General features: G+C 52.2%; 334 protein-coding genes, 1 tRNA gene and 10 pseudogenes (2 of these 345 cut by a window edge). 174 read left to right on the forward strand and 171 right to left on the reverse strand.

The features are described 5' to 3' along the window. On the reverse strand, nucleotides 1–991 hold the 5' portion of the coding sequence (locus tag DQM29_RS00245) for a uracil-xanthine permease family protein (protein ID WP_111738766.1). 416 nt of this gene lie to the left of the window's left edge; only the first 991 of its 1,407 coding nucleotides appear in the window; the start codon lies at nucleotides 989–991; its stop codon lies off the left edge, out of view. A gap of 185 nt (nucleotides 992–1,176) precedes the next feature. Between DQM29_RS00245 and DQM29_RS00250 the strand changes: the two genes are divergently transcribed. Then, nucleotides 1,177–2,517 carry a Fic family protein gene (locus tag DQM29_RS00250; protein WP_170126461.1) on the forward strand — a complete coding sequence of 447 codons (1,341 nt, stop codon included), beginning with the start codon at nucleotides 1,177–1,179 and terminating at the stop codon, nucleotides 2,515–2,517. A 42-nt stretch (nucleotides 2,518–2,559) separates the two neighbouring features. Further along, entirely contained in the window at nucleotides 2,560–3,354 is a 795-nt protein-coding gene (locus tag DQM29_RS00255) for an aspartate dehydrogenase (RefSeq protein WP_111738768.1), read from the forward strand. Between the two features lie 4 nt (nucleotides 3,355–3,358). Here the strand turns inward: DQM29_RS00255 and recG are convergent, their stop codons facing one another. The 5 genes from recG to gmk are packed head-to-tail and all read right to left on the reverse strand — an operon-like array spanning nucleotide 3,359 to nucleotide 9,240. Continuing rightward, nucleotides 3,359–5,440, reverse strand: a complete 2,082-nt coding sequence (gene recG / locus DQM29_RS00260; protein WP_111738769.1) for an ATP-dependent DNA helicase RecG — start codon at nucleotides 5,438–5,440, stop codon at nucleotides 3,359–3,361. 3 nt (nucleotides 5,441–5,443) lie between these two features. Further along, complete coding sequence (trmH, locus tag DQM29_RS00265; RefSeq protein ID WP_111738770.1) at nucleotides 5,444–6,151, reverse strand: tRNA (guanosine(18)-2'-O)-methyltransferase TrmH; 708 nt, start codon at nucleotides 6,149–6,151, stop codon at nucleotides 5,444–5,446. 5 nt (nucleotides 6,152–6,156) lie between these two features. Continuing rightward, the gene (gene spoT / locus DQM29_RS00270) at nucleotides 6,157–8,268 is read right to left on the reverse strand and encodes a bifunctional GTP diphosphokinase/guanosine-3',5'-bis pyrophosphate 3'-pyrophosphohydrolase (RefSeq protein WP_111738771.1); all 2,112 of its coding nucleotides are present in this window, start codon (nucleotides 8,266–8,268) and stop codon (nucleotides 6,157–6,159) included. A gap of 18 nt (nucleotides 8,269–8,286) precedes the next feature. Beyond that, complete coding sequence (gene rpoZ, locus DQM29_RS00275) at nucleotides 8,287–8,562, reverse strand: DNA-directed RNA polymerase subunit omega (protein WP_027273747.1); 276 nt, start codon at nucleotides 8,560–8,562, stop codon at nucleotides 8,287–8,289. Between the two features lie 54 nt (nucleotides 8,563–8,616). Continuing rightward, nucleotides 8,617–9,240, reverse strand: coding sequence for a guanylate kinase (gene gmk / locus DQM29_RS00280; protein ID WP_111738772.1), 624 nt, complete (start codon nucleotides 9,238–9,240; stop codon nucleotides 8,617–8,619). A gap of 360 nt (nucleotides 9,241–9,600) precedes the next feature. On the opposite strand from gmk, the gene ligB reads away from it, so the two are divergent. Then, nucleotides 9,601–11,304: an NAD-dependent DNA ligase LigB gene (ligB, locus tag DQM29_RS00285; RefSeq protein WP_232054938.1), complete on the forward strand. Its 1,704-nt coding sequence runs from the start codon at nucleotides 9,601–9,603 to the stop codon at nucleotides 11,302–11,304. 13 nt (nucleotides 11,305–11,317) lie between these two features. Here ligB and DQM29_RS00290 read toward each other — a convergent pair whose 3' ends face one another. Continuing rightward, a complete protein-coding gene (locus DQM29_RS00290; protein WP_197708839.1) occupies nucleotides 11,318–11,812 on the reverse strand; it encodes a GNAT family N-acetyltransferase in 495 nt (164 codons plus the stop codon). 211 nt (nucleotides 11,813–12,023) lie between these two features. Beyond that, nucleotides 12,024–15,146 carry a multidrug efflux RND transporter permease AcrD gene (gene acrD / locus DQM29_RS00295; protein ID WP_111738775.1) on the reverse strand — a complete coding sequence of 1,041 codons (3,123 nt, stop codon included), beginning with the start codon at nucleotides 15,144–15,146 and terminating at the stop codon, nucleotides 12,024–12,026. Between the two features lie 413 nt (nucleotides 15,147–15,559). Here acrD and DQM29_RS00300 point away from each other — a divergent pair, with 413 nt between their 5' ends. Continuing rightward, the gene (locus DQM29_RS00300; protein WP_145960316.1) at nucleotides 15,560–16,651 is read left to right on the forward strand and encodes a GGDEF domain-containing protein; all 1,092 of its coding nucleotides are present in this window, start codon (nucleotides 15,560–15,562) and stop codon (nucleotides 16,649–16,651) included. A gap of 8 nt (nucleotides 16,652–16,659) precedes the next feature. On the opposite strand, the gene mltB is transcribed toward DQM29_RS00300, so the two are convergent. The 5 genes from mltB to DQM29_RS00320 form a co-directional block, all read right to left on the reverse strand. Further along, complete coding sequence (gene mltB, locus DQM29_RS00305) at nucleotides 16,660–17,757, reverse strand: lytic murein transglycosylase B (protein ID WP_111738777.1); 1,098 nt, start codon at nucleotides 17,755–17,757, stop codon at nucleotides 16,660–16,662. 153 nt (nucleotides 17,758–17,910) lie between these two features. Further along, entirely contained in the window at nucleotides 17,911–18,774 is an 864-nt protein-coding gene (locus DQM29_RS00310; RefSeq protein WP_332102931.1) for an amidohydrolase, read from the reverse strand. After that, on the reverse strand, nucleotides 18,755–19,183 hold the full coding sequence (locus tag DQM29_RS18595) for a zinc-binding metallopeptidase family protein (RefSeq protein ID WP_332102932.1): 429 nt from the start codon (nucleotides 19,181–19,183) through the stop codon (nucleotides 18,755–18,757). The genes DQM29_RS00310 and DQM29_RS18595 overlap by 20 nt, the downstream gene beginning before the upstream one ends. Nucleotides 19,184–19,294: 111 nt before the next feature. After that, on the reverse strand, nucleotides 19,295–19,969 hold the full coding sequence (locus DQM29_RS00315; protein WP_170126462.1) for a glutathione S-transferase family protein: 675 nt from the start codon (nucleotides 19,967–19,969) through the stop codon (nucleotides 19,295–19,297). 86 nt (nucleotides 19,970–20,055) lie between these two features. Continuing rightward, nucleotides 20,056–20,826, reverse strand: a complete 771-nt coding sequence (locus DQM29_RS00320; protein ID WP_111738779.1) for an IclR family transcriptional regulator — start codon at nucleotides 20,824–20,826, stop codon at nucleotides 20,056–20,058. Nucleotides 20,827–21,188: 362 nt separating this feature from the next. Here DQM29_RS00320 and DQM29_RS00325 point away from each other — a divergent pair, with 362 nt between their 5' ends. The 6 genes from DQM29_RS00325 to DQM29_RS00350 all read left to right on the forward strand — a co-directional run bounded on the left by DQM29_RS00325 (nucleotide 21,189) and on the right by DQM29_RS00350 (nucleotide 27,577). After that, nucleotides 21,189–22,211, forward strand: a complete 1,023-nt coding sequence (locus tag DQM29_RS00325; RefSeq protein WP_111738780.1) for a 2-dehydro-3-deoxygalactonokinase — start codon at nucleotides 21,189–21,191, stop codon at nucleotides 22,209–22,211. 13 nt (nucleotides 22,212–22,224) lie between these two features. Next, the gene (locus DQM29_RS00330; protein WP_111738781.1) at nucleotides 22,225–22,848 is read left to right on the forward strand and encodes a 2-dehydro-3-deoxy-6-phosphogalactonate aldolase; all 624 of its coding nucleotides are present in this window, start codon (nucleotides 22,225–22,227) and stop codon (nucleotides 22,846–22,848) included. 53 nt (nucleotides 22,849–22,901) lie between these two features. Further along, nucleotides 22,902–24,338 carry an N-acyl-D-amino-acid deacylase family protein gene (locus DQM29_RS00335; protein WP_111738782.1) on the forward strand — a complete coding sequence of 479 codons (1,437 nt, stop codon included), beginning with the start codon at nucleotides 22,902–22,904 and terminating at the stop codon, nucleotides 24,336–24,338. A 33-nt stretch (nucleotides 24,339–24,371) separates the two neighbouring features. Next, nucleotides 24,372–24,764, forward strand: coding sequence for a RidA family protein (locus DQM29_RS00340; protein WP_111738783.1), 393 nt, complete (start codon nucleotides 24,372–24,374; stop codon nucleotides 24,762–24,764). A 34-nt stretch (nucleotides 24,765–24,798) separates the two neighbouring features. Further along, entirely contained in the window at nucleotides 24,799–26,241 is a 1,443-nt protein-coding gene (locus tag DQM29_RS00345; RefSeq protein WP_111738784.1) for a sodium:solute symporter family protein, read from the forward strand. Between the two features lie 82 nt (nucleotides 26,242–26,323). After that, nucleotides 26,324–27,577, forward strand: a complete 1,254-nt coding sequence (locus DQM29_RS00350; protein WP_111738785.1) for an amino acid deaminase — start codon at nucleotides 26,324–26,326, stop codon at nucleotides 27,575–27,577. A gap of 467 nt (nucleotides 27,578–28,044) precedes the next feature. Here the strand turns inward: DQM29_RS00350 and DQM29_RS00355 are convergent, their stop codons facing one another. Then, a complete protein-coding gene (locus DQM29_RS00355) occupies nucleotides 28,045–30,567 on the reverse strand; it encodes an autotransporter domain-containing protein (RefSeq protein WP_111738786.1) in 2,523 nt (840 codons plus the stop codon). Nucleotides 30,568–31,034: 467 nt separating this feature from the next. Further along, a complete protein-coding gene (locus DQM29_RS00360; RefSeq protein ID WP_111738787.1) occupies nucleotides 31,035–31,469 on the reverse strand; it encodes a winged helix-turn-helix domain-containing protein in 435 nt (144 codons plus the stop codon). Nucleotides 31,470–32,049: 580 nt separating this feature from the next. Here DQM29_RS00360 and DQM29_RS18345 point away from each other — a divergent pair. Next, nucleotides 32,050–32,877 (forward strand): annotated as a pseudogene (locus DQM29_RS18345) (RNA-guided endonuclease InsQ/TnpB family protein); the annotation flags it as partial. Nucleotides 32,878–33,039: 162 nt separating this feature from the next. On the opposite strand, the gene DQM29_RS18060 reads toward DQM29_RS18345, so the two are convergent. Continuing rightward, a complete protein-coding gene (locus DQM29_RS18060) occupies nucleotides 33,040–33,504 on the reverse strand; it encodes a hypothetical protein (RefSeq protein WP_145960318.1) in 465 nt (154 codons plus the stop codon). After that, nucleotides 33,501–34,283, reverse strand: a complete 783-nt coding sequence (locus DQM29_RS00375; RefSeq protein ID WP_145960319.1) for a winged helix-turn-helix domain-containing protein — start codon at nucleotides 34,281–34,283, stop codon at nucleotides 33,501–33,503. The genes DQM29_RS18060 and DQM29_RS00375 overlap by 4 nt, the downstream gene beginning before the upstream one ends. A 235-nt stretch (nucleotides 34,284–34,518) precedes the next feature. On the opposite strand from DQM29_RS00375, the gene DQM29_RS00380 reads away from it, so the two are divergent. From DQM29_RS00380 to msrQ, 3 genes and pseudogenes are all read left to right on the forward strand, one after another. After that, nucleotides 34,519–35,199, forward strand: coding sequence for a TIGR02117 family protein (locus DQM29_RS00380; protein ID WP_111741947.1), 681 nt, complete (start codon nucleotides 34,519–34,521; stop codon nucleotides 35,197–35,199). Nucleotides 35,200–35,268: 69 nt separating this feature from the next. Next, nucleotides 35,269–36,272: pseudogene (msrP, locus tag DQM29_RS00385) on the forward strand (protein-methionine-sulfoxide reductase catalytic subunit MsrP). Between the two features lie 2 nt (nucleotides 36,273–36,274). After that, entirely contained in the window at nucleotides 36,275–36,889 is a 615-nt protein-coding gene (gene msrQ, locus DQM29_RS00390; protein ID WP_111738790.1) for a protein-methionine-sulfoxide reductase heme-binding subunit MsrQ, read from the forward strand. Between the two features lie 53 nt (nucleotides 36,890–36,942). Here msrQ and metC read toward each other — a convergent pair whose 3' ends face one another. Beyond that, on the reverse strand, nucleotides 36,943–38,124 hold the full coding sequence (gene metC, locus DQM29_RS00395; protein ID WP_111738791.1) for a cystathionine beta-lyase: 1,182 nt from the start codon (nucleotides 38,122–38,124) through the stop codon (nucleotides 36,943–36,945). Nucleotides 38,125–38,175: 51 nt separating this feature from the next. Continuing rightward, complete coding sequence (locus DQM29_RS00400; protein ID WP_111738792.1) at nucleotides 38,176–39,462, reverse strand: amino acid permease; 1,287 nt, start codon at nucleotides 39,460–39,462, stop codon at nucleotides 38,176–38,178. Nucleotides 39,463–39,965: 503 nt separating this feature from the next. On the opposite strand from DQM29_RS00400, the gene DQM29_RS00410 reads away from it, so the two are divergent. Next, a complete protein-coding gene (locus DQM29_RS00410; RefSeq protein WP_111741948.1) occupies nucleotides 39,966–40,958 on the forward strand; it encodes a LysR family transcriptional regulator in 993 nt (330 codons plus the stop codon). Between the two features lie 18 nt (nucleotides 40,959–40,976). Here DQM29_RS00410 and DQM29_RS00415 read toward each other — a convergent pair whose 3' ends face one another. After that, a complete protein-coding gene (locus tag DQM29_RS00415) occupies nucleotides 40,977–41,468 on the reverse strand; it encodes a methylated-DNA--[protein]-cysteine S-methyltransferase (protein WP_111738794.1) in 492 nt (163 codons plus the stop codon). Between the two features lie 119 nt (nucleotides 41,469–41,587). Continuing rightward, nucleotides 41,588–42,268 carry a hypothetical protein gene (locus DQM29_RS18065; RefSeq protein ID WP_145960320.1) on the reverse strand — a complete coding sequence of 227 codons (681 nt, stop codon included), beginning with the start codon at nucleotides 42,266–42,268 and terminating at the stop codon, nucleotides 41,588–41,590. A gap of 314 nt (nucleotides 42,269–42,582) precedes the next feature. Between DQM29_RS18065 and DQM29_RS00425 the strand changes: the two genes are divergently transcribed. Next, on the forward strand, nucleotides 42,583–42,894 hold the full coding sequence (locus DQM29_RS00425) for a SymE family type I addiction module toxin (RefSeq protein ID WP_111738796.1): 312 nt from the start codon (nucleotides 42,583–42,585) through the stop codon (nucleotides 42,892–42,894). A 79-nt stretch (nucleotides 42,895–42,973) separates the two neighbouring features. On the opposite strand, the gene DQM29_RS00430 is transcribed toward DQM29_RS00425, so the two are convergent. Then, nucleotides 42,974–43,837 carry a YicC/YloC family endoribonuclease gene (locus DQM29_RS00430; protein WP_111738797.1) on the reverse strand — a complete coding sequence of 288 codons (864 nt, stop codon included), beginning with the start codon at nucleotides 43,835–43,837 and terminating at the stop codon, nucleotides 42,974–42,976. Nucleotides 43,838–44,054: 217 nt separating this feature from the next. On the opposite strand from DQM29_RS00430, the gene rph reads away from it, so the two are divergent. Both rph and pyrE read left to right on the forward strand, forming a co-directional pair. Next, complete coding sequence (gene rph, locus DQM29_RS00435) at nucleotides 44,055–44,774, forward strand: ribonuclease PH (protein WP_111738798.1); 720 nt, start codon at nucleotides 44,055–44,057, stop codon at nucleotides 44,772–44,774. A 378-nt stretch (nucleotides 44,775–45,152) separates the two neighbouring features. Beyond that, the gene (gene pyrE, locus DQM29_RS00440) at nucleotides 45,153–45,794 is read left to right on the forward strand and encodes an orotate phosphoribosyltransferase (RefSeq protein WP_111738799.1); all 642 of its coding nucleotides are present in this window, start codon (nucleotides 45,153–45,155) and stop codon (nucleotides 45,792–45,794) included. A gap of 84 nt (nucleotides 45,795–45,878) precedes the next feature. Here pyrE and DQM29_RS00445 read toward each other — a convergent pair whose 3' ends face one another. The 4 genes from DQM29_RS00445 to DQM29_RS00460 all read right to left on the reverse strand — a co-directional run bounded on the left by DQM29_RS00445 (nucleotide 45,879) and on the right by DQM29_RS00460 (nucleotide 49,877). Continuing rightward, nucleotides 45,879–46,082, reverse strand: a complete 204-nt coding sequence (locus DQM29_RS00445; protein ID WP_415270853.1) for a hypothetical protein — start codon at nucleotides 46,080–46,082, stop codon at nucleotides 45,879–45,881. A gap of 195 nt (nucleotides 46,083–46,277) precedes the next feature. After that, nucleotides 46,278–47,288, reverse strand: a complete 1,011-nt coding sequence (gene glpX / locus DQM29_RS00450) for a class II fructose-bisphosphatase (protein ID WP_111738801.1) — start codon at nucleotides 47,286–47,288, stop codon at nucleotides 46,278–46,280. Between the two features lie 186 nt (nucleotides 47,289–47,474). Next, nucleotides 47,475–48,983 (reverse strand): glycerol kinase GlpK, encoded by a 1,509-nt coding sequence (gene glpK / locus DQM29_RS00455; RefSeq protein ID WP_111738802.1) that lies wholly within the window; start codon nucleotides 48,981–48,983, stop codon nucleotides 47,475–47,477. A gap of 81 nt (nucleotides 48,984–49,064) precedes the next feature. After that, nucleotides 49,065–49,877: an MIP/aquaporin family protein gene (locus DQM29_RS00460; protein ID WP_111738803.1), complete on the reverse strand. Its 813-nt coding sequence runs from the start codon at nucleotides 49,875–49,877 to the stop codon at nucleotides 49,065–49,067. A gap of 638 nt (nucleotides 49,878–50,515) precedes the next feature. Between DQM29_RS00460 and zapB the strand changes: the two genes are divergently transcribed. Beyond that, nucleotides 50,516–50,758 (forward strand): cell division protein ZapB, encoded by a 243-nt coding sequence (zapB, locus tag DQM29_RS00470; RefSeq protein ID WP_111738805.1) that lies wholly within the window; start codon nucleotides 50,516–50,518, stop codon nucleotides 50,756–50,758. Between the two features lie 94 nt (nucleotides 50,759–50,852). Here the strand turns inward: zapB and rraA are convergent, their stop codons facing one another. The 7 genes from rraA to priA all read right to left on the reverse strand — a co-directional run bounded on the left by rraA (nucleotide 50,853) and on the right by priA (nucleotide 58,975). Next, on the reverse strand, nucleotides 50,853–51,338 hold the full coding sequence (rraA, locus tag DQM29_RS00475) for a ribonuclease E activity regulator RraA (protein WP_111738806.1): 486 nt from the start codon (nucleotides 51,336–51,338) through the stop codon (nucleotides 50,853–50,855). Nucleotides 51,339–51,462: 124 nt separating this feature from the next. Then, nucleotides 51,463–52,380: a 1,4-dihydroxy-2-naphthoate polyprenyltransferase gene (locus DQM29_RS00480; RefSeq protein ID WP_111738807.1), complete on the reverse strand. Its 918-nt coding sequence runs from the start codon at nucleotides 52,378–52,380 to the stop codon at nucleotides 51,463–51,465. Between the two features lie 270 nt (nucleotides 52,381–52,650). Beyond that, on the reverse strand, nucleotides 52,651–53,982 hold the full coding sequence (hslU, locus tag DQM29_RS00485; RefSeq protein WP_111738808.1) for an HslU--HslV peptidase ATPase subunit: 1,332 nt from the start codon (nucleotides 53,980–53,982) through the stop codon (nucleotides 52,651–52,653). An 11-nt stretch (nucleotides 53,983–53,993) separates the two neighbouring features. After that, nucleotides 53,994–54,524, reverse strand: a complete 531-nt coding sequence (hslV, locus tag DQM29_RS00490; RefSeq protein WP_111738809.1) for an ATP-dependent protease subunit HslV — start codon at nucleotides 54,522–54,524, stop codon at nucleotides 53,994–53,996. Nucleotides 54,525–54,720: 196 nt separating this feature from the next. Next, entirely contained in the window at nucleotides 54,721–55,500 is a 780-nt protein-coding gene (locus DQM29_RS00495) for an SPOR domain-containing protein (RefSeq protein ID WP_111738810.1), read from the reverse strand. Between the two features lie 127 nt (nucleotides 55,501–55,627). Further along, nucleotides 55,628–56,644, reverse strand: a complete 1,017-nt coding sequence (gene cytR, locus DQM29_RS00500) for a DNA-binding transcriptional regulator CytR (RefSeq protein ID WP_332102933.1) — start codon at nucleotides 56,642–56,644, stop codon at nucleotides 55,628–55,630. Nucleotides 56,645–56,779: 135 nt separating this feature from the next. After that, a complete protein-coding gene (priA, locus tag DQM29_RS00505) occupies nucleotides 56,780–58,975 on the reverse strand; it encodes a primosomal protein N' (protein WP_111738811.1) in 2,196 nt (731 codons plus the stop codon). A gap of 241 nt (nucleotides 58,976–59,216) precedes the next feature. Between priA and rpmE the strand changes: the two genes are divergently transcribed. Further along, nucleotides 59,217–59,429, forward strand: a complete 213-nt coding sequence (gene rpmE, locus DQM29_RS00510) for a 50S ribosomal protein L31 (protein WP_111738812.1) — start codon at nucleotides 59,217–59,219, stop codon at nucleotides 59,427–59,429. Nucleotides 59,430–59,611: 182 nt separating this feature from the next. Here the strand turns inward: rpmE and metJ are convergent, their stop codons facing one another. Then, complete coding sequence (metJ, locus tag DQM29_RS00515) at nucleotides 59,612–59,929, reverse strand: met regulon transcriptional regulator MetJ (protein ID WP_111738813.1); 318 nt, start codon at nucleotides 59,927–59,929, stop codon at nucleotides 59,612–59,614. A gap of 229 nt (nucleotides 59,930–60,158) precedes the next feature. Between metJ and metB the strand changes: the two genes are divergently transcribed. From metB to DQM29_RS00535, 4 genes are all read left to right on the forward strand, one after another. Next, nucleotides 60,159–61,307, forward strand: a complete 1,149-nt coding sequence (gene metB / locus DQM29_RS00520; RefSeq protein WP_111738814.1) for a cystathionine gamma-synthase — start codon at nucleotides 60,159–60,161, stop codon at nucleotides 61,305–61,307. Between the two features lie 16 nt (nucleotides 61,308–61,323). Next, on the forward strand, nucleotides 61,324–63,759 hold the full coding sequence (locus DQM29_RS00525) for a bifunctional aspartate kinase/homoserine dehydrogenase II (protein WP_111738815.1): 2,436 nt from the start codon (nucleotides 61,324–61,326) through the stop codon (nucleotides 63,757–63,759). A gap of 381 nt (nucleotides 63,760–64,140) precedes the next feature. Further along, nucleotides 64,141–65,028, forward strand: a complete 888-nt coding sequence (metF, locus tag DQM29_RS00530) for a methylenetetrahydrofolate reductase (RefSeq protein WP_111738816.1) — start codon at nucleotides 64,141–64,143, stop codon at nucleotides 65,026–65,028. Nucleotides 65,029–65,182: 154 nt separating this feature from the next. Beyond that, nucleotides 65,183–66,028, forward strand: coding sequence for a DUF1444 family protein (locus DQM29_RS00535; RefSeq protein ID WP_111738817.1), 846 nt, complete (start codon nucleotides 65,183–65,185; stop codon nucleotides 66,026–66,028). A 72-nt stretch (nucleotides 66,029–66,100) separates the two neighbouring features. Here DQM29_RS00535 and DQM29_RS00540 read toward each other — a convergent pair whose 3' ends face one another. Further along, on the reverse strand, nucleotides 66,101–66,583 hold the full coding sequence (locus tag DQM29_RS00540; protein ID WP_111738818.1) for a metal-dependent hydrolase: 483 nt from the start codon (nucleotides 66,581–66,583) through the stop codon (nucleotides 66,101–66,103). A 96-nt stretch (nucleotides 66,584–66,679) separates the two neighbouring features. On the opposite strand from DQM29_RS00540, the gene DQM29_RS00545 reads away from it, so the two are divergent. Further along, nucleotides 66,680–67,717, forward strand: coding sequence for a ParB N-terminal domain-containing protein (locus DQM29_RS00545; protein ID WP_111738819.1), 1,038 nt, complete (start codon nucleotides 66,680–66,682; stop codon nucleotides 67,715–67,717). 42 nt (nucleotides 67,718–67,759) lie between these two features. Here the strand turns inward: DQM29_RS00545 and ppc are convergent, their stop codons facing one another. Then, nucleotides 67,760–70,396, reverse strand: a complete 2,637-nt coding sequence (gene ppc / locus DQM29_RS00550) for a phosphoenolpyruvate carboxylase (protein WP_111738820.1) — start codon at nucleotides 70,394–70,396, stop codon at nucleotides 67,760–67,762. A 267-nt stretch (nucleotides 70,397–70,663) separates the two neighbouring features. Beyond that, nucleotides 70,664–71,794, reverse strand: coding sequence for an acetylornithine deacetylase (argE, locus tag DQM29_RS00555; RefSeq protein WP_232054939.1), 1,131 nt, complete (start codon nucleotides 71,792–71,794; stop codon nucleotides 70,664–70,666). Nucleotides 71,795–71,993: 199 nt separating this feature from the next. On the opposite strand from argE, the gene argC reads away from it, so the two are divergent. The 3 genes from argC to argH all read left to right on the forward strand — a co-directional run bounded on the left by argC (nucleotide 71,994) and on the right by argH (nucleotide 75,325). Further along, nucleotides 71,994–72,998, forward strand: coding sequence for an N-acetyl-gamma-glutamyl-phosphate reductase (gene argC, locus DQM29_RS00560; protein WP_111738822.1), 1,005 nt, complete (start codon nucleotides 71,994–71,996; stop codon nucleotides 72,996–72,998). A 10-nt stretch (nucleotides 72,999–73,008) separates the two neighbouring features. After that, entirely contained in the window at nucleotides 73,009–73,782 is a 774-nt protein-coding gene (gene argB, locus DQM29_RS00565; protein ID WP_111738823.1) for an acetylglutamate kinase, read from the forward strand. Between the two features lie 166 nt (nucleotides 73,783–73,948). Continuing rightward, entirely contained in the window at nucleotides 73,949–75,325 is a 1,377-nt protein-coding gene (argH, locus tag DQM29_RS00570; protein ID WP_111738824.1) for an argininosuccinate lyase, read from the forward strand. A gap of 107 nt (nucleotides 75,326–75,432) precedes the next feature. Here the strand turns inward: argH and DQM29_RS00575 are convergent, their stop codons facing one another. Then, nucleotides 75,433–75,675: a hypothetical protein gene (locus DQM29_RS00575; protein WP_111738825.1), complete on the reverse strand. Its 243-nt coding sequence runs from the start codon at nucleotides 75,673–75,675 to the stop codon at nucleotides 75,433–75,435. A gap of 818 nt (nucleotides 75,676–76,493) precedes the next feature. Between DQM29_RS00575 and DQM29_RS00585 the strand changes: the two genes are divergently transcribed. The 5 genes from DQM29_RS00585 to DQM29_RS00605 all read left to right on the forward strand — a co-directional run bounded on the left by DQM29_RS00585 (nucleotide 76,494) and on the right by DQM29_RS00605 (nucleotide 81,759). Continuing rightward, nucleotides 76,494–79,178 (forward strand): autotransporter outer membrane beta-barrel domain-containing protein, encoded by a 2,685-nt coding sequence (locus DQM29_RS00585; RefSeq protein WP_111738827.1) that lies wholly within the window; start codon nucleotides 76,494–76,496, stop codon nucleotides 79,176–79,178. Between the two features lie 146 nt (nucleotides 79,179–79,324). Continuing rightward, complete coding sequence (locus DQM29_RS00590; protein WP_170126463.1) at nucleotides 79,325–79,684, forward strand: copper-binding protein; 360 nt, start codon at nucleotides 79,325–79,327, stop codon at nucleotides 79,682–79,684. A gap of 73 nt (nucleotides 79,685–79,757) precedes the next feature. Then, entirely contained in the window at nucleotides 79,758–80,186 is a 429-nt protein-coding gene (locus DQM29_RS00595) for a TOBE domain-containing protein (RefSeq protein WP_111738829.1), read from the forward strand. Between the two features lie 211 nt (nucleotides 80,187–80,397). Beyond that, a complete protein-coding gene (locus tag DQM29_RS00600; protein ID WP_111738830.1) occupies nucleotides 80,398–81,231 on the forward strand; it encodes an MBL fold metallo-hydrolase in 834 nt (277 codons plus the stop codon). Nucleotides 81,232–81,267: 36 nt separating this feature from the next. Then, the gene (locus DQM29_RS00605; protein WP_111741950.1) at nucleotides 81,268–81,759 is read left to right on the forward strand and encodes a GNAT family N-acetyltransferase; all 492 of its coding nucleotides are present in this window, start codon (nucleotides 81,268–81,270) and stop codon (nucleotides 81,757–81,759) included. A gap of 5 nt (nucleotides 81,760–81,764) precedes the next feature. On the opposite strand, the gene DQM29_RS00610 is transcribed toward DQM29_RS00605, so the two are convergent. Next, entirely contained in the window at nucleotides 81,765–82,106 is a 342-nt protein-coding gene (locus tag DQM29_RS00610) for a GlpM family protein (RefSeq protein WP_111738831.1), read from the reverse strand. Between the two features lie 117 nt (nucleotides 82,107–82,223). On the opposite strand from DQM29_RS00610, the gene DQM29_RS18525 reads away from it, so the two are divergent. Beyond that, complete coding sequence (locus DQM29_RS18525) at nucleotides 82,224–82,355, forward strand: hypothetical protein (RefSeq protein WP_269472275.1); 132 nt, start codon at nucleotides 82,224–82,226, stop codon at nucleotides 82,353–82,355. Nucleotides 82,356–82,427: 72 nt separating this feature from the next. Here the strand turns inward: DQM29_RS18525 and DQM29_RS00615 are convergent, their stop codons facing one another. Further along, nucleotides 82,428–83,735, reverse strand: coding sequence for a WD40 repeat domain-containing protein (locus DQM29_RS00615; RefSeq protein WP_197708840.1), 1,308 nt, complete (start codon nucleotides 83,733–83,735; stop codon nucleotides 82,428–82,430). 46 nt (nucleotides 83,736–83,781) lie between these two features. Then, entirely contained in the window at nucleotides 83,782–84,030 is a 249-nt protein-coding gene (locus tag DQM29_RS00620; protein WP_111738833.1) for a DUF2766 family protein, read from the reverse strand. A 736-nt stretch (nucleotides 84,031–84,766) separates the two neighbouring features. Between DQM29_RS00620 and dcuB the strand changes: the two genes are divergently transcribed. The 5 genes from dcuB (at nucleotide 84,767) to DQM29_RS00645 (ending at nucleotide 92,159) form a co-directional block, all read left to right on the forward strand. After that, nucleotides 84,767–86,107 carry an anaerobic C4-dicarboxylate transporter DcuB gene (gene dcuB, locus DQM29_RS00625; protein ID WP_111738834.1) on the forward strand — a complete coding sequence of 447 codons (1,341 nt, stop codon included), beginning with the start codon at nucleotides 84,767–84,769 and terminating at the stop codon, nucleotides 86,105–86,107. Nucleotides 86,108–86,396: 289 nt separating this feature from the next. Beyond that, entirely contained in the window at nucleotides 86,397–88,016 is a 1,620-nt protein-coding gene (locus DQM29_RS00630) for a fumarate hydratase (protein ID WP_111738835.1), read from the forward strand. A gap of 303 nt (nucleotides 88,017–88,319) precedes the next feature. After that, complete coding sequence (locus DQM29_RS00635; RefSeq protein ID WP_111738836.1) at nucleotides 88,320–89,030, forward strand: gluconate 2-dehydrogenase subunit 3 family protein; 711 nt, start codon at nucleotides 88,320–88,322, stop codon at nucleotides 89,028–89,030. Nucleotides 89,031–89,035: 5 nt separating this feature from the next. Further along, on the forward strand, nucleotides 89,036–90,811 hold the full coding sequence (locus DQM29_RS00640; RefSeq protein ID WP_111738837.1) for a GMC family oxidoreductase: 1,776 nt from the start codon (nucleotides 89,036–89,038) through the stop codon (nucleotides 90,809–90,811). A 13-nt stretch (nucleotides 90,812–90,824) separates the two neighbouring features. Further along, nucleotides 90,825–92,159 (forward strand): c-type cytochrome, encoded by a 1,335-nt coding sequence (locus DQM29_RS00645; RefSeq protein WP_111738838.1) that lies wholly within the window; start codon nucleotides 90,825–90,827, stop codon nucleotides 92,157–92,159. Between the two features lie 76 nt (nucleotides 92,160–92,235). On the opposite strand, the gene slmA is transcribed toward DQM29_RS00645, so the two are convergent. The 3 genes from slmA to coaBC form a co-directional block, all read right to left on the reverse strand. Continuing rightward, on the reverse strand, nucleotides 92,236–92,829 hold the full coding sequence (gene slmA / locus DQM29_RS00650) for a nucleoid occlusion factor SlmA (protein WP_111738839.1): 594 nt from the start codon (nucleotides 92,827–92,829) through the stop codon (nucleotides 92,236–92,238). 93 nt (nucleotides 92,830–92,922) lie between these two features. Next, nucleotides 92,923–93,381, reverse strand: a complete 459-nt coding sequence (gene dut / locus DQM29_RS00655; protein WP_111738840.1) for a dUTP diphosphatase — start codon at nucleotides 93,379–93,381, stop codon at nucleotides 92,923–92,925. Then, the gene (gene coaBC / locus DQM29_RS00660; protein ID WP_111738841.1) at nucleotides 93,365–94,573 is read right to left on the reverse strand and encodes a bifunctional phosphopantothenoylcysteine decarboxylase/phosphopantothenate--cysteine ligase CoaBC; all 1,209 of its coding nucleotides are present in this window, start codon (nucleotides 94,571–94,573) and stop codon (nucleotides 93,365–93,367) included. The genes dut and coaBC overlap by 17 nt, the downstream gene beginning before the upstream one ends. A 377-nt stretch (nucleotides 94,574–94,950) precedes the next feature. Here coaBC and radC point away from each other — a divergent pair, with 377 nt between their 5' ends. The 4 genes from radC to mutM all read left to right on the forward strand — a co-directional run bounded on the left by radC (nucleotide 94,951) and on the right by mutM (nucleotide 97,285). After that, nucleotides 94,951–95,634 (forward strand): RadC family protein, encoded by a 684-nt coding sequence (gene radC, locus DQM29_RS00670; RefSeq protein WP_111738843.1) that lies wholly within the window; start codon nucleotides 94,951–94,953, stop codon nucleotides 95,632–95,634. 236 nt (nucleotides 95,635–95,870) lie between these two features. Next, on the forward strand, nucleotides 95,871–96,107 hold the full coding sequence (rpmB, locus tag DQM29_RS00675) for a 50S ribosomal protein L28 (protein ID WP_111738844.1): 237 nt from the start codon (nucleotides 95,871–95,873) through the stop codon (nucleotides 96,105–96,107). A gap of 11 nt (nucleotides 96,108–96,118) precedes the next feature. Beyond that, nucleotides 96,119–96,286 (forward strand): 50S ribosomal protein L33, encoded by a 168-nt coding sequence (gene rpmG / locus DQM29_RS00680; RefSeq protein WP_111738845.1) that lies wholly within the window; start codon nucleotides 96,119–96,121, stop codon nucleotides 96,284–96,286. Between the two features lie 189 nt (nucleotides 96,287–96,475). Next, the gene (gene mutM, locus DQM29_RS00685; protein ID WP_111738846.1) at nucleotides 96,476–97,285 is read left to right on the forward strand and encodes a bifunctional DNA-formamidopyrimidine glycosylase/DNA-(apurinic or apyrimidinic site) lyase; all 810 of its coding nucleotides are present in this window, start codon (nucleotides 96,476–96,478) and stop codon (nucleotides 97,283–97,285) included. 5 nt (nucleotides 97,286–97,290) lie between these two features. On the opposite strand, the gene coaD is transcribed toward mutM, so the two are convergent. The 8 genes from coaD to gpmM form a co-directional block, all read right to left on the reverse strand. Continuing rightward, on the reverse strand, nucleotides 97,291–97,788 hold the full coding sequence (coaD, locus tag DQM29_RS00690; RefSeq protein WP_111738847.1) for a pantetheine-phosphate adenylyltransferase: 498 nt from the start codon (nucleotides 97,786–97,788) through the stop codon (nucleotides 97,291–97,293). A 117-nt stretch (nucleotides 97,789–97,905) separates the two neighbouring features. Further along, complete coding sequence (gene waaA / locus DQM29_RS00695; protein WP_111738848.1) at nucleotides 97,906–99,183, reverse strand: lipid IV(A) 3-deoxy-D-manno-octulosonic acid transferase; 1,278 nt, start codon at nucleotides 99,181–99,183, stop codon at nucleotides 97,906–97,908. Nucleotides 99,184–99,326: 143 nt separating this feature from the next. Then, nucleotides 99,327–100,307: a lipopolysaccharide heptosyltransferase RfaC gene (gene rfaC, locus DQM29_RS00700; RefSeq protein WP_111738849.1), complete on the reverse strand. Its 981-nt coding sequence runs from the start codon at nucleotides 100,305–100,307 to the stop codon at nucleotides 99,327–99,329. Further along, a complete protein-coding gene (gene rfaF, locus DQM29_RS00705) occupies nucleotides 100,308–101,357 on the reverse strand; it encodes an ADP-heptose--LPS heptosyltransferase RfaF (RefSeq protein WP_111738850.1) in 1,050 nt (349 codons plus the stop codon). 112 nt (nucleotides 101,358–101,469) lie between these two features. Then, the gene (rfaD, locus tag DQM29_RS00710) at nucleotides 101,470–102,405 is read right to left on the reverse strand and encodes an ADP-glyceromanno-heptose 6-epimerase (protein ID WP_111738851.1); all 936 of its coding nucleotides are present in this window, start codon (nucleotides 102,403–102,405) and stop codon (nucleotides 101,470–101,472) included. 201 nt (nucleotides 102,406–102,606) lie between these two features. Then, on the reverse strand, nucleotides 102,607–103,587 hold the full coding sequence (locus DQM29_RS00715; RefSeq protein WP_111738852.1) for a divergent polysaccharide deacetylase family protein: 981 nt from the start codon (nucleotides 103,585–103,587) through the stop codon (nucleotides 102,607–102,609). A 2-nt stretch (nucleotides 103,588–103,589) separates the two neighbouring features. Beyond that, nucleotides 103,590–104,921: a murein hydrolase activator EnvC gene (gene envC, locus DQM29_RS00720; protein ID WP_111738853.1), complete on the reverse strand. Its 1,332-nt coding sequence runs from the start codon at nucleotides 104,919–104,921 to the stop codon at nucleotides 103,590–103,592. A 9-nt stretch (nucleotides 104,922–104,930) separates the two neighbouring features. Next, complete coding sequence (gene gpmM, locus DQM29_RS00725; RefSeq protein WP_111738854.1) at nucleotides 104,931–106,475, reverse strand: 2,3-bisphosphoglycerate-independent phosphoglycerate mutase; 1,545 nt, start codon at nucleotides 106,473–106,475, stop codon at nucleotides 104,931–104,933. Nucleotides 106,476–106,791: 316 nt separating this feature from the next. Here gpmM and DQM29_RS00730 point away from each other — a divergent pair, with 316 nt between their 5' ends. The 4 genes from DQM29_RS00730 to cysE all read left to right on the forward strand — a co-directional run bounded on the left by DQM29_RS00730 (nucleotide 106,792) and on the right by cysE (nucleotide 109,688). After that, a complete protein-coding gene (locus DQM29_RS00730) occupies nucleotides 106,792–107,223 on the forward strand; it encodes a rhodanese-like domain-containing protein (RefSeq protein WP_111738855.1) in 432 nt (143 codons plus the stop codon). A gap of 83 nt (nucleotides 107,224–107,306) precedes the next feature. Further along, nucleotides 107,307–107,774: a protein-export chaperone SecB gene (secB, locus tag DQM29_RS00735; RefSeq protein ID WP_111738856.1), complete on the forward strand. Its 468-nt coding sequence runs from the start codon at nucleotides 107,307–107,309 to the stop codon at nucleotides 107,772–107,774. 16 nt (nucleotides 107,775–107,790) lie between these two features. Beyond that, on the forward strand, nucleotides 107,791–108,789 hold the full coding sequence (gene gpsA / locus DQM29_RS00740) for an NAD(P)H-dependent glycerol-3-phosphate dehydrogenase (protein ID WP_111741951.1): 999 nt from the start codon (nucleotides 107,791–107,793) through the stop codon (nucleotides 108,787–108,789). Between the two features lie 80 nt (nucleotides 108,790–108,869). Next, a complete protein-coding gene (gene cysE / locus DQM29_RS00745; RefSeq protein ID WP_111738857.1) occupies nucleotides 108,870–109,688 on the forward strand; it encodes a serine O-acetyltransferase in 819 nt (272 codons plus the stop codon). A gap of 78 nt (nucleotides 109,689–109,766) precedes the next feature. Here cysE and trmL read toward each other — a convergent pair whose 3' ends face one another. From trmL to cpxR, 3 genes are all read right to left on the reverse strand, one after another. Then, complete coding sequence (gene trmL, locus DQM29_RS00750) at nucleotides 109,767–110,240, reverse strand: tRNA (uridine(34)/cytosine(34)/5-carboxymethylaminomethyluridine(34)-2'-O)-methyltransferase TrmL (RefSeq protein WP_111738858.1); 474 nt, start codon at nucleotides 110,238–110,240, stop codon at nucleotides 109,767–109,769. A gap of 64 nt (nucleotides 110,241–110,304) precedes the next feature. Further along, nucleotides 110,305–111,684: an envelope stress sensor histidine kinase CpxA gene (gene cpxA / locus DQM29_RS00755; protein ID WP_111738859.1), complete on the reverse strand. Its 1,380-nt coding sequence runs from the start codon at nucleotides 111,682–111,684 to the stop codon at nucleotides 110,305–110,307. After that, a complete protein-coding gene (gene cpxR / locus DQM29_RS00760) occupies nucleotides 111,681–112,379 on the reverse strand; it encodes an envelope stress response regulator transcription factor CpxR (RefSeq protein ID WP_111738860.1) in 699 nt (232 codons plus the stop codon). The genes cpxA and cpxR overlap by 4 nt, the downstream gene beginning before the upstream one ends. A 146-nt stretch (nucleotides 112,380–112,525) precedes the next feature. Here cpxR and cpxP point away from each other — a divergent pair, with 146 nt between their 5' ends. The 3 genes from cpxP to pfkA all read left to right on the forward strand — a co-directional run bounded on the left by cpxP (nucleotide 112,526) and on the right by pfkA (nucleotide 115,388). After that, the gene (gene cpxP, locus DQM29_RS00765; protein ID WP_111738861.1) at nucleotides 112,526–113,050 is read left to right on the forward strand and encodes a cell-envelope stress modulator CpxP; all 525 of its coding nucleotides are present in this window, start codon (nucleotides 112,526–112,528) and stop codon (nucleotides 113,048–113,050) included. Nucleotides 113,051–113,215: 165 nt separating this feature from the next. Then, nucleotides 113,216–114,112, forward strand: coding sequence for a CDF family cation-efflux transporter FieF (fieF, locus tag DQM29_RS00770; RefSeq protein ID WP_111738862.1), 897 nt, complete (start codon nucleotides 113,216–113,218; stop codon nucleotides 114,110–114,112). Between the two features lie 313 nt (nucleotides 114,113–114,425). Further along, nucleotides 114,426–115,388: a 6-phosphofructokinase gene (pfkA, locus tag DQM29_RS00775; protein WP_111741952.1), complete on the forward strand. Its 963-nt coding sequence runs from the start codon at nucleotides 114,426–114,428 to the stop codon at nucleotides 115,386–115,388. 81 nt (nucleotides 115,389–115,469) lie between these two features. Here pfkA and tpiA read toward each other — a convergent pair whose 3' ends face one another. The 3 genes from tpiA to fpr form a co-directional block, all read right to left on the reverse strand. Beyond that, nucleotides 115,470–116,240, reverse strand: a complete 771-nt coding sequence (gene tpiA / locus DQM29_RS00780; protein ID WP_111738863.1) for a triose-phosphate isomerase — start codon at nucleotides 116,238–116,240, stop codon at nucleotides 115,470–115,472. Between the two features lie 159 nt (nucleotides 116,241–116,399). Beyond that, complete coding sequence (locus DQM29_RS00785) at nucleotides 116,400–117,050, reverse strand: DUF1454 family protein (RefSeq protein ID WP_111738864.1); 651 nt, start codon at nucleotides 117,048–117,050, stop codon at nucleotides 116,400–116,402. A 68-nt stretch (nucleotides 117,051–117,118) separates the two neighbouring features. Next, nucleotides 117,119–117,865: a ferredoxin--NADP(+) reductase gene (gene fpr, locus DQM29_RS00790; RefSeq protein WP_111738865.1), complete on the reverse strand. Its 747-nt coding sequence runs from the start codon at nucleotides 117,863–117,865 to the stop codon at nucleotides 117,119–117,121. 186 nt (nucleotides 117,866–118,051) lie between these two features. Between fpr and DQM29_RS00795 the strand changes: the two genes are divergently transcribed. Next, nucleotides 118,052–118,128, forward strand: a tRNA-Pro gene (locus DQM29_RS00795). A gap of 54 nt (nucleotides 118,129–118,182) precedes the next feature. Here the strand turns inward: DQM29_RS00795 and bcsG are convergent. Further along, nucleotides 118,183–119,835, reverse strand: a complete 1,653-nt coding sequence (gene bcsG / locus DQM29_RS00800; RefSeq protein WP_111741953.1) for a cellulose biosynthesis protein BcsG — start codon at nucleotides 119,833–119,835, stop codon at nucleotides 118,183–118,185. A 401-nt stretch (nucleotides 119,836–120,236) separates the two neighbouring features. Here bcsG and bcsR point away from each other — a divergent pair, with 401 nt between their 5' ends. The 9 genes and pseudogenes from bcsR (at nucleotide 120,237) to DQM29_RS00845 (ending at nucleotide 136,393) form a co-directional block, all read left to right on the forward strand. Next, nucleotides 120,237–120,461, forward strand: a complete 225-nt coding sequence (bcsR, locus tag DQM29_RS00805) for a BcsR/BcsP family cellulose biosynthesis protein (RefSeq protein ID WP_111738866.1) — start codon at nucleotides 120,237–120,239, stop codon at nucleotides 120,459–120,461. Next, on the forward strand, nucleotides 120,458–121,198 hold the full coding sequence (bcsQ, locus tag DQM29_RS00810; protein WP_111738867.1) for a cellulose biosynthesis protein BcsQ: 741 nt from the start codon (nucleotides 120,458–120,460) through the stop codon (nucleotides 121,196–121,198). Before bcsR ends, bcsQ begins: the two co-directional genes overlap by 4 nt. Before the next feature lie 2 nt (nucleotides 121,199–121,200). Then, nucleotides 121,201–123,822 carry a UDP-forming cellulose synthase catalytic subunit gene (bcsA, locus tag DQM29_RS00815; RefSeq protein WP_111738868.1) on the forward strand — a complete coding sequence of 874 codons (2,622 nt, stop codon included), beginning with the start codon at nucleotides 121,201–121,203 and terminating at the stop codon, nucleotides 123,820–123,822. After that, the gene (bcsB, locus tag DQM29_RS00820; protein WP_111738869.1) at nucleotides 123,819–126,155 is read left to right on the forward strand and encodes a cellulose biosynthesis cyclic di-GMP-binding regulatory protein BcsB; all 2,337 of its coding nucleotides are present in this window, start codon (nucleotides 123,819–123,821) and stop codon (nucleotides 126,153–126,155) included. Before bcsA ends, bcsB begins: the two co-directional genes overlap by 4 nt. Nucleotides 126,156–126,158: 3 nt before the next feature. After that, the gene (bcsZ, locus tag DQM29_RS00825; RefSeq protein WP_232054841.1) at nucleotides 126,159–127,268 is read left to right on the forward strand and encodes a cellulose synthase complex periplasmic endoglucanase BcsZ; all 1,110 of its coding nucleotides are present in this window, start codon (nucleotides 126,159–126,161) and stop codon (nucleotides 127,266–127,268) included. A gap of 113 nt (nucleotides 127,269–127,381) precedes the next feature. Continuing rightward, nucleotides 127,382–130,794: pseudogene (gene bcsC, locus DQM29_RS00830) on the forward strand (cellulose synthase complex outer membrane protein BcsC). Nucleotides 130,795–130,968: 174 nt separating this feature from the next. Continuing rightward, nucleotides 130,969–132,981, forward strand: a complete 2,013-nt coding sequence (locus tag DQM29_RS00835) for an EAL domain-containing protein (RefSeq protein WP_111738871.1) — start codon at nucleotides 130,969–130,971, stop codon at nucleotides 132,979–132,981. A 209-nt stretch (nucleotides 132,982–133,190) separates the two neighbouring features. Next, a complete protein-coding gene (locus DQM29_RS00840; RefSeq protein WP_111738872.1) occupies nucleotides 133,191–134,468 on the forward strand; it encodes a dicarboxylate/amino acid:cation symporter in 1,278 nt (425 codons plus the stop codon). A 488-nt stretch (nucleotides 134,469–134,956) separates the two neighbouring features. Then, on the forward strand, nucleotides 134,957–136,393 hold the full coding sequence (locus DQM29_RS00845) for a M16 family metallopeptidase (RefSeq protein WP_111738873.1): 1,437 nt from the start codon (nucleotides 134,957–134,959) through the stop codon (nucleotides 136,391–136,393). Between the two features lie 129 nt (nucleotides 136,394–136,522). On the opposite strand, the gene kdgK is transcribed toward DQM29_RS00845, so the two are convergent. Both kdgK and yhjD read right to left on the reverse strand, forming a co-directional pair. Beyond that, nucleotides 136,523–137,455 (reverse strand): 2-dehydro-3-deoxygluconokinase, encoded by a 933-nt coding sequence (gene kdgK, locus DQM29_RS00850; RefSeq protein ID WP_111738874.1) that lies wholly within the window; start codon nucleotides 137,453–137,455, stop codon nucleotides 136,523–136,525. Between the two features lie 123 nt (nucleotides 137,456–137,578). Beyond that, on the reverse strand, nucleotides 137,579–138,484 hold the full coding sequence (gene yhjD / locus DQM29_RS00855) for an inner membrane protein YhjD (protein WP_232054842.1): 906 nt from the start codon (nucleotides 138,482–138,484) through the stop codon (nucleotides 137,579–137,581). A gap of 173 nt (nucleotides 138,485–138,657) precedes the next feature. Here yhjD and DQM29_RS00860 point away from each other — a divergent pair, with 173 nt between their 5' ends. Next, nucleotides 138,658–139,449 carry a cysteine peptidase family C39 domain-containing protein gene (locus DQM29_RS00860; protein ID WP_111738876.1) on the forward strand — a complete coding sequence of 264 codons (792 nt, stop codon included), beginning with the start codon at nucleotides 138,658–138,660 and terminating at the stop codon, nucleotides 139,447–139,449. A gap of 54 nt (nucleotides 139,450–139,503) precedes the next feature. Here DQM29_RS00860 and gorA read toward each other — a convergent pair whose 3' ends face one another. Then, nucleotides 139,504–140,856 (reverse strand): glutathione-disulfide reductase, encoded by a 1,353-nt coding sequence (gene gorA, locus DQM29_RS00865; RefSeq protein WP_111738877.1) that lies wholly within the window; start codon nucleotides 140,854–140,856, stop codon nucleotides 139,504–139,506. A gap of 133 nt (nucleotides 140,857–140,989) precedes the next feature. After that, nucleotides 140,990–141,832 (reverse strand): 23S rRNA (adenine(2030)-N(6))-methyltransferase RlmJ, encoded by an 843-nt coding sequence (locus tag DQM29_RS00870; protein ID WP_111738878.1) that lies wholly within the window; start codon nucleotides 141,830–141,832, stop codon nucleotides 140,990–140,992. A gap of 201 nt (nucleotides 141,833–142,033) precedes the next feature. Between DQM29_RS00870 and DQM29_RS00875 the strand changes: the two genes are divergently transcribed. Beyond that, nucleotides 142,034–142,372, forward strand: a complete 339-nt coding sequence (locus tag DQM29_RS00875; protein WP_111738879.1) for a hypothetical protein — start codon at nucleotides 142,034–142,036, stop codon at nucleotides 142,370–142,372. Here the strand turns inward: DQM29_RS00875 and DQM29_RS00880 are convergent. Next, nucleotides 142,369–142,518, reverse strand: a pseudogene (locus DQM29_RS00880) (LysR family transcriptional regulator); the annotation flags it as partial. The gene DQM29_RS00875 and the pseudogene DQM29_RS00880 sit on opposite strands and share 4 nt — an antisense overlap. 168 nt (nucleotides 142,519–142,686) lie before the next feature. Between DQM29_RS00880 and prlC the strand changes: the two are divergent. Continuing rightward, nucleotides 142,687–144,728: pseudogene (gene prlC / locus DQM29_RS00885) on the forward strand (oligopeptidase A). 2 nt (nucleotides 144,729–144,730) lie between these two features. Next, on the forward strand, nucleotides 144,731–145,477 hold the full coding sequence (gene rsmJ, locus DQM29_RS00890; protein ID WP_111738880.1) for a 16S rRNA (guanine(1516)-N(2))-methyltransferase RsmJ: 747 nt from the start codon (nucleotides 144,731–144,733) through the stop codon (nucleotides 145,475–145,477). Nucleotides 145,478–145,483: 6 nt separating this feature from the next. Here rsmJ and DQM29_RS00895 read toward each other — a convergent pair whose 3' ends face one another. The 4 genes and pseudogenes from DQM29_RS00895 to pitA form a co-directional block, all read right to left on the reverse strand. Then, complete coding sequence (locus DQM29_RS00895) at nucleotides 145,484–146,053, reverse strand: hypothetical protein (protein ID WP_111738881.1); 570 nt, start codon at nucleotides 146,051–146,053, stop codon at nucleotides 145,484–145,486. Nucleotides 146,054–146,124: 71 nt separating this feature from the next. After that, nucleotides 146,125–147,467, reverse strand: a pseudogene (gene gdhA / locus DQM29_RS00900) (NADP-specific glutamate dehydrogenase). Between the two features lie 494 nt (nucleotides 147,468–147,961). Then, nucleotides 147,962–148,396 carry a universal stress protein UspA gene (uspA, locus tag DQM29_RS00905; RefSeq protein WP_111738882.1) on the reverse strand — a complete coding sequence of 145 codons (435 nt, stop codon included), beginning with the start codon at nucleotides 148,394–148,396 and terminating at the stop codon, nucleotides 147,962–147,964. Between the two features lie 259 nt (nucleotides 148,397–148,655). Beyond that, nucleotides 148,656–150,146 carry an inorganic phosphate transporter PitA gene (gene pitA / locus DQM29_RS00910; RefSeq protein WP_111738883.1) on the reverse strand — a complete coding sequence of 497 codons (1,491 nt, stop codon included), beginning with the start codon at nucleotides 150,144–150,146 and terminating at the stop codon, nucleotides 148,656–148,658. Between the two features lie 273 nt (nucleotides 150,147–150,419). On the opposite strand from pitA, the gene DQM29_RS00915 reads away from it, so the two are divergent. Next, nucleotides 150,420–151,622 (forward strand): BaiN/RdsA family NAD(P)/FAD-dependent oxidoreductase, encoded by a 1,203-nt coding sequence (locus tag DQM29_RS00915; protein WP_111738884.1) that lies wholly within the window; start codon nucleotides 150,420–150,422, stop codon nucleotides 151,620–151,622. 31 nt (nucleotides 151,623–151,653) lie between these two features. Here the strand turns inward: DQM29_RS00915 and DQM29_RS00920 are convergent, their stop codons facing one another. Then, entirely contained in the window at nucleotides 151,654–151,920 is a 267-nt protein-coding gene (locus DQM29_RS00920; protein WP_111738885.1) for a DksA/TraR family C4-type zinc finger protein, read from the reverse strand. A 434-nt stretch (nucleotides 151,921–152,354) separates the two neighbouring features. On the opposite strand from DQM29_RS00920, the gene DQM29_RS00925 reads away from it, so the two are divergent. The 11 genes from DQM29_RS00925 (at nucleotide 152,355) to hemB (ending at nucleotide 163,534) form a co-directional block, all read left to right on the forward strand. Beyond that, the gene (locus DQM29_RS00925; RefSeq protein ID WP_111738886.1) at nucleotides 152,355–154,100 is read left to right on the forward strand and encodes a sensor histidine kinase; all 1,746 of its coding nucleotides are present in this window, start codon (nucleotides 152,355–152,357) and stop codon (nucleotides 154,098–154,100) included. Nucleotides 154,101–154,208: 108 nt separating this feature from the next. Further along, nucleotides 154,209–154,742, forward strand: a complete 534-nt coding sequence (locus tag DQM29_RS00930) for a DedA family protein (RefSeq protein WP_111738887.1) — start codon at nucleotides 154,209–154,211, stop codon at nucleotides 154,740–154,742. 117 nt (nucleotides 154,743–154,859) lie between these two features. Then, nucleotides 154,860–156,368, forward strand: a complete 1,509-nt coding sequence (gene rmuC / locus DQM29_RS00935; protein WP_232054843.1) for a DNA recombination protein RmuC — start codon at nucleotides 154,860–154,862, stop codon at nucleotides 156,366–156,368. 99 nt (nucleotides 156,369–156,467) lie between these two features. Beyond that, on the forward strand, nucleotides 156,468–157,223 hold the full coding sequence (gene ubiE / locus DQM29_RS00940) for a bifunctional demethylmenaquinone methyltransferase/2-methoxy-6-polyprenyl-1,4-benzoquinol methylase UbiE (protein WP_111738888.1): 756 nt from the start codon (nucleotides 156,468–156,470) through the stop codon (nucleotides 157,221–157,223). Nucleotides 157,224–157,607: 384 nt separating this feature from the next. After that, on the forward strand, nucleotides 157,608–158,216 hold the full coding sequence (gene ubiJ, locus DQM29_RS00950; RefSeq protein ID WP_111738890.1) for a ubiquinone biosynthesis protein UbiJ: 609 nt from the start codon (nucleotides 157,608–157,610) through the stop codon (nucleotides 158,214–158,216). Beyond that, nucleotides 158,213–159,844 carry a ubiquinone biosynthesis regulatory protein kinase UbiB gene (gene ubiB / locus DQM29_RS00955; protein ID WP_111738891.1) on the forward strand — a complete coding sequence of 544 codons (1,632 nt, stop codon included), beginning with the start codon at nucleotides 158,213–158,215 and terminating at the stop codon, nucleotides 159,842–159,844. The genes ubiJ and ubiB overlap by 4 nt, the downstream gene beginning before the upstream one ends. 89 nt (nucleotides 159,845–159,933) lie before the next feature. Further along, on the forward strand, nucleotides 159,934–160,203 hold the full coding sequence (gene tatA, locus DQM29_RS00960; protein WP_111738892.1) for a Sec-independent protein translocase subunit TatA: 270 nt from the start codon (nucleotides 159,934–159,936) through the stop codon (nucleotides 160,201–160,203). A 3-nt stretch (nucleotides 160,204–160,206) separates the two neighbouring features. After that, nucleotides 160,207–160,770 carry a Sec-independent protein translocase protein TatB gene (gene tatB, locus DQM29_RS00965; protein WP_111738893.1) on the forward strand — a complete coding sequence of 188 codons (564 nt, stop codon included), beginning with the start codon at nucleotides 160,207–160,209 and terminating at the stop codon, nucleotides 160,768–160,770. Between the two features lie 3 nt (nucleotides 160,771–160,773). Further along, on the forward strand, nucleotides 160,774–161,571 hold the full coding sequence (gene tatC / locus DQM29_RS00970) for a Sec-independent protein translocase subunit TatC (protein ID WP_111738894.1): 798 nt from the start codon (nucleotides 160,774–160,776) through the stop codon (nucleotides 161,569–161,571). 75 nt (nucleotides 161,572–161,646) lie between these two features. Then, the gene (gene tatD, locus DQM29_RS00975) at nucleotides 161,647–162,438 is read left to right on the forward strand and encodes a 3'-5' ssDNA/RNA exonuclease TatD (RefSeq protein WP_111738895.1); all 792 of its coding nucleotides are present in this window, start codon (nucleotides 161,647–161,649) and stop codon (nucleotides 162,436–162,438) included. Between the two features lie 73 nt (nucleotides 162,439–162,511). Beyond that, entirely contained in the window at nucleotides 162,512–163,534 is a 1,023-nt protein-coding gene (gene hemB / locus DQM29_RS00980) for a porphobilinogen synthase (protein WP_111738896.1), read from the forward strand. A 62-nt stretch (nucleotides 163,535–163,596) separates the two neighbouring features. On the opposite strand, the gene rfaH is transcribed toward hemB, so the two are convergent. Further along, entirely contained in the window at nucleotides 163,597–164,088 is a 492-nt protein-coding gene (rfaH, locus tag DQM29_RS00985) for a transcription/translation regulatory transformer protein RfaH (protein WP_111738897.1), read from the reverse strand. Nucleotides 164,089–164,457: 369 nt separating this feature from the next. Between rfaH and pepE the strand changes: the two genes are divergently transcribed. The 4 genes from pepE (at nucleotide 164,458) to DQM29_RS01005 (ending at nucleotide 168,447) form a co-directional block, all read left to right on the forward strand. Then, a complete protein-coding gene (pepE, locus tag DQM29_RS00990; protein ID WP_111738898.1) occupies nucleotides 164,458–165,183 on the forward strand; it encodes a dipeptidase PepE in 726 nt (241 codons plus the stop codon). 128 nt (nucleotides 165,184–165,311) lie between these two features. Then, a complete protein-coding gene (gene ubiD / locus DQM29_RS00995) occupies nucleotides 165,312–166,799 on the forward strand; it encodes a 4-hydroxy-3-polyprenylbenzoate decarboxylase (RefSeq protein WP_111738899.1) in 1,488 nt (495 codons plus the stop codon). A gap of 64 nt (nucleotides 166,800–166,863) precedes the next feature. Beyond that, complete coding sequence (gene fre, locus DQM29_RS01000) at nucleotides 166,864–167,565, forward strand: NAD(P)H-flavin reductase (protein ID WP_111738900.1); 702 nt, start codon at nucleotides 166,864–166,866, stop codon at nucleotides 167,563–167,565. Nucleotides 167,566–167,664: 99 nt separating this feature from the next. Then, on the forward strand, nucleotides 167,665–168,447 hold the full coding sequence (locus DQM29_RS01005) for a tyrosine-protein phosphatase (protein WP_111738901.1): 783 nt from the start codon (nucleotides 167,665–167,667) through the stop codon (nucleotides 168,445–168,447). 47 nt (nucleotides 168,448–168,494) lie between these two features. On the opposite strand, the gene asd is transcribed toward DQM29_RS01005, so the two are convergent. Together asd and rhtB are read right to left on the reverse strand one after the other, a co-directional pair. Then, nucleotides 168,495–169,598, reverse strand: a complete 1,104-nt coding sequence (gene asd, locus DQM29_RS01010; RefSeq protein ID WP_111738902.1) for an aspartate-semialdehyde dehydrogenase — start codon at nucleotides 169,596–169,598, stop codon at nucleotides 168,495–168,497. A gap of 204 nt (nucleotides 169,599–169,802) precedes the next feature. Next, the gene (rhtB, locus tag DQM29_RS01015) at nucleotides 169,803–170,429 is read right to left on the reverse strand and encodes a homoserine/homoserine lactone efflux protein (protein WP_111738903.1); all 627 of its coding nucleotides are present in this window, start codon (nucleotides 170,427–170,429) and stop codon (nucleotides 169,803–169,805) included. A gap of 213 nt (nucleotides 170,430–170,642) precedes the next feature. Here rhtB and pldB point away from each other — a divergent pair, with 213 nt between their 5' ends. Both pldB and yigL read left to right on the forward strand, forming a co-directional pair. Then, complete coding sequence (gene pldB / locus DQM29_RS01020; protein WP_111738904.1) at nucleotides 170,643–171,644, forward strand: lysophospholipase L2; 1,002 nt, start codon at nucleotides 170,643–170,645, stop codon at nucleotides 171,642–171,644. Nucleotides 171,645–171,697: 53 nt separating this feature from the next. After that, nucleotides 171,698–172,495, forward strand: a complete 798-nt coding sequence (gene yigL / locus DQM29_RS01025) for a sugar/pyridoxal phosphate phosphatase YigL (protein ID WP_111738905.1) — start codon at nucleotides 171,698–171,700, stop codon at nucleotides 172,493–172,495. A gap of 65 nt (nucleotides 172,496–172,560) precedes the next feature. Here yigL and glpQ read toward each other — a convergent pair whose 3' ends face one another. Both glpQ and glpT read right to left on the reverse strand, forming a co-directional pair. Further along, the gene (gene glpQ / locus DQM29_RS01030) at nucleotides 172,561–173,649 is read right to left on the reverse strand and encodes a glycerophosphodiester phosphodiesterase (RefSeq protein ID WP_111738906.1); all 1,089 of its coding nucleotides are present in this window, start codon (nucleotides 173,647–173,649) and stop codon (nucleotides 172,561–172,563) included. Between the two features lie 255 nt (nucleotides 173,650–173,904). Beyond that, complete coding sequence (gene glpT, locus DQM29_RS01035; protein WP_111738907.1) at nucleotides 173,905–175,263, reverse strand: glycerol-3-phosphate transporter; 1,359 nt, start codon at nucleotides 175,261–175,263, stop codon at nucleotides 173,905–173,907. 379 nt (nucleotides 175,264–175,642) lie between these two features. Between glpT and glpA the strand changes: the two genes are divergently transcribed. The 3 genes from glpA to glpC are packed head-to-tail and all read left to right on the forward strand — an operon-like array spanning nucleotide 175,643 to nucleotide 179,734. Then, entirely contained in the window at nucleotides 175,643–177,283 is a 1,641-nt protein-coding gene (gene glpA / locus DQM29_RS01040; RefSeq protein WP_111738908.1) for an anaerobic glycerol-3-phosphate dehydrogenase subunit A, read from the forward strand. Next, nucleotides 177,273–178,535: a glycerol-3-phosphate dehydrogenase subunit GlpB gene (gene glpB, locus DQM29_RS01045; RefSeq protein ID WP_111738909.1), complete on the forward strand. Its 1,263-nt coding sequence runs from the start codon at nucleotides 177,273–177,275 to the stop codon at nucleotides 178,533–178,535. Before glpA ends, glpB begins: the two co-directional genes overlap by 11 nt. Beyond that, complete coding sequence (glpC, locus tag DQM29_RS01050; RefSeq protein WP_111738910.1) at nucleotides 178,532–179,734, forward strand: anaerobic glycerol-3-phosphate dehydrogenase subunit GlpC; 1,203 nt, start codon at nucleotides 178,532–178,534, stop codon at nucleotides 179,732–179,734. Before glpB ends, glpC begins: the two co-directional genes overlap by 4 nt. Before the next feature lie 154 nt (nucleotides 179,735–179,888). On the opposite strand, the gene DQM29_RS01055 is transcribed toward glpC, so the two are convergent. The 3 genes from DQM29_RS01055 to DQM29_RS01065 all read right to left on the reverse strand — a co-directional run bounded on the left by DQM29_RS01055 (nucleotide 179,889) and on the right by DQM29_RS01065 (nucleotide 182,357). Then, complete coding sequence (locus tag DQM29_RS01055) at nucleotides 179,889–180,461, reverse strand: DcrB-related protein (RefSeq protein WP_170126464.1); 573 nt, start codon at nucleotides 180,459–180,461, stop codon at nucleotides 179,889–179,891. Nucleotides 180,462–180,604: 143 nt separating this feature from the next. Then, the gene (locus DQM29_RS01060) at nucleotides 180,605–181,276 is read right to left on the reverse strand and encodes a 7-cyano-7-deazaguanine/7-aminomethyl-7-deazaguanine transporter (RefSeq protein ID WP_111738912.1); all 672 of its coding nucleotides are present in this window, start codon (nucleotides 181,274–181,276) and stop codon (nucleotides 180,605–180,607) included. Between the two features lie 184 nt (nucleotides 181,277–181,460). Further along, nucleotides 181,461–182,357: a pirin family protein gene (locus tag DQM29_RS01065; RefSeq protein ID WP_111738913.1), complete on the reverse strand. Its 897-nt coding sequence runs from the start codon at nucleotides 182,355–182,357 to the stop codon at nucleotides 181,461–181,463. Nucleotides 182,358–182,479: 122 nt separating this feature from the next. Here DQM29_RS01065 and tusA point away from each other — a divergent pair, with 122 nt between their 5' ends. Beyond that, on the forward strand, nucleotides 182,480–182,728 hold the full coding sequence (gene tusA, locus DQM29_RS01070) for a sulfurtransferase TusA (protein ID WP_111738914.1): 249 nt from the start codon (nucleotides 182,480–182,482) through the stop codon (nucleotides 182,726–182,728). A gap of 14 nt (nucleotides 182,729–182,742) precedes the next feature. On the opposite strand, the gene DQM29_RS01075 is transcribed toward tusA, so the two are convergent. After that, nucleotides 182,743–183,369 carry a lysoplasmalogenase gene (locus tag DQM29_RS01075; RefSeq protein WP_111738915.1) on the reverse strand — a complete coding sequence of 209 codons (627 nt, stop codon included), beginning with the start codon at nucleotides 183,367–183,369 and terminating at the stop codon, nucleotides 182,743–182,745. Between the two features lie 162 nt (nucleotides 183,370–183,531). On the opposite strand from DQM29_RS01075, the gene DQM29_RS01080 reads away from it, so the two are divergent. Next, nucleotides 183,532–183,852, forward strand: coding sequence for a DUF1820 family protein (locus DQM29_RS01080; RefSeq protein WP_111738916.1), 321 nt, complete (start codon nucleotides 183,532–183,534; stop codon nucleotides 183,850–183,852). A gap of 16 nt (nucleotides 183,853–183,868) precedes the next feature. On the opposite strand, the gene DQM29_RS01085 is transcribed toward DQM29_RS01080, so the two are convergent. Beyond that, a complete protein-coding gene (locus DQM29_RS01085; protein ID WP_111741955.1) occupies nucleotides 183,869–184,150 on the reverse strand; it encodes a DUF1145 family protein in 282 nt (93 codons plus the stop codon). A gap of 16 nt (nucleotides 184,151–184,166) precedes the next feature. Beyond that, nucleotides 184,167–184,775: a 16S rRNA (guanine(966)-N(2))-methyltransferase gene (gene rsmD / locus DQM29_RS01090; protein ID WP_111738917.1), complete on the reverse strand. Its 609-nt coding sequence runs from the start codon at nucleotides 184,773–184,775 to the stop codon at nucleotides 184,167–184,169. A 245-nt stretch (nucleotides 184,776–185,020) separates the two neighbouring features. Between rsmD and ftsY the strand changes: the two genes are divergently transcribed. The 7 genes from ftsY to DQM29_RS01125 all read left to right on the forward strand — a co-directional run bounded on the left by ftsY (nucleotide 185,021) and on the right by DQM29_RS01125 (nucleotide 191,618). Continuing rightward, nucleotides 185,021–186,529 carry a signal recognition particle-docking protein FtsY gene (ftsY, locus tag DQM29_RS01095; protein ID WP_111738918.1) on the forward strand — a complete coding sequence of 503 codons (1,509 nt, stop codon included), beginning with the start codon at nucleotides 185,021–185,023 and terminating at the stop codon, nucleotides 186,527–186,529. Nucleotides 186,530–186,535: 6 nt separating this feature from the next. Further along, on the forward strand, nucleotides 186,536–187,201 hold the full coding sequence (gene ftsE / locus DQM29_RS01100; RefSeq protein WP_111738919.1) for a cell division ATP-binding protein FtsE: 666 nt from the start codon (nucleotides 186,536–186,538) through the stop codon (nucleotides 187,199–187,201). Then, entirely contained in the window at nucleotides 187,194–188,174 is a 981-nt protein-coding gene (gene ftsX, locus DQM29_RS01105) for a permease-like cell division protein FtsX (protein WP_111738920.1), read from the forward strand. The genes ftsE and ftsX overlap by 8 nt, the downstream gene beginning before the upstream one ends. Before the next feature lie 261 nt (nucleotides 188,175–188,435). Next, a complete protein-coding gene (gene rpoH / locus DQM29_RS01110; protein WP_111738921.1) occupies nucleotides 188,436–189,293 on the forward strand; it encodes an RNA polymerase sigma factor RpoH in 858 nt (285 codons plus the stop codon). 163 nt (nucleotides 189,294–189,456) lie between these two features. Continuing rightward, nucleotides 189,457–189,780 carry a thiosulfate sulfurtransferase GlpE gene (gene glpE / locus DQM29_RS01115; protein WP_111738922.1) on the forward strand — a complete coding sequence of 108 codons (324 nt, stop codon included), beginning with the start codon at nucleotides 189,457–189,459 and terminating at the stop codon, nucleotides 189,778–189,780. Between the two features lie 128 nt (nucleotides 189,781–189,908). Beyond that, nucleotides 189,909–190,748, forward strand: a complete 840-nt coding sequence (glpG, locus tag DQM29_RS01120; protein ID WP_111738923.1) for a rhomboid family intramembrane serine protease GlpG — start codon at nucleotides 189,909–189,911, stop codon at nucleotides 190,746–190,748. A 108-nt stretch (nucleotides 190,749–190,856) separates the two neighbouring features. After that, nucleotides 190,857–191,618, forward strand: a complete 762-nt coding sequence (locus DQM29_RS01125; protein WP_111738924.1) for a DeoR/GlpR family transcriptional regulator — start codon at nucleotides 190,857–190,859, stop codon at nucleotides 191,616–191,618. Nucleotides 191,619–191,691: 73 nt separating this feature from the next. On the opposite strand, the gene DQM29_RS01130 is transcribed toward DQM29_RS01125, so the two are convergent. Continuing rightward, a complete protein-coding gene (locus tag DQM29_RS01130; protein WP_111738925.1) occupies nucleotides 191,692–192,594 on the reverse strand; it encodes a LysR family transcriptional regulator in 903 nt (300 codons plus the stop codon). 123 nt (nucleotides 192,595–192,717) lie between these two features. Between DQM29_RS01130 and DQM29_RS01135 the strand changes: the two genes are divergently transcribed. The 3 genes and pseudogenes from DQM29_RS01135 to glpD all read left to right on the forward strand — a co-directional run bounded on the left by DQM29_RS01135 (nucleotide 192,718) and on the right by glpD (nucleotide 195,511). After that, nucleotides 192,718–193,458, forward strand: coding sequence for an SDR family NAD(P)-dependent oxidoreductase (locus DQM29_RS01135; RefSeq protein ID WP_111738926.1), 741 nt, complete (start codon nucleotides 192,718–192,720; stop codon nucleotides 193,456–193,458). Nucleotides 193,459–193,471: 13 nt separating this feature from the next. Then, nucleotides 193,472–193,681 carry a tautomerase family protein gene (locus tag DQM29_RS01140; protein ID WP_111738927.1) on the forward strand — a complete coding sequence of 70 codons (210 nt, stop codon included), beginning with the start codon at nucleotides 193,472–193,474 and terminating at the stop codon, nucleotides 193,679–193,681. 325 nt (nucleotides 193,682–194,006) lie between these two features. Then, nucleotides 194,007–195,511 (forward strand): annotated as a pseudogene (gene glpD, locus DQM29_RS01145) (glycerol-3-phosphate dehydrogenase). Nucleotides 195,512–195,550: 39 nt separating this feature from the next. Here the strand turns inward: glpD and DQM29_RS01150 are convergent. The 3 genes from DQM29_RS01150 to gntX form a co-directional block, all read right to left on the reverse strand. Further along, a complete protein-coding gene (locus DQM29_RS01150) occupies nucleotides 195,551–196,000 on the reverse strand; it encodes a hypothetical protein (RefSeq protein ID WP_111738928.1) in 450 nt (149 codons plus the stop codon). 112 nt (nucleotides 196,001–196,112) lie between these two features. Further along, nucleotides 196,113–196,691 (reverse strand): Fe-S biogenesis protein NfuA, encoded by a 579-nt coding sequence (nfuA, locus tag DQM29_RS01155; protein ID WP_111738929.1) that lies wholly within the window; start codon nucleotides 196,689–196,691, stop codon nucleotides 196,113–196,115. Nucleotides 196,692–196,734: 43 nt separating this feature from the next. Then, nucleotides 196,735–197,433 carry a DNA utilization protein GntX gene (gene gntX / locus DQM29_RS01160; RefSeq protein ID WP_111738930.1) on the reverse strand — a complete coding sequence of 233 codons (699 nt, stop codon included), beginning with the start codon at nucleotides 197,431–197,433 and terminating at the stop codon, nucleotides 196,735–196,737. A 57-nt stretch (nucleotides 197,434–197,490) separates the two neighbouring features. Between gntX and bioH the strand changes: the two genes are divergently transcribed. Further along, the gene (bioH, locus tag DQM29_RS01165) at nucleotides 197,491–198,288 is read left to right on the forward strand and encodes a pimeloyl-ACP methyl ester esterase BioH (protein ID WP_111738931.1); all 798 of its coding nucleotides are present in this window, start codon (nucleotides 197,491–197,493) and stop codon (nucleotides 198,286–198,288) included. A gap of 42 nt (nucleotides 198,289–198,330) precedes the next feature. Here bioH and DQM29_RS01170 read toward each other — a convergent pair whose 3' ends face one another. The 5 genes from DQM29_RS01170 to DQM29_RS01190 form a co-directional block, all read right to left on the reverse strand. Next, on the reverse strand, nucleotides 198,331–200,631 hold the full coding sequence (locus DQM29_RS01170) for a hypothetical protein (protein ID WP_111738932.1): 2,301 nt from the start codon (nucleotides 200,629–200,631) through the stop codon (nucleotides 198,331–198,333). 146 nt (nucleotides 200,632–200,777) lie between these two features. Further along, nucleotides 200,778–201,026, reverse strand: a complete 249-nt coding sequence (locus tag DQM29_RS01175) for a FeoC-like transcriptional regulator (RefSeq protein ID WP_111738933.1) — start codon at nucleotides 201,024–201,026, stop codon at nucleotides 200,778–200,780. Then, complete coding sequence (feoB, locus tag DQM29_RS01180; RefSeq protein ID WP_111738934.1) at nucleotides 201,026–203,341, reverse strand: Fe(2+) transporter permease subunit FeoB; 2,316 nt, start codon at nucleotides 203,339–203,341, stop codon at nucleotides 201,026–201,028. Before feoB ends, DQM29_RS01175 begins: the two co-directional genes overlap by 1 nt. A 64-nt stretch (nucleotides 203,342–203,405) precedes the next feature. Then, nucleotides 203,406–203,633, reverse strand: a complete 228-nt coding sequence (gene feoA, locus DQM29_RS01185; protein WP_111738935.1) for a ferrous iron transporter A — start codon at nucleotides 203,631–203,633, stop codon at nucleotides 203,406–203,408. Between the two features lie 601 nt (nucleotides 203,634–204,234). Further along, nucleotides 204,235–206,559: a Tex family protein gene (locus tag DQM29_RS01190; RefSeq protein ID WP_111738936.1), complete on the reverse strand. Its 2,325-nt coding sequence runs from the start codon at nucleotides 206,557–206,559 to the stop codon at nucleotides 204,235–204,237. Between the two features lie 308 nt (nucleotides 206,560–206,867). On the opposite strand from DQM29_RS01190, the gene greB reads away from it, so the two are divergent. From greB to envZ, 3 genes are all read left to right on the forward strand, one after another. Beyond that, nucleotides 206,868–207,383 (forward strand): transcription elongation factor GreB, encoded by a 516-nt coding sequence (greB, locus tag DQM29_RS01195; RefSeq protein ID WP_111738937.1) that lies wholly within the window; start codon nucleotides 206,868–206,870, stop codon nucleotides 207,381–207,383. A gap of 112 nt (nucleotides 207,384–207,495) precedes the next feature. Further along, nucleotides 207,496–208,215, forward strand: a complete 720-nt coding sequence (gene ompR, locus DQM29_RS01200; RefSeq protein WP_111738938.1) for an osmolarity response regulator transcription factor OmpR — start codon at nucleotides 207,496–207,498, stop codon at nucleotides 208,213–208,215. Continuing rightward, nucleotides 208,212–209,543, forward strand: coding sequence for a two-component system sensor histidine kinase EnvZ (envZ, locus tag DQM29_RS01205; RefSeq protein ID WP_111738939.1), 1,332 nt, complete (start codon nucleotides 208,212–208,214; stop codon nucleotides 209,541–209,543). Before ompR ends, envZ begins: the two co-directional genes overlap by 4 nt. Nucleotides 209,544–209,633: 90 nt before the next feature. Here the strand turns inward: envZ and pckA are convergent, their stop codons facing one another. The 4 genes from pckA to DQM29_RS01225 all read right to left on the reverse strand — a co-directional run bounded on the left by pckA (nucleotide 209,634) and on the right by DQM29_RS01225 (nucleotide 215,125). Next, entirely contained in the window at nucleotides 209,634–211,259 is a 1,626-nt protein-coding gene (gene pckA, locus DQM29_RS01210; RefSeq protein WP_111738940.1) for a phosphoenolpyruvate carboxykinase (ATP), read from the reverse strand. 258 nt (nucleotides 211,260–211,517) lie between these two features. After that, nucleotides 211,518–212,402 carry an Hsp33 family molecular chaperone HslO gene (hslO, locus tag DQM29_RS01215; RefSeq protein ID WP_111738941.1) on the reverse strand — a complete coding sequence of 295 codons (885 nt, stop codon included), beginning with the start codon at nucleotides 212,400–212,402 and terminating at the stop codon, nucleotides 211,518–211,520. Between the two features lie 25 nt (nucleotides 212,403–212,427). After that, nucleotides 212,428–212,838: a ribosome-associated heat shock protein Hsp15 gene (gene hslR / locus DQM29_RS01220; RefSeq protein WP_111738942.1), complete on the reverse strand. Its 411-nt coding sequence runs from the start codon at nucleotides 212,836–212,838 to the stop codon at nucleotides 212,428–212,430. A gap of 115 nt (nucleotides 212,839–212,953) precedes the next feature. After that, entirely contained in the window at nucleotides 212,954–215,125 is a 2,172-nt protein-coding gene (locus tag DQM29_RS01225; protein ID WP_111738943.1) for an IgaA/UmoB family intracellular growth attenuator, read from the reverse strand. A gap of 321 nt (nucleotides 215,126–215,446) precedes the next feature. Between DQM29_RS01225 and nudE the strand changes: the two genes are divergently transcribed. Further along, a complete protein-coding gene (nudE, locus tag DQM29_RS01230) occupies nucleotides 215,447–216,010 on the forward strand; it encodes an ADP compounds hydrolase NudE (protein WP_111741956.1) in 564 nt (187 codons plus the stop codon). Between the two features lie 59 nt (nucleotides 216,011–216,069). Here nudE and DQM29_RS01235 read toward each other — a convergent pair whose 3' ends face one another. The 8 genes from DQM29_RS01235 to DQM29_RS01270 all read right to left on the reverse strand — a co-directional run bounded on the left by DQM29_RS01235 (nucleotide 216,070) and on the right by DQM29_RS01270 (nucleotide 225,004). After that, on the reverse strand, nucleotides 216,070–216,852 hold the full coding sequence (locus tag DQM29_RS01235; protein WP_111738944.1) for an SDR family oxidoreductase: 783 nt from the start codon (nucleotides 216,850–216,852) through the stop codon (nucleotides 216,070–216,072). Nucleotides 216,853–216,927: 75 nt separating this feature from the next. After that, entirely contained in the window at nucleotides 216,928–217,725 is a 798-nt protein-coding gene (locus DQM29_RS01240) for an SDR family oxidoreductase (RefSeq protein WP_111738945.1), read from the reverse strand. 40 nt (nucleotides 217,726–217,765) lie between these two features. Then, a complete protein-coding gene (locus DQM29_RS01245; protein WP_111738946.1) occupies nucleotides 217,766–218,827 on the reverse strand; it encodes an ABC transporter permease in 1,062 nt (353 codons plus the stop codon). Between the two features lie 17 nt (nucleotides 218,828–218,844). Next, entirely contained in the window at nucleotides 218,845–220,389 is a 1,545-nt protein-coding gene (locus tag DQM29_RS01250) for a sugar ABC transporter ATP-binding protein (protein WP_111741957.1), read from the reverse strand. Then, entirely contained in the window at nucleotides 220,389–221,012 is a 624-nt protein-coding gene (locus DQM29_RS01255) for a DUF2291 family protein (protein WP_111738947.1), read from the reverse strand. The genes DQM29_RS01250 and DQM29_RS01255 overlap by 1 nt, the downstream gene beginning before the upstream one ends. 43 nt (nucleotides 221,013–221,055) lie before the next feature. Then, nucleotides 221,056–221,991, reverse strand: a complete 936-nt coding sequence (locus DQM29_RS01260) for a D-ribose ABC transporter substrate-binding protein (RefSeq protein ID WP_111738948.1) — start codon at nucleotides 221,989–221,991, stop codon at nucleotides 221,056–221,058. 261 nt (nucleotides 221,992–222,252) lie between these two features. Beyond that, on the reverse strand, nucleotides 222,253–223,758 hold the full coding sequence (locus DQM29_RS01265; RefSeq protein WP_111738949.1) for an FGGY family carbohydrate kinase: 1,506 nt from the start codon (nucleotides 223,756–223,758) through the stop codon (nucleotides 222,253–222,255). 295 nt (nucleotides 223,759–224,053) lie between these two features. Then, nucleotides 224,054–225,004 carry a sugar-binding transcriptional regulator gene (locus DQM29_RS01270; RefSeq protein ID WP_111738950.1) on the reverse strand — a complete coding sequence of 317 codons (951 nt, stop codon included), beginning with the start codon at nucleotides 225,002–225,004 and terminating at the stop codon, nucleotides 224,054–224,056. Between the two features lie 354 nt (nucleotides 225,005–225,358). On the opposite strand from DQM29_RS01270, the gene DQM29_RS01275 reads away from it, so the two are divergent. Both DQM29_RS01275 and DQM29_RS01280 read left to right on the forward strand, forming a co-directional pair. After that, a complete protein-coding gene (locus tag DQM29_RS01275) occupies nucleotides 225,359–226,189 on the forward strand; it encodes a transketolase (protein WP_111738951.1) in 831 nt (276 codons plus the stop codon). Then, a complete protein-coding gene (locus DQM29_RS01280; protein WP_111738952.1) occupies nucleotides 226,182–227,123 on the forward strand; it encodes a transketolase family protein in 942 nt (313 codons plus the stop codon). The genes DQM29_RS01275 and DQM29_RS01280 overlap by 8 nt, the downstream gene beginning before the upstream one ends. 106 nt (nucleotides 227,124–227,229) lie before the next feature. Here the strand turns inward: DQM29_RS01280 and DQM29_RS01285 are convergent, their stop codons facing one another. Next, on the reverse strand, nucleotides 227,230–227,778 hold the full coding sequence (locus DQM29_RS01285; protein ID WP_232054844.1) for an HAD-IA family hydrolase: 549 nt from the start codon (nucleotides 227,776–227,778) through the stop codon (nucleotides 227,230–227,232). Between the two features lie 271 nt (nucleotides 227,779–228,049). After that, nucleotides 228,050–230,665, reverse strand: a complete 2,616-nt coding sequence (gene mrcA / locus DQM29_RS01290) for a peptidoglycan glycosyltransferase/peptidoglycan DD-transpeptidase MrcA (protein WP_111738954.1) — start codon at nucleotides 230,663–230,665, stop codon at nucleotides 228,050–228,052. A gap of 307 nt (nucleotides 230,666–230,972) precedes the next feature. On the opposite strand from mrcA, the gene DQM29_RS01295 reads away from it, so the two are divergent. The 12 genes from DQM29_RS01295 to trpS all read left to right on the forward strand — a co-directional run bounded on the left by DQM29_RS01295 (nucleotide 230,973) and on the right by trpS (nucleotide 240,945). Beyond that, nucleotides 230,973–231,848 carry a type IV pilus biogenesis protein PilM gene (locus DQM29_RS01295; RefSeq protein ID WP_111738955.1) on the forward strand — a complete coding sequence of 292 codons (876 nt, stop codon included), beginning with the start codon at nucleotides 230,973–230,975 and terminating at the stop codon, nucleotides 231,846–231,848. After that, nucleotides 231,845–232,390, forward strand: a complete 546-nt coding sequence (locus tag DQM29_RS01300) for a PilN domain-containing protein (RefSeq protein WP_111738956.1) — start codon at nucleotides 231,845–231,847, stop codon at nucleotides 232,388–232,390. The genes DQM29_RS01295 and DQM29_RS01300 overlap by 4 nt, the downstream gene beginning before the upstream one ends. Continuing rightward, nucleotides 232,390–232,944: a hypothetical protein gene (locus tag DQM29_RS01305; protein WP_111738957.1), complete on the forward strand. Its 555-nt coding sequence runs from the start codon at nucleotides 232,390–232,392 to the stop codon at nucleotides 232,942–232,944. Before DQM29_RS01300 ends, DQM29_RS01305 begins: the two co-directional genes overlap by 1 nt. Continuing rightward, nucleotides 232,941–233,312, forward strand: a complete 372-nt coding sequence (locus tag DQM29_RS01310; protein WP_111738958.1) for a hypothetical protein — start codon at nucleotides 232,941–232,943, stop codon at nucleotides 233,310–233,312. The genes DQM29_RS01305 and DQM29_RS01310 overlap by 4 nt, the downstream gene beginning before the upstream one ends. Before the next feature lie 3 nt (nucleotides 233,313–233,315). Beyond that, a complete protein-coding gene (pilQ, locus tag DQM29_RS01315) occupies nucleotides 233,316–234,626 on the forward strand; it encodes a type IV pilus secretin PilQ (protein WP_232054845.1) in 1,311 nt (436 codons plus the stop codon). A 298-nt stretch (nucleotides 234,627–234,924) separates the two neighbouring features. Beyond that, a complete protein-coding gene (aroK, locus tag DQM29_RS01320; RefSeq protein ID WP_111738960.1) occupies nucleotides 234,925–235,443 on the forward strand; it encodes a shikimate kinase AroK in 519 nt (172 codons plus the stop codon). A gap of 55 nt (nucleotides 235,444–235,498) precedes the next feature. Further along, entirely contained in the window at nucleotides 235,499–236,590 is a 1,092-nt protein-coding gene (aroB, locus tag DQM29_RS01325; protein ID WP_111738961.1) for a 3-dehydroquinate synthase, read from the forward strand. A gap of 70 nt (nucleotides 236,591–236,660) precedes the next feature. Further along, nucleotides 236,661–237,647 (forward strand): SPOR domain-containing protein, encoded by a 987-nt coding sequence (locus DQM29_RS01330; RefSeq protein ID WP_111738962.1) that lies wholly within the window; start codon nucleotides 236,661–236,663, stop codon nucleotides 237,645–237,647. A gap of 77 nt (nucleotides 237,648–237,724) precedes the next feature. Next, nucleotides 237,725–238,537 (forward strand): adenine-specific DNA-methyltransferase, encoded by an 813-nt coding sequence (gene dam / locus DQM29_RS01335; RefSeq protein WP_111738963.1) that lies wholly within the window; start codon nucleotides 237,725–237,727, stop codon nucleotides 238,535–238,537. 30 nt (nucleotides 238,538–238,567) lie between these two features. Further along, nucleotides 238,568–239,242, forward strand: coding sequence for a ribulose-phosphate 3-epimerase (gene rpe / locus DQM29_RS01340; RefSeq protein ID WP_111738964.1), 675 nt, complete (start codon nucleotides 238,568–238,570; stop codon nucleotides 239,240–239,242). Next, on the forward strand, nucleotides 239,239–239,931 hold the full coding sequence (locus DQM29_RS01345) for a phosphoglycolate phosphatase (RefSeq protein ID WP_111738965.1): 693 nt from the start codon (nucleotides 239,239–239,241) through the stop codon (nucleotides 239,929–239,931). Before rpe ends, DQM29_RS01345 begins: the two co-directional genes overlap by 4 nt. A 9-nt stretch (nucleotides 239,932–239,940) precedes the next feature. Continuing rightward, a complete protein-coding gene (trpS, locus tag DQM29_RS01350) occupies nucleotides 239,941–240,945 on the forward strand; it encodes a tryptophan--tRNA ligase (RefSeq protein ID WP_111738966.1) in 1,005 nt (334 codons plus the stop codon). A 77-nt stretch (nucleotides 240,946–241,022) separates the two neighbouring features. Here the strand turns inward: trpS and DQM29_RS01355 are convergent, their stop codons facing one another. Then, nucleotides 241,023–241,631 (reverse strand): fused DSP-PTPase phosphatase/NAD kinase-like protein, encoded by a 609-nt coding sequence (locus tag DQM29_RS01355; protein WP_111738967.1) that lies wholly within the window; start codon nucleotides 241,629–241,631, stop codon nucleotides 241,023–241,025. Between the two features lie 146 nt (nucleotides 241,632–241,777). Between DQM29_RS01355 and codB the strand changes: the two genes are divergently transcribed. Together codB and codA are read left to right on the forward strand one after the other, a co-directional pair. Beyond that, nucleotides 241,778–243,028, forward strand: a complete 1,251-nt coding sequence (gene codB, locus DQM29_RS01360) for a cytosine permease (RefSeq protein ID WP_111738968.1) — start codon at nucleotides 241,778–241,780, stop codon at nucleotides 243,026–243,028. Beyond that, nucleotides 243,018–243,863: pseudogene (codA, locus tag DQM29_RS01365) on the forward strand (cytosine deaminase); the annotation flags it as partial. The gene codB and the pseudogene codA, both read left to right, overlap by 11 nt. 154 nt (nucleotides 243,864–244,017) lie before the next feature. On the opposite strand, the gene DQM29_RS18140 reads toward codA, so the two are convergent. The 42 genes and pseudogenes from DQM29_RS18140 to DQM29_RS01565 form a co-directional block, all read right to left on the reverse strand. Beyond that, on the reverse strand, nucleotides 244,018–244,182 hold the full coding sequence (locus tag DQM29_RS18140; RefSeq protein WP_170126465.1) for a hypothetical protein: 165 nt from the start codon (nucleotides 244,180–244,182) through the stop codon (nucleotides 244,018–244,020). 12 nt (nucleotides 244,183–244,194) lie between these two features. Further along, nucleotides 244,195–245,040, reverse strand: a complete 846-nt coding sequence (locus DQM29_RS01370; RefSeq protein WP_111738969.1) for a glycine-rich domain-containing protein — start codon at nucleotides 245,038–245,040, stop codon at nucleotides 244,195–244,197. A 3-nt stretch (nucleotides 245,041–245,043) separates the two neighbouring features. Then, nucleotides 245,044–245,628 (reverse strand): YmfQ family protein, encoded by a 585-nt coding sequence (locus tag DQM29_RS01375; RefSeq protein WP_111738970.1) that lies wholly within the window; start codon nucleotides 245,626–245,628, stop codon nucleotides 245,044–245,046. Next, the gene (locus DQM29_RS01380; protein WP_111738971.1) at nucleotides 245,619–246,683 is read right to left on the reverse strand and encodes a baseplate J/gp47 family protein; all 1,065 of its coding nucleotides are present in this window, start codon (nucleotides 246,681–246,683) and stop codon (nucleotides 245,619–245,621) included. Before DQM29_RS01380 ends, DQM29_RS01375 begins: the two co-directional genes overlap by 10 nt. After that, nucleotides 246,684–247,106, reverse strand: a complete 423-nt coding sequence (locus DQM29_RS01385; RefSeq protein WP_111738972.1) for a phage GP46 family protein — start codon at nucleotides 247,104–247,106, stop codon at nucleotides 246,684–246,686. After that, nucleotides 247,103–247,651: a phage baseplate assembly protein V gene (locus tag DQM29_RS01390; RefSeq protein ID WP_111738973.1), complete on the reverse strand. Its 549-nt coding sequence runs from the start codon at nucleotides 247,649–247,651 to the stop codon at nucleotides 247,103–247,105. The genes DQM29_RS01385 and DQM29_RS01390 overlap by 4 nt, the downstream gene beginning before the upstream one ends. After that, complete coding sequence (locus DQM29_RS01395) at nucleotides 247,651–248,721, reverse strand: phage baseplate assembly protein (RefSeq protein ID WP_111738974.1); 1,071 nt, start codon at nucleotides 248,719–248,721, stop codon at nucleotides 247,651–247,653. The genes DQM29_RS01390 and DQM29_RS01395 overlap by 1 nt, the downstream gene beginning before the upstream one ends. Beyond that, nucleotides 248,711–250,048: a DNA circularization protein gene (locus tag DQM29_RS01400; RefSeq protein ID WP_111738975.1), complete on the reverse strand. Its 1,338-nt coding sequence runs from the start codon at nucleotides 250,046–250,048 to the stop codon at nucleotides 248,711–248,713. The genes DQM29_RS01395 and DQM29_RS01400 overlap by 11 nt, the downstream gene beginning before the upstream one ends. After that, nucleotides 250,048–250,479 (reverse strand): hypothetical protein, encoded by a 432-nt coding sequence (locus DQM29_RS01405; RefSeq protein ID WP_111738976.1) that lies wholly within the window; start codon nucleotides 250,477–250,479, stop codon nucleotides 250,048–250,050. The genes DQM29_RS01400 and DQM29_RS01405 overlap by 1 nt, the downstream gene beginning before the upstream one ends. Before the next feature lie 68 nt (nucleotides 250,480–250,547). Further along, nucleotides 250,548–251,831 (reverse strand): hypothetical protein, encoded by a 1,284-nt coding sequence (locus DQM29_RS01410; protein ID WP_111738977.1) that lies wholly within the window; start codon nucleotides 251,829–251,831, stop codon nucleotides 250,548–250,550. Then, nucleotides 251,831–251,956, reverse strand: coding sequence for a hypothetical protein (locus DQM29_RS18530; protein ID WP_269472276.1), 126 nt, complete (start codon nucleotides 251,954–251,956; stop codon nucleotides 251,831–251,833). Before DQM29_RS18530 ends, DQM29_RS01410 begins: the two co-directional genes overlap by 1 nt. A gap of 1 nt (nucleotide 251,957) precedes the next feature. Then, nucleotides 251,958–252,299 (reverse strand): phage tail assembly protein, encoded by a 342-nt coding sequence (locus DQM29_RS01415; RefSeq protein ID WP_111738978.1) that lies wholly within the window; start codon nucleotides 252,297–252,299, stop codon nucleotides 251,958–251,960. Beyond that, on the reverse strand, nucleotides 252,296–252,658 hold the full coding sequence (locus DQM29_RS01420) for a phage tail tube protein (RefSeq protein WP_111738979.1): 363 nt from the start codon (nucleotides 252,656–252,658) through the stop codon (nucleotides 252,296–252,298). Before DQM29_RS01420 ends, DQM29_RS01415 begins: the two co-directional genes overlap by 4 nt. Before the next feature lie 10 nt (nucleotides 252,659–252,668). Next, nucleotides 252,669–254,135: a phage tail sheath subtilisin-like domain-containing protein gene (locus DQM29_RS01425; protein ID WP_111738980.1), complete on the reverse strand. Its 1,467-nt coding sequence runs from the start codon at nucleotides 254,133–254,135 to the stop codon at nucleotides 252,669–252,671. Then, nucleotides 254,132–254,329 (reverse strand): DUF2635 domain-containing protein, encoded by a 198-nt coding sequence (locus DQM29_RS01430; RefSeq protein WP_111738981.1) that lies wholly within the window; start codon nucleotides 254,327–254,329, stop codon nucleotides 254,132–254,134. The genes DQM29_RS01425 and DQM29_RS01430 overlap by 4 nt, the downstream gene beginning before the upstream one ends. Then, nucleotides 254,326–254,877, reverse strand: coding sequence for a DUF1834 family protein (locus DQM29_RS01435; RefSeq protein WP_036024507.1), 552 nt, complete (start codon nucleotides 254,875–254,877; stop codon nucleotides 254,326–254,328). Before DQM29_RS01435 ends, DQM29_RS01430 begins: the two co-directional genes overlap by 4 nt. Beyond that, nucleotides 254,877–255,320 (reverse strand): gp436 family protein, encoded by a 444-nt coding sequence (locus DQM29_RS01440; protein WP_111738982.1) that lies wholly within the window; start codon nucleotides 255,318–255,320, stop codon nucleotides 254,877–254,879. The genes DQM29_RS01435 and DQM29_RS01440 overlap by 1 nt, the downstream gene beginning before the upstream one ends. Further along, nucleotides 255,320–255,874 carry an HI1506-related protein gene (locus DQM29_RS01445; protein WP_111738983.1) on the reverse strand — a complete coding sequence of 185 codons (555 nt, stop codon included), beginning with the start codon at nucleotides 255,872–255,874 and terminating at the stop codon, nucleotides 255,320–255,322. The genes DQM29_RS01440 and DQM29_RS01445 overlap by 1 nt, the downstream gene beginning before the upstream one ends. 70 nt (nucleotides 255,875–255,944) lie before the next feature. Next, complete coding sequence (locus tag DQM29_RS01450) at nucleotides 255,945–256,826, reverse strand: Mu-like prophage major head subunit gpT family protein (protein ID WP_111738984.1); 882 nt, start codon at nucleotides 256,824–256,826, stop codon at nucleotides 255,945–255,947. A gap of 7 nt (nucleotides 256,827–256,833) precedes the next feature. Then, nucleotides 256,834–258,078, reverse strand: a complete 1,245-nt coding sequence (locus DQM29_RS01455; RefSeq protein WP_036038242.1) for a phage protease — start codon at nucleotides 258,076–258,078, stop codon at nucleotides 256,834–256,836. A gap of 168 nt (nucleotides 258,079–258,246) precedes the next feature. Further along, nucleotides 258,247–258,714, reverse strand: coding sequence for a phage virion morphogenesis protein (locus DQM29_RS01460; protein ID WP_111738985.1), 468 nt, complete (start codon nucleotides 258,712–258,714; stop codon nucleotides 258,247–258,249). Nucleotides 258,715–258,849: 135 nt separating this feature from the next. Then, entirely contained in the window at nucleotides 258,850–260,175 is a 1,326-nt protein-coding gene (locus tag DQM29_RS01465) for a phage minor head protein (RefSeq protein WP_111738986.1), read from the reverse strand. Then, on the reverse strand, nucleotides 260,142–261,743 hold the full coding sequence (locus tag DQM29_RS01470; RefSeq protein ID WP_111738987.1) for a DUF935 domain-containing protein: 1,602 nt from the start codon (nucleotides 261,741–261,743) through the stop codon (nucleotides 260,142–260,144). The genes DQM29_RS01465 and DQM29_RS01470 overlap by 34 nt, the downstream gene beginning before the upstream one ends. Then, the gene (locus tag DQM29_RS01475; RefSeq protein WP_170126466.1) at nucleotides 261,743–263,341 is read right to left on the reverse strand and encodes a terminase large subunit domain-containing protein; all 1,599 of its coding nucleotides are present in this window, start codon (nucleotides 263,339–263,341) and stop codon (nucleotides 261,743–261,745) included. Before DQM29_RS01475 ends, DQM29_RS01470 begins: the two co-directional genes overlap by 1 nt. Next, a complete protein-coding gene (locus DQM29_RS01480; protein ID WP_036024494.1) occupies nucleotides 263,341–263,913 on the reverse strand; it encodes a DUF3486 family protein in 573 nt (190 codons plus the stop codon). The genes DQM29_RS01475 and DQM29_RS01480 overlap by 1 nt, the downstream gene beginning before the upstream one ends. Next, nucleotides 263,906–264,202, reverse strand: coding sequence for a VpaChn25_0724 family phage protein (locus DQM29_RS01485; protein WP_027275825.1), 297 nt, complete (start codon nucleotides 264,200–264,202; stop codon nucleotides 263,906–263,908). Before DQM29_RS01485 ends, DQM29_RS01480 begins: the two co-directional genes overlap by 8 nt. Then, nucleotides 264,202–264,504: a DUF2730 family protein gene (locus DQM29_RS01490; protein ID WP_027275826.1), complete on the reverse strand. Its 303-nt coding sequence runs from the start codon at nucleotides 264,502–264,504 to the stop codon at nucleotides 264,202–264,204. The genes DQM29_RS01485 and DQM29_RS01490 overlap by 1 nt, the downstream gene beginning before the upstream one ends. Next, nucleotides 264,497–264,718, reverse strand: coding sequence for a TraR/DksA C4-type zinc finger protein (locus DQM29_RS18655; RefSeq protein ID WP_027275827.1), 222 nt, complete (start codon nucleotides 264,716–264,718; stop codon nucleotides 264,497–264,499). Before DQM29_RS18655 ends, DQM29_RS01490 begins: the two co-directional genes overlap by 8 nt. Beyond that, complete coding sequence (locus tag DQM29_RS18070) at nucleotides 264,715–265,317, reverse strand: hypothetical protein (RefSeq protein WP_145960322.1); 603 nt, start codon at nucleotides 265,315–265,317, stop codon at nucleotides 264,715–264,717. Before DQM29_RS18070 ends, DQM29_RS18655 begins: the two co-directional genes overlap by 4 nt. Further along, the gene (locus DQM29_RS01510) at nucleotides 265,310–265,543 is read right to left on the reverse strand and encodes a hypothetical protein (RefSeq protein WP_111738990.1); all 234 of its coding nucleotides are present in this window, start codon (nucleotides 265,541–265,543) and stop codon (nucleotides 265,310–265,312) included. The genes DQM29_RS18070 and DQM29_RS01510 overlap by 8 nt, the downstream gene beginning before the upstream one ends. After that, nucleotides 265,528–265,803, reverse strand: coding sequence for a hypothetical protein (locus tag DQM29_RS01515; RefSeq protein WP_071783420.1), 276 nt, complete (start codon nucleotides 265,801–265,803; stop codon nucleotides 265,528–265,530). The genes DQM29_RS01510 and DQM29_RS01515 overlap by 16 nt, the downstream gene beginning before the upstream one ends. Then, entirely contained in the window at nucleotides 265,788–266,300 is a 513-nt protein-coding gene (locus DQM29_RS01520) for a glycoside hydrolase family 108 protein (RefSeq protein ID WP_111738991.1), read from the reverse strand. Before DQM29_RS01520 ends, DQM29_RS01515 begins: the two co-directional genes overlap by 16 nt. A 155-nt stretch (nucleotides 266,301–266,455) precedes the next feature. Then, complete coding sequence (locus tag DQM29_RS01525) at nucleotides 266,456–266,878, reverse strand: Mor transcription activator family protein (RefSeq protein WP_111738992.1); 423 nt, start codon at nucleotides 266,876–266,878, stop codon at nucleotides 266,456–266,458. Further along, nucleotides 266,871–267,407 (reverse strand): hypothetical protein, encoded by a 537-nt coding sequence (locus tag DQM29_RS01530; RefSeq protein WP_027275832.1) that lies wholly within the window; start codon nucleotides 267,405–267,407, stop codon nucleotides 266,871–266,873. Before DQM29_RS01530 ends, DQM29_RS01525 begins: the two co-directional genes overlap by 8 nt. After that, nucleotides 267,404–268,168 (reverse strand): gp16 family protein, encoded by a 765-nt coding sequence (locus DQM29_RS01535; protein ID WP_111738993.1) that lies wholly within the window; start codon nucleotides 268,166–268,168, stop codon nucleotides 267,404–267,406. Before DQM29_RS01535 ends, DQM29_RS01530 begins: the two co-directional genes overlap by 4 nt. 84 nt (nucleotides 268,169–268,252) lie before the next feature. Beyond that, on the reverse strand, nucleotides 268,253–268,594 hold the full coding sequence (locus tag DQM29_RS01540) for a hypothetical protein (RefSeq protein ID WP_145960323.1): 342 nt from the start codon (nucleotides 268,592–268,594) through the stop codon (nucleotides 268,253–268,255). A 6-nt stretch (nucleotides 268,595–268,600) separates the two neighbouring features. Beyond that, nucleotides 268,601–268,726: pseudogene (locus tag DQM29_RS18660) on the reverse strand (hypothetical protein); the annotation flags it as partial. Beyond that, on the reverse strand, nucleotides 268,723–269,184 hold the full coding sequence (locus DQM29_RS01545) for a hypothetical protein (protein ID WP_111738995.1): 462 nt from the start codon (nucleotides 269,182–269,184) through the stop codon (nucleotides 268,723–268,725). The gene DQM29_RS01545 and the pseudogene DQM29_RS18660, both read right to left, overlap by 4 nt. Before the next feature lie 363 nt (nucleotides 269,185–269,547). After that, nucleotides 269,548–269,754 carry a hypothetical protein gene (locus tag DQM29_RS01550; RefSeq protein WP_145960324.1) on the reverse strand — a complete coding sequence of 69 codons (207 nt, stop codon included), beginning with the start codon at nucleotides 269,752–269,754 and terminating at the stop codon, nucleotides 269,548–269,550. 2 nt (nucleotides 269,755–269,756) lie between these two features. Further along, the gene (locus DQM29_RS01555) at nucleotides 269,757–270,695 is read right to left on the reverse strand and encodes an AAA family ATPase (protein ID WP_111738997.1); all 939 of its coding nucleotides are present in this window, start codon (nucleotides 270,693–270,695) and stop codon (nucleotides 269,757–269,759) included. Nucleotides 270,696–270,709: 14 nt separating this feature from the next. Further along, on the reverse strand, nucleotides 270,710–272,785 hold the full coding sequence (locus tag DQM29_RS01560; protein WP_111741959.1) for a Mu transposase C-terminal domain-containing protein: 2,076 nt from the start codon (nucleotides 272,783–272,785) through the stop codon (nucleotides 270,710–270,712). A gap of 2 nt (nucleotides 272,786–272,787) precedes the next feature. Next, nucleotides 272,788–273,036, reverse strand: a complete 249-nt coding sequence (locus DQM29_RS01565; RefSeq protein WP_036024555.1) for a helix-turn-helix domain-containing protein — start codon at nucleotides 273,034–273,036, stop codon at nucleotides 272,788–272,790. Between the two features lie 163 nt (nucleotides 273,037–273,199). Here DQM29_RS01565 and DQM29_RS18075 point away from each other — a divergent pair, with 163 nt between their 5' ends. The 3 genes and pseudogenes from DQM29_RS18075 to DQM29_RS01580 all read left to right on the forward strand — a co-directional run bounded on the left by DQM29_RS18075 (nucleotide 273,200) and on the right by DQM29_RS01580 (nucleotide 275,240). Then, nucleotides 273,200–273,769: a hypothetical protein gene (locus DQM29_RS18075; protein WP_071783422.1), complete on the forward strand. Its 570-nt coding sequence runs from the start codon at nucleotides 273,200–273,202 to the stop codon at nucleotides 273,767–273,769. A 280-nt stretch (nucleotides 273,770–274,049) separates the two neighbouring features. Next, nucleotides 274,050–274,517, forward strand: a pseudogene (locus tag DQM29_RS01575) (amidohydrolase family protein); the annotation flags it as partial. Nucleotides 274,518–274,667: 150 nt separating this feature from the next. After that, nucleotides 274,668–275,240, forward strand: coding sequence for a peptidylprolyl isomerase (locus DQM29_RS01580; RefSeq protein WP_111738998.1), 573 nt, complete (start codon nucleotides 274,668–274,670; stop codon nucleotides 275,238–275,240). A 67-nt stretch (nucleotides 275,241–275,307) separates the two neighbouring features. Here DQM29_RS01580 and DQM29_RS01585 read toward each other — a convergent pair whose 3' ends face one another. Next, nucleotides 275,308–278,127, reverse strand: a complete 2,820-nt coding sequence (locus DQM29_RS01585; protein WP_111738999.1) for an FAD-binding and (Fe-S)-binding domain-containing protein — start codon at nucleotides 278,125–278,127, stop codon at nucleotides 275,308–275,310. Between the two features lie 423 nt (nucleotides 278,128–278,550). On the opposite strand from DQM29_RS01585, the gene DQM29_RS01590 reads away from it, so the two are divergent. Further along, on the forward strand, nucleotides 278,551–280,065 hold the full coding sequence (locus tag DQM29_RS01590; RefSeq protein ID WP_111741960.1) for a helicase HerA-like C-terminal domain-containing protein: 1,515 nt from the start codon (nucleotides 278,551–278,553) through the stop codon (nucleotides 280,063–280,065). A gap of 73 nt (nucleotides 280,066–280,138) precedes the next feature. On the opposite strand, the gene DQM29_RS01595 is transcribed toward DQM29_RS01590, so the two are convergent. From DQM29_RS01595 to manD, 5 genes are all read right to left on the reverse strand, one after another. Further along, nucleotides 280,139–280,828: a GntR family transcriptional regulator gene (locus DQM29_RS01595; protein WP_111739000.1), complete on the reverse strand. Its 690-nt coding sequence runs from the start codon at nucleotides 280,826–280,828 to the stop codon at nucleotides 280,139–280,141. A 445-nt stretch (nucleotides 280,829–281,273) separates the two neighbouring features. Beyond that, nucleotides 281,274–282,755 (reverse strand): mannitol dehydrogenase family protein, encoded by a 1,482-nt coding sequence (locus tag DQM29_RS01600; RefSeq protein WP_111739001.1) that lies wholly within the window; start codon nucleotides 282,753–282,755, stop codon nucleotides 281,274–281,276. A gap of 20 nt (nucleotides 282,756–282,775) precedes the next feature. Further along, entirely contained in the window at nucleotides 282,776–284,164 is a 1,389-nt protein-coding gene (locus tag DQM29_RS01605; protein ID WP_111739002.1) for an MFS transporter, read from the reverse strand. A gap of 145 nt (nucleotides 284,165–284,309) precedes the next feature. Further along, nucleotides 284,310–285,323: a Zn-dependent oxidoreductase gene (locus DQM29_RS01610; protein ID WP_111739003.1), complete on the reverse strand. Its 1,014-nt coding sequence runs from the start codon at nucleotides 285,321–285,323 to the stop codon at nucleotides 284,310–284,312. Between the two features lie 17 nt (nucleotides 285,324–285,340). Continuing rightward, complete coding sequence (manD, locus tag DQM29_RS01615; RefSeq protein ID WP_111739004.1) at nucleotides 285,341–286,555, reverse strand: D-mannonate dehydratase ManD; 1,215 nt, start codon at nucleotides 286,553–286,555, stop codon at nucleotides 285,341–285,343. Nucleotides 286,556–286,920: 365 nt separating this feature from the next. Here manD and DQM29_RS01620 point away from each other — a divergent pair, with 365 nt between their 5' ends. The 3 genes from DQM29_RS01620 to DQM29_RS01630 are packed head-to-tail and all read left to right on the forward strand — an operon-like array spanning nucleotide 286,921 to nucleotide 290,173. Beyond that, nucleotides 286,921–288,198, forward strand: a complete 1,278-nt coding sequence (locus DQM29_RS01620; RefSeq protein WP_111739005.1) for a nucleoside permease — start codon at nucleotides 286,921–286,923, stop codon at nucleotides 288,196–288,198. Further along, nucleotides 288,195–289,199, forward strand: a complete 1,005-nt coding sequence (locus DQM29_RS01625) for an ADP-ribosylglycohydrolase family protein (RefSeq protein ID WP_111739006.1) — start codon at nucleotides 288,195–288,197, stop codon at nucleotides 289,197–289,199. The genes DQM29_RS01620 and DQM29_RS01625 overlap by 4 nt, the downstream gene beginning before the upstream one ends. Continuing rightward, complete coding sequence (locus DQM29_RS01630) at nucleotides 289,196–290,173, forward strand: PfkB family carbohydrate kinase (protein WP_111739007.1); 978 nt, start codon at nucleotides 289,196–289,198, stop codon at nucleotides 290,171–290,173. The genes DQM29_RS01625 and DQM29_RS01630 overlap by 4 nt, the downstream gene beginning before the upstream one ends. On the opposite strand, the gene DQM29_RS01635 is transcribed toward DQM29_RS01630, so the two are convergent. Then, nucleotides 290,147–290,893: a GntR family transcriptional regulator gene (locus DQM29_RS01635; protein WP_111739008.1), complete on the reverse strand. Its 747-nt coding sequence runs from the start codon at nucleotides 290,891–290,893 to the stop codon at nucleotides 290,147–290,149. The two genes, DQM29_RS01630 and DQM29_RS01635, sit on opposite strands and share 27 nt — an antisense overlap. A 270-nt stretch (nucleotides 290,894–291,163) precedes the next feature. Between DQM29_RS01635 and argD the strand changes: the two genes are divergently transcribed. Then, nucleotides 291,164–292,390: a bifunctional acetylornithine/succinyldiaminopimelate transaminase gene (argD, locus tag DQM29_RS01640; RefSeq protein WP_111739009.1), complete on the forward strand. Its 1,227-nt coding sequence runs from the start codon at nucleotides 291,164–291,166 to the stop codon at nucleotides 292,388–292,390. A 62-nt stretch (nucleotides 292,391–292,452) separates the two neighbouring features. On the opposite strand, the gene crp is transcribed toward argD, so the two are convergent. The 4 genes from crp to DQM29_RS01660 form a co-directional block, all read right to left on the reverse strand. Beyond that, complete coding sequence (gene crp, locus DQM29_RS01645; RefSeq protein ID WP_111739010.1) at nucleotides 292,453–293,085, reverse strand: cAMP-activated global transcriptional regulator CRP; 633 nt, start codon at nucleotides 293,083–293,085, stop codon at nucleotides 292,453–292,455. A 255-nt stretch (nucleotides 293,086–293,340) separates the two neighbouring features. Continuing rightward, nucleotides 293,341–294,210: a phosphoribulokinase gene (locus tag DQM29_RS01650; protein WP_111739011.1), complete on the reverse strand. Its 870-nt coding sequence runs from the start codon at nucleotides 294,208–294,210 to the stop codon at nucleotides 293,341–293,343. A 62-nt stretch (nucleotides 294,211–294,272) separates the two neighbouring features. After that, complete coding sequence (locus tag DQM29_RS01655; RefSeq protein WP_111739012.1) at nucleotides 294,273–294,521, reverse strand: YheU family protein; 249 nt, start codon at nucleotides 294,519–294,521, stop codon at nucleotides 294,273–294,275. Then, entirely contained in the window at nucleotides 294,518–295,501 is a 984-nt protein-coding gene (locus DQM29_RS01660) for a hydrolase (RefSeq protein ID WP_111739013.1), read from the reverse strand. Before DQM29_RS01660 ends, DQM29_RS01655 begins: the two co-directional genes overlap by 4 nt. Before the next feature lie 100 nt (nucleotides 295,502–295,601). Between DQM29_RS01660 and DQM29_RS01665 the strand changes: the two genes are divergently transcribed. Continuing rightward, on the forward strand, nucleotides 295,602–296,204 hold the full coding sequence (locus DQM29_RS01665; RefSeq protein ID WP_111739014.1) for a LysE family translocator: 603 nt from the start codon (nucleotides 295,602–295,604) through the stop codon (nucleotides 296,202–296,204). A 64-nt stretch (nucleotides 296,205–296,268) separates the two neighbouring features. Here the strand turns inward: DQM29_RS01665 and DQM29_RS01670 are convergent, their stop codons facing one another. Next, entirely contained in the window at nucleotides 296,269–298,194 is a 1,926-nt protein-coding gene (locus DQM29_RS01670; protein WP_111739015.1) for an ABC transporter ATP-binding protein, read from the reverse strand. Nucleotides 298,195–298,304: 110 nt separating this feature from the next. Between DQM29_RS01670 and DQM29_RS18080 the strand changes: the two genes are divergently transcribed. The 4 genes from DQM29_RS18080 to slyD all read left to right on the forward strand — a co-directional run bounded on the left by DQM29_RS18080 (nucleotide 298,305) and on the right by slyD (nucleotide 301,706). Next, nucleotides 298,305–298,502, forward strand: coding sequence for a hypothetical protein (locus DQM29_RS18080; RefSeq protein WP_145960325.1), 198 nt, complete (start codon nucleotides 298,305–298,307; stop codon nucleotides 298,500–298,502). 20 nt (nucleotides 298,503–298,522) lie between these two features. Continuing rightward, the gene (gene kefG / locus DQM29_RS01675) at nucleotides 298,523–299,083 is read left to right on the forward strand and encodes a glutathione-regulated potassium-efflux system ancillary protein KefG (protein WP_111739016.1); all 561 of its coding nucleotides are present in this window, start codon (nucleotides 298,523–298,525) and stop codon (nucleotides 299,081–299,083) included. Then, a complete protein-coding gene (kefB, locus tag DQM29_RS01680) occupies nucleotides 299,084–300,922 on the forward strand; it encodes a glutathione-regulated potassium-efflux system protein KefB (protein ID WP_111739017.1) in 1,839 nt (612 codons plus the stop codon). Between the two features lie 160 nt (nucleotides 300,923–301,082). Continuing rightward, nucleotides 301,083–301,706, forward strand: coding sequence for a peptidylprolyl isomerase (slyD, locus tag DQM29_RS01685; RefSeq protein WP_111739018.1), 624 nt, complete (start codon nucleotides 301,083–301,085; stop codon nucleotides 301,704–301,706). Nucleotides 301,707–301,781: 75 nt separating this feature from the next. Here the strand turns inward: slyD and DQM29_RS01690 are convergent, their stop codons facing one another. Beyond that, nucleotides 301,782–302,006 carry a SlyX family protein gene (locus DQM29_RS01690; RefSeq protein WP_111739019.1) on the reverse strand — a complete coding sequence of 75 codons (225 nt, stop codon included), beginning with the start codon at nucleotides 302,004–302,006 and terminating at the stop codon, nucleotides 301,782–301,784. Between the two features lie 158 nt (nucleotides 302,007–302,164). Here DQM29_RS01690 and DQM29_RS01695 point away from each other — a divergent pair, with 158 nt between their 5' ends. From DQM29_RS01695 to DQM29_RS01890, 40 genes are all read left to right on the forward strand, one after another. Beyond that, entirely contained in the window at nucleotides 302,165–303,187 is a 1,023-nt protein-coding gene (locus tag DQM29_RS01695; protein ID WP_170126468.1) for an FKBP-type peptidyl-prolyl cis-trans isomerase, read from the forward strand. 218 nt (nucleotides 303,188–303,405) lie between these two features. Then, on the forward strand, nucleotides 303,406–304,185 hold the full coding sequence (fkpA, locus tag DQM29_RS01700) for an FKBP-type peptidyl-prolyl cis-trans isomerase (protein ID WP_111739021.1): 780 nt from the start codon (nucleotides 303,406–303,408) through the stop codon (nucleotides 304,183–304,185). A 209-nt stretch (nucleotides 304,186–304,394) separates the two neighbouring features. Continuing rightward, nucleotides 304,395–305,108, forward strand: a complete 714-nt coding sequence (locus DQM29_RS01705) for a helix-turn-helix transcriptional regulator (RefSeq protein WP_111739022.1) — start codon at nucleotides 304,395–304,397, stop codon at nucleotides 305,106–305,108. 2 nt (nucleotides 305,109–305,110) lie between these two features. Further along, the gene (gene tusD / locus DQM29_RS01710; RefSeq protein ID WP_111739023.1) at nucleotides 305,111–305,497 is read left to right on the forward strand and encodes a sulfurtransferase complex subunit TusD; all 387 of its coding nucleotides are present in this window, start codon (nucleotides 305,111–305,113) and stop codon (nucleotides 305,495–305,497) included. Nucleotides 305,498–305,506: 9 nt separating this feature from the next. After that, nucleotides 305,507–305,866, forward strand: coding sequence for a sulfurtransferase complex subunit TusC (gene tusC, locus DQM29_RS01715; protein WP_111739024.1), 360 nt, complete (start codon nucleotides 305,507–305,509; stop codon nucleotides 305,864–305,866). Between the two features lie 9 nt (nucleotides 305,867–305,875). Continuing rightward, a complete protein-coding gene (gene tusB, locus DQM29_RS01720; RefSeq protein WP_111739025.1) occupies nucleotides 305,876–306,163 on the forward strand; it encodes a sulfurtransferase complex subunit TusB in 288 nt (95 codons plus the stop codon). 165 nt (nucleotides 306,164–306,328) lie between these two features. Further along, on the forward strand, nucleotides 306,329–306,703 hold the full coding sequence (rpsL, locus tag DQM29_RS01725) for a 30S ribosomal protein S12 (protein ID WP_027273470.1): 375 nt from the start codon (nucleotides 306,329–306,331) through the stop codon (nucleotides 306,701–306,703). 96 nt (nucleotides 306,704–306,799) lie between these two features. Then, the gene (gene rpsG / locus DQM29_RS01730; protein ID WP_027273469.1) at nucleotides 306,800–307,270 is read left to right on the forward strand and encodes a 30S ribosomal protein S7; all 471 of its coding nucleotides are present in this window, start codon (nucleotides 306,800–306,802) and stop codon (nucleotides 307,268–307,270) included. Between the two features lie 93 nt (nucleotides 307,271–307,363). After that, complete coding sequence (fusA, locus tag DQM29_RS01735; protein WP_111739026.1) at nucleotides 307,364–309,472, forward strand: elongation factor G; 2,109 nt, start codon at nucleotides 307,364–307,366, stop codon at nucleotides 309,470–309,472. Between the two features lie 67 nt (nucleotides 309,473–309,539). Beyond that, a complete protein-coding gene (tuf, locus tag DQM29_RS01740) occupies nucleotides 309,540–310,724 on the forward strand; it encodes an elongation factor Tu (RefSeq protein WP_111739027.1) in 1,185 nt (394 codons plus the stop codon). Nucleotides 310,725–311,048: 324 nt separating this feature from the next. Next, entirely contained in the window at nucleotides 311,049–311,360 is a 312-nt protein-coding gene (gene rpsJ / locus DQM29_RS01745; protein WP_001181005.1) for a 30S ribosomal protein S10, read from the forward strand. A 32-nt stretch (nucleotides 311,361–311,392) separates the two neighbouring features. After that, a complete protein-coding gene (rplC, locus tag DQM29_RS01750; RefSeq protein ID WP_111739028.1) occupies nucleotides 311,393–312,022 on the forward strand; it encodes a 50S ribosomal protein L3 in 630 nt (209 codons plus the stop codon). Nucleotides 312,023–312,038: 16 nt separating this feature from the next. After that, nucleotides 312,039–312,644 (forward strand): 50S ribosomal protein L4, encoded by a 606-nt coding sequence (gene rplD / locus DQM29_RS01755; protein WP_111739029.1) that lies wholly within the window; start codon nucleotides 312,039–312,041, stop codon nucleotides 312,642–312,644. Beyond that, entirely contained in the window at nucleotides 312,641–312,943 is a 303-nt protein-coding gene (gene rplW / locus DQM29_RS01760) for a 50S ribosomal protein L23 (protein ID WP_027275660.1), read from the forward strand. Before rplD ends, rplW begins: the two co-directional genes overlap by 4 nt. Before the next feature lie 18 nt (nucleotides 312,944–312,961). Beyond that, a complete protein-coding gene (rplB, locus tag DQM29_RS01765) occupies nucleotides 312,962–313,786 on the forward strand; it encodes a 50S ribosomal protein L2 (protein WP_111739030.1) in 825 nt (274 codons plus the stop codon). A 14-nt stretch (nucleotides 313,787–313,800) separates the two neighbouring features. After that, nucleotides 313,801–314,079, forward strand: coding sequence for a 30S ribosomal protein S19 (gene rpsS, locus DQM29_RS01770; RefSeq protein WP_111739031.1), 279 nt, complete (start codon nucleotides 313,801–313,803; stop codon nucleotides 314,077–314,079). 13 nt (nucleotides 314,080–314,092) lie between these two features. Further along, nucleotides 314,093–314,425 (forward strand): 50S ribosomal protein L22, encoded by a 333-nt coding sequence (rplV, locus tag DQM29_RS01775; protein WP_027275663.1) that lies wholly within the window; start codon nucleotides 314,093–314,095, stop codon nucleotides 314,423–314,425. A 17-nt stretch (nucleotides 314,426–314,442) separates the two neighbouring features. Then, on the forward strand, nucleotides 314,443–315,144 hold the full coding sequence (gene rpsC / locus DQM29_RS01780; protein WP_111739032.1) for a 30S ribosomal protein S3: 702 nt from the start codon (nucleotides 314,443–314,445) through the stop codon (nucleotides 315,142–315,144). Between the two features lie 12 nt (nucleotides 315,145–315,156). Continuing rightward, the gene (gene rplP, locus DQM29_RS01785; RefSeq protein ID WP_111739033.1) at nucleotides 315,157–315,567 is read left to right on the forward strand and encodes a 50S ribosomal protein L16; all 411 of its coding nucleotides are present in this window, start codon (nucleotides 315,157–315,159) and stop codon (nucleotides 315,565–315,567) included. Then, nucleotides 315,567–315,758 carry a 50S ribosomal protein L29 gene (rpmC, locus tag DQM29_RS01790; RefSeq protein ID WP_047779697.1) on the forward strand — a complete coding sequence of 64 codons (192 nt, stop codon included), beginning with the start codon at nucleotides 315,567–315,569 and terminating at the stop codon, nucleotides 315,756–315,758. Before rplP ends, rpmC begins: the two co-directional genes overlap by 1 nt. After that, the gene (rpsQ, locus tag DQM29_RS01795; RefSeq protein ID WP_027275667.1) at nucleotides 315,758–316,012 is read left to right on the forward strand and encodes a 30S ribosomal protein S17; all 255 of its coding nucleotides are present in this window, start codon (nucleotides 315,758–315,760) and stop codon (nucleotides 316,010–316,012) included. The genes rpmC and rpsQ overlap by 1 nt, the downstream gene beginning before the upstream one ends. Before the next feature lie 162 nt (nucleotides 316,013–316,174). Then, a complete protein-coding gene (gene rplN / locus DQM29_RS01800; protein WP_027275668.1) occupies nucleotides 316,175–316,546 on the forward strand; it encodes a 50S ribosomal protein L14 in 372 nt (123 codons plus the stop codon). A gap of 10 nt (nucleotides 316,547–316,556) precedes the next feature. Next, a complete protein-coding gene (gene rplX / locus DQM29_RS01805; RefSeq protein ID WP_027275669.1) occupies nucleotides 316,557–316,871 on the forward strand; it encodes a 50S ribosomal protein L24 in 315 nt (104 codons plus the stop codon). 15 nt (nucleotides 316,872–316,886) lie between these two features. After that, a complete protein-coding gene (gene rplE / locus DQM29_RS01810) occupies nucleotides 316,887–317,426 on the forward strand; it encodes a 50S ribosomal protein L5 (protein WP_111739034.1) in 540 nt (179 codons plus the stop codon). 14 nt (nucleotides 317,427–317,440) lie between these two features. Beyond that, nucleotides 317,441–317,746 (forward strand): 30S ribosomal protein S14, encoded by a 306-nt coding sequence (gene rpsN / locus DQM29_RS01815; protein ID WP_111739035.1) that lies wholly within the window; start codon nucleotides 317,441–317,443, stop codon nucleotides 317,744–317,746. A gap of 31 nt (nucleotides 317,747–317,777) precedes the next feature. After that, the gene (gene rpsH, locus DQM29_RS01820; protein ID WP_111739036.1) at nucleotides 317,778–318,170 is read left to right on the forward strand and encodes a 30S ribosomal protein S8; all 393 of its coding nucleotides are present in this window, start codon (nucleotides 317,778–317,780) and stop codon (nucleotides 318,168–318,170) included. A gap of 13 nt (nucleotides 318,171–318,183) precedes the next feature. Beyond that, nucleotides 318,184–318,717 (forward strand): 50S ribosomal protein L6, encoded by a 534-nt coding sequence (rplF, locus tag DQM29_RS01825; RefSeq protein WP_111739037.1) that lies wholly within the window; start codon nucleotides 318,184–318,186, stop codon nucleotides 318,715–318,717. A 9-nt stretch (nucleotides 318,718–318,726) separates the two neighbouring features. Then, nucleotides 318,727–319,080: a 50S ribosomal protein L18 gene (rplR, locus tag DQM29_RS01830; RefSeq protein WP_111739038.1), complete on the forward strand. Its 354-nt coding sequence runs from the start codon at nucleotides 318,727–318,729 to the stop codon at nucleotides 319,078–319,080. A gap of 14 nt (nucleotides 319,081–319,094) precedes the next feature. Continuing rightward, nucleotides 319,095–319,595: a 30S ribosomal protein S5 gene (rpsE, locus tag DQM29_RS01835; RefSeq protein WP_111739039.1), complete on the forward strand. Its 501-nt coding sequence runs from the start codon at nucleotides 319,095–319,097 to the stop codon at nucleotides 319,593–319,595. A gap of 6 nt (nucleotides 319,596–319,601) precedes the next feature. Next, nucleotides 319,602–319,781 (forward strand): 50S ribosomal protein L30, encoded by a 180-nt coding sequence (gene rpmD, locus DQM29_RS01840; protein ID WP_111739040.1) that lies wholly within the window; start codon nucleotides 319,602–319,604, stop codon nucleotides 319,779–319,781. 3 nt (nucleotides 319,782–319,784) lie between these two features. Next, the gene (rplO, locus tag DQM29_RS01845) at nucleotides 319,785–320,219 is read left to right on the forward strand and encodes a 50S ribosomal protein L15 (protein ID WP_111739041.1); all 435 of its coding nucleotides are present in this window, start codon (nucleotides 319,785–319,787) and stop codon (nucleotides 320,217–320,219) included. Between the two features lie 7 nt (nucleotides 320,220–320,226). Continuing rightward, entirely contained in the window at nucleotides 320,227–321,555 is a 1,329-nt protein-coding gene (gene secY, locus DQM29_RS01850; protein ID WP_111739042.1) for a preprotein translocase subunit SecY, read from the forward strand. Between the two features lie 34 nt (nucleotides 321,556–321,589). Then, nucleotides 321,590–321,703 carry a 50S ribosomal protein L36 gene (rpmJ, locus tag DQM29_RS01855; protein ID WP_111739043.1) on the forward strand — a complete coding sequence of 38 codons (114 nt, stop codon included), beginning with the start codon at nucleotides 321,590–321,592 and terminating at the stop codon, nucleotides 321,701–321,703. Between the two features lie 153 nt (nucleotides 321,704–321,856). Then, complete coding sequence (rpsM, locus tag DQM29_RS01860; protein WP_111739044.1) at nucleotides 321,857–322,213, forward strand: 30S ribosomal protein S13; 357 nt, start codon at nucleotides 321,857–321,859, stop codon at nucleotides 322,211–322,213. Nucleotides 322,214–322,229: 16 nt separating this feature from the next. Continuing rightward, on the forward strand, nucleotides 322,230–322,619 hold the full coding sequence (gene rpsK / locus DQM29_RS01865; protein ID WP_027275681.1) for a 30S ribosomal protein S11: 390 nt from the start codon (nucleotides 322,230–322,232) through the stop codon (nucleotides 322,617–322,619). A 32-nt stretch (nucleotides 322,620–322,651) separates the two neighbouring features. After that, nucleotides 322,652–323,272, forward strand: coding sequence for a 30S ribosomal protein S4 (rpsD, locus tag DQM29_RS01870; protein ID WP_111739045.1), 621 nt, complete (start codon nucleotides 322,652–322,654; stop codon nucleotides 323,270–323,272). Between the two features lie 25 nt (nucleotides 323,273–323,297). Beyond that, complete coding sequence (locus DQM29_RS01875) at nucleotides 323,298–324,287, forward strand: DNA-directed RNA polymerase subunit alpha (protein WP_027275683.1); 990 nt, start codon at nucleotides 323,298–323,300, stop codon at nucleotides 324,285–324,287. A gap of 40 nt (nucleotides 324,288–324,327) precedes the next feature. Further along, nucleotides 324,328–324,717: a 50S ribosomal protein L17 gene (rplQ, locus tag DQM29_RS01880; RefSeq protein ID WP_027275684.1), complete on the forward strand. Its 390-nt coding sequence runs from the start codon at nucleotides 324,328–324,330 to the stop codon at nucleotides 324,715–324,717. Between the two features lie 190 nt (nucleotides 324,718–324,907). Next, nucleotides 324,908–325,351, forward strand: a complete 444-nt coding sequence (zntR, locus tag DQM29_RS01885) for a Zn(2+)-responsive transcriptional regulator (protein ID WP_111739046.1) — start codon at nucleotides 324,908–324,910, stop codon at nucleotides 325,349–325,351. 68 nt (nucleotides 325,352–325,419) lie between these two features. Continuing rightward, on the forward strand, nucleotides 325,420–325,629 hold the full coding sequence (locus tag DQM29_RS01890) for an alternative ribosome-rescue factor A (RefSeq protein WP_111739047.1): 210 nt from the start codon (nucleotides 325,420–325,422) through the stop codon (nucleotides 325,627–325,629). A gap of 26 nt (nucleotides 325,630–325,655) precedes the next feature. Here DQM29_RS01890 and DQM29_RS01895 read toward each other — a convergent pair whose 3' ends face one another. The 12 genes from DQM29_RS01895 to def all read right to left on the reverse strand — a co-directional run bounded on the left by DQM29_RS01895 (nucleotide 325,656) and on the right by def (nucleotide 339,937). Then, nucleotides 325,656–326,807, reverse strand: a complete 1,152-nt coding sequence (locus DQM29_RS01895; RefSeq protein WP_111739048.1) for a CdaR family transcriptional regulator — start codon at nucleotides 326,805–326,807, stop codon at nucleotides 325,656–325,658. A gap of 70 nt (nucleotides 326,808–326,877) precedes the next feature. Further along, on the reverse strand, nucleotides 326,878–328,038 hold the full coding sequence (locus DQM29_RS01900) for a glycerate kinase (RefSeq protein ID WP_111739049.1): 1,161 nt from the start codon (nucleotides 328,036–328,038) through the stop codon (nucleotides 326,878–326,880). Between the two features lie 59 nt (nucleotides 328,039–328,097). Further along, complete coding sequence (locus DQM29_RS01905) at nucleotides 328,098–329,282, reverse strand: thiolase family protein (protein ID WP_111739050.1); 1,185 nt, start codon at nucleotides 329,280–329,282, stop codon at nucleotides 328,098–328,100. 10 nt (nucleotides 329,283–329,292) lie between these two features. Continuing rightward, complete coding sequence (fabG, locus tag DQM29_RS01910) at nucleotides 329,293–330,030, reverse strand: 3-oxoacyl-ACP reductase FabG (protein ID WP_111739051.1); 738 nt, start codon at nucleotides 330,028–330,030, stop codon at nucleotides 329,293–329,295. Between the two features lie 29 nt (nucleotides 330,031–330,059). After that, nucleotides 330,060–331,646 (reverse strand): acyl CoA:acetate/3-ketoacid CoA transferase, encoded by a 1,587-nt coding sequence (locus DQM29_RS01915; RefSeq protein ID WP_111739052.1) that lies wholly within the window; start codon nucleotides 331,644–331,646, stop codon nucleotides 330,060–330,062. A gap of 16 nt (nucleotides 331,647–331,662) precedes the next feature. Continuing rightward, a complete protein-coding gene (locus DQM29_RS01920) occupies nucleotides 331,663–333,033 on the reverse strand; it encodes an MFS transporter (protein WP_197708841.1) in 1,371 nt (456 codons plus the stop codon). A gap of 176 nt (nucleotides 333,034–333,209) precedes the next feature. Then, nucleotides 333,210–334,751 (reverse strand): class I adenylate-forming enzyme family protein, encoded by a 1,542-nt coding sequence (locus DQM29_RS01925; RefSeq protein ID WP_111739053.1) that lies wholly within the window; start codon nucleotides 334,749–334,751, stop codon nucleotides 333,210–333,212. Nucleotides 334,752–335,104: 353 nt separating this feature from the next. After that, entirely contained in the window at nucleotides 335,105–335,518 is a 414-nt protein-coding gene (gene mscL / locus DQM29_RS01930) for a large-conductance mechanosensitive channel protein MscL (RefSeq protein ID WP_111739054.1), read from the reverse strand. A gap of 119 nt (nucleotides 335,519–335,637) precedes the next feature. Beyond that, nucleotides 335,638–337,014, reverse strand: a complete 1,377-nt coding sequence (gene trkA, locus DQM29_RS01935; RefSeq protein ID WP_111739055.1) for a Trk system potassium transporter TrkA — start codon at nucleotides 337,012–337,014, stop codon at nucleotides 335,638–335,640. Nucleotides 337,015–337,058: 44 nt separating this feature from the next. Then, nucleotides 337,059–338,351 (reverse strand): 16S rRNA (cytosine(967)-C(5))-methyltransferase RsmB, encoded by a 1,293-nt coding sequence (rsmB, locus tag DQM29_RS01940; RefSeq protein WP_111739056.1) that lies wholly within the window; start codon nucleotides 338,349–338,351, stop codon nucleotides 337,059–337,061. Nucleotides 338,352–338,436: 85 nt separating this feature from the next. Beyond that, nucleotides 338,437–339,384, reverse strand: coding sequence for a methionyl-tRNA formyltransferase (fmt, locus tag DQM29_RS01945; RefSeq protein ID WP_111739057.1), 948 nt, complete (start codon nucleotides 339,382–339,384; stop codon nucleotides 338,437–338,439). A 37-nt stretch (nucleotides 339,385–339,421) separates the two neighbouring features. Then, nucleotides 339,422–339,937 (reverse strand): peptide deformylase, encoded by a 516-nt coding sequence (gene def / locus DQM29_RS01950; protein WP_111739058.1) that lies wholly within the window; start codon nucleotides 339,935–339,937, stop codon nucleotides 339,422–339,424. 268 nt (nucleotides 339,938–340,205) lie between these two features. On the opposite strand from def, the gene dprA reads away from it, so the two are divergent. The 3 genes from dprA to tsaC form a co-directional block, all read left to right on the forward strand. Then, nucleotides 340,206–341,291, forward strand: coding sequence for a DNA-processing protein DprA (dprA, locus tag DQM29_RS01955; RefSeq protein ID WP_111739059.1), 1,086 nt, complete (start codon nucleotides 340,206–340,208; stop codon nucleotides 341,289–341,291). Between the two features lie 98 nt (nucleotides 341,292–341,389). After that, the gene (locus tag DQM29_RS01960) at nucleotides 341,390–341,938 is read left to right on the forward strand and encodes a DNA topoisomerase family protein (protein ID WP_111739060.1); all 549 of its coding nucleotides are present in this window, start codon (nucleotides 341,390–341,392) and stop codon (nucleotides 341,936–341,938) included. Continuing rightward, on the forward strand, nucleotides 341,931–342,329 hold the 5' portion of the coding sequence (gene tsaC / locus DQM29_RS01965) for an L-threonylcarbamoyladenylate synthase type 1 TsaC (RefSeq protein ID WP_111739061.1). The gene runs 159 nt beyond the window's last position; 399 of the gene's 558 nt are visible here — the first part of the coding sequence; the start codon lies at nucleotides 341,931–341,933; its stop codon lies beyond the right edge, outside the window. The genes DQM29_RS01960 and tsaC overlap by 8 nt, the downstream gene beginning before the upstream one ends.

Below are 342,329 nucleotides of genomic sequence, written 5' to 3' on the forward strand. Positions count from 1 at the left end.
CCGCAGACAGCATGGAGTTCAGCCCGTTAGCCAGCACGCCGCCCTTCAGGCGCTTCATGTACACTGGGCCCGTTACCGGCTGCTCAGAGACATCAGAGGTTGCCGTAATGTCGCCGATGGTTTCCAGAGAGGTGATCATAAAGACCAGCATCAGCGGGATCAGCAGCGTCCAGTCTATGCCGAGGCCGTAGTAAAGCGGCGTTGGCACCATGATAAGCTCGTTATCCACTTTAGCCGTTTCCGGCAGCATTCCCATCGCCCAGGCCAGCAGGTAGCCAATTACCATCGCGATAACCAGCGAAGAGACGCGCAGATACGGGTTGCTCTGGCGGTTGAGCAGAATAATAGTTGCCAAGACAACCCCGGCCAGCAGCAGGTTGCTGGGGGAACCGAAGGTATTGTTGGTTTCAGACATGGCGCCATAGCCGCCGCCGATGGAGATCAGGCCAACCTGAATCAGCGACAGGCCGATGATCATCACCACAATCCCGGAAACCAGCGGCGTAATAATACGCTGTGCCAGATGCAGGATACGGGAAAGGAAGATCTCCGTGCAGGAGGCCAGCATCAGCGTACCAAACAGCGTCGCCATCATGGTTGGTACGTCTGCTCCGCCGTTCTTTAGCGCCGTACCGCCCATGATAAGCGGTGCGACGAAGTTAAAGCTGGTGCCCTGAATAGACAGCAGACCAGAGCCAACCGGGCCCCAGGTGCGAATTTGCAGTATCGAAGCAAGCCCAGATGCAAACAGCGACATGCTGATAATGTGCTGAGTGTCCTGCGCCGGTAGACCCAGCGCCTGACAGATGAGCATCGCGGGCGTAATCACGGCGACGAACATGGCCAGCAGGTGCTGTAGCGCGGCAAACAGCGTTTGCGCCAGCGGCGGCCGGTCTTCAAGGTGGTAGATGAGTTCACTGCGCGACGGCTTGACTTTAGGCTCTGCGCGGGCAACGGTGTTGGAATCCGGGGTAAGATCGGCGCTGCTCATAAGGGGAAAGAAAACCTCTGAAGTTACAAAGAGCGCATTTTAATCGAATTTAAATTTATAGCAACCGATTGCGTATTCGTTTGCCAGTTTTTTGTCGTATCAAAAAATAGTCATACCTGTACCCAGGTTGATATTGCACTGGGATTGTTTCATTATATCTCAATAATTGGCATTTTTGAGATATGATGATGAAGATAAAGTTACCTCCGGTCTATGATCTATCGATTCTTGCTGAGTCAATGAGCGATGTATCATCGTCTTTTCATCGTCCCGTTGATGATAAAGGACGCTATCTTCACTGGGATGATTTTCGCCGCTATGTGCCAAAAGACGTGGATCCTCACGTTGCTTGGGTATGGACAAAAATGGCCAGAGAAGCTTTGCAAAACGGCCTACCGTTTCATTCTATAAAGAGTGAGCTGGCTTCCATCGCAGTAACGACATTTGTACAGCAAAGCTGCTCTATTGTTGATCGTTTGACGTCTCAAGCGGCGCTAGACGAGTTGGCTGGGGGGGAGAGTGCATCTCTCTATTTGTTTAATGGGCTTATGGAAGAGGAATCCATTTCCTCTAGCCAGTTAGAAGGTGCCGCCACAACAACATCGGTCGCAAAAGAGATGCTCCAAACGGCCAGAAAACCGCGGGATGAAGGCGAGCGTATGATCCTCGGCAACTACCGTATGATGTCGGCGGTATGGGAACACCGGGATGAGTTATTGACCCCCGATTTGATTCGCCAGTTTCACCGCATTGGCGTTGAGGGGATTGACGATGAAAAATATTTTCCCGGTATGTTTAGAGAAAATAATAACGTCTCTGTCGTCGATCCGTTTGGTGAGGTAATTCATCAGCCGCCAAGTTTTGACGTACTGCCTCAAAAAATAGAGGAACTTTGTCAATGGGCAAACGTTCGCCACGAGGAGGACGCATCGCTTAACTATTTGCATCCACTGGTTAAAGCTGGCGTTCTTCATTTCTTGATCGGGTATTACCACCCTTTCAATGATGGCAACGGTCGAACGGCAAGAGCGGTATTTTATTGGTATATGCTGAAATGTGGTTATGCAGCTTTTCGCTATATATCCATCAGTCGTTTATTGAAAAAATCGCCAACGGCCTATGCTAAAGCCTATCTTTTTACTGAAACAGACGGATTCGATTTAACTTACTTTGTTAGCTATCAGTGTGAAATCGTTTCAAGAGCCGTGAAAGACTTTCATGCACATATCGTTGATTCGGTATACCAGCAAAGGACGCTGTTTGAGACGATGTGGAATAGCGGCTTGATGAAAAAGCTCAATCAGCGGCAGCAAATATTGGCGACAATAGCAATAAGAAATCAGGGGAAAGTCTTCTCGGTAAAAGAGGTGATGGAAAATCTGTCTGTCTCGAATAATACTGCGCGTTCCGATCTTCGGCATTTAGCCGCACTAGGTTTGGTTAGGCCTTTAGTTGAAGGGAAAGAAACTTTTTATCAGTCACCCAAAACAATGAAAGACGTAAAAAAGCTCATTGAGCGTCATTAAGCGTAGAGAACCCGCAGCTTGATAAGATAGTCGGAGTAAAAAATGAAAAAAATAATGCTCATTGGTTTTGGCGGCATGGCGCATGAGGTGATGGCCCGTTTGCCGCAGGGGGTGTCCATTGGCTGGATTGTCGCCCGGGAAGGCCACCACGCGGCGATTGCCGACATAAACGGCGGTGCCGTAAAGGCGCTTTTACATCCTTCTGAGTGCAGTGAACGCCCGGATTTGGTGCTGGAGTGCGCCAGCCAGCAGGCGGTGAGGGAATATGCAGAAACCGTTCTGAACCGGGGCTGGGATCTGGCAATCGCTTCCACTGGTGCGCTGGCGGATGCGCAGCTGCTTGAAACGCTGCGCAGCGCTGCTCGCGCCCATCGCGCAACCTTAACGATTTTATCCGGCGCGGTAGCGGGCATGGACGGGCTGGCGGCGGCGCGGGAAGGTGGGCTAGAAAGCGTTACCTACGTGTCCAATAAGAGCCCCGCCAGCTGGTGCGGAAGTCCGGCAGAAAAGATGGTCGATTTAGACAATGTCACTGAAGCAACAGTGTTTTTTGAAGGCTCGGCGCGCGAGGCTGCGAGGACGTTTCCTGCCAATGCGAATGTGGCCGCGACGATTGCTTTAATGGGGATTGGCATGGACAACACTCGAGTGCAGCTGCGGGTCGATCCCCATACTACGCGCAATACTCACCGCATTCAGGCCGTAGGAGCGTTTGGTGAGTTTCATATTGAGCTTAACGGCAATACGCTTGCTAGCAATCCGAAGACGTCCATGCTGGCAGCGCTTAGCGCGGTAGAAGCCTGTCGCAGGCTGGTGGACGACGGACTTTCGGCATAATGTATTAAGCGTGGGTGTACTTTATGCTTTCCGGCAGCCAGCGCTCGATAAGGGCGCGAGCGCTGTCAGGATAGTTTTGATGGATGTGGCGGGCGATGCGCTGAACTTCAGGGATCATGGACTGATCGCGCAGCAGGTCGGCAACCTTAAACTCGGTAATACCGGTTTGGCGTGTACCCAGCAGCTCACCGGGGCCGCGAATTTCCAGATCCTTTTGAGCAATAACAAAGCCGTCGTTGCTGTCGCGCAGCACCTGTAGGCGCTTTTGCGCCGTTTTGCTCAGGGGCGTTTTGTACAGCAGCACGCAGTGTGAAGCCACCGCGCCGCGCCCTACGCGACCGCGAAGCTGGTGGAGCTGTGCCAGTCCAAGTCGCTCAGGGTTTTCAATAATCATCAGGCTGGCGTTCGGCACGTCTACGCCCACTTCAATAACAGTCGTCGCGACCAGCAGTTGAAGGTCACCCTGCTTAAACGCCTGCATGACCGCCTGCTTTTCCTGCGCTTTCATGCGCCCGTGCACCAAACCGATGTTTAAGTCCGGCAGCGCGATCTTGAGCTCTTCTGTAGTTGCCTCTGCGGCCTGAGCTTCCAGTACATCAGACTCTTCGATCAGCGTACAAACCCAGTAGGCCTGACGCCCTTCCTGCCGACAGGCGCCCTGTACTCGAGCTATAACGTCGGCGCGACGCGAGTCGGGAATGGCGACGGTGGTAACCGGTGTGCGCCCCGGAGGAAGCTCATCGATAACGGAAGTGTCCATATCCGCGTAGGCGGTCATTGCCAGCGTGCGGGGAATGGGAGTTGCGGTCATGACCAACTGATGGGGGTGAAAGCCCTGTTCTTCACCCTTTTCCCACAGCGCCAGCCGCTGGTGGACACCGAAGCGGTGCTGTTCGTCGATAATTACCAGCGCCAGTGATGCGAACTTCACCTGTTCCTGAAAGATAGCGTGGGTGCCAATGACCATCGCTACGTCGCCTGAAGCGACAGCAGCCATTTGCTCTTGGCGAGCTTTGCCCTTCTGCTTACCGGCCAGCCAGCCGACTTGAATACCCAGCGGTTCTAGCCACTGCCGGAAGTTGTTGGCGTGCTGCTCTGCCAGAAGCTCGGTTGGCGCCATAAGGGCGACCTGCCTGCCGTTTTCAATCGCCGTTAGGGCTGCCATCGCTGCAACCAGCGTTTTTCCTGAACCGACGTCCCCCTGCACCAGTCGCATCATGGGCATCGGCTTTTCAAGATCCTGTTCGATTTCAGCCACAACTCTAGCCTGTGCCCCTGTTGGGCTAAAGGGCAGGGAAGAAAGCAGGCGGCTTTTTAACGCACCATTCCCTATCAAAGGCTGGGCGCGGTAGCGCTGAGCTCCCGCTCGAGCGGACAGCATGCTGAGATTGTGCGCCAGCAGCTCTTCCATAATCAGCCGCTGCTGCGCCGGGTGTTTACCCTCTTCCAGCGTGGCGAGCTGAATGTCCGGCGGCGGGCGGTGGAGCGTTTTCAGCGCCTGCGGCAGGCTGATAAGATTGCCCAAAAGCCCTGTAGGCAGCAGCTCAACGACGGCGCAGGTGTCCAGCAGTTTAAGAGCCTGATCGGTCAGCTTGCGCAGCGTTGCCTGACGGACGCCTTCAGTGGTGGAATACACCGGCGTCAGGTTTTCTTCCAGAGCGGTAGTATCGTGTTCCCCTTGAATGCGGTATTCCGGATGAAGGATCTCCGCGCCGTGCGCTCCCCGCTTTACTTCGCCGTAGGCCTTTACTCGTCGACCTGCCGACAGGCCGTTTTTCATGGCGGCGTTAAAGTTGAAAAATCGCATAGTCAGTACGCCAGTACCGTCAGTAATCTGGCAGGTCATCATGCGGCGGCGACCAAAAACGATATCGCTGCGAACGACTTCGCCTTCAACGGTCGCGTGGATGCCCGGCAGCAGCTCGCCAATAGGATAAAGGCGGGTGCGGTCTTCATAGCGTAGGGGGAGGTGAAACAGCAGATCCTGAACGGTGTGCAGGCCGATTTTAGCCAGCTTGGCGGACTGGCTAGCGCCAACCCCGGAGAGGGCACTGAGCGGAACGGCGTCCAGCAGGCGGCCCTTCATCACCTAGCCCTTTCTGCTCTTGGGCTTAAGCGCCTGCATAGCGGCCCACCAGGCGTCGTCAGCGACGATTTCGCCGTTTTCATCGATGTGTGGCCGAGGCAGACCTTTACGCTTGGCAACGTTGGCCAGCACCGGATAGCCGCCCTCAAACAGAAAGCGCCGCTGTTCTTCGGCACTCAAGGTGCTGCCTTCCCGCTGATACATGCCGGCGTTTTGCCGCTGGCGCTGAGCTTCATACAGAATAAGTGCTGAAGCGACCGAGACGTTGAGAGACTGCACCATACCGATCATCGGAATTATGATGTCCCGATCTGCCAGCGCCAGCGCTTCTTTAGTGATGCCGCTTTTTTCCTGACCCAGCAGGATACAGGTTGGGCGGGTATAGTCGATATCGCGAAAGTCGACAGCGCTGTCAGACAGGTTCGTCGCCAAGATCTGCATTCCCTGCTGCTTGAGATGGCTGACCGCATTTTGGATATCAGGGTGAGTCTTGACCTTTACCCAACTGTTGCTGCCCGCTGCGCTGGCAACCTGCGTGCGCATGCGCTCATGAGGCCAAACGGCGTGCACTTCATGAACGCCTACGGCGTCAGCAGTGCGGATAATGGCTGACACGTTGTGGGGCTTGTGAACCTGCTCAAGGCAGACCGTAAGGTCGGTCTGCCGAGTGGTCAGCATGTGGCGGATCCGCGCATAGCGTTCAGGAGACATAGCGCCTAGTTTCTGTTACGGGTGACTTTAATGACGTCCGGCATGATGCGAATTTTGCGCATAATATTTGCCAGATGCACGCGGTTGTAGGTGGTCAGCCGAATGTAGGCGATATAGACACGGCCGTCTTTCTCTTCAGTGTTCAGGCTTTGAATGTTGGACTTGGCCGAGTTGATTTCTGCCGTCAGGTTAGCCAGCACGCCCTGGTGGTTAAACATTTCCACTTTGATTTCGGCGATAAATTCCTGATCGGTATCTTCCGCCCACTCAACGGCCATGAACTTTTCTGGCTCTTTTTGGTAGCCGCGAATATTTCGGCAGGATTCGTGGTGAATTACCAGCCCTTTACCCGGACTAACGTGGGCAATGATTGGGTCTCCGGGGATAGGGCGACAGCACTTGGCAAAGGTCAAAAGCACGCCGTCGGCACCGCGGATTGCCAGCTTGCGACCGCTCACTGAAGGTTCTTCATCCGGAGCACTTTCGTCGTTAAGCAGGTTTTTGGCAATCATGATACTCATGACGTTGCCCAGCCCTATCTCTGCCAGCAGGTCGTCGAGCGATGCCAACTTCAGACGCTTGAGTTCGCGATTGAGATTTTTTGCGTCAATATCCGTGACTTTACGACCCTGCCCCAGCGCGTGGTTCAGCAGCCTGCGCCCTAAGCCGACGGCATCGTCACGCTTAAGGTTTTTCAGCATCTGGCGGATCTTTGTCCGCGCTTTGGAGGTGACAACAAAGTTAAGCCAGGCTGCGTTAGGCCGTGCGCCCGGTGCGGTGATGATTTCTACCGTCTGCCCGTTGTGCAGCTCTTGAGACAGCGGATACGGCTGCCTGTCGACGCGAGCGCCAACGCAGGCGTGACCGATATCAGTGTGGACGGCGTAGGCGAAGTCTACTGGCGTTGAGCCTGCTTGGAGCTCTACGATGCGCCCTTTGGGTGTAAAGACGTAAATTTCGTCCGGCAGCAGCTCGGACTTCACGCTTTCGATAAATTCAAACGAGCTGCCTGCGCTTTGCTGGAGCTCTAGCAGGCTCTGCATCCAGCGCTGGGCACGGATCTGCGCTGCGGTGCCTGATTCACCGGCCTGTTTGTAGGCCCAGTGAGCGGCAACGCCCATTTCGGCCATCTGATCCATATCTTCGGTACGGATCTGTACTTCGACCGGAACGCCGTGAGGGCCAATTAGCGAGGTGTGCAGCGACTGATAGCCGTTAGCCTTGGGAATTGCAATATAGTCTTTCACTCGCCCTGGACGAGGCTTATACAGGCTGTGAGCCTGACCCAGCACGCGATAGCAGGTATCTACGTCGCTGACGATAATGCGAAAGGCGTAGATATCCATAATGGAGTGAAAGCGCTGCTCTTTCAGGTGCATCTTGCGATAGATGGAATAAAGATGCTTTTCCCGACCGTTGACGCGGCAGGGGATTCCCGCTTCTTTGATGCGCCCATCGATTTCAGACAGGATGCGCTGGATCATCTCTTTACGGTTGCCGCGCGCCGCTTTAACCACTTCTTTGATGACGCGGTAGCGGTTGGGATAGAGCGCTTCAAAACCGAGCTCTTCCAGCTCGATTTTTAAATGATGAATGCCAAGGCGGTGCGCTAGAGGGCTATAGATTTCCAGCGTCTCACGGGCGATGCGGCGGCGCTTGTCGGGGCGTAAAGACCCCAGAGTGCGCATATTGTGGGTGCGGTCGGCAAGCTTGATGAGAATGACGCGGATATCTTGCACCATCGCCATGATCATCTTGCGGAAGTTTTCCGCCTGCGCCTCTTTCTTGTCGCGAAACTTCAGCTTGTCCAGCTTCGAGACACCTTCCACCAGTTCCGCCACGCTTTTACCAAACAGGCGTTCAATATCCTGATAGGTGGTGGGCGTATCTTCGATGACGTCGTGAAGCAGCGCGGCGATAAGCGTTTCATAGTCCAGCCGCATGCCCGCCAAAATGCAGGCGACGGCAACCGGGTGGGTAATGTAAGGCTCACCGCTGGAGCGCGTTTGCCCTTCGTGGGCATCGCGCGCAACGCAGAATGCCTGTTTCAGGCACTCAATCTGTTCTTCCGGCAGGTACTGTTTTGCCAGTGTGTTAAGGCTTTCAAACAGATACAAGGGCAATCCCGCCAGTAATTAACGACGACCTTCAGCAATCGCGGCGACGGCTTGCATTTCAGCGGCATCCTGCTCTTGCTGTTCTTGGCGGGCCTGAGAATCCAGGATTTGGCTGTTGATCAGGCCTTCTTCGATCTCGCGCAGGGCGATAACGGTGTACTTGTCGTTTTCTTCCGGCACTAAGGGATCTTTACCCTGGGTTTGAATTTGACGAGCGCGGCGAGCGGCGACCAGAACGAGGTCGAAGCGGTTGCCAATTTTTTCTACAGCGTCTTGAACGGTTACGCGTGCCATAAATGTGTCACTCCACAGATGAAAAACGGACTGGGCATCATACTGAAACCGGGCTCAGTCTGCCAATAATTTACTAATTAACGCTTCATTTCGCAGTTTTTGGCGATCTAAACGCAGTCGTTCGCTGCGAACGATAGCTTTGAGATCGTAAAGTGCGAGATCGAAATCGTCGTTGATGAGCAGATAGTCATACTCATCGTAATGGGACATTTCCCTTACTGCCTTGTCCATGCGGCCAGCGATCACTTCATCGCTGTCCTGACCGCGCCCCTGCAGGCGTCGAACCAGCTCGTCCTTAGACGGTGGAAGAATAAACACGCTGCGGCTTTGCGGCATTTTTTCCCGAACCTGCCGGGCTCCCTGCCAGTCAATGTCTAAGAAGACGTCGATACCCTGCGAGAGCACGCGCTCAATCTTGGCTTTTGACGTGCCGTAATAGTTGCCGAACACTTCGGCATATTCCAAAAAGGCATCTTCTGCGATCAGCCGCTTAAATTCGTCAACGCCAACATAATAGTAGTGTTCACCTTCTACTTCTCCCGGCCGCTTTTCACGGGTAGTGTGAGAAATAGAAACCTGCATATCGTACGTTGGCTGAGTTTTTAACAGAGCCTGAATCAGGCTCGACTTCCCTGCACCGCTGGGCGCGGAAATAATATAAAGCGTACCTTTCACCATCATAGTGCTCGTTTACTGCCGTCGTTTGGGCTGAACTATACTATTTAGCCCTAGCGAACGCGTATTGGCGGCTTGGGACATGCTAAATAGAGAGAGATAGATTTCCTTATTTAGTATACACCGACGCCACTAGGCGTAAAACCTTGTCACACCATAACCTTCCCATTTTTATTTTGCGGCGGTGAAAAGTTTTTATTTCGAACCACTTCACAAAATAAGTCGTCGTTGCGTGAAACGTCGTTTTTCTTTCCGGGATATCTTCCTCTATTGCCTTTTCTCACTGGCTTGTTGGTCACTGCCGGGCTGAAATAGCGCCAGTGAATCAGAGAGGTATGCAGAGGAGCATGCACTGTGGTGTGGATGATTAAGCTGGCGTTAGCTTGGCTATTGGTTTCTGTATGCAGCGATGTGAGCTTTGCAAAGGGGCGATTCGATTGCCCGTCGTGGAGCGCTGAGAGGGCAAAAACAGAGTTGAACCTGCTGACCCGCGCGTTGAACGATTGGGACGACGCCTACCGCCTGCGCGGCGAGTCTCAGGTTGAAGATGAGATTTACGATGGGTTGGCAGCGCAGCAGGCGCTTTGGCGAGGCTGTTTTCCCTCTATTGCTATCAACGAGAGTGTGGCTGATTTGGCGGCAGAGCCTCCCTATTCGGTTGTTCATCCGGCCGCTCATACCGGGTTGGTAAAACTGGCAGACGAAAGCGCCGTGCAGGCATGGATGTCTTTGCGTCAGGGGCTTTGGGTTCAGCCGAAGGTGGACGGCGTGGCGGTGACGTTGGTTTATCAAAACGGAAGGCTGGTTTCCGCCATAAGCCGCGGTAGCGGTGAGCGCGGTGAAAACTGGACGACGAGAGCACAGGCGCTGCCCGGTATTCCTCAACGCCTTAATACAGATTTACCTCAGGTTATTGTACAGGGTGAACTGTTTTGGCGGCTGGATGAACACGTTCAGCAGCGCGACGGCGGGCAGAACGCCAGAGCCAAGGTTGCTGGCGCGATGATGAGCAAAGCGCTTTCTCCACAGTCGGTGGAGCGTGTTGCCTTTTGGGCGTGGGAATGGCCCGACGGGCCAGAAACGATGAGTGAAAGGCTTTCAGGGCTGAAGGAGATGGGCTTTTCCTTTGGCATCACGCAGACGCATGAGGTTGCTTCACTGAATGACGTTACTCGCTGGCGAGGGCTATGGTTTGAACAGCCGATGCCCTTTGCCAGTGACGGTGTAGTAATTAGGCAAGGGAGACGACCTCCGGGTGAAAACTGGTCTGCTCGACCCCCTATTTGGGCCGCGGCGTGGAAGTACCCGCCACCGCAGCAGACAGCAGAAGTCACATCGGTGGCTTTTAGCGTGGGGCGAACCGGGCGCATTTCTGCCGTAGCCCACTTGCGGCCAGTGACGCTAGGGGATAAACGCGTAAGGCGAGTGTCGCTCGGTGGGCTGTCCCGCTGGCGTAAGCTTGACGTTAGACCGGGCGACACGGTGGCGCTGACTCTGGCCGGGCAGGGGATCCCTCGCATTAGCCGGGTGGTATGGCGAGTTGCCGAGCGAGAGGCGATAGTGGTACCCGATGAGTCCCACTATCATGCGCTCAGCTGCTGGCGTCCCGATGAAGAGGGCTGCTTGACCCAGTATCTTTCCCGTTTGGTTTGGCTGAGCGGGAAAGAGGGGCTGAACTTAAGCGGCTTAAGCGAAAAAACTTGGCGTAGCTTGATTGAGGGTGGGCAGGTGCCAAATTTGGCATCTTGGCTGGCTCTATCACGTGAAAGTATTGCTGGTCTGCGCGGATACGGGCCGCGCAGCGCTGAAAAACTGTATGGACAGATTAAAGCAGCAAAAGGGCGTGATGCGGCGCAGTGGTTACGAGGTTTGGGTATGACCTTCGTCCCCATTTCCCACATTCGCCAAGCCGGTTGGGAAAGGCTGGCGGCTAGGGACGAGAAGGCCTGGCGTCGGGACGCCGGGCTTAGCGAGAGCGGGGCGCGCAGAGCTCTCGCGTTTACTCAGCACCCTGAGCTTCATGCCGCTGTTGAACGGCTGAAGGCCGAAGGCGTTCAGGGGTTTTGATAGCCTCTGTGTACTACCGATGCATGTAGCATGCACCCTCGCCGTAGGCCTTCAGCTTTTCTCGCAGCTGGGGCGTTTCGCCAACGGGGACATAGCCTTGATTTTGCCAGTAGTTTTTAGCACTCGCTAAAGATACTAGGCTGGTGTGGTTAAGCCCCTGCTGGGTAGCGCTTTGGCGAGCGGTACTAAACAGCGCTCTGCCAACGCCGAGGCGCTGTGCGTCAGGTGATATTGCGCAGTCGTGAACAAACCAGCTGTCTGCGGATTCGGGCAGTGCGCTGAGGGTACCGTCCAGCGCAGGAGGAAATTCACGCGGCCAAGGATAAGAAATCAGATAGCCAAGCAGTGTATCGCTGTTCGCCGCAACCCAGCAGCTGTCGGCTGACAGAGACAGGCGATTTTCGAAAAAGGCGGCACTCTCTAAAATATCGGAAGGATAAACGGCAGCCTGTATGTGCAGAACGTTTTCTATATCGTTCTCGCCCATTGGGCGGATGTGGTACAGCACGGGAAAAAACCTTTTAAATTAACGGATCAAGTGCAACGCTTTTTGGCAGTATACCTGAAGTTGAACGCAGAGGCTAAAGCGGAAGGGAGAAACGGCCTAGCGGCAGGCTGTGCGCTGCTAGGCTTTATGCCCTGACCACGTTTACAGTGGAGTCAGGCCGTTGTTCGTTGTCGGAAGCTGCGCAGGCAGGCACTGATAGCGCCTGCCTAGCCTATTGCGCTGCCTTAACGAGTGGCTTACTTGGAAAGCGCTTGCGAACTAATACAAAGAACAGCGGAACAAAGAAAATTGCCAAGAAGGTGGCGGTAAGCATGCCGCCCAAAACGCCGGTGCCGACAGCGTGCTGGCTGCCGGAGCCCGCGCCGTTGCTGATGGCCATTGGCAGAACGCCGAAGATAAACGCCATTGACGTCATCAGGATCGGGCGAAGGCGATAGCGGCAGGCCTCTAGTGTGGCCGTCATCAGGTCTTTTCCTGCCCGATTGAGGTCGTTGGCGAATTCGACAATCAGAATGGCGTTCTTCGCCGACAGGCCGATAACCGTCAAAATGCCGACTTGGAAGTAAACGTCGTTTTCCAAACCTCGCAGCCACGTTGCCGCAACAGCACCCAAGATGCCGAGAGGAACCACCAGCATAACCGAGAACGGAATAGACCAGCTCTCATACAGCGCCGCAAGGCAAAGGAACACCACTAGCAGAGAGACCGCGTACAGCATTGGAGCCTGTGAACCGGAGAGCCGCTCCTGATAGGACATGGCCGTCCAGTCTAACCCAATGCCGTCCGGCAGATCGGCCACCAGCTTTTCCATGGTGTCCATTGCGGTTCCGTTACTGATGCCGGGGGACGCTTCGCCAAGAATTTCTACTGAGGAGTTGCCGTTGTAGCGCTCTAGCCGAGGAGAGCCAAATACCCATCGGGTTGAGGCGAACTCGGAAAACGGCACCATGTCTCCGCTGGTGTTGTTAACGTACCAGCGGTTAATGTCCTGCGGCTGCATGCGGTAGGGAGCTGCGCTCTGGACATAGACCTTTTTGACACGCCCGCGGTCAAGGAAGTCGTTGACATAGGTAGATCCCCAGGCTGTTTTGAGCGTGCTGTTAATATCGTCGATTCTTACACTCAGCGCCTGTGCCTTGCGCTGATCAACATCCACCTGAAGCTCAGGGCTGTCGTCTAGCCCGTTGTGCCGCACGCGCGTTAAACCAGGCTCTTTAGCTGCGGCATCTAGCAGCGTATCGCGAGCCTGCATGAGCGTTTCATGCCCGAGCCCAGCGAAGTCCTGAAGCGCAAGGCTGAAGCCTGATGAGCTGCCCAAGCCGGATATTGATGGTGGGCTGCTGGCAAACACGCGAGCTTCCGAGATTCTGCTGAAGGTTCGGGTGGCGCGTTCAATAATAGAGAACGAGCTGTCTTCCGTTGCGGTGCGCTCTTTCCAGTCTTTGAGGCGAACAAACAGCCGGGCAACGTTCTGGCCGTTTCCTCCGGGGCCTGAGCCCACAATGGCGAAGGCTGAAAGCACGTTTTTCTTCTCGTCTTCCAGCAGGTATTTTTCTACTTTTTCCACCACTTTCAGTGTCTGTTGCTGGGTGGAACCCACCGGAAGCTGGACTTGAACCATAAAGACGCCGCGGTCTTCAAGGGGAAGAAACGAAGTCGGCAGCTTCATGAACAGCCACCCCAGCCCGCCGATGATGAGTACATAAACCAGAATAGAGCGCCCGCCGTGGTGAATAACGTCAGCAACGCCTCGCTCATAGCCGTGGGCGCTTCTGTCAAAGGTGCGGTTAAACCAGCCAAAGAAGCCTCGGCGAGTGTGAATCTGGCCGCTGGGGATTGGCTTAAGCATGGTGGCACACAGTGCCGGGGTTAGGATCAGGGCAACCAGAACCGAGAGCACCATGGCGGAGACAATGGTAATTGAGAACTGGCGATAGATAGCGCCGGTAGTTCCGCCTAAAAAGGCCATGGGAACAAATACGGCGGACAGCACCATCGCGATGCCCACTAGTGCGCCTTGGATTTGCCCCATCGACTTACGGGTCGCCTCCCTAGGCGATAGCCCTTCGATAGCCATGACGCGCTCTACGTTTTCTACCACCACGATGGCGTCGTCTACCAGCAGGCCTATGGCCAGCACCATAGCAAACATGGTGAGTGTGTTGACGCTAAAGCCGAAGAGGTACAGCACTGAGAACGTGCCCAGCAGCACGACGGGAACGGCGATGGTCGGGATCAGCGTAGCGCGGAAGTTCTGCAGGAACAGGTACATCACTAAGAAGACCAGCAGTATGGCTTCAAATAGCGTTTTCACTACGTCCTTGATAGAGGCTTCAACGAACGGAGTTGTTTCATAAGCATATTCTGCTTTCAGACCGTGAGGGAAATAGTGTGACAGCTCGGCAATTTTGTCTTTTACCAGACGGTCAGTGGCCAGTTCGTTTGCACCGGACGCCAGTTTAATACTCATGCCGGAGGCGGGCATACCGTTATAGCGGCTGAGATAGTCATACTTTTCGGCACCCAGCTCAACGGTTGCAACATCGCCTAGGGTGACCAGTGAACCGTCCTGATTGACTCGCAGAGTAATGGCGCGAAACTGCTCCGGCGTTTGCAGCTGAGCCTGTGCGTTCATGGTGGCGTTAAGCGTTTGCCCTTCAACTGACGGCGTGCCGCCGACCTGACCTACGGCAATTTGCTTGTTTTGCGAGGATATCGCGTCAATAACGTTTTGGGTCGTGAGTTTGTAGTTGTTTAGCCGATTAGGATCAAGCCAGATGCGCATAGCGTACTGGGAGCCGAAGGCGTCCACGCTGCCGACTCCGTTGATACGACTGATGGGATCCTGCAGGTTACTGGCGACATAGTCAGAGATGTCCTGACGCGTCATGCTGTGGTCTGTAGAGACGAAGGCCACTGTCATCAGCGAGCTGTCACCGGACTTTGAAACCGTCACGCCCTGTTGCTGTACGTCCTGCGGCAGCTTTCGGGTGGCGCTTTGCAGCTTGTTTTGCACCTGCTGCATGGCTTCGTTGGGGTCGGTTCCGGCGGTAAAGGTTAAGGTTATCGATGCGCTGCCGGTGTTGCTGCTCTGGGACGACATGTACATCAGATTGTCCAGACCGGTCATGCTCTGTTCGATAATTTGGGTAACGGTATTTTCCAGCGTTTGGGCTGAAGCACCCGGATAGCTGGCGGATATTCTCACTGTCGGCGGTGCAAGGTTGGGGTACTGTTCTACTGGCAGCGAGTTAAGAGCCAGCAGCCCGGAAAGGCTGAGAATAATGGCGATTACCCAGGCAAAGATGGGGCGGTCAGTAAAAAAATTAGCCATGGATACAGCCTTTCATCAGGTAGCGCCTTTTTATCGAATGATTTCTTATCGTTAATATATGCGAAGTCGCCCGTCATTTTACTCTGCATAGCGCAAAAAAAGGTGGAGAAATAGTGGAGATACTGTAAAGAAGTGTGGAGTGAGCGAGATGTGTGGGGGATCGACTCTCTTTAGCAACACTTTTGCGCTATGTATCTTATTGGCACGGCAATCATTCCACCTAAATTGCCTTTTTTCAGTGAACTGTGGGTTTATGGATTATTATTAGGCAGAGCCTGTAAACAATATCGATTCGGTATCTGACGTCAGAATGCAATGAATTGGCAGGGCTGTACAGGGAGGTGAAAGCACAGGATGCGGGTTATTTAGCGTCAGCGTTGGCGATTTCTACTCATCTGGTGATAGCGGCATTCATGAAAAAGTATATTTCTGTTCTTTATACCCGGCTGATTAAGCGCGCTATTGTTCACTCTGTGTCGCTAGACCGCATTGAAGATGAGCGGAAGGTAAAGCATGTGGTTTATACCAACATCTTTACTGCCATCGGCGCTTTCGCGTTTGTTCCGGTTCATTTGTATATCGCACAGAGTACGCTAGCGGCGCTGTGTAACGCCGTCTGCGGCTTTCTTGGCATTGTGATTCTGTTAGATTTATGGGCCAGAGGGCGATTAAAGCAGAGCGTGTGGTTTACCGTTATTCTGTCTTCGCTGCTGGTGATTATCGTTTTTTGGGCGCTACAGGGAGAGTACCAAATTAGCGCCTATCTGGTGATCCCCGCCGGGTTTGCTTTTCTTCTACTCGGCGGTAGGCAGGGTATTGCCTACAGCCTCTGCTATTTCTTTGTCATTCTGATCCTCATTCTATCGCATATAGATACATGGCCAGCGTTTAATCAGAACAGCGCCGCCCTGCTTAACCTGTTGGGCGCTATTGTCCTGTCTCTGTTTTGGGGGCATATCGGAGAGTATATTCGCGGCGGCAGCTTTCAGGAGCTGGAGGTCATTGCCGACAGTGATACGCTGACGTCGGCCATTAATCGACGCTCCTTTTTTGCCCATCTGCACGAGTTAAAAAGGCGCGCTGAGGCAGAGGGGATCACTTTTGCCATGATGGTTATCGATATTGACTACTTCAAGTCCGTCAATGACGGCTTTGGTCACGATAGCGGCGATCGGGTGCTGGTTGAAATGGTCAAGCTGATGAAGAGCACAGTGAGAAGTAGCGACATTGTTGGGCGCATTGGGGGCGAGGAGTTTGCCCTGCTGCTGCCCAATCTGACCAAGATAGAGGCCGTTAGCAAGGCCGGCCGCCTGTGTAAGCGTGTTCAGCGGCACGTGTTTACCAGTGTGGATGGCAGCAAGATCCCGCTGACGATAAGTATAGGCGTCACTGTGGTGACGCCTGATAGGGATATATCCGTCGAGGATATTTACCGCTCGGCTGACAGGCAGCTGTATCAGGCGAAAAAGAGCGGCAGAAACCGTATTTCTATTGACGCCCGATAGCGGCGTGGCTACTTCATCCTGCGGCTGACAGAAACCTCTTGCCCCAGCTGCCACACGGCCATTGCGTAGTGGGTGCTGTGGTTATACCGAGTAATAGCGTAAAAGTTAGGCAGCCCGTACCAGTACTGAAAGCTTTTTCCCATATCCAGACGCAGCAGGCTAACTTCTTTATGGCCGTCCAGTGAGCCGGTTGGCTTTAGACCCGCAGAGGAGAGAGCCGACACGGAGTAGCGCGTGCTAAAGCCGTGCTTAAGCATGGGGGCTTCTCCCTGAGCCACAACGGCGACGCGCTCGCCTGACTTCCAGCCGTGCGCTTTGAAATAGTTGGCAACGCTGCCGATGGCGTCAACCGGATCCCACAGGTTAACGTGTCCGTCGCCGTTAAAGTCGATGGCATAGTCTTTAAAGGACGATGGCATAAACTGACCGTAGCCCATGGCGCCAGCGTAAGAACCCTGCAGCGAGAGCGGATCTTTACCCTCGGCGCGCGCCATCATCAGGAAAATTTCCAGCTCTTTGGTGAAATAGGCGGCACGGCGCGGATAGTTAAAAGAGAGCGTTGCCAGCGCGTCGATAATGCGCGTTTTCCCCATCACCCTTCCCCAGCGGGTTTCTACGCCAATGATACCGACGATAATTTCTGGCGGTACGCCGTACTGCTGTTCCGCTCGCTTAAGCGCTGACTCATACTGATTCCAGAACTCAACGCCTTTTTGCACGTTATCGGCAGTGATGAACTTGTTCCGATAGCGGATCCAGGAGCCGTTTGGTACCGGCATGCTTGGTGCCTGTGTTGTGGTGGTTTTTGGCGCGGGAGCCTGTTTTTCCATCAGGTTAAGGACATAGTCCAGACGTTTGGTCTGCGCCAGCACGTCCTGAAGCTGCTGTCGATCGAAACCGTGTGTTTTCACCATATTGTCAACAAAGCGTTCGGCGTGTGGATTGCCGGAAAAGTCGCCGGACAGGGGGTGAATGTTGTGCTCGGGATCCAGCTTGAATCCGCCAGAGTTAGTGTTTTCCAGCTCTTTCTTGGCGCTGAGGTCAGAAGTGCTGCTACAGGCAGTGAGTAAAAGAAATAATGGCAGAAAGAGGTGTAGATAACGCATGTTAAGTCCGTTGGCAGCTGAATAATAAAAAAACAGCCGCTATGGTAAGACATTATGCTGAAGGCTTAAACCGGAATCTTTATTTAGCGTCTTGCGCAGTGCCCTGTCCTGTAGAGCTTTAGAGCGGCGCACGGGTACGCCGCTCTGAGTCGGTTAGGCAATATCAAGAATCGTTTGGACACCTTCGGTAAACAGCGTAAGCCCCGTTGCCAGCGAGGTTTCGTCGATATCAAAGCGGGCGTGGTGGTGCCCGGCGGTTTGTGAGGCGCCGACGATAAAGAAAACGGCTTTGCCGCCGTGCTCCTGCACGCGACGAACCATTAGGGAGACATCTTCACTTCCACCCAAGGAGGCGCTGATGCTCGTTAGTTCTGGATGGCGATTGACGACTTTTTGCATAATCGCAACCATTTCCGCATCGTTGGTAAAATCTAGTGCTTCGCCGGTTTTCTCTATTCTGCTGGCTAGCTGGTGGATCTGTGCCGCACCCAGAGCGCAGCGCTCAACATAGTCCACCAGATAGTGGGTAATGTCAGCCGTTTGTCCTCGCACCTCGACTTCCATTTTCGCCGTAGCCGGGATCACATTGCGCCCCTCGCCGGCATGCAGTGTGCCGACGTTAATGCGAGACATTCCGCCGCTGTGGCGCGGTGCAGCCATAATTTGCCCTGCGGCAAGGCAGGCACCCAAGAGAGCGTTGTGACCCTTTTCCGGATCGGCGCCCGCGTGTGCCGGAAGGCCTTCAAAATAGAGATCGAGCTTGGTCGTACAGAGGAAGTCTTGCGGATCCAGAGCGACTTCGCCTTTTTTCAGGTTACAGCCGAGGTGCATACCGAACAGGTAGTCAACGTCATCAAGTACGCCGCTGTCGCTAATGGGGCGAGCGCCGCGGACTCCTTCTTCCGCAGGCTGAAAAATCAGTTTGAACTTGCCCCGTAGCGCAGCGCGGTTTTGGCACAGCCATGCGGCAACGCCGAGTCCGATGGCGCTATGCCCATCATGGCCGCAGGCGTGCATTAGGCCAGAGCACTGGGAGGCGAAAGCCTTCTGCGCTAGGGCGGTGTTCTCGGTCGTTAGATTCTTGTACCGCAACGCAGTCGATGTCGAAGCGAAAGCCGAACGTGGGGCCGGGAATGCCGGTATCCAGTTCTGCCATGCAGCCGGTTAGCCCGTCCATTTCATCCAGCTGTGCTGGGGAGACGCCTTTTGCCTTGGCGGCCTCAATAGCTTTTGCCACCAGCTGCTCGTCGCGGCCAAGAATGCTCTCTCGGCGCATAATCAGCGGGCCGGGTTTAACGGCAAGGCCCATCTCTCTCAGCGTTTGTATTATCGTTGCCGTGGTGACGAACTCTGTCCAGCCTATTTCAGGATACTGGTGCAGCTGTCTGCGCCATGCGACGAGTCTGTCGGGATTGATTGGCGTCATGGTGGCTCCTTCTTTACTTCCCGCGTTCAGCGGGAGGCGGGGATAAATATGTATGGGTGACTTATCCATAACCTAGCGGTTATTTTAGGCAACGGCTAGGGCAATTTTCTTCTACGCGCCTCGCGCTTCATTTTTCATTCGCTCTGCTGCTTCGGCTTCCTGTTTGCGCACCTGAAGGAAGGCAGGCCTGCTTTGACAACGCTTGATATATTCTTCGTGTGGCGATGAGAGCGCAATGCTTAATCCTTTGGCCCAAGAAAGAACGTGGCTGATAAAAATGTCTGCCAGTGTAAAGGCTTGTCCAACGGGCGTTAGCGTTTCCGGCAGTGCTCGGAGTGCGTGCTCAAATTCTGCGCGGGCAACGGGAACAATGGCGGGGACGCGGAGCGCTTCGGGCAATAGCATCGTATGCTTTAACATTGTCCACAGCGGCTGTTCAAGGTCAGTGATGGCATAGGACAGCCACATATCCGTTTCCGCCCTCGCCTTTTTCTCCGTTGGATACAGCCAGTCGCCGCCGTAGTTTTCAGCCAGATACTTGCATATAGCGACGGATTCAAACAGTTGAACGCTGTTATCGATCAGGGCAGGGACTTTGACCAGAGGATGCGGGCAGTCGCCGTTTTCCGTAAGGCGACTTTTGCTTTTAACGTCGATAAATCGGACATCGTAGTCAAGCCCGAGCTCTTGTGCGGTCCACAGCGCTCGGGTTGAACGGCTGTAGGGGTAGGCATAAATAAGGATGCTGTTTTCCAAGGACGAGTTTTCCAAGGACGAGTTTTCCAAGGGCGTGTTCTCCAAGGCTGGGACTGTATTCCTACTGTGTGCCCAACGGATGAAAAAGTCTACACGCCTCTTTGGATAAAGGTGGCCTAGCCGGGAATGTGCCCCAGACGGCGAGAGATCAGCGAACAGACCTGTTCCAGCTCGTCGTTAACCTCGTCAATTTTTCGCAGCATGCGGTGACTTGGTCCCGCTACGCTGATAGCGCCGATGGCGCTACCGGTATAGTTGAACACCGGGCGGGCGACGCAGGTCAGCCCTTCTTCGTTCTCTTCGTTGTCCAGCGAGTAGCCCTTAAGGCGAATGTCGGCCAGCGTTTCATACAGCGCCACTCTGTCAACGATGGTGCGCTCGGTGAAGCGGGTTAACGGCTCGTTGAGCACGCGATCGATCTCTTCCTGTGGTTGAAAGGCGAGCAGTGCCTTGCCGATACCGGTGCAGAAAGCGGGCAGGCGAGCGCCCAGCTTGGCGTTGGTCTGAATGGAGAGCGTTCCTTCGCTTTTATAGAGATAGACGACGAAGCCGGCGTTATAAACGCCCAGAAAGCAGGTCTCCGACGTTTTGCTGGAGAGCTTTTTCAAATAGGGGATGGCAACCTCAACCAGGTTAACGTTCATTAACCCTTTCATGCCCAGTTCAAGGCTTTTCAGATCGAGAATATAGCGTTCGGTGATGGCGTCTAGCGTGACGTACTGACGCTCTTTAAGGGTTTCCAGTATGCGAAAGGCGGTAGTTTTAGGAATGTCAGTCTGCTTGACCAGCTCCGCCAGAGAGATCCCGTCAGAGTGGTTACTGATTTCCTCTAAAATGGTTAACACCTTATCGATGTTAGAGGAATTCATACTTTCGTTTTTCGACATTGCCGTTTCCCCGAATTAATCACTTTCCCATTGCATCTACAATATTGTACCTACAATTTTTTCGCTGGCAAAACGCGCGGTTACGCAGCGTGAGCGTGTAAGCCTTTTTATTCTATCACCGATATTTTCTGACGCTAAACGGCCTTTGCTGCCGGATTTTTACTCACTCTGCCGTTAAGGCGTCGTACTTGTGTTGTGATGCGCCTCACGATTCTATCAAAAATGGAACGACATTCCAATGAATTCGATCTAGCCTATAAAAACGGAATGACATTCCATTTTATGGGTTTCTGAGTTTAGACTTTAGGCTGTGTCCCGCCACCGCGGACAGTGGCGGGACACAGCCTCATTAAGGAAACAGCATGCTTATTGTAACCATTGACTCCGGCACGACGAATACGAGAGTCAGAGTGTGGAAAAACGGCGAGGTGATTGCCTGTGCGAACGAATCCGTTGGCGTAAGGGATACGGCTAAAACGGGCAGCAGCGACACGCTGGTGAAGGGGATTCGAAAGACGCTGGATAGCGCTTTGGCCGCCGTTGACGAGCAGGACAAACGAGCACTTACGCTGGTTGCATCGGGAATGATTACCTCTGACGTCGGGCTTTGTCAGCTGCCCCACCTGAAGGCGCCCGTTTCTCTCGACACGTTGGCGAAAGGCACCGTGGCGCGCGTGATTCCAGAAATCAGTCCAGAGCCTATTTGGTTTATTCCCGGTGTTAAAAACGCCGTTGATAGCGTCAGTTTGGAAAACTGCGACGCCATGGACGTGATGCGCGGGGAAGAGGTTGAAACCTTCGGCCTGCTGGCCTCTCAGAGCGTTCGTGGCCCTGCGCTGTTAGTTCTGCCCGGTTCTCACTCCAAGTTTGTGCGTATTGATGAGCAGCAGCGCATTGTCGGCTGCGCCACCACCATGGCCGGTGAGCTGCTGGACGTTCTGAGCCATCAGACGATTCTGGCCGGTTCTTTAGGCCATCAGTTTGCCGATGAGATTGACGAAGAATACCTGCTGAAAGGGGCTGATGCCTGTCGGAACGTCGGTATAGCGCGCAGCTGCTTTTCCGTTCGCATTCTCGATCTCTTTACCTCTGCGTCAGTGAACCAGCGCGCCAATTTCCTACTGGGAGCGGTGCTTTATTCCGACCTGCTGGCGATGAAAAACAGTCAGGCTTTGGCGCTGACGCCGTCAACTACCGTGGTTATTAGCGGCAAGGCGATCGTGAAAGAGGCGCTAGCGCGGCTTATTGCCCGCGATGCGTTCTTTCTCGGTGAGCCTGTTTTGATTAACGAAGATCCGCTCCGGCCTCTGTCAGGGCTAGGGGCGATTTCGGTGATGGACGTCATCGCCAATATCGACACCGCCGCCGCGTCGGCGCAGCGCTAAGGAGACAACAGAAATGAGCAAGACAGTAAAAATGCCGCTGGTCGCCATCCTGAGGGGCATTACCCCTAGCGAGGTGGAAGCCCATATTTCTCAACTGATTGAGGCCGGGTTTGACGCTATTGAAATCCCGCTGAACTCGCCGGACTGGGAAACCAGCATTGGACTGGCGGTTGAACGCTTTGGTGCGAAGGCGGTGATTGGCGCGGGTACGGTACTTAATGTTGCGAAGGTCGACAGGCTGGCTGAGCTGGGCTGCCAGCTGATTGTGACCCCTAATACCAATCCGGACGTCATCCGTCGGGCGGTGGATTACGGCATGGTGGTGCTGCCCGGATGCGCGACGGCAACCGAGGCGTTTAACGCCATCGATGCGGGGGCAGAGAGCATCAAGCTGTTCCCGTCCAGCGCCTTTGGCCCGGCTTACATTAGTGCTCTGAAGTCAGTGCTGCCGAAACACGTGAAGGTCTTCGCCGTTGGCGGCGTGACTCCAGACACCCTGTCGGACTATTTAGACGCGGGCTGTGCTGGAGCGGGACTCGGTGGCGATCTTTATAAAGCAGGACAAACGCCAGAAAAAACCAGAGAGAAGGCAGATGCGTTTATCAACGCCTATCGGCAGGCCGTTGCGCGGAACTAAGGCACCTATTTTTAGGCTACTTGTTAGCCGACTTGTACTTATGAGGAACAGCTATGCAGTATGACTATCTGTTTAAAAATGCGACCGTTATCGACGGCTCCGGCGGTGCGGGATACGTTGCTGACGTGGCGGTCAAAGGAGATCGCATCGTTCGTATTGCCCCTTCCATCAGCGATGGGGCAGATGCGGTTATCGACTGTACCGGCCTGGTGCTGTCGCCCGGCTTTATCGACGTGCATACCCACGACGATCTGATCGTGGTTAAGTACCCTGACTATGTAGAAAAAACCTCTCAGGGCGTGACCAGTCTCATCGTCGGCAACTGCGGTATCAGTGCGGCCTGTGCGGTGATGAAGGACGAAGTGCCGGATCCTATCAACCTGCTGGGCGAGCTTGACGAGTTTAGCTACCCGGACGTGGCTAGCTATCGGGAAAAGATTGCGGAAGTTATGCCATCGGTGAACGTCGGCACGCTGATTGGCCACACGACGTTGCGCAATAACTGTGTGGAAACGCTGCTTGAGCCAGCCAATGAGGCTAACGTTGCCGAGATGCGTAAAACCCTGAAGCTGGCGCTGGAACAGGGGGCGCTCGGCCTGAGTACCGGTCTTTCTTACGGTAACGCCATCAACTCATCCACGGAAGAGATCTGCGCGCTGTCCGAACTGCTGGCTGAGTTCGGCGGCCTTTATACCACCCATATGCGTACCGAGTACGACGGCATTATTGACGCCATGCACGAGGCGTTCGCCATTGGTCGCCATGCCAAAGTGCCGGTGCAAATTTCTCACCACAAGTGTGCGGGCGCTAAAAACTGGGGTCGTACGGTAGAAACCCTAGCGTTGATTGAGAAGTATCAAAAGATGCAGGAGATCAACTGCGATTGCTACCCGTACCGCGCTGGGTCGTCCAACCTCGATGTCAGTCAGGTCACTGAGGATTACGACATTCTGATCACCTGGTCGACGCCGCACCCGGAAATGGCCGGTAAAACCCTGCAAGAGATAGGTCAGGCATGGGGCGTGGACGTTCACGCCGCGGCGGCGAAGCTGCTGCCCGCCGGAGCCATCTATTTCCAGATGCATGAAGACGACGTCAGGCGAGTGCTTAAGCACCCAAGCTCGATGATCGGCTCTGACGGCCTGCCCTGCGATCCGAACCCGCACCCAAGACTCTGGGGCACCTTCCCGCGCGTGCTTGGCTATTACAGCCGCGACGAGAAGCTGTTCCCACTGGCTACTGCTGTTTACAAGATGACCGGTATGTCAGCCGCGCGCTTCTCTCTTAAAGAGCGGGGGCTGATTAAAGAGAACTACTTTGCCGACATCGTGATCTTCGATGCAGAGCGCGTCAACGAGGCGGGCACTTTCCAAAATCCGAAACAGAAGGCCGAAGGCATTGAGTATGTCTTCGTCAACGGAACCTTAACCTATCGCGATAAGCAGATGACGGGCCATCGCGCTGGCAGGTTTTTAACCAAGAATTCTTAATCAAAGATAACGATGTAAAAAACGGAGAACAACATGATTAAAAGATACGGCGTAGAGGGCGGCAAGGGTACAGGCGGACAGGCTCTTCCCTTCGCCAAAGCAGTGGCTGCTGACGGCTGGCTGTACGTTTCCGGCCAAACGCCAATGGTTGACGGCGAAATCATCGACGGCGGCATCGTCGCTCAGTCAACTCAGGCGATTCAGAACTGCCTAGACATTATGACTGAGGCGGGATTTGGCAAAGAGGACATTGTCCACATGAAAGTGTTTTTAAGCGATGCCCGCTATTTCCAGTCGTTTAACAAAGTGTTTAAGAGCTTCTTTTCTGAACATCCACCGGCCAGAGTCTGCTGTGTGGCGGATCTGGTGGTTGACTGCATGGTGGAAGTAGATCTCACCTGCTTTAACGCCAAGTTTAAGAGTTAATGTCAGATAACCATCTGATAAAAAAGGATACGTTATGGAACATAATAATTTCCTGGTGTGGTTTTTCCTCTACGCAGGCTGCATGATGCTGGTGGGATGGTATGTGACACGCCACCAGAAAACCGGCGAAGACTTTATTCTGGGCGGTCGTAAGCTGCCAATGCTGCTGACGCTGGGTTCAACGGTCGGTACGATGGTTGGCACTGGCTCTAGTATCGGTGCGGTTAGCTTTGGCTATGCCAACGGCTGGGCGGGCATGCTGTACGGCATCGGCGGCGCAACGGGCATTTTGTTGACCGCGTGGCTGTTCGGCCCCGTCAGAAACATGCGCTTCATGACCATGAGCGAAGAGATTTGCTATTACACCGGCGGCAGCAAGATCGTCAAAAACCTGGTGGCGTTGCTGATTTTCCTGGCCTCTATCGGCTGGCTGGGCGCGCACATTCTGGGTGGTGGTCTGTATCTGGCCTGGGCGGCGGATATTGATATTAACGTGGCTAAGATTATCGTTGCCGTTGGCTTTATTTTCTACGTCGGTATCGGCGGCTATAAGGCGGTATCGTGGATCGATACGCTACAGTCTATCGTGTTATTCCTCGGCTTTATCGTACTGGCGGTGATGTCAGTCAGCTACGTCGGCGGCTGGGACACAGTGGTAGCCAACACCGATCCGAAGGCCTTTACGCTGTTTGGTGTGGGTAAACTCGGTGTAATGCCTGCTATTTCGCTGTCGATTGTTATCGGCATCGGCGTGTTGGCGACGCCCTCCTACCGCCAGCGTATTTACTCTGCGGCGTCTACTAAGGCGATTCGTCAGTCATTCGTGATTACTGGCCTGCTGTACATGGGCTTTTCCTTCCTGCCGGCGATTATCGGTATGGCGACTCACGTGATGAACCCGAACCTTGAGAACCCGAGCTTTGCCTTCCTGTATGCGACCAACTCTCTGCCTTACGTGCTGGCGATGGTTGTACTGATTGCAGGGATGTCCGCTAACATGTCGTCAGGCAGTTCTGATGCTATTGCCGGGGTGTCTATCATTCTGCGCGACATCTACACCATGATCACCGGCAAGATGCCGCCGCCGGAAAAGGCTATCGGTCTGTCTCGCCTCTTCTTGCTGTGCGTTATCGCTCTGGCGCTGGTGTTTGCTCTGACGTCTAACGACATCATCGGCTATATCACCAAGATGATTTCGATGATTATGTCCGGTATGTGTGTGACTGTTTTGCTGGGTAAGTTCTGGCACCGCTTCAACTGGCAGGGCTGCATCGCGGCGCTGTTGGGCGGCAGCATGACTTCACTGTCTGTTATTCTGACGCCTGCCTGGTCGGCTGCGCTGGGTAACCCGGTTGTGCCTGCTCTGGCGGTAAGTCTGGTGGCTGCGGTAGTGGTTACACTGGTTACACCGAAGAATAAGCTGAGCCGTGAAGAAGTACTGAAGATGATCACTGACGAGCGTGAGAATACTAAATAAGGCGGCGGAACGTATTTCGTCTTAATGCCGAGGGGGTTAAACCCCTCGGCGTGCGCGTTTAAGGAACAGAGAGGAAAACAGAATGAAAGCGGCCAATACACTGCCCGTTAATGCAGAGCACAAGGCAGCGGCGCTGCCGGCAACGCCTGAAAAGATTAACGTCATTGATGAAGACGTCTGCCTGCCCGTCGCGATCGTTAAGGCAAAGGCGCTGGACAACAACATTCGCTGGATGCAGCGCTATGCCGCCAGCAGCGGCGTTTCTCTGGCACCTCACGGTAAAACCACCATGACGCCGGCGATTTTTCGCCGTCAGGTTGAAGCGGGCGCGTGGGGGATCGGCGTCGGCACGGCCTTTCAGGCCAAGGTGGCGATAGAAGCGGGTGTGCCGAACATCATTATGGCTAACCAGCTGGTGGGTAAGGCCAATATCCGGCTGGTCTCCCAATTAATGAAGCACTCAGCGGTGCCGATTTACTGCTGTGTGGATAGCGAGACCAACGCTCGCCAGCTGTCGGACTACTTCGCCTCTCAGGGGCAGAAGATGCGAGTGCTGCTGGAGCTGGGTGTGTCCGGCGGCCGCTGCGGCTGTCGTACTGAAGAAGAGGCCTACGCGCTGGCGGCGCTAATTCGCCAACTGCCGGGCCTGACGCTGTCCGGCATAGAGTTCTATGAAGGGGTTATTCACAGCGACGACGAGCAGGCCGATCTAGCAACTATCGACGCTTTCCTGAAGCGGGTACTGACCGTGACCCAGCGACTGGCTGCCGACGGCGCGTTTGCTGACGTCAACGAAGCGCTGCTGACCGGTGCGGGCTCGGTGTGGTACGACGTGGTGTGTCGGCAGTTAAAACAGGCCGAGCTGCCAACCGGTTTTCGCTATGTGATCCGCCCCGGCTGCTACATCACCCACGATCGCGGCGTGTACCAGCAGGCGCAGGACGCGCTGAGGGCTCGGGATCCGCTGTCCTGCGATTTAGGGGGCGATCTGGCTTCCGCTCTGGAGCTGGTGGCCTGCGTTCAGTCACTACCGGAGCCTGGGCTGGCGATTTTAGGCTTTGGCAAGCGCGATGTGGCCTTTGATACCGGCCTGCCGCAGCCGATTGCCCTTTATCGCGACGGTAAGAAACTGCCGTTTGAGGCGGATTCTGCCCATACGGAAAACCTGATGGACCAGCACGCCATGCTGCGCTACGGCAAAGGCCTGACGCTCAAGGTTGGCGATCTGTTGGTGTTCGGCACCTCCCACCCGTGCATTACCTTCGACAAGTGGAAAACCATTTATCTGGTGGATGAGGACTATAGCGTGCTGGAGTCTATGGAGACGGCGTTTTAGTTCAGCATTCTAGTTGGGGATGGCGCATCGGCTGGTGCGCCATAAATAGGTTCTGTTCGCAACGTGTTAAAGTTCAGTTCATTCATTTTTAAGAAGCATAGGAAAGTAGGTGGCGTGCGCTCTGCATAAATAGATCGCATTTCCCAATATTGTTAAAACTTAGCAAAATTGTCAGTGGTATTTTAGCTGCGGAGTGTGCCGCATTAGCCAGTGGGGAAATAGCAGCTTTAGGTTACTCGATGAAGCAAGAACCTGATGGGGGGCAGATTTCGGGCTGAACACAGTAGCAATCCTTGCCCTAGAGGTTGAGTTGGATATTAAATTCAGCAGCGGCTAGCAATAACTGCGACTGTGGCGATTAATGTTAAAGCCTTAGCGATTTTCATACAATTCACTGGATTAGATAAATTCAACCTTTTGATATCCTCCTCATCATTTAGGGAGAGGAGGATGTCTACAATTACAAACTAAAATCGGTAAGAGTAACTAATACCAACCTGAGCGGCATCTCCCCGATAGTCTGTTTGTTGCCAGCCTAACTGCACTCTAAATACCGAACTATTTGTAGGGGTTACGTTTATACCGACATAGCTATATGGCCGTATTGCATTCATTTTCCCCTTCGAATAAGTATAGGCACCTATATAATCAATTTTTCCACTAAAGGCATCTTGCTGACTGGCTAGCTTGATATTTGTTCCTAAGCCACCATCCAAACTCAGACTATTATTTAAGACATATTTTACATCCATTCCTAATTGCAAGTCTGTTTGCCTATTTCCCATTCTGCCATAAGTCGCAGGAAACTCTGCCTGAGTTCTTTCTGTATAACCGTCACGAGTAATGTATGTGTGTACTATCGATGCTACTGGGCCAGTTTGTAAGCGTTCACCGAGATTCATTGTATAGCCCGTTGATAATCGAGCTTGATAGCCTTTTATTTTTGAATCACCTTTACCCGCTTCTGTGTTAGCCAGCTTATCTCGAGTAATTTGAATATTTTGACTTAAAAAAGCACCTGATAATTCTACATGCAATCCGCTTTCATCCTTGTTGGGTTGATAACGCACATATGCACTTACTCCCGGTTTCACATTACCGCGAGTGTCATAGTTATCCATCAACATAGTATGATTGGTAAAATTAATGGCTCCACCCATTATCCAACTTTCCTCAGGAAACCTGAGTGCGCCAAAAATACCTGTCGCGACACGATGGTTACTGTGCACACTATCAAGCTGACTGAATATTCCAACGCAGCGATCTTCGCTTCCCAATTGGCAACGACTATCATTTAGGGTGGTTAAAGCACTTTGATACAAACCTAATACCTTAAATCCTCTGTTTGCAGTATCACCCATTGCCTCATTACTATTATCTCTATCAACGATGATAACTTCTGGTGGCAATACTGGACCTGTTGGGTCTGTTGGGTCTGTTGGGTCTGTTGGGTCTGTTGGGTCTGTTGGGTCTGTTGGGTCTGTCGGTATTTTCAACTTCCAAATAACAGAATGGGTGTGCTCATCGTCAGTAAGTGAATATCCAGTAATTATATGGCCGTCAGCAGAAATACTTGAGGCTCTCGAGTACCCGGTATTATCCGCCCTCAGAGTCCCTAAATCGATCATTTTGCTATCACCTTCTATATGCAGGAAGGCATGATCCTGAATATATGTACCAATAGGGGGAATGTCACTATCAGAGTACCCCACCACTACGCGACCATCGGCAGAGACCGCTTTAGCATAAGAGACTCCGGAATTATTCGACCTCAGGGTCCCAAGGTCGGTCATCTTGCTGTCACCCTCGTTATACCGGAAGGCATGAGTAAAACCAGTGTCAGTCATAGCAGTCCCCACTACTACGCGACTGTCGGCTGCGATCATAGCAATACTCGAGTTACCGGTATTATTCGCCTTCAGGGTCCCAAGGTCGGTCATCTTGCTGTCACCCTCATTATGCCAGAAGGCATGAGTAAACCCAGCGTCATTAATAGAAGTCCCCACCACTACGCGACCATCGGCAGAGACTGCTTGAGCAGAAGAAGAGCCGGTATTATCCGCCTTCAGGCTCCCAAGGTCGGTCATCTTACTGTCACCCTCGTTATACCGGAAGGCATGAGTATCACCAGTGTCAGTCAAAGCAGCCCCCACCACTACGCGACCATCGGCAGAGACTGCTTGAGCAGAAGAGGAGCCGGTATTATTCGCCTTCAGGGTCCCAAGGTCGGTCATCTTGCTGTCACCCTCGTTATGCCGGAAGGCATGAGTAAAACCAGAGTCAGTCGAAGCAGCCCCCACCACTACGCGACCATCGGCAGAGACTGCTTGAGCAGAAGAGGAGCCGGTATTATCCGCCTTCAGGGTCCCAAGGTCGGTCATCTTGCTGTCACCCTCGTTATGCCGGAAGGCATGAGTATCACCAGTGTCAGTCGTAGCAGTCCCCACCACCACGCGACCATCGGCAGAGACCGCTTTAGCAGAAGAGGAGCCTGTATTATCCGCCTTCAGGGTCCCAAGGTCAGTCATCTTGCTGTCACCCTCGTTATACCGGAAGGCATGAGTATTACTACTAGAATAAGTAGAAAAACCTATCACCACGCGACCGTCAGCGGAGACATGATAGTTAGTAATGCCATTGGGATAATAAGATTCTCCTGCATTATTCTCCTCTAGAGTCCCAAGGTCGTTAATTTCAACTTCGTAAACGTTATTACCAAGATTGATAGTTCCCGTACTGTTATAGGGATTTATTACTCCATAGAGGTTTCCTGACCCATCGTCCATGTTAGCAATGATTCTGTCATCGTCGTTAACTGTAATATTTGAGCCGTATTGACTACCAATATCAGCGGCCTGTGTAGGCTGCAATAAAATAGCTGAGCTAAGGCTAAGAAAGCTAATCGCCAATAAATGACGTTGCGGTGAATGTTTTTTAAATTTAGAGAGATAAGAAAAATTAAACTCCCTATTGTGTAAGTTAATATCCATAATATTCCTTTTTTATGTGATTAAAAAAAATTCTATCTCTTTGTTTATGATGTTATTAACGAAAGTATTTAGAGTTAAATAAATATCCACTAACTATGTTGGCATTAATTTTCAATAAGTTAGAAATATATGTCGCATCATATCCTTCATCAAATAATTTTCTTATCTGTAAAATAACACTCCTTTCATTTCCCTGGTAAATATAATTAACTTGAAACGTTTTTTTACAGAAGGCGCAATAATAACGCTGATAACCAGAACGAGCATATCCATATTTTCGTACTTGAATGTTACTATTGCAATAGCAGCAGATTGGATTTATTTTTCTACTCATTTTCATCTTATTAACAACCATTTTTTCAATGTTCATATAATTAACAATCAATGTCTTTAAAATAAAAATTACATTTTATAGTAAATGTTAAAGACGTATTTATAGATGTATAAAATCTCTTAAATGGCTAGAACTACTGTAACTGAACGTTATCCTTGAAAATATTCTTTTCATAGTACAACCTTGTTACATAGATATTACTTATAATGTATCCCTTGTTTTCTACATGTTTAATGAAATCAGATGGAAGATTAATAGAATTTAACTTTTGCTGTAACAATTTCATTACTTGCCATAATCGTGAATTAGAAGATCTTAAATTATATTTATCCCAAACATTAATCATAATGCTTTTATTAGATACAATAGACTCGTTAGCATTTTCTATTAAAAAAACCAATAGACGCATCATTGTTTTACGTAAAACTGTAAATTTGTTGCCATCATTATTTGAAATAATACAATTAATAATGTCTATCTGAATTCCATTGTTATCTAAAAGTGAGTTTTTGAATCGGACATAATATCCAAATACGTTATCAACAACTAATTTATTGACATTATTCATTTTTATCTCATGACTTCTTACTTTTATTCCATGTTATTCCATGGTGATTAAGGTAAAAATAGATAATATTTATTGTCGTATAGTACAGACATGATATTAACGATTTCAAAAAAAAATAAAATAAACATAAAAAACCTTTAAAATATAAAAAACAAAATAAAAAACTATTAAAAATACTAAAAGTAGTAAAAAAGAAAATTTACATATAAAAATGTAAAGATAAAGAAACATAATACAAGCAGCCTTCAAAAAATAACAATAAAAACAAAAAACCATAAAATTAAAATAAAAAGAATAATATTCTAAATTTTTTGTTTTAATCATGTGTGCAATAAAAAATGAAAATAGCATAAAAAGTTGCAAGAACAATAAATCAAGGAGTGCCTGTGAATAAAGTGAAATAGCCTTATTAATATAAATAAAGAATTTTATTGTTTTTAATCATGATGATATAAAAAATTTTTTATATCATAAAAAAATTAATCATCGCTAAAGGGCATAAATTAACAACCATAAATAGAAGTCTTTTCTCACAAAGAAAAAACAGAAATTTGATTAACAAATTGATTTAAATAAAGTTCTACAGAAGGCAGCCATTAATCTCGATGTGGCTTTTTCTAACTTTCCAATCCGAAGCTGAAAGCATGTTTTCCTGCATGTAAAAACAAACATGAAAAGCAATCCAGCTATCATTGTGTGAAGTGAAAGTGTTTGATATTGCAATCAAGATCGCAAAACTCTCACCAATGGAAGCACGCATTCATCGTGAGACTAACTGTAAAGTAGAAAGTATCACCATCACCTTCATCCGTTCAGCTACGGGAAAATACTACACATTAATAAGTTGTGATGATGGCATGAAAGCTTCAGATAAACTTTCACTGATAGCCGAAGTGCTCGGTCTGGATATAGCGCTATGCCATCAAGTCTAATGGCAACAAGGTTGCTAACCCTCATTGCTTCATCAAAGCCAGTCGTAACGTTCGACGCAAACAAAACTCGCTGTTCCGTAAGAAAAAAGGCAGAGGAAACCACCGAAAAGCTCGTATACAAATTACTAGCGTACATGAACGGGTTGCCAGTGCCTTGCTGATTTCCAGCATAATCTCTCTCTCACACAGTTGTTGACGAAAACCAAGTGATAATTGTCGAGACTCTGAAAGTTGCAGAAAAAGGCGATCAATGGTTTGCTAGTTCGAAAAACTGTCATTGTTGCGATCACAAAATGTCAGAAATGCCGCTATATAAGCGTATTTGGCAGTGACCATAGTATGGAGTTGAGTATGATCGCGATATTAGCGCGGCAATCAACATCAACCACAAGAAAATTCTGGAATTATGTGCGGCGGGATTAGTCGCGCAATTTTCCCATGAATGCCAGCGTAAATTCGTACATAGACGATTGTAGCCTGAGAAACGGAAATGCTCACCGTTTACGGCGGGGTGTCATAAAGATTTTTTACAGCTATAGTTTTTATTTATTAAAAATATATCTATTATGAACATCAATGTATCTAAAAATTATAGTTAATTTAAAATAACATTTACATTAAATCGTATATTATATTTATCATTGTTTATTGCATATAAATATAGGCAAGTCATCTTGTGAGAATATTAATCCATTATCACCTTCTTTAAATATACTAATTTGGAAACCTCTATCTTCATATATGTAAAAATCAGGAAGAATAGGATCTAATAACTTAGCGTCAGATTCTGTTAGCTTAGTTGATTTAGATAACATTAAAAATTCATTGCTGTTATTATAGTAAGTAAAAGGTGGATTCTGTGTAATTCGAATATTGTTAACATTGGGTTCAGTATATTGACCTACTGAACTAACCACACCATCCCCTCCATTAAATGTATATTTAAATAGAACATGATAAGTTGCATCACCCTTATGAATATAGGCTTTACTCCAACAAGTGAAATGGTTTAGTTGATAGCTATAGAAATAATTAGCTATCATAGGAATTATTGAAATGATAAATAATGATATCCAAATAAAGATTTTAATATAGTGTTTCACTTCGTTGACTCAATGTATATATGAACTATACAAGATGTAGTATTAATTATACTTCCATCACATATCTGAATAAAAACTCTACTTTTCTCATTGTTAGCGGAAATGTATACCGCTTGACCGTCAGTGCAATTTATATTTTTCCCCTTAACAAAATCTATATACTCATCATTTAGCTTAAGTATTCCAGAATTTTTTGAGAAAATTTTACATTGATTAATTACGCCTATTTCTTTATATTCATAAAAGTAATTACTATAATTTAATCTATTTATGTAAAACATGTAGGAAAAATAGATAAAAATAAAAGATAAAACCAATACAATTATATTTTTTATTTTAAAAGACGATGGAATAGAAAATAAATTATCATTTATGTTATTATTTTCTTTTTCTTCTAATATATCGGTTGAAATTTTATTATCAGACTCATCATTATCTTCTAACTGTGTTACTTTTCCAGAAAAACATACACCTTCTTTTGGGATTGTTTGTATTATGTCTCTTTCAACTCCAGTCGTTTTTAATGCTTTTCTTAATAAAGAGATATTTTGATACAGAGTATTAGCTGTTATATATTGGCCCCGATTTCCCCAAACTACTTTAAAGAATTCCTTTTGAGTAACTACTACCCCTTGTCTTTGCAATAATAGTAGTAAGCAACGATTAGTGGACGTATTTAAAACAACTTCAATACCTTGATTTCCCATAGGTTCTAAACGCCCCCCCTGAGGGGAATAGTAAACAGAATCTTCTATGATAAATTTATTTTTTAAATTCAATATATTGAGACCATGTGTTAGTTAAAGCATATCTATTAATAATAGGTTGAAGTGTAGCAGATATACAGAATTGTGAACTAATATCGAACGGTTTAAACCTGATTTTGCCCTGTCGTTACGATAGAAACAAAAACACCAAGCTTATAATTATTTTTTGTTATTATTTTTCTTGAAAATTATAGAATAGCGGCCTTCACTGTTATCGACATTTCGGTTAAGGAATCCCGCCATGTTTATAAAAGGACTTATCTTCAGCCTGATTTTACTTATCACCGGCTGTTCATCCCAACCCCGCGTCGTGCTGCCGGAAGGCGACACAGCAACATCCGTTCATAAGCAAATCTATGTAACAAGCCACGGCTGGCATACAGGCATTGTCGTTCCCGCTCGAGAGATGAATGAAGCCCTACCGGCACTGACCGAGCGCTTTAAAGGCGTGATGTGGTATGAGATTGGCTGGGGAGACAAGGGATTTTATCAGGCTCAGGAAGTGACCTCCGGCCTGACGATGCAGGCGATGTTTTGGTCCTCCGGCGCGGTGATGCACGTGGTCTCTATTCCGATGTCCGTTGAGCGATACTTTCCCAATAGTGAACTGATTGCCGTTAACTTGACCGACGTACAGTTAAACAGCCTGCTGGCCTTTATCGCCCAAAGCTTTGAACGGGATGAAGAACAGCGTGTGATCGTGCTGAAAAAAGGGATTTATGGTAACAGCCAGTTCTACGGTGCCAAGGGGCGTTATTCCATTCTCAACACCTGCAATAAGTGGACGGCGAAGGGGCTAAAGAGCGCGGGAATGGACATTAACCCGACCTTTAAGCTTACGGCGAGCAGCGTGATGGACTTCCTGCAGGCTGAACAGAGTCAGCATGTACCTTCAGACGAGGCGTTGACCTGTTTTCCTGCCCGTTAAAAACGACAGTGCCATTTTGCAGCTATCCTAATAGAGGAATGCCGTAAGGGCCGTTAAGAGGATGCCGAAATGAAAAGAACACCGCCGCCAAAAGAGGCTGACGTAACGCCTGAGTCAGTTTTTTTCATGCCGCGCCGTCGGCTGTTGAAGCTGTTGACCATGACGGCGCCGGTTTTGGCGCTTTCTCCGTTAGCCAGAGCGAATGCCCTGTCGTGGTTTAAAGACGACGCGGTGCCAGAGGCACCACCTCGTCGGCCTCTTGATTTCACCAAACCTGAGCAGTGGCAGAACAGCCTTTCACTAACGCCGGAAGACAAGGTGACGGGCTACAACAATTTCTATGAGTTCGGGCTGGATAAGGCCGACCCGGCAGCGAATGCCGGAACGCTGAAAACCGACCCGTGGAAAGTGACTATCAGCGGAGAGGTGGCGAAGCCTTTTACCCTCGACCTTGACGATATCTATCGCGCGTTCCCGCTGGAAGAGCGCGTTTATCGGATGCGCTGTGTTGAAGCGTGGTCGATGGTGATCCCCTGGGTGGGTTTTCCGCTGCATAAGCTGCTCGAGCGGGCACAGCCTACCAGTGAAGCTAAATATGTGGCTTTTGAGACGCTCTACGATCCTGAGCATATGCCGGGGCAGAAAAACTCGTTTGTCGGCGGTGGACTGGCCTATCCCTACGTTGAAGGGCTGCGGCTGGACGAGGCGATGCACCCGCTAACGCTGCTGGCTGTTGGCGTATACGGTAAGGCGCTACCGCCGCAAAACGGGCGCCGATTCGCCTTGTGGTACCGTGGAAGTACGGCTTTAAGGGCATCAAGTCGATTGTTGGCATCAAGTTGACCAAAGAGCGCCCGCCGTCAACCTGGAACCTGGCGGCACCGGATGAATACGGCTTTTACGCTAACGTAAACCCTCAGGTTGACCATCCGCGCTGGTCGCAGGCGTCGGAGAGGGTTATCGGCGCAGGCGGCCTACTGAACGTGCAGCGGCAGCCTACGCTGATGTTTAACGGCTATGCCGAGCAGGTTGCCTCGCTTTATCGAGGGCTGGATCTTCGGGAGAATTTCTAAACGTGAGGCTAACGGTAAAGCGTGTTACTTGGTTAAAGGCGCTGCTTCATCTGGCTGCTTTTTTGCCGTTTGTCTGGCTTGTTGTGGCGGTAAATAGCGGGTGGCTCAGCGCCGATCCGGCGAAAGATATTCAACACTTTACCGGCAGAATGGCGCTGAAGCTTTTGCTGGCGACGCTGGCGATCTCCCCCTTGGCGACGTTAACCAAAGAGCCGCTGCTGGTGCGCACCCGCCGCCTTTTAGGACTGTGGTGCTTTGCCTGGGCGGTGCTTCACCTGTCGAGCTACCTGCTGCTTGAGCTGGGGGTGAATAATCTGTCGCTGTTCTGGGGGGAACTGATTAAGCGCCCCTACATGCTGCTCGGTTCAGCCGGCTTGACGATCCTGTCTCTTTTGGCGGTAACGTCGACTCGGTTTGCGCAAAACCGGTTAGGAAAGCGCTGGCAGACGTTGCACAACTTTGTCTATCTGGCTCTGATTCTTGGGGTTATTCATTACATTTGGTCAGTCAAAATTCTCTCCCCTCAGCCGATTATCTATGGGTTGTGCGGCGTCGTGCTACTGCTTTTGCGGTATAAGAAGTTTCGTCGGTGGGGTGAAGCGCTAGTGAATCGGTAGGCTCGACATTTCATAAGACTGCACCCGACTCGGTAGAGCCGGGTGTCTGCTGTTTAAGAGCGTGATTTTAACCGCTCAAATCCTTCTGCCAAATCGGCTTTCAGTTCGTCCATGTCTTCCAGTCCGATCTGCAATCGCAGGGTGCGACCGCCCGGCTGCCAGCTAGTCGCTGTGCGGTATTCGGTACAGTTAAATGGAATGATCAGGCTTTCAAAGCCGCCCCATGAATAGCCCATGGCGAAGATAGACATATTGTCCAGCATGTGGTCGACGCCCGCCTTGGTGTACTCCGGCTTTAGCACGATGGAGAAAAGGCCGGAAGATCCGGTAAAGTCGCGCTTCCACAGGTCGTGGCCGGGGCAGTCAGGCATCGCCGGGTGCAGAACCTTTAGCACCTCTGGGCGGGATTTCAGCCAGTGGGCCATTTCCAGTCCGCGCTTTTCGGCCTCTTTCAGCCGAAGATGCATGGTGCGAAGGCCGCGTAGGGCAAGGAAGCAGTCTTCCGCGCCGGGCAGCATCGCCATTAAGTCGTAGGTTTCCCGAAGCTTTGGCCACCACTGCTCGTTGGCTGACACCACGCCCATCAGCAGGTCCGAGTGACCACCAAGATATTTGGTGCCCGCCTCAACGGACAGGTCACAGCCGTGTTCGTGGGCGCGAAAGAAGATTGGCGTAGCCCAAGTGTTGTCGATAATGGTGGCGATACCGTGTTTTCTCGCCAGCGCAGCCATGGTGGGCACATCCTGAACTTCAAAGGTCTGTGAACCCGGCGATTCGAGGAACAGCGTAGTGGTGTTCGGGCGAAACAGTTTCTCTACCTCTGCTCCCATTAACGGATCGTAGTAGGTGGTTTCTATGCCCATTTTTTCCAGCATACCGGCGCAGAACAGCCGCGTTGGCTTGTAGACGCTGTCGGGCATAAGCAGGTGATCCCCAGCTTTCAGCGTGGTAAACAGCGCTAATGCCAGCGCGCCAAGGCCAGAAGGCGAGAGCACTGTTCCCGCTGCACCGGCAATATCGCTCCAGGCGTTTTCCAGACTGGCGATAGTCGGCGTGCCTACCGTACCGTAGTTAAACTCGGCGCGATTGTTTTCAATATCGCTAACGGTAGCGAAAATTACCGTAGATCCCCGATAGACCGGGACGTTAACGAAGCCTGCCTGTTTTGCCGGATCCCTACCGATTTGTGTCAGTCGAGTACTAACGTTAAAGCGTGATGCGGAATTTTTACTCATTTCTTACCTCATAAACTGCGTTGGCCGGGCGTAACGCACGGCCGTTGACGATTATTCAAAAGCTTTCAGGAACGGTGACAGACACAGCAAAATGCCGAAGAACGTGATGAACCAGATGCTGGGGCCTTTAAGCTTATGGAGCGCCTTGACCTTATAAACCAGATAACAGGGAATAAGGCAGGGAACCAGGCCAAACAGCGGGCTGCCGAGCTGCATAAAGAACAGGATGGAGAAGCGAGTGGAGATCCACAGCCACAGGGCAAGAATGACACCAACAGTAATAGCGATGTGCAGCACCTTTTGATTAATTTTTTCCTGTGGAATAAAACGGCTAATAATGTTTATTACCAGACCTTTGATGGACTCCTGAAAGCCGAGGTAGATGCCCAGAAACGCAGTCAGAATGGCGAAGATGTTCAGCAGTGCGCTCATTACCTTCACGATCGATCCGGGGATAACCTGAGCGGCAATGGCTAGTGCCGATATGTTTTGCTCAAACGCTGAGACTGCCTGTTCGTGACTGATGGCGAAAGTGAATGAAAATGCGAAAAACAGCACCGCGATAGCCAAGACAATATAGGCCACGCGGTTAGCGCGAATGGCGCGGTAGGTAGCAATACGCTTGTCTGACTCTATTTTACGGTAGGCGATATTCATCGGGCTAAGGATCTGTACAAACAGAATGGAGAACAGCGTAAACGGCAGCGTCAGAAAGACGTCTCTGAGAAACGGCAATATGGGTGGAAATGCGGTGATGTTGTCGAAATTCCAGTAGGGCACCATGACAAGGCCGAGGATAACAATAATGCCGAACTTCACGCACACCATCGGTCCGGAAACCTTAAACAGCAGCCTTTCTCCCCGCGAAGCGATGCAGACCAGCACGGTTAGAATCACCAGACCGTACCAGATCGAGTCCGACAGCAGGCCTTCTGTCAGGCCAAAGGTTTGTATATAGGAGGCGCTGTCGAACGTAACCGCCAGCGAATAAGAAAACATGCCGTGAAGCAGCATTAAAAAATAGGCAATGCCGAGGCCTATTCCCCAGTTCTTACCTAAATACTGAGTAATGACGTTGGCATAATCTTCACAGTTTTCAGTTTCTGATAGCGTTTTAAGATAGAGGGTTTGCAGAAGATAAATAGCAGGATAGGAAATTAAGATGGCGGCGATAAATACCCAAATGCCCTTGATACCAATCTGAACTGGCATAAATACGATACCGGAACCAATCGCCATGCCGATGCACAGAACTACCCAGCCGACGTCATACTTGGTAAAAGGAACGGATTTATACAGCGCGTTGAGCTCTTTCTCGTTCTCTAATATTTGGGTCATTGTGAATGTCCTATTAAAAAATTTATAAAAATAATTATTAGGCAGAAAGCGTGGCGCCTGCGCGATCGCCCGTGAATAAAAGGAGCATGCTTGTGGGAGGTATAGTAGGAGGCAGCCAGTAAATAAAAAAGGGGACAACGATGCTAATAAATGAAAATACTTTTGCGTTATACGCAAAAGTTGACGTCAGTCCGATTTTCCACTTAACGAAAGTATTTTGATAAAATAAAACGGTAGAGTCATAGCTGATGTGCTTTTTTGAATAAAGATATTTCACTTAATATAATGTTATTAAATGATAATTTTCTATTTTTATTCTCTGATTTTTAAATCCGCTCTCTTTATAGAATGATTCTGATACAGTGTAAGCGTGTCAGTTTTTATAGAAAAAGAAGCCTGAGAGAAAAGCTACATTATTGCAAATAATGCCAGTGTCTTATGGCGGCTGACGTTTCTTTGAGGCTGGGCTTTGGAGCAATCAGCGGTGGATATAAATAAGAATGATGATTCTAAACAAGAGCGTTTCGGCGTTAAAAATGAAAATCGATAACTACTCCATTTTTCGACATTTGGAGATTTTTATTAAGGTTATTGAATGCAATAGTTTTTCCGCCGCTGCGCAAAAGCTTAATCTTACACCGTCTTCCGTAAGCCGCAGTATTTCCCAGCTAGAAGAGCAGCTTGGCGTTGTTTTGTTAAAAAGAACCACGCGCACCTTTGTTCTCACTGAGCCTGGTCAATATCTCCTGTCCAGAGCGCAGCACCTGCTGGAGGAACTGGATGAGTCGCTGGTTAACACCGCCAGTTTCCACCGTCATCCGCAGGGGCAGCTGCGTATCACCTGCTCTATTGCTTTTGGCGTGTGTCACCTGATGCGGCTTTATGGCGACTATCGGAAGATGAATCCTGACGTGAGCCTGTTTGTCGATCTGAACGATCAAAATGTGAATTTAAACGAAGAGAATTTTGATATCGCACTGCGCATCACAGCCAATCCTCCAACAAATTTCGCCCTGCGCAAAATATGCAATATTAACTGGGTTTATTGCGCGAGCCGGGACTATCTTGAGCGCCGCGGTGTGCCAAAGACGCTAGAGGAGTTAGAGGAACACGACTGTCTGATTAACCCCAACGTGTGCGATAACTGGGTTTATCAGGATAGTGAGGGGCGCTCCAGACCGCTACAGGGCAACAGCGTAATTGAAGTTAACAGTACGCTTGGCCTGCAGCACGCGGCGCTGCAGCATCAGGGGATTGTCAGCCTGCCGACTTACATGCTGGGTGACCATATCACTAACGGCAGGCTGGTTCCGGTACTAACGGAATACAATATTAAAGAACACGAATACAGCCTGTTCGCTCTTTACCATCCTGGGCACTATCAGGATCCTAAAATCAGGAGTTTTATTGACTTCCTCGTGGAAAATATCACCGATCGGCCAGTGTGGGATGAATGGCTGATGAGCAGTCGTGCTGAAAATTCGGAGGAGGTATAGACAGGTGTAGTGGAGCGATTAGAACAGCTCTCCCTGCCCTTGACGATAATCTCCCCGTTCCAGATCCAACAGCCGCTGCTTTAGCGTTAACCCACCGCCAAAGAATCCTGTCAGCTTGCCGTCCTGACTCAATACTCGATGGCAGGGAATAATTAGCGGAATGGGGTTGTTTCTGCACGCCATGCCCACGGCTCTGGCACCGCCGGGGCAGCCCATTGCTTTTGCCACCTCGCCGTAGCTCATCACTTCACCGTAAGGGATATCGCACAGCATCTGCCACGCCTGCTGCATAAACGCAGTCCCCTGTGCGTCAATCGGTACGCTGAAGGCGCGGATTTCTTTATTTAGATAGGCGACAACTTCATCCCTTGTTTGCTGCATTAGCGCGTCGGGGTGCGAATCGCTAACAAAGTCGTCGGGGATATAGTCCGGAAAGTGCAGCCGGATAATTGCCCCATCGCTGGACTCGACGGCCATTGGGCCGTACGGGGTGTCAAACTGGTACTTCATGCAAAGCCACTGTTAGGATTGAGGTGTATGTACACATAGTGTGTTTTCTTAAGTGTACTATCGGAAAGAGGAGAGTAAAAATTGGATATTCAGTAGATATTAAATCAAGAACAAAACGCTCAAGGATTATTATCTATCCGTTTTCTCAAGGTGATGAAATCCATCTTTGCCTCTTCGATTGATAACTCGGGATTCACTCTTCGATACTCGCGAATGAAGGCTATTTGATCGTTGTCAAAGACGGCCTGTGAAAGAACTTTTGTTGTCACTTTAGGCTCTGGAAGCTGCAGATAAATAACACTGGGTTTCCACGCCCCCCAATCTAGCCCACGTTTAAAATCACCCCATTTATTCGCGTCCTGATGGCATTGAAATCCAAAAATAGGGGCGACTGAAAGAAATCGGCACGTTGAGCACTTTCGTGGAACGGTCACCTTCGATTGAATAAACGTATTTTCGTAAATAACCGGGTCGCTTGGCCCATCAATGCTGCAAGGCCCATGGTCTAGGTGTAGATAACCACCTACGATTTCCATATGACGAGTACATTCACCTTCGAGCAGTTTGGAGCAATTTGCACATTTTGCAGGGACTGCCCCGCGCAGACCCATATGATTAAATGGAGCAGGGGGATTAATCGACCCATTGATATCACATGCGGGGAAGTATTTTTTGTACATTTTTGATATTGAATCGATTAAGAAAATGACGTTTTTTGGTGTATTTAATGATACTGAAAATAGCGGATGAATTATAGTTTGGGGGAAAGGCGGTTTGAGTGGGGTAGATATAATCATCATCTTCTTCTATTTCTGCGAGACTCCTCCAAATAAATCCTCTTGTCGCCTACCGTCGATCGCAGTATCTTTTCCACGCGCCTGCAAAATCAGGCGTCGGGATTGACCTCCTGCAAACTTCATCGGCGGCATATGACGCGTCTGCGTCTTTTTTTGTGTCGTTGGTCTGGCTACATCTCAATGGTGGGCTGGGTGAGGGCACCGTAAGGTGCGCCGGTATCCGATGAGGCCGGTAAGGTCAACTTTGCTCAGTCCACCACCCATGAGATTGACCTCTCTGGTGATGGTTACATTAATTACTCATCGGAGGTTGCCTTATGGCTACGATCCCTGCCCAAACACACCCATTATCTACAAAAGCTGTTAAAACCCAGCGTCGCTATACCGTCGGATATCTGCCCAGCCAGGGCAATACGGAAACGCCTTCCCTGCACCTGAGTGGGAAATGGCTTAGAGATATCGGATTTAATATTGGCACTGGCGTTACCGTGAAAATCGCCGGGGACTGCATTGTGCTTATTCCTGATAACGATGAAGTGCACGAGTTGAGAAAGCAGCTTCAACAGGTAAAGACGGCGTTTAGGGGACTAAATGAAGGGCTCGTTAGAACGCTAAGTGACGGGGCGTAAACTGACTGTTAGATGCTTATCGTGCCGATAGCACTATAAATGCATCGGCACGTTTTCTCATTGAACTCTATCCAAAGCGTTACTCGATGTTCTGGATCTGCTCCCTCATCTGCTCAATCAACACCTTCAGCTCAATCGCCGACGCGGTGATATCCGCATTGATAGACTTAGACGCCAGCGTGTTGGACTCGCGGTTGAACTCCTGCATCATAAAGTCCAGACGGCGGCCGACGGCCTCTTTCTTTTTCAGAATAGAGTAGGTTTCTTTGACGTGGGCTTCTAGGCGGTCGAGCTCTTCGGCGACGTCGACGCGCTGGGCGAGCATAATCAGCTCCTGTTCAAGGCGGTTGCTGTCCAGCTGAACGGCGGCGTCTTCTAGCTTGCTCATCAGGCGTTCGCGCTGCCAAACCAGCACTTCAGGCATGCGCTCGCGCACTTTGCCCACTTCGACCATCACGCCTTCAAGGCGCTGTTCGATAAGCGACTTCAGCGCGCTGCCTTCCCGCTCGCGGCTGTCAATAAAGTCAGTCAGGGCAGTTTCCAGTGATTCCATCAGTTCGGTACCGATAGCGTCCAGATCCTGACTTTTTGCCGACATTACTCCCGGCCAACGCAGAATATCGACGGGATTGATTTCCCCTTCGTCGCTTTGCATTTTTACCCAGTTGGCAGCCTGCACTAGCTGCTGAGCGAGCTCTTTGTTCAGCATCAGCTCGGTTTGATAGGCAGGATCGAGGTCGAAGCGCAGGTTGCATTCGATTTTGCCGCGGGTCAGACGCGCTCTCAGGCGCTCGCGGATCATCGGCTCTAGGCTGCGGAACTGCTCCGGCAGGCGGATATAGGTTTCCAGATAGCGCTGGTTAACGGAGCGAAGCTCCCAGGAGGCGGAGCCCCATTCACCCTTGGTTTCATGGCGGGCGTAGGCGGTCATACTGCGGATCATAGTCGAGTACCCGTTTGAGAAAATAAGCGCGAGTATAACACCATATTACGCCGGACGTTGTGATTTGCCGCGCGAGCTTTGCCTATTCACCGTAGGCATCTGGACTGAAAATCAGTATAATGCGCGGTCAATATATCAGCGTTCGCCACTCGCCCTTGCTAAAGGTGCCCGTAAACGGTCGTTGACCCCGTCTGACATAACCTCCGGAGAGAATTTCATGCGTCCAGAAGGCCGAAGTGCACAGCAGGTGCGCCCAATAACCCTGACTCGTCACTATACGAAGCATGCGGAAGGTTCCGTGCTGGTGGAGTTTGGCGACACTAAAGTGCTGTGTACAGCGACTGTGGAAGAGGGCGTGCCGCGCTTTCTGAAAGGCCAAGGACAGGGATGGGTGACAGCGGAGTACGGCATGCTGCCGCGCTCAACCCACACCCGCAATGCGCGTGAAGCGGCCAAGGGGAAGCAGGGTGGTCGGACACTGGAAATCCAGCGCCTTATTGCTCGTTCTCTGCGTGCAGCGATTGATTTAAAGATGCTGGGCGAATACACCGTGACGCTGGACTGCGACGTTCTTCAGGCTGACGGCGGCACGCGTACTGCTTCTATTACCGGCGCCTGCGTTGCGCTGGCGGACGCCCTCAACGCCATGGTGGCCAATAAGCGCCTGGCGAAAAACCCAATGAAAGGGCTGGTAGCTGCGGTATCTGTAGGTATCGTCAACGGTGAAGCGGTGTGCGATCTGGAGTACGTTGAGGATTCAGCGGCAGAAACCGACATGAACGTGGTAATGACCGAAGACGGCCGCATGATTGAAGTGCAGGGCACAGCAGAAGGTGAGCCTTTCAGCCACGAAGAGCTGTTGACCCTGCTAGGGCTTGCCCGAGGCGGCATAGAGACCATTATGGCGGCGCAGAAGGCGGCGCTTGAACGACCGTAGTTTTTGAAAAAGGCGACTTATAGTCGCCTTAGTTTTATGACAAATGCTTTGAATCTAACTGACTGATGGAGTTAAACGGCGGGAGAGGCCTCCGTTGGGGTCGATTTGGCGTAAGCCAACGACAAACCGGCAAAGCCGGTTTGAACAGCGCTTGCGCTGGCCCTTTAGGGTGAAGCCCGAAGGGCTTCATAACTGCCCGTAGGAGGGCTAGGCCCGCCGCACGCCCAGAGCCAATACAAGCGCCCTCCCGACTGAGCACGATGGTCATATAGGCACGCTGTAATTTCGGTCGGAATACCCACAGAAGCCGATTTAATTGGTTTGTCATCAATCTTCCGATTAAGGCAGAGTTAAGTTAAGCGTGAGGAATCATCAAATATGAAACACTATCAGCGCCAGTTTATTGAGTTTGCGCTAAACAAGCAGGTTTTAAGATTCGGCGAGTTTCACCTGAAGTCTGGGCGGGTTAGCCCGTACTTTTTTAACGCCGGGCTGTTTAATACTGGTCGCGATTTGGCGCTGCTTGGCCGCTTTTACGCTTCGGCACTGGTGGACTCTGGCATTGAGTTCGATGTGCTATTTGGGCCAGCCTATAAGGGCATTCCCATTGCGACGACGACGGCAGTAGCCCTGTCTGAACATCACGACATCGATATTCCCTACTGCTTTAACCGCAAAGAGGCGAAAGATCACGGAGAGGGTGGCAGCCTAGTAGGTAGCCCGCTGGTTGGCCGTGTGATGCTGGTGGATGATGTGATCACCGCGGGTACCGCCATTCGTGAATCGATGACGACTATTCGCGCACAGGGTGCCTCTTTGAGCGGCGTATTGATCTGTCTGGATCGTCAGGAGCGCGGTACCGGTGAGCTGTCGGCGATTCAGGAAGTGCAGCGCGACTATCAGTGCAGCGTGATTACGATAATTACGCTAGACGATTTGGTTGAGTATCTGGAAGAAAAACCGGAAATGGCACAGGAACTGGCGGCAATTAATGCCTATCGTGAGCAGTACGGCGTTTAGTTCTCACTTGACGAGGTTGTATTAAACTAGCCGATGCGTGATGCATCGGCCAGAGATATGCAATTCTTACAGGTAGTCACGTTATTAATGTTCCGTTCTACTGACTTTTGCCTGCTCGGCCTGCTCTAAATAGCGCGCATAGCGTTTTTGGAACCATGCTTTTTGTACTTCATTCATGTTACCAATGACGGCGTGAACGTTGACTGGCCTCCCTTGTGTATACATTTGAGCCAAGCTGCGCGCCAGAAAATCAAAATTTTCTACTGAATGTAGGTTCTGTTCCGCCATAAGCATATCCCCCTTGTCAGTTCATGATGTATGAAGGTCATATGCTTTTCTAACTTCAGTATTCTCCTAATTACGTCTAATTTTTGAACAATATGTGCCCATTTTGGGATTATTGCTTACCGTTACTGGTAACTATTGTGAAAAAAATGCCCTCGTCAAAACGAGGGCATTTTTCTGAGTTTTATCTGGATGCTGTTACAGCAAAATATCGCACAATGCTGGATCTTTGCGATCGAGATAGTGAATAGACTGAATGCGGCGAATAGTGCGGGATTTACCGCGTACCAGCAGCGTTTCAGTCGTTGCCATATTGCCCGTGCGCTGAATGCCGTTGAGCAGGTCGCCTTTGGTAATGCCCGTAGCAGAGAAGATGATGTTGTCGTTGCGAGCCATGTCGCCCAGCTTTAGCACTTCACCGGGGTTAAGCCCCATTTTTTGGCAGCGCGCTAGCTCCTCTTCTCCAATGCGCCGATTCTCTTCCGTATCGCCCTTGACCTGATGGCGAGCCAGCAGCCGAGCCTGCATATCGCCGTCCAGCGCGCGGATCACGGCGGCGGAGATTACCCCTTCAGGCGCGCCGCCGATGCCGTACATGACGTCTACTTCACTGTCAGGCATACAGGTCAGGATAGAGGCCGCTACGTCGCCGTCCGGAATGGCAAAGACGCGTACGCCCAGCTGCTGCATTTCGGCGATGATCGCATCGTGGCGCGGTTTGGCCAGCGTGATAACCGTAAGCTTGTCTAACGGCTTGTTGAGCTGAGCGGCAATGCGCTTGAGGTTCTCCGACAGCGGCAGGTTCAGATCGGCGGCGCCTTTTGCTCCCGGGCCGACGACCAGCTTTTCCATATACATGTCCGGTGCGTGCAAGAATGCACCTTTTTCGGCAACGGCCAGTACTGCTAGCGCATTGGCCTGTCCCATGGCCGTCATGCGAGTACCCTCAATGGGATCTACGGCGATATCTACCGCGCTGCCCTGGCCGGTTCCTACTTTTTCACCGATATAGAGCATGGGCGCTTCGTCGATTTCGCCCTCGCCAATGACGATCTCTCCGTCAATATTGACTTGGTTTAGCACGATGCGCATGGCTTCAACGGCGGCGCCGTCGGCTTTGTTTTTATCACCGCGCCCTAAATAGCGATAGCCGGCCAAAGCGGCGGCTTCCGTTACCCGGGAAAACTCAATTGCCAGTTCACGTTTCATGTTAGGGATCCGTTGCGTTTTGATTTTACTAGGAGAGAGATGTGAGGCCGATTTTACCACAGACCTAGAGGGATATTCGTGAATTCTCCATAGTCGGCGAGAGAATTTTCCATAAAAAATGGGCCCGTTTGCGGGCCCAAAAACAGAATGGGTAGTTTCTCTTTCTATACTGTTACTTTTATACCGTTATTCGTGCTCTTCCCAATCGCGGGCGCGGGCGACGGCTTTCTGCCAGCCTCTGTAACGCACGTTGCGTTCGGTGGTTTCGATACCGGGCTTGAAGGCACGCTCGACTTCGGCTTTGCTTTTCACTTCGTCTAAATCGCTCCAGAAGCCGACGGCCAGGCCTGCAAGGTAAGCAGCCCCCAGAGCGGTGACTTCGCGTACGGCAGGGCGTTCAACGGTCGTACCGAGAATGTCTGACTGGAACTGCATCAGGAAGTTGTTGGATACCGCACCGCCGTCAACACGTAGAGCCTGAAGGCGAGCACCGGAGTCAGCCTGCATGGCGTCCAGCACGTCGCGGGTTTGGTAGGCGATGGATTCCAACGTAGCGCGGATGATGTGGTTAGAGTTCACGCCGCGAGTCAGGCCGAGAATTGCGCCGCGGGCATACGGATCCCAGTACGGTGCGCCCAGGCCGGTAAAGGCCGGAACGACATAAACGCCGTTGCTGTCTTTGACCTTGGTGGCGAAGTATTCAGAGTCCATTGCATCGCTAAACAGCTTGAGCTCGTCGCGCAGCCACTGAATGGATGCGCCGCCGATGAACACTGCGCCTTCCAGTGCGTAGTTCACTTCACCGCGCGGGCCGCAGGCGATGGTGGTCAGCAGGCCGTGATCGGACTTCACGACGTCCTTACCGGTGTTCATTAGCAGGAAGCAGCCAGTGCCGTAGGTGTTTTTAGCCATGCCCGGCTGAACGCACAGGTGGCCGAACAGCGCGGCCTGCTGGTCACCTGCCATGCCTGCAATAGGAATACGCGTGCCACCTTTGCCGCCAATGTTGGTTTTGCCGTAAATCTCAGAGGATGGACGAACGTCTGGCAGCATGGCGCGCGGGATGTCCAACGCTTCCAGCATTTTGTCGTCCCAGTCCAGCGTTTTGATGTTGAACAGCATGGTGCGGGAGGCGTTAGTGTAGTCGGTGACGTGCGAACGGCCCTGTGTCATATTCCACACCAGCCAAGTGTCTACGGTACCGAACAGCAGTTCGCCGCGCTTGGCGCGATCGCGAGCGCCTTCAACGTGGTCTAGGATCCACTTCACTTTAGTGCCGGAGAAGTAGGGGTCAACGACCAGACCGGTGTTTTCACGGATGTAGTCTGTTAAGCCGTCTTTTTTCAGCTGCTCACAAATGCTAGCGGTGCGGCGGCACTGCCAAACGATGGCGTTATAAACCGGTTTGCCGGTTTCTTTGTCCCAAACGATGGTGGTTTCGCGCTGGTTGGTGATACCGATAGCGGCCACTTGGTCGGAACTGATGCCGGTTTGTGCCAGCACTTCAACCAAAACGGAGCTTTGCGTCGCCCAAATTTCCATCGGATCGTGTTCTACCCAGCCTGGATGGGGGTAATGCTGAGTGAATTCTCTCTGAGATACGCCGATGATGTTGGCATCATGATCTAAAATGACGGCCCGCGAGCTGGTAGTGCCCTGGTCGAGTGCGACAATGTATTTTTGTTCAGTCGTCATCTGGAATACTCCGTTTATTGACGTGGTGGGAAAGCGTTTACAAGTTGGCCGGAGTAGCTCCGGCCGAACGAAAAGAGTTTCTTATTCATCAATCTTGCAGGCGTCGCACGGCAGGTTGCGGCCGATAAATACGCGATAACCCATGGCGCCAGCACAGGCACCGAGGATTGGTCCGACGATAGGAACGATGAAGTAGGGGATATCTCGACCTCCGGTAAAGGCGATATTGCCCCAGCCAGCGATGTAGGCAAACATTTTTGGCCCAAAGTCACGGGCAGGATTCATGGCAAAGCCGGTTAGCGGCCCCATTGAGGCACCAATAACCGCGACCAGAATACCGATAAGAAGCGGAGCCAGTGAGCCCTTCGGCACGCCGTTGCCGTCATCCGTCAGCGCCAGAATTAGGCACATCAGCACGGCGGTAATGACAAACTCAACGCCAAAGGCCTGAAAGACGTTAATGGCAGGGTTAGGGTAGGTGGAGAAGGTGCCCGCCAGCGACAGACTGTCCATACTGCCTCTAACGATATTTTGCGCCTGCTCGACTTCGTGGAACAGGCTGAAATAGAGGGCGTAAACCAGCGCCGCGCCGCAGAAGGCTCCGGCTATTTGGGCGATGATATAGGGAATAACTTTTTTCTTATCGAAGCAGGCAAACAGCCACAGCGCGATGGTAACCGCAGGGTTTAGATGTGCGCCGGAAACGCCGGCAGTGAGGTAAACGCCAAGAGCGACAGCGAGACCCCAAATAATACTGATTTCCCATTGACCAAAGCTAGCTCCGGCGACTTTCAGAGCGGCCACGCAGCCAATACCAAAAAATAGAAAAAGACCCGTTCCAAGAAACTCAGCGATACACTGCCCTTTTAGCGTTGGGCCTGTGGTTTGACTCATATGCATTACTCCGTGTTGGGAGAGAGTAGATAAGAAGTAAATGTTAGTCGCCTGTTATTACCATATTATAAATTAATAGAGGCGGTTGATTAATGTTATCGTTATCGCTCTATAACGAAAAATAACGAAAGTTTAATTTTGTGTATTCGGTCAAATAATTGATCCTTTTTGTTCGCAAAACGATAGCTAACGCCCAATTTATGAATGTAAAAGAATATAGATGAGGATTGTTTTCCTTGCTCGGCGGTACGCATTATTTTTATCAGGCTAAATTTTCTGAACATTCGCGCTTTATGGGGGTCTACGGCTAGACAGCGTACGGTCAGGTTAATACAATCGACTTTGTGAACCACTAACGGAAATACTCGTCATACTTCAAGTTGCGAGTGTGTTGGCTGCAAATACTCGACCCATCCATGGGTCTCGCCCTTACGGGCCGTCGCAAGCGGCGTTCAAATCTGTTCCTGACAGATTTGTCGTTCACCCCAGCTACATAGTTATCTATGCTCTTGGGGTTCCCTTGCTTGCCGCCTTCTCGCAACTCGAATTATTTAGAGTATTAGCGAGCTCTTACCGCTAGCGGCCGTGATGATTTTCGATTTTCCGCTTTGCGGGTATGTCTATATGAGGACGAAATAATGTCATTTGAAGTGTTTGAAAAACTTGAAGCCAAAGTTCAGCAGGCGATTGATACCATTACTCTGCTGCAGATGGAAATTGAAGATCTGAAAGAGAAGAACAACGCTTTGGTTCGCGACCTTGAGTCGTCCGCAGGTGGCCGCGAAGCGCTGATTAACGAAAACGCGCAGCTCAAGCAAGAACAGCAGGCATGGCAGGATCGTCTGCGTCTTCTGCTGGGCAAAATGGACGAAGTTAACTAACGGGCGTTTTTCTTCGTTATTGACTGACTCAGTGCGTTAAATGAAAACGCCGCGTTCTATGACGCGGCGTTTTGCTGTTTTTCTGACGCGGTTTTTACTCGATGTCCAACGGCTCTTCGGAAAGAATAATACCGGTGTTATCTGCGTACAGGTGGTCGCCAGAGAAAAAGGTGACGCTGCCGAAGTTAACGCCAATATCGCTTTCACCAATGCCCTGAGCGTCTGCGCCGACGGGAATAGAGGCCAGCGCCTGAATGCCGATGTCCAGCTCTTCAAGCTCATCAACCTGACGCACTGCGCCGTAAACTACCAGGCCTTCCCACTCGTTTTGCACTGCCAGGCGAGCGACTTCAGCGTCAATAAGCGCCCTGCGTACAGAACCGCCGCCGTCAATCAGCAGAATTCGGCCTTGGCCGTTTTCTTCCAGCAGCTCGTAAATCAATCCGTTGTCTTCAAAGCATTTGACGGTGGTGATTTTACCGCCGAAAGAGGGACGCCCGCCGAAGTTGGAAAACAGCGGCTCTACAACGTTGACTTCTTCGGGGTATATGTCACACAGCTCGGAAGTATCATATTTCATAAATATCGTCGCCTGTTGTGTTGGTATCGTTGGTTTACCGTCGTAGCTGCCAGTATAGCCCGAACGTCAAGAGGATGGCAAAGCCATCCTCTTGTTGGGAAAAGAATGAGAGCCTGAGGTTTGCCTAGCTAAGAACAACGCCAATAGCAAAGAGAATGTTGGTCAGCAGCGCGCCTTTTACCATTTGTTCAAGCATGGGGCGCATAGCGACTGCCGTTTGCTCATGGAGCACATAGACCGCGTGGCGGTACAGCAGCGGAACGGCCAGAATAAACAGCCATCCGCTCCAGCTGCGAAGATCGAACAGCGCAAACAGCACCAGGCAAAGCAGCGCCCCAGCCAACAGCAGGAAGTGATAGCGGCGAGCCCAAATGGGGCCTAAGCGCACTGCCAGCGTATTTTTGCCGTTCATGCGGTCGTTATCGATGTCCCGCAGGTTATTGATGTTGAGTACCGCCACCGCCAGCAGGCCGCAGGCCGTAGCGGGCAGCAGAACGATGCTGTCAAAGGTGCCGGCCTGTAGGTAGTAGGTACCGGCTACGCTGAGCCAGCCGAAGAAAATCAGGACGGAAATGTCGCCAAGCCCCATATAGCCGTAGGGTTTACGCCCGACGGTATAGGTGATGGAGGCGACAATAGCCAGAAGCCCTAATGCTAGAAATCCGATAATATCCTCTGGCTTTCTACAGGCCATGGCAATAAGGGCCACGCCGGAAAGCACCGTCAGGGCAATAACTATCGCCAGCGCCCGCTTCATCTGGGGGAGGGTAATCAGGCCTTTTTGCATACCGCGATTGGGGCCGATGCGCGCTTCGGTATCGCTACCTTTTACCGCGTCGCCGTAGTCATTCGCCAGATTGGAGAGAATTTGCAGCAGTGCTGCCGTCAAGAGCGCCATGACTGCGATGCCCAGGCTGAAGTGGTTCATCCAGGCAGCCAGTGCAGATCCCGTGACGATAGAGGCCAGCGCAAGGGGTAGCGTACGAGGGCGCAGGCTCTCAATCCAGGCGGTAACTTGACTTGTTGAGTGAGTTTGGCTCATGGCTTCAATTCAAATATAAACTTCAGTACGTATCTGTACGTAATAAACGACTAACCGTCAATTATACGCGCATTATAGGAAAATTAACGAGAGCTTGCTTTGATTCCGTGGCATATGTGCTAACTTTGTGCCAAATAGTCGAGTCGGAAAAGAGCGAAAGCGCGCAGTTTTTTAGAAAGTATACCGGATATCGAACCGGAAAAGCGGATAAGTTTACGGGAAGCCGAGGCTTCCCGTAAATACTGCTGATAGGTTAGGACGTGAGCGGGATTACAGAATAAAGCGGCTCAGATCTTCATCATCGACCAGTTCATCCAAATGATCGCGAACGTACTGGGCGTCAATGGTTATCACTGCACCACCATTTTCGCTGGCGTCATAGGAAATATCTTCCATCAGGCGTTCCAACACAGTATGCAGGCGGCGGGCGCCGATGTTTTCCGTTCTTTCATTCACCTGCCATGCGGCTTCAGCAATGCGGCGAATGCCGTCAGGCTGGAAGTTTACTGCAACTCCTTCCGTCGCCATCAGTGCCTTGTACTGTTCAGTCAAAGATGCGCTAGGCTCTGTCAGAATGCGCTCAAAGTCTTCCGTCGTCAGCGCCTGTAGCTCAACGCGGATCGGCAGTCGACCCTGTAGCTCAGGGATCAGATCTGATGGGCTAGCTGTCTGGAACGCGCCGGAGGCGATAAACAGAATGTGATCGGTTTTCACCATGCCGTGCTTGGTCGATACGGTGCAGCCTTCTACCAGCGGCAGCAGGTCGCGCTGAACGCCTTCGCGAGAAACGTCAGGGCCAGAAACTTCCCCGCGCTTACAGATCTTATCGATTTCGTCGATAAACACGATGCCGTGCTGCTCAACGGCGTCGATCGCCTGCTGCTTCAGCTCTTCAGGATTAACCAGCTTGCCGGCCTCTTCTTCGATAAGCGCTTTGAAAGCGTCCTTAATCTTCATCTTGCGCGGTTTCTGCTTCTGACCGCCAAGATTTTGGAACATGGATTGAAGCTGATTGGTCATTTCTTCCATGCCCGGAGGCGCCATAATTTCAACGCCCATTGGCACGGCCGTCAGTTCGATCTCGATTTCTTTGTCATCCAGCTGGCCTTCGCGCAGCTTTTTGCGAAACGCCTGACGAGCCGCTGAACTTTCCTGATTGCCTTCTGCCTGACCCCAGTTGTCGCGGGCAGGTGGGATCAGCACGTCCAGAATGCGGTCTTCCGCCAGCTCTTCGGCGCGGTAGCGCATTTTTTCCACCGACTGCTGGCGAACCATTTTGACGGCGGCATCGGCAAGATCGCGGATGATGGAGTCAACTTCTTTGCCCACATAGCCCACTTCGGTGAACTTGGTCGCTTCAACCTTAATAAAAGGCGCATTGGCAAGCTTGGCCAAGCGGCGGGCGATTTCGGTTTTACCGACGCCGGTTGGTCCGATCATCAGGATGTTTTTGGGCGTGACTTCGTGGCGCAGCTCGTCGTTAAGCTGCATACGGCGCCAGCGGTTGCGTAGCGCAATGGCCACGGCGCGCTTGGCTTTGCCTTGGCCGATAATGTAACCGTCGAGTTCGCTAACTATTTCGCGAGGAGTCATTTCAGACATGGTGGCGATCCTTATTCTTTTGACTTAAGTTCTTCGATCGTTTGGAAACGGTTGGTATAGATACAGATGTCACCGGCGATAGACAGAGATTTTTCGACGATGTCACGGGCGCTCATATCGGTATTTTCCAGCAGGGCTCTGGCAGCGGACTGGGCGTAAGGCCCCCCTGAGCCGATAGCGATCAGGTCGTTTTCTGGCTGAACGACGTCGCCATTGCCGGTAATGATCAGCGATGCGGTTTCATCGGCAACTGCCAGAAGCGCTTCAAGGCGGCGCAGCATGCGGTCAGTTCGCCAGTCTTTAGCAAGTTCCACTGCCGCTTTGGTCAGGTGCCCCTGATGCATTTCCAGCTTGCGCTCAAAGCGCTCAAACAGCGTAAAGGCGTCCGCAGTGCCGCCAGCAAAGCCTGCAATGACCCGCTCGTTGTACAGGCGACGGACTTTACGGGCGTTACCTTTCATTACGGTGTTGCCCAGCGTAACTTGACCATCACCACCTATTACCACATGGCCATTACGGCGGACGCTTACAATCGTTGTCACGTGTTTATCCTCGCTAGCAGATAGGAAAAGGGGCCTGCCTTTATTAGGTCAGGGGGATTGGATATGTAGATGGGGAAGCCAGAACGCTATTTCAACCCTGAGGGGGGGACAATCTTTTTCAAATACGAGGGCGATGTGTGGCCGCTTGAGTGAGTTTTTACACTGAAGCGGCCAATAGCTGTATGAAATTAAACGATTAGTTTCCGGCAGCGACAGGCATGCAGCTGCTCATGCCGGCGTTTTTCAGCCGTTGTAAAGTTTTGTCTGCGCTGTCGCGATTGGCGTATGGGCCCATCACCACCCTATTCCAGCCGCCGCCGGTGCTAATACGGCTTTCAAAGCCCGAAAATGCCAGCTTCACTTTGACTGACTCTGCCTGCTCTGTAGTGCGGAAAGAGCCGCACTGGATTGTCCAGCGCTGGTTTTTTGCCTGAGCGGTATTTTGCACAGTGGGCGGCGGAGGCGTTGTCGGCTTTGAGGCATTGTTATTGGTCGCAGCCGTGTTGAGCGCCGGTTTACTGCCGCCGTCTCTTGAGGTGGCAGGGTTACTGCCTGTGGCTGTTCCCGCCTGTGTGGCAGGAGGCTTTTGCATATCTGACTGAATCTGCTCCAGCGCTCTTCGCTGTTCGGTGGTTAGCTGTGGCTGCTGAGAGAGAGGAGGCTGTGTGGCGCCGGAGTTTGGTGAGTTAGTCACCTGACGGTTTTCCAGCTCTTTAATATAAGTCCAGCGATCGGTTGGTTTTGGCGGTAAACCGTTCCCCTGAGCGGTAGCTGGCCCAGACGTTTCAGGCGGTGGATCGGATTTATTTTGGGTAATGTAATAAAGGCCACCGGCAAAGACGGCTAGAACGGCGACGGCAAGCACCACCATCAGTTTGGATGCTGCTCCCGATGCGCTTTTTTTCTTTTTGTTTTTACTGCTTTTTTTGCCCCGCGCTCCTGAACGGCTGCGGCTGACATAATCTCGTTGTGCCACTGTGACTCTTGTCTGTTGTCGAAAATAAAGAAAATGATGTCTTATAGTACGTAATATGCAAGACCTTGGCTAGATTGTGTTTAGTTACCTAATGTTATCATTCGAGGTGGAATGGGGCTTTTATACCCTACAGTGGTGCCGTACTGTCGCGAACGATAAGCTCGCTGTCTAACAGAATAGACCCTCTTTTTTCCGGATTCCCTTCCAACAGTTCCAGCAGCATCTGCACGGCCTGCTTACCGATTTGATAGCGCGGCTGGGCAACGGTGGTGAGAGGCGGATCGGCGTATTTTGCCATCGAGATGTCGTCAAAGCCGATCACGGAGAGATCCTGCGGAACTTTTAATCCCTGCTGTTTTGCCTGATGAATGGCGCCGATGGCAACAATGTCGCTGTGGCAAAAGATAGCGCTGGGAGGCTGAGGCAGTGCCATCAGTTGCGACAGTGCGCTGGCGCCGCTTTCGAACGTCAGAGGGCCTTCCAAAATGTAGCTTTTTTCTATCGCAATGCCGCCGCGCTGGAGCGCCTGAATATACCCTTGTTGCCGGTAGTGGCTCAAATGGAGCTGGCTCGGGCCACAGATGCAGGCTATGCGACAGTGGCCTAGATGCTGTAGATAGAGCACCGCGTTAAATGCGGCGGTCAGGTTGTCGATATGAATCGTCGGTAGTTTGAGCTCGGGAAGGTATTCATTCGCCATGACCATCGGCGGGCACAGCGCGCGCTCTTCGGCGCTCAGGCCAAACGGAAAGCGGGCTCCGAGCAGAACGGCGCCGTCTACTTGCCGCATAATGGGAGATAGAGTCTCCCAATCGACGGACTGCTGGCGATTATCCAGAAAAAGCACGGTATAGCCAAATATCTCTGCCGTTTCCTGAATTCCCTGCATGACGTCGGTGGAGAACGGATCGGTGATGTCCTGTGCCATCACCAGCAGGATCCGGCTTCCCTTCTGGCGGGCAATTTTATTCTGAGAGACCGGGATATAGCCCGTTTGGGCAATAGCCTGTTCCACCCTATCGCGGGTTTGTGCCGACACTTTGTCCGGCATCATCAGCGTTCTGGAAACCGTTGCGGCGGAGACGCCAGCCTGAACCGCTACGTCTCTCATGGTGACGTTTGGCGGTATTTTTACCTGTTCCAAGATAGGGGACTCCCAGAGAAATTTAGCATCGTCGCTTTTCCTACTGTATAGACCGTCGGTAGTTTTAAGCGATTTCTGGGCTGAATAGTATGCGGTTGCTAAGTTTTTTAGAGCAGCCTCGCAATAATATTCGAATTAGCTCTCTATGGGGTCGACATCCAGCGTCCACTTGACTTTGGGAGCCTGTGGCATGGTGGAAATATACTGCCGCAGCCCGTAGAGGATCTGCTGTAGACGCTGGCGGGAAGGATGCTGTAACAGCAGCTGCCAGCGAAAGCGCCCGCTTCGCTTCGCGGCCAGCGCGGGTACCGGTCCCAGCACCCATAGAGCACCGTCTTCCGTCTGTGTGGCAGCAAGGTGCTCGCGCAGCTGCTGTAGAAACTGGCTGGCTTGACGATTGTCGTGATCGTCAGCGCGAAACATAGCGTGGTAGGTAAATGGCGGTAAAAAAACGGTTTTCCTTTCTGCAATCGCCTGCCGGGCAAAAGCGTCGTAGCCCTGATGGAGCAGAGTTTGCAGCAGCGGATGGTCAGGATGATGGGTTTGCAGCAGCACTTCTCCCCGCTTGCCCGCGCGACCTGCTCGGCCAGAAACCTGAGTATAAAGCTGAGCAAAGCGCTCTGCGGCGCGAAAGTCAGCGCAAAACAGCGCACCGTCAACGTCGATAAGCCCGACCATTGTTACATCGGGAAAGTGGTGGCCTTTAGCCAGCATTTGGGTGCCGATCAGAATGCGAGCGCCTCCCTGATGGATATCTGACAGGTGCTGCTCTAATGCCCCTTTTCTGCTGGTAGTGTCGCGGTCGACGCGGGTAATGGGAATGTCGGGGAACAGCCGGACAAGCTCGCTGTCGAGCTGTTCTGTGCCAACGCCGACGGGCACCAGATGGGTTGAGCCACACTGCGGACACTGGTAGGGCACCGGGCGCTGGCTGTCGCAGTGGTGGCAGCGAAGCTGGCGCTGATGCTGGTGCAGAGTGTAATACTGCTCGCAGCGCGGGCATTCCGCGATCCAGCCGCATTCATGGCAGAGCAGCGCAGGGGCATAGCCTCGACGGTTGAGAAACAGCATGACCTGATTATTGGCGTTAAGATGCTCACGCATGCGGGCAAGCAGCGGTGCCGAAAGGCCTGCGGTCAGGGTTTGTCCTTTCAGGTCAATCAGCGCCTGTGCCGCCGGGCGAGCGTGCCCGGCACGCATGGTTAACCGCAGGTGACGGTACTTGCCCGTTTGGGCGTTGTACAGGCTTTCCACGGCGGGCGTGGCAGAGCCTAAAACGATGGGAATATGTTCCTGTCGAGCGTGTAAAACGGCTAAATCGCGCGCATGGTAGCGCCAGCCTTCCTGCTGTTTGTAGGAGCTGTCGTGCTCTTCATCGATAATAATAATGCCGAGGCGTTCAAACGGCGTGAACAGCGCCGAGCGCGTACCGATGACGATGGCGGTTTCCCCTCGCCGAGCGCGCAGCCAAACGGCCAGCCGCTCGCTGTCGTTAAGGCCGGAATGGACGACGTCAATTGGGGCATTAAAGCGCTCGCGAAAGCGTGCGATGGTTTGGGGTGTGAGGCCGATTTCCGGAACCAGCACCAGCGCCTGCCGCCCCTGTGCCAGCACGTTTTCCAGCACGCTGAGATAGACTTCCGTCTTTCCCGATCCGGTAATACCTTCCAGCAGCCAAACGCCAAACTCGCTGTCGCTGCCGCGAATGGCGCCCACGGCGGTTGCCTGTTCCGTATTGAGCTTGAGACGCTCCTCGTCGTTTGCGTGCGTTTCCTTCCAGAGGCTTGGTGTCGGCGCTGTTGCCTGAAGTTCAGCCAGGCCTTTTTCTTTTAACGCTTTCAGGGCGGCTTCGTTAAGATCCTGTTCTGCAATCTGGTGGCGATACACCGGGTGTTTACGCAGTGCCGCCAGCGCCTGTTGCTGCTTAGGGGCGCGCTTTAGAATAGCGAGATCGACCTCTTCACCTTCAGGCGTTGCTCGCCACTGCCAGATCGGGGGCTCTTCCGCTGGTTTTCCCTGACGAAGCAGCACTGGAAGCGCGTGGAATAGCACTTCACCTAGAGGAAACTGATAGTAAGAGGCTGCCCAGTGCAGCGTTTTCCACAGGCTGGGCGTAAAGAGGGATTCTTGATCAATAAGGTGGTGAACGGTTTTTAGCTGTGACAGCGGGTAATCACTGTTCGCTGAGGAAGCGACGATGATACCAATGGCTTTTCTCGGGCCGAAGGGGGCGCTTACCCGCGCGCCGACGACGGCCTTTTCCCCTTCGGGCAGCAGGTAGTCGAATGAGCGATCCAGCGGTACGGGGAAAACAACCTTAACAACGCGCATGCCGAAGCAGTTCCTAATCAGCGAAATAACGAAATAACGTCACCAAATTGTGAAGCAGTACAGCATAACATAAGCCCGGGCAACTGCCGAATAGCTCGCCGCTTGCGTGGTTCATTTCTACTCTGTATAATCTGCCGCCTTTGGTTCTTTATAGAGCCAAACCACTCAACCCATTTTTTATCTCGTATGGTGTGCGGCAAATTGGTGTCCGTATAGCGATACGACTTTAGAGAGGTTCATCATGAAACAAGGTATTCATCCAGATTATAAAGAGATCACGGCAACCTGTTCTTGCGGTAACGTTATCAAGATTAACTCTACCGTTGGCCGCGATCTGAACCTGGACGTGTGTGGCGAATGCCATCCGTTCTACACCGGCAAGCAGCGTGACGTTGCGACCGGCGGCCGTGTTGACCTGTTCAACAAGCGCTTCAACATGGTTAAAGGCAAGTAATCTTTTACTTGTGCACGGTTATGTGCAGGAAAAAGGCGCCATCAAGGCGCCTTTTTTGTGTCTGTAATTTTTTATCTTCTGCGGCGTTATACCTATCACGCCGCATTTACCACAAAGGGCAACCCGCCTATTCGATTAGGTAGCCCGCGCGCCGTGAGGCGGTGAAAGCGCTTTGCGTACGCCTAGTATTCCCACGTATCGGGATCGACGCCTTTTTCCCTCATCTGCACCTTCGCCGTTTCAGGAATTTCATCGCTGCGCTCTTTGCGAAGGTCGTTATCGTCGGGTAGTGGCTGGCCGGTAAACGCGTGCAGGAACGCTTCACAGAGCAGCTCGCTGTTGGTGGCATGCCGCAGATTGTTGATCTGGCGGCGAGTTCGTTCATCGGTCAGGATTTTCAAGACTTTTAGCGGAATGGATACCGTAATCTTTTTAACCTGTTCGCTTTTTTTACCATGTTCAGCATAGGGGCTGACATATTCGCCGTTCCACTCAGCCATGGGGCACCTTAATGATTGACCGTCTGATAGTTTGAAGTGAGTTCACAGTAAACGCACTTTACCAAGTTAACGTCTATACCATGACAATTTTAACGGATAATTTGATTCTCCTCAATCTACACGGCAAGAAGTTTAGACGTCCAGAAGTATTGACGGCTATTGTTTTCGAGATTATCTTATCAGCTCTTATTGATAATTTATTGATTCCTTTCTTTAGGGGGTAGTTTCGGTGACGCGCAAACAGGCAACCATAGCGGTTCGCGGTGGGCTTAACTCAGATGAGCAGTACGGCTGTGTTGTTCCCCCCATCCATCTTTCCAGCACCTATAACTTTATCGATTTTAATCAGCCTCGCGCTCACGACTATTCTCGTCGCGGCAATCCAACCAGAGACGTTGCTCAGGGAGCGCTGGCTGAGCTGGAAGGAGGATGTCGCGCGGTGCTGACAAGCAGCGGCATGTCGGCTATTCACCTTATTTGCACGACCCTACTTAAGCCGGGAGATCTGCTTGTTGCCCCTCATGACTGCTACGGCGGCAGCTATCGGCTATTCGACAGCCAAACGCGTCGCGGCGCCTATCGAGTGCTGTTCGTCGATCAGGGGGATGAGGCTGCGCTGGCGCAGGCACTGGCGCAAAAGCCGAAGCTGGTGCTGGTGGAAACGCCCAGCAATCCACTGCTGCGAGTGGTCGATATTGCAAAAATCTGTCAGGCCGCTCATCAGGCTGGCGCGCTGGTTGCCGTGGACAATACGTTCCTCAGCCCGGTTTTACAGCAGCCGCTGGCGCTGGGTGCTGACATCGTGCTGCACTCCTGTACCAAATACCTTAACGGTCATTCCGACGTAGTGGCGGGTGTAGCGATTGTGAAAGACGACGCTCTGGGCGAGGAGCTGGCCTGGTGGGCGAACAACATTGGCGTGACGGCAGCGGCGTTTGACAGCTATCTGCTGCTGCGCGGACTGCGCACGCTGTCTCCGCGCATGAAAATACAGCAGCAAAACGCGCTGGATGTGGTGGCCTATCTGCAAACCCAAGCTCGGGTAAAAACGCTCTATCACCCTTCGCTGCCGAGCAATGCGGGGCACGACATCGCCAGTCGTCAGCAGTCTGGCTTTGGTGCGATGCTGAGTTTTGAATTTGACGGTGACGAAGCGGCAATGCGGCGCTTTATCGGGGCGCTGAAGCTGTTTACACTAGCCGAGTCGCTGGGTGGCGTTGAGAGCCTGATTTCCCATGCGGCGACGATGACGCATGCGGGCATGTCGGCAGAGGCAAGGGCAGCGGCGGGGATCTCTGACAGACTGCTGCGCATTTCAGTAGGTATTGAAGACGGCGACGACCTGATTGCCGATTTGGAACAGGCGTTTCGCGCCTAAGTCAAAGGGGTTAGTAATGAGTATTTCGGGAACCGCTGGCCTTCCGGCCAACCGACAGCTGCACAAGTTTGGCGGCAGCAGCCTGGCAGACTGTAAGTGTTACCAGCGCGTTGCAGGCATTATGGCGGAATACAGTCGAGAAGGGGACATGATGGTCGTGTCTGCGGCGGGGAGCACCACTAATCAGCTGATCAAGTGGCTACAGCTGAGCCAGAGCGACAAAATTTCAGCCCATCAGGTGCAGCAGGAGCTTCGGCGCTACCAGAGCGGCCTGATAGGCGGGCTACTGCCAGAAGCTGACGCCGCAGAGTTGACCTCCAAACTTATTGCCGATCTCGAACGGCTGGCGGCACTGCTTGACGGCACGATGTCTGATGCAACCTATGCTGAGGTTGTCGGGCATGGTGAAGTCTGGTCAGCACGCCTGATGTCAGCCGTATTGAACCAAAAAGGTCTGGCTTCGGCCTGGCTTGACGCCCGAGACTTCCTGCGCGCAGAGCGATCCGCCCAGCCTCAGGTTGATGAAGGCCGCTCTTACCCGCTTCTACAGCAGCTTTTGGCACAGCACCCCGGCAAGCGGTTGGTGGCGACCGGATTTATTTCCCGCAACGAAGCTGGAGAAACGGTTCTGCTTGGGCGCAACGGCAGTGACTACTCGGCAACCCAAATTGGCGCGCTGGCCGGTGTGGATAAAGTGACTATCTGGAGCGACGTGGCGGGGGTATACAGTGCCGATCCCCGTAAAGTGAAAGACGCCTGCCTGCTTCCTTTACTGCGGCTGGACGAAGCCAGCGAACTGGCTCGCCTTGCTGCTCCGGTGCTGCACGCCCGCACGCTGCAGCCGGTTTCCGGTAGCGATATCGACCTTCAGCTGCGCTGTAGCTATCAGCCGGAGCAGGGCTCAACCCGCATTGAGCGCGTGCTGGCCTCAGGCACTGGCGCAAAGATTGTCACCAGTCATGACGATGTTTGCCTAATTGAATTACAGGTAGAGCCACAGCACGACTTTGTTCAAATCCACAAAGAAGTAGAACGCATTCTTAACCGCGTTCAGGTTAAGCCGCTGGCGACAGGGGTGCACGCTGACCGTAACTTGCTACAGCTGTGCTACACCTCTGAAGTGGTCAACAGCGTACTGAGCATTCTGGGCGACGCTAGACTACCGGGGCGCCTTCAACTGCGTGAAGGGCTGTCACTGGTGGCGCTGGTCGGTGCCGGCGTGTGTAAGAACCCGCTGCACAGCCACCGTTTTTACCAGCAGCTCAAAGATCAGCCGGTAGAATTTATTTGGCACGCTGAAGATGACATCAGCCTAGTGGCGGTACTTCGGGTTGGGCCGACTGAACACCTGATTCAGGGATTGCACGCTAGCCTGTTTCGCGCCGAGAAGTGCGTAGGGCTGGTACTGTTTGGCAAAGGCAATATCGGCTCTCGCTGGCTTGAGCTATTCGCTCGCGAGCAGAAAAACCTTTCCGACCGCACTGGATTTGAGTTTTTATTGGCGGGTGTCGTAGACAGCAGCCGCTGTGTGCTTGACTATCAGGGGTTGGATGCCAGCCGCGTTCTGGCCTTTTTTAACGACGAAGCCCAGTCGCTGGATGAAGCCACTCTGATTAGCTGGATGCGCGATCACCCGTTTGACGATCTGGTGGTGCTGGATATCACTGCCAGCCAAGAGTTGGCAGACCGCTACCTTGATTTCGCCAGCTTCGGTTTTCATGTGGTTAGCGCTAATAAACTGGCTGGGGCGTCGTCAGGCAATGACTACCGCCAAATCCGCGACGCTTTTGAGAAAACCGGCCGTCACTGGCTGTATAACGCTACTGTTGGCGCGGGTCTGCCGATAAACTATACCGTTCGCGATCTTCGCGACAGCGGCGACACTATCCTGTCTTTAAGCGGCATTTTTTCCGGTACGCTTTCCTGGCTGTTTTTGCAGTTTGACGGCACTATTCCGTTTTCTGAACTGGTGGAACAGGCGTGGCAGCAGGGGCTGACAGAGCCTGACCCTCGCGTTGACCTGTCAGGGCAGGACGTGATGCGTAAGCTGGTGATCCTAGCGCGTGAAGCAGGATATGACATTGAACCCGATCAGGTACGCGTAGAGTCTTTGGTGGCAGAAGACGCCCAGCAGGGCTCCGTTGACCACTTCTTCGAGCAGGCGGAAACGCTAAACGCACAGATGCTGGAACGTCTGGAGGCTGCCCGTGAGATGGGGCTGGTGTTACGCTACGTGGCTCGCTATGAAGCCAACGGCAAGGCGCGAGTTGGTGTGGAAGCTGTGAGAGAAGGAAGCCCACTGGCCTCGCTACTGCCCTGTGACAACCTGTTTGCTATTGAGAGCCGCTGGTATCGCGACAACCCGCTGATTATTCGCGGACCGGGTGCCGGGCGTGACGTAACGGCAGGCGCCATTCAGTCCGATCTTAACCGACTGGCGAAGCTACTGTAATTTCGATTGAGTAACCAATAAAGCGCTCGACGTTGCCAAAACGTCGGGCGTTTTTTATTTATTCCAGTGAATCGCGATTTTAGTGTTGACAGCTTCGGCAACTTCGGTCATCTTATTTAGATGTTTAGACGTCTAAACGTTCAGAAGTATATACCCTAAATAATTCGAGTTACATGAAGGCGGCAAGAGAGAGACAAATTCGTCGGGAACGAATTTACTCCGCCGAAGGCGGACCTCCGGTGAGAGGCAGGAGCCTCTCATCAATCCCTAGGAGCGTACATAAGTACGTGACTGGGGTGAACGAGCGCAGCCAACGCGCAGGCAGCTCGAAGTATGACGGGTATAACTACAGCAAACACGACAAAAACAGGGTGAACGGATATGAGCTTTTTTCATGCTAATCAGCGGGAAGCGTTAAATCAAAGTCTGGCAGAAGTGAACGGCCAGATTAACGTCTCTTTTGAGTTTTTTCCGCCGAGCACGCCGGAAATGGAGCAGACGCTGTGGCAGTCTATCGATCGTCTGAAGACGCTGAAGCCAAAGTTCGTCTCAGTAACCTACGGCGCTAACTCCGGCGAGCGTGACCGCACCCACGGCATTATCAAAGGTATTAAAGATAAAACCGGGCTGGACGCCGCACCGCATTTGACCTGTATCGACGCCTCCCGCGAGCAGCTGCTGGATATTGCTAAAGACTACTGGAACAGCGGCATTCGCCACATCGTTGCGCTGCGCGGCGATCTTCCTCAGGGCGGCGGTAAGCCGGACATGTACGCCGCCGATCTGGTTGAGCTGCTTAGAGGCGTTGGCGATTTCGATATTTCTGTCGCCGCGTATCCGGAAGTGCATCCTGAGGCGAAAAGCGCTCAGGCAGATTTGATTAACCTCAAGCGTAAAGTGGACGCCGGAGCCAACCGGGCGATTACACAGTTCTTTTTTGACGTGGAAAGCTACCTGCGTTTTCGCGATCGCTGCGTAGCAACCGGTATTGACGTTGAAATCGTGCCGGGCATTCTGCCAGTATCTAATTTTAAGCAGCTTCAGCGCTTCGCCACCATGACGAACGTGCGCGTGCCGCAGTGGATGAGTCAAATGTTTGCAGGGCTGGACGATGATTTGGAAACACGCAAGCTGGTGGGCGCGTCCATCGCTATGGACATGGTAAAAATTCTCTGCCGCGAAGGCGTGAAGGACTTCCACTTCTATACCCTGAATCGGGCCGAGCTGAGCTATGCGATTTGCCATACGCTGGGGGTAAGACCGGCTTAGGACATTTTTTTATTATTTCACGAGAAACTATTTTGCTATATTTACGCGGCGCTTTCCCTAAATGGAAGCGCCGCGCGCTTTTGAGAAAAACGTAGTCAACAAGAGCCGAGGCGTCTAACGGTAAGCATCTCCCCCAAAGAAAGGAATCAGGCAAATGATAAAGTGGCTAGGTGGTCTGTTTGGTAAAAAATCAGCGATGTCCTATGCGGATTTCACTGATTATTTCGTTCGCGCGCTGCGCGAGGCTCAGCCGGAGCTGGAGGTTACGGCAGTTGCAGAAGGCGAAATCCGTATTGAAAACGATCGGACGTATTTTGTTATGCATCTTGATAACGCATTTGCCCACTACAATACGCATCCTAAGACCCTTGAGGGAGTCGCTGAGATGTTTGTGAAATCTGCCGTTCAGGCGCTGGAGCCTGAAAGCTCAGAGCTACAGGCCGATTCGTACATTATTCCCGTTATAAAAGATAAAGGCTGGTTGGATGACGTTCGCCAGCAGCTAAGCCAGCTTGAGCCGGATCCTGTCGCACTGGAAGAGTCATTAGACTACGCCTATGAGGTCTACAACGACGAGCTGTTGGTAGTTTACGCAGAAGACCGCAATGAGAGTATGCGCTACTTAATGCGCAGCGAAATCGAGGCCCGGGGGCTTTCCTTTGATGAGCTGAGAGCGTTGGCGATAAATAACCTACAGCAGGTCGTGCAGGAAATCGGCGTTCAGCATACTGAGAAGTTCTCCATTGTTTCGGCAGGGGCAACCTACGAAGCCAGCGTGCTGCTGATGGACGAGCTGTGGGATGATGAGCGCTTTGCTCCTGGTGAAGGCGATCTGCTGGTGGCGATCCCCAATCGCAGCACGCTGATGTTTACGCGCAACGAGTCTGAGAAGGTTGAAGCCATGCGCCTGATGGCGGAAGTGGTGTATAAGAGCGGTGAATATTCTCTGACCGACCGACTGTTTGTCCGCCGCGACGGCAAGTTTATACCCTTCGACTAAAACGCAGGCAGGCGCCGCCGTGATTATTCCCGGCGGCGCTTTCTTTTAGGCGACGGAAAAAGCGGCCGCGCGCTACCGCCATCGCCAGACCGCTGCGCTCACCAGAATCACCTCCAGCGCAAACGACCAGTTTAAAATAAAGTTTAGCCACCATGGATGGTACATGGCCTCAATATGAAAGAGAGAATATGGCTGGTCGACAAAAGGCATCAGCCACCAAATGTTACCAACAACGCTGTCTAATAGCAGGTGGACAGCACCGTTAAGGCAAAACACTACCGCCAATAGCGCTGTTGACTTCCTTGATGCCAAACTCAGCCAGACTAAGGCTAGCGTCAGTAGACCAAACCACAGGATAGGGAAATGAGTCACATAGGTATGGTGCTGATGGAGACGATGGTCGATCAGATAGAAATAGAACAGATCGAAATCCGGCGCGATTGCACCCAGCATGCACGCGACTAGAATGCGCTTTGCTTGGGGCTCGGAGGCGTTGAATGCTTTTATCAGCGCAGTGCCGATGAGGTAACCGGTGGGAAGATGAGCAATAAACATAGTATCCTTACCGTATTGTTTTATCGTTTCTTGATTCACTTTAACTGGGGTGAGTGAAGTTCAGGTGAACAGCGAACGTAAACAGCGAGGTCTAAGATGGTGCACGGCTGGTGGCAGGACATTCAGGATCCAGCCCAGCGATGGCAGGGATTGGAGCTGACGGTAGGTGCAGGCGGAAACGGTCAGCGAACGCTGGAAATGGTGAGTGGTCACCGAGGCCGCATGTCGCTATGGATGGGCGGTGAGCCGCTGCTTTGGGCTACTGTGTTGGAAGACCATTCCGGCGTTTGGCTGATCGTTAATCAAGAGCATCCAGGGCAGTTTGAGCTGCTGCCTCATGTGACTTCCGCTGACGTTGAGGCGGCCAAGCGCGCTGGGGCGGGTGGCAGGCTTGCCTGGTGGAGCCGCTATTTTGCCCAGCGTTTAGCGTCTTCGACATCCCCAATGCTGCCAGCGCGGTGCTGGCGGCTGCTTCCTATGCTCTATCGTCCTCCTTCTGCACCTTGTAAATTGGGTCAGATTCAGTCAGTCGAGCACTGGTGTTTTCATTCTCCTTCGCTTTCCTCTCCGCCCGGCTTTAGCTGGACGCTTTACGGTGAAGACTTTCCCGACTTGCTCAATCGGGAACGAGTAAGCCTGATAGACTGGTGGTGGAACGGTTATCTGCTGCGAGGCCGCTATGCCGTTAATCCTGACGACAGTCGTCTTAAGTGGTGGCGCAAAAAGTGCCGCGAAGGCAGCCTGCCGCCGGTGCTGGTGTGGTATATCACCGGGCTGGCGTCATACGTTATTCTGGACGGCCACTGCCGTCTACAGGCCGCGATTGAAGAGGGCATACCCCCTGATTTTCTGGTGCTCACCGAACTGGTGGAAAAGAACGTCTCTCCCGATCCTGAGCGGCGGGATCGCATCGTTAAGTCCATTGAACAGCGGCTGAGAGATAAGCCAGACACTAACATCGTCAATATTAATCAGGTGCTGATAGGCCAGTATAACGACCGCTACAGCTATGAGACGACCCATAGCCGCGCTATTTTGGGCAGCGGTGACGAGTGGGAGCGCGAGGTGCGGGGATATTTACAGCGACACGGGCTGGATGACTTTGTTAAGCAGGTTATCAATCGAATCGAGTAGGCCGCTCCCCGGAGCGGCCTTTCAATATGATACAGCGTTACGCTAGCCGGTATTGCGCATCCCTGCCGCGATACCAGCGATAGTGACCATCAGCGCCTGTTCGACGCGCGGATCCGGCGTCTCCTGCTGGCGGGAGCGCTGCAGCAGTTCAACCTGCAGCACGTTCAGCGGATCGGTGTAGATATTGCGCAGTGAAATAGATTCGGCGATCCACGGCAGCTTTTCCAGCAGCGTCTGGTCGTGAGAAAGAGTGAGCGCCACTTTGATGTCTTCTTCCAACTGGGCTCGTAGCCGCTGCCCCAGATGCCATAGGTTCTTATCCACCAGCCTCAGGTCGTAGTATTCTGCCAGCCACAGGTCGGCTTTGGCGTAGACCATTTCCAGCATGTTGATGCGGGTGTTGAAGAACGGCCAGTCGCGGCACATGGCCTCCAGCTCCTGCTGCCTGCCGTTTTCAATGGCGTGACGCAGCGCGGCGCCCGCACCCAGCCAGGCGGGGAGCATTAGGCGGTTTTGTGTCCAGGCGAAAATCCAGGGGATGGCGCGCAGGCTTTCAACGCCGCCTTTGGGATTACGCTTGGCCGGGCGGGAGCCAAGAGGAAGCTTGCTGAGCTCCTGTTCCGGCGTGGCCGAGCGGAAGTAAGGAACGAAGTCCGGCTCTTCGCGCACAATACGGCGGTACTCATTGCAGGAGTAAGCTGACAGTTCATCCATGATCGTGCGCCACTCTGGCTTTGGATCTGGCGGTGGCAGCAGGTTGGCTTCCAGAATGGCGCTGGCGTAGTTGGTCAGGCTAGCGACGGTGACTTCCGGTAGGCCAAACTTAAAGCGGATCATCTCCCCCTGTTCGGTAACGCGCAGGCCGCCTTTTAGCGAACCCGGCGGCTGGGACAGCAGCGCGTCGTGAGCCGGCGCGCCGCCGCGGCCAATAGTGCCGCCTCGTCCGTGGAACAGCGTGAGCTCAACGTTGAACGACTCACAGGTCTTAATCAGCGCTTCCTGAGCGTAATACTGCGCCCAAGAGGCGGCCAGTACCCCGGCATCTTTGGAGGAGTCTGAATAGCCAATCATGATCATTTGCCTGCCGCCGATGAAACTGCGGTACCAGTCGATATTCAGCAACTGAGTCATGACGTCGTTAGCGTTGTTCAGGTCTTCTAGCGTTTCAAACAGCGGGCAGACCGGCAGAGCGAAGTCGCATCCTGCTTCTTTTAGCAGCAGGTGCACCGCCAGCACGTCTGACGGCGTGCGCGCCATAGAGATCACATAGGCGGCGATAGAGCCTTTAGGGGCGTTGGCGATAACGCGACAGGTGTCGAGAATTTCCTGAGTTTCCGCGCTAGGCTGCCAGTCGCGGGGCAGCAGCGGTCGGCGAGACTGAAGCTCTCTAACTAAAAACGCCTGCTTCTCCTGCTCTGACCAACTGTCGTAGTCGCCGATCTCCAGATACTTGGTCAGCTCGGCAAGGGCATCGCTGTGGCGGGTGCTTTCCTGACGGATGTCGATACGCACCAGCGGCAGGCCGAAGCAGCCAATGCGGCGTAGAGTGTCCAGCAGCTGGCCGTTAGCGATAATGCTCATGCCGCAGGCTTTTAGAGACTGATAGCAGGCATACAGCGGCTCCCAAAGCTGCTCGTTGTGAACCAGCAGGTCATCTGGGCGAGTTGCACGCTCGCCGTTAACGCAGGCAGTCAGGTAAGCGTGGGTTGACGTTAGCTGGGCGCGAAGCTTCTTCATCAGCTCTCGATACGGCTCTTGTACTTCGTCACCGCCTGCCATGGTGCGCAGCTCTGGCGTACAGTCGGTCATCGACAGTTCAGAGACCAGTACCTGTACGTCTTTCAGGAACAGTTCGGCGGCCTTCCAGCGGCCGTACAGCATAACGTGCTCGGTAATTTTCGCCGTGACGTTAGGGTTACCGTCGCGATCGCCGCCCATCCAGGAGGTAAAGCGCACCGGTACCGCTTCTACCGACAGATGTTGGTCAAAGGCATCGACCAGTTGGTCGTTAAAGGCGCGCATAAAGGCGGGAACGCCTTCCCACAGGCTATTTTCCACCACGGCAAAGCCCCATTTGGCTTCGTCGATTGGCGTTGGCCTGATTTTGCGAATTTCGTCGGTATGCCACGACTGTGCCACCAGTTGACGCAGGCGGCGCATAATTTTGTCGCGCTCGTAGTCCGCCAGATCGTTGTGATCCAGCTGGCTCAGGCAGTTGTTGACCTCAACCAGCTTGTGGATCATGGTGCGACGGGCGATTTCCGTCGGGTGAGCGGTGAGTACCAGCTCGATAGACAGCTGCTCGATGGCCTTTTTGATGCCGGCATCGTCGATGCGCTGTTCCCTCAGGCGGCGAAACAGCGTAGCAAACGCTTCTGGGTTATTTGCGGCTTCACCGTGGGAAGAAATCGTATGGTACTGCTCTGCGGTGTTGGCAAAGTTAAGGAACTGGTTGAATGCCTTGGCAACGGGTAAAAGCTGTTCATTAGACAGGTTTTGCAGCGTTGACAGTAAAGCCTGGCGGTTGGCCTCGTTGCCCGCTCTGGATGATTTCGACAGTTTACGGATGCTTTCTACCCGATCGAGGATATCCTCTCCCAGCGCGTCTTTTATCGTATCGCCAAGTAGAGTGCCGAGCATGCTGACGTTGCTTCGCATTGCGGAATATTGTTCGTTCATCTGTCTCCTGCCCGGTTATGGTGTTGAGATTTATTGGTGACGTCGAGCTGTTGTACTGCTTCGTTCGAGGCGTGTTGCTTGCCGCGCTATGCGGCCTATTCTGACCGCTAAAGTTAGAGTTGTATCACACAAAAGGCGTATTTCCACCCCTTAGTTGAATCCTTTAAGCATTTCTTATCTGTGCGGTGGGTTAACAAAAAAATCTACTGACCAAGGCGGGATGGAAAAAAGGGTCTACTCGCCTGAAAGGCGAGTAGAGGGTGACAGTTAGGCTGCGCGGCAGAAGTGGTGAATCAGCTGGGTTAACAGGGCGCGCGTGGGCTGAATAAAGGATGTCGCGAGATATTCATCCGGCTGGTGCGCCTGTTCAATGGAGCCCGGGCCAAGCACCAGCGTAGGACACATCTGCTGAAGGAAAGGGGCTTCCGTACAGTAGCTGACGGTTTCAGCGCGATCGCCCACCAGCTTTTCTACTACGCCTATCAGCGGTGAGTGCACTGGGCACTCATAGCCGGGGATGGCGGCGTGCAGCGGCGCGATGCTGACGCGCCCCGGCCATCTCTGGCTAACGGGTGCCAGAGTTTGCTGAACGAGCTCCTCAATGGACTCTAGCGTCATGCCGGGCAGCGGGCGCACGTCAAAGTGCAGCTCGCAGCAGGCACAAATGCGGTTTGGCGCGTCGCCGCCGTGAACGTGACCAAAGTTCATGGTGGGATAAGAAACGGCGAAGGACGGGCTGTGGTAGTTCTCTTTTAGCCGATCGCGAAGCTGCATAAGCCTGCCGATGGCGTCGTGCATGATTTCAATGGCGTTAACGCCGCGCTCTGGATCGCTAGAGTGGCCGGACTGCCCAGTGATGCGCACGGCGTCCGCCATGTGGCCTTTATGGGCGCGTACGGGTTTGAGAGAGGTAGGCTCGCCGATGATTGCGCACTCAGGGCGAATGGCTGAGGTGGCTGAAAAGTAGCGGGCTCCGGCCATTGAAGTTTCTTCATCGGCTGTAGCCAACACATACAGCGGATGAGTCAGCTTGCTAAGGTCAATATCCCTCAGCGCGTCGAGAATAAAGGCGAAGAAGCCTTTCATATCCGCAGTGCCCAGACCGTAGAGTTTGTTGTCGAACTCGGTCAGCGTAAAAGGATCTCGGCTCCAGCGCCCGTCGTCAAACGGCACCGTGTCGGTGTGCCCGGTTAGCAGTAGTCCACCAGAGCCCTCACCGATAGAGGCCAGCAGGTTGTACTTGTTGCGCGTTTCGGGCACGGGCTGTACGTCAACCCGAAAGCCCAGTGAAGCAAACCAGTCGGCTAACAGATTGATGAGTTTCTCGTTGCTTTGGTCGAGCGCCGCGTCGGTAGCGCTGATGCTGGGCGTTGCGATCAGCTGGCGATAGATTTCCATAAATGAAGGGAGCTGGTTATTCACTGTTGGCCGCCTTTGGAGATGTTATTTAAATATAAATTCATTTTAATTGCATAAAAATACAATAAACTGTTGTTTAAGAGAACAGAATTTCGTACCTTAAGCGTCATTGGGTTCACATTACAGGATGCGCGTCGCGATTGCCAAAGGGTTCGAATGCGCAAATGGGGCAATTTCTATGCTTAAAGCCATGATTGTTGGAGCAAGTGGATACACCGGCGCGGAGCTGGCTGGCTATTTACGGCGCCATCCGAACGTCCAGTTAGAAAGCCTTTGGGTATCAGCCCAGAGCGCTGATGCGGGGAAAAAGATTTCTGACCTGCACGCTCAGCTTAAGGGGCAGGTCGACTTACCACTCAACCCGCTGGTTAACGTTGCCGAGGCGGTACAGGGTATTGATGTTGTCTTTTTAGCGACGGCTCACGAAGTCAGTCACGATCTGGCGCCGCAGTTTCTGGCTGCGGGCTGTACGGTGTTTGATCTGTCAGGGGCGTTTAGGGTGAATCAGCCCGAGTTCTATACTCAATATTACGGCTTTACCCATCAGCACAGTGAACTGCTGGCAGAGGCGGTTTACGGCCTGGCTGAGTGGCAGGCGGAGAGCATCAAACAGGCTCGGCTGGTTGCAGTGGCGGGCTGTTATCCAACAGCGTCTCAGCTGGCGCTTAAGCCGCTGGTGGAAGCAGGATTATTGGATGAAGGGCAGTGGCCGGTCATTAACGCTGTTAGCGGTGTCAGCGGTGCCGGGCGTAAGGCCAGCATGACGACCAGCTTCTGTGAAGTGACGCTGCAGCCCTACGGTGTGTTTACCCATCGCCATCAGCCGGAAATTGCGTCACACCTGGGTATTCCGGTGATTTTCACCCCCCATTTGGGCAATTTCCCTCGGGGCATTCTGGCGACCATCACCTGCCGCCTTAAGCCGGGCATCAGTGAAGCGGCGGTCAGAGAGGCGTTTTCTCAGGCCTATTGCGATAAGCCGCTGGTACGGATCTATGAGAAAGGCCTTCCGGCATTAAAATCGGTTATTTATCAGCCGTTCTGTGATATCGGCCTAGCGGTAGAGGGTCAGCATCTGATTGTGGTGGCAGCGGAAGACAACTTGTTAAAGGGCGCGGCGGCTCAGGCTGTACAGTGCATGAATTTGCGTTTTGGCTTTGATGAAACACAGTCCTTACTGTAGGGAGAAGGCGATGAATCCGTTAATTATCAAACTCGGCGGCGCTCTGTTGGACAGCGATGAGGCGATGGCTCGACTATTTTGCGCGCTGGCAGCCTACCGGCAAGAGCATCAGCGCGAGCTGGTGATTGTGCACGGCGGCGGCTGTGTGGTGGACGAACTGATGAAAAAGCTGGCGCTGCCTGTGGTGCGTCGCAACGGGCTCAGGGTGACGCCTGCCGATCAGATTGGCACTATTACTGGCGCGCTAGCCGGTACGGCGAACAAAACCCTACAGGCCGCTGCCAGAAAGCACGGCATTGAAGCCGTTGGTCTGTGTCTTGCAGATGGCAATATGGTGGAAGTGCGCAGGCTGTCTGACGATCTTGGTCACGTAGGCGAAGCGGCCGCCGGTAGTAAAGCGTTAATCCAAACTCTGCTGGCAGGGGGCTTTTTGCCGATTGTCAGCTCTATCGGTATTACCCCTGAGGGGGAGCTGATGAATGTCAACGCCGATCAGGCGGCGACAGCGCTGGCTGCAACGCTAGGGGCTGATTTAGTACTGCTTTCTGACGTCAGCGGTATTCTGGACGGCAAAGGCCAACGGATCCCAGAAATGACGGCGGCAAAGGCTGAACAGCTGATTGAGCAGGGCATTATTACTGATGGAATGGTGGTGAAAGTCAATGCGGCGCTGGACGCTGCTCGGGCGCTTGGTCGGCCGGTAGACATCGCCAGCTGGCGTCACGCGGAGCAGCTGCCCGAGCTGTTTAACGGTGTGCCAGTGGGAACCCGAATTCTGGCGTAAACGGTACCGCCTTGAATCAGTTAAAGAAGAAGTGAGAAAGCGATTAACGTTTTCTCGTGAAGACGTTATGCTTTAGGCGAATAAACATCGGCATAGCGGCCGGAAAAAATCAACAGAAGCCCGGGGCGATAGTGACTATCGCCCCGGTTTTTAGGAGTAGAAAGCGATGGCATTGTGGGGCGGCAGATTTAGTCAGGCGGCGGACGACCGCTTTAAGCAGTTCAATGATTCTCTACCTTTTGACTACCGTTTGGCTGAACAGGACATTATTGGCTCAGTCGCGTGGTCCAAGGCGCTGGTGACGGTGAACGTGCTTAGCGCACAGGAACAGGCAGCACTTGAGGCTGCGCTTAATGAACTTCTAGCGGAAGTGCGCAGCGCACCAGAAGCGATTTTGAGCAGCGATGCGGAAGATATTCACAGCTGGGTTGAGCAGAAGCTGATTGGCCAAGTCGGCGATCTGGGCAAGAAGCTGCACACCGGACGCAGCCGCAATGACCAAGTCGCCACTGACCTGAAGCTCTGGTGTAAAGGCGAAGTGGAAGTGCTTCTGGCGGCAGTGAGAGAGCTGCAGCAGGCTCTGGTGCTAACCGCTGAGCAAAATCAAGACGCAGTTATGCCCGGCTATACCCATCTTCAACGGGCTCAGCCAGTGACGTTTGCTCACTGGAGCCTAGCCTACGTAGAGATGCTGGCGCGCGACGAAAGCCGCCTTCAGGACGCTTTCAACCGTATGAACACTAGCCCGCTGGGCGCAGGCGCTTTAGCGGGAACCGCCTATCCTATCGATCGCGACCAGTTAGCTGGCTGGCTGGGCTTTAGCGCAGCGACCCGAAATAGCCTGGACAGCGTGTCCGATCGCGACCACGTGTTGGAGCTGCTGTCTATTGCTTCTATCAGCATGATCCACCTGTCGCGTTTTGCAGAAGACATGATTTTCTTCAACAGCGGCGAATCCGGCTTTATTGAGCTGTCTGATCGCGTGACTTCCGGCTCTTCCCTGATGCCGCAGAAGAAAAACCCGGATGCCCTAGAGCTGATCCGCGGCAAGTGTGGCCGCGTACAGGGCGCTTTGACCGGCATAATGATGACTCTGAAAGGCTTACCGCTGGCCTACAACAAGGACATGCAGGAAGACAAAGAAGGCATTTTCGACGCGCTGGACACTTGGCTAGACTGCCTGCACATGGCTGCGCTGGTGCTGGACGGCATTCAGGTGCGCCGTCCGCGCTGTCAGGAAGCCGCTCAGCAGGGCTATGCTAACGCCACCGAGCTGGCCGACTATCTGGTAGCCAAAGGCATCCCGTTCCGCGAGGCGCACCATATTGTCGGTGCAGCGGTGCTTGGTGCCATTCAACAAGGCAAAGCGCTTGAGGCGCTATCCCTTGAAACCCTTAAAGCGTTTAGTCCGGTGATTGAAGAGGACGTTTACCCGGCTCTGTCGCTCGCATCCTGCCTTGAAAAGCGCTGTGCCAAGGGTGGCGTCGCGCCGTCGCAAGTGGCGTTTGCTATTGCCGATGCGAAAGGGCGCTTGGGGATGTAGCACGCGCTCAGCGTTTAGCGCAGTTGGGCGGTGGGGGGAGAAGCCCACCGCCTTTTTTATTTGCAGAGCGCGTTGAGTTTGTTCAGCCCTTTATCTTTGAGTAAGGGCTACTGCTTTTTATTGCACAGGATGAGCTGACCGGGCGAAAGCTCCGGCGCAACGCCGTCTTTTAACACCGCCCAATTGAAGTAGTTGGGCTCTTTCTCCATATTTTTCAAGCGTTGGCCGTGATACTGCGCTTGGAGTCGTTGGTAGATTTTTCTGTAGACGTCATCAACGATGCCCTCTTTTTCCTGTTTAAAAAAATCTGCATCAATAAGCGGGCGAGGTATCGACTGTTCGACAGTCACAATAGTGCGATCGCCGTCTTTTCTTTCTGAGCGAATCCGATAGGTAATGTTTTTATACAGATGTTGGCTGAGGTCGTAGTACTCACTGTTGGGAGATAGAGGGTTGTTTTCCAGTGGGTAAGCTTATCAAGACCTATTTCGCACCTTGCCGATACGCTAGGTGATAGCCTTTTGGGGTTACGATCGTTTATGTAGGCCATCACTTTCTCTCCCGCGCTTTGTTCACAGCCTGAAAGAGAAACTCCGGTAAAAAAAATAAAGAGAGTGAGTCTTTTTCTCATCATGACGTTTTTATTGAAACCCTGTCGGTAGCCTTCTTGAAGGTCAAGGCAATACTATAAAATAACGCTATGCTGTTTTTATAGACTTTTTTAGCCAATGCCGGGTTTACCAACGTGTTCTATTTTAAAAATTAAGCATTTATTTTTGTAATATGAAATAGGCGTTACTATTAGCTTGTTATTTTAAGACACCGTTTTGTAATAAATAAAAATACGATATCACTATCATTTATATGAAAAATAATTAAGAAAGGTTTCCACCATTGATTTAATGGGTAACTCATTCAGAAAAATCTCAATATAGTAACTAATATTTATTATACCTATGAGTTATTTTATCTATTTTGGCACTTTAATTCTTTATAAATTAATGCATTACATTCTTTCTGCTAAATTAGTTTTATAACGGCATTGAATATCGATTAACAACGCATTACGATCGAAACGACTTAAAATTTCCTAATGCCGATCTTAAACTCTAATTAAGGTCAGAATGGGCATATTGTTCTTTTGCTACAGGAATGTAGGAGTTTTCTCATGGAAAAAAAACAGCGGAGCCTTTCTAAACTGGCACTTGTCGTTTCTTTATCAATTGGCGCTGGGGCGTACTCCAGCACTGCGGCAGCTGATATCTGTACAGACTCAGTCGATTCAAACGGTAAGAAACATTTAAGCTGTACTTCAACAATTTATTACTACAACCCAGGCGATCACGCGGGCATGCAGCTGTCTGAATATGACAGCGTGACCGTTGTAACGACGACTGGCGCTTCTACTTCCCCCCTGCAAGGCTGGGCAGTATACGGCAATAGCAGCACTTATAACTTCAAAGAGTTGAACCTCGAAACGGTTGGTTCAAAATCTGATGGCATTGTGACGAAAAACGGCGCCAGTAATATTACTATCGACAAGCTGAAGATCAGAACGACGGGCTCTTCCGCTGACGGTATTAACGTTGGGAAAGAGAGCAACGGCACGATCGTGACGGTTGGCGATAATGCCGATATCGACACTAAGGGCATGGGGGTTCGGGCGAACTCTTCGGCTAACGGTGCGGGTGAAAACCTGATTGTTATTGGTAAAAGTGCATTTATTACTTCACGTGAAAACGGAAGTAACACAGAGTTCGGTTCTTATGAGTTTGGTACTGGCTATGCTGTTTATGCGGGTAACACTAACTCTGCGGCAACCGGCGAGGCCAGAGTCGTTCTTGGCGACAATAGCACCATTACTTCTTTAGGGAATAATGCACACGCTGTTTATGCCAACAAGGGTGGCGTGATTGAGCTAGGCTCAACAACCATCACAGCAACGGGCACCGGTTCACACGGTATCTATGCCGAAGCTGGCAGCAAGAAAGTGGCTGGCGTAACGGCGACAGTGGGGAGTAAAGTTTACCTCGCAGGCGACACAGCGATTACTATTGATAGAAACGGCACTAAGTTTGCTATTTACGCCAAGGGTGTTGATTCGCTAGTCTCTTCTTCTGATCGCCTATCTGGTTCAGATACTTCAGGTATCTTCACCATTGATGGCAATCTTAAGGCGGACAATAAGGGTACCGTCGATCTGCGGATGACTGACGGTAGTAGCTTCACTGGGATGGCGACGTCAAACCAGTATGACAGCAGCGGCGTTGCTAATACTACAACTGACGGCATTATCAATCTGTCTATTTCTGGCGCCAACAGCGTCTGGAACATGACAGAGAACTCTGTCGTGTCGGACTTAACGCTGACTGGCGCAACGCTGAAATACGTCGAGCCTGCGGATTTAACTGACCCAACCGCGTTTGTGCCTAAGAACCTTATCGTTGCGGGTAACTATGCCTCTAATAACGGCGTGCTGGTGCTTAACACCGTACTGGAAGACGATACGTCCGCGACAGATAAACTGATTGTAAAAGGCGATACCTCTGGCCATACCGACGTGAAAATCGTCAATATTGGCGGTAACGGTGCGCTGACGACCCAGGGTATTGAAATTGTTCAGGTTGAAGGTAACTCTGTCGGTACGTTCGGCAATAGCCAGCGTATCGTTGCGGGCGCGTTTGACTACTTCGTACGTTCAGGTAGCACTATCACCGGCGCCGATGCGAATAACTGGTATCTGATTTCTGACTATAGCCCGACCGATCCAGGTCCTGACCCCGATCCAGACCCAGATCCGGATCCAGAACCAGGGCCTGATCCAGACCCAGATCCAGGGCCAGACCCCGATCCGGATCCGGAAATCGTGAAGCCGGTGAACCCTGTGTATCGTCCGGAAGCCGGCAGCTATTTAGCGAACCTGGCCGCGTCGAATACGATGTTTATTACCCGGCTGCACGACCGTCTGGGTGAAACTCAGTACACTGATGCCTTAACCGGTGAAAAACGCGTTACCAGCATGTGGATGCGTCATGTGGGCGGCCAGAACCGTTTCTCTGACGGTAGCCGCCAGTTGAGAACGACGTCTAACCGCTATGTGATGCAGCTTGGTGGCGATCTTGCCCAGTGGAGCACTGACGGTTTGGATCGCTGGCATGTGGGTTTGATGGCGGGCTACGCCAACAACCATAACCACACCAAGTCGAAAGTGACGGGTTATACCTCTAAAGGCAGCGTAGACGGCTACAGCGTTGGCCTTTACGGCACGTGGTACGCTAATCGCGAAGATAAAACCGGTACCTATATTGATACCTGGCTGATGTACAGCTGGTTTGACAACGAAGTCAAAGGGCAGCAGTTGGCAAACGAGTCGTATAAGTCACGCGGTGCAACGGCGTCTATCGAAGGCGGCTACAGCTTTAAGCTGGGCGCCAGCGAGCGCGCTACCTACTGGATCCAGCCGAAGGCTCAGGTTATCTGGATGGGCGTTGATGCTAAGAACCACACCGAAAACGGCGGCACTCGCGTAACGAGCGAAACCAACGACAACGTGATGACTCGCCTAGGCGTTCGCGGCTATGCAAACGGCCACAGCGAGCTGGACGACGGTAAAAACCGCGAGTTCGAGCCTTTCGTTGAACTGAACTGGATCCACAATACCGAGAACTACACGGTGAAAATGAACCAGTACAAGAGCAGCCAGAGCGGAGCCAGAAACCTTGGCGAAGTCAAAATGGGTGTGGAAGGCAAGCTGAATAATAATCTGACGAGCTGGGTCAACGTCGGCTATCAGTTTGGCGATCATGCCTACAATGATACTCAGGCGATGGTGGGTGTTAAATATAGCTTCTAAGCTATCATTCGGATATTAATGAAAAGCGTCTGCCATTCGGTGGGCGCTTTTTTTTATTTACCCCACTTTTATCAAATAATTCTCATTACTATCTGTGTATGATGTCAAATCACTGTGCTTTATTTATCGACATCGGGGCGTTAACTATGAAAAAGTCGTTGACCGTTTTATCCGCACTTTTGGCCTTTACGCTGACCGCGGCGGGGCAGGCCAGCGCACACGAAGGGCACGCTGCCCACAGTGGCAGCATGAACAGTAGTGCACAATCGTCTGAACAGGAGCGCCATTACACTAAGGGTGTTGTCAAACAGGTGGATGCCTCCAGAGGGCTGATTATCATTCATCACCCACCGATCGAGAGCCTGGACTGGGAGGAAATGACCATGCCGTTTCCTATCGTTAATAAAGGCATGCTTCAGGGCATTAAGGTAGACGATAAGGTAGAGCTGGAACTTATTATGCCAAACGACGTAGCGACGATAGATAAAATCACTGTTGTGAACTGAGTCTAGAGTGATAGCCTTCCTTATATGATAGAGTCACTCAGCGAGATTTATCATTTAAGTAGGGAGTCACCCAATGAAAGTTTCTGCAAGAAATCAGCTAGCGGGCACGGTTTCATCAATTATTGAAGGTGCGGTCAACGATGAAGTCGTTTTGGCCCTCGATAATGGCGAAAACCTGGTGACGGTAGTCACTAAGAGCAGCGCTAAGACGCTGGGCATCAGCGTTGGCAAAAAGGCGATTGCAATTATCAAAGCCCCTTGGGTTGTGCTGGCTAATCCTGACTGTGGGCTGAACTTCTCCGCACGCAATCAGTTTGCCGGCCGCATCGTGGCGCTGGTTACGGGAGCCGTTAACTCTACGGTGACGGTAAAAACGGATAAAGGCCTATACCTGACAGCCGTGATTACTAACGACAGCGTTGATGAAATGCCTCTTAAAGAGGGCGACAGCGTGCTGGCGCTGGTGAAGGCTTCCAGCGTTATTCTGGCGACCGAAAAGTAACGTTACATATCGACAGCGGTTCAGCGATAGGCTGACCGCTGTATTTCCCGCTTTTCTTCACTTTCTCAGCCTGTTATTTTCTACAACACGTTTATTTTCAGAAAGCGCACACTGTTTCGCTGCCGGCAGGTATCTCGTGCTCCTATTGAATATTCTTCAATAGTGAGTAAACACCGCGCTGGTTTTTTTACCTCTAGGGAGAGGAGATACCATGAAACTCACCGTTTTACTCGACAATAATACCCTTATTGACCGCTACCTGTTGGGTGAGCCGGGAGTGTGTTACCACATTGAGGTCGATGGTCGACGGGTTCTGCTGGATACTGGCTATTCAGACGTGTTTATTAGTAATGCGCAAACGATGGGGGTTTCCCTTCGAGATATTGACGCGATTGTGCTTTCCCATGGGCATAACGACCATACCTGGGGGCTTGGGCATCTGATACAGTATTTCGATCGCAGCGATCGTTCAACAGAACGGCGCATTCAGCTTATTGCTCACCCAGACGCGTTTGTCCCCAAGTACCACGGTGACAAAGTGATAGGCGCTAATTTTCCTGCGGACTGCTATGAGAATTACCTCGATAAAGTGGTGACTAAAGACCCCTATCGACTGACGGAAAACCTGCTCTTTCTAGGGGAGATCCCCCGCGGTAACGATTTTGAAGCGCAGAGGCCAGTCGGCCAGATAAAAGACGAAAGTGGAAGCCTGGTGGGCGATCGGGTTCTCGACGACAGTGCGCTGGTGTATACCGGCGACAAGGGCATTGTCGTAATTACCGGCTGCTCTCATGCGGGTATATGTAATATTGTGGACTACGCTATCTCGGTAACAGGAGACAGCCGCGTGCAGGCGGTTATCGGTGGTTTTCATTTACAGAAAGCGGCGCAGCCGCTAATGGCGCGCACGGTTGAAGGCTTAAGGCGACACGCGCCAGAAACCCTTTATCCGTGCCACTGCACTGACCTGAATGCTAAGGTTGCTTTGGCAGGCGCTATGAACGTTAAGGAAGTGGGCGTCGGCAGCGTGCTGAATTTTGATTAAAGCATACAAGAATAAAAAGGAGCTTGGAGAGTGACGGTGGAAAACGTAACGATAAGAACAGCTCGGGCAGAGGACGCAGAGCGGTGCTACAGCATCGAAATCAGCGCCTATGAAGGAGACGAAGCCGCGACGCGAGAAAAAATCGCCAAGAGGATCGCGGTCTATCCCGAAGGGTTTATCGTGCTGGAGTCTTCCGAAGGGGTATTGGGATTTATTAACAGCGGCTGTGCTTATGACGTTGTGATGTCTGATGAAGAGTTTAAAGAGCTGGTGGGGCACGATCCTCAGGCTCCCAACGTGGTGATTATGTCGGTAGTGGTTCACCCTGACTTTCAGGGAAAAGGGTACTCATCCCGCCTAATGGCGGCGTTTATTGAGCGCATGAAGAAGATGAGCAAAACCCATATTCACCTGATGTGTAAAGAGCGCCACGTTGAGCTGTATAAAAGATTTGGTTTTTGCTACGTGAAGCCGTCGAGCTCAGATCACGGAGGCATGTCGTGGCATGAAATGGTGATGACACTCTAGGAGCGCTAGTGGCCGTGAAACTGTCCCCATAGGGCGACTAAAATCCAGGCGGCTATTCCCCAGGCTATGCAGGCCATCAGCAGAGAAGGCAGCAGCCGAAAGTGACCGACTAATACGTACAGCGTCACTAGGTAGGTCAGCATAGGAATAGTGGCAAAGCCGCTGAACAGAATGGTTTCGCGCAGCTCGTTAACCGGTCGGCTTGAGCCAACGCTGTAGTGAGCGATAAGCGCAAAGGTTGGAAACAGCGGAGCCAGGCCGGCGATGTAGTAATACTTTGACTTCGACAGCAGCGAAATCAAAATAACGACCCCAGCGCCGATAAGGGATTTGAGAAACAGAGCCATTGGATGTGTTGTTTTCAGAATCGCGGTAAGGATAGGATATACTATAGGCTGGCATAGGCCATTATCTCAACGAGAAATATGCCTATCCGTTTGTTAAGTAACAGGGAGACGCGCCACGTGAGCGATGACATTTTTGATTTTGATATTGATGCGGAATTAGAAGAAGCGGAAAAGAAAGTGGCTCAAAAGGCCAGTGAGAGCCCGGAGCAGGTCTTTGATGAAGGCGATTGCGAAGGCTGCAAAATTTAACGCGATCTAAAAAAATGAAATCGATGCGGGGGGAGTAGAGCCATCTTTACTTCCCCCGCACTGTTTTAGGCTTTACCACGCCAGCGGAGCGTCTTCCCCTTTCCAGAACAGCCAGCGGCGATGCTCGTAGTGGTTTCCGTTACCGATTTGATAGGGCTGTTGCTGACCAGCATCCAGCTCGATGATAGAGATAAACCCTGCGCAGGTTGAAACAAACAGCGTTTTCCCGTCTGCGGAGATGTCTATTGCTTCTACCGTTGAGCCGATAAAGTGCTGCCACAGGCTTTGACCATCGGCGGTAACGGCGCGAACGTAGCCGTAGGCGTCGCCGAGAATAAATTCATCCCCTCGAGATACTCCCGCATAGACACGAGCACCCGGCTCAATGATGGTTAGGCCGTCAATATCCTCGTAATAGTCAGAGTCGATGCCGGGCAGCTTTTCTATCGGCATGGAGATGGTCGCGCCGTTGTAAAAGTGGCAAGCGTTCATGGCCAGATAGCGCCCGTCGGCGCTGAAGAGCGCATAGTGTGGATACTCACCGTGAGGGCCAACCTGTGCGATACATTCAAGCGCATCGTTAAAGACGAGATGTGGTCCATCTTGAACGCCGATAGCGATAAGCTTGCCGTCCGGTGAGATGGCGCCGTGCTCCATCGAGAGCCCAATAGTTAAGCCTTCCTCGGCGAAGTCTTCGTCTAGGACAAGCTGTTCCAGATGTTCTCGAGTAGGGAATAGTCGCCGAGTGCCGTTTTGGCTTAACACAAAGATACCGTTGCTGGAGACCAGCAGAACTCGCTTTCCGTCAGGGAAGGGGATAAGCTGCGTTGGTTTAGGTGGGTTGGCGAGCGGTAGTACGGCAATTCCTTCAGGAATATCTTCAATCCCTTGCGGCCAAGGGAATGAAGCAACCTGCGGCCCCTGCCAGCCGTCAGTGACGGTAATACCCTGAAGGTTGGCAAAGGCATAAAAGCGCCGCTGTGGGCAGAGGCCAAAAAATTCAATGTCCGCCAGTTCGGTTACGGTATCGCCCTGAATGTGCAGTACGCGGCCCGGCGCGTAAATCGCTCCTAGGCGGGCCAAGAGGCTGCCGTCAGGCAGGGCGCACAGCATTGGGATATTCTGCCCGTTATCATTTAAAAGCGAGTGGAGCATTTCGTAGGAAATCGGCCACTGCGCTTTGATATCTTGGCGAACGCTACCCTGATTTGCACTACGCAGCGCATCAAGCAGCGCTGGAAGGGCGTCGTCAAGCTGTGGCGCTTCTGGCTGCTCTCCTACACTATCCCAGCCTTCTCGTGACCCTCTATCGACATAGTCATTAATTTTTTGCGCAAACTCAATGGCCAGAGTTTGCCACTGCTGCTGTTTGTCGGTCATCTTCATGCTCCTTGAAGGATACTGCGTCCAGATTGACGCCGATTAGCTAGTGGGTTGATTTTTGTTCAGAAAATTTCAGTTCAATAAGCGCGATGGCTTTTTGGACTGCGCGTACCGTAACGGGATCGGCTGACAGGCTGTCGGCAAAGCTGATGCTTTTTAACTGTGATGACATCTTATCGCGCACTTCTACAGGAGCGATGACGTCAATCACATCGAGAATTTGTTTGATGACTAACTGGCAGGCAACAATGTCTGAAACCAGCTCTTGGTCTTCGGAAAGGGGCTTGGTCATGGGAATCTCCATTGAATGAGCGTTTCTCTATATTACCTGCCGGAACAGTAAAAAATAAGAGTCATTCTCCTCTGGTAACCTTCACTGCGAGTGCTGCTGAGGGCGCGACGAAGATAGGCGTAGGGAGAAATATTTTCAGAAAAGCATAAGATAAAACGATGGTAAGCCTTTTTGCGCGACAAAATGGAGAGTGATTTTTTTCTGTTAAAGGGTGGGAGGGCTGTGATAATGCCATTTTTTGCATTTGGCTTATTTCCTATTTTTTTCCTTAATAATAGTGACTGCCGTCTCTTTTTTATGTCTGTATTATCTTATCTAATCATTCAGATTTGAATTTCTCACCATGATTGTTATTTATTGGTTAATAAAGTAGCCATATTGTCTTGTGTTGCTCTTTATGGGTTCACACGCTATTAACTTTTTAAAATAGAATAAAATGTTGCACATAAATAAAATAAGATAATGATTTATATGGAAAAAATACACCCATAACTATTAATGATTAAAAATTTTAACTGCATCAAAAAATAAGGATGATAAAGCCTATATAGTCAAAATAGCTTAAGAGGTTATGAAATCATTTTTATTAATACTTCGTGAGCCGATAAAAAGTGAAGCAGTCATTTTACTCGTGGGCAATATGATGGGGGGCGCCAATATATAAAAGCTAAACGGCAGCGTTAGTCTATTTTTTGTTTTTTTACTTTTTGAAGTTCATGGTTTTTCGGGGGTATGCATGGAATTTACTATACAGCTTATAGTTATATTGATCTGCTTGTTCTACGGGGCAAAGAAAGGCGGTATCGCGCTTGGTCTTTTGGGCGGTATTGGTCTGGTTATTCTGGTGTTTGTTTTTCACCTTCAGCCGGGTAAGCCACCAGTTGACGTTATGCTGGTTATTATTGCCGTTGTGGCCGCGTCGGCGACGCTACAGGCTTCGGGCGGTTTGGATGTTATGTTGCAGATCGCTGAAAAACTTCTGCGTCGAAATCCGAAGTATGTCTCTATCGTAGCGCCGTTTGTAACCTGTACGCTGACTATCCTTTGCGGTACTGGTCACGTGGTATATACGATCCTGCCAATTATTTATGACGTTGCTATCAAGAACAATATTCGCCCTGAGCGCCCAATGGCCGCGAGCTCTATCGGTGCACAGATGGGTATCATTGCCAGCCCTGTTTCTGTTGCGGTGGTGTCTCTGGTAGCAATGCTGGGTAACTTTACCTTTAACGGTAAGCACCTAGAGTTTCTTGACCTGCTGTCGATTACCATTCCGTCTACGCTGATTGGTATTCTGGCTATCGGTATTTTCAGCTGGTTCCGCGGTAAAGATCTGGATAAGGACGAAGACTTTCAGAAGTTCATCTCTACGCCGGAAAACCGCGAATATGTTTACGGCGATACCGCTACACTGCTAGACAAAAAACTGCCTACCCGTAACTGGGTTGCCATGTGGCTCTTCCTCGGGGCTATTGCTGTCGTGGCTGTTCTAGGCGCTTTTTCTGAACTGCGCCCTGCTTTTGGCGGCAAGCCTCTGTCGATGGTATTGGTTATCCAGATGTTCATGCTGTTGGCTGGTGCGCTGATTATTATCATTACTAAGACAAACCCCGCTTCAATTTCTAAAAACGAGGTGTTCCGCTCCGGTATGATCGCCATCGTGGCGGTGTACGGTATTGCGTGGATGGCAGAAACCATGTTCGGCGCGCACATGTCTGAAATCAAAAGCGTGCTGGGTGAAACGGTTAAAGAATATCCGTGGGCTTATGCAATCGTACTGCTGCTGGTGTCGAAGTTTGTAAACTCTCAGGCGGCAGCGCTGGCGGCGATTGTTCCAGTTGCGCTGGCTATCGGTGTCGATCCTGCCTACATCGTAGCTTCGGCTCCTGCCTGTTATGGCTATTACATTCTGCCGACCTATCCGAGCGATCTGGCTGCTATTCAGTTTGACCGTTCCGGCACTACACATATCGGCCGCTTCGTGATCAACCACAGCTTCATTTTACCTGGGCTGATTGGTGTTGGCGTATCCTGCGTGTTTGGCTGGATATTCGCTGGTCTGTACGGTTTCCTGTAACAGTGTGATGCGTACTGTCCCTATGGGGCAGTACGCTCTTTCGATATAGTGTTTTGAACGCGAAGTGAAACGTCTAACGCGTTTTTTTAGTTCATTAAATTCATAATGAAATTAAATAAATGTTAGTAAAGTTAATGAGTTATAGGATTATTGGCATTACTGGCTAAATCTGTTCGTCGGCTCTTGTCTAAAGTATCCCCTTACTTTATGGTGTCCGGGATACTTGGGTACCTGCCGCAGAAAAACGCACGTATTCTCTTTTCAAATAACAAATAAAAGGCTGGAAGCAATGTCAAACGTTGAATTTAAATACCAGGCGCCTTTTCCACTGGGAGAGGACAAAACGGAATACTATCTGCTGACAAAAGATCACGTTTCCGTTAGCGAATTCGAAGGGCATGAAATCCTGAAGGTAGCACCGGAAGCGCTGACGCTGGTTGCTCAGCATGCGATCCACGATGCTTCATTCCTGCTTCGCCCAGCTCATCAGGCGCAGGTTGCGCAGATACTGGCCGATCCTGAAGCCAGCGAAAATGACAAATATGTGGCGCTGACGTTCCTGCGTAACGCCGAAATCGCGGCCAAGGGCATTCTGCCGTTCTGTCAGGATACCGGCACTGCCATCATTATGGGCAAGAAGGGCCAGAACGTCTGGACTAACTGCGATGATGAGGAAGCACTCTCTCACGGTGTATTCAATACCTTCGTTAACGACAACCTGCGCTATTCTCAAAACGCGCCGTTGAACATGTATGACGAAATTAACACCTGTAATAACCTGCCTGCGCAAATCGATCTCTACAGCACTGAAGGCTCAGAATACAAGTTCCTGTGTATCATCAAGGGCGGTGGTTCCGCCAACAAAACTATGTTGTATCAGGAAACGAAAGCGCTGCTGACGCCAGAAAAGCTGGAAAAGTACCTGATTGAGAAAATGAAGAGCCTCGGTACGGCGGCCTGCCCTCCTTACCACATTGCTTTTGTTATCGGCGGCACATCGGCTGAAACCAACCTGAAAGTGGTCAAAATGGCTTCCGCCAAGTACTACGACGAACTGCCGACCACGGGCAATGAAGGCGGTCGCGCTTTCCGTGATATTGAGATGGAAGAGAAACTGCTTAAGGCGGCACACGGACTGGGTATCGGCGCACAGTTTGGCGGTAAGTACTTTGCGCACGATATCCGCGTGATCAGACTGCCTCGCCACGGCGCATCCTGCCCGATCGGCATGGGCGTTTCCTGCTCTGCTGACCGCAATATCAAGGCGAAAATCAACAAAGAAGGCATCTGGATTGAGAAGCTGGAAGACAATCCGAGCAAATACATTCCGGAAGAGTATCGCAACGCGGGTGAAGGTGAAGCGGTACATATCAATCTTAACCGCCCAATGAAGGAAGTGCTCGCTGACCTGTCGAAGTATCCAGTCTCTACGCGCGTGTCTTTAACCGGCACCATTATTGTTGCTCGCGATATTGCCCACGCTCGCCTACAGGCGATGTTGGACAAAGGTGAAGAGCTGCCGCAGTACGTGAAAGATCACCCGATTTACTATGCAGGGCCTGCCAAAAAGCCAGAAGGATACGCCTCAGGTTCACTGGGCCCAACAACGGCGGGTCGTATGGACTCCTATGTGGACGCCTTCCAGTCCCACGGCGCGAGCCTGATTATGCTGTCGAAAGGTAACCGCAGCCAGCAGGTCACCGACGCCTGTAAAAAACACGGAGGGTTCTATCTGGGCAGCATTGGTGGGCCAGCGGCGGTACTGGCGCAAAACAGCATCAAGAAGCTTGAATGCGTTGCCTATCCAGAGCTGGATATGGAAGCTATTTGGAGAATTGAAGTAGAAAACTTCCCGGCCTTTATTCTGGTTGACGATAAGGGTAACGACTTCTTCCAGAAGTTTAAATAATCTCTGAACGCGTTTGTTTCCAAGGCCTTAAAGGAAAGCTCCTTTGAGGCCTTTTTTAATGCTATGAAATTCATAGATAAAACTAGCCATCTTGCCGAATTTTATCCTCGCTATCGTATTTTCTTCCCCATGTTTAAGCGTTCTCCTTAAAAAAATAACCTACAATTAATAGGGGTATGCGTTGTTTTTTAGCACGATATGTCCCTTTATTTTGTAAATTAATAGTTACTATTTATGGGTAGTTTTGTTAGGTTTTTTTCGGAAGTTAAGCATAGAAAAAACAAAAAAATAGCGAGGAAGCCCATGTCAGAGAGCAAGCACTCCAATGCCAGGCGTGATTTTTTGCGCAAGGGGCTTGGAATTATCCCAGTTGTTGCCGTTGCTAGCGGCGGTTTGGTGAGCAATATCGCTCAGGCCGAACCTTCTTCACAGAATAAATATACGCCTACGTTTTTTACCGAAGCCGAATGGGCATTTGTCACGGCGGCGTGCGACCTGCTTATCCCTGAAGATCAGTTTGGCGCGGGAGCCATCACGGCCTGCGTGCCTGAGTTTATTGATAAGCAGATGGATACTCCCTATGCGCGCGGTGAATTGTGGTACATGAAAGGGCCATTCCACCCTGAATCAGCGCCGGAGTTTGGCTATCAGCTTAAGCTGGTTCCCAGAGACATTTACCGCTTGGGCATTGCTGGCTGCAATAAATGGTGCCAGCAGCAGCATGAAAAAGTATTTGCCGAGCTGGATAAAGAGACCCAAACCGCTGTTCTCAAACAGCTTGAGGGAGGAAAAATTGAACTGGGTGACGTTCCGGCAAAAACATTTTTCTCATTTCTACTAGCAAATACTAAAGAGGGATACTTTGCCGATCCGCAGTACGGCGGCAACCGCCACCTGGTGGGATGGAAAATGATTGGTTTCCCCGGTGCCCGAGCCGACTTTATGGACTGGGTAGAGCATTCGGATCGGCCATATCCACTGGGGCCGGTTTCCATTTCCGGTGAGCGGGGGTAATCAACATGGCAATTAAAAAAGAGCCCGTAGACGTTGTGCTGGTTGGCTTTGGCTGGACTGGCGCGATTATGGGGCAAGAGTTGACCGAAGCAGGCCTGCACGTGCTGGCGCTGGAGCGCGGTCCGATGCAGGACACCGCGACTGAGGGAAAATACCCTAATGTCGCTGACGAACTGGCCTTTTCGGTGCGCGGCAAGCTGTTTCAGGATCTGTCCAAAGAGACGGTTACAATTCGCCATAGCGTTAGTGAACAGGCGGTACCTTATCGCCAGCATGGTTCATTTCTGATGGGTAACGGCGTTGGCGGTGCGGGGCTACACTGGAACGGCCTTCACTGGCGGGCGTTCCCGGAGGAGTTAAAAATCCGCAGCCACTATGAGGAGCGTTACGGAAAAAGCTTTATTCCTGACGGTATGACCATTCAGGACTTTGGCGTAACCTATGAAGAGCTGGAGCCCTATTTTACCCAGTTCGAAGATGTCTGCGGCGTATCGGGCCAGGCGGGCAATATCAAGGGGCAGAAGCTGGATGCAGGGAACCGGTTTGAAGCTCCGCGCAGTAAAGAGTACCCTCTTCCCGCGCTGAAGGACGTTCACAGCGCGACGCTGTTTGCTAAAGCGGCGACAGAATTGGGCTACAAGCCATTCCCGATCCCAGCCTCTAATGCTTCAGGCCCCTATACTAACCCTTACGGCGTGCGCCTTGGCCCCTGTAACTTCTGCGGCTTTTGTGAGCACTATGCTTGCTATCTCTACTCTAAAGCCTCGCCACAAACGACCATTCTTCCTGTCCTGCTAAGAAAGCCAAATTTTGAATTGAGGACGCAGTCTCAGGTGATCCGTGTCAATTTGGACTCCGACGGTAAAAAGGCTACTGGTGTAACTTACATAGACCCTCAGGGCAGAGAAGTTGAGCAGCCGGCCAGCATCGTTATTATGAGCGCTTTCCAGATGCATAACGTTCGCCTGCTGCTGCTCTCCAAAATTGGTAAACCCTATAACCCAGTGACCAATGAAGGGGTTGTCGGACGTAACTACGCCTACCAAATGCTGACCTCCGTCAGCGTCATGATGCCTAAAGGTACGACGCTTAATCCGTTTATCGGTACCGGTGCCGGTGGGCAGGCGATAGATGATTTCAACGCCGATAACTTCGACCACGGTCCGCTCGGTTTTATTGGCGGCGCAAATATCAACCACCACCGCTCCGGCGGGCGTCCGATAAAGCAGGCGACCGTACCGGCAGGGACTCCTTCATGGGGAAGCGCGTGGAAAGGCGCCGTGCAGGATAGCTATCAGCGGGCAATGAGCATTAGCTCTTCCGGTTCAGTGATGTCCTATCGCGATAGTTATCTGGATCTTGATCCTAACTATACGGACAGCAACGGTCAGCCTTTGCTGAGGATGACGTTTAACTGGCACGACAACGAGATCAAGATGTCGCAGTTTACGACCAACAAGGCCGGTGAAATTGCGAAGGCCATGAACCCTGAGTCGTATAAGGTCAACACGAAGAAGTTTGGCGCTAACTATGATACGCGTCCCTACCAGACGACACACAACACCGGCGGCGCCATTATGGGCAGCGATCCGAGCACCAGCGTAGTTAACCGCTATTTGCAGTGTTGGGATGTGCCAAACGTGTTTGTTATGGGTGCCTGCGTGTTTCCGCAGAACTTTGGCTATAACCCAACTGGTTTGGTGGGTGCGCTGACGTACTGGTCGGCTAAGGCGATTCGTGAACAGTATCTGAAAAACCCCGGCCCGTTGGTTCAGGCGTAAGGAGGAGACCATAATGAACAGACTTCTTATTTCTGCCGGACTGGCGATAGGGCTAAGTGCGCCGCTCTTTGCGGCTGAGTCCGTTAACTATAAGGACGAGACGCTGATTAAGCAGGGCGAATATCTGGCTCGTGCTGGGGACTGTGTCGCCTGTCACACGGCGAGCGGCGGTAAACCCTTCGCCGGTGGCTTGCCGATGGAATCGCCGGTCGGCACCATTTTTTCCACCAACATCACACCGGATAAACAAACCGGTATCGGTGAATACAGCTTTGAAGACTTTGATAACGCGGTACGTCACGGTATAGGCAAAGACCACACGCTTTACCCTGCGATGCCGTTTCCTTCCTATGCGCGGGTTTCTGACTCTGATATGCATGCGCTGTACGCCTACTTTATGAATGGAGTGGAGCCAGTCAGTCAGGCAAATAAGCCGACAGACATTGCCTGGCCGATGTCTATGCGCTGGCCGCTGACGGTTTGGCGCTGGATGTTTGCACCTGAGGTGAAGGCATTTGTGCCTGAAACTGGGCAGGATCCTGTTGTTGCTCGCGGTGCCTATCTCGTTGAGGGATTGGGGCACTGCGGTGCATGCCATAGCCCGCGTGGAATCGGTATGCAGGAGAAAGCGCTGACCTCAGCAGACGGTGAGCTTTATTTGTCCGGCGGTGATGCTATGGAAGGCTGGGTAGCGAAGAACCTGCGAGGAGATGTGCGCGACGGTTTGGGAGGCTGGACTGAGGAACAGCTGGTGCAGTTCTTGAGCACTGGGCGCACCGAGCATACGGCCGTGTTCGGCTCTATGAGCGACGTGGTGACGCAGAGTATGCAGTATATGACGCAGGAGGATCTGACGGCGATAGCGCGCTATCTCAAGTCGCTGCCTCCGGCTTCCGCGGAGCAGACGCCGTTCAAGTATGATGATACGGCCTTTAAAGCGCTTTTTAACGGCGACGACAGCGCTATCGGCGCCAGCGTCTACGTCGACAGCTGTGCCGCATGTCACCGTACTGATGGTAAAGGTTATGCGGAAGTCTTCCCTGCGCTGGCGGGTAACTCTGCCCTAGCAACGAAAGACGCCACATCTCTGATTCATATCGTTCTGAAAGGCGGGACCCTGCCGTCTACCTTCAAGGCACCAACGTCTTACACAATGCCGGGATTCGATACCCGACTGACGGATAAGCAGGTGGCTGACGTGGTGAACTTTATCCGCAACAGCTGGGGTAATCAGGCTGCTCCAGTGACGGAGAGTGACGTAGCCAGCGTGCGTAAAGACGTGAAGGCTGCGGCGTATGGCTCGGCTCCCGCGCCGGAAGCGGTAGGTAGTTCTGAAGTGGCTAAATAACGGGCTTTTCTAGACGTGAAAAACGACGAAGGGCGGTGTAAAAACCGCCCTTCGATTTTGTTTGAGCTTGCTCTGGCTATTGAAGCTGTAGTGCCAGCATGGGCCAGCGTACATCGAACTCTTCTGTCGGGCGATAGCGAAATTCTGATCGCACAAAGCGGGACATCATCCCTTCACAAAAGGCTAAAAGCTGGCTGGCAATCAGGCTTTCGTCATAGGCAAAAGAGATGCCTTCTCGAAGCTTTCTTTCCCGCAGTACTTGACGGATTTGTGTTTCTATCCGCTCAAACAGCTGATTGATTCTTCCCTGTAGCCTGTCCTGCTCAAACATCAGGGCGTGCCCCGTCATGATCCGCGTCAGACCAGGATTTTTTTCTGCGAAGCCCAGAATGAGGATCATAATTAGCCGGATGCGGTTGAGCGTATCTTTTTCGTCCTGCAGGATCAGGTTGATACGGCTATTGAGGCTATCCTCAATAAACTCAATCAGGCTGTCGAACATTCTCATTTTACTGGGGAAGTGGCGATAAAGCGCCGCTTCAGACACGCCAACGTTGGCCGCCAGTTTGGCGGTCGTGATGCGCTGGCTGCCGTCGCTCGACTCCAGCATTTGAGCCAGAGCTTGCAGAATGTCTTCTTTACGATTTTTCTTTGTAACTTTTTCTACCATGTCCAGTGACGTCCAAATAAGGGCGGGATACAGCCCACGCCCAGACGGCCAGCGTGGCTGGCCTAACAACCGTTATTTATTATGGTGAAAACGCTACTGGCGACCGGAGTGTCCGAAACCGCCTTCGCCGCGCTCACTGCTTTCAAACTCTTCTACGATGTTGAATTCAGCCTGGACGACGGGAACAAAAACCATTTGTGAAATACGTTCGCCGGGCTCAATGACGAAAGGCGTTTGACCGCGGTTCCATACCGACACCATAAGCTGCCCCTGATAGTCAGAGTCAATCAGTCCAACCAGATTTCCCAGCACAACGCCGTGCTTGTGCCCGAGACCGGAACGAGGAAGGATGACTGCGGCAAGAGACGGATCGGCGATGTGAATGGCCAGCCCGGTGGGCAGCAGCGTGGTTTCTCCTGGATTTAGCGTGACCGCTTCATCCAGACAGGCGCGAAGATCCAGCCCGGCAGATCCTGGTGTTGCGTAAGCGGGTAGTGGAAACGTAGTCCCAATGCGGGCATCGAGAATTTTTATATCAATTTTTTTCTTCATAGCGTTTGACGATTTCGTCCATCAGTTTTTGACCAAGCAGAGACTTATCGCTTAAGGGTAAGCGGGTCTCGCCGTTTGACCAGTACAGATGCAGAGCATTACTGTCGCTGTTAAATCCTTGTCCCGGCCGCGATACATCGTTTGCACAAATGAGGTCAAGGTTTTTGCGAACCAGCTTGGAGCGCGCATATTCTTCCACATTCTGCGTTTCAGCGGCAAACCCTACAACGAAGGGGCGCCCACTCGCCATGGCGGCGACTTCGGCCACGATATCGGGATTTTTTATCATTTTCAGGGTGAGTTCGTCGCCCTGTTTTTTGATTTTCTCATCTGCAATCTGCTGCGCACGATAGTCGGCAACGGCGGCGCAGGCAATAAAAATATTTTCACCGGCAGCGCGAGACATTACCGCATCCCGCATTTCCAGCGCGCTGGTAACGTTAACTACGGTTACATTGGGAGGCGGCGCAAGCTCAACCGGGCCGCTTATCAGCGTGACGTGAGCTCCGCGAGCGGCGGCAGCGCGAGCAATGGCATAGCCCATTTTCCCTGAGCTGTGGTTAGTGATAAATCGTACGGGATCCAGCGCTTCTCGCGTTGGGCCAGCGGTAAGCAAAATGCTCAGATGAGCTAAATCAGCGGATTTTGAAAGCAGCGCTTCGCAGCGAGCGATGAGATCTAATGGGTCAGGCATTCTTCCCGGCCCGATGTCCCCACAGGCCTGAGCTCCACTGTCCGGCTCTAAAATATGTACACCACGGGCAGACAGAGTTTTTAGGTTGGCCTGAGTGGCTACAGCACGATACATCTGCTGATTCATTGCTGGAGCGACAGCAATAGGTGCGGCGCTGGCAAGACAAAGAGTCGTCACCAGATCGTTAGCCATTCCCGCTGCCAGGCGAGCCAATAGATCTGCCGTTGCCGGTGCCAGCAGTATCAGATCGGCCCATTTACCAAGTTCAATATGGCCCATGGCGGCTTCGGCGGCGGGATCTAACAGATCGTCGGCAACAGGGTGGCCGGAAACGGCCTGAAGCGTCAGTGGCGTAATAAAGGCCTTGGCGGCCTCTGTCATCACCACTCGGACGTCAGCTCCTCTGTCGCGAAGGCGCCTGACAATTTCCGGGCTCTTATAGGCGGCGATACCGCCGCTAATGCCCAAGACAATCTTTTTACCGTTTAACGCTGCCATAGTTGCTGCCTTATCTGTTTTAGATCTGTTTTAGGAGAACGGCCACTGAAAGTGGGAAGCATGCTGTGGAGTTTATCATAAGCCTGAAGAGGACAAAGAGAGCAAGCGCTTCCTGCGTATTCCTGTTGTGAAAAACAGATCTCAATTTACTGATTATATATACAGTAAAATTAATATACCAGAACAAGCTAGGGTCGCTGAGCTTTATTTTTGCCATTGGAGAAATAGAAGAGATATTGTGGAATACCTTTCGCAAAAGGTATGTAACGCTTAAGTATATAAGGTTTTTTATTTCGGCAGATCTTCCTAAGCTCTTTTTATCATGAGGTTTTTCTTCTCTCAGGCTTTTAATGTATTTGCCAGAGAGGTGAAAAAGAATGAAAGAAAAAGATCTATCGATGTGGGAAGGCGGCTGTGCCCCTAGGGAAAAGCTGCTGGCGTACGGTGCTAGCGCGCTTTCTGACAAAGAGCTGCTGGCGATTTTTTTAAAAACCGGCAGGCCGGGTCTACACGTGCTGGAATTTGCTACGCAAATATTGAAAGAGTTTGGTTCGCTTCACGGACTGATGTCGGCGGACTATAGCCGCTTTTGTCAGGTGCCCGGGTTGGGGCTGGCACGATTTTCACAGCTGCAGGCGACAGTAGAGCTTTCCCGCCGCTTTCTTGGCCACCAGATAAAGGCAATGTGTCCGATAAGTAATCCAACACTGACCTTTGACTATTTGAAGAATCTGCTGTCGCATCGTGAACGGGAAGTGTTTGTGGTAATTTTTTTGGATAATCAGAATCAGGTGCTTTACCATAAAGAAATGTTTAGCGGTACGTTAAACAGCGTTGAAGTGCATCCCAGAGAAATTGTCCGCGAGGCGTTGAAATCCAACGCGGCGGCAGTCATTCTCGCGCACAATCACCCGTCCGGCAGGGCCGAACCCAGTCAGGCCGATCGGCTTGTTACGCAGCGGATACAGGATGCCTGTTCTATTGTTGACGTCCGGGTGCTTGACCACGTCGTGGTAGGGAAGGGTGAGTATGTATCTTTTGCTGAACGGGCTTGGATTTAGCGCTTTTTTACGATCCTTGAGGATCTTTTCCCTTCAGCACTTGAGCCGTACCCGCTAAGGGCGTATACTACGCCACCTTTGAGAATTATGGATGTGGTATGCGAGCCTATCTCAGCGGGTTCTGACCGAAAACGTCTCGCCTCAGCAGAGCACGCTGAGATTGGCTCTAAAGCCTGACGAGGCCGCCAACATCCTAAAGAAGCTCGAGCTGATATTGATTTTTGGAGAATTTTGACATGTCACGAGTCTGCCAAGTTACCGGCAAGCGCCCTGTTAGCGGAAACAATCGCTCTCACGCGATGAACGCCACTAAGCGTCGCTTCCTGCCTAACCTGCACTCTCACCGTTTTTGGGTTGAGAGCGAAAAGCGTTTTGTAACCTTACGTGTATCTGCTAAAGGTATGCGTGTTATTGATAAGAAGGGTATTGATTCGGTGTTAGCCGATCTCCGTGCCCGCGGTGAGAAGTATTAAGGAACTGAACCATGGCTAAAGGTATTCGCGAGAAGATCAAGCTGGTTTCTTCAGCTGGTACAGGTCACTACTATACCACCACGAAGAACAAGCGCACTAAGCCGGAAAAACTGGAACTGAAAAAGTACGATCCAGTTGTCCGTCAGCACGTTGTTTATAAAGAAGCCAAAATTAAGTAAGCTTCGTTCTATACAGCGTAGTGTTAAAAAACCCGGCCTGTCCGGGTTTTTTTGTGCCTCGGATTCAGCATATGGCTATAGGTTTGAGATGAGGCAATAAAGAAAAGTGCAAAACAGGCGTTGAACAAACGCTTTTGTTAACATATTGTTTACGCCGCCATCGCCATTTAACGTCAAGGAGACCCGCCGATGCCTGAATTACCGGAGATAGAAACTAGCCGCCGCGGCATTGAGCCCCATATGGTGGGCTACCAGATCGCCCGCGTGATTGTGCGGCAGCCAAAGCTTCGCTGGCCGGTATCCGAACAGATTAATGCATTAAAGAACAGCCCGGTGCTGAGCATCGGCCGCAGGGCAAAATACCTGCTGATTGAGCTCGATAGCGGCTGGATCATCGGTCACCTCGGTATGTCGGGCAGTGTGCGAGTGCTGCCAGAGTTTATCGAACCGGGAAAACACGACCACGTAGACTTTGTGCTTTCTAATGGAAAAGTGCTGCGCTATACAGACCCAAGGCGGTTTGGATCCTGGTTGTGGACTGACGATTTAGCCGACAGCGGTGTGCTGATGCATCTTGGCCCAGAGCCATTGGGCGATGAGTTTAGCGGTGAATATCTGTTTAAAAAGTCTCGCGGTAAAAAGACAAAGATAAAGCCCTGGCTGATGGATAACCGGCTAGTGGTCGGCGTAGGCAATATCTACGCCAGTGAATCGCTGTTTGAGTCGAGGATTTTACCCACCCGCCCGGCGGGATCGCTGACCAAGCGGGAAGCCGATCTGTTGGTCGCTGAAATAAAGCGCGTTCTTGCTCGATCCATTGAACAGGGGGGAACAACGCTAAAAGATTTTCTTCAGGCTGACGGCAAGCCCGGCTACTTTGCACAAGAGCTTCAGGTTTACGGCCGAGTGGGAGAACCCTGCCGAGTGTGCGGGACGCTGATCGAAAGCGAAAAGCTTGGGCAGCGCTCTACGTTCTTCTGTCGGCGCTGCCAGAAGTAGTTGCATTAGCTTAGTTTCTTCATCAGCGCTTCGGAGACGGCCTGCGGCAGGAAAGAGGTAATATCTCCCCCGTGGCGGGCCACTTCTTTGACGAGCGAAGAAGAGACAAAAGACCACTTCTCTGAAGGCATAAGAAAGATGCTTTCCAAATCGGCCATCAGGTGCCGGTTCATGCTGGCCAGCTGAAGCTCATATTCAAAGTCGGAAATGGCTCTTAGCCCTCGGATTAGAACGTTTGCCCCCTGCTTTTGGGCAAAATGCGCCATCAGTTCGTTAAAGCCGACGACTTCAATGCGGGGCAGGTGGGCCGTTGCCGCTTTTGCCAGCTCAACGCGCTCCTCCAGCGTAAAAAGCGGGTTTTTACTCGGGCTGCGCGCAATAGCAATAACCAGATGGTCAAACATGCGGACACTGCGGGTAATGATGTCCAAATGCCCGTTAGTCATGGGATCGAAGGTTCCCGGATAGATAGCTTTCGTGTATTCAGCGTGTTGAGACGTCATAGCTTCTCCTCAAGCGGCACAGCTATGTGCCTCTTGGTATAGGGGATTTACGTTGAGTATATCTCGCGCTCTTTCCTTCGGACAGTCTGCATCCTGTTTTTACATCGGCTTGAGCTGTTAGTGGATCCGCGTCGGCAGATAGGGCTCCAGCAGTGCCAACAGCTTTTCCAGAGCTCCCTGGTTTTGCATTAGCACGTTGGCTGCATTCTGCCCGTAGCTTCGCCGACAGGCTTCATCGTTCAAAAGGCGCTCTGCGGCCTCCACCAGCTCTTCGGCATTGGAAACAACAATAAGCCCTTCAGCCAGCTGAAGCTTGCTGCAAATGTCTTTAAAGTTAAAGGTATGAGGCCCGACGATCACCGGAAGCCCGTGTGCAGCCGGCTCCAGAGGATTGTGACCGCCTCGTTCTACCAGACTGCCGCCAACAAACGCAAAGTCAGCTACGCCGTATAGGAGCATCAGCTCACCCATTGTATCGCCGATGATGACCTGATCCTGTTCGCTAGGTACCACACCGCTGCTGCGGGTAACAAACTTTAATCCGGCTGACGCAGTGAGCTGCTCAGCGACAGAGAAACGCTCTGGGTGGCGAGGAACCAGAATTAACAGCAGATCGGGAAAACGTTCAAGCAGCGCGCGATGGGCATTAAGAATAATCTGCTCTTCCCCGTCGTGTGTACTGGTCGCGATCCAGACAGGACGATGAGGTGCCCACTGTCGGCGCAGGCTGAGCGCACGCGAAGAGAGCTCTGGTGTGACGGAGATATCAAACTTCAGGCTGCCGGTAATGGCGAGCTGTGAACGCTTAAGGCCGAGCTGAATAAAGCGCTCGCCGTCTTCCTGATTCTGCGCGGCGATCAGCGTGATCTTATGCATCATATCGCGCACGGTTTTACCCAGCTTGAGGTATCCGTTCGCCGAACGGGCAGAGAGCCGAGCGTTAGCGATAACTAGTGGCACTTGACGACGGTGGAGCTGGTGGATCAGGTTAGGCCACAGTTCGGTTTCCATCACGATCACAAGCTTGGGCCGCACCTGATTTAAAAAACGGTTGACGGAACCCGGTAGATCGTAGGGAAGATAAACGTGATGAACGTCGTCACCAAACGCGGACAGGACACGTTCAGAGCCGGTTGGGGTCATGGTGGTGACGGTGATCGGCAGTGTGGGATAGCGGTAGCGCAGTGCGCGAACCAGAGGGATCGCGGTCAGCGTTTCTCCAACGGAAACGGAGTGCAGCATGATGCCGTCCGGCTGGACTTTACCGCGACAAAATCCGTATCTTTCCGCCCAGCGCTTTCTGTACTGCGGCGCTTTACGCCCGCGCAGAAACAGACGTAGCCAAATAAAAGGCTGTAGAAGATAGAGCAGGAATGAGTAAATCAGCCTCAGCATATCGTGTCCACACGCGGCGGCGTAATGGCCGCCCGATCGTCAAAACAGGTTTCACCCCTTAAAAATATCGGGGGAGTTATTCGCGACAGGGATAATACCATACCTAGGTCACACTTTTTATTATTCCGGTGGTTTAGCTGCGGCTATCCGGCTTGATCGCACTGGAGCATCTGTAGCAGGCGATTTTTTACCGCATTGGCGCTCAGGGCATTAAGGTCATTACCGGGAGCGAGCATTTCGCTCTGGTTACTGCCGTAGCCGCCGATAAGCCCGGGGTCTGTTGGGCCGTACAGCGTCAGGTTTGGCCTTCCCAGTGCCGCCGTTAGGTGGCTGAGGCCAGTATCCACCGAGACGACTGCTTTGGCACCAGTGAGCACGTGCGCCACGTCTTCTAGCGTCAGCTTTGGCAGCACTTCGACGTGCTCACTGCCTTCGGCTAGCCGCAGAGCTCTTTCATGCTCGTGAGGTGAGCCCCAAGGCAGCTTAATCTTCAGGCCGGAATCTGCCATGCTGTTGATAAGCTCACGCCAGTGCTGCTCGGGCCAGTGCTTGTCGTCACGAGTTGTTGCGTGCAGAAAAACCAGATAGCGGTTGGCATCCTCAGGCGGCGCGCTTAGAAAGCGCTCGGCGATGGCAAAATCGCCCTCTTTTCCATCAAGGGAGTAGCCTAAGCTTAGGGCGAACAGCTGGCGAGTGCGCTCTACGGCATGCTGGTTTTTAGCAATGTAGTGCTTTACGTCAAAAAAGAAGCTGGCGAGAGGTTCTCGGGCGCTGCGGCGGTCTTGCCCGTGCTTAACGCCTCTGGCTTTGCGAGTCACCAGTAGTGCGCTTTTTATCAGCCCCTGAGCGTCGATAACCGCGTCATACTGCTGCTCTCTGAGTTGTGCGATAAACGACTGCCTTTCTTTACGCGTCTCGGAGTGAAACCAGGACTTGCGCCAGCGACGGATAGCTACCGGGAGCACACTGTCAACTGCGCTGTGCCAGGTAGGGATTTGGGCAAATCCCTCTTCGACAACCCAGTCAAAGCGAATGCCGGGAATAGCCCGCTGGGCATCAGTCAGCGCTGGGAGAGTGTGCAGGACGTCTCCCATTGAGGACGTTTTGACAACAAGCACTCGCATTTATTTGACTTCTCCCTTACTCAGCAACGCGGTCAGCTCTTCAAGCACCCGCTGAGGCTGAATGTCTATCAGGCTTTGGTGATATCCCTGATCGGCATCGCCTTTTCGTACTTTGTGATAGCCGCTTATCAGCCGAATAACGCGGGCGGAATGAGACAGCGGAGGGGTAAAGTCGGGGCTGCTGGGGCCGTAGAGAGCAACCAGTGGCCTGTTCAGCGCAGCGGCGACGTGCATTAACCCCGAATCATTGGTCACGATGGCGCAGCATCCTGCAATTAGCGTAACGGCCTGCTCTAGCTGAGTTTCTCCAGCAAGATTATGGCAGTGTTCACGCTGAGTATCTGTCAGCGCCAGGCGAATTTCCTCACCGGCCTCTCGGTCTTTGGCTGAACCGAAAAGAACAATTTGATAGCCCATCTCAATCAGGCTGCTAGCCAGCGTAGCATAGTGGTAGTGAGGCCATCGCTTGGCTGGGCCAAACTCGGCGCCGGGGCAAAACCCGATAGTTTGCCGGTCAGTGTGCAGGTGAAACGCTTCCTGTGCCTGTTGTGCTTCGCCGGGCTCAACGCGCAGCTGTGGCCACAGAATCGGCTGAGGGAGATCTTCTGCCCGGCGAATGCGCTGACTGTCATAGGCGAGCGCGACGTAGCGCTGCACCATCAGCGGAAAGGCTGCTTTGTCTAGCGTTCGTACATCGTTGAGCAGGCCGTAACGCATCTCGCCGCGCCAGCCGGTGCGACAAGGTATTTTGGCAAAAAAGGGGACTAGCGCTGACTTGAGCGAGTTAGGCAAGACGATGGCCTGTTGGTAGCCGCTGTCGCGCAGCCGTTTGCCCAGCTGGTAGCGTTCACCAATCGCTAATGCTCCGTGCCCGAGCGGCATGGGGATTGCCTGACTGACTTCCGGCATGCGAGTCAGCAGAGGGCGGCACCAGGCGGGAGCCATTACGTCGATATCAATCTCGGGATTTTCCGCCTTCAGCGTTCGGTAAAGGCTTTGAGACATCATCATGTCTCCTACCCAAGAAGGGCCAATAATCAGCGTTTTCATGCGTTTTCCCACAGATCCGGAAAGGCTCAAAGGCCTTGGTGGCGTTAAAGCAAAAGCCCGAAAAAGAGGCATTTCGGGCTATTGCGTCTGGCCTGTTTTGTGCCGGTTGCGCTTAGGCGTTGTCTTTGTTTAGCCACGCCATATATTCAGCGACGCCTTCGGCAACGGTTTTGAACGGCAGGTCGTAGCCAGTGGCTTTTAGTTTGGTTAAGTCCGCCTGAGTATAGGACTGGTAGCGCCCTTTCAAGTGCTCAGGGAAGGGGATGTATTCGACCTGGCCTTTCTTATGATAGGCCAGAACGGCGTCAGCTACTGCCTGGAAGGATTCAGCGCGGCCGGTTCCACAGTTAAAGATGCCCGATGCGCCGTTTTTCCAGAACCACAGGTTCATTTGCGCGACGTCGCCGACATAGATAAAGTCGCGGCGGAAGCCTTCGCTGCCTGCGAACAGCTTGGGATTTTCTCCCTTACCGATCTGGTTGTTCAGGTGGAAGGCCACGCTTGCCATGCTGCCCTTGTGGTTCTCTCTTGGGCCATACACGTTAAAGTAGCGGAAGCCACAAACCTGAGATTCTGCGTGCGGCAGGATCTGGCGGACGTACTGGTCGAATAGAAACTTGGAGTAACCGTAGACGTTAAGCGGCTGTTCGAACTGCCGGTCTTCAATAAAGTTGTCGCTGCGACCGCCGTAAGTGGCAGCAGAAGAGGCGTACAGGAAAGGGATCTGGCGATCCAGACAGTAGTGAAGCAGGTCTTTGGAGTACTGATAGTTATTGTCCATCATGTACTTACCGTCCCACTCGGTGGTGGCGGAGCAGGCACCCTCGTGGAAAATGGCGTCAATGTCACCCATATCGTCATCGGCGATGATATGGCCAAGAAACTCTTCTTTGTCCATGTAGTCAGCGATATCCAGATCCACCAGATTAGCGAACTTGGTGCCGTCTTTCAGGTTATCTACCACCAAAATATCCTGATAGCCGGTCTGGTTTAATGCCTTGATAATGTTGCTGCCGATAAATCCGGCACCGCCCGTTACGATAATCATTGTTCCACCGTCCGTCCCCGAAGGGTTCGTTGTCTAATGCCGCTGGGTGATGGGCATTGTCAGGTATTGCAGAAAACGCTGTATCTCTTGAACGCTTTCCGCGCGATTTGTCTGTTTGGAAATGTAAAGCGCCGAGGAAATCCCCTTCGTTACTGAGGGGTAAATAGTAACTTAGCCGTCAGCTTTGTTCAATTCAGCGAGTCAGCGTGCACGCTGGCTGCCCACGGACTGGCTTGATTCGGTTGGCTGCGCACTATGAGCGAAAGCGCTCTGGCAGTAGCCAATATAGGCATCTAGCGAGAGCGCTGCAGGCGAGTCACCGAGAGCGGCTCTTACCGTTTTATAGGCCATTGGCGCCAGTCCGTGCTGAGTGCTCAGCGCCGTGGAGCAGCGCTGAATGCCGTTTAATTGAAACAGCGGTTTCTGTGCCGTATCGGGTTCAACGTGCGTTTTAGCAGACGGCAGCAGGGCACTGACGGAAACCAGCTTCACGTTAGCGGGAAGCTGTGGCAGCATTTGCTGCAGTACGCGGACAGTCGACGGGTGAGGATGGCCAATAGCTATGGCGGAACCATTTTTCTGCGCCATTTTCACTGCCAGCAAAAATTGCCTGCGCACTGCGGCTTCGCTCTGGTCGTCGTCGAGAAATACCTTTCTTTTAACCACCTGAACCGAAGTGCCTTCTGCAGCCAGCGTCGCTTTACTGCTGCCGATCGTCATGCTATCGAGAAAGTAGAGTTGGTAGTGGCTAAGCGTTTTCATCACTCGACGCATGGCGTCAAGGTCAGAGGTCATGGCGCTGCCCATGTGGTTATTCATGCCCTTGGCGTGAGGAACGTTGTGAATAGCCTGCGCGATAATCCTACGGATTTCTTCTATCTCCATAGTTGGGCGCAGAGTATCCCTCTCCAGAGGCTGCTTACTGATGGGAGCCATTGGCATATGGATCAGAATTTCGTTTCCGTGCTGATAGGCCTTTTGCGCCATTTCCCGCGACAGGGGGGCATTGGGCAGAATAGCGACGGAAATGGCTGGGGATAGCTTTAACACCTGCTCTTCATTGCTTTTTCGATAGCCGAAATCGTCGATAACTATCGCTAGTCTCGCCGGTGCGGCAAGAGCGTTTAGACAAGAAAACAGCAAAGCGCTGAGCAGCAGAGGGCGGGTAAGACGTTTAAACATGGTTATTTTCCCAGCCAGGGGCGCGGATCGACGGCTTTACCCTGTCGACGAATTTCAAAGTAGAGTGAAGGTTGCCCCTGACCGCCGCTGGTACCAACCAGAGCGACGGGCTGCCCGGCTTTCACCTGACTACCGACGCTGACCAGAGCGCTTTGGTTATAGCCGTATAGGCTCATGTCGCTTTTACCGTGTTCGACCACCACAACCAGACCGTAGCCCTGTAGCCAGTCAGCTAGAAGAACCCTGCCGTCGGCAATGGCGCGAACTTCACTACCTTCCGGCGCGTTGATAACGATACCTTTCCAGCGTAGTTCTCCCTGCAAGGTTTCGCCAAAGCTGTGGCTTACGCGACCGTTAACCGGCCACAGCGCTTGGCCTGCCGGCCTGCCGAGCCCACCGGTACGCGCCATAAGGGAGCGCTCTTCTTCTGTAGGCTTATACGTGGAACCTGATTTTTGCGCCTGCTGCTGTTTAGCACGCAGTTTTTCTGCTTCCCGCTGTTCGCGTTCGGCACGGGCTTTGGCCTCACGCTCAGCTTTAGCAATTTGATCGCGCAGGCGGGTTTCATTTTTTTTCAGTTCAGCGAGCTTTTGCTGATCGGCCTGAATGGAAGCGTCGAGAGCGCTGAGGGTCTTTTTGCGCTCCTGTCGGGCGCTTTCCAGCTTTTCCTGCTGGCTTTTCTGTTCACCTAGCAGGTTTTTTTGTTCGGTTTGTTTCAACTGAAGCCGACTTTTTTCCTGAGCCAGATCGGTTTGCGTCTCTTTCAGCTGATTGATGGTTTTCTGACGTGATTCGTTAAGATAGCCGTAATAGGCCAGAATGCGTTCGCTGCGCTGGCTCTCTTCACTTTCGAGAACGAGCTCAAGCTCTGAGCTTTTTCCCAAGCGAAAGGCGGCATCAAGCTGTTTAGCGAGGCGGTCTTGCTGTTCGTTTTGCTGCTTTTGCAGCCGTTTGATATTGGCGTTCAGGGTACCGATGTCACCAGTCAGCGTTTTTAATGCTCCCTGTGTTTTACGCAGACCCAGACTAGACTGCGCGATGGTTTTTTCCTGCTCTTGTAGCTGAGCCTGAAGGCCTTCTCGCTGCTTCTGCTGGGCTTTAACGTTCTTCTCTTTTTCTGCGATATCTTGCAGAACGCTGTCTAGCTGCTGTTTATTGTCTTCGGCGTGAAGCGACGGGGAGAAGAGCAGTGCGCCTGCATAAATCACGCTGGCGCACAGGAGTGATAAGCCGTATCGGTTGGCCGATGTATGCAGGGCAGATAACGTTCTTGCTGGCTGCACAATCGACCTCCTGACGGTAGATAAATAGTAGGTGAAAATCGTTCCCTTCATGGAAAGGAATTATTTCACGATGAACAGAGGCTTGCCAGTCATCTCTTTTGGAATTTCCATCCCCATTAGGCTAAGCATGGTGGGGGCCAAATCAGAGAGCTTGCCGCCGCTGACCGCTTCAGCATGCTTGCCGACATAGATTAGCGGAACCGGCAGGCTGGTATGGGCGGTGTGCGCCTGACCGGTTTGCGGGTCGCGCATCTGCTCTGCGTTGCCGTGGTCAGCGGTCACCAGCAGTTGACCGTCAACACGCTTCACTGCGTCAACAACTTGACCGATGCAGTTGTCCAGCGTTTCGATAGCCTTAACCGCTGCGTCATAAACGCCGGTATGACCAACCATGTCACCGTTAGGATAGTTACAGATGATGGCGTCATACTTACCGCTTTCAATCGCAGCGACCAGTTTCTCTGTCAGCTCGGCAGAGCTCATTTCTGGCTGGAGGTCGTAGGTGGCGACTTTCGGTGAATTAACCAGAATGCGGTCTTCACCGGTAAACGGCTGCTCTACACCACCATTATAGAAGAAAGTCACATGGGCGTACTTTTCAGTTTCTGAAATGCGCAGCTGCGTTTTGTCATGCTTCATCAGCCACTCGCCAAAGGTGTTGTTCAGCGATTCTGGCGGGTAGGCACAGTGGGCTTTGATGTCCGCGGCGTATTCAGTCAGCATTACGAAGTCGCCGAAGTGAATGACGCGGTTGCGCTTAAAGCCGTCGAATTCCGGATTAATGAACGTGCGGGTAATTTGGCGGGCGCGGTCGGCGCGGAAGTTCATAAAAATCATCACGTCGCCGTCCTGCATAGCGGCTGACGGCTCACCGGCTTTTTGTATCACCGTTGGTTTAACAAACTCGTCGTTTTCATCGCGGGCATAGGCTGACTGCAGTGCAGATACTGCATCGTCAGATGTGAATTCGCCCTTGGCGTCGACCATTAGGTCATAGGCTAACTGAACGCGATCCCAGCGGTTGTCGCGATCCATGGCGTAGTAGCGACCGATGACAGAGGCAATGCGCCCGTTGCCCAGTTCAGCAAATTTTTCAGTGAATCGTTTCAGTGTTGATTCCGCACTACGGGGTGGGGTGTCGCGACCGTCCAGAAACGCATGGAGGTAAACGGCTTTTGCGCCGCGTTGGGCTGCCAGTTCAACCATGGCTAGGATGTGGTCTTCGTGGCTGTGAACGCCGCCAGGGGACATCAGACCCATAATGTGAAGTGCTTTACCGGCAGTGACGGCTTTGTCCACCGCAGAGGTGAGGACGGCATTGGTAAAAAAGTCACCGTCTTTAATTTCTTTGTCCAGACGGGTCAGGTCCTGATAAACGATGCGACCGGCGCCTAGGTTAACGTGACCCACTTCGGAGTTGCCCATCTGCCCGTCAGGCAGGCCGACGTCGAGGCCGGAGGCTGCGATAAGCGAATGGGGATAGTTTTGCCATAGGGCGTCCATCACAGGCCTTTTCGCGTTGACTATAGCGTTGTCCTGCTTCTCTTCCCGATAGCCGTAGCCGTCAAGGATGACGAGAACCAGCGGTTTTTTTGTGCTCGACATGCAAGTAACCTCGTAATAAGTGATAAAACGTGAACTTTCCCGTTTTATACCATATTGGGAAATCGGTGGTAACGATAACTGTTATAGACAGTCTGCCAATTTTACTCCATCGGAAGGAGATTCAGCGTAAAAATCGCAGACGGGAGGCTTTTTTTGCACTTTTTCAGTACGTGTGGCCAACAACTCTTGATAGAATTTCTAGAGATATGCCGTATTTTCTACACTACGATAGGGGATTTGGGCTGTATTTGACGTTCGGCGCAGGTATACTCCATAACCTTAGAGATTAATCCCAAACAGCGAGTCGTTATTCTCCATGGAACAAGTTATGCAATTTGTCAGTAGCCACCCCGTTCTGAGCTTCGGATGGCTTGGTCTACTGATTGCCGTTATTTACACCACGTTCAAAGGCGCTACGTCAAAAGTCAAAGACATCGGAAACACCGAGCTGACTCGCCTAATCAATAGTGAAGAAGCGGTGGTTGTAGACACCCGCACTATCGATGATTTCCGTAAAGGCCACATCGTTGGTGCCATCAACCTAACGCCAACTGATATCAAAAACGGGACGCTGGCCGTGTTGGACAAGCATAAAGAGCGCCCGGTTGTCGTTCTGTGCGCTAACGGCACAGCTTCCAAGGCACCGGCGGAAGCGCTGGTCAAAGAAGGCTTCTCTCAGGTTTATACGCTCAAAAACGGCCTGTCCGGATGGACGGGTGAAAACCTGCCTCTGGTTCGGGGCAAATAGCGCGTTGACACATTTCGTCAGCCGTTTTGGCGTGGCTCGCAAAGCGGCGCAGTAAAGGACATCTAACTTAAAGGTAATTTCTTATGTCAGAACAAAGCAATCCAGATATGAGCTTCCAGATTCAGCGTATTTATACCAAGGATATCTCCTTCGAAGCGCCCGGCGCGCCGCTGATTTTCCAAAAAGAGTGGGAGCCAGAGGTCAAACTGGATCTGGATACGGCGTCTAGCCAACTGGCAGAAGACGTTTATGAAGTCGTACTGCGCGTGACGGTAACGGCGATGCTGGGAGAAGAAACGGCATTTTTATGTGAAGTGCAGCAGGCGGGCATTTTCAACGTGACCGGCCTTGACGGCTCCCAAATGGCGCACTGCGTAGGCGCATACTGCCCGAACATTCTTTTCCCTTATGCGCGTGAGTGCATCACTAGCCTTGTTTCTCGCGGCACCTTCCCGCAGCTGAATCTGGCTCCGGTCAACTTTGATGCGCTGTTCATGAACTACCTGCAACAGCAGGCGGAATCAGAACAGTCTGAATCTCAGGAAGCCTAATGTGAACAGTGTCGATATGTCGGTTATCGGTGCCGGATCCTACGGCACTGCGCTGGCCATTACGCTAGCGCGAAATGGCCACTCAGTAGTCCTGTGGGGGCACGATCCCAGCCATATCGAACTGCTGCAAAAAGAGCGAAAGAATCAGGCTTTTCTACCGGATGTCCCATTTCCGGACAGTCTGCAGCTGGAGAGCGATCTCCAGCGCGCAATTGGTGCCAGCCGCGATATTCTCGTGGTGGTGCCGAGCCACGTTTTTGGTGACGTGCTGCGTCAGATTAAGCCGTTTCTCCGACCCGATGCCCGTATCGTATGGGCAACAAAAGGGCTGGAAGCAGAAACCGGTCGCCTGCTGCAGGATGTTGCCCGCGAGGCGTTAGGTAACGACATCCCTTTAGCGGTGATTTCTGGACCTACGTTTGCCAAAGAGCTGGCTGCCGGACTGCCAACAGCGATCACCGTTTCCTCACCCGATCCTCATTTTATTGAAGACCTGCAAAAGCTGCTGCACTGCGGGAAGAGCTTTCGTGCATATGGTAACCCTGACTTTATTGGCGTTCAGCTTGGCGGAGCCGTCAAGAACGTGATTGCGATTGGGGCAGGAATGTCAGACGGCATTGGCTTTGGTGCCAATGCGCGTACGGCGCTGATCACTCGGGGTCTAGCGGAAATGAGTCGCCTCGGGGCGGCGCTGGGGGCAGAGCCTGCGACCTTTATGGGGATGGCTGGGCTAGGCGATCTGGTGCTGACCTGTACCGACAATCAGTCTCGCAACCGTCGATTTGGCATGATGCTGGGAGCCGGTAAGTCGGTGTCTGAAGCACAGGCTCAGATTGGCCAAGTGGTTGAGGGATACCGAAACACAAAAGAAGTGTGGATGCTGGCTCAGCGCTACGGCGTTGAAATGCCCATTACCGAGCAGATCTATCAGGTTCTTTACGCGGGTAAAGACGCCCGCGAAGCGGCACTTTCTCTACTCGGCAGAACGAGCCGGGATGAACAAATAGCGCTCTAGATCGCGCGTTGATTTGAGCCGTTTATCTCTTTTACTTATCTTCATCTGTTGTTTGCAGAGGTGTTGTCAGGAGCTGAAAGATGTCATCAGAGTCAATGCAGGTTTGGCGAGAAATTAAGCTGGAAGCGCGTAAACTGGTCGAGTGTGAGCCTATCCTCGCCAGCTTCTTTCATTCGACGCTGCTTAACCACGAGTATCTGGGTAACGCCCTTAGCTATATTCTTGCTAACAAGCTGGCCAGCGCGACGATGCCAGCCATCTCTGTTAGAGAAATCATTGAAGATGCCATCAGGTCAGACGACAATATTGCAGAGTGCGCGGCGCGCGACATTCTGGCTGTGCGGCAGCGAGATCCTGCCGTTGACAAATATTCAACGCCTTTGCTTTATCTAAAAGGCTTCCACGCGCTACAGGCCTATCGCGTTGGGCACTGGCTGTGGAATCAGAACCGTAAAGCACTGGCAATCTACTTGCAAAATCAGGTGTCTGTGGTATTCGGCGTTGATATTCACCCTGCGGCTCGTATTGGTCACGGCATCATGCTTGACCATGCCACCGGTATTGTTATTGGTGAAACGGCCGTTGTTGAAAACGACGTTTCTATCCTCCAGTCAGTCACGCTGGGGGGAACCGGTAAAGAGGGTGGCGATCGCCATCCGAAGATCCGAGAAGGGGTGATGATTGGCGCAGGTGCAAAAATTTTAGGCAATATCGAAGTTGGGCACGGCGCAAAGATTGGCGCAGGCTCGGTCGTTTTGCAGCCCGTCCCCCCATGTACGACGGTAGCTGGCGTACCGGCAAAAATTGTCGGGCGCTCTGGCTGCGACAAGCCATCGATGGAAATGGACCAAAATTTTAACGGTGAGAAAAGCGAGTTAGATCTTACTGTTGATGACTAAATCGCGAATTTGCATCCGCTAATTTCTTTCCGATCGGGCCGGTTTTTACCGGCCTGAATTATTTTTAATGATTCTTTACTACTCTCTCAGCAGGGCGCCCTGATAGTCCAGCTGGCGCCAGGCTTCATACACGACAACCGATACCGCATTTGACAGATTCATGCTGCGGCTGTCTCCCTGCATGGGAATACGTATCTTCTGTTCTTTAGGCAGCGCATCCAGAATTGCTGCGGGTAGACCCCGGGTTTCCGGTCCAAACAGCAGATAGTCACCTGGGTGATAGGCGACAGCGCTGTGAGCCGGTGTGCCCTTTGTCGTTAGGGCAAACAGGCGCTCGGGTTGTTCACTCTCAATAAACGCCTGATAGTTTTTGTAGCGTCTGACAGCGGTGAATTCGTGATAGTCGAGCCCTGCGCGGCGCAGACGCTTATCGTCCCAGGTAAAGCCTAAAGGCTCTATCAGGTGAAGCTTAAAACCAGTGTTTGCGCATAGGCGGATGATGTTGCCCGTATTCGGTGGAATTTCGGGCTCATATAAGACGATGTTTAACATATGCCTCCAGATCAGAGAGAGGCGCAGAATAGCAGAAAATGATTGTGAGCTGAATGACGGAACGTCAGCGCACGTAAACCGGCAGCCAGATCGTCAGGCGCAGCCCGCCGAGTGGGCTTTTATCTGCTTTGGCCCATCCGCCGTGCTGGCTAATCGCTGACTCCACAATAGCAAGCCCTAGGCCAGAGCCGCCGGAGTTGCGGTCGCGAGCTTCGTCAGTGCGGTAGAAGGGACGGAATATTTGCTCTCGGTCTTCTTCTGCAACGCCGGGGCCGTCATCATCAACGTGGATTTCGATGCCCTTGTCGTCACAGTGGAACGTCACAACGATGTGGTCATGGCAGTAGCGGAACGCGTTTCTGATAACGTTTTCCAGCGCACTGTCGAGAGCCGCGCGATTGCCAAAGATGGGCCAAGGACCAGGAGGCGAGGCTATTTCCAGCTTTTTCCCCGTGTGCTCGGCCTCAAAGGTGGCATTGTCTAGCACGTCAGCCCAAAGGTCATTGGCCAGCATGCGCTCTCGGGATATCTCGCTCTTGTACTGGTTGCGAGACAGGGCGAGCAGGTGGTTAATCATGTGATCTAGCCGCTGCGCTTCAGTTTCTATTCTGAGTAGCTCTTTTGATTCGCCGTGGCGACGCCGCATAAGTGCGGTAGCCAACTGTAGGCGTGTGAGCGGCGTGCGTAATTCGTGAGAAATATCGGATATCAGCCTCTGCTGAGCTTTTACCATACGGTCGAGGCCTGTCACCATTTGGTTAAAGCTAGCGCCTGCGGCGCGAAATTCCAGGGGGCCAAATTCAAGCTCGGGCGACTCCTTCAGGTTTCCTCGGGCAACTTCGTCGGCTGCGCGCTTTAGCTTGCGTGCTGGTTTGGCAAGGCTCCAGGCCAGCCAGAGCAGAAGAGGAATACTGATAACCATAGTGACCGCCAGCAGAAGCAGAGGGCGGTCAAACAGCAGGTTGATAAAGTCTGACTGAGCGCTGTTGGCAGGGCGAACCAGATACAGCTGATAGTGCTCCTCCCTATCGCGTACCGAAAAAGGGCCGACCATTTCCATCAGGCCGTACTTTTTCTTCATGGGGTAGTCGGAGTTATCGGCTTGGCCGATAAAGTTGCGCACCATCTGCATTTCATTGCGCTTTAAAACACCAACGATGCGGCCTTCGCTGGTAACCAGCAGCATTCGCTGGCCGGGAGGAGACCATTTTTCAATGGACTGCAACAGCCTGCGCCACCACATTAAATCGCTGTTTGGCGTACTGGCTAACTCTGCTTCTACATGCTGTTCTAGCATGGTTCCCTGACGGCGCTCGCTATCGAGAACTGGCGCCAGCTGACGCGAGTCAAGCTTAGGCACCATCAGAACGACCATCATCACCAGAGTTAGCGTTAGCCAGAAAATAGCGAAAATGCGGGTTGTCAGGCTGTTGAAGGTTATCATGTTGCGGTGACCATCAGATATCCACGGCCACGTAGGGTTTTAAACCAGGGAAGCCCGTCGTGGCGATTGGGAAGCTTACGACGAAGGTTGGAGATGTGCATATCAATAGCGCGATCGAACGGCGTCAGTCGCTTGCCCAGCACTTCCTGACTCAGATATTCACGAGAAACCACCTGACCGAGGCGCTGAGCCAGCAGGTAGAGCAGCGTAAATTCTGTCCCGGTCAGCTCGAGAGTATGTCCATCAAAGCTGGCTTCTTGGCGGCCAGGGTTCAGGCGTAGCCGATCGACCTGTAGCGTATTGCTGGCGGTTTCGGGTTCTTGTTGCTGTTCAGTCCAGTTAGAACGGCGCAGAATCGCGCGAATGCGAGCGATAAGCTCGCGGTCGTTAAAGGGCTTAGGCAGATAGTCATCGGCACCCAGTTCTAACCCCAGCACGCGATCGAGTTCGCTTCCGCGCGCTGTCAGCATAATGACCGGCGTTTGATAATTTTGGCGCAGCTCTTTTAGTGTGTCGATACCGTTTTTCTTCGGCATCATAATGTCCAGCAATAAAAGGTCGATAGAGTTGTCCAGCATGCTGATTGCCTGTTCGCCGTCATAGGCAACAACAACTTCGAATCCTTCCAGTTCGAGCAGTTCTTCTAATAATGAAGTGATTTCACGATCGTCATCAACAAGCAATATTTTACTCATAGCGTTTCCTCCGAAAGCAAAATTACTTGAATAAGTGGCGTTATTCCATGACTTTACACACATTTACAAGCACTGACGCTAGTTTTCATCCACACAAGTAAACTCTCTTACATCGGTTCGAGACGATGATGTTTGTGGAGACGATGATGCATAAAGTGAACCTGCTAATTATGGCATCAATGCTGGCATTAAGTACATCCAGCGCGTTAGCCGCAGAGACAAAAAGTGTAGAACCTGCCGATGGTTCGCAGCAATTCACTAGAGCGGCTTCGATAAGCGGAAGTGATGTACTGAAAGATCGCATGATGCAGCAGCGTGGAATGTTTGAAGGGCTGGAACTTTCAGCCAAGCAGCGCCAGCAAATGCGCGATCTGATACGGCAAAACTATCATGACGCGATGCCAAAGATGTATCTGGATAACGTTGAAGCGATGCATTCGCTGATTATCTCAGACAGCTTTGACGAGGCAGCGGCCTTTAAACAGGCTGAATTGATTGCACAGGCTCAGGCCGAAAGGCAAGTTGCCTTAGCGAAAGTCGGTCACCAGTTTTATAGTCTGCTGACGCCGGAACAGAAGGATGTGTTTAATCAGAGACACGCCGAGAAAGTTGCCAGGCTGCAGCAGAAGTTAGACGAAATGCGGAAGTATGAAGATCCCCAACCCCAGTAGTGTATGTAGTCGTGTATGTAGTCGTATGTAGTTCCTATGATGTATGTTTTTCCTTGCCTTAGACACCATCCATGTCTTCCCCACCTTGTGTGGGGTTTTTTTTGTCTGCAAAATACGATGTGGCTTATACTAACGCATTGATCAAGTGTTGATGAGGGAAGCAGCGTGAGCGATCGGTATGGGCACTGGGTGAAAACGGCGGCGACCTGCGCTGCGGCGACGGCGTCAGTGCTGTTGCTTATAAAAATAGTAGCCTGGTGGATAAGCGGCTCCGTTAGCCTGTTGGCTGGGCTGGTTGATTCACTGGTCGACATTGCTGCCTCTTTGACTAACCTGTTTGTTGTGCGCTATGCCTTACAGCCTGCCGATGAAGATCATACTTTCGGCCACGGCAAGGCGGAGTCTTTGGCCGCTTTGGCGCAGAGTATGTTTATCAGCGGCTCTGCCATTTTCCTCTTTCTGACTGGATTTCAACATCTTCTCAATCCACAGCCGATTAAGGCAGCGGGAGTCGGCATAGCTGTTACGGTGGTTTCGCTGATTTGTACGTCGTGTTTAGTTCTGTTTCAACGCTGGGTGGTGCAGAAAACGCGCAGTCAGGCAATCAGTGCCGATATGCTGCACTACAAGTCAGATATTTTTATGAACGCGGCGATCTTGGTTGCACTGGGCTTGAGCGCCTATGGTTTCTTAATGGCCGACGCTCTCTTTGCGCTGGCGATAGGTGGCTATATTTTATACAGTGCGCTACGTATGGCCTATGACGCGGTGCAAACCCTGCTTGACCGCGCGCTGCCGGACGGTGAACGCGAAGAGATCATGAGCATTGTTCTCTCCTGGCCGGGGATCCTCGGGGCACACGATCTGAGAACGAGGCAGTCTGGACCAACGCGCTTTATCCAGCTGCACGTTGAAATGGAGGATGACCTCCCGCTTCTTGAAGCGCACCAGATTGCAGATCGGGTTGAGCAGGACCTGCTGCGGCGTTTTCCGAACTCAGAGGTTATCATTCACCAGGATCCCCATTCTGTTGTGCCTGTTGATGTGATGAAGAAGCCCTGAGGCGTAGCTTCTACCCCATGATTAAAAACTATTTTTGCGTAGCGAAAAAATAGTCATTTTATTGCTGTAAATTGTGACGCTTTTTGGCTTAAACTGAATCAATTCAGCCTATTTGGTTTGCTATACTGAAATATCGGCGCGCACTGAACCGGTTGACGTAAAAATTGACACACCGCAGCAGAAGCGGGTTACCCTACAAATCCCGCTGACTTACTGCGACTGTAAAGCCAGGTCTGCCAGCTTTATCGCAACGTCTGACAAGGCCTGCCATAAACGATATCTCAAAAATAACATCCTTATTTCAGAGGTGGTCATGATCAAAAGAATTGGCGTTTTAACAAGCGGGGGCGATGCTCCGGGGATGAATGCGGCTATTCGCGGCGTAGTTCGTGCGGCACTGTCGCAGGGGCTGGAAGTTTTTGGTATCTACGATGGCTACCAGGGGCTGTGTGAGGATCGCATGGAGCAGCTCGATCGCTATAGCGTTTCTGACGTGATCAACCGTGGAGGTACGTTCTTAGGCTCCGTTCGCTACCCTGAATTCAAAGATCCGGCTGTGCGCGAAAAGGGCGTTAATAACCTAAAGAAAAGGAATATTGACGCGCTGGTGGTTATTGGCGGTGACGGCTCCTATATGGGCGCCAAGCTGTTAACCGAGAGCGGCATTGCCTGTATTGGCCTGCCGGGAACGATCGATAACGACGTTGCCGGTACTGACTACACCATCGGATTTTTTACCGCGCTGCAAACCGTTGTGGAAGCCATTGACCGCCTGCGCGATACTTCATCGTCTCACCAGCGGATCTCTATTGTTGAGGTAATGGGGCGACACTGCGGCGACCTGACGATGGCAGCGGCGATTGCCGGCGGCTGTGAATTTATCGTGCTGCCTGAAATTGAGTTTAAGCCAGACGATCTGGTGGAAGAGATTATGGCGGGCATCAGTAAAGGCAAGAAGCACGCAATTGTGGCGATTACTGAACACGTTTGCGATATTGCCGAGCTGGCGAGATACATTCAGGAAAAAACCCACCGCGATACGCGCGCAACCGTTTTAGGTCACATCCAACGCGGTGGCTCACCGGTGGCTTATGACCGAATTTTGGCATCCCGTATGGGAGCCTATGCCATCGATCTGCTGCTGCAGGGGTACGGCGGGCGCTGCGTCGGTATTCAGAATGAGAAGATGGTGCACCACGACATTATTGACGCTATCGAGAACATGAAGCGTCCGTTTAAGAGCGACTGGCTGAAGACTGCGAAAGAGCTGTACTAATATCCAGGCTGTTATTCATCAATAATGCATAAATAAAAACGCCCGGTGCGATAAACACCGGGCGTTTTTCAATATACTCTTTTACTTCGCTTTTTTAGCTTCAGCAGCGGCTTTCACGATAACTGCGAACGCGTCAGCTTTCAGTGAAGCTCCGCCAACCAGCGCGCCGTCGATGTCTGGCTGTGAGAACAGCTCAGCGGCATTGGCTGCGTTCACTGAACCGCCGTATTGAATGATGATCCCAGCGGCGACCTGTGCATCGTGTTTTGCAATGTGATCGCGAATGAACTTGTGTACAGCCTGCGCCTGTGCGGGAGTTGCTGACTTGCCTGTGCCGATTGCCCAAACAGGCTCATAGGCGATAACGGTATTTTCCATCGCTTTGACGCCCAGCGTTTTTAATACGGCGTCGATCTGCCTAGCGCATACCGCTTCTGTTTGGCCTGCTTCATTTTCTGCTTCGGTTTCACCGATGCACAGCACAGGAACAAGTCCGGCTTCTTTAACAATGGCGAACTTCTCAGCAATACGCTCGTCGCTTTCTTTGTGGTAGGTGCGGCGTTCGGAGTGGCCGATGATGATGTATTTGGCACCAACGTCTTTCAGCATGTTGGCCGACGTTTCTCCGGTAAACGCGCCGGATAGGTTAACGTCAACGTTTTGTGCACCCAGCATAATGCGGCCGCCAGCCAGCTCGTGCTTGGCCAGATCCAGATAGATAAACGGTGGTGCAATCGCGACGTCGCAGCCGTCAACGCTGCTGAGCTCGTGACGAAGGCCTGCTATCAGCTCGTTGACCATGTGTCTGCTGCCGTTGAGCTTCCAGTTTCCCATAACTAGTGGATGACGCATATTTTTTCTCCAATCGTGTTCTATGGTGATAGCGTTGAATGCCGCGGCGTTATTAAACGCAGATCGCGACAGAGATGGCTTGGTTCATAGTATAGAGTGACCAAGTCAAGAAGGCTTGGCTTTTTGTTCCACTCTGTGAGCCATTTAGACTTTATTGCGCTATTTGTCAGATAGCGACAGCTTAATCGGTTCAAGTGCGAATGTTATACCCTTTTCGCCGCTGTCCGCTACGACAAAACGGAGTGTCCCCTCTGTTTGCTGATAAAACGGTTCGCCTTTGCCTTTTTTCAGCAGTTCAAGCGCCTTTTTGCGGCAGGCCTGCGGAGTTTGTGTGGGTTCAAAGATAAGAATGAAGGCGGCCATGTAGCTGGTCATTAGTTCGGCGGCGGCTTTCTCTCTTTTGGCTGCGCTTTCTGCCGTTTCCGGCACTGAAATGGGCATGGCTGAAGGAAGATAAGTAAGCTGTAGGCTCTTTATCCTACGCTGGCTTTTTTCCAATGCGGCAGAAGTATAAAGCGTTTCATTAATGCGGCCAGCAGCGCGCAGCAGCGGAGATTTCTCTTCCCGAGGCATGATTATTTTATACTCTTCTAACGCCATCTGAGGGTTATCGGCGTTGAATTTTTCGCGAAACTGCTGGATCGTCAGGTTAAAGGCGGGGGCGTCTTCTCGTAGATAGGGAGCCATAGACTGCTCTGACTGTCCAATGCGCAGGGCGGCTGCCGGTTCTTCTGCAGCTAGGGATAACGATGCTGTACTGAACGAGATGGCTAAAAGAAAAAACCGTAACGCTGCCGTTTTCTTCAACATGTGATTTTCCTGATGATTGACTACAGCGTCGCGCACTATCGCGACGCTTTGCTAAATAGAGAATCTGTTTACCAATACTGCTCACTGGTAATGTGGCCCGGCTTGCGGCGCAGGTGCTTTGACATGGCTCTTTGCTGTTTGAGCAGCTGTTGCGTGTCTTTGGTCATTTCGGGGTTGCCGCACAGCATGACGTGGCTGCTGTCAGGGCTGATTTTCAGGCCAACGCTGTTTTCAAGTTCACCGCTTTCAATCAGCGCAGGGATCCGACCGCGCAGCGACCCTTCAGCCGATTCACGGCTGACGACTGTTTGGAGGCGAAGCTTTCCGCCATAGCGCTTTTCCAGCTCCTGCATTTGGGGCAGATAGCTGAGGTCGCGCTGATAGCGAACTGCGTGCACGAGCACAATGTTGTTAAAGCGATCGAGATCTTCGCCCAGTTGCAGAATAGAAAGAAAAGGGCCAAGCGCAGTACCGGTGGACAGCATCCAAAGCGTATCGGCAGAAGGCACTTCTTCCAGCACGAAAAATCCTGCGGCCTCTGCTGTGATTAGCACATTGTCGCCTTCTTTAAGGGCGTGAAGCTTAGGGCTTAGCTTGCCTTCAGGAACCGTGACCAGATAGAACTCTAGGTCGGGACTGGTGGGTGAGTTAACGTAGGAATAAGCGCGCTGCACGCGCTCGCCGCCGACGTCTAGCGCCAGCTTGGCAAACTGCCCGGCGGTAAACGCATGTACGGGGGCGTTAATTTTCAGACTGAATAAACTGTCCGTCCAGTTGTTGACGTTGACGACTTTGCCGGTAACCCAATCCGCCATGAATATCTCCTCACGGTGCAGCTGCCTCAATCGATTGAAGGCGTAACGATACAATACGTTTAGAATACCACTTATTTTCTCCGAGCTTGAGCGATTTCAGCCGCCAGCCCTTGAGCAAACAGACAATTTCATGCCGACAGGGCATTGACGAGCAATAAAAGCAGCAGTAACATTCGGCCAACTTGACGGCGAGTAGCGCAGCCTGGTAGCGCAACACGTTCGGGACGTGTGGGTCGGAGGTTCAAATCCTCTCTCGCCGACCAAATAAAGAATCCCCGGTGTACTTCTGTACTCCGGGGATTTCGCTTTTTAAGCCGCTACTGTGGGTAAGGGATCCAGTTAGCGCCATTGAGGCGAATGTAGTATTTATCCTGATATTTCATAACCACAGTATTGGACGTTTCCGAGACTGAGGGCGTTTGGGGCAGGTCCTTCGTCAGGCTCTGCCAGTCAATCTGCTCTGCCTCGAACAGCTTACCGTCAAGAGTGCGGTTAACCAGTTCTGAAACAGCCAGATAGCTGCTTGGTTGTGAAACGTGAAGCGGCTGACCGGCAGAGGGCGCCTTTTCCCCGATCAGGCGAATGCCCATGGGAACGTGGGTAATACTCGGACTGGGGATATCGCGAAGGCCGGACACCTGCATTTTGTCGCCAACCAGCGCCGCTCCGTGTTCAGGGACAATAACCACCATAATTTTTCTGCCAGACTTATCCAGCTCGTCAAGAAACGCGTCGAGGTCGTCAAACAGATCCTGTAGCTTTTGTTTGTACTCGACGGGCTTGTTTGTTGTGGTGCTGCGGTTACCGTCGTGAAGCTCAATGGTGTTATAGAACGTGGCTGTTCTCGGCGAGCTGTCTTTCTGGCGAGCCTCAAGCCACGCGCTTAGCATACCGAGATCGCTGTAGACAGGCTCTCCGTCAAAGGCAACCAGCTCTGGCTTTACGTTTCCTGGCGGAAGCGGCTGTGCCTGTATGCCGGCATACTCTCTAAGCTCTTGCAGGTAGTTGCCGAACTTGCCTGAGTGATCCATGACGAGATCGTTTTTAAAGCCAAGCGCTTCGAGATTATTAAACAGGTAGCATTGTCTTTCCGCTGAGCTATACAGCGCTGAGTGAGTGGGTTGGCCGCAGCTGGCTCTAGCCAGGCGAATGGCTGCCGGGCCGCTATAAGACGTTGCTGAATTGAAGTCGTCGAAAACGAGGTTCATCTTCTTCCAGAGAGGATGATCTGCCAGGCCAGAGGCCTGCATGTCTGACCATGAGAGTGAACAGATATTGATAATCAGCAGGTCGAAAGGAACGGCGTCAGCGGGCAGGGCGGTTGGAAAGGCTGTGGATAGGCCTTTCTGCTGCTGAACGAAAGCGTCGTAGTAAGCTGACAGATTCTGCTCTGTCGGCGGGCCGGACATGTCTAACCCGTTTGAGCTTTGAGCTGTACCAGAGGCCGCGCCATTCGTCGGGGTTGAAGTTTGTGTTGTTGAGGCGGTTGGTAACAAAGAAACGGCTGGGCCGTCCAGCGTGATAACGTTTAGCCAGACCAGAGCGGCGACGATAAACGGCGTAAAGCGCAGCCACTGAGAGGCAAACAGATAGCCAACCCACAGCGCGAAGGCCGCGCCAATCCAGCTCCAGTTGATAAAGCGCTGTAGGAATTCCAGCATGTAGCTCAGGCTCATATCCGTTGCCTGACTGCGCAGAGTCACAATGCTATCCAGACCGGGAAGCCAGGTATCGTGATAAAACAGCCCTAGGCCGACGGGAATGGCGACTACATTACGCAGCGTTCTGAGCCACCCGGTCGGAAGTGGGAATAGCACGGCTGCGGCAAAAACCAGATTTGCGAGCGGATGAAAATTGAGATACCCACCCCAGAGGAGAGCAAATTTGACCAGAAAATAGTAGTTCCACCCGCGAAGCCCTTGCCAGTTTTTCCATACTCCACCTTCGGCAGGTGCAGGTACAGGGGACATATTTTCACTTTTCATCATATTTATTTCAGTTATCCACAATAATCATTTTTATTTTGGTCAATAACATCATGTATTAAAGCATAGCTTGATTATTATTGTTGATGGAGCTATCTCGCTAAATAATGTTAAATTGCGACGAGAGTATTAAATAATTCCCTCGCACATTTTTTTGTATATGTTTTAAATCGAGATTCCGTTTTTTGTTCGTTGGATCTCTGATAATATGCTAGCACAATCTGGCAGTTAGAAAATGTTATTTCTTTTTGACCTTCCTGAGTTCCTTATTGCCAATAAAAGGCGAAAATCTATTTGGCTTAGGGGGTTACGTTTTACCTGTTAAGAGCAAAATTCTTGTTATCGTCTACACTACATAAAGTGGCTTAACCGATTGAGTTGTAAACATGAGCGACGAAATTACGGACACTGGCAAAGGCCAACAGGGATGGAGTTTTACACGAGGAGCGTTAACTTCTGGCGGCGACAGCGGCGATATTGCTGCTGTGGTTGAGGCCTATCATCTTTCTTCTGTTGACTACCGAGACTTCTCCAGCGCCAGCGCACGGGCGTCTGCGCTATCGCATTGGCCTTTGTTGGCTGAATTGAATAACAAAAAGGCCGCGATATGACAAAATTTGTCGCCGTTGACGGTATTCGCGGAGGATGTGGGGCAACGTCTGTATGCGCTTCCCTAGCCTGGGCTCTCGCTCAGCGCGGGCAGAAAGTATTAGCGCTGGATTTTAGTGTCTCCAATTTGTTGCGGCTCTATTTTAATCATTCATGGAATGATAGTGAGGGATGGGTTTTAGGCTTTATTCAATCAGGGCAAATAGCGCCAATAAGCTACACATCAAAAATAGACTATTTACCTTTCGGATTATTAAATGAAGAGCAGCGTTTGGTTTTAGAAAAGAGACTAAATGTTCAAAATAATGAGTCAGATAATAATAAAAAAAATGCGCTTTCTTTATTTAAAAATCTGAACCATGACTGGGTGCTTATAGACACCTCCTCCACTCTTTTGTCATTGAAAGCGTTAGCTTATTCACTGGCGGATTTTTCTATTTCTTTACTCAATCCCGATCCGGCCTGTGCGACATTGATAAAACAAAATGCGTCACAAAGCGGTCGCTATTTTCTGATAAATCGGTTTTCTCCCACATTTTCTCTTCAACAGGACGTTTATCGCCTTTGGCGCAGTGATTTGGATAACCTGATCCCCGTGGTGCTTCATGCCGACGAAGCGATGTCAGAGTCGCTGGCGGTAAAAAAAACTCTGGGTGAGTATCTGCCGGGCAGTATGGTCGCGCATGACGTTGACACGCTAAGCGAGTGGTGTCTGTCGTTGGATCGCGGGGTTCGCTAGACATGCGTCCGCTAAAAACTACTCTCGGCGCTGTTATTCCTACGGCTCCTCTGAAGGCCGCTGCCGAACGGTATGATGCCTATCGCCGTTCGGGAAGCTGGCCGCTGACTGCTCTGCTGTACTGCGCCGGCTATGTGTTGATGTGGTGCATTTTTTGCTTTGAGTCACCAGCCTGGCAGCGGGTTAGTCAGCGAAGTGCAGCGCTGTTTCCTCAGGTCTCTTCCGATCGGCCGCGCGCAGCGGATGTCGTTCGCTATGCGGTTCAGAGCGCCTGGCTTATCGCTGTTCGGCAGCAGGCGTCGCCCTCTTTTCTGTTGCTGCGCCGCTGTGGCAACTATTTACGCCTGCAGTACCTTCACCATCACGGCCAGATAACTCAGTGGCTTCACCACTTGCCGGAATTAGCCCGAAGAAGAAAGTGGGAGTCCCGCTCGGAAGAGCAGCTGGAGTCGCTGCACCCTACCTTGCGCAAGTGCGTGTTTATCTTTTTCAGCCTGCTGGCCGCCGTGCTGGCTATTATCTGTATTTCCCAGCCGTTCGATCTGTTTGCGCAGTTTATTTTCGTCCTGCTGCTGTGGGGGATTGCGATGGTGATGCGGCGCATTCCCGGCCGTTTTGCCTCCCTGATGCTGATCGTCCTGTCTTTGACAGTGTCCTCTCGCTATATCTGGTGGCGCTATACGTCAACCCTCAATTGGGACGACCCCTTTAGCCTAGTTTGCGGTCTGCTTTTGCTGATGGCGGAGACCTATGCCTGGGTTGTGCTGGTGCTGGGCTTTTTCCAAACCATTTGGCCGCTTCACCGTAAGCCTGTACCGCTGCCGCAGGATCTTGAACAGTGGCCGAGTGTGGACATCATGGTGCCTACTTACAACGAAGGCCTGAACGTGGTGAAGCCCACGATTTACGCCGCGTTAGGTATCGATTGGCCAGAGGATCGGCGGACTATCTACATTCTTGATGACGGTAATCGACCCGAGTTCCGAGCCTTTGCCGAAGAGGTCGGCGTTGAGTACATTGCACGTCCGACTCACGAACACGCCAAGGCGGGCAATATTAACCACGCTCTGAAACAGGCCAAGGGTGAGTTTGTCGCCATTTTTGACTGTGACCACGTGCCCACTCGCTCTTTCCTACAGCTCACGATGGGCTGGTTTTTTAAAGACAAAAAGCTGGCGATGCTGCAAACGCCGCACCACTTTTTCTCTCCCGATCCCTTCGAGCGTAACCTTGGTTCTTTTCGGCACACGCCTAACGAAGGCTCACTGTTTTACGGTCTGGTACAGGACGGTAATGACATGTGGGACGCGACCTTTTTCTGCGGCTCCTGCGCCATCATCAAGCGCACTGCGCTAGATGAGGTTGGCGGCATTGCGGTAGAAACCGTAACTGAAGATGCGCACACCTCTTTACGCCTGCACCGCGCAGGCCACACTTCGGCCTATATTCGCATTCCGCTGGCGGCAGGTTTGGCGACGGAAACCCTGTCTGCGCATATCAGCCAGCGCATTCGCTGGGCGCGAGGCATGGTGCAGATCTTCCGGCTGGATAACCCGCTGCTCGGTAAGGGGCTCAAGCTTAGCCAGCGGCTTTGCTACGTTAACGCTATGCTGCACTTTCTGTCGGGGATCCCTCGTCTTATCTTCCTGACCGCGCCGTTGGCCTTTTTGTTCTTCCATGCCTACATCATTTTCGCCCCGGCGTTGGCGATAGCTCTGTATGTGCTGCCGCATATGATCCACGCCAGCTTGACCAACTCACGACTGCAGGGGAAATTCCGCCATTCGTTCTGGAGTGAAATCTATGAAACAGTGCTGGCATGGTATATCGCTCGGCCAACAACAGTAGCCCTGTTTAACCCCCACAAGGGCAAATTTAACGTCACGGCTAAAGGGGGCCTGGTAGAGAACAGTTACGTCGACTGGGTCATCTCTCGCCCCTATTTTATTCTGGTTGTTCTGAATATCGCTGGTCTGGTTGCCGCCGCCTGGCGGATCCACAGCGGTGCTGAAAACGAAATTCCTACCGTGTTGGTTAGCGCCGCGTGGGTAACCTATAACCTGATTGTTTTAGGAGGGGCGGTGGCGGTTTCTGTTGAAACCAAGCAGGTTCGCCACTCTCACCGTATTGAAATCTCCATGCCTGCTGCCATTGCTCGAGAAGACGGGCGGCTGTTCCCCTGTACGCTGCGAGACTATTCCGATGCGGGCGTAGGGCTTGAAATGCTACAGCCCGATTTGGTCAAGAAAGGGGAAAGGCTGGTGCTGATACTCAAACGTGGTACACAGGAATTCGCTTTTCCCTGTGAAGTGATGAGGGCGTTCAACAACACGGTTGGGATCCAGCTTCATCTGGAGACCACCCAGCAGCATATTGATTTTATGCAGTGCACCTTTGCCCGAGCGGACACATGGGCTCTATGGCAAAACAGCGTACCCGAAGATAAACCGATGAGCAGTATGCGTGACGTGTTGATGCTCGGTCTTCGCGGCTATCAAAAAATGCTCGAATATTCACCACCTTTCCTATACTCAATTTTGGGACGGATGGCGACGGTTATCGTTTGGTTAACGTCGTTTTTGCCCCAGCGTGTTAGGCAGCCAAAAGAAGCGGCACCAATATGAAAATAGAAAAATTAACAGTAAAACGCAGTAGCCTGAAAGGACGCCAGCTATTGGGCATGGCGATGCTAAGTTTGGCAGGTGCGGTTTATGCCGCGCCGACCGATATGCCGACTACGCCTGTTGCACAGTCAGAAGAGGCAGTGGTTGCCCCTGAAGCAGTCGCTGGCGTAACAAACGATCGGTCTCAGGCCCCGGTTCGTAATGATACGCTGTCGTTTAAAACGCTGGCGCCAGAAGGTAGCATGGTGCTTAGAGGGATCCAAAATACATCGCAGATGACCTTTACGGTGCGCAGTGATGAAGTGGTTTCTCAGGCGGTGCTCAATCTGGACTATACGGTTTCTCCCGCGCTGCTGCCTTTGGTGTCTCATATCAAGATCTATCTTAACGACGAGCTGATGGGCATCGTGCCTGTTAATCAGGAGTCTCCCGGAAAGCGCGGGACGATGACACTGCCGCTTAATGCGCAATTTATCAGCGACTTTAACCGGCTTCGCCTAGAGCTGGTGGGGCACTATAAAGACGTCTGTGAAGATCCAACCCACAGCAGTATCTGGATTGATATCAGTAAAGGCAGCTCGGTTGCCCTGACTTACCAAAAGCTGGCGGTGAATAACGATCTGTCCCGCTTTCCTGAACCGTTTTATGACAGCCGCGATTTCCGCCCGCTGACGCTGCCGATTGTGTTTGGCGCTGAGCCGGATATCGAGCAGCAGCAGGCTGCGGCGATCCTGACTTCGTGGTTTGGCACTCGGGCACAGTGGCGCGGTCAGAATTTCCCCGTGCTGTTTAACCAACTGCCGGAAAGCAACGCGGTTGTTTTTGCTACCAACGATCGCCGTCCTGACTTTCTGAAAGACTACCCCGCTGTTTCCGCACCGACGGTAGAAATGATCTCTCATCCGGACAATCCTTACGTCAAGCTGCTGCTGGTTTTAGGGCGTGACGATAAGGATTTGCTGCTTGCGGCACAGGGCATCGCGCAGGGGGAACCGCTGTTTCGCGGCCAGAGCGTGACCATTGACGACGTTAAACAGCTGGCGCCACGTAAGCCTTACGATGCGCCAAACTGGGTGAATACCGATCGCCCTGTCAGATTAGGGGAGCTGACCTCATACGCAGAGCAGCTCAGCGTCTCCGGCGGGCGTTTGTCACCGATCGACTTAGATATGCGGCTGCCGCCTGACCTGTTTTTATTGCGCAGTCAGGGCGTTACGCTGGATCTGAAATACCGCTATACGCCACCCGCGTTCGTTGATGATTCGCGCCTGAACGTCAGTCTGAACGGCCGTTTTTTACAGGCATTTCCTCTGAAGCCTTATGAAGATAAAAGCCTACAGGTGATGCACATTCCGGTTATTCAAGGGCTGCTGAACACGGGAGAAGAGGTGTTTATTCCCGCTTTCCAGCTGGGAGGCAACAACCGCCTGCGCTTTGATTTTGACTTCGTTTCCAACATAGGTGCCAGCACGGTAGACGTTTGCCGCACCATGACACCGGTAAAACACGAAGCCACCATTGACGATAACTCAACCGTCGACTTCTCAGGCTATCGTCACTATTTGGCTATGCCCGAGCTGAAGGCGTTTTCCCAGTCTGGTTTTCCCTTTAGTCGGATGGCGGATCTATCCGATACGCTGATCGTGATGCCCGAGAAGCCCAGTGCGTCCCAGCTCACCCTGCTGTACAACGTATTAGGACAGATGGGCTCGGAAATTGGCTACCCTGCGCTGGGGATGACCATGACCAATAGCCCAGATGCTAAACAGTATGCAGACAAAGACGTACTGCTGATTGGCGCGCTGCCGAAGTCCATCGAGCCGGAGAAGAGTGCTGAAATTCTTATCGATCGGGTAAAAAGCCAGCTGAATCGCCCAGAAAGAAATCGGCTGGATATTCGTGCCGACGATATCAATAAAAAGCCCACAGAGCCTACACCTCAGGCCAGTGCATCGGTAAGTTCGGAAGGCGCCATTGGCGCAGTGACCGGATTCCAGTCCCCCTATAACGAACAGCGCAGCGTTGTAGCTCTGATGGCCAGCGGTGAAAGCGGCTATCAGCTGCTGGACGACGCGTGGCGAGACAGCGGCAAGCGGGCGGCCATGGTGGGATCGCTGGCGATTGTACGCGACTCTGGGGTTAACAGTCTGCGGGTTGGCGATACCTACTATGTCGGGTATTTGCCGTGGTGGGACAAGCTTTGGTATCGGCTGTCCAACCATCCGATCCTGATGGCGGTTGGCGCGGCGCTGAGCGTGATATTGATAGCCATCATGCTGTGGCGCGGTCTGCGCATTATCAGCCGCCGTCGTCTGTCTGGCAGTGAAAAATAGCCTATGAAACGGGTTATGGTACTGCTGTGCTGTCTTATGTTTACCGGCCAGGTTTTGGCTGACGAGTGCGGCTGGCCGCAATGGCAGAGCTTTAAGCGCGACTACGTCAGCCGAGACGGGCGGGTCATTGACCCTGCCGACAGCAAAAACGTAACGACGTCGGAAGGGCAGAGCTATGCCATGTTTTTCGCGCTGGTTGCCAACGATCGCGATGCCTTCGGTAAGCTGTTTTCCTGGACAGAAAATAATCTGGCTAAAGGCGATCTGGCTGCTTATCTTCCCAGCTGGCTGTGGGGCAAGCGCGAGGACGGCAAGTGGGGCGTTCTGGACAGCAATTCGGCTTCCGATGCGGATTTGTGGATTGCCTACTCGCTGCTTGAAGCAGGTCGGCTATGGCATTCTCGCGTCTATCAAGTAGCCGGCGCGCGGATGCTTAAACGTATAGTAAAAGATGAAGTGGTGAACGTGCCCGGGCTTGGGAAAATGCTTATGCCCGGTCGGGTCGGTTTTATTGAGGCGGATAAGAGTTGGCGGCTGAATCCAAGCTATCTGCCGCCGCAGCTGTTAGCGCGTTTAGGGCGAGATAGCCGAGAGATGGCTGAGATTGAAGCCTCAACGCAAAAGATGCTGTTAGAGGCTGCACCAGCGGGCGCGGCGGCTGACTGGATTTTGTGGGAGAAGGATAAAGGCTGGCGCAGCGATGAGAAAACCGGTGCCAAGGGCGATTATGACGCAATTCGTGTCTACCTCTGGCTGGGGGCACTAGCGGATGACGTGCCCCATAAGGCGGAGCTGATTTCTCACTACCAGACAGTGGCTCGACTCACTCAGGAAGGCGGTCTTCCTCCAGAAACGATAGATACCCAAACGGGAAAAGGTAGCGGCACAGGGCCCATTGGTTTTTCCGCGGCGCTACTGCCCTTTTTAGCAGGTACGCCCGCACAGTCGGTGCAGCGCGAAAGGGTATTAGCCAATCTGCCGGGGAAAGATGCCTACTATAACAGCGTGTTGACACTGTTTGGGCTGGGATGGGATCAGCAGCGCTACCGCTTTACTTCACAGGGAGAGTTGCAGACGTCTTGGGAGAAAGGCTCATGCGAATCCATCAACTGACAATGGCTAATATTATGGTGTGCCGCTATTCTTCTTTGCCGCTTTCTGGGGCATTTTTACATCGACTTTCACTGCCTTTAGCTCTGCTTCCGTTCGCGCTTTCTCCGCTTGCCATGGCGGACACAGTCTCTCCCGAGGCCTGGTTACAGGAACAGATCCGTCTGGGTGAAACGACACACCGAGATGACTTGGTCAAAGAGTCCCTTTATCGACTGGAAAAAATCAGCCCAAATAGCCCTGAAACGCTGTCGGCCCAAATTCATTACGCACTGCGTCAAGGGGATGTGGTAAAGGCGACTCAGCTTTTGGATGCATTGGAAAAGCGCGCCCCCAAAAGTGATGTCTACTTAATGGCAAAGCTGGAAGTGGCGCTTGCCCAGCCAGAGGGGAAAAATCGTCTCCAGCAGGCACGCCTCCTCGTCGCCGGTGGGCAGCTTAGTGAAGCGAAAGCTGCATTTGATGAGCTGTTTGCGGGAAAAATGCCGACGCTCGATCTGGCTATAGAGTACTGGACGATGGTTAGCCGTATACCGGGAGAGCAGGATCGTGCCTTGGGCCAGCTTGAGGCGCTCCAGAAGCGCTATCCCTCATCAAGTTCTTTGGGGATATCTGTGGCGAATACGCTGTTTGCAGAGGGTAAGTCTCAGCAGGCTTATCAGGTGCTCGAAAGTGTGGCTCGCCACCCAAGCGGGGTGAGCCTCGCTGCTGAGCTATGGTATAGCAAAATTAAAGACGCGCAGGCCAGTGAACAAAGCATCGCTCAGCTACAGCGTTTTATCTCTGTGTTTGATGGGCAGTCGGAGGCGGCTGAAGCAAGAGCAGAACTGCTGCGTCAGCAGGCGTTAATGAGCGACCCTGCCTACCGGGCCAGAGTTCGAGGCTTGGAAATGATAGAAAAGGGTGAAGGGCAGCGCTCTATTGCCTCTCTTCAACAGGCGCTCACCGCGTCGCCCAACGATCCTGAGTTGCTGATTGCTTTGGGGCAGGCCTATTCCCGCAGCGACAATCGCCAGCGGGCGCTGGCAGAGTTTAACAAGGCAAAAGAGAACGATAAGAGCGGTGAATATGCGGGCAAGCTAAATAGCCTGATTCAAACGAACCGCTACTGGCTGCTTATTGACAGTGCAGAGAAAGCGCTGAAAAACGGTCAGCCTGAGCGTGCTGAATCCCTTTATCGTCAGGCAGAAACCGTTGATCCGACAGACGCGCAAAGCCTGATAGGTCGTGGTGACGTAGCGCTGGCGCGCAACGATACGTCAGCGGCTGAGGCTTTCTATCAGCGCGCCCTGCGGCGAGATCCCAGCAGCGGTAGCGCTGTCCGCTCTTTGGTGGCTTTATATGAAAAACAGTCGCCGGAAAAGGCTATCGCCTATCTGCAAAGCCTGCCTGCATCAGTGAAAAAAGCCATGAGCGGTAGCCTGAACTCGCTGACGGCAGAAAGTCTGAAACAGCAGGCCGAAGCGCTGGCGGCGAAGGGCAATCTGCAACAGGCAGAAGAAAAGTATCTTCAGGCGCAGAAGCTGACGCCGGACGATCCATGGCTAGTGTATCGGCTCGCCAACGTTATGCAGGAGCGCCAAAGAGGGCGCGAAGCCGATCTCGCGTTTAGCCGAGCGAAGGAGGCGCATCCGCAAAGCGCAGACTGGACCTACGCCTACGCCCTTTATCTGTCGGGCAGCGGGCGGGATGATTTGGCAACAGAGCAGATTCAGCGGCTGCCGACCCGGCAGTGGGATGACAGCGTGCGCGAGCTTTCTGAACGGCTAAAAGCACAGCAAATTATCGCCGAGGCGGAACAGATCCGCACCCAGCAGGGTGAGGACGCAGCGGTAGCCTTTCTTCAGCGCCAGCCTGAAAGCACCCGTATCAACCTGACGCTGGCCGAGTGGGCTATGGCGCAAAATGACGCTGCGCGAGCGCAGGAACAGTATCGCTATATTCTGGCGCGAGAGCCAAACAATAGGGACGCGCAGTTAGGCAATATTGAAGCCGAGATTGCTGGTGGCCAGCTTGAGGACGCTAAAACCGCGCTGAACGCTTTGCCGTTTAGCGCAGAGGAAAATGACCTTGGCACTGCCCGCCGTCTGGCTAACGCCTGGGCTTTGGTAGGGGAACCTGAGAAATCAGAAAGCCTATTTGCTCAAATGATGACTTCAGCAAGGCAGGCTACGGCTCGACCAGATATGGACCGCGCCCGCTTTCTGCGAGACGCGGCGAGCTCAGCCGGGGCGAACGGGGATCCCAAAGCGGCGTTAGAATCTTATAAATACGCCATGGCCTCCTACGGCATCATCCCGTCGGCTGACGTGGATGATGAAGATTTCACCTACGCTATGCGGCGAGACGATGCGGACGACTGGCTTAAGCGGGGCATCAAGTCTGATGCGGAATCTATGTATAAGCAGCAGTCCACGACAGTCACTCTCGATCATGACTACTGGGGTTCCAGTGGTACCAAAGGTATCTCTGACCTTAAAGCGCAGACCACTATGCTGCACGTTGCTTTCCCTCTTGGGCGGGGCAGCGGATTTTTGCGCACCGATGCGGTCATGATGGACGCGGGAAGTTTCAAGACGGGAAGCAACGGTAAATATAAAGAGAAATTCGGCACTTGCCGCGAAGTGGGATGCAGTAAGGACAAAAGCCAAAAGGCCACCGGAGCCAGCGTAGCGGCGGGCTGGCAGGACGACCGCTGGCAGGTAGATCTCGGCACTACGCCAATGGGGTTTGAAGTCGTGGACTGGGTCGGCGGCGTAAGCTACAGCAGCGCCTGGCGAGATCTGGGCTGGACCATGACCGCCTCTCGTCGACCCATATCCAGCTCTTTGCTGTCGTTTGGTGGTGCTGTCGATCCCTATACTGGAACAACCTGGGGCGGTGTGCGTAAAAACGGCGTTCAGCTTGATTTGAGCTATGATCAGGGCGGACCGAGCGGCCTGTGGGGGAACGTTGGCTTTCACCAGATTACCGGTAAAAACGTCGCGGATAATGAAAGAGCTCAGGCAATGGCGGGCTACTACTATAAGCTGATTAATGAAACCCATCGTCAGGTGCGCGTTGGCGTCAATACCATGTGGTGGCACTATCAGAAGGATCTGAGTGAATATACCCTAGGGCAGGGGGCTACTATAGTCCGCAGCAGTATATGTCGTTTTCTCTCCCGGTTCTCTATCGTGAGAGAACGGATAACTGGTCTTGGGAACTCGGCGGCTCGGTATCGATTTCACACTCTAAAACGGACGGCGGCCTGCGCTACCCGCTGCAGGGGCTGATACCAGACAGCCTTCCGGACAAACGCGCCCCTGAGAGCGGCAGCAGCGGCTCAGGTACGGGCTACACGGTGCGTGCTCTAATTGAGCGTAGGCTTACGTCTCATTGGCATATCGGCGCTGGCATCGATATTCAGCAGGCGAAAGACTATACTCCAAGCCACGGGCTGGTATTTTTACGCTACTATGTTGAACCTTGGTCTGGCGATATGGATTTACCGCCCCAGCCGCTTACGCCATATGCTGACTTTAAGTAGCCAGCAAGAGGTGTGGGTGAGCAGCTGTCTGCTGATGTTTATTACGGTAGAGACTCAATGTAATACTTTTCAGCTCGACTGCCGCGGCAGAACGATCGGCGACGGCCTCCCATTTTCGCGATAACTCTGCGAAAATGGCGACGTGCGGCAAAACTTATATCCGGAGATGACGCTTTGCTAGTCAAACGCTCATTGACAATCAAACAGATGTCACTGGTAACGCTGGTTGCCGTGGTGACCATTTGCCTTTTCATTGCGGTGCAAATGTTTGATTTTATCCAGCAGCGCCGCGGCGATTCTCTGACTCAGTTGAACAACATTGGGCGGGCGATTTCTCATCCGGTTGAGCGCGCACTGTGGAATCGCCGCCTGAAGGATACTCAGCAGATCCTTGATGCGCTGGTGGAACGAGGGGCATTGGGCCGGGCTACTGTATTGATGAATACAGAACTGGTTTCTGTTCACAGTGAGAAAGTGAGTCAGGAAGAAGTGCCGGTGCCGTTTGCACTGCTGCTCTCTTTGCCTATTTCTACACAAATCCCTCTTTATTCCCCTGAGCATAACGCTATTGACCCGATGCCTATTGGCTATCTGATCCTAGATGGAGACTCTTACAGTCTGTACCAGACGACCCTCAAGAGATTCGCCACCGTGCTTGTCACCTATTTGCTGCTGGCGCTAATGCTCTCCATTGCCATCAGCTGGTGTCTGAATCGACTGCTGGTATATCCACTGCGCTCGATTGCCAACGACCTGAAGGCCATGTCAGAAGACGGCATTCAGTACCATCAGCTTACGCTCCCTCTTAGCCATCAGGACGATGAGCTGGGCATGCTAATCCGCAACTATAACCGCAATCAGGAAGCGCTGGCCCAGGCATACAGACAGTTAAGTCACCTCAGTACGCGGGATCCCGTGACGGATTTGCCAAACTACGCGCTGTTTCAGGAGCTGTTAAAGCAGCAGATAGCCAGTAGCCAGCATGATAAAACGCCGTTTAGCCTACTGTTCGTCAGTCTGGATTCGCTAAAGGACGTCTTTCAGGCCTGGGGGCAGGAGGCGGGCAACCATCACCTGTTTGAAGTAACACGGCGGATTCAGTCGTTACTGAGTCCGCACGCAGTGCTGGCTCGGCTGCACGGTGAAGAGCTGGTGATTATGAGCCTGCTGTCGCAGACGCCTTTGCAGGCGATGCAGTTCGCCAAAAGGCTGGTGGATACGATAAGTGAGCCGATTGAGGCTAACGATCTGTCCCTTTCTCCTATTCTGAGCATCGGCATCGCACAGTATCCCAGTGACGGTGAAGACGTCGATAGTCTGATAGGCAACGCTCAGGCAGCGGTGCTGCTGGCGCAGCGCAGAGGGAAAAATCAAATCCTGTTCTTTGAGTCGGATATGACCAATGACATCCAGCAGCGTATGCAGCTGGAGAGTGAAATTGTCAAAGGAATACAGGAGAATCAGTTCCAACTCTATTTACAGCCTCAAATCGATATTGCCACAGGGCTTCCCGCTGGCGCTGAGGCGCTGATCCGCTGGCACTATGCGCCGGATAAGGTTCGCTATCCGATCGAATTCATCCCTCAGGCGGAAGAAAGCGGCCTGATTTTGCCGTTAGGGGAGTGGATTCTGGAAGAAGCCTGCCGCATTCTGTCTGAATGGAAAGCGGCCAACGTGCCCATGACGCTGTCGGTAAATCTGTCGGCTATGCAGCTACAGCATGAAGGATTGATTGAACAGCTTTCCTCCCTGATTTCCTGCTATGATTTTGAGCCCAAGCGCTTAGTGCTTGAGCTAACGGAAACAGGCTTTATCTACGATATTGAGGCAGTTCTGCCAACGTTAAAACATATTCGTGAGCTGGGGATCTCCATTGCGCTAGACGATTTTGGCAGCGGATACAGTAACCTTAACTATTTGCAACGCCTCCCCGTTGACGTGCTGAAAATAGATAAAAGCTTCATTGATGGATTACCGTATCACGATGCCTTAGTGAAGATTGTCTACTCTATTGCACAAACTCTTCGCCTGAAGCTGGTTGCCGAAGGCGTCGAAAGCCGGGCGCAGGCTGACTGGCTGCTGGCAAACGACATCCGCTACGCGCAGGGCTATCTGTTCTCTCGAGCCATTCCTTACCAGAGTTTTAAAGATACCTATCTGTCGGCATTCTTTGACGCCGATAGGTGACAAGTGCCTTTCTATCATTGGTTTTTTGTTCTGCCTGAATGAGTTAGTTTTGGGCTTTGAGTACGTAAAAACCATCTCCATGATGCGATCCAGTTCATAATTCTTCATTTTTACTGTTGTCTTGCCGAGATTTTAATATTCAATGTGTTAAATAGATGTTATTTTTCCGCGCCTAGACCGTGTTGCCAAATAATAATTAAGGAAACATCATGAAAATATCCATTTTCAAATCGCTCTATATTCAGGTGTTGATTGCAATAACGGTTGGTGTACTGTTGGGGCATTTCTATCCTGAGATTGGGGCGTCGATGAAGCCGTTAGGGGATGGCTTTATCAAACTGATTAAAATGATCATCGCACCGATCATCTTCTGTACCGTCGTTACCGGTATTGCAGGAATGGAGAGCATGAAGGCCGTTGGTCGCACCGGCGGTATCGCGCTGCTCTATTTCGAACTGGTGAGCACGTTGGCACTGATTATTGGTCTGATTGTGGTTAACGTTATCAAGCCTGGCGCCGGTATGAACGTTGACGCTTCTCAGCTGGATGCCAGTGCTGTTGCTGCCTATGCTGATGCGGCTAAATCACAAGGGCTCGTTCCTTTCATTCTGGACATTATTCCGGGTAGCGCTGTAGGGGCGTTCGCCAGCGGCAATATCCTTCAGGTGTTGCTGTTTGCTGTACTGTTCGGCTTTGCCTTACACCGTCTGGGAGAAAAGGGTCAGCTGGTCTTTAACGTTATTGACAGCTTCTCTCGCGTGATTTTCGGCATTATCAACATGATTATGCGTCTGGCTCCTCTTGGTGCCTTTGGCGCCATGGCCTTTACTATCGGTAAATACGGTGTGGGATCTCTGGTCCAACTGGGGCAGCTCATTCTGTGCTTCTACCTGACTTGCGTTATCTTCGTTGTGTTTGTGATCGGGGCGATTGCCAAGGGCTTCGGCTTTAACATCTTCAAGTTTATCCGCTACATCAAAGAAGAGCTGCTGATCGTACTGGGTACTTCCTCGTCAGAATCCGTTCTGCCGAGAATGTTGGAAAAAATGGAACGTCTGGGCTGTCAAAAATCGGTAGTAGGCTTGGTTATACCAACTGGATATTCCTTTAACCTTGACGGTACGTCTATTTACCTGACAATGGCGGCGGTCTTTATCGCTCAGGCCACCAACACTGAGATGAGCGTACTGAACCAGATTACTCTGTTGGTAGTACTGCTGCTTTCTTCAAAAGGTGCTGCAGGCGTAACGGGAAGCGGCTTTATCGTTCTGGCTGCAACCATCTCTGCCGTTGGTCATCTGCCGCTGGCCGGTTTGGCGCTGATTTTGGGTATTGACCGCTTCATGTCTGAAGCTCGTGCGTTGACTAACCTGATTGGTAACGGCGTGGCTACCGTTGTTGTCGCCAAGTGGTGTCGTCAGATTGATAATGACAAGCTTAACCAAGAACTTAATAATCAGGGTGCGGCAAAAGAACAAGCTGCATAATCCCTGCTAAACGGTTTAGTTCATAGGAAAACCGCTCGCCTCGGCGAGCGGTTTTTTGTTTGCTTCGGATGGATGAAAGAGCGGTATCCGCGGTGAAAAACAAAGGAATACAGCAAACGTTTTTCTTAAAAAGTCGGCGTGAAGCAACGGCTACTTTATGGGCATATGTTTGGAGTTCTGGCGGTAACACGAGAATAAGATGCGATAACAGCGCCTCTGTAGTAGTATAAATACCTGCTTAGATGGTTTCCCTCGGTTTCTGGTCGCGTATTGTCCCATTATTCCCTTATGGCTTGTCGCAGTTCCGATTCTCTGCATAATGTTACTATTTGCAGGTTAGCCATCAGTTTTATTGTCAAAATCGCGGTAGCATTGAACGACATCTCGACGGTCTGCTTCTAATAAATTATTACAACAGGGATGCCATCATCAGCTGATATGCCACTATAAAAGGCACGCTGATATAAGCAGTAAATGAGGTTTCTAATATGCACAGTCAGTATTTATTTTCTGCGCTCGGCGGGCTGATGTTCCTGGCAGTGGGGGCCAGCGTTCAGGCAGAGCCGCTGCGAGCCGATCCGGCCTGGCAGGTAGGAAAGCTGGATAACGGGTTTAAGTGGCAAATACTCGCCACTCCTCATCGCCCTACCGATAGCGTAGAGGTTAGGCTGGAGATTAACACCGGCTCTTTGCAGGAAAGCATTCCCCAGGTTGGCTTTTCCTACCTTTTACCTCGCTTGGCGACTGCCGGCACAACACACTTTCCTCATGAGAACCTTGTCGCGCTGCTGCCTCAAATTACAGCGACCGGAGGCACTAAGACGCTGGTTGAGGTCTCCTATGACTATACGCGCTATAACCTGAGCTTTCCGACAAACCGCCCTGAGCTGCTGAAAGAGGCGTTTAGCTGGCTGTCCGATGCGGTAAACCGGCCCGAAGCAACCAGCGAGCAGCTCCAGTCCGTTCGCGCAGACTGGCTGTCGCCGAATATTGCTCTGCCTCAGGGAATGAGTGAGCCCTGGTGGCGGTATCGTATTAAAAACTCTTCTATGGTAGATCACGATCCAGGGCAGACCGTTACGGAAGGCGCAACGGTAGAGCAACTGGCTGAGTTTTATGACAAGTGGTATACCCCAGACGCAATGACTCTGTACGTTGTTGGCAATGTCGATCGTCGTCTGCTGGTTGAACAAATCAACAAGGCCTTTGGTGATTTACAGGGAAAAAGAGAGAGCCCTGCGACGATAGCTGCGCTAAGTGCGCTGCCGCCAAATCCCGTTAATTTTTTATCTTCGACGGTAGACAAAGATCGACTGACGCTGGTGTGGGATGAACCTTGGCACCCCGTAGTTGCCACTGAATCGCTGAATCGCCAGTGGTTAAACGAAGCGGCGCAAGAGCTGGTTTCTCTTCGACTGAGTCAAAAGCTGGTCAAGAGTGGGCTAAAGGGCGTTTCTCTGGGCTTTGACTGCCAGATTATGTATCAGCGCAATGTGTGCAAGATAGCCATTGACGCACCTTTGGCAGGCCTGCGGCCAAGCCTGAAGTACGTTGGGGGTGAAATTGCTAAGCTGAGCAACGAGGGCGTGACCGAAGCGGAATATAATGCGCTGCTGGCGGAGAAAAAAGAGCGCCTCGCTCAGGTGATGGCGACCTACGCAAAGACCGATACTGCAGCCATTATGGAACAGCGACTGCTGGTAGAAAAAAGCGGCTCTATCGGCGTCTCTCCTGAACTCTTTATGCAGCTCAGGCAGGCATTTTTAGACAACTTAACGCTACAGGCGGTGAATGCCCATATTCACCAGCGGCTGACAATAAAACCGACCCTTGTGCTGCGCCAGCCAACCGGAGAGGCGGAAGAGAACGTTAAGGAACTCTCAGAAATGCTTGAGGGCATTGTTGAGCCAGCGATTAAGAGCTAGCCTATCCCGATCTTTTCTGCCCCATCTTTTTGAAGACGCGGGAAGAGAACGAGGCAACGAGAGGTAAAGAAAAAGCGGCTTCAGAAATGAAGCCGCTTTTTTATGTTTAATCATCAGGAAAGCGGGTGACTATTTTGGCATCGCTTCCTGAGGAATAATGGCGCCACGGTACTGAATGACGGTGCTGGCAGTTAAATGGCCGCGCTCCGCTGCTTTTGTCGCTGAGCCTCCCAGCAGCCGAACGGACAGGTAGCCTGCGCTGAAGGAATCGCCCGCGGCAGTCGTGTCCACGACGCTTTCCTTAGGCAGCTTCACGGCGGGCACTTCTTCAATGCTGCCGTCTTCAAGTGAAACAAGGCAGGCGTCAGAGCCGCGTTTTATCACAATTTCACTCACGCCCAGCGCGCGGGTACGGCTGATGACGTCCTGATAGGGTACCTGCCCCCAGAGAAGGTCTTCATCATCTAGCGTCAGGAAGGCAATATCGGTTTGAGACAGCACGTCCTGATAGGCGCTTTGAGCCTCTTCCCGGCTTTTCCACAGGCGTGGACGATAGTTGTTGTCAAAGATGACTTTGCCACCGTTTTTACGGCATTCGGCTAAAAGAGCTACCAGCTTCTGGCGGCTTTGCGCATCGAGAATGGCAATACTGATGCCGCTTAAATAAAGATAGTCGAACTGGGAAAGCTGCTGGCACAGGCTGTCGGCCTCTGCGGATAAGAGCCAGTAGCGAGCCGCGGCTTCGTTGCGCCAGTAGTAGAAGGTTCTCTCGCCGGACGGGTCGGTCTCAATATAGTAAAGCCCCGGTAGTTTATCGGCCATGCGCTGGATAAGATCGGTATGGACGTTCTCTTTTTTCCAGCTGGAAAGCATCTGGTTGCTGAACGTGTCGACGCCAAGGGCAGTGACGTAGTGCACCGAGAGGGCATCTGCGGGAACCTGGCGGGCGATATAGACTGAGGTATTGAGCGTGTCTCCGCCGAATCCGCGGCTGACGTCCTGCCCTTTTTCAGAGAGTTCTATCATGCATTCGCCGATAACGGCGATTCGTTTTGTCGTCATGGTGATACTTCCAGTTTAGCAATGGCGTAGGCTGGGAGTAGTTTTATGACTTCGGCAGAGTTAGTCAAGAAAAATAAAACGGCGTTTCAAAAATAAAAAGTATTCAGTGGAACCCAAGTGGATTTAGGGTTCTTTACGCTGATTTTCCCTTGCCGTCGCAATCCAGGCTGCACAAAACAGCGTCAGCCTCGCGAAGAAGTAGAAGAAGGCCATCAGGCCAATAATCGAGCCAAAGGCCGCACCGGAAGGTGACTTGGCAAGCTGAGGAAGGGTCATGGTCATAATGAATTTGATAACTTCAAAACCCACAGCAGCAAGCAGAGTGCCCTTTAGCAGCGCTTTAGTGTTTGGGCGAGGCTTGGGGAGGATCCAGAAAATCCACAGAAACATAAAGTAGTTAGCCATAATAGAAATGGCCAGAGCAATGGACGTCAGAGCCGGACGCAGCCAGGTTACGGCATCAAGGCCAAGCGCGCTAACGATGCTCTGCTGTGCCGAGCCCGCCACTGAAGTGAGACCGATGGTGACAAGCAGCGCGACAAGTAGCCCAATCAGGGAAGCAAAGTCTTTCAGATAGCGAAAGTGAATTTTTTCTTTTTCAGCCGGATTGCGTTCCCATACGTCTCGAACCTGAGCGCGGATGGCCTCACGCAGGTTGCCCATCCAGCTCACGCCAGAGTAAAGCGCAATCAGCAAGCCGGTTAACCCAACGGTGGTGCGCTGGCGAATAGCCGTATTGACGGTGTTTTCCAGCGTGGCGGCAAGGTTGGGGTCGGTCACGCCGGTCACAATTTTATTAATAAGGTTAGAGAGGAGTTCTGGATTCGAGGCCAGAATAAAACCCGCCGCAGCAAAGGACACCATTAGAATCGGGATCAGCGACAGAAAAGAGAAATAGGTGATTGCAGCGCCGAACTGGCTGCCCAAGCGATCGTTAAAGCGGTCAACGGCCCGCAAAAGGTGCGCGACAGTGGGGATAGCCTTGAACCTTTCCATTACGGAGACTGCCGTTTTAACTGTTTTCTTCATCGATTGAACGCTTTTGTTTTTGCCGCTTTTGGCTGATGCAATGATAGTCATACTATTGACGATATTAGCAAAGTTTGCACATAACGACAAAAAGCGTGTCGTTACGAAGGGTTACGAAAGCATACTTATCGACTATGATAGAAAAAAACGTCAAGGTTCACGGATGAATACTCATGTTTATTAATCCCAATTTTTATCTGGCGCTGCCTTTGGCTGCGGCACTGTTCTTTGCCGGGCGAGCGCTGGGATCTGCAAGTGTGGCTATTAGCTTGCGTCGTACGGCTGGCGCTGTATTTTTTCTGTTGGCACTGGTAAGCCTATCTATTCCTCTAACCTATCTGGCTGGTTCTCTTGGCGAGAACCCTGCGTACGCTAATTTTCGTGCTCTACCTTATGCAGAGCTGACCGTTTGTTTAGCTGCGCCCTTTGTGGGCAGGCTATCCTTGCTGCTGCCGCTAAATCGTGGAATAGCGCTGCTGTTTTGCCTTGTGATTACCTTAGGCTACGTTAGCCTGCCGTTTATTAAACCGATTGTTCGACCGGCGGGAGAAATTGTCGAACAGTGGCGTGATGGTATAGCCATTCAGAGTACGTCTGCAACCTGCGGGCCGGCCTCAATGGCGACGCTGATGCACCGTTTGGGCGTGTCGGCGACGCAGTCAGAGATTGCCCGTCAGTCCTATAATTCTGGTTCAGGAACGGAAAACTGGTATCTGGCTCGCTACGCGAAGAGTCAGGGATTTAGCTATCGGTTTTTGAACGAGCCGGATCTTGAAAACGTTCCCGTTCCGTCGATTATCGGCGTCAGGCTGGGGCGAGTCGGGCACTTCATTACACTGCTGTCGAAAGAGGGAGCAACCTATACCGTGGGCGACTCTCTGGATGGTGTTCATCAGCTGACTGAGGCGGAGTTTAAACAGCGTTATCGCTTTGCGGGATTTGTGCTGCAAATTGGGCGAGAATAGAGGGGAAAGATTAACGCCGGCGGCTTTACCGCCGACGTTAGAGAGCGTACGCCATTAGCGCATAGTGACGAACTCTTCTGCCGCCGTCGGGTGGATGGCGACTGTGTTGTCAAAGTCTTTCTTGGTGGCGCCCATTTTGACTGCAACCGCAAAGCCCTGCAGGATTTCATCCATACCAAAGCCGATGCCGTGAATACCGACGATTTTCTCTTCGGCACCCGCACAAACCAGCTTCATGCGGCACGGCTGGCGGTGAGAAGTGACGGCAGTGTACATCGCGGTAAAGGATGACTTGTACGTCTTCACCTGGTCGTCGCCGTACTGTTTACGCGCTTCTTCTTCTGTCAGGCCGATAGTGCCGATAGGTGGGTGACTGAAAACCACGGTAGGGATATTGCTGTAGTCCAGATGCTCATCCGGCTTGTTGTTAAACAGGCGCTCTGATAGGCGGCGCCCTGCGGCGACGGCCACAGGCGTTAGCTCAACGGCGCCTGTGTTGTCGCCCACGGCGTAAACGCCGGCAACGTTGGTGTTCTGGAACTTATCGACGGGAATATAGCCCCGTTCGTTGACTTCAACGCCCGCCGCTGACAGGTTGATGCTGTCGGTTGCCGGAACGCGCCCGATGGCCCAAATCAGGCAGTCGGTGTGGTGTTCTTCGCCGTTCTCAAGCTTAAGAGTCAGGCTGCCGTCTGCATTTTTGACCACCTCTTGCGGGATGGCGTGAGTATGCAGCTGAGGGCCTTCTGCCGCCATTACTTCTAGCAGCGTATCAACGATCATCGGATCAAAGGTTCTCAGCGGCGCGTGCTTGCGCACAAACAGGTGTGTATCTGCACCCAGCCCGTTCAGCACGCCGGCGATTTCCACGGCGATATAGCCAGCGCCTACGACAGCAACGCGCTTGGGCATAGCGTCCAGCGCGAAGAAGCCGTCAGACGTAATGCCGTACTCAGCGCCGGGTACGTTTGGAATAGACGGACGGCCGCCAGTGGCGATAAGAATATGGTCGGCGGTGATGGTCTCACCGTTGACTTCAACAGTATGGGCATCGACAAAGCGCGCGAATCCCTGAATAACGTCAACATGGTTGTTGCCAAGCACGCGATCGTAAGACTGGTGAATACGGTCAATATAGGCGCTGCGGCTTTTGATCAACGTCTGCCAGTCGAAGCGGTTGACGGTGGTGTCAAAGCCGTAGTCTGGCCCGTACAGATGAATAGCTTCGGCGATTTGCGCAGCGTGCCACATGACCTTTTTCGGCACACAGCCTACGTTAACGCAGGTGCCGCCCAGGTATTTGGCTTCAATCAGCGCGCACTTTTTGCCGTAAGAGGCTGCACGGTTAATAGAGGCGATACCGCCGCTGCCGCCGCCGATGGCGAGATAGTCATAGTGTTTAGTCATAGTGTTGCCTGCTTCTCTACGCTTAAAGAATAATCAAAGGGTCTCATAACCTACCGGAGAATAAAAGCGCTTCGGTAGGAGAATAAAAACGGAGCGTTAGCATCCGGCTCCAGCGTCAATCAGTTTGGATGACTTACTCCGGAGCGATCCAGTTAATTGACGTATGCCCGATGCCTTCCGGCACCAGCACACGATGTAGCCAAGGCAGGGCAACGGACATCTGCTGTTCCAGTTTCCACGGCGGGTTGATGACAATCATGCCCGACGCCGTCATGCCCCGGCGGTCGCTGTCCGGCTGAACGGCCAGCTCTATTTGCAGTATGTTGCGAATGCCGGTGTCTTTCAGCGCCTGTATCATTCTTTTGACCTGCTGGCGCAGCACCACCGGATACCACAGGGCGTAAACGCCAGTGGCGAAGCGCTTATAGCCTTCCTGAATACCGTCGACCACCGCCTGATAGTCAGTTTTCATCTCATAGGGCGGGTCGATAAGAATAAAGCCGCGACGAGAAGTTGGCGGAAGCTGAGACTTCAACTGCTGGTAGCCGTTGCCGCGTACTGCTGTTGCCCGCGGATCTTTGGCAAACTCTTGGCGCAGAAGAGGAAAGTCAGTGGGATGAAGCTCTGTCAGGTGCAGTTTGTCCTGTTCGCGCAGCAGGTGGCGAGCAATCAGTGGAGAGCCCGGATAGTATTTCAGGTTGCCGCCTTTATTATAGGCGCTGACCGCAGACAGGTAGGGTTCAAGCTCGGCAGGAACGTCATCGCGCTGCCAGACCCGAGCGATACCCGCTAAAAACTCACCGGTTTTTTCTGCATGCTCGCTACCCAAATAGTAGCGCCCCGCGCCGGAGTGAGTATCAAGATAAAGAAAGGGTTTTTCTTTTTCTTTAAGGGACTCAATGATAAGGCTTTGGACGGTGTGCTTCACGACGTCGGCATGGTTACCTGCGTGAAAACTGTGGCGATAGCTGAGCATGACGTTTTAGGCTTTCCTGTTTTTTGAATTTCTATTTAGATCAGCTTGTTATTTTGACTCCAAGCCGCTGTCTCTGCGCCTATTGTAGCCGTCCGCATGTCATTAACCTACTTAATTTGGCTGGCTCGGCGTTTTTTACTGGGGCAGCCGGCGTCGTTGAGTAAAATAGCTCAGTGAACCGAAAACGACGGAAGGGTTAACGTGACAAAGACATATAGTATCTTAGGCCAGTTTTATGAATTACCCGATGTCGCCTATTTTTACGATAGCCTGTCGCTATTAGACCTCAGCAAAGAGATTAGTGACGAGGTATTGCATCTGGATGAGGATTTACTGCAAGTCTCATTTTCCGATGCAGACGAAACCACAATTGACGTCGGTTGGTACCCTTCGTTTGACGAAGCGGGGGCGTTTGTCGTTATAGTGATAAAAAACCGCGACTGGGATTCGCCGCTGTTTAAGGCAAGTGCCGGGTGGGATAAGGCGGATTTAAACAGCAAGATTGAACAGGCGTTGGATGTCGCGCAGCCTGGAAACTAATCCCCGTCCTTCACCTTCAACAAATGCGCCAAAAAGCGCTGGAGCGCATCCGACGGCAGGTCGTTTTTCCGCCAGAATACGCCGACGCTCCCTCTCTGCTCAATGCGCGACAGGGGGAGGATAGCCAGCTGTTCCTGACTTGCGTAGAGCGTAATGGCCTGTTTTCGGGTGACGAACATTTTCAGGCGCTGTGATAGCGCGATTTTACCGCTCTTAAAATATCACCGATTTCAGCTATCGCTGTCGCTCCCCGTTGATTTCTACCATAATGAGCCCCATGTTATTTCCATCTGCATAATTCAAGGATCGCCGCTATGACTAATCCGCTGTTAACCTCTTGGGCGCTGCCCCCGTTTTCCTCTATTCGTCCTGAAGACATCGTTCCTGCGGTGAATGCTGCACTGGACGACTGCCGAGCGGCGGTTGAGCGCGTTGTTGCGCAGCCGGGCCGTTTACCTGGGAAAACCTGTGTCAGCCGCTAGCGGAAGTGGACGATCGCCTTGGAAAAATTTGGTCGCCGGTAGGTCACTTGAATTCAGTGAAAAACAGCCCGGAGCTTCGCGAAGCCTACGAGCAGTGCCTGCCGATGCTGGCAGAGTACGGCACTTGGGTTGGGCAGCACAAAGGGCTGTACGACGCCTATCGCAACCTTAAGCAGGGCGCGGCGTTCTCCTCTTTAAGCAAGGCGCAGAAAAAGGCGGTGGATAACGCTCTGCGAGACTTCGAGCTGTCCGGTATCGGCCTCGAGCCGGAAAAGCAAAAGCGCTACGGTGAAATCGTTTCTCGTCTGTCTGAACTTGGTTCTACCTACAGCAACAACGTGCTGGATGCGACCATGGGCTGGAGCAAGCTCATCACGTCAGCGGACGATCTGACCGGCCTGCCCGAAAGCGCGCTGGACGCCGCCAAAGAGCGGGCGGCGGCAAAGGAGCAGGAAGGCTGGCTGCTGACGCTGGATATGCCAAGCTATCTGCCGGTGATGACCTACGCCGACAACCGCGAACTGCGCTATGAAATGTATCTGGCGTTTACCACCCGCGCTTCCGATCAGGGCCCGAACGCTGGCAAGTGGGACAACGGTGAAATCATGGCTGAAACTATGGCTCTGCGCCATGAATTGGCTCAACTGCTTGGCTTTAACACTTATGCCGATAAGTCGCTGGCGACCAAAATGGCGGAGAACCCGCAGCAGGTGCTCGACTTTTTAAACGATTTGGCCAAGCGCGCCCGCCCTCAGGGTGAGCGCGAGCTGGCAGAGCTGCGCGCCTTTGCCAACGAGCACTATGGCAAGACAGAGCTGGAGCCGTGGGACGTCAGCTACTACAGCGAAAAGCAAAAGCAGCACCTGTATTCCATCAGCGACGAGCAGCTCCGCCCCTATTTTCCTGAACAGCGCGTGGTGGAAGGGCTGTTTGAAGTTGTCCGGCGCGTGTTTGGGATTACTGCCAAAGAGCGCACCGGCGTTGACGTTTGGCATCCGGAAGTGCGCTTTTTCGATCTGTTTGACGCGAAGGGCGAGCTGAAAGGCAGCTTCTATTTGGATCTGTACGCCCGTGAGCACAAGCGGGGTGGCGCGTGGATGGACGACTGCATTGGCAGCCTGCGCTATGCCGACGGCCATTTGCAAAAGCCTGTTGCCTACCTGACCTGTAACTTTAACCGCCCGGTTGGTGACAAGCCTGCTCTGTTCACCCACGATGAAGTCACTACTTTGTTCCACGAGTTTGGCCACGGCATCCACCATATGCTGACCCGTATTGATACTGCTGGCGTGTCTGGCATTAACGGTGTGCCTTGGGACGCGGTCGAACTTCCCAGCCAGTTTATGGAAAACTGGTGCTGGCAGCCGGAGGCACTGGCCTTTATCTCCGGTCACTATCAGACCGGTGAGCCGCTGCCACAGGCAATGCTGGACAAAATGCTGGCAGCGAAAAACTACCAGGCCGCGCTGTTTATTCTGCGCCAGCTGGAGTTTGGCCTGTTTGATTTCCGCCTGCACGCCGAGTATCAGCCTGAGAGCGGTGCGAAAATCATGGAAACGCTGTCCGAGGTGAAAAAGCAGGTCGCGGTGATGCCATCTCCTGCGTGGGGGCGCTTCCCGTACGCCTTTAGCCACATCTTTGCCGGAGGCTACGCAGCGGGCTACTACAGCTACCTGTGGGCGGAAGTACTGTCGGCTGACGCCTTCTCGCGCTTTGAAGAAGAAGGCATTTTTAACACGGAAACCGGCAATTCTTTCCTAGACAATATTCTGTCTCAGGGCGGTTCCGATGAGCCGATGATGCTGTTTAAAAACTTCCGCGGTCGTGCGCCAGAGTTGGACGCCATGCTGCGCCACTACGGTATTAAAGGGTAATCGTGCCGATTTTTCTCAGTCACGAAGCAGGCGCCGATCCCGGCGCCTTGTCTCTTTTAGCGCAGCGCTGGGGGCTAGTGAGCGATGAAGCCGCGCCGCTGGCGCTGGTGTTGACGTCGGATCGACTTGAACTGCGCAAGCGCGATGAGCCTAAACTGGGTGCCGTATATGTTGATTTCGTCACTGGAACGATGGCTCATCGTCGGCGATTTGGTGGCGGGCGCGGTGAAGCGGTAGCAAAGGCGGTTGGTATTAAAGGCGACTATCTTCCCGACGTGGTCGACGCGACGGCGGGGTTAGGGCGCGATGCGTTTGTGCTGGCCGCCGTTGGCTGTCGGGTGCGGATGCTGGAACGCCATCCTGTGGTTGCCGCCCTTTTGGATGATGGCCTCAGGCGCGCCTATGCCGATGAAGAGATAGGTCCCTGGCTGCAAGAGCGGTTAACGCTGCTGCATGCTTCAAGCTTAACCGGCCTTGATAGCATTTATCCGGCGCCGGATGTGGTGTATCTCGACCCCATGTTTCCTCACCGCCAAAAAAGCGCGCTGGTTAAAAAAGAGATGCGGGTATTTCAGTCGCTGGTCGGGGAAGATGCCGACGCAGATGGTCTGCTGGAGCCCGCCTGTCGGCTGGCTAAGCGTAGAGTGGTAGTAAAGCGGCCTGACTATGCCCCGCCTCTGGCGGACAAAGCGCCTTCTGTGTCAATCAAGACCAAAAGCCATCGATTCGATCTTTACGTGACTCTGTAAAAGCGGCTATTCGTCGTTGCTGCTTTGATTAGGATCGATTTCTATCAGTGCGTCCATATCTTCCCAATACATAAAGGCTCCGCCGTTAAAGTAGTGGGGATAGCTGTCGACGATCAGTTGGCGGTGTTCTTCACTTTGCCATTCCAGAGGAAGAGTGACGTCAATATCAGGGTTGCGCTGCTTTAGGTCGTTAAGACGCGCCTGTAGCTCTTCGTGAACTTTCTGTTTAACCAGCGACTGCTCTCTGGCTATTTCATCTTCAAAGGAGGGATAGGAGTCAAAAGGCCTTGCGGAACATAGCGCAACTGATTCTTCAGACGTCAGGTCGGGGTACTTTTCTCTTAGGCGCTGTAGGCGTTCGGGGGGCACTTCGGCTGGAGTAATTTCGAGACGCCCGGCGTGTAAATACGGCTGTAGTATACTCATCAGCTTTTCAGGAACGGCGCCAGGTGGGCGGGAAAAGGCCAGAGTAATGAGTTCATTAAAACTCAGGTCTTCAATATTTTCTTCTTGTTTCTGTAAATCGCGACCGTTATCTACGACCAGTCGAAGGTGGTTCTTCCTGAACTCTTTCATTGCATATTCCTGCTAAATATTAGGAGCCGCGTTAGTCGCAGCCCCTAGTTTTCTACTATTTTTCTACTCTATCACAGAACGCCTTGACCCAGCATCGCGTCGGCAACTTTGACGAAGCCTGCAATGTTTGCGCCGCTGACGTAGTCTGTCTGTGCACTTTCGCCGCCGTAGTTAACACAGGCCTGATGGATATCGAGCATGATGTGCTGCAGACGCTGATCGACCTCTTCCGCTCTCCAACTGATGCGACCCGCGTTTTGTGACATTTCCAGCCCAGAAGTGGCAACGCCACCTGCGTTCGCCGCCTTGCCCGGTGCAAACAGCACGTTGGCTGCCATCAGCGCTTCGGTCGCGTCGATGGTGGTCGGCATGTTGGCGCCTTCGGCAACCGCCTGTACACCGTTTTGAATCAGAAGCTTGGCGTCCGCCAGTTCCAGTTCGTTTTGTGTGGCGCACGGCAGAGCGACGTCAACCGGCACTGACCACGGGCGCTGGCCTTCTAGATACGTCAGACCACGCTCGCTGGCGTAGTCCTTGATGCGACCATAGCGGCTATTTTTGATATCCATCAGGTGCGCCAGCTTGTCGGTGGTAAAGCCCTCTTCGTCAACGATAGAGCCGCCGGAGTCGGAAGCGGTGATGACTTTGGCACCCAGTTCCATCGCTTTCTCAATGGTGTACTGCGACACGTTGCCGGAGCCAGAAACGGAAACGCGCTTGCCTGCAAGCCCTGAGCCGTGACGCTTAAGCATTGCTTCGGTGAAGTAAACCAGACCGTAGCCGGTTGCTTCCGGACGAATCAGGCTGCCGCCAAAAGAGAGTCCCTTACCGGTAAAGACACAGCCAGTGTTGTTAGACAGCTTTTTCATCATGCCGGCCATGTAGCCGACTTCGCGGCCGCCAACGCCGATATCGCCCGCAGGGACGTCGGTATCTGGCCCCAGATGGCGGTAGAGTTCGGTCATCAGCGCCTGACAGAAGCGCATGATTTCACCGTTGCTTTTACCTTTAGGATCGAAGTCAGAGCCGCCTTTGCCGCCGCCCATAGGCAGCGTAGTCAGCGCATTTTTAAAGGTCTGTTCAAATCCCAAGAATTTCAGGATAGAGAGGTTAACGGAGGGGTGAAAGCGCATGCCGCCTTTGAATGGCCCGATAGCGGAGCTGAACTGGACGCGCCATGCGCGGTTAACCTGAACGATACCTTTGTCATCAAGCCATGAAACGCGAAACTGAATAGCGCGCTCCGGCTCAACCAGACGCTCTAGCAGACCCTGCTCGGTATAGCGTGGGTTTTGCTGCAAGAAGGGCAGAGTGACGTAAACACTTCGCGCACCGCCTGTAAAAACTCAGGCTGATTGGCGTCGCGTTTTTGGAGCATGAGGAGAAAATCGTCCACAGTTTTGTATTGACTCATTGGTATCATTCCTGTCTTTGTTTTTTTATTTCATCCACGAAAAAGCGCTATTCAGGAGGGTGAATATTAGCGGACTTCATGAGAATGTGATGTATGTGCGTTTTTGACTATAGCATTAACCAACGGTGATATAGCAAGGGTTTTTTGACGGGATTTTTTTATTATTTAAAACGGTAAGGCAAATTATTAGAAGCAATTATCTGAATGTTTTAGAGATTAAATAAACTGATTTCCTTATTTTTCAATGGATTTAACATTTTGATTTTTATGAACAATATTTTCATTAAGGAGATTTTTCTTTTATTGCTACAGAAGTATCGGGCATTCATGAACGGAATATGCAGTATATCTCTCTATTATTTTGGAGGCTTAATTTATATAAAATCGATAGGGTGGGTGAGAACATTAATACACAGCCAGAGAGAATATATCATTTTCAGACATAAAAAACGCCCGCATCGGCGGGCGCTATATTACTCAATATCAACTACGGATTATTCTTCTTCATCTCTTAAAGGAACGATCAGCATATCGATATGGACAGTGTTGATAAGCTGACGAGCGGAAGACATCAGTTTGCTCCAGAAGTCCTGATGATGGCCGCACAGCACCAGATCGATGTCGTATTTCTTAATCGCATCAACCAGTACTTGGCCTAAATCACCGCTGCCGCTCAGGGTTTCAGCGATAGGATAGCCCGCGTTTTGTGCCAGCTCTGTCAGCGCATCGTGGGTCTCTTCAGAGACGCGTTTTTGCATGTCGCCCATGTTAACGTCAATCAGCCCAGTGTACAGATCGGAGTAATTGACATCCACGTGGATCAGAGAAACCTTCGCATCGTAAGGCCGAGCCATTGATACCGCTTTCTCTACCAGAACGCTGCTTTCCGGGGAGAGGTCAACTGCAATCAGAATGTGTTTATATGCCATAAGAGAACTCCTTCTGTAGGATCCGCTAACTTCTTTAAATAAATAATAGCACCAGTGCGCCCGATGAAAGTGGTAGGTCGATCACAGCCTACGTGAACAATCACGGTATTGCACAATCTCATCGTCGCTTTGAATATAAAGTAACGTGCTTTTGTTGGCTACCACTGTGTGGCTGATTGTTTAATTATTGTGACATTCCACGATTCAAACGCAAAAGAAAGGCCCGCCTAAGCGAGCCTTTCACTAGAAGAATCATTGATTAAATAATCTGTAGAGCAATCCAGTAAAGCCCGGAAGATAGGCCAACGGCGACCGGCAAGGTCAGTACCCAGGCCATAAAGATGCTTTTCACGGTTTTGCTTTGAACGCCGCCGCCGTCAACCAGCATGGTTCCGGCCACAGCTGAGGAAAGTACCTGTGTGGTGGATACTGGCATACCGGTATAGCTGGCAACGCCGATAGACACCGCTGCCGTTACCTGAGCCGAGACGCCCTGAGCGTAAGTCATTCCCTTCTTGCCAATTTTTTCACCGATAGTGACGGCGACGCGGCGCCAGCCCACCATGGTACCCAGTGCGAGCGCCAGAGCAACGGAAACGATAATCCAGATAGGCGCGTACTCTACGGTGATCAGCAGGTCTGTGCGCAGGTCTTTAATGTAGGCTTTATCCTGTGACGTGGTTTCCGGCAGCTTGGTGACTTTTGCTGCGGTATCGGCAACGCACAGCAACAGACGACGCAGCTGGCCGCGCTGTTCAGCAGGAAGCTGGTCGTAGCCCGTGATGCCTTCAATCATGCTCTTAGAGTGGCCGATGGCTACCAGAGAGCGGCTGCTGTCACAGTGATATTCTGTGGTCGAAGGGATTGCGGGCAGAGCGGCAGTATTCGTTTCTCCGACGATGTGTGGAATAGCATCGCGGTGCGTTTCATAGTACTGCTCTAAGTGGGTCAGCGCATCGCGCGTGCGGGCAATGTCATAGCCGCTGGCGCTCATGTCGACCACGAAGCCAGCCGGAGCTACGCCGATAAGCACCAGCATCAACAGACCAATACCTTTCTGACCGTCGTTCGCACCGTGGGAAAAGCTGACGCCGATAGCGGACAGGATCAGCATGATTCGGGTCCAGAACGGAGGCTTACGCTTGCCGTCCTTCTTTTCGCGCTGAGCAGGCGTCAGGTGAATGCGCTGACGCTTTTTGTTTCCGCTCCAGAAGCGACGAAGAACAAAGATCATCGCCCCAGCAATAATCAGGCCGACCAGCGGAGATAGGATCAGTGACGCGAAAATCTGCAGCATTTTAGGAATGTTCAGCGCGTCAACGATAGAGGTATTGGTCACAATCGCGTTGGTGATGCCAATGCCGATAATAGAACCGATCAGCGTGTGGGAACTGGAAGCCGGAATGCCGAAATACCAAGTGCCTAGGTTCCAGACGATGGCCGCGAGCAGAATAGAAAACATCATGGCTAGGCCATGTGTCGAATTTATGTTGAGCAAAAGGTCTGTTGGCAGAAGGTGGACAATCGCATAAGCAACGCTTAGTCCTCCCAACAGCACGCCAAGAAAGTTGAACACACCGGCCATTACGACAGCGAGCTGTTCACGCATAGCGCGGGTATAAATAACGGTCGCTACCGCGTTAGCTGTATCGTGAAAGCCGTTAATGGCTTCATAGAACAAAACGAACAGCAGCGCGAGACCCAGCATAAGGGCAGTGTGGAATTCTAGACCTGCAAATATGTTTAGCATAAACCTAACTGTCTGTAGTGGGAGGACGGGCGCATTATCAGCAGAATTGCGTTGGTGGAAAAGGGAAAATTCACTTTTTTTTCTCTTTTGCTAGCGGATTTACAGGCTTTTACAAAGGTAACGTATTGTTATCTTTACCAATAGTGAGAAACAAAAAGTGCATCTCTTCTGCAACGAAACTGTTTCTTGGCTGGTGCCCGCTGCGGCGGATCGCTACAATTCCGCCAAAGATCCGTCGTGTTGGCGTACGGATGAACAAAATGGAGTATCAGGGTGGCAGAGCGAGTAGATGCAGTAGTTATCGGTGCGGGAGCGGCGGGGCTTTTTTGTGCCGCTCAGGCGGGGCAGGCCGGAGTGAAGGTGGTGCTCGTTGATAACGGCAAAAAGCCTGGCCGCAAGATCCTGATGTCTGGCGGTGGTCGGTGCAATTTCACCAATATGTATGCTGACCATACAGCCTATCTGTCAAACAATCCGCACTTCTGTAAGTCTGCGCTGGCGCGTTATACCCAGTGGGACTTTCTTGATTTGGTAAACCGATATGGCATTGCCTGGCACGAAAAGTCGCTGGGGCAGCTGTTCTGTGACGAATCGGCGCAGGATATTGTCGATATGCTGCTTAGCGAATGCGAAAAGGGCAGCGTTGACTTTCGCCTGCGCAGCGAAATTCTGTCGGTGTCAAAAAGCGAGCGCGGCTTTTTGGTGCAAATGGCGAACGGCGAGATAGAAGCCGACTCTGTTGTTGTCGCAACAGGCGGACTGTCGATGCCGGGGCTGGGGGCATCGCCTTTTGGCTACCGTTTGGCTGAGTCGTTTGGCATCCCAGTGCTGCCAACAAGAGCCGGTCTGGTTCCCTTTACGCTGCACAAGCCGCTGCTGACTCAGCTTGAGACGCTGGCGGGCGTTTCTGTTCCAGTTGTTGTAACGGTGCCGGATGGAACCAGTTTCAAAGAAAGCCTGCTGTTTACTCATCGCGGCCTGTCTGGCCCGGCTATTTTGCAGGTCTCTAGCTACTGGCAGGGAGGTGAGACCGTGTCGATTAACCTGCTGCCAGACCTCGATGTCGATGACTTCTTCCAGCGTTCGCGAGAAGAGCACCCGAATCAGAGTGTGAAAAATACTTTAGCCCGCTGCCTGCCAAAGCGGCTGGTAGAGTGCCTACAGGCGCTGGATATTGTTCCAGACGTCGCACTTAACCAGCTTTCTGCCGTTCGTCGACAGGCGCTTGTCGAAACCCTGACGGACTGGCGCATCCAGCCCAACGGTACTGAAGGTTATCGTACGGCGGAGGTCACGCTGGGTGGTGTAGATACTGACGCGCTGTCGTCCAAGACGATGGAGGCTACGAAGGTGCCTGGACTTTACTTTATTGGTGAAGTGGTGGACGTTACCGGCTGGCTTGGAGGATACAACTTCCAGTGGGCATGGAGCTCTGCATGGGCCTGCGCGCAGTCGCTGGCTCAGAAATCCGGTTAAGGTAACCGTATTTAAATAAAGAAAGAGTCGTCTATCTTAGCTGGCTGTCTTTACTGCCCCGACGGTTGTAGCCAGCGATGTGCTGATGCTTTTTGTCCAGCTTCTGCTGGCAAGTGATGCAGTACTGTACGCCGGGAAGCGCAACTCGGCGTGCCTGAGGGATCTCTTCCCCGCATTCCAGACAGTAGTGGGCGCTTTCCCCATCGTGGAGCTGTGCACGTGCTTTCGCGACAGCGTCGGAAATCGTACTGTCGATTTGATCCTGTACGGCGCCGTCGGCGACCCATCCGCTTGCCATTAGTTTTCCTCCGTATAGGCTTCGTAATGTGAGAAAAAGCTATCTTCTCTTCTTCTACTACTATGGCGTCATTTTATGACCGTGCAAGACATGTGGTTAATTCACACACTTTTTGTTTTTTATCCATATGATATTTAATGGAAAATAAAAATAATCGCGCTTTCTTCATTTTTGTGTAAAAAAGAGCTTTACAGGTGATATTGATAATGATTATTATTTCCATGTTTTCAAGGGGCGGTCAACATGTCCACCTCGGGAAAGCACGACATTGCTCACATTGCTTCCAGTGTTTATTTTAGCCAGCCTACGTGCTGGCTTTTTTTTATCCAGAGGGACCCGTCAGGTTTTGGCTGCTCTATGTCGGTATTTGCCGAGGTGCAACAGGTTAATGTTACAATGGCGCGGTTGCACTTTTGGCTCAGAGACGACCCCCTATGGATATCAGTCAGACCGATCTTATTCTTTCTTTGCTACAGCAGATGTGTGTGTATCTGGTCATTGCCTACCTGCTGAGCAAAACGCCGCTGTTTATTCCTCTGATGCAGGTCACCATCCGGCTGCCCCACAAGCTGCTCTGTTATTTTACCTTTTCCATGTTTTGCATCATGGGCACCTACTTTGGCCTACAGATTGACGACTCTATTGCTAATACGCGGGCGATGGGGGCAGTGCTCGGAGGCGTGCTTGGCGGGCCTTCCGTTGGCTTTTTTGTTGGCTTGACGGGCGGGTTGCACCGCTACTCTATGGGGGGAATGACAGCGACAGCCTGTATGCTGTCTACTATTGTTGAAGGTCTGGTTGGCGGCCTGCTGCATCGCTATCTGGTTCGCCATAACCGCATGGATCTTCTGTTTCAGCCTCTAACCGTTGCTGCGATTACGCTGTTTGCCGAAGGGCTACAGATGCTGATTATTTTGCTAGTAGCGAGGCCGTTTTCGCAGGCGGTACATCTGGTAAACGACATTGCGCTGCCGATGATGATTACTAATACCGTTGGCGCAGCGATGTTTATGCGCATTCTTCTCGACCGACGGGCGATTTTTGAAAAGTACACTACCGCCTTCTCCGCTAAGGCACTGCAAATAGCCGCTCGATCGGAAGGGGTTCTGCGAGCCGGATTCGATCAGAAAAACAGTATGCGGGTTGCCCAAATCCTCTATGAAGAGCTGGGCGTCGGGGCGGTGGCTATTACCGATCGGGAAAAGCTGCTGGCCTTTATCGGCATTGGTGCAGACCACCACCTGCCGGGCACACCGATTACCTCTCACCATACTCACAAGGCGATAGAGAACAATCAGGTTGTTTATGCTGACGGCAATGAAGTGCCTTACGCTTGTTCAATCAATTCGGGCTGTAAGCTGGGCTCTACGCTAGTGATTCCGCTGCGTGGTGCAGAAAAAACCGTGATTGGCACCATTAAGCTTTATGAACCCAAGAGTAAGCTGTTTTCCTCAATTAACCGCACGCTAGGTGAGGGCATTGCCCACCTGCTGTCGGCACAGATCCTGACCGGTACGCTGGATCACCAAAAACAACTGCTCTCACAGTCAGAAATCAAGCTGCTGCACGCGCAGGTTAACCCTCACTTTTTGTTTAACGCGCTTAACACCTTGTCGGCGGTTATTCGCAAAGACCCAGACCGGGCGCGTGGCCTGGTGCTTTCGCTATCCACCTTTTTCCGTAAAAACCTTAAGCGCAGCAACGATGAGGTTAGCCTGAGCGACGAGATGGAGCATATCAACGCCTATCTGGAGATAGAGAAGGCGCGTTTTGCCGATCGCCTAACTGTGGATATCGATATTTCCCCTGCCCTCGGGCCGCTGCTGTTACCGGCGTTTTCTCTTCAGCCAATTGTTGAGAATGCGATTAAGCACGGTACATCGCAAATGCTGAGCGAAGGGCATATCTGTATCAGAGGCTACGGCGACAGCTCGCAGATGCGCCCGGCGCTGGTGTTGGTGGTTGAAGACAACGCAGGCCTGTACCAGCCAAGGCCAAACGGTGACGGGCTGGGCATGAATCTAGTCGATCGGCGCATTAAAGCACGATACGGCTATGAGTACGGCATTACTGTTGAGAGTGAGCCAGACCGCTTTACGCGAGTGGTTATTCGACTGCCGGCGCTAGGGCGCGATGATGTCATAGACGACCTAATGTCTGAGCGGGTAGAGGCACAGTAGTGAAAAAAAATCACCTATGGGAACCTTACGTATAAAAGCGAAAAGAGGGTTGATTTTTTCAGCGCCTATGCGGCTAAATGGGCGCTCTATTTAGCCGGAGCTTTTTGCGTGACGCTTGACCACGTTATCCAGATGACCATGAACTTTGTGCGCGACCACCAGGCTTGGGGGCCGCCAATTGTTTTTTTCTTGGCGTTTGGAGAGTCGATTGCGTTTCTGTCGCTGCTTATTCCTGCGACAGTTATTCTGCTGGGTGTTGGCGCGATTATTGGGGAAAGCGGCATCGGATTTTGGTCTATGTGGCTCGGCGCCTGCGCTGGGGCATTTTTTGGTGACTGGGTGTCCTACTGGCTCGGCTGGCGCTATAAAGAGCGCGTTGCTCACGTTTGGCCACTGTCGCGCAATCCTAATCTGTTAGTTCGAGGTCAGCATTTTTTTGAGCGCTGGGGCGCGCCCGGCGTTTTCATTGGCCGTTTTTTCGGCCCGCTGAGAGCCACGGTGCCTTTAGCCGCGGGCGTGTGCAATATGCCGCTTCGCTCTTTTCAGGTTGTGAATCTACTGTCTGCGATGCTGTGGGGATTCGTCATGCTGGCGCCTGGCGCGTTTGGACTTCAGTGGGCGCTGCATTATCTGCGTTTTTAACGCCGCGTTGCTGCATATTTTGCGGGAAACCTTCCAGTTACAATTAAATCATTCTGGACATTCATACAGTATTTCCTTACTTTTACCAGCTAGACGAAATAGGCAACCGGAGGCTTGGTGGAAAACAGCTTAACGATCGCGATCGGCGCAGCGCTGGCGGGGTTTGTCGCTGCATTGCTGATATCGATGCTGGTGAATCAACGTTCGCGCCTGCGGCTAGAAAATCAGCTTGAGCTGCAGGCGGCTCAGCTTGAGCAAAGCCTGAGTGAAAGGGCTGAACTCCGAGCCGAAAAAGAGTTAATGCAGAAAGTGCAGCAGGAGCAGCAGATAGAGCTTCGCAACGTGCACGCCCATTTGGCTGCCGCTCAGGAAAAGGCTCAACAGCAGGCGCTGTGGCATGAAGAGTGTGAGCGTCTGAATCAGGAGCTTCGAGGGCTGCAAAGCGTTAACAGCGTGCTGGAGGCGGAACTGAGGGAAATGTCGACCCGCCTTGAGGAAACGAGATTTGCCGCTGAAGAAAAGCAGCGACTGTTGATTAACAGCGAACAGCGCCTAACGGTACAGTTTGAAAACCTGGCTAATCGCATATTTGAGCAGAGCGGGCGCAAAGTTGATGAACAAAACCGACAAAGTCTGGATCGGCTTTTACTGCCGCTGAGCGAACAGCTGGAAGGCTTTCGCCGTCAGGTGCAGGAAAACTACGGTCAGGAATCCCGAGAGCGCCACACGCTTACCCATGAAATTCGCCATCTGCAACAGCTTAACGCTCAAATGGCGCAGGAAGCCCTTAACCTGACCAAAGCCCTGAAGGGGGATAACAAAACCCAAGGTAACTGGGGGGAGGTAGTGCTTGCCCGAGTGCTGGAGGCTTCAGGTCTCCGGGAGGGTTATGAATATCAGACTCAGGTCAGCCTGCAAAATGAAGGGGGCAACCGCCAACAGCCAGACGTTATCGTCAGGCTGCCGCAGAATAAAGACGTGATTATCGATGCGAAGATGTCGCTGGTCAGCTATGAGCGCTACTTCAATAGTGACGACGATCAGGAACGCATGCAGGCACTGCATGAACACATTGCATCGATTCGTTCCCACATTCGACTGCTTAGCCGGAAAGACTATCATCAGCTGCCCGGGCTTCGCTCTCTGGATTATGTGCTAATGTTTATTCCCGTTGAGCCCGCTTTCCTGTTGGCTATCGACAGACAGCCCGAATTGATTAGTGAAGCGCTGCAAAATAACATTATGCTGGTAAGCCCAACAACACTGCTGGTGGCCTTAAGGACCATTGGCAACCTTTGGCGCTATGAGCACCAAAGCCAGAATGCGCAGCAGATTGCCGAACGAGCGGCTAAGCTGTATGACAAAGTCCGGCTGTTTGTTGACGATATGGCAGCGCTGGGTGGAAGCTTGGAAAAGGCGCAGAGCAGCTATCGGCAGGCGACAAATCGACTGTCTGAGGGACGGGGCAACGTTCTGGGGCAGGTAGAAAGCTTTCGATCTCTAGGCGTGGAGGTTAAGCGGCCAATAAGCGCAGAGCGACTTAAATCCCCTTCTGAGGATGAGTTACCGGATATATCGGATAGCCAGAATGCACTGGAAGATTCTTCCAATATTGAGCGGATTTAACAAAAAAGAGTTATTGGTGGGTATGTTTCAGAGTGTTTCTGGTAGACTAAATCGATTCACGGAAATTTATAGCATTTATTAAACCTTCAGGCGTTAAAAATGATGAACGATCCGCAGGAAACCACGCACTTCGGCTTCCAAACCGTAAATAAAGACGACAAGGCCAGTATGGTGGCTAACGTCTTTCACTCCGTCGCTTCCAAGTACGATCTGATGAACGATTTGATGTCATTTGGCATCCATCGCGTTTGGAAACGTTTTACCATCGACTGTAGCGCTGTACGTGAAGGTCAGAAAGTGCTCGATCTGGCGGGCGGTACTGGCGATCTGACGGCAAAATTTTCCCGCATGGTCGGTGAAAAAGGCAGCGTTGTTCTGGCGGACATCAACGACTCTATGCTGAAGATGGGGCGTGAAAAGCTGCGCAACATGGGCATTGTGGGTAACGTGAATTACGTTCAGGCTAACGCGGAAGCGCTGCCGTTCCCTGATGACTATTTTGACTGTATCACTATCTCTTTTGGCCTGCGTAATGTGACCGAGAAAGACAAGGCGCTGCGTTCAATGTTCCGCGTGCTGAAGCCGGGCGGGCGTTTGCTAGTGCTGGAGTTTTCCAAGCCTAACGCCAAAGTGCTCAATTCGGCCTATGATGCCTATTCGTTCCATATTTTGCCGAAAATTGGCGAGTGGATAACTCGCGACGCAGACAGCTATCGCTATCTGGCTGAGTCTATCCGTATGCACCCCGATCAGGAAACCCTGAAGGGCATGATGCTGGAAGCTGGATTCGACAGCGTGGACTACTTTAATCTGACGGGCGGCATAGTTGCGCTGCATCGCGGCTACAAGTATTAATACTGCTGCCTGATTGATAAGCACCGAAACGCTACGCGGCGTCCTGTTTTATACGGAGTCGCATAGCGTTCATTAACGGTTTTAGTATTAACAAGCTGGCTGTCTTTTTGTTTGTTTCATTATTGTTAAGTTTTTTTATGCTGTAGCATAATGTGACTGTACAGAATAACTCGTTAATAAAAATGATGTTTTTCTCTTTTTCCACGCCGTACATTTTCTGTATGAAAGTAACGCCCGCTGTACTCCTACACCATTCATGATTACTATGGCTCAATGAAATTGATATTTCAGACAGCGCCTTTTGTCTTGATCTCTTGCCCTTTAATGGCGGAGGTATAGACGGACATGGCGAGGTTTGAACGGTTTTTCTGACAAGGGATCGCTATGCTGCTTGTTCCTCTGGTTTCCGGCCTGATAGAAACGTCGTTAAACAGCCTGCTTTTTCGCGATCGCAGCATGCTGCCTGCAAGCCACCGACTGGCGGGAAAAACGCTTACGCTCAGCCTGCAAGAGCTCTCTACGTCCCTAACGCTGGTGTTTAGCGTGAACCATATCGATGTTGTGAGTCAGTGGCAGCAGCCTGCCGACTGTACTTTGACAACGAGCCTAACAACGCTCTTCTCCCTGCGCGACCGTCAGCGGCTGTCTGCGCTAATGCGCAATGGTGAAGTCAGTGTTGATGGCGACATTCAGGTTGTTCAGCAGTTTGTCACGCTTATTGATTTAACCGAGTGGGACGTAGCCGAATGGCTGTCGCCCTATATCGGCGATGTTGCTGCGGAAACGCTGAGTCAGAGCGTTCAGGGCAGCGTTAAAAACATAAGCCGCTGGGCCTCTCGCCAGCAGAGCTATTTAGCCCAGTCAGTGACTGAGGAGTGGCGATTGGCGCCGGGTCGCCTTGAGGTTTTACATTTTAGCGACTGTGTGGAAACCCTAAGCAAGGATCTGGACGCGCTGGCGCAGCGTATCGAGCTGCTGGAGCGTACTCGATGACCCCTTCTGAGCTACTGCGGCTGTACGCTATTGTTCGAGTGTTTTTAACCTACGGGCTGGATGAACTGATCCCCAAAATGCGCCTTACCTGGCCTCTTCGCATGGGATGCCGTTGCCTGTTCTGGCTGCGTAATCAGCATCAGGAAAAGCCTCTGGGGGAACGACTTCGCCTAGCGCTGCAACAGCTAGGTCCGGTATGGATCAAGTTCGGGCAGATGCTTTCTACACGTCGAGATTTGTTTCCCCCTGCGATCGCCGATCAGTTGGCCTTACTACAGGATCAGGTGTCCTCATTTGACGGCAATCTTGCGCGCCGCCAGATTGAAGAGGCCATGGGTGGCCCGCTGGAGCGCTGGTTTGACGGTTTTGACGTAACGCCGCTGGCATCGGCTTCTATTGCACAAGTGCATACCGCAACGCTGAAAAGCAACGGTCAAGAAGTGGTGTTGAAGGTTATTCGCCCAGACATCAAACCCGTCATTGAGGCAGATATTCGCCTGATGTACCGCCTTGCCGGATGGGTACCAAAGCTGATGCCTGACGGACGCCGTCTGCGTCCAAGAGAAGTGGTGCGTGAGTATGAAAAAACGCTACTGGATGAGTTAAACCTGCTGAGAGAAGCGGCCAACGCTATCCAACTGCGGCGTAACTTTGACGGCAGCCCAATGCTTTACGTGCCGGAGATTTACAGCGACCTTTGCCATGAAAACGTGCTGGTGATGGAGCGGATCTACGGTATTCCCGTCTCTGACATTGACGCTCTGGTAGCAAACGGAACGGATATGAAGGTGCTGGCGGAGCGAGGTGTGCAGGTCTTTTTCACCCAAGTTTTCCGCGATAGCTTTTTCCATGCCGATATGCACCCGGGCAATATTTTTGTCAGTCGGGAAAAGCCGGATGACCCTCAATATATCGGCATTGACTGCGGCATCGTTGGCTCTTTGAGCAAAGCGGACAAGCGCTATTTGGCGGAAAACTTTATCGCCTTTTTCAATCGAGACTACCGTAAAGTGGCCGAACTGCACGTGGATTCTGGCTGGGTTCCTCCGGATACCAATGTCGAAGAGTTTGAGTTTGCTATTCGCACGGTGTGTGAACCTATTTTTGAGAAGCCGCTTTCCGAAATTTCCTTTGGTCATGTTCTATTGAACCTGTTTAACACCGCGCGGCGTTTCAACATGGAGGTTCAGCCTCAGCTAGTACTGCTGCAAAAAACGCTGCTGTATATTGAAGGGCTCGGACGCCAGCTCTATCCACAGCTGGATTTGTGGACCACGGCAAAGCCATTTTTAGAGTCGTGGATGCGGGATCAGGTTGGCATTCCCGGCGTGCTGCGCACGCTGAAAGAAAAAGCGCCGTACTGGGTAGAAAAACTGCCGGAACTGCCTGAACTGTTTTACGACAGTTTGCGGCAGCACAAAGAATTACGAAACAGTATTGATACACTCAGTGCTCGGCTGAATGAACGTGAAGCTAAGCGTTGTCGCTCTTACTATCTGTTTGGCGTAGGCGCTACGCTGCTGGTGAGTGCGACCATGCTGTTCATCAATCAGGTTCCGCTCTGGCCACTCTGCCTTGCGGGCGCGGGTTTGGCGGCTTGGCTGATAGGCTGGATAAAAGCTGCCTGAGAAAATTTATTGCTATAGTTTAGGGGAACTGCCGTATATAATTGGCGGCGAGCGTAACCTTAACCCACGATTTATAGAGGCATATTACAATGGGTGGAATTAGTATTTGGCAACTGCTTATTATTGTTGCAATTGTCGTGCTGCTGTTCGGAACGAAGAAACTGCGCACACTAGGATCGGATCTTGGCGCATCGGTGAAAGGCTTTAAGAAAGCCATGAGTGAAGACGAGCCTGCGGCGAACAAAGAAGAAGCTCAGAAAGAAAAAGACGCTGATTTTGTCGTTAAGTCTATTGAAGAGCAGCAGGCAAACGCGACTAAAACCGAAGAACAAAAGAGCCAGAATAAAGAGCAGGTGTAATCCGTGTTCGATATAGGTTTTGGTGAAATTGTACTGGTGCTGATCATTGGTTTGATCGTGCTCGGCCCAGAGCGGCTTCCTGTTGCGGTGAAAACAGTAGCTGGCTGGATCCGAGCCATGCGCTCGCTGGCATCATCGGTACAAAATGAACTGACTCAGGAACTGAAGCTGCAAGAGCTGAAAGAAAGCCTGAAAAAAGCGGAACAGGCTGGTCTACAAAATCTCTCTCCAGAGCTGAAAGCGTCGATGGAAGAGCTGAAAGAGATGGCCAGTGGCATGAAGCGTACGGTACAAAGCGATCTCAATAAGGCCGCCGAGTCGCTCAATGAAACACCTGCTTCTGGTGCTAGCGCGACCTCTTCTGCATCCAGCGATGAGGAGCCGCCGCGCGTCGTTAGCGATCCTGCATTGAATCGTCAAAGCGTTCCTCCGGTGGACTCGATGGCGAAGCCGCAGACTGAGGCAGTCGAAGACGTTCCACCCAGTACGGGCGTCGAGCCTAAGCCTGAAGACGCCGTGCCGGAAACAGTATCCCCGTCCTTAAGTAAAACCGATGGCGAAAAATAACCCATGGCCGTAGAAGATACCCAACCGCTGATCAGCCATTTGATCGAACTGCGTAGCCGACTGCTGCGCGCGATGGTCTGTATTATTGTCGTGTTTTTGGCGCTGGTTTATTTTTCCAACGATATCTACCATATGGTTTCTGCGCCGTTGATGAGCCAGCTGCCGGAAAAGGCCAGTATGATCGCGACAGACGTAGCCTCGCCGTTTTTAACGCCGATTAAGTTAACGCTGATTGTCTCGGTTTTCATTTCTGCGCCCTACATTTTGTACCAGATTTGGTCGTTTATCGCCCCTGCGCTGTATAAGCATGAACGCCGTTTGATGATGCCGTTGCTGTTTTCCAGCACGGCGCTGTTTTACCTCGGCATGGCGTTTGCCTACTTTGTTGTTTTCCCTCTAGCCTTTGGCTTCTTTGTGAAGACGGCGCCGGAAGGCATTTTGATATCGACCGATATCAATAACTATCTGAACTTCGTCATGGCGCTGTTCTTTGCCTTTGGTGTGTCGTTTGAAGTGCCGGTTGCCATCATCCTGCTGTGCTGGAGCGGCGTCACGACGCCTGACGATCTGAAGAAAAAGCGTCCCTATATTATTGTTGGTGCTTTCGTTGTTGGCATGATCCTCACGCCGCCGGACGTCTTTTCTCAGACGCTGTTGGCGATACCCATGTGCATTCTGTTTGAGATCGGCCTGTTCTTTTCCCGTTTCTACGTAGGTAAAGGCCGTAAAAGAAACGCTGAAGGCGACGAACAGGATGATGAGGCTGACACCGATGGCGAAGATGAAAAGCCTTCTGCCTGACGTTTTGCCGTGACAGACCTTTTTTGACCAGGCCGCCTTTTTGGCGGCTTGTGTTTTTTTACTGGAGCTAAAAACGTGTTTGATATTGGCGTTAATCTGACAAACCGACAGTTTGCTGCCGATAGGCCTGACGTAGTTGAGCGGGCTAAGCTGGCGGGCGTAAAGGGGATGCTCATCACCGGTACGTCTCTAAAAGAGAGCCGGGCAGCGCAGGAGCTGGCGAGTCGTTATCCCGGCTACTGCTGGAGCACGGCAGGGGTACATCCTCACGATGCCTCGAGCTGGTCAAACTCAGGGGAGGAGCAGATTTATCGTATCCTTGCTGAAAAAGAATCGGTTGCCGTTGGCGAATGTGGTTTGGACTTTAATCGTAACTTTTCAACCCCCGAACAGCAGGAAAACGCCTTTTCTGCCCAGCTAGCAATGGCAGCAGAGCTGGATATGCCGCTGTTTCTGCACTGTAGGGATGCCTACCCGCGCTTTATGTCGCTCCTTAAGCCGTGGCTGTCAAAAGTACCCGCGGCAGTGGTGCACTGCTTTACAGATAACAGACAGGCGTTGGACGACTATCTTTCTCAGGGGCTATACATCGGTATCACCGGGTGGGTATGCGACGAGCGGCGCGGCCTTGAGCTGCGTGAGTTGGTGCCTCTAATCCCTGCTGACAGGCTGCTGCTGGAAACCGATGCTCCCTATTTACTGCCGCGAGATCTGTCTCCGAAGCCTTCATCAAGGCGTAACGAACCGGCCTATTTGCCGCATATCCTGCATCAGGTCGCCGCACTGCGCGGGGACGACCCGATAGAGCTGGGAGAAACCGTTTACCAAAACGCGCTGCGTCTGCTGGGTATTCGTCAGGGCGATTGAGGCGTATGATGAGAGATATCACGACGATAGACTCTTCTCTCATCATCGACAAAACAGAATAAGGAGAACATGTGTGAGCTACGTTATTCCCGGGGCCTTCCCCCATCGCCGTCTGCGCCGCCTGCGCGCTCATGACTTCAGCCGTCGCCTTGTGTGTGAAAATCAGCTGACGGTTAATGACTTAATCTATCCGGTATTCATTATGGAAGGGGAGAATCGCCGTCAGGACGTGCCTTCTATGCCGGGCGTAAGTCGAATGACGGTTGATATTCTGGTCAAAGAAGCCGAAGAGCTGGCTAAGCTTGGCGTACCGGTGATCTCGCTGTTCCCTGTGATTGAACCGAGCCTGAAAACGCTGTACGCAGAAGAGGCATACAACTCCCAGGGGCTGGTACCGAGAGCCGTCAGAGCGCTAAAAGAAGCTGTGCCTGAACTGGGCGTTTTGACCGATGTCGCTCTTGACCCTTACACCGTCCACGGTCAGGACGGCATTATCGATGAGAGCGGTTACGTGATTAACGACGTGACAAAAGAGATTCTGGTGCGTCAGGCGCTGTGCCACGCCAGTGCCGGTGCTGATATTGTTGCTCCCAGCGACATGATGGACGGTCGTATTGGCGCCGTGCGCCAGCAGCTTGAAGAACAGAGCCTCATTAATACTCAGATCATGGCCTATTCTGCTAAGTATGCTTCCTGCTACTACGGGCCGTTCCGCGACGCCGTCGGATCTAGTGGAAATCTGAAGGGGGGTAACAAGAAAACCTATCAGATGGATCCGGGTAATGGTAATGAGGCGCTACAGGAAGTGGCTCAGGATTTACAGGAAGGCGCGGATATGGTGATGGTAAAACCGGGGATGCCCTATCTGGACGTTATTCGTCAGGTTAAAGACACTTTTGCCGTACCGACGTTTGCCTATCAGGTTTCCGGTGAGTACGCGATGCACATGGCTGCCTTTCAGAACGGTTGGCTTCAGGAGCAGCCTGCGGTGCTAGAGTCACTGCTGTGCTTTAAGCGCGCGGGAGCTGACGGCGTGTTGACCTATTTTGCTAAACGCGTTGCCCAGTGGCTGCACGATGAGGCTTCTCGTCGCTAGTGAGGGTTGGGGAGCGGCGAGACCGTTGCTCCCCCGCATTCAAAGAGGCGCTAGATAAGAAATTAATCTCGTTTTTCAAACTGTGCGTTATCTATTCGGTGTTCCACCTGCTGATTAATCAGATTTAGCAGCAAAATAGAGCGCGTTTCACCGTCTGGTTCAGCATAGATTGCCTCCAGCCCTTCGAAGATCCCTTCAGTAATAAATACTTTATCTCCACTTTTAGGCACTGACGGCGCGATGATCTGCGGCTGGGGCTGCATCATCATGCTTTTAATTAGGCTAAACGGCACTGTCACCGGGTAGCGGCCAAAGCGGATAAAGTGGCTGACACCGCGGGTTGAGCTAATGGTGGTGGTGTGGATCCTTTCGGGATTCAGCTCAATAAACAGATAGTTGGGGAACAGCGGTTCGCTCACGACTGTTTTTTTCCCCCGAACAATTTTCTCTATCTGATACATGGGGCTAAAGCAGGGAACATCCTGACGTTCGAGATGCTCTCGGGCTCGGGTCAGCTGCCCGCGTTTACAGTAAAGTAGATACCATGATTCCATACACACGCTCGTCATACTTCAAGTTGCTGAACCCGCCTTAAGCATAACAAAAGCACGAATGAATAAATATAAGGTGGTATGCGTTGGTCGATTAATTAGACGATTAGGATTATTCTGGTAGGGAGAATCCAAGCAGCATGCTTTCCTGCGGCGCTGCCTACGGCAACGGCTCAACAGTCAATGATTCTGACTGGCGATATTTTAGCCATTGGAATGGGCATAAACGGTAGACGATCACAGTAAATATGTGTGTGCTCCGTATAATTTCGCAGTGAAAATAGGGCCTGCGCCGGCTGTTTTTCCGCTGTGTAGGCGGTTAGCTGCGCGCTTGGGTCTGAACGTTAAACAAACTAAACAGAGGTAGACTTTATGGAACTCATATTGTTGAGTAATGGCAAAACGTCCGGCGATGCAGAGCTTTTAGGCTATGCGAAACAGCAAATTATGGCCGTTATTGAACGCCAAAAAGTGGCGAAAGCAATATTGATTCCTTATGCCCTGATTCGTAGTGATTATGACGATCGTGCGCGTGACCTGGAAAAAAGCCTCGGCATTTCCGTCACCAGCATTCACCACTTTGATAAGCCAGCGGAAGCCATTGAACAGGCTGAGTGTATTATCATCAGCGGTGGCAATACCTGGATGTTGAATCAGATGATGCATGAGAAAGGGCTGATTGTGCCTATTCAGCGCGCGGTGCGCGAGCGCAACATTCCCTATATCGGCTGGAGCGCTGGCTGTAACGTCGCTTGCCCGTCCATCAGAACCACTAACGACATGCCGGTTCGCAGCAGCGTTGTGCTGCCGTCACTGGGGCTGTTCCCCGTTCAGATCAACCCACACTACATCGACGCTCACCTAAGCGGCCACATGGGTGAAACCCGCGATGAGCGCATTGCCGAATTCTGTGCTGTGAACCAGTCAGAATCGGTTGTGGCAATTCGTGAAGGCAGCCTGCTGCAGATTTCCGGTAACGATCTGACCTACTTCAGCGCCAAAGGGCAGGGATTCAAGATTTTCCGCCACGGCCAAGAAACAACAGAACATATGGACACTAAAGCGTTGAGTAAACTGGTGCCGTTTACCTGCTGTTAATTATTGGTAATTAGAAGTAAAGTAAGGGAAACCTTCTATACTCATCATGTTTCAGGCGGTGGAGTTTCTACCGCCTGAACTGTCTGGAGTAAAGCACCCTACAATTAGCCAGCGGTAAAAGAGAGCGAATGAAATATCGAGACCTCCGCGAGTTCCTGGCGCTGCTTGAGCAGCGGGGAGAGCTTAAGCGCATTAAACAGCCGATTGACCCCTATCTGGAAATGACCGAAATTGCCGATCGCACGCTGCGGGCAGAAGGCCCGGCGCTGTTGTTCGAGAATCCGAAAGGCTACGACATTCCAGTGCTGTGCAATCTGTTCGGTACGCCCGGCCGAGTTGCGCTAGGCATGGGACAAGAGGACGTTAGCGCGCTGCGCGAAGTGGGAAAACTGCTGGCGTTTTTGAAAGAGCCTGAGCCACCCAAAGGCTTTCGCGACTTGATGGACAAGCTGCCGCAGTTTAAGCAGGTGTTGAATATGCCAACACGGCAGCTGGCTTCTGCGCCCTGCCAAGAGCAGATTTGGCAGGGAGAAGACGTTGACCTGTCCAAACTGCCGGTTATGCACTGCTGGCCAGAAGACGTTGCACCGCTGATTTCGTGGGGGCTCACAGTAACAAAAGGGCCTCATAAAGCACGCCAGAACCTAGGCATTTACCGCCAGCAGGTATTGGGAAAGAATAAAATTATTATGCGCTGGCTGTCCCACCGGGGCGGCGCGCTGGACTATCAGGAGTGGTGCCAGCAAAATCCGGGAACGCGTTTCCCGGTGGCGGTAGCCCTTGGCGCTGACCCTGCGACACTGCTAGCGGCCGTGACTCCCGTGCCGGATACGCTGTCTGAATATGCCTTCGCCGGGTTGTTGCGCGGCTATAAGACTGACGTTGTCAAATGCGTCTCTTGCGATTTGGAAGTGCCTGCCAGCGCGGAAATCGTGCTGGAGGGCTATATTGAGCCGGGAGAAACCGCTCCCGAAGGCCCCTATGGTGACCATACCGGTTACTATAACGAAGTCGACAGCTTCCCAGTTTTCACGGTGACTCACATTACCCGCCGAGCCGATGCCATCTATCACTCTACCTATACCGGCCGCCCGCCGGATGAACCGGCCGTGATGGGGCTGGCGCTGAATGAAGTTTTTGTGCCTATCTTGCGCAAGCAGTTTCCGGAAATTGTCGATTTCTATTTGCCGCCAGAGGGCTGCTCTTATCGAATGGCGGTAGTGACCATGAAGAAACAGTACGCCGGTCACGCCAAGCGCGTGATGATGGGCGTCTGGTCTTTTCTTCGGCAGTTTATGTACACCAAGTTCGTTATTGTTTGCGATGATGACATTAACGCTCGCGATTGGAAAGACGTTATCTGGGCGATAACCACTCGGATGGATCCGGCGCGCGACACGGTGCTGATGGAAAATACGCCGATCGACTATCTCGACTTTGCTTCTCCAGTTTCTGGCCTTGGCTCGAAAATGGGGCTGGATGCCACAAACAAGTGGCCGGGAGAAACGCAAAGAGAGTGGGGGCGTCCGATAGTTAAAGATCCTGAAGTGTGTGCCCGCATTGATGCGCTTTGGGACGAGCTGGCCATATTTGAATCGGGGAAAACTCCCCGCTAGTATGGGACACGTATCGCTTAACGGCATTTTTGATTTTTTAATGACCCCGTTTTAGAGGGAAGACATGGCAACGTTGAACTGCAAAATCGCCTCTGTGGAATCCATTACCGATACGGTATTTCGCGTGAAGCTCACGCCGGAAGCGCCGGTCTCTTTTCAGGCAGGTCAGTACCTGCTAGTGGTTATGGACGAGCGAGATCGCCGACCGTTTTCTATGGCGTCGACACCCATGGAGAGTGAATCGATAGAACTGCACATCGGTGCATCTGAGTTCAATCTGTACGCGATGGCCGTTATGGATCGACTACTGACGGAAAAGAGCATCGGTGTAGACATTCCTCACGGTGAAGCCTGGCTGCGTGAGGACTCAGAGCGACCAATGCTGCTGATCGCAGGCGGTACTGGATTTTCCTACGTTAACTCCATCCTGATGACCGCGCTGGAACGCCAGCCAGAGAGAAAAATTTCTCTCTACTGGGGCGGCCGTGAAGCCGAGCATCTTTATGATATGGGGCGTCTGGAAGCGCTGACAGTTCAGTATCCTAATTTGAACGTGGTCGCGGTTGTTGAACAGCCGGGCGAAGAGTGGCGAGGCCGTACTGGAACCGTTCTGGCTGCAGTATTAGCCGACTTTGGTTCTCTGTCAGACCACGATATCTACATTGCCGGTCGCTTTGAAATGGTCAAGATAGCCCGCGACCGTTTCTGCCTTGAGCGCGGCGCTGATGAGAAACGCATGTTCGGTGACGCTTTCTCATTTATCTGATACCTGTTTTATCTGCAACTACCCGCGGGGCGCTATAGCCTCGGCGGGTTCGCCATTTCACAGCACGCCTGAGCGCTTTAACGAGAGGGAACTATCGCCATGACGGATTTACTGCATTCATCACTTCTACCGCTGCAGGGAGGGATTAATTTCCGCGATCAGGGCGGTAACGTGGGCATTGACGGCCGCAGGGTTAAACCTGGAAAGCTGCTGCGTGCCGGCGCGCTTGACCGACTGACAGAGAAAGACTGCGGCTACCTTAGCCAAATCCCGTTAACCCATATTATTGATTACCGGGATGCCGATGAAGTGGCGCTGCGGCCAGACGTGATCTGGCAGGGTGTGAACTACGATAACGTTCCCGCCAATCCGCTGACGGACGACGTTAACGCAAACTTTTCCAAGCTCACAGACGAAGGGCTGGCGTCATTTGACGCGGCTGACTTTATGAATCGCCTGTATAACCAGTTGCCGTTTGATAACCGAGCGTACCGCCATCTGGTTCAGGTGATGCAGCAGCCGGGAGATGGCGCACTGGTGCAGCACTGTGCGGTGGGGAAAGACCGCACCGGAATCGGCTCTGCGCTGGTGCTGCTGACGCTGGGTGCATCAAAAGAAACCGTCATTGAAGACTACATGCTGACGGAAACGACTCTTGAACCTTTCCGTCAGGAAATGATGGGGCATTTGGCTAAGCAGCTGACTCAGCAGCACGGTATCGACAGCCTGCACTACGTGATGTCAGCCAAAGAAGCGTTTATTGGCACAGCGCTAAAGGCCATTGAGCAGCGCTATGGCAGCACCGACAGCTGGTTGGAGCAGGAGTTTGGCTTAACGCTGAGCGTAAGAGGGATGATTCAGGACAAGTATCTGGAGTCCTAATTCATTAGGCCGCTTCCTCATGAGCGAGGAAGCGGTAATCGACAAGATTACAGTAGAATGCGCAGCATGCGGCGCAGAGGTTCAGCAGCACCCCACAGCAGCTGATCGCCAACGGTGAAGGCTGACAGATACTCAGGACCCATGTTCAGCTTGCGCAGACGACCAACCGGGGTTGTCAGCGTGCCGGTCACGGCAGCCGGTGTCAGTTCACGCATGGTCAATTCGCGGTCGTTTGGTACCACTTTTACCCACTCATTGTGCGATGCCAGCAGGCTTTCGATCTCGGCCAGAGGCACGTCTTTTCTGAGCTTTAATGTAAACGCCTGACTGTGGCAGCGCAGCGCACCGATGCGAACGCACAGGCCGTCAACCGGAATAGTGCTGGCGGTATTCAGGATCTTGTTGGTTTCTGCTTGACCTTTCCACTCTTCGCGGCTTTGACCGTTCTCCAACTGCTTGTCAATCCAAGGGATTAGACCGCCCGCCAGAGGAACGCCAAAGTTGTCGACCGGAAGCGTACCGCTGCGAGTCAGCTCAGTGACGCGGCGTTCGATATCCAGAATAGCGGAAGCGGGATCTTGCAGCTCTTTTGCAGCAACGGCGTGCAGCATACCCATTTGCGTCAGCAGTTCGCGCATGTGGCGAGCGCCGCCGCCGGAGGCTGCCTGATAGGTGGCGACAGATGCCCACTCAACCAGATTATTGGCGAACAGGCCACCCAGTGCCATCAGCATCAGGCTGACGGTACAGTTGCCGCCTACGAAGGTTTTTACGCCCTGATTGAGTCCCTGATCGATAACGTGCTGGTTGACGGGATCGAGAATAATGATCGCATCGTCTTTCATGCGCAGGGTTGACGCGGCGTCAATCCAGTAGCCGTTCCAGCCGGTAGCGCGCAGCTTTGGATAAATATCGCTGGTGTAGTCGCCGCCCTGACAGGTGACGATGATATCCAGCGCGCGCAGCGCGTCGATGTCGTTTGCATCTTGCAGCACTCCGCCCTGTCCGGTAAAGGAAGGCGCAGCCTGACCCGTTTGAGAAGTAGAGAAAAAGACGGGGCGAATAGCGTCAAAATCGCGTTCTTCAATCATTCGTTGCATCAGAACGGAGCCAACCATGCCGCGCCAGCCGACAAAACCGACGTTTTTCATATTCAGTATCCTAACCTTGCGGTAATCAATGAGCGGGGTGGGGGCGGCCTGTTGCCGCACTGCCCTTATATTTTTGCTGAGTTATTCTGCACAGACCTATTCACATTACAAAATGTATCCGGCGGTGCAAGTAAATTTATTCGATATGAATAAAATATTTAGCAATAAAACTTATAATCCGGCGCGTCTTAAGGGGAGCTAGCCTCAATGGCTGGCCTTACGTGCCATCAACAGCAGCCCTCCGATGAGGATAAACAGTGAACCAAACAGACGATTGAGAAGCTTCATTTGGTGCGGCTGGCGGATCCATTTGGCAACCCGACTGGCCAGCAGCGCGTAGCCGACCATAACGACGATATCTACCGCAATGCTGGTCACACCGAGGATCAGATACTGAGCCGTCTGGGGCTGATTGGGAATAATGAACTGAGGAAACAGCGCCGCCAGAAACACAATGCTTTTGGGGTTCGTCAGGTTTACCAAGATGGCACGCTTAAAGCGGCCGCTTTTTGGCAGCGATTGAGACACCGCATTAAGATCCATCGCCCCCGCCGCCCGCCACTGCTGGATACCGAGCCAAATCAAATAGCCGGCTCCGAGCCACTTCAGGACGATAAACGCCATCTCTGACTGTGACAGCAGCGTGCCCAGCCCCACGCCCACCAGCGCAATATGGGCAGCAAGGCCAACCTGTAGACCCGCAATCGCCGGAAGGGTGCCGCGAAAGCCATAGGTGATACCGGTGCTCATAGTGTTAATAGCGCCGGAACCGGGGGACAGGCTAAGAACGATCGTTGTGACTAAGTAGGTTAGCCACCACTCGAGAGTCATAGTTAAGGTTCTACATCGAGAAAGGATAACGAATATTTATCACGCTTTTGCCGGCGGTTGCCAGTGGTGAACAGAAATTTTTACACACTGTTTTAAGCAGATGACAGGGAAAAAGAGGTATCATATTTTCATTATGACCCCCTGTTTGTTGCATTCACGCTCGACTGTTTTTCTTTGTTTCTGAAAAGAAGACAGGCCAATGAGGCGACGCTTATGACGGAAGACTATCTTTCTTTAGAACTGAAACTGCTCCATAGGGAAAAGCGCTTTGCCGCATTTTCTGCCGGGCCTCTGTCAGATTTTTGGCAGCAGCGGCAGGAAGCGGGCTTTATGGGCGTCGCCGGCGTTGAGATTACCTATGTGCGGTTTACCTCTTCAGAACACAGCCGCGCCATTGTGATAGCTCCGGGCAGAACAGAGGGCTACATCAAATACCAGGAGCTGGCCTACGATCTCTTTCAGTGCGGCTACGACGTTTGGATTATTGACCATCGCGGGCAGGGCTTTTCCGGTCGCCTGCTGGAGGACGGCCAGCGCGGGCACGTGGAAGAGTTTAACGACTACGTTGCAGACTTTGAAACCTTCTGGCAAACCGCCTTCACTCCGGCTCGCTATGCGAGCACGTTTCTTTTAGCCCACTCAATGGGGGGCGCTATTTCGGCGCTGTTTTTGGCACGTCATCCCGATTCGTTTTCCGCAGCGGCTCTTTGTTCGCCGATGTTGGGTATTCGCCTGCCAATGCCAAAGTGGCTGGCCAAAAATATCACCGACCTGACGGAGCGCTGGCCAAGCGTCAGGGAAAGCTATGCTGTTGGAACCGGGCGATGGATACCGTTGCCCTATGCGGTCAACATTTTGACCCACAGCAAGGTGCGCTATCGGCTTTATTCCCGCTACTTTTCAGATTATCCAGAACTGCGCGTTGGCGGGCCGACCTATCGCTGGGTTAAAGAGTCGATTGCCGCTGGGGAGCAGGCCATTGAGTTAGCACCGCAGATAGCGACACCGCTTATGCTGCTACAGGCTGGGGAAGAGCGCATTGTTGACAATCAGGCGCAAAATGCTTTCTGTGAGGCTATGGCACAGGCGGGGCACCCTTGTGAAAGCGGCGGGCCGATCGTGATTGAAGGTGCCTTCCACGAAATTCTTTTTGAGCGAGACGGTTTAAGGACGAAGGCGTTGCTGGATATTTTGCGCTTTTTCGCGCAGTATTGAGTCTGAATGTTCGATTACGTTGAATTCTTTTTTCGTTAAGGATTGATAAAAATATGTTTCCTATCGTTGCATCCGATCTGGACGGTACGCTGTTGCAGAACGACCACACGCTTTCCCCCTACGCGAAGGACACGCTGCGTCTGATTGCTCAAAGCGGTATCCATTTTGTATTTGCAACTGGTCGTCACCACGTTGACGTTGGTCAGATCCGCGATGGCCTAGGCATTGACTCCTATATGATCACCTCCAACGGCGCTCGCGTGCATAATCCGCAGGGCGATTTGATCCTGAGTCATAACCTTGACCCGAACATCGCCTATGAGCTTTACCACATTGTGGCGGATAACCCCTATATCGAAACTCACGTTTATCGCAACGATGACTGGCTAACTAACCGCGACAGTGAAGACTTAAAGAACTTTCATCAGGAATCAGATTTCAGCTACCAGCTGTTTGAGCCGGATACGATGGCGACAGACGGCATCTGTAAGGTGTTTTTCACCAGCTTTGAACACGATCGTCTGCTCAAGCTGGAAGAGACCATCAATCAGATTTATGGCGATCGCGTTCACGCCACGTTTTCTTTGGACTACTGTCTGGAAGTGATGGGGGCAAACGTCTCTAAAGGCCGTGCGCTGCAGGAAGTGTCTGGGCTAATGGGTTACGGCCTGAAAGACTGCATTACTTTCGGCGACGGTATGAACGACGCGGAAATGCTGTCAATGGCCGGTAAGGGCTGCATTATGCAAAACGGTTCACCCCGGCTGAAGAACACTCTGCCACAGCTGGAAGTGATCGGCAGCAACGTCGATGATGCCGTGATGCACTATTTGAGAAGAATGTACCTGTAGTGGGTAGATTAGGTAGTAAAAACGGGCGCCTTGGGCGCCCGCTCTGTTTATAACGTCGTTACACACTATTTATGCTGCTTCTGCTTTTCCAAAAACTTCACTGCCATATCGGGGAAGTCAGAGAACAGCCCGTCAACGTTCGCCTGATTGTACATGATGTCCAGAAGCTGGTTCATGTCGGTGGCGTAGGGTGGTAGGGCATCAGCGCGCAGGGTGTAGGGATGTACCACCATTCCGGCCTTGTGGGCTTCCTGCATCATGGGGGAAAGCACTGCTTTTCCCGGTTTGGAGGCCTTCACGTCAAGCAGCATTGGGTACTGAGGGCCAATGCCGTCGGCATACTTGGCGATTTCGCTCATGGCACCGGGCTTAAACATCCAGTCGTAGCTGTAGTTCACCAGCTTACCCTGTGCATCGGGCTCGAAGGTCTCTTCCCAGTCGGTATAGGCAATAAGCTGAACCAGCTTCAGATCCATGCCCGCTTTGGGCATCAGTTCGGTCTTGATGCGTTTAAGTTCGTTGAAGTCAAAGCACTGAAGGTAAACGTTGTCGCTTTTCTTGGTGTAGCCGTATTTTTTCAGCACTTCCAGCGTTTTGGCAGTGATGTCCTTGCCTTCGCTGCGGTGGAACCAAGGGGCTTTGATTTCCGGATAGATACCAATATTTTTACCGGTAGAGTGGTTCAGACCCTGCACAAATTCGATTTCGTCTTCAAACGTGTGGATGCGAAAATCGGATTTACCCATTGGGAAGCGGCCGGGGTAGCTCTGAACTCTCTTGCCGTCTTTAATATCGAAACCTTCAGTGAACTTCAGCGACTTAATTTCGTCAAGAGTAAAGTCGATTGCGTAGTAGCGGCCGTCTTTACGCGCTCTGTCAGGGAACCTGTCGGCTACATCGGTTACGCGATCAAGGTAGTGATCGTGCAGGACAATCAGGCGATCGTCTTTGGTCATAACCAAATCCTGTTCCAGAAAGTCTGCACCCTGCTGATAGGCCATCGCCTTTGAGGCTAGCGTGTGCTCAGGCAGGTAGCCGCTGGCACCACGATGGGCGATAACAATTTTGTCTGCCTTTTGTGCTGCCTGAACGGCTGGAAGCAGCGCCATTCCTAGCACCATGCCTGCTAAAAGCGTTTTAAAACCTGTTCTCATCCTTTTCTCTCCTACTGTTGTTGTAAAAGCGCGATCGCCGCCGTAAGGCTGAAAAGCGCGCAGCAAACGGGTTAAGCCTTGTGGCTTAGCTGTTTTTGTTACATGACTGATGGAAATAGTATTTGCGCTAGGTGACGTCCGTGTGACGCTGGCAAATAGGGTTTGAACTGCGTTTTTATTGCTGTGTGACGTGATGGTTTGCGCTGCGGCCTGATAAACAGGCGCGCAGCGCGACGTTATTTCAACGTGTACGGATTAGTTACCGGCCTGCTTGGCCAGCATTTCCGCTTTGTGCTTGTTTTCGCTCAGCATGGTCATGATGAGCAGAATAACAGCCAGCACACAGCCGCCGATCATCACCATAAAGCCGCCGTCCCAACCGAAGAAGTCAACGGTGTAGCCGACGATAGCGCTTGCTGCGACGGAGCCGCCCAGGTAGCCGAACAGACCGGTGAAGCCTGCGGCAGTACCCGCCGCTTTCTTCGGAGCCAGCTCCAGAGCGTGCAGACCGATAAGCATAACAGGGCCGTAGATCAGGAAGCCGATGACGGTCATACACAGCATATCGATGCCAGGGTTACCCTCTGGGTTCAGCCAGTAAACGACAGTGGCGATAGTTACCAGCACCATAAAGAAGACGCCGGTTGCGCCGCGGTTGCCCTTGAACACTTTGTCTGACATCCAGCCGCACAGCAGAGTACCGGGGATACCTGCGTACTCATAGAAGAAGTAGGCCCAGGATGACTTATCCAGTGCAAAGTGCTTCACTTCTTTCAGGTAGGTTGGTGACCAGTCCAGAATGCCGTAGCGCAGCAGGTAAACGAACACGTTAGCAATGGCGATGTACCACAGCAGTTTGTTCGGGAATACGTACTTCATGAAGATTTCTTTCGCGCTCAGTTCTTCTTCATCTTTTTCCGTATAGTCAGGCGGATAGTCGTTTTTGTACTCTTCAATTGACGGCAGCCCGCATGACTGCGGCGTATCGCGCATCAGGGCAAAAGCGATCAGAGCAACGATGATGGCGCAGAGAGCCGGCATGTAGAAAGCGGCTTTCCAGTCGTTAAACCACGCCATACCCAACAGGAACAGCAGAGGAGGAATACCGCCGCCGACGTTGTGGGCGCAGTTCCAGACGGAGACGATACTTCCGCGCTCTTTCTGTGACCACCAGTGAACCATGGTGCGACCGCACGGCGGCCAGCCCATACCCTGGAACCATCCACAGATGAACAGCAGCACAAACATGATCATGATGCTGGAGGTTGCCCATGGCATAAAGCCCATCAACAGCATGACGACAGAGGCGAGGATCAGACCCGCAGGCAGGAACACGCGAGGGTTAGAGCGGTCGGATACGGAACCCATAATGAACTTGGAGAAACCGTAAGCGATAGAAATACCGGAAAGGGCAAAGCCCAAATCGCCGCGGCTAAAGCCCTGCTCTACCAGATAAGGCATGGCCAGAGCAAAGTTTTTGCGAACCAGATAGTAAGCGGCGTAGCCGAAGAAGATCCCCATGAAAATCTGCCACCGAAGGCGGCGATAAGTCGGATCGATCTTATCCTGCGGTAGACGCGCGATGTGCTGCGCGGGTTTAAAAATACTTAGCATAGTGCCTCCACTGGCAGTCATTTATCTCTGTATTTTCGTATGAGTGTAATAATTAGCGTGATCATCGATCGGATGCTCACAGTATTTTCATTATCGCTCAGTGCGTTGTTATCCATTATCTCGCTACTGGCATTTTTTAGCGGTGAATTACCGTCATTTCTTCACTTTTGCCGAGCGAAATGTATCATCTTTTTAACTTAAAGTGTGGAATGTTAATGCAAGTGTTGTGATTCTTATCACACTAATGTTCTTTTCTGAGCGAATTGAATCTAATTTTGCTCGAATTTGTTCCTTATCAAACAAAATTGGCGCAGGATATGTTTAAATAAAACCATAGACGTATTCCAGACGTTGAGAACGACAGCGGGAGCAATTGATAATGAGCGTTTTTCCTTCAATCGAGACGGATGTCATCATCATTGGCGGCGGCGCCACCGGCGCTGGCGTAGCGCGAGACTGTGCTCGTCGCGGGCTGCGCACCGTTCTGTTGGAACGACACGATATTGCTACTGGCGCAACGGGGCGTAACCACGGCCTGCTGCACAGCGGCGCTCGCTATGCCGTCACGGATGCCGAATCGGCTCGTGAGTGTATAGAAGAAAACAAAATTCTCAAGCGCATTGCGCGTCACTGTGTAGAGCAAACCGACGGCCTGTTCCTGACGCTGCCGGAAGACGACATAGCGTTTCAATCTACCTTTATTGACGCCTGCCGTGCCGCAGGTATTGACGCTCAGGCAATGGATCCTCAAGAGGCGCTTCGCTTCGAGCCGTCCGCTAACCCTGACATGCTCGGCGCCGTCAGAGTGCCAGACGGCACCGTTGACCCGTTTCGCCTGACAGCCGCAAACGTGCTGGACGCTCGCGAGCACGGTGGGCAAGTGTTCACTTACCATGAAGTTATCGGCCTGATCCAAGAAGGCGCCCGCGTAGTTGGCGTTAAGGCTTATGACCACTATCGCAAAGAGATGCGCGAAATACGCGCTGCTATTGTGGTTAACGCAGGAGGTATCTGGGGTCAGCACATTGCTGAATATGCAGAGCTTCGCGTGCGCATGTTCCCCGCCAAAGGGGCGCTGCTGATCATGGGGCACCGTATCAACAACCGCGTGATTAACCGCTGCCGCAAGCCTGCTGATGCAGACATTCTGGTACCGGGTGACACTATTTCCCTGATTGGCACCACCTCGACCCGCATCCCGTATGACGACATTGACAACATGATCGTAACGCCGGAAGAGGTGGATGTGCTTATTCGTGAGGGCAGTCGTTTAGCGCCGAAGTTAGCACACACTCGCATTCTTCGCGCCTACGCGGGTGTTCGTCCGCTGGTGGCTAGCGATGACGATCCGTCAGGCCGCAACGTCAGCCGGGGAATCGTGCTGCTGGATCACGCGGTGCGCGATGGGCTGGAAGGCTTTATCACCATTACAGGCGGCAAGCTGATGACCTATCGCCTGATGGCCGAGTGGGCAACGGATAAAGTGTGCGAAAAGCTTGGTCATAAAGGTGAGTGTACAACGGCTCAAGAGGCTCTGCCCGGCTCTCGCCAGTCAGCGGAAGAGACGCTGGGGAAAGTCATTTCTCTGCCTTCGACGATTCGAGGCTCAGCGGTTTACCGCCACGGCGATCGCGCGACCGAACTGGTGAGCGACGATCGTCTGGACAACAGCCTGGTGTGTGAGTGCGAAGCGGTCACCGCCGGTGAAGTGCGCTACGCCGTTGCATCACTGAATGTGAATAATCTTATCGACCTGCGCCGCCGCACTCGCGTCGGCATGGGCACCTGCCAGGGGGAGCTGTGCGCCTGCCGCGCAGCCGGGCTACTCAACCGGTTTAAAGTAGCGACGCCCCAACAGTCGCTCACTCAGCTTTCGACTTTCCTGAATGAACGCTGGAAGGGCGTTCGCCCAATCGCGTGGGGAGACGCGCTGCGGGAAAGTGAATTCACCAGCTGGGTTTATCAGGGGCTGTGTGGTCTGGATCCCTCATCCAGCGTGGAGAAGAGTAATGAAATTTGATGTAGCCATTATTGGCGGCGGCCTGGCAGGCCTTTCCTGCGGTATTCGACTTGCTCAAGAGGGCAAACGCTGCGCGATTATCAGCGCCGGTCAGAGCGCGCTGCACTTTTCGTCCGGCTCGCTGGACTTCCTCAGCTATCGCGCTGACGGCTCAGTGATTGAACGCCCGCTGGACGCGCTGGCGGAGCTTGGTCAGGAACACCCCTACTCAAAGTTGGGCAAAGAAGCCGTTCTTCGTATGGCAAAGCAGGCGGAAGGTTTACTGGCGGAGTGCGGGCTGCAGTTCTACGGTTCGATTGACCAAAACCATCGACGGGTAACGCCGTTAGGAACGCTGAGAGCAACCTGGCTCAGCCCCAATGAAGTGCCCGTTGCCCCAGTGAGCGGGCATTTACCGTGGCAGCGCGTTGCCGTGATTGGTATTGAAGGTTTTCTGGACTTCCAGCCGCAGCTGGCAGCCGCATCGCTGGAAGAACGCGGTATTGAGACCGTTACCGACTATCTGCACCTTCCCGCGCTCGATCGCTTAAGGAAAAACCCCAGCGAGTTTCGCGCTTCCAATATTTCACGAGTGTTAGATCTGCCGGAAAACCTTGAACTACTGGCACAGGAAGTGACGCGTCTGGCTGAGAATGTTGACGCTGTGCTTCTTCCTGCCTGCATCGGGTTGGAAGATACTCACGCGATTGAGACACTTCGCCAGCGAGCCGGCAAGCCGGTGATGTTAGTACCCACTTTACCCCCGTCACTACTGGGGATCCGCCTACATCAGGCACTTCGCCGACGCTTTCAGCAGCTTGGCGGCCAGTTTATGCCCGGTGATTCGGTACTGAAGGCTGAGCTGAAAAACCAGCGCGTAACGCGCATCTATACCCGCAACCATACCGATATCCCTATCGTTGCTGAGCACGTTGTGCTGGCGAGTGGTAGCTTCTTTAGCAACGGACTGATTGCAGAATTTGAGCGCGTTTATGAGCCCGTCTTTGGGCTGGACATTCTCGACGTGCCTCACCGCCCACAGTGGACACACAAGGATATGTTCGAACCTCAGCCTTACCTGCGCTTTGGCGTGAAGGCGGATGAGAAGCTGCACGGTACCGTTTGCGGGCAACCGCTAAGCAATCTGTACGTCATCGGCGCTGTGCTGGGAGGATACGATCCGCTACAGCAGGGGTGTGGTGCAGGCGTCTCTCTGGTAACAGCACAGTATGCCGCAGAGCAGATCCTTTCTGAGGTGGAGGTGGCGCAATGAGCCTGACGACTGACAACAGCTTTGAAAACTGTATCAAGTGCACCGTTTGCACAACGTACTGCCCCGTTGCGAAAGTGAATCCTAACTATCCGGGGCCAAAGCAGGCCGGGCCGGACGGTGAGCGCCTGCGGCTGAAAGATCCGTCTTTATACGATGAGGCGCTGAAGTACTGCACCAACTGTAAGCGTTGTGAAGTAGCCTGCCCTTCCGATGTGAAAATCGGCGATATCATCCAGCGCGCGCGCATTGACTATGCGCCGACCAAATTTAAGCTGCGGGACGCAGTTCTGAGCCATACGGATCTGATGGGAACCCTGTCCACGCCGTTTGCACCGCTGGTGAATGCCACCGTGGGTCTGAAGCCGGTAAAGGGCATTCTGGACAGCGTGCTGAAAATAGACCATCGCCGCGATTTGCCAAAATACTCTTTCGGCACCTTCCGTCAGTGGTTCCGCAAGCAGGCGGCGAAACAGCAGGCGTTTGCCGATCAGGTCGCGTTTTTCCACGGCTGCTTTGTTAACTATAACCATCCGCAGCTGGGGAAAGATCTGGTGCGGGTGCTTAACGCCATGGGAATGGGCGTTCAACTGCTGAAAAAAGAGAAGTGCTGCGGCGTCCCTCTTATTGCTAACGGCTTTATCGATCGTGCGAAGAAGCAGGCCGGTGTGAACGCGGAGTCGCTGGTTGATGCGGTGATCGGTAAGGGGATCCCCGTTGTTGCAACCTCTTCAACCTGTACATTCACGCTACGCGATGAGTATCCACACCTGCTGGGTGTTGATACCACGTCGGTGCGCGACCAGATTGAACTGGCGACGCGCTTTATTTACCGCCTGCTGTCTGAAGGGCGGGAGCTAAAGCTCAAGCATACGCCGATGAAGATCGCCTATCACACGCCTTGCCATATGGAAAAAATGGGCTGGACGGCCTATACCCTCGCGCTGTTGGAGCGGATCCCCGGCGTTGAGCTTATAGTACTGGACTCTCAGTGCTGCGGCATTGCCGGTACCTACGGTTTCAAGAAAGAAAACTACGAAACCTCTCAGGGCATTGGGGCTTCGCTGTTCCGACAAATTGAAGAAAGCGGTGTGGATTTTGTGGTCAGCGACTGCGAAACCTGTAAATGGCAAATTGAAATGTCGACCACTAAACGCTGTGAACATCCGATCACGCTGCTAGCGCAAGCGCTGGCAGACTGAAAGAGTAAACGATTATGGGAAGACCCGAGAGGGTGTTTTCCGGTCAACGTTAACTCTGACGAATGACCGGTTTCTGGCAGGAGAGTGTATTTTCTGTTTCAGGCGACCTTATAGGTCGCCCGTTTTTTTTCTACGGTACTTGTACTTTGCGGTTTTATGGCTGAATTTTCAGTGAGGTGATAAACGCCTCAACCGCTTTTTCCGCATCGGCCTGCTGTTCAGCAGGATAGGTAAGCTGGATAGTCAGTAACTGCTCACCCACTTGACCAAGCAGCGTAGACGAGTAATTTTTATTGCCGTCGATGCGCACCAGCGTATCAAGGCGCTGTAGAGTTTGCCCGCTGACTTCAATAGGCGCCTTTTTCAGCAGCGTTAATTCGCTATCGCGCATTTTCTGCTGTGCTTCCATACGGGTTATCAGGTTATCCAGCGAGTCGGCAGGCATCGAGCTGCTGATAACAATCAGCATCTTTTGCGCGGCGTTGTCGGCAAAAATCGCCATATTCGTAGTTTGAGAAGGGCTTTTGCCGCTTTGATCCTGTAGGCCGTCAGGAACAGTAAAGCTGACCTTTCCACCTAAAACCTGAGTTTGGCCACCGGAAGCGCCGGGCTGTGCAGCAGAAGAACCGTTTTCAGCAGGTGCTGTTGGTGTGTCCTTATTACCGTCACAGGCGGTGAGGCTTACAGCAAACAGACACAGACCCATAGTTTTGATTAACTTCTGCATGGCACTTCCTTTATCTCTCATATAGTTATCGGGGCATATTTATCAGAGCTCTGGCAGCAGCATTATTTTTCACTGCCGCCACGCCCGCGTAAAGTATAAAAATATCACCAAGATCCGGTGTGCGCCAAAATTATCTCGATTATTTAGGCCGCATCGTGTGAAAGCTTGGGCGATGACTGGATGTGTACCAGCCGCTTTAACAGCACGTTCAGCAGAATACCGTACATCGGCAGGAAGAACAGTGCACAGATAAGCAGCTTGAACACGTAGTCGACCAGCGCGATCTCAACCCAGTTTTCCGCCATGAATGCGTTGCTGCTCTTGTAGAAGGCAATAGAGAAGAACGCAATGGTGTCGCTGAGGTTACCAAAAACAGCTGAAACGCTGGGAGCTACCCACCAGGCTTTTAGCTGGCGCAGTCGGTTGAAAACGTAAATATCGAGAATTTGCCCTAGCACGTAAGCCATAAAGCTGGCGATAGCGATACGGGCGACCACCAGATTGATCTGGTGTATGGCCTGATATCCCTGCCATGAGCCCTCGTAAAACCAGGTGGACAGCAGGTAAGAGATAAGCAGTGCAGGCATCATGACGACCAGAATAATGCGCCGAGCCAGCGGTGCACCAAACACCCGAACGGTGAGGTCTGTCGTCAAGAAGATAAACGGAAAGGTAAACGCGCCCCAGGTGGTATGGAAGCCAAAAATGGTGATAGGCAGCTGAACCAGATAGTTGCTGGAGGCAATAATCAGAATATGGAAGAACGAAAGCCATAGCAGCGCTTTAAGCCGCTGTTGTGCGGAAAACTCAAACATGTTGTGACCTTTTTAGTTAAACGGCTTGCGCCTGCTGGGGTGAGGGAACCCAGCGCTGTATAAAATCAGTATTGTATAAAATATGTTCGCCGACGAATCGAGCGCCGCAGATGATACCGCGTTATTCGACGAATGCAATCGGAGATTGCAGCGATGCGTGGCTAAACGCGGCGTTTGGCGCTTTTTACGGCATTTTCGGCGCAGGCGTTGGCGACTGTTCTGATCCCGGCACGCTGCCGAAACGGGCGTCCGCCGCGTTCCACTCTTCAACCGCCTGACGCAGCTCTTCTTTAGTTCTCCCGACGAAGTTCCACCACATAAGCACCTCTTCGCCCAGCGGTTCACCGCCAAGCAGCAGGATGCGGCTGTTTTCTTTCAGCGTGAGCGGTAGTTCAGCATTGCCAGAAGAGAGATAGGCCAGTTCGTTTTGGCTGAAGGCCTCTTGCCCAATCAAGGCTTCACCTTCTAAAACGAACAGGCCGTACTCAAAGTCTTGTTGAAGAGGCACTGTGAGCTGCGCCTGATGGTGATTGGCGATGTCTACGCCGACCAGCTCCGAGAAGCTTAGCGTTGGTGCGCGATAGCCAGAAAAGTCCCCTGTCAGCAGCGTGAAGCTAACGCCATCGCGGCTCCATTTTGGCAGGTTAGGGTAGTGGTCGAAACGCGGCGGCATGTCTTTGACGGCAGCAGGTAAGGCTATCCACAGCTGGACGGCGTGCAGTGTTAGCGATCCCGGTACGGCGTTTTCCGAGTGGGATATTCCGCGCCCGGCTGTCATCAGATTAACCTGTCCGGGGCGGATCACCTGCTCATAGCCCAGGCTGTCGCGGTGCAGAATTTCTCCTTCTAGCATCCAGGTAAATGTTTGCAGCCCCGTGTGGGGGTGGGGAGCAACGTGCATACTTTGCGCATCGCTTTGGAAAACGGCAGGTCCTGCGTGGTCGAGGAAGCACCAGGCACCGATAAGGCGACGCTCTTTAACAGGCAGCCCGCGGGCAACGGGGATGCCGCCGACGTCTTTTGTTCTGGAGACGATGCGCTGAAGAGCGGGCTGTTGGGGCGGTGTTGATGAGTTCGACATGGCTTTCTCCTATTCCTTTCGCGTACGTCTAGTGTATTCGTTTGGCTTGCGCTCATTGTGCATCGTATTAAACTAGGCAAATCGGTTTTTAGACAGCTTTTTAAGACAGCAGCAGGTTTCCTATGACAGACGCGTTTGCCAATCCCGACCGTACCCTTGATGCGTTAGGGTTACGCTGCCCAGAACCCGTTATGATGGTGCGCAAAACAGTGCGCCACATGGCAAGCGGGCAGACGCTGCTTATCGTAGCTGATGACCCGGCGACTGTCCGCGATATCCCCGGTTTTTGCCGCTTTATGGACCACGAACTGTTGGCCGCGGAAACTGAAGATACGCCTTACCGCTACCTGATCCGCAAGGGCGATGCCTGATTTCTGGCACCCGTCTAGATATGCAGTGACCTGACGATCGTAAAGTGGCCTAAAAAATAGCACACCGCGATCGCCGCACTGGCGGCTTTGAACGGCAGGTAGTATTTATCCGTCAGCCACAAGATGGCTGACATCAACAGCAAAACGCTGCCAATAAGCTGGCTGAAGGCCATGTCGTTAGGTGCAGCCAGGTAGCTGCTTGTCGTTATTCCTACCATCAATAGCGTGACTGCCAAATAGGCAGCGGCTGGCCAACGCATATCTGCCAGTCGGTTCCACAGCAGCGCCATGATAGTTAGCCCAACAGCAAGTAAAATCACAACCGGCGGCCAGTAGAAGCTGAGAGCCAGCGATGACGCAAAGCACAGCGTATAGGCCAGATGGGAAACAATTAGCGCACCGACAGCGTACAGCACGCGCTCTTGGGAAACCGCCTGAACGATGTCCGCTGCCAGACTGGCCAGCAATCCAATGGGAATAAGGTAGCTGACGCCGGTGAGTTCGGGAGATTGCCAGGCCCACAGCAGCATAAGAAGCATCGTGACGGGTTTAAACGCCCAGCGCTGCCAGCGAGGGCCGCGATAGGCCGCATCAACGTAGATCCAACCGGAAAATATGACGGCTAAAAGAGGCCAGCTCATAGGTTTATCCTTCAGGCTTTCAAGCGGTTCGATAACTTAAGTGTAGGAATAACCCGTTAGTTAAACAATGAATAATGCCGTTTCCGCTAGTGAAGTCGCATTCTTTCTGCGGTTATGTTAATTTTTTGGCGAGTTCGATATTCAGTGAGATAAAGCAACGAGATGAGTCAAGAAAAGCCGCTGTACCGCATTCAGTTTATGAACAACGGTAAAAACTATCAGCTATACGTGCGCGAACTGACGCAGAGTTCGCTGTTTGGCTTTGTTGAAATCGGCGATTTTGTTTTTGACAGCGGCAGCTCGCTGCTGGTTGATCCCAGCGAAGAGCGGCTAAAAACGGAATTCTCTGGCGTTACGCGCAGCTTTATTCCTATGCATTCTGTTATCCGCATTGATGCAGTTGCTGAACAGGGCAGCGCGCGAATTTCTGAACTGGGCGATAACGTCACGCCCTTTCCCTATTTTCCCGGTAGAAAGGGCTAGCGGTATCGCCTAACTGTTACTGACCGCTTGGCGGCTTTTGCTGAAATTTGCTCTGCCATGCCAGCAGTTCAAAAACGCCAAACAGCAGGATCCTGACGGCCTGGGCGTTGCCCATTTTCTCTCCATCCTTCGGCAGCGTAGATTTAAGCAGCGCCAGCTGTAGCCCGTGCATAAACAGCGTAAATCCGGTCGCGACGTACAGAAAGTACTTTAGCGGGCTGGGAAAGGGGCTAAACAGATTGAGCAGCAAAAAGCCCCAGACGACAACCATCATCAAACGCCCTATGTTAATCACCAGCTGTTTCATATTCACGTCATTCCTGTTCTGTGTGTTGTGGCGCTGATAGCGGCTGGCGCTGGTAGAGCCGATAGGCAACCTGACCAGCGACTTTTTCCCGATGAAGCTGCCAGGTTGGCGGTACGGCTACCGCTGCGCTTTCTGACTCGGTTTCGACATAAATCCACGCCTCTTCTGCGAGCCAGCCACGCTGCTCTAGTAGGGAGACGGTTTCCGCCAGCAGCCCTTGACGAAAGGGCGGATCGAGAAACACCACGTCAAAGGGTGACGGGCTTCCTTTAAGCCAGCTTAGAGTGTCAGTATGGACTACCTGACCGCCGCGGGCATTTAGCAGCGCCAAATTTTTTTGCAGCCCCTGTGCAACAGAGCGCTCGGCTTCCAGCATGACGACCTGCTCGGCATAGCGAGAAAGGGCTTCAAATCCGAGGGAGCCGCTGCCTGCAAAGCAGTCCAGACAGCGTGCCTCCTGAAGGACTGGCGCTAACCAGTTAAACAGCGTTTCTTTTACCCGATCGGTCGTTGGCCTTAGGCCTGGGCTGTCCGGCACGGGCAGCTTTCTGCCTCGCCACTGCCCGGCGATAATGCGGATTTGACCAGCCTTACTGGGGGAACTCTTTTTACTCATAGGGCGGCTATTGACCAGAAAAACGATTAAGGGTTTATGGCGCTATTATAGCGAGAGCCGGTAGATTTAAAAATGCGTCAGGCACGGCCCGCGTAAATGCGTTTTCTTACGCGCGCTTTTTCGTTGCTGAATGGCATGATTTTGATGGGTCAGATGTTAATATAAAGCCGTTTATCGCGCCGGAGAGTGTTAGACTTGGGCAAAGACGTGAACGTAATGGCGAGTGTGGAGGTTGTGGTTACAGCATGGCGAAAGACAAAAAGCGCGGTTTCTTTTCCTGGTTAGGGCTTAACCGTCAGAGTGAAGACACTGAAAAAAATGAAGAGGCGTTGCCTGAACAGGAAGAAGGCGCTGCCGCAGGGAGCGATGTCGCTGAGCATCCGGTAACTGAAACCCCCGCCGACACAGCGGTCATCGCTGATACCGCAGGCGAACGCTTGCCGGACATCGAGGCTGATAGCGCGCTTGAGGATGAAAAAACCGAGGCAGACGAGACTGCTGAACTCGACGTTCTGGAACCGGCAGAAAGGGATACCGATCGACTCGAAGACGCTGCGCTGTCTGCTGACGTCGCACGCGTTGAGCAAGAAGAGGTTGAAGAACAGCTTCAGAACGCACCTTTTGACGAACGCGAGCTCGACGAGGCCGAAGAAGAAGCCATTGAGGATATCGCTCAGGAAGAGTCCGTTGAGGATGCTCCTTCTGAGTGGGAGCAGGACGAGCCTTTTGACGAAGGCGAGCTTGACGACGCTGAAGAAGAGGCCATTGAGGACATTGAGCAGGAAGAGGCCGTAGAGACGCCGCTTTCCATGCAGGAGCAGGAAAGGCCAACTAAAGAAGGCTTCTTTGCCCGCCTTAAGCGAAGCCTGCTGAAAACCAAGCAGAATCTAGGCTCCGGCTTTATGGGGCTGTTTCGCGGCAAGCGCATTGACGATGAGCTGTTTGAAGAGCTGGAAGAGCAACTGCTTATCGCTGACGTGGGCGTTAACACGACCAGTAAAATTATTGCCTCGCTGACTGAACACGCCAGCCGCCGCGATCTGAAAGACGCGGAAGCGCTGTACGAGCGGCTGAAGGACGAAATGTCCGAGATCCTCAAGGCGGTCGATAAGCCGCTGGACGTCAGCGGCCACAAGCCGTTTGTGATCCTGATGGTGGGCGTTAACGGCGTGGGCAAAACCACCACTATCGGCAAGCTGGCGCGCCAGTTTCAGGCACAGGGCAAGTCAGTCATGCTGGCTGCGGGTGACACCTTTCGCGCCGCAGCGGTTGAGCAGCTTCAGGTGTGGGGGCAGCGCAATAACATTCCGGTTATTGCTCAGCATACCGGTGCCGATTCTGCATCAGTGATTTTCGATGCGATCGAAGCGGCTAAGGCGCGCAACGTTGACGTGCTGATCGCCGATACGGCAGGGCGCCTGCAGAATAAGTCCCACCTGATGGAAGAGCTGAAAAAGATTGTGCGGGTGATGAAGAAGCTGGATGAAGAGGCGCCTCACGAAATTATGCTGACCATTGACGCCAGTACCGGCCAAAACGCCATTAGCCAGACTAAACTGTTTAGTGAGGCAGTAGGGCTCACGGGGATCACGCTGACTAAGCTGGACGGTACGGCAAAGGGCGGGGTTATTTTCTCTGTTGCCGATCAGTTTGGCATCCCTATTCGCTACATTGGCGTTGGTGAAGGCATTGATGACTTACGGCCTTTCCAGGCCAACGACTTTATTGAAGCGCTTTTTGCCCGAGAGGACTAAGCAACAATGATTCGTTTTGAGCAGGTCAGTAAGGCCTATTTAGGAGGGCAGCAGGCGCTACAGAGCGTTAGCTTTCATCTCCGGCAGGCCGAAATGGCGTTTTTAACCGGCCATTCCGGCGCGGGTAAGAGTACGCTTTTAAAGCTGATTTGCGGCATTGAGCGGCCAAGCGCGGGGCATATCTGGTTTTCCGGGCATGACGTGAGCCGCCTGAAGCCAGCAGAGGTGCCCTTTCTGCGCCGCCAAATTGGCATGGTCTTTCAGGATCATAACCTACTGGCGGACAGAACGGTTTATGACAACGTGGCTCTGCCGCTGATTATCTGCGGCGCGTCTCCTGAAGAAATTCGCCGTCGCGCGTCAGCGGCGCTGGATAAGGTCGGTCTGTTGGACAAGGCAAAGTGCCTCCCCGTTCAGCTTTCCGGTGGCGAACAGCAGCGGGTCGGCATCGCCCGCGCGGTGGTGAACAAGCCCGCGGTACTGCTGGCAGATGAGCCTACCGGCAATTTGGACGACGAGCTTTCGGTCGGGATCCTGAAACTGTTTGAAGAGTTTAACCGCGTTGGCGTAACGGTACTGATGGCGACTCACGATCGGGGGCTTATCGCCAGCCGTTCCTATAGGGTTTTGACCCTTTCCCACGGAAGAATGGGAGGAAGCAGCGATGCGTAGTCGTAAGCCTCAGGTGAAAAAGAGCGCGCCGCCGAAGCCAAAAGCAGCGAAGCGCGAAAGCGGTGGCTGGCGCGAACAGTGGCGCTATGCCTGGCGCAATACGACCATCGACATGCTGCGACAGCCTATTGCGACGCTGATGACGGTTGCGGTGATTGCGATTTCGCTGACGCTGCCAAGCCTCGGTTATCTGGTGTGGAAAAACGTTGGTACGGCGGCGGCAAAGTGGTATCCCACGCCGCAGGTGACTGTCTATCTGGAAAAGAGCGTAGCCGATGATGCGGCCAGCGCTTTAGCCGAGCAGATTAAAGGGATGGAAAGCGTTAAAAGCGTCGACTATATGTCTCGCGACAGCGCGCTAAAAGAGTTTCGCGAGTGGTCGGGATTCGGCTCTGCGTTGGACATGCTGAGGGAAAACCCGCTGCCTGCGCTTATCGTTGTGACGCCGAAGTCTGATTTTCTGAATACCACATCGCTAACGACGCTGCGCGACGCAGTTGGCAAGCTGCCCGGCGTCAGTGAAGTCAAAACCGACGACAGCTGGTTCTCTCGCCTGTCTGCGCTGACGCGGCTGGTAGGGTCGATTTCAGGAACAATCGCGGTACTGATGGTGGTAGCGGTGTTCCTCGTTATCGGCAACAGCGTGCGGCTTAACATTTTTAGCCGGCGGGATACGATAAGCGTGATGAAGCTTATCGGCGCGACGGACGGATTTATTCTGCGGCCGTTTTTGAACGGCGGCATGCTGCTGGGGCTGTTTGGTGCGGTGCTGTCTTTAATTATGTCGCAGGCGCTGGTGTGGATGCTGAGCTCATCGGTGACTCAGGCGGCCAGTGTGTTCGGCGCGCTGTTCTCCATTGACGGCCTAAGCTGGGATGAAAGCCTGCTTCTGCTGCTGGTATCCGCCATGATTGGCTGGGGTGCGGCATGGCTTGCAACGGTCAGGCATTTACGTCAGTTTACACCAGGATGAGTTATCCTCTGGTATAATGCCTCATCGATGTGCATGTCGTGCCCTGCGGCTTGAAATAAACCCGCATATCTGCTGTTATAGCAACAGGATCTCAAGATCCCGTTTCACTCAATTTGCCTGAACTTTTGAATGAAACTCGGGTCTAATTATCGAATCATGCAGCGCCGTTCAAGGCCGCTGCTGGCGACGGAAAGGCGGTACCGTCGCGGCGTGTGTAAGTCCGCCAGCGTATGTAATGACGTTTTATTTAAGAGGGTTTGAATGACTAAAGAAATGCAAACTTTGGCCCTGGTTCCACAAGGTAGTCTAGAGGCCTATATTCGGGCTGCTGGCAGCTACCCGATGCTGACAGCAGATGAGGAACGCGAGCTGGCTGAACGGCTGCATTATCACGGCGATTTGGCGGCAGCGAAGAAGCTTATCCTGTCCCATCTGCGCTTTGTTGTTCACGTCGCTCGCAACTACTCAGGCTATGGCCTGCCTCAGGCAGACCTTATCCAAGAGGGCAACATCGGTCTGATGAAAGCGGTGCGCCGCTTTAATCCAGAAGTGGGTGTACGTCTGGTTTCCTTTGCTGTGCACTGGATCAAGGCCGAAATCCACGAGTATGTCCTACGCAACTGGCGCATTGTTAAGATTGCGACTACCAAGGCACAGCGTAAGCTGTTCTTTAACCTGCGTAAGTCCAAGCAGCGCCTGGGCTGGTTTAATCAGGAAGAGGTTGAACTAGTCGCAAAAGAGCTGGGGGTTTCAAGCAAGGACGTGCTTGAGATGGAGTCCCGCATGGCCGCTCAGGACATGGCTTTTGACGCCTCGCCGGATGACGACAGCGAAAGCAGCGTCGTTGCCCCTGCAATGTATCTAGAAGATAAGTCATCTGACTTTGCTGAAAGCATTGAAGATGAAAACTGGGACAGCGATGCCGCCGACAAGCTGACACAGGCTCTAAACGGTCTAGACGAGCGCAGCCAGCACATTATTCGCGCGCGCTGGCTGAACAGCGATGAGTCCAAAGCTACGCTGCAAGAGCTGGCCGATCGCTACGGCGTTTCTGCCGAGCGTGTGCGTCAGCTGGAGAAAAACGCGATGAAGAAACTGCGCGTGGCGATTGAAGCGTAAAGCCTGTTGATAGCTCGAAAAAAAGCGTTGCCTAGCGACGCTTTTTTTATACCTCTTTTCTGACAAAAGCTAACAGGGCTTGCGAATTCGTGGCGGCGGTGGCGAAAGTCGTTATAATAGTTGAGTCTTTTACTATGGTATGTGAACTATTGGTATGTAAGCTATGGAACAATTTTCTATTATCAGCGTCGCAGACGCCTTTGAACGACTGAAGCAGGGCAACGCCGTGCTGGTAGACATTCGCGATGCTCAAAGCTTTACCACGGGGCACGCGCCTGGCGCTTTTCACCTGACGGACGCCAGCCTGAACGGATTTATGCAAAATACTGATTTTGAGCTCCCGGTGATGGTGATGTGCTATCACGGCATCAGCAGTCAAGGGGCGGCTCAGTATTTGGCGCATCAGGGATTCGAGCAGGTTTATAGCGTTGAAGGGGGCTTTGAGTCATGGTCGCGGAGCTTTCCCGACAGCGTTGTCTCCTCTTAAGCCTGCTTCCGATACCCTTATCTCGATAATCCCTCATCGCAGCGGCGCTATTGTGATAAATTAGCTTTTTTAACGTCAGTGCCTTCTCTTGAAAGGCGCTGTGATTTAATCACGTAGAGTGAGTCTGGATGATTCTACTGACCGTATTCTCCAACGCCAGAGCGGCACAGGCTTTTGCTGACTATATGGCAACGCAGAACGTTGAGATTGAGGTGCGTCGGCAGCCTGAGCGTACTGAGCTGTGGCTGCAAAACGACAGCGACGAATCTAAAGCGCGTCGCGCCCTTGAGCACTTTATTCATTACCCCAACGATCCCCGCTATATGGCTGCCAGCTGGGAGTCCGGCACTACCAATGCCGATATTCACTACCAGCGCACGCCGGTGCTTTCTTCTGTACGCGAACGGGCCGGGCCGCTGACGCTGGCGGTTATTGTCGTTTGCGTCATCGTTTATCTGCTGATGCAGCTGTTTGGCGACGACGCGCTAATGACGCTGCTGGCTTACCCTGCAGACAGCAGCCAGTATTTGGAAATGTGGCGCTGGGTAACCCACGCGTTCTTACACTTTTCCCTTATGCACATCCTTTTTAACCTAGTGTGGTGGTGGTATTTGGGCGGCCCGCTGGAAAAGCGCCTCGGAACGGGGAAGCTTCTGGAAATTACGCTGCTGTCTGCTGTGCTGTCGGGCTATGGGCAGGCGGTATTTAGCGGCAATCTGTTTGGCGGCCTGTCCGGCGTGGTTTACGCGCTGATGGGGTACTGCTGGCTCTCAGGAGAGCGGGCACCGGAAAGAGGCGTCTATATGCAGCGCTCTCTGATGGCGTTTTCTGTCGTTTGGCTTCTGGCAGGGTATTTCGATATGTTCGGTTTTTCCATCGCTAACGCGGCTCACGCCGGTGGCCTAGCCGTTGGCTTAGCGCTAGCCTGGTGGGATACATTGCCGTCTAAGAGACATCGGGGACGATAGACCCCACGCTTTATGGGCAAGGTAGCCTCGTTGTGTATAATGGATGCCATAGAGTTAGCCAAAATAATAACAAGGGCGCATCTGGGTAAGCGCATATAAGGTCTAAAAGTGAAACAAACGCAGCGACACGAGTCCATCATTGATTTAGTTCGTAAGCACGGTTATGTCAGTACTGAAGAGCTGGTGGAACACTTTGGCGTCAGTCCGCAGACGATTCGACGGGATCTTAACGAGCTGGCGGAACAGCACAAGATCCAACGCCACCACGGCGGCGCGGCACTGCTGTCCAGCTCTGCCGTTAACGCTGCGTATAACGACCGTAAGGTGATGTGGTTTGAAGAAAAGGCGCGCATTGCCGAGCGAGTAGCCAGCCATATTCCCGACGGCGCGACGCTGTTTATCGATATCGGCACCACGCCGGAAGCGGTGGCTCACGCTCTGCTGAATCATAAAAACCTGCGGGTAGTCACTAATAACCTGAATGTAGCGACGCTGCTAACCGGAAAGCCAGACTTTCGTCTTATCCTTGCCGGGGGTGAAGTGCGCTCGCGTGACGGCGGCATTATTGGTGAAGCAACGTTAGACTTCATTTCTCAATTCCGACTGGACTACGGCATTCTCGGCATCAGCGGCATTGATGGCGACGGTAGCCTGCTGGAGTTTGATTACCACGAAGTGCGCACCAAGCGCGCGATTATTGAGAATTCCCGCTGTGTGATGCTGGTAACCGATCACTCCAAGTTTGGGCGAAATGCGATGGTAAACCTCGGAAATATGGGGCTGATTGACTACCTGTTTACCGACAAGCAGCCGCCAGACAGCGTGATGAACATCATTCGTCAGCACGACGTTAAGCTTGAGCTCTGCTAGCGCACTGTCACGCGATCGTGATAGAGAAAGGGCGCTCAAACGAGCGCCTTTTGCTTTTTTAGTTGGCTCGGCACTATTTCTCTGTTAGAAAATCAACAAACTTCCTGATTTTTAACGGCACATAGCGCGAGTAGGGATAAAGCAGAATAAACGGCCGTGAAGTACCGGCATAGTTGCGTAAGACCTCAACCAGTTCGCCGCGCTGTAGTTCCTGCTCGACGGTAAACCGATAGACCTGCATCAGCCCAGCACCGCTTTTAGCAAGCGTCAGAGTGGCAAGAAAATCCTCTTGGCAGAGAAAGCGCCCGCTAGTTTCCAGCTTTATCTCTTTTCCTTGCTCTATGAATGACCAAGGTATTTTTCTGCCGCTGCTGGGCAGAGCATACTGAATGCACTCGTGGTGAGCCAAATCGGCGAGCACCGCCGGCGCGGGGTGCTGCTGCAAGTAAGACGGCGCTGCGACAACGATAAGCTCCGCGTCCTCTAGTCGGCGAGCGACTAGGCCCGAGTCGTTCAGTTCATTTCCCCTGATGGCAACGTCAAACTTATCTTCGGAAAAATCGATATTCTGATTGCTGACCTGCACATTGATCTTCATATCCGGATAGCGAGCGCAGAATTCAGTCAGCCTAGGCAGTAGGCGATAGTGCGCATACAGCGTCGGAGCGCTGATGCTCAGGACGCCCACAGGAGCCTGACCCTCGCCAGAGATCTTAGTTTCTGCCTCAACCAGCTGGCTTAGCGCTTTGCGGCAGTCCAAATAGTAGCTCTGACCGGCGTCGGTAGTGCGCATACTTCGCGTTGTTCTGATAAACAGCCTAGCCTGTAGCCGCTTTTCTAAACGGGCAACGGATCGGCTAACGGCAGCTGGCGTGACTCCCGCCGCATTGGCTGCTGCCGTGAAGCTGCCGGTTTCAACGGTAAGACAAAACAGCTCGATACTGCCCATTTGGATATCATCAAAGTAGCGCTGCATGACGATTTGTCCTTATTTATTACATGATGTATCAATTAAAGTTCTTTTTGGCTCATTTTTCAATTGAAGAGAGTGTATTACCTTTAATGCACGGCAAATGGTTGCCCCGATGAGGACGTATTAATGAGCAGAGTAAAAACGGTGATTGTGACTGGTGCATCAAGCGGTTTGGGTTTTGCTATTGCAGAGGCCTATCTGGATCGTGGCTATAACGTGGTGGCAAATGCCCGTTCGCTGGCGCGTTTACAGGCGGCGGCAGACCGACTTGGTAATCCGGAAAGTCTACTGCTGGTACCGGGAGATATCGCCCTGCCCGCGACGGCGGACAGCCTGTTTGATCTGGCTGTGCAGCGCTTTGGTCAAGTGGACATTTTGGTTAACAATGCGGGCATCTTTATTGCTAAACCCGCAGTGGAATATACGACCGAAGACGTAGACACCATTGTTGATACCAACCTTAAAGGTTTCTTCTATCCTTCTCAGGCTGCGGCTCGGCACATGTCTCAGCACGGCTCAGGCCGTATTATTTCCATAACGGCTTCTATCGCAATGCAGCCTAATAGCAAAGTCCCCGCGCTGCTGCCTATACTCATTAAAGGCGGTTTAAACCACGCGGTGAGAGGACTTGCCCTTGAGCTTGCGCCGCACGGAGTGATGGTTAATGCAGTTGCGCCCGGCATCATTGCTACGCCAATGCATGAATCTGATGAACAAAGCGTAGAGTTTATGAAGCAGCTGGCGCCGACAGGCCGCATCGGCCAACCGCAGGATATTGTTGATGCAGTGCTGTACCTGACGGATGCTAACTTCGTGACAGGTACAGTCATGACTGTGGACGGTGGCTCCACGGCGGGCGTTTGGTAAAGGAGAGCGGGCTATGCCATACGTCAACATTAAAGTCACTGATGAAGGCGTTAGCGCCGAACATAAGCGGATGCTGATTGAGGCTGTCAGCGAATTACTGGAGAGGGTGCTGAATAAGCCACGGCATACAACCTTTGTGGTAATTGATGAAGTGGCTACCGACAGCTGGGGCGTTGGCGGTGAAACCGTAGCGGATTTACGCGGGAGGGAGCGACAAAGATAAGTCAGCCAGTGGGAATTGACGGAGCCGGCATTGGAAAGAGAGCGATGCTGGCTCTGAGCCTACGGTATTCATCCATAAAGGCGCGCTGAGTTGCGCCTGCCAACGCCTTTAGCCTGTATCTTCTCCACTCTGACGGATAGCTATCTTGCTGAGCGTTCGAAAACCGTCACCATTACCCATTAAGATAATGTGGATTTAATGTTAGCTAGATCTCGAATAAATGTTTTTATCTGGTTAATTTTCTGGCTACCTTGGCACTTTTTCGCTAATATTATTTTCGAATACGAACATTTTGAGCTTTTTCGAACATATAGAGGTAGTGAACATGGAAATAAAAGATCTCATCGTTATCGGGGGCGGAATCAACGGTGCTGGCATTGCAGCTGACGCTGCCGGTCGTGGGCTTTCCGTTTTGCTGCTGGAGGCTCAAGACCTGGCCTGCGCTACGTCCTCAGCAAGCTCTAAGCTTATCCACGGCGGCCTGCGCTACTTGGAACACTATGAGTTTCGTCTGGTCAGCGAGGCGCTGGCTGAGCGTGAAGTTTTACTACGCTTGGCGCCGCATATCGCCACGCCGTTGCGTTTTCGTCTGCCGCACCAGCCGCACCTGCGCCCGGCTTGGATGATCCGCGCAGGCCTGTTCCTTTACGACCATTTGGGCAAGCGCACCAGCCTGCCAGCCAGCAACGGCCTGAAATTTGGCGCGCAGTCTGTGCTGAAGCCTGAACTGACGCGCGGATTTGAATATTCTGACTGTTGGGTTGACGATGCGCGCCTGGTTGTTTTAAACGCTCAGGAAGTGGTTGAGCGCGGTGGGGAAGTTCGTACCCGCACGCGAGTCACTCGCGCATGGCGTGAAGAGGGTATTTGGGTTGTAGAAGCCTATGATGAAGCGGCTGGCGAAACGCTGACCTGGCGCGCCAAAGGGCTGGTGAACGCCACCGGGCCTTGGGTTAAACAGTTCTACGATCAGGGGCTACAGCTTAAGTCACCGCGCGGTATTCGTCTGATTAAAGGCAGCCACATTGTTGTTCCTAAGGTTCACAACGAGCCGCAGGCCTACATTCTGCAAAATGAAGATAACCGCATTGTGTTTGTTATTCCGTGGATGGGGGAATTCTCCATTATCGGTACGACCGATGTTGAATACCACGGCGATCCGCGCGAGGTTAGCATCGATGATAATGAAATCGGTTACCTGCTGAATGTGTATAACAACCACTTTAAGAAACAGCTGACCCGTGAAGATATCGCCTGGAGCTATTCCGGCGTGCGTCCGCTGTGTGACGACGAGTCCGACTCTCCGCAGGCGGTTACTCGCGACTATACGCTGGAGATCGCCGATGAGGGCGGCAAAGCGCCTCTGCTGTCGGTGTTTGGCGGCAAGCTGACGACCTACCGCAAGCTGGCGGAACACGCGCTGGAGAAGCTGGTTAGCTACTATCCGGGTATCGGTAACGCTTGGACGAAAAGCGGCGTACTGCCGGGCGGAGATATGGGAACCGATCGCGATAGTTACGCGAAGACGCTGCAGGCTCGCCACCCGTGGCTGCCGGAAGCGGTAGCCGTTCACTATGCTCATACCTATGGCAGCCGTGCGGAAGTGCTGTTGGCAAACCGCCACAGCCTTGACGAGATGGCGAAGCCTTTGGGCACGGCCTGTACGAAGCCGAGCTGGCGTATCTGGTTAAGCACGAGTGGGTCAAAGAGCTCGACGATGCCATCTGGCGCCGCACCAAACTGGGCATGTGGCTCAGCGAGGAAGAAAAGCGCCGCGTGGCTGAATGGCTGAAGGAAACGGTAGGCCGCCGCGAGACCTTCGCCGAGTAGCTTATCGTTCGAACCCGCCTTCGAGAGAGGGCGGGTATTTTATAGCGCGTTATCTTCTTCGAGACTTTCTAACCACTCAACTAGGTTTAGAAAAACCTCTAGTTCAGTAATTTGCTGAAGAAACCTCAAATCAATCTGTTTTTTACTGCGCTTGTGCATGAAAAACTCGGCATCCCACATGTCCGTATGGATAAATCCCTTTGCAGGATTGTACTTAGTAGGCTGATAGCTTTGCATGTTGGCTCTGAAGTACTTTAGCTTGGCAAAACAAAACTGGTATTTGTGAAACAGGATCTCCATGATGCCGTTTGTTTTCACAAAGTGGTGGCTAAAATAGAGCCTCGCCGGCGTGTTGTTTTTCGTTGTGTACCACTTGAGGTCACTCGAACTGTGCAGTGCATACTTTTCAAGGAAGCGCACTTTTTCTACCGAAAGGTCATTTTTTAATAAACGGTCCCTTTCGTCCTGCGACAGCCTTCCGTAGTCCATAGCTCTATACTCCCTTTAGATGGTTCCTGTATTAAAAGCATAACTCAATGAAATTGAGTAATAAAAAAGGGAGCCTAGGCTCCCTTACATGATTCATTTTTTACGCTATACACTAGCGATAGTAAGAGTGCTCACCGCTCTGGTGTTCTGTCAGGTCTTTAACGCCCTTCAGCTCGGGGAAGCGCGTTAGCAGCTCTTTCTCGATGCCCTCTTTCAGGGTGTAGTCAACCATTGAACAGCCGTTACAGCCGCCGCCGAATTGAAGAATAGCGTAGCCTTCATCGGTGATTTCCATCAGGGTAACGCGACCGCCGTGGCCTGCCAGCTGTGGGTTGATCTGGGACTGTAGAATATACTCAACGCGCTCGATGAGCGGCGCGTCGTCGTCTACTTTGCGCATCTTGGCGTTAGGCGCCTTCAGCGTGAGCTGAGAGCCCAGCTGGTCGGTGACGAAGTCAATCAGGGCATCCTCAAGGAAAGGTGCGCTGATTTCGTCAATATAGGCGGAAAAGCCGCTGAACTTAAGCTCGGTGTCGTTTGCCTCTACGGCATCCGGCGGGCAGTAGGAAACGCCGCACTCGGCGGTTGGCGTGCCGGGATTAATAACAAACACGCGGATCTGGGTGCCTTCTTCCTGATTTGAAAGCAGCTTTTGGAAATGGGACTGGGCAGATTCAGTAATGGTAATCATGGCACACTCAAGTAGTTGACCTTTCTTGTCGGATATAATACGCCTATTTGCTTTCACTCTTCAAGGTGCGGCACAAACACCAAACCTGCACAGAGGCCGCACCGTGGTGTAACAAAAGCTGTCCGATTTCCTCTACGGTGCTGCCGGTGGTGACCACATCGTCAAACACGGCGACGTGAAGCCCCCTGACGTCAGCCCTACAGGCAAATGCGCCCAGCAGGTTGCTTCTGCGCTGCTGAGCTTCCAGCGACTGCTGAGGGCGCGTGGCGATAAGCCGAACAAGCGCCGTCGAGTGGGTTCGACAGTCCGACCAGCGGGACAGCAGGCGCACAATGCGCTCTGACTGGTTAAAGCCGCGCCGCCAGTGGCGAAAGCGGTGTAGCGGCACAGGAAGAAGCAGGTCAGGTCGAGGTAGCCCGCGAGCCCTTCGCGCCTTTAGCCAGGCTAGTAGCATCAGTCGGGCAAGCGCTGGGGCGTATTTGTCTTCCCGGTGATACTTCAGTCGGGAGATAAGCCCCGTAAGTGGAGAAACATAGTCACTGACAGCAATCAGCTGGGACCAGACTGGGGGCTTTATCCGGCAGTTTGAGCAGGGGAAAAGTTCGCTGTCAGCGGGCAGTCCACAGCAGGGACAGCAGCGCGGCAGGGGAGGGATTTGCCCGATACACACAGAGCAAACGCCGTGATGGGCAATATGTAGCGGTTGCAGACAGAGCCAACACAGGCTATCAATAGTCAGCATAACGTATCCTTAATACTACTGGCCAATGAGGTCAAATAACGAGCGGGATAGTAGCCTATGGCATCACTGTTTAAGCAGACAATTGGCGAAGGTCAGCGCGATCTTGTGCTGCTGCACGGATGGGGGCTGAATGCCGAAGTCTGGCATTGCATTACCGGGAGACTTACGCCGCATTTTCGTTTGTACCTTATCGACCTGCCGGGATACGGTCGTAGCCGAGGATTTGGCTCACTGGGGCTTAGGGACATGGCTGAGATCGTTATGGCGAATGTTCCTACCGGCGCCCTATGGCTGGGCTGGTCGATGGGCGGGCTGGTGGCAAGCCGAGCGGCGCTGGACTCTCCCGAAAAGGTCGCAGGGCTGATTACCGTTTCGTCTTCTCCCTGCTTTGTGGAAAAAGCGCAGGAAGGCTGGCCCGGCATTCGCCCCGCCGTGCTGCGCGGTTTTGAGCGACAGCTGAGCGCGGATTTTCAACTTACGGTTCACCGTTTTCTTGAGCTTCAGGCGCTCGGCGCACCTGACGCACAGGCTGATGTGCAGCTTTTAAAGCAGGCTATCGCCGCCTGCCCAATGCCGGACGTTGAGATCTTAAACGGTGGTCTGGCGCTGTTGGACAACAGCGATCTGCGCGCTGAGCTTCGGGATCTTACCGTGCCGGGGCTACGGCTGTACGGCTCGCAGGATGGTTTAGTGCCAAGGCGAGTTGTCCCTCTCGTCGATGAACTCTGGCCGGGCTCTACGTCAAAAACCATTGCCCACGCCGCTCACGCGCCGTTTGTGTCACATCCGGAGGAGTTTTGTAGAGAAGTGATGGCGTTTGCTGGAAGGGTCTTGGGGAATAAATGCGAAGAATAACGCAGGCCTGCGTTTTTACCCGCAGGCCTGTTGGTTAGTCGATTATTTTGACGTCGTTTTTGATGTCGCTTTTTTACCCTTTAGCCGGGCAATGTCTTTATCTAACGCGCCGGGAACTTTCTTGTTGGCGATCTCATAGTAGGAGAGTGCCTTTTTCACGCTTTTCTGTACGCCGATCCCTTTCTCATACATGATGCCTAAAACAATCAGCGCATTGACGTTGCTGGATTCTGCGGCTCGGCCAAACCACTCAAGAGACTTTTGAATATCAGGAGCTGGTGCTTCGTCGTTCGCCCCGCAGGAAGTATTGAAGATCTGCGAGCAGGCATCAGTTGGCAGATAAAGAAGAGCCGCTCTGTACTGCGCGTCGTTATTTCCCAGTTCGGCAGCTTTCAAGACGTTCTCACGATACTGCTCTTTTGAGCGTGGAATGGCTTTGCCTTCACTGTCTTTCTGGGGGGAATAGAGGTAAATGAATGCCTCAACAATGTTTTGTTCAGCGGCCTTTTTCATCCAGATATTGGCATTCTCGAAGTCTTTACAAGAATCATAGTACTTCCCTAACAAAACCTGTGCGCTGGCGTCTCCCTGTTCTGCTCTGTTTCGGGTTTCATCCGGCTGCCGCAGAGTGTGGTAGCCACATCCGATGATGATAAGTTTGCCGTCTTGATAAATTTTAGTGGCAGGTTGACCGTCTATATACCGGCTTGCCGCTCGATCGTTTTCATTCCAGCTTTCAGACGTTAGCTTGCCGCTGTCTTTGTCATACACTTTTGTAAGGACGAGCGCCGTATTTTCCGCTTTTACTGTGGACTCCTGAACAAGGTGCCCTGTTTTCGGATCCCACATTTTGCGGTTACCATCGGGAGTTCCCTCTTTATAGGATGTTTCGCTAATGCGTTTACCTGTTTCTGCATCCCATTCTTTAACAACGCCGTCAATTTTGTCTGCTTTATAGGGTGTTTCCTGAATCAGCTGGCCTGTGCTTTCATCCCAGCGTTTAGCAATACCGTCCTGCTCACCGTTTTTGTACGAATCGCTGTGAATCGGCTTTCCTTTGTCTGTCCAGGTTTTATCAAATACTACTTCACCGTGCTGATAGCGAATATGGGCGACCAGTTCACCGTTTTTGGCCCATGTTTTGTAGTCTCCGTCTTTTTTCCCACTGTCGTCCCACTGTTCCTGATATTCTTTATTGCCATTAGCAAACCAGCTCTGGCGAGAAGCTTGGCGGCCTTTGACGAATGTCTCTTTAGACGTTAAGACGCCATCTTTATTGTATCTTTCGCGAACACCGTCTTCTTTACCTTCACTGTCATAGCGAAAAACGTATTTCAGTGTACCAGTGTCGTAATAGGTTTTAGATTCTCCAATCGTGTGGCCATTAGCATAAGTTTCCTCACGCTCTATTTTCCCATTTGGAAAATAGTCAACGTATTTACCGTCATACTTACCGTTTAAATAGCTGTGTTCACGCGTTGGATTACCGTTTTCATCATAGTGATTACACGCCCCATCGGCGTGTTGACCGTGGATAAACTCACTTTTACTTTCCACGGTTCCATTGCTGTTATAGCTGATAAACGTGCCGTGAATTTTACCGTCAACGTAAACAAAGTGTTGCTTCAATTGACCGGATTCATACCAGTAGTTTGCTTCGCCAGAGAGTATACCCTCGCGGTCATAGAAGACTTTGGACGATGTTTTTCCTGAGCGATAATACGAAACATAGTTAGAAATAAATTTTTGATCGCTAAAGTTTTTATCTGAAGTGAAGGTTTCAAACGCTTTGATTTTACTTTTATTTTCTGGCTCATCTACGCTATTGGCATACCATCCGGTAATTTTCCAGAGCTTCTCTTTTTTATCATAGGGAAATGGTTTTTCAATAAAGAGCGCCGCACTCTTTTTATTTGTTGGCTGTAATTGATTATCAAGCCAAATCACGTTGTCATTAGTAAGGTATTTAGCTGGGCAAATACCTTTCTTACAGGGTCGAATGCGTGTAATGAGATCTGTTGCTTTAGAGTCACAGGGCGTTGTCGTAATGAGAAAATAGGCATCGTTTTTAGCCTGCCCGACTATTTCTTTCAAAAAGCGCTGGTACTTCTCCAGATCCATGCCCAGCGACCGTTCGTTGACTGAAGCCTGAGATTTGCCACAGGAGGACTGGGTAGCAAAGTGGAAGCGTTCGGCGCGTATAAGCTGTTGCTTGGCGTCTAAAGCCGTTTTGTTTACCTGGATGCGCTCTATCTGTGAAATAAACGTCGTTGATGTAGGTTTAGCGGCATAGCTATTTGCCGTGAGTAACATTAATACAGCCGTAAGTAGCTTGATTTTCATTCCTGACTTCCCTTTTATTTTTATTGAAACTATATCCTTGGAAATAATTTCAAAATTATATATTGAGGCATGGTAGGACGTACAGCATGTTTATGCTTTAAGAAAGAGAAGGAATTTTGCGGAATTGAAGAAAAGTTTTTAACTCGTTAAGCCGACAGGCTGCGCTTGATGCGGTAGCTTTCAGTGGCGCACGCCTTACCCTCTGGGCAGTTCTTACAGGCACCGATAGTGCAGTGTTCATCCACTTCGACGCGTTCAATTTGCCCCATGGTTTCGAGCTGCTTGAGCATCGCCTGCATCAGCGCCGGTGGCTGATTAAACTGTCGGCTAAGCTGATGCAGTTCGGCGATGCCGTGCAGAGCGACGGCATCCCGGATGGCGATAAGGCTGGCCACTAGTGGCAGTGCCCTGCCTTGTTGTCGCAGCAGGACTGCGGCGTTTTGATGGGCACGCGCATCATGGCGCGATCCCGCAGGCGGTACAGCGCATAGATAAGCACAGCGTTGAACGCAACGATCAGCGCGATAGTGACGGTACTCTGAGTGGGGTGGGCGCTGAAGTTGGCTACCTGATAGAAGCCTGCCGCTAGGCTGTACGCAACGTCTAGCCCCCAGAAGATGGAGAACATCATCCAGCCTTTGCTGCTTTCACGTGCGATAGCGCCCATTACGGAGACGCAGGGGATATAGAGTAGGACGAAAATCAGATAGCTGTAGGCGGCCGAAATACTGCCGAATTTGCTGCTCATCACGCCCATGGATGTGCCTTCCATTTCCCCGTCGCCCTTGCTGGCTTCGATAGGGTTACTCAGCGCGCTTAAGGAGAAGGTTTCCTTCAGGCTGTCCCAGGTTTCGGTGACGGCGCCTTCCAGCTCGGTCAAAAGGTTGAAGTTCTCATAGTCAAACGGTTCGCTGGTGATGTGCTCTGCGGTATACAGCGTGTTGAGCGTACCTACCACCACTTCTTTTGCCATCGCCCCGGTAATCAGACCAACTGTCGCCTGCCAGTTGTCTTCGCTGACGCCCATTGGCTTAAGCAGAGGGGTAATGACCCGGCTGGTGGAGGCCAGCGCCGAATCGTTGATATTGTTGACCGGCTTACCGGAGAAGGAGAAGCTGTTCAGCCCGCCAATCAGCACGCTGGCGATAATGATGACCGTTCCTGCGCGCAGCACGAACCCTTTCAGGCGCTGCCAGGTTTGCAGCAGCAGGCTTTTAATGTGGGGAACGTGGTAGACCGGCAGTTCCATAATAAACGGCGTTGCTTCGCCGCGCATGATGGTGTACTTGAGCATCAGCCCAGTCAGGATGGCAACGGTAATGCCTAAAATGTAGAGGGAGAAGACAATCAGCGCGCCGTCTTTGCCAAAGAACGCCGCAGAGAAGACCGCAAAAATAGCCAGCCGGGCGCCGCAGGACATAAAGGGCGCCATCAGGATGGTCATTATACGCTCGCGAGGAGCGTCAAGCGTGCGAGCACCCATTACGGAGGGCACGTTGCAGCCAAAGCCGACGATAAGCGGCACGAACGATTTGCCGGGGAGCCCTAAAGCGTACATCAGCTTGTCCATGACAAACGCCGCTCGGGCCATGTAGCCGGAGTCCTCCAAAAAGGCCAAAAACAGGTACATCAGGCCGATTTGAGGAACCAGCGGCAGAACGGTATTGATACCGCCACCAATGCCCTGAGCGAGAAATATCGTCAGCCAATCCGGGAAGCTGAGGGTGTGACCAAGCCACTGAATGCCGGAAATAAAGATAGCGGAAGATCCAACGTCAAACAGCGGCTGTAGCGCGCCGCCGATATTGATGGCTAGCACAAACATCAGATACATAACGAACAGGAAGATCGGTAGCCCCAGCCAGCGGTTGAGGACGACTTTGTCCAACTGTTGAGTTAGCCTGCTCGGCGTGGCCTGGCTGAGATTATGAACGTCATGGCAGACTTCAGCGATCGCCTGATAGCGGGTATCGGCAATAATAAGTCCAGGATCCTCTTGGAACTGCCTTTGCAGGGCGTCACTTGCTTCAGGCAGAAGTGACTCTGCTTCCCCCGCCAGCGAGCGGCTATAGATATCCCCTTCCAGCATTTGTAGCGCCAGCCAGCGCTTTTCCTGAGCAGAAAGCCTATCCGGCATTCTTTCCGCCAGACGTGCGGCCTGTACTTCAACCTCTTCTGGGTAACTGGTTAGGGAAGCGTGGCGATTGGGCTGGCGTAAGTCGATAGCTTCTTTTAGCTCTTTTAAGCCACGGCCTCTCGTTGAAACTAGGGGGATCACCGGGCAGCCAAGTTTGTCGGACAGGGCGTTAATATCGATGTCGATATGCTGATTGCGGGCAATATCGAGCATGTTTAGCGCAACGATACAGGGAATGCCCAGCTCAAGAATTTGCAGGGTTAGATAGAGGCTGCGCTCAAGGTTGGAGGCATCAACAACGTTGAGGATCAGATCGGCTTCACCGCTCAGGATATAGTGACAGGCGATTTGCTCGTCAAGAGAGGCCTGAGCTGAGACAGTGGTCAGAGAATAGGTTCCCGGCAAGTCAACCAGAGAGGCCTGATGTCCTTCGGTTTTAAAATGACCTTCTTTACGCTCAACGGTAACGCCGGCCCAGTTTCCTACGCGCTGGCGCGAGCCGGTTAGCTGATTGAACAGCGTGGTTTTACCTGAGTTTGGGTTACCGATTAACCCGATAGTAAGTTGTTTCATGTGTTAACCAACGGCGAAAAGACGATGATGTTAAATGAGGCCGCAGGGAGCCACGGCCAGAGACTCAGTCCGCAGGGCTGAGCCTGATCAAATTCAAATCTTTTCTGCGAAGCATTAAGCAGACTCGCGGGGTTTCTATCTGGATGGGATCGCCTAACGGGGCGATACGGATCACTTTGAACACGGAGCCAGGGAGCATGCCTAACGAGAGTAGCTTTTGACGATACGCGGGGTTGATGCTTGGCGTAAAACCAACGATTTTGTATGAGTGCTGAGCCTGTAGCGGTGTCATAGCGTATTCTTTAACCTAAACTCATGATTGACGACAATACTCGACTTCACAGAATAAAGTGTGGCAGTAAACGGTAATCCCTCGTCGCTTTCATTAATAAACGGCGAAGTTGTACGCGTTTTATACTCACTGCGTTAATGTTAGTAATAATGATTATCGTACACAATGACACACTGTCGGCTAAGCGTAAATAATTATTACGCCGTTTGTCTAGCACCATCACGGAAGAAAAATCGGTTGTTAAATCAATGTGAACATATTATTGAGCTAGCGAGCCAGCGCGATTTTGGCGTCAGAGAATATCTGCGCTAACGAGAGAATGGTGATAGGGGAAAGAGTGCACGTAACTTGCCGAAATACCGCAGTTTTATTTTTAGCAGCCTAAATAAAAAAACAGGCTTGAAGGGGGGCGTTAATATTCACTTTCCTTGATTATTTTTATATACGGTTGCTGACGTTCCGAAGATGTTAAATAGAAATGGCTCCATATTCTGATATCTATTAAATACAAAATGTAACTAGAAACGTGCAAGAGGAGAGCTGAAGATAGCCGCCTCTTTGCCCGAGTTACGGAAAGGACAAAGAGGCGGTAAGCAAAGCACTAGCGCTTTATTTTTCCAAACGCCGCTGCGAGCGCATCGCCCATTGCGCTGTTGTTACTGGTGGAAGCGGCGGGTTTACCGCGTGAACCCTGCGCCGGGCGCGGCGACTTTTCCCGTTCCGAAGAGGATGTTCTACGACCGCCGCCTTCTCCCGGCTGTTCGTCCAGCCGCATTGACAGCGCGATGCGCTTGCGGGCCAGATCGACTTCCATCACTTTGACTTTGACGATATCGCCGGTTTTCACCACTTTATGCGGATCCTCGACGTATTTGTCTGCCAGAGAAGAAATGTGAACAAGTCCATCTTGATGGACACCGATATCGACAAACGCGCCGAAGTTGGTGACGTTAGTGACGGTGCCTTCCAGAATCATTTCTACTTTCAGGTCGTCAAGGGTTTCGACACCTTCGGCGAAGCTGGCGGTTTTAAACTCAGGACGTGGGTCGCGCCCGGGCTTTTCCAATTCTTTAAGGATATCGTTAACCGTTGGCAGCCCTACGCGCTCATCGATAAAGTCGCGGGCGTTTAAGCCCCGCAGCGCGTCCGGGTTACCCATCAGGTCGCGCAGGGTCTTGTGCGTAGCGGTTAGGATCCGCTCAACGACCGGGTAGCTTTCAGGGTGAACCGTTGAGGCGTCCAGCGGGTTATCGCCGTGGTTAATGCGCAGGAAGCCCGCGCACTGCTCAAAGGCTTTCGGCCCCAGTCGGCTCACTTTGAGCAGCTGCTCGCGGTTGCTGAACTTGCCGTTAGCGTCCCGCCAGTCAACAACGTTTTGTGCAATAGCGCGGCTTAGGCCGGCAACGCGGGTCAGCAGCGGTACCGAAGCGGTGTTCAGGTCAACGCCAACGGCGTTTACACAGTCTTCAACAACGGCATCTAGCTTACGCGCCAGCAGGGTTTGGCTCACGTCGTGCTGGTACTGGCCGACGCCGATAGATTTGGGATCGATTTTCACCAGCTCAGCCAGCGGATCCTGTAGGCGTCGGGCAATGGACACCGCACCGCGCAGAGAAACGTCCAGATTCGGGAACTCAGCGGCAGCCAGCTCAGAAGCCGAATAAACCGATGCCCCCGCTTCGCTGACGATCACCTTCTGGCCTTTAACCTCAGGATACTGGCGCTGAACGTCAAGATAGAAGCGTTCGGTTTCTCTGGACGCGGTACCGTTACCGATAGCTACCAGTTCAACGCCGTGTTTGATACAGAGCGCTGCCACTGCTGCCGCAGCCTTAGCGGTCTGCCCAGTGTGGGGATAGATGGTGTCAGTCGCTACTAGCTTGCCGGTCGCATCGACAACGGCTACCTTCACGCCGGTTCGCAGCCCTGGATCCAGTCCCATCGTGGCGCGCAGGCCTGCGGGTGCGGCCATCATCAGGTCGTGCACGTTGCGGGCGAAAACGTTAATCGCTTCTTCCTCTGCCTTTTCGCGCAGGTTGCCCATCAGCTCAGTTTCCATGTGCATCAGCACTTTGATGCGCCAAGTCCAGCTGACGACGGCTTTACGCCAGCCGTCAGCCGGGGCGTTGTTCAGTCGGAGGTTGAGGTGATCGGCAATGATTTGCTCACAGTGGCTTTCCCGCGGTGGCTCATCGTGATGAGGATCGGCGTTCAACGACAGGTTTAGAATGCCCTCGTTGCGGCCGCGGAACATCGCCAGCGCGCGGTGAGACGGCGTAGTACTGATGGGTTCCTGATGGGCAAAGTAGTCGCGGAACTTCGCGCCTTCTTCCTCTTTGCCCTCTATCACGCGGGAGGTCAGATAGGCGTTTCTCGACAGGTAGTCACGCACTTTTGCCAGCAGAGTGGCATCTTCTGAGAAGCGCTCCATCAGAATGTAGCGAGCGCCGTCTAGGGCGGCCTTGGTGTCGGCGACGCCTTTCTCTTCGCTGACGTAGGGCAGAGCGGCCTGTTCGGGATCCTGCTGTGGGTCTTGCCAGAGGCCGTCGGCCAGCGGCTCAAGGCCTGCCTCAATGGCGATTTGTCCGCGCGTTCTGCGCTTAGGCTTATAGGGCAGGTAGAGATCTTCCAGCTCGGTTTTATTGAGGGTGCTGTTAATCGCCTGACTGAGTTCTGGCGTCAGTTTGCCCTGTTCTTCAATGGAGCTAAGGATCGTCTGGCGGCGGGCTTCAAGCTCACGCAGATAGACCAGCCGGGTTTCCAGCTGACGGAGCTGGGTATCGTCCAGACCTCCGGTGACTTCCTTACGGTAGCGGGCGATAAAGGGAACGGTGTTGCCTTCATCCAAAAGGTTAATGGTGGATAAAACCTGTTCGGGCCTGACCTGAAGCTCAGCGGCAATCGTGTGACTCAATCGATTATTCATAAAGCCTGTACGCTGTAGTGTGAAAAAATGAGTCCGTTATACGGATTACTGAGTAAAAATTCCAGATATACTCGTCATTCTTCAAGGGGAGGATGCGTTGGTTTTCCCTTTCAGGGGCAGCACCAGCCCTGTTGAGACAAACTATAGGCGTTTTGCTTTATAGTTCGCATTATTTAGCGATAAACCGGATGAAAACGGGCTAAATAGCGATAAGATAGACGGAATTTTATGCCTAGCGCTGCGACGCATCGGGTCAATTTTCAAGAGTTACGCTACAATTTGAAAGAAATTGTCGCGCAGGGAATCCAATGGCAAAAAGTCATTACATTACGCGTCAGGGCTGGATGGCGCTGGACGCTGAGCTTAAGTACCTGTGGCGAGAAGAGCGCCCCAGAGTGACGCAGGCAGTATCAGAGGCCGCTGCGCTCGGCGATCGCTCTGAAAACGCGGAATATATTTACGGTAAGAAGCGGCTGCGTGAAATCGATCGGCGGGTGCGCTTTTTAACCAAGCGACTGGAAGTGCTGAAGATAGTTGACCCTAGCCCTCAGCAGGAAGGGCGCGTGTTTTTTGGTGCCTGGGTGAAGGTTGAAAACGAAGATGGCGACGTTAACGTGTTCCGGCTGGTCGGTCCCGACGAGTTTGAGCCGTTTAAAAAGTGGATCTCTATTGATTCCCCAGTCGCCCGAGCGCTTCTGGGTAAGAGAGTTGATGATGAAATCAGCGTGGAGACGCCGAGCGGCAGGGCAACTTACTGGATTCTGGATATCCGCTATCGGCCGTTTGATGACGCCTCGGAAGGCGAGCCGTCTGACAGTAATTGACGAACTTTATTCTTTGTAACATTTTTTCAGCGTGCGTTATAAAGATTGCGGTGTCTCAGCTAACGTATTCATAACGTTAAGCGATTAAGCGAAAAACTATTGGGGTGAAATGATGCAAGAGAATCACAAGATTCTGGTCGTTGATGACGACATGCGCTTACGCGGTTTACTGGAGCGCTATCTTACGGAGCAGGGTTTTCAGGTGCGCGGCGTAGCGAATGCCGAGCAAATGGATCGCCTGTTGACCCGTGAGTCATTCCATCTGATGGTGCTTGACCTGATGCTGCCGGGGGAAGACGGCCTTTCTATCTGTCGGCGCCTGCGCAGCCAAAGCAACCCTATCCCGATCATTATGGTGACGGCGAAGGGAGAAGAAGTGGATCGCATCGTGGGGTTAGAAATTGGCGCCGACGACTATATTCCCAAGCCGTTTAACCCGAGAGAGCTTTTAGCGCGCATTCGCGCTGTGCTTCGCCGTCAGGCCAGTGAACTGCCCGGCGCGCCGTCTCAGGAAGAGGCGGTGATTGCGTTTGGCAAGTTCAGGCTGAACCTGGGCACGCGGGAAATGTTTAAGGACGACGAGCCGATGCCGCTGACCAGCGGGGAGTTTGCCGTACTGAAGGCGCTAGTTAGCCACCCGCGTGAACCGCTGTCTCGCGATAAGCTGATGAATCTGGCACGAGGCCGTGAGTACAGCGCTATGGAGCGCTCTATTGACGTACAGATCTCTCGCCTGCGCCGCATGGTGGAAGAGGACGCTGCCCATCCCCGCTATATTCAGACCGTATGGGGGTTAGGCTACGTCTTTGTGCCGGACGGTAGCGCGGCATGAGTTTTTGGCGGTTCCCACCCCGAAGTTCGGTTGCACGGACGCTGCTGTTAATCGTCACCCTGCTGTTTATCAGCCTGGTGACGACTTACTTTGTGGTGTTGAACTTCGCCATCCTGCCCAGTATTCAGCAGTTTAACAAGGTGCTGGCCTATGAGGTCCGCATGTTGATGACCGACCGCCTAAAGCTGGAGGACGGTTCCTATCTGGTCATTCCCCCCCAGTTTCAGATGGAAATGTACCGCGAGCTGGGAATTTCGCTACACACGGACGCCTCTGCGGAAGAGAGCGGCCTGCGCTGGGCGCAGCGCTATGACTTCCTGAGCCGCCAGATGAAGCAGCAGCTCGGTAGCCCAACAGAAGTTCGCATTCAGCTAGGGAACCATTCCCCGGTCGTATGGCTGAAAACCGAGCTTTCTCCCGAAATCTGGGTGCGGGTTCCGCTGACCGAAATTCGCCAAGGGGAGTTTGCCCCGCTGTTTCGCTATACGCTCGCCATTATTTTGATGGTAATCGGCGGCGCGTGGCTGTTTATTCGCATTCAAAACCGACCGCTGGCCGATTTGGAGTATGCCGCTCAGCAGGTAGGGACAGGAACCATTCCTCCGCCGCTGCGGGAGTACGGTGCTTCGGAGGTGCGCTCGGTTACTCGAGCGTTTAACCGCATGGCGTCCGGCGTTGAGCAGTTGGATAAAGACCGAGCGCTGCTGATGGCGGGCGTGAGTCACGACCTGCGAACGCCGCTGACGCGCATTCGCTTAGCCACCGAGATGATGGAAGAAAAAGAGGGCTATCTGGCAGAGTCTATCAATAAGGATATTGAAGAGTGCAACGCCATCATTGAGCAGTTTATTGACTACCTTCGCACCGGTCAGGAACAGCAGACTGAGCCCTGTGATATCAACACCATTTTGGCTGAAGTTGTCTCGGCGAGCGGTTTGGAACAGCACATCGAAACGGCGCTGTTTGACGGGGAGCTGATTTCGGACGTTCATCCGCTGTCCATCAAGCGGGCTATCGTTAACCTTATCGTCAACGCCTCTCGCTACGGCAACGGCTGGATTAAGCTCAGCAGTGGCCGAGAGTTTGGTAGAGTCTGGTTTCGCGTTGAGGACGATGGCCCAGGTATTCCCAGAGATCAGCTGGAAACGCTTTTTCGCCCTTTTGTGCGCGGCGACAGCGCCCGCAGCATTAGCGGAACCGGACTAGGGCTGTCTATTTTGAAGCGCATTGTAGACGGCCACGACGGTGAAATCGTGATGGGGAATAGCGAGCGTGGGGGGCTAAGCGTGAAAGTTTTCCTCTATGAGTGGAAAGAGAGCGACGAATAGCTTTTTGACGATTTCTGTTCCATCAAATTCTGTTCCATCAAAAAGAAGAAAGGCGCCGTAGAGGCGCCTTTTTCACGATTTCAGCACACGCTATTTCTTCAGCTGAGGCCCTGCCTTGACCAGCGCCGCACCCGCCGCGGTGTCGGTATACTTATCAAAGTTGTCGACAAACAGCCCGGCCAGCTTCTCGGCCTTTTCCTGCCACTGTTCCAGAGAGGCGTAGGTGTCGCGCGGATCGAGGATTGCAGGATCAACGCCCGGCAGAGCCTTAGGCACGGCCAGATCGAAGATTGGCAGCGTAATCGTCTCGGCGTTCTCGATCTCACCGCTCAGGATGGCGTCGATAATACCGCGGGTATCCTTGATGGAGATTCGCTTTCCGGTACCGTTCCAGCCGGTGTTAACCAAGTAGGCCGTTGCGCCGCTGGCCTGCATTCTTTTCACCAGCACTTCTGCATACTGGGTTGGGTGCAGAGAGAGGAATGCTGCGCCGAAGCAGGCAGAGAAAGTTGGCGTTGGCTCAGTAATGCCGCGCTCGGTGCCCGCCAGCTTGGCAGTAAAGCCGGACAGGAAGTGATACTGAGTCTGATCCGGCGTCAGTTTTGATACAGGTGGCAGAACGCCAAAGGCGTCGGCGGTTAGGAAGATCACCTTTTTGGCGTGGCCCGCTTTAGATACCGGCTTCACAATATTGTGGATATGGTAAATCGGGTAAGACACGCGGGTGTTTTCAGTTTTTGAACCATCGTCAAAATCTACGCTGCCGTCTGCGCGAACGGTGACGTTTTCCAGCAGAGCATCGCGTTTAATGGCGTTATAGATATCCGGCTCGGCCTCTTGAGAGAGCTTGATAGTTTTTGCGTAGCAGCCGCCTTCAAAGTTGAAGACGCCGTCGTCATCCCAGCCGTGTTCGTCATCGCCGATAAGCTGACGCTTTGGATCGGTCGACAGGGTGGTTTTACCGGTACCGGACAGGCCGAAGAAAATTGCTACGTCGCCCTTATCGCCTACGTTGGCAGAGCAGTGCATAGAGGCGATGCCTTTGAGCGGCAGCAGGTAGTTCATCATTGAGAACATGCCTTTTTTCATCTCGCCACCGTACCAGGTGCCGCCGATAAGCTGAACGCCTTCAGTCAGGTTAAACGCCACGAAGTTTTCAGAGTTAAGCCCCTGCGCTTTCCAGTTTGGATTGGTGCACTTGGCGCCGTTCATCACGATAAAGTCAGGTTTAAAGACGGCGAGCTCTTCGTCGCTTGGGCGGATGAACATGTTCTTTACGAAGTGTGCCTGCCAGGCCACTTCGGTAATGAAGCGTACGCTCAGGCGAGAATCTTTGTTAGCGCCGCAGAAGGCGTCAATGATAAACAGACGCTTGCCGGACAGCTGATCGGCAACCCGCTTTTTCAGCGATGACCAGACTTCTTGGGAAATGGGCTTGTTATCGTTTTTGCCTTTTCCCTGATCTGCCCACCAGACGGTGTTGCGAGTGGTATCGTCACGGACGATATATTTATCTTTGGGAGAGCGCCCGGTAAAGATACCGGTATCGACGGCGACCGCGCCAAGAGTGGTTACGGTACCTTTTTCATATCCTTCCAACCCGGGGCGTGTTTCCTCCTGGTACAAATAATCATAGCTCGGGTTGTACACAATCTCAGTGACGTTCTGGATACCATAGGCAGTCAGGTCTTCGGGTGTGATACGGTTTGTGCTCATAACTATTCCTTAAAAAGATAGATACTGCTGATTATTGTAAAGGCTTCCCTAACGCTGACTGAGACAACTATCAAGGATCGGCATATTGTTCTAAATTTTGGTTCAAGATGCGATCTAGGTCGCTGTAATCTGAGACGTGAAGCGATTAAGGAGGGACATAAGCAGCGATAAACATTAAAAAACCGGGAGAATTGGCATATTCCTCCCGGCGGTTTTAGCGGTTTTGTTTTATGAGAGGAAAGAAGGCGTGGCGGCCAATCAGTGCCGCGTATCGTTCTCCATCAGCGGACCGCCGTTGAGGCGAAGCGCATCGATATCCATTTTCTCAAACAGGTAGTGTTTGCCGCAGTAGTCGCAGTGCATATCAATCTGCCCCTCTTCGGCCAGCATGGCATCTGTTTCTTCTTCTGGCAGCGTTATCAGCGCCTGAGCGCAGCGCTCTCTGGAACAGGTGCAGCGGAAAATCACCGGCTGGCCTTCAAACAGCGTTACCTCTTCTTCGTGATACAGGCGGTGCAGCACTTCTTCAACCGGCAGACTGAACAGTTCGTCGGCGGTGATGGTTTCCGTCATCGTTGCCAGATGATCGAACTCGCTGTCGTTGCTCTTGTGTGCAGGCAGCACCTGCAGCAGCATACCGGCCGCCGCCGGGCGTTCCTGATGCGCGCCGGTTTTGATGAACAGGCGGGTTGGCAGCTGTTCTGACTGGCGGAAGTAGGCTTCCAGGCAGCTGGAGACAGTGTCGCCTTCAAGGCCGACAACGCCCTGATAGCGCTCGCCGTCTTTTGGCATGATGGTGATGACTAGATAGCCGTTACCCAGCATTTCTCTGAGGGTTGCATTGTCGGCGATGTCACCCTGCGGGCGAGCAACGCCGCGCATTTCCTGCTGGTTGTTGCCGTTAATCACGGCAAGCTTCAGCGGACCATCGCCCTGTAGCTGTACGGTGATGTCACCGTCAAACTTCAAAATAGCCGTCAGCAGACTGGTGGCGACCAGCATTTCGCCCAGCAGGCGCTGCACCGCGACCGGATAGTTGTGGTTTTCCAGAATGTGGCAGTAAGTATCGCTGAGCGTAACGAGCTCGCCTCGAACGTCGTGCTTTTCGAACAGGTAGCGATGTAGTGAATCTGCTTTCAACATGATTTCTCTCTTATTAAGGGACGATTTACTGCTCTTCGTCGCCGTATTTAAATTTTATCAGGGTGCGCCGCTCTTTTTTGTCAGGGCGGCGATCCGGGTGAGGCATCGTCAGCGCGTTAAGCTTACGCGCCTGAGAGATCGCCTCGCGCTTGGTAATGCTTTCAGCCGTTTCTAGGTAGAGTTCCTGAGCTTCGCTGGCTCCCCGGCGCTGAGTGCTGAGGGCGAGGACAGTCACGGTTTTTTCATCATTACCCTGACGCAGGCGAATTTCGGCGCCGACTTCGACTAGCTTGCTGGGCTTGGTTCTTTGCCCGCTGTAGTGGACCTTTCCGCCGTCAATCATGTCTCTCGCTGCGGCTCGGGTTTTATAAAAGCGCGCTGCCCATAGCCACTTATCGAGCCGAATGCCCTGTTCTTCCTCTGAGCGAACTGCCATAAAGACCTCTCCTGACGAATGTTCCACCGGTGGAGTCACCGGCAGAAAATAGTCAATGCCTGCCTATCAACATATGGGCTGCTGGCAAAAATTCAAGCCGTGAAAGGCATAAGGGCTAGCTGTGCTGTACTTTTTGCCTGAAGCTTTTGGCGAAGCAGCGGTCGTAGTAGCTTTGGATTTGCGGGGTCCGCAGCGCATTTTTTCGCATACGAACAAGCATAAGCACCGAATTGTATAATAGGCTGGCGGCCATGACGATAAACAGCAGGCTGGCACCGAGATAGCGCCAGAAGGAAATCAGGCTGGATTCGCTATGCAGTGTGATTTGCATCGTCTGGTTTTCTATTGGTTCAATGCCGATCACGATGCCGCTGGCGGTGAACGGAACGTTCATAAGCCTGCTGGAAAGGCGCTTAAGTTCGAACCACTGTTTGATAGCGGTATTGTTGTAGAGCGAATCCGGCGGCAGGTCAGGGTTAAGCAGCGATGAGATTTCTTCTTTGCTCAGCATCTGCTTTTGATTGTTATCGCTAAGCAGGTAGAACCCGCCCGTTGGTTTATTGTAGAGCGCCTGAGCAGCCTGGTGAGTCTGGCTATAGAAGAACGTTGAAACTAGCGTGTTCACCTGCGCGCGCAGAGTGTCAGCAATCGCCGGTCGAACGAACAGGTCTAAATGCTGTTCCGGGTGCTGATGCGATTTTTTTACCAGCTCGCGCCACTCTTTTTCATTCGCCAGAGAAAGCAGCGAGGCTTTCAAGCGTCGGCAGTCATCGGGATCTTTACACAGCTTATCCGTTTTTATCACGATATCCGGGAAGTCTTCCATTAGCGTCATACCTGACCGCTCTGCGCTTTTTGCCAGCTCGGGGTGGTTGCGATCTTCCAGATTATTGAGAGGATTAAGCTGGTGGTCAACGGTATACAGCAGCTCTATCGCATTCTCAATCACTTCTGACGACGGCAGCTCTGGCAGATCGCTGGCACCCCAGTACATCTGGGTGCAGTCAAACGGCATAAACGGATAGATAGCTTCACTGCGATAGACTGACGGCAGGCTGCACATGCCGCTGCCCCTAATCGTTAGGTGATCGCCAATTTTAACGTTTGCTGCCTGAAGCTCTTCTGGGGAACTGACACTGAGACTGGCTGGGTTTTTAAACCAGGCTTTGGTTAACTCCAGCGGCAGCTTTAACGGAATAGCTGAAAGCAGGAGTAAAATGACTAGCAGGGAGGAAGCCGCCAAAACCAGATTCTTTCCCCAGTGGTAGAGAGGAAAAAGCGTGGACTCATTGTGCAGCGAAAGAAACTTTCCCTGTTTGACAACGTATCGATTGAGATAAATATCAATGTTGGTTTTGTGGTCCAGATCGTAGCCAACGTAGGGCTGCCAGTACTGAGGATACACTAAATCAATGGTGCCGACGGAAATGTTAGTGAGCAGTCCGCTGTCCGATTCACCAAATAGCCCCCAGCGTTTGGGAACGCCCCGCAGGCAGTGAATATTGTACTGAGGAGGCTTTGGCGTGTGGCGAAACATGTACCACAGGCCGACGCAAAGCGTCAGCACGGCAACGATCACCAGCCACGGCAGAAGCTCAATAGGGCTCACTAGACTACAGAAAAAGAGCCAGCCGGACGCGGCAACAATCAGCGAGGCGAGCAGCTTTTTCTTAGGCCGAAGCGCGGACTCCGCCTCTGTCTCTTTTCTTAGCCTGATAAGCTCGACGTTTTCGTTACCGTCATTTTTTTTGTGAATAGAGTGATGCTCGGAGCCATCATGTTCGCCGGTAGAGCGCTTTAAATGTATAAAATCGACCAGTTCATGGCCATTCAGCGTGAGGATGAACGGCGTTGTCTGCGTTTTTACCAGCTCAATTTGATTAACGCCTTTTATGTAGTCGCTCCATTCCGGCTCAATATATATCTCTATGCCGTGAACGTAGTGGCGGTGCTTGCCGGAGTTTTTTTCATCAGGTAGCGACGTTATAGGCGCTTCAAAAGTGTATACACTATCACTGTAGGGTGTCAGTGAAGCCTTGATGGTTTCGCGAAGGGCATTGTCCGAAACCTGACTTTCCAGATATTCCAGATATTCAGTAAGCGCCGCGCTTTCTTCAGCAGAGAGCTTCCTCGTGCTGTTATGGACAAAGGGCAGATGGTTATCTGTGGCGCGAAGACGAGCCATACGCCGACGCATCGCCCACCGATAAAGGACGATCCCGAACAGCATTATGAGTGCGATCAGCAGTGATAACGTGAAGATGCCGATATCGCTATTGTTCAACATGAAAAGTTCTCATTCGTCATCTTACTGTTTCGATCGCGCATTGTATCGTTTTGTACTGAATACCGTTTCTGCCGCGCCATCCAATGGGCGCTCGTCAAGGCGTTGTGCGTGATGCTGTGTATAGAGAGAAACAAGGAGATTCCTATCCCTGCCAAAGAGTCAGTCTATAGTAAATCTCTATAGCTCAGAATACAAAGATCGTAACGTTTTCTGAAGCGGCTTTATCGCGTTAGTACAAGAGAGAGTGAAGATTATTCGTGAAAAATATAATAAAATGGCAACATATTGATTACAGCGCTCATACGCTTTGAGGTCGACAGAATGGACAAGGCTCAGCAGAAACCCAAAATATTAAACGTTGAAACCGTTGCCAAGTCGCGGCTGTTTCACGTGCAGTCTGTCGAGCTGGCCTTCAGCAATGGTGAAAACAGAGTATATGAACGTCTGCTCCCCAAAGGGCACAAGGCCGTTATGATTGTGCCTGTTAGCGGCAGCGATATTTTACTGATCCGCGAATACGCTGTAGCGATTGAAGACTACGAGCTGGGCTTCCCTAAAGGGCTGGTAGAGCCGGAAGAGGACGTTATTGCCGCCGCCAACCGCGAGCTGATGGAAGAAGTGGGCTTTGGCGCAAAAAAATTAACCGTTCTGGCTGAGCTGACAATGGCGCCAACTTACTTTGCCAGCACTATGTGTATTGTGTTGGCAGAGGATTTATACCCTCAAAAGCTGGAAGGGGATGAGCCCGAGCCGCTGACACTGGTTCCCTGGCCGAAGGCTGACATGATGTCTCTGCTACAGGCAAAAGACTTCAATGAGTCCCGTAACGTTAGCGCCATGTTTCTTGCCAGAGAGTATCTTCAGCAGCGCGACGGGCAACTGTAAGCGCCAAGAGAAAAGGCCGCCAGTTTCGGCGGCCTTTGCGTGTTAACGGTAGGTGCACCTTACCAGCAGACAAAACCTCCATCGACAATCAGATCAACGCCGGTGCAAAACGATGCGGCATCGCTTGCCAGAAAGATCGCCGGGCCTGCCATCTCTTCTACCCTAGCCATGCGCTGCATTGGCGTCTGCTCTTCAAACTCTTTGGTTTGATGAACCATTTCCGGTCGGGTGTTCATCGGCGTGGCGGTGTATCCGGGGCTGATGGCGTTTACGCGAATGTTTTTCTCCACCCACTCCATCGCCAGGCTTTTGGTTAAATGAATGACGCCAGCTTTGGAACAGTTGTAGTGCGCCTGCTCCAATCCGCGATTGATAATCACGCCAGACATTGAGGCGATATTGATAATCGAGCCTCCACCGCATTCCGCCATCAGAGCCGCCTCGGCCTTACAGGAATTCCATACCCCTGTCAGGTTGATGTCGATAACGCGCTGCCACTGTTCGGCCTCCATCTCTAATGCCGGATTGGCGTTGGCGATGCCTGCGGCGTTAACGGCGACGTCAAGACGACCGAACTGGCTTTTTGCCAGCGCAACGCCGTTCTGGAGATCGCTAAACCGGCGGACGTCACCGCTAAATAGAACGGCCTGCCCGCCGATACTCTGTATATTCTTAACGGTTTCGTGCAGACCCTCTTCCTGTAGGTCAAAACACACGACGCTTGCCCCCGCACTGGCTAGGCCGTAGGCGATCGTTTGGCCGATGCCGCTGCCTGCTCCCGTGACAAACGCAACGCGATCTTTCAGGCTAAATAACGTTTGAGAAAAATTTTTTGCGATCATGTTATGGCTTCCCTTAATGCTTTAATGCTGCGCTATAGCTGAATCAAGACTGTGACGCTCTGGCAGATGAGAGCGCTATGACATGATTAATCCGCCATCGACGTTGATCGTTTGTCCTGTAATGTAGCGAGCATCGTTTGATGCAAGGAAAGCGACCAGCCCTGCGACGTCTTCAGGCTGCCCGGCACGCTTTAATGGAATGCCTTCAACCCACTCGGCCATCAGCTCGCCTTTGCCGTAGCGCTTGCTGTCCGTGCTGAGGATTTCACCCCAAACGCGATCGTTATAGTCCCACATTTCACTTTCAATAATGCCTGGACAGAAGGCGTTAACGGTGATGTTCCACGGTGCGAGCTCGTGAGCCAGACTTTGGGTAATGCCAATAACGCCCATTTTGCTGGCAGCGTAGTGAGGGGTATAAATAAAGCCCTGACGACCTTGCCCAGAAGAGGTGTTGATAAGACAGCCGTGATTTTGTTTGACCATATACTTAGCGGCTTCACGGCAGCACAGCCATACGCCGGTGGTGTTGACCGCCAGAACTTTTTCAAAGTCCGCCTTGGGCATACGGTCAAAATAGTCAATGGTGATGACGCCGGCGTTTTGTACTGACACGTCAATGGTTCCGAATCGAGCCGCTGCCTGTTCATACAGACTTTGTACCTGCTGTTCGTCGGTGACGTCAGTCACCAGTGACAGGATGTCTGTACCATAGCGCTGACGCAGCGCCTGTGCCGTTTCGTGGACGCGCTCTGAGTTTGACGTCATCACTAAATTTGCACCGTCGCGGGCAAAGCGTTCAGCAATGCCTGCGCCAATGCCTCGACAGGCTCCCGTGATGACAACCGTTTTTTGATGAAAATCTCGCTGCATTTTTTTCTCCTTTGGCTGCCTTTTCAGGCAAAACGAAGTATTACGATGACTGTGCTACTGGCGATGCGGCCAGCTTCTCTTCATGGCGGCGCATCAGAATTACCCGGCTCTGTAAGCGCTGCTGGAACTGATCCACGATGACGGCAGAGATAATGACCAGACCTTTAATGACCATTTGCCAGAAGTCGCTGACGCCCATCATGACCATACCGTCCGCCAGAAAGACGATGACGAAAGCGCCGATGATTGAGCCTGCAACCCGCCCGCGACCGCCGGCCAGCGCCGTTCCGCCAAGCACCGTGGCGCCGATGGCGTCCATTTCGAACATATTGCCGGTCATGGGGTGGGCGGTTTGAAGCTGTGAGGCTACGATCAGGCCGACCATCGCCGAGCAGAGGCCTGAGAAGGCATAGACAAAAATCTTCACTTTGATAATAGGGACGCCAGCCAGTCGTGCGGCGGATTCATTGCCGCCGATAGCGTAGATATAGCGACCCAGCGGAGTTTTTGTGGTTAACCAGAAGCCGATGAGCAGAAACGCCAGCATAAGCCAAATGGGTATATAGACGCCGAGTAGGGTACCTGAGCCAAGCGTGGCGAAACCAGTATTACCCAGTGCCTCCAGACCGTTGAGGTTGGCATAGGTACTGCCGTTGTTGAACAGCAGAGAAGAACCTCTGGCGACATACATGATGCCCAGCGTGCAAATAAAGGGGGCTACGCCAAAGCGCGTAATGATAGTGCCGTTAACAAAACCTATTAGAATGCCGCAGATAGCAACGAACAGCAGCACTTCAGGCACGTTGAAAAAGATAATGCTGCCGTTCCACAGGGGGATACCGTTTGTCAGCAGCGCCCCCGCGATCATGCCGCAAATCCCGGCAACCGCGCCGACAGAGAGGTCGATGCCGCCCGTCAGTATCACCAGCGTCATGCCAATGGCCAACAGCCCAGTAATGGCAACGTGCTGAGTCATGATGAGCAGGTTTGATAGGGTCAGAAAATTCGGGACCATCAGGCTAAAGAAAGCGATGACGAACAGAAGGGCGATAAACGTTCTGGCCTTCAGTAGGTACATATAGATCATATAGTGTTGGTTCATAATGAGATCCAGCCTGATTAATCTTGTGGAGTGGAAGCAGTAATTAACATTTCACGGGTCGCCTCGCTTCGAGGAAGGTCGGCGGCAATACGCCCATCGGCCATGACCAGAATGCGATCGGCCAGCGCCATGACCTCATCTAGCTCTGATGAGGAAAACATCACCGCAAGCCCCTGATGAGCCATGCGCCCGATCAGGTGGTAGACGTCTGTTTTTGCACCGACATCAATGCCTCGCGTTGGCTCGTCCAGCAAAACGACCTGTGGCTGGGTCATCAACGCCTTACCCAGCACGACCTTTTGCTGGTTACCCCCGCTAAGAGAAGTAATAGGCAGCTCGCTGTCGCTGACTTTAATGGCCAGCTGTTTGATCATGTCATTCACGCTGGTACTTTCTTTACTCGGGTTGAGCCATTTCCAGGCGCGCCGAAAGCCCTGTAGGCTGATATTTGAGAGCGTCATATTCGATTTGATCGACATCATCTGAATCACGCCTTCTCCCTGCCGGTCTTCAGGAACCAGAGCGAGGCCTTTTTTCAGCCGAGTTTGAAAGTCTGCCTTTTCGAGTGGTTCATCATTTAGTCTGACGCTGCCCGTTTGGCAGGGCATCAGGCCGATCAGTCCCTTGAACAGTTCGGTGCGCCCGGCGCCTAAAAGGCCATAAATGCCGATCACTTCACCTTTTTTAAGGCTGAATGAGACGTTGTTGAGCTTATAGCCGCCGCTTTGATGCAGTGCCGTCAGGCCATCGACCTGCAGCACGCTTTTTCCCTGCGGGGCGGGCTGGTACTCAAAATGTTTCTTTTTGTCGCCGACCATCTGCTCGATGATCCAGGGGATGCTGGCATCGCTGACTTCTCGCTCGCAGATAAAGCGCCCGTCGCGAAAGATAGTGATGTGATCCCCTATCTCCATCAGCTCTTCCAGCCGATGGGAAATATAGATAATGGTGACGCCGCGGCGCTTTAGCTGGGCGATGACGTTGAACAGAACCTTGACCTCTGACTGACTCAGAGCGGAAGTGGGTTCATCCATGATCAGCACTCGACTGTCTTTTGACAGCGCGCGGGCGATCTCGACCAGCTGCTGGTGACCAATCCCCAGCTCTCCTAGCGGAGTCATGGGGTCTACGTCCAGATCCAGCCGCTCAAGCAGCGATTTCGCCAGCTCGTACTGGTACGCCTCGTCAATTCTGCCCCGCTGGAAAAACTCGTTGGCAATAAAAATGTTGTCCATCACGTTCATGTTGGGAAACAGGTTTAGTTCTTGGAAGATGATGCTTATACCGTGCTTTTCCGCCTGATGCGTTGAGCCAAGGGTAACGGGCTTGCCATCCAGCAAGATTTGTCCGGACGACGGTGACTCTACACCAGCCAGCATTTTCATCATGGTGGACTTACCCGCACCGTTTTCGCCGATAAGAACGTTGACCTTATTGCGGTAGACGCGGTAATTCACCTGATCCAAGGCGATAACGCCGGGGTAGACACGCGAGACGTCACGCGTTTCAATAATAACGTCCGACTCTGTTCCAGAGGCCTGCGGGCGTTCTTGCTGCGCCATCATTGCTGTTCCTCCAGCCGCGTTAGCTGTACTGGGGTGATTTCAGGTATCGTTTCGGGGATATCCCACGTGGAGAAGACGCCGTAGACTTGCCGAATCTCACCGTTTTGCAGTGCAGCCTTTTGTACCGTTTCAACGGCAAGATCGTTGATTGCGCGGCCATAGTCGCCAAACAGCACCTGATCGTTAAAATCCTGATAGCTGGCGCCTTTAAAGCCATCCCTCAGCTGGGTACCGCGAATCGTTGGCCCAATCTGGATAACGACGTTTGAGCCGCTTTTATCCAAAATAGTCATTTTCCCGTTGCGGGACGTGGTGTCGATTTTTTCAACGCTGCCTGATATTTCTACAAAAAATACGCAGGGATTTTCGTCCTGTGAACGATATCCAAAGGTTTGGCAGGCGGTATCGAAGTCAGGCGCGGCGCGCAGTTTGGCTAATAGTTCAGCGGCAGGATGGGCGTCGCGTATAACCTGTGGAACCAGCTTCTGCTGCCAGACTTGTTCAATATTTGTCATGTGTGGATTAGGCGGTGACTTTAAGTCCGCAAGCTCTTGTTCCGAGACGATGCGGCATCCTCCTAATCCCAAAATGATTAACGTCAGCCATATCTTTTGGGACATAACACTCTCCTTTGCGCCCCCGAAGGGGCGCGGCAGCTCGGTATTAAGGCTGAATATTGAAATCTTGTACTTTGCTGGCGTTGTCCTGATTAATCAGAATGCCGCGGAACATGACACGCTGCTTTGGCGGTTTTTGACCTTTTTGCAGGAAGTTATCGAGGTCGCTAACGCCCTGAGCCGCGATGGCCTGAGCCTGTAGCATTACCGTTGCCTGCAGGGAACCGGCCTTAACCGCATCCCGCTCGTCGTTGCTGCCGTCGATACCGACAACCACAACGTCATTGCGCCCAGCGGCCTTCAGAGCGGCGATAGCGCCCAGTGCGACTGGGCCATTGCCGCAGATAACGCCTTTCACGTCAGGGTGAGCCTGTAAGATGCTGTCCATAATGCGTTTGCCATCGATCAGAGTGCCTTTGGCATCCTGTTTGGCGATACTGACCATGTCTGGATACTGGTCAATGACCTGATGGAAAGACTTGGAACGCGTCACGCAGTTGTTATCGGCGAGGTTACAGGTCAGCTCTGCGTATTTACCCTTCTCGGCCATTTTTTCGACAAACACGTTGGCAACTTCTGAGCCCGCCTGGAAGTTATTGTGGGTTATCTGTACCAGAGCCACGTCATCGACTGGGATTTCGCGGTTAATCAGAACGACTGGGATACCCGCGTCTGAGGCCTTTTTTATCGCCGCGACGCTGGCGGTGGAGTCCGCGTTATCCAAAATGATCCCTTGGACTTTTTTCCCAATGGCGGCGTCGATTAGCTCATTCTGCTTTTTGACATCTTCCCCGTGAGACAGCACCGAGGTCTGATAGCCCAGTTCTTGGGCCTTTTGGCTAGCGCCTTTTGCTTCAGAGGCGTAGTAGGGGTTATCGAGGGAGTTCACCATAATCATAATGGTGCCTTTTTCTGCCGCATGGCCTGCCAGAGACAGGACACTGAGCGTTGCAGCGGCTAACAGGTGTAAACGTAATTTCATGTCGAGGTTCTCTCTATTGTTATGGTCGGATACAGTGAAACAACGTAGGGTGTAACCTACTGTCAGGCTGACGCAGTGCCGCCGACAGTCTTGCCATATCGCTTTTCCTCATTCCCGCGGGAAGCGGCGGAAGTGTGGGGCGATGGGGTAACAGTGAATGTCTTTTTTTGTTTCCGAAGTCTCCTTATTACATTTTTATGCGGTATAACCGGGCCGCAGTGACATAGGGTGAACGTCAAGACATAGATTCTTTATCGGCGTTTACTGGCGCCAGAGCGTTCTTTCAACGGCGTTTCGCCATTCATGCCAGCGCGTTTGCAGACGCTGGTGCCGCTCCATATCGGGGTGAAACTCACCGTGGTCGGCGAGGTAGGCTTTCATGTCATCAAGGGACATGTGCCCAATGGCTTTTCTTGCCAATAGCCCTGCGCCGATGGCGGAGAGTTCTGGAATATCGCTGCGCATAACCGGGCATCCGAGCAGGTCAGCCTGATACTGCATAAGCCAGTCGTTTTTGGTTGGCCCACCGTCTACCATCAGGGCCGTTAGCGTGAAATCGTCATGTTCGCGCATGGCCTCAATGACGTCGGCAATTTGATAGGTGATGGACTCCAGCGCGGCACGGATCAGGTGGGCGCGCTCTACGCCTCGGCTTAAGCCACAGATGACGCCACGGGCATTTTCATCCCACCAGGGAGCCCCTAATCCGGTTAGTGCGGGAACAAAGTAGACTCCCAGCGTCGACTCTACGGAGGCGGGAAGGGCGTTAAGCTCTTGTTCCAGCTCTTTTGAAGGAAGCCCGCTAAGCCCTGTGCAGTCAGCCATCCAGGCGACGGCGTCGCCAGTGTGGGGAATATTTCCCTCCAGCGCGTAAACGGTCTGCTCGCCGTCATGCCAGGCGATAGTGGTAGCGAGGGATGGAATATCGCACTGTGCGGATTTGACCGGAGCCATGACCGAAGATCCTGTCCCGTAAGTGGCTTTCACACAGCCTGCTTCGCCAAGAGCGTGGCCAAACAGCGCGGCATGGGAGTCGCCGATCATTGACATGATGGGGAGTCCGTCAGGAATGCCTTTTAGCCCCTTGGTGTAGCCGAATAGCCCGCTAGAGGGCTTGACGTCAGGCAGTGCCATGCGAGGGATCTGGAAAATATTCAGCATGGTGTCATCCCAGTCACCGTCGTTTAAGTTGAACAGCTGAGTGCGCGCCGCGTTAGAGTAGTCACAGAAGAATGACTCTCCCTGAGTGAAGTTCCACAGCAGCCAGCTGTCGACGGTGCCTAGGCAGATCTCTCCCTGTTCGGCGAGCGCGGGCCCGTTTGGAACTGACTCCAACAGCCAGCGCATTTTTGAACCGGAAAACAGCGGTGCGACGGGAAGCCCAGTGGCAGTTTTGATGGTTTTTTCCAGATCGCTGCGGCGTATTCTTTCGCAAACGTCCGCTGTGCGTGAGCACTGCCAGGTAATCGCTGAATTTAGGGGGGTGCCGCTATTGCGATACCAGCCTACGGCGGTTTCCCGCTGGTTACTGATAGCCAGCGCCGCGACGTTTTCTGCACCGACGTGGGCGATGGCTTTTGCAATCATATCAATGGAGGCGTCGATCAGCGCTTCACCAGACTGTTCTACCCAGCCTGCACGAGGAGTTTGAATCGACAACGGGTGAGAGAATTTCGCTATTACGCGTCCTTTTCCGTCCAGAGCGACGGCTTTTGCGTTGGTTGTACCTTCGTCCAGAGCAATAACGATCTCTTTTGTTGCCGACATAGTTGGCCTCCAGAATGACACATAACCGTTGTGTGGAGCGGAATGGTTTTTTATCAGTGAATATATATTCGATGTTGATTATATATTTAATACCATAACCAGATTATTGACGATGAGCCACTGTCAAAATCGTCATTTGTGCTAACTATCACATTTATCAAAAAGGGGAGGAGCTGAAGATAGGGTTGAGGAGAATCGATGATATATAAATAATATAATGAAAAATAAGAAATTATTTCTTTCGTCATCTATGCGGCACACGCATAGATGACGAAGTGATACATTCGAAAGGAGGTTACTCTTTGACCAACATTCTAGCAGTCGGGTAGTCGGTGATGAGAATATCGATGTATTTTCCGGTTAACGCGCCTTTTATGGCGGCGATCTTTTCGATACCGCCGGCTAGCGCCACAACGTTCGGACACTTTCTGATTTTATCGAGATCCATGCCGATAACGGGATCTTCATCCTCTTGCAGCACTGCCCGACCTTCTTTGTCGTAGTAATGCAGGCAGATATCGCCGACGGCACCGCGCGAAGCCAGAACGTTGAGCATGTCTTCGTGATAGTAGTTGCCGGACGTTTTGAGCAGCTGAGAGGGTTCCAGAATGCCAATTCCAACGATGGCAATATCCACATCGTCAAAGCGTGATATGACGTCCGAGACGTCTTTGCTGGCAATTAGGCGGTTTTTTTCTTCTGTGGAGCCTTCAATGCTTTGTGAGGGGAGCAGCCACGACTCGCAGTTCAGCCGCTGTGCCAAGGTTTGGGTCAAAATTGTGGCCTGAACGTTGCCGTTAGGGCCAACGCCCCCCAGCAGTTGGATCACCCCGCTGGCCTTCAAATTTTGAGTGTGAACTTCATCAACCATCGCACGGATGGTTGTGCTCCAGGATGAAACGCCGACCAAATCTTTTGGCCTCAGGCGAGTTTCCAGATAGTGGGCAGCCGCTGAACCAATGGCTCTCTTGATAGTGTGCTCAGAGGCATCCTCTTCGGTATCGACCACGATTGCCTGTTTTAATCCGTAGCGCTCTTCTAGACCCTTTTCGAGATTCAGGAAGATGTTAGACGGTTGGATAACGCTGATTTTTACCACGCCCTCTTTTTGGCATCGGGAAATAGCCCGAGAGACAAAAGACTGCGAAAGAGAGAGCAGCTGGGCGATATCCGACTGTTTACGCCCTTCTAAGTAGTAGAGATTGGCGATTTTAACCAGTAGTCGTTGTTCATCCTGCTTAGCCATAAACATTCCCAAAGAGTCGATTGCATAGGGTTAATGATACGCGAAAAAGTCGCGAGTTTAAGTGTGATGAGACTAAAACTTTCGTGAATCCTTAAAATCAGCACTGGACAAAAAATGTCATAGCAGTCCATAATTGAATAAAAGTTCAAATATGAATATATATTCTAAAGCATTCCTTCAAATGGACAAAAGGCCATGTAGGTAGAAGGATGTCGAGAATAGAATCGACGAACGGATATGGTACCGAGTATTGGTAGGTAGTGCGCTGGCATTTTGCTCTTTTTTTTACCCTATGGAATAAAAATTCAATCATGAAATAAAATTCAATCATGAGATGGAATTAAGAGGTGTTAAATGAATCCCTACAGTTATGACATTGGCAAGTTGGAACAAAAGGCACGCGCCGTGCGGCGCCATATCATCAAGCTTAACGCCGGGAGTCCGGCTGGTGGGCATACCGGTGCCGACCTCTCTCAGGTTGAGCTGATTACCGCACTGTATTTCAGAATATTAAACGTGTCGCCGGACGGTATTGACGACGGTGAACGAGATATCTATATCCAGTCTAAAGGGCACGCTGTTGGCTGCTATTACTGCGTACTGGCGGAAGCTGGCTTTATCCCTCTTGACTGGCTGCCAACCTATCAGCATGCGAACTCCCACCTTCCCGGTCACCCCGTTCGGCAAAAGACCCCGGGCGTTGAGCTAAATACCGGCGCTTTGGGGCATGGCCTTCCCGTGGCGGTCGGTCTGGCGCTGGCGGCGAAGAAAAACCACAGCAAGCGCCGCATATTTCTTATCACCGGAGACGGTGAACTGGCCGAGGGGAGCAACTGGGAGGCCGCGCTGGCTGCCGCTCATTTCGGTCTGGATAATCTTATTATTATCAACGACAAGAACGGGTTACAGCTCGCCGGGCTGACGAAAGATATCATGAATACCGATCCTCTGGCCGATAAATGGCGGGCTTTTGGTATGCAGGTTACGGAGTGTGAAGGCAACAGCATGGCGTCCGTCGTTGCTGCGTTGGAAGGGCTAAAGCAGGAAGGCCGACCAAACGTCATCATTGCCCATACCACCAAAGGGGCAGGCGTGTCTTTTATACAGGGAAAACCCGAATGGCATCACCGAGTGCCGAAAGGCGAAGAGATTGAACTGGCGATGGAGGAACTGAAAGATGAGTAATGCAGAGCATCTGGCAAACGTAATGGTACAGGCGTTTATTGACGCCGTGGATAGCGGTGTTGATGTGGTTCCCGTCGTTGCTGATTCAACGTCAACCGCCAAAATTGCGCCATTTATGAAGAAGTTCCCCGACAGACTGGTGAACGTCGGCATTGCTGAGCAAAATATGGTCGGGGTAGCGGCCGGCCTGGCACTGGGAGGGAAAGTGGCCGTGACCTGTAACGCCGCGCCATTCCTGATTTCTCGCGCTAATGAACAGATCAAGGTGGACGTTTGCTACAATAATACTAACGTAAAGCTGTTTGGCCTGAATTCTGGTGCAAGCTACGGGCCGCTGGCGAGCACTCACCACTCTATTGACGATATCTCGGTGATGCGGGGATTTGGCAATATTCAGATCTTTGCGCCGTCCTCTCCCCGTGAGTGCAAACAAATTATTGAATACGCGCTGGCCTATGAGGGGCCAGTTTATATCCGGATGGATGGTAAAGCGCTTCCTGAGCTGTATGACGAAAATTATCGGTTTAAACCCGGTGCAATAAACGTGCTGCGCGAAGGTAACGACATTGTTTTGGTGGCGATGGGCTCGACGGTTCACGAAATTGTGGATGCGGCCTCAGCGCTGGCTGATGCCGGTCTCGAAGCCAGAGTGGTTAGCGTGCCGTCTATTCGCCCCTGCGATACAAAGGCATTAGCAAAGGCTCTATCGGGCTGTAAGGCGGTTATTACGGTAGAAGAGCATAACGTCAACGGCGGATTGGGTAGCCTTGTGGCTGAGGTGATTGCGGAAAATGGAATTTCTACCACATTGAAACGGCTGGGTATTTTGGACGGTCAATACGCGGCCGCGGCCGATAGGGCGTTTTTACGCGACTATCACGGCATCGATAGCGAGGCTATCACCCGACAGGCGATAGAGATGGTGAAAAAGTAAATCCTCAAATCTTTCCTGAGGCGCACTCTACGGGCGCTTTGCGCAGCGTTTGTGGCTCAGGAAAGTTACCCCATATCATAACAGTCGGTACGTTAGGCTTAAGCCGTCAGATGGTGCGGCTTAGCGTATTGACGTCAATAACGTCCATTTCGGCAGCGTTTGCTGCAGCAATGCCGAACGTTGAATCCTCAAAGACAAGGCAGCGCGCGGCAGGGACGTTCATCTCTTTCGCGCAGAGCAGAAAGGTATCCGGCGCTGGCTTGTGTCGTTTTACCCTGTCGGCAGAAACGACAGTGTGGAACATCGCCGACAGATTAAATCTATTTAGCAGCACCTCCACCGTTGAACGTTCGCTACCGGTACCGAGCGCAAAAGGTAGCTTTCCACACCACAGCTGTGCAATCTCCATCGCGGGAAGAAGTCTAACCTCTTCGGTTTTTAGCAGACTGTCGACTCGCACCCTTTTCCGCTCAGCCAGATAAAGCGGATCGGCGTTAACCTCCTTGAGAGCAAGGATCTTTCTGGCGACTTCCCACGGAGCGGAACCGTTAAATTGAATGAGCTCTTCTTCCGTCACGCTGATGCTTTCATCTGAGAACGTTTCTAACCACGCTTTACGGTGCAAAGGCTCAGTATCGAACAGGGTTCCATCCATATCAAAAATGAGCGCTGAGTATTTGGTCAACATAGTCAATATAGGCAAGGCCGCGTTATTGAGGGGTAAGACGATACTACTCTCTTAGCACAACAAATTGAATAACAAATCATTTGTGAATTTAAATTCAGGCGAGTGCCATCAAATAAGTACCGTCAAACAAGTGCCATCAAAGAAAAAATAAAGAGAGAAGAGGGAAGTGAGGCAAAGACGGAGAAATGTTTAATGCGCGCTGGGGCAGCAAAATGTGCCCCAGCGCGAGAGTAGACAACTAGAACAGCTCGTGCGAATTACCGCCGCTGTCTGTTACCGTTGTGCCAATTTCGGAGTAGGCGCGGCTAGTTGGTTCAGTCCCTTTAATAAAGTATTCAGACTTCGTCCTTCCGCTGCTGGGAAGCTGACCCGTGGACATATCGATAGTCACGCTGATAACACCGTTTGGCGCAGGCGTTTTCTTTATCGGTAATCCGTCGAGGGCAGCTCTCATAAAGTCAATCCAGGCTGGCTGTGCGCTTTGCGCACCGGCTTCGCCACGGCCAAGGCTGCGGCGGTGATCGTCAAAGCCGATCCAGACAGAGGTGACAGTTGATGGGCCGAAGCCGGAGAACCAGGCGTCTTTCGAGCCGTTGGTTGTACCGGTTTTACCGCCAATGTCAGGACGCTTCAGATCTCTTGCCGCTCTCCAGCCGGTGCCGTTCCAGCCACCGCCAGCTTCACCGGCAATATTGCTTTTTAGCGCGTCCTGCATCAGGAAGGCCAGATCTGAGCTAATAACGTGCGGTGCATAAGGATCGGCTTCGGTTGCCTGAGGCTGACCAAAAGAAGGCGCCTTGAGGTCAATAACCGGAGATATGTCGTTAAGGGCATTTTCTGTCACCTGATCGACTTCTTCCTCGCTCTCTTCTCCAGAGTTAGTGGTTGCCTCAGCGTTTGCGTTAGCTTCCTCTGCGGCTGCCATTTCCTCTTTATGTTTGCTTAAGTCAATGGTGTTGCTAACCAGCGCTTGAGATTTTTCTGTTGTTCCGTAAACCACCGGGATATTGCAGTCGAAACCGCAGGCGACTTTAGGATGCGCTTCAAACAGCAGCTTGCCGTCGTCTGTTTCAATCTTGGCAATAAAGTAAGGATCAATCAGGTATCCGCCGTTGGCGAAGACTGCATATCCGCGAGCCAGCTGCAGTGGCGTGAAAGACGCTGCGCCCAGAGCCAGAGACTCGGTGCGAGAGATGTTCTGCGCCGGGAAGCCAAACCGCTGCAAATAGTCCGCCGTGTAGTCAACGCCGATGGCGCGCATCACGCGAACAATCATTACGTTCTTGGACAGGCCTAGCCCTACGCGTAAGCGAAGAGGGCCGTCATAGCGCGGCGGTGAGTTTTTCGGTGACCAAATCTTGCCGCCGCCAACCGGCATGCTGATCGGCAAGTCGGTTAAAATGGTGGACAGCGTCATGCCGCGATCCAGTGCTGCCGCGTAGACGAATGGCTTAATGTTTGAGCCGACCTGGCGAATGGACTGGGTAACGCGGTTGAACTTGCTCTGGTTAAAGTCAAAGCCGCCGACGACTGCTTTTACCGCACCGTTATGAGGATCTAATGAAACCAGTGCAGAGTTGACGCTTGGCACCTGTGCCAGCACCCAGTTGTCTTTGCTCTTGCGGATCCAGATTTGCTGACCGACCTGAACGGCGTCAGTCACTTTACGCGGGCTGGCTCCCATAGCGCGATCGTTAATAAACGGACGCGCCCAACGCATGCCGGAGAAAGGAACTGCCTGTGTTTCTCCGTTAGCGAGCATAACGATAGCCTGTTGGGCTTCCGTTTGAGTCACGACAGCAGCGGTTAGCGGGCCGTAGTTGGGCAGCTTTTTCAGTGCGGCAACGATCCGATCTTTTTCCCAAGCCGTTTCGTTTGCCTTCCAGAGAACCTCAGCCGGGCCGCGGTAGCCGTGGCGCATGTCATACTGGATGATGTTGTTGCGCAGGGCGTCAGTCGCGGTCGTCTGTAAAACGCGGGTAACCGTCGTGTACACCTTGTAACCGTCGGTATAGGCGTTTTCACCGTACTTATCGAACATCTCTTGGCGCACCATCTCTGCCAGATAGGGCGCCGAGAAGGCGATTTCCGGCTCGTGATAGTTGGCGACCAGCGGCGCATTTTTCGCTTCGCTGTATTCCTGCTGAGTAATGTATTTCTCTTCCAGCATCCGGAACAGTACTGTGTTGCGGCGCATCAACGCTTTGTCAGGGTAGTTGATAGGGTTGTAGCTGGAAGGTGCCTTTGGTAGACCCGCCAGCATAGCCATTTCACTGAGCGTCAGCTGGTTCACGTCTTTACCAAAGTAAACCTGAGCCGCAGCGCCAACGCCATAGGCCCGTGAACCCAAATAGATTTTATTCAGATACAGTTCAAGAATTTCGTCTTTTGTCAGAGAGCGTTCGATACGAATGGCCAGAAATGCCTCTTTCGCCTTTCGAATCACGGTTTTTTCCGGACTGAGGAAGAAGTTTCTTGCCAACTGCTGAGTAATGGTACTCGCGCCCTGCTGAGCAGAACCTGCGCCGAGAGCTACCACGACAGCGCGAGCGATACCGATGGGATCCAGCCCGTGGTGCTCATAGAAGCGGCTGTCTTCGGTCGCCAGAAACGCGTGCAGGAGCTGCGGTGGCATTTGTTTAAGCGTTAACGGGATACGGCGCTTTTCACCGAATTGAGCAATCAAATCTCCCTCTGCGCTGAATACCTGCATGGGCGTCTGCAGGCGAACCTCTTTTAACGTTGAGACGTCCGGTAACTCGGGCTCAAGGTATTTATAGAGGCCAAAAATCGCGCCAATTCCCAAAAAAAAGCAACAGATTGCAATGATGAAAAGATACTTTACGAACTTCACCTGATAATTCCCATAACGATGGCGTTGAGCGGTTTATAAACAATCGCCGGATAGTATAAAGCCAATGAGACGCTGTGGATATGTTCTTTTATTAAGATGAAGTGACGGTGAAGTATCAGGCTGTACTCCCACGCTATTTGTCTGTCTTGCCTGCGACCATTTTGGATCGAGAGACGGCGAGAGCGGAGATAAGAGGTCATTTTAGTTGGTCATCCCAGTAAACGAACGGCAGCGGTCGTTTACGTTTGGCGCGGCGTCGAGATCGCAAAGAAATCGGAATACAGCTGAATAAGGGAGTGTAAGAGTGATGGCCGTTTGGCAAATAGGTATCGACATTCACGCCATGGGGTTTTACGCCGTGGCTCTGTGCTACCAGCGCTATGGCTGGCAAATGAGAGGCTGGTACCAGTGGCGCTCCGCACCTGCCGAAAGTAAAACGTCTGCGGTGGCTTCAGGTATGTTGTTGTCGCCCCCCGTGCTTGAGGCTTTAAGAGTGTGGCGTCGTCAATTGCCCGAGCGGGTCTCTTTTCGCGTGGCGCTGCCCGCAGACGCTGTCTTGCAGCAAACTTTGCCGCTGCCGGAGACTGTTGATACCCCCGCTGCCCGGCAGTGGCTGATTGAAGATGCCGTCACTCGGCTGTTTCCTCTCTCGGCTAAGGAGTTGGCAGTGGACTATCGGGTTGTCTCTCGCCCTTCAGAAGATAATGCAGCAAGCGCTCATGCTGTTGTCAGCGCCGCCCGGCGCAGTGAAATGGCATCTTTTTTATCTGCTCTGTCGCAGGTTGGAATTGTGCCGGATGCTGTGGAAGCGGCTCCCTGCGTTTTGCGTTCTATGGCGATGTTGGCCGGTGTGAACCGGGACTCGCTGCTGCTTCACCGTGGGAATGGGCGGCTGATGTGGGTATCCCCTCTCAGTGACGCGTTCCGCTATCAGCAGCTGCAGGACGACCCAGATACGCCAACCAGCGCTCTTTGGCAGGCGCAGGAAGCCTATCGGCGGCTAAGTGGGTGCACTGAACGAGGTATGCTTCTTAGCGGGGAGGTTGAGGCATCAGCACCACTGAGTGATGCCGCGCTGTGGTCGCCCTTGGTGGCTGTCCATCAGGCGCATCCGCCGCTGCCTCTGGAGCCTCATCGGTTTGTGTTGGCCTGCGGGCTGGCGATGCGTGAGGACGACCGATGACGCTACAGGTGAACTTTCTCCCCTGGCGAGCACAAAAAAGAAAGCGGGCGATAAGGCGGCTTCTAGGGATCGCTATCGGCTATGTGCTTTGTTCCGTTGCGGGCGTTGTCTTGGCGTATGGCCTAGAGCAGAACGACTATCGCAAGAGTGAGCGCGTATTGCAGGCGCTTGAGGCCGCAGACGCGGTGATACAGGCCTATATAGCAAAGGGCATCGCGCTGCAAAAAACGCTGGACGATCTGAATGCCAAGGTGGCGCATCTTGAACGCTATCAACAAGCGGCGGCTGACGTATCAAACTGGCTTTTTGCACTTGAAACCGCACTGCCTGAGGCGCTTTGGCTACGAAGAGTGAGCTTCCAAAACGAGGCGCTTACTGTTTACGGGCAGGGATGGGTAGAAGGGGACGTGGTCGACTTCTTGTCCCGTATTGAGGCGTCGCTTCCGAGTTGGCGATTTAGGCTGGGAGAAGTCGCTTCGGTTCCCGGTGGCGGGCAGGTTGCTTTCATCCTTGAGGGTAAAAGGCGCGAGGTGCGGCAGTAATGAAGTGGGGAAACGACATCGACTGGCGCGATTTGATTACGGCACCAGAGTGGGTACAGCACAGTGCGGCTTTGACCGTAGCATTACTGACAGCCGCCGTTAGTATTTATGCTTTTTTATTTCCCCTACAGGAACGACAGGCGCTTTTGGAAGCGTCACTGTCTGAGGCAAAAACGCGCTATGTCGCACGGCTCCAGCGTCTGGGAGAGCTACCGGCTCTGAGCCTGATTGAGGCGAATATAGCCAGTGGAATATTACGCCTGCGTGAATACGATTCGCTGGCATCAGGTGCCCAAAGCCTGATTGCGGCAGCTCACCGCAGCGAGTGCCGGGTCATTGATATCAAGCATCTTGCCGATGAGGCGATACCACCCTTTCAGTCACAGCGCTGGCAGATCCGCCTGAGGGGGAATTACTTTCAGCTGTTTAACTTTATTCAGCACTTAGGGAAGGGCAGCGCGATAGCCATTGACCAACTGACAATGGAAGAGAGTGACGGCCTGACGCTGATGCTGACGGTGGAGCAATACAGGTTAGGGGAGGAAGTTGAATGACGATGGGGCGTTTTACGTACCGCATCGCGCCTCTTTTTCTGCTGTGCCTGCCGTTTTTGGGGCAATCCGAGCGTCAGGATCCTTTCCAAGTGGAAGAGTCACAGCGCTGTCAGGCTCAGGTGAAGAAAGAGGCGAATGCGCTTTTAACGTGGCGCCTTGCTGGCGTGATCCGCAGTGGTGAAACGGAGCTGGGCTGGGTTCAGGTACCGGAGGGGGCTTGGCTAGCCTTGAATGGGCGAGCGCCACTGCCGCTAACTTACTGGCAGCTGAGGCGGGTTGCTGATGGAACGGCACAGTTTTTGGCCGATCCCTCGCTAAGAAGCCGCTGTCGGCCAAACGCATTGATTGAAATTATATTAGGGAAATAGCTTATGCCGGGATGGATATCGATAACACTCAGAATGCTGTTTACCGCTGTGCTCTTGTCGACTGTCAGCGTCGTATTTGCCGGCAGCCCTAGTGTGGTGAGCGGGGAGCCAGATGAGAGCCCGCCGGTGTCTTTAACGTTTCAGGATGCCCCAGTCAGCGCAGTTTTGCAGGCGCTGGCAGACGTGCGGCGAATGAATTTGGTGGTAGCGGATGGCGTAAACGGGAAAATCAGCCTGCGTCTGGAAGAGGTTCCCTGGGAGCAGGCGATGCAGATTGTGCTTAACGCCGGAAGCCTTGAGGCCGAAAGAGAGGGGAACGTTATCAGCGTGTTTCCTCGTCGCCTTGAACTGCCAGAGGACGTACTGCTTCCTCCCCCTGTACTGACTACCTTTAGCTATCGCGTTCGCCACGCGGATGCTGCCGAACTGGCAAAAGTGCTTAACAGTCAGCGCGGTGTTGGGCTGTCTGACGGCGGCAGCGCCGTTGCAGACGGCAGAAGTAATGCGCTGCTGATAAGAACTGAGGAGAGTACGGTTCCTGCCGTTAAGGTTTTGCTTGATGAGATTGATGTGCCACAGCCACAGGTTTTATTAACAGCGCATATTGTCACCATTAGCAGTGAAAAATTAGACGAGCTGGGCGTGAAGTGGGGATGGGGGGAAACCGGTCTTGCGGACGGAGCAGGAGTTGCCAGTCGGTTTAATATCAATTTGCCTGTAGCCACACCCGCTGCGCAGATAGGATTTCAACTGGCCAGAATTGACGGGCGGCTTCTTGGGTTGGAGCTTTCTGCATTAGAAGCGGAAAACAGTGTGGAGATCATTGCCAGCCCCCGTTTAATGACGATGAGCCAGCAGCCCGCGAGCATCAAGCAGGGAACTGAAATTCCGTATGAGGTTTCCAGCGGTTCAAGCGGGGCAACGTCGATAGAGTTTAAACAGGCGGTGCTGGGGCTCGAGGTTACGCCGCGCATTTTCTCTGACGAGCGGCTGGAGCTCGATTTGCAAATAAGTCAAAACGTGCCGGGGAAGGCGTTGAAAAAAGGCGACGGTGGTGAGGTGTTGACGATTGATACGCAGGAAGTCAAAACGCGGGTTATCGTAGCGAACGGAGAAACGATAGCTCTAGGAGGCATCTTTCAACGCAGCCGGATTTCAAGCAGAGAGCAGGTTCCTCTTTTAGGCGATACCCCAGTGCTGGGTCGGCTGTTTCAGCGAGACTCTGAGAAGCATGTGCGGCGTGAACTGGTGGTATTTATTACGCCAACAATTGTGAATTCGCGGCCGCTTGAGGCGACAAATAGTACGGAATAAAAATAAACAAAAATGAACGCCGATTTGACGATAGCCACTATTTGGCTTACAAGGGTCTCTCTGAAACCCTGAAATGAAAGCGTAAAAAACGCAATTGCGGTGATTTTCTTAAAGTTCTGCTCGATGAATTAAGCGAGCTGGAGCCAAACCGCCTATTGCCAACCATCTGCAGTGTTGAGATAATTTCCAGTCTGATCTCACACATATTGCTCATGAGGTTTCAGGTGAACTCCCGCGGCGACGGCGCGTTGCTGGGCGGGGTGTCATTAACGAATTATCTTTAGTAATACCAAAAAACATGGCAGAGAAACGCAATATCTTTCTGATTGGTCCAATGGGGGCTGGAAAAAGCACTATTGGCCGTCAGCTGGCTCAACAGCTTAATATGGAGTTTGTGGACTCCGATCACGAGATTGAACGCCGTACTGGAGCTGATATAGCCTGGGTATTCGATGTGGAAGGCGAAGAAGGGTTTCGCGATCGTGAAGAAAAAGTGATTAACGAACTGACCGAAAAGCAGGGCATCGTGCTTGCGACCGGCGGTGGCTCTGTGAAGTCCAAAGAGACCCGCAATCGTCTGTCTGCCCGCGGTATCGTTGTCTATCTTGAAACCAACATTGAAAAGCAGCTGGCCCGCACCCAGCGCGATAAGAAGCGTCCGCTGCTTCAGGTTGATACGCCTAGAGACGTGCTGGAAACTCTGGCAAAAGAGCGCAATCCTCTTTATGAAGAGATTGCCGATGTCACGATTCATACCGACGATCAAAGCGCAAAGGTTGTTGCAAACCAAATCATTCAGCTTATTGAGAATCGCTGATTTTACTGACAAATCAGCGGGTCTTAATCTAACCCTATAGACAAAAAGGCGGACGATGGAGAAGGTAACGGTCACTTTAGGCGAGCGCAGCTACCCTATTACGATTGACGCCGGGCTGTTTCAGCAGGCCGATGCTTTTTCTCCCCTTAAAGCCGGGGATAAAGCGCTGATAGTGACTAACGATGCTGTCGCGCCCCTTTATTTAACGGCGGTAACATCGCGCCTAGAGTCAGAGGGCATTGTAATTGACTCTCTTATCCTGCCTGACGGTGAACAGTATAAGACGCTGTCAGTAATGGATCGCGTGTTCACTAAACTGCTTGAAAACAATCACGGTCGCGATACAACGCTGATTGCGCTGGGCGGCGGGGTGATTGGTGATTTGACGGGTTTTGCGGCTGCCAGCTACCAGCGCGGCGTTCGCTTTATTCAGGTACCGACGACACTGCTGTCTCAGGTTGACTCCTCCGTAGGGGGCAAGACAGCGGTGAATCACCCTCTGGGGAAAAACATGATTGGCGCGTTCTATCAGCCCGCGTCGGTGGTGATCGATCTTAACTGCTTAAAAACGCTGCCGCCTCGGGAGCTGTCGTCAGGCATGGCTGAAGTTATCAAGTACGGCATTATTCTGGATGCTGAACTGTTTGAATGGCTGGAAGAGCACGTTGACGACCTTATGGCGCTGGATGAAAGGGCAATGGGATACTGCATTCGCCGCTGCTGTGAAATAAAAGCGCAGGTGGTTGCCGAAGACGAGCGTGAAAGCGGTGCGCGAGCGCTGCTGAATCTGGGCCATACTTTTGGTCATGCCATTGAGGCCGAAATGGGGTATGGTAACTGGTTGCACGGTGAGGCGGTGGCTGCCGGTACCGTTATGGCAGCCCATGCAGCATCAGCGTTGGGCATGTTCCCTGCTCATGACATAGAGCGTATCAAGCGGCTGTTGGCGCGCGCAGGGCTACCGACTAAAGGGCCGGATGCGATGTCGCCAGAAGCGTATATTCCCCACATGCTGCGTGATAAAAAAACGCTGGCGGGGAAACTTCGGCTAGTATTACCTACGGCTATCGGACGTTCTGACGTCGTAAGCGGTATAGCCCACGATGTAGTTTTAGACGCTATCCGCCACTGCCAGCAGGATAACTGATGGGCTGTTTTTATCAGCCTTATACAATGCGGTTTGAGTCGATGTTTGATAAACGTTAGGGGGTAGGCAAGTGCGAAACGAAGACGATGCGCCAGAGAATTTTGAATCTGACGGAATGAGACCTGACGCTGAAGATCGCGGTTCTCGGCGTGAGCGCAGTAAACCCAGCAGGGGTTTTGCCTTATCCAAACAGCATATCAAGCTCGGTATTGGCGTCTTGGTTCTGCTGCTGCTTATTTATCTTGTCAGCTCTGCGCTGAACTCCCCTCCCGGGCAGCAAAACAGCGGGCCGCGCGAGGTTAATCTGGGCGCAGGAACATCACAACCGACACAGTCTCCGACTGACGGCAGTGCTGCCTCCGGCACAGCGACTACGGCAGGGGGAGAGTCATCTTCTACGCCTGTTATGCCTCCACCCGTCGCAGGTACACCAACGCAAACTCCTCCTCCTCAGGAAACGCCTAACCAGCAGCGCGTTGAAATTCCTGGAGAGATTACGGATGCGCTTTCTGCACAGCAAGAGCAGTTAAATCGCCTGAAAGAAACTGAGATGGCGGGAGGCGGCCAGTCGTCAAGTGAAGGCACTCAGTCTTCTCACACGTCAACGCCACCGGTGAAAGCGCCAGAGTCGTCAGCGAACGGCGCTAGCGGTACTTCTGGCCAGTCAAAGCCAAAGTCTGCTGAATCAGCACCGACCAAAACGGCGCCAAAGGCAACGGAAAGCGCACCAAAGGCGCCACCGGTAGCTAAAGGCTCATCAACACCGGGCAGTGCTTCTGCGCTGGCTTCTATTCCGGCAAATCGCGTTACGCTACAGGTTAGCAGTGCTTCGCGCTCTGACACTCTGGTCTCTTTTGCTAAGAAAAACGGCATGAAGGATTACTGGGTATATCAGACACAGCGCAACGGTAAACCTTGGTTCATTCTGGTTACCGGAAACTATGCATCGGCTTCTGAAGCCAGAAGCGCACTCTCGACAATGTCTAAAGACGTACAGGCGAATAAGCCGTGGGTAAGATCGATGCAGCAGGTGCATCAGGATCTCAAACAAAAATAATTATATATGTGCAAATGTGCTGCTTGAAACAGAGTGCAAAACGCCGTTGTGAATTGTATAAGTAGCTAACTCGCAGCATGAAAAAAAAACGTTCTTTTTTAAAATGGGCCGGCGGTAAATATCCGCTGGTCGATGAAATTCGGGAATATTTACCTAAGGGTGAATGTTTGGTTGAGCCGTTCGTCGGCGCCGGATCGGTATTTCTCAATACGGACTATGAGAGATACGTTCTGGCAGACATCAACAGTGATTTAATCAATCTCTACAATATCGTAAAAGAGTGTGTGAATCAGGTCGTAGAGGATTCACGCAAGCTGTTTGATGAAAACAACAATCAGGAGCAGATCTACTACAAGCTTCGGACCGAGTTTAATGAAAGCAAGGATCGCTATCGTCGAGCGTTGCTTTTTCTCTATCTTAATCGCCACTGCTATAACGGCCTGTGCCGCTATAACCTTAGCGGTGAATTTAACGTGCCGTTTGGTCGCTACAAGCAGCCCTATTTTCCTGAAGCGGAGCTGTACTGCTTTGCCGAGAAGGCAAAACGGGCAACGTTTTTTTGCGAAAACTACGAACAGACTATGCGAAAAGCGCAGGCGGGATCAGTCGTATACTGCGATCCTCCCTATGCGCCGCTGTCGGCCACGGCGAACTTTACTGCCTATCATACAAACAGCTTCAACATTTACGATCAGCAGGCGTTGGCGATCCTTGCTCAGGAGGTTGCTGAGCAGCAGGGCATTCCGGTGCTGATTTCTAACCACGACACGGAGCTGACTCGCGAGTGGTATCGTGAAGCGGCGCTGATGGTAGTAAAAGGCCGTCGTACTATCAGTCGAAACGTAACGGGCAGAACCAAAGTTAACGAGCTGCTGGCGCTGTATAGCTAGCATCCACATATTTTTATGGGTGAATAGATAATGAACAACTTTCTGATTGCTCCTTCAATACTGTCCGCAGACTTTGCCCGACTGGGAGAAGATACCGCGAAGGTGTTGGCCGCCGGCGCTGACGTTGTCCATTTTGACGTGATGGACAACCACTACGTGCCGAACCTGACCTTTGGGCCGATGGTGTGTAAGGCGCTGCGCGACTATGGCATCACGGCGCCGATTGACGTGCATTTGATGGTTAAGCCTGTCGATCGCCTCGTGCCAGACTTTGCCAAAGCGGGTGCCAGCTATATCTCTTTTCACCCAGAAGCCTCCGAACACGTTGACCGCACGCTACAGCTGATAAAAGAGCAGGGCTGTAAGGCCGGGCTGGTGTTTAATCCGGCAACGTCGCTTAGCTACCTTGACTATGTGATGGACAAGCTGGACGTGATTCTGCTTATGTCAGTGAACCCAGGTTTTGGCGGGCAGTCCTTTATTCCTTCAACCCTCGAAAAGCTGCGTCAGGTGCGTCGTCGCATTGACGAAAGCGGTCTGGACATTCGCCTTGAAGTTGACGGCGGCGTGAAGGCTGAGAACATCGGTGAAATCGCAGCGGCCGGAGCCGATATGTTTGTAGCCGGTTCGGCGATTTTTAGCCAGCCAGACTATAAAACGGTGATCGATAGCATGCGCCGCGAGCTGGCCGGAGTTGTGCGATGAGCATGTTCACCGGTATTAAGGGGCTGGGGTTCGATCTTGACGGGACGCTGGTCAATAGCCTGCCGGGATTAGCCAGCGCTGTGGATGCAACGCTGAAAGCGCTGGGCTTTGCACCTGCCGGTGAGGAGAGGGTTGCACACTGGATTGGCAACGGCGCTAACGTGCTGGTGATGCGTGCGCTCGACTGGGCCGGTGGTGAAAACGGTAAGGCTCATCTGGAAAATGCCCGTATTTTGTTCGATCGATTTTACAGTGAATGCGTTGAATCAGGGACTAGCCTATATCCGAACGTCGTATCGACGCTGTCGGCTCTGGCGAAAGACGGGATGAAAATGGCGCTGGTCACCAATAAGCCGACGCAGTTTGTTCGTCCGCTTCTGAGCTCACTGGGCATTCAGGACTATTTTGGCGTTATCATCGGTGGTGATGATGTGGTGGAAAAGAAGCCTCATCCTGCACCGCTGTATCTGGTTTTAGGAAAGCTTGGGCTTAGGTCTGACGAACTGGTGTTCGTTGGTGATTCCCGTAATGACATTCTGGCCGGAAAGGCGGCGGGCTGCCCTACGATCGGCCTGTCCTACGGCTATAACTATGGTGAACCTATCGCGCTGAGTCAGCCTGACCGCGTTTTGCATTCGTTTGCCGATCTTTTGCCTGCCATTGGGCAGTTGACTACCAAAGTGAATTAGGACGATATCATGAGTAAACCCATTGTATTTAGTGGCGCACAGCCATCCGGCGAACTGACTATCGGTAACTACATGGGAGCTCTGCGTCAATGGGTTCACATGCAGGATGAGTATGAGTGCATTTACTGCATTGTCGACCTGCACGCCATTACGGTACGCCAGGATCCGGAAAAGCTGCGTAAAGCAACGTTGGACACGCTGGCACTGTATCTGGCCTGCGGTATTGACCCAGAGAAAAGCACCATTTTTATCCAGTCCCACGTGCCAGAGCACGTACAGCTTAGCTGGGTGCTGAACTGCTACACCTACTTCGGCGAACTGAGCCGAATGACACAGTTTAAGGACAAGTCCAGCCGCTACGCAGAAAATATTAACGCGGGTCTGTTTGACTACCCAGTGCTGATGGCGGCAGACATTCTGCTGTATCAGACCAATCAGGTACCGGTTGGTGAAGACCAAAAGCAACACCTTGAACTGAGCCGCGACGTTGCTCAGCGCTTTAACGCGTTGTATGGTGATATTTTTAAAGTACCAGAGCCGTTTATTCCCAAGTCTGGCGCGCGCGTTATGTCACTGCTGGAGCCAACCAAGAAGATGTCTAAGTCCGATGAGAATCGGAACAATGTGATTGGCCTGCTGGAAGATCCTAAATCAGTAACGAAGAAGCTTAAGCGTGCAGTAACCGACTCTGACGAGCCGCCTGTTGTTCGCTACGATATTGAAAACAAAGCGGGTGTCTCTAACCTGCTGGATATTCTTGCCGGTGTGACCGGTAAGAATATCGCTGAACTGGAACAGCATTTTGAAGGCAAAATGTATGGCCACCTAAAGACAGAAACGGCCGAGGCGGTTGCCGGTATGCTGACTGAACTGCAGGAACGCTACCATCGTTTCCGTAACGATGAGGCCTACCTTCGGCGCGTGATGAAAGAGGGGGCGGAGAAGGCCAGCGCTCGCGCCAGAGAGACGATGGCCAAGGTTAGCCAGGCCGTTGGGTTTGTGCCAGCACCTTAAGAACCCGCTGTTTTAGTCGATAAAATAAAGCGCCCTGCGATGTAACTACCGCAGGGCGCTTGGCGTTTAGAGGTCTGCTATTTTGCTTTCTGGTCAGATTTGGTCTCGCCGATAACCTGACGGCGAATGCTATCAACGTCAACCTTCTCAATGTATTGGATAATGTTGTAATAGGCCCACTGGTGATAGCCAAACTCGGGCTGTTTCAGCTCTTGAATAGCGTCCTCTTTGCTCCAGTTTTGAAAGACTAGGCGGTACATTGCGACTGTTAGGCCAGTTCTGTCGCTGCCGTGCCAGCAGTGAACCAGCACAGGCTTAGGAGCGCGATGAATGACCTTCAGCGCCTCAATAACCTGAAGTTCAGTAAACCTACCCGCTTCCATTGGTACGTGGTACAGAGCAAGAGAGGTGCCCTTAGCTTCATCATTGTCGGTATGAAAATTTCGGAGATTAAGCACCGACTTAACGCCGCGCTTTTCCAATTCTTTCATTTGCGCTACGCCGGGTTGCCCTGAGCGGTAGAGGCTATCGTCGATCTGATAAAAATTTTCTAACGTTGTTGCCTCAACCTTTTGAGCTAGAGAGGTACGACTTTCACCGCTGTCAGCAAGGGCGGAAAACGAGCTAAATGGCCCTGAGAAAACGAGTGTTAAAAAAATAGCTGAAGACCACTGAACGCGTTTCATTAAATGTCCGTTAGCATTAAAAAAATTACTTTATATTTCATCATTATGGCATGTCCTATGAAAAAAACATAGACGAAAACGATTGCTTTCTTCTGTGGAGTGTATATCATGCGGCGAATTTTTTGGCCCGGATCTAAGGAGATATTGTGTCGCAAGATAACAATTATAGTCAGGGGCCCGTCCCCCTGGCGGCGCGGAAAGGCGTAATCTCGTTGACGTTTGTAATGTTGGGATTAACGTTTTTTTCAGCCAGTATGTGGACCGGCGGCACGCTCGGTACCGGTCTTTCCTATAACGATTTCTTTTTAGCAGTTCTCTTCGGTAATCTCCTTCTCGGTATTTATACAGCATTTCTTGGTTACATCGGCGCAAAAACCGGACTCTCTACCCACCTTCTGGCTCGTTACTCCTTCGGTATTAAAGGCTCATGGCTTCCCTCTCTGCTGTTAGGCGGTACTCAGGTCGGCTGGTTTGGCGTAGGCGTTGCCATGTTTGCCATACCGGTCAGCAAGGCAACGGGGATTGACGCTAACATACTGATTGCCATCTCCGGTCTGCTGATGACTGTGACGATATTCTTCGGTATCTCGGCTCTGACTATTCTGTCAGTGATTGCCGTTCCGGCCATCGCTATTCTCGGCAGCTACTCGGTCTGGCTGGCAGTGAATGACGTCGGCGGTCTTGACCATCTGAAGTCTATCGTTCCGCAGAATCCTCTCGACTTTTCTACAGCGCTGGCGCTGGTGGTGGGCTCTTTTGTCAGCGCGGGTACCCTGATTGCTGACTTCGTTCGCTTTGGCCGCAACGCCAAAGCCGCGGTAGTCGTGGCGATGATTGCTTTCTTCCTCGGTAACTCGCTGATGTTTGTCTTCGGCGCCGCGGGCGCCGCTGCCGTGGGGCAAGCGGATATCTCTGACGTGATGATTGCTCAAGGGCTGTTGATACCGGCGATTGTTGTCCTCGGCCTTAATATCTGGACGACTAACGATAACGCGCTGTACGCATCCGGCCTCGGTTTTGCCAATATCACCGGGCTTTCCAGCCGCGGCCTGTCCGTCGCTAACGGCCTGATTGGCACGCTGTGTGCGCTGTGGCTGTATAACAACTTTGTTGGCTGGCTGACCTTCCTGTCAGCGGCGATCCCTCCCATCGGCGGCGTTATTATTGCTGACTACCTGATGAATCATCGTCGCTACGGTAATTTCAACACGGCGAAGTTTATACCGGTAAACTGGGTCGCGCTGCTGTCGGTGGCTTTAGGTATTGCTGCCGGGCACTACATTCCCGGTGTGGTGCCGGTCAACGCGGTACTTGGTGGCGTAGTTAGCTATATCATTTTGAATCCGCTGATTAATCGCGGTGCAGTAAAATCTCCAGAGGTCAGTCATGCAGAATAATACCGTTACTATCCGTCAGGCTCGCCTGCAGGGGCAAGAAGGGCTGTGGCAGCTCACTATCGAGAACGGTCGCTTTAGTCGTATTGAACCTCAGGACGCGGCATCACCTGTCGTGGGCAGCGTGATTGATGCTGAAGGCGGGCTGGCGATCCCTCCGTTCGTTGAGCCGCATATCCATCTGGATACGACTCAGACTGCCGGAGAGCCGAACTGGAACCAGTCGGGCACGCTATTTGAAGGCATTGAGCGCTGGGCTGAACGTAAAGCCATGCTGACCCACGAAGACGTTAAAGCCAGAGCCATGCAGACCCTGAAGTGGCAAATGGCTAACGGTATTCAGCACGTTCGTACGCACGTAGACGTTTCTGACCCAATGCTGACAGCGCTGAAAGCGATGCTGGAAGTGAAGCAGGAAGTTGCACCTTGGGTAGACCTACAAATCGTTGCTTTCCCGCAGGAGGGGATTCTTTCCTATCCTAACGGTGAAGCGCTGATGGAAGAGGCTGTGCGACTGGGGGCAGACGTTATCGGTGCCATCCCTCACTTTGAGTTTACCCGTGAATACGGCGTAGAGTCACTACACAAGACTTTTGCACTGGCGCAGAAGTACGATCGGCTAATCGACGTACACTGTGATGAAATTGACGACGAGCAGTCGCGCTTTGTTGAAACCGTTGCCGCGCTGGCGCACCGCGACGGCACGGGGGCAAAGGTTACCGCCAGCCACACTACCGCGATGCATTCCTACAACGGTGCGTACGCTTCCCGACTTTTCAGACTGCTGAAAATGTCCGGCATTAACTTTGTTGCTAACCCGCTGGTGAACATTCACCTACATGTAGCGCGCGAAATCTTTTGATACTGATTCTGATTTTATTTGATACCACTCACAGACTCTGAATATGAAAATATTTGATACCAAAAATAGGAGTTGAGCGCGTCAACAAAAACAAAAAACGCGCCAACAAAAATGACTCTCAGATAGCAAATTATTCTTGCTCTGTTGGTGGTTGCTGAAACTCACCATCATTGAAAACGTAACCCGGTTTTACGTCTGACCCACATGGAACCCACTGCAAAGAAGGGTGAAAACGCCCCTCTGGATTGATATCCGTTAGCTCAGTAACTTCATTTTCTTCAATTCTTGCCCACATAATCGCCCCCTATTACCAGTAAATGTACACAGCACCATCGGCACCTTTTCCGCTCTTATAGGTTGTAGGGCTACCAGAATAAGTAACTAGCCCTGCGCCACCCGCGCCCGGTGATTTACCATGTCTTCCGTTCTCAGCGTCTAAGTTCCACTGCGTGGTGTTTATTTTGCCAGCGCCTCCGCCAGCCCCACCACCATTTCCACCACAGGACGTGATATTTGTTCCCGAGATAGCTAACACCGCTGCCAAAGCGCCCGGAAACCCCGCGAGATTAATATCACCATATATCCCCTCTCCTCCCGGTTGTGAGCTACTGACGTTTGTTACCGGTGCGCCAGTGGCGGAGAAGTATCCACCGAACGAGCTAGAACCCCCTGAATTCCCAGCGGAATTGATAGTCGTCACTGACTCACCTCCCGCACCGACTGTTATTGTCACCGTATCAACGTCTGTCAAATCGACTAACTTGTAAGCTGTGCCGCCCGACGATCCACCGGTTCCGCCGATATAATTACTACCAACGGCTCCCGAAGCCCCACCACCAATCACCTGAACCCAGCATTTACGACCCGCTTTCAGCACAGCAGGTACTACAAATTCATAAACTCCAGCAGATGTAAAAGAGACAAAATTTTGTCCCTGAGCCGAAAATGCCTCAGCCAATTGGTTTAACTTGGTTTTATCGGGTTCTATACCGCAGCTTTTCAGGACGTTTAATAGCTCCATCTGTACAATATTAAACCAGTCAGCACCGGGGTAACTTGGCGGGCTTTCGGTGAACCAGAGAGGGGTTGTACTGCTTACCGTCCCTATAGGGGGCATAGTGCTAACGCCTGAACCATTATCAAGAAAGTACATATCTTACTCCTCAAATATATAAACAAAATGAATATGAGCCGGACGATAACGGTCGAGCAAGCATTCCAAATCGCCGTAATCGTAGACCTTTAATCGCGTGGTCACACCATCAAGTACCGTCATGTTGTGCAGGAATGGCGCGCCAACATAGACATACGCCGTCCACCAATTTGACTCAGGGTAAAGCGGGTAGGTGCAGGGGCGCATACAATGATGCGGGTAATAGTCGCGGATCTGGATGCTATAACCGCGCTCGGCAGCGAGTTGTTCAAAAAACTTTGTGCACAGTGAACCGGTCATCTTCAGCTTGGCCGCCAGTGCCAACCGACGATTATCAATGGTAAGGTCATCATCCGCCGGACAATCAGGGAGACCCGCAAACTCCTCCCAATCCGGCAGGAGCATAAACGCATTATTAGCGAACATTTCATTGAGCAATCGGTCACCGACCGCATCAATGCGCGCCAGTTCATCACCCAACCCCAGCATTAACCTGCCAAGCTGACCATCCAGAGCGCGCGACCATGCGCGTCCTAATGGCAACAGTGCAAGCCCCGCCTGCTGATAGTGCTCTGCCGTCATTGCCATGTGATATCCCCTAGAACAATCAGCTCATTTTCTTGTGCGTAGATATCATCGCTCAGGGAGACGATACGCCCGTCGGTCACACCACTGGCCGTTGCAACAGCAGCATTCATTTTAGACAGGTACGCTTTTCCGCCCGGTTCGGCATCAATGAGTAAATCAGTCAGCGCTGCTGTTACTGCTGCCTGTGTATCAGGGGTTTTAGGAGAAATGCGAACAACCGGATTGAGCGCCAGTTTTTGCGGGCCAGAGACGTTCAGCTCAACGGCGGGCGCTTTTCCTTCCCATTGGTTAGTGAGCGGGTTCTGGTGAGCGGTGATATAGTCCTGAACGCGCTCAATATCAGAGAGGGTTGGAAAAATATCCGGCTGACCATCAAGCACAAACAACACGGTAACAACGTTGCGACCAATAGCTGAAAAGCACCATGCACGCGTCACACCAGCACACTCCAGTGCCCAACGCACATAATCGTAGGTATTACCACCACTTGGCGGGTATTGAACGCGAAACAGCAGGCGAGATCGTAGCGATTCAATGCTCTCAATCTCGGCTCCCCCACTGATAGTGGCAGACGAGACAAACGCTGCGCTCTTGACGTTCACTACCGGTGACAGCAATTCAACCTTGACATCCGCCGCCGTATTTCCTGTTGTGCCGGTCTCTTCAGCCTCAACCGGCACGATAACTGTTCCGGCGGTGGAGGTCATCACCGCCGATGTGGAGGTCAAAATAACCCCATCCTGACGCTGCCAGCGTGTCCCAGCGGCGATAACAGCGTCGTCGACAACCTCAACAATAATCGTTCCCGTCGCCGCTGTGGGTTGCTTGCGCCACACGCCCCAAAATTCGCAATGTCGCAGCAAAATGTCGTCATCAGCAAGGTGAGGAATGATATTGCGAGCTATCCAGCCAAGCCGACCATGCAACCCGTAGGCGTTGGCTGCCGCAGACATTGCGACGCCTTCTGTCGCGATATTTGACGTACCGGTTCGGGTTTCGATATCCGTACGGGTTCGCGTCATAAGCTCGCTCAGTGTGGGTGATATATATGGCATTTAAACCCCGTGTAAACTGGCTTTAAACGACATGGGAAGCTGTGAACCGTCGTTTAATAAAATGATGACTGTCAGCAATAAAACCCCGCTTGACGGGTTGGTGGCTGTGACGCGGTAGTCGTGAATAAGCCCGGCTTTTGGCATCCATAACAGTGCCTCGCTGGCGTAGCTTTGTGCTTTAGAAAGCACGGTCTGCATCTGTTTTTCGCGAGACAGTAACCACAGGCGAGAGCCAAGTCGCTCTTTGCGATAAGTGTCTCCCCACCATCCACGACGGTCAGTACCACCATCCGGTAGCTCGTCCGACGGTTGCGCGCGGCGGTCAGTAAAGAGGCTCGCGATAACGTTTGTCGTGATGTTGTCGCCAATCAGGTTATCGAGTGCAATATCAGCGTCTAGGGTTTGCCATACCAAAGATATCATTGTGGTTTTCCTGTGGTTGGGCCATCATGCTCACGGTGCGTATGACCTTTACCGCTAATACCACCGCTAATATGGTCGGCCGCCTCACTGGTACCGGTCGTGTTGCTGCCACCGAGTATAGTGGCATTACCCGTCATGCGGGTTTCGGGTGTATCAATCACGACCTCTTCGGCTTCGACGATGTAGCGCTTGCACTTGAGCCTAGCTTCACCATCTTCGGTCAAAAGGAAGTAGTGCCCCTCCATGTGATAAAGGGCGCTATCGCCGGGCTTGCCCGCGTTAAGCCGGGTGCCTTTATTATCGACCACTACCGCAACAAGCTGCTGACGCATCCCGCCAACTGACAAAACAATAGCCTCGCTGCCCGCAGGTGGAACGCTGCTATGGCCGTAATTTTGAAAACGCTCGACGTCGTCAGCATCATCATCGGCCAACATGCTGATTTGCAGGTTCTGTGTCTTCAAGCTGTCATTAATGACGTTGACCACGGCGCGAGAGACCAGCAACTGCATACGCCGCTTGAGTGAGTTAAACGCCTGTTTCATCAGTACCAAAGCCCCCCGGTTGTTTTGGTTTCGCGCTGCGCTGGCTCATCGAAGCCCGCCGCAGGCATCAGGGTCAGTTTCGTTGTTGTACCGCCGTCATTGGTCAATGACAGCTCCATTTGCACGATAAGCAACTCACGCTCGGCATAACCTTCATCAGGCACATCCAGCACCACAAGACGGTTCGGCATCCACAGCTTTTTATCGCGAGTGAACCAGTCCACTACCTCAACGACCACCGGCTGACCGTGAGCCATCGCCCGCCTGCGCTCCCAATCAGCCCGAGCACGACTTTCGTCGGCGCGCTGATTGCTATCGGCTACGATAACCATTGGGCGATAACGGGAGATCTCCGGGTCGGTGATGTTGACGCGGACGCGGGTTGATTGATGGGCGGTTTGTTCATCCCCCCACAGGCCGCCTGCCGTTGACGACCCTAGAACAATGTAGTCGCTAAAGCGCTCCGTCCATGATGAACGGATATTGATAAATTTGATGTTTTCCCCAAAACGCAGCGTCTCAAGCCGTTCAGTGCCTGCCGTCGTAAAGACCAAATCCCCTGAGGCGTTACTGTTGACCATCACGCCCCGATGACGGGCCGCGCGAGCAAGGCACTCAAAGACCGTTTCACCCGGCTCAAGCTTCCACACTCTAAACGGTTTGGCGGCGTCATCTGCTTCCACCGTCCAGACGACGCCAATACCGAAGGGCTGACACAGGTCACGGGCGATGGTTTCAAGGGTAGCATTTCGCCATTGTCCAGACTGATAACGAGCCGCACAGTCAACGAGGTCGCCGGTTTTGTCCCGACCCTCGGCGATAATGGTTCGATTTTCGGCATCAATGGTTCTGTCCATCGTGTCGATATAGCCGCTAATAACCACCTGACCATTGATTTCTACCCGACACGACTGCCCCTCTTTAAGCGGCACATCTTTATCGGCGCGGGTTCGGGTCAAACCGAGGCTAAACTGACCGCTCAGCTCCTCAATGCTGCGAATGACGGTAATGTCTGTCCAGCCGGTGTATATCTTGTTACCGACATAAAGCTCAATGATGTTATTGGTCATCAATGACCTCCACCGCCTCGCCACCGCGCACGAACGTCGGATGCCGCAGGGCGTTACGTTGAATAAACCGTGAGATAAGGGCACTGTCGCCCGTCTCGCGATAGAGGATGACGAGAGCGGGTTCGGTAATGTGCGGTGTCACTTTGCGGGCATTAGGCAGCTCTGCCGCCGCTTTTTTCATCTCATCAAGGAACGTTAAGCGCAGACGTTGTAAACGTGTTGCGGTGTTAAACCAGAAGGCATCTGCTGCCCGAATATACTCATCCGCCAGTTCGTCACCGAGTTCGTCGGCCAGACGTTCGCAATCATCCAGTGTCTCAACCAGCGGACGGTCATCGGTGAGCAGTTCTTCGCGGTCGGTATCAATCACAACCACTTCACCGTCAAGGGTGACCGCAACCTCATCATCGACGCGTCCTTTGATGATGTCATTGGCATCGCTGACCGCACTTTGTGCAAGCTCTGTCAAAGCAGCAATCACCACCGCCGAACGTATCGCCTCTTGCATTTTTGCGGCGGCCGGTCGTTCACTTAATGGCATGTTCTCAACACTGACGATAATCGAGCGTAACGCCCGTTGAGCACTGGATTTTGAACCTTTCCCCCCGGACGAAGTGAACCCCTTAAACAGGTTGGTCAGGTTGCTGATAAGCTTTTTGGGGGACTTTATCAGGTTACCGATAGCCCCCTGCAATCCCTGAACGCGTCCCAGAATCGAGCTGAACCCACCTAGGCTGCTAAGACCGGTTATCATATTGGTGATGTTGTTCACGACGTTGGTCGCAAACGTAATGGCCGCTTCGATATCGGCAGCGACAGCGTTAATGGTTTCCCATACCTCAGCGACGTCGTTGGCAATTTGCTCAAGCAGGCTTTCATTTTGGTCGAGCAGGTCAGCTTCGCCGTCGGTATCTGCCTCGGGAGATTCTTCCTTTTCAGCAAGGCTAAACGTAATCTGAAACATGGCGATACGCTGCTCATGCGTTGAGACACGGCAATTCCATGTCTCAACCTGAACGTACAGGGTATCGTGAAACGGATGTTCAAGGTCAGCCGGTTCCGGCTCCCGCAAAGCGGCTATTAAGGTCTCTTTTTGTTCGAGATAATCATCGCCGATAAGTACGCAATAAATGGAATACTCATCGGCCTGCGCGCCCATGTTTTCAATTTTGCCGGTTTGACGACCGGGGAACATATGCTTGACGATACGATGACCGCCTGACTGATTGCTGTCGTCGATGATGTAAAACGGCACGCCACGAAACGAGCCTTTACCTGTCGGCGGCTGGGCGGTGATTTTGTCCCACAGGTCACTAAAAAATCCCATCAGTAGCCCCCTGAATAGGTATTGCCGGTGTTAACAGAGAGGCCCACACCGCTTGATTGAACCTGTGATGAGCGCACCGACGCACCCTCGGGCAGCTCAATTTTGACTTTGATTTCACCCTCTGGCGGTTTCTGAGGCGGCTGCTCTGCGACGAGCGGCGTGCCGTTGTTATTTTTGAAAGCGTTATCCCAAGCAGAGCTATTCCCGGTAAGAGGATCTAGATCTTCACTGCCGTTACCAACCTTAGGTTCACGCCCTATAATGGCATTACCAAAGTCACTCCACGTTTCGGCTGACCTGATTTTATTAAACCGCTCAGAGTCACCAAAAGCAGCGACTAGAGCGTCGTCAACATAAGGGGTAACTGCGGCCGTCATCATGCCGACAAATCCTGCCTTAGCGACCATTCCGCCACCACTACCGCCCATCATTGGCGAACCTTTAGCGCCGCCCCCCAATCCGCCTATAGGCCAGTTGGTGACAAAAACCGGCTGCGCGCCTAACGGCCCCCCCCCAAACCACCTATAGCCCCGCCACCGCCCCCTTTAGGCCCCTTCAGGAAATCATAGCCTGCCTTACCGAGGCGATACCCTTTGCGCGCAACCACCGCGCCAGCAATCGCGCCCGCCGTCACTGTTAACGTTTTGGCATAGCTCTGAAGCTCTTCCGGTGTCAGGGCATTGATGGCGTCCGCAAACTCTTGCAAGGGTTTCGCCAGCTTCAGGTTGGCCCAGCGCTCACCGGCTGTCATCAACGACTGTAGTGCGCCGTTAAAAGTCTGTACGTTGCGGGTGGCTTTTTCGTTGACCAGACCGTCGATAGTGTCAACGGGCGCTTTAAGCTGCGCCTGTTTTTCTGGATCTGCGAATGACTTCGCGAATTTCAACGTATCGCCATCGAAGATGGTTTTCAGGTTGCGCTCTTTGTACTTTGACCGTTCACCAATACTCAGCATCAACTCATTAGGCGACACTAGCTCGCCTTTTGACTTGTCCTTCCAGACCTTGACACCGTTGCGCTCCATCGTGCGGAGTTTTTCACGGTCTTTGGTGGCGGCATATACCTGCTGCAAAGCGGCCGTAACCTGTGCGTCATTGCCAAATTCCGAGCTACCCAAACGCTGCATTTTCAGCAGCTCAAGCATCTCATCAGAACGATTCCAAGACGTGCCCTTTGTCAGGCTTAAAATTCCGTTAACCTGCTCATTGATGTTGCCGGTGCCAACGACCGACAGCGACGCAACGCCATCCAGCACCTTCATCATTTCCTCAGAGGAGCGAATACCATCATTCCACATGGAGGCCACGAGCTGGCCGGACGCTTCGGAACTGAGTCCAATACCCTTGATAGCTGCTGCCATTTTATCCATGTGCGCAATGGCCGCGTCTGGGCTATTGGTTTTTTCAAGAAAGGTACTGGCGGCGGAAAGCAACTCCCCCTGAACCATCTTGTAGTCGGCGGCATTTTTCCACAGCGCACTGTCAAACGCGGCAGCTTGGTCGGCGACCATGTTGTAGCGCGTACTGACTTCGGTGAGCTGCTGCTGCGTATTACCGACGTTCTTGGCGAGCATCATCATACCGCCGCCGGTCACAAGACCGGTCAGGCGGTTATCAAACTTGTCCAGCGCGCCATTGGCAAACCCCATCGCTCCCCGAAAGACGCGCATAGACCGGGAACCATCCGCGCCCAATGAACGGATGGAGGCCCCGAAGCGGCGCGCCTGTTGGGCGACGTTCCCGGTCAAATCAACAATAAATCTTGCGCGGTTCTGGCTGCTCATCAGGCTTCCAACCATGTAAAGTAACGTACCAGACGGGACAGGGGCAGGTTAAACGCCCATTCAACACCGTTTAACCGCATCCCCACTTTCAATGCAGCGCGCTCAATATTGCGAACGCGCCGCAAACTATCGCCCCTCGCGTTCCACCGCAGACGACAATGACTGTTCTTGGTGGTTAAAGATGGCCGACTCTAGCGCTGACAAATCCTCTACGGTGAGCTTGCCCAGCTCAGTGATAGAGATAGGGCCATTAATCGGCCCAATACGTTTAACTGCGCGGCGCATCAGCTCATACGTCATACGAGAGGGGGATTTCACCAGCACAGGGCCATTACGAGATTCCACCACGCGCTCACTGGCCGCGTCCGCATCAATCATGTGCTGCGCTGTCAGCTCCTGAATATCCACCTCGCGGTGGTATTCCTCCCCGACCTTTAGGCCAGTGGTTAGAGTTAGGGTCGTACTCATAGCGCCTGCGCCTCCGTAGCTTCAAACGTGGTTGAGATATCCCCGCCGCCAGACAAGGTGGACTGTCCGGTATTCCACGCGCGTGACAGCAGAAAACGTGACCCGATATCAGTCTCAAAAATGATAGTGACATCCACCATACCGTTGATATCCGCCAGCGACAGCGTGGCATGATTGGGAAACGTCGCCTGTACGGTGGCCTGTAACGGCGTTTCTTTAAAACCGTACACCTTGTAACCAATCACCGGCGAGCGCTGTTGCCCGCCGATAGTAAAGGTCGCACCGTCAAGGGTGGGGTATTCCTGCCCGTTGACACGGACAAAGGCTTTACCCTGATACTGCAAGTTACTTCCAGCCATTTAAGCCCCCTTAAAGTACAAACTGAATTGCGTGAGCATAGACGCGGAACTGGTTGACTAAATCCTCGTTGCTGCGCACGTCAAGACGGTTGCGGTCGTCGGCATTGCGCTCGACCAGCAGCGTTGATTTAAACGCCTCAAAGTTCTCGACAAGCCCTTTTTCCTCAAGCTCGGTAAAGAGCGCGAGCAGCTCATCGGTAATGATGCGCGGTGTCACCATCGGCTGACCGGGGCCAAAGCGCGTACCGTCGTCAGCAAGCTTATGACGCGGAAACTTCTGCGTAATGCGGGTACGGATGGCGTAGCGGATGTATGACAGGGTCGCAATGGTCTCCACATCCAGATAGCTTGGGTCAGGACTGCCGTACTTGTTGACGCGGTACATGGTGATACAGCGGTCAATCTGGACATACCCGCCCGCATCTACGCTATAGACGCTAACGCCGTCATACAGATGCAGGTTACGCTCCTGCCACGTCCAGCGGTCTGAGACGGATGGAGGTTTTAAGCCGGTCAAGGTCAGCGTTTGTAGTGGTCGCGCCGGGTCAATGGCGAGCGACTTCACCGACACCGCCGCCAGCACTGACGCCCAGATGTACGCCGGTTCGGGGGTATGGTTGGTGCCCATCGTGCAAAACAGGTAATCGTTGCGCGCCGTACCAAAGGCCGATGTTTGTGCGTAAGTGCCGCGATAGGCCATAAAACAGGTGCTGTCGATTTGACGCATCCCGCCCCAGCGGCTGACGAACTCGGCAGACAGCAGGTCAAGGTTGGCCGTATCGGTGAACGGGTTAACCACAAACTGCCACCACGTTTCACCAAAGGCGGCAATAGTCGACCCCAAATCTGGATTGCCTACACCGCCCGACATAGGGGTGATGGTGCAGCCCACGCCTTCGGGGAGCATTTCACCGGTGTAGTAGTTAATGCGCAGGTCAATATCGTTACCGGTCAGCCCCGACCATTTAGCTGTAAAGGTCACTTTCGCATCAGCCACCCCAGCCGTTACGGGCAGCGAGGCATCATCATTGACGGCTTTCGCGATTTTCTGTGCCAGCGCAGCGGCCGTGTCACCCACCTTGGCGTTGACGTAGGCTTTTACTCCGGCAATCATCAGCGTGATTTGACCAGCGGTCGTGCAGGGACCCGTCAAGACAATCGTGCCGGTGGCACGGGTGCCGTCTTCATCATCATCCACGGCCAGACACCACAGGTCAGCGGTCGGATTGGCGTTGATGAACGCACGAGCCATGGTTGCCAACTGCGAACCCTGCCCGAAGGCATCCGTTGCTGCATCAGAGCGCGTGATACGCATAGGCTCCCCGGCTGATACGCGGCCAGATGACAGGCGCAAGCCCAACATCAGCGTACGGTATTGCAGCACAGGCGTCCCCTTTACCGCGCCGCTGTTATCGAATTCGATATACGCCAGCGGAACACGTACCGTATTGTCGATAGTCTCATAAGCGATGCTCATGACTTGACTCCCTTTTGTGTTTTTGCGGGTGCCGGGTTGGCGTCGCTATCAACCAACACCACGTCACCGTCACGTAAGCGGCGCTGCCAGTAACCGAGATTGGGCTTGCGCTCCCCCTCGGCTTTCAGCGGTTCATTGGTTTCAGGGTCACGCACGACGCGCCCTGAAACGGGTTTGATATGCAGTTCGTTCATTGGTCATAAAGCCCTGTATTAAGCGATTCCTGCTCCGGTGTGCCGTCAGGCTCCGCCCATTGGTGGAAGTAGGTATCAAAGTTGCCGATATCACCCTCATCCACACTGACCGGCTGGACGTGAGGGATATCAAAATAGAGTCCGCAGACCACAATGCCCGTTTTGGCACTGGTGTCGGTGTAGAGGTTGGCGGCTTGGGTGAACACCGCCCCCATGCAGGCAGACTCAAGGCGACGGTTATTCAACAACCCAATCAAACGGTCGTTAATGTCATGTGCGGCAATCGGGTCGCGTGGCTGCGCCGAAAGCGCACCGGCCACGGAAAACAGCGCCCATGAGCTGATAACGGTATCGGGGCGGGAACTTGGGCGACTGCCTATCCACGCCACGTAAACGGCGGGCGAGGCCATCACAATTCGCCTGACGGTCGTCTCCGTCCACGCTCCAGGAAGACCCTCAACTTTTTTAAGGGTCTTGCCAAACGCCTTTTTGACGAGCGCTATCAATTCGGCTTGAATGGCGGCAGTGCGCGGAACAACGATATCCATCAGATAAACCCCTTTGAACCTTTACGCGTCCAGACCGAGCCTGCCGACTCAAAGACGACCGCATCGCCCGCCTCTGGTCGTGCCTCCTCTTTGGTCAGACCTAAACTGATATCACCCGTAGCAACCTTGTTGAGATAGGAAAGTGTTGCTTCGTACTCCTTCTCCGCCTTTTCTGTCGCCGCACCTTCCTCCATGGCATACCGCGCTAACACACAGCAATGACGCACCAACGCGGCAGGAATGGTTTTTAAAGGAAGTGTTGCCCGACCATCGATATAACCATCAATCGCAACTGAAGCATCGGTGAGCGCCGCCTCAATGACTTGTTCAACGGTTTGCAGCGGCTCCCCCGTGTCGTCATAGTCAATTTTCTTGTCGGCCAAATCATGCAATACGGCGCGCTGGTAACGGACATACATATCAGCAACGGTCGCGTAAGCCATTACTTCACCCCATGCACATCTAAGGCGGCCTTGATGTCATCCGCGCTCAAGTCAGCACGCACGAACTCGCGCCATTGCTTCAGAAGCGGCGTGCCGGTTTTGGTAAACCACTTCTCGCGCGGCTCAATCTTGCAGGCCATGACCGCCGCAAGCAGGCGCTCATCCACAGGCGGTGGGACTTGCTCGCCGACCGGCTCAAGGTTTTCAGGGATAGGGGTACTCACAACATCCTCGCCGCCGCTCTCCGCCACCTCTGACAGAACGTCATCGCGCATCGCGGTTAACTGGCTGGATGGTAAGACGTTATCAACCACGAACCCCGACGCCGAACCCTCCTCACCGGAAGGCGCGGGCGGAATATCATCGGCGATGACTGACACGTGCAGGCGCGGATCGCCCTCCAGCAATGCCCACTGTTGCGCGGTAACCGGTGGTAGCGTGTTTTCACCGCGATTAAGGCGGAAACCCGCGCGGCAATAGCCGTCGTGAGCCGTGTTGACCACCAACACGCCCACCACCTCAACCGCCTCAGCATGTTCAATATCGTTTTGCATAGCATTTCGAGTCCTTTAAGTGCGTGATAAACGGGGCGCAAACCCCGTTTAAACCGGGTTTAAACGCGCGTTAACGCAGCCACGGAACGACGACGATTTCGACGGCCTTGTAGTTGATGTTGCTTTCACCTCCCGCCTTGTTCTCCGCCTCAACCACACGCTTGGCAGCAGCACGGTTTTGTGGGCCAACAACCAGCAGGTTAGGCACAATCCCTAGCGGGCGGCCTTGAGAAGACTCCAACAGCATCATGGCGGTAATAGCGGCGTTGAGGTTGTCCTCGTTAAGCTCAGCTTTGGAGGCAAACGCCTGCTGCCAGAAGCCATAACCGGCAGCGACGCGAGCATCAACACCGTAGAGGAAGTTGTCAGTCATGAAGACTTTGTCGGAGCTAGCCGGATCGGTTTTGGCCTGAAGGCGATAGTCGCGTCGCTTTTGAAACAGCAGCGGCTTTAACGGACGCGAGGTGTCTAGCAGATACCATGCAGAGCCTTCCCCCGCCTGCATGTTGGAGACCATCTTCTCGCCGACGGGATGGTCGGTATCAAAGAAGTTCTGCTTGTCGTAACACGGTTGTGTAAAGCCGTTTGCCAGCAGTTGGAAGACCAGCTCATCAGGGTGCGAGGCCGCCGCATATCCCATGTCTTCAAACTTCGGCATCAACACGCCGTAGGTGTCGTCTTCGATATACTCAGCGAGGATCCCCTCGGTGGCTTCGTACTTGACGTTTTTCACCGTGTAGTCGCTGATGGACATCTCTTTAACATCACGCTCACCCACCCACTCCTTTAGGCGAGTAAACTCCCCCAACCAAGCGTAATTTTCGGAGCCGGACGTCGATGAAACGAGAGTCGCGATACGCTCATGAAGCGGGGTGTAGTTACCGCGCCCGGTGTTAAATGCCGTATTGACGGCGGTATAGAGTGCCGCCAACGCGGCTTGTGAAATTTTCATAGCGTGATTAACCCTTCATTTGTGCTTTTTTGGTGGCGAGGTATTTAGCCTCAGAAATGCCCGTTGCCGCACATACCGCCCTTTCCTGAGCAGACAGGGACGCGATACTGACGGTCGATTTCGGCGGGGTGACTAACCCTTTTGTCTGGCGTGCGCTGAGTGCGGCCAATGGTTTACGCCCAACGAGTTGAGCATTAAGGGCAGCTACACCGTGCTGTCTTGCCAGCGCCGTGAAATACGGCACTTCAGAGGCAACAATGGCACCGCTGGCTTGTGCCTTGGCGATGATTTGCGAGGCGCTAAGCGAAGCATTACCTAGCTGGGCCGTCGTCAGTTTCTTTTGCAGGCGCATATAGGCAGTGACCGGTACGGCAACAGATAGGTCGACACCGTGCAGCTCGGCCTCGGCAATAATCTGCTCGGCCTCTTGAATAGCGTCGGCGTTATCGTCAACGGCCTGCTCGACCGTCTCAGCGACCGCCTCAGGGGTGGGCTGCGACTCAACAACCTCCGCGACCTCGACCGCCGTTTCAGAGGCTGTCTTCAGTGCGGTGATTTTTTCCGTCGCGGTGGCAACCAGCTCTTTGAGCTGCTCCTCGGTGTACTCGGTTTGGTCGTCGGTGGCGATGATGCCCAACGCGACGAGAATGAGTCGTAACAAATCATTCATGACAGCAGTGTCCTGTGTTGGTTTAAGGGGTGAGTCAATAAGCGAAGCTGCCGCCAGCGCGGCAAGGGATTGCATTCCGGTTAATCCGGGGTCGTTGGTCAGCGCGAACATGCGCAGGAAAAGCGGTTCACCGGTGACGGTGTCGTAAGGGAAAACCGCAGACAGGAACGCCCACTTTTTGGCATCGATAGCGGCGCTGGCGTCATCCGTCCACGTAGGGCGAACAAACAGACCCAACCCTTCACGCCACTGCATTTGAGTCGCCGGGTCAGTCAACCAGCCCGCCGCCTCGGCGCGCCATTGGGTTTCTTCTGACGGCGGAGCTATCGTTGGGTCTTGTTCGCGCAACGTGGCATGGTTGTAGTCACACAATACCGGCTGACCGATATCCACCGTCGAGGCAATAAAACGGGCAGCAACATCGGCGTCGATATACCAACAGCCGCGCTCGACATCTGTCGGCCGACCGTCTCGGGCACGAAACTCACCGGCAGGCAGCAGTTGATACCAGCCATCGGAAGAGGACTGTAGTGTCGCAGTGAGGACGGCAAAGCCGATATGTTGAGCGTTTTTTCGTTTCATACCGCCATGATGGCGGAGGATGACAAGTGATTGGGTTTGGGGTGGTTCACACGATGAAAGGGGAGAAAATGCGCCGAAGGTCAGGCACGGAATACAATACCCCGTTTAAACCCCGTTTAAAACCTTCAAGGCGCGTTTAACTATTTTTAGACAAGGCTTATGTCAGGTTTAGCCGTTCGATGCCTTAGAGAGCGTTTCATTGATGATATCGACAATCTGCGTGACACCTTCCGGCGACAACCCCATATAAGGCCGAGCCAGAACCGCCGACGGGCCGGGGGGCATCCCCGACGTGCCGCCGGATTGCATCAACGCACCGTAGACTTTGTTTGTCCCAATCGTGGCGCTAACAGCGTCAAAGTCGGGCGTCAGCGACATGGCAAGCCCACCCATAGAGCGCTGCAACATTTTGCCGTTTTTACCCAACTTCTCAAGCCGCTCGCGGTATTTATCCGTCAGCGCAGGCCATGACTGACCCGTGGCGGGGTCTTTTTCACGGTCAAAGGCATTTTCTGACTCACTAGCAAGCACCGCCGAGATGGCGCGCGTGATGGGCGTCATATCCTGCCCCAGCGCAACCAGACGCTTGACGGCCTCATCAAGCGGCGCACTGTCGAATTTATAATCAATTTGCATTCATTAAGCCCTGTGCTAGGATAGCTAAACGGTGTACGGATAATGGTAATTCGGCGTAAACGCTATCGCGTCACACGTTTATGTGGGTTCGACCCCCACCACCGTCCAACGCCCCGCACTGCGGGGCGTTGTTGGTTAAAGCCCACCTTTGATAACAGAATAGTTCCCCCCTTCGATCCCCTTCTGAAGCTCGAAAAGTGACACTTTATAGGCGTTAATCACCACATCCAGCGCATCAGGCTGTTTGCGTACCCCATAGGGGGAGTTGACGACAATCTTCGCCATCTCCTTACCACTGTCGATAACATACAACAGGTTGTGATTTTGGTTGTCCCACAGCACCGCGCGAGGGGTGTTAAGGGATTTGGGTAACGACTGATACTCGGCTAACGTCAGTGCAACCCCTTTCGTCTGGTGCTTGAGCGAATCCGCATGAATAACGTTCTTTTCACTGACCGCCAGAAGACGCGCAGCCGGTTGGCCGGTGCGTTTTTCGACCGCATCGGCAATATCATCACTCATAAAGCCCAGCGGCTGAATACCGTTGCCGGGACGGCGCTGGGTCAGTACCGTCCCAATCCATTGCTCAAAAGCAGCCTGCCGTGCAGGGGCGTTATTCAGCGACTGGATGACCTGCTGGCGTAACTGTCGGTTTTGCAATGAGACCAGCTTTTTCGCAATATTGACGTCCGTCCCCATTGCCGCACTGCCCGCATTCCCCGACCAACCGACGCCAGTGCGCATACGCCGTTTGCCGTCCGTAAAGGTCGTCACAGGCTGCTCGTACACCTCACCCGTGCGTTTATCAACACCGGCCTCGGCCATCCCTGTATCGAGTCGCCCAACACTGGACTCGACCTTTAAGCCCATCTGTTTGACTTGTGCCGCCGTCAGCGCGCGAACGCGACAGCGACAGCCCCAATCGTTAGGCGGGTACATGGTTTGCCAAATAAGGTCTGTGTAGTGGAATACGCGCCCATGCAGTGCCCGATGCGAGTCACGCGTATTACTGTCGAGAATGGCGATATATTGCCAGTAGGGATGCGTTTCCGTGCTGGCAAGTTGTTGCTGATAGCGACCTGCCTGATAGCTGGTTGCGAGGTTGGTGCGATAAATGGTACTCAGACGCTGAGGGCTGCCGAGTTGGACGACTTCAGCACCGCCCGCACTATCAACGACGACCTGCTTGCCGTACCATCCAGCCGCCTGCAAACGCGGCGTGAGCGTGTTGATAAACTCACGCTCAGTGATACCCTCAGAGAGCGCCCGGTCAACCTCACTCCGAATGGTGTCGAGCACATCAAGCCGGGCAGCCTTCGCCACCGTAAATGCGCGGGCGTGGGTGCTCTGTAGCGCTTCTTGCCAATTCCATGTAATTTCGTAGCCCTTAGAGCGAAAGTAATCAACGGCAAGCTTAGGCTCAAGCTTCATGGCATAGCCCAAATCAACCGGCATTGGCATTTAAGCGCCCCCCATGTTTCAGCAATCCACATCGCACGTGACAGCATGTCAGTAAGCTGCTCATCATCCAGTTCAGCGTAAAGCTCAGCAGCGCGGAGCTTAGCCGCTTCCATGCCGCCAGATTGCACGGCCGCGATGATAGGCACAAGAATAGGGTCAGTGACTGCCTGCCACTCATCACCGGATACAGCGCCCGGCATAGCAGCAATCGCTTTTTGCGCGTCCGGCGCAGACACTGAGGGGGCAGCGGCAAGCGCCGTATAACCGCGAGGTACAGCCGATAGGAACGCAGGCGCTTCTGGCTGTGGTGCGGGTTTTAACACCTCGTCGCTGTCGTCTGCCATCGGGATTTGCAGCTTCTCATGCGCCCACTGCACCGGGATTTTCATCCCGATACCGGCCAACAAGGGCAGTGCTGTCGAGTAGGCGGTCAGGTCTTCCGGCGCAGACAGGTCGAACTCAAACCGACACAGACGGCGCAGGCTTGAAAATGACCGACCATTGAGCGCGACGATAGGGTGAACAATATCGCGCGTGATGGTCGGTGCCAGTTGCAGTGCGTCGCTGTCGCAGATGTTGTCCGCCATGCGCTCATGCACGTTACCAAGGGCGTTTGTACTGGTCGCGCCATCAGCTTGACTGGTCAGGGTGCCGCCTAAAATCACCTTGGAAATACACAAATCCCAATAGGTGACAAACGCCATATACGGGTCGCTTGACCCCTCTATCGCGTTCTTGAGTTCGATATCCATGCCGCGCGGGAAGATCCCCCCAGCGTTATGGCCGACGCTCATCACCGCTCTTAGCAGGCTTTGCTTCTCTTTTTCGGTACTGCCCGCCGGGTATTTCCCCAATCGGATGGGCATCCCGTAAATCTCAAGAAACTCGGCAAGGTCGCGCACGCTGTAGTTTTTAAAAATGAACGCCCACACCAGAGAGCGCACCAATCCCATACGAGCCAGATAGCCCGACTTGGATTTAGCGACGTGAACCACCCAACCAAAGGGCCACAGTTCCTGCCCCTCATGACTGCCGTCGCGCAATCGCAACTGGTTACGGTCTTGCGGATGAGTCTGAAACCACGCGGCGTCACGAAACTCAATCGTTTTAGGGATAGTTAAACCGTCAACCTGTTCCCACTCAATTTCTTGACAGCTAAACCCCTTCAGAACGGCGTCAGTGGCATCAAACAGGCAGTCATTAAACCACGTCGCATCAGTCAAAATCTCTGTCACCATGTCGGCATCGTACTGCTCTTCTTTGGTCGGATTGCGAGGCGGGGTGATTTTCCACGGCAGAGACTGCACCGCCCGGCGACGCTTACCCAATTCGGCGGCTAGGTGCAGGTCTTTCTCCTCCATATCCTCAGCCAACTCACACTGCGCCATCAGGTCGCCATCTTCCGCTGCTTTGAGTAACGCCGCCGCTCGGGCTGGCGTCAAACTCATGGAGGGATGAGTACTGTAATGCTGACGCAGAAAGCCGACCTTAGCGGTGCCGGTCTGCTGGTCATCGGACAAAACAAAGGGACGCCCAGAGGCGTCCAGAATACGGGTCAAAAATTCCATTACCAGCAACCTCTCATTGTGTCGAACTCATCATCGTCATACTCATCGGCCGCCGCAGACAGGGGGGCAGATTTTGGCGGGAGTGGGATATACCCTTCGGTCTCAAACCCCTCCATGTATGAGGCGCGAGTAAACATCAGGTAAGCCCCGGCACTATCACCGTGCCGCTGCTTGCCGTCGCCCCCCTTACGGCGGGATTTATCGATTTTGGGGATACCCCGGATGTTCTGAATTTGGCGCTGGTCAGCGATGATATCTTCATCGCGGGGGATATCGATGTAACCCGCCTCATACAATGCTTTGTACTTAGGCGACCACTCGCGATAAAACAGGTCGGTGATATGGATGGCGTCCACCATTTGGTCACCGTAACGCAGCAGTAATGCCTCACCGAGATAACCGCCGTTACCGGTTTTATCAACAGCGACACCGACGAGGCGCGGCAGGCGGTCGATAATGAAAAAAGCAATTTCTCGCTGCTGATTGTAAGGGACATCGTGAAGCTCTACCGTGACGGGAATGCGGCGGCAGGTGTTTTGCTCAATACTGCCAATAGCTATCACAGACAGGTCAGCCGAGCGGGCAAAGTCCTGCCCATAGGCGTGGCGGGTATCCTGTTCAAGGTTATCGAGCAAGGGAAGCAATTTCTCGCGACAGAAGGTCAGAGCCGTATTAAAACGCTCCTCTTCTGTCCAATCCATATAGCCTTTGGGCATCTTCCAACGCACCACTGTGCAGTCAAGACTCGTTGCCCGGTCAAGCAATACCCGAGGAATATACGCACCGCTACCGTGTTTCGGCACGCAGTAATACTCCTCAAGCGCATCGTCCTCGGTCTCGGTGCCGCCCAGCAGGTCAGCCTTCCATTCAACCTCAGCAGCAGGTGACCACGCCTGACGCGTCACCTGACAAATACGCTGATAAAGCCCCTCAGCACACGCGTCGTCGAGTGTGATGGTGTGAACCGTTCCCTTTCGGCGACCGGCACGAATATCTTGGATCAGGGTATTGAACAGGTTTTCATTCCCATTATGCGTACTGATAATGCGGATTTTCGCGCCCCACATGGTGAGTGCCATAGCCGCTTTCATCAGCTCGCCAAGCTGCTCATGGAATGCGGCCTCATCAATAACGACGTTACCCTGCATTCCTCGCAGGTTCTTCGGATTAGAGGACAGCGCCTGCACCTTAAACCCAGAAGAGAAGTAAACGACAAAGGTGAGAATATCCTGTCTTTCGTTGTCAATGACGGTTTCAAGAGCTTCCTCAACGACCTCGCTCGCCGCGCGATCATAAGCCTTGGCCCACATGGCAACGGCGTCAATAAATTCGCGAGCCATGTCTTTATTGGAGCCGACGTAAAACGTATTGCAGCCGCTCGCATCGCGAGCCAGCGATGCATTCAGCGCCGCATCAGCAGCCTCAGCCCACGTAAGGCCGGTGCGGCGGGATTTCTCTGCGACCTTCAACACTGAGGCGTCAGCTATCCAGCGCTTCTGGTAGCCCAACAGTAAATCGTTTTTTTGGAAGGTGTTGCCGAGCACCGCGTTAACGGAGGCAGACGTCGTTGACAGCAGTTGAGCGTTGAGCGTTGACATTACGATAGCCCCATAATTTCGCGTTTAATTTCCGCTGCCGTCTCTTTCGATATCCCGGCAGATTTCACCGCGCGATTGACCACCTCAGCCGCCTGTGCAGCGAACGCCGCGCGGATCTCCTTCTCGCGTTTGTGGCTCACCATCGCAGCCTGCTCAATGCGCTGGGAAAACAACGCCAGTTGATTAAGCTCTTTTGGACTGACGGTTTCTCTTCCCTCACTGAGTTTTAAGGTGGTGTCATACGCCAGCGTCCTGACCAGCTCCTGTACCATTTTGCCGACATCCGACGTCGGGGCATCGCCGAGTTTTGCAACCCACATCTCAGACACCTCTCGCGCCTGACGAATACGCTCGCCAATCTCTTCCATGCGAGAGGCGTAGCGGTTCAGGCCGGTGCGACTAAGCTTGTGCTCATCGCTCAGGCCGTGGGCGTCTATCAACTCATTGACGGCGTCGCGGATATCTTCCTGTGTGTTGCGCTTATCGCGCAGCAGGCGATGAAGCTCATCACGGATAACATCCGGCAGCAGGTCGATTTTTGACGGGCGGCCGCGCGTGCGCTTATCACTCATCACCAAACCTCGGACGCTTGACGCCGGGTACGCGAACGCGACCTTCACCGACGTCCGTGCCGCGACGGGTCAGACTGGCGACCATGCAGCCGCCGACGTCAGACAGAGAGACCAAACGGTTTTCATCCAGCCAGCTCAGATGACGGCGGACTTCATCCCGGCTCACGTAATGGCCGTAGGAGTCAAGGCAGGTTTGCAGAATAGACTCGTTCGCCTTACCACCGCAGTCGCTGATAGAGCGCAGCAGCACTAAGCGACGGTCTTCGTCCAACAGGTGTTTAAGCCCCATTATTTCTTTTCCTTCAGTTCGTTTTGCAGTAACAGGTCACTCAGATTGCGCAGATTGCGAAGCTCAGGCAGCGCCGCCTTTAGGTCGCCGCGCAAGTTCGCCATGTCCAGTTGCAGCGCGTGCAGCTCCTTCTGGTTCGGCAGCGATGACAGCGACTTCTCTAACGCATTCATGCGCGTTTTCAACAGCTCAACGTCGTCACGCTTGGCATAGGTGCGAGCCATGACGGTTAACGCGCAAATCACAATGGCCGAGCCAATAGACCAAACCATCGACCAATGGGTCGCAATAAAATCAAACACGGTAGTGACGCCTCCGGCGTTCATATAAAAGTTGGCAGTCGATGCAACGCTCGGCGCAGGGATTGGCCTTCAAGCGAGCCACCTCAATAGGCTGGTCACAATCCACACAGACCCCATCACTGGTAGCGGGCTTAGGGCGGTTTTGGTGACGGGCGATAGCCAGCTCCCGAATAAAGATTTCGCGCGCACTACCCCGGTCGATAACGTCACTCACGGCGCTCCCCTTGCTTCCGGTTCCATTGGTCGATAAGCATCAATTGCTGCTCCAGCTTCTGCGCCCACGTTCCGTACGCCGTCGCGTGAGTGAGTAGCGCCTTCGGCTCTCCCGACGTCGGCGGCGCGGGTTTCGGTGGAACTCGCAACAGTGCCCCCGGTATCTGAGGGCAATATCTTTCCGCCCTCTTTGGCTGAATATCCGAGGGCGGCACGGTAGAGGCGCAGCCCATCAGGGCCAAGGCCGGTAAAAGCCTGACCATCGTGAGTAACCGCATAGGAAACACTCCGTTCGTGTTGTTGTTTGAGGGCGTCCAGCTCGTCGGACGTCTGGTGATACTCGTCGAGAAGCTGCTCGGAAAAGTCGCTCAGCTCTCGATAGCGCTGCTGTTCAGCTTTCAGGTCGTCGCTGTACTTCTCAGCGGCGAGGCGACGGGCTTCACTAAAAGCCAGAGAAGCCGTGACAAGGTTCTTTTCGGCTTGAGTGACCTTGCGCCCCAAGCGCCCCTCGGTCACGGTTGCACCGAGACCGTAACCGAATACGACCGCCGATATTCCCAAAAACAGCGCCCAACCATAGGCGCGCAAAAAGTTAATCATGGTCAGGCACCTCGCGCGCGCGCTTGATAGACGCCTGTTTGGAGGCTTGATTCTGGGCTACCCATGCACCGAGGTAGCCAATAAAAAGCCACTCATCCATGCGCCCCAGATACGCGTACCAGAACAGCACCGCCGTCGAGGCGACAAACGCCCCAGCAAGCGTCGTGTCGGACAGTGATAAACGCCCCGAAGGGGCGGAGATAAGCTGCTTTAATGAGGCAAACATGACGCCCCCTTGGCGATATCGCAGTGCAGGCGGATAGTGTGGGCGTCAACACTTAACCAGCCCCGCGCAAACAGTGACTGATAGGTGGCGTTATGGCTGTAGAGCGGCACTCGGTCACTAGGGTGACCCGCAAGCTCAGCGCTCAGGCGCTTGTCGTACCCATCACGGTAGGCGCGGGCATAGCGCGGATTACGCAACTCAGGGATAGCGCGCTTTAAAATCCGCTCAGGGATGGCGTCAGGCACTAAAAATCGAGACATACTTCATTCACCAGCGCAATGAGACGGTTAAACCAGCCATCGAGAAAACGCTTCTGGTTGGGATTACCGGCAATGATTTTGGCGTACGAGCGACTACGCTCGACAGTCAGACGCATCATGAGCTGCATGGAGTTCGTCACGCGCACAGCTTCGAGGGTTTTTGTGCCAATAATGCCGTCATCAGAGACGCGTACCGCACGCTGTAGTTGCTGAACGGCCGCTTTAAGACCGTGATTGACGGCCGCGTCAAAGAGCATCAGCGCAATGGGGAAAGGGAGCTTATTGCAGCGGGCTTTAAGCCAATAGTCGGTATAGTAAATCTCGGCGGCCTGCTCGCGGGTCAGTGTCGCGATATTCAGATGCGGATAGGCCCGCTTACTGATACCGAACTTGGTTTCGCCGCCCCGGTCAACAGGGTCGTTAACATAACCGCCCTCAACCCCCAATAGGTAGTTGATAGCGCGAACAAATGCAGAGTCAGTGTGATACGTGGACATCGCCCCAATTCCCAATAATTGATAATGGGTTTAGGGTAATCGGGCGCGGGGTGGTAGTGGGTTTGGGGTGGTTCTAACAAAAACCCCGCATGATGGCGGGGCAAAGAATGCTCAATGTATCAAAAAAGCGGCAGTCATCACTACCGCTTTTTCATTCACTCCAAGGCATCAAGCATATCCGGTTGATAGCGACGGCGGTGCAACTGTCGCTGCCTTCGCAGGATGTCGTAGATATGTGACTGTGTAAGCCCGTATTTCTCAATCAGTTTGTCGATGTCCCCCTCCCAATCCGCGTAAATCTCATAATCCCGCAGAGCCGCCCGAAGCACCTCCCCCGTTGGCAGGTAAACCGCACGACCGCCAAAGTAGTTGGAAATGCAGATAGCGAGCTTCATCGCGACAAGCTGAGCCTCAGAGACATCCAAGCGCGCCAGTTCGTGCGCCAGAACGTCCACCAAATCGACCAGAAACCGAGGCCACTTATCCCTGATTTCTTCCGGTGGGATGGTATCTAGTCGGTCGAGGAGCTGAGTCAGCTCGCTATGCTCAGTGGTAAACAGGTCAAGGTTATCATTCATCACGCTTCTCCTTTTCCCTCTCTTTTTTAGCCAGCCACTCCGGGCCTCCGTGAACTTTGTTCAGGTCTATCCCCATGCGCTGAAAGTTCTCGAAGTAGGCATCTTCCGAATCGCGGCCGGGCGAGGGCTTCTCGCCTTGCTGCCGCTCCCGTGCGTCAACCGTACTGGTTTTGGCAAACAACTCTTTAGACGTCGAATAGACTGTCGCCAGATAAGCATGATTGGTGAGCGGCTTTTTATCACCGGCGTTACGCTTGGCGCGCAGGCGCTCAACCGTCTCGCTTAAGGCGTGCGCCAGAACACGCCCCGGAGGGTACAGGTCAAGGACTTCCCGCGCCAGTTTCAGGGCGCGGGCATTGCTCAGGTTGGACTTTTCAGGCCGAAAAAGCCCGATGTACGCTATCAGGTGACGAGCGCAACTTCCCGGCAGCGGAAGAATGAGCGCCAGAAGCTCACGACCGGCATCATCTTCCATCAGCGCATCAAGGTGCAGGTCTGAATGACAGACCGGGCAGCGAGCGATTTTCATAACCTAACACCTCCTTTGCCGTAAAAAATCCGATTGCTGGTGATGACGCGAAAGACCTGCTTTGCACAAGCGGGACACATGGCAAGCGAGTCCCACTTTTCCGAGCAATCCGTCGGCGCAGGCACTTCAGACCGGTAACCGCAAAATGGACAATAGGTGTCGAGCATATGACTCCCTGACGCGTGATGCCGCGCGAGGTAGTTATCATGCTGGATGATGCGCACATACAGCGAGGATACCGGGTCGTAAGACTCCAGCGTTCTGCCTGACCTGTCCCGAGGTAAATGAATACGACGCGCCTTTAACGCCTTCTTCATTTCCCTTAGATGCCACCCCTTGAGAGTCTCAAGCACCTGACAGGCAAGGCGACTGTTCAGCCAGCCGACCTCCGCTACGCCTGCGCCATTGTTCAGGCTCGCCGTCATGCGCTTAACGAAACCGTTTAACGAGGTTTCCGAGGCGCTTTTCACGAAACCCTGCTCAGCCATCACGCACCAGATAGCGCGGATTTTAGGGATTTCCGGCGCTTTGCTCTGACCTTTTGCATTAGGCGTGACGCGCGCACCGCCTTTCTTTTTAAACTGGCGTTTAAATCCGGCATCTTTAAACGACTGATAAACGGCGTTTAACTGGTCGAGACTCATCTGAGAGCAGGAGGTTTTACCGGTCAGCGCGTCGAGCTTTGCACGGTAAGTCTCATCATCCATACCGAGTTGAGTTTTTGCCACATGGATAAGACGGATCAGTTGAGGCTTATTCATAAATCAGCACCCCCAACCAGACCACACTCACCACAAAGGCCAGAACCCACACCGCGATAAACAGCTTTGCGCCTAGTGAATATTTCATACCGCACCACCTTCGGGCTTGTACCCGTCAAGGTTCATCAGAAAACGCAACGCCATCGCACCGACCTGAATAGCCTCTTCGCGCATACGCTCTCGGTCATCGACATAGAAATGAAAGTCGATAGCGGCCTGCGTCAGCTCTCCGGCTTCCTCGTTGAGGATGGCCGAGGCATGTACGGCATCAGTCGGCCACTTGGGATGAGCGATACTCGCGCGGGTTAACTCGCCCACAAGCAAGGAAACTAGGGGAGCGATATGCGTTTCCATTGAGGGGGTATCAATACCGGCGCGGCGATTCCATGCCGCAATAGCCATTTCTATCTTGCTCTTCCCCACCATCTGAGCTGATTGTGCATCGCATGAAAAACAGCGAGCGATAGCAGACCGTTCGGGGCAGTCATATTCATATTGAGCAAATGCCCCAGTGTCGTGACTGCCACAGAACGGACAAGGTTTTAAGGTCGCTTTCATAGTGGGATGACCTCAACGAATATGGCATTGCAAGTGTCGGGGGTAATAACCTTAAAGCTCACCTCCTCCTTAAACATCAAGCCTTTTATTGGACAACGCTCATCCAACCAATCAGCAAGCAATTCCTCCAATTGAGCCAACTGGCTCATTCGAAGATCGCACTCATCCTGAGCGGAACCCGTAGCCAAGAAACAAGATAAATCCTCGCGAATGCTTGTGATGATATTATCGGCGTCAATTAAGCCGCTATAACTATGGCCGGTTGTCAGTTTACCCACATAGCAAAGCTCGTCATGCTCCGGTTGATGAATGGTGACAGCGCTAGCTATTGCTTCTCTAATTGAACAAGACAGGGGGACGGGTAACTCAATAGCGTCGCTATATCCCTCCCGCAGGAAGAACCAGTTTGTTGACTCTATTTGTTGATTACCTAGTGCGTTGGTATTTTCAGCTTTCATTGTCATTTCCTCTGTTTTTGGCGTAGCCGCGCCCCGGCGGGTTTACGCCAAATAAAATTAAAGTCGTGTTTAAATAACGGTTAAATCAAGTTTAAATTTATTCCGAGCAATAAAGTGGCACGCACCTATCATGAGAAGACATCAACCCAAAAGATAACGGTTCTCTGAGTGATTCAGGCGCGACGGAGTGTAACGCCTTAATCGGAACAAACCATGGGTTACGGTTAATCTCAACCATCGCTTGACCATTGCCAATATCGTGCGCAGGTGCGACAGTACGAACAAAGTGAAGGCCAGTAAAAGTACGCAGACCGAACACAGTGCCGACATGACAGCGTTGGTTAAACTTTTGTGCGTTCATGGTTAGTGGTACTCCCTATTTTTTATTGCTTTGGCTATTACCTTTTCGGTAGCCAAACCAACATCAGGAATAACTGCTTCAAGGGCATTGTGGTACAACAGAGCAGCATCTCTGGTTATGGGTGAGCCTTCGATGCAGCACGTATGGTCTAGACCTTCTGGCGTAGCCACTACTCGAATGGTGATTGTCATTAGTTGTTTTTCTTTCACAGTTAAACCCCCTCAAGGTCTTTGACAGCAGCACGAATATGCCGCTCAGATAATGCCTCACCGGTGCCTTGTGCAATGATAGCGGCAAGGTCAAGTGTGGTTGATACAGTACGCAGTGCGCCAGATTTGGCAGCAAGCTGACGTATAAGGCGACGTTCTTTGTCTCCGGTAAGCTGCCAAGCATCGGCAATAGCGTCCACATCACCTGCGAGCACACCTTCAATAACTATCTTTTTGGCAATACGGGAGAACAGTCGAGCGAAATCTACGCTGCGGGAGTTGCCTCCGGTGAGCTTGGAATACACCTTGTGGTTGCCACACAGCGCCAACCCGATACCGGTTTCTTCCTGAAGCAAGCGCAGTTCTTCATAAACGTCGTAATTCAGATGGTCGGATTCGTCCACGATGAGTAAGCCGTTCGTGCCAGCAATGCGGCGGCGAATAGTACGGCACAGCGGCCCAGCCCGACGCGGGGCATCGGACAAGCCCAGCGTGTCAGCGAACTCACTCAAACACTCCACCAAGGACGCGGTAGACGGCTTAATCGTGATGAGCCATGCGTTGGGGTTACGCTCAGCAAACTCGCGCAAGGCGGCTGATTTCCCCACACCGGGGTTGCCGTAGATGATGGCAATACGGCGCTGAGCTTGTGCATAAACCAGCGTCCGCCAAATGTTTGAGACAGTTTCAGTCTCGATAAAGCGAGGTGCCACAACCGCAGCCACGACTGACTGACGGGCTGCGCGACTGTCCAACCACTTATCGAGCTTGACGGCCACATCGGTATTGTTGCCAGTGTAGGTGCCACGCAGGAACTGAGATAGCGCAGCCGTAGAGACTTCACTGTCGCGCGCGATAGCGGCGGCGGTGATACCTTCTTTATCCCTTATCGCCATCACGGCAGCGCGGGTGGTTTCAATAATATCGGCCTGATTACTCATGATTACCTCTCTGGTTAAATCTGGTCTTCCAAATGCTGCCGATAAAGGCGTTCTATACCGGCACTGAATGCACTATCAACGTCAATATCGACAGGCTCTTCAATGTCTTGCTCCACAGCGACAGTGTTGCCAATCGGTCGATACACGTTAGAGAGCCAAGGCTCATCGACCTGCGCAGGCAAGGTGAGATTATTCTCGGCCTCGGCCAGCCTGATTTTTTCTTCCCCACGGGCGCGCATACCTTTAATGCGCTGCTGCTGGGCGTGGTATTGCGCTGTGACCGGGAAGGCGGCAACCTTGTTGCCGTCCCATATCGCGTCACAAAGGTAGGTGCCATCCATGCGACGAACGATGACGCGGGTCGCGTCGTGAATGTCATAACTGACCAAGACCTTGTTACCGTGCTCATGGTTGAGTGCATCGGAGTAATACAGGTTATTGAACAGACGAACCTCACAACGACTTACGGTGCGCTCAATCTGCGGCATGAACATATCGCGCAGCTCGACATCAGACAGGTATTCGATAGCTGTTTTTTCGGCTTCCAGTTTGTAGCGACGGAACTGTGTCGGCGTGAAATGCTCGCCGTTGTCGCGCTTGGGCAGCGACTCATGCGGGCGGTTGTTGTACCATTTGATACCCTCCTCAATTGCCGCGATAAGGTCATCCCATGACGGCAGTCCCTGTAGGGCGCGCTGCTGCTTTGGTGTTAAGGCCGTACCTTTACGTTGTGCATTCACGGCAGAGGCCAGCGCCTTCGTCGTCTTGCGCACGGTGTTACGGTCGGCGCCGGGGCCGTAATAGGTGGCGAACTGGCGGGAGATACGCATCGCAAGTGAGCGGTTCAGCCGCTCAATGATGCCGCGCCCTTGTGGGTTCTCTGGAATACCGGTGCGATGGTCAATACCCACGCGCGGCAAGATACCGGTCAGGTCGGCGTCAAAGGTATTGTTCGTCTGGCCGCCGCCGTTGTCCGAGTAGTAGATAAACGGCTTGCCTTCCTTTTTGATGCCATAGCGCAGGGCATCGGCAACGGCAATCACGCTCTCGGAAAGCGCCAGACTCCAACCCACGATATAGCGACAGCAACCGTCAAGGATGAACGTCACCTCAGGCGTAAACGGGTTGCCGTGGTCAGGGTGCGCGACCTTCATCTTCATGCCGTGACCGTCACCAATCCAAACGTAATTGACCGGCAGGCAGTTCCAGTCGCGGCGGACGAACTTCTCAATCTGGCGGGCTTCACTGCCCGTTACGCGTCCTTGCTGCTTAATAACAGCCGGAAGCTTTTTCATTTGGTAGCAAATCGTGTTGTAGGACGGGATAGCCGCCATCATATCGGGCTGGTCGGCATAGCGGGTGCGCCATTCGGCTTTAAACGCATCGTAAGCCTCGGTCATCAAAACCCCGTTCGTGAGGCGGTAGTGAGAAAGAAATTCAGGCAGCCATGCAATGGCTTCGGGCTTCACCGGTTGGCGCTTGCTCGGAGCAAGTAATACCAAGCGCTCGGCGGGCGTTGTCGCCTTGTTGTAATCAGCGACCCAACGCTTGAGGGTGACTTCACTCAGGGCGCGGGACTCCCCTTTTTTAGCGTTAGCTTGCTCTACTGCTTGGGTTAAATGAGGGGGGAGTATTCCCGCCTTGGCCTGACGAACGACTTCACGTATCGCCTTCGCACAACTGTAACCGGGGACTGCACCTAGGCGTTGAACCTCAACCACAAGCGCGATACGAGCGTCCGCGATTTCGCGTTGCGTCGCTGTAAGTTCAACAAGCTTTTGTTCCATCAGTGCGGGACATTTGCGGTAAAGGGTGATCTTACCTTCTTCACGGCTTTTGATTTTAGGTGCGACGGGGGTAAGACTGGCGTCCGTTGGTGTCGCCATAAGGGCTTGCAGATGACGACTGCGAACAAACGCTTGAGCCTCTGCGGGAAGAACGTCAATGTGATATTCAAAGGCTTTAGTGCCTTGACGCTTGCGGCAAAGGGCGGTAGAGCCATTCGCGGCACGTTCAAGTGCTTGACGAATACCTTTAGTCGTTACGGGCATACCCGGCACACCAACCAACTCTTTAGCAACAACAAACATCATCACACACCCCTGTTAAAGCAACCTTTAGCCTGATAGCGACTAGGCCAAATAACCTCGGGTTGAACCCCCAGAGCATCGGCGACGATTTGCTGGTAAGGGCGGCAAGGTGTACGCAAAACGCTCTTGAGAGAATCTTTGCTATACCCAGCCTGAACGGATAGCTGACGAAAAGTAAGATCGCGCTTTTCGAGCGCTGCCTTAATGTCTGCCGGGTGCCAGTCCGTATTAATGTCTTCATTTCTTTTCATGATTGCTCTATCCTAAAAAGTTATCCGCTAGGGTATCTGATGGAGTAACCCTACGGATAAATACTACGGCACGAAAAATACCAAATCAAGGTATTTTTCGTTATTTTGGTGTTTTTGTAATTTTGTGATTTATTTCAATGGATTATATGGAAAAGAACCTATCATGAGAAAAGAACCTAGAAGTACTTTGCACTCACAGAGAAAAGTACCTGTTATTGACAGAATTTCAGAATTAGTAAGACGACATCCGTCTAGAAGCGCGGCCGCAAGGACTTGGGGAATAAATATCAATACATTGAATAGTTATTACAAGAATGAGCTATCACCTCCAATACCACGCGATAACTTGTTAGCTCGCATCGCTGAAAGTGAGGGGGTAAGTCTAGAATGGCTGAAGAATGGAGAAATGGAATCACCAAAAACACCAATCTCTAGTGATGGGTTATCTGAGTTACTTTCATTCCTAACTGACGAAGAGCGGCATCAGCTAACAATGGTATTAACCCGGAAAGGAGTTGAGACGATTCTCTATCTTCTTGATGAAAATAACTTATTGCTTTTGCAACAGCCTGATACGCTCAAGGCTCACATGATACAGGAGTACATAACTGGCACCCACCAAGAAAGGGAAGCAACAACAGCCAGCACCACGAATAAAGTGTGTGCTCGCGCAAATGAGGAGCAGGCGACATCCAAAAGCCTAACAACCACTAGGCCAAGGAAGGCAGGATAGCCATGATAGAAATAGCTACACAGTGATTCCCTAAGCGTGGCTTAGATGCCTTAACATTGGCAAGCTACAGCCTGTATAGATTTTCGACAGATGGAACTCTATAATGATTTGACACAGTAATTTAAAACTTCGTTTAAACGTTCTTTAAATATGATTTGAATGAACAGAGCGTAGTATCAAATGTTTTGCAATTTCACTCACTTTCTGGGGAGTGGTATCAAATAGCCAAATTTTTCTAACCCCTTAAAAATCCCGCGAATTCCCGTCTTTTTCAATCTAATCCCTAGTATCAAATGATTTAGTTCTTCACATACAGGGGCGCTTTGATACCTATCCTAAGCGTCGCGGCGTCACTCGGGTTAAAGAAATGCTGGAAGCAGGTATTAACGTTTGCTTCGGTCACGACGATGTCTTCGATCCTTGGTATCCGCTGGGAACGGCCAACATGCTGCAGGTGCTGCACATGGGGTTACACGTGTGTCAACTGATGGGCTACGGCCAGATTGACGACGGCCTTAACCTGATTACGACCCACAGTGCCAAAACGCTTAACCTGCAGGACTACGGTATCGCGGTGGGCAACAGTGGAAATCTGGCTATCCTGCCTGCGGAAAGCGGTTTCGACGCTGTACGCCGACAGGTGCCCGTTCGCTATTCAATTCGCTGTGGCCGAACGATCGCTGAGACCGTGCCGAGCCAGACGACGCTGAATCTGACTAAGCCAGAAACGGTGACGTTCAAGCGCTAGTTTTTGTTGCAGTAGGGAAAAGCGCCTTAGGGCGCTTTTTCTTTATGTGCGCGGCTCAGAAAATGCGCAGAAAAGTAGTAGCTCCACTGTAACAAAATTACTAGAATCGAAGCGGTCTGCGTTTATCGTTAACTTATAAAAGGTTTTTCTATGTTAAAGCGTATTTGTATCACACTTGCTGCGGTGTTTTCGCTGATTGCTCTGGCGCCAGCAGTACAGGCGGCTGATAACAATCCTCGCGTTGTTTTGACTACTACGCTGGGTACGATAGAGGTTGAGCTGGATAAAGAAAAGGCACCGATCTCTACCAAGAACTTCTTGGCTTACGTAAAAGACGGCTACTACAACGGTACCATTTTCCATCGCGTAATCCCCGGCTTTATGGCTCAGGGCGGCGGCTTTACGGAGGATATGAACCAGAAGAAGCCTTCAGCCCCTATTAAAAATGAGGCAGAAAACGGCCTGAAAAACGTAAGGGGAACTCTGGCGATGGCGCGTACGAACGTCGTAGACAGTGCGACTAGCCAGTTCTTTATTAACGTTGTGGATAACGACTATCTTGACCATTCTTCCGATAACTTTGGCTACGCGGTGTTTGGTAAGGTCGTTAAGGGAATGGACGTTGTTGACAAGATGATGACCATGCCGACTTCTACGTCCGGTCAGCACCGCGACGTGCCGGTAGCGCCGATTGTGATTACTTCCGCTGAGATTGTGAAGTAATCTCGAGGGACGATATTGTTATCACTAATAAAAAAGCGCCCGAAGGCGCTTTTTTACTGTCGGTAAGTTAGCCTTCCAGAGGCTGCGTTACGCGATCTACTACGTACAGGATAGAACGATAGGGCACACCCGAGTGCTCTGTCAGGCCGATTTCACATGTACGACTGTTAGATACGCCTTCGGTACAGTTAGGCGGAACCTGATCCTTCAGCAGACGCAGGGCGCTTGCGTTCAGTTCCGGCGTCTTCATGCCTTTATCTCCCGCAAAGCCACAGCAGTGAATGCCGTCAGGGATAATGACCTGCGTACAGCAGCGATCCATCAGGCTCTTCATCGGCGCGGAAAGGCCCATTTTCACGCTGGAACAGGTCACGTGCAGCATGATGGGGTTATGCTCCGGCGTGAACTTCAGGCGATCCGCCAGATAATGGTGCGTGAAGCCGACCGGTTCAAACAGTGCCATGGGTTTCGTGAAGCCTTCAACTGCACGCAGAGCACACGGACTGGTATCGATCAGGACTGGGTACTTGCCCTGTTCGCTGGCTTTCCAGATGGCCTCTTCCATATCCGCCAGCCGCTCTTTGGCGACGGTGGTGATCCCCTTACTGTTGTAGGGCATACCGCAGCACAGGCTGTCGAGATTTTCCGGATAAATGATGCTGAAGCCCGCTTTGGTAAGCAGCTTTTCGACCACTTCAGTGAGCGGTCGCTGATCCGAATCGCTGGCGGAAGCGCCCATGGTTCTTGATGCACAGCTGGGAACGTAGACCACTTTAAGGTCGCGGTTAGACAGCACGGGCGCCACCGGTGAGCGGGCTCCGCGCGGGAATGCCGGAGTGAGCAGCGGAATGTGGCCAAAGCTTGCGACGTGTAGCGCTTTAGTCACTTTGCCCATGCGTTCGACACCAATGGCTCTGCCGGTTCCTGCAACGGTATTCAGCGCCAGGCGCGCACCGGCAGTGATGGTGGTGAAGTGGTCTGCCGTCCAGCGGGCGATCCTTTCATGACGCATGTTGCGACGCGTGCGGATATCGCGGATAAGCTCACCGGTGTTAATGCCGACCGGGCAGCGGCGAGCACACAGGCCGGTAGCTGCACAGGTGGCGTCCCCCAGATAGAGGAAGTCTTTTTCTAACTGCTTAAGGCGCTTGTCGTCATCACCGCTGCGGCGTAGGCGGTTGATTTCACGCCACATCACGATGCGCTGGCGCGGCGTAAACGAGAGGCCGGTCGATGGGCAAACAGGTTCACAGAAGCCGCATTCGATACAGCTATCAACGCGAGGTTCGGCAGCGGGCAGCAGCTTCAGGTTTTGCAGGTGGGCGTTGTGATCCCGGTTAAGTAATACGCCGGGGCTTAGCAGATGGTTAGGATCCATCAGGTTCTTCAGTTTCCACATCAGCTCATAGGCTTCTGCTCCCCACTCAAGCTCAACAAACGACGCCATGTTGCGGCCAGTACCGTGTTCTGCCTTTAGGGAGCCTTTGTATTCGACGGCCACCAGATGGGCGATATCTTCCATAAATGCCTGATAGCGGGAAACTTCAGCTGGAGTATCAAACGACTGCTGGAACACGAAGTGCATGTTGCCGTCTAGCGCGTGGCCGTAAATCACGACTTTGTAGTCATGCTTAATGAACAGCTTGCGCAGGTCCTGTACGCCGGAAGCCAGCTGTTCAATCTGGAAAGCAACGTCTTCAATAATGACGGTGGAGCCTACGGGGCGAACGGCGCCGATAGCTGGGAAAATGCCCTTGCGGATTGCCCACAGGCGACCAAACTCTTCTGGCTTGTTGGTAAACGGCACCTGTTGTTCTAGCGTGAAAGCGGAAACCGTCTCCATGATTTGCGCCATCTTTTCTTTCAGCCCTTCGGCGTCAGCTGCGCGAACCTCAACCAGCAGCGCTGTAGCGTCTTCGCTCAGATGCGGCATGAAGTCAGGAAGACCCTCTTCGTTTTCAACGGAAGCAAGGGCGCCGCGGTCCATCAGCTCTACGGCAGAAACCGGCTGCTGCTTCAGAACAATCGTCGCTTTACAGGCGTCTTCGATATCTTTAAAAACAAACAGCGCAGAGGCTTTAAACTGGTGCTCTTCTACCGTTTCATAGGTAATTTCGGCGATAAAGCCAAGAGTACCTTCTGAGCCGATCATCAGGTGAGTCATGACGTCCAGCGGATCGTCAAAGTCGACCAGCGCGTTCAGGCTGTAGCCGGTAGTGTTCTTGATGCGGTACTTGTGGCGAATCAGCTCGGCAAGGTGGGTGTTGGCTTTAGTCTCGCTTGCCAGCTGGCCCAGCCCTTCCAGAATGTGAGAGTGGGTCTTTTTAAACGCAGCGACGGACTCACTGTCGGCAGTATCAATAAGCGTACCGTCAGCCAGAATCAAACGCATGGATTCCAGCGTCTGATAGGAGTTTTGTGAGGTACCGCAGCACATGCCGCTGGCGTTATTAGCGGCAATGCCGCCGATTTTACAGGCATCGATTGAGGCCGGATCGGGGCCAATCTTACGGCCAAAGGGGGCCAGGTAGCGGTTCGCATCGGCACCAATCACGCCGGGTTTCAGCGAGATGTAGCCCGCGTCGCCAAAAATCTTGTACTGGCGCCAGCTGTCGCCGAGCGTAATCAGTATTGAGTCAGTGATAGCCTGCCCAGACAGACTGGTGCCCGCGGCGCGAAACGTTACAGGCAAGTTATGCTTTTGTGCCAGTATGAGCGTTTTTTGAACGTCTTTTTCGCTATCGAGACGTACGACGATTTGGGGGATCAGACGGTAGCAGCTGGCATCGGTACCAAACGCCATAGTGCGGGATGGATCGGTATAAACATTTGATTTTGGGACAAAACGACAGAGCTCATCATAAAAAGATTGGTAAGAGGCTTTCATCTAGGCTTCCTTGATTATTTTATAGGCAACAATAATGTTGCTTCTATGTTGATTATAATGAAGAAAGTTGAAATTTATCGTGATCTCACTCTCTCTTTGGTGGCTGTTGAAACGATTCATATGATAAATGAAATAGTTGACTGAGTATTTTAATGGCTTAGATGCGTTTTTATTGGTGGATATTTGTTCAAATTAGTGTTGCTGCTTAAGGATTTCATCGGCCTCATTTATACTCGTCATGCTTTCAGTGGTGGGGAGATTCGCTGTTGTTTTCTGCCGTTTTCTGCTGTTTGTTCGGTTTAGCTATATACTGAAAGCGATAAAAAACAGGGGCGTCGGGGAATGCTTCTTCGACGCGCAGATTGTAGGGCTCGAGGCTCTGTTTGGGCGCAAGGATGGGCCAAATGAATAGGATATATGTTGATGTTAGAACCGCTTGTTATTGCTAAAAGTCATGAAACGCCGCTGGCTATTTTGCCCGCACTGGCGAACCGCCACGGGTTGATTACCGGGGCTACCGGAACCGGGAAAACGGTCACTCTGCAAAAAATGGCGGAAAGCTTTTCCCGCGCAGGCGTACCGGTGTTCATGGCCGATGTGAAGGGCGACTTGTCCGGCGTCGGTGCAGAAGGCGTTCTAAATCCCAAATTGCAGTCTCGCCTTGAGGCATTGGGCGTTACCGACTGGGAGCCGGCGGCGTGCCCTACCGTTTTCTGGGACGTGTTTGGTGAGAAGGGGCATCCTGTTCGCGCCACGGTGTCAGACATGGGGCCGACTTTGCTTTCTCGCCTGTTGAATCTGAACGACGTGCAGGCTGGCGTGCTGCAACTGGTGTTCAAGATTGCCGACGACAGCGGCCTGCTGCTGCTGGATATGAAAGATCTGCGTTCAATGGTGCAGTTTGTTGGCGATAACGCCAAACGCTTCCAGACCCAGTACGGCAACATATCTAGTGCGTCAATTGGCGCTATTCAACGGGGCCTGTTGACCCTTGAACAGCAGGGCGCGGAACACTTCTTTGGCGAGCCGATGCTGGACATCCTCGACCTGATTAAAACCAACTCTTCTGGACAGGGGATCGTTAATATCCTCGCAGCTGACCGGCTGTACAATCTGCCGAAGCTCTACTCTGTTTTCCTGCTGTGGCTGCTGTCCGAACTTTTTGAACAGCTGCCTGAAGTGGGAGATATGGATAAGCCCAAAGTTGTATTCTTCTTTGATGAAGCCCACCTGCTGTTTAAAGACGCGCCTCCAGCGCTTTTGGAGAAGATTGAGCAGGTGGTTCGCTTGATTCGCTCGAAGGGTGTTGGCGTCTATTTTGTCACACAAAATCCGCTGGATATTCCCGACAGCGTGCTGGGGCAGTTGGGAAACCGAGTTCAGCACGCGCTGCGGGCGTTTACTCCACGTGACCAGAAAGCCGTGCGGGCAGCCGCGCAAACGATGCGCGCGAATCCAGCCTTTGACGCCGAGCAGGCGATTACCGAGCTGGGCGTAGGCGAGGCGCTGATCTCTTTTCTGGACGAGAAGGGCCGGCCTAATGTGGTTGAGCGGGGATTTGTGATCGCTCCCTGTTCTCGTATGGGGGCAATGACCGATGATGAACGCAACGCGCTTATCAACCATTCACCGTTCTATGGGCGTTACGAAGAGTCTATCGACCGCGAATCGGCCTATGAGAGGCTGGCGGCTGGCGTTGTAGCGGCAGCAGATGAACCCGCTAAAGGCTCCGTAGCGCCGAAAGCGGAAGAGAAAAAGCCTGCTGATGACGGCGGCCTGTTTGGCAGCCTGAACGACATTCTGTTTGGCAGCACGGGCCCGAGGGGCGGCAAAAAGGATGGTATTGTTCAAACGGCGGCGAAGTCTATGACGCGCCAGCTGAGCAACCAGATTGTGCGCGGCATTCTTGGCAGCATTCTCGGCGGTAAAAAGCGCTAGCGTTTTTTATGCTCAGGTAAAGTAAAACGGCGGCCAGTTTGGCCGCCGTTTTGTTGTCTCTATGGTGTGAGGCTTACTCGCCTGTTTCAAACCAGTCGGTATTGCGCTGGGAAATGGTTGTAATAGTGGTGATCATTTCGCTCAGATGTTGGTGAATGGCCTCTTCTGCCGCGTCGGGATCGCGTTTTTCCAATGCGAGATAAATTCGGTAGTGCTGCTCAATCAGGCTTTCCGGTGGAGAAACGTCCGCCAGGCTCATAAATCGGACTCGATCCATCGTTGCCTTGATGGTTTCAATGGTTTCCCATGCCATCGGGCAGTCGATGATCTCTGTAAAGGTGCGATGGAACTCGTCGTCCAGGTCGAGAAACTCTTTGTCCCGCTTGTTGGCGGCGGCCAGTTCCTGACGATGGAGATTATGCTTAAGCTGCATCAGATAGTCTGGCGTAATAGCTACAGCGACGCGGCGAATAATGGCGGACTCTACCGCTTCCCGGATAAACCGACCGTCAGAAACGCGCTTGGCCGAGATTTTCATAACGAACGTCCCGCGCTGGGGCAGTATCTGTACCAGTCCTGTCTCAGAGAGTTTGATAAAGGCTTCTCTGACGGGCTGACGGGATACGCTAAAGCGGGTGGAGATTTCTTTTTCCGACAGCAGAGTGCCCGGCCTGATCGTACAGTCCACAATTTCCTGACGCAGCAGGCGATAGATCTGTTGATTAACAGGCTCACTGGTTGTGAAGGGGTAAACAATGCTCATGGACGTTTGCTATTCTCTGGCCTTTGTTTTCAGCTCTTTGCATTATGGCGATATTTACCGCAAGTTTCACTAGAATTCTGAATGTTTTGGCAGAGGAAGGCAGCAAAACGCCGAAATTTTCGCCGATTTTATACGTCTATTACCGTATAAGAGTAATACAGTGAGAAATGGGCTTTTATTTTCTTCCTATAATGTTAATTATTTTGTCAGAATTAATTCTAAACTTATTGATTTTTTGTTTTAAATTAATGAGATAATGTGAAATAAATTTGTCTGTTGTAGCCTCGTGAAGAGTATTTTTAGACTGTATTTTTGGTTTTTTCAGGTGACTTTTGAAAAAGAGTCGTAGGATATTTTTGTACGTTCTGGCGCCTTGAAAAATAACAGGCCGGAGATCGCTCTCTGGCCTGTTAAAAACACATTTGACTTATTATCGTCTGCTATTTCAAAGCTTTTTTACCAGCTGAGCGACAGCCTCTTTCGCTCCCAGCTCCAGCAGTTGCTGATAGGCGCTAACTACTGCGCTAACAAAGCGTTCATCTTTAGGCAGCTCACTGCCGAAGACAACGTTCAGAGACAGCAGAGCCTTCACTCGCGCTTCGCCTTCTGTACTGCCGTTAACCAGCGCGCGCAGCTGTTCAATCAGCGGGTCGCTGACTTCAATCGGTTGGCCCTGTTCGTCGACGCCGCCAACGTAGCGGATCCAAGCGGCAACGCCGAGAGCCAGACAGTCAAAACGAGTTCCGTTCGCCAAATGATAGCGAATAGAATCCAGCATGCGCTGAGGAAGCTTCTGCGTACCGTCCATGGCGATTTGCCAAGTGCGGTGCTTGAGCGCTGTGTTGCGGTAGCGGTTTAGCAGTGAGTCTGCATAAGCTGCCAGGTCTACGCCTTGAGTTCTCAAGGTTGGTGCCTGCTCGCTCAGCATCAAGTGGCGCGCAGCGATGGCATAGTTGTCATCCTGCATGCAGTCGTTAATGTGTTGATAGCCAGCCAGATAGCCTAGGTATGCAAGGAGTGAGTGGCTGCCGTTGAGCATGCGCAGCTTCATTTCTTCATACGGTAGGACATCCTGCACCAGCTCTGCACCCGCTTTTTCCCATTCAGGGCGACCGTTAACAAAGTTGTCTTCGATGACCCACTGACGGAAAGGTTCACAGGCGACACCGGCCGGATCCTGAATGCCGCCCAGCTTCTGAGAGACTTTCTCCAGCGTTTCAGGCGTAACGGCAGGCACGATGCGATCCACCATTGTGGAAGGAAAGCTAACGTTAGCTTCAATCCACTTGGCTAGCTCGGCGTCCTGCTTTTTCGCCAGCCCCAAAATGACGTTGCGGGTTACGTGGCCGTTTTCCGGCATGTTATCGCACGACATCACAGTAAACGCGGGCAGCCCACGGTCGCGACGCAGACGCAGTGCTCGTACGATAGTACCCGGAGCGGATTTCGGCGCCTCCGGATGAGCGATATCGTGCTGGATCATTGGATGATCGTCGATCAGCGTACCGGTAGCGGGCTGATAGCAGTAGCCCTTTTCCGTAATGGTGATAGAGACGATAGAAACCTGCGGTTCAGCCATGGCTTCTAATACGGCCTCAATACCGTCAACTTCAGCGTGCAGCGCACGACGAACGACCCCGACCACTCGGCCAGACCATCCTTCCGCCGCCATTTCGGCGACGGAGTAGAGCAGGTTCTGCTGGTTAAGATCGTTGATTTGCTGCTCGCCGCCGATCAGATTGACTTCACAATAGCCCCAGTCGCTGCCGTGTTCTGTTGCCAGAATGTCGGCATAGACAGCCTGGTGGGCGCGATGGAACGCGCCGAAGCCCAAGTGGACAATGCGAGGTTTAACCTTTTCCCTGTCATAAGACGGCGTGATGACGTCTTTTGGCAGGTTGGACAGCGTTTCATTACATAGTTTCATAGTGTTACTGGCTCTTGACGCTAAACGTATTCTTTGACGCCTGCGACCACCGATTTGGCTGGCACTTCAGCAGCGTCTTCTTCTGCACTGAGGTCGCGATCTTTGACTTCAGGCATACAAATGGCAGAGATCAGTCCGATGATGGAGTAAACAACGATCATCACGACAATTGGCCACCAGGAGCCGGTCATGTTACAGAAAATACCGGCTAATACTGGGCCGAAGCCTACTGCAACCAGGCCACCGGCTTCTTTAGAGATAGCCATGCGGGTAAAGCGATTGCGAGAGCCGAACATTTCCGCCATGGTGATGTTTTCCAGTGCGAACAGACCCAGTACCGCGACGTTGTGGATAATGATAAGGCTAACCATGATAGTGCTTGGCGTGTTGGTTTTGTCGACGATCATAGAGACCATCGGGTAGGCCAGAACGATAGCACTGGTGCACAGAACCATATAAGGCAGGCGGCGACCAATTTTGTCTGACAGCCAGCCCAGTAGCGGAATGGTCAGGAAGCCGAGAATGGAGCTAATCATCAGGGCATCGGTCGGGATACTCTTTTCAAACAGCAGGGTTTGAACCAGATAGGCCGCCAGGAAGGTCTGAATTAGACCAGAGTTGCCTGCCTGTCCGAAACGCAGGCCAGTCGCCAGCCAGAATGACTTGCTGGTAAACATGGCAAAAACGGATTCTTCTTTTTTCTTTGCAGCCGCTTGTGCCGCAGTTGGCTTTTCTTCAGAAACCTGTTCAAAGACTGGGCTTTCTTTCAGGTTCATACGTAGCCAGATGGCGAAGAACATAACTACAACGCTTGCCAGGAACGGCACGCGCCAGCCCCAGTCCAGCAGCTGCTGCTTATCCAGTGCGAAGAACATCACCGCCCAGATAGCCGTGGCGCTCAGGGTACCACAGTTGGTGCCCATGGCGACCAGAGAAGAGATAATGCCGCGCTTACCCTTTGGCGCATACTCCGCCAGCATGGTGCCCGCACCGGAGATTTCGGCGCCCGCTCCCAGTCCCTGAACAATACGAAGTAGGATCAGCAGCAGCGGTGCGAAGATGCCGATTTGTGCATAGGTTGGCAGCACACCGATGAGCGTAGTACAGATACCCATCATGGTGATGGTGATAAACAGCACTTTTTTACGGCCGATGGTGTCGCCCATTCTGCCAAAGAAGAAGGCGCCTACGATACGAGCAACGTAGCCTGCGCCATAGGTGCCCATGGCCAGAATAAGCGCCATGGCCGCGGACTGCTCAGGGAAGAAAATTTCACGAAAGACCAGCGCCGCGCCGAGAGAGTACAGCTGGAAGTCCATAAACTCCAGAGCGGTACCGAGCCAACCGGATACGGCCGCCTTGACCAGATCCGAGGTGCTTCTTTCAGGGGTATTCTGTTTTGATTCCATATAATTGTTCTCTATGAGCTGTTGTTATGGGTACAGAGACTGTTTGTTTTGTTATTTAACCATTAGGGCGCGAATTTTTGATTCCGAGCCGCATCAGAGGATGCGGCCGGAAATACGCGCCGTTATCGGCTCCTTGCCCTGAACGCTAAAACGTCAGCAGGACTTTACAGCACTGTTTCTGGTCCTTCTCGAAGGTTTCCAGCGCGTTGATCACCTGGGTGTAATCAAACTTATGAGTAATGAGTTTTTCCGGGTGAATTTTTTTCTCCTTCATCCAGTCAATGACCATGGGGAAGCGGTTACTGTTAAGCCGAGAGCTGTAAATCGTTAGCTCTTTGCTAGTGATCCCCTGCTGGTTAATCACGCATGGGTCAGAAGAGAAGCCCATAATGCCGATGCGAGCCGCTGGAGAGGCAAGGCCGATAGCTTCCGGCAGAATAGACGGATGGCAGGCAGCGTCAACAATGAGGGTCGGTCGAATGCCTAGCTTGGCCAGTTCGTCAGCCAGATTGATGTCCGTATTGTTGATGATGCGGTCAGCGCCGTTTTCTTTCGCCATCGCTAAACGTTCATCAATACGGTCGGCAACGATAATTTCTTTTACGCCATATACCCCGCGCAGTGCCTGAATAGTGGTTAAACCCATTGGGCCTGCACCGTAAACCAGCGCCACGTCTAGCGGGCCAGGATTCATCTGGCTGCAGATATTGGCGGCAATGGTAAAGGGCTCAATCATGGTGGCATCGCGGTCGCCAATGCTTTCCGGCACGGTGTGGGCATTTTTCGCCGGCAGCGTGACGTGTTCACTGAAGCCGCCGTCGCGATGTACGCCGATGACCTGCAGCGATGTACATACGTTAGGGCGACCAATGGAGCAGGGGTAGCAGTGGCCGCAGTTGACCACCGGGTCGCCCACAACGCGCTCGCCGATGCGAGCGGCATCAACGCCTTCGCCAACGGCGTCAATGCGGCCGAAAAACTCGTGGCCGATAACGCGCGGATATTTGGCAAACGGGTTATGCCCGCGGTAAATGTGTACGTCAGAACCGCAAATGCCGGCGCTTTCTACGCGAATGCGGACATCGCCGGGCTGTGGTTCGGGCATCGGACGGTCTTCGATAACCAGCTTGCCTGGTTCCTGAATAACTACGCTTTTCATGTATTGCTCTCCGTTAATTACCAGTTCCACAGCGTGCCGTCTTCCAGACGGGCTACCGGTAAGTAGGCTGGCTCGTAGGGATATTTGGCGGCCAGTTTTTCGTCAAAGTCGATGCCTAGGCCCGGCTTGTCGCTTGGGTGCATGTAGCCGTCTTCGAAGGTCCAGTTGTGTGGGAAGACTTCCAGCATCTGCTCGGAGTAGCCCATGTATTCCTGAACGCCGAAGTTCGGTACCCACAGGTCGAAGTGCAGCGCGGCGGCGTGGCAGATCGGTGACAGATCCGACGGGCCGTGAGAGCCGGTGCGTACTTGATACATGGCGGCAAAGTCTGCGATGCGGCGCATATGAGTAATGCCGCCCGCGTGGGTGATGGTGGTGCGGATGTAGTCAATTAGCTGTTCTTCAATCAGCTGCTTGCAGTCCCAAATGCTGTTGAATACTTCACCGACGGCGATAGGCGTCACAGTGTGCTGACGGATCAGGCGGAAGCACTCTTGATTCTCCGCAGGGGTTGGATCTTCCATCCAGAACAGGCGGTAGTCTTCAATGCTCTTGCCGAAGCGCGCGGCTTCGATCGGCGTCAGGCGGTGGTGCATGTCGTGCAGCAGGTGCTCGTTAAAGCCAAACTTGCTGCGCACGGCGTCAAACAGTTTCGGCGTAAAGTCGAGATACTTTTCTGTCGACCACAGCTGCTCTTCTGGGTAAGCGCCTTTGGTTGCTGGCTCGTAGGCTAAGTTTTTGCCCTTGCTCAGACCGTAGGTGGTTTTCATACCCGGCACGCCGCACTGAACGCGGATTGCCTTAAAGCCCATTTCCTGATGCTTGGCGTAGTCTTCTAGCACTTCGTCGATAGTACGACCAGTGGTGTGGCAGTAAACCATAACGCCGGTGCGAGACGCGCCGCCCAGAAGCTGGTAAACCGGCATGTTAGCTGCTTTGCCTTTGATGTCCCACAGCGCCATATCGATGGCGGAAATGGCCGACATGGTCACCGGGCCGCGACGCCAATAGGCGCCTTTATAGAAAAACTGGAAGATATCTTCGATCTGATGCGCATCGCGGCCGATAAGCTGCGGGCACAGGTGGTCTTTCAAATAGGAGGCGACGGGAAGCTCGCGGCCGTTGAGCGTGGCGTCACCGACGCCGTAAATCCCTTCATCAGTAGTTATTTTTACAGTGACAAAGTTACGGCCGGGACACGTAACAAAAACTTCAGCCTTTACGATTTTCATAGTGCGTCTGTCCAGATGGATAAAAAAGAGGTCTCGAGCTCGAGAGTTAATGTTTGCATAAGATACTTCTAGTAAAACTACCATACAAGTATTGCGATAGAGATTTTCAGACTCTGCTTATGGTTATGTGATAACGGTCACTTTATTTAACTAACCTGCTTTTAGATAAAAAGACGTAAAAATCGATATAGGCCAGGCAGAATGGGGGATAGACAGTTAAGGTACGTTGCCTATTTCTGGAAAATAAAGGGATGACTACAAGGGAAAGTGTTACTTCGCTCAAAGAACGTACCAAAAGGTATTTAAAAGGTATTATTAATTGGTATCTTAAAGGTTATCAATAAATCGTCATAAAGGATGTGAATATGAAAACAACAGCAAAGCTGTCGTTTATGATGTTTGTCGAATGGTTTATTTGGGGGGCCTGGTTTGTTCCTCTGTGGCTGTTTTTGAACCGAAGCGGCTTTACCGCTGGTGAAATAGGCTGGTCTTATGCCTGTACGGCGATTGCCGCCATTTTGTCGCCGATTCTGGTCGGCTCGCTGACTGACCGCTTTTTTGCCGCGCAAAAAGTGCTGGCGTTACTGATGTTTGTGGGCGCAGCGCTGATGTATTTGGCGGCGCAGCAGACTGAATTTGTTTATTTTTTCCCTTTACTGCTAGGATACTCGTTGACCTATATGCCGACGATTGCACTAACAAACAGTATTGCATTTGCCAACGTTGGCGATGTGGAACGCGATTTCCCCCGTATTCGCGTAATGGGAACCATTGGTTGGATTGCATCCGGCATCGTGTGTGGCTTTTTACCCGAGATGCTCGGGTTTAACGACATTTCACCAACCAATATCCCTCTGGTGATCACTGCGATTAGTTCCGCGCTGCTGGGTATTTTCGCCTTTTGGCTGCCAAATACGCCGCCGAAAAGTACTGGCAAGCTGAGCTTTAAAGTGATGCTTGGCTTAGATGCGGTTGTGATGCTCCGAGACAGAAACTTTCTGGTTTTCTTTGTTTGCTCCTTCCTGTTCGCCATGCCGCTAGCTTTCTATTACATCTTTGCGAACGGGTTTCTTACCGAAGTGGGAATGAAAAACGCTACTGGCTGGATGACGCTGGGGCAGTTTTCGGAAATCTTCTTTATGCTGGCGCTACCGTTTTTCACCAAGCGCTTTGGCATTAAAAAGGTGCTGCTGCTTGGTCTGGTGACGGCTGCGATCCGCTATGCCTTCTTTGTCTATGGCGACGCCTACCACTACTTCACCTACGGGCTTCTGTTCCTTGGCATTTTGCTACATGGAGTAAGCTACGATTTTTACTATGTCACTGCCTACATTTACGTTGATAAAAAAGCGCCGGTTCATATGCGTACTGCCGCTCAAGGGCTGATTACGCTGTGCTGCCAAGGGTTCGGCAGTCTGTTGGGCTACCGCATCGGCGGCGTGATGATGGAAAAGATGTTTGCCTATCAGGAGCCTGTAAACGGCTTAACGTTTAACTGGGTTGGCATGTGGGGATTCGGCGCTGCCATGATCGCGGTTATTGCCGTCTTGTTCATGCTGCTGTTTCGTGAATCAGACAGGGACATTACCACTATTACTGTAAATAACGGCACAGAAGAGCTACAAACAGAGGAAGCTAAATGAAACAGGAACGCATTCTTGGCGCGCTTTACGGTCAGGCATTGGGGGATTCAATGGGGATGCCCTCAGAGCTTTGGCCGCGGGCTAGAGTAAAGGCGCACTTTGGTTGGATAGACCGCTTTATTCCCGGCCCTGCTGAAAACAACGCCGCCTGCTATTTTGGCCGTGCTGAATACACTGACGATACTTCAATGGCGTGCTGTTTGGTGAAGGCGTTTATCGAGTGTGATGGAGAGATTAACGCTGAAGCTATCGGTAGGCACATTTTGGCGTGGGCTGAGTCCTTTGACGCGTTTAATAAAAACGTTCTGGGGCCGACGTCAAAAATCGCGCTTAACGCGATACGCGATGGGAAGCCCGTGGAGAGCCTTGAGAATAATGGCGTTACCAATGGTGCTGCCATGCGCGCTTCTCCTTTAGGATGCCTGCTGCCAACGGATGATTTAGACGGCTTTATTGAGCAGGTTGCGCTGGCGTCAAGTGCTACACACAAGTCTGATTTGGCCGTGGCGGGCGCAGTGGCTATCGCTTGGGCTGTGTCGCGGGCTATTGAAGGAAGCCGTTGGGAAGAAATCAGGGATGCGCTACCCACGGTCGCTCGCCACGCTCAGGAGAGGAAAGTGACGACGTTCAGTGCGTCGCTTGCCGCCCGTATTGAGCTGGCGTTAGAGGTCGTAAGAACTTCCGCTGGTACAGAATCGGCCAGTGAGCGTATTTATCAGCTGATCGGTGCGGGAACTAGCACCATCGAGTCGGTTCCCGCCGCGATTGCGATGGTGGAACTGGCGCAAACCGATCCTAATCGCTGCGCCGTTCTATGTGCCAATCTGGGGGGGGATACGGATACTATCGGCGCGATGGCGACAGCAATTTGCGGCGCTCTGCACGGCGTTGACGCTATTGATAAAGCCCTTAAGCGAGAGCTTGATGAGGTCAACCGACCAGAGTTTGAGCACTACGCTGAGAGGTTAATGCAGTATCGCCTGCGTAGGGAGAGAGCATGAATGCAAACGCGCTAGCCAATCGGCTAAATAGCCTGTCTGTACAGCGCCCAATAACAGTGCTCGGCGCCGTCGTTATTGATGTGATTGCCGATGCTTATTCATTGCCGTGGCGCGGTTGTGATATTGAGCTCCAACAGCAGAGCGTTAATATTGGCGGCTGCGCGTTCAACGTAGCTCTGGCGCTTAAAAGGCTGGGGCTGGAGACACAAAACGTGCTGCCGTTAGGGCAGGGCGTGTGGGCTGATATCATCCGAAACAGCCTGACACAGCGTGGGATGCGCAGTGCGATAGAAACCGATGAAGGCGACAACGGGTGGTGTCTGGCACTGGTTGAACCGGACGGTGAACGGACGTTTATGTCGTTTAGCGGAGTAGAAAACCAGTGGCGTGCATCGTGGTTGGATAACTTGGTTGTGCAGCCGCAGAGCTTGGTGTATCTAGCAGGCTATCAGCTGGCATCACCGCGTGGAGAAGTGCTGGTAGACTGGTTGGAAAACCTGTCTCAGGTGACGCCTTTTATCGATTTTGGCCCTCGAATTGCCGACATTCCCGAAGCGATGATGTCCAGAATTATGGCGCTTAAGCCGATCGTTTCTTTAAATCGGCAAGAGGCGGAGATTGCCGCTCGTGCGCTAGGTGTACACAATGAAGTACAGAGTCTGGGGGCTGCGTGGTTAGCCCACTACGGTTCACCGCTTATTGTCCGGCAGGACAGCGAGGGCGCCTGGTTTTTTGATGAAAAAGCTCAGGGGTGTGCGGCACCCTTTAGCGCATCGGTGGTGGATACTATCGGCGCGGGGGATAGTCACGCGGGAGGGGCAATAGCAGGGCTGTCCGCTGGGTGGTCGCTAGCGGAGTCGGTTACGCTAGGTAACGCCGTGGCCTCTTTTGTCGTCAGCCATCGAGGTGGAGACTGTGCGCCGACGGTGGATGAATTAACCGCGCGGCTAAAACTCGCAAACGAAGGTGTATAGATCGCTGCGGCAGTGACTAATGCTGTATTCGATAGGCCTTTGCAGCCCATCGAAAGCGATTTGCTTGATGACCAGCATCGGAATGTCGCCGCTGGTTTGCAGATGAGTAAGAAACTCAGCGTCCGGCATTCGGGCGCTGACGTAGCTTTTTGTTCTCTGTGGATGGATATTTTGGCTGCGGAAGTATTCATACAGGGAAATCCCAATTTCTTCCGCATTGTCGATGAGATCGACAGGAACATAGGATTTTTCAATAGAAACGGCGTCATCGTCTACATAGCGAATGCGCTTAAGTAAAAATACGTCATCTTCGGGTGAGAGAGCCAGTCGCTCAGCTACGTCAGCGGGGCATTTTTCTACCTGTCGGGTTATCCAGAGCGTACTTGGCCTTTTTCCCAGCAGAGAGACTTGTTGGGAAAATCCGGGCGCCTCTTTCAGGGAGTACTCGAAGATATTGTTGACCTGAGTACCGTAGCCGCGGGATCGGGTGACAACCCCCTCTTTTTCCAACGCTTCCATGGCGTTACGCACGGTAATGCGAGATACGCCGGTAAGCTGGCTAAGGTCTCGCTCACCGGGAAGAATGTTGCCGTGCTCTAACGTTCCGCTTCGCACCGCGCTTTTTATCGTTTGGGCAAACTTCAGATAAAGCGGCGCGTTATCGGCAGAAGCCAGTCGCTTGACTAACTGTTCTATCAGTTGAACGTGGGCCTTTTCCATATGTCGCGAACCTGAAGAGAGGGGAAGAGCTATCATATCATTTATTTTCAGCGAATTTGCGCTTGATGAAGACTGAGCGCAGTAGAAAAGCGATAGAAACCGTCGCGTTAAGGCTCTTTGTGAAAAAGAGTGTTAATAGCAACCCAAGACCCTCCATAGTTTGCGATAGAGGAGATTCTTATTTTATATATTAATTCAATTAAATTGATTTTTTATTCATTTTTGATAAGGTGAATTTTATTCATAGAAATAGAACAGGGCAGAATCAAAATGAGTGGTGTTAGCAAAGTAACTCGGAATATGTTTGATAGCGTGATGTTGCCGGTTTATGCGCCTGCGGCGTTTGTTCCCGTGAAGGGAAAAGGAAGTCGCGTATGGGACCAGCAGGGAAATGAGTTTATCGATTTCTCCAGCGGTATCGCGGTGACTGCCCTTGGGCACTGCCATCCTGCACTGGTTAAGGCGCTGAAAGAGCAGAGTGAGCTTATCTGGCACACCAGCAATCTGTTCACCAACGAGCCTGCGCTTCGTCTAGCGAAAAAGATGATCGACGCGACGTTTGCCGATCGCGTGTTTTTCGCTAACTCGGGGGCTGAAGCCAACGAGGCCGCTTTCAAGCTGGTCCGCCGCTACGCCATTGAACGTCACAGCCCCTATAAAACCAAAATTATCGCCTTTAAGAACGCCTTCCACGGCCGTACGCTGTTTACCGTTACTGTCGGCGGTCAGGCGAAGTATTCAGATGGATTCGGGCCGAAGCCTGCCGACATTATTCACGTGCCTTTTAACGATCTTGACGCAGTGAAAGCGGTAATGGACGACCACACCTGTGCGGTCGTGCTAGAGCCAGTGCAGGGCGAGGGGGGGATTACTCCCGTTGACGCGGATTTTCTGCGCGGGGTTCGCGAACTGTGCGATCGGCATCAGGCGCTGCTGGTGTTTGATGAAGTGCAGTCAGGCATGGGCAGAACCGGTACGCTATTTACCTACATGCGCTACGGCGTGACGCCGGACGTGCTGACATCCGCCAAAGCGTTGGGAGGCGGCTTCCCCATTAGCGCCATGCTGACAACCAACGACGTGGCGCAGGTGATGGAGCCTGGCGTACACGGCACGACCTACGGGGGTAACCCGCTTGCCTGTGCGGTTGCCGAGGCGGCCTTTGACGCAATTAATTCACCGGAAGTGCTGTCCGGTGTGCAGGGGCGGCATGAGTATATTGTTTCCCGGCTGGCGGAGATCAATCAGCGCTACGGCGTATTTGCCGACGTGCGGGGGCTGGGGCTATTAATTGGCGCTGAGCTGTCGGCTGACTACAGCGGGATGGCCAGAGAGTTTTTGGCGGCGGCGGTAGACAGTGGTCTGATGCTGCTTAATGCTGGGCCTAGTGTGCTGCGCTTTGCCCCTTCGCTGGTGATCCCAATGGAAGACTTGCAGATAGGAATGGAACGTCTTGAAAACGCGGTGAAGCAGGTTGCTGAGGCTAAGGCAAAGTAACTGGCTTAGAGAAAAACAAACGCCGCTCACTGAGCGGCGTTTTGCTTAAATGGCGTTTGCCGTTAACGCGTCCCGTAAACGACGATCGTTTTACCGTGAGCGGAAATCAGGTTTTGGTCTTCAAGCATTTTTAAAATGCGGCCGACGGTTTCGCGAGAGCATCCGACGATTTGGCCGATTTCCTGACGAGTGATTTTGATTTGCATCCCGTCGGGGTGGGTCATCGCGTCAGGCTGTTTAGCCAGATTTAGCAGGGTCTGGGCAATACGACCTGTGACGTCAAGGAAGGCTAGGCTGCCTACTTTTTCTGACGTAACCTGCAGACGACGAGCCATCTGAGCCGACAGGCGCATAAGAATGTCCGGGTTCACTTGAATTAGCTGGCGAAACTTTTTATAGGAAATTTCGGCAACTTCACAGGCTGTTTTTGCTCTTACCCAGGCGCTGCGCTCTTGCCCTTCTTCAAACAGGCCAAGTTCGCCAATAAAGTCACCCTGGTTAAGGTAAGAAAGGATCATTTCTTTCCCTTCTTCATCCTTGATGAGAACGGCTACGGCTCCTTTAACAATGTAATAAAGCGTCTCCGCTTTCTCTCCTTGATGGATAAGCGTGCTCTTGGAAGGATACTTGTGAATATGACAATGAGACAAGAACCATTCAAGAGTCGGGTCTGTTTGCGGTTTGCCGAGAACCATCTGTTGTTATCCTCTTTGTTGTCACTGCCTAAAACAGCAAAGCAAGAAGCCTGCCGAAAAAACTTACTTATTTACTTGCTTGCTCGAGAGCGTCAGAAATGCTCGGTGAGCGCTATTATAGTCGATCATAACCTAATTTATGGATTTCTACACCGTAAGCTTTTAACACAGCTTGAGGCAAGAGTCTTGTTCCTCATTACCAAAATGCGGGACATATGGCGTATTGCTGCGTTGTTTGGCTATTTTGTCACGCGATCACTTCAACGGTCTCCCTTCCAGAAGCTGTTGGATCAAGGGGGTAATAATCAGCTCCATTGCCAGACCGACTTTACCTCCCGGGATAACCAGCGTGTTGGTCTGAGAGATAAACGACCCTTGCAGCATGGCTAACAGATAGGGGAAATCGATTCCGCTGATGCCTCGAAAGTGGATCACGACCATGCTTTCATCAAGGGTCGGAATGCTTTTGGCGGAAAAGGGATCGGACGTGTCGATGGTGGGAACACGCTGAAAGTTAATGTGTGTGCGGGAAAACTGTGGCGTAATGTAGTTAATGTAGTCATCCATAGAGCGGACGACGGAGTCCAGCACTGCTTCTCTTGAATGTTCGCGTTCGACAGTATCGCGAATAAGCTTTTGTATCCATTCCAGATTAACAATAGGAACCACTCCAACTAGCAGGTCGACGTGCTGAGCCACGTTGTGATTTTCAGTCACAATACCGCCGTGAAGGCCTTCATAAAACAGCAGATCTGTGCGGTCAGGTAGCGGGCTCCAGGGGGTAAAGGTACCGGGCAGCTGGCGGTAAGGCACCGCTTCATCATAGGTGTGTAGATACTTGCGGGTGCGCCCTGAACCGTTTTGAGCGTACTCAATAAAGCTATTTTCCAGCGCGGCAAAGTCGTTGGCTTCGGGGCCAAAGTAGCTGATGTGACGACCCTGCTCTCCCGCTTTGCGGATTTCAGCATCCATTTCCGGACGCGTGTAGCGGTGATAGGCGTCGCCGTCGATGCGCGCGGCGTTAAGGTTCAGCAGCTGAAAGATCTTCCGAAATGCCAGACTGGTGGTCGTGGTACCCGCTCCGCTAGAGCCGGTCACGGCAATGATGGGGTGTTTTATCGACATGTGCCTGACTCCTCGTTTTTATTATAGTCAGTAAAGCGGAAGGGCAAGACACCTCGAGCCGCTCAATATTCCGGATAGGGCTGCTCTTCTATACCATCTTTAAACTGCGCTTTCATCATGATATTGACGGTTTCATGCAGTTCGGACCACACCAGCACCGCTTCACCGTTTGCTAGCAGGCGTTTGACGTCGTCGGCTTTCTGTTCCAGAGATTTTTCCTGCTCGCCGTAGTCGGTTCCCTCGCGTAAAACGAATGACTCGATAATAGCCTCCAGCGTCTCGGGATTGAGGGACTGCCAGGGAATAATCATGCTGCGTTCTCCAGATAGGGTGACAGCCACTGAGGGATACGCTTTTCCAACCACATTTCGGGCTTTTTCCACGTGCCTCCCACAAAGCCCACGTGCCCGCCGTGCTCCGTTAGCTGATATTCAATATTGCCTGGAAGGCTTTTGAGATCGGGGATCACCTCTGCTGACATAAAGGGATCGTCTTTTGCGTGGACGATAAGCAGTGGCGTTTTAATATTGGGTAACATCGGCAGCGCGCTGCACTGGTAATAGTAGTCCTGTGCGTTAGAGAATCCGTGCAGTGGCGCGGTTATCGCATCATCAAACGCCTCTAGAGAGCGGATGCCTTTTAGCTCTTTTTCTGTCAGAGATACCAGCTGTGGGTAACGCTTTTGTTTGCGCAGAACGCTTTGTTTCAGCTGGCTGAGTAAATAGTGGTGATAAAGACGCGAAGTGCCGGTTTCCAATCGCCGTGAACAGGGGGCTAGCATCAGCGGAGCGGAAACCACAACGGCAGCCTGCAGTGGTGCCTTTTCGCCCTCTTCAGCCAAATAGCAGGCCAGCATATTGCCGCCCAGAGAATAGCCGACGGCGGCCGTAGGGGCTGAGCCAAAGCGCTCTTTGAGCCAGTTCAGAAAAAAGCGCGCGTCCTGCGTTTCCCCCGAGTGGTAAGCGCGAGGTGCCAGATTCGGCTCACCGCTGCAGCCGCGAAAGTGCATCACAACGCCCAGCCAGCCTCGCTGCTGGCAGGCTTCCAACAGGCCGTGAGCGTAGGGACTATAGAAGTTGCCTTCCAGACCGTGAAAGATGACCAGTCGAGGTTTGTGTACCGCGGTTTCCGGCGTTTCACTCCAGGCCAGATCGACGAAGTCCTCATCCGGTAGGGCAAGGCGTTGCCAAACGGGATTGAGATTGACTCGACGCCTGACAAGGCGCGGTAAAAGCGTTTGTATATGTGGATTGGCGGTTCCCGGCATCGGCTGGAAGTCGGTGTTTATCATAAAAATTAAATCTGTTGGGGGGTTGTGCGATCAATATCACACTGTTAGCTTGAATGGAATGAAATAACACGTCCCAACGGTAAAGGGTAGCGCAAGTATCATGGAGCTAGGCTGGTTTCTTTCACTCCTCACGTTTTTGTGGATAGCGGCGGTCACGCCGGGCCCTAACAACATGCTTTTAACCTCATCAACGGCGAACTTTGGCTTTGTGCGTTCGCTGCCGCTGATGATTGGCATCATGCTTGGTATGCAGCTGTTACTGCTGCTGGTGGCGGCCGGTGTTGGCACGCTGTTGCTGGCTTACCCACCTGTACATATGGGGCTAAAAATTGCGGGTAGCCTGTATCTGGTTTGGCTGGCTTGGAAAATGGCCAGTGCACGCTATGAAAAGCTGGAAACGGATAAAGGCGCTCCCAAACCGGTTCGCCTGTATCAGGGGTTGTTGCTTCAGGCACTTAACCCTAAAGCTTGGCTGATGGGCATAGGTTCGGTAGCCAGCTACAGCCTGCCGGGGGATTTATACGGCAGCTCGGTAGTGGCGATGAGTGTAGCGATGTGTTCGGTTAATCTGGTTGCTGGCGTGATTTGGATGGGCTTCGGTTCAGGCATCGGTCGGTTTCTACGAAGCCGCCGGGCGTGGGTGATATTTAACGTCACTATGGGCATGCTAACGGCAGGATGCGCCGCGCTTATCTGGATGTAGTCAAACGTTTAGCAAAATAAAAAGGCTGCAATTTTAACAGCCCTTTTATTAGCGGTAACGAGCCCTAGTCGCTTTCCTGATTGAACAGCGTCGTCATCTCTTCCAGCTGTTCTTGCTGTTCTAGCCAGTTCATTTCGTGCTCCTCTTGAGCTGACTTCAAGGAAGCCTGCTGTTGTAACAGCCCGGTAAGCTCAGCCTTTTTAGCCGGGTCGTAAATGGCGCTGTCAGACAGCGCCTGTTCGACGCCTTCAAGCGCTTTAGCTACTTTTTCCAGCTCTTTATCCAGCTTCTCTATCGCCTTTCTTATCGGCAGAGTTTGGGCTCGAAATTCGGCCTCTCGGCGCTTTTGATCTTTACGCGACAGAGCACTGTTGTTGCTTGGTTCCGCTTGACCAGACGGCTGTGCTTGAAAATCCTGTTTTTGCAGGTCGGAAAGCCACCGCTGGTAATCGTCCAAATCGCCATCGAACTGCTCTACGCGGCCGTCGTGCACCAGATAAAGCTCGTCGGTCGTAGAACGAAGCAGGTGGCGATCGTGGGAAACCACGACCAGAGCGCCATTGAAGTCAATCAGCGCCTCCGTCAGCGCTTGGCGCATGTCCAGATCGAGGTGGTTGGTGGGCTCATCGAGCAGCAGCAAATTAGGGCGCTGCCAGACAATCAGAGCCAGCACGAGGCGTGCTTTTTCACCGCCGGAGAAGCGCTCAGTTTTTTCGGTGACTTTATCGCCGCGAAAGCCGAAGCCGCCCAGATAGTCGCGCAGTGCCTGTTCGTACTCTTTAGGCGCCAGCCTGCTTAGGTGCCACAGAGGGGATTCGTCCGGGCGCAGGGTTTCTAACTGGTGCTGGGCGAAGTAGCCAAGCTGAATGCCTTTGGCGAGGCCGATTTCCCCCTGCTGCGCTGTAAGGGCACCGGCCAGCAGCTTGATGAGAGTTGATTTACCGGCACCGTTGCGACCAAGGAGGCCAATACGAGAGCCGGGAACCAGATTGAGCTTAATGGACGACAGGACAGTTTTATCGCCATAGCCTGCGCTGACGTTTTCCATTCGCAGCAGCGGGTTGGGCAGGCTTTCCGGCTCGCGAAAGCTGAAGTGAAACGGATTGTCGACGTGGGCGGGAGCAATCAGCTCCATGCGCTCCAGCATTTTTATCCGACTCTGTGCCTGCCTTGCTTTGGTAGCTTTAGCCTTGAATCGGTCAATATAGCTCTTTAGATGAGCAACTTTTTCCTGTTGGCTCTGATACATTGCCTGCTGCTGTGACAGTCGCGTTGCCCGCTGGCGCTCAAAGGAAGAGTAGTTACCGGTATATTCAAACAGCTGCTGCTGTTCAATGTGCAAAATTTTATCGACGATGGGATCGAGGAAATCCCTGTCGTGGGAAATCAGGATCAGAGTACCTTCATAGCTTTTCAGCCATTTTTCCAGCCAGATAACCGCATCAAGGTCGAGGTGGTTGGTGGGTTCGTCAAGCAGCAGCAGATCGGAACGGCATAGCAGAGCCTGTGCCAGATTCAGGCGCATTCTCCAGCCGCCAGAAAAGGCGCTGACGGGCTGTTGTAGCTGTTCTTGGCTAAAGCCTAGTCCGTGCAGTAGGCTGGCGGCGCGGGACTGAATAGTCCAAGAGGAGATGGCGTCAAGTTTGCCGTGCAGCAGTGCGATGCGGTGGCCGTCGTTTTTTTCGTTTGCCTCTGCCAGTTCCTGTTCAAGCTGTCGGTACTCGCGGTCACCGTCAATAACGTATTCGATTGCAGCGGTATCTAGAGCGGGGGTTTCCTGATTGACCCAGGCCATTGACCAATTTGTAGGAAATACAGCGCTGCCGCCGTCGGCGGAGAGTTCACCCTTAAGCAGAGAAAGCAGTGTGGATTTCCCGCAGCCGTTTTTACCCACTAGCCCAACTTTTTGACCAGGGTTAATGGTCGCGCTGGCGTTGTCGAGCAGCACGTTGACGCCGCGGCGGATCTGTAATGAAGAGAATAAAATCATAGCGGTGACTTGATTATAGTTGTCATAAATCTACGAGAAATGGAGAGCTCCGTTGACGGTGCGCTGTTTTGCCCTTTGGAAACAGAAAGTAACGTTAGACATGATTTTTGATGCTGTTATTCAAAAATTCGCCGTTTAACCCTCTGCATCCGGTGGATATTATGGCGTCCGGTTGGGCGTTTGGCCGTTTATCGGGCTACTCTAATTACATCATGAGCGCGACGCTGTGGCCGACCAAGTATGCCTGCCGATGCCTTGGAATACCAGTGCTTCCAGTGGGCTATGGTAACGAAAAAGCTAAGCGATGACGACTGCCTAAGGAGAGAAGATGTCCCATTTATCTACTGCGTTAGTTCTGTTAGCGCACCCTGAGCCCAAACGCTCGGTGGCTAACCGCGCGCTGCTGAAAATAGTGAAAACGCTGGAAAACGTCACGTTTCGCGATCTCTACGCTCACTATCCCGATTTTTTTATTAACGTACAGCGAGAGCAGCAGCTGTTAAGAGCACACGATGTGATCGTGTTTCAGTTTCCTATTCACACCTACGGCTGTCCAGCGCTGATGAAGGAGTGGATAGATCGCGTATTGAACCTACAGTTTACTGGCAGCGTTGGCGCTAGCGAACTGTCCGGTAAGCAGTTTCGGCTGGTTGTTACTGCTGGGGCTGCTGAGAGCAACTATCGGTCTGACGGGCTGGTTGGTTTCTCCCTGAATGAGATCCTTCTTCCGTTTCGTATTATGGCCAAGGCCTGCGGCATGGAGTGGCTGGAGCCGCTGGTGGTTTATCGAGCGAGGCGTCAGGAGGAGAGGGAGTTGCAGCAGTATGCGCTTCAGTATGCCGAATGGCTGAGTCAACCGGCTGTAGCAGAAGAAGAGGGGGAGGCATAAATGGAAACCTCACCGCAGCTGCTGGCTGTTTTGATTTTTCTGGCTGTAGCCGTTGTAGCGGTTCCTATCGCGCGCCGTTTAGGTATCGGCGCCGTTTTAGGATACCTGATTGCCGGGATTGCCATCGGCCCATGGGGCTTTCGTCTGATTAATGACGTGGATGAAATTCTGCACTTTTCCGAGATGGGCGTGGTTTTGCTGCTGTTTGTTATCGGTCTGGAGCTGAATCCCGCCAAGCTTTGGAAAATGAGAAAGCCGATTTTTGGTTTAGGAACAGCGCAGGTTGCAGTAACGACGCTGGTCTTTTGCGGGCTACTGTATTTTGCTGATTTTGGCCTCCCCGCAGCAGTCATCGCTGCGCTGGGGCTTTCCATGTCATCGACGGCGATGGCGCTGCAGCTGATGAAAGAAAAAGGCATGCGCGGTGACGGCGGGCAGTCCGGTTTTGCGGTGCTGCTGTTTCAGGACATCGCGGTAGTGCCCGCCTTGGCGCTGGTGCCGATTTTGGCAGGAACCGGCAGTACAGATACAGATTGGATAACTGTGTTAAGCAAGATCCTAGGGATTGTTGTGCTGGTAGCTGCTGGACGCTATCTGCTGCGGCCGCTGTTTCGCTATGTGGCTTCTTCTGGAGTAAGAGAAGTATTTACCGCTATGGCGCTGCTCGTTGTGCTGGGTGCCGCCGTGCTGATGCAGACGATTGGCTTTTCCATGGCGCTGGGGACTTTTTTAGCCGGAGTATTGCTGGCGGAAAGTGAATATCAACACGAGCTGGAAGCGGCAATAGAGCCCTTTAAAGGTCTGCTGCTGGGGCTATTTTTCATTTCGGTTGGTATGGTTCTGAACCTGGGAGTGCTGTATTCCCATTTGCTGCAGGTGTTTCTTTGGGTCTTTGCGCTGGTTGCGATAAAGGGCGTGATTCTGTTCGGCCTGGCCTGCTTTTTTCGCATTAATCCGTCGGAGCGGCTGCAGTTTTCTGCTGTACTGAGTCAGGGCGGGGAGTTTGCCTTTGTGCTGTTTGCCGCTGCGAAGGCACAGAATATCTTTAATTCCGAGCAGATAGCGCTTTTGCTAGTGGTAGTGACCGTCTCTATGATGACGACCCCTTTGCTTATGCAGCTAGTAGATAGAATCTTGGCTCGCCGCTATAACCGGGCTGAGGGTGAGAAAGCGGCGCCTGACGTTGAAGACGATGAACCACAGGTGATCGTTGTCGGTTTTGGGCGTTTCGGTCAGGTGATTGGTCGTTTACTGATGGCAAACCAAATCCACTTGACGGTTTTAGAGCGGGATATCAGTCAGGTCAATATACTGCGGCGCAATGGCTACAAGGTGTATTACGGTGATGCCACCGAACTGAATCTGCTGCGAGCGGCAGGCGCAGAAAAAGCTAAAGCGATAGTGATCGCCAGCGACTCGCCCGATGAAACTATGATGGTGGTGAACCTCTGTAAACAGAATTTTCCCCATTTATCTATTCTGGCCCGAGCCCGAGGGCGTGTTGAAGCTCATGAGTTATTGAGCGCTGGCGTAGAGCTGTTTTCCCGAGAAACGTTTAATAGCGCGCTGGATTTGGGAGGGAAGGCGCTTATCGATTTAGGTATGCATCCTCATCAGGCCTACCGTGCTCAGCAATACTTTAAGCGTTTAGATGAAAGCATGCTGCGGGAGCTGATGCCTATCCGGCAGGGCGATGTCAAACAGGTGTCTCGTGCAGTAGAAGCGCGGCGTGAGTTGGAAAATATTTTTCAGCGGGAGATGCAACACGACAGCAAGCTGTCCGAGGGATGGGATTTTGAAGACGAGTCGCAGGAAACCCGCAGTGACGCTTTAGATTGACGAGGAAAGCGTGAACGATTCTCGCATTCTTTACCATCAAAATTCGACATCACGGCGCTGAGTAATATAAAGTTGCTTAAATTTTTATCTCAATATGTACAGGACGCCGTTGATTTCAGCTACAATCAGCGGAATTTAAGTATCAACGGTAGGAGAAATCATGAAAGTAGCAAAAGACCTTGTGGTCAGCCTGGCTTATCAGGTTCGTACAGAAGACGGTGTGTTGGTTGATGAGTCTCCGGTGAGCGCACCGTTGGATTATCTGCATGGACATGGTTCTCTGATCGCGGGTTTAGAAAAAGCGCTGGAAAGCCACGATGTAGGCGACCGTTTTGACGTGTTTGTTTCCGCTAACGAAGCCTATGGCGACTATGACGAAGCGCTGGTTCAACGCGTACCGAAAGACGTTTTCATGGGCGTAGACGAACTTCAAGTCGGCATGCGCTTTTTAGCTGATACTGACCAAGGCCCAGTACCGGTAGAAATTACTGAAGTGGAAGACGATCACGTTGTTGTCGACGGCAACCACATGCTGGCCGGCCAAAACCTGAACTTCAACGTTGAGGTTGTTGCCATTCGTGAAGCTACGGCAGAAGAGCTGGAGCACGGTCACGTACACGGCGCTCACGGTCACGAAGAGGGCGGCTGCTGCGGTGGTCACGGCCATGGTGAAGGCGGTTGCTGCGGTGGTGGCGGTCATGACCATGACCATGACCACGAGCACGGTGAAGGCGGCTGTGGCGGTCACGGTAAAGGCCACGGCGGCTGCGGCTGTAGCCACTAACCAGGACTTATAGAGAAATGGCAGCTCATTATGGCTGCCATTTTTTTAGTTTGTATGCGTAAAAGGCTGTGTGCACTAGTAGTGCGGAGGCGGAGTTTCTTCTTCCTGCGATGCAATTATGGACGGTTCGGAGGATTTCAGTTTATCGCTGAGCATCTTTAGCTGTTCCTGCAGTTTTAGAATTTCACGCTGCTGTTGCACAATGACCTGATTGAGATCGTCGATAGTCGCTTCCTGAAATGCCTGTCTGCTTTCCAGTAACTCGAGGCGCTCTAAGAGGTTGGTATCTATCGTCTGCATGTTTTCTCCGGTGGATCGCTGTGGTGTGGAACAAAAGGAATTAGGCGGTTCGTTGCATCGAATCGTTCATATGCCGCAAGAGTTTACTTATCATTGACGATAAGAAGAAGCGGAAGTAGGGGAAGTTTTATTTCATTATGAAATACAAGGATAGATACATGGCTTTTTTAAATAAAAAAAGAAGTGCGCTGGGCGCGCTCTTGCTGGCTGCACCGCTTTTTTATGCGCAAGCCGAAGAGGCTTCAGCGCCAGCAGCGGAAGCTCCTCAAGTTAAGCAGGAAGCCAACAGTACAGCTGTAGAGCCTGCGGCTCCAGCAGCCGAAACAGCGCCCGCTGTAGAGGATAAGGCACCTGCCGCTTCCATCACAGAGCCTGCGGTAAAAGTAGATGAAGTAAAAACGGATGAAGTAAAATCTGCGCCAGTAGCGAAAGAGGCAGCTCTGGTTAAAGAAGCTGAAAAAGTGTCGGCAGTTGCAGTTAAGGAAGAGACGAAAGCAGACCCAGAAGTGAAAACGTCGCCCCTGCCTGCTATCACCTTTTCTTTAAACAGCGAAGAGCAGCGTAGAGCCTATGCCAGTGGAGTGACGCTTGCGCGCTACTTGCAGGAAAACATGGCGCACCAGCGCAAACTGCATATTACACTCGATCCTAATATCGTGCTGGCGGGGATTGTGGACGCGTTCGCTAACGACGTCAAAATGGATGAAGACACCGTTCGTCAAACAATGGCGGTGTTTGACGAGCAGGTCAATCTGTTAAACAAGGCCAAAGCAGAGCAGGAAGCCCAGCGCGAACGCGAAATGGGGCAGGCCTTCTGGAGCGCTTTTGAGCAGCAGGACGGCGTAAAGAAAAGTCGTACTGGCCTACTGTATCGAGTTGACCAGAAAAGTAGCGGAGCGGCGATTGGCGATCGTGATATCGTTGAGGTTGAGCTAACAGGCTCACTGCCTAACGGCACAGTATTTGAGAAAACCGCTCAGCCTATCAGAGTGAAGGTAGAAGACATTATTCCTGCTTTACGCAGCGCCATTAAACTTACCGGACGTGGCGGTGAAGCGCGTATCGTTATCCCACCTGAGCAGGGATATGGTGCCAAGGGCGCTCTGCCAGGTATTCCTCCCTATGCTACACTGATTTTCGATATAAAGGTTTTGAAGGTTACTGCGGGAAAAGGTAAGTAACAGTAGTGTAGGGCGCACGTAGAGCGCTCTACTCAGTATTGTCTTTCTGTTTAACGATATATCCAACGATCTGCACCTGTAATGCAACGCTTACCGGCGTATATCATTGAATAAGAGTATATTTAGGTTTTCTTTGACGAAGTTCAGACGTAAGCTATAGAGCGCTGTTTATTTCTTCTTTATTTTATGGCCAAACGTTTCCAGCACTGGAGAATAAAATGAAATCATTATTTAAAGTAACCCTGTTGACGGCCTCTATGGCTTTTGCAGCGGGCACAATGGCCAATGAGGCCCCTGCTAAACCGGCTGCCCCAGCCGCTGCCGCCTCAACGGCAAAGTTTGACAGTGAAGATCATAAAGCCGCCTATGCGCTGGGCGCGTCTTTGGGCGCCTATATGGCAAACTCCCTGAAGGATCAGGACAAACTGGGCATTGCTCTCGACCGTGCACAGATTCAACTCGGTTTTAAGGACGCTTTCGACGGTAAAAACAAACTGTCCGACGCTGAAGTTGAGCAGGCTTTACAGGCTTTTGAAGCTCGCGTGAAAGAAAAAGCTCAGGCTAAAATGAAAGAAGACGCTAAAGCTAACGAAGAAAAAGGCGTTGCCTATCGCGACAAGTTTGCTAAAGAAGCTGGCGTGAATAAGACTCAGAGCGGCCTGCTGTATAAAGTAGAAAAAGCGGGAAGCGGCGAGACGCTGAAAGATACCGATACCGTTGTTGTGAACTACAAGGGTACATTGATCGACGGTACCGAGTTCGATAACTCCTATACTCGCGGCCAGCCAGCGACTTTCCAACTGGGTAACGTTATTCCTGGTTGGACAGAAGGCCTGAAGTACATCAAAAAAGGCGGCAAGATGACGATGGTCATTCCTCCGGCTCTGGCCTATGGCGAAAATATGGTTCCCGGTATCCCGGTTAACTCTACGCTAGTGTTTGAAGTTGAGCTGGTAGACGTTAAGCCAGCGGCTGCAGAACCAAAAGCTGCTAAATAAGACTTTTAGCGCCGTAAAAAAACCGCATGAGAAATCCTGCGGTTTTTTTCGTTAATTGAATGACGACATTTTTGTTAGACTGAATCGCATCGAATAATAGAATTAAGTCTCCAGGTTTTTTTAGTCTGAGGACGTATGTGGACGACGGCAGTATTTGTACATTCAGATTCTGTAGATAAAACGCCGTCTAAACAAATTGGAGAAGAGCAATGCCAGACTCGCAGCTGTCCAGTGATTATGATGCACTGGATGAAAATCCATTCACCCCTGAAGACCAAGACATTCTGCGATCCTATGAGTCCGTCGTTGACGGCTTGGCGATGCTGATTGGGTCTCACTGTGAAATCGTTTTACACTCCCTCGAAGATCTGAAATGTTCAGCCGTTCGCATTGCAAACGGAGAGCATACTGGACGCAAGATTGGATCACCGATCACCGATATGGCATTGCGGATGCTGCACGCGATGTCACATGATGACACGAGTGTATCCAAGGCCTACTTCACTCGGGCAAAAAGCGGCTCTCTTATGAAGTCGCTGACAATCGGCATCCGCAATAAAGATCGTCGAGTGATTGGGCTACTGTGTATTAACATGAATCTGGACGTGCCTTTTTCCCAGATCATGCAGACCTTTATTCCACCACAAATCCAGGATGTCCATTCTAACGTTAACTTTGCCTCTTCCGTTGACGATTTGGTTGCGCAGACATTGGAGCACAGCATTGAAGAAGTTAATGCCGATCGCAGCGTGTCGAATAACGCCAAGAATCGCCAGATTGTGCTGAATCTTTACGAGAAAGGCATTTTCGACATTAAGGATTCGATAAATCAGGTCGCAGACCGCCTGAATATCTCTAAACATACCGTGTATCTCTACATCCGTCAGTTCAAGAACGGCGACTTCTCCGGAGGAGAGCGGTGAGTTTGCGATATGCGCTGGTGGTCACCGGGCCTGCTTACGGTAGCCAGCAGGCGACCAGTGCGTGGCAGTTCGCCAATGCGTTAATAGAAAAAGGGCATCGGATCGAGAGCGTATTTTTCTATCAGGGCGGTGTACAGAACGCTAATCGGTTGGTTTCTCCCGCCAGCGACGAGTTTGATCTTGTCAGAGCATGGCAGCAGTTTTCTCGGCAGCATAGTGTTGTACTGAACGTCTGTGTTGCTGCGGCGCTGCGGCGCGGGGTGATAGATGCTCAGGAAGCCCAGCGTCGAGGGCAAACTGCGGATAACCTGCAGTCCGGCTTTACCCTAAGCGGGCTAGGTGAGCTGGCGCAGGCCGCGCTAACTGTCGATCGCGTGATTCAGTTTTAAGCAGGTCTTATGAAAAAGATAGCGTTTGTGTTTACTCAGGCTCCTCACGGCAGCGCTTCCGGGCGGGAAGGACTGGATGCCGCGTTGGCGACATCAGCGTTGACAGAAGACATTGGCCTATTTTTTCTTTCTGACGGTATTTTTCAGCTTCTTCCGGAACAGCGCCCTGAGCTTATTCACGCCCGTAACTACATCGCCACTTTTGGCGTGCTGGCGCTTTATGATATCGACCAGCTGTTTGTCTGCGAAGCGTCGCTCACGGCTCGGGGGATCAGCAAAGATGAAAAGCTGGTATTAGATGCAGAGCGGCTGACAGCAAATGAAATGGCCGAAAAACTGGCGGGCTATGACGTAGTGTTAACTTTCTAAGGATCTCTTGTGCTGCACACGCTTACTCACTCTTTTATTCATACTGATGTTGATGCTTTACAGCGTACTGTTCAGCGCGGAGACGCTTTACTTCTCATTCAGGACGGTGTGATCGGGGCTACCGTAAAATCTCTCAGCCTTGAGGCAGTTGTGGAAAAAGGCATTACTGTTTACGCGCTGCGTGAAGATCTGGATGCTCGAGGGTTACTTTCCCGTGTTGTTGAAGGGGTTACGGTTGTTGACTATTCAGGGTTTGTCGATTTAAGTGAGGATTATTATCCGCAGATGGTGTGGTAGCCTTTACCCATGATAGCGGGTTGTTCCTCAAATCCGCTCCAATAGCTGTATATTTCTTGACACGTCTTGCCTTCAGCCATAAAATTTTGCGTCCCTCAGTGTACCTTTGTGCCCTGGGGGGATTTATTACGTGTCTACGAAAGTAAAAAACCAGGAGCTTTTTTAATGGCAACAATTAATCAGCTGGTACGCAAGCCGCGCGCTATGAAGGTTGCAAAGAGCAACGTTCCCGCGCTGGAAGCATGCCCGCAAAAACGTGGCGTATGTACTCGCGTATATACCACCACTCCAAAAAAACCAAACTCTGCATTGCGTAAAGTTTGTCGTGTACGTTTAACCAACGGTTTTGAAGTTTCTTCATACATCGGTGGTGAAGGTCACAACCTTCAGGAGCACTCCGTGATCCTGATCCGCGGCGGTCGTGTTAAGGATCTGCCGGGTGTGCGTTACCATACCGTTCGCGGTGCGCTCGACTGCTCAGGCGTTAAAGACCGTAAGCAGGCTCGCTCCAAGTACGGCGTGAAGAAGCCAAAGGCTTAATGGTTACCCGTTAAGTAAGGCCAAACATTTTTAACTTAATGTCAAAATAAACTCATCGAGTTTTGGACAATCCTGAATTAACAACGGAGTATTTCCATGCCACGTCGTCGCGTTATTGGTCAGCGTAAAATTCTGCCGGATCCTAAGTTCGGATCAGATCTGCTGGCTAAATTTGTAAATATTTTAATGGTAGACGGTAAGAAATCTACCGCAGAAGCTATCGTTTATAATGCTCTTGAGACGCTGGCTCAGCGCTCAGGTAAAAGTGAACTTGAAGCTTTTGAAATTGCCCTGGACAACGTAAGACCGACTGTAGAAGTTAAGTCTCGTCGTGTTGGTGGCTCTACTTATCAGGTGCCGGTTGAAGTTCGCCCGGTTCGCCGTAACGCGCTTGCCATGCGCTGGATTGTAGACGCTGCCCGTAAACGCGGTGATAAATCCATGGCTTTACGCTTAGCGAATGAACTGTCTGACGCTGCGGAAAACAAAGGTACCGCAGTCAAGAAACGTGAAGACGTTCACCGTATGGCTGAAGCCAACAAGGCGTTCGCTCACTATCGTTGGTAATTTTCCCGATAGTCATGCTAATCATCATGCGGGCGCCTTTTACGGTGACCCGCATGGGTTATCTGAAGAACGACCTAGTAATCGAGGAATAAAATGGCTCGTACAACTCCTATTGAGCGTTACCGTAACATCGGTATCAGTGCTCACATTGACGCCGGTAAAACAACAACGACAGAACGTATTCTGTTTTATACCGGTGTAAACCATAAGATCGGTGAAACACACGAAGGCACCGCGACAATGGACTGGATGGCGCAAGAGCAAGAGCGTGGTATTACTATCACCTCTGCGGCGACCACCGCGTTCTGGTCCGGTATGGCCAAGCAGTTTGATGCACACCGTATCAACATTATCGACACCCCAGGGCACGTTGACTTCACCATCGAAGTAGAGCGCTCAATGCGCGTACTTGACGGCGCAGTCATGGTTTACTGTGCTGTGGGTGGCGTTCAGCCTCAGTCTGAAACCGTATGGCGTCAGGCCAACAAGTACCAGGTTCCGCGCATCGCGTTCGTTAACAAAATGGACCGTATGGGTGCTAACTTCCTGCGTGTTGTTGAGCAGATGAAAACTCGTCTGGCGGCTAATGCTGTTCCTCTTCAGCTGCCTATCGGTGCAGAAGAACACTTCACCGGTATCGTTGACTTGGTCAAAATGAAGGCCATCAACTGGAGCGAAGAAGATCAGGGCGTAACCTTCACTTATGAAGACGTTCCTGAAAGCATGCTGGAACTGGCTCAAGAATGGCGTCAAACGCTGGTTGAGTCTGCAGCGGAAGCTTCAGAAGAGCTGATGGACAAGTATCTGGGCGGTGAAGAGCTGTCTGAAGAAGAGATCAAGAAAGCCCTGCGTCAACGCGTTCTGGCTAACGAGATCATTCTGGTTACCTGCGGTTCTGCCTTTAAGAACAAGGGTGTACAGGCAATGCTGGATGCGGTTATTGAATACCTGCCGGCACCGACTGACGTCCCAGCCATCAATGGCGTTCTGACTGACGGAGAAACCCATGCTGAGCGTCATGCAAATGACGATGAGCCTTTCTCTGCGCTGGCGTTTAAGATTGCTACCGACCCGTTCGTGGGCAACCTGACGTTCTTCCGCGTTTATTCTGGTGTGGTTAACTCTGGCGACACCGTTCTGAACGCCGTGAAAGACAAGAGAGAGCGTTTTGGCCGTATCGTTCAGATGCACGCCAACAAGCGTGAAGAAATTAAAGAAGTTCGCGCTGGCGACATCGCCGCTGCGATCGGTCTGAAAGACGTTACTACAGGTGACACCCTGTGCGACCAGGCTAAGCCAATTATTCTGGAGCGTATGGAGTTCCCTGAGCCGGTTATCGCGGTTGCTGTTGAACCGAAGACCAAGGCTGACCAGGAAAAAATGGGTATCGCCCTTGGCCGTTTGGCTCAGGAAGACCCGTCTTTCCGCGTTCAGACTGACGAAGAAACCGGTCAGACTATCATCTCCGGTATGGGTGAACTTCACCTGGACATCATCGTTGACCGTATGCGTCGCGAATTTAACGTTGAGGCTAACGTAGGTAAGCCTCAGGTTGCTTACCGCGAAACTATCCGCTCAATGGTTACCGATATTGAAGGTAAACACGCTAAGCAGTCCGGCGGTCGCGGTCAGTATGGCCACGTCGTTATCGATATGGGACCGTTGGAAGCAGGTGGCCCTGGCTATGAGTTTATCAACGACATCAAGGGTGGCGTCATTCCAGGCGAATACATCCCTGCCGTTGACAAAGGCATCCAGGAGCAGCTGAAGTCAGGTCCACTGGCTGGTTATCCTGTTGTTGATATTAAGATCCGTCTGCATTACGGTTCTTATCACGATGTCGACTCTTCAGAATTGGCGTTTAAACTGGCGGCGTCTCTGGCCTTTAAAGACGGCTTTATGAAGGCGAAGCCGGTTCTGCTTGAACCTATTATGAAGGTTGAAGTTGAAACTCCGGAAGACTACATGGGTGATGTTATCGGTGACCTGAACCGTCGCCGCGGCATAATCGACGGAATGGAAGACATGGCGACCGGCAAAATCGTTCGCGCACAGGTTCCACTATCCGAAATGTTTGGTTATGCTACCGACCTGCGTTCACAAACTCAGGGTCGCGCTTCATACTCCATGGAGTTCCTGAAGTACAGCGAAGCACCGGCTAACGTTGCTACCGCAATTATCGAATCTCGCAAGGCTAAATAAGTCTTAACGGGTAATAAATGTATATTCCGCCCCCTTTTTAGAGGGGGCAGTGTAAAGGAAGAAAATCGTGTCTAAAGAAAAATTTGAACGTACAAAACCGCACGTTAACGTCGGTACTATCGGCCACGTTGACCACGGTAAAACAACCCTGACTGCTGCTATCACCACCGTACTGGCTAAAACCTACGGCGGTAGCGCACGTGCATTCGACCAGATCGATAACGCGCCAGAAGAAAAGGCTCGTGGTATCACCATCAACACTTCTCACGTTGAATATGACACCCCGACTCGCCACTACGCGCACGTTGACTGCCCAGGGCACGCCGACTACGTTAAAAACATGATCACCGGTGCTGCTCAGATGGACGGCGCTATCCTGGTTGTTGCTGCGACTGACGGCCCAATGCCTCAGACTCGTGAGCACATCCTGCTGGGTCGCCAGGTAGGCGTTCCTTACATCATCGTGTTCCTGAACAAGTGCGACATGGTTGATGACGAAGAGCTGCTGGAACTGGTAGAAATGGAAGTTCGTGAACTTCTGTCTCAATACGACTTCCCGGGTGACGACACGCCGGTTGTTCGCGGTTCAGCGCTGAAAGCGCTAGAAGGTGAAGCTGAGTGGGAAGCAAAAATCATTGAACTGGCGGGATACTTAGATAGCTATATCCCAGAGCCAGAGCGTGCGATTGACAAGCCGTTCCTGCTGCCTATCGAAGACGTCTTCTCTATCTCTGGCCGTGGTACTGTAGTCACCGGTCGTGTAGAGCGCGGCATCATCAAAGTTGGTGAAGAAGTGGAAATCGTGGGAATCAAAGACACCACCAAGACCACCTGTACTGGCGTTGAAATGTTCCGTAAGCTGCTGGACGAAGGCCGTGCTGGTGAGAACGTTGGTGTTCTGCTGCGCGGTACTAAGCGTGACGAAATCGAACGTGGTCAGGTACTGGCTAAGCCAGGCACCATCACTCCTCACACAGAATTCGTGTCAGAAGTGTATATCCTGAGCAAGGATGAAGGCGGCCGTCATACTCCGTTCTTCAAAGGCTACCGTCCTCAGTTCTACTTCCGTACGACTGACGTGACCGGCACCATCGAACTGCCAGAAGGCGTAGAGATGGTAATGCCAGGCGATAACATCCAGATGGTAGTTACGCTGATTGCCCCAATCGCGATGGACGAAGGTCTGCGCTTCGCAATCCGCGAAGGCGGCCGCACCGTTGGCGCGGGCGTTGTTGCTAAAATCGTTAAGTAATTCATTTTACTCATCGATAAGAAAAGGGCGCTTTGGCGCCCTTTTTGCTGTCTTGAATCCTGCCGATGCCCAGAAGCAGGGCAATTAATTCAATATAGCGCTTGCGGTATGGGTGTAAATCTGTACAATGCTCAGGCCTGTATCGTATGATGCAGCGCCAGAGTTCAATTGAACTCTGCGTCCACAAAGTCTGCTTGTTGGGCTGCGTGGCAACAATACCTCCGATCTGGAGGTTATGTGAAGAACGATTACACTCCCCCATCAATCGAAATGGGTGTGAGGAGTAATTTTTTACGTTTATAAAACAATTGGAGCTCTGGTCTCATGCAGAACCAAAGAATCCGTATCCGCCTGAAAGCGTTCGATCATCGTCTGATCGACCAATCAACCGCGGAAATCGTCGAGACTGCTAAGCGCACTGGCGCTCAAGTACGTGGTCCGATCCCACTGCCAACCCGCAAAGAGCGCTTTACCGTTCTGATCTCTCCGCACGTCAACAAAGACGCGCGCGATCAGTATGAGATTCGCACTCATAAGCGTTTGGTTGACATCGTTGAGCCAACCGAGAAAACGGTTGATGCTCTGATGCGTCTGGATCTGGCTGCCGGTGTTGACGTGCAGATCAGCCTGGGTTAATCAGGTCATTGAGCGATTGAGAGGTTGAAACAATGATTGGTTTAGTCGGACGTAAAGTAGGAATGACCCGTATCTTCACCGAAGATGGTGTGTCTATTCCTGTTACTGTTATCGAAATTGAAGCGAACCGCGTTACTCAGGTCAAAGATCTGGCTAACGATGGATACCGTGCCGTACAAGTAACTACCGGTAGCAAAAAAGCTAACCGCGTTCTTAAGCCGGAAGCGGGTCATTTCGCTAAAGCTGGCGTTACTGCCGGCCGTGGTCTGTGGGAATTCCGTCTGAACGACGGCGATGAATTCACCGCTGGCCAAGAAATTAACGTTGATATCTTTGCCGACGTTAAAAAAGTCGACGTTACCGGGACTTCTAAGGGTAAGGGCTTCGCTGGTACTACTAAGCGTTGGAACTTCCGTACTCAGGATGCCACTCACGGTAACTCTTTGTCACATCGCGGTCACGGTTCTATCGGTCAGAACCAGACGCCGGGTAAAGTGTTCAAAGGCAAGAAAATGGCAGGCCACTTGGGTGATGAGCGCGTAACCGTTCAAAGCCTGGAAGTAGTGCGTGTTGACGCTGAGCGCAATCTGCTGCTGGTGAAAGGCGCTGTTCCTGGGGCTACCGGTAGCGATCTGATCGTTAAACCGGCTGTGAAGGCGTAACGTCGAGGAGATAGGAATGGAATTGGTAATGAAAGACGCGCCTGGCGCGCTGACTGTTTCCGAAACTACCTTCGGGCGTGATTTCAATGAAGCTCTGGTTCACCAGGTTGTTGTTGCTTATGCAGCCGCAGCTCGTCAGGGAACCCGTGCTCAGAAAACCCGCGCTGAAGTAACCGGTTCAGGTAAAAAGCCGTGGCGCCAGAAAGGCACCGGCCGTGCACGCTCTGGCTCTATCAAGAGCCCGATTTGGCGTTCTGGTGGCGTAACGTTTGCCGCTCGTCCGCAAGATCACAGCCAGAAAGTAAACAAAAAGATGTATCGTGGTGCGCTGAAGTGCATCCTGTCTGAGCTGGTACGCCAAGAGCGTCTGATTGTTGTTGAGAAGTTCACTGTAGAAGCACCGAAAACCAAGCTGCTGGTACAGAAATTGAAAGAAATGGATCTGGATGACGTACTGATCGTAACCAGCGAAGTCGAACCGAACCTGTACCTGGCTGCAGGCAACCTGCACAAGGTTGACGTTCGCGACGTAGCCGGTATCGACCCGTTCAGCCTGATCGCTTTCGATAAAGTGGTGATGACTGCTGATGCTGTGAAGCAAGTAGAGGAGATGCTGGCATGATCCGTGAAGAACGCCTGCTGAAAGTCCTGCGCGCACCACACGTTTCTGAAAAAGCCTCTGGCGCAATGGAAAAGCACAATACTATCGTGCTGAAAGTTGCTAAAGATGCGACAAAAGCGGAAGTGAAAGCTGCCGTTCAGAAGCTGTTCGAGGTTGAAGTCAATGACGTTCGCACTCTGATCGTTAAGGGTAAAGTGAAGCGTCATGGTCAGCGTGTTGGTCGTCGTAGCGACTGGAAAAAAGCTTACGTCACGCTAAAAGAAGGCCAGAATCTGGACTTCATTGGCGGCGCAGAGTAAGCGGAGGATTGAAATACCATGGCAATTGTTAAGTGTAAGCCAACGTCTCCGGGCCGTCGCCACGTCGTTAAAGTGGTTAACCCTGAGCTGCACAAGGGCAAACCTTATGCCCCATTGCTGGAAAAGAACAGCAAATCAGGTGGTCGTAATAACAATGGCCGTATCACCACGCGCCACATTGGTGGTGGTCACAAACAGCACTATCGTCTCGTTGACTTCAAGCGTAACAAAGACGGTATCCCTGCTGTTGTTGAGCGGCTGGAATACGATCCGAACCGTTCCGCGAATATCGCGCTGGTTCTGTATAAAGACGGTGAACGCCGTTATATTCTTGCGCCCAAAGGCCTGAAAGCCGGTGACCAGATCCAGTCTGGTGTTGATGCTGCCATTAAAGTAGGCAACTGCCTGCCAATGCGTAACATCCCCGTTGGTTCTACGGTTCACAACGTTGAAATGAAACCAGGTAAAGGCGGCCAGATGGCTCGCTCAGCCGGTGGTTACGTTCAAATCGTTGCCCGTGATGGTTCTTACGTCACGATCCGCCTTCGCTCCGGCGAAATGCGCAAAGTGTTAGCCGAGTGCCGCGCCACCTTAGGTGAAGTGGGTAACTCTGAGCACATGCTGCGCGTACTGGGTAAAGCTGGCGCTAGCCGCTGGCGTGGTATTCGTCCGACCGTTCGCGGTACGGCGATGAACCCAGTAGACCACCCGCACGGTGGTGGTGAAGGTCGTAACTTTGGTAAGCACCCGGTTACTCCGTGGGGCGTTCAGACCAAAGGTAAGAAGACTCGTAGCAACAAGCGTACCGATCAATACATCGTACGTCGCCGTAGTAAAAAATAATTAGAGGATAAGCCATGCCACGTTCTCTCAAGAAAGGTCCATTTATTGACCTGCACTTGCTGAAGAAGGTAGAGAAAGCGGTGGAAAGCGGAGACAAAAAGCCTGTTAAGACTTGGTCCCGTCGTTCAACGATCTTTCCAAATATGATCGGTTTGACCATCGCTGTCCATAATGGTCGTCAGCACGTACCAGTCTTTGTTTCCGATGAAATGGTCGGTCACAAGCTGGGCGAATTCGCGCCGACTCGTACTTATCGCGGCCACGCGGCTGATAAAAAAGCCAAGAAGAAATAAGTAGGAGGAAGAGATGGAAACTATCGCTAAACATCGCCACGCTCGTTCTTCTGCACAGAAGGTCCGCCTTGTTGCTGACCTGATTCGCGGTAAGAAAGTGTCGCAAGCTCTGGAAATTTTAACCTACACCAACAAGAAAGCTGCTGAGTTGGTTAAAAAAGTACTTGAGTCTGCCATTGCAAACGCAGAACACAACGATGGCGCTGACATCGACGATCTGAAAGTCGCTAAGATTTTCGTCGACGAAGGTCCAAGCATGAAGCGTATTATGCCTCGTGCAAAAGGCCGTGCAGATCGCATTCTGAAGCGCACCAGCCACATCACTGTGGTTGTGTCCGATCGCTGAGACTCTGGAGAATAGCAATGGGTCAGAAAGTACATCCGAATGGTATTCGACTGGGTATTGTAAAACCTTGGAACTCTACCTGGTACGCAAATACCAAAGAATTCGCTGATAACCTGGACAGCGATTTTAAAGTTCGCCAGTTCTTGAACAAAGAGCTGGAGAAGGCTTCCGTTTCTCGTATCGTTATCGAGCGCCCAGCCAAGAGCATCCGTGTGACTATTCACACTGCTCGTCCGGGCATCGTTATCGGCAAGAAAGGGGAAGATGTAGAAAAGCTGCGCAACGCGGTGGCGACTATCGCCGGCGTGCCTGCGCAAATCAATATCGCCGAAGTGCGTAAACCTGAACTGGACGCGAAGCTGGTTGCTGATAGCATCACTTCTCAGCTTGAGCGTCGTGTGATGTTCCGTCGCGCGATGAAGCGTGCCGTTCAGAACGCAATGCGTATTGGCGCTAAAGGTATCAAAGTGGAAGTCAGTGGCCGTCTAGGCGGTGCTGAGATCGCGCGTACCGAATGGTACCGTGAAGGTCGTGTTCCGTTGCACACTCTGCGTGCGGATATCGATTACAACACTTCTGAAGCGCACACCACTTATGGTGTAATCGGCGTTAAAGTGTGGATCTTCAAAGGTGAGATCTTGGGTGGTATGGCTGCCGTTGAACAACCGGAAAAACCGGCTGCTCAACCGAAAAAGCAGCAGCGTAAAGGCCGTAAATAAGGAGCGTCGCTGATGTTACAACCAAAGCGTACAAAATTCCGTAAAGTGCACAAAGGCCGCAACCGTGGTCTGGCTGCCGGCGCGGATGTGAGCTTCGGCACTTTCGGTCTGAAAGCTGTTGGCCGCGGTCGTCTGACTGCTCGCCAAATCGAGGCGGCACGTCGTGCCATGACACGTGCAGTTAAGCGTCAAGGTAAGATCTGGATTCGTGTATTCCCAGACAAACCAATCACTGAAAAGCCGCTTGAAGTTCGTATGGGTAAAGGTAAGGGTAACGTAGAATACTGGGTAGCCCTTATCCAGCCGGGCAAAGTCCTGTATGAAATGGACGGCGTTCCGGAAGAAGTCGCCCGCGAAGCGTTCAAGCTGGCAGCAGCAAAACTGCCGATTAAAACCACCTTTGTAACTAAGACGGTGATGTAATGAAAGCAAAAGAGCTGCGTGAAAAAAGTGTTGAAGAGCTGAACACTGAGCTGCTGAACCTGCTGCGTGAACAGTTTAATCTGCGCATGCAAGCGGCAAGCGGCCAGCTGCAACAGTCTCACCTGTTGAAGCAAGTGCGTCGTAACGTTGCACGTGTGAAAACTTTACTGAACGAGAAGGCGGGTGCGTAATGACTGATAAAATCCGTACTCTGCAAGGTCGTGTTGTTAGCGACAAGATGGAGAAATCCCTTGTTGTAGCGATTGAGCGTATGGTGAAGCACCCGGTATATGGTAAGTTCATCAAACGTACGACCAAGCTGCACGTACATGACGAGAACAATGAATGTGGAATCGGCGATCTGGTGGAAATCACTGAATGCCGTCCACTGTCTAAGACTAAGTCTTGGACGCTTGTTCGAGTTGTAGAGAAAGCGGTTCTGTAATAAGGTACTGCTTTCCATATAAGATAAACGGCTCATTCACTGGGCCGTTTATTTTTTCTACCCAACGTCAGTAAGCGGTGGTATAATGCCGCGCCCTGATGTATGGGGGATTCTAAACGACCCGTGAGGGTCCTAAGTAGTTGACATTAGCGGAGCACTAAGATGATCCAAGAACAGACTATGCTGACCGTCGCTGACAACTCCGGCGCGCGTAGCGTAATGTGTATCAAGGTTCTGGGTGGATCGCACCGTCGCTACGCTGGCGTGGGCGACATCATTAAAATTACCATCAAGGAAGCAATTCCTCGCGGTAAGGTTAAAAAAGGTGATGTCCTCAAGGCGGTAGTGGTGCGCACCAGAAAGGGTGTTCGTCGCCCTGACGGATCTGTCGTTCGCTTCGATCGCAATGCTTGTGTGTTGTTAAACAACAACAGCGAGCAGCCGATCGGTACGCGTATTTTCGGGCCGGTGACTCGTGAACTTCGTTCTGAAAAGTTCATGAAAATCATCTCATTAGCGCCAGAAGTACTGTAAGGAGCGAACTATGGCAGCGAAAATCCGTCGTGATGACGAAGTTATCGTGTTAACCGGTAAAGATAAAGGTAAGCGCGGTAAAGTTAAGAGTGTCCTGTCTTCCAGTAAGATTGTTGTTGAAGGCATTAACCTGGTTAAGAAACATCAGAAGCCGGTTCCGGCCCTGAACCAACCAGGTGGCATCGTTGAAAAAGAAGCCGCTATTCAGGTTTCCAACGTTGCGATCTACAACGCATCTACCGGCAAGGCTGACCGTGTAGGCTTTCGTTTTGAAGACGGCAAAAAAGTCCGTTTCTTCAAATCTAATAGCGAAACTATTAAGTAATTTGGAGTAGTTACGATGGCGAAACTGCATGATTACTACAAAGAACAGGTAGTAAATAAACTGGTAGAACAGTTTGGCTACAAATCTGTCATGCAAGTCCCTCGGGTCGAGAAGATTACCCTCAACATGGGTGTTGGTGAAGCAATCACTGATAAGAAACTGCTGGATAACGCAGCAGCTGACTTGACAGCGATTTCCGGTCAAAAGCCGCTTGTCACCAAAGCCCGTAAGTCCGTTGCAGGCTTCAAAATCCGTCAAGGGTATCCGATCGGCTGTAAAGTGACCCTGCGTGGCGAACGTATGTGGGAGTTCTTAGAGCGCCTGATCTCTATTGCTGTACCTCGTATCCGTGACTTTCGTGGTTTAAACACCAAGTCATTCGACGGCCGTGGTAACTACAGCATGGGCGTGCGTGAGCAGATCATCTTCCCAGAAATCGACTATGACAAAGTCGACCGTGTACGTGGTTTGGATATTACCATCACCACTTCCGCGAAATCTGACGAAGAAGGCCGCGCTCTGCTGGCTGCCTTTAACTTCCCGTTCCGCAAGTAAGGTAGGGTTGACTCATGGCTAAGCAATCAATGAAAGCACGCGAAGTTAAGCGTGTAAAATTAGCTGACAAGTTCTTTGCAAAGCGCTTAGAGCTGAAAGCAATTATCTCTGATGTGAACGCATCTGACGAAGATCGTTGGAATGCAGTGCTCAAGCTGCAAACGCTTCCTCGTGATTCCAGCCCAAGCCGTCAACGTAACCGTTGCCGTCAGACAGGTCGTCCTCACGGCGTCCTGCGTAAGTTTGGGTTAAGCCGTATTAAGGTCCGTGAAGCCGCTATGCGCGGTGAAATCCCGGGTCTGAAAAAGGCCAGCTGGTAATTCAACCATTGAATCACGGGAGTAAAGACAGATGAGCATGCAAGATCCGATCGCGGATATGCTGACCCGTATTAGAAACGGTCAGGCCGCGAACAAAGTTGCGGTCACAATGCCTTCCTCCAAGCTTAAAGTGGCTATTGCCAACGTGCTGAAGGAAGAAGGCTATATCGAAGAATACAAAGTTGTAGGCGACACCAAGCCCGAACTGGAACTGGTACTTAAGTACTTCCAGGGCGCGCCGGTCGTAGAAAGCATCCAGCGTGTAAGCCGCCCTGGTCTGCGCATCTATAAAAGAAAAGATGAGCTACCAAAAGTTATGGCCGGTTTAGGTATTGCTGTTATTTCTACCTCTAAGGGTGTTATGACCGATCGTGCAGCTCGCCAGGCAGGTCTTGGTGGCGAGATTATCTGCTACGTAGCTTAATCAGGAGGAAAAAATGTCTCGTGTTGCTAAAGCACCCGTCGTTATTCCTGCTGGTGTCGAGGTAAAACTCAACGGTCAGGCTATAACAATTAAGGGTAAAAACGGCGAGCTGTCACGTACAGTCCATGACGCCGTTGCAGTTAATCAGGATAACGGTGCGTTAACCTTCGCTCCTCGCGACGGTTTCGCTAACGGGTGGGCCCAAGCGGGTACCGCACGCGCTCTGATCAACGGCATGGTTGTCGGTGTTACTGAAGGCTTCACCAAGAAGCTACAGCTGGTAGGCGTAGGCTACCGTGCGGCAATTAAGGGTAATGCAGTAAGCCTGTCTTTAGGCTTCTCTCACCCTGTTGAGCACGCTCTGCCTGCAGGCATCACTGCCGAATGTCCAAGCCAAACTGAAATCGTACTGAAAGGTGCTGATAAGCAGTTAATTGGTCAGGTCGCTGCAGATTTGCGTGCCTACCGTCGTCCTGAGCCTTACAAAGGCAAGGGTGTCCGTTACGCCGACGAAGTCGTGCGTACCAAAGAGGCTAAGAAGAAGTAAGGTAACACTATGGATAAGAAAGCAGCTCGTATCCGTCGTGCGACCCGCGCACGTCGTAAGATTAAAGAACTGTGTGCGACTCGCCTGGTGGTTCACCGTACTCCGCGCCACATTTACGCACAGGTTATCGCACCGAACGGTTCTGAAGTTCTGGTTGCAGCCTCTACCGTAGAGAAGGCGATTGCAGAGCAAGTGAAATATACCGGAAACAAAGACGCTGCCGCCGCAGTAGGTAAAGCTATTGCTGAGCGCGCGCTGGCCAAAGAGATCACTAAGGTGTCCTTTGACCGTTCTGGTTTCCAATATCATGGTCGAGTCCAGGCGCTGGCAGATGCTGCCCGCGAAGCTGGCCTTCAGTTCTAAGGTAGAGGTGTAAGATGTCTCACATCGAAAAACAGGCTGGTGAACTGCAGGAAAAGCTGATCGCGGTAAATCGCGTATCTAAAACCGTTAAGGGTGGCCGTATTTTTAGCTTCACCGCACTGACTGTAGTGGGTGATGGCAACGGGCGCGTAGGTTTTGGTTACGGTAAAGCGCGTGAAGTTCCAGCAGCGATCCAGAAGGCGATGGAAAAAGCCCGTCGCAATATGATCAATGTTGCTCTGAACAGCGGTACCCTGCAGCACCCAGTTAAGGGTGTTCACACAGGTTCTCGCGTGTTCATGCAGCCAGCATTTGAAGGTACCGGTATTATCGCCGGCGGTGCAATGCGCGCCGTTCTGGAAGTCGCCGGAGTACGTAACGTATTGGCTAAGGCCTATGGTTCTACTAACCCGATTAACGTGGTTCGTGCAACTATGGACGCCTTGGAAAATATGAAGTCTCCTGAGATGGTTGCTGCCAAGCGTGGTAAAGCCATCGAAGACATTCTGGGGTAATCAGCAATGGCAAAGACTATCAAAATTACTCAAGTTCGCAGCTCCATCGGCCGCCTGCCTAAGCATAAAGCTACGCTGGTTGGTTTAGGTCTGCGTCGTATCGGTCATACCGTTGAGCGCGAGGATACTCCTGCGGTTCGCGGAATGATCAACAGTATTTCCTATATGCTTAAAGTGGAGGAGTAAGAGATGCGTTTAAATACTCTGGCTCCGGGCGAAGGCTCAAAACACGCTCCTAAGCGCTTAGGTCGCGGTATCGGTTCTGGTCTGGGTAAAACCGGCGGTCGTGGTCACAAAGGTCAGAAGTCTCGTTCTGGCGGTGGCGTACGTCGTGGTTTTGAAGGCGGTCAGATGCCTTTATACCGTCGTTTACCGAAGTTCGGTTTTACTTCTCGTAAGGCGATGGTGACAGCAGAAGTTCGTCTGTCCGACCTGGCCCGCGTTGAAGGCGATGTGATCGACCTGAACGTGCTGAAAGCGGCTAACGTTATCGGCATCGAGATTGAGTTTGCGAAAGTAATGCTTTCCGGCGAAATCAAGCGTCCGGTTACCGTTCGTGGTATGCGCGTATCGAAAGGCGCGCGCGCTGCGATTGAAGCCGCTGGCGGGAAAATTGAGGAATAAGTAGCAGATGGCTAAGCAACCAGGATTAGATTTTCAAAGTGCGAAAGGCGGTATCGGCGAGCTGAAGCGCAGACTGTTGTTTGTGGTTGGTGCTTTGATCGTGTTCCGCATCGGCTCTTTTATTCCGATCCCTGGTATTGACGCCACTGTGCTTGCCAAGTTACTCGAGCAGCAAAGAGGGACCATCATTGACATGTTTAACATGTTCTCTGGTGGCGCCCTCAGTCGTGCCTCTGTCTTTGCGCTGGGCATTATGCCGTACATCTCGGCCTCTATTATCGTACAGCTGTTGACTGTGGTTCATCCTAAGTTAGCAGAGTTGAAAAAAGAGGGCGAAACTGGTCGTCGCAAGATTAGCCAGTATACGCGTTACGGTACATTGGTTCTGGCCATATTCCAGTCTATCGGTATTGCTACCGGTTTACCGAATATGGGGATGCCGGGCTTGGTGATTAATCCAGGCTTTGCATTTTACTTTACTGCGGTTGTGAGTCTGGTTACGGGAACCATGTTCCTGATGTGGCTGGGTGAGCAGGTGACTGAACGGGGTATCGGTAACGGTATTTCGATCATCATTTTCGCCGGTATCGTAGCAGGGCTACCGCCTGCGATTGGGCAGACTATCGAGGATGCTCGGCAGGGTGAGCTACATGTTCTTCTGCTACTGTTGATTGCCGTTTTAGTATTCGCGGTAACGTTCTTTGTTGTGTTTGTTGAGCGTGGTCAGCGTCGTATTGTCGTTAACTACGCTAAGCGCCAGCAGGGGCGTCGCGTATATGCAGCTCAGAGCACTCACTTACCGTTGAAAGTGAATATGGCGGGTGTTATTCCTGCAATCTTTGCTTCAAGTATCATTCTGTTCCCGGCAACTATTGCTTCGTGGTTCGGTGGTGGTACCGGTTGGAACTGGTTGACAACAATTTCTATGAATTTGCAACCTGGACAACCGCTTTATGTGTTACTCTATGCGGCCGCAATCATATTCTTCTGTTTCTTCTATACGGCGTTGGTCTTCAACCCTCGTGAAACAGCGGATAACCTGAAGAAGTCCGGTGCGTTTGTACCAGGGATTCGTCCGGGAGAGCAAACGGCTAAATACATAGATAAAGTGATGACGCGTCTGACTTTCGTTGGCGCCATGTACATTACCTTTATCTGCCTGATCCCGGAGTTCATGCGTGATGCGATGAAAGTACCCTTTAACTTTGGTGGTACTTCACTATTGATTGTCGTCGTCGTTATCATGGACTTTATGGCTCAAGTGCAAACTCTGATGATGTCTAGTCAGTATGAGTCTGCATTGAAGAAAGCAAACCTGAAAGGCTACGGCCGTTAATTCGGGCTAGCTTGAGAAGTTACGGAGAGTTAAAATGAAAGTTCGTGCTTCCGTCAAGAAACTATGCCGCAACTGCAAAATCATTAAGCGCCACGGTATCGTGCGCGTGATTTGCGTTGAACCAAAGCATAAACAGCGTCAAGGCTGATTTTAGCTTTTGGTATTTTTTTCTTGCAAAGTATGGTTGAGCTGGCTAGATTAGCCAGCCAATCTTTTGTTTGTGTAACCGCGGCACTATTTGAGTATCCTGAAAACGGGCTTTTCAGAGTAGTGCTGCGATATTTAATTGTAGGAGTGCATAGTGGCCCGTATAGCAGGCATTAACATTCCTGATCATAAACATACCGTGATCGCATTAACTGCGATCTTCGGTATCGGTAAAACCCGCTCACAGGCTATCTGTAAAGCGGCTGGTTTTGCTGAACATGTTAAGATCAGTGAACTGTCTGAAGAGCAAATTGACATTCTGCGTGACGAAGTTGCCAAGTACACTGTCGAAGGTGACCTGCGTCGTGAAATTACCATGAGCATCAAGCGTCTGATGGACCTTGGCTGCTACCGTGGTATGCGTCATCGTCGTGGTCTCCCGGTTCGCGGTCAGCGTACCAAGACTAATGCCCGTACCCGCAAGGGTCCGCGCAAGCCGATCAAGAAATAATCGGGGTGATTGAATAATGGCAAAAGCACCTGTTCGTGCACGCAAGCGTGTAAGAAAGCAAGTTTCTGACGGTATGGCTCATATCCATGCATCTTTTAACAACACCATTGTAACCATTACCGATCGTCAGGGTAATGCACTGGGTTGGGCAACAGCTGGTGGTTCCGGCTTCCGTGGTTCTCGTAAATCCACTCCGTTCGCGGCTCAAGTAGCGGCTGAACGCTGCGCTGAAGCAGTGAAAGAGTACGGAATTAAGAATCTGGAAGTGATGGTCAAAGGACCAGGTCCAGGTCGTGAGTCAACTATCCGCGCTCTGAACGCGGCTGGTTTCCGCATCACTAATATTACTGATGTGACTCCGATCCCTCACAACGGTTGTCGTCCTCCTAAGAAACGCCGCGTATAACGCCTCGTTTCTAGGATTGTTGGAGAAAGAAAATGGCTAGATATTTGGGTCCTAAGCTCAAGCTGAGCCGTCGTGAGGGCACCGACTTATTCCTTAAGTCTGGTGTTCGTGCGATCGATACCAAGTGTAAAATTGAACAAGCTCCTGGTCAGCACGGTGCGCGTAAGCCACGTCTGTCTGACTATGGCGTCCAGTTACGTGAAAAGCAAAAAGTTCGTCGTATTTACGGCGTTCTGGAGCGTCAGTTCCGTAACTATTATAAAGAAGCAACTCGCCTTAAGGGCAACACCGGTGAAAACCTGTTGTGTCTGTTGGAAGGTCGTTTAGACAACGTTGTTTACCGCATGGGGTTCGGCGCTACGCGTGCTGAAGCACGTCAGCTGGTTAGCCACAAGGCCGTAATGGTTAATGGTCGCGTTGTTAACATCGCTTCTTTTCAGGTATCTCCGAATGACGTAGTCAGCGTACGTGAAAAAGCGAAAAAGCAATCTCGTATTAAGGCCGCTTTAGAGCTGTTTGAACAGCGCGAAAAGCCGACTTGGATCGAAGTTGATGCTGCAAAGATGGAAGGCGTTTTCAAACGTAATCCTGAGCGCGCCGATCTGTCTGCGGACATTAACGAACACCTGATCGTCGAACTTTACTCTAAGTAAAGTTTAGTACCAAAGAGAGGACACAATGCAGGGTTCTGTGACAGAGTTTCTAAAACCACGCCTGGTGGATATCGAGCAACTGAGTTCGACTCATGCCAAGGTGACCCTTGAGCCGTTAGAGCGTGGCTTTGGCCATACTTTAGGTAACGCACTGCGCCGCATTCTGCTGTCATCCATGCCGGGATGTGCGGTAACAGAGGTTGAGATTGATGGTGTACTTCATGAGTACAGCACCAAAGAGGGCGTTCAGGAAGATATCCTGGAAATCCTGCTCAATCTGAAAGGGTTAGCGGTAAAAGTTCATGGTAAAGATGAAGTTATTCTTAGCTTGAATAAGTCTGGCATTGGCCCTGTGACTGCAGCCGACATCACCCACGATGGTGATGTTGAAATCGTCAAACCTCAGCACCTGATCTGTCACCTGACTGATGAGAACGCATCTATTAGTATGCGTATCAAAGTTCAGCGCGGTCGTGGTTATGTGCCGGCTTCTGCCCGTATTCATACGGAAGAAGACGAGCGCCCAATCGGTCGTTTGCTGGTTGACGCCTGCTACAGCCCAGTAGAGCGTATTGCCTACAATGTTGAAGCAGCGCGTGTTGAACAGCGTACCGACTTGGATAAGCTGGTTATCGAGATGGAAACCAACGGCACGATCGATCCGGAAGAATCGATCCGTCGTGCGGCAACCATTCTGGCGGAACAACTTGAAGCTTTCGTTGACTTACGTGATGTACGTCAACCAGAAGTGAAAGAAGAGAAGCCAGAGTTCGATCCGATCCTGCTGCGCCCGGTTGACGATCTGGAACTGACTGTCCGCTCCGCTAACTGCCTCAAGGCAGAAGCTATCCACTACATCGGTGATCTGGTACAGCGTACCGAAGTTGAGCTGTTGAAAACGCCTAACTTGGGTAAAAAATCTCTTACTGAGATTAAAGACGTGCTGGCTTCCCGCGGTCTGTCTCTGGGCATGCGCCTGGAAAACTGGCCGCCAGCTAGTATTGCTGACGAGTAACCGGATCGCAGGTTAAGGTTTTACTGAGAAGGATAAGGTCATGCGCCATCGTAAGAGTGGACGTCAACTGAACCGCAACAGCAGTCATCGCCAAGCTATGTTTCGCAACATGGCAGGTTCTTTAGTTCGTCATGAGATCATCAAGACGACTCTGCCTAAGGCGAAAGAACTGCGTCGCGTGGTTGAACCACTGATTACACTTGCCAAGGCTGATAGCGTTGCTAACCGTCGTCTGGCATTCGCCCGTACTCGTGATAACGAAATCGTGGCAAAACTGTTTAATGAGCTTGGCCCGCGTTTTGCGAGCCGCGCCGGTGGTTACACTCGTATTCTGAAGTGTGGCTTCCGTGCTGGTGATAACGCTCCGATGGCTTACATCGAGCTGGTTGACCGCGCAGAAAAAGCTCCAGAAGAAGCAGCAGCAGAGTAATTTGTCGCTGTGTGAAAAAGCCGGGTTAATCCCGGCTTTTTTATGCCTGTCGTTTCAATTTTTGTTCCTCTATTTTTCCCCTCTCTTTCTACCGGTCTCTACACACGCTTGCATTACATGACGACTTGACCTTACGATGAGTAGTAGATGGAGTGAATCTCACCACTATTTGATAAGCAGGGGAAATGCTATGTACCGTATAGGGCAAATAGCCAAGCTGGCTGGCGTTACGCCTGACACCATTCGCTACTATGAAAAGCAGAACATGATGTCGCATGACGTTCGTTCTGAAGGCGGATACCGTTTGTATACTGAGCAGGACTTACAGCGGCTGAAGTTTATTCGCTACGCCAAACAGCTTGGTTTCACGCTAGAGTCGATCGCGGAACTGCTTTCCATTCGCGTGGAGCCTGAGCAGCATACCTGTCAGGAATCGAAGTCTATTGTTGAAGCGCGGCTGGGTGAAGTTGAACAGAGATTGGCTGAGCTTGAACGAATGAGAACGTCACTGAGGCGGCTAAGCGATGCCTGTTGTGGAAAGGCTCACAGCTCTGCCTACTGTTCAATTCTTGAGGCATTGGAGCAGGGAGCTACTAGCGAGATGCCCAGAATCGATCTAAGAAAGAAACAATAGCCAGCCCTGATTTTTTGGTCTATGATGCGCGCGTTTTATCATCAATGGACAAACTGAATGAGGTTTCTATGTCTAAATATCAGCACAAGAAGGGTAAGATCCAACACAACGCCCTTGAAGCTCTACTCCACGATCCTCTGTTTCATCAACGAGTAGAAAAAGCAGCCAAGGGAAAAGGCAGCTATCGACGCAGGGATAAGCACACCGCCAAGTCAGGCTGGGAGGCTGGAGATAAAATGAGGGAAATCGTCGTTTTATCTCCAGCCTTCTGCCTTTAAGCTTACAGATATTTTCCTACTCTTTCTTATCCTTTCCCGAGCTGTGATTTTTTAGGTTCGCCTTCCTGATAGTAGTGTAATGCAATCATTAGCTGGCAAAGCTCTTTGAGAACAAAGGGATCTAGAGAAGTAATTTCTTTTATTTGATGAAGACGATAGTTAAGCGTATTGCGATGGATCCCGAGATTTTGCGCAGTAGGGTTAATTTCCGCATTATTATCAATATATGCACAGAGCGTTTTTATAAGAGTTTGACCGCTGTTCTGTGCCAATAGCTTGTTTAAGTGATGGTGATAGTAGAGAGTGAAATGGCTACTCTTGGCTTCACTAAGCAGTCCGCAAAATGCTGACTGCTTCCCATCTATTACTCGTAGATCTGAATAGGTAGACTTGCTATGGGCAAGCATTTCTTTAAGCATAAAGATTGACTGACGAAATGAATGCGGTGCGCTTGATTCAACGCCTACGGCAATGGTGTAGTGACTGAGCTGAGTTTCAAGGAATGTGTTGATATTATCGACAATCAGACTTGCCCGTTTAGGCTCGGAGATAAGCAGCAGAATTTCATCATAGCTCAGCAGTACGACTCGTTGCGACTGTGAGATTTTGGAAAGCTCATTGAGGATATTATCTATTGTTTTACCCTGTAGGTTACCTCCGGTTTCAATGTTAATGAGCAGTGGAATCAGCGGTACATCCAGTGCGATATCCTGCTGCTCTAGCTGAGAGAGAATATCTTTCTCTCTCTCTGCGTCTGTTAACTCAATGTACTGTTTTATCAGAAGATCTCTAATTCGGTATTGCCAATTAATCTCCCGAATATCTAAAGACTGCTTAATCAGAAGCTCAGCCGCCAGAATGGCCAGTTCCGCATAGCGCCCGATAGCTACGGGATTACCGCTGATACCGATCACCATGACTACCCTGTCATCCACAATAATAGGGTGATTGATGCCGGGTTGAACGTTTTTATACTTCGCTGCCTGCTGGGACGTTTCAATCGTCATTCTCTGGCGGCTTTTTATGACTTCATAAGCTGCTTCGTGTCGTTCACCGATTCGGTGGCTTTCACCGGAGGCGATGATGATGCCCTGATGATCGATGACGTTCACGTTATGATGAATAATACCCATTGCGCGTTTAACGATGGTGTTTGCGAGCTCTGGTGAAATCAACATGCGTATGTCCTGTCAGTATTCATTATCCAATCATAGTGCGAAACGACGCTTTGGAAGCAGCTGAGTGTCATTATTGAGACATTAGTCTTGAACCTACACACAACGTGCGAATTAAAGACTCGGCGGCATCAGCTAACAGGGGCTCTGCATTTTGCATAGCGTCTTCCAGCGAAATAGGACGAGGGCAGATTGACCACATAGCGTCGATATGGTGTTGATGCAGGAGAGATGCACCTTCACCCAGAGATCCTGCGAGAGCGACCACTGGTTTGTTGTAAGCGGCAGCCAGCATTGCTACGCCTACAGGGGCTTTACCATAGCTGCTTTGTTCATCCAGCTTGCCTTCTCCTGTAATAACCAAGTCTGCTTCGCTGATAATTTTTTGAGCGTTCAGAAGTTCTAGCACTAGCTCTATACCCGGCCTTAGCGCTGCATTGGTGAACCAAAGAAGAGCGGCTCCCATTCCTCCTGCAGCTCCCGCCCCTGGTGTTTGATTAACGTCTTTTCCAAGAGCCTGTGTCAGAACGCGGTGATAGTTTTCCATTCCACGTTCTAAAGCCGCGAGCTGGGTTTCATCGGCACCTTTTTGTGGGCCATAAATCCGAGTGGCGCCATTGGCGCCCAAGAGCGGGTTATTCACGTCACAAGAGGCTTCAAAGCGAACGTTTGCAAGGGCCGGATGCAGCTGCGCGGTATCAATGTAGGCAATGTGTATCAGGTCGCTTCCGCTGGCCGGTGAAGGAATGAGCCGTTTTTCTTTGTCAAAAAAGCGCGCTCCCAGAGCCTGCGCAAAGCCAACGCCACCATCGTTTGTGGCACTGCCGCCTAGGCCAATGATGATATGGGTTTGCCCGGCATCCAGAGCGTGCTTTACGAGCTGCCCTAGTCCATATGAGCTAGCCTTGGCCGCATTACGCTGCGCTTTGGGGGTGAGCTCTAAGCCGCTGGCCTGAGCCATTTCAATAATGGCTCGGCTTTCACTTAGGCTAAAATATTCCGCACAAACCGTTTGACCATAAGGACCGGTGACGTTTACACGGTGCTTTATTTTTCCCGACAGAGAAGGGCTTTCATCCAGAATTTGCAGCAGCCCCTCCCCACCGTCGGCAATGGGAAGCTGATGGATGCTGATGTCTTTACGATAGCGATTAATACCGCTAGCGATGGCGCGACAGGCCTGCTGTGCGCTACAGCTGCCTTTAAATGAGTCAATGGCGATTACAATTTTCATCATGCTTCCTTATCGAGAGAAGGGAGGGGGATAAGGGGGCCAAAAGCCCCCAACATCCGCTATTGTTCACGTTCGAATAGCACTGAAATTCCCTGTCCTCCGCCGATACACATGGTTGCCAGGCCTGTATTAACTCCCCGACGCTCCATTTCATACATCAGCTTGACGGAAATAATGGCACCGCTGGCACCTACCGGGTGACCAAGCGCAATAGCGCCACCGTTGACGTTCACTTTGGCAGGATCGAGCTGCAAATCGTTGATGACGGCTAAAGACTGGGCAGCAAAGGCCTCATTAAGCTCAATCAAATCGATATCATGGACGGACATATTGAGCTTTTGCATCAGCTTTTTGGTCGCTGGTGCGGGGCCAAATCCCATGATCTCGGCTTCACAGCCTGCGACAGCCCATCCTTTTACGACCATGCGGATAGGTAGCCCGAGCGCTTCGGCTTTTGCTCGCGTTGTTATGACTAAAGCGCCTGCACCGTCGTTAATGCCAGACGATGTAGCGGCAGTGACGGTACCGTCTTTTTTGAAGGCCGGTTTAAGCTGAGCGTATTTTTCTCTCGGCGTATCACGAGGGTGCTCGTCTTCGTCGAATACTCTGACTGTTTTACCTTCACGCACCTCAATAGGCAGAATCTGAGACGTAAAGTGGCCCGCCTTAATTGCCGCCAGCGCTTTTTGCTGACTATTCCAGGCAAATTCGTCCATTTCTTCGCGCGTGATGTTAAAGCGCTCTGCAACGAACTCTGCTGTCATTCCGTTGTGATAGGGGCCTTCAGGCCAGGTTAAAATGGAAATGATGCCGTCTTGCAGATCTCCGTCACCCAGTCGATAGCCGTAGCGAGCCTTACGGATATAGTAGGGGAGCTGGGTCATATTTTCGGTACCGCAGGCGACGGTAATTTCAGCATTGCCGGTTTGCAGTTCCATCATACAGTCGACGATGGCCTGCAGGCCGGAACCGCACTGGCGGTTAACAGAATAGGCTGTAGTGCTGTTAGGCAGCCCCGCCCGCAGCTGACATACGCGGGCAATAAAGCCGCTTTCTGCGATTTGGCCTACGTTGCCGACCACAACTTCATCAATTTGTTCTGGTTTCAGGCCGGCTCTAAGAACGGCTTCGCGGATCGCTGCTGCACCCAGATCGTGCTGATGGACGTCTTTAAAGCTGCCGCCCATGGTGCCAATAGCGGTACGAACGCCGCTGACGACGACAATATCGTTTGGTTGTTTCATTTTTTTCTCCTTAAAGAACCATGCCGCCGCCAACGTTGATCACTTCCCCGTTGATGTAGCGGGCTTCATCAGATGCCAGAAAGGCGACGCAGTGGCCAACGTCTCTTGGGTCTCCGGCGTATCCTGCAGGGATTTTACTGACCATGATGTCCCAGACTTTCTCTGGTACGCCTTTTGTCATATCGGTTTCGATAAACCCTGGGCAAATGGCGTTAACGGTGACGCCTTTACGCGCCAGCTCGCGGCAGGCGGTTTTTGTCAGCCCTACGACGCCAGCCTTTGAGGCGGCATAGTTAGCCTGACCGATGTTGCCCAGCCAGCTGGCTGATGAAATGTTGATAATGCGGCCGTGGCCTCGCTCTCTCATGCGGATAGCGGCTTCCTGCATGCAGTGGAAAGTGCCTTTTAGGTTGACGTCCATCACTAAATCCCAGTTTTCTTCCGTCAGCTTGTGCAGCATGGCGTCACGGTTGATACCGGCGTTGTTGACCAAAATATCAACTGGGCCTAACACCTCTTCGGTCTCAATAAACAGGCGATTAACCTCTTCGCGATTGGCGATATTGCAGGGAATGAATACGGCACGATAGCCGGCTTTGATGAGCGCCTGAGCGGTTTTTTCTCCGCTCTCTTTATCAACGTCACAAATAGCGACGGCAGCGCCGCGTTCAGCCAAAACCTCAGCAATGCCTTTGCCCAGACCACGACTGGCACCGGTCACGATGGCGACTTTATTCTGTAATGACATAGGGGGTACTCCTTATTGATTGAATGTATTTATTGGTGAGATGCCTGAGCCAACGCTTGGACCAGTCCAAAGCTTTCTTCGTTGAACAGGGAGGAGTCCATCTGGCCGAGAGGCTCTGCGATGAGAGGCTGGAACTCCATCTGCTGTAGAACGTCTTTTTCAAGATCGATGCCGGGCGCAATTTCAATCAGCATCGGCCCCTGTGCCGTGAGTTCGAAGACGGCTCTTTCTGTCACCAGATGCATCTTTTGCCCTTTGGAGCGGGCAATTTCACCGTTATAGGAAATTTGGTTGATGTCCTTTACCAGCTTTTTCACGGAGCCTTCTCGCACAATGTTGACCTTTCCGTCGCGAAACTCGACTTCCAGTCCCTTCGCCGTGAAAGTGGAGCAAAACACAACGTGTCGGGCGTTTTGCGTAATGTCGATAAAGCCCCCAGCTCCGGTGCAAAGATCGCCCATTTTGGTGGCGTTGATATGGCCGCTAGCGTCCATTTCTCCCGCTCCCATATAGGTAATATCGACGCCTGCGCCGTTGTAATAGAGCATCTGTTCCTGGTGGCCGATCATAGCCGTCAGGTTTTTTCCAATGCCGAAATCAATACCGCCTGCCTGAACGCCGCCGTAGATCCCTGACTCAACGGTGATCGTGACGTCATTGGTTGCACCTTCCTCGTGGATGATGGTGCCGATAACATCGTTTGGGATCCCCGTTCCCAGATTGATAACGCACTCTGGATAGAGGAACTGGCAGGCTCGGCGGCCGATAGCTTTACGGATGCTTAAAGGCAGTCTGTCTACTTCGCCAGTAGGGCTGACGAGTTCTCCACAGTAGGCGGGGTCGTAATACCAAGACGAGGTTTGCCGATGGTCTTCTATAGGGTTATCACAGACGATAACGGCATCGATAAAGTTACCCGGCACGACGACTTGCTTAGGGTGAAGCGTTCCCTTCTGCGCTAAATTTTTTACCTGAGCGATAACTTTCCCACCAAACCGCTTGGCGGCCAGTACAGCCTGAATCACTTCAAGCTTCATGGCCTCTTCTTCACAGGTTAGATTGCCGTCCGTGTCGGCGGTTGTTCCGCGAATGATAACGGCGTCTAAAGGAATAGCGGGATAGAACAGGTACTCTTCATCGCGCATTGTGACGACTTCGACTAAGTGCGGAAGGGCACGGGTCTTGTCATTCATCTGCCCACCTTCCTGGCGGGGATCGATGAAGGTGCCTAGGCCAACCTTGGATAAATAGCCGGGCTGACCAGCGGCCATGGCAGCATAAAGGTGCACGATTTGTCCCTGAGGCAGGCAGAAAGCCTCAACGCTATTGGAGGCAATGCGCTCCATCCACTTGGGTGCCAGCCCCCAGTGGGAGCCAATAATACGTTTTACCATTCCGTGGTGGACAAAGTGTTGGTTACCACGGTCACGGTTTGATTGACCGGCTGAGTGAATATAGGTCAGATCGCAGGGAGAACCGGTTTCAAGAAAGCGTTTTTCAAGAGCCTTAAGAACGGACTCAGCGGCGCCGATAAGAGTCATGCCGATAGTACAGACGGTAGCACCATCTTTGATAAGTTCTGCGGCCTGCTGTGCCGTGATAACTTTGTTTTTCATAAAGCAAGAGTCCTGTTTATCCACGCTGTTCGGTGACGGAAGCGCTGCTGGAAGCGGGTGACGTACTGTCATTCGCCGGTTGACTTTCTTTAACACTGGGAGGCTGTTTCACAATGGCAGCACCAATGGTTGCGCAGGTGAGTAGAACAACGGCAAACCACAGCCCTGCGCTTGGCGAGCCGGTGGTATCTTCCAGTAGGCCAAAGACGTAAGGCCCAAAGAAACCGCCGGTGATCCCTAAGCAGGCGAGCAGCCCAAGGCCTCCTGCCAGCATGTTTCCGCTCATGAGCGTTGCCGGGTAGGTGAAGATGATTGACTGAACCACAAAGAACATGGAGGCGCCGATACAGAATCCGATAAGCCCAAGCACCGGTCCGCCCAATGCGCCGATAACAAAGCCAATGGCCATGGACATAAATCCGGAAACCAGCATGGCCTGAGAGCGTTTGGCAGTATTGGCGTATTTAGGTAAGAAGAATCCTCCCAGCGCTGCGGCAATCCAAGGAATGGCGGTTAATAGCCCCAAGGTAAAGGTACTCATCTCTCCATAACTGCGGATAATGCTTGGTAGGAAGTAGGTCAGGCTGTAAACGGCAATCTGGTGGGTAAAGTAAATTGCGACGATCAGCAAGAAGGTTTTATTGGTGAACGCAGTTTTAAAGGAGAACTTTTGGTCCTTGTCTACGCCGATGGGGCGCTCGGACTCTAGCGTTGTTTCAATATAGTTGACGTCTTCAGGCGTGAGCCATTTGGCGTCGCGAGGTCTGTCAGGTAAAACGGCGTAGACGTAAAATGCCAGCAGAATAGCGGGTACGCCTTCGACAATGAACATCCACTGCCACCCGTGCATTCCACCGACGCCGTCCAGCATAAGCAGCGCTCCACCCAGCGGTGCACCAACAATATTGGCAATACAGACGCCGAGCAGGAACATCCCCACAGCACGGGCTCTTTCTTCACGGCCGAACCAGTAGGTTAGATAAAGAATAATGCCCGGGTAGAGACCTGCCTCAGCTGCGCCCAGCAGCAGGCGCATAACGTAAAATGAGATAGGTCCGGTAACGAATGCCATACCGGCAGAGATGATGCCCCATGTGATCATGATGCGGGTGATCCAAAAGCGAGCACCGACGCGGGCCATAATCAGGTTACTGGGAATTTCCATCGTTGAATAGGTCAGGAAAAACAGACCTGCGCCAAGGCCGTAGGCGGTTGCGGAAAGTCCAAGATCTATGGACATGGACGCTCTGGCAATACCGATATTTGTGCGGTCAATAAAGCTGATGATGTAGACAATAATCAGCAGCGGCATTAAGTGCTTATACACTTTGGCATTCGTAATCGCAGCTTGCCCGAGTGAGGCAACTTTTGACTGTATGTTTGGCATGGTTGATATTCTCCCCTCAATATGAGGTTATTTATCGACGTAGAGTAGAGTTAGCCGTATGATTTTTAGGACGTGGTTACCCCGCGCTAAATAAAAACGTGCGCTGTTATATTTCCGGCTAATGTTAAAGGTAAGACGATTTTTCCTTTTTTATTAAAGAGTGTTAATCCTTTTTGTTAATGTTGATTGGCTCTTTTTCTCAGAGCGACTTTGTCCGTTTTTCCATTGGCATTTTTAGGAAGTTCGGATACAAATATAACCTTTGACGGTATTTTAAATTTGGCAATCCTTTCGGAAAGCCACTGGGTGATATTGTCACTGACCAGCGGCTGTTTCTTATCGGCAATAATAAAGGCGACGGCTTCTTCCCCGTAGATGTCGCTTAACTTAGGCACGATGGCAATGTCCTTAACGCCAGGGTAATTAGAAATAAGATTTTCTATCTCTATACAATAAATTTTCTCACCGCCGCGGTTAATCATGTCTTTGCTTCGGTCTTTAATGAATAAATAATTGTCTTTATCAAGCGCTGCAATATCGCCGGTATAAAACCAGTCGTTATCAAAATATTGACGATTTACTTTTTCATTATTCCAGTACTGTTTTATAACGCCCGGACCTTTTAACCACAGATGTCCAGTCTCTCCTGCTGAAAGCGGTTTATTATTATCATCCCTTATCTGGCATTCCATACCTGGAATAGGAACGCCAGAGCTGCCTATTTTGGGGCTTTGGCGGACATCCATAGGAAATATGCTGGCAGGGGACGTGGTTTCCGTCAGACCGTATATCGGGCGTATCTCGGTATGTGGAAATAGCGCAGAAAGTCTATCGATAATACCGACGTTTAAATGTCCGGCTCCACAGGCGATAGTCTTCAGGCTTTCATAGTTGTAGCTTTTCTCATGCCTTTCCGCTTCCTGAGTAATGAGGATAAACACGGTAGGTGAGCCGTGCAGAAAAGTAATTTTATGCTGTTCTACAGTTCGCAAAATCTCATCTGCGTTAAAGCGCTGGTGCAGGTGTATCGTTCCGCCGATATGAATAAACAGACAAAGCAGTGCTGAGAGACCGGTAATGTGGCAAATAGGAATGGGGAGAACGGTACTGTCGTTCTCATTAAGCGCCAGCGCCTGATGATAGGCATTGACGGCGTACAGGAAGTTACCGTGGGTTATTGCTGCTCCTTTGGGAGAACCCGTTGTGCCAGAGGTGTAGATGATTGCGGCGATATCGTCACTTTGCACAAGGCATGGGCGATGGCGGAACCCATCGGGCTGACTGTCGACGTTTCTTATCATAAACTGCCAGTTGGATAAGGAGACTCTCTGTGTTTCATCTATTTCCCCTGCGCCTAGCCAAGGCTGACTGTCGGCATCATAGAAAATAACTTTGGCATCAACGTTTTCTAGGAGTGTCAGGCTATCGTCTGATTTTAGCTTGGTGCTTAAGGGGACAACTATCGCACCCAAAGCCATCGCGGCGTAAAACAGGAAGCAGAACTCGGGGCGATTGCCAAGAGCAAGGACGATAACGTCACCTTTCTTTAGCCCGAAGCGTTCAGTAAGGCAAAACAGGCTCACCTGTACACTGTCTTGAAACTGTCGATAGCTATATCGGTGGCCTTCAAAAAATAGCGCAATACCGTCCGGGCGGCTTTCTACGCTCCGCTGCAGGCTTTGATATAAGTTCTGAATGACTGGTGATGACGTGCCCATGACCCTATCCTTACTGTTCAACTTCTGACCGTAAGAAGTATAGGAAATCGAGCTGGGTGAAAAACGCGGAAGGTTTCACATCTTGTCCTAACGGTTATGTAGACGCTATTGTCAAAAATGACAGTGTGAAACAGGCATCATGACGTCAGGTGTTGCGTGTCAGTCGTCATATTTTGTTATGAATAATTTATAATTTGGTTAAATTAAAAAATTGAGCGTTTTTTGAGCGTTTATTTTTGTGCAAATGAATAAATTGTTAGAGGCTGAGATTGGGGAGGGGAATATTGGGGGCTGTAAAAGGAAAGAGGCCCGACTCGTTCAGAAGAGTAGAGCCTCTCTAGTAAACGGTATGGCTATTGCTTGCTTTGCTGATTTTTCAGTATGTCGCGGATGTCTGTCAGCAGTTTTTCTTCAGCGGTAGGCTCTGGGGCAGCGGCGGCTTCTTTTGGCTGCTCACGGCGCAGCTTGTTCATCAGCTTGATGGCCATAAAAATGGCAAACGCCACAATGATAAAATCGAAAATGTTCTGAATGAACACACCGTAGTTCATGACGACGGCGGGTACGTCTCCGCTGGCCTCTCTCAGCACGAGAGAGAACTGTTTAAAGTCGACACCGCCAATTAATAGGCCAAGGGGCGGCATGATAATGTCAGAGACCAGAGACGAAACAATTTTGCCGAACGCCGCACCGATGATAACACCGACAGCAAGGTCGACAACGTTGCCGCGCATGGCAAATTCGCGAAACTCTTTAAGCAGACTCATAAATGATTACCTTTATCAAAACCAATGATCTAAGCATAACAAGGCATACGTAATTTGCCATCTTGTTGATGATAAATAACGTAGAAAGCGCACCGCTGAAATAGCGGTGCGGCGTGTAGCTACAGGAAAAAGGGACTGGGTTGAAACAGACGCTCGACGTCGGAAATGTACTTTTTATCCGCCAAAAACATCACGACGTGGTCGCCTTGTTCAATAACGGTGGTTCTGTCAGCAATAATGACATCGTCCCCTCTGACTAATGCGCCAATGGTTGTACCGGGCGGCAGTTTGATATTTTCTACCTGTCTGCCGACCACCTTAGAGGTGCTTTCATCACCGTGGGCAACGGCTTCAATGGCTTCGGCAACCCCGCGGCGCAGCGTAGAGACTCGAACAATATCGGCTTTGCGCACGTGACCAAGCAGCGCGGAGATAGTGGCCTGTTGGGGGGAAACGGCAATGTCGATAACGCTACCCTGAACCAGATCAATATAGGCGTGGCGCTGTATCAACACGATGACTTTTTTGGCTCCCAGACGCTTGGCCAGCATGGCTGACATAATGTTAGCTTCGTCATCATTAGTGAGGGCAATAAAGAGATCCATCTGTTCGATATGCTCTTCCGACAGCAGCTCTTGGTCGGAGGCGTCGCCACAGAACACGACGGTATCCTGAAGGATTTCCGCCAGCTCCGCTGCGCGTTCTGGATTACGCTCTATCAGTTTAACGCTGTAGTCTTTTTCCAGCTTTTTAGCCAGACCTGCACCCACGTTGCCTCCGCCGACGATCATCAGGCGCTTGTAGGGTTTCTCCAGTCGCTGAAGCTCGCTCATTACGGCGCGAATGTTCTCTGTCGCAGCGACGAAGAACACTTCGTCACCCGCTTCAATGATGGTTGAGGCCTGTGGTCGAATGGGGCGATCCTGACGAAAAATAGCGGCTACGCGCGTTTCAATATGGGGCATATGCTCGCGTAGAGACGAGAGTGCATTACCAACCAGAGGCCCACCATAGTAAGCGTTTACTCCGGCAATGCTGACTTTATCCTCGGCAAAGTTTACAACCTGAAGCGCCCCGGGGTATTCAATTAGCTTATAAACGTAGTCTGTAACCAGTTTTTCTGGCGAAATAATGTGATCGACTGGGACCACTTCCGGTTCGAACAGCTTTTCCTCTTCACGAAGGTATTCCGGCGAACGAATGCGGGCAATGCGATTGGGGGTGTTGAACAGCGAATAGGCAATCTGGCAGGCGACCATGTTGATTTCATCGGAGTTGGTTACCGCCACGAGCATATCTGCGTCATCGGCGCCCGCTTCTCGAAGCACTCGCGGATGACAGGCGTGACCCTGAACGACCCTGAGGTCGAACTTATCCTGAAGCTGGCGTAAGCGACCGATGTTATTGTCGACCAGCGTAATGTCGTTGTTTTCACCCACCAGGTTTTCAGCCAGCGTGCCGCCGACTTGACCCGCACCGAGAATGATAATTTTCATGATGCTCTCTTTCGGGCTTTAGCGCCCTTTACCCCAGTTTTCGTTTATGCCTTCGTCAGTTTAGCGTAGAAAAAGCCGTCCCCGCCCTCAAGTTCAGGCAGGTTTTGACGGTAGGTCGCTCCCGAGTCGTCAATGGCCACTGGTACTGCATCGGGATGACGCTTGATAAACTCTTCTATTTGTAGCCTGTTTTCCTCAGGAAGAATAGAGCAGGTGGCGTAAATCAGCGTGCCTCCCGGCTTGAGGCGAGGCCAAACGGCGTCGAGGATCTCTCGCTGTAACGCAGCAAGCTCGTTGATATCATCGCTGCGGCGCAGCCATTTGATATCTGGGTGGCGGCGAATAACGCCGGTAGCTGAACAAGGGGCATCCAACAGGATGCGATCGTAAAACTCTCCATCGCACCAGGATAAAGGATCTCTTCCGTCACCGAGTCGCACTTTGGCGCGTTGACCGAGGCGCGTCAGGTTTTCATTTATGCGTTTGAGACGATTCTCATCGATATCGACAGCCGTTACGGTTGCATCCGGTGCGGCTTCGAGTATATGTGTCGTTTTACCCCCCGGTGCTGCGCAAAGATCCAGAATATTTTCGCCGTTTTCTGGCGCGAGTAGAGGAATGCAGCCCTGAGCGGAGGCGTCCTGAACAGTCGCCCAGCCTTCGCTAAATCCGGGCAGTAAAGTCACCGGACACGGTGTGGTGAGACGCAGTGCATCGGTATAGTCGGCGTGAGGATGTGCGTCGATGCCTGCATGCTGGAGCAGTGCAAGATAGGCGTCGCGGCTGTGGTGTTGGCGATTGACCCGTAGCCACATAGGCGGCTTTTGATTATTGGCTTCGACAATCTGTTGCCACTGTTCCGGATAGGCATCCTGAATGCGCTGTAGCAGCCACGAAGGGTGTTGATATCGACTCTTTTCGTGCTGCTGTTGCTCGGTAAGCGCCTGCTGCTGGCGCTGGAATTCACGCATTACGCCGTTAATCAGGCCTTTCATCTGAGGGCGCTTTAACGCCAGAGCGCCGTTAACCGTCTCGGCAACCGCCGCGTGAGCGGGGATCCGTGTATACAGCAGTTGGTAAAGGCCAACGAGCAGCAGATAGTGCAGCGGTCTTTGTTTGCCTGTGAGCGGTTTGTCCATCAGTCGGTGAATATACCATTCCAGCTCAGGTAAAACGCGAAGCGTACCGAAACAAAGCTCCTGTATCAGAGAGCGATCTTTGTCTGACAGCGGCTTTTGCATTTCAGGCAGAACGTTGCTGAGGGACTGGCCCTTGTCCAGGACTTGCGCAATGGCGTTTGCTGCAATAGCGCGAAGGTTATATTTATTATTTTTCATTATTGGAGACGGTTCAGTTACGGTCATTGGGCGGTAGAACAAGAAAATGTAACTGCGCCGATCGTTAATATCGTCGGCGCACCTTTCAAACTAAGCTTCGTCCCGGAGTAAACCATTCACGGCGGGAGTTCAAAATGTCCTGTGCGGACATCGGCTTTTTCCCTGCGGGCTGCAGCTGAGTCATATTAAGAATACCTTCGGCTGTTGCAACCTGAATACCCGATCTGTCGGCAGAGATAATTGTCCCTGGCGCTTCTGTCGCTGCACCAAGAATGACTTCCGCAGCCCAAACTTTGACCGGCTGTTCATCAACGGTGAAATAGCTTATCGGCCACGGGTTAAACGCGCGGATGCATCGCTCCAACTGAGCGGCGCTGAGAGACCAGTCCAGCCGAGCTTCCTCTTTACTCAATTTCTCTGCGTAGTTTGCCTGAGCGTCATTCTGCTTTTCCGGCACTAGCGTGCCGCTAGCCATTTGCTCCAGAGTAGCCAGTAGCCCTTGTGGCCCAAGCTCTGCGAGTTTGTTATACAGCGACGCGCTGGTGTCTTCGGGAGAAATAGGGCAAGACAGTTTGTACAGCATGTCCCCTGTGTCGAGGCCTGCGTCCATCTGCATAATGGTAACGCCAGTTTCGGCGTCTCCAGCCCACAGCGCACGCTGAATAGGAGCCGCTCCACGCCAGCGAGGCAGCAGTGAGCCGTGAACGTTAATGCAGCCCAGACGCGGCATATCGAGCACGGCCTGAGGCAGGATAAGCCCATAGGCCACCACGACCATCACATCGGCTTTGAGATCGGCAACCAAACGCTGATTCTCTTCTGGACGCAGCGACGCGGGTTGAAAAACGGGAAGCTGGTGGTTAAGCGCCAGCTCTTTAACTGGGCTAGGCGTCAGCTTATTGCCTCGCCCTGCGGGGCGGTCTGGTTGAGTAAAAACACCTACAACCTGATGGCGAGACGAAAGCAGCGTGTCAAGATGGCGCGCTGCAAAATCGGGAGTACCAGCAAAAATGATTCGCAAAGGTTCAGACACGGCAGTTCCTATAAAATCGAGAGTGACCGGAGGGAAATTAACGCGCTGCGCGCGCTTCCTGCCGGGCGATTTTTTCCAATTTTTGCTGAATGCGCTGGCGCTTTAGGGGAGACAGATAGTCAACGAACAGCTTACCTTCCAGATGATCCATTTCGTGTTGAATGCAGATAGCTAAAAGGTCATGCGCTTCCAGTTCGTATGGCTCACCGTCGCGATTCAAAGCCCGAATTTTGATGTATTCAGCACGAGGTACAAAGCCGCGAGACTCAGGGACGGAAAGACAACCTTCTTCAATACCGGTTTCACCCGATTTCTCTATCACTTCAGGATTGATAATCACGTAATGTTCGTCCCGGTTTTCCGACACGTCGATAACGATAATTCTCTGGTGAATATCCACCTGCGTTGCCGCAAGGCCGATGCCTTCTTCGGCATACATTGTCTCCAGCATATCGTCAGTGATGCGCTGGATTTCGGGAGTGACTTCCTTAACGGGCTTTGCCTTGATGCGCAGTCGCTCATTAGGAAAATGTAATACAGGTAATACTGCCATATGTCGTTACATCACCGTTTACTAGAGAGATTCTTTGTCCCTATTCTAGTCGTTTCTACTGATGATTGACAGTATCACTCAACTATTGGAGTGATAGCCAAGGGGCGGAGGCAGGCTTGTGCGAGATGTTTCGCAATGCAGCGTATCGTTTTTTGTAAACAGAGAAAAAGTCAGCGTGATGTCTTCATATTTACTCATAAGGTTGTGTGCTGTTTTGCTCTTTGTCACTACTGTAGTGTTTTAAAGGGCGGAATAAAGATGAAACACGATGACGAAAGAAGAGTGGTGGCTGCGCCTCTTGATGATTTCAGGCCATAAATGGCCTCACCTTAAAGGGCTAACGACTACAGAAGGAATAAGCTTTAGTGAGCAAACGCTGTTAAGCCTTGGATTTAGCGCTGAGCAGTGTGTCAGCTTTAACTGCGTTAATCAGTTCGACCTGGCGAAGTCTCTCGACTGGCTGGGCGGGAATAACCGTCGTCTGATTGCATTTTGTGATGAAGACTATCCTCCGTTGCTGAGAGCGATATCGAGACCGCCTGTTGTTCTGTTTGTTGAAGGGAAGGCAGAAGTATTACCGCGTGCTCAAATTGCTATGGTGGGCAGTCGGCACTTTAGTCGCTACGGTGAGCGCTGGGCGAGCTATTTTGCCAGTGAGCTGGCAGGCAGTGGCTTTACTATCACCAGTGGACTGGCGTTGGGTATTGATGGCATTAGTCATCGCGGTGCGCTGTCGGCAGGAGGGGTAACAATTGCCGTTCTGGGCGGTGGAATTGGGAAGCTTCATCCTAAAAGCCACGCGGCGCTATCTGCACAGATCGTTGAGAGTGGCGGAGCGCTGGTATCAGAATTTTTGCCCTTTGAACCGCCGAAAGCGGAACATTTTCCCCGTAGGAACAGAATAGTCAGCGGGCTAAGCTTAGGGGTATTAGTTGTAGAGGCTCGGATAAAGAGCGGTTCCCTGATTACGGCCAAGTATGCTCTGGAGCAGGGTAGAGAGGTTTTCGCGCTTCCTGGTCCGCTGGACAACGAGAACTGTAGCGGAACTCACAGCCTGATTCAGCAAGGCGCCATGCTGGTGGCAACGCCTGCTGACGTTATTGAGAACCTGAACAGTTCTCTACGCTGGCTGCCGTTGCTACCTCCTGTTCCTGAGGTGAAAGTACAGAATGATCCCTTCCGACAAGAAGAACGGCCAGCATTGCTGAACCATATAGGTAAACATCCGCTTCCTGTCGACATTATCGCTCAAAGAGCGGGTTTATCTATCTCGGACGTTACTGTTCAGCTTGTCGAACTTGAACTCTTGGAGTGGGTTACTCAGGTTTCCGGCGGCTATGCACTCAATCGATAAATAAGCCGATAGGAAAATTTGGCTAATCGGGTAGACTGTCGACATCGGTGTATTGAATGCCAGTTGTCATTGACATAAGGCGCAATTAAGGGGGATTGATGAGCAAAGCGGCACTATTTACTGCTAAAAATGAAGAAGCCTGCCCTGAATGCGGTGCGCCTCTTGTCATACGCAGCGGAAAGCAGGGGCCCTTTCAGGGATGCTCGCGCTATCCTGAGTGTACGTTTATTCGCTCCCTTAAACCTCAAAGCGACGGGCATATTGTTAAAGTGCTGGAGGGGGAGGTGTGTCCACAGTGCGGTTCGTCACTGGTACTTCGTCAGGGGCGATATGGTATGTTTATTGGCTGTATGGCCTACCCGGACTGCGAATACATTGCCTCTATCAATCAGCCCGATGACACACAAATAACTTGTCCTCAGTGTAAAAAAGGCCATTTGCTGCAGCGAAAATCGCGCTATGGGAAGGTGTTTCACGCCTGTGATCAATACCCCGACTGTCAGTTTACGCTGAATCATACGCCGGTTGCGGGTGAGTGCCCGATTTGCAGCTATCCTTTACTTTTGGAAAAGCGTACAGCGAAGGGGCTTCGTCTGTTTTGCGCCAGTAAGCTATGTGGTAAAGAAGTTACAACAGAAAATGACTGATAATATAAATACGATAGTTGAGCTGCTAGGCCAGCAGCGAGTAGTCGCTTACCCAACCGAGGCAGTGTTTGGACTTGGTTGCGATCCGGATTCGGAGTCTGCAGTGTCGGAACTGCTTAGTATTAAGCAGCGATCCTGGGAGAAAGGATTGATATTGATTGCCGCAGATTATGAACAGCTAAAGCCTTACGTTGACGATACGGCGCTAACGCAGGCGCAGAGAGAAGCGGTATTTTCCCGCTGGCCGGGGCCCATTACTTGGGTCATGCCCGCTAGGCCAACAACGCCTAAGTGGCTGACGGGGCGGTTTGATACGCTAGCTGTAAGAGTGAGCGATCACTCACAGGTGCGTACGCTGTGTAATGCTTTTGGTAAGCCACTGGTTTCTACT

It is taken from the genome of Leminorella richardii, assembly GCF_900478135.1.
In the GTDB taxonomy this organism is placed as follows: domain Bacteria; phylum Pseudomonadota; class Gammaproteobacteria; order Enterobacterales; family Enterobacteriaceae; genus Leminorella; species Leminorella richardii.

Bases quoted from the DNA above. Each gene is read 5' to 3' on its own strand.
- DQM29_RS00250 (WP_170126461.1), top strand. From the start codon at position 1,177: ATGATGAAGATAAAGTTACCTCCGGTCTATGATCTATCGATTCTTGCT.
- DQM29_RS00255 (WP_111738768.1), top strand. From the start codon at position 2,560: ATGAAAAAAATAATGCTCATTGGTTTTGGCGGCATGGCGCATGAGGTG.
- recG (WP_111738769.1), bottom strand. From the start codon at position 5,440: ATGAAGGGCCGCCTGCTGGACGCCGTTCCGCTCAGTGCCCTCTCCGGG.
- trmH (WP_111738770.1), bottom strand. From the start codon at position 6,151: ATGTCTCCTGAACGCTATGCGCGGATCCGCCACATGCTGACCACTCGG.
- rpoZ (WP_027273747.1), bottom strand. From the start codon at position 8,562: ATGGCACGCGTAACCGTTCAAGACGCTGTAGAAAAAATTGGCAACCGC.
- gmk (WP_111738772.1), bottom strand. From the start codon at position 9,240: ATGGTGAAAGGTACGCTTTATATTATTTCCGCGCCCAGCGGTGCAGGG.
- ligB (WP_232054938.1), top strand. From the start codon at position 9,601: ATGATTAAGCTGGCGTTAGCTTGGCTATTGGTTTCTGTATGCAGCGAT.
- acrD (WP_111738775.1), bottom strand. From the start codon at position 15,146: ATGGCTAATTTTTTTACTGACCGCCCCATCTTTGCCTGGGTAATCGCC.
- DQM29_RS00300 (WP_145960316.1), top strand. From the start codon at position 15,560: ATGAAAAAGTATATTTCTGTTCTTTATACCCGGCTGATTAAGCGCGCT.
- mltB (WP_111738777.1), bottom strand. From the start codon at position 17,757: ATGCGTTATCTACACCTCTTTCTGCCATTATTTCTTTTACTCACTGCC.
- DQM29_RS00310 (WP_332102931.1), bottom strand. From the start codon at position 18,774: ATGCACGCCTGCGGCCATGATGGGCATAGCGCCATCGGACTCGGCGTT.
- DQM29_RS18595 (WP_332102932.1), bottom strand. From the start codon at position 19,183: ATGACGCCAATCAATCCCGACAGACTCGTCGCATGGCGCAGACAGCTG.
- DQM29_RS00320 (WP_111738779.1), bottom strand. From the start codon at position 20,826: ATGTCGAAAAACGAAAGTATGAATTCCTCTAACATCGATAAGGTGTTA.
- DQM29_RS00325 (WP_111738780.1), top strand. From the start codon at position 21,189: ATGCTTATTGTAACCATTGACTCCGGCACGACGAATACGAGAGTCAGA.
- DQM29_RS00330 (WP_111738781.1), top strand. From the start codon at position 22,225: ATGAGCAAGACAGTAAAAATGCCGCTGGTCGCCATCCTGAGGGGCATT.
- DQM29_RS00335 (WP_111738782.1), top strand. From the start codon at position 22,902: ATGCAGTATGACTATCTGTTTAAAAATGCGACCGTTATCGACGGCTCC.
- DQM29_RS00340 (WP_111738783.1), top strand. From the start codon at position 24,372: ATGATTAAAAGATACGGCGTAGAGGGCGGCAAGGGTACAGGCGGACAG.
- DQM29_RS00345 (WP_111738784.1), top strand. From the start codon at position 24,799: ATGGAACATAATAATTTCCTGGTGTGGTTTTTCCTCTACGCAGGCTGC.
- DQM29_RS00350 (WP_111738785.1), top strand. From the start codon at position 26,324: ATGAAAGCGGCCAATACACTGCCCGTTAATGCAGAGCACAAGGCAGCG.
- DQM29_RS00355 (WP_111738786.1), bottom strand. From the start codon at position 30,567: ATGGATATTAACTTACACAATAGGGAGTTTAATTTTTCTTATCTCTCT.
- DQM29_RS00360 (WP_111738787.1), bottom strand. From the start codon at position 31,469: ATGAATAATGTCAATAAATTAGTTGTTGATAACGTATTTGGATATTAT.
- metC (WP_111738791.1), bottom strand. From the start codon at position 38,124: ATGAGTAAAAATTCCGCATCACGCTTTAACGTTAGTACTCGACTGACA.
- DQM29_RS00400 (WP_111738792.1), bottom strand. From the start codon at position 39,462: ATGACCCAAATATTAGAGAACGAGAAAGAGCTCAACGCGCTGTATAAA.
- DQM29_RS00410 (WP_111741948.1), top strand. From the start codon at position 39,966: ATGATTCTAAACAAGAGCGTTTCGGCGTTAAAAATGAAAATCGATAAC.
- DQM29_RS00415 (WP_111738794.1), bottom strand. From the start codon at position 41,468: ATGAAGTACCAGTTTGACACCCCGTACGGCCCAATGGCCGTCGAGTCC.
- DQM29_RS18065 (WP_145960320.1), bottom strand. From the start codon at position 42,268: ATGATGATTATATCTACCCCACTCAAACCGCCTTTCCCCCAAACTATA.
- DQM29_RS00425 (WP_111738796.1), top strand. From the start codon at position 42,583: ATGGCTACGATCCCTGCCCAAACACACCCATTATCTACAAAAGCTGTT.
- DQM29_RS00430 (WP_111738797.1), bottom strand. From the start codon at position 43,837: ATGATCCGCAGTATGACCGCCTACGCCCGCCATGAAACCAAGGGTGAA.
- rph (WP_111738798.1), top strand. From the start codon at position 44,055: ATGCGTCCAGAAGGCCGAAGTGCACAGCAGGTGCGCCCAATAACCCTG.
- pyrE (WP_111738799.1), top strand. From the start codon at position 45,153: ATGAAACACTATCAGCGCCAGTTTATTGAGTTTGCGCTAAACAAGCAG.
- DQM29_RS00445 (WP_415270853.1), bottom strand. From the start codon at position 46,082: ATGGCGGAACAGAACCTACATTCAGTAGAAAATTTTGATTTTCTGGCG.
- glpX (WP_111738801.1), bottom strand. From the start codon at position 47,288: ATGAAACGTGAACTGGCAATTGAGTTTTCCCGGGTAACGGAAGCCGCC.
- glpK (WP_111738802.1), bottom strand. From the start codon at position 48,983: ATGACGACTGAACAAAAATACATTGTCGCACTCGACCAGGGCACTACC.
- DQM29_RS00460 (WP_111738803.1), bottom strand. From the start codon at position 49,877: ATGAGTCAAACCACAGGCCCAACGCTAAAAGGGCAGTGTATCGCTGAG.
- zapB (WP_111738805.1), top strand. From the start codon at position 50,516: ATGTCATTTGAAGTGTTTGAAAAACTTGAAGCCAAAGTTCAGCAGGCG.
- rraA (WP_111738806.1), bottom strand. From the start codon at position 51,338: ATGAAATATGATACTTCCGAGCTGTGTGACATATACCCCGAAGAAGTC.
- DQM29_RS00480 (WP_111738807.1), bottom strand. From the start codon at position 52,380: ATGAGCCAAACTCACTCAACAAGTCAAGTTACCGCCTGGATTGAGAGC.
- hslU (WP_111738808.1), bottom strand. From the start codon at position 53,982: ATGTCTGAAATGACTCCTCGCGAAATAGTTAGCGAACTCGACGGTTAC.
- priA (WP_111738811.1), bottom strand. From the start codon at position 58,975: ATGCGCGTTGTTAAGGTTGTTTTCCCCGTACCGCTGGATCGCTCATTC.
- rpmE (WP_111738812.1), top strand. From the start codon at position 59,217: ATGAAACAAGGTATTCATCCAGATTATAAAGAGATCACGGCAACCTGT.
- metJ (WP_111738813.1), bottom strand. From the start codon at position 59,929: ATGGCTGAGTGGAACGGCGAATATGTCAGCCCCTATGCTGAACATGGT.
- DQM29_RS00525 (WP_111738815.1), top strand. From the start codon at position 61,324: ATGAGTATTTCGGGAACCGCTGGCCTTCCGGCCAACCGACAGCTGCAC.
- metF (WP_111738816.1), top strand. From the start codon at position 64,141: ATGAGCTTTTTTCATGCTAATCAGCGGGAAGCGTTAAATCAAAGTCTG.
- DQM29_RS00535 (WP_111738817.1), top strand. From the start codon at position 65,183: ATGATAAAGTGGCTAGGTGGTCTGTTTGGTAAAAAATCAGCGATGTCC.
- DQM29_RS00540 (WP_111738818.1), bottom strand. From the start codon at position 66,583: ATGTTTATTGCTCATCTTCCCACCGGTTACCTCATCGGCACTGCGCTG.
- DQM29_RS00545 (WP_111738819.1), top strand. From the start codon at position 66,680: ATGGTGCACGGCTGGTGGCAGGACATTCAGGATCCAGCCCAGCGATGG.
- ppc (WP_111738820.1), bottom strand. From the start codon at position 70,396: ATGAACGAACAATATTCCGCAATGCGAAGCAACGTCAGCATGCTCGGC.
- argE (WP_232054939.1), bottom strand. From the start codon at position 71,794: ATGGAAATCTATCGCCAGCTGATCGCAACGCCCAGCATCAGCGCTACC.
- argC (WP_111738822.1), top strand. From the start codon at position 71,994: ATGCTTAAAGCCATGATTGTTGGAGCAAGTGGATACACCGGCGCGGAG.
- argB (WP_111738823.1), top strand. From the start codon at position 73,009: ATGAATCCGTTAATTATCAAACTCGGCGGCGCTCTGTTGGACAGCGAT.
- argH (WP_111738824.1), top strand. From the start codon at position 73,949: ATGGCATTGTGGGGCGGCAGATTTAGTCAGGCGGCGGACGACCGCTTT.
- DQM29_RS00585 (WP_111738827.1), top strand. From the start codon at position 76,494: ATGGAAAAAAAACAGCGGAGCCTTTCTAAACTGGCACTTGTCGTTTCT.
- DQM29_RS00590 (WP_170126463.1), top strand. From the start codon at position 79,325: ATGAAAAAGTCGTTGACCGTTTTATCCGCACTTTTGGCCTTTACGCTG.
- DQM29_RS00595 (WP_111738829.1), top strand. From the start codon at position 79,758: ATGAAAGTTTCTGCAAGAAATCAGCTAGCGGGCACGGTTTCATCAATT.
- DQM29_RS00600 (WP_111738830.1), top strand. From the start codon at position 80,398: ATGAAACTCACCGTTTTACTCGACAATAATACCCTTATTGACCGCTAC.
- DQM29_RS00610 (WP_111738831.1), bottom strand. From the start codon at position 82,106: ATGGCTCTGTTTCTCAAATCCCTTATCGGCGCTGGGGTCGTTATTTTG.
- DQM29_RS00615 (WP_197708840.1), bottom strand. From the start codon at position 83,735: ATGACCGACAAACAGCAGCAGTGGCAAACTCTGGCCATTGAGTTTGCG.
- DQM29_RS00620 (WP_111738833.1), bottom strand. From the start codon at position 84,030: ATGACCAAGCCCCTTTCCGAAGACCAAGAGCTGGTTTCAGACATTGTT.
- dcuB (WP_111738834.1), top strand. From the start codon at position 84,767: ATGGAATTTACTATACAGCTTATAGTTATATTGATCTGCTTGTTCTAC.
- DQM29_RS00630 (WP_111738835.1), top strand. From the start codon at position 86,397: ATGTCAAACGTTGAATTTAAATACCAGGCGCCTTTTCCACTGGGAGAG.
- DQM29_RS00635 (WP_111738836.1), top strand. From the start codon at position 88,320: ATGTCAGAGAGCAAGCACTCCAATGCCAGGCGTGATTTTTTGCGCAAG.
- DQM29_RS00640 (WP_111738837.1), top strand. From the start codon at position 89,036: ATGGCAATTAAAAAAGAGCCCGTAGACGTTGTGCTGGTTGGCTTTGGC.
- DQM29_RS00645 (WP_111738838.1), top strand. From the start codon at position 90,825: ATGAACAGACTTCTTATTTCTGCCGGACTGGCGATAGGGCTAAGTGCG.
- slmA (WP_111738839.1), bottom strand. From the start codon at position 92,829: ATGGTAGAAAAAGTTACAAAGAAAAATCGTAAAGAAGACATTCTGCAA.
- dut (WP_111738840.1), bottom strand. From the start codon at position 93,381: ATGAAGAAAAAAATTGATATAAAAATTCTCGATGCCCGCATTGGGACT.
- coaBC (WP_111738841.1), bottom strand. From the start codon at position 94,573: ATGGCAGCGTTAAACGGTAAAAAGATTGTCTTGGGCATTAGCGGCGGT.
- radC (WP_111738843.1), top strand. From the start codon at position 94,951: ATGAAAGAAAAAGATCTATCGATGTGGGAAGGCGGCTGTGCCCCTAGG.
- rpmB (WP_111738844.1), top strand. From the start codon at position 95,871: ATGTCACGAGTCTGCCAAGTTACCGGCAAGCGCCCTGTTAGCGGAAAC.
- rpmG (WP_111738845.1), top strand. From the start codon at position 96,119: ATGGCTAAAGGTATTCGCGAGAAGATCAAGCTGGTTTCTTCAGCTGGT.
- mutM (WP_111738846.1), top strand. From the start codon at position 96,476: ATGCCTGAATTACCGGAGATAGAAACTAGCCGCCGCGGCATTGAGCCC.
- coaD (WP_111738847.1), bottom strand. From the start codon at position 97,788: ATGACGTCTCAACACGCTGAATACACGAAAGCTATCTATCCGGGAACC.
- waaA (WP_111738848.1), bottom strand. From the start codon at position 99,183: ATGCTGAGGCTGATTTACTCATTCCTGCTCTATCTTCTACAGCCTTTT.
- rfaC (WP_111738849.1), bottom strand. From the start codon at position 100,307: ATGCGAGTGCTTGTTGTCAAAACGTCCTCAATGGGAGACGTCCTGCAC.
- rfaF (WP_111738850.1), bottom strand. From the start codon at position 101,357: ATGAAAACGCTGATTATTGGCCCTTCTTGGGTAGGAGACATGATGATG.
- rfaD (WP_111738851.1), bottom strand. From the start codon at position 102,405: ATGATTATCGTAACGGGCGGTGCCGGATTTATCGGCAGCAACATTATC.
- DQM29_RS00715 (WP_111738852.1), bottom strand. From the start codon at position 103,587: ATGTTTAAACGTCTTACCCGCCCTCTGCTGCTCAGCGCTTTGCTGTTT.
- envC (WP_111738853.1), bottom strand. From the start codon at position 104,921: ATGAAGGGAACGATTTTCACCTACTATTTATCTACCGTCAGGAGGTCG.
- gpmM (WP_111738854.1), bottom strand. From the start codon at position 106,475: ATGTCGAGCACAAAAAAACCGCTGGTTCTCGTCATCCTTGACGGCTAC.
- DQM29_RS00730 (WP_111738855.1), top strand. From the start codon at position 106,792: ATGGAACAAGTTATGCAATTTGTCAGTAGCCACCCCGTTCTGAGCTTC.
- secB (WP_111738856.1), top strand. From the start codon at position 107,307: ATGTCAGAACAAAGCAATCCAGATATGAGCTTCCAGATTCAGCGTATT.
- gpsA (WP_111741951.1), top strand. From the start codon at position 107,791: ATGTCGGTTATCGGTGCCGGATCCTACGGCACTGCGCTGGCCATTACG.
- cysE (WP_111738857.1), top strand. From the start codon at position 108,870: ATGTCATCAGAGTCAATGCAGGTTTGGCGAGAAATTAAGCTGGAAGCG.
- trmL (WP_111738858.1), bottom strand. From the start codon at position 110,240: ATGTTAAACATCGTCTTATATGAGCCCGAAATTCCACCGAATACGGGC.
- cpxA (WP_111738859.1), bottom strand. From the start codon at position 111,684: ATGATAACCTTCAACAGCCTGACAACCCGCATTTTCGCTATTTTCTGG.
- cpxR (WP_111738860.1), bottom strand. From the start codon at position 112,379: ATGAGTAAAATATTGCTTGTTGATGACGATCGTGAAATCACTTCATTA.
- cpxP (WP_111738861.1), top strand. From the start codon at position 112,526: ATGCATAAAGTGAACCTGCTAATTATGGCATCAATGCTGGCATTAAGT.
- pfkA (WP_111741952.1), top strand. From the start codon at position 114,426: ATGATCAAAAGAATTGGCGTTTTAACAAGCGGGGGCGATGCTCCGGGG.
- tpiA (WP_111738863.1), bottom strand. From the start codon at position 116,240: ATGCGTCATCCACTAGTTATGGGAAACTGGAAGCTCAACGGCAGCAGA.
- DQM29_RS00785 (WP_111738864.1), bottom strand. From the start codon at position 117,050: ATGTTGAAGAAAACGGCAGCGTTACGGTTTTTTCTTTTAGCCATCTCG.
- fpr (WP_111738865.1), bottom strand. From the start codon at position 117,865: ATGGCGGATTGGGTTACCGGCAAAGTCGTCAACGTCAACAACTGGACG.
- bcsG (WP_111741953.1), bottom strand. From the start codon at position 119,835: ATGTCCCCTGTACCTGCACCTGCCGAAGGTGGAGTATGGAAAAACTGG.
- bcsR (WP_111738866.1), top strand. From the start codon at position 120,237: ATGAGCGACGAAATTACGGACACTGGCAAAGGCCAACAGGGATGGAGT.
- bcsQ (WP_111738867.1), top strand. From the start codon at position 120,458: ATGACAAAATTTGTCGCCGTTGACGGTATTCGCGGAGGATGTGGGGCA.
- bcsA (WP_111738868.1), top strand. From the start codon at position 121,201: ATGCGTCCGCTAAAAACTACTCTCGGCGCTGTTATTCCTACGGCTCCT.
- bcsB (WP_111738869.1), top strand. From the start codon at position 123,819: ATGAAAATAGAAAAATTAACAGTAAAACGCAGTAGCCTGAAAGGACGC.
- bcsZ (WP_232054841.1), top strand. From the start codon at position 126,159: ATGAAACGGGTTATGGTACTGCTGTGCTGTCTTATGTTTACCGGCCAG.
- DQM29_RS00840 (WP_111738872.1), top strand. From the start codon at position 133,191: ATGAAAATATCCATTTTCAAATCGCTCTATATTCAGGTGTTGATTGCA.
- DQM29_RS00845 (WP_111738873.1), top strand. From the start codon at position 134,957: ATGCACAGTCAGTATTTATTTTCTGCGCTCGGCGGGCTGATGTTCCTG.
- kdgK (WP_111738874.1), bottom strand. From the start codon at position 137,455: ATGACGACAAAACGAATCGCCGTTATCGGCGAATGCATGATAGAACTC.
- yhjD (WP_232054842.1), bottom strand. From the start codon at position 138,484: ATGAAGAAAACAGTTAAAACGGCAGTCTCCGTAATGGAAAGGTTCAAG.
- DQM29_RS00860 (WP_111738876.1), top strand. From the start codon at position 138,658: ATGTTTATTAATCCCAATTTTTATCTGGCGCTGCCTTTGGCTGCGGCA.
- gorA (WP_111738877.1), bottom strand. From the start codon at position 140,856: ATGACTAAACACTATGACTATCTCGCCATCGGCGGCGGCAGCGGCGGT.
- DQM29_RS00870 (WP_111738878.1), bottom strand. From the start codon at position 141,832: ATGCTCAGCTATCGCCACAGTTTTCACGCAGGTAACCATGCCGACGTC.
- DQM29_RS00895 (WP_111738881.1), bottom strand. From the start codon at position 146,053: ATGAAAGAGTTCAGGAAGAACCACCTTCGACTGGTCGTAGATAACGGT.
- uspA (WP_111738882.1), bottom strand. From the start codon at position 148,396: ATGGCATATAAACACATTCTGATTGCAGTTGACCTCTCCCCGGAAAGC.
- pitA (WP_111738883.1), bottom strand. From the start codon at position 150,146: ATGCTAAACATATTTGCAGGTCTAGAATTCCACACTGCCCTTATGCTG.
- DQM29_RS00920 (WP_111738885.1), bottom strand. From the start codon at position 151,920: ATGGCAAGCGGATGGGTCGCCGACGGCGCCGTACAGGATCAAATCGAC.
- DQM29_RS00925 (WP_111738886.1), top strand. From the start codon at position 152,355: ATGGATATCAGTCAGACCGATCTTATTCTTTCTTTGCTACAGCAGATG.
- ubiE (WP_111738888.1), top strand. From the start codon at position 156,468: ATGATGAACGATCCGCAGGAAACCACGCACTTCGGCTTCCAAACCGTA.
- ubiJ (WP_111738890.1), top strand. From the start codon at position 157,608: ATGCTGCTTGTTCCTCTGGTTTCCGGCCTGATAGAAACGTCGTTAAAC.
- ubiB (WP_111738891.1), top strand. From the start codon at position 158,213: ATGACCCCTTCTGAGCTACTGCGGCTGTACGCTATTGTTCGAGTGTTT.
- tatA (WP_111738892.1), top strand. From the start codon at position 159,934: ATGGGTGGAATTAGTATTTGGCAACTGCTTATTATTGTTGCAATTGTC.
- tatC (WP_111738894.1), top strand. From the start codon at position 160,774: ATGGCCGTAGAAGATACCCAACCGCTGATCAGCCATTTGATCGAACTG.
- rfaH (WP_111738897.1), bottom strand. From the start codon at position 164,088: ATGGAATCATGGTATCTACTTTACTGTAAACGCGGGCAGCTGACCCGA.
- pepE (WP_111738898.1), top strand. From the start codon at position 164,458: ATGGAACTCATATTGTTGAGTAATGGCAAAACGTCCGGCGATGCAGAG.
- ubiD (WP_111738899.1), top strand. From the start codon at position 165,312: ATGAAATATCGAGACCTCCGCGAGTTCCTGGCGCTGCTTGAGCAGCGG.
- fre (WP_111738900.1), top strand. From the start codon at position 166,864: ATGGCAACGTTGAACTGCAAAATCGCCTCTGTGGAATCCATTACCGAT.
- DQM29_RS01005 (WP_111738901.1), top strand. From the start codon at position 167,665: ATGACGGATTTACTGCATTCATCACTTCTACCGCTGCAGGGAGGGATT.
- asd (WP_111738902.1), bottom strand. From the start codon at position 169,598: ATGAAAAACGTCGGTTTTGTCGGCTGGCGCGGCATGGTTGGCTCCGTT.
- rhtB (WP_111738903.1), bottom strand. From the start codon at position 170,429: ATGACTCTCGAGTGGTGGCTAACCTACTTAGTCACAACGATCGTTCTT.
- pldB (WP_111738904.1), top strand. From the start codon at position 170,643: ATGACGGAAGACTATCTTTCTTTAGAACTGAAACTGCTCCATAGGGAA.
- yigL (WP_111738905.1), top strand. From the start codon at position 171,698: ATGTTTCCTATCGTTGCATCCGATCTGGACGGTACGCTGTTGCAGAAC.
- glpQ (WP_111738906.1), bottom strand. From the start codon at position 173,649: ATGAGAACAGGTTTTAAAACGCTTTTAGCAGGCATGGTGCTAGGAATG.
- glpT (WP_111738907.1), bottom strand. From the start codon at position 175,263: ATGCTAAGTATTTTTAAACCCGCGCAGCACATCGCGCGTCTACCGCAG.
- glpA (WP_111738908.1), top strand. From the start codon at position 175,643: ATGAGCGTTTTTCCTTCAATCGAGACGGATGTCATCATCATTGGCGGC.
- glpB (WP_111738909.1), top strand. From the start codon at position 177,273: ATGAAATTTGATGTAGCCATTATTGGCGGCGGCCTGGCAGGCCTTTCC.
- glpC (WP_111738910.1), top strand. From the start codon at position 178,532: ATGAGCCTGACGACTGACAACAGCTTTGAAAACTGTATCAAGTGCACC.
- DQM29_RS01055 (WP_170126464.1), bottom strand. From the start codon at position 180,461: ATGCAGAAGTTAATCAAAACTATGGGTCTGTGTCTGTTTGCTGTAAGC.
- DQM29_RS01060 (WP_111738912.1), bottom strand. From the start codon at position 181,276: ATGTTTGAGTTTTCCGCACAACAGCGGCTTAAAGCGCTGCTATGGCTT.
- DQM29_RS01065 (WP_111738913.1), bottom strand. From the start codon at position 182,357: ATGTCGAACTCATCAACACCGCCCCAACAGCCCGCTCTTCAGCGCATC.
- tusA (WP_111738914.1), top strand. From the start codon at position 182,480: ATGACAGACGCGTTTGCCAATCCCGACCGTACCCTTGATGCGTTAGGG.
- DQM29_RS01075 (WP_111738915.1), bottom strand. From the start codon at position 183,369: ATGAGCTGGCCTCTTTTAGCCGTCATATTTTCCGGTTGGATCTACGTT.
- DQM29_RS01080 (WP_111738916.1), top strand. From the start codon at position 183,532: ATGAGTCAAGAAAAGCCGCTGTACCGCATTCAGTTTATGAACAACGGT.
- rsmD (WP_111738917.1), bottom strand. From the start codon at position 184,775: ATGAGTAAAAAGAGTTCCCCCAGTAAGGCTGGTCAAATCCGCATTATC.
- ftsY (WP_111738918.1), top strand. From the start codon at position 185,021: ATGGCGAAAGACAAAAAGCGCGGTTTCTTTTCCTGGTTAGGGCTTAAC.
- ftsE (WP_111738919.1), top strand. From the start codon at position 186,536: ATGATTCGTTTTGAGCAGGTCAGTAAGGCCTATTTAGGAGGGCAGCAG.
- ftsX (WP_111738920.1), top strand. From the start codon at position 187,194: ATGCGTAGTCGTAAGCCTCAGGTGAAAAAGAGCGCGCCGCCGAAGCCA.
- rpoH (WP_111738921.1), top strand. From the start codon at position 188,436: ATGACTAAAGAAATGCAAACTTTGGCCCTGGTTCCACAAGGTAGTCTA.
- glpE (WP_111738922.1), top strand. From the start codon at position 189,457: ATGGAACAATTTTCTATTATCAGCGTCGCAGACGCCTTTGAACGACTG.
- glpG (WP_111738923.1), top strand. From the start codon at position 189,909: ATGATTCTACTGACCGTATTCTCCAACGCCAGAGCGGCACAGGCTTTT.
- DQM29_RS01130 (WP_111738925.1), bottom strand. From the start codon at position 192,594: ATGCAGCGCTACTTTGATGATATCCAAATGGGCAGTATCGAGCTGTTT.
- DQM29_RS01135 (WP_111738926.1), top strand. From the start codon at position 192,718: ATGAGCAGAGTAAAAACGGTGATTGTGACTGGTGCATCAAGCGGTTTG.
- DQM29_RS01140 (WP_111738927.1), top strand. From the start codon at position 193,472: ATGCCATACGTCAACATTAAAGTCACTGATGAAGGCGTTAGCGCCGAA.
- DQM29_RS01150 (WP_111738928.1), bottom strand. From the start codon at position 196,000: ATGGACTACGGAAGGCTGTCGCAGGACGAAAGGGACCGTTTATTAAAA.
- nfuA (WP_111738929.1), bottom strand. From the start codon at position 196,691: ATGATTACCATTACTGAATCTGCCCAGTCCCATTTCCAAAAGCTGCTT.
- gntX (WP_111738930.1), bottom strand. From the start codon at position 197,433: ATGCTGACTATTGATAGCCTGTGTTGGCTCTGTCTGCAACCGCTACAT.
- bioH (WP_111738931.1), top strand. From the start codon at position 197,491: ATGGCATCACTGTTTAAGCAGACAATTGGCGAAGGTCAGCGCGATCTT.
- DQM29_RS01170 (WP_111738932.1), bottom strand. From the start codon at position 200,631: ATGAAAATCAAGCTACTTACGGCTGTATTAATGTTACTCACGGCAAAT.
- feoB (WP_111738934.1), bottom strand. From the start codon at position 203,341: ATGAAACAACTTACTATCGGGTTAATCGGTAACCCAAACTCAGGTAAA.
- feoA (WP_111738935.1), bottom strand. From the start codon at position 203,633: ATGACACCGCTACAGGCTCAGCACTCATACAAAATCGTTGGTTTTACG.
- DQM29_RS01190 (WP_111738936.1), bottom strand. From the start codon at position 206,559: ATGAATAATCGATTGAGTCACACGATTGCCGCTGAGCTTCAGGTCAGG.
- greB (WP_111738937.1), top strand. From the start codon at position 206,868: ATGGCAAAAAGTCATTACATTACGCGTCAGGGCTGGATGGCGCTGGAC.
- ompR (WP_111738938.1), top strand. From the start codon at position 207,496: ATGCAAGAGAATCACAAGATTCTGGTCGTTGATGACGACATGCGCTTA.
- envZ (WP_111738939.1), top strand. From the start codon at position 208,212: ATGAGTTTTTGGCGGTTCCCACCCCGAAGTTCGGTTGCACGGACGCTG.
- pckA (WP_111738940.1), bottom strand. From the start codon at position 211,259: ATGAGCACAAACCGTATCACACCCGAAGACCTGACTGCCTATGGTATC.
- hslO (WP_111738941.1), bottom strand. From the start codon at position 212,402: ATGTTGAAAGCAGATTCACTACATCGCTACCTGTTCGAAAAGCACGAC.
- hslR (WP_111738942.1), bottom strand. From the start codon at position 212,838: ATGGCAGTTCGCTCAGAGGAAGAACAGGGCATTCGGCTCGATAAGTGG.
- DQM29_RS01225 (WP_111738943.1), bottom strand. From the start codon at position 215,125: ATGTTGAACAATAGCGATATCGGCATCTTCACGTTATCACTGCTGATC.
- nudE (WP_111741956.1), top strand. From the start codon at position 215,447: ATGGACAAGGCTCAGCAGAAACCCAAAATATTAAACGTTGAAACCGTT.
- DQM29_RS01235 (WP_111738944.1), bottom strand. From the start codon at position 216,852: ATGATCGCAAAAAATTTTTCTCAAACGTTATTTAGCCTGAAAGATCGC.
- DQM29_RS01240 (WP_111738945.1), bottom strand. From the start codon at position 217,725: ATGCAGCGAGATTTTCATCAAAAAACGGTTGTCATCACGGGAGCCTGT.
- DQM29_RS01245 (WP_111738946.1), bottom strand. From the start codon at position 218,827: ATGAACCAACACTATATGATCTATATGTACCTACTGAAGGCCAGAACG.
- DQM29_RS01250 (WP_111741957.1), bottom strand. From the start codon at position 220,389: ATGGCGCAGCAAGAACGCCCGCAGGCCTCTGGAACAGAGTCGGACGTT.
- DQM29_RS01255 (WP_111738947.1), bottom strand. From the start codon at position 221,012: ATGTCCCAAAAGATATGGCTGACGTTAATCATTTTGGGATTAGGAGGA.
- DQM29_RS01260 (WP_111738948.1), bottom strand. From the start codon at position 221,991: ATGAAATTACGTTTACACCTGTTAGCCGCTGCAACGCTCAGTGTCCTG.
- DQM29_RS01265 (WP_111738949.1), bottom strand. From the start codon at position 223,758: ATGTCGGCAACAAAAGAGATCGTTATTGCTCTGGACGAAGGTACAACC.
- DQM29_RS01270 (WP_111738950.1), bottom strand. From the start codon at position 225,004: ATGGCTAAGCAGGATGAACAACGACTACTGGTTAAAATCGCCAATCTC.
- DQM29_RS01275 (WP_111738951.1), top strand. From the start codon at position 225,359: ATGAATCCCTACAGTTATGACATTGGCAAGTTGGAACAAAAGGCACGC.
- DQM29_RS01280 (WP_111738952.1), top strand. From the start codon at position 226,182: ATGAGTAATGCAGAGCATCTGGCAAACGTAATGGTACAGGCGTTTATT.
- DQM29_RS01285 (WP_232054844.1), bottom strand. From the start codon at position 227,778: ATGGATGGAACCCTGTTCGATACTGAGCCTTTGCACCGTAAAGCGTGG.
- DQM29_RS01295 (WP_111738955.1), top strand. From the start codon at position 230,973: ATGGCCGTTTGGCAAATAGGTATCGACATTCACGCCATGGGGTTTTAC.
- DQM29_RS01300 (WP_111738956.1), top strand. From the start codon at position 231,845: ATGACGCTACAGGTGAACTTTCTCCCCTGGCGAGCACAAAAAAGAAAG.
- DQM29_RS01305 (WP_111738957.1), top strand. From the start codon at position 232,390: ATGAAGTGGGGAAACGACATCGACTGGCGCGATTTGATTACGGCACCA.
- DQM29_RS01310 (WP_111738958.1), top strand. From the start codon at position 232,941: ATGACGATGGGGCGTTTTACGTACCGCATCGCGCCTCTTTTTCTGCTG.
- pilQ (WP_232054845.1), top strand. From the start codon at position 233,316: ATGCCGGGATGGATATCGATAACACTCAGAATGCTGTTTACCGCTGTG.
- aroK (WP_111738960.1), top strand. From the start codon at position 234,925: ATGGCAGAGAAACGCAATATCTTTCTGATTGGTCCAATGGGGGCTGGA.
- aroB (WP_111738961.1), top strand. From the start codon at position 235,499: ATGGAGAAGGTAACGGTCACTTTAGGCGAGCGCAGCTACCCTATTACG.
- dam (WP_111738963.1), top strand. From the start codon at position 237,725: ATGAAAAAAAAACGTTCTTTTTTAAAATGGGCCGGCGGTAAATATCCG.
- rpe (WP_111738964.1), top strand. From the start codon at position 238,568: ATGAACAACTTTCTGATTGCTCCTTCAATACTGTCCGCAGACTTTGCC.
- DQM29_RS01345 (WP_111738965.1), top strand. From the start codon at position 239,239: ATGAGCATGTTCACCGGTATTAAGGGGCTGGGGTTCGATCTTGACGGG.
- trpS (WP_111738966.1), top strand. From the start codon at position 239,941: ATGAGTAAACCCATTGTATTTAGTGGCGCACAGCCATCCGGCGAACTG.
- DQM29_RS01355 (WP_111738967.1), bottom strand. From the start codon at position 241,631: ATGAAACGCGTTCAGTGGTCTTCAGCTATTTTTTTAACACTCGTTTTC.
- DQM29_RS18140 (WP_170126465.1), bottom strand. From the start codon at position 244,182: ATGTGGGCAAGAATTGAAGAAAATGAAGTTACTGAGCTAACGGATATC.
- DQM29_RS01370 (WP_111738969.1), bottom strand. From the start codon at position 245,040: ATGTACTTTCTTGATAATGGTTCAGGCGTTAGCACTATGCCCCCTATA.
- DQM29_RS01375 (WP_111738970.1), bottom strand. From the start codon at position 245,628: ATGGCAATGACGGCAGAGCACTATCAGCAGGCGGGGCTTGCACTGTTG.
- DQM29_RS01380 (WP_111738971.1), bottom strand. From the start codon at position 246,683: ATGCCATATATATCACCCACACTGAGCGAGCTTATGACGCGAACCCGT.
- DQM29_RS01385 (WP_111738972.1), bottom strand. From the start codon at position 247,106: ATGATATCTTTGGTATGGCAAACCCTAGACGCTGATATTGCACTCGAT.
- DQM29_RS01390 (WP_111738973.1), bottom strand. From the start codon at position 247,651: ATGAAACAGGCGTTTAACTCACTCAAGCGGCGTATGCAGTTGCTGGTC.
- DQM29_RS01395 (WP_111738974.1), bottom strand. From the start codon at position 248,721: ATGACCAATAACATCATTGAGCTTTATGTCGGTAACAAGATATACACC.
- DQM29_RS01400 (WP_111738975.1), bottom strand. From the start codon at position 250,048: ATGGGATTTTTTAGTGACCTGTGGGACAAAATCACCGCCCAGCCGCCG.
- DQM29_RS01405 (WP_111738976.1), bottom strand. From the start codon at position 250,479: ATGATGGGCGGTAGTGGTGGCGGAATGGTCGCTAAGGCAGGATTTGTC.
- DQM29_RS01410 (WP_111738977.1), bottom strand. From the start codon at position 251,831: ATGAGCAGCCAGAACCGCGCAAGATTTATTGTTGATTTGACCGGGAAC.
- DQM29_RS01415 (WP_111738978.1), bottom strand. From the start codon at position 252,299: ATGAGTACGACCCTAACTCTAACCACTGGCCTAAAGGTCGGGGAGGAA.
- DQM29_RS01420 (WP_111738979.1), bottom strand. From the start codon at position 252,658: ATGGCTGGAAGTAACTTGCAGTATCAGGGTAAAGCCTTTGTCCGTGTC.
- DQM29_RS01425 (WP_111738980.1), bottom strand. From the start codon at position 254,135: ATGAGCATCGCTTATGAGACTATCGACAATACGGTACGTGTTCCGCTG.
- DQM29_RS01430 (WP_111738981.1), bottom strand. From the start codon at position 254,329: ATGAACGAACTGCATATCAAACCCGTTTCAGGGCGCGTCGTGCGTGAC.
- DQM29_RS01435 (WP_036024507.1), bottom strand. From the start codon at position 254,877: ATGGATATCGTTGTTCCGCGCACTGCCGCCATTCAAGCCGAATTGATA.
- DQM29_RS01440 (WP_111738982.1), bottom strand. From the start codon at position 255,320: ATGGCTTACGCGACCGTTGCTGATATGTATGTCCGTTACCAGCGCGCC.
- DQM29_RS01445 (WP_111738983.1), bottom strand. From the start codon at position 255,874: ATGCAAAACGATATTGAACATGCTGAGGCGGTTGAGGTGGTGGGCGTG.
- DQM29_RS01450 (WP_111738984.1), bottom strand. From the start codon at position 256,826: ATGAAAATTTCACAAGCCGCGTTGGCGGCACTCTATACCGCCGTCAAT.
- DQM29_RS01455 (WP_036038242.1), bottom strand. From the start codon at position 258,078: ATGAAACGAAAAAACGCTCAACATATCGGCTTTGCCGTCCTCACTGCG.
- DQM29_RS01460 (WP_111738985.1), bottom strand. From the start codon at position 258,714: ATGCAAATTGATTATAAATTCGACAGTGCGCCGCTTGATGAGGCCGTC.
- DQM29_RS01465 (WP_111738986.1), bottom strand. From the start codon at position 260,175: ATGCCAATGCCGGTTGATTTGGGCTATGCCATGAAGCTTGAGCCTAAG.
- DQM29_RS01470 (WP_111738987.1), bottom strand. From the start codon at position 261,743: ATGGAATTTTTGACCCGTATTCTGGACGCCTCTGGGCGTCCCTTTGTT.
- DQM29_RS01475 (WP_170126466.1), bottom strand. From the start codon at position 263,341: ATGTCAACGCTCAACGCTCAACTGCTGTCAACGACGTCTGCCTCCGTT.
- DQM29_RS01480 (WP_036024494.1), bottom strand. From the start codon at position 263,913: ATGAGTGATAAGCGCACGCGCGGCCGCCCGTCAAAAATCGACCTGCTG.
- DQM29_RS01485 (WP_027275825.1), bottom strand. From the start codon at position 264,202: ATGGGGCTTAAACACCTGTTGGACGAAGACCGTCGCTTAGTGCTGCTG.
- DQM29_RS18070 (WP_145960322.1), bottom strand. From the start codon at position 265,317: ATGATTAACTTTTTGCGCGCCTATGGTTGGGCGCTGTTTTTGGGAATA.
- DQM29_RS01510 (WP_111738990.1), bottom strand. From the start codon at position 265,543: ATGTTTGCCTCATTAAAGCAGCTTATCTCCGCCCCTTCGGGGCGTTTA.
- DQM29_RS01515 (WP_071783420.1), bottom strand. From the start codon at position 265,803: ATGTCTCGATTTTTAGTGCCTGACGCCATCCCTGAGCGGATTTTAAAG.
- DQM29_RS01520 (WP_111738991.1), bottom strand. From the start codon at position 266,300: ATGTCCACGTATCACACTGACTCTGCATTTGTTCGCGCTATCAACTAC.
- DQM29_RS01525 (WP_111738992.1), bottom strand. From the start codon at position 266,878: ATGAATGATAACCTTGACCTGTTTACCACTGAGCATAGCGAGCTGACT.
- DQM29_RS01530 (WP_027275832.1), bottom strand. From the start codon at position 267,407: ATGAAAATCGCTCGCTGCCCGGTCTGTCATTCAGACCTGCACCTTGAT.
- DQM29_RS01535 (WP_111738993.1), bottom strand. From the start codon at position 268,168: ATGAATAAGCCTCAACTGATCCGTCTTATCCATGTGGCAAAAACTCAA.
- DQM29_RS01540 (WP_145960323.1), bottom strand. From the start codon at position 268,594: ATGGTGGGGAAGAGCAAGATAGAAATGGCTATTGCGGCATGGAATCGC.
- DQM29_RS01545 (WP_111738995.1), bottom strand. From the start codon at position 269,184: ATGAAAGCTGAAAATACCAACGCACTAGGTAATCAACAAATAGAGTCA.
- DQM29_RS01555 (WP_111738997.1), bottom strand. From the start codon at position 270,695: ATGAGTAATCAGGCCGATATTATTGAAACCACCCGCGCTGCCGTGATG.
- DQM29_RS01560 (WP_111741959.1), bottom strand. From the start codon at position 272,785: ATGTTTGTTGTTGCTAAAGAGTTGGTTGGTGTGCCGGGTATGCCCGTA.
- DQM29_RS01565 (WP_036024555.1), bottom strand. From the start codon at position 273,036: ATGAAAAGAAATGAAGACATTAATACGGACTGGCACCCGGCAGACATT.
- DQM29_RS18075 (WP_071783422.1), top strand. From the start codon at position 273,200: ATGAGAAAAGAACCTAGAAGTACTTTGCACTCACAGAGAAAAGTACCT.
- DQM29_RS01580 (WP_111738998.1), top strand. From the start codon at position 274,668: ATGTTAAAGCGTATTTGTATCACACTTGCTGCGGTGTTTTCGCTGATT.
- DQM29_RS01585 (WP_111738999.1), bottom strand. From the start codon at position 278,127: ATGAAAGCCTCTTACCAATCTTTTTATGATGAGCTCTGTCGTTTTGTC.
- DQM29_RS01590 (WP_111741960.1), top strand. From the start codon at position 278,551: ATGTTAGAACCGCTTGTTATTGCTAAAAGTCATGAAACGCCGCTGGCT.
- DQM29_RS01595 (WP_111739000.1), bottom strand. From the start codon at position 280,828: ATGAGCATTGTTTACCCCTTCACAACCAGTGAGCCTGTTAATCAACAG.
- DQM29_RS01600 (WP_111739001.1), bottom strand. From the start codon at position 282,755: ATGAAACTATGTAATGAAACGCTGTCCAACCTGCCAAAAGACGTCATC.
- DQM29_RS01605 (WP_111739002.1), bottom strand. From the start codon at position 284,164: ATGGAATCAAAACAGAATACCCCTGAAAGAAGCACCTCGGATCTGGTC.
- DQM29_RS01610 (WP_111739003.1), bottom strand. From the start codon at position 285,323: ATGAAAAGCGTAGTTATTCAGGAACCAGGCAAGCTGGTTATCGAAGAC.
- manD (WP_111739004.1), bottom strand. From the start codon at position 286,555: ATGAAAATCGTAAAGGCTGAAGTTTTTGTTACGTGTCCCGGCCGTAAC.
- DQM29_RS01620 (WP_111739005.1), top strand. From the start codon at position 286,921: ATGAAAACAACAGCAAAGCTGTCGTTTATGATGTTTGTCGAATGGTTT.
- DQM29_RS01625 (WP_111739006.1), top strand. From the start codon at position 288,195: ATGAAACAGGAACGCATTCTTGGCGCGCTTTACGGTCAGGCATTGGGG.
- DQM29_RS01630 (WP_111739007.1), top strand. From the start codon at position 289,196: ATGAATGCAAACGCGCTAGCCAATCGGCTAAATAGCCTGTCTGTACAG.
- DQM29_RS01635 (WP_111739008.1), bottom strand. From the start codon at position 290,893: ATGGAAAAGGCCCACGTTCAACTGATAGAACAGTTAGTCAAGCGACTG.
- argD (WP_111739009.1), top strand. From the start codon at position 291,164: ATGAGTGGTGTTAGCAAAGTAACTCGGAATATGTTTGATAGCGTGATG.
- crp (WP_111739010.1), bottom strand. From the start codon at position 293,085: ATGGTTCTCGGCAAACCGCAAACAGACCCGACTCTTGAATGGTTCTTG.
- DQM29_RS01650 (WP_111739011.1), bottom strand. From the start codon at position 294,210: ATGTCGATAAAACACCCCATCATTGCCGTGACCGGCTCTAGCGGAGCG.
- DQM29_RS01655 (WP_111739012.1), bottom strand. From the start codon at position 294,521: ATGATTATTCCCTGGCAGTCCCTCAATCCCGAGACGCTGGAGGCTATT.
- DQM29_RS01660 (WP_111739013.1), bottom strand. From the start codon at position 295,501: ATGATAAACACCGACTTCCAGCCGATGCCGGGAACCGCCAATCCACAT.
- DQM29_RS01665 (WP_111739014.1), top strand. From the start codon at position 295,602: ATGGAGCTAGGCTGGTTTCTTTCACTCCTCACGTTTTTGTGGATAGCG.
- DQM29_RS01670 (WP_111739015.1), bottom strand. From the start codon at position 298,194: ATGATTTTATTCTCTTCATTACAGATCCGCCGCGGCGTCAACGTGCTG.
- DQM29_RS18080 (WP_145960325.1), top strand. From the start codon at position 298,305: ATGCTGTTATTCAAAAATTCGCCGTTTAACCCTCTGCATCCGGTGGAT.
- kefG (WP_111739016.1), top strand. From the start codon at position 298,523: ATGTCCCATTTATCTACTGCGTTAGTTCTGTTAGCGCACCCTGAGCCC.
- kefB (WP_111739017.1), top strand. From the start codon at position 299,084: ATGGAAACCTCACCGCAGCTGCTGGCTGTTTTGATTTTTCTGGCTGTA.
- slyD (WP_111739018.1), top strand. From the start codon at position 301,083: ATGAAAGTAGCAAAAGACCTTGTGGTCAGCCTGGCTTATCAGGTTCGT.
- DQM29_RS01690 (WP_111739019.1), bottom strand. From the start codon at position 302,006: ATGCAGACGATAGATACCAACCTCTTAGAGCGCCTCGAGTTACTGGAA.
- DQM29_RS01695 (WP_170126468.1), top strand. From the start codon at position 302,165: ATGGCTTTTTTAAATAAAAAAAGAAGTGCGCTGGGCGCGCTCTTGCTG.
- fkpA (WP_111739021.1), top strand. From the start codon at position 303,406: ATGAAATCATTATTTAAAGTAACCCTGTTGACGGCCTCTATGGCTTTT.
- DQM29_RS01705 (WP_111739022.1), top strand. From the start codon at position 304,395: ATGCCAGACTCGCAGCTGTCCAGTGATTATGATGCACTGGATGAAAAT.
- tusC (WP_111739024.1), top strand. From the start codon at position 305,507: ATGAAAAAGATAGCGTTTGTGTTTACTCAGGCTCCTCACGGCAGCGCT.
- rpsL (WP_027273470.1), top strand. From the start codon at position 306,329: ATGGCAACAATTAATCAGCTGGTACGCAAGCCGCGCGCTATGAAGGTT.
- rpsG (WP_027273469.1), top strand. From the start codon at position 306,800: ATGCCACGTCGTCGCGTTATTGGTCAGCGTAAAATTCTGCCGGATCCT.
- fusA (WP_111739026.1), top strand. From the start codon at position 307,364: ATGGCTCGTACAACTCCTATTGAGCGTTACCGTAACATCGGTATCAGT.
- rpsJ (WP_001181005.1), top strand. From the start codon at position 311,049: ATGCAGAACCAAAGAATCCGTATCCGCCTGAAAGCGTTCGATCATCGT.
- rplC (WP_111739028.1), top strand. From the start codon at position 311,393: ATGATTGGTTTAGTCGGACGTAAAGTAGGAATGACCCGTATCTTCACC.
- rplD (WP_111739029.1), top strand. From the start codon at position 312,039: ATGGAATTGGTAATGAAAGACGCGCCTGGCGCGCTGACTGTTTCCGAA.
- rplW (WP_027275660.1), top strand. From the start codon at position 312,641: ATGATCCGTGAAGAACGCCTGCTGAAAGTCCTGCGCGCACCACACGTT.
- rplB (WP_111739030.1), top strand. From the start codon at position 312,962: ATGGCAATTGTTAAGTGTAAGCCAACGTCTCCGGGCCGTCGCCACGTC.
- rpsS (WP_111739031.1), top strand. From the start codon at position 313,801: ATGCCACGTTCTCTCAAGAAAGGTCCATTTATTGACCTGCACTTGCTG.
- rplV (WP_027275663.1), top strand. From the start codon at position 314,093: ATGGAAACTATCGCTAAACATCGCCACGCTCGTTCTTCTGCACAGAAG.
- rpsC (WP_111739032.1), top strand. From the start codon at position 314,443: ATGGGTCAGAAAGTACATCCGAATGGTATTCGACTGGGTATTGTAAAA.
- rplP (WP_111739033.1), top strand. From the start codon at position 315,157: ATGTTACAACCAAAGCGTACAAAATTCCGTAAAGTGCACAAAGGCCGC.
- rpmC (WP_047779697.1), top strand. From the start codon at position 315,567: ATGAAAGCAAAAGAGCTGCGTGAAAAAAGTGTTGAAGAGCTGAACACT.
- rpsQ (WP_027275667.1), top strand. From the start codon at position 315,758: ATGACTGATAAAATCCGTACTCTGCAAGGTCGTGTTGTTAGCGACAAG.
- rplN (WP_027275668.1), top strand. From the start codon at position 316,175: ATGATCCAAGAACAGACTATGCTGACCGTCGCTGACAACTCCGGCGCG.
- rplX (WP_027275669.1), top strand. From the start codon at position 316,557: ATGGCAGCGAAAATCCGTCGTGATGACGAAGTTATCGTGTTAACCGGT.
- rplE (WP_111739034.1), top strand. From the start codon at position 316,887: ATGGCGAAACTGCATGATTACTACAAAGAACAGGTAGTAAATAAACTG.
- rpsN (WP_111739035.1), top strand. From the start codon at position 317,441: ATGGCTAAGCAATCAATGAAAGCACGCGAAGTTAAGCGTGTAAAATTA.
- rpsH (WP_111739036.1), top strand. From the start codon at position 317,778: ATGAGCATGCAAGATCCGATCGCGGATATGCTGACCCGTATTAGAAAC.
- rplF (WP_111739037.1), top strand. From the start codon at position 318,184: ATGTCTCGTGTTGCTAAAGCACCCGTCGTTATTCCTGCTGGTGTCGAG.
- rplR (WP_111739038.1), top strand. From the start codon at position 318,727: ATGGATAAGAAAGCAGCTCGTATCCGTCGTGCGACCCGCGCACGTCGT.
- rpsE (WP_111739039.1), top strand. From the start codon at position 319,095: ATGTCTCACATCGAAAAACAGGCTGGTGAACTGCAGGAAAAGCTGATC.
- rpmD (WP_111739040.1), top strand. From the start codon at position 319,602: ATGGCAAAGACTATCAAAATTACTCAAGTTCGCAGCTCCATCGGCCGC.
- rplO (WP_111739041.1), top strand. From the start codon at position 319,785: ATGCGTTTAAATACTCTGGCTCCGGGCGAAGGCTCAAAACACGCTCCT.
- secY (WP_111739042.1), top strand. From the start codon at position 320,227: ATGGCTAAGCAACCAGGATTAGATTTTCAAAGTGCGAAAGGCGGTATC.
- rpmJ (WP_111739043.1), top strand. From the start codon at position 321,590: ATGAAAGTTCGTGCTTCCGTCAAGAAACTATGCCGCAACTGCAAAATC.
- rpsK (WP_027275681.1), top strand. From the start codon at position 322,230: ATGGCAAAAGCACCTGTTCGTGCACGCAAGCGTGTAAGAAAGCAAGTT.
- rpsD (WP_111739045.1), top strand. From the start codon at position 322,652: ATGGCTAGATATTTGGGTCCTAAGCTCAAGCTGAGCCGTCGTGAGGGC.
- DQM29_RS01875 (WP_027275683.1), top strand. From the start codon at position 323,298: ATGCAGGGTTCTGTGACAGAGTTTCTAAAACCACGCCTGGTGGATATC.
- rplQ (WP_027275684.1), top strand. From the start codon at position 324,328: ATGCGCCATCGTAAGAGTGGACGTCAACTGAACCGCAACAGCAGTCAT.
- zntR (WP_111739046.1), top strand. From the start codon at position 324,908: ATGTACCGTATAGGGCAAATAGCCAAGCTGGCTGGCGTTACGCCTGAC.
- DQM29_RS01890 (WP_111739047.1), top strand. From the start codon at position 325,420: ATGTCTAAATATCAGCACAAGAAGGGTAAGATCCAACACAACGCCCTT.
- DQM29_RS01895 (WP_111739048.1), bottom strand. From the start codon at position 326,807: ATGTTGATTTCACCAGAGCTCGCAAACACCATCGTTAAACGCGCAATG.
- DQM29_RS01900 (WP_111739049.1), bottom strand. From the start codon at position 328,038: ATGAAAATTGTAATCGCCATTGACTCATTTAAAGGCAGCTGTAGCGCA.
- DQM29_RS01905 (WP_111739050.1), bottom strand. From the start codon at position 329,282: ATGAAACAACCAAACGATATTGTCGTCGTCAGCGGCGTTCGTACCGCT.
- fabG (WP_111739051.1), bottom strand. From the start codon at position 330,030: ATGTCATTACAGAATAAAGTCGCCATCGTGACCGGTGCCAGTCGTGGT.
- DQM29_RS01915 (WP_111739052.1), bottom strand. From the start codon at position 331,646: ATGAAAAACAAAGTTATCACGGCACAGCAGGCCGCAGAACTTATCAAA.
- DQM29_RS01920 (WP_197708841.1), bottom strand. From the start codon at position 333,033: ATGCCAAACATACAGTCAAAAGTTGCCTCACTCGGGCAAGCTGCGATT.
- DQM29_RS01925 (WP_111739053.1), bottom strand. From the start codon at position 334,751: ATGGGCACGTCATCACCAGTCATTCAGAACTTATATCAAAGCCTGCAG.
- mscL (WP_111739054.1), bottom strand. From the start codon at position 335,518: ATGAGTCTGCTTAAAGAGTTTCGCGAATTTGCCATGCGCGGCAACGTT.
- trkA (WP_111739055.1), bottom strand. From the start codon at position 337,014: ATGAAAATTATCATTCTCGGTGCGGGTCAAGTCGGCGGCACGCTGGCT.
- rsmB (WP_111739056.1), bottom strand. From the start codon at position 338,351: ATGAAAAATAATAAATATAACCTTCGCGCTATTGCAGCAAACGCCATT.
- def (WP_111739058.1), bottom strand. From the start codon at position 339,937: ATGGCAGTATTACCTGTATTACATTTTCCTAATGAGCGACTGCGCATC.
- dprA (WP_111739059.1), top strand. From the start codon at position 340,206: ATGACGAAAGAAGAGTGGTGGCTGCGCCTCTTGATGATTTCAGGCCAT.
- DQM29_RS01960 (WP_111739060.1), top strand. From the start codon at position 341,390: ATGAGCAAAGCGGCACTATTTACTGCTAAAAATGAAGAAGCCTGCCCT.